Origin of the sequence: Brevibacillus sp. SIMBA_040, assembly GCF_046535075.1 — a bacterium.
GTDB lineage: Bacteria > Bacillota > Bacilli > Brevibacillales > Brevibacillaceae > Brevibacillus.
The window spans coordinates 172,461-616,672 of sequence record NZ_JAWRXI010000001.1 but is presented as its reverse complement, the minus strand read 5'-3'; the positions used below and the strand labels follow the sequence as shown (position 1 = coordinate 616,672).

The 444,212-nt window shown below is 47.9% G+C and carries 434 protein-coding genes, 1 rRNA gene, 4 pseudogenes, 7 riboswitches and 1 other annotated feature (1 of these 447 only partly in view); of the genes and pseudogenes, 315 read left to right on the top strand and 124 right to left on the bottom strand.

What is annotated here, in order from left to right:
* Positions 1-181: ribosomal RNA gene (locus tag SB752_RS03040) — 23S ribosomal RNA — on the top strand; the annotation flags it as partial.
* Positions 182-531: 350 nt separating this feature from the next.
* On the opposite strand, the gene SB752_RS03035 is transcribed toward SB752_RS03040, so the two are convergent.
* The 3 genes from SB752_RS03035 to SB752_RS03025 form a co-directional block, all read right to left on the bottom strand.
* Positions 532-1,110: a hypothetical protein gene (locus SB752_RS03035; protein WP_410714251.1), complete on the bottom strand. Its 579-nt coding sequence runs from the start codon at positions 1,108-1,110 to the stop codon at positions 532-534.
* 254 nt (positions 1,111-1,364) lie between these two features.
* Complete coding sequence (locus SB752_RS03030; RefSeq protein ID WP_410714250.1) at positions 1,365-1,952, bottom strand: CAP domain-containing protein; 588 nt, start codon at positions 1,950-1,952, stop codon at positions 1,365-1,367.
* A 7-nt stretch (positions 1,953-1,959) separates the two neighbouring features.
* Positions 1,960-2,117, bottom strand: a riboswitch (cyclic di-AMP (ydaO/yuaA leader).
* Positions 2,118-2,240: 123 nt separating this feature from the next.
* A complete protein-coding gene (locus SB752_RS03025; protein ID WP_410714249.1) occupies positions 2,241-4,496 on the bottom strand; it encodes a multicopper oxidase family protein in 2,256 nt (751 codons plus the stop codon).
* A 182-nt stretch (positions 4,497-4,678) separates the two neighbouring features.
* Here SB752_RS03025 and SB752_RS03020 point away from each other — a divergent pair, with 182 nt between their 5' ends.
* The 3 genes from SB752_RS03020 (at position 4,679) to SB752_RS03010 (ending at position 9,149) form a co-directional block, all read left to right on the top strand.
* A complete protein-coding gene (locus SB752_RS03020) occupies positions 4,679-6,457 on the top strand; it encodes an ABC transporter ATP-binding protein (protein ID WP_410714248.1) in 1,779 nt (592 codons plus the stop codon).
* Positions 6,454-8,253, top strand: a complete 1,800-nt coding sequence (locus tag SB752_RS03015) for an ABC transporter ATP-binding protein (RefSeq protein ID WP_410714247.1) — start codon at positions 6,454-6,456, stop codon at positions 8,251-8,253. Before SB752_RS03020 ends, SB752_RS03015 begins: the two co-directional genes overlap by 4 nt.
* 137 nt (positions 8,254-8,390) lie before the next feature.
* Entirely contained in the window at positions 8,391-9,149 is a 759-nt protein-coding gene (locus SB752_RS03010) for a class I SAM-dependent methyltransferase (protein ID WP_410714246.1), read from the top strand.
* A 157-nt stretch (positions 9,150-9,306) separates the two neighbouring features.
* Here SB752_RS03010 and SB752_RS03005 read toward each other — a convergent pair whose 3' ends face one another.
* The 3 genes from SB752_RS03005 to SB752_RS02995 form a co-directional block, all read right to left on the bottom strand.
* Complete coding sequence (locus tag SB752_RS03005; RefSeq protein ID WP_410714245.1) at positions 9,307-10,449, bottom strand: ABC transporter permease; 1,143 nt, start codon at positions 10,447-10,449, stop codon at positions 9,307-9,309.
* Positions 10,446-11,189, bottom strand: a complete 744-nt coding sequence (locus SB752_RS03000; protein WP_410714244.1) for an ABC transporter ATP-binding protein — start codon at positions 11,187-11,189, stop codon at positions 10,446-10,448. The genes SB752_RS03005 and SB752_RS03000 overlap by 4 nt, the downstream gene beginning before the upstream one ends.
* A gap of 538 nt (positions 11,190-11,727) precedes the next feature.
* On the bottom strand, positions 11,728-12,237 hold the full coding sequence (locus SB752_RS02995) for a hypothetical protein (protein WP_410714243.1): 510 nt from the start codon (positions 12,235-12,237) through the stop codon (positions 11,728-11,730).
* A 388-nt stretch (positions 12,238-12,625) separates the two neighbouring features.
* On the opposite strand from SB752_RS02995, the gene SB752_RS02990 reads away from it, so the two are divergent.
* The 3 genes from SB752_RS02990 (at position 12,626) to SB752_RS02980 (ending at position 14,268) form a co-directional block, all read left to right on the top strand.
* A complete protein-coding gene (locus SB752_RS02990) occupies positions 12,626-13,045 on the top strand; it encodes a hypothetical protein (RefSeq protein ID WP_410714242.1) in 420 nt (139 codons plus the stop codon).
* 107 nt (positions 13,046-13,152) lie between these two features.
* Positions 13,153-13,788: a SurA N-terminal domain-containing protein gene (locus SB752_RS02985; RefSeq protein WP_410714241.1), complete on the top strand. Its 636-nt coding sequence runs from the start codon at positions 13,153-13,155 to the stop codon at positions 13,786-13,788.
* Positions 13,789-13,917: 129 nt separating this feature from the next.
* A complete protein-coding gene (locus tag SB752_RS02980) occupies positions 13,918-14,268 on the top strand; it encodes a hypothetical protein (protein WP_410714240.1) in 351 nt (116 codons plus the stop codon).
* A gap of 77 nt (positions 14,269-14,345) precedes the next feature.
* On the opposite strand, the gene SB752_RS02975 is transcribed toward SB752_RS02980, so the two are convergent.
* Positions 14,346-15,206 (bottom strand): SDR family oxidoreductase, encoded by an 861-nt coding sequence (locus SB752_RS02975; RefSeq protein WP_410714239.1) that lies wholly within the window; start codon positions 15,204-15,206, stop codon positions 14,346-14,348.
* 330 nt (positions 15,207-15,536) lie between these two features.
* Between SB752_RS02975 and coxB the strand changes: the two genes are divergently transcribed.
* The 4 genes from coxB to SB752_RS02955 are packed head-to-tail and all read left to right on the top strand — an operon-like array spanning position 15,537 to position 19,413.
* Entirely contained in the window at positions 15,537-16,556 is a 1,020-nt protein-coding gene (gene coxB, locus SB752_RS02970; protein ID WP_410714238.1) for a cytochrome c oxidase subunit II, read from the top strand.
* A gap of 58 nt (positions 16,557-16,614) precedes the next feature.
* Positions 16,615-18,465, top strand: coding sequence for a cytochrome c oxidase subunit I (gene ctaD / locus SB752_RS02965; RefSeq protein ID WP_212965240.1), 1,851 nt, complete (start codon positions 16,615-16,617; stop codon positions 18,463-18,465).
* Complete coding sequence (locus SB752_RS02960; protein ID WP_049741888.1) at positions 18,465-19,091, top strand: cytochrome (ubi)quinol oxidase subunit III; 627 nt, start codon at positions 18,465-18,467, stop codon at positions 19,089-19,091. The genes ctaD and SB752_RS02960 overlap by 1 nt, the downstream gene beginning before the upstream one ends.
* 4 nt (positions 19,092-19,095) lie before the next feature.
* Positions 19,096-19,413: a cytochrome C oxidase subunit IV family protein gene (locus SB752_RS02955; RefSeq protein WP_103104061.1), complete on the top strand. Its 318-nt coding sequence runs from the start codon at positions 19,096-19,098 to the stop codon at positions 19,411-19,413.
* Positions 19,414-19,459: 46 nt separating this feature from the next.
* Here the strand turns inward: SB752_RS02955 and SB752_RS02950 are convergent, their stop codons facing one another.
* Positions 19,460-20,245, bottom strand: a complete 786-nt coding sequence (locus SB752_RS02950) for an SDR family NAD(P)-dependent oxidoreductase (RefSeq protein WP_410714237.1) — start codon at positions 20,243-20,245, stop codon at positions 19,460-19,462.
* A 114-nt stretch (positions 20,246-20,359) separates the two neighbouring features.
* A complete protein-coding gene (locus SB752_RS02945; RefSeq protein ID WP_410714236.1) occupies positions 20,360-20,992 on the bottom strand; it encodes a TetR/AcrR family transcriptional regulator in 633 nt (210 codons plus the stop codon).
* Positions 20,993-21,283: 291 nt separating this feature from the next.
* Between SB752_RS02945 and SB752_RS02940 the strand changes: the two genes are divergently transcribed.
* The 27 genes from SB752_RS02940 (at position 21,284) to SB752_RS02810 (ending at position 45,384) form a co-directional block, all read left to right on the top strand.
* Positions 21,284-21,583 carry an EthD family reductase gene (locus SB752_RS02940; RefSeq protein ID WP_410714235.1) on the top strand — a complete coding sequence of 100 codons (300 nt, stop codon included), beginning with the start codon at positions 21,284-21,286 and terminating at the stop codon, positions 21,581-21,583.
* A gap of 2 nt (positions 21,584-21,585) precedes the next feature.
* Positions 21,586-22,044 (top strand): PaaI family thioesterase, encoded by a 459-nt coding sequence (locus tag SB752_RS02935; protein ID WP_410714234.1) that lies wholly within the window; start codon positions 21,586-21,588, stop codon positions 22,042-22,044.
* Positions 22,045-22,196: 152 nt separating this feature from the next.
* The gene (locus tag SB752_RS02930) at positions 22,197-22,583 is read left to right on the top strand and encodes a PaaI family thioesterase (protein WP_410714233.1); all 387 of its coding nucleotides are present in this window, start codon (positions 22,197-22,199) and stop codon (positions 22,581-22,583) included.
* A 33-nt stretch (positions 22,584-22,616) separates the two neighbouring features.
* Complete coding sequence (locus SB752_RS02925) at positions 22,617-23,402, top strand: enoyl-CoA hydratase-related protein (protein ID WP_410714232.1); 786 nt, start codon at positions 22,617-22,619, stop codon at positions 23,400-23,402.
* A gap of 29 nt (positions 23,403-23,431) precedes the next feature.
* Positions 23,432-24,781 carry a phenylacetate--CoA ligase family protein gene (locus SB752_RS02920; RefSeq protein ID WP_410714270.1) on the top strand — a complete coding sequence of 450 codons (1,350 nt, stop codon included), beginning with the start codon at positions 23,432-23,434 and terminating at the stop codon, positions 24,779-24,781.
* 36 nt (positions 24,782-24,817) lie between these two features.
* Complete coding sequence (locus tag SB752_RS02915; protein ID WP_410714231.1) at positions 24,818-25,591, top strand: enoyl-CoA hydratase-related protein; 774 nt, start codon at positions 24,818-24,820, stop codon at positions 25,589-25,591.
* Positions 25,592-25,600: 9 nt separating this feature from the next.
* Complete coding sequence (locus SB752_RS02910) at positions 25,601-26,377, top strand: enoyl-CoA hydratase-related protein (RefSeq protein WP_410714230.1); 777 nt, start codon at positions 25,601-25,603, stop codon at positions 26,375-26,377.
* 55 nt (positions 26,378-26,432) lie between these two features.
* Positions 26,433-27,290: a 3-hydroxyacyl-CoA dehydrogenase family protein gene (locus tag SB752_RS02905; protein ID WP_410714229.1), complete on the top strand. Its 858-nt coding sequence runs from the start codon at positions 26,433-26,435 to the stop codon at positions 27,288-27,290.
* Positions 27,274-28,029 (top strand): 3-hydroxyacyl-CoA dehydrogenase family protein, encoded by a 756-nt coding sequence (locus tag SB752_RS02900; protein WP_410714228.1) that lies wholly within the window; start codon positions 27,274-27,276, stop codon positions 28,027-28,029. Before SB752_RS02905 ends, SB752_RS02900 begins: the two co-directional genes overlap by 17 nt.
* The gene (locus SB752_RS02895; protein ID WP_410714269.1) at positions 28,029-29,225 is read left to right on the top strand and encodes a thiolase family protein; all 1,197 of its coding nucleotides are present in this window, start codon (positions 28,029-28,031) and stop codon (positions 29,223-29,225) included. Before SB752_RS02900 ends, SB752_RS02895 begins: the two co-directional genes overlap by 1 nt.
* 43 nt (positions 29,226-29,268) lie before the next feature.
* Entirely contained in the window at positions 29,269-30,468 is a 1,200-nt protein-coding gene (locus SB752_RS02890) for a thiolase family protein (RefSeq protein ID WP_410714227.1), read from the top strand.
* A gap of 284 nt (positions 30,469-30,752) precedes the next feature.
* Positions 30,753-31,577, top strand: a complete 825-nt coding sequence (gene paaX / locus SB752_RS02885) for a phenylacetic acid degradation operon negative regulatory protein PaaX (protein ID WP_410714226.1) — start codon at positions 30,753-30,755, stop codon at positions 31,575-31,577.
* A 132-nt stretch (positions 31,578-31,709) separates the two neighbouring features.
* Positions 31,710-32,588: a branched-chain amino acid ABC transporter permease gene (locus SB752_RS02880; protein ID WP_410714225.1), complete on the top strand. Its 879-nt coding sequence runs from the start codon at positions 31,710-31,712 to the stop codon at positions 32,586-32,588.
* Positions 32,588-33,607, top strand: a complete 1,020-nt coding sequence (locus SB752_RS02875; protein WP_410714224.1) for a branched-chain amino acid ABC transporter permease — start codon at positions 32,588-32,590, stop codon at positions 33,605-33,607. Before SB752_RS02880 ends, SB752_RS02875 begins: the two co-directional genes overlap by 1 nt.
* Positions 33,604-34,371: an ABC transporter ATP-binding protein gene (locus SB752_RS02870; protein WP_410714223.1), complete on the top strand. Its 768-nt coding sequence runs from the start codon at positions 33,604-33,606 to the stop codon at positions 34,369-34,371. The genes SB752_RS02875 and SB752_RS02870 overlap by 4 nt, the downstream gene beginning before the upstream one ends.
* Before the next feature lie 18 nt (positions 34,372-34,389).
* Positions 34,390-35,133: an ABC transporter ATP-binding protein gene (locus SB752_RS02865; protein WP_410714268.1), complete on the top strand. Its 744-nt coding sequence runs from the start codon at positions 34,390-34,392 to the stop codon at positions 35,131-35,133.
* A gap of 35 nt (positions 35,134-35,168) precedes the next feature.
* A complete protein-coding gene (locus SB752_RS02860) occupies positions 35,169-36,386 on the top strand; it encodes an ABC transporter substrate-binding protein (RefSeq protein WP_410714222.1) in 1,218 nt (405 codons plus the stop codon).
* A gap of 92 nt (positions 36,387-36,478) precedes the next feature.
* Positions 36,479-37,306, top strand: coding sequence for a methyl-accepting chemotaxis protein (locus SB752_RS02855; RefSeq protein ID WP_410714221.1), 828 nt, complete (start codon positions 36,479-36,481; stop codon positions 37,304-37,306).
* 114 nt (positions 37,307-37,420) lie between these two features.
* Entirely contained in the window at positions 37,421-38,389 is a 969-nt protein-coding gene (gene paaA / locus SB752_RS02850) for a 1,2-phenylacetyl-CoA epoxidase subunit PaaA (protein ID WP_410714220.1), read from the top strand.
* Positions 38,390-38,400: 11 nt separating this feature from the next.
* Positions 38,401-38,742, top strand: coding sequence for a 1,2-phenylacetyl-CoA epoxidase subunit PaaB (paaB, locus tag SB752_RS02845; protein WP_410714219.1), 342 nt, complete (start codon positions 38,401-38,403; stop codon positions 38,740-38,742).
* Between the two features lie 17 nt (positions 38,743-38,759).
* The gene (gene paaC, locus SB752_RS02840) at positions 38,760-39,593 is read left to right on the top strand and encodes a 1,2-phenylacetyl-CoA epoxidase subunit PaaC (RefSeq protein ID WP_410714218.1); all 834 of its coding nucleotides are present in this window, start codon (positions 38,760-38,762) and stop codon (positions 39,591-39,593) included.
* Positions 39,594-39,607: 14 nt separating this feature from the next.
* Entirely contained in the window at positions 39,608-40,111 is a 504-nt protein-coding gene (gene paaD / locus SB752_RS02835; protein WP_410714217.1) for a 1,2-phenylacetyl-CoA epoxidase subunit PaaD, read from the top strand.
* A 23-nt stretch (positions 40,112-40,134) separates the two neighbouring features.
* A complete protein-coding gene (locus SB752_RS02830; RefSeq protein WP_410714216.1) occupies positions 40,135-41,577 on the top strand; it encodes an NAD-dependent succinate-semialdehyde dehydrogenase in 1,443 nt (480 codons plus the stop codon).
* Positions 41,578-41,935: 358 nt separating this feature from the next.
* On the top strand, positions 41,936-42,835 hold the full coding sequence (locus tag SB752_RS02825) for a cytochrome c oxidase assembly protein (protein WP_410714215.1): 900 nt from the start codon (positions 41,936-41,938) through the stop codon (positions 42,833-42,835).
* Positions 42,836-42,874: 39 nt separating this feature from the next.
* Positions 42,875-43,333, top strand: a complete 459-nt coding sequence (locus SB752_RS02820) for a DUF420 domain-containing protein (protein WP_049741859.1) — start codon at positions 42,875-42,877, stop codon at positions 43,331-43,333.
* A 58-nt stretch (positions 43,334-43,391) separates the two neighbouring features.
* Positions 43,392-44,330: a heme o synthase gene (cyoE, locus tag SB752_RS02815; RefSeq protein ID WP_410714214.1), complete on the top strand. Its 939-nt coding sequence runs from the start codon at positions 43,392-43,394 to the stop codon at positions 44,328-44,330.
* Positions 44,331-44,469: 139 nt separating this feature from the next.
* Positions 44,470-45,384 (top strand): COX15/CtaA family protein, encoded by a 915-nt coding sequence (locus SB752_RS02810; RefSeq protein ID WP_410714213.1) that lies wholly within the window; start codon positions 44,470-44,472, stop codon positions 45,382-45,384.
* Between the two features lie 73 nt (positions 45,385-45,457).
* Here SB752_RS02810 and SB752_RS02805 read toward each other — a convergent pair whose 3' ends face one another.
* Entirely contained in the window at positions 45,458-45,976 is a 519-nt protein-coding gene (locus SB752_RS02805; RefSeq protein WP_410714212.1) for a hypothetical protein, read from the bottom strand.
* 77 nt (positions 45,977-46,053) lie between these two features.
* On the opposite strand from SB752_RS02805, the gene SB752_RS02800 reads away from it, so the two are divergent.
* The 13 genes from SB752_RS02800 to purU all read left to right on the top strand — a co-directional run bounded on the left by SB752_RS02800 (position 46,054) and on the right by purU (position 66,546).
* Positions 46,054-46,680, top strand: coding sequence for a LysE family translocator (locus SB752_RS02800; protein ID WP_410714211.1), 627 nt, complete (start codon positions 46,054-46,056; stop codon positions 46,678-46,680).
* 181 nt (positions 46,681-46,861) lie between these two features.
* Positions 46,862-48,127: an exonuclease SbcCD subunit D gene (locus SB752_RS02795; RefSeq protein WP_410714210.1), complete on the top strand. Its 1,266-nt coding sequence runs from the start codon at positions 46,862-46,864 to the stop codon at positions 48,125-48,127.
* A complete protein-coding gene (locus SB752_RS02790) occupies positions 48,124-51,771 on the top strand; it encodes an AAA family ATPase (RefSeq protein WP_410714209.1) in 3,648 nt (1,215 codons plus the stop codon). Before SB752_RS02795 ends, SB752_RS02790 begins: the two co-directional genes overlap by 4 nt.
* A gap of 15 nt (positions 51,772-51,786) precedes the next feature.
* Positions 51,787-55,278 (top strand): helicase-exonuclease AddAB subunit AddB, encoded by a 3,492-nt coding sequence (addB, locus tag SB752_RS02785; RefSeq protein ID WP_410714208.1) that lies wholly within the window; start codon positions 51,787-51,789, stop codon positions 55,276-55,278.
* The gene (gene addA, locus SB752_RS02780; RefSeq protein ID WP_410714207.1) at positions 55,250-59,092 is read left to right on the top strand and encodes a helicase-exonuclease AddAB subunit AddA; all 3,843 of its coding nucleotides are present in this window, start codon (positions 55,250-55,252) and stop codon (positions 59,090-59,092) included. Before addB ends, addA begins: the two co-directional genes overlap by 29 nt.
* 140 nt (positions 59,093-59,232) lie before the next feature.
* Positions 59,233-59,697, top strand: a complete 465-nt coding sequence (locus tag SB752_RS02775; protein ID WP_410714206.1) for a DinB family protein — start codon at positions 59,233-59,235, stop codon at positions 59,695-59,697.
* 263 nt (positions 59,698-59,960) lie between these two features.
* Entirely contained in the window at positions 59,961-60,479 is a 519-nt protein-coding gene (locus SB752_RS02770) for a ribonuclease FAU-1 family protein (protein ID WP_410714205.1), read from the top strand.
* Positions 60,480-60,785: 306 nt separating this feature from the next.
* Complete coding sequence (gene pyrH, locus SB752_RS02765) at positions 60,786-61,526, top strand: UMP kinase (protein ID WP_410714204.1); 741 nt, start codon at positions 60,786-60,788, stop codon at positions 61,524-61,526.
* Between the two features lie 222 nt (positions 61,527-61,748).
* A complete protein-coding gene (locus SB752_RS02760) occupies positions 61,749-62,939 on the top strand; it encodes an HlyD family secretion protein (protein ID WP_410714203.1) in 1,191 nt (396 codons plus the stop codon).
* Entirely contained in the window at positions 62,936-63,688 is a 753-nt protein-coding gene (locus tag SB752_RS02755) for an ABC transporter ATP-binding protein (RefSeq protein WP_410714202.1), read from the top strand. The genes SB752_RS02760 and SB752_RS02755 overlap by 4 nt, the downstream gene beginning before the upstream one ends.
* Positions 63,688-64,827: an ABC transporter permease gene (locus tag SB752_RS02750; protein WP_410714267.1), complete on the top strand. Its 1,140-nt coding sequence runs from the start codon at positions 63,688-63,690 to the stop codon at positions 64,825-64,827. The genes SB752_RS02755 and SB752_RS02750 overlap by 1 nt, the downstream gene beginning before the upstream one ends.
* An 18-nt stretch (positions 64,828-64,845) precedes the next feature.
* Complete coding sequence (locus SB752_RS02745; RefSeq protein ID WP_410714201.1) at positions 64,846-65,520, top strand: TetR/AcrR family transcriptional regulator; 675 nt, start codon at positions 64,846-64,848, stop codon at positions 65,518-65,520.
* A 129-nt stretch (positions 65,521-65,649) separates the two neighbouring features.
* Positions 65,650-66,546 (top strand): formyltetrahydrofolate deformylase, encoded by an 897-nt coding sequence (purU, locus tag SB752_RS02740; RefSeq protein WP_410714200.1) that lies wholly within the window; start codon positions 65,650-65,652, stop codon positions 66,544-66,546.
* A gap of 45 nt (positions 66,547-66,591) precedes the next feature.
* Here the strand turns inward: purU and SB752_RS02735 are convergent, their stop codons facing one another.
* Positions 66,592-67,482: a LysR family transcriptional regulator gene (locus SB752_RS02735; protein ID WP_410714199.1), complete on the bottom strand. Its 891-nt coding sequence runs from the start codon at positions 67,480-67,482 to the stop codon at positions 66,592-66,594.
* Between the two features lie 117 nt (positions 67,483-67,599).
* On the opposite strand from SB752_RS02735, the gene SB752_RS02730 reads away from it, so the two are divergent.
* Entirely contained in the window at positions 67,600-68,811 is a 1,212-nt protein-coding gene (locus SB752_RS02730; RefSeq protein WP_410714198.1) for an MFS transporter, read from the top strand.
* Here SB752_RS02730 and SB752_RS02725 read toward each other — a convergent pair.
* Both SB752_RS02725 and SB752_RS02720 read right to left on the bottom strand, forming a co-directional pair.
* A complete protein-coding gene (locus SB752_RS02725; RefSeq protein WP_410714197.1) occupies positions 68,789-69,469 on the bottom strand; it encodes an alpha/beta hydrolase in 681 nt (226 codons plus the stop codon). The genes SB752_RS02730 and SB752_RS02725 overlap by 23 nt on opposite strands.
* A gap of 98 nt (positions 69,470-69,567) precedes the next feature.
* Complete coding sequence (locus tag SB752_RS02720; RefSeq protein ID WP_410714196.1) at positions 69,568-70,161, bottom strand: nucleotidyltransferase family protein; 594 nt, start codon at positions 70,159-70,161, stop codon at positions 69,568-69,570.
* Between the two features lie 256 nt (positions 70,162-70,417).
* On the opposite strand from SB752_RS02720, the gene SB752_RS02715 reads away from it, so the two are divergent.
* Entirely contained in the window at positions 70,418-71,644 is a 1,227-nt protein-coding gene (locus SB752_RS02715) for a WD40/YVTN/BNR-like repeat-containing protein (protein WP_410714195.1), read from the top strand.
* Between the two features lie 65 nt (positions 71,645-71,709).
* Here the strand turns inward: SB752_RS02715 and SB752_RS02710 are convergent, their stop codons facing one another.
* Both SB752_RS02710 and SB752_RS02705 read right to left on the bottom strand, forming a co-directional pair.
* Entirely contained in the window at positions 71,710-72,366 is a 657-nt protein-coding gene (locus SB752_RS02710; protein ID WP_410714194.1) for a CoA transferase subunit B, read from the bottom strand.
* Between the two features lie 104 nt (positions 72,367-72,470).
* Entirely contained in the window at positions 72,471-73,163 is a 693-nt protein-coding gene (locus tag SB752_RS02705; protein ID WP_410714193.1) for a CoA transferase subunit A, read from the bottom strand.
* Between the two features lie 295 nt (positions 73,164-73,458).
* Between SB752_RS02705 and SB752_RS02700 the strand changes: the two genes are divergently transcribed.
* The 5 genes from SB752_RS02700 (at position 73,459) to SB752_RS02680 (ending at position 80,228) form a co-directional block, all read left to right on the top strand.
* Complete coding sequence (locus tag SB752_RS02700; RefSeq protein ID WP_410714192.1) at positions 73,459-74,697, top strand: efflux RND transporter periplasmic adaptor subunit; 1,239 nt, start codon at positions 73,459-73,461, stop codon at positions 74,695-74,697.
* Positions 74,690-77,941, top strand: a complete 3,252-nt coding sequence (locus SB752_RS02695) for an efflux RND transporter permease subunit (protein WP_410714191.1) — start codon at positions 74,690-74,692, stop codon at positions 77,939-77,941. The genes SB752_RS02700 and SB752_RS02695 overlap by 8 nt, the downstream gene beginning before the upstream one ends.
* Positions 77,942-78,007: 66 nt before the next feature.
* A complete protein-coding gene (locus SB752_RS02690; RefSeq protein WP_410714190.1) occupies positions 78,008-78,496 on the top strand; it encodes a VanZ family protein in 489 nt (162 codons plus the stop codon).
* Between the two features lie 75 nt (positions 78,497-78,571).
* Positions 78,572-79,708, top strand: a complete 1,137-nt coding sequence (locus SB752_RS02685; RefSeq protein WP_410714189.1) for an acetate/propionate family kinase — start codon at positions 78,572-78,574, stop codon at positions 79,706-79,708.
* 106 nt (positions 79,709-79,814) lie between these two features.
* Positions 79,815-80,228, top strand: a complete 414-nt coding sequence (locus SB752_RS02680) for a S1 RNA-binding domain-containing protein (RefSeq protein WP_410714188.1) — start codon at positions 79,815-79,817, stop codon at positions 80,226-80,228.
* A gap of 56 nt (positions 80,229-80,284) precedes the next feature.
* Here SB752_RS02680 and SB752_RS02675 read toward each other — a convergent pair whose 3' ends face one another.
* Entirely contained in the window at positions 80,285-80,683 is a 399-nt protein-coding gene (locus SB752_RS02675) for a rhodanese-like domain-containing protein (protein ID WP_410714187.1), read from the bottom strand.
* Between the two features lie 114 nt (positions 80,684-80,797).
* On the opposite strand from SB752_RS02675, the gene SB752_RS02670 reads away from it, so the two are divergent.
* Both SB752_RS02670 and SB752_RS02665 read left to right on the top strand, forming a co-directional pair.
* Complete coding sequence (locus SB752_RS02670) at positions 80,798-81,691, top strand: LysR family transcriptional regulator (protein ID WP_410714186.1); 894 nt, start codon at positions 80,798-80,800, stop codon at positions 81,689-81,691.
* Between the two features lie 4 nt (positions 81,692-81,695).
* On the top strand, positions 81,696-82,514 hold the full coding sequence (locus SB752_RS02665) for an alpha/beta hydrolase family protein (RefSeq protein ID WP_410714185.1): 819 nt from the start codon (positions 81,696-81,698) through the stop codon (positions 82,512-82,514).
* Here SB752_RS02665 and SB752_RS02660 read toward each other — a convergent pair.
* Positions 82,511-84,331 carry a sensor histidine kinase gene (locus tag SB752_RS02660; RefSeq protein ID WP_410714184.1) on the bottom strand — a complete coding sequence of 607 codons (1,821 nt, stop codon included), beginning with the start codon at positions 84,329-84,331 and terminating at the stop codon, positions 82,511-82,513. The genes SB752_RS02665 and SB752_RS02660 overlap by 4 nt on opposite strands.
* Positions 84,332-84,336: 5 nt before the next feature.
* The gene (locus SB752_RS02655; protein ID WP_410714183.1) at positions 84,337-85,344 is read right to left on the bottom strand and encodes a BMP family ABC transporter substrate-binding protein; all 1,008 of its coding nucleotides are present in this window, start codon (positions 85,342-85,344) and stop codon (positions 84,337-84,339) included.
* A 205-nt stretch (positions 85,345-85,549) separates the two neighbouring features.
* Here SB752_RS02655 and SB752_RS02650 point away from each other — a divergent pair, with 205 nt between their 5' ends.
* Entirely contained in the window at positions 85,550-85,738 is a 189-nt protein-coding gene (locus SB752_RS02650) for a hypothetical protein (RefSeq protein ID WP_103104120.1), read from the top strand.
* Positions 85,739-85,843: 105 nt separating this feature from the next.
* Complete coding sequence (locus SB752_RS02645; RefSeq protein WP_410714182.1) at positions 85,844-86,197, top strand: response regulator; 354 nt, start codon at positions 85,844-85,846, stop codon at positions 86,195-86,197.
* Between the two features lie 53 nt (positions 86,198-86,250).
* On the opposite strand, the gene SB752_RS02640 is transcribed toward SB752_RS02645, so the two are convergent.
* A complete protein-coding gene (locus tag SB752_RS02640; protein WP_410714181.1) occupies positions 86,251-87,240 on the bottom strand; it encodes an ornithine cyclodeaminase family protein in 990 nt (329 codons plus the stop codon).
* 341 nt (positions 87,241-87,581) lie between these two features.
* On the opposite strand from SB752_RS02640, the gene SB752_RS02635 reads away from it, so the two are divergent.
* The 3 genes from SB752_RS02635 (at position 87,582) to ald (ending at position 90,681) form a co-directional block, all read left to right on the top strand.
* Positions 87,582-88,130 (top strand): helix-turn-helix domain-containing protein, encoded by a 549-nt coding sequence (locus tag SB752_RS02635; protein ID WP_410714180.1) that lies wholly within the window; start codon positions 87,582-87,584, stop codon positions 88,128-88,130.
* Positions 88,131-88,190: 60 nt separating this feature from the next.
* Positions 88,191-89,426 (top strand): PucR family transcriptional regulator, encoded by a 1,236-nt coding sequence (locus SB752_RS02630; RefSeq protein WP_410714179.1) that lies wholly within the window; start codon positions 88,191-88,193, stop codon positions 89,424-89,426.
* A gap of 130 nt (positions 89,427-89,556) precedes the next feature.
* Entirely contained in the window at positions 89,557-90,681 is a 1,125-nt protein-coding gene (gene ald / locus SB752_RS02625) for an alanine dehydrogenase (protein ID WP_410714178.1), read from the top strand.
* A 66-nt stretch (positions 90,682-90,747) separates the two neighbouring features.
* Here the strand turns inward: ald and SB752_RS02620 are convergent, their stop codons facing one another.
* Genes SB752_RS02620 through SB752_RS02610 form a run of 3 tightly spaced genes read right to left on the bottom strand, consistent with a single transcriptional unit; the run spans position 90,748 to position 94,382 of the window.
* Entirely contained in the window at positions 90,748-91,917 is a 1,170-nt protein-coding gene (locus SB752_RS02620; RefSeq protein ID WP_410714177.1) for a Ger(x)C family spore germination protein, read from the bottom strand.
* Between the two features lies 1 nt (position 91,918).
* Positions 91,919-93,292: a spore germination protein gene (locus tag SB752_RS02615; protein WP_410714176.1), complete on the bottom strand. Its 1,374-nt coding sequence runs from the start codon at positions 93,290-93,292 to the stop codon at positions 91,919-91,921.
* Complete coding sequence (locus tag SB752_RS02610) at positions 93,282-94,382, bottom strand: endospore germination permease (RefSeq protein WP_410714175.1); 1,101 nt, start codon at positions 94,380-94,382, stop codon at positions 93,282-93,284. Before SB752_RS02610 ends, SB752_RS02615 begins: the two co-directional genes overlap by 11 nt.
* 148 nt (positions 94,383-94,530) lie before the next feature.
* Here SB752_RS02610 and SB752_RS02605 point away from each other — a divergent pair, with 148 nt between their 5' ends.
* From SB752_RS02605 to SB752_RS02585, 5 genes are all read left to right on the top strand, one after another.
* On the top strand, positions 94,531-95,622 hold the full coding sequence (locus SB752_RS02605) for a quinone-dependent dihydroorotate dehydrogenase (RefSeq protein WP_410714174.1): 1,092 nt from the start codon (positions 94,531-94,533) through the stop codon (positions 95,620-95,622).
* A gap of 132 nt (positions 95,623-95,754) precedes the next feature.
* Positions 95,755-95,952: riboswitch (cobalamin riboswitch) on the top strand.
* A 152-nt stretch (positions 95,953-96,104) separates the two neighbouring features.
* The gene (locus SB752_RS02600) at positions 96,105-96,869 is read left to right on the top strand and encodes an energy-coupling factor ABC transporter permease (RefSeq protein WP_212965360.1); all 765 of its coding nucleotides are present in this window, start codon (positions 96,105-96,107) and stop codon (positions 96,867-96,869) included.
* Positions 96,866-97,150, top strand: coding sequence for an energy-coupling factor ABC transporter substrate-binding protein (locus SB752_RS02595; protein WP_410714173.1), 285 nt, complete (start codon positions 96,866-96,868; stop codon positions 97,148-97,150). The genes SB752_RS02600 and SB752_RS02595 overlap by 4 nt, the downstream gene beginning before the upstream one ends.
* Positions 97,147-97,950, top strand: a complete 804-nt coding sequence (gene cbiQ, locus SB752_RS02590; protein WP_410714172.1) for a cobalt ECF transporter T component CbiQ — start codon at positions 97,147-97,149, stop codon at positions 97,948-97,950. The genes SB752_RS02595 and cbiQ overlap by 4 nt, the downstream gene beginning before the upstream one ends.
* Positions 97,947-98,795 (top strand): energy-coupling factor ABC transporter ATP-binding protein, encoded by an 849-nt coding sequence (locus SB752_RS02585; protein WP_410714171.1) that lies wholly within the window; start codon positions 97,947-97,949, stop codon positions 98,793-98,795. Before cbiQ ends, SB752_RS02585 begins: the two co-directional genes overlap by 4 nt.
* A gap of 260 nt (positions 98,796-99,055) precedes the next feature.
* Here the strand turns inward: SB752_RS02585 and SB752_RS02580 are convergent, their stop codons facing one another.
* Positions 99,056-99,139, bottom strand: coding sequence for a putative holin-like toxin (locus SB752_RS02580; protein ID WP_410714266.1), 84 nt, complete (start codon positions 99,137-99,139; stop codon positions 99,056-99,058).
* 155 nt (positions 99,140-99,294) lie between these two features.
* Between SB752_RS02580 and SB752_RS02575 the strand changes: the two genes are divergently transcribed.
* Positions 99,295-99,462 (top strand): hypothetical protein, encoded by a 168-nt coding sequence (locus SB752_RS02575; protein ID WP_410714170.1) that lies wholly within the window; start codon positions 99,295-99,297, stop codon positions 99,460-99,462.
* A gap of 294 nt (positions 99,463-99,756) precedes the next feature.
* Entirely contained in the window at positions 99,757-101,493 is a 1,737-nt protein-coding gene (locus SB752_RS02570) for a methyl-accepting chemotaxis protein (protein WP_410714169.1), read from the top strand.
* A gap of 35 nt (positions 101,494-101,528) precedes the next feature.
* Here the strand turns inward: SB752_RS02570 and SB752_RS02565 are convergent, their stop codons facing one another.
* Both SB752_RS02565 and SB752_RS02560 read right to left on the bottom strand, forming a co-directional pair.
* Positions 101,529-102,176, bottom strand: a complete 648-nt coding sequence (locus tag SB752_RS02565; protein ID WP_410714168.1) for a hypothetical protein — start codon at positions 102,174-102,176, stop codon at positions 101,529-101,531.
* Positions 102,177-102,279: 103 nt separating this feature from the next.
* The gene (locus tag SB752_RS02560) at positions 102,280-102,636 is read right to left on the bottom strand and encodes a MazG nucleotide pyrophosphohydrolase domain-containing protein (protein WP_410714167.1); all 357 of its coding nucleotides are present in this window, start codon (positions 102,634-102,636) and stop codon (positions 102,280-102,282) included.
* A gap of 262 nt (positions 102,637-102,898) precedes the next feature.
* On the opposite strand from SB752_RS02560, the gene SB752_RS02555 reads away from it, so the two are divergent.
* Both SB752_RS02555 and SB752_RS02550 read left to right on the top strand, forming a co-directional pair.
* The gene (locus SB752_RS02555; protein WP_410714166.1) at positions 102,899-103,669 is read left to right on the top strand and encodes an ANT(4')-I family aminoglycoside nucleotidyltransferase; all 771 of its coding nucleotides are present in this window, start codon (positions 102,899-102,901) and stop codon (positions 103,667-103,669) included.
* 465 nt (positions 103,670-104,134) lie between these two features.
* Positions 104,135-104,260, top strand: a complete 126-nt coding sequence (locus SB752_RS02550) for a hypothetical protein (protein ID WP_410714165.1) — start codon at positions 104,135-104,137, stop codon at positions 104,258-104,260.
* Between the two features lie 91 nt (positions 104,261-104,351).
* Here the strand turns inward: SB752_RS02550 and glnA are convergent, their stop codons facing one another.
* Positions 104,352-105,770 carry a type I glutamate--ammonia ligase gene (glnA, locus tag SB752_RS02545; protein WP_410714164.1) on the bottom strand — a complete coding sequence of 473 codons (1,419 nt, stop codon included), beginning with the start codon at positions 105,768-105,770 and terminating at the stop codon, positions 104,352-104,354.
* Positions 105,771-105,998: 228 nt separating this feature from the next.
* Between glnA and panE the strand changes: the two genes are divergently transcribed.
* The 3 genes from panE to SB752_RS02530 are packed head-to-tail and all read left to right on the top strand — an operon-like array spanning position 105,999 to position 109,139.
* Positions 105,999-106,928: a 2-dehydropantoate 2-reductase gene (panE, locus tag SB752_RS02540; RefSeq protein ID WP_410714163.1), complete on the top strand. Its 930-nt coding sequence runs from the start codon at positions 105,999-106,001 to the stop codon at positions 106,926-106,928.
* A gap of 45 nt (positions 106,929-106,973) precedes the next feature.
* Positions 106,974-107,909 carry a 4-hydroxy-3-methylbut-2-enyl diphosphate reductase gene (locus SB752_RS02535; RefSeq protein ID WP_103104142.1) on the top strand — a complete coding sequence of 312 codons (936 nt, stop codon included), beginning with the start codon at positions 106,974-106,976 and terminating at the stop codon, positions 107,907-107,909.
* A gap of 9 nt (positions 107,910-107,918) precedes the next feature.
* Entirely contained in the window at positions 107,919-109,139 is a 1,221-nt protein-coding gene (locus tag SB752_RS02530; protein WP_410714162.1) for an MFS transporter, read from the top strand.
* Here SB752_RS02530 and SB752_RS02525 read toward each other — a convergent pair.
* On the bottom strand, positions 109,129-109,518 hold the full coding sequence (locus SB752_RS02525) for a cupredoxin domain-containing protein (RefSeq protein ID WP_410714161.1): 390 nt from the start codon (positions 109,516-109,518) through the stop codon (positions 109,129-109,131). The two genes, SB752_RS02530 and SB752_RS02525, sit on opposite strands and share 11 nt — an antisense overlap.
* 199 nt (positions 109,519-109,717) lie before the next feature.
* On the opposite strand from SB752_RS02525, the gene SB752_RS02520 reads away from it, so the two are divergent.
* Genes SB752_RS02520 through SB752_RS02510 form a run of 3 tightly spaced genes read left to right on the top strand, consistent with a single transcriptional unit; the run spans position 109,718 to position 111,292 of the window.
* Complete coding sequence (locus SB752_RS02520; protein ID WP_410714160.1) at positions 109,718-110,065, top strand: PadR family transcriptional regulator; 348 nt, start codon at positions 109,718-109,720, stop codon at positions 110,063-110,065.
* The gene (locus SB752_RS02515) at positions 110,065-110,754 is read left to right on the top strand and encodes a permease prefix domain 1-containing protein (RefSeq protein ID WP_410714159.1); all 690 of its coding nucleotides are present in this window, start codon (positions 110,065-110,067) and stop codon (positions 110,752-110,754) included. Before SB752_RS02520 ends, SB752_RS02515 begins: the two co-directional genes overlap by 1 nt.
* Positions 110,744-111,292 (top strand): DUF4825 domain-containing protein, encoded by a 549-nt coding sequence (locus tag SB752_RS02510; RefSeq protein WP_410714158.1) that lies wholly within the window; start codon positions 110,744-110,746, stop codon positions 111,290-111,292. Before SB752_RS02515 ends, SB752_RS02510 begins: the two co-directional genes overlap by 11 nt.
* A gap of 113 nt (positions 111,293-111,405) precedes the next feature.
* On the opposite strand, the gene SB752_RS02505 is transcribed toward SB752_RS02510, so the two are convergent.
* From SB752_RS02505 to SB752_RS02495, 3 genes are all read right to left on the bottom strand, one after another.
* Positions 111,406-112,413: an inorganic phosphate transporter gene (locus tag SB752_RS02505; RefSeq protein WP_410714157.1), complete on the bottom strand. Its 1,008-nt coding sequence runs from the start codon at positions 112,411-112,413 to the stop codon at positions 111,406-111,408.
* An 18-nt stretch (positions 112,414-112,431) separates the two neighbouring features.
* Entirely contained in the window at positions 112,432-113,049 is a 618-nt protein-coding gene (locus SB752_RS02500) for a DUF47 domain-containing protein (RefSeq protein WP_410714156.1), read from the bottom strand.
* A gap of 68 nt (positions 113,050-113,117) precedes the next feature.
* Entirely contained in the window at positions 113,118-113,738 is a 621-nt protein-coding gene (locus SB752_RS02495) for a LysE/ArgO family amino acid transporter (RefSeq protein ID WP_410714155.1), read from the bottom strand.
* Positions 113,739-113,876: 138 nt separating this feature from the next.
* Between SB752_RS02495 and SB752_RS02490 the strand changes: the two genes are divergently transcribed.
* Both SB752_RS02490 and SB752_RS02485 read left to right on the top strand, forming a co-directional pair.
* Complete coding sequence (locus SB752_RS02490; RefSeq protein WP_410714154.1) at positions 113,877-115,322, top strand: aminotransferase-like domain-containing protein; 1,446 nt, start codon at positions 113,877-113,879, stop codon at positions 115,320-115,322.
* Positions 115,323-115,577: 255 nt separating this feature from the next.
* The gene (locus SB752_RS02485) at positions 115,578-116,513 is read left to right on the top strand and encodes a cation diffusion facilitator family transporter (protein WP_410714153.1); all 936 of its coding nucleotides are present in this window, start codon (positions 115,578-115,580) and stop codon (positions 116,511-116,513) included.
* 26 nt (positions 116,514-116,539) lie between these two features.
* Here SB752_RS02485 and SB752_RS02480 read toward each other — a convergent pair whose 3' ends face one another.
* A complete protein-coding gene (locus SB752_RS02480) occupies positions 116,540-117,619 on the bottom strand; it encodes an alpha/beta fold hydrolase (protein ID WP_410714152.1) in 1,080 nt (359 codons plus the stop codon).
* A 99-nt stretch (positions 117,620-117,718) separates the two neighbouring features.
* Between SB752_RS02480 and SB752_RS02475 the strand changes: the two genes are divergently transcribed.
* The 6 genes from SB752_RS02475 (at position 117,719) to SB752_RS02450 (ending at position 121,655) form a co-directional block, all read left to right on the top strand.
* The gene (locus SB752_RS02475) at positions 117,719-117,931 is read left to right on the top strand and encodes a class I SAM-dependent methyltransferase (RefSeq protein WP_410714151.1); all 213 of its coding nucleotides are present in this window, start codon (positions 117,719-117,721) and stop codon (positions 117,929-117,931) included.
* Between the two features lie 14 nt (positions 117,932-117,945).
* Entirely contained in the window at positions 117,946-118,464 is a 519-nt protein-coding gene (locus tag SB752_RS02470; protein ID WP_410714150.1) for a class I SAM-dependent methyltransferase, read from the top strand.
* A 46-nt stretch (positions 118,465-118,510) separates the two neighbouring features.
* Complete coding sequence (locus SB752_RS02465) at positions 118,511-119,524, top strand: phosphotransferase enzyme family protein (RefSeq protein WP_410714149.1); 1,014 nt, start codon at positions 118,511-118,513, stop codon at positions 119,522-119,524.
* Positions 119,525-119,526: 2 nt separating this feature from the next.
* A complete protein-coding gene (locus SB752_RS02460; protein ID WP_410714148.1) occupies positions 119,527-120,105 on the top strand; it encodes a GNAT family N-acetyltransferase in 579 nt (192 codons plus the stop codon).
* A gap of 59 nt (positions 120,106-120,164) precedes the next feature.
* Positions 120,165-120,647: a Cys-tRNA(Pro) deacylase gene (gene ybaK, locus SB752_RS02455; RefSeq protein WP_410714147.1), complete on the top strand. Its 483-nt coding sequence runs from the start codon at positions 120,165-120,167 to the stop codon at positions 120,645-120,647.
* Between the two features lie 360 nt (positions 120,648-121,007).
* Entirely contained in the window at positions 121,008-121,655 is a 648-nt protein-coding gene (locus SB752_RS02450) for a hypothetical protein (protein ID WP_410714146.1), read from the top strand.
* 254 nt (positions 121,656-121,909) lie between these two features.
* On the opposite strand, the gene SB752_RS02445 is transcribed toward SB752_RS02450, so the two are convergent.
* From SB752_RS02445 to SB752_RS02415, 7 genes are all read right to left on the bottom strand, one after another.
* Positions 121,910-122,242, bottom strand: a complete 333-nt coding sequence (locus tag SB752_RS02445; RefSeq protein ID WP_410714145.1) for a spore coat protein — start codon at positions 122,240-122,242, stop codon at positions 121,910-121,912.
* A 14-nt stretch (positions 122,243-122,256) separates the two neighbouring features.
* Positions 122,257-122,568: a ferritin-like domain-containing protein gene (locus tag SB752_RS02440; protein WP_103104157.1), complete on the bottom strand. Its 312-nt coding sequence runs from the start codon at positions 122,566-122,568 to the stop codon at positions 122,257-122,259.
* Between the two features lie 99 nt (positions 122,569-122,667).
* The gene (locus SB752_RS02435) at positions 122,668-123,519 is read right to left on the bottom strand and encodes a hypothetical protein (RefSeq protein WP_410714144.1); all 852 of its coding nucleotides are present in this window, start codon (positions 123,517-123,519) and stop codon (positions 122,668-122,670) included.
* Between the two features lie 59 nt (positions 123,520-123,578).
* Positions 123,579-124,421 (bottom strand): pyrroline-5-carboxylate reductase, encoded by an 843-nt coding sequence (gene proC, locus SB752_RS02430; RefSeq protein WP_410714143.1) that lies wholly within the window; start codon positions 124,419-124,421, stop codon positions 123,579-123,581.
* Positions 124,422-124,441: 20 nt separating this feature from the next.
* Positions 124,442-125,710, bottom strand: a complete 1,269-nt coding sequence (locus tag SB752_RS02425; RefSeq protein ID WP_410714142.1) for a glutamate-5-semialdehyde dehydrogenase — start codon at positions 125,708-125,710, stop codon at positions 124,442-124,444.
* Between the two features lie 66 nt (positions 125,711-125,776).
* Positions 125,777-126,877, bottom strand: coding sequence for a glutamate 5-kinase (gene proB / locus SB752_RS02420; protein ID WP_410714141.1), 1,101 nt, complete (start codon positions 126,875-126,877; stop codon positions 125,777-125,779).
* Positions 126,878-126,949: 72 nt separating this feature from the next.
* Positions 126,950-127,190: a binding site (T-box leader), on the bottom strand.
* Positions 127,191-127,246: 56 nt separating this feature from the next.
* Positions 127,247-127,861: a hypothetical protein gene (locus SB752_RS02415; protein ID WP_410714140.1), complete on the bottom strand. Its 615-nt coding sequence runs from the start codon at positions 127,859-127,861 to the stop codon at positions 127,247-127,249.
* A 202-nt stretch (positions 127,862-128,063) separates the two neighbouring features.
* Here SB752_RS02415 and SB752_RS02410 point away from each other — a divergent pair, with 202 nt between their 5' ends.
* The 10 genes from SB752_RS02410 (at position 128,064) to SB752_RS02365 (ending at position 142,123) form a co-directional block, all read left to right on the top strand.
* Positions 128,064-128,480 carry a hypothetical protein gene (locus SB752_RS02410; RefSeq protein WP_103104163.1) on the top strand — a complete coding sequence of 139 codons (417 nt, stop codon included), beginning with the start codon at positions 128,064-128,066 and terminating at the stop codon, positions 128,478-128,480.
* Between the two features lie 135 nt (positions 128,481-128,615).
* The gene (locus tag SB752_RS02405) at positions 128,616-129,341 is read left to right on the top strand and encodes an ABC transporter ATP-binding protein (RefSeq protein WP_212965414.1); all 726 of its coding nucleotides are present in this window, start codon (positions 128,616-128,618) and stop codon (positions 129,339-129,341) included.
* Entirely contained in the window at positions 129,334-131,001 is a 1,668-nt protein-coding gene (locus SB752_RS02400; protein WP_410714139.1) for a putative ABC transporter permease subunit, read from the top strand. Before SB752_RS02405 ends, SB752_RS02400 begins: the two co-directional genes overlap by 8 nt.
* A gap of 257 nt (positions 131,002-131,258) precedes the next feature.
* Positions 131,259-132,374, top strand: a complete 1,116-nt coding sequence (locus tag SB752_RS02395; protein WP_410714138.1) for an S-layer homology domain-containing protein — start codon at positions 131,259-131,261, stop codon at positions 132,372-132,374.
* A gap of 385 nt (positions 132,375-132,759) precedes the next feature.
* Positions 132,760-135,168 (top strand): 3-hydroxyacyl-CoA dehydrogenase/enoyl-CoA hydratase family protein, encoded by a 2,409-nt coding sequence (locus SB752_RS02390; RefSeq protein ID WP_410714137.1) that lies wholly within the window; start codon positions 132,760-132,762, stop codon positions 135,166-135,168.
* A 19-nt stretch (positions 135,169-135,187) separates the two neighbouring features.
* A complete protein-coding gene (locus SB752_RS02385) occupies positions 135,188-136,366 on the top strand; it encodes an acetyl-CoA C-acetyltransferase (RefSeq protein ID WP_410714136.1) in 1,179 nt (392 codons plus the stop codon).
* Between the two features lie 38 nt (positions 136,367-136,404).
* Positions 136,405-138,183: an acyl-CoA dehydrogenase family protein gene (locus SB752_RS02380; RefSeq protein ID WP_410714135.1), complete on the top strand. Its 1,779-nt coding sequence runs from the start codon at positions 136,405-136,407 to the stop codon at positions 138,181-138,183.
* A gap of 171 nt (positions 138,184-138,354) precedes the next feature.
* Positions 138,355-139,911: a spore germination protein gene (locus tag SB752_RS02375; protein WP_410714134.1), complete on the top strand. Its 1,557-nt coding sequence runs from the start codon at positions 138,355-138,357 to the stop codon at positions 139,909-139,911.
* On the top strand, positions 139,908-141,008 hold the full coding sequence (locus SB752_RS02370) for a GerAB/ArcD/ProY family transporter (RefSeq protein ID WP_410714133.1): 1,101 nt from the start codon (positions 139,908-139,910) through the stop codon (positions 141,006-141,008). Before SB752_RS02375 ends, SB752_RS02370 begins: the two co-directional genes overlap by 4 nt.
* Complete coding sequence (locus SB752_RS02365) at positions 141,005-142,123, top strand: Ger(x)C family spore germination protein (RefSeq protein ID WP_410714132.1); 1,119 nt, start codon at positions 141,005-141,007, stop codon at positions 142,121-142,123. Before SB752_RS02370 ends, SB752_RS02365 begins: the two co-directional genes overlap by 4 nt.
* Positions 142,124-142,188: 65 nt before the next feature.
* On the opposite strand, the gene SB752_RS02360 is transcribed toward SB752_RS02365, so the two are convergent.
* From SB752_RS02360 to SB752_RS02345, 4 genes are read right to left on the bottom strand one after another with little or no spacing between them, the layout of a single operon-like run.
* Positions 142,189-142,701: a cupin domain-containing protein gene (locus SB752_RS02360; protein ID WP_410714131.1), complete on the bottom strand. Its 513-nt coding sequence runs from the start codon at positions 142,699-142,701 to the stop codon at positions 142,189-142,191.
* Positions 142,702-142,715: 14 nt separating this feature from the next.
* Complete coding sequence (locus tag SB752_RS02355) at positions 142,716-143,372, bottom strand: methylthioribulose 1-phosphate dehydratase (protein WP_410714130.1); 657 nt, start codon at positions 143,370-143,372, stop codon at positions 142,716-142,718.
* A gap of 3 nt (positions 143,373-143,375) precedes the next feature.
* Positions 143,376-144,050, bottom strand: a complete 675-nt coding sequence (locus SB752_RS02350) for a 2-hydroxy-3-keto-5-methylthiopentenyl-1-phosphate phosphatase (protein ID WP_410714129.1) — start codon at positions 144,048-144,050, stop codon at positions 143,376-143,378.
* The gene (locus tag SB752_RS02345) at positions 144,047-145,261 is read right to left on the bottom strand and encodes a 2,3-diketo-5-methylthiopentyl-1-phosphate enolase (protein ID WP_410714128.1); all 1,215 of its coding nucleotides are present in this window, start codon (positions 145,259-145,261) and stop codon (positions 144,047-144,049) included. The genes SB752_RS02350 and SB752_RS02345 overlap by 4 nt, the downstream gene beginning before the upstream one ends.
* 151 nt (positions 145,262-145,412) lie before the next feature.
* Positions 145,413-145,522, bottom strand: a riboswitch (SAM riboswitch).
* A gap of 182 nt (positions 145,523-145,704) precedes the next feature.
* Between SB752_RS02345 and SB752_RS02340 the strand changes: the two genes are divergently transcribed.
* From SB752_RS02340 to SB752_RS02300, 9 genes are all read left to right on the top strand, one after another.
* A complete protein-coding gene (locus SB752_RS02340) occupies positions 145,705-146,202 on the top strand; it encodes a sigma-70 family RNA polymerase sigma factor (RefSeq protein ID WP_410714127.1) in 498 nt (165 codons plus the stop codon).
* Positions 146,192-147,394, top strand: coding sequence for an anti sigma factor C-terminal domain-containing protein (locus tag SB752_RS02335; RefSeq protein WP_410714126.1), 1,203 nt, complete (start codon positions 146,192-146,194; stop codon positions 147,392-147,394). The genes SB752_RS02340 and SB752_RS02335 overlap by 11 nt, the downstream gene beginning before the upstream one ends.
* 92 nt (positions 147,395-147,486) lie before the next feature.
* A riboswitch (SAM riboswitch) is annotated at positions 147,487-147,634 on the top strand.
* Positions 147,635-147,799: 165 nt separating this feature from the next.
* Complete coding sequence (gene mtnK, locus SB752_RS02330) at positions 147,800-149,029, top strand: S-methyl-5-thioribose kinase (RefSeq protein WP_410714125.1); 1,230 nt, start codon at positions 147,800-147,802, stop codon at positions 149,027-149,029.
* A complete protein-coding gene (gene mtnA, locus SB752_RS02325; protein WP_410714124.1) occupies positions 149,026-150,066 on the top strand; it encodes an S-methyl-5-thioribose-1-phosphate isomerase in 1,041 nt (346 codons plus the stop codon). The genes mtnK and mtnA overlap by 4 nt, the downstream gene beginning before the upstream one ends.
* A gap of 139 nt (positions 150,067-150,205) precedes the next feature.
* On the top strand, positions 150,206-150,775 hold the full coding sequence (locus SB752_RS02320) for a GNAT family N-acetyltransferase (protein ID WP_410714123.1): 570 nt from the start codon (positions 150,206-150,208) through the stop codon (positions 150,773-150,775).
* 115 nt (positions 150,776-150,890) lie between these two features.
* Complete coding sequence (locus SB752_RS02315; protein WP_410714122.1) at positions 150,891-152,633, top strand: ABC transporter ATP-binding protein; 1,743 nt, start codon at positions 150,891-150,893, stop codon at positions 152,631-152,633.
* A 21-nt stretch (positions 152,634-152,654) separates the two neighbouring features.
* Positions 152,655-154,745 (top strand): ABC transporter ATP-binding protein, encoded by a 2,091-nt coding sequence (locus tag SB752_RS02310; protein WP_410714121.1) that lies wholly within the window; start codon positions 152,655-152,657, stop codon positions 154,743-154,745.
* Positions 154,746-154,782: 37 nt separating this feature from the next.
* Positions 154,783-155,961 (top strand): MFS transporter, encoded by a 1,179-nt coding sequence (locus SB752_RS02305; RefSeq protein ID WP_410714120.1) that lies wholly within the window; start codon positions 154,783-154,785, stop codon positions 155,959-155,961.
* A 123-nt stretch (positions 155,962-156,084) separates the two neighbouring features.
* Positions 156,085-156,222: a hypothetical protein gene (locus SB752_RS02300; RefSeq protein ID WP_289138210.1), complete on the top strand. Its 138-nt coding sequence runs from the start codon at positions 156,085-156,087 to the stop codon at positions 156,220-156,222.
* An 81-nt stretch (positions 156,223-156,303) separates the two neighbouring features.
* Here the strand turns inward: SB752_RS02300 and SB752_RS02295 are convergent, their stop codons facing one another.
* The 3 genes from SB752_RS02295 to sppA all read right to left on the bottom strand — a co-directional run bounded on the left by SB752_RS02295 (position 156,304) and on the right by sppA (position 159,053).
* Positions 156,304-157,317, bottom strand: coding sequence for a CAP domain-containing protein (locus SB752_RS02295; RefSeq protein ID WP_410714119.1), 1,014 nt, complete (start codon positions 157,315-157,317; stop codon positions 156,304-156,306).
* A gap of 257 nt (positions 157,318-157,574) precedes the next feature.
* Entirely contained in the window at positions 157,575-158,072 is a 498-nt protein-coding gene (locus SB752_RS02290; protein WP_410714118.1) for an RDD family protein, read from the bottom strand.
* A gap of 15 nt (positions 158,073-158,087) precedes the next feature.
* Entirely contained in the window at positions 158,088-159,053 is a 966-nt protein-coding gene (gene sppA, locus SB752_RS02285; RefSeq protein WP_410714117.1) for a signal peptide peptidase SppA, read from the bottom strand.
* Between the two features lie 299 nt (positions 159,054-159,352).
* Between sppA and SB752_RS02280 the strand changes: the two genes are divergently transcribed.
* The 3 genes from SB752_RS02280 (at position 159,353) to SB752_RS02270 (ending at position 162,985) form a co-directional block, all read left to right on the top strand.
* A complete protein-coding gene (locus tag SB752_RS02280; protein ID WP_410714116.1) occupies positions 159,353-161,278 on the top strand; it encodes a heavy metal translocating P-type ATPase in 1,926 nt (641 codons plus the stop codon).
* 516 nt (positions 161,279-161,794) lie between these two features.
* Entirely contained in the window at positions 161,795-162,523 is a 729-nt protein-coding gene (locus SB752_RS02275; RefSeq protein ID WP_410714115.1) for an amino acid ABC transporter ATP-binding protein, read from the top strand.
* Complete coding sequence (locus SB752_RS02270; RefSeq protein ID WP_410714114.1) at positions 162,524-162,985, top strand: cupin domain-containing protein; 462 nt, start codon at positions 162,524-162,526, stop codon at positions 162,983-162,985.
* An 80-nt stretch (positions 162,986-163,065) separates the two neighbouring features.
* Here SB752_RS02270 and SB752_RS02265 read toward each other — a convergent pair whose 3' ends face one another.
* Complete coding sequence (locus SB752_RS02265) at positions 163,066-163,767, bottom strand: polysaccharide deacetylase family protein (protein ID WP_410714113.1); 702 nt, start codon at positions 163,765-163,767, stop codon at positions 163,066-163,068.
* A 143-nt stretch (positions 163,768-163,910) separates the two neighbouring features.
* Here SB752_RS02265 and SB752_RS02260 point away from each other — a divergent pair, with 143 nt between their 5' ends.
* The 7 genes from SB752_RS02260 to gcvH all read left to right on the top strand — a co-directional run bounded on the left by SB752_RS02260 (position 163,911) and on the right by gcvH (position 169,128).
* The gene (locus SB752_RS02260; RefSeq protein ID WP_410714112.1) at positions 163,911-164,723 is read left to right on the top strand and encodes a DUF2797 domain-containing protein; all 813 of its coding nucleotides are present in this window, start codon (positions 163,911-163,913) and stop codon (positions 164,721-164,723) included.
* A 178-nt stretch (positions 164,724-164,901) separates the two neighbouring features.
* On the top strand, positions 164,902-165,795 hold the full coding sequence (locus tag SB752_RS02255) for a hypothetical protein (protein ID WP_410714111.1): 894 nt from the start codon (positions 164,902-164,904) through the stop codon (positions 165,793-165,795).
* A gap of 61 nt (positions 165,796-165,856) precedes the next feature.
* Positions 165,857-166,213 (top strand): arsenate reductase family protein, encoded by a 357-nt coding sequence (locus SB752_RS02250; protein ID WP_410714110.1) that lies wholly within the window; start codon positions 165,857-165,859, stop codon positions 166,211-166,213.
* A 2-nt stretch (positions 166,214-166,215) separates the two neighbouring features.
* Complete coding sequence (locus SB752_RS02245) at positions 166,216-167,403, top strand: aminotransferase class I/II-fold pyridoxal phosphate-dependent enzyme (protein ID WP_410714109.1); 1,188 nt, start codon at positions 166,216-166,218, stop codon at positions 167,401-167,403.
* Positions 167,404-167,586: 183 nt separating this feature from the next.
* Entirely contained in the window at positions 167,587-168,135 is a 549-nt protein-coding gene (locus SB752_RS02240) for a peroxiredoxin (protein ID WP_103104196.1), read from the top strand.
* Between the two features lie 100 nt (positions 168,136-168,235).
* The gene (locus SB752_RS02235) at positions 168,236-168,688 is read left to right on the top strand and encodes a redoxin domain-containing protein (protein ID WP_410714108.1); all 453 of its coding nucleotides are present in this window, start codon (positions 168,236-168,238) and stop codon (positions 168,686-168,688) included.
* A 59-nt stretch (positions 168,689-168,747) separates the two neighbouring features.
* A complete protein-coding gene (gene gcvH, locus SB752_RS02230) occupies positions 168,748-169,128 on the top strand; it encodes a glycine cleavage system protein GcvH (protein ID WP_103104198.1) in 381 nt (126 codons plus the stop codon).
* Positions 169,129-169,279: 151 nt separating this feature from the next.
* Here gcvH and SB752_RS02225 read toward each other — a convergent pair whose 3' ends face one another.
* Positions 169,280-171,334 carry a methyl-accepting chemotaxis protein gene (locus SB752_RS02225; RefSeq protein WP_410714107.1) on the bottom strand — a complete coding sequence of 685 codons (2,055 nt, stop codon included), beginning with the start codon at positions 171,332-171,334 and terminating at the stop codon, positions 169,280-169,282.
* A 298-nt stretch (positions 171,335-171,632) separates the two neighbouring features.
* Here SB752_RS02225 and SB752_RS02220 point away from each other — a divergent pair, with 298 nt between their 5' ends.
* The 14 genes from SB752_RS02220 to sufB all read left to right on the top strand — a co-directional run bounded on the left by SB752_RS02220 (position 171,633) and on the right by sufB (position 185,414).
* The gene (locus SB752_RS02220) at positions 171,633-172,067 is read left to right on the top strand and encodes a hypothetical protein (RefSeq protein WP_049741733.1); all 435 of its coding nucleotides are present in this window, start codon (positions 171,633-171,635) and stop codon (positions 172,065-172,067) included.
* Between the two features lie 27 nt (positions 172,068-172,094).
* Positions 172,095-172,487 (top strand): VOC family protein, encoded by a 393-nt coding sequence (locus tag SB752_RS02215; protein WP_049741732.1) that lies wholly within the window; start codon positions 172,095-172,097, stop codon positions 172,485-172,487.
* A gap of 255 nt (positions 172,488-172,742) precedes the next feature.
* Positions 172,743-173,075, top strand: a complete 333-nt coding sequence (locus SB752_RS02210) for an SCP2 sterol-binding domain-containing protein (protein WP_410714265.1) — start codon at positions 172,743-172,745, stop codon at positions 173,073-173,075.
* A 62-nt stretch (positions 173,076-173,137) separates the two neighbouring features.
* Positions 173,138-174,292, top strand: a complete 1,155-nt coding sequence (locus SB752_RS02205) for a M20 peptidase aminoacylase family protein (protein WP_410714106.1) — start codon at positions 173,138-173,140, stop codon at positions 174,290-174,292.
* Between the two features lie 44 nt (positions 174,293-174,336).
* Positions 174,337-174,471, top strand: a complete 135-nt coding sequence (locus SB752_RS02200; protein ID WP_410714105.1) for a hypothetical protein — start codon at positions 174,337-174,339, stop codon at positions 174,469-174,471.
* Between the two features lie 139 nt (positions 174,472-174,610).
* Entirely contained in the window at positions 174,611-175,333 is a 723-nt protein-coding gene (locus tag SB752_RS02195) for a response regulator transcription factor (RefSeq protein WP_410714264.1), read from the top strand.
* Entirely contained in the window at positions 175,330-176,823 is a 1,494-nt protein-coding gene (locus SB752_RS02190) for a HAMP domain-containing sensor histidine kinase (RefSeq protein ID WP_410714104.1), read from the top strand. Before SB752_RS02195 ends, SB752_RS02190 begins: the two co-directional genes overlap by 4 nt.
* A complete protein-coding gene (locus tag SB752_RS02185; RefSeq protein ID WP_410714103.1) occupies positions 176,810-177,892 on the top strand; it encodes a LolA family protein in 1,083 nt (360 codons plus the stop codon). The genes SB752_RS02190 and SB752_RS02185 overlap by 14 nt, the downstream gene beginning before the upstream one ends.
* Before the next feature lie 358 nt (positions 177,893-178,250).
* Positions 178,251-179,834, top strand: coding sequence for a phosphoenolpyruvate carboxykinase (ATP) (pckA, locus tag SB752_RS02180; protein WP_410714102.1), 1,584 nt, complete (start codon positions 178,251-178,253; stop codon positions 179,832-179,834).
* Positions 179,835-180,217: 383 nt separating this feature from the next.
* The gene (sufC, locus tag SB752_RS02175) at positions 180,218-181,006 is read left to right on the top strand and encodes a Fe-S cluster assembly ATPase SufC (protein WP_410714101.1); all 789 of its coding nucleotides are present in this window, start codon (positions 180,218-180,220) and stop codon (positions 181,004-181,006) included.
* 21 nt (positions 181,007-181,027) lie between these two features.
* Entirely contained in the window at positions 181,028-182,326 is a 1,299-nt protein-coding gene (gene sufD, locus SB752_RS02170) for a Fe-S cluster assembly protein SufD (protein ID WP_410714100.1), read from the top strand.
* Complete coding sequence (locus SB752_RS02165; protein ID WP_410714099.1) at positions 182,326-183,552, top strand: cysteine desulfurase; 1,227 nt, start codon at positions 182,326-182,328, stop codon at positions 183,550-183,552. Before sufD ends, SB752_RS02165 begins: the two co-directional genes overlap by 1 nt.
* Positions 183,539-183,976: a Fe-S cluster assembly sulfur transfer protein SufU gene (gene sufU / locus SB752_RS02160; RefSeq protein WP_410714098.1), complete on the top strand. Its 438-nt coding sequence runs from the start codon at positions 183,539-183,541 to the stop codon at positions 183,974-183,976. The genes SB752_RS02165 and sufU overlap by 14 nt, the downstream gene beginning before the upstream one ends.
* 40 nt (positions 183,977-184,016) lie before the next feature.
* Complete coding sequence (gene sufB / locus SB752_RS02155; RefSeq protein WP_410714263.1) at positions 184,017-185,414, top strand: Fe-S cluster assembly protein SufB; 1,398 nt, start codon at positions 184,017-184,019, stop codon at positions 185,412-185,414.
* Between the two features lie 201 nt (positions 185,415-185,615).
* On the opposite strand, the pseudogene SB752_RS02150 reads toward sufB, so the two are convergent.
* Positions 185,616-186,068: pseudogene (locus SB752_RS02150) on the bottom strand (VOC family protein); the annotation flags it as partial.
* Positions 186,069-186,477: 409 nt separating this feature from the next.
* Between SB752_RS02150 and SB752_RS02145 the strand changes: the two are divergent.
* The 4 genes from SB752_RS02145 (at position 186,478) to SB752_RS02130 (ending at position 189,574) form a co-directional block, all read left to right on the top strand.
* Positions 186,478-186,987, top strand: a complete 510-nt coding sequence (locus tag SB752_RS02145) for a hypothetical protein (RefSeq protein ID WP_410714097.1) — start codon at positions 186,478-186,480, stop codon at positions 186,985-186,987.
* A gap of 417 nt (positions 186,988-187,404) precedes the next feature.
* Positions 187,405-187,911 carry a hypothetical protein gene (locus SB752_RS02140; RefSeq protein WP_410714096.1) on the top strand — a complete coding sequence of 169 codons (507 nt, stop codon included), beginning with the start codon at positions 187,405-187,407 and terminating at the stop codon, positions 187,909-187,911.
* Positions 187,912-188,142: 231 nt separating this feature from the next.
* Positions 188,143-188,727 carry a sigma-70 family RNA polymerase sigma factor gene (locus SB752_RS02135; protein ID WP_410714095.1) on the top strand — a complete coding sequence of 195 codons (585 nt, stop codon included), beginning with the start codon at positions 188,143-188,145 and terminating at the stop codon, positions 188,725-188,727.
* On the top strand, positions 188,717-189,574 hold the full coding sequence (locus SB752_RS02130) for a hypothetical protein (protein WP_410714094.1): 858 nt from the start codon (positions 188,717-188,719) through the stop codon (positions 189,572-189,574). The genes SB752_RS02135 and SB752_RS02130 overlap by 11 nt, the downstream gene beginning before the upstream one ends.
* Positions 189,575-189,740: 166 nt before the next feature.
* Here SB752_RS02130 and SB752_RS02125 read toward each other — a convergent pair whose 3' ends face one another.
* On the bottom strand, positions 189,741-190,406 hold the full coding sequence (locus SB752_RS02125) for a DUF2642 domain-containing protein (RefSeq protein WP_410714093.1): 666 nt from the start codon (positions 190,404-190,406) through the stop codon (positions 189,741-189,743).
* 21 nt (positions 190,407-190,427) lie between these two features.
* The gene (locus tag SB752_RS02120) at positions 190,428-191,768 is read right to left on the bottom strand and encodes an ArsB/NhaD family transporter (RefSeq protein WP_410714092.1); all 1,341 of its coding nucleotides are present in this window, start codon (positions 191,766-191,768) and stop codon (positions 190,428-190,430) included.
* Positions 191,769-192,103: 335 nt separating this feature from the next.
* On the opposite strand from SB752_RS02120, the gene SB752_RS02115 reads away from it, so the two are divergent.
* Both SB752_RS02115 and SB752_RS02110 read left to right on the top strand, forming a co-directional pair.
* Complete coding sequence (locus SB752_RS02115; RefSeq protein WP_410714091.1) at positions 192,104-192,640, top strand: suppressor of fused domain protein; 537 nt, start codon at positions 192,104-192,106, stop codon at positions 192,638-192,640.
* A gap of 16 nt (positions 192,641-192,656) precedes the next feature.
* Complete coding sequence (locus SB752_RS02110) at positions 192,657-193,124, top strand: NUDIX domain-containing protein (RefSeq protein WP_410714090.1); 468 nt, start codon at positions 192,657-192,659, stop codon at positions 193,122-193,124.
* Positions 193,125-193,222: 98 nt separating this feature from the next.
* Here SB752_RS02110 and SB752_RS02105 read toward each other — a convergent pair whose 3' ends face one another.
* Positions 193,223-194,083 (bottom strand): DMT family transporter, encoded by an 861-nt coding sequence (locus SB752_RS02105; RefSeq protein WP_410714262.1) that lies wholly within the window; start codon positions 194,081-194,083, stop codon positions 193,223-193,225.
* A gap of 231 nt (positions 194,084-194,314) precedes the next feature.
* Here SB752_RS02105 and SB752_RS02100 point away from each other — a divergent pair, with 231 nt between their 5' ends.
* Together SB752_RS02100 and SB752_RS02095 are read left to right on the top strand one after the other, a co-directional pair.
* The gene (locus SB752_RS02100; protein ID WP_410714089.1) at positions 194,315-195,745 is read left to right on the top strand and encodes an aminotransferase-like domain-containing protein; all 1,431 of its coding nucleotides are present in this window, start codon (positions 194,315-194,317) and stop codon (positions 195,743-195,745) included.
* Between the two features lie 66 nt (positions 195,746-195,811).
* Complete coding sequence (locus tag SB752_RS02095; RefSeq protein WP_103104253.1) at positions 195,812-196,027, top strand: CLC_0170 family protein; 216 nt, start codon at positions 195,812-195,814, stop codon at positions 196,025-196,027.
* Here SB752_RS02095 and SB752_RS02090 read toward each other — a convergent pair.
* From SB752_RS02090 to SB752_RS02080, 3 genes are read right to left on the bottom strand one after another with little or no spacing between them, the layout of a single operon-like run.
* The gene (locus SB752_RS02090) at positions 196,020-197,276 is read right to left on the bottom strand and encodes a Ger(x)C family spore germination protein (RefSeq protein WP_410714088.1); all 1,257 of its coding nucleotides are present in this window, start codon (positions 197,274-197,276) and stop codon (positions 196,020-196,022) included. The genes SB752_RS02095 and SB752_RS02090 overlap by 8 nt on opposite strands.
* A complete protein-coding gene (locus tag SB752_RS02085) occupies positions 197,174-198,262 on the bottom strand; it encodes a GerAB/ArcD/ProY family transporter (RefSeq protein ID WP_410714087.1) in 1,089 nt (362 codons plus the stop codon). Before SB752_RS02085 ends, SB752_RS02090 begins: the two co-directional genes overlap by 103 nt.
* A 2-nt stretch (positions 198,263-198,264) precedes the next feature.
* Positions 198,265-199,668 (bottom strand): spore germination protein, encoded by a 1,404-nt coding sequence (locus SB752_RS02080; RefSeq protein ID WP_410714086.1) that lies wholly within the window; start codon positions 199,666-199,668, stop codon positions 198,265-198,267.
* Between the two features lie 250 nt (positions 199,669-199,918).
* Here SB752_RS02080 and SB752_RS02075 point away from each other — a divergent pair, with 250 nt between their 5' ends.
* The 3 genes from SB752_RS02075 to floT all read left to right on the top strand — a co-directional run bounded on the left by SB752_RS02075 (position 199,919) and on the right by floT (position 203,522).
* Positions 199,919-201,271 (top strand): Nramp family divalent metal transporter, encoded by a 1,353-nt coding sequence (locus SB752_RS02075; RefSeq protein ID WP_410714085.1) that lies wholly within the window; start codon positions 199,919-199,921, stop codon positions 201,269-201,271.
* Between the two features lie 111 nt (positions 201,272-201,382).
* Entirely contained in the window at positions 201,383-201,928 is a 546-nt protein-coding gene (locus SB752_RS02070) for an NfeD family membrane protein (RefSeq protein WP_410714084.1), read from the top strand.
* Positions 201,921-203,522 carry a flotillin lipid rafts scaffold protein FloT gene (gene floT / locus SB752_RS02065; protein ID WP_410714083.1) on the top strand — a complete coding sequence of 534 codons (1,602 nt, stop codon included), beginning with the start codon at positions 201,921-201,923 and terminating at the stop codon, positions 203,520-203,522. The genes SB752_RS02070 and floT overlap by 8 nt, the downstream gene beginning before the upstream one ends.
* Before the next feature lie 54 nt (positions 203,523-203,576).
* On the opposite strand, the gene SB752_RS02060 is transcribed toward floT, so the two are convergent.
* Positions 203,577-204,326, bottom strand: coding sequence for a polysaccharide deacetylase family protein (locus SB752_RS02060; protein WP_410714082.1), 750 nt, complete (start codon positions 204,324-204,326; stop codon positions 203,577-203,579).
* 314 nt (positions 204,327-204,640) lie between these two features.
* Here SB752_RS02060 and SB752_RS02055 point away from each other — a divergent pair, with 314 nt between their 5' ends.
* The gene (locus tag SB752_RS02055; RefSeq protein ID WP_410714081.1) at positions 204,641-206,044 is read left to right on the top strand and encodes an aspartate kinase; all 1,404 of its coding nucleotides are present in this window, start codon (positions 204,641-204,643) and stop codon (positions 206,042-206,044) included.
* Here the strand turns inward: SB752_RS02055 and SB752_RS02050 are convergent.
* Positions 205,975-206,466 (bottom strand): M67 family metallopeptidase, encoded by a 492-nt coding sequence (locus tag SB752_RS02050; RefSeq protein WP_410714080.1) that lies wholly within the window; start codon positions 206,464-206,466, stop codon positions 205,975-205,977. The genes SB752_RS02055 and SB752_RS02050 overlap by 70 nt on opposite strands.
* 59 nt (positions 206,467-206,525) lie before the next feature.
* Between SB752_RS02050 and SB752_RS02045 the strand changes: the two genes are divergently transcribed.
* The 6 genes from SB752_RS02045 (at position 206,526) to SB752_RS02020 (ending at position 211,827) form a co-directional block, all read left to right on the top strand.
* Positions 206,526-207,377, top strand: coding sequence for a DUF72 domain-containing protein (locus SB752_RS02045; RefSeq protein ID WP_410714079.1), 852 nt, complete (start codon positions 206,526-206,528; stop codon positions 207,375-207,377).
* Between the two features lie 20 nt (positions 207,378-207,397).
* Positions 207,398-208,222 carry a sulfite exporter TauE/SafE family protein gene (locus SB752_RS02040; RefSeq protein WP_410714078.1) on the top strand — a complete coding sequence of 275 codons (825 nt, stop codon included), beginning with the start codon at positions 207,398-207,400 and terminating at the stop codon, positions 208,220-208,222.
* A 30-nt stretch (positions 208,223-208,252) separates the two neighbouring features.
* On the top strand, positions 208,253-209,689 hold the full coding sequence (locus SB752_RS02035; protein WP_410714077.1) for a bifunctional metallophosphatase/5'-nucleotidase: 1,437 nt from the start codon (positions 208,253-208,255) through the stop codon (positions 209,687-209,689).
* A gap of 82 nt (positions 209,690-209,771) precedes the next feature.
* Positions 209,772-210,011, top strand: coding sequence for a DUF6154 family protein (locus tag SB752_RS02030; protein WP_049741654.1), 240 nt, complete (start codon positions 209,772-209,774; stop codon positions 210,009-210,011).
* A gap of 82 nt (positions 210,012-210,093) precedes the next feature.
* On the top strand, positions 210,094-210,396 hold the full coding sequence (locus SB752_RS02025; RefSeq protein WP_289142312.1) for a YunC family protein: 303 nt from the start codon (positions 210,094-210,096) through the stop codon (positions 210,394-210,396).
* A 336-nt stretch (positions 210,397-210,732) separates the two neighbouring features.
* Positions 210,733-211,827, top strand: coding sequence for an HD-GYP domain-containing protein (locus SB752_RS02020; protein ID WP_410714076.1), 1,095 nt, complete (start codon positions 210,733-210,735; stop codon positions 211,825-211,827).
* 49 nt (positions 211,828-211,876) lie between these two features.
* Here SB752_RS02020 and corA read toward each other — a convergent pair whose 3' ends face one another.
* Positions 211,877-212,812 carry a magnesium/cobalt transporter CorA gene (gene corA / locus SB752_RS02015; protein ID WP_410714075.1) on the bottom strand — a complete coding sequence of 312 codons (936 nt, stop codon included), beginning with the start codon at positions 212,810-212,812 and terminating at the stop codon, positions 211,877-211,879.
* The gene (locus SB752_RS02010; RefSeq protein WP_410714074.1) at positions 212,766-212,957 is read right to left on the bottom strand and encodes a hypothetical protein; all 192 of its coding nucleotides are present in this window, start codon (positions 212,955-212,957) and stop codon (positions 212,766-212,768) included. Before SB752_RS02010 ends, corA begins: the two co-directional genes overlap by 47 nt.
* 251 nt (positions 212,958-213,208) lie before the next feature.
* Here SB752_RS02010 and SB752_RS02005 point away from each other — a divergent pair, with 251 nt between their 5' ends.
* Both SB752_RS02005 and SB752_RS02000 read left to right on the top strand, forming a co-directional pair.
* Entirely contained in the window at positions 213,209-213,964 is a 756-nt protein-coding gene (locus SB752_RS02005) for a hypothetical protein (protein ID WP_410714073.1), read from the top strand.
* Positions 213,965-214,166: 202 nt separating this feature from the next.
* Positions 214,167-215,483 carry a globin-coupled sensor protein gene (locus tag SB752_RS02000; protein WP_410714072.1) on the top strand — a complete coding sequence of 439 codons (1,317 nt, stop codon included), beginning with the start codon at positions 214,167-214,169 and terminating at the stop codon, positions 215,481-215,483.
* A 236-nt stretch (positions 215,484-215,719) separates the two neighbouring features.
* Here the strand turns inward: SB752_RS02000 and SB752_RS01995 are convergent, their stop codons facing one another.
* Entirely contained in the window at positions 215,720-216,196 is a 477-nt protein-coding gene (locus tag SB752_RS01995; protein ID WP_410714071.1) for a cysteine dioxygenase, read from the bottom strand.
* Between the two features lie 339 nt (positions 216,197-216,535).
* Here SB752_RS01995 and SB752_RS01990 point away from each other — a divergent pair, with 339 nt between their 5' ends.
* Positions 216,536-217,708, top strand: coding sequence for an MFS transporter (locus SB752_RS01990; RefSeq protein ID WP_410714070.1), 1,173 nt, complete (start codon positions 216,536-216,538; stop codon positions 217,706-217,708).
* A gap of 42 nt (positions 217,709-217,750) precedes the next feature.
* On the top strand, positions 217,751-218,482 hold the full coding sequence (gene yunB, locus SB752_RS01985; protein ID WP_410714069.1) for a sporulation protein YunB: 732 nt from the start codon (positions 217,751-217,753) through the stop codon (positions 218,480-218,482).
* 75 nt (positions 218,483-218,557) lie between these two features.
* Here yunB and SB752_RS01980 read toward each other — a convergent pair whose 3' ends face one another.
* Both SB752_RS01980 and SB752_RS01975 read right to left on the bottom strand, forming a co-directional pair.
* Entirely contained in the window at positions 218,558-219,925 is a 1,368-nt protein-coding gene (locus SB752_RS01980; protein WP_410714068.1) for a hypothetical protein, read from the bottom strand.
* Positions 219,926-219,948: 23 nt separating this feature from the next.
* Positions 219,949-220,632 carry a hypothetical protein gene (locus tag SB752_RS01975; protein ID WP_410714067.1) on the bottom strand — a complete coding sequence of 228 codons (684 nt, stop codon included), beginning with the start codon at positions 220,630-220,632 and terminating at the stop codon, positions 219,949-219,951.
* 147 nt (positions 220,633-220,779) lie between these two features.
* Here SB752_RS01975 and SB752_RS01970 point away from each other — a divergent pair, with 147 nt between their 5' ends.
* The 4 genes from SB752_RS01970 (at position 220,780) to SB752_RS01955 (ending at position 223,378) form a co-directional block, all read left to right on the top strand.
* On the top strand, positions 220,780-221,385 hold the full coding sequence (locus SB752_RS01970; RefSeq protein WP_410714066.1) for a hypothetical protein: 606 nt from the start codon (positions 220,780-220,782) through the stop codon (positions 221,383-221,385).
* Positions 221,386-221,413: 28 nt separating this feature from the next.
* Positions 221,414-222,073 (top strand): HAD family hydrolase, encoded by a 660-nt coding sequence (locus SB752_RS01965; protein WP_410714065.1) that lies wholly within the window; start codon positions 221,414-221,416, stop codon positions 222,071-222,073.
* A 152-nt stretch (positions 222,074-222,225) separates the two neighbouring features.
* Entirely contained in the window at positions 222,226-222,831 is a 606-nt protein-coding gene (locus tag SB752_RS01960) for an RNA polymerase sigma factor (RefSeq protein ID WP_410714064.1), read from the top strand.
* Entirely contained in the window at positions 222,797-223,378 is a 582-nt protein-coding gene (locus SB752_RS01955) for a hypothetical protein (protein WP_410714063.1), read from the top strand. The genes SB752_RS01960 and SB752_RS01955 overlap by 35 nt, the downstream gene beginning before the upstream one ends.
* A gap of 66 nt (positions 223,379-223,444) precedes the next feature.
* Here the strand turns inward: SB752_RS01955 and SB752_RS01950 are convergent, their stop codons facing one another.
* Positions 223,445-224,188 (bottom strand): hypothetical protein, encoded by a 744-nt coding sequence (locus SB752_RS01950; protein ID WP_410714062.1) that lies wholly within the window; start codon positions 224,186-224,188, stop codon positions 223,445-223,447.
* 201 nt (positions 224,189-224,389) lie between these two features.
* Positions 224,390-224,537, top strand: a riboswitch (FMN riboswitch).
* 112 nt (positions 224,538-224,649) lie between these two features.
* A riboswitch (FMN riboswitch) is annotated at positions 224,650-224,797 on the top strand.
* A gap of 126 nt (positions 224,798-224,923) precedes the next feature.
* Between SB752_RS01950 and ribD the strand changes: the two genes are divergently transcribed.
* The 7 genes from ribD to SB752_RS01915 all read left to right on the top strand — a co-directional run bounded on the left by ribD (position 224,924) and on the right by SB752_RS01915 (position 232,261).
* Positions 224,924-226,024: a bifunctional diaminohydroxyphosphoribosylaminopyrimidine deaminase/5-amino-6-(5-phosphoribosylamino)uracil reductase RibD gene (gene ribD, locus SB752_RS01945; protein ID WP_410714061.1), complete on the top strand. Its 1,101-nt coding sequence runs from the start codon at positions 224,924-224,926 to the stop codon at positions 226,022-226,024.
* A 22-nt stretch (positions 226,025-226,046) separates the two neighbouring features.
* Positions 226,047-226,712, top strand: a complete 666-nt coding sequence (locus tag SB752_RS01940; protein WP_410714060.1) for a riboflavin synthase — start codon at positions 226,047-226,049, stop codon at positions 226,710-226,712.
* Positions 226,713-226,729: 17 nt separating this feature from the next.
* Complete coding sequence (locus SB752_RS01935) at positions 226,730-227,929, top strand: bifunctional 3,4-dihydroxy-2-butanone-4-phosphate synthase/GTP cyclohydrolase II (RefSeq protein ID WP_410714059.1); 1,200 nt, start codon at positions 226,730-226,732, stop codon at positions 227,927-227,929.
* Between the two features lie 16 nt (positions 227,930-227,945).
* Positions 227,946-228,410, top strand: a complete 465-nt coding sequence (gene ribH, locus SB752_RS01930) for a 6,7-dimethyl-8-ribityllumazine synthase (RefSeq protein WP_410714058.1) — start codon at positions 227,946-227,948, stop codon at positions 228,408-228,410.
* A gap of 133 nt (positions 228,411-228,543) precedes the next feature.
* Positions 228,544-230,049 carry a spore germination protein gene (locus SB752_RS01925; protein WP_410714057.1) on the top strand — a complete coding sequence of 502 codons (1,506 nt, stop codon included), beginning with the start codon at positions 228,544-228,546 and terminating at the stop codon, positions 230,047-230,049.
* Positions 230,050-230,054: 5 nt separating this feature from the next.
* On the top strand, positions 230,055-231,143 hold the full coding sequence (locus SB752_RS01920) for a GerAB/ArcD/ProY family transporter (protein ID WP_410714056.1): 1,089 nt from the start codon (positions 230,055-230,057) through the stop codon (positions 231,141-231,143).
* The gene (locus SB752_RS01915; RefSeq protein ID WP_410714055.1) at positions 231,140-232,261 is read left to right on the top strand and encodes a Ger(x)C family spore germination protein; all 1,122 of its coding nucleotides are present in this window, start codon (positions 231,140-231,142) and stop codon (positions 232,259-232,261) included. The genes SB752_RS01920 and SB752_RS01915 overlap by 4 nt, the downstream gene beginning before the upstream one ends.
* 4 nt (positions 232,262-232,265) lie before the next feature.
* Here SB752_RS01915 and SB752_RS01910 read toward each other — a convergent pair whose 3' ends face one another.
* The 3 genes from SB752_RS01910 to SB752_RS01900 form a co-directional block, all read right to left on the bottom strand.
* On the bottom strand, positions 232,266-233,795 hold the full coding sequence (locus SB752_RS01910; RefSeq protein WP_410714054.1) for an aldehyde dehydrogenase family protein: 1,530 nt from the start codon (positions 233,793-233,795) through the stop codon (positions 232,266-232,268).
* 11 nt (positions 233,796-233,806) lie between these two features.
* Positions 233,807-234,448: a TetR/AcrR family transcriptional regulator gene (locus SB752_RS01905; protein WP_410714053.1), complete on the bottom strand. Its 642-nt coding sequence runs from the start codon at positions 234,446-234,448 to the stop codon at positions 233,807-233,809.
* A 388-nt stretch (positions 234,449-234,836) separates the two neighbouring features.
* Positions 234,837-235,847, bottom strand: a complete 1,011-nt coding sequence (locus SB752_RS01900; RefSeq protein WP_410714052.1) for a M23 family metallopeptidase — start codon at positions 235,845-235,847, stop codon at positions 234,837-234,839.
* Between the two features lie 159 nt (positions 235,848-236,006).
* Here SB752_RS01900 and larC2 point away from each other — a divergent pair, with 159 nt between their 5' ends.
* Entirely contained in the window at positions 236,007-237,005 is a 999-nt protein-coding gene (gene larC2, locus SB752_RS01895; protein ID WP_410714051.1) for a nickel pincer cofactor biosynthesis protein LarC2, read from the top strand.
* Between the two features lie 87 nt (positions 237,006-237,092).
* Positions 237,093-237,644 (top strand): DJ-1/PfpI family protein, encoded by a 552-nt coding sequence (locus SB752_RS01890; RefSeq protein WP_410714050.1) that lies wholly within the window; start codon positions 237,093-237,095, stop codon positions 237,642-237,644.
* Positions 237,645-237,723: 79 nt separating this feature from the next.
* Here SB752_RS01890 and larC read toward each other — a convergent pair whose 3' ends face one another.
* On the bottom strand, positions 237,724-238,488 hold the full coding sequence (gene larC / locus SB752_RS01885; protein ID WP_410714049.1) for a nickel pincer cofactor biosynthesis protein LarC: 765 nt from the start codon (positions 238,486-238,488) through the stop codon (positions 237,724-237,726).
* 128 nt (positions 238,489-238,616) lie between these two features.
* Here larC and SB752_RS01880 point away from each other — a divergent pair, with 128 nt between their 5' ends.
* The 3 genes from SB752_RS01880 (at position 238,617) to lipA (ending at position 242,977) form a co-directional block, all read left to right on the top strand.
* Positions 238,617-239,744, top strand: a complete 1,128-nt coding sequence (locus SB752_RS01880; RefSeq protein ID WP_410714048.1) for a metallophosphoesterase family protein — start codon at positions 238,617-238,619, stop codon at positions 239,742-239,744.
* Positions 239,741-241,963, top strand: coding sequence for an ATP-binding protein (locus SB752_RS01875; protein ID WP_410714047.1), 2,223 nt, complete (start codon positions 239,741-239,743; stop codon positions 241,961-241,963). The genes SB752_RS01880 and SB752_RS01875 overlap by 4 nt, the downstream gene beginning before the upstream one ends.
* Positions 241,964-242,074: 111 nt before the next feature.
* Positions 242,075-242,977 carry a lipoyl synthase gene (gene lipA, locus SB752_RS01870; protein WP_410714046.1) on the top strand — a complete coding sequence of 301 codons (903 nt, stop codon included), beginning with the start codon at positions 242,075-242,077 and terminating at the stop codon, positions 242,975-242,977.
* A gap of 79 nt (positions 242,978-243,056) precedes the next feature.
* Here the strand turns inward: lipA and SB752_RS01865 are convergent, their stop codons facing one another.
* Positions 243,057-244,103 (bottom strand): YhcN/YlaJ family sporulation lipoprotein, encoded by a 1,047-nt coding sequence (locus SB752_RS01865; RefSeq protein ID WP_410714045.1) that lies wholly within the window; start codon positions 244,101-244,103, stop codon positions 243,057-243,059.
* 115 nt (positions 244,104-244,218) lie between these two features.
* Between SB752_RS01865 and SB752_RS01860 the strand changes: the two genes are divergently transcribed.
* Positions 244,219-244,854 carry a YutD family protein gene (locus SB752_RS01860; RefSeq protein WP_410714044.1) on the top strand — a complete coding sequence of 212 codons (636 nt, stop codon included), beginning with the start codon at positions 244,219-244,221 and terminating at the stop codon, positions 244,852-244,854.
* A 178-nt stretch (positions 244,855-245,032) separates the two neighbouring features.
* Here the strand turns inward: SB752_RS01860 and SB752_RS01855 are convergent, their stop codons facing one another.
* Positions 245,033-245,374 carry a hypothetical protein gene (locus tag SB752_RS01855; protein ID WP_410714043.1) on the bottom strand — a complete coding sequence of 114 codons (342 nt, stop codon included), beginning with the start codon at positions 245,372-245,374 and terminating at the stop codon, positions 245,033-245,035.
* A gap of 236 nt (positions 245,375-245,610) precedes the next feature.
* On the opposite strand from SB752_RS01855, the gene SB752_RS01850 reads away from it, so the two are divergent.
* From SB752_RS01850 to SB752_RS01820, 7 genes are all read left to right on the top strand, one after another.
* The gene (locus SB752_RS01850; RefSeq protein WP_410714042.1) at positions 245,611-246,384 is read left to right on the top strand and encodes an IclR family transcriptional regulator; all 774 of its coding nucleotides are present in this window, start codon (positions 245,611-245,613) and stop codon (positions 246,382-246,384) included.
* A gap of 34 nt (positions 246,385-246,418) precedes the next feature.
* Entirely contained in the window at positions 246,419-248,053 is a 1,635-nt protein-coding gene (locus SB752_RS01845; protein WP_410714041.1) for an ABC transporter substrate-binding protein, read from the top strand.
* A 66-nt stretch (positions 248,054-248,119) separates the two neighbouring features.
* Positions 248,120-249,070 carry a nickel ABC transporter permease gene (nikB, locus tag SB752_RS01840; protein WP_410714040.1) on the top strand — a complete coding sequence of 317 codons (951 nt, stop codon included), beginning with the start codon at positions 248,120-248,122 and terminating at the stop codon, positions 249,068-249,070.
* A 5-nt stretch (positions 249,071-249,075) separates the two neighbouring features.
* Positions 249,076-249,939, top strand: coding sequence for an ABC transporter permease (locus tag SB752_RS01835; protein WP_410714039.1), 864 nt, complete (start codon positions 249,076-249,078; stop codon positions 249,937-249,939).
* A 33-nt stretch (positions 249,940-249,972) separates the two neighbouring features.
* The gene (locus tag SB752_RS01830) at positions 249,973-250,797 is read left to right on the top strand and encodes a creatininase family protein (RefSeq protein WP_410714038.1); all 825 of its coding nucleotides are present in this window, start codon (positions 249,973-249,975) and stop codon (positions 250,795-250,797) included.
* Between the two features lie 15 nt (positions 250,798-250,812).
* Entirely contained in the window at positions 250,813-251,805 is a 993-nt protein-coding gene (locus tag SB752_RS01825; protein ID WP_410714037.1) for an ABC transporter ATP-binding protein, read from the top strand.
* 3 nt (positions 251,806-251,808) lie between these two features.
* A complete protein-coding gene (locus tag SB752_RS01820) occupies positions 251,809-252,768 on the top strand; it encodes an ABC transporter ATP-binding protein (protein WP_410714036.1) in 960 nt (319 codons plus the stop codon).
* A 94-nt stretch (positions 252,769-252,862) separates the two neighbouring features.
* Here SB752_RS01820 and SB752_RS01815 read toward each other — a convergent pair whose 3' ends face one another.
* Both SB752_RS01815 and glpX read right to left on the bottom strand, forming a co-directional pair.
* Positions 252,863-253,132 carry a DUF3055 domain-containing protein gene (locus tag SB752_RS01815; RefSeq protein WP_410714035.1) on the bottom strand — a complete coding sequence of 90 codons (270 nt, stop codon included), beginning with the start codon at positions 253,130-253,132 and terminating at the stop codon, positions 252,863-252,865.
* A 10-nt stretch (positions 253,133-253,142) separates the two neighbouring features.
* On the bottom strand, positions 253,143-254,117 hold the full coding sequence (glpX, locus tag SB752_RS01810; protein ID WP_410714034.1) for a class II fructose-bisphosphatase: 975 nt from the start codon (positions 254,115-254,117) through the stop codon (positions 253,143-253,145).
* A gap of 122 nt (positions 254,118-254,239) precedes the next feature.
* On the opposite strand from glpX, the gene SB752_RS01805 reads away from it, so the two are divergent.
* From SB752_RS01805 to SB752_RS01790, 4 genes are all read left to right on the top strand, one after another.
* Positions 254,240-254,347, top strand: coding sequence for a hypothetical protein (locus tag SB752_RS01805; RefSeq protein WP_049741614.1), 108 nt, complete (start codon positions 254,240-254,242; stop codon positions 254,345-254,347).
* 10 nt (positions 254,348-254,357) lie between these two features.
* Positions 254,358-254,792, top strand: coding sequence for a DUF86 domain-containing protein (locus SB752_RS01800; RefSeq protein WP_410714033.1), 435 nt, complete (start codon positions 254,358-254,360; stop codon positions 254,790-254,792).
* 95 nt (positions 254,793-254,887) lie between these two features.
* Positions 254,888-255,517, top strand: a complete 630-nt coding sequence (locus tag SB752_RS01795; RefSeq protein ID WP_410714032.1) for a helix-turn-helix transcriptional regulator — start codon at positions 254,888-254,890, stop codon at positions 255,515-255,517.
* A 165-nt stretch (positions 255,518-255,682) separates the two neighbouring features.
* A complete protein-coding gene (locus SB752_RS01790; protein ID WP_410714031.1) occupies positions 255,683-256,462 on the top strand; it encodes a TIGR01457 family HAD-type hydrolase in 780 nt (259 codons plus the stop codon).
* On the opposite strand, the gene SB752_RS01785 is transcribed toward SB752_RS01790, so the two are convergent.
* Positions 256,445-256,966, bottom strand: a complete 522-nt coding sequence (locus SB752_RS01785; protein WP_410714030.1) for a phosphatidylglycerophosphatase A family protein — start codon at positions 256,964-256,966, stop codon at positions 256,445-256,447. The two genes, SB752_RS01790 and SB752_RS01785, sit on opposite strands and share 18 nt — an antisense overlap.
* 152 nt (positions 256,967-257,118) lie before the next feature.
* Between SB752_RS01785 and SB752_RS01780 the strand changes: the two genes are divergently transcribed.
* Genes SB752_RS01780 through SB752_RS01770 form a run of 3 tightly spaced genes read left to right on the top strand, consistent with a single transcriptional unit; the run spans position 257,119 to position 260,034 of the window.
* Entirely contained in the window at positions 257,119-258,204 is a 1,086-nt protein-coding gene (locus SB752_RS01780) for a hypothetical protein (protein WP_410714029.1), read from the top strand.
* Complete coding sequence (locus tag SB752_RS01775; protein ID WP_410714028.1) at positions 258,161-259,120, top strand: 2-hydroxyacid dehydrogenase; 960 nt, start codon at positions 258,161-258,163, stop codon at positions 259,118-259,120. Before SB752_RS01780 ends, SB752_RS01775 begins: the two co-directional genes overlap by 44 nt.
* Positions 259,117-260,034, top strand: coding sequence for an alpha/beta hydrolase (locus tag SB752_RS01770; RefSeq protein WP_410714027.1), 918 nt, complete (start codon positions 259,117-259,119; stop codon positions 260,032-260,034). Before SB752_RS01775 ends, SB752_RS01770 begins: the two co-directional genes overlap by 4 nt.
* 64 nt (positions 260,035-260,098) lie before the next feature.
* Here SB752_RS01770 and SB752_RS01765 read toward each other — a convergent pair whose 3' ends face one another.
* Positions 260,099-260,326, bottom strand: a complete 228-nt coding sequence (locus tag SB752_RS01765; protein ID WP_103104634.1) for a NifU family protein — start codon at positions 260,324-260,326, stop codon at positions 260,099-260,101.
* 188 nt (positions 260,327-260,514) lie between these two features.
* Between SB752_RS01765 and cysK the strand changes: the two genes are divergently transcribed.
* From cysK to SB752_RS01750, 3 genes are read left to right on the top strand one after another with little or no spacing between them, the layout of a single operon-like run.
* Positions 260,515-261,438 (top strand): cysteine synthase A, encoded by a 924-nt coding sequence (cysK, locus tag SB752_RS01760; protein WP_410714026.1) that lies wholly within the window; start codon positions 260,515-260,517, stop codon positions 261,436-261,438.
* Position 261,439: 1 nt separating this feature from the next.
* Positions 261,440-262,573 carry a bifunctional cystathionine gamma-lyase/homocysteine desulfhydrase gene (locus SB752_RS01755; protein ID WP_410714025.1) on the top strand — a complete coding sequence of 378 codons (1,134 nt, stop codon included), beginning with the start codon at positions 261,440-261,442 and terminating at the stop codon, positions 262,571-262,573.
* 47 nt (positions 262,574-262,620) lie between these two features.
* Positions 262,621-262,956 carry a YuzD family protein gene (locus tag SB752_RS01750; RefSeq protein ID WP_410714024.1) on the top strand — a complete coding sequence of 112 codons (336 nt, stop codon included), beginning with the start codon at positions 262,621-262,623 and terminating at the stop codon, positions 262,954-262,956.
* Between the two features lie 130 nt (positions 262,957-263,086).
* Here the strand turns inward: SB752_RS01750 and SB752_RS01745 are convergent, their stop codons facing one another.
* Complete coding sequence (locus SB752_RS01745; protein WP_410714023.1) at positions 263,087-264,868, bottom strand: response regulator; 1,782 nt, start codon at positions 264,866-264,868, stop codon at positions 263,087-263,089.
* Positions 264,869-265,092: 224 nt separating this feature from the next.
* On the opposite strand from SB752_RS01745, the gene SB752_RS01740 reads away from it, so the two are divergent.
* Entirely contained in the window at positions 265,093-266,982 is a 1,890-nt protein-coding gene (locus tag SB752_RS01740) for a serine hydrolase domain-containing protein (protein ID WP_410714022.1), read from the top strand.
* Positions 266,983-267,245: 263 nt separating this feature from the next.
* Positions 267,246-268,466 carry a hypothetical protein gene (locus tag SB752_RS01735; protein WP_410714021.1) on the top strand — a complete coding sequence of 407 codons (1,221 nt, stop codon included), beginning with the start codon at positions 267,246-267,248 and terminating at the stop codon, positions 268,464-268,466.
* 253 nt (positions 268,467-268,719) lie between these two features.
* On the opposite strand, the gene SB752_RS01730 is transcribed toward SB752_RS01735, so the two are convergent.
* A complete protein-coding gene (locus tag SB752_RS01730) occupies positions 268,720-269,094 on the bottom strand; it encodes a BclA C-terminal domain-containing protein (protein ID WP_410714020.1) in 375 nt (124 codons plus the stop codon).
* A 395-nt stretch (positions 269,095-269,489) separates the two neighbouring features.
* Here SB752_RS01730 and SB752_RS01725 point away from each other — a divergent pair, with 395 nt between their 5' ends.
* The 14 genes from SB752_RS01725 to SB752_RS01660 all read left to right on the top strand — a co-directional run bounded on the left by SB752_RS01725 (position 269,490) and on the right by SB752_RS01660 (position 283,615).
* Positions 269,490-270,383 (top strand): hypothetical protein, encoded by an 894-nt coding sequence (locus tag SB752_RS01725; protein ID WP_410714019.1) that lies wholly within the window; start codon positions 269,490-269,492, stop codon positions 270,381-270,383.
* A 77-nt stretch (positions 270,384-270,460) separates the two neighbouring features.
* The gene (locus SB752_RS01720; protein WP_103104309.1) at positions 270,461-270,802 is read left to right on the top strand and encodes a hypothetical protein; all 342 of its coding nucleotides are present in this window, start codon (positions 270,461-270,463) and stop codon (positions 270,800-270,802) included.
* A 281-nt stretch (positions 270,803-271,083) separates the two neighbouring features.
* The gene (locus SB752_RS01715) at positions 271,084-272,145 is read left to right on the top strand and encodes a suppressor of fused domain protein (RefSeq protein WP_410714018.1); all 1,062 of its coding nucleotides are present in this window, start codon (positions 271,084-271,086) and stop codon (positions 272,143-272,145) included.
* A gap of 117 nt (positions 272,146-272,262) precedes the next feature.
* On the top strand, positions 272,263-272,676 hold the full coding sequence (locus SB752_RS01710) for a hypothetical protein (RefSeq protein ID WP_410714017.1): 414 nt from the start codon (positions 272,263-272,265) through the stop codon (positions 272,674-272,676).
* Positions 272,666-273,547 carry a tetratricopeptide repeat protein gene (locus SB752_RS01705; RefSeq protein WP_410714016.1) on the top strand — a complete coding sequence of 294 codons (882 nt, stop codon included), beginning with the start codon at positions 272,666-272,668 and terminating at the stop codon, positions 273,545-273,547. Before SB752_RS01710 ends, SB752_RS01705 begins: the two co-directional genes overlap by 11 nt.
* Positions 273,547-274,791 carry an AAA family ATPase gene (locus SB752_RS01700; protein ID WP_410714015.1) on the top strand — a complete coding sequence of 415 codons (1,245 nt, stop codon included), beginning with the start codon at positions 273,547-273,549 and terminating at the stop codon, positions 274,789-274,791. Before SB752_RS01705 ends, SB752_RS01700 begins: the two co-directional genes overlap by 1 nt.
* 291 nt (positions 274,792-275,082) lie before the next feature.
* Complete coding sequence (locus tag SB752_RS01695) at positions 275,083-276,348, top strand: hypothetical protein (RefSeq protein ID WP_410714014.1); 1,266 nt, start codon at positions 275,083-275,085, stop codon at positions 276,346-276,348.
* Positions 276,349-276,367: 19 nt separating this feature from the next.
* Positions 276,368-277,294, top strand: coding sequence for an ABC transporter permease (locus SB752_RS01690; RefSeq protein WP_410714013.1), 927 nt, complete (start codon positions 276,368-276,370; stop codon positions 277,292-277,294).
* Between the two features lie 11 nt (positions 277,295-277,305).
* Positions 277,306-278,283, top strand: coding sequence for an ABC transporter permease (locus SB752_RS01685; protein WP_410714012.1), 978 nt, complete (start codon positions 277,306-277,308; stop codon positions 278,281-278,283).
* A gap of 13 nt (positions 278,284-278,296) precedes the next feature.
* Positions 278,297-279,295, top strand: a complete 999-nt coding sequence (locus SB752_RS01680) for an ABC transporter ATP-binding protein (protein WP_410714011.1) — start codon at positions 278,297-278,299, stop codon at positions 279,293-279,295.
* A complete protein-coding gene (locus SB752_RS01675) occupies positions 279,295-280,278 on the top strand; it encodes an ABC transporter ATP-binding protein (RefSeq protein ID WP_410714010.1) in 984 nt (327 codons plus the stop codon). Before SB752_RS01680 ends, SB752_RS01675 begins: the two co-directional genes overlap by 1 nt.
* 84 nt (positions 280,279-280,362) lie before the next feature.
* Positions 280,363-282,021 carry a peptide ABC transporter substrate-binding protein gene (locus tag SB752_RS01670; protein WP_410714009.1) on the top strand — a complete coding sequence of 553 codons (1,659 nt, stop codon included), beginning with the start codon at positions 280,363-280,365 and terminating at the stop codon, positions 282,019-282,021.
* A gap of 68 nt (positions 282,022-282,089) precedes the next feature.
* Positions 282,090-282,821, top strand: a complete 732-nt coding sequence (locus SB752_RS01665) for a gamma-glutamyl-gamma-aminobutyrate hydrolase family protein (RefSeq protein ID WP_410714008.1) — start codon at positions 282,090-282,092, stop codon at positions 282,819-282,821.
* Positions 282,818-283,615, top strand: coding sequence for a M55 family metallopeptidase (locus SB752_RS01660; RefSeq protein WP_410714007.1), 798 nt, complete (start codon positions 282,818-282,820; stop codon positions 283,613-283,615). The genes SB752_RS01665 and SB752_RS01660 overlap by 4 nt, the downstream gene beginning before the upstream one ends.
* 69 nt (positions 283,616-283,684) lie before the next feature.
* Here the strand turns inward: SB752_RS01660 and SB752_RS01655 are convergent, their stop codons facing one another.
* Both SB752_RS01655 and SB752_RS01650 read right to left on the bottom strand, forming a co-directional pair.
* Complete coding sequence (locus tag SB752_RS01655; protein ID WP_410714006.1) at positions 283,685-284,155, bottom strand: NUDIX hydrolase; 471 nt, start codon at positions 284,153-284,155, stop codon at positions 283,685-283,687.
* A gap of 85 nt (positions 284,156-284,240) precedes the next feature.
* Entirely contained in the window at positions 284,241-285,308 is a 1,068-nt protein-coding gene (locus SB752_RS01650; protein WP_410714005.1) for an NAD(P)/FAD-dependent oxidoreductase, read from the bottom strand.
* Positions 285,309-285,568: 260 nt separating this feature from the next.
* Between SB752_RS01650 and SB752_RS01645 the strand changes: the two genes are divergently transcribed.
* Positions 285,569-285,829, top strand: a complete 261-nt coding sequence (locus tag SB752_RS01645) for a DUF1450 domain-containing protein (RefSeq protein ID WP_103104324.1) — start codon at positions 285,569-285,571, stop codon at positions 285,827-285,829.
* A 110-nt stretch (positions 285,830-285,939) separates the two neighbouring features.
* On the opposite strand, the gene mqnE is transcribed toward SB752_RS01645, so the two are convergent.
* Positions 285,940-287,043, bottom strand: coding sequence for an aminofutalosine synthase MqnE (mqnE, locus tag SB752_RS01640; RefSeq protein WP_410714004.1), 1,104 nt, complete (start codon positions 287,041-287,043; stop codon positions 285,940-285,942).
* A gap of 324 nt (positions 287,044-287,367) precedes the next feature.
* Here mqnE and SB752_RS01635 point away from each other — a divergent pair, with 324 nt between their 5' ends.
* The 4 genes from SB752_RS01635 to SB752_RS01620 all read left to right on the top strand — a co-directional run bounded on the left by SB752_RS01635 (position 287,368) and on the right by SB752_RS01620 (position 290,403).
* Positions 287,368-287,592 carry an aspartyl-phosphate phosphatase Spo0E family protein gene (locus SB752_RS01635; protein ID WP_049741585.1) on the top strand — a complete coding sequence of 75 codons (225 nt, stop codon included), beginning with the start codon at positions 287,368-287,370 and terminating at the stop codon, positions 287,590-287,592.
* Positions 287,593-287,742: 150 nt separating this feature from the next.
* Positions 287,743-288,102: an iron-sulfur cluster insertion protein ErpA gene (erpA, locus tag SB752_RS01630; protein ID WP_410714003.1), complete on the top strand. Its 360-nt coding sequence runs from the start codon at positions 287,743-287,745 to the stop codon at positions 288,100-288,102.
* A gap of 157 nt (positions 288,103-288,259) precedes the next feature.
* On the top strand, positions 288,260-288,730 hold the full coding sequence (locus SB752_RS01625; protein WP_410714002.1) for an RNA polymerase sigma factor: 471 nt from the start codon (positions 288,260-288,262) through the stop codon (positions 288,728-288,730).
* Between the two features lie 185 nt (positions 288,731-288,915).
* On the top strand, positions 288,916-290,403 hold the full coding sequence (locus SB752_RS01620) for a DUF4153 domain-containing protein (RefSeq protein WP_410714001.1): 1,488 nt from the start codon (positions 288,916-288,918) through the stop codon (positions 290,401-290,403).
* 22 nt (positions 290,404-290,425) lie between these two features.
* Here the strand turns inward: SB752_RS01620 and SB752_RS01615 are convergent, their stop codons facing one another.
* On the bottom strand, positions 290,426-291,007 hold the full coding sequence (locus SB752_RS01615) for a hypothetical protein (protein WP_410714000.1): 582 nt from the start codon (positions 291,005-291,007) through the stop codon (positions 290,426-290,428).
* 52 nt (positions 291,008-291,059) lie between these two features.
* On the opposite strand from SB752_RS01615, the gene SB752_RS01610 reads away from it, so the two are divergent.
* Complete coding sequence (locus SB752_RS01610) at positions 291,060-291,878, top strand: metallophosphoesterase (protein WP_410713999.1); 819 nt, start codon at positions 291,060-291,062, stop codon at positions 291,876-291,878.
* A gap of 56 nt (positions 291,879-291,934) precedes the next feature.
* On the opposite strand, the gene SB752_RS01605 is transcribed toward SB752_RS01610, so the two are convergent.
* Both SB752_RS01605 and SB752_RS01600 read right to left on the bottom strand, forming a co-directional pair.
* Positions 291,935-293,377 (bottom strand): M20 family metallopeptidase, encoded by a 1,443-nt coding sequence (locus SB752_RS01605; protein ID WP_410713998.1) that lies wholly within the window; start codon positions 293,375-293,377, stop codon positions 291,935-291,937.
* A 51-nt stretch (positions 293,378-293,428) separates the two neighbouring features.
* A complete protein-coding gene (locus SB752_RS01600; protein ID WP_410713997.1) occupies positions 293,429-294,667 on the bottom strand; it encodes an MFS transporter in 1,239 nt (412 codons plus the stop codon).
* 246 nt (positions 294,668-294,913) lie between these two features.
* Here SB752_RS01600 and SB752_RS01595 point away from each other — a divergent pair, with 246 nt between their 5' ends.
* From SB752_RS01595 to SB752_RS01585, 3 genes are all read left to right on the top strand, one after another.
* Positions 294,914-296,227, top strand: coding sequence for an HTH domain-containing protein (locus SB752_RS01595; RefSeq protein WP_410713996.1), 1,314 nt, complete (start codon positions 294,914-294,916; stop codon positions 296,225-296,227).
* Positions 296,228-296,359: 132 nt separating this feature from the next.
* On the top strand, positions 296,360-296,746 hold the full coding sequence (locus tag SB752_RS01590) for a cupredoxin domain-containing protein (protein WP_103104334.1): 387 nt from the start codon (positions 296,360-296,362) through the stop codon (positions 296,744-296,746).
* A 314-nt stretch (positions 296,747-297,060) separates the two neighbouring features.
* Positions 297,061-297,582 carry a hypothetical protein gene (locus tag SB752_RS01585; RefSeq protein ID WP_410713995.1) on the top strand — a complete coding sequence of 174 codons (522 nt, stop codon included), beginning with the start codon at positions 297,061-297,063 and terminating at the stop codon, positions 297,580-297,582.
* Positions 297,583-297,624: 42 nt separating this feature from the next.
* On the opposite strand, the gene SB752_RS01580 is transcribed toward SB752_RS01585, so the two are convergent.
* Positions 297,625-297,900, bottom strand: coding sequence for a hypothetical protein (locus SB752_RS01580; protein WP_410713994.1), 276 nt, complete (start codon positions 297,898-297,900; stop codon positions 297,625-297,627).
* A 133-nt stretch (positions 297,901-298,033) separates the two neighbouring features.
* Positions 298,034-299,035, bottom strand: coding sequence for an NAD(P)/FAD-dependent oxidoreductase (locus SB752_RS01575; protein WP_410714261.1), 1,002 nt, complete (start codon positions 299,033-299,035; stop codon positions 298,034-298,036).
* A gap of 358 nt (positions 299,036-299,393) precedes the next feature.
* On the opposite strand from SB752_RS01575, the gene SB752_RS01570 reads away from it, so the two are divergent.
* The 6 genes from SB752_RS01570 (at position 299,394) to SB752_RS01545 (ending at position 302,987) form a co-directional block, all read left to right on the top strand.
* Positions 299,394-300,584, top strand: a complete 1,191-nt coding sequence (locus tag SB752_RS01570; RefSeq protein WP_410713993.1) for an NAD(P)/FAD-dependent oxidoreductase — start codon at positions 299,394-299,396, stop codon at positions 300,582-300,584.
* Between the two features lie 4 nt (positions 300,585-300,588).
* Positions 300,589-300,840: a hypothetical protein gene (locus SB752_RS01565; protein WP_049741570.1), complete on the top strand. Its 252-nt coding sequence runs from the start codon at positions 300,589-300,591 to the stop codon at positions 300,838-300,840.
* Positions 300,841-300,906: 66 nt separating this feature from the next.
* Positions 300,907-301,383, top strand: coding sequence for an NUDIX domain-containing protein (locus tag SB752_RS01560; protein ID WP_410713992.1), 477 nt, complete (start codon positions 300,907-300,909; stop codon positions 301,381-301,383).
* A gap of 201 nt (positions 301,384-301,584) precedes the next feature.
* Positions 301,585-301,725 carry a YuiA family protein gene (locus SB752_RS01555; RefSeq protein ID WP_201264837.1) on the top strand — a complete coding sequence of 47 codons (141 nt, stop codon included), beginning with the start codon at positions 301,585-301,587 and terminating at the stop codon, positions 301,723-301,725.
* Positions 301,726-301,951: 226 nt separating this feature from the next.
* Positions 301,952-302,212, top strand: coding sequence for a YuiB family protein (locus SB752_RS01550; RefSeq protein ID WP_103104346.1), 261 nt, complete (start codon positions 301,952-301,954; stop codon positions 302,210-302,212).
* A gap of 157 nt (positions 302,213-302,369) precedes the next feature.
* Positions 302,370-302,987: a 3D domain-containing protein gene (locus SB752_RS01545; RefSeq protein WP_410713991.1), complete on the top strand. Its 618-nt coding sequence runs from the start codon at positions 302,370-302,372 to the stop codon at positions 302,985-302,987.
* Between the two features lie 84 nt (positions 302,988-303,071).
* Here the strand turns inward: SB752_RS01545 and SB752_RS01540 are convergent, their stop codons facing one another.
* Together SB752_RS01540 and SB752_RS01535 are read right to left on the bottom strand one after the other, a co-directional pair.
* The gene (locus SB752_RS01540) at positions 303,072-303,839 is read right to left on the bottom strand and encodes a cobalamin-binding protein (RefSeq protein ID WP_410713990.1); all 768 of its coding nucleotides are present in this window, start codon (positions 303,837-303,839) and stop codon (positions 303,072-303,074) included.
* A 47-nt stretch (positions 303,840-303,886) separates the two neighbouring features.
* Positions 303,887-304,363 (bottom strand): divergent PAP2 family protein, encoded by a 477-nt coding sequence (locus SB752_RS01535; RefSeq protein ID WP_103104349.1) that lies wholly within the window; start codon positions 304,361-304,363, stop codon positions 303,887-303,889.
* 150 nt (positions 304,364-304,513) lie between these two features.
* Here SB752_RS01535 and SB752_RS01530 point away from each other — a divergent pair, with 150 nt between their 5' ends.
* Genes SB752_RS01530 through SB752_RS01515 form a run of 4 tightly spaced genes read left to right on the top strand, consistent with a single transcriptional unit; the run spans position 304,514 to position 307,516 of the window.
* A complete protein-coding gene (locus tag SB752_RS01530) occupies positions 304,514-304,888 on the top strand; it encodes a DUF309 domain-containing protein (RefSeq protein WP_410713989.1) in 375 nt (124 codons plus the stop codon).
* A gap of 52 nt (positions 304,889-304,940) precedes the next feature.
* Positions 304,941-306,440 carry a leucyl aminopeptidase gene (locus SB752_RS01525; protein WP_410713988.1) on the top strand — a complete coding sequence of 500 codons (1,500 nt, stop codon included), beginning with the start codon at positions 304,941-304,943 and terminating at the stop codon, positions 306,438-306,440.
* Positions 306,441-306,461: 21 nt separating this feature from the next.
* The gene (locus tag SB752_RS01520; RefSeq protein WP_410713987.1) at positions 306,462-306,893 is read left to right on the top strand and encodes a CoA-binding protein; all 432 of its coding nucleotides are present in this window, start codon (positions 306,462-306,464) and stop codon (positions 306,891-306,893) included.
* Positions 306,894-306,919: 26 nt separating this feature from the next.
* Positions 306,920-307,516, top strand: coding sequence for a sulfite oxidase-like oxidoreductase (locus tag SB752_RS01515; RefSeq protein ID WP_410713986.1), 597 nt, complete (start codon positions 306,920-306,922; stop codon positions 307,514-307,516).
* A 49-nt stretch (positions 307,517-307,565) separates the two neighbouring features.
* Here SB752_RS01515 and SB752_RS01510 read toward each other — a convergent pair whose 3' ends face one another.
* From SB752_RS01510 to SB752_RS01495, 4 genes are all read right to left on the bottom strand, one after another.
* Positions 307,566-308,771, bottom strand: a complete 1,206-nt coding sequence (locus SB752_RS01510; RefSeq protein WP_410713985.1) for an MFS transporter — start codon at positions 308,769-308,771, stop codon at positions 307,566-307,568.
* Positions 308,772-308,912: 141 nt separating this feature from the next.
* Entirely contained in the window at positions 308,913-309,215 is a 303-nt protein-coding gene (locus tag SB752_RS01505; protein WP_410713984.1) for an ArsR/SmtB family transcription factor, read from the bottom strand.
* Positions 309,216-309,322: 107 nt separating this feature from the next.
* Positions 309,323-310,126, bottom strand: a complete 804-nt coding sequence (locus tag SB752_RS01500; RefSeq protein ID WP_410713983.1) for an NAD-dependent epimerase/dehydratase family protein — start codon at positions 310,124-310,126, stop codon at positions 309,323-309,325.
* Positions 310,127-310,204: 78 nt separating this feature from the next.
* The gene (locus SB752_RS01495; protein ID WP_410713982.1) at positions 310,205-310,645 is read right to left on the bottom strand and encodes a GNAT family N-acetyltransferase; all 441 of its coding nucleotides are present in this window, start codon (positions 310,643-310,645) and stop codon (positions 310,205-310,207) included.
* A gap of 411 nt (positions 310,646-311,056) precedes the next feature.
* Here SB752_RS01495 and SB752_RS01490 point away from each other — a divergent pair, with 411 nt between their 5' ends.
* From SB752_RS01490 to SB752_RS01480, 3 genes are read left to right on the top strand one after another with little or no spacing between them, the layout of a single operon-like run.
* Positions 311,057-311,461 (top strand): PepSY domain-containing protein, encoded by a 405-nt coding sequence (locus SB752_RS01490; protein ID WP_410713981.1) that lies wholly within the window; start codon positions 311,057-311,059, stop codon positions 311,459-311,461.
* Positions 311,458-311,799, top strand: coding sequence for a hypothetical protein (locus SB752_RS01485; RefSeq protein ID WP_410713980.1), 342 nt, complete (start codon positions 311,458-311,460; stop codon positions 311,797-311,799). The genes SB752_RS01490 and SB752_RS01485 overlap by 4 nt, the downstream gene beginning before the upstream one ends.
* A gap of 43 nt (positions 311,800-311,842) precedes the next feature.
* A complete protein-coding gene (locus SB752_RS01480) occupies positions 311,843-313,219 on the top strand; it encodes a YcdB/YcdC domain-containing protein (RefSeq protein ID WP_410713979.1) in 1,377 nt (458 codons plus the stop codon).
* A gap of 101 nt (positions 313,220-313,320) precedes the next feature.
* Here SB752_RS01480 and SB752_RS01475 read toward each other — a convergent pair whose 3' ends face one another.
* Positions 313,321-313,575, bottom strand: coding sequence for a hypothetical protein (locus tag SB752_RS01475; RefSeq protein WP_410713978.1), 255 nt, complete (start codon positions 313,573-313,575; stop codon positions 313,321-313,323).
* An 811-nt stretch (positions 313,576-314,386) separates the two neighbouring features.
* On the opposite strand from SB752_RS01475, the gene SB752_RS01470 reads away from it, so the two are divergent.
* Positions 314,387-314,761, top strand: coding sequence for an SMI1/KNR4 family protein (locus SB752_RS01470; protein ID WP_410713977.1), 375 nt, complete (start codon positions 314,387-314,389; stop codon positions 314,759-314,761).
* Between the two features lie 141 nt (positions 314,762-314,902).
* Here SB752_RS01470 and SB752_RS01465 read toward each other — a convergent pair whose 3' ends face one another.
* Positions 314,903-316,498, bottom strand: a complete 1,596-nt coding sequence (locus SB752_RS01465; protein ID WP_410713976.1) for a PucR family transcriptional regulator — start codon at positions 316,496-316,498, stop codon at positions 314,903-314,905.
* 282 nt (positions 316,499-316,780) lie between these two features.
* On the opposite strand from SB752_RS01465, the gene SB752_RS01460 reads away from it, so the two are divergent.
* The 4 genes from SB752_RS01460 to SB752_RS01445 all read left to right on the top strand — a co-directional run bounded on the left by SB752_RS01460 (position 316,781) and on the right by SB752_RS01445 (position 320,690).
* A complete protein-coding gene (locus SB752_RS01460; RefSeq protein WP_410713975.1) occupies positions 316,781-317,992 on the top strand; it encodes a cystathionine gamma-synthase family protein in 1,212 nt (403 codons plus the stop codon).
* Between the two features lie 425 nt (positions 317,993-318,417).
* A complete protein-coding gene (locus SB752_RS01455) occupies positions 318,418-319,245 on the top strand; it encodes a helix-turn-helix domain-containing protein (RefSeq protein WP_410713974.1) in 828 nt (275 codons plus the stop codon).
* 86 nt (positions 319,246-319,331) lie between these two features.
* On the top strand, positions 319,332-320,312 hold the full coding sequence (locus tag SB752_RS01450) for an ABC transporter substrate-binding protein (protein ID WP_410713973.1): 981 nt from the start codon (positions 319,332-319,334) through the stop codon (positions 320,310-320,312).
* A gap of 69 nt (positions 320,313-320,381) precedes the next feature.
* Positions 320,382-320,690, top strand: coding sequence for a cupin domain-containing protein (locus tag SB752_RS01445; RefSeq protein WP_410713972.1), 309 nt, complete (start codon positions 320,382-320,384; stop codon positions 320,688-320,690).
* 198 nt (positions 320,691-320,888) lie between these two features.
* Here SB752_RS01445 and SB752_RS01440 read toward each other — a convergent pair whose 3' ends face one another.
* Positions 320,889-321,386, bottom strand: a complete 498-nt coding sequence (locus SB752_RS01440) for a DinB family protein (RefSeq protein WP_410713971.1) — start codon at positions 321,384-321,386, stop codon at positions 320,889-320,891.
* Between the two features lie 184 nt (positions 321,387-321,570).
* On the opposite strand from SB752_RS01440, the gene SB752_RS01435 reads away from it, so the two are divergent.
* The 5 genes and pseudogenes from SB752_RS01435 to SB752_RS01415 form a co-directional block, all read left to right on the top strand.
* Complete coding sequence (locus SB752_RS01435) at positions 321,571-322,416, top strand: lipase family protein (RefSeq protein ID WP_410714260.1); 846 nt, start codon at positions 321,571-321,573, stop codon at positions 322,414-322,416.
* Positions 322,417-322,444: 28 nt separating this feature from the next.
* Positions 322,445-323,272 carry a lipase family protein gene (locus tag SB752_RS01430; protein WP_410713970.1) on the top strand — a complete coding sequence of 276 codons (828 nt, stop codon included), beginning with the start codon at positions 322,445-322,447 and terminating at the stop codon, positions 323,270-323,272.
* 163 nt (positions 323,273-323,435) lie between these two features.
* The gene (locus tag SB752_RS01425; protein ID WP_410713969.1) at positions 323,436-323,729 is read left to right on the top strand and encodes an RNA polymerase alpha subunit C-terminal domain-containing protein; all 294 of its coding nucleotides are present in this window, start codon (positions 323,436-323,438) and stop codon (positions 323,727-323,729) included.
* 317 nt (positions 323,730-324,046) lie between these two features.
* On the top strand, positions 324,047-325,288 hold the full coding sequence (locus SB752_RS01420) for a DUF4073 domain-containing protein (RefSeq protein ID WP_410713968.1): 1,242 nt from the start codon (positions 324,047-324,049) through the stop codon (positions 325,286-325,288).
* Positions 325,289-325,546: 258 nt separating this feature from the next.
* Positions 325,547-325,768, top strand: a pseudogene (locus tag SB752_RS01415) (SOS response-associated peptidase family protein); the annotation flags it as partial.
* A gap of 26 nt (positions 325,769-325,794) precedes the next feature.
* Here the strand turns inward: SB752_RS01415 and SB752_RS01410 are convergent.
* A complete protein-coding gene (locus SB752_RS01410) occupies positions 325,795-326,544 on the bottom strand; it encodes an SDR family oxidoreductase (RefSeq protein WP_410713967.1) in 750 nt (249 codons plus the stop codon).
* 173 nt (positions 326,545-326,717) lie between these two features.
* On the opposite strand from SB752_RS01410, the gene SB752_RS01405 reads away from it, so the two are divergent.
* From SB752_RS01405 to SB752_RS01390, 4 genes are all read left to right on the top strand, one after another.
* Positions 326,718-327,293, top strand: coding sequence for a TetR/AcrR family transcriptional regulator (locus SB752_RS01405; RefSeq protein ID WP_173624738.1), 576 nt, complete (start codon positions 326,718-326,720; stop codon positions 327,291-327,293).
* Between the two features lie 784 nt (positions 327,294-328,077).
* Positions 328,078-328,701 (top strand): TetR/AcrR family transcriptional regulator, encoded by a 624-nt coding sequence (locus SB752_RS01400; RefSeq protein WP_410713966.1) that lies wholly within the window; start codon positions 328,078-328,080, stop codon positions 328,699-328,701.
* Positions 328,701-329,039, top strand: coding sequence for a DUF1801 domain-containing protein (locus SB752_RS01395; RefSeq protein ID WP_410714259.1), 339 nt, complete (start codon positions 328,701-328,703; stop codon positions 329,037-329,039). The genes SB752_RS01400 and SB752_RS01395 overlap by 1 nt, the downstream gene beginning before the upstream one ends.
* Positions 329,040-329,110: 71 nt before the next feature.
* Positions 329,111-329,623: an SRPBCC domain-containing protein gene (locus tag SB752_RS01390; protein ID WP_410713965.1), complete on the top strand. Its 513-nt coding sequence runs from the start codon at positions 329,111-329,113 to the stop codon at positions 329,621-329,623.
* Positions 329,624-330,169: 546 nt separating this feature from the next.
* On the opposite strand, the gene SB752_RS01385 is transcribed toward SB752_RS01390, so the two are convergent.
* Positions 330,170-330,604 (bottom strand): DUF4259 domain-containing protein, encoded by a 435-nt coding sequence (locus tag SB752_RS01385; RefSeq protein ID WP_410713964.1) that lies wholly within the window; start codon positions 330,602-330,604, stop codon positions 330,170-330,172.
* A gap of 476 nt (positions 330,605-331,080) precedes the next feature.
* Between SB752_RS01385 and SB752_RS01380 the strand changes: the two genes are divergently transcribed.
* Positions 331,081-331,467, top strand: coding sequence for an SOS response-associated peptidase (locus SB752_RS01380; RefSeq protein ID WP_410713963.1), 387 nt, complete (start codon positions 331,081-331,083; stop codon positions 331,465-331,467).
* 12 nt (positions 331,468-331,479) lie between these two features.
* On the opposite strand, the gene SB752_RS01375 is transcribed toward SB752_RS01380, so the two are convergent.
* The 6 genes from SB752_RS01375 to SB752_RS01350 form a co-directional block, all read right to left on the bottom strand.
* Positions 331,480-332,004, bottom strand: coding sequence for a GNAT family N-acetyltransferase (locus SB752_RS01375; RefSeq protein ID WP_410713962.1), 525 nt, complete (start codon positions 332,002-332,004; stop codon positions 331,480-331,482).
* Between the two features lie 161 nt (positions 332,005-332,165).
* Positions 332,166-332,504 (bottom strand): hypothetical protein, encoded by a 339-nt coding sequence (locus SB752_RS01370; protein ID WP_410713961.1) that lies wholly within the window; start codon positions 332,502-332,504, stop codon positions 332,166-332,168.
* A gap of 181 nt (positions 332,505-332,685) precedes the next feature.
* Positions 332,686-332,766, bottom strand: a complete 81-nt coding sequence (locus SB752_RS01365; protein WP_103104377.1) for a YjcZ family sporulation protein — start codon at positions 332,764-332,766, stop codon at positions 332,686-332,688.
* A 109-nt stretch (positions 332,767-332,875) separates the two neighbouring features.
* Positions 332,876-333,364, bottom strand: a complete 489-nt coding sequence (locus SB752_RS01360) for a GNAT family N-acetyltransferase (protein WP_410713960.1) — start codon at positions 333,362-333,364, stop codon at positions 332,876-332,878.
* 93 nt (positions 333,365-333,457) lie between these two features.
* Complete coding sequence (locus SB752_RS01355) at positions 333,458-333,694, bottom strand: hypothetical protein (protein ID WP_410713959.1); 237 nt, start codon at positions 333,692-333,694, stop codon at positions 333,458-333,460.
* 123 nt (positions 333,695-333,817) lie between these two features.
* Positions 333,818-334,417 (bottom strand): undecaprenyl-diphosphatase, encoded by a 600-nt coding sequence (locus SB752_RS01350; protein WP_410713958.1) that lies wholly within the window; start codon positions 334,415-334,417, stop codon positions 333,818-333,820.
* Positions 334,418-334,805: 388 nt separating this feature from the next.
* On the opposite strand from SB752_RS01350, the gene SB752_RS01345 reads away from it, so the two are divergent.
* From SB752_RS01345 to SB752_RS01305, 9 genes are all read left to right on the top strand, one after another.
* Positions 334,806-335,228 carry a hypothetical protein gene (locus tag SB752_RS01345; protein ID WP_410713957.1) on the top strand — a complete coding sequence of 141 codons (423 nt, stop codon included), beginning with the start codon at positions 334,806-334,808 and terminating at the stop codon, positions 335,226-335,228.
* Positions 335,229-335,332: 104 nt separating this feature from the next.
* Positions 335,333-336,205 carry a hypothetical protein gene (locus tag SB752_RS01340; protein ID WP_410713956.1) on the top strand — a complete coding sequence of 291 codons (873 nt, stop codon included), beginning with the start codon at positions 335,333-335,335 and terminating at the stop codon, positions 336,203-336,205.
* A 213-nt stretch (positions 336,206-336,418) separates the two neighbouring features.
* Positions 336,419-337,267, top strand: a complete 849-nt coding sequence (locus tag SB752_RS01335) for a MurR/RpiR family transcriptional regulator (protein ID WP_410713955.1) — start codon at positions 336,419-336,421, stop codon at positions 337,265-337,267.
* A 37-nt stretch (positions 337,268-337,304) separates the two neighbouring features.
* On the top strand, positions 337,305-338,633 hold the full coding sequence (locus SB752_RS01330; RefSeq protein ID WP_410713954.1) for an ABC transporter substrate-binding protein: 1,329 nt from the start codon (positions 337,305-337,307) through the stop codon (positions 338,631-338,633).
* Positions 338,634-338,671: 38 nt separating this feature from the next.
* Entirely contained in the window at positions 338,672-339,619 is a 948-nt protein-coding gene (locus tag SB752_RS01325) for a carbohydrate ABC transporter permease (RefSeq protein ID WP_410713953.1), read from the top strand.
* A 36-nt stretch (positions 339,620-339,655) separates the two neighbouring features.
* Positions 339,656-340,483: a carbohydrate ABC transporter permease gene (locus SB752_RS01320; protein WP_410713952.1), complete on the top strand. Its 828-nt coding sequence runs from the start codon at positions 339,656-339,658 to the stop codon at positions 340,481-340,483.
* A 23-nt stretch (positions 340,484-340,506) separates the two neighbouring features.
* Positions 340,507-341,469, top strand: a complete 963-nt coding sequence (locus SB752_RS01315) for a GNAT family N-acetyltransferase (protein WP_410713951.1) — start codon at positions 340,507-340,509, stop codon at positions 341,467-341,469.
* A gap of 12 nt (positions 341,470-341,481) precedes the next feature.
* Positions 341,482-343,089: a glycoside hydrolase family 3 protein gene (locus SB752_RS01310; protein ID WP_410713950.1), complete on the top strand. Its 1,608-nt coding sequence runs from the start codon at positions 341,482-341,484 to the stop codon at positions 343,087-343,089.
* Positions 343,090-343,273: 184 nt separating this feature from the next.
* Positions 343,274-343,891 carry a nitrite reductase gene (locus SB752_RS01305; protein ID WP_410713949.1) on the top strand — a complete coding sequence of 206 codons (618 nt, stop codon included), beginning with the start codon at positions 343,274-343,276 and terminating at the stop codon, positions 343,889-343,891.
* A 107-nt stretch (positions 343,892-343,998) separates the two neighbouring features.
* Here the strand turns inward: SB752_RS01305 and SB752_RS01300 are convergent, their stop codons facing one another.
* The 4 genes from SB752_RS01300 to SB752_RS01285 form a co-directional block, all read right to left on the bottom strand.
* Positions 343,999-344,967: a protoglobin domain-containing protein gene (locus tag SB752_RS01300; protein ID WP_410713948.1), complete on the bottom strand. Its 969-nt coding sequence runs from the start codon at positions 344,965-344,967 to the stop codon at positions 343,999-344,001.
* Between the two features lie 197 nt (positions 344,968-345,164).
* Positions 345,165-346,037, bottom strand: coding sequence for a DUF4367 domain-containing protein (locus SB752_RS01295; protein ID WP_410713947.1), 873 nt, complete (start codon positions 346,035-346,037; stop codon positions 345,165-345,167).
* On the bottom strand, positions 346,024-346,617 hold the full coding sequence (locus SB752_RS01290; protein WP_410713946.1) for a sigma-70 family RNA polymerase sigma factor: 594 nt from the start codon (positions 346,615-346,617) through the stop codon (positions 346,024-346,026). Before SB752_RS01290 ends, SB752_RS01295 begins: the two co-directional genes overlap by 14 nt.
* Before the next feature lie 276 nt (positions 346,618-346,893).
* The gene (locus SB752_RS01285; protein WP_410713945.1) at positions 346,894-347,844 is read right to left on the bottom strand and encodes an aminopeptidase; all 951 of its coding nucleotides are present in this window, start codon (positions 347,842-347,844) and stop codon (positions 346,894-346,896) included.
* 197 nt (positions 347,845-348,041) lie between these two features.
* On the opposite strand from SB752_RS01285, the gene SB752_RS01280 reads away from it, so the two are divergent.
* From SB752_RS01280 to SB752_RS01245, 8 genes are all read left to right on the top strand, one after another.
* Positions 348,042-349,661, top strand: coding sequence for an ABC transporter substrate-binding protein (locus tag SB752_RS01280; protein WP_410713944.1), 1,620 nt, complete (start codon positions 348,042-348,044; stop codon positions 349,659-349,661).
* Positions 349,662-349,756: 95 nt separating this feature from the next.
* Positions 349,757-350,716 carry an ABC transporter permease gene (locus tag SB752_RS01275; RefSeq protein WP_410713943.1) on the top strand — a complete coding sequence of 320 codons (960 nt, stop codon included), beginning with the start codon at positions 349,757-349,759 and terminating at the stop codon, positions 350,714-350,716.
* Between the two features lie 6 nt (positions 350,717-350,722).
* Positions 350,723-351,622, top strand: a complete 900-nt coding sequence (locus tag SB752_RS01270) for an ABC transporter permease (RefSeq protein ID WP_410713942.1) — start codon at positions 350,723-350,725, stop codon at positions 351,620-351,622.
* A gap of 59 nt (positions 351,623-351,681) precedes the next feature.
* A complete protein-coding gene (locus SB752_RS01265; protein ID WP_410713941.1) occupies positions 351,682-352,692 on the top strand; it encodes an ABC transporter ATP-binding protein in 1,011 nt (336 codons plus the stop codon).
* A complete protein-coding gene (locus tag SB752_RS01260; RefSeq protein ID WP_410713940.1) occupies positions 352,685-353,665 on the top strand; it encodes an ABC transporter ATP-binding protein in 981 nt (326 codons plus the stop codon). The genes SB752_RS01265 and SB752_RS01260 overlap by 8 nt, the downstream gene beginning before the upstream one ends.
* 20 nt (positions 353,666-353,685) lie before the next feature.
* Complete coding sequence (locus SB752_RS01255) at positions 353,686-354,633, top strand: DUF1177 domain-containing protein (protein WP_410713939.1); 948 nt, start codon at positions 353,686-353,688, stop codon at positions 354,631-354,633.
* Positions 354,630-355,910, top strand: coding sequence for a M20 family metallopeptidase (locus SB752_RS01250; RefSeq protein WP_410713938.1), 1,281 nt, complete (start codon positions 354,630-354,632; stop codon positions 355,908-355,910). Before SB752_RS01255 ends, SB752_RS01250 begins: the two co-directional genes overlap by 4 nt.
* 50 nt (positions 355,911-355,960) lie before the next feature.
* Entirely contained in the window at positions 355,961-356,740 is a 780-nt protein-coding gene (locus SB752_RS01245; protein ID WP_410713937.1) for an IclR family transcriptional regulator, read from the top strand.
* Positions 356,741-356,819: 79 nt separating this feature from the next.
* Here SB752_RS01245 and SB752_RS01240 read toward each other — a convergent pair.
* Positions 356,820-357,045: pseudogene (locus tag SB752_RS01240) on the bottom strand (AAA-type ATPase lid domain-containing protein); the annotation flags it as partial.
* 116 nt (positions 357,046-357,161) lie between these two features.
* Between SB752_RS01240 and SB752_RS01235 the strand changes: the two are divergent.
* A complete protein-coding gene (locus SB752_RS01235) occupies positions 357,162-358,538 on the top strand; it encodes a M20/M25/M40 family metallo-hydrolase (RefSeq protein ID WP_410713935.1) in 1,377 nt (458 codons plus the stop codon).
* 89 nt (positions 358,539-358,627) lie between these two features.
* Here the strand turns inward: SB752_RS01235 and SB752_RS01230 are convergent, their stop codons facing one another.
* The 9 genes from SB752_RS01230 to SB752_RS01190 form a co-directional block, all read right to left on the bottom strand.
* Positions 358,628-359,965: a serine hydroxymethyltransferase gene (locus tag SB752_RS01230; protein ID WP_410713934.1), complete on the bottom strand. Its 1,338-nt coding sequence runs from the start codon at positions 359,963-359,965 to the stop codon at positions 358,628-358,630.
* A 27-nt stretch (positions 359,966-359,992) separates the two neighbouring features.
* Positions 359,993-360,646, bottom strand: coding sequence for a GntR family transcriptional regulator (locus SB752_RS01225; RefSeq protein ID WP_410713933.1), 654 nt, complete (start codon positions 360,644-360,646; stop codon positions 359,993-359,995).
* A 153-nt stretch (positions 360,647-360,799) separates the two neighbouring features.
* Positions 360,800-361,990, bottom strand: coding sequence for an NHL repeat-containing protein (locus SB752_RS01220; RefSeq protein ID WP_410713932.1), 1,191 nt, complete (start codon positions 361,988-361,990; stop codon positions 360,800-360,802).
* Between the two features lie 55 nt (positions 361,991-362,045).
* Complete coding sequence (locus SB752_RS01215; protein ID WP_410713931.1) at positions 362,046-366,188, bottom strand: fibronectin type III domain-containing protein; 4,143 nt, start codon at positions 366,186-366,188, stop codon at positions 362,046-362,048.
* A gap of 27 nt (positions 366,189-366,215) precedes the next feature.
* Positions 366,216-368,009: a CHASE2 domain-containing protein gene (locus SB752_RS01210; RefSeq protein ID WP_410713930.1), complete on the bottom strand. Its 1,794-nt coding sequence runs from the start codon at positions 368,007-368,009 to the stop codon at positions 366,216-366,218.
* Positions 368,006-368,692, bottom strand: a complete 687-nt coding sequence (locus SB752_RS01205; protein WP_410713929.1) for a Crp/Fnr family transcriptional regulator — start codon at positions 368,690-368,692, stop codon at positions 368,006-368,008. The genes SB752_RS01210 and SB752_RS01205 overlap by 4 nt, the downstream gene beginning before the upstream one ends.
* 25 nt (positions 368,693-368,717) lie before the next feature.
* The gene (locus SB752_RS01200) at positions 368,718-369,077 is read right to left on the bottom strand and encodes a DUF3307 domain-containing protein (RefSeq protein ID WP_410713928.1); all 360 of its coding nucleotides are present in this window, start codon (positions 369,075-369,077) and stop codon (positions 368,718-368,720) included.
* Positions 369,078-369,250: 173 nt separating this feature from the next.
* Positions 369,251-371,872 carry an SLC13 family permease gene (locus tag SB752_RS01195; protein ID WP_410713927.1) on the bottom strand — a complete coding sequence of 874 codons (2,622 nt, stop codon included), beginning with the start codon at positions 371,870-371,872 and terminating at the stop codon, positions 369,251-369,253.
* A 113-nt stretch (positions 371,873-371,985) separates the two neighbouring features.
* Entirely contained in the window at positions 371,986-373,404 is a 1,419-nt protein-coding gene (locus SB752_RS01190; RefSeq protein ID WP_410713926.1) for a sigma-54 interaction domain-containing protein, read from the bottom strand.
* A gap of 369 nt (positions 373,405-373,773) precedes the next feature.
* Between SB752_RS01190 and SB752_RS01185 the strand changes: the two genes are divergently transcribed.
* The 27 genes from SB752_RS01185 (at position 373,774) to SB752_RS01055 (ending at position 401,367) form a co-directional block, all read left to right on the top strand.
* Entirely contained in the window at positions 373,774-375,510 is a 1,737-nt protein-coding gene (locus tag SB752_RS01185; protein WP_410713925.1) for an N-tau-methylurocanate hydratase, read from the top strand.
* An 89-nt stretch (positions 375,511-375,599) separates the two neighbouring features.
* On the top strand, positions 375,600-376,886 hold the full coding sequence (hutI, locus tag SB752_RS01180; RefSeq protein ID WP_410713924.1) for an imidazolonepropionase: 1,287 nt from the start codon (positions 375,600-375,602) through the stop codon (positions 376,884-376,886).
* A gap of 20 nt (positions 376,887-376,906) precedes the next feature.
* Positions 376,907-378,067, top strand: a complete 1,161-nt coding sequence (locus SB752_RS01175; RefSeq protein ID WP_410713923.1) for a M20/M25/M40 family metallo-hydrolase — start codon at positions 376,907-376,909, stop codon at positions 378,065-378,067.
* 28 nt (positions 378,068-378,095) lie between these two features.
* Positions 378,096-379,334, top strand: a complete 1,239-nt coding sequence (locus SB752_RS01170) for a branched-chain amino acid ABC transporter substrate-binding protein (protein ID WP_410713922.1) — start codon at positions 378,096-378,098, stop codon at positions 379,332-379,334.
* Positions 379,335-379,365: 31 nt separating this feature from the next.
* Positions 379,366-380,877, top strand: a complete 1,512-nt coding sequence (hutH, locus tag SB752_RS01165) for a histidine ammonia-lyase (protein ID WP_410713921.1) — start codon at positions 379,366-379,368, stop codon at positions 380,875-380,877.
* A 48-nt stretch (positions 380,878-380,925) separates the two neighbouring features.
* Positions 380,926-382,077 carry an ABC transporter substrate-binding protein gene (locus SB752_RS01160; RefSeq protein ID WP_410713920.1) on the top strand — a complete coding sequence of 384 codons (1,152 nt, stop codon included), beginning with the start codon at positions 380,926-380,928 and terminating at the stop codon, positions 382,075-382,077.
* A 104-nt stretch (positions 382,078-382,181) separates the two neighbouring features.
* Positions 382,182-383,063, top strand: a complete 882-nt coding sequence (locus SB752_RS01155; protein WP_410713919.1) for a branched-chain amino acid ABC transporter permease — start codon at positions 382,182-382,184, stop codon at positions 383,061-383,063.
* 12 nt (positions 383,064-383,075) lie between these two features.
* Positions 383,076-384,023, top strand: a complete 948-nt coding sequence (locus SB752_RS01150; RefSeq protein ID WP_410713918.1) for a branched-chain amino acid ABC transporter permease — start codon at positions 383,076-383,078, stop codon at positions 384,021-384,023.
* Positions 384,016-384,801: an ABC transporter ATP-binding protein gene (locus SB752_RS01145; RefSeq protein WP_410713917.1), complete on the top strand. Its 786-nt coding sequence runs from the start codon at positions 384,016-384,018 to the stop codon at positions 384,799-384,801. The genes SB752_RS01150 and SB752_RS01145 overlap by 8 nt, the downstream gene beginning before the upstream one ends.
* On the top strand, positions 384,788-385,492 hold the full coding sequence (locus tag SB752_RS01140) for an ABC transporter ATP-binding protein (RefSeq protein WP_410713916.1): 705 nt from the start codon (positions 384,788-384,790) through the stop codon (positions 385,490-385,492). Before SB752_RS01145 ends, SB752_RS01140 begins: the two co-directional genes overlap by 14 nt.
* Positions 385,493-385,691: 199 nt before the next feature.
* Positions 385,692-386,714 (top strand): LacI family DNA-binding transcriptional regulator, encoded by a 1,023-nt coding sequence (locus SB752_RS01135; RefSeq protein ID WP_410713915.1) that lies wholly within the window; start codon positions 385,692-385,694, stop codon positions 386,712-386,714.
* A 63-nt stretch (positions 386,715-386,777) separates the two neighbouring features.
* Entirely contained in the window at positions 386,778-387,869 is a 1,092-nt protein-coding gene (locus tag SB752_RS01130; RefSeq protein WP_410713914.1) for an alanine racemase, read from the top strand.
* A gap of 35 nt (positions 387,870-387,904) precedes the next feature.
* Positions 387,905-388,369: a RidA family protein gene (locus SB752_RS01125; RefSeq protein ID WP_410713913.1), complete on the top strand. Its 465-nt coding sequence runs from the start codon at positions 387,905-387,907 to the stop codon at positions 388,367-388,369.
* A gap of 152 nt (positions 388,370-388,521) precedes the next feature.
* The gene (locus SB752_RS01120) at positions 388,522-389,421 is read left to right on the top strand and encodes a fumarylacetoacetate hydrolase family protein (RefSeq protein ID WP_410713912.1); all 900 of its coding nucleotides are present in this window, start codon (positions 388,522-388,524) and stop codon (positions 389,419-389,421) included.
* A gap of 48 nt (positions 389,422-389,469) precedes the next feature.
* Positions 389,470-390,627: a pyridoxal phosphate-dependent aminotransferase gene (locus tag SB752_RS01115; RefSeq protein WP_410713911.1), complete on the top strand. Its 1,158-nt coding sequence runs from the start codon at positions 389,470-389,472 to the stop codon at positions 390,625-390,627.
* 22 nt (positions 390,628-390,649) lie between these two features.
* Positions 390,650-391,471, top strand: coding sequence for a transporter substrate-binding domain-containing protein (locus SB752_RS01110; protein WP_410713910.1), 822 nt, complete (start codon positions 390,650-390,652; stop codon positions 391,469-391,471).
* A gap of 81 nt (positions 391,472-391,552) precedes the next feature.
* A complete protein-coding gene (locus SB752_RS01105; protein WP_410713909.1) occupies positions 391,553-392,206 on the top strand; it encodes an amino acid ABC transporter permease in 654 nt (217 codons plus the stop codon).
* 13 nt (positions 392,207-392,219) lie between these two features.
* A complete protein-coding gene (locus SB752_RS01100) occupies positions 392,220-392,876 on the top strand; it encodes an amino acid ABC transporter permease (RefSeq protein ID WP_410713908.1) in 657 nt (218 codons plus the stop codon).
* Between the two features lie 53 nt (positions 392,877-392,929).
* On the top strand, positions 392,930-393,655 hold the full coding sequence (locus SB752_RS01095) for an amino acid ABC transporter ATP-binding protein (RefSeq protein WP_410713907.1): 726 nt from the start codon (positions 392,930-392,932) through the stop codon (positions 393,653-393,655).
* Positions 393,656-393,676: 21 nt separating this feature from the next.
* Entirely contained in the window at positions 393,677-394,858 is a 1,182-nt protein-coding gene (thrC, locus tag SB752_RS01090) for a threonine synthase (protein WP_410713906.1), read from the top strand.
* A 15-nt stretch (positions 394,859-394,873) separates the two neighbouring features.
* Complete coding sequence (locus SB752_RS01085; RefSeq protein WP_410713905.1) at positions 394,874-395,833, top strand: C-terminal binding protein; 960 nt, start codon at positions 394,874-394,876, stop codon at positions 395,831-395,833.
* A gap of 34 nt (positions 395,834-395,867) precedes the next feature.
* The gene (locus SB752_RS01080; RefSeq protein WP_410713904.1) at positions 395,868-396,917 is read left to right on the top strand and encodes a zinc-dependent alcohol dehydrogenase; all 1,050 of its coding nucleotides are present in this window, start codon (positions 395,868-395,870) and stop codon (positions 396,915-396,917) included.
* Positions 396,914-397,669 (top strand): 2-dehydro-3-deoxy-D-gluconate 5-dehydrogenase KduD, encoded by a 756-nt coding sequence (gene kduD, locus SB752_RS01075; protein ID WP_410713903.1) that lies wholly within the window; start codon positions 396,914-396,916, stop codon positions 397,667-397,669. The genes SB752_RS01080 and kduD overlap by 4 nt, the downstream gene beginning before the upstream one ends.
* A gap of 35 nt (positions 397,670-397,704) precedes the next feature.
* Positions 397,705-398,649 carry a sugar kinase gene (locus SB752_RS01070; protein ID WP_410713902.1) on the top strand — a complete coding sequence of 315 codons (945 nt, stop codon included), beginning with the start codon at positions 397,705-397,707 and terminating at the stop codon, positions 398,647-398,649.
* A 28-nt stretch (positions 398,650-398,677) separates the two neighbouring features.
* Positions 398,678-399,340: a bifunctional 4-hydroxy-2-oxoglutarate aldolase/2-dehydro-3-deoxy-phosphogluconate aldolase gene (locus tag SB752_RS01065; protein ID WP_410713901.1), complete on the top strand. Its 663-nt coding sequence runs from the start codon at positions 398,678-398,680 to the stop codon at positions 399,338-399,340.
* 102 nt (positions 399,341-399,442) lie between these two features.
* Positions 399,443-400,213, top strand: coding sequence for an HpcH/HpaI aldolase family protein (locus SB752_RS01060; RefSeq protein WP_410713900.1), 771 nt, complete (start codon positions 399,443-399,445; stop codon positions 400,211-400,213).
* Between the two features lie 23 nt (positions 400,214-400,236).
* Entirely contained in the window at positions 400,237-401,367 is a 1,131-nt protein-coding gene (locus SB752_RS01055; RefSeq protein WP_410713899.1) for an aminotransferase class V-fold PLP-dependent enzyme, read from the top strand.
* Positions 401,368-401,438: 71 nt separating this feature from the next.
* Here the strand turns inward: SB752_RS01055 and SB752_RS01050 are convergent, their stop codons facing one another.
* Entirely contained in the window at positions 401,439-402,314 is an 876-nt protein-coding gene (locus SB752_RS01050) for a GNAT family N-acetyltransferase (protein ID WP_410714258.1), read from the bottom strand.
* A 504-nt stretch (positions 402,315-402,818) separates the two neighbouring features.
* Between SB752_RS01050 and cuyA the strand changes: the two genes are divergently transcribed.
* Complete coding sequence (cuyA, locus tag SB752_RS01045; protein WP_410713898.1) at positions 402,819-403,823, top strand: D-cysteate sulfo-lyase; 1,005 nt, start codon at positions 402,819-402,821, stop codon at positions 403,821-403,823.
* A gap of 147 nt (positions 403,824-403,970) precedes the next feature.
* Here the strand turns inward: cuyA and SB752_RS01040 are convergent, their stop codons facing one another.
* Together SB752_RS01040 and SB752_RS01035 are read right to left on the bottom strand one after the other, a co-directional pair.
* Entirely contained in the window at positions 403,971-404,312 is a 342-nt protein-coding gene (locus SB752_RS01040; protein WP_410713897.1) for a YmaF family protein, read from the bottom strand.
* Positions 404,313-404,385: 73 nt separating this feature from the next.
* The gene (locus SB752_RS01035) at positions 404,386-405,177 is read right to left on the bottom strand and encodes a DUF2935 domain-containing protein (RefSeq protein WP_410713896.1); all 792 of its coding nucleotides are present in this window, start codon (positions 405,175-405,177) and stop codon (positions 404,386-404,388) included.
* 238 nt (positions 405,178-405,415) lie between these two features.
* Here SB752_RS01035 and SB752_RS01030 point away from each other — a divergent pair, with 238 nt between their 5' ends.
* Positions 405,416-406,792: an alkaline phosphatase gene (locus tag SB752_RS01030; RefSeq protein ID WP_410713895.1), complete on the top strand. Its 1,377-nt coding sequence runs from the start codon at positions 405,416-405,418 to the stop codon at positions 406,790-406,792.
* A 211-nt stretch (positions 406,793-407,003) separates the two neighbouring features.
* On the opposite strand, the gene SB752_RS01025 is transcribed toward SB752_RS01030, so the two are convergent.
* Positions 407,004-407,345: a DoxX family protein gene (locus SB752_RS01025; RefSeq protein ID WP_410713894.1), complete on the bottom strand. Its 342-nt coding sequence runs from the start codon at positions 407,343-407,345 to the stop codon at positions 407,004-407,006.
* Between the two features lie 116 nt (positions 407,346-407,461).
* Between SB752_RS01025 and SB752_RS01020 the strand changes: the two genes are divergently transcribed.
* From SB752_RS01020 to SB752_RS00965, 12 genes and pseudogenes are all read left to right on the top strand, one after another.
* Positions 407,462-408,157 (top strand): Crp/Fnr family transcriptional regulator, encoded by a 696-nt coding sequence (locus tag SB752_RS01020; protein ID WP_410713893.1) that lies wholly within the window; start codon positions 407,462-407,464, stop codon positions 408,155-408,157.
* Between the two features lie 66 nt (positions 408,158-408,223).
* On the top strand, positions 408,224-409,189 hold the full coding sequence (locus SB752_RS01015) for a carbohydrate kinase family protein (protein ID WP_410713892.1): 966 nt from the start codon (positions 408,224-408,226) through the stop codon (positions 409,187-409,189).
* A gap of 483 nt (positions 409,190-409,672) precedes the next feature.
* Positions 409,673-410,566, top strand: coding sequence for an AEC family transporter (locus tag SB752_RS01010; RefSeq protein WP_410713891.1), 894 nt, complete (start codon positions 409,673-409,675; stop codon positions 410,564-410,566).
* 199 nt (positions 410,567-410,765) lie between these two features.
* Positions 410,766-410,899, top strand: a riboswitch (cyclic di-AMP (ydaO/yuaA leader).
* A gap of 213 nt (positions 410,900-411,112) precedes the next feature.
* Positions 411,113-411,847: pseudogene (locus tag SB752_RS01005) on the top strand (ABC transporter ATP-binding protein); the annotation flags it as partial.
* A 76-nt stretch (positions 411,848-411,923) separates the two neighbouring features.
* A complete protein-coding gene (locus tag SB752_RS01000) occupies positions 411,924-412,574 on the top strand; it encodes an ABC transporter permease (RefSeq protein WP_410713890.1) in 651 nt (216 codons plus the stop codon).
* A 15-nt stretch (positions 412,575-412,589) separates the two neighbouring features.
* Positions 412,590-413,492: an osmoprotectant ABC transporter substrate-binding protein gene (locus tag SB752_RS00995; RefSeq protein WP_410713889.1), complete on the top strand. Its 903-nt coding sequence runs from the start codon at positions 412,590-412,592 to the stop codon at positions 413,490-413,492.
* A 15-nt stretch (positions 413,493-413,507) separates the two neighbouring features.
* Positions 413,508-414,167, top strand: a complete 660-nt coding sequence (locus tag SB752_RS00990; RefSeq protein WP_410713888.1) for an ABC transporter permease — start codon at positions 413,508-413,510, stop codon at positions 414,165-414,167.
* 61 nt (positions 414,168-414,228) lie between these two features.
* The gene (locus tag SB752_RS00985) at positions 414,229-414,837 is read left to right on the top strand and encodes a GDSL-type esterase/lipase family protein (RefSeq protein ID WP_410713887.1); all 609 of its coding nucleotides are present in this window, start codon (positions 414,229-414,231) and stop codon (positions 414,835-414,837) included.
* 421 nt (positions 414,838-415,258) lie between these two features.
* Positions 415,259-416,020: an SDR family oxidoreductase gene (locus SB752_RS00980; protein WP_410713886.1), complete on the top strand. Its 762-nt coding sequence runs from the start codon at positions 415,259-415,261 to the stop codon at positions 416,018-416,020.
* 933 nt (positions 416,021-416,953) lie between these two features.
* Positions 416,954-418,630, top strand: a complete 1,677-nt coding sequence (locus SB752_RS00975; RefSeq protein WP_410713885.1) for an ABC transporter substrate-binding protein — start codon at positions 416,954-416,956, stop codon at positions 418,628-418,630.
* A complete protein-coding gene (gene nikB / locus SB752_RS00970; RefSeq protein ID WP_410713884.1) occupies positions 418,630-419,568 on the top strand; it encodes a nickel ABC transporter permease in 939 nt (312 codons plus the stop codon). The genes SB752_RS00975 and nikB (SB752_RS00970) overlap by 1 nt, the downstream gene beginning before the upstream one ends.
* Before the next feature lie 2 nt (positions 419,569-419,570).
* A complete protein-coding gene (locus SB752_RS00965; protein WP_410713883.1) occupies positions 419,571-420,479 on the top strand; it encodes an ABC transporter permease in 909 nt (302 codons plus the stop codon).
* Here SB752_RS00965 and SB752_RS00960 read toward each other — a convergent pair.
* The gene (locus SB752_RS00960; RefSeq protein ID WP_410713882.1) at positions 420,476-421,384 is read right to left on the bottom strand and encodes a LysR family transcriptional regulator; all 909 of its coding nucleotides are present in this window, start codon (positions 421,382-421,384) and stop codon (positions 420,476-420,478) included. The genes SB752_RS00965 and SB752_RS00960 overlap by 4 nt on opposite strands.
* Positions 421,385-421,476: 92 nt before the next feature.
* On the opposite strand from SB752_RS00960, the gene SB752_RS00955 reads away from it, so the two are divergent.
* The 6 genes from SB752_RS00955 to SB752_RS00930 all read left to right on the top strand — a co-directional run bounded on the left by SB752_RS00955 (position 421,477) and on the right by SB752_RS00930 (position 429,277).
* Positions 421,477-422,493: an ABC transporter ATP-binding protein gene (locus SB752_RS00955; protein ID WP_410713881.1), complete on the top strand. Its 1,017-nt coding sequence runs from the start codon at positions 421,477-421,479 to the stop codon at positions 422,491-422,493.
* A complete protein-coding gene (locus tag SB752_RS00950; RefSeq protein WP_410713880.1) occupies positions 422,490-423,452 on the top strand; it encodes an ABC transporter ATP-binding protein in 963 nt (320 codons plus the stop codon). The genes SB752_RS00955 and SB752_RS00950 overlap by 4 nt, the downstream gene beginning before the upstream one ends.
* Positions 423,453-423,467: 15 nt before the next feature.
* Complete coding sequence (locus SB752_RS00945; protein WP_410713879.1) at positions 423,468-424,373, top strand: alpha/beta fold hydrolase; 906 nt, start codon at positions 423,468-423,470, stop codon at positions 424,371-424,373.
* 214 nt (positions 424,374-424,587) lie between these two features.
* On the top strand, positions 424,588-425,799 hold the full coding sequence (locus SB752_RS00940) for a M20 metallopeptidase family protein (RefSeq protein WP_410713878.1): 1,212 nt from the start codon (positions 424,588-424,590) through the stop codon (positions 425,797-425,799).
* A complete protein-coding gene (gene ggt / locus SB752_RS00935; RefSeq protein WP_410713877.1) occupies positions 425,796-427,613 on the top strand; it encodes a gamma-glutamyltransferase in 1,818 nt (605 codons plus the stop codon). Before SB752_RS00940 ends, ggt begins: the two co-directional genes overlap by 4 nt.
* 20 nt (positions 427,614-427,633) lie before the next feature.
* Positions 427,634-429,277 carry a peptide ABC transporter substrate-binding protein gene (locus SB752_RS00930; RefSeq protein WP_410713876.1) on the top strand — a complete coding sequence of 548 codons (1,644 nt, stop codon included), beginning with the start codon at positions 427,634-427,636 and terminating at the stop codon, positions 429,275-429,277.
* Positions 429,278-429,374: 97 nt separating this feature from the next.
* Here the strand turns inward: SB752_RS00930 and SB752_RS00925 are convergent, their stop codons facing one another.
* Complete coding sequence (locus SB752_RS00925) at positions 429,375-429,998, bottom strand: TVP38/TMEM64 family protein (RefSeq protein WP_410713875.1); 624 nt, start codon at positions 429,996-429,998, stop codon at positions 429,375-429,377.
* Positions 429,999-430,187: 189 nt separating this feature from the next.
* On the opposite strand from SB752_RS00925, the gene SB752_RS00920 reads away from it, so the two are divergent.
* Together SB752_RS00920 and SB752_RS00915 are read left to right on the top strand one after the other, a co-directional pair.
* Entirely contained in the window at positions 430,188-430,517 is a 330-nt protein-coding gene (locus SB752_RS00920; RefSeq protein WP_410713874.1) for a cupin domain-containing protein, read from the top strand.
* Positions 430,518-430,703: 186 nt separating this feature from the next.
* Positions 430,704-431,399 carry an FHA domain-containing protein gene (locus SB752_RS00915; protein ID WP_410713873.1) on the top strand — a complete coding sequence of 232 codons (696 nt, stop codon included), beginning with the start codon at positions 430,704-430,706 and terminating at the stop codon, positions 431,397-431,399.
* Between the two features lie 93 nt (positions 431,400-431,492).
* Here the strand turns inward: SB752_RS00915 and SB752_RS00910 are convergent, their stop codons facing one another.
* Entirely contained in the window at positions 431,493-433,043 is a 1,551-nt protein-coding gene (locus tag SB752_RS00910; RefSeq protein WP_410713872.1) for an ATP-binding protein, read from the bottom strand.
* A 228-nt stretch (positions 433,044-433,271) separates the two neighbouring features.
* Here SB752_RS00910 and SB752_RS00905 point away from each other — a divergent pair, with 228 nt between their 5' ends.
* Entirely contained in the window at positions 433,272-435,341 is a 2,070-nt protein-coding gene (locus SB752_RS00905; RefSeq protein ID WP_410713871.1) for a penicillin-binding transpeptidase domain-containing protein, read from the top strand.
* A 111-nt stretch (positions 435,342-435,452) separates the two neighbouring features.
* Here SB752_RS00905 and SB752_RS00900 read toward each other — a convergent pair whose 3' ends face one another.
* Positions 435,453-436,007 (bottom strand): helix-turn-helix domain-containing protein, encoded by a 555-nt coding sequence (locus tag SB752_RS00900; RefSeq protein WP_410713870.1) that lies wholly within the window; start codon positions 436,005-436,007, stop codon positions 435,453-435,455.
* A 114-nt stretch (positions 436,008-436,121) separates the two neighbouring features.
* Here SB752_RS00900 and SB752_RS00895 point away from each other — a divergent pair, with 114 nt between their 5' ends.
* Positions 436,122-436,709 carry a LysE family transporter gene (locus tag SB752_RS00895; RefSeq protein WP_410713869.1) on the top strand — a complete coding sequence of 196 codons (588 nt, stop codon included), beginning with the start codon at positions 436,122-436,124 and terminating at the stop codon, positions 436,707-436,709.
* Here SB752_RS00895 and SB752_RS00890 read toward each other — a convergent pair.
* Positions 436,701-437,063, bottom strand: coding sequence for a VOC family protein (locus SB752_RS00890; RefSeq protein WP_410713868.1), 363 nt, complete (start codon positions 437,061-437,063; stop codon positions 436,701-436,703). The two genes, SB752_RS00895 and SB752_RS00890, sit on opposite strands and share 9 nt — an antisense overlap.
* Positions 437,064-437,288: 225 nt before the next feature.
* Here SB752_RS00890 and SB752_RS00885 point away from each other — a divergent pair, with 225 nt between their 5' ends.
* Positions 437,289-438,236, top strand: coding sequence for a hypothetical protein (locus tag SB752_RS00885; RefSeq protein ID WP_410713867.1), 948 nt, complete (start codon positions 437,289-437,291; stop codon positions 438,234-438,236).
* Positions 438,237-438,326: 90 nt separating this feature from the next.
* Positions 438,327-438,650, top strand: coding sequence for a MazG nucleotide pyrophosphohydrolase domain-containing protein (locus SB752_RS00880; RefSeq protein WP_410713866.1), 324 nt, complete (start codon positions 438,327-438,329; stop codon positions 438,648-438,650).
* A gap of 66 nt (positions 438,651-438,716) precedes the next feature.
* Here SB752_RS00880 and SB752_RS00875 read toward each other — a convergent pair whose 3' ends face one another.
* The gene (locus SB752_RS00875) at positions 438,717-439,736 is read right to left on the bottom strand and encodes an alpha/beta fold hydrolase (protein ID WP_410713865.1); all 1,020 of its coding nucleotides are present in this window, start codon (positions 439,734-439,736) and stop codon (positions 438,717-438,719) included.
* Positions 439,737-439,878: 142 nt separating this feature from the next.
* Between SB752_RS00875 and SB752_RS00870 the strand changes: the two genes are divergently transcribed.
* The 3 genes from SB752_RS00870 (at position 439,879) to SB752_RS00860 (ending at position 442,875) form a co-directional block, all read left to right on the top strand.
* Complete coding sequence (locus tag SB752_RS00870; protein ID WP_410713864.1) at positions 439,879-440,787, top strand: LysR family transcriptional regulator; 909 nt, start codon at positions 439,879-439,881, stop codon at positions 440,785-440,787.
* A gap of 342 nt (positions 440,788-441,129) precedes the next feature.
* Positions 441,130-442,071 carry a hypothetical protein gene (locus tag SB752_RS00865; RefSeq protein ID WP_410713863.1) on the top strand — a complete coding sequence of 314 codons (942 nt, stop codon included), beginning with the start codon at positions 441,130-441,132 and terminating at the stop codon, positions 442,069-442,071.
* Between the two features lie 228 nt (positions 442,072-442,299).
* Entirely contained in the window at positions 442,300-442,875 is a 576-nt protein-coding gene (locus SB752_RS00860) for a dihydrofolate reductase family protein (protein WP_410713862.1), read from the top strand.
* 455 nt (positions 442,876-443,330) lie between these two features.
* Here the strand turns inward: SB752_RS00860 and SB752_RS00855 are convergent, their stop codons facing one another.
* Positions 443,331-443,522, bottom strand: a complete 192-nt coding sequence (locus tag SB752_RS00855) for a hypothetical protein (RefSeq protein WP_049739503.1) — start codon at positions 443,520-443,522, stop codon at positions 443,331-443,333.
* A 366-nt stretch (positions 443,523-443,888) separates the two neighbouring features.
* Here SB752_RS00855 and SB752_RS00850 point away from each other — a divergent pair, with 366 nt between their 5' ends.
* Positions 443,889-444,212, top strand: partial view of a beta-ketoacyl-ACP synthase III gene (locus tag SB752_RS00850; RefSeq protein WP_049739502.1) — the 5' end (the start) only. It continues 678 nt past the right edge of the window; 324 of the gene's 1,002 nt are visible here — the first part of the coding sequence; it begins with the start codon at positions 443,889-443,891; its stop codon lies off the right edge, out of view.

Here is a 444,212-nt window from a genome sequence, read left to right as displayed (position 1 = left end):
GTAGCTATGTGCGGAAGGGATAAGCGCTGAAAGCATCTAAGCGTGAAGCCCCCTCCAAGATGAGACTTCCCACAGCGCAAGCTGGTAAGACCCCTCATAGACGATGAGGTTGATAGGTTCGGTGTGGAAGCGTGGTAACACGTGGAGCTGACGAATACTAATCGGTCGAGGACTTATCCACACACTCTTAGCAAGCATGCGTATTCAGTTTTGAAGGAATGAGCTAGCCATCCGAGCAGGATGGTTTTTTTGTTATTGCGGCTTATTAGCACGGGGGTCTCAGATTGTCTTCCTTCGATCTAGATTGGGAGAAGCCGTTTCCGCATCAGGAGGAGACGATGCTTATTGTACATATATAAAAAAGTTTTAGACTGGGCTTCGTTGAGCTAACGGACAGGATAATGAGTGCACGTAGGGATCAGATTCTTGGCTGATTCTTGAAAAATTTTGGTTAGTGCCACATAAGATAAGCGGATACTTCACACATGAGGTATCCGCCTTTACATCACCTACGTGGACTAAGTTTTTACATTACAATAAACATTTTAAAGCTCTGCTTAAAGCAGTATTCCAAGGTCTTGATTCAATCAATTCAATCCCATTCCGCCTACAGGTATCTGCTATCCAATCTCCATACGAAATACTTATTTCAGCTCTATATTGTTGTAATTCGCCATCTTCTCTTGATAAATAATTCTGCAATATTTGATTTTTGTCTGATTCCTGTACAAATATTGATTTTACCTCCGGGTTATTGAAAGATACTGTAAATTCGGGATAGATAAAATCGCCTTCAATAATGATAGGTAATTTATCTTCAATATGCCTGTTTGCAAGTTCTTTTAATACGGGACCCATTTCTTTGCTTACATCAATCAGCCAGTTTACATTGCCGTCTACTCCAACATCCTTCCAATTTATACCGGAATCATAATAATGAATTGCAGGAAAATGCTCCTTTGTTGTAACTGTTTTTACGGATAGGTGAACATCATCTACTTCCAAGACATTTACACCATAAAATCGAGCAATTTCATAAGCAATACTTGATTTACCTATTCCCGATGCTCCACCAATAAATAAAACGGTCCAGTTTCTATCATCATTCATTTTGCCAACCTCATTTATATACTCATCGATTAATTTATTAAGTTATGTAGTTCAACATTAATTCGATTATTCCCTTTCCTCAAGCCGCTACACGAAGGGCAGGATATAAAATCAATCCTTCAGCAGTACCCTCTGGAACAGTGGTCCACAGCGAAATGATGTTTTTACTGAAATACAGCAAGTATCTGCCTATCCGGGAAAAAACAAGAAAGCCGGGCCCCCGCTAGAGGACTCGGCTTTTATATCCAATATTATTATCCGATGAATTCTTGTACCCAGTATCCATTCACAAAGCCTACACCGATTTTGGTGAAGGAAGGATTCATGATGTTTTGACGGTGTCCTTCACTGTTCATCCATTGGTTCATGACTTCCTCAGCGGTGCGTTGACCCATGGCGATGTTCTCACCCGCGGTCATATAAGATACTCCGAATTGTTTCATCATGTCAAACGGAGAGCCATACGTAGGGCTTGTATGGTCAAAGTAGTTGTTATTGGACATGTCAGCCGCTTTTGCTTGTGCAACTTTGTTCAGGGAAGCATCCAGTTCCACTGGCTTTAGACCTGCTTTTGCTCGCTCTTGGTTTACCAAATCAGTTACTTGCTTCCCTACAGTGGAAGCATCCACTTGTTGGTTAGCTTGTTTTACTGGCTGTTGAACTGGCTGCTGTTGATTCGCTGGTGCTGCGTAAGGTGCTTGCATTTGCGGTTGGACAGGTTGCATATATGGCTGATACCCGTATTGCGGATATGTGGTAGCGGCAGAAGCTGTGTTAGAAAAGCCGGAAAGAACAAATCCCAATCCCAATGTCGCGATTGCAATAGTACCAAGGCGTTTCATATTCACATCGTCTCCTTTTTTGGGCCTACGAGGTTAGTTGACGGATTCGGATTGAGGAAACAACCCTACGCACTTTGGCGATTCACCCCATGCAGATCTCTCATCTGCAAGTAAAAAAGATCCCCCGCACTTCCGTTTGAGAGGAAGTCTCGGCTGTTTTGTTTGGCATGACCTAGAATAACAGAGTTTCACCGGTGAAAGAAACCCATAAAATTTGGTAGGTTTAATAAGGATATCTCTTGTTTTATTGAGAGGGTGGAGACCCACTACAGCTCCTAGCAAGTGTTTTCACTCCGGATGGTTGCGAGTCCCCCGCCCTATCTCAAAAGGCGAGGTAACCCCCTCATACAAAAGATGCATCGTCATTCCCAAAGCAGCATGGTCCTGATTATGACAATGATCCATCCACAGACCTGGATTATCGGCGCGGAATGCGACTTCATACGTTTCACCTGGCGCCACATTGAGTGTGTCCGTCCACCATGGACTGCCTGTTACGACGTTCCCGTTACGGCTGAGAACCAGCATCGTATGTCCATGCAGGTGCATCGGATGATCCATGAAGCTGCGGTTGACAAAGGTCATTTTCACCAGATCTCCTTCCTTGACTACCTGCATCGGTGTTTCTGGGAATACCTTGCCATTGATCGTCCACAAGCCATCCAGACGTCCGTCATAAAATCCAACCTGAAGATCAAACAGCATGAGATATTCGCGATCGTAGCGGGTATTCAGATCAAAAGGTAGCGATTGCGGACTGCCATAGCGTGCAGGGTCAAACAGAGGAAGCTCTGCATTCATGCTTGGCAATTCGCCTGTGCCGTCAGGACTCAGCAATAATCCCTTACCATTTGCTTGTTTGCTCTGCGCAAAGAATACAGGGCGATTCGGCATGGTAAAAGAAACGTCATATCTTCCACCAGCAGCTAATTGCAAGGCTTGGTTGGCAATCAGATTCGGCTCTTTCACATCGTTGCCGTCAATGGCGACTACCTGAAAAGGTGTGCCGAGCAATTGAAAGGTCACGGGAAAGTTATCTGCATTGATGAGACGCAACCGCACTGACGTACCAGGGGAGACAGTATCAAGCATGAGCGTATCACGTCCGGACAACGTGACACCTTCGCCTGTCAGCTTATGGTGAACCAATGTCAAATCGCGTTTGTAGCCGGCTACAGGCTCAGTCTCCGCCGGTTCTACAACGAGTGCGCCAAGAAGTCCCTTCCGTACTTGGACAGAAGCTTGTTGATGAGAGTGGTACCAGAACGTTCCTGTCTGTTTGGCGACAAATCGATATACATGCTTTTCACCAGGCATCACGGCATCCTGTGTAGCTCCGGCAACACCATCCTCTGCGTTTGGTACATTAAGACCATGCCAGTGAATGGTTACGCCATCCGTTATATCCTTATTTTCCAAGGCAACCTCGATGAGCTCACCTTGTTTCATCCGCAGCTCAGGTCCCGGATATTTACCATTGAAGGTCCAAGCCTCGGTTGTTTTTCCTGAGGGGAGCTGAATCGTTGTTTTCTGAGCGGTCAACGTAAACTGTCGATCCGGTTCACCCGTGTGAGGTCCCGTCAAATCGGTGACACTGATCGTTTTGCCAGATGCCGCTGGGGCGGAGTGCTGTTCGTGAGCTGCAGCAGATGCAGAATGATCAACCATTTTTAGCTGATCGGGCAATAGGCTCGCGAGCAATTCCTGATGTCCCCAAAAGTAAGCACCTGTTCCCAACAGAAGAAGAATCGAAACAGTGCGTAAAAAACGCAGTACGGCATGTGGTCGACGCAGCTCACCAGGACGGGAAGCGCGGTGCTGCCGCCATGAGTGTAAAATCCACAGGAGGGAGACGCCTGTAACAAAAGCGCCCCACGCAATGGCCAGCTTATCGATCTCCAGCGTAACAGCAGGAAACATGAATTGAAGAATAAGGGCAATCAAAGCTCCCAGTGAAGCCGCCTGTAGAGGTACGATCATTTCAGGGGCAGAGGCATTACTTCTCCATGCAGCATCAACTACATCTGCCGGCAGTGGTGCGCTTTTGCCAACTGGTGCTTCCAAAGTAGTTGCTGTTTCACGAAAAACATCTTCCTCCGTTGTCGGGAGATTTTCTACAGCTTCGTGCAGTAGGGGTTCATCCCATGCTTTGGCGGAGGCTGCATCGAAAGTAAGTGGGGTAGAAGCAGCCTTTTGCTTCTCTTTGCGAATATGTCCCATCGCCAAACGAGATAGTCGCGGAACCGAAATCAACAGACTGGTAGTCATTGGCAGCAGAAGCAGCGGCAAAAATCCGATCACCTTGTCTTTTATGTACAACCAGCCGAAGGAATGAAAAAGAGACCACGTAACAAACACTTGCAAGGCAAACAACAGTAGTGCCAGAACAAAGAAAAACAGCGTCCACCCGGCACTTTTTTTCAACGAACGGGTAGTTTGGGCATAAACAAGCCCCTTGGCTTTACAAGCTGGAAGGAGCGTAGCGAGCAATAAGAGCACAAAGAGTCCTTGATGGACCCCGGCGAGTGTTTCAAATTCTGACATGAACAGTTCCTCCCGATTTATGAGTACGTTTTTTATGATATAGAGGAATGGCCGATGCCCAAACGTACCCGCGCAGTATTTTCCCTCCGTCTCAGGTCTGAACCTGTAGGTGCCCGTGCTGAATGGCTGCGGTCGTACGTATACATCAAAAGATCAAACCTACAGCTGGGGGGAGCGTTCTTTTGGATACGTTTAAACGGTTAAAGGATTACTACTGGCCCTATAAACGATTATTTCTGGTGTCGATCCTTTCCTTGTTTGTTGTGACGAGTGTGACGGTTATTTATCCCCTTGTTTTGAAGTACACGATCGATGATGTTTTTGGACAGGGGCAGTACGGGCAGGTTCCTTATATAGCTATCGGATTTATTGTGCTGATGGGGATAAAGGGAATCGCTGTCTACTACCATCAGTACTATGGTGATTTGTTTGGAGTCTCTACCGTTTATGAGCTTCGTAACGAGCTGTACACCAAGCTGCAATTCTTGCCTTTTCGTTATTATGACAGTGCAAAAACCGGTGACCTGATGTCCCGGCTCGCTGGTGATGTCGAGGTTTTTCGATTTTTTCTGTCGTTCGGCTTGGCGCAGTGCCTGAATTTTTTGCTGCTCATCGGATTTGGCTTTGCCATCATGCTATATTTGCATCCATCGCTAGCCTTGGTCACATTAATTGCGATGCCCTTTGTTGCGATTACCGCCTACCGTTTTGATAAGAAAGTTCACGTGGCCTTCAAGGAAATACGGGAGGCTTTTTCCGCTTTAACGACCAAGGTCCAGGAAAATATTAGCGGAATCGGCACCGTCAAGGCACTGTCCCAGGAAAGCTTTGAGATCACAAACTTTACGGGCAAAAATCAAAGTTATAAGGATAATCACATTTCTACAGCGAAAATTTGGAGTGCCTTTTTTCCAATCATGGAGCTGATCGGCAATATTTGTGTCATTGCACTCTTGGCGTACGGCGGTTGGCTCGTCATTCATGATCAGATGAAGCTGGGTGAGCTGGTTGCCTTTTTTAGTCTGGTCTGGTTTATCATTGGTCCGTTGATGCAGCTCGGTTTTATACTCAATTCGTACTCCCAGTCGAAGGCAGCAGGAGAAAGATTGCTACAGGTCCTGGATGAACCGGACCATGCTCCAGTTGCAATAGAGGCGGAGATGTCCAATCGAAAAGTCTTGCGTGGACACGTGTCGTTCATCGAGGTGAGCCTGGCCTACAACGAGAAGAACGAAAAGGCATTACATACGATTAGCTTTGATGCACCGCCTGGAAAGGTCATTGGGTTCATCGGCGCGACAGGTGCGGGAAAAACCTCAATCACGCAGCTGATCTCACGCTTTTATACTCCGACAGCAGGTACGATTCTTATAGACGGCAAGGACATCGCAGACTACGAGCATCATGAACTGCGAAAAAATATCGGAGTCGTTTTTCAAGAGTCCTTTCTGTTTTCCTGCTCGATTTACGACAATATTGCGTACGGAAATCCTCAAGCGTCGCTCGAAGAGGTAATCATCGCTGCCAAGTATGCGCAGGCACATGATTTTATTAAAGAGCTACCGGATGGGTATGACACACTTTTAGGAGAGAGAGGGCTTGGCTTGTCAGGGGGGCAAAAGCAGCGGATTGCGATTGCTCGCGCTTTTTTAACCAAGCCGAGCATTCTGATTTTAGACGATGCGACGAGCGCAGTTGATATGGAGACGGAGTTCCGGATTCAACAGGCATTGCGCGAGGTGATGGTGGGGCGCACGACCTTTATTATTGCGCATCGGATATCTTCCTTGAAGCATGCGGACGAAATCGTCGTCTTAGACCGCGGTCATGTGCTGGAAGGGGGCACCCATGAACAGCTGCTTGCTCTGCCTGAGGGAAGCTATCGGCGAATCTATGAAATCCAGCACAAGGATCATCTCACAGCCATTCATGAGCGGACGGGGGAGTGGAGCAGGACATGACGAATAGGCAAGGGCAGGAGAGGTTTCAGTATTCGATCGACAATGTCATCGACAAGCCTTATAACTGGTCTCAGGTGGCGAGACTCGCTGGATATATGAAGCCGTACTTAAACAAGTGGCTCCCTTTTGCCGTCTTGTCGCTGGTTGCGGTGACGATCGTTCGGCTTGGCGTTCCTTTTTTGATGAGCATAGCGATTGACGAGGCGATACAGAAAAAGGACTGGGGCTATCTGGTGAGCTTGACTGGCATCATTTTGGGGCTGTATTTGCTCGGGTGGTTTGAAAGTGCCCTGCGTATTCGCTGGACAAATCAGCTAGGTCATTCGATTATATTCGATCTTCGCCAGCAATTGTTTACGCATATTCAAAGGCTGTCGCACCGCTTTTTTGATGGCCGCTCAGCGGGCTCTATCATCGTACGGGTTACAAACGATATCAATTCCTTGCAGGATCTGTTTACAAATGGCGTTGTCAACATTTTTATCGATATCACCATTCTGATTGGGATCGTCGTGATGTTGTTCGTCCTCAGTCCGACGCTTACACTAGGGATCATGATTGTTCTTCCCTTGATGTTTTTGATATCGATCAAGCTGCGAAAGAAAATTCGGCTTTCCTGGCAAAAGGTCAGGCTCAAGCAATCGAGCATTAATTCACATCTGAATGAGAGCATCCAGGGAATTCGGGTGACACAGTCGTTTACACAGGAGCAGGAGAACATCGCTTTTTTCAAGCGAATGAATCAGGATAACTACGAGGCGTGGAGAGTCGCTACACAGAGAAGCGCTACCTTTCGACCAGTGGTAGACATGGCGGGTGCGATCGGCACGGCAATTCTGATCGGACTGGGAGCTGTATTGATTCAAGCGGATGATATTTCAGTGGGTGTATTTGTCGCATTTGCTTATTATCTAGGTAACTTTTGGGAGCCAATCTCGCGCCTCGGTCAAGTATACAACCAGCTGCTGATGGCGATGGCCTCCTCAGAGCGAATCTTTGAATTTCTGGACGAAAAGCCTTCTGTACCCGAGAAAAAAGGGGCAATCGAGTTGGGCGTCATCCGGGGCGAGATCGAGCTGGTTGACGTATCCTTTACCTACGATGGCAAAAGAGACGTGCTGCATGATATCAGCTTGCACATTCGAGCGGGCGAGACGGTTGCCTTTGTCGGGCATACTGGCTCTGGGAAGACATCCATCGTGAATCTGATTTGCCGTTTTTACGACCCGACCAGTGGCTGTATTCGGATAGATGGGGCCGATCTTCGGGAGGTTCAGCTGGATACGCTTCGCTCGCAGGTCAGTATTGTGCTTCAGGATACGTTCATTTTTTCGGGAACGATTATGGAGAATATTCGCTTTGGTCGTCCAGGGACAACTGATGAGGAAGTGATGCACGCGGCAAAAGAAATTGGGGCTGACCTCTTTATTCGCAGGCTCCCAAAAGGTTATGATACAGAGGTGGAAGAACGTGGGAATGTGCTTTCGCAGGGGGAGAGGCAGCTGCTTTCCTTTGCCCGTGCGCTGCTCGCCGACCCGCGAATTCTGATTTTGGATGAAGCAACAGCAAGTATTGATACAGAGACCGAGGTCAGGGTGCAGCGAGCGCTAAATCGGCTGCTGCTGGGGAGAACAGCCATCGTGATTGCCCATCGACTGTCTACAATACGCGAAGTAAGCAAAATAGTAGTGCTTGATCACGGCAGAGTGATTGAGCAAGGAGATCACGGGCAGCTTATGAATAAAAAAGGTGCTTATTACAACCTTGTCAGTTCTTCATTTCGTGTAATGGAATAAGATTGGAGTGAAAAAGAGCATGTACTACCTATTTGTAGAAACATAACAACGCCGGCCGCGTTCGCGTGCTCCACCGCTTTTCCTTTTTAACAAAAAGAGAGGAAAAGAACGATTGGGAAAACGGAGGAGAAGAAAAGATGCAAGAAAAGGACTGGATGAGTGTATTTCAAGAGGAAATCAATGTCCCGTTTGAGGGCTGGAACTTTTCGCGACTAACTGAAACAGGCAGAATGCAGGAAGCTCCACTAAGCTGGAATTATGCGAGCGTGGTGCGGCAAAGAATGAGAGGAATCCAATCACTTCTGGACATGGGTACCGGGGGAGGGGAGCTGCTAAGCAAACTGCAGCCGCTGCCCAATAAGACCTTTGCTACGGAAGGCTATTTGCCCAACGTAGAAGTCGCCAGGGCAAATCTGGAGCCACTGGGTGTTCATGTTATTTCTTTAGATGGAGACGACGAGCTGCCACTTCCAAACCAATCGCTGGACTTGATCATCAATCGCCATGAGTACTATTTACCGTCGGAGGTCTATCGTCTGCTGAAGCCAGAGGGCATTTTTATCACGCAGCAGGTAGGAGGCAAAGACAATCATAAGCTGAATCACCTACTAGATGCACCGGTCCCGACGGACTACCTTCACTGGGATTTGGCTTTCGCCACTAATCAATTGAAAGAGGCGGGCTTCAGCATTTTAGAGCAAAAAGAGGAAGAAGCCTTTACACGTTTTTACGATGTAGGATCGATTATTTACTATTTGAAAGCGATCGAGTGGCAAATTCACGACTTTACCATTGAGCGCTATGCAGACCAGCTTGTTTCGCTTCATTATGAGCTGCAAACTGCCGGATACGTCGATATTCCGACCCATCGATTTATCATCGTGGCACAGACCTAATCGAGAACTGTAAAAAAGTGATTCCCAATTGTCAATAAGACAGTGTGGGAGGAGATAGCTCTTCCCGTTAGCTGCATGTAAGCATCGGGAAGAGCTTTTTTATAGGGCAACTGCGGCTTCACCAAAGGTATGGCGTAGCCAACTGCTCTACCATTTCTTAAAACAACAGGATAATCAGCAGGCTCATAATGCCTTGGGTGGTCAGCAGAACGCGGCGTATCCAAGTAAAAGCATGCTTGTGCTGCTGGTCATTGATCGGAAGTAGTGAATACATGTTACGCTTTTTATGATGGCTGGACAGACCCTTTAACTGGATGGCCGACTTGAGGAGAAAGAGCAGGCCGATAATCAGCTTGGCGTACAGATTGGGCAGCACCAAAATCAGAAACGTACTGAGCAGAATCAGTCTGAAGTACAAACCAGCATAGCCACCTGAACGAATAAACGTCCGCAAGACGAGCAGCTTTGCCGCATTCGCCTGTCCGTAGGAGACAAGCCGGGTGATCGGGACAAGCCATGGGCGAGGCTTCACCTCATTTTGCAGCCACGGAACGTCCTTAAACTGGTTGACGATCCGATAAAATCTGCTGCGTAAGCTCTTTTCTACATCCAGCAGACGGTACCATTGGAGAGAATGCTTCTTTTTGATCGCTTGCAGCTGAGCGTGAAACCAGATCACGATCCCGATGCATACAATACCCGCATAGGGAATGCCCTGATAGGTGAGGAGTCTGCCTTCTCCGAATACCCAGGCGAGCACAAAAAACGTAAAGGCAAAGCGGGCAAGAGCGTATTGCGATTCTCTTTTTTTATCCGGGAGCCGGAGGCAAATCCAGCTGCTGTATATATTCCAGCCCTTTAGAAGAAAAGGGACGCACCAGTAAAACCACAGCTGTCCACTTGTGCCGCTTAAGCCCAGCTCATATACCGGAGAGAACAGAAGCAGGACGAGGAACAGTCCAATGCTCTGAACAAAAAAGTTGTAACGTTGTGTCTTTTGAAAATAACTTCTCATTTTTGTTTCCACAGGAGTTAAAAAGAGCAAATCAGCTTCTAGCAAAAACGTGCGGTGTCTGCTTTGTGTGACGACTATAGCAATCACAAAAGCAAGAAAATAGGGAACCGGAAACCATATGGGAATCAGATCGACCAAGCTGCGATAATAGAGGGAAAGAAGGCCCATCATAAAGAGCATGACAAACAGCAGACCACCGTTGGCAATGTACGGTGAATAGCGGACAATCTCTTCGAAAAAACGTTTTTGTCGCTCTCGAAATAGCGCATCAACATCGACGTTCATTCGTTATCATCCTCTACTATATGTAAATAAATATCATCCAAAGAGTGGTGAGATAATCCGGTGATGTCTCGCAGCTCTTCCAGAGTGCCCTGCGCGCGAATTTCCCCTTTGTGCATGATAATAAAACGATCACAATACTTTTCGGCGGTCGCAAGAATATGGGTGGACATCAATATGCCAGCGCCCTGCTCCTTGCACTGATTCAACCACGATAAAAGCGAACGGATACCGAGCGGATCTAGCCCCAAAATAGGCTCGTCGACGATGTAGAGCTTCGGCTGTACTAATAGCGCCATCATGATCATCAGCTTTTGGCGCATCCCTTTTGAAAATTGCTGTGGGAATCGATCCTTCATTTTTTCCATTCGGAACTCTTTTAACAAAGCAGCAGCTCGTTCAACAAAAACGTCGCGTTCCAGACCGTGACTCATAGCCGCAAGCTCAATATGCTCCCACAAAGTCAGCTCCTCATAATAAATCGGGGACTCAGGAATATATCCGTACGAGATGCGATATGTATCCGGGGCTGATTGAAACGACTTGCCTTCTATGGTGATGACGCCCTTGGTCGGCGCAAGCAATCCTAAGATGTGTTTGATGGTAGTACTTTTTCCTGCTCCATTTAAACCGATGAGTGCCACGATCTCTTTTGGCTGGATGTGAAAAGAAACATCCTTGATCACGGAGTGTCTGGCAGAGTACCCACCGGTTACTCCTTGAACGTCTAACAGGTTTGGCATAATTTTCTCCTTTCTGGTCTGCGAAACATGCAGTCAGGCAGTACCTTCTATTGTACCCATTATTGAATGAGAAATAAAATAGGGCACCCTTTTTTCAAAGCGTGCCTGTAGATTCCTTACTTCAATGTATTCACCATACTTTTTACAGGGTTTCGCATCATATCATAATGAAGAAAAACCAGGTCTTCTTGATCATGTATATAGTCACTTGCATGTTTTTGGGTATTTTCCGAAGTTGGCTGTAGCACATTAGTTGGTAAGCTGTCCATTTGGGAATGAGTCGAAGCAGCTGGCTTTACAAGCCAAAATATCAGTACTCCGCTAATGGTGCATATCAAAAGGGAAAGGATCACACGGCTGCCCTCCTTCCGTATTTTTATCCTTCTTGATACGGGAGTGCGCATAGAAAAATTGGCTCTACCAAGTTCTGGCAGAGCCCTTATTGCTTCTGAGACAGCAATGAACAAAGTATTCGAAATTCTTTCCGAGAAATGGGCCTTAATGGCACTTTAATAGGGCCACTTTATTTGCTGGCAACTTAACGTCTCGAATTTCTGCCGTTTTTGTTTCTTTTGCTTTCGTTGTTGTTGTTGTTGTTTTGTTCATTATTGTTTTTGGTACTGTAGCTGATGTTGCGAATATGGAAGGGGAGCAGCTTGATGAGCTCGTTTCCTACAATCATAGTAACTTCAGAATCTGTAGCGTCAACGATTACGCCTTCAATTTTTTCTGGACCACCACGATTAATTTGAACCGAGTAGTACTGCATGCTTTGGAGCAGAGAGGTAAAATTGTCTGCATCAATGTAGAGGAGAGCGGGCTTTTGAGAGGTGGTTTCAGGATCTTCGTAATAGTCATTTGTTTCACGAGTATCCATAGTTAAGCTTTTGACATGATCGTTTTTGTAGTAGATCATGCCTTCGTTTTCAATGTGAACGACGAAGTGATCATCCTTTACGTCTATCAGCTTACCGATTCTAGATTCATGTCCGCCTCTATCAATGCGGACTGATCTGCCGATAAACGAGTCCATACTAGTTTTTTCCATTAGAAAGATCCCTACCTTTTTCTTGTTTTTTTGCATGATTCAAACCTAATCGTAATACCAGATCGTTTTGAACTGCATTTGTTCGATTGTTCGTGTTTTGTTTTACACGAAAGATAGAGTCACCTCCCGTAACTTGCTAATCCAATGTATGTCTTTCTTTCAGACAAGGTATAAGCAGATGACATGTACTAATTGTCCATTTTTAAGCGGAATGAACCTAAGCTGGGGAAATAGCCTGATTGGACGATTTCGTTAAGTATATATAGAAAAAACACGACGGATATTGCCCGTTTTTATCAGGGGATAGGACAAAGAGGGATATCAGTACAAGCAATGGATTCCTCCTTTACATAAACAAGAAGTAAGAAGAACGGAGGAGGTGAAACCCATGTCGTCGGAGCAAAATGACAGAGCAAAAGAGTTAGACAAACAATTACAGGGTATCTATCAGCGATTAGACAAATTCGAGGAACGTATAGATCAGCTTGAGGGACAAATGATCGTAGCTACCAAATGGCTAGAGCGGATTGAGCATCGATTAGAGCGGATGGAAGAAGTACGTGCAGATTTATTACAGGCGATAACCAAATTGCAGACAGAGTTAGAGTTCAAGTCAGAGCATACAGATCAAGAAAAAGAGATTATTAAGCAGCTATTGAACAAGGACAAATCGTACCAGGAAAATTTTGCACAATTGCTTGAGGGAGAAAAAAGCAGAAAACAAGAGCGGTTTTTACAAATATGGGCGATATTGGGACCCGTTCTTGCCTCCGTTCTTACTTCTTTTTTTACGAGATTCTTTGTCTAGAGAATAATTCCGTCATAATTGTGGAAAAGATGTGTAAAGCGATTCCATCTTTCTACCGCAACTCCTGTCTATACTTGGGGCAGATCATTGAAAGAGAGGCTAACCTAGTGAAGAAGTTCGATGTTTCTATACTCTCGGCTGCCATCCTGTTGACAGGACTTGCTGTATTGGGAGTTTACCAGGCAGGAGAGAAGGACAAAGACCCCGCTTTAGTAAAAGCAGGCGATACCTCGATTACTCAATATCAGCTATATGATGAAATGAAAAGTATGTACGGAAAACAGATGATCCAGGAGCTTGTTGCCCAGGCTTTAATCAAGCAGGAAGCCAAGCTGCAAAATATAACGGTAACACCAGAAGAGATGGATAAAGAAATTGATTCCATTAAACAACAGATCGGCTCAGAGCAAGCCTTTCAGGATTACTTGAAAAACATGGGGATGAATGAACAAAAGCTGCGTGAAAAGCTAAGTATTCTTTTGACCCGTGATAAATTGTTGGACAAGGCATTCCCGGTCACTGAGGAGCAAATCAAGCAATATTACGAAGAAAATAAAGCGAGTATGGGCTCGCCTGCTCCTGAATTGGACAAAGTGAAGGAGCAGATAAAAGCAGCTCTCGTCGATCGTAATCGGGGAGAAAATTACAACCAATGGCTAAATTCCATTCAGGCTAATCATAAAGTCGAATGGCTGGACCCAGCATTTGAGGACAAAGCCACAAAGGCGCCAGCGCAAGGCTAGATGCACAAACAAAAACCACCTGAGGGTGGTTTTTTTGCGGTACACGAGCAACCCGGCACTGTCAAAAGGCATGGTGTAGTCAAACAAGGGCATACTGAGACCACCCCCAAATAAAGGAGACAATGGAACGTGGACGGTCTATTGGTAAAGCTGCTTGTAAGTCCAGTGTTAGTCGTTGTAGCAGATGCACTTTTTCAAGAAGTGAACTATGCTAATCTGTATCAGTCTGTCGGTGTAGGCTTTATTCTGGCGTTGGCGGGTACTTTTCTGGAGTGGGCCATTCTTGCGCCAGGGAGCTTGTGGATGACGACAGCTATTGATTTTATTATCGGCTTTCTCATTGTATATGGAAGTATTGTTGTTTTGCCGACCGCTCAAATTACCACGATGGGTGCAGGCTTTGTTGCCATATTTTTTGGGGTGAGCGAGTATTTGCAGCATACGTGGTTGCTTCGCACAGGCAGAACCGTAAAAGAATAACAAGATCACCTAGGACAAAAGGGTGTCTACCGAAGGCGAGAAGCAGCTTTCGGTAGACACCCTATTTCTTTTCTTCTTTAGTCTGAATCAGGGCCAGGAGAAATTCCTTTGGCCCTCACAAAAAATTCGATCCATTTCCACGGAAGCAGGTTTTTAGCGAGTAGGGTAAAGCTAACTCCACGTCCCACTGGATAACGCAGTCGTGGCTTTGGTGTGGTAGCGGCACGAACAATAAGAGAAACCACCTCCGCTGGATCGGGCGCCTGCTGCTTGATTTTCTTGACGTAAGAAATCATCTGGTTGGCTTGCGCAGCGTAAGGGGAAAGAGGATTAACTGTCGTTTCCCGAATCCCTTTATCCCATATGGATGTTCGGTAGGAGCCAGGTTCAATCAGCACGACATGGACGTTATAGGGGAGCATTTCCAGGAGAAGTGATTCACTGAAGCCCTCAATTGCATGCTTGGAAGCCGCATAGGGAGCGAGTCCGGGAAAACCGAAGCGCCCGCTGATACTGCTCAGGTTGATGATGGTACCGTTTTGTCTCTCTCTCATGTAGGGGAGGACTGCTCTAGTAACATCGATAACGCCGAACACGTTGACATCAAACTGTTTGCGCCACTGCTCGGCGGAGAGCTCTTCTACAAATCCACCACAAGCATAACCCGCATTGTTGACCAACAGATCAATTTGGTGGTGGGTAGCAATGATGGTAGATACTGCTGATGCAATTTGCTCTTCGGAAGTGACGTCCAAAGGAATGACTTCGATAAAATCTGATACATTTTTTGTCATTGCAAGGTTGTCAAGGGGGTCACGCAGATCTGGGTTGCGCATGGAGGAAATTACCATGTAACCTGCCTCTGCTAAAGCCACCGAAGTGAGCATTCCAAAGCCGCTAGAGGCACCTGTGACCATTGCTACAGGCCTTTTTCGCATGTTTTTCTCCTTAATGATTCCTGTTTTGGTCGCATTTCTCAGGAAAATTCACAAATTTGTTCATAAATTTGTTAACAAAATGATAACAAATAGACTTTAGATTAAGGAAAATTTATGTATACTTAATATGGTTACCACGCAAGGGCAGAAGTGTATACCTATTCCTATTCTATTTGTTTTTGGAATGACTGCTAATACTTTTCCTGATTGGGTATTATAGTTGGGGAAAGTAAAAGATAGCCATTCACAGGTATCATGAAAGGGTATACAACTTCTAGTTGCTAGCGTGGCTAGAACGTTACCAACACGAAGAAAGAGGGGTTCATTGGTATGAAGGGTTGGCAACAGTTTTGGCGTCAGCTTTCTCTGTTTGGTTTGCTGGCACTTGTCTTAACCGGTTGTGGCAAAGATGAGCTCTCCGCGCTCAAGCCTTCGGGTCCGGTTGCAGCAATGCAGTATGACTTGATGAAGCTGTCCTCCGCAATCATGATCGGTGTCTTTGTTGTCGTAATGCTGATCTTTACGTACGTCCTTATCCGTTACCGTAAGCGTCCAGGACAACAAGGTATTCCCAAACAGGTAGAAGGCAATCATGCACTTGAAATTCTTTGGACTGTAATTCCTTTCCTGCTCCTGATTATCATGGCAATTCCAACCGTTACGACTGGTTTTGCACTTGGTAAGGTGTACTCAAAAGAGGAAGCCGTACAAGTTACGGTTACTGCTCACCAATTCTGGTGGGAATTTGAGTATCCAGAGCTAGGCGTTTCCACTGCACAAGACCTCGTACTCCCAGTTGGCAAAAAGGTTCAATTTAATGTGACCTCTGCTGACGTAATGCACGCATTCTGGATTCCTGCACTGGGCGGTAAAATCGACACGAACCCAGGACAAGAAAACAAAATTTGGCTGCAAGCAGACAAAGCTGGCATTTACTATGGAAAATGCGCGGAGCTCTGTGGAGCGTCCCACGCCTTGATGGACTTCAAGGTAGAAGTAATGGAGCAAGCTGATTTTGACAAGTGGGCAGCTGGTATGAAGGGCGTTCAGTCCGCAGAACCAGTAGCCGCTACTGCTGCTAGTGCAGCACAAGGTCAAGAAATCTTCAATAAGAGCTGTCTGGGCTGTCATGCGATTGCCGGTAAAGGCGGCAAAATGGGTCCTAACTTGACTAACTTTGCAGATCGTGAGCGTGTAGCAGGTATTCTTGCACATACTCCTGAAAATATTGCTGAGTGGCTGAAGGATCCTCAAAAGGTGAAGCCGGGCAATAACATGCCTAACCTGAACCTCGATGATGCTCAAGTGAAAGCGCTGGTTGACTACATGTCTACCCTCAGCGTGAAGTAACTACTACGCAAGTGTTTAGAATCGTCATAGGCAGTGACGCTTAAAAGGAGGTAAACCTGTGTCTGCACATGCTTCTCACGCACCCGCACCAAATCGCTCAGGGCTGTGGGATTGGCTCACGACAGTGGACCATAAGAAGATCGCGATCCTGTACTTGATTGCTGGCGGTATTTTCTTCCTGGCTGGTGGCTTCGAAGCCATGCTGATCCGTTTGCAATTGATGTACCCAGAGTCTTCTGTAATTGGTGCCAAAACGTTTAACGAAATGATCACCATGCACGGTACAACAATGATTTTCTTGGCAGCGATGCCTGTCATCTTTGCTCTGATGAACGCTGTTGTTCCGCTCCAAATCGGTGCACGCGACGTAGCATTCCCGTTTGTTAACTCACTCGGATTCTGGCTCTTTTTCTTCGGTGGAGTGCTGCTGAATACTAGCTGGTTCTTGGGCGGAGCGCCTGATGCTGGTTGGACGTCGTACACGACTTTGGCTTTGAATCAATATAGCGGCCACGGCGTAGATTTCTACGTACTTGGTCTGCAAATTGCGGGTATCGGTACGCTGATTGGTGGTATTAACTTCCTGGTTACCATCATCAACATGCGTGCTCCAGGTATGACATTTATGCGTATGCCAATGTTTACTTGGTCCGCGTTTATCACGTCAGGTTTGATCCTGTTCGCATTCCCGGCGATCACCGTCGGTCTGGTTCTGTTGATGTTTGACCGTCTGTTTGGCGGTAACTTCTTCAACCCAGATGCGGGTGGTAACGTTGTCATTTGGGAGCACTTGTTCTGGATCTTCGGTCACCCCGAAGTATATATCCTGATTCTCCCAGCTTTCGGTGTTATTTCTGAAATCGTTTCTACATTTGCCAGAAAGCGTCTGTTCGGTTACAGCTCCATGGTATTCGCTACTGCGCTGATCGGCTTCCTCGGCTTCATGGTGTGGGCTCACCATATGTTCACAACAGGTCTGGGTGCCATTGCAAATACGCTTTTCGGTCTGGCGACCATGTTGATTGCGGTACCTACAGGTATCAAGATCTTTAACTGGCTCTTGACCATGTGGGGCGGTCAAATCCGTTTCACAACAGCAAATCTGTTCGCTGTAGGATTCATTCCTACATTTACGATTGGTGGTATGACAGGGGTTATGCTCGCGATTCCAGCGGCTGACTACCAATACCATGACAGCTACTTCGTAGTCGCTCACTTCCACTACGTAATCGTTGGTGGTCTTGTATTCGGTCTCTTCGCAGGTTTGTACTACTGGTGGCCGAAAATGTTCGGTAAAATGCTGAATGAAACACTCGGGAAATGGAACTTCTGGACGTTCTTTATCGGCTTCCATTTGACCTTCTTCCCGCAGCACTTCCTGGGTCTGATGGGGATGCCACGCCGCGTCTTCACTTATCTCAAGGATCAAGACCTGGATGTTGGTAACTTTATTAGTACGATCGGTGCATTTGGAATGACGATTGGTACCATCCTGTTCCTCGTGAACTGTGTCGTAGCAGCGAAGAGCTCCAAACGTGCTCCTGCTGACCCGTGGGATGGACGTACACTGGAATGGTCGATTCCTTCACCTCCTCCAGAGTACAACTTTGCACAAACTCCGCTCGTTCGTGGTTTGGATGCATTGTGGATCGAAAAAATGGCTGGCAACAAAGGCATGACTCCTGCAGAACCGCTTGGTGACATTCACATGCCATCGCCATCGTTCCTGCCATTCCTGATGTCTCTCGGCCTGTTCATCGCAGGTTACGGTTTCATGTACCACGTCTACGTGGTCGTCGCAATCGGAATGCTCATTACATTCGCTTGTATGTTTGCTCGTTCGATAAAAGACGATCCGGGTTATCATATTCATGAGGACGAAATCGAGGAGAAAGGGGTAAAGGCTTAATGGCTACACATCATGCAAATGCAGTATTGCCTGACGAACCGGAAAAAGCCACCCTTGAAGGCAAGAATAAAGTTCTTGGCTTCTGGCTCTTCCTTGGTGGGGAGACTGTTCTTTTCGGTTCCTTGTTTGCAACATTTATCGCACTTCGTGATCAAGCAAATGGCGGACCTACGTCCCAACAATTGTTTGACATGCCGCTTGTTGCTGCTGCAACACTCATCCTGCTTACCAGCTCGATGACAAGCGTTATGGCTACACTTGCTCTGCACAAGAAAGACCTGAAAAAGATTCAACTCTGGTTGACCATCACTGTATTGCTCGGTCTGGGCTTCCTTGCACTGGAGATTTACGAGTTCGTACACTATGTGCACGAAGGACATAAGATATCGTCAAGTGCATTCGGTTCTGCCTTCTATACATTAGTTGGCTTCCACGGAGGTCACGTGGCCTTCGGGATTATCTGGATCATCCTTTTGCAGGTTTCTGCAGTGAAAAAAGGCCTGACGGTAGTAACTGCTCCGAAGTTCTATCTGGCCAGCCTGTACTGGCACTTTATTGACGTAGTATGGGTATTCATCTTTACCGTGGTATATCTCATGGGTATGATCGGTGGAAAGGTGGGATAAATCTATGGGAGCACATGCTCATAATGAAGAGGTACGCAAGCCTAAAGTGAAACACGAAGGACCAAAGAGACACTTAGTTGCTTTTATTGGATCTCTCGTCTTGACTGCGCTGGCGTTTATCGCAGTAGCATTTGAAGTGATTCCGGCAGGATTTACCGTACCATTCATCGTTATCTTGGCTTTTGTTCAAGCGTTCTTTCAGCTATTTGTTTGGATGCACATGGATCAAAAAGGCCATGAGTTTGCACGGATCAGCATCTTTGCGGGATTGTTTGTAATCCTGCTGGCGGTTATCGTTTTCGTTTACTGGGTTTGGATCTAAAGAAGAAGGGACAGACATTGCGTCTGTCCTTTTTTTGTGGTCTGAATTATAAACGTGGACGCAAGGTACGTTCAACAATTCCTAACGTAAATTGACGAGAGAAAAATCTTGAAACTTGGGATACTAAATAATTTTGGCAACCGGAAATGGTATGACTTTGTCCTTTCTCAAGGGCTCTTAGAGCGTTTTTTACAACTGTGCTGGGGGTTTGTCTAGAACCAACGGATGCTTCGTTCGAGCCGACAACATCAAAGAATGAGGTTTCTGTTGCGCCCGGACAAAGTGCAAGAACTCTAAGCCCTCGCTTTCTATTTTCGGCCCAAAGCGCTTCACTAAAGGACAGGACGAATGCTTTGGTTGCTCCATAAACAGCCATATAAGGATCGGGTTGAAAGGCAGCAGTGGATGAGACATTAATGATCCCGCCATCCTGATTACGTAACAGATCAGGCATAAATGCATGCGTAATATCTACTAAAGCTGTGACATTGAGCATCACTTCTTCATGTTGCCGTTCTCCTGAAACCTGATCAAAGTATCCGTAAGTGGCAAAGCCAGCATTATTGATTAGGAGATCGACCTTCATAAAATGTCTTTGCACCTCATGGAGTAAGGTTTGCGAAGCACCAGGGGCAGAAAGATCAAGAGCGATTACTGTTGTCTTGATTTTGTATGTAGCGGCGAGCTTTGTAGCGAGTGCCTTTAACTTTGCTTCATTGCGAGCGACCAGAATGAGATTGCATTTTTTTTCTGCCAGCGAATAGGCGAAGGCTTCACCAATGCCGGATGAAGCACCTGTGATGAGAGCGGTTTTGTTTGAATAAGTGAACATACAATTAACCTCCGATAGAAACTGTATTTTATTTTGGTAACATCGTTTCCGTTGGTAAAAAAAAGAACTGAAGCTATCATGGAAAATAACTTCATCATACAGGGAGTTTTATGACTAGACTGGAACTGTTGTAAAGGCAGCGAGCATCTTGGTAAGGGTAAACCGATAGACATCTTGAGCCACATTTTGCTGAGAGAAATGACCTGCAAACTGAAGATGTATGACCCCGTGTAAAGCGGCCCAAAGCGTTTGGACGACCATTAGCGGATCATTTTTTTCGAGCTCGTCTTGCTCCATAGCACGGGCAACGGTTTGCTGGATTCGTATTAGTGCAGTTGTGGTGCCCTCAAGACTTTTTTCATCTGGTTTAAAATCTGATAAAGCCCCGCCGAACATCATTTTGTAATAGCTGGAATGTAGCTGTGAGAATTGCCAATAAGCCAAGCAAAGAGATTCCAGGTCATGAAGTGCTTTTTCTGTGACGGGTACCTGTTGAAAGGTTTCAGCTAATAGCCGACATCCATCCAAGTACATTTCATTGGCGAGACCATCTTTGTTGCCAAACATACTGTAAATGATTTTGGTTGAGCAGTGTAATTTCTGTGCAACACGGCGCACTGTTACTGACTCTGGACCTTCTTCCAAAAGGAGAAGACATGCGGCATCGATGACATTTTTACGAAGCACTTGCTGTTGTTGAAGCTTCACTTCCGAATAGGTTTTATAGGAATGGGGGTGATTAGACATGACGAAATACACTTCCTTACGTATTTGATGACGGAAACACCGTTACCTAACGAAATCATTGTATTTTCTCAACTAATCCTTGTCAATGATTAAAAATGACAAAACTAGTTCTGCTAGCCGTTTTCTGACATAAGTAGGACTATAAGTGTACTGAGTTTTCTCGCTTTTTGAAAAATACTTGCACCTGCTTCAAAGGCTTTATATAATAAAAATATAAACGTGCGTTAAAATAACGTTATATTAATTGCTCGTTACATGCTTAACTATATTGCAAAGAAAGCAGGGATCTTGATGGTGAAATTGGTGGCTATTTATCGCAAGCCTGAGGATATCGAAGCTTTTGACAAGCATTACTTCGAAGTACACGGCCCGTTGGCTGAAAAAATGCCTGGCTTGATCAAGATGGAAGTGAGCAAAGTATACGGAACGCCGATGGGTGAATCTGACCTTCATCTGATTGCAGAAATGTATTTCGAATCAAAAGAAGCTCTGATGGAAGCGTTGTCATCTCCTGAAGGCCGCGCAGCGGGAAAAGATCTGCGTGGATTTGCAGGGCCACTTGTATCCATGCATTTCGCTGAAGTGGTATAAACATGGGCACGAAACAGTACGTTGACGAACGAGAGCTTCACCGAAAGCATTACGATGAAATTTGCGCCAAGCTGAAGCAGGATCAATTCGCACAGTTTCTCGGCATCAAGCTGATTGAACTGGGCGAGGGAACAGCGACAGCGGAAGTGACGGTTGAGGATCATATGCTTAATGCACACGGAACCGCTCACGGTGCCATCATTTTCTCTCTGGCGGACTTTGTATTTGCGGCAGCCTGTAACTCCTACGGAAAGACGTCTGTTGCGCTTTCCATGAACATCGGTTTTCTCGCAGCTGCGATGAAAGGTAATCGCTTGGTAGCTACAGCGACAGAAGAAAAGAAAAATAACCGAACAGCATGGTACCGGATTCGCGTTGAAACCGAGCATGGTTTAATTGCGACATTGGACGCGCTGGCTTATCGAAAGAGTGAATACTTCGTCCAGATCGACGAAGAATAGACGATAGCGAATGTAACAGAGAGAGGAGGCCGAATGCCTGGTGCTAAGGCTCCTTTCACTGTTTTACCGCATAGGAATTGGTAAGCGCGACGCTCATGAATTCCAGAGCACAAGACAAGGTACGCCGAAACAAGATAAAGGGGACGCTAGATATGGCAGAGGAAAACCGAAATCGTTTCAACCACTACCTGGGCATAGAAATCGTGCACAGAGATGACCAGGGCTGCAAGGCAGCACTCAAGATTCGCCCAGACCATTTCAATAGCATAGAAGGCGTTGTGCATGGGGGCGTAACGGCTACTTTGGCAGATGTGGCAATGGGACATGGTGCAGCGCCTCACGTCAACGGCGTACAGCAGTGTGTCACTGTGGAGAGTAAAATTCAATATCTGTATCCAGCAAGTGGTGAGCTGTTGGAGGCAGAGTCGAAGGTACTGAAACAGGGGAAAAGCCTGATCATAATGGAAGCACGCGTTACCTGTGATGGCAAGCTGGTTGCATTTGCTACTGGCACCTATGCAAGAGTAACGACAAAATAGAAGCAAAGCAGCATGTCTTCGGGGAGGACCATGATGAGCCAGGATACAGTGCGATTTGAACGCGATGGACATATAGGAATTATCACGCTGAACCGTCCGGATGAGCTGAATGCTCTCAATTATGAAACATTGTCGCACTTGGGTGAGTTTATCGAGCAAGTGCGTCTAGATTCAAAAGAGGTGCGAGTAGTCGTTGTAAAAGCAGAAGGCCGTGCATTTTGTGCAGGTGCTGATCTGAAGGAGCGACGGACGCTTAACGAGCAGCAGGTTCGTCGCAATGTTCGTAAGATTCGTGATGTATTTACAGCTCTGGAAAGATTGCCGCAGCCGACCATAGCCATGATAAACGGCTTTGCCTTTGGCGGAGGATTCGAGCTGGCACTTGCCTGTGATTTTCGCTACGCGGTAGCAGAAGCCAAGATGGGTTTGACAGAAGTGAGCCTTGGAATTATTCCGGGTGCAGGTGGTACGCAGCGCCTGTCTCGACTGATCGGGCCATCCAAAGCAAAGGAACTCATTTTGACAGCTCGTAAAATTACGGCTGCAGAAGCTTTGGCTATTGGCTTTGTAAATGGTGTAGCTGAGGATCTTGGCCAATTGCAAGCAATGGCTATGGGGCTTGCCAATGAGATTCTGGCTAATGCACCACTTGCCGTCTATCAAGCAAAATTGGCAATTGATCGTGGCTCCAGCGTCGATTTGCAAACCGGACTCGATGTGGAAACGATGTGCTATGAAGTCATCATACCAACAAAGGATCGTGTAGAAGCACTGGAAGCATTCCGTGAAAAACGCAAGCCGATCTTTTTGGGTGAATAGATCGTAACGATTTGTGAGCACGAACAAAGATACAGAATGGGGGATGCAAAATGATCTTTAACATGGAGATGGAAGCGCTGTCAAGAGAGAAAATGACCGAACTCCAGCTAGAACGCCTCAAGGAGACAGTAAAGCGAGTATACGAGCGAGTTCCTTTTCACAAGGAAGCGATGGATGCTGCGGGTGTAAAGCCAGAGGATATTCAATTGATCGAGGATATTCAAAAGCTTCCTTTTATGAAGAAAACGCATTTGCGCGAGAACTATCCATTCAATCTGTTTGCTGTTGATATGAAAGAAGTCGCACGTATTCACGGATCGTCCGGCACAAAAGGAAAGCCAACCGTTGTCGGTTACACGAAAAAGGATCTGGAAAACTGGGCTGAAATCGTTGCTCGTGCTCTGTGCTGTGCTGGCGGAGAACCAGGCGACATTTTCCACAACGCGTATGGCTATGGATTGTTTACAGGCGGACTTGGCCTTCACAACGGGATCGAGCATATGGGAGCAGTAGCCGTACCAGTATCAGGCGGAAACACGTCTCGTCAAATCACACTGATCGAGGATTTCAAACCACGCGGATTGGCAGCTACACCTTCCTACGTGCTGAATATCGTCGAGGAAATGAAAAAGATGGGCATCAATCCACGCGAGACGAGCGTCAAATACGGCATTTTTGGAGCTGAGCCATGGTCTGAGGAAATGCGCGTGCAGCTGGAGGAAGCTCTCGATATTAAAGCAGTTGATATCTATGGCCTCTCTGAGGTAATGGGACCTGGCGTTTCTATCGAGTGTCATGAAGTGCAGGATGGACTGCATATCGCAGAAGACCACTTCTTTGCGGAAATCATTGATCCAAATACGGGAGAAGTGCTGCCATATGGTCAAGAAGGTGAGCTTGTCTTCACTTCTTTGACGAAGGAAGCTTTCCCAGTCATTCGCTATCGCACAGGTGATATCGCATCACTTAACCCGGAGCCATGCAAATGCGGTCGTACAACTATGCGGATGTCCCGTATCAAGGGTCGTGTGGATGACATGTTGATCATTCGCGGTGTGAACGTCTTCCCGACAGAAATTGAATCTGTGTTGCTTACTTTTGAACAATTGGCGCCGCAATATCAGGTAGTGATTGAGCGTGATGGTGCACTCGATCGATTTGAGGTTCACTGTGAGTTGAATCAGGAGTACGCAAGTGAAATTGCAGGAAATGAAAATGCTGCTCTTGCGCCATTAGTAAAAGAGATCGGGCATATGATTAAAAATACGTTGGGTGTTTCCGTAGTACTGCGTATTTTGCCGCCAAATTCGCTGATCCGCAGTGAAAGCAAAGCCATTCGCGTAGTCGATAATCGCAATAAAACGCAAGCTGCTATTTAATAAATCGTCATGTCTGGGGAAAGGTGTGAACTGCTCTTGTCATATGAATACATCACGGTAGCAAGCGATGAAGCTGTAGGAGTGATTAGGCTCAATCGCCCGAAAATTCTCAATGCGCTAAATTTGCAGTTGATCGATGAGCTGGTAAAAGCGATGGAGCAGTTTGACCGCGACCCAGCCATCGGCGCGATTCTGCTCACCGGTAATGAAAGAGCTTTTGCTGCTGGGGCGGATATCAATGAGATGGCAGATGCGTCGGCAGTTGAAATCATGAAAAGAGACCAGTTTGCCGTATGGGACCGCATGTCACGCATATCCAAGCCGATTATTGGTGCGGTAAGTGGCTTTGTTCTCGGCGGAGGCTGTGAATTGATGATGAACTGCGACATCGTGATTGCTTCTGAGACAGCTGTAATCGGACAACCGGAAGTCAATCTCGGAGTAATGCCCGGAGCAGGTGGGACACAGCGTCTGACTCGCGCCGTCGGTCTGCGCAAAGCGATGGAAATGCTGCTCACAGGTGATTCCATCTCTGCAAAAGAAGCGTGGCAGTATGGCTTGGTCAACCGTGTCGTACCTGTGGAGGCCTACTACAGCGAAGCGCTCAAGCTAGCGAAGAGAATTTCGAGGCAAGCACCGCTCGCGGTCAAGGTCATCAAAAAAACCGTGCACAAGGCAGCAGACTTGCCGCTCCAAGAAGGCATGGACTACGAGCGAAACAGTTTTTATTTGCTGCTGGCAAGCGAAGATCGGAAGGAAGGGATGCAAGCCTTCCTGGAAAAACGCAAACCCCGGTTTACGGGTAATTAGGAGGCAGCCATGTACGAAACGATCCTCTACGAAGTATCCGAAGGTATCGCAGTCATTACGATGAACCGCCCTGAAAAATTCAATGCGTTTACGGAGCAGATGAACAAGGAAATCACAGAAGCTCTGAAGCAGGCGCAAAGAGCTCCAGAAGTACGCTGCATTTTATTCACAGGAGCTGGCAGAGCATTTAATGCCGGGCAGGACTTGGGAGATGTTTCGGGTGGGAATGTAGACTTTGGCGGGTTTTTACGGAAGCGCTACAATCCGATGATTTTGCAATTCCAAAAAACAGAGAAGCCGATTGTGGCTGCCATCAATGGAGTTGCGGCAGGAGCAGGGATGAGCGTAGCGCTGGCCTGCGATATTCGTCTCGCTTCGGATAAGGCATCGCTCGTTAATGCGTTTGTCAACATCGGTTTAGTGCCTGATTCGGGGGGATGCTATTTCCTTCCGCGCATTGTAGGAATTGGGAAAGCGCTGGAGCTGGCGATGACTGGCGAGAAGATCTCCGCAGAGGAAGCGATGCGTATTGGCTTGGTCAATCAAGTATATCCAGCTGACTCATTCCAAGAAGATGCGCTGGCGTATGCACGAAAATTGGCGTCACTGCCTACTCGAGGAATCGGCCTAATCAAGCGGACCATGTACAAGGGGCTCGAGATGGGACTGGAAGAAACCTTGGAATATGAAGCATTTGCGCAGGATGCAGCAGGCAGCACTGAGGATCACAAAGAAGGGGTTACAGCCTTCATGGAGAAACGTGAACCTCGCTTTACAGGTCATTAATACGCACCGCGCTAGCCAATGCTCATACGCCACCCAAAAAGAGAGGGATCAGCGAGTGGAAACGAAAACTGTCGGTGTCATCGGTGCTGGAACGATGGGAGCGGGTATCGCTCTCGTCTGCGGCCGTAAAGGACATCATGTAAAGCTATTGGATGCGAATCAAGCTGTCTTGGACAAAGCACAGAGCTATTTGCAATCCATCCTGACCAAGGATGTGGAAAAAGGCAAAATCAGCGAACAGCAAAAAACAGACACACTCGAGAGAATGAAGCTCGTCTCGGACATGGAAAAGCTGGCTGATTGCGACATCGTGATCGAAGCGGTGCCAGAGCGGCTGGAGCTGAAAAAGACCATTTTTGGGGAACTCTCACGAATTTGTAAAAGCGATGCACTGCTTTTGACCAATACCTCTTCGATCTCCATAACGGAAATTGCCGGAGGCTTGCCACACCCCGAGCGTATTCTCGGGTTTCATTTCTTCAATCCAGCACCCGTCATGCCTTTGGTAGAGGTCATTCGCGGGAAGAAATCTAGCGAGGACAATGTGGAGCAGGCATACCGTTTTGCCGAGCAGCTGGGTAAGGTGCCTGTTCTCGTGACAGATACACCTGGCTTCATCGTCAACCGGATCGCCCGCCCTTATTATAATGAAGCGTTACGAATTCTTGGTGACAATGTAGCAAATGTAGAACAAATTGATCGAATCATGAAGCGGGCTGGCGGATTCAAAATGGGTCCGTTTGAGCTGCAAGACATGATCGGAATCGATATCAATTTCGCTACGACCCAATCGGTCTATTCTGATTTCTTCCACGAAGGACGATTCAAGCCCAGCCAGATTCAACAGCGAATGGTACAGGCCGGCAGCCTGGGCAGAAAGACGGGGGAAGGGTTCTATGACTACAGCAAATAAGGCAGTTTTGCTTACGGGTGACAGCCCGCTCTATGCAGAAATGCATCGTTTATTGATAGATAGAGGGTATACGGTGTTGTCCTTTGAGGACGCGACGAGCGCACCCCAAACGGTATCTCTAGCAGTAGAAGTAAACAGTGTCAATCTGGAAGCAAAGAAACAACAGCTTTGTGATCTGGATCAGTTGCTTCCTGCCGATGTGCCAATTATCACTACATCACTAGCAATCACCGCGACAGAGGCTGCTTCCTGGACGGAGCATCCTGAGAGAGTATGCGGTTTTGGTACACTAGTGCCTTTGGCGGAGCGTGAGTTGATCGAGATCGCACCGGCTCTGCAAACAGAGGAAGCAGCAATTGCAGCGGCAGTGTCACTCTTTGGGTCACTGGACAAAGAGACGGAAGTCGTAGAAGACGAGGTAGGCCTCGTATTTCCACGTATCCTTTCACTGATTATCAACGAAGCCGCATTTACTTTGATGGAAAAAGCTGCGACTCCGCAAGATATCGACACAGCTATGAAAAAAGGAACGAACTACCCATACGGCCCGCTAGAATGGGCGGATCGCATCGGACTTGATGAAATTTACGCGATTTCCCGTGGATTGCAACGCGATCTTGCAGAAGAGCGCTATCGCACGGCACCGCTTCTCCGAAAGCTGGTGCTCGCCAAGCGTGTAGGGGTAAGAAGCGGGCAAGGCTTTTATGATTATGGTAGCAAAGAGGAGTGTGAAAAGTGATGCAGGCACGTAAGGATGTTTATGTGGCGGCAGCTGTTCGCACGCCGATCGGCAAGCTGGGCGGAAGTCTAAAAAGTACGCCGATAGACGATTTGACTGCGATCGTTTTGGACGGAGCGCTGAAGCAGGCAGGACAGGTAGGAGAAGCGGTCGATGGAGTCATCATGGGTAACGTGATTTCTGCGGGACCGTTTATTAACATTGCCCGTGTTGGACTTTTGAAAGCCGGTCTGCCGGAATCTGTACCAGGTCTGACCGTTAACCGTGTATGTGCGTCAGGGCTGGAGGCGATCAATCTTGCGGCGCAGTCTATTCAGGCTGGGCACAGCGGCGTCATGCTCGCTGGTGGCGTAGAAAATCTGACACGCTCGCCGTATATTATGGAAAAATTCGAGCAGCCCTATCAGCGTGGTGGACAAACCTTGATGGAATCGTTCGGTGGTCCGCGTTCGGCACCTATATCGATCTATGGCGAACTGACGATGGGCGATACGGCAGAGAATGTGGCAGAGCGATATGGCATCAGCCGCGAGGATCAGGATGAGTTTGCCGCGGAAAGCCAGAGACGCGCGATTGCTGCCATCGATGAAGGGCGTTTTCGTGAGGAGATCATTCCTGTCACGTTGCGCAGTAAAAAAGGGGAAGAGACGATCTTTGACACGGATGAATTTCCGCGTCGTGATTCCAGTGTAGAGTCGCTTGCGAAGCTGCGCCCTGCTTTTCGCAAAAACGGCAGCGTCACAGCAGGCAATTCTTCGGGAATCAATGATGGGGCAGCAGCTCTACTCTTAATGAATAAGGAAAAACTGAATGAATCTGGTCTTGCTCCATTGGGGCGGATTGTTCATTTTGTCAGCGCTGGCGTCGACCCGCGCATTATGGGAATCGGACCTGTGGCAGCAATTCAAAAGCTGTTGACAGAAGTAAATATGACGATCGATGAGATTGATCTTTTTGAATTAAATGAAGCCTTTGCTTCCCAAGCTCTTGCGTGCATGGGCGAGCTGGGTCTGTCGCCTGACAAGACTAATGTAAATGGTGGAGCGATTGCTTTGGGACATCCGCTCGGGTGCAGCGGTGCGCGACTGGCAGGGACGATCCTGTATGAATTGCGCCGCCGCAAAAAGCGCTATGGCATCGTTTCCTTGTGCATCGGTGGAGGACAAGGATTGGCTACACTGGTGGAAGCCTTGTAACAGTAAGAAAAATAAATGGTTGGCCCCATTGGAGGCGTTGGAGATGAACATACCTGTAATTGTGGATGCCGTGCGGACACCCATTGGACGCATTGGCGGGGCATTGAAGGACGTGCGCCCGGATGATCTGGGGGCGCTCGTGATTCGCAAGCTTCTGGAGCGTAATCCGATAGATCCAATGAGCATTGATGATGTCATTTTTGGTTGTGCGAATCAGGCGGGCGAGGATAATCGCAACGTAGCTCGCATGTCTTTGCTGCTTGCTGGGGTGCCTGTAGATGTTCCAGGTGTTACGGTGAACCGTTTATGCGGGTCAGGTCTGGAAGCGGTCAATCAAAGCGCCAATGCGATTAAAGCAGGTGCGGGACAGGTGTATATTGCTGGTGGAACGGAGAGTATGACACGTTCTCCACTGGTAATGATGAAGCCGGGCACTGCTTTTCAGCGCGGCAATCAGCAATTGGTTGACACTACGCTGGGGTGGAGACTGGTCAACGAGAAAATGGTAGAAATGTATCCACCAATCAGCTTGGGTGAAACCGCGGAGAATGTAGCAGAACAGCATCAAGTCAGTCGGGAAGATCAGGATGCATTTGCTTTGCGCAGCCAGCAAAATTATGCCCGTGCGCTCGCAGAAGGCAAATGGGAGGCAGAAATTGTACCTGTTGAGCTGCGTGGACGCAAAGGCGAGGTCTCTTATTTTGACCGTGATGAGCATGCCCGTCCGGAAACGACAATCGAGCAGCTACAAAAGCTGAAGGCGGCATTTAAGCCGGACGGCTCGGTAACAGCGGGTAATTCCAGTGGTCTCAATGACGGGGCAAGTGCGCTGTTGATCATGGAGCAGGAGGCAGCACTGCAAGCAGGCTTGAAGCCACGGGCACGTATCGTAGCGTCTGCTGTGGCAGGTGTCGATCCATCCGTCATGGGCATTGGGCCTGTGCCAGCGACACGTAAGGTGCTGAAGCAGGCAGGTCTTACGATCGATCAGATCGATTTGTTTGAGTTTAATGAAGCATTTGCGGCACAGGCAGTGGCAAGCGTGCGGGAGCTGGGCGTAGATCCGGACCGCGTCAATGTGAACGGTGGAGCCATCGCCTTGGGCCATCCGCTTGGCTGCAGTGGAGCTCGTATTATGACGACTCTGCTTTACGAAATGGAACGACGTGAAGCCCGTTATGGTCTCGCAGCGATGTGCATTGGTGTAGGCCAAGGAATTGCGACGATTATTGAGCGAGTATAATCCGAACATGAGCAGGTAAAAGGGGGGAGCTGATGCTCCCCGCCTTTCTTTGGTAAAACCATCCCCGGCGAGTAGGCCTCGATCGATTTTTCATTGATCATAAAATTTTGAAAAAATAAATTGTAGCAAAAAAATTGACTATTATGAAACGTTCTAATATAATGACGTTACAAATACGTAATATACTTTTTGTGTTATGTGTTCTAGGTCGATTACACGCTTGCAAAAGTTATGGTACAATTTCACAGCATAGAGGTAAGAATCGATCTGGGGGTTGAAGAAACGTGAAGCCACAATCCATGCTGTTCACCATTTACGGTGACTACGTTCGCCATTATGGCAATGAAATCTGGATTGGTAGTTTGACCCGGCTGATGGGGGAGTTTGGTCTGTCTGAGCCTGCGGTTCGCGCTGCAATCTCACGGATGCTCCGCCAAGGCTGGCTGGAATCAAGAAAAATAGGAAATCGCAGTTATTATTCCGTATCCGAGCGTGGAAAAAAACGTTTGGAGGAAGCAGCGGCTCGTATCTACAAGGTAGAGTCGGACATGTGGGATGGAAAATGGTGCATTGCGAGCTACAACATTCCTGAGGAACGCCGTGCGCTCCGAGATCAATTGCGCAAGGAGCTGGGATGGATGGGCTTCGGTATGCTAACGACCAGCACCTGGATCAGTCCGAACAATTTGGCTGATCGAATCAAGGAGCTGACAGAGGCGCATGAAATCACCGAGTATGTTGAAATCTTTTCAGCGGATCACCTCGGGTGGAGCGATCCGAAGCAGCTGGTGCAAAAGTGCTGGAACATCGAGGAGATCAATGCGAAGTACCGTGAGTTCATCGACGCTTACCGTACCGAGTACGAAGCGCTGGGTGAGAGGCTCAGTCGAGGCGAAGAAGTTGCTGACAGCCACTGCTTTGTAGAGAAGACTAAGCTGGTTCACCAATATCGCAAATTCTTATTTATTGATCCCGATTTGCCGCTGGAGCTATTACCAGAGCTTTGGTTAGGAAAAGAAGCGGACGAGCTGTTCCAAAATTACTATCAGATGCTGAATCCAGGGGCTGTTCGATTCTTCGAGACGGTGTACGAGGGAGCACCACAATAGGTGTCGACCAAGCACAAGAGGCGCCCTAGAAAAGCCTAGGGCCTTTTTTGCGAGAACATTTTCCAAAAAATTAAATGTAAGCGTTTTACCTGTAAAAGAAAGAGACGCGTTACCAAGGGGGTTCAAAACAACATGACGGAGCTCATGCAATATGTTGCAAACGGTTTGGTTAGTGGCGGGATTTACGCCATCGTCGCGGTTGGTTTCATCACCATTTACAACGTCAGCAAGGTAATCAATCTGGCACAGGGCGAGTTCTTGATGCTTGGCGGGATGGTTACTGTCGCAATGATCGGGTTGGATGTTCCGTATGCATTAGCTGCACTGCTGGCAATCCTGCTCGTCACCTTAATCGGTGTACTGATGCAAAAGTATGTAATCGCTTATGTGAAAAAGGCGAGTTCAATTAGTCTGATAATTCTAACAATAGGAATTTCAACATTGATTCGCGGGTTAGCAAGCTTGATCTGGGGAAAGGATGCATTTGCGCTGGCTCCTATTACAAGCAACGAACCGATCACTGTGGCAGGAGTTACGATTGCACAGCAGAGCGTATGGATCTTGGCAGCTGTCCTGATTATATTGCTTTTGCTCTGGTACTTGATGGACAAAACCATCTTGGGTAAGAAAATTAACGCCTGTTCGATCAACCCGATGGCTGCGCGCCTGATGGGGATCAGTCCGGCAAAAATGAGTATGCTGGCATTCGGAATTAGTGGAGCGACCGGAGCGATAGCAGGGATTGTGATCGCACCGCTGAGCGTAACCTCTTATGACATCGGTGTCCTGCTCGGGATCAAAGGCTTTTCCGCTGCCATTCTCGGAGGGCTGGGCAATCCGCTTGGCGCAGCAGTCGCAGCATTTTTGCTCGGTATTGTTGAATCGCTTGGGGCTGGCTACATCAGTTCGGGCATGAAAGACGCGATTGCATTTCTAGTGTTGATTGGCGTGCTCTTGATTAAGCCGTCGGGCATCTTTGGAGAACGAAGCGTAGGGAAAGGAGGGCTATGATGAAGCACGTAATCGACAAATGGGGCAAAAGTATTATTGTTTATCTCGTCCTGATGATTGTCTTTCCTTTCGTGATGCCAGATGAGTATTATCGCTCGGTTGGAATCATCATCGGTCTTCAAGCGATTGTAGCGATCGGGCTGTGCCTTGTGATGGGTCTGGCGGGACAAATTTCCTTGGGACAAGCTGCTTTTTGGGGAATCGGCGCTTATACGTCAGCGGTATTGACTACCAAATACGGTCTTCCGGTAGGGGTAGGATTGATTGCATCAGCGATCGTCCCCGCACTCTTTGCCTTTATCCTCGGGAGGGCAATCGCTGGTTTGCAAGGCTACTACCTGGCGATGGCGACCCTTGCTTTTGGATATATCGTACAGATTGGAATTTCCGAGTGGGAGTCGGTAACTGGCGGAGCGAGCGGAATGATCAGTATTCCTAAAATTACGTTCTTCGGGGATAGCGAGCTCTCGATGTACTACCTGATTTGGGGCGTAGTCACCTGTGTGCTGCTCTTTTCACTAAATCTGTTAAATTCCCGCGTCGGTCGCGCTTTCCGTGCGATCCATAAAAGTGAAATTGCGGCAACCTCGATGGGGATTGATGTTCGCAAATTCAAGCTGAACGCATTTGTCGTGAGCGGGATGTTTGCGGGCATCTCGGGCGGTTTGTACGCGCATTACATCGGAATTCTCGATCCACAGCCATTCGGTTTGCACGAGTCGATCAAATTTTTGACGATGGTTGTGATCGGCGGGATGACGAGCATCTGGGGGGCACTGGTAGGTACGCTGTTGATCGGTTCGATTAGCGAGGCACTCGTTCTCATGAGCGAAGTCATACCTGGTTTGCAAGGTGATATCGACACGATTGTCTTTGGCGGAATTCTGGTCTTGATCGTCATGTTCATGCCAGAGGGGCTGGTACCTCGCATCCGGTCCGTTTATGAAAAGGCGCAGGCGAAGAAGCGCAAGGCGAGTGCAGTCGAGACACAAACCGCGGAAAGGAAGGCGACAACATGACGACGCTGTTGGAGGTACAAGCCCTTTCACGTGACTTTGGCGGTGTGCGAGCTGTCAACAAGGTTGATTTTTCGGTGAACGAAGGCGAGATTTTGGCCCTGATTGGCCCAAACGGTGCAGGGAAAAGCACGGTGCTCAACATGGTATCGGGCGTCATCCCACCCTCGGAGGGCGAGATTCGATTCAGCAAGCAGCCTTTGACCAAGGTTCCTGGCTATAGCTATGCGGGGTTGGGCATTACCCGAACCTTTCAAAATCTCCAGACCTTCGACGATATGACCGTCCTGGAAAACGTCATGGTCGGCATGCATACGAAGACGAGTGCAAGCCTCTTCTCTTGCGGGATGAATCTCGGACGTGCGCGCAAGGAGGAGCGGCTGATGGAGGAGCGGGCACAGGAATGGCTGGAGCAGGTCGGACTATCACAGCTGAGTACGTCGCTTGCAGGAAGTCTGCCATACGGGAAGCTGCGTTTGATGGAGATCGCGAGGGCGATGGTAGCAGAGCCCAGGCTGCTTCTTTTGGACGAGCCGGCAGCAGGGTTGAATCATACGGAAACGGCTGATATGAGCAGCATGTTCCAGAAAATCAGGGAAGACGGGACAGCGATTCTTTTGGTAGAGCATGACATGGACATGATTATGTCTATCGCCGATCGCATTGTTGTTTTAGACCAAGGGGAAAAAATCGCAGAAGGAACACCGCGCGAAATTCAGGAGAATCCGAGAGTTATTGCGGCTTACCTCGGAACTGAGGAAGCGTAGAAGAGTGGGGTGACAAAAGTGGCGAATGTGATTTTACAAGCAGAAAACATCGTTGCACGGTACGGTCCCGTAGAGGTGCTTCATGGAATCAATCTGGACGTAAAAGAAGGAGAAATCGTTTCCTTGCTTGGGTCCAACGGGGCGGGAAAGACCACGCTGCTTAACTGTATCTGTGGTTTGCACAGCTCCAAAGAGGGCAAGGTCCGGTTCCGAGGCGAGGAAATTACCAAAATTCCTGCGGAGCTGGTCGTCAGTCGAGGCATGGCTCATGTACCCGAGCGAAGACAAATCTTTTCTACGATGACGGTAGAGGACAATCTGTGGCTGGGTGCTTCTCATCGCATGCCGAAGACGAGCAAAAAGGAAATCGCTAAAGAAATGGACACCGTCTATCAGCGCTTTCCGATTCTAGCAGAGCGCAAATGGCAGTTGGGAGGCACACTCTCTGGTGGACAGCAGCAAATGCTGGCGATTGGCAGAGCGTTGCTGTCTCGCCCGCAGCTGTTACTTCTGGATGAACCCTCGCTAGGGCTGGCGCCACTGATCGCCAAGGAAATCTTGACGATCGTGCAGGAAATTCGTGCTGAATGGGGGACTACGGTCCTTCTGGTGGAGCAAAACGCACGTGCAGCGCTAGCCATCTCTGATCGTGCGTACGTCCTGAGTACAGGCACAGTGATGCTGGAAGGCACTTCCGAAGAAATGATGAACGATCCTCGTGTGCAATCTGCTTATTTGGGTCATGCCCATGAAGCGGTTTGACAAATAAAAAAGCAACGAGATATCAAGGGGGCCCTATGATGAAAAAAAACCACAAGACAAAATGGTTATTCCCGTTCGCACTCGCTTCTTTTGTTCTGCTGAGTGCATGTGGCGGGGGCGCAAAGCCTGCTTCTGAGGCAGCGCCAGCAGCTGGAGGACAAGCGGCACAAACAGAGAGCGCGAGCAAAGACCCAATCCGCGTGGGAGCAATCTTTTCCATGACGGGTCCGAATAGCCCACTCGGCGTTCCGGAAAAACAAGCAGTAGAATTGTTGGTCAAAGAGCTCAATGGCGCTGGCGGAGTCGATGGTCATCCGATCGAGGTAGTTTTTGAAGATGACAAATCGGACAACACAGAAGCCGTAAAAGCGATCAAAAAGCTCGTATCCAAAGAAAAGGTAGTAGCAGTACTGGGCTCATCCGGTAGCGGTCCATCCCTCGGTATGGCGGAATTCGCTGCAGCAGAAAAGCTGCCCCTCATTTCCATGGCTGCTGCTGACCAAATCACTAATCCGGTTCGTGCTGGTATTTTCAAGACACCACATACAGATGCACATGGAACCAAACGCATCTTTACCTATTTAAAAGAAAAAGGAATCACCAAAATCGCTACGCTCAATGACAGTAATCCATACGGCAGCGGCTGGACGCAGCAAATGCAAAAGTACGCACCTGAGTATGGCATTACGATCATAGCTGAGGAAAAATACGGCACAAAAGATCCATCGATGAGCTCCCAGTTGACCAAAATCAAGGGAACGGATGCACAAGCGCTGATCGTAGCTGGAACCAATCCGGGACCTGCAACGATTGTAAAGGAAGCAAAGCAATTGAACCTGTCCATTCCGATTATCTCAAGCCACGGTTCTGCTAACAGCAAGTTCCTGGAGCTGGTAGGTGACGCAGGTAACGGTGTTCTGATGGTAGCGGGCAAGCTGCTCGTTCCTGATCAAGTAGACGCTAACGATCCACAGTCTGCCATTATCAAAAAGTTCGTAGATGGCTACCAAGCTTCCTACAAGTCTGAGCCAGACGGTTTTGCAGGCTATGGTTACGACGGTTTGAACATTTTGGTAGAAGGTCTGAAGCAGGCTGGCGGAGATGCTTCCAAGCTTGGCGAGGTATTGGAAAAAGTAAATTATGTAGGGGTAACAGGGGAGTTCAAGTTCTCGGCGGAAGACCACAACGGCTTGACGGAAGACAGCATGATCATGGTTGAAGTGAAGGATGGCAAATTCCAGATCCTGAAATAACGAAAAACGCATGCTACGAAGAAATGGCTGTTCTTTCCGCAAAGGGGCGGGGGGAATAGCCGTTTTCGTCAGGACGTCAGGAGGTAGAGTACATGTCTCAAATGCTAAATAGCTTACTGATGGTTGCTCCCATTTTGCAAAAAGCATTTCTACTTGATTGTATGGTTGGCGTCACGGATAGAGAAAAATTTCTGGCATATTATCCGACGAAAGGCTTGAACCTGGGGATCAAAGTAGGGGACAGGTTGCGTGAGGGCAGTATCAACGCAATGGCGATTGCCGAGAAGCGGCGGGTGGTCAAAAAGATTCCCAAAGAGGTGTTCGGTATTCCTTACATAGCAGTAGGCTTTCCCATCATTGAGCATGGTCAGGTAGTAGGCTGTTTGGCAACCGGTGTCACTACCGACCAGGAGGAGCGCTTGCGTAGACTTGCGGGTGAGCTGAACGAGGCATTTGAGAATATTGCGATGCATACGGAGAGCCTGGCAAAAGAGGCAGACGATTTGGCTGGAGCCAGCCACACGCTCTCGGATGCGGCGGCGAAGATGAAACTGAAAATTGCCGAGACCTCGCAGATTAGCCAGCTCATTCGTGATATTTCCACCCGGTCCAACGTGCTTGGATTAAATGCAGTTCTGGAAGCGGCACGCGCAGGCTCTGCAGGACGAGGCTTTTCTGTTGTGGCAGAAGAAATCCGGAAGCTGTCTCAGACCACCTCAACATCAGCAAAAAATATTTTTGGCATTCTGGATGAAATGAATGATTTGGTAGGACTCGTATCGAGTGAAATGGAGAAAACGACCGCACATAGCCTACAGCAATCAACCCGCATACAAGAGCTCGATGCAGTAATGCAGCAGCTGCGCCATATGTCAGAACAGCTGAGAAAAGCAGCAGTATCAACAGATCGTTCAGAATGAATGTTTTGAAAATGATGCCTATTGCGATAATGTATGACGTTATGTTATTATTGCGTTATAAAAACGTAGCATAAATTATGCGTAATGAATTCGGTTACAAGGAGGGCTTGCTCCATGCAAACACAGATCGAGCGTTTTGATATGACGGAGAATGAAAAAATGGAAGCGTTTTTAGCTCGAATCGACCGCGGTGAAAAAATAGAAGCGGACGACTGGATGCCAGACGATTACCGCAATCAGTTAGTTAAGCTTATATCCATGCACGGGATGAGCGAAATCATGGGTGCACTACCGGAAAAGGAATGGGTGCCAAAAGCTCCAACCCTGCGCCGCAAGCTGGCGATCATGGCAAAGGTTCAGGACGAAATGGGGCATGGTCAGCTCTTGCTGCGCGTAGCAGAAGACCTCATTGCTCCTTTGGGCAAGACACGTGAAGATTTAATGCAGGATTTATTTACGGGTCGGCTTAAATTCCACAACGTATTTCACATGGAGGCACCAACATGGGCGGACGCGGGTGTCATCGGATGGTTGGTAGACGGAGCGGCTATCATCACGCAGTCCATGTCGCTTGATACATCGTACGCGCCATATGCTCGGGCGTTGCATCGGATTTGTGCAGAGGAGAAATTCCACGCCCAGCACGGGGAGAGCATCGTACTGGAGCTGGCAGAAGGAACTGCCGAGCAGCGTCAAATGCTCCAAGAAGCAATCACTCGCTGGTGGCCATCCCTGTTGATGTTTTTCGGTCCGCCAGAGAACGGCAACATTACGAGCAACCAAGCCTCGAATATGCGTTACAAGATTCGGACACAGACAAATGAAGAGCTGCGTCAGGTATTCTTGAATAAATACTTGCCGCGTATTTTCCACCTCGGCTTCACATTACCAGACGATACGATCTACTTCGACGAAGCCGAAGACAAATGGGTATACCAACAACCGGATTGGGAGGCTTTCAAGCAGATTGTAAAAGGCAACGGACCTCGTTCTGCGCATCGTCTCAATCTGAGAGAAATGTCTTATGAAGAAACCAAATGGGTGCGGGACGCCATCATGTCGTTCGGCCGTCAAGTAGGGTAGGTGAAATGAACATGGAAGCGAAAGAAAATGAGACCTTTTTCATCTATGAAGTGTTTAGCCAGAAAAGCGTAAGCGCTTCATTTGTCCACCAATTCAGCCTGCTGGCACCGAATGAAGAGGTAGCCCTTACCATGGCACGGGAGAATTTCCTGCGCCGGGAGCCTTGTTTTAACCTGTGGGTGGTCAAGCGGGATCACATCCACGGCTTGCCGCCAGAAGAGCGCCCTTTCCTGGAGCGGCTGGACAACAAGAGCTATCGGGAGACAAAAGGCTATGGTGATCTACAAGCCAGATGGCGTCATCATAAGGAAAAATACGAAGAACAACAAAAGCATGCAGGAAACGGCAGCTAAGGAGGCGGGATAAGATCATGGGCGATAACGTACGTGTAGAAAACGTAGAACAAGCAAAACAAAACCAGGAATACGCGCAGGCCTTGGCTGATCTGTTGTTCCAGCTTGCTGATGATGATTTTATCCTCGCGTATCGAGGATCGGAATGGCTCGGCCTCGCTCCGCATATTGAAGAAGATGTAGCTTTTTCCTCGATGTCGCAGGACATGATGGGGCATGCTGTGATGCACTATCAGATGCTGGAGGATCTGGGGCTGGGAAAAGCGGATGATTTGGCACAGCTACGCGAAGCGGGGGCTTTTCGCAACGCGATTCTGGTAGAACGTAAAAACGGCACAGGCGAGTACGATGACAATCCTCACTACGATTGGGCATATGCCATTGTCCGCAGCTACGTCTACGGCTTGTATAAGCAGGTGAGACTGGAATCACTGCTCCAATCCTCCTATGAGCCGCTTGCTATGATTAGTCGCAAAATGCTGACAGAGCATCGCTACCATTTGATGCACTGGCAGGTATGGTTAAAACAGCTGGCGAATAGTACGAAAGAGGCGCGCCAAAAACTGGAAGCTGGAATGGCCAAGGTGTGGGAAGATGCGGGAGAGCTTAGTAGCCTCGGTCAAAATGCAGAAAATATCGTTCGCTTTGGTCTGATTACAGGCGAAGAGCTACTGAGACAAAGATGGCTGGCAAACACCAAAGACATTTTCCAAAAAGCAGGACTCAGCTGGCCAGGAGAGCCTGGCGTACCAGCGGAGCGCGGACGTTTGGGCGAGCATACTGCTGATCTGAAGCAGGCTTTGGCAACCTTGTCCGAAGTATACCGTTTGGACCCAGTAGCGAAATGGTAAAGGGGTGATTCTCTATGACGAACGATAAAACCACGCAGCAGGAAGCGCAGGAAGCGATTTGCTGGGAAATGCTGCAGGATGTAAAAGATCCGGAGATTCCGGTAATCAGCATGGTAGAAATGGGTATGATCCACAAGGTGCGAGTGGAGTCGGGCGTCGTGGAGGTTGAGGTACTCCCCACTTTTGTCGGCTGTCCGGCGCTTGAGATCATGAAAAAGAACATCACGGAAAAGCTGATCGAGATGGAAGGCATTTCAGAAGTACAGGTTCGCTTCGTATACGATCCGGCTTGGACCTCGGACCGCATTGTACTGGATGCTCGGGACAAATTGAAAAGCTTTGGCATTGCGCCACCGCCGCTTGATTTTAAAGCGGGCGATTCATGGGATGTATCCTGTCCATACTGCGATTCTGTTTACACACAGCTCGAAAACTTGTTTGGTCCCGCAGCCTGTCGCAGCATTTTGTATTGCCGACAATGCAAAAATCCGTTTGAGGCTCTAAAACCAATCTATTGAAGAGAATGAGAGGAGCGAGTGTCATGGGAGAGTACAAACAAATGTATATCAATGGAGAGTGGGTTGCTGCAGAAAGCGGTGAAACGACTCGTATTGTAAACCCGGCAACGGGAGAAACGGTCGGGGAAGTCTCCTTCGGCGATAGCCGTGATGCGAAAAAAGCAATTGATGCTGCACATGAGGCGTTTGGCAGCTGGTCGCGTCTGACTGCTCGTGAACGCTCCAAATACTTATATAATCTGTCCGAGCTCGTGAAAAAGAACCGTGATGAGCTGGCAGGACTCATTTCCGCTGAGATGGGAAAACCGCTTGGTGAAGCAAAGGGTGAGGTGCTGGGCGCCGCAGACAACTTTGTCTGGTATGCTGAGGAAGCAAAGCGCGTGTACGGCGAAACCATTCCGTCCTCTGTGCCAAACAAGCGAATCATGGTTCTGCGTCAGCCAGTGGGGGTAGTCGGAGCGATTACGCCATGGAATTTCCCAGTGAACATGGTTGCACGCAAAATTGCCCCAGCTTTGGCAGCAGGCTGCACCGTCGTTCTAAAGCCAGCGGAAAGCACACCGTTGTCTGCGGTTCGTCTGTTTGAACTGATCGAGCAAGCTGGTTTCCCAAAAGGTGTAGTCAACCTCGTTGTCGGCAAGCCAGAGTCGATCGGCCAGGAGTTTATTGATAATCCGAAGCTTAGCAAAATTGGATTTACTGGTTCCACTCGCGTAGGTAAGCTCCTGATGGAGGGGGCGGCTAAGCAAGTAAAACGCGTCAGCATGGAGCTGGGCGGTCATGCACCGTTTATCGTGTTTGCAGACGCAGATTTGGACGCTGCTGTAAAAGGTCTGTTTGAAAGCAAATTCCGTAACTCCGGTCAAATGTGCATTTGTACCAACCGCCTCTATGTTCACGAGGAAGTAGCAGATGCCTTCACGGAGAAATTGGTAGAGCGTCTAAAGCGAGCAAAGGTAGGGGACGGTCGCCAAAAGGAAACCGAAATCGGTCCATTGGTAAACGAACGCGCACTGAGCAAGGTGCTGGAGCATATTGAGGATGCAAAAGGTAAAGGCGGTCAGGTTGTCTTTGGCGGAAATCGCTTAACAGAAGGCGAATACGCAAACGGATTCTATTGCGAGCCAACTGTCATCGCAGGTGTAACGGAAGAAATGAAGATTTCTGTAGAAGAGACCTTTGGACCAGTTGTTCCAATGGTGCGCTTCACAGACGAGACAGAGGTAGTGAAGCAAGCGAACAACACGCGCTACGGCCTGGCTGCTTATGTGTACACAAGAGACAACCAACGCTGCTTCCGCATGGCTGAAGAACTGGAATACGGTATCGTCGGTATCAACGACGGCTCCCCAACCCAAACCCAAGCGCCATTCGGCGGCTTTAAAGAAAGCGGAATCGGCCGTGAAGGTGGCCACTTCGGTATGGATGAGTACCTGGAAACCAAGTTCGTTTCCTTTGGGGTGTAAAAAACTAATAATAAAAAGGAAAAAGTCCAGATGAATATCTGGGCTTTTTTTGCTTTTTATTGATGTCCTAACAAAGAAAGCGAGTGGAAGATAAACAGCTGTTGAGAGGAAACTGGAGAAAAAAGCGAGGCTCTTTTTTCCTGTAGCCGTCCAGGAATGACCCCTGAGCAGGTGAGCCAAGAAGCTAGAGCGTTTTCTCCGGTTTCCTCTCCTCCCCAACAGCCTGTCTACCTCCGATTTCCCCACCCCCCGTATTTGTCAACACTTTGTTCATTTTTATCCTCTAAGAATACTGGAAACAACGGTATAATGGAGAATGTAAAGAGGGCACCCTTTTTAGTAGGAAGGGAGGATATTCATGGGAAGTCAACATCAACATGATTTGTCATCCGGAATAGGGACGGCATCATTTTCGGATTTGTGGAGTCCAGATGTGATGCTTTTTACGCTGATTATAGCCAGCCTGTATTTTCTGGTGACAGGCCCATGGCATAAGCGATTTGCCAATGCAACCGGGGCCACGAATAAGCAAAAATTATTGTTTGTCTTTGCATTAGTTTTGTTTTACACCGCACAGGGAAGCCCCATTAGCTATTATGGACATCATTACCTGTTTAGTTTGCACATGCTGCAACAATCGATCTTATATTTTGCACTGCCTCCCATTGTGCTTCTGGCGTTGCCAGAGTGGCTCTTGTTAACCATCTTCCGACCAAAGCCGTTAAAGGCCATTTTGAATGTGGTAACACATCCGTTAGTCGCTGCACTTTTGTTCAATACGCTGTTCTCCTTTTACCATATTCCGTTCATTTTTGATGCAGCAGCGCTCAATCATCAATGGATGACTGTCTATCACGTGATTCTTCTGCTTGCTGCGTTTGCCATGTGGTGGCCGATTGTAAGTCCGCTATCGGATGACAAAATGCAACTGGCAGGCTTGAAGAAGCTCACCTACATTTTTGCAAATGGGGTACTGATTACTCCTGCCTGTGCGCTTATCATTTTTGCGGAAGACCCTTTGTACGCCACATACATGTCGGTTCCGCAAATATTCCCGAGTCTCGACACGTTCAGCGACCAGCGTTTGGGCGGAATTATTATGAAGCTGATACAGGAGCTCGTATACGGTTGTGTGCTCGCGTATGTCTTCTACAACTGGTATAAACAGGAGAAGCAGGAGGACTTGCCCATGGATTTGCAACCGTCTGCCGCAGCTCTATTAATGAAGTCACCGGCTACAGACGAAGGCAGAGCATAATAAGAAACAGAGATAGATTACATGAATGAGGTGTAGGAAATGGCCATTTTGTTGCCTACGATAAGCACTTCGTTTATCGTCATCAGTGGCATTCTTGTTGCTTTTGGCTGGTATGCGATTGCAAAGAGACAAATTGAAAGACATATGAAGATTATGAAGTGGGCTGCAATCTGTGCGACGATCTTCTTCATCACGTATGTTTCTAGAACGGCCTTTGTAGGGAACACCCATTTTGGCGGTCCTGATAGTCTGAAGCCGATCTATCAAACATTCTTGATCTTTCACATCACTCTGGCAACAGTTGGTGGTGTGATGGGGTTGATCACAATCAGACACGCTTACAAAAAGAATTATGCCAAGCATAGAAAAATTGGCCCTTGGACGTCGATCATCTGGTTCATTACAGCGATTACAGGCGCAACGGTATATACCTTGTTGTACCTGATTTATCCGGGTGGCGAAACAGCTGGTGTAATCGATGTTATTTTTGGTAGATAAAATTGCCTTGCTTTGAATACGCGCATGTTCAGATAGATCATGACAGGAGGTACAAAACGTGGACCAGCAAGTGACTATGCAGGAATCGCTCAATGGCGATACTTCCTTGCAGGCACAATCTGTAGAACCGGCAACTTGGCGTGACTATGTACAACTGACAAAGCCTGGTATTACGCTGTCCAACCTGATGACAACATTTGCTGCCTTGTGGTTGGCATCCTTTGGATATCCAGATTGGAAACTGACGTTCTTCACGATGCTTGGTACTGCATTGGTGATTATGTCAGGTGCGGCATTAAATAATTTTTATGATCGCGATCTTGATAAAAAAATGGAACGAACCAAAAACCGTGCGCTGGCTTCCGGGCGAATTTCAGCGCGCAATGCATTGTTGATCGGAATTGGTTTGCTTCTCGCAGGCTTGGCTGTTCTCGCAGTATTTGCTAACCCACTCGCTGCTGTGTGGGGATTGATTGGACATATTTTTTATGTGCTGATCTATACGCCGCTGAAGCGGGTAACCACGCTGAATACAGTGATTGGCGGGATTTCAGGTGCGGCACCTCCTGTCATCGGATGGGTAGCTGTAACCAATAATATGGACCCGGCTGCATGGCTGCTTTTCCTGATTCTGTTCTTGTGGCAACCTCCGCATTTCCTGGCGTTGGCGATGCTGAAAACAGAGGAATACCGTGCAGGCAATCTGCCAATGCTACCGGTAGTAAAAGGCTTTGCAGAGACCAAGCGTCAAATGATGCTGTGGGGTTCGGTGCTGTTCCCGGCATCTGTTTTGCTCTTTATTCATGGCAGCGTAGGCTATGTGTACCTGATTGTCATGGGTGTAATGGGTCTTGTGTACATGGTGCTGTTGTTCCAAGGCTTCAATGCCAAGGACGATCTCGCATGGGCACGCAAACTGTTTGGCTATTCGATTTTGTATTTGACCGTTTTCTGTGCTGCGATAGTAATTAGCACCATGGTGCATTATTATTATTGACACATAACACTCACTAAATGTTCACGGAACATCCCTTGTCTATCAGGGGATGTTTCATTAATGTAAGAGAGGACAGTAAGCAAGAGGCCGCATTACGATCGATGGTCTCAATCCTCTTAAGAAACAGGGTGTATTCACTATGGAAAAATGGCTGAAACCTCTAGCCGTTCTTGCTACTCTTGTCATGTTTATCGTCATGATCGCCGGGTCGCTCGTAACCAAAACGGATTCCGGTCTTGGATGTGGGAATGACTGGCCGCTTTGCAACGGCAAATGGGTCCCGGAGTATACCTTGGCATCAATAATTGAATATATGCACCGTTTGATTACTGGAGTTGCTGGCATTATCGTTGTGATCTTTTCGGTGCTGTGCTTGCGCTTCTATCGCGGCAATCAGGAAGTACGCAATCTCGCTCTGTTCGGTTTGTTTTTCATTGTTTTGGAATCCATTCTGGGCGCATCTGCTGTTATTTGGCCACAATCCTCCAGCGTACTGGCACTTCACTTTGGCTTCTCGTTGCTTGCTTATACGGGGGTATTTTTGCTTAGCCTGTTCGTTTTGCAGCGTGACAAGACGGAGCTGATGGTACAAGGTTCTGTCTCCTCAGGTTTCCGTAAATGGGTATGGGGAGTAACCATTTATGCGTACGGTGTTGTGTATTTGGGAGCTTATGTACGCCACACAGGCTCAAGCATGGCTTGTAGCGATTGGCCGCTGTGTGATGGCAAGCTGATACCGGAGCTGTCCGGTCAGGTAGGAATTCAATTTGTTCACAGACTGGGAGCTTTGATTCTGGCGATCCTGCTTCTGGCGACCATGATTTACGCCATCCGTCATTTTAAACAAACACGCCGGGATTTGTATGGCGCGAGTATCGCATCGTTTGTACTGGTGATGGCACAGGTATTTAGTGGTGGGTTTGTCGTGTTGTTCAAGCTCCATCTGTACGCGACACTTTTACACTCGATGATCATTACGATTTTGTTCGGGATCATGTGCTATATGTGTCTGCAAACGCTCAAGACTCCAGAGAGCAACAAGCTGAGGAAGTAGAAGAAGCTAAGCTAGAGAAAAACCGTTGCCTGAGTGGCAACGGTTTTTTGCTTAGTAATGAAGAGAAGGGGAGTCAGTTGGGTTCAGCAAATGTTAATGGAATCGTTTCAGTGAATTCGCCTTGCTCTGTTTTCCAAGTAATTGTAAATGCCGGGTGTTCACCAAAAAATTGCTTTACCTGCTCTGCGGTCACGCCATTTCGAAAGTAGTCTTGATTGATATCCGTATTGGGTACATCCTGAAACAAAGTGATGTGCCCATTTTGAAAGGAAGCGTCTTTCACATTGCCTGCTTGTTGACTGGTAAAAGTTACAGTAGCTTCATAATGAATATGTGTGACTTTTTGATTGGTTAGATGATTGATTTTACCGATAAAACGGGCACCATCTTCATTGTCTGGAATGATGTCGATAACCGCGTCCCAATTGTCTGATTGACCTGAATACTGGTAAGACCAGCCTTGTGAAGAACATGCGATCATTAAAAGCAGGGCAGCGATGAGGAGAATGATCATTTTAACTGAACGAATCTTAATCAGTCCTCCTGTAAAGAATTTACTACTGGTAATGATACCATGGATAACTTTGTTCAAATAGTTGGAAAGTATTTTGCCTACTTATCCCGTGTGTTATAGTGAAGCAAAAATTGTTTTTTCAGGGGGTGGAGGAGATGGAGCACTTTTTCTTGTTTGTCGTGATGTCGATCTTGTTGATCATTTTGCCTGGCCCTGATACTGGCTTGGTCACGAAAAATACAGTGACACACGGCAGCAGGGGCGGACTGCAAACTATGGCAGGGATTTCTGCTGGACTACTCATTCATACTACGGCAGCAGTATGTGGTTTATCTGCTCTTATTGTAAAATCCGCGATGCTATTTTCCGTATTCAAGTATGTCGGGGCGATTTATTTAGTCTATTTGGGCGTGACCACACTGTACGCTGTCATCAAGAAAAAAGAAAGCACCGTACAGGTGGAGGAAGAAAATAAATACGGCCATAAGTCGGCATTTCTCCAGGGCTTTTTGACCAATCTCCTCAATCCAAAGGTAGCGGTATTTTTCCTTACCTTCCTGCCACAATTTTTGCCCGCAGGGAGCGACCCATTCCTACCCTTTTTCATGATGGGTATGACTTACACAATTCTTACTGTGGTCTGGTTTTTACTGTATGTGTACATCATTGATCTCATGAGCGCATGGATGAAAAAACCGTCTACCCAGCGTGCTGTCCAAGGCATCTCAGGACTCGTTCTCTTGTTGTTTGGCATGAAGCTGGCACTCGAAAAAAATCCATAGCAGCTCGAGTAATACACAAACGAAAGAAACCAGTCCTGACAAGAGAGATGCGTCTTGACTGGTTTCTTTCCTATTTTGTTCGAGATTCTGAGTAAAAGTGGAGTAAATTTCAACAACGAACTGCTCTGTCTTTTGTTACAATAAAAAGCAAACACATGATCGTGGCGAAAGGATGAAAGTCATGCGCATTTTACATACAGCCGACTGGCATTTCGGGCGCCAGCTGGAAGGCAGGGATCGGCGGGTAGAGCAGGCAGCCTTCGTGGACGAGCTTGCTCGCATTGCCGATGAGCGAAAAGTCGATTTGGTACTGATTGCAGGTGATGTCTATGATTCAGTCAATCCGCCAGCATGGGCAGAAGAGCTATTTTATGAAGCATTAGAACGGTTGTCTGCAGAGGGCAGACGAGCGGTTGTCGTAATTGCAGGAAACCACGACCAGCCAGAGCGTGTCAGAGCGGCAGCGCCACTGGCGACGAAGCACGGAATTGTTCTTTTGGGCTTGCCAAAGGAAGCTCCTTTGCTGTCCACGGAAGAGGTCAGCTCTGACCGGGTAAGAATTGTCCAGGGAGGACCTTCATGGCTTGAGCTGGCGGTACCGGGCTGTGAGCATCATGCGGTCGTGTTGGCCTTGCCGTATCCTTCTGAATCGCGATTGAAGGAGCTGCTTAGCGAGAGCTTTACTCAAGAGCAGATGCAGCTCGCTTTTTCGGAACGTATAGCGCAATTGTTTGAAGAGCTGTCCTGCCATTTTCGCGAGGATACCGTCAATCTGGTTACCAGCCATCTGTTTGTCATGGGCGGCATGGAGACAGATTCGGAGCGTCCGATCCAAATAGGGGGAGCGCTGACAGTTTCACCGCAGGCTTTTCCCAAAAACGCTGACTACGTGGCGCTGGGACATCTGCATCGCCTGCAAAAGCTGAGTGACAAGCCGTTGGTTCGTTACAGTGGATCGCCACTCTCTTACAGCTTCTCAGAGGCGGGGCAGAGCAAGGCTGTCGTCTTGGTCGAGGTGGAGCCGGGGACAGAGGTACAGCCAGGTACAGAGGTGCAGGAGGAAATCATTTATTTGACGAGCGGCAGACCGTTAGCACGCTGGAGAGCGACTGAGGGGATCACGCAGGTGGAAAAGTGGCTTGCAGAAGGCAGGGACGCCGGCTCCTGGATTGATCTCGAGCTGCATGTATCGGATGTGATTGACCCGGCAGAATTTCAGCGAGTTCGCAAGCTAAGTGATGACTTTCTCAAGATTCAGCGTGTGGTCGTACGTGAAGATAACCAGAATGAGGATGGGGCGCAGCGGGTCGAGCTGACAGAGCTGACCTCGGATCAATTGTTTCGCCGCTTTTATGAGCGAAGACGGGGAGCTGAGCCGGATGAGCGACTGGTAGCGATGTTTCAGCGCCTATTGGCTGAGACCGGGGGAGAGGAGGAAGTAGAATGAGACCGATTCGATTAAAGCTGGCTGGGATGCACAGCTATCGGGAAATGCAAGAGGTTGATTTCGAAATTCTGTGTCAGGCAGGATTGTTTGGCATATTCGGTCCTACTGGCAGCGGGAAATCCACGATCCTCGATGCCATTACACTCGCTCTCTACGGACAGGTGGTTCGCTTAGGTGGAGGAAACCATCCAAAGGAAGTATTGAATCAGCTGGAGCAGCGTGTATTTGTTTCGTTTACCTTTGAACTCGGAAAAGGGGCGGAGCGAAAGCAATATACAGTAGAACGGGAATTTGGTCTGGATAAAAAGGGGAATAAACGACAGCCAGAAGTGCGTCTTATCCAATCAGGAGCATTGACAGGAGAGCCGGATGTTGTGCTGGAGTCCAAGGCAACTACTGCCACGGCTGCGATTGAAGCATTAATTGGTCTTACCCTGCAAGACTTTACCCGGGCTGTCGTTTTGCCGCAGGGGCAATTCTCACGCTTCCTGACGTTAAAAGGTAGTGAACGCAATGAAATGCTGCAACGGATGTTTCGTTTGCACATCTATGGAGAAAAGCTGAGTGAGCGAGTTCGTCATGCGTTGGAGCAGACCAAGGAGCAGATGCATCGCTTGCAGCTGGAAATGGCTGCGCTAGGCGATGCGGGTCCAGAGGCGCTTGAGGAAGCAAGGCAAACGTGGGAGGAAGCGGCACAAAAAGAGCAGGAATTTACACTGCAAAAGCAGGAGCTGGCTGGCAAGCAAAAGGAGCTGGAGCAGCTTCATCAGTGGCAGCAGGAGCTGTCTGCCGTACAAACGAATTTGCAGGAGCATGCAGCAAAGGAAGCGGAGATGAAGCTTTGGAAAGAGAGGATTCAAAGCTGGGAAGCGAGTATCCGTCTCTGGCCGTTGGTTCAGCAGTACGAGCGTTTGGACAAGGAGTGGCTCTCGACTGAGCAGGCATTGGCTCAAAGCAGGCAGCAGCAAGAACAGGCGAATCTTGCGCTAGAGGCGAGAGAGAGCGAGTACCAGCGTGCCCATACTGAGCTGATACAGCAAGAGCCTGACCTGATCATGCAAAAAGGCAGGCTGGTCCAAGCACAGGAGTGGGAAGAAGAGCTAAAGGCAATTCGCGTGGAGTGGACAGACTTGGAGCGGGAATGGAACGAGGTCTCACTCACACTGACGCAGGTAGAGGAGCAGCTGGTGTGCGATGAAGCAGCGCTCCGAGACTGGGAGCAGGAATGGAAGAATCTCGAGAATCAGCTCCAGCAGGCAGCTGTTACCCCAGAGTGGCGTGCCCAGATCGGTGCAGCGAGAGAGGCCAAGCAGCAATGGGAGCGTGAGCACGCAAAGGCGAAGGAGCTGGAAGCAGCGCAAAATGTGGCAATGCAGCAGCTGCAGCAGGCAGCACATACAGCCAATGAACGGCGAGTAAGCTGGGAAAAAAGTGCGAACAGGCTGATCCAGCTAAAAGAGCAAATGACAGCTTTTACAGTGCAGCCAGTCATGAGCGATGCGGATTATGAGCAAGCGCGAACAGTGCTTGCAGAGATGAAGCAAACCGGGCGACAGTGGCGAGAGGTACTGAAGCAGGTGGCGGATTGGCAGGAAAAATCGCAGCGGGTTACAGGAGAGCGGGAGCAGGTTGAGTCCCGTTACCGTGCGCTGTCCGATGCTTTTACTAAGCAGGAAGCGTCTGCAGCAGATGCCCTCGCCAGAAGAGATCAGCTGCGACAAGAATGGGAGCTGTGGCAGCAAGAGAACATGGCTCGTTTTCTGCGGGAGAGACTGGAGGATGGCAAGGAATGTCCCGTATGCGGCTCTACCCATCATCAGCACAGAACGGATAGCCACGATGGTTCTTTGGCTGCGTCTCAGGGAGACGAGCTTCGTACACGTATCAAAACAGCTGAAGAGGCCGTACGCACAGCTGAGCAGCAAATGAGCCTCGCCAAAGAAGCGCTGCTTGGAGCAAAAGGTGAGCTGACCGCCTTTGACGATCGTCTCACAGCTTTAAAGGAAGAGCGTAGCGTGCTGGAAGGGCGCTTGGAGGAGATCAAGGCCGAGTGCCGTGGATACGGTAAGCCGTGGGATGTGGCAACGTTTGAAGAGCTTTTGCAAGTCTATCAGCATGAGGAAAAAGAGCTAGCAGCAAAGCAAGCAGAACGCGAGAGTGCGAAAGTAGAGCGTGAACGGCTGCAAAAGCAGGTAGAGGTGCTGCGCGAAGAAGAGGCAGAGCACCAGCGGCTGCTGGAGAGAAGCGTGACCTTGCAGGAGCAGTCTGCTAAAGCTGTAGAGGAGGGCAAAGAACGCCTGGAAGCTGCTGTGGAGCAGGAAAAGCTTGCAGCAAGCGAGCTCGATGCCAAACGAAAAGACGTGCCTGTAGAGGAAATCGAGCAGAAATACGAGGAAATCGGACGACTGGACCTGCGTTTGGCTGAGCTGCAGCGCATGCGCACGGAAAAGGAAGTATTGCGTGGTACGCTCATGTCTCAGGTGGAAACGGCAAAAACACGTCGTTTTGAAGGAAAGTCACGAGAAGCTGCTCTCAAGGAAAAGCTTGCGGACAGAAAACGCATGTGGGAGCTAAAGCACATGCAGTGGCTGGAACGGACTGGCGGTCAGCCTGCCCAGGAGCGAATTCGTCAGCTGGAGGAAAAGCTGCATGGACTGCGCCAAGCTGCTACACAGGCAGATGCGAAGAGAAAGGAAGCAGCGGAAGCGCGTGAAACGGTTCAAAGCAATCTGGTCAAGTATTCCGAAGCACTGGCTGTACTGACCCGGCAACGGCAGGAAGCTCATGACACATTATTTACCAGCCTGCAGGAAAGTGGAATTGCGACTATTGAGCAGGTGAAGCAGCTGTACGCAGAGCGTGGGCAATTACAAGAGGCACAGGAACAAGTAGAAGCTTATGAGAGAATCCAAAGACAGCTGCGCTACGAGGAAGACCGACTGGTTCAGGCAGTGGCAGGACGGACGCTCAGTGAAGAGGAGTATGCAGCTGCAAAAGAGGCGTGGCAACAGTGGGAGCAGTTTTTCCAGGACGCTCAAAAGCAAGTGGCTGTGGCAAAAGAGCATGTCGATCGGATGGAAAAGAACCATGTGAAATGGCAGGAAGTACAAAAGCAGCTCGAAGAACAGCAGGATGAGCAAAGCCGCCTGGAAGAGCTGAAAAAGCTATTTGAGGCGAAAGCATTTGTTCAATTTATCGCCGAAGAAAAGCTGGTTTCGATCGCGAGAGACGCTTCGTACCATCTCAAGAGGATGACGGCCAATCGCTATGGCTTGGAAATTGGAGACGAAGGGGAATTCGTCTTGCGGGATGAGGGTGCCGGAGGAATGCGTCGCCCGGTCAGCACGCTGTCTGGAGGAGAAACCTTCCTGACCTCTCTATCGCTTGCTCTAGCCTTATCTATGGAAATCCAGATGCGTGGCGGTCGCCTGGAGTTCTTTTTCCTCGACGAAGGATTTGGAACACTCGATCCTGAGCTGCTGGAAGTTGTCATGGACGCGCTGGAGAGATTGCGTATGGACGATTTTACGATCGGCGTGATCAGCCACGTCCCGGAAATTCGTGTTCGGATGCCGCGTCGCCTGGTCGTAACGCCTGCCGAGCCGATGGGAAAAGGAAGTATGCTCCAGCTGGAAATGGAGTAAGGGAGGAAGAGAAGCATGGCAGTCCAATTTATATTGGGACGAGCGGGAACTGGAAAAACGGACGCCATTCATCGCCAGATCCAAGAGCGGCTGCAACAAAGCCCGCTCGGTACACCCATGATCCTGTTAGTTCCTGAACAAGCCAGCTTTCAGGAGGAGTATGCTCTGGCTACTCTCCCTGGGCTGGGGGGTGTCATGGGTACGCAGGTACTGAGCTTCGGGCGTCTGGCTCATCGCTTGATGCAGGAGCTCGGCGATTTGACGACGGTACCTGTCGATGATTTGGGCAAGCATATGGTGCTGCGGATGCTGCTGGAGCGGCATAAAGAGGAGCTTCAAGTATTTGGCCGAGCTTCGATGCAGCCGGGGTTTGCCACGCAGCTTGGGCGTTTAATCAGTGAATGCAAGTCTTATGGTGTGTCGTTTCCACATACAGAAAGTCTGGAGTGGGGAACGGCTAATCTGAATCAAAAGGTAAATGACCTGCGACTGATTATGAATGCGTACGAAGCGTATTTGGCGGAAGGGTACTGTGATGCGGACGATATTTTGAACCGTGTCGCTGTGATGGTGCGAGATTCCGCGTATATCAGGCAAGCAGAGATATTCATAGATGGCTTTACGGGGTTCACGAATCAGGAGCTGCGTCTGATTGAGCAATTGATGGCTCATGCCAAGCAGGTAACGATTGCCCTCACGCTTGATCCGAATGAACGAGATGCTTCTGTCGATGAGCTGGGCTTGTTTCACCCTACCCTGCGCACCTATCAAGCTCTCACACTGATGGCACGTGAAGCAGGCGTGACAGTTGCCAAACCACTTCTATTGACTGAAGCGCATCGTTTTTCCAGCAGTCCGTGGCTGCGGCACATGGAGCATGCATATTTCCAATGGGGTGATACCGGTTTCTCTCCACCAGCAGAGCGAAAGGACGAGGTAGTATTAGCGTCGGCGGTAAACAGACGGGCAGAAGTAGAAGCAGTCGCCTTGAAAATTCTTGCGCTCGCCAGAGAAGAAGGGTATCGATGGAAAAATATAGGAATTTTGCTTCGCGAGATCGGGACGTATGCAGATGAGATTGCTGCGATCTTTACGGATTACGGTATTCCCCACTTCCTCGATCAGAAACGAACAGTGATGCATCATCCGCTGGTGGAGCTGGTTCGCTCGGCTCTGGAGGTCATTGTGACCAGATGGCGCTATGATGCTGTTTTTCGCTGTTTGAAAACGGATTTGCTCACGGTCGATATAGCAGACGAAGAGACGGCCCGCAAGGAAATTGATCGTCTGGAAAACTACGTGCTGGCACATGGTGTATATGGTTATCAGTGGGGCGAAGAATCTGCTTGGCGTTTTCGCGGGCAGTACGGAGCCGAGGACGACGCGATTGCCGATGAGCTGCGGCGCAAATACGCCGCACCTTTGCTTGCGTTTGAAAAAGAGATGAAGCAGGCGACAAGCAAAAGCGTGAGAGAGATGACGACAGCCCTGTACAATCTCCTGATCGCGCTTGATGTGCCGAACAGGCTGGAAAAATGGCAGCAGACTGCAGAGGAAGCTGGCGATCTGGACACGGCTCAGGTACATGGGCAGGTGTGGACGGGACTGGTTGAGCTGATGGACCAGGTGGTGGAGGTCATGGGCGAGGAGAGCATGGAGCTGGCTACCTTTGCCCGCGTCCTGGATAGTGGCTTGGAGACTATCGAGCTCGGGCTTGTTCCTCCTGCGCTGGATCAAGTATTGATCGGATCGATGGAGCGTTCGCGGCAACCCGAAGTAAAAGCCTTGTTTGTACTGGGTGTAAATGAAGGCGTCATCCCTTTGCGACCAAAAGAGGAAGGGATTTTGGATGAAGCAGAGCGGGAGCGTCTAGCAGAAATGGGGCTGTCTCTGGCGCCAGGAGCCAAGCAGCGCCTGATGGCGGAGCCGTACCTTTTGTATCAGGCTATGACAAGACCGTCAGAGCGCTTGCTATTGAGCTGTGCTCTCGCCGATCAGGAAGGCAAGGCGCTTTTGCCTTCCTCCGTCTTTTCGCGGGTCAAGGAAGTGCTGCCAGATGCGGTGCAGCATGTGTTTTATAACGAACCGACAGGCGAGCCTGAGGATGACATCTTTTTGCTGGGCAATCAGAGACGCGTTTTTAGCCATCTGCTCACACTGGTGCGCGGCATGAAAAAAACAGGAGAGCTGTCGCCTTTTTGGTGGGAGGTCTATGACTGGTTCATTCGCTTTTCCCCGGAAGAGGCGCGGGAAAAATGGCTGTTGTCCGGCTTGCGATACAAAAATTTGCCGGGTGAGCTGAGCAGAGAAACGAGTGCAAGCCTGTACGGTAGCCAGCTGAAAATGAGTGTGTCTCGTCTGGAGAGGTTCCAGTCGTGTCCGTTTTCCCATTTCTCCTCACACGGGCTGAGGCTTTCTGAGCGTACACAGTACAAGCTGGAGCGCTTTGACGTCGGTGAGCTGTTTCACGCTTCTCTCAAGCTGGCTGTTGAGAAAATGAATGTAGAAAACCTGGAATGGGGCAGGCTGACCGAGGCAAACAGTATGGATTTGGCGAATGTCGTAGTCGAGGAGCTGGTTCCAGCAACCAGAAGCAGTATCCTGACGCGGACAGCGCGATATCGGTATTTGTCCGGGAAGCTGAAGCGAGCTGTAGGCAGAGCGATTTACGTGTTGGGCGAGCATGCCAAGCGAAGCCGTTTTGCCCCGGTTGGGCTGGAGGTTTCCTTTGGTCCGAATTCAGATTTGCCGGGCCTCTCATTGTCGCTGGAAAACGGTGTAGACTTGCAGCTAATCGGACGAATCGACCGTGTAGACCAGTCACTCGACGGTGATGTTCCTTACTTGCGCGTCATCGATTACAAGTCGAGTCCAAAGCAGCTTCAGCTCTCTGATGTTTGGAATGGTCTGAATCTGCAGCTGTTGGTGTACCTCGATGTCGTGGTGGCGAATGCAGAGCAATGGCTGGGGAAAAAGGCCGAAATGGGCGGAGTGTTCTACTATCAGGTAGCCGATCCGTTCGTGACTGCCAAGCGACTACTAACCTCGGATGATGCGCAAAAAGAACGGGCGAAGCGTTTGCGAATGAAAGGTCTGATGCTGGCTGAACCCGAGCTGGCACGAATGATGGATGCACAGGTTGAGCAGGGAGCGTCAGAGCTGGTGCCTTTTGAGATCAAAAAGGACGGCACGCTTTCCTCACGTTCTTCTGTGGCGACGAGAGAACAGTTTCAAGCTTTGACTGCATACGTACGGGATACGGTCAAAGAAATCAGTACGCGCATGACCAATGGAGAAATTCAGATTGATCCCTATACAAATGGTACGATGACTGCCTGTGATTACTGCTCGTACAAGCCTGTCTGCCAGTTTGACGGGGAAACAGGCGGGAATTCGCACAGGCAGTTGAGCAAATGGAACAACAAGCAAATTTGGGGCATGTTAGCGGAACAGCAGATGACAGGAGAGGAGGGTACCCATGACACAAGAGCAACAAACCAAGCCTGAGCAATGGACAGATGAACAGTGGCAAGCCATTACTCAGCGGGGAAATAATTTGCTCGTAGCTGCCGCCGCGGGCTCAGGTAAAACCTCTGTGCTTGTCGAGCGCATCATTCGGCGCATCATGGACGAGAGCGATCCGGTTGGCGTCGATCAGCTGTTGGTGGTGACCTTTACCAATGCGGCTGCTGCGGAGATGCGTCATCGGATCGGTGATGCACTGAGAAAAGCATTAAACGACGACCCTCACTCTGCGCATCTGCGTCGTCAGCTTGCTTTGCTTCAACGAGCGACCATTACGACCTTGCATTCCTTTTGCCTAGGAATCCTGCGTCAGTATTACTATTTGATTGATCTCGATCCAGAATTTCGCATAGCCGATCAACTAGAAGGAGAGCTTTTGCGTCAGGATGTTCTCGAAGAACAACTGGAAGAATGGTACGAAAAAGACGTCGACTTTCACGCACTGGCGGATGTCATGCTGGATGGACAGGACGACCAGGCGCTTACTATCTTGCTTCTACGGCTCTATGAATTTTCGCGAAGCCATCCAGAGCCGGCACATTGGCTGGAAGAAGCCGCTGGCATGTTTGAGGTAGGTAGTAAGAACGGATTGGATGGACTGCTTTGGGCTAAAAGCGTACTTAGATCCATAGAGCTTGCGCTGGGGAGCATGACAGGCAAGATGCGAAGAGCTGTCTATTTGGCGTCCTCTCCGGAAGGGCCAGCAGCCTACTTGCCTCTTCTGGAGGCAGAGGCTGCGGCATTGGATTACGCTAGTACAGCATGTCGGACAGGCTGGGAAGCTGCAGTGCAAGCGGTGCGAGGAATTACCTTTGCCAAGCTGCCACCTGTGAAAGGCACTGATCCTGACATTAAGGAACAGGTGCAAGAGCTACGAAACAGCGTGAAAAAAGAAATCGGTGAGCTGCTTGAGCAGTATTTCTTTATGACGCCCGAGCAGTACTTGGCTGATTTAGAGCGACTCGCGCCACATATGCAGACGCTTGCGAGGCTGGTTATTACATTCTCTGATGCTTTCCAAAAGGAAAAGCGTGCCCGCAGCCTCGTGGATTTTGGTGATTTGGAGCATTTGGCTCTGCACATATTGACGGAGCGCGATGAAGCAGGAAGCGTGGTTCCCTCATCCGTGTCTGAGCAATTGCGCGTGCAATTTGCCGAGGTTCTGGTCGATGAATATCAAGATATTAATCTCGTACAAGAGACAATTCTGCAAATGGTTTCCCAGGATGGGACGTCAGGACCTGCGGCTAACCGCTTTATGGTGGGGGACGTCAAGCAAAGTATTTATCGGTTCCGTTTGGCAGAGCCCAAGCTGTTCCTCGATAAATACTTGACCTATCAAAAGGAGGACGCAGTCCACTCCCACGAGGGTACGGAGGCTCCTGGCTTGCGGATCGATCTGGCGGCTAACTTTCGCAGTAGACGAGAGGTGGTCGATTCGGTCAACTATTTGTTCCGGCAGATTATGTCTCCCGGCGTAGGGGAGATCGATTATGATCGGTCTGCCGAGCTGATCAATCGGGCTTCGTACCCGGACGTGGAAGCAGATCGTTTGCGCGTAGAAATGCACCTGATTGACCGCAAGAACAGTCAAGGAGAGGCTGGACAATCTGAAGTACCTGACGCAGCGGATGACGCAGAGACTGCAATTCCGGAAGCATCGGGCGAGTCGAGTGAGGAAGCGAGCGTAGCTCAGCTGGAGGCACGCCTGATCGCGAGTCGCATTCGCCGCTGGATGGAGCCGGGCGAAGGAGAAGCGCCGCTGCTCGTTTTTGATAAAAAAGCAGGAGGATTGCGTCCGCTCGCCTATCGGGATATCGTCATTTTGCTTCGGGCTACTGCTGGCTGGGGACAGACGCTTCAAGAAGAATTGAAAGCTGCAGGAATTCCTGTGTACGCAGAGCAAACAGCCGGTTACTTCGCTGCGACAGAAGTGGAAACGATGCTTTCTTTGCTGCGCGTGATTGACAACCCGCTGCAAGATATTCCGCTTGCCGCCGTACTGCGATCTCCGATTGTTGGTCTGCGCGAGAAAGACTTGGCACAAATTCGAGTTGAGTATGCGTCGGGACCTTTTCATCTCGCTGTCGTTCAGTATGCCGAGGAACGCACTGCAAAGGAGCCATGGGAAAAAAGACTGCGCTATTTTTGGAGTCGCTTGAAAGACTGGCGGACTGGGGCGCGCAGAGGAGCACTGTCAGAGCTGCTCTCCGTTTTGTATCGGGAAACAGGCTACCTCGATTATGTGGCAGCGCTGGAAAATGGTCAGCAGAGACAAGCGAATCTGCGTGCCTTGTATGACCGGGCGAAGCAGTATGAGGCAGGCTCTTATCGCGGCCTGTTCCGGTTTCTTCGTTTTGTCGACCGTTTGCAGGAGGCAGGCAATGACCTGGGTGAAGCGCGGACCATCGGAGAGAACGAGGATGTCGTTCGCATCATGACGATCCATAAAAGCAAAGGGCTGGAATTCCCGGTTGTATTTGTAGCGGGAATGGGTAAGCAGTTCAATACGATGGATTTGAAAAGTCAGTTCCTGCTGCACAAAGACCTTGGATTTGGTCCAATGGCGGTGGAGCCATCCCTTTTGGTTCGCTATCCGAGCATTACTGCATTAGGTATTCGTCAGCAGCTTAAACGAGATATGCTAGCTGAAGAGATGCGCGTATTGTATGTGGCACTCACTCGCGCCCGTGAAAAGCTCATTTTGGTGGGCTCAGCCAAGGACTTGGCGAAAAGCATAACTGACTGGGGACGCCAGGATGGCGAAGAGCGGCTGAGTGATGAGGATCTGATACAGGCGAAGGGCTATTTCGACTGGGTCGGCCGAGCGATGCTGCGTCATCCGGAAGCTGGTCCACTCAGAGCCTATCCGCAAACGATGGGAACAGGCGACGTGGTAAGTGTCCGAACCATACCAGATGAATCGATCTGGTCATTCCATTTTTATCAGGCAGATGAGCTGCGAGCGCAAACGGACCCAAAAGGCGACGAACTATCTGTATGGGAGCGTATGACACATCGGGAGCAAATCCTGGAGCGGCCGACAGATGAGAGGTTGCAGCGAATGATCGAGAGCAGCTTGAGCTGGAAGGACCCACACGGCATCGCGCCACGTGTCCAAGCGAAGTGGAGTGTCAGTGAGCTAAAGCGGAATGCGAAGACAAGCAAAAGCGGACAGCCTGTCATGCTTCCTTCTATTACAGAAAAACCGAAGTTTATGACAGAACAAAAATCGAGTCGTATCACCGGTGCGGAAAAAGGGACAATTACCCACTTGGTCATGCAGCATCTTGATTTGCAGCGTTCGTTGGATGAAGCAGATATTCGGGATCAGGTGGCATCGCTCGCAGCACAGCGCTTTTTAACGGAAGAGCAGGTGCAGGCGGTAGAGGTTGGGCAAATCGCTCGATTCTTTGCCGATCCACTGGGCCAGCGCATGAAGCAGGCTCGTGTCGTACATCGCGAGCTGCCTTTTACGCTAGCGATCCCTGCGCATGAAGTCGAGCCAGAGCTTGGCGAGGAGAGTGAAGAGCAGGTTATTGTCCAAGGGGTGATAGACTGCTTGCTGGAGGAGCAAGATGGAAGTCTCGTTCTGATTGATTTCAAGACAGACTGGCTAGCCAAAGAACCATCTGCCAAAGCCGTAGAGGAGCTGACCAAAAGATACGAGGGTCAGATCAGGCTCTACGTTCGTGCGATCAAGCAAATCATCAAACCGGACGTGGAGGTATCGAGCTATTTGTTTCTTCTCTCGGGAGGATTTGCGATCTCTTTTTCACTCAACCAGCATGATTAAGCATACGGCGCCGTTCAGAAATGAGCGGCGTTTTTTTCTAAATCAAAAAGGATAAGCTTTATAGATGAATACGAATGTATGTGCTATTTTTAAAAAGGAAATATTTTCATGACGATCAAAAGCCTCGGGGGTGGACTTGATTGAAGATGCTATTTCAATATAACTGGCAAGTGCGAGACGAATGGTTTGAATGGTGCAAGCAGCTTTCTACGGAACAATTGCTGCAACAGCGTGTGGGAGGAGCAGGTACGATTCTTTACACCTTGTTTCATATTGCGGATGTGGAGTACAGCTGGCTGCGAGGCGTCCAAGGCAAGCCGGATATGGTCGTAGCTTACAAGGACCACCAATCGCTTCAGCAAGTAAAGGCGCTGTCAGATGCGTGGCGGGAGGAGCTGTCTTCTTTTCTGGAAGTGTGGTCAGGTGAACAGGAGAATGAAATGGTTCGCGTGCCATGGAGTGAAGATGAGCATACAAAAGGAGAAATCATCAGGCATGTTATTGCTCATGAAATCCATCATATGGGGCAATTGTCCATTTGGGTACGGGAGCTGGGGTACAAGCCGATTTCCGCTAATGTGATTGGGAGAGGCTTGGCGAGATAGGCAGAGGCTTGCCTGTGATTACCAAAATCGGGTTTCTCGGCTGGCTCGCAGTGGGAGCAATCGTTTATTTTCTGTACGGACGGGCACACAGTCTGCTTGGGAAAGACAAGTCCCATCGATCATGAACCCCATCGAGGAATGGAACGGCCGTTATGGTTGATTCAGGGACTCCAAAAACCTCGATTAGAAGATATGTAATATCTGACAACCATGTCCCTTTCATGGTAGAGTAAAAGGTACCAAATCGACGAGGAGAACAGGCCATGAAGCGAAAAAGAGCAGACCGCCCTGGTTGGAGACGCGTCAAACGATTAGGTTATCAAGAAAAGTGGGTAGATGCCTTGTCCTTTACCGGTTATGCTGTTCGCCTAACACTAGATGAGGTAAGCGATCCTGCGTATATGCCTGTTGGTGAAAAAATTCTGTGTGTAGGAGACCGGGGGTACGTTTATTTGCAGTATTTCCCTCGTGATCAGGCGTACGCCGTTACCAAAATGCTAGACGAGCTCGGCAACACGGTGCAGTGGTATATCGATATTTGCAAAGGGCACGGCAAGGATGAGAATGGGCACATCTGGTACGACGACCTCTACTTGGATATCGTGGTGCTTCCACAAGGTGAAGTGTACCTTTTGGATCAGGATGAGCTGGATGAGGCTCTGCAACAGGGAATGATTACAAGCGAGGAGCACCGCTTCGCATGTGAAACGGCTGATAAGCTATTAAAAGAAATCATGGCAGGCAAGCGTGATGCCTTTGACTTTCCGAATTTCTTTGCATAAAATGATGAAGAGTTTTTTTGATGTACCAATAAAAGGGAGGGGACAGGGTATGGAAAAAACGTTCGCGAACGACCTGTTTCATTCCCTATTCCCGTAAAGAACGAAAGCAGCTATTGCTTTCGTTCTTTTTTTAACGTGTAAGAATTTATAAGCGTGACGCTTATGAATTATGGAGCGCATGGAAACTTTCCGCTAAAACGCGGTCGCTCCTCCTTGAGAAAGCCTCGATAGAGGTTTTCTTACAAGTGAGGGAGAATCTACGTAGGCGGCGAGATTTGACGAGACAAGTACGTACGAAAAAGGGGGATGCCTGTGCGCTACAAACGGGTTTTGGTAAAGCTGAGCGGGGGGGCGGTCGCAAAAGAAAATGGATTCGGCTTTAATCCTGATCAGCTGGAGCATATCGCTAATGAAATATTGGCACTTGTAAACATGGGCATCGAAGTGGCGATTGTCATCGGAGGAGGCAATATTTTTCGAGGGAATATGGCCGATATGTGGGGAATCGAGCGGGTGGAAGCAGACAATATCGGGACATTGGCAACCGTCATTAACAGCTTGATGCTGCGAGGCGTATTGAGAGCCAGAGTGAACCGGGAAGTGCGGGTAATGACTGCCGTTCCGATCAACGCAGTGGCAGAACCATATATCCGCTTGCGTGCTGTGCATCATCTGGAAAAAGGATATGTGGTCATTTTTGCAGGCGGAAACGGTCAGCCATACGTAACGACAGATTATCCAGCTGTCCAACGTGCGCTGGAAGTGGAAGCAGACGCCCTGCTCGTTGCCAAGCACGGTGTAGACGGTGTGTTTACTGCTGATCCCCGAACTGATTCGACTGCAAAGCAATATACGGAGGTTTCCTTTGACGAGATCGTCAGACGAGACCTGCGTGTTATGGATCAGGCTGCTATGATTTTGGCGCGAGATCACGGTTTGCCGTTGCATGTGTTCAATTTTGACCAGCCAGGGGCTATGGCACGGATTTGTAATGGGGAACAGGTAGGTACTTATATTAGTCGCCATGGGGAAGCCGTTTATAAATAAGGAATGATCAGCGCAAGCCCTCTCCAAACGGAGGGGTTTTTTCGATTAATCGGATCGTTTTCAAAATCTAATTTACATAGGGGGAGATATGATCATATAATTTCATTAAAAGTGAGTAATCACTCGCTTTTGTTTTGGAGATCTCATACTTGTTTGTGAATCGCATTATTTTTTTACTATCTGAGCGAGTGATTACTCACATTAAAATGCGGGGTGGACTATATGAAAGGGTTATTTCGCACCATGCTTGCTGGTGGACTCGTGGTCGCTTTGGCGGGCTGCACGTGGTTAGGGCAGACGGAGCAAGCCTTGTCTGGAACGATCGAAGCAGAGGAGCTGCCGATTGTGGCCGAGGTAGGGGGACAGGTGACTAGCGTGGGAATAGAGGAAGGCAGCCGTGTGACGAAAGGTCAGGTGCTCGCCGAAATTGACAAGCGCAGCTATCAGATTAGTATTGCGGAGGCACAGGCAGCATTTGAGCAAGCGACGATCCGTGTTGAGGAAGCAAAAGCAGGCTCACGTGATGTGGCTATCCAAAAAGGACTTGCCGGAGTACAACAGGCGGACTCCAACATTCATTTGGCCAATGCGAGAAAAAGCCAAGCAGATGCGGGCATCGTACGTGCGCAGCAGCAGCTTGCACAGTCTACATCACAGCAGCAGGGGGCCAAAGATACTCTTCTTTATCAACAAAGACGCGTCCAGGAAGCGACTGCTTTATTTGCAAAAGGGGCGATATCCAAAAAAGATTTGGAGGCACAACAAGAGGCAGCGAGTCAGGCGCAAACACAGTTGAATCAGTTGAATGCACTCGTAGCCCAGGCAGAGGCACAGGTTCGGTCGGCACAAGAGGATGTAGCCGCTGCCATCTCGCAAACAGGTACAGCTCAGGCACAGCAAGCAAGTGCCCGGGCTGATTTGGAGCTCTTGAAGGAAGGCAGCACGGATTACACCATACGAGCCTTGCTTGCGGCGCAGCAGCAGGCGCAGGCGAGACTGGACCAGGCGAAGCTGCAACTGGAAAAGGCACAAATAACCGCTTCAGCAGACGGAGTCTTGCTGCGTTCCTCTATCACGCAGGGGGAGGTAGCAAAGGTCGGCGCGACACTGTTTACAATGATGAAAGCAGACAAACTGAAGCTTGTCGTCTATATTCCGGAAGCTCTGCTGAATCGAGTTCGAAAGGGGCAAGAGGTAGGCATACATGTGGATGCGTATCCAGATGTGACTTTCAAGGGGAAGATCAGCACCATTTCGGACAAAGCAGAATTCACGCCGAAAAATGTGCAAACGCCTAATGAGAGAACCAAGCTCGTATTTGCCGTAACGATTCACATCACGGAGGGGCTCGACAAGCTCAAGCCAGGGATGCCAGCAGACGTGCTGCTGTCTGATCAGGGGGGAGCACAATGAGTGTTGCTATTCATTGCGAGCAACTTACCAAGCGCTTCGGGGATCGCGTCGCGGTCAACAATCTCACGCTGACAGTCCCAAAAGGCTCGATATACGGTTTTCTCGGACCCAATGGCTCAGGGAAATCTACCACGATCCGTATGCTGTGCGGTCTTCTAACCCCTACTACGGGAAAAGGAACGGTACTCGGCTTTGACGTGATGACGCAGAGCGAGGAAATCAAGCAGCGAATCGGATATATGTCGCAAAAATTTAGCCTGTATGAAGATTTAAGCGTGGAGGAAAATCTCGATTTTTACGCAGGGGTGTATCAGCTAAGTGCGGCAGAGAGAAAGCAGCGCAAAAAAGAGCTGATCGAGATGGCTGGTCTGATGGGCAGAGAGAAGCAACTGGCAGGATCATTATCAGGCGGGTGGAAGCAGCGTCTGGCTCTGTCCTGCGCGCTTTTGCACAAGCCTGAGCTGTTGATTTTAGATGAGCCTACCGCAGGGGTAGACCCGGTTTCCAGGCGCATCTTTTGGGAAGTCATTCATCAGCTTGCTGACGAAGGCATCACTGTTTTGGTAACTACGCACTACATGGATGAGGCGCAGACTTGCGACTGGATTGGCTTTATCTTTTTCGGAGATTTGCTGGCAGAAGGAACGCCGCAAGAATTGATCGATCAGCGAGGCGGTGGGAATCTGGAGGATGTCTTCATTGATTTGGTCAAACGTGAGGAAGCCAGGCAGAGAGGGGAGGGGGAATGATGCAAAGGTTTGTCTGGGGACGCTACTGGTCCGTCGTGAAAAAGGAAATCATACAGATCAAAAGAGATCGCCCCAGCCTGGGGATCGCGCTGGTCATGCCCTTGATGCTTTTGTTCCTGTTTGGTTACGCAGTCAATACAGACGTGAACGACATCAAAATGGTGGTCTGGAACCAAAGTCCCTCTGCGGTGAGCCGTGAGCTCGTCGACCAGTTCGTCAACACACATGTATTCCAGGTGACTGCGCAGGTGAATGGCTATAAGGCGATTGAGGCCATGCTCGATGAGGGAAGTGCTGATGTCGCGCTGGTCATTGGTCCAGACTATACCCGGTTGCGGGATCGGGGTGAGCCGATACATGTCCAAATGCTCATCGACGGTTCTGATCCGAATATCGCCCGAACAGCGACTTCCCATGCCCAGCTCATTGTACAAAACCAGGCGATTACCCTCCAGGAAGAAAGACTGCAAAAGCAAGGGATGGGAGAGCTAAAGCCACCTCTTGGTCTGGACGCGCGTGTGCTGTTCAATCCAAATATGGAAAGCATCGTGTTCAACATACCAGGACTGATTGGGCTCATTATGCAAAATGTCACGATGATCCTGACTGCCTTTTCACTCGTTCGTGAAAAAGAGCGGGGGACGATGGAGCAGTTGATTGTGACTCCGATTCGTCCACTGGAATTGATGCTTGGCAAAATTACGCCTTATGTTGGCGTGGGACTGTTTTCCTTTTGTCTCGTGCTACTGGTCGGAACGTATTGGTTTGGTGTCCCGGTAAAAGGGAGCATCCCACTTTTAGTTACGTTATCGATCCTTTTTCTGGTGACGACACTGCTGCTTGGCATTTTCATTTCCACGATCGCGCGAACACAGCTGCAAGCGATGCAGATGGCGTTTGCCTTGATCCTGCCTAGCGTGCTCTTATCAGGCTTTATGTTCCCGCGCGATTCGATGCCTGTCGTGATACAATGGTTTGGTGGGCTTGTCCCATTGACCTATTTCCTGGAAATACTGCGTGGAATCTTTCTAAAAGGAGCTGGATTCGAGGCTCTGTGGCGGGATGTGGTTGGAATGGGAGTGTTTTGCCTCTTCATTTTGACCGTTGCCATCCTGCGATTCCGCAAAAAGATCGAATAGAGGAGCGTAAAGAAGAGGATGAGCAAGCCATCATTTGAAGAGGGCCTGTTGCAATATGTTGAGGAGCTCAAGGACGAGAGCGAGATGACGGAAAAACAGCGCAATATATTGCGTGCCTCGATCAAGCTGTTTGCTGAAAAAGGGTTTCATGCCAGCTCCACCTCAGAAATCGCCAAGGAAGCTGGAGTAGCAGAAGGAACGATCTTTCGTCACTACAAGTCCAAAAAGGATATTTTGCTGGCTGTCGTCGCACCTGTCCTGCTGAAGGTGGCAGCGCCGTTTATTTTGAAGGACGTCCGGGAAATTTTCAAGGAAGAGTCCAAGAAGCCTTTTACCGAGGTCATGACGCAGCTGTATCGCAATCGCTTGGAGCTTGTCATGGCAAACGAAAAGCATGTACGCATTATGCTGCAGGAGGCATTTTTCCATGACGAGATCAGGGAAGCCTTGATCGCCAGCGTGTTTGCCGATGTCAAAGAAATGGCCAGGAAGCTGATTGAAGCAAAGGTAGATGTCGGTGAGCTGCGGCCATTGCCTACTCAGGCTGTTTTTCGGACTGTACTGTCCTCGATGATCGGGCTGGTATTGTTCCGGCAAGTCTTGGACCCGGATGAGTTTGGGAACTACAGCGACGAGGAGCAAATTGCCTTGAGTGTGGACATTTTAATGAATGGAATTGCAAATCGTGAATAGTTGTATCCTCTATCTAAAATAATTTATTGATCAACCCTTCTTAATTCGGTTTTTGGGTATAGAAATTGGTACAGGGAATGGTATAATTGCAAACAACTTTTTGCTGTTTACCATGGAGGAGAGAACATCATGCATTTGTTATCAGAGAGAGAATGGCTGGCATACCGCGAAAAAAACAAAGATCGCGCGCGTATGCTGATTTCTTGCCCAGACCGTGCGGGAATTGTGGCGGCTGTTTCTAATTTCCTGTTTCAACAGGGAGCTAATATCGTTCAGTCAGACCAGTATACAACCGATCCGGAAACGGGCCGTTTTTTCATGCGGATTGAATTTGATTTGGTTAACCTGGGAGAGCGCTGTGAAGCCATTAAAGCGGAGTTTCAGCCCCTAGCCGAGAGCTTTGGCATGGAATGGTCCCTGGTTGAAGCGAATAATCGCAAGAAGGTAGCTCTGTTCGTCTCCAAAGAAGATCACTGTTTGCTGGAGCTATTGTGGCGCTGGAAATCTGGCGAGCTGTTTGCGGATATCGCAGTTGTTATCAGCAATCACCCAGACATGCAGGAAACCGTGGAGTCTTTTGGCATCCCGTACCACTGCATTCCGGTGACCAAAGAAAACAAGTCACAAGCGGAGGAAGCACAAATTGCGGCTGCCGCAGGGGTAGACTTGATCGTGCTCGCTCGTTACATGCAGATTTTGTCCCCGCGCTTTTTGGAGGACTATGCGATGCGCATCATCAACATCCACCATTCCTTCCTGCCAGCGTTTGTGGGAGCCAAACCATATGAGCAGGCATACCGCCGTGGTGTGAAGCTGATCGGGGCGACTGCTCATTACGTGACAGAGGAGCTGGACGCAGGTCCGATCATCGACCAGGATGTACTGCGTGTAACTCATCAGGAAGACGTCGAGACACTCAAGCAGCTGGGGCGTCAAGTAGAGCGCACCGTCCTCGCTCGTGCAGTTCGCTGGTATTTGGAAGACCGCGTGCTGGTGTATGGCAATAAAACGATTGTGTTTCCTTAATAGATGGAATTACGAAGGGCCCTTCCGATATTGGAATGGGCTTTTTTACATGTTTCCCCCCAAAATCATCTCCAAAAACCGCGCTACGACAGGTCGGTGATTCTGATCATCCTCACGCAAGCACAAATAAACCGGACGATTGATATTGACACCGGGCACAGTTACACGACCGACTTCCCCACGTGCCACCATCTCGCGGACAGCCAGCTCAGGAGCGAGCATAACACCATAGCCAGCACGAACAGACTGGATCGATTCCACGAGGCCATGGTATTGCAGTCCGACCCGCGGCGGATTCACGCCATTTTCCTTGCAAAGAGAAAAGAGGCGCTCCCGAGTCGAGCTTCCCTGCTCCCGCAATAAGAACGGCTCTTCTACGAGCTCAGCTAGCGTGATTTTCTGTCCGGCAAACGGATGATGAGCAGGAACGATAAACCAGAAGAGAACGTCTGTCAGATGGAAACGCCGGATGGGCAGGTCGTCCCACGACTCGTTTGTAATTACCGCCAGATCGGCCTGACAGCGCAGCAGCCGGTCGATAGATTGCTGCGAGTTTCCAGTGCGAATTTCGATTTCGACTTGTTCATGAACCTGTTTATAGGCAGCCAGCCATTTTGGAACGAGGTAATGAGAGGGGAGATGGGTGGAAGCGAGACGCAGCTTTCCTTTTGTCCCGTCCTTGATCTCTTGCAGGTGGGTCTCGATTTCCTTTTCCCAGTCATAGATGCGTCGTGCCTGCTCATACAGGAATTGCCCTTCGTAGGTGAGCCTAATCCCGCGGCCTACCGGTGTCAGTAGAGTCATGCCCAGCTCATGCTCCAGCTTGCGGATTTGCGCGCTGACTGCTGGTTGGCTGATTGCAAGGGCATCTGCGGCTGCCGTGACACTGCTGCGTGCAGCTACTTCGACGAAAATACGTAATGTGTGCAGGTTCATCTGGTACCTCCGATTCATAACGATTGGTTATGAGTTTTGTAGAAAGATGTATTGGATCGTATGAATGGTTCTATGTACTGTATAGCATAGAAGCGAGAGAGAGAAAAGGAGCAGATCATGAGAGAAGTCAGCGGAAAGACACAGGTTATTGCCGTAGCGCTGGTCACAGCACTATGTATGCTGGGGGATTCGATGCTGTATGTGGTGCTTCCGATTTACTGGGAGGAGGCGGGGCTTTCTTCCTTATGGGAGGTAGGGGTATTATTGTCTGTTAATCGCTTGGTTCGAGTGCCGCTAGGGCCGCTCGTCGGCAAATGGTATGAGCGAACTGGCGGGCGTACAGGCTTGTTTTTGGCAGTCGGTCTGGCATTTGTAACGACTTTTGCTTACGGCTTTCAAGGCTTTTGGCTATGGTTCATCGCACGCTGTCTGTGGGGAGTGGCCTGGACTTTTTTACGGCTGGGGGCATACTCCTTGATTGTGACGGTCGCAGAAGAGCATAATCGCGGGCAGTTCATGGGCTTGTACAATGGATTGTACAGACTGGGCAGCTTGGGTGGAATGCTTGGAGGGGCATTGCTTGCATCTGTCTACGGTATGTTTTTTGCAGCAGCAGTGCTCGCCACGCTTTCGCTGTTTGCTCTCATTCTTTTGTTTCTGTACGTTCGACCGATCTTTACCAATCAATCCACTCAAGCCGTTCAGAGGTTAGAAGAGCGGAGCTTGTGGAAACAAAAAAGAGTGCTGGCGACACTCGTGACAGCACTGGTTGTAACGATGGTGTATCAAGGTATGTTTGCATCCACTTTGAGCAGGCTGATTGAGCTTCGTCATCCGTTCATTGCAGTAGGTGGAGTCATGCTTGGTGCAGCTGTTTTGGCCAGCCTGGTCCAAGGGCTTCGCTGGAGCTGGGAGCCATGGGCAGCTCCGTTGTTCGGCAAGCTGTCCGATCATTATGGCAGAAAGAAATTGTTTATTTGGACGCTCATTGCCGGTTCCATTCTGTTTGGGCTGCTGCAGGCTTCGGTGATGGTTGCCATATGGTTTGCAATCCTGCTGGGGATACAGGTGACCGCAACGATTGTCACCACCGTCGTAGATACGCTCGCAGCGGATGAAGCAGCAAAGCAGACGAACAGTACGGCATTGATGACTGCCTACTCGGTTATAACGGATATCGGGGCAGCGCTCGGACCGCTTGCTGCCTTTTGGATGGATGGCAGCGTGGGACTGGATGTGATGTACATTATTATCGCAATCGCCTTGCTTGCCATCGCATTCGCTTGGGCAGGGGAAAAAAGGTGGGTCAAAATGAGCAGTGCTCCTTGATTGTCGCCATGACATGAGCAATTGCCTGTTCCTTTTCTGGCCCGTGCAGAAGATAATGGTTGGAATGCTCATACCAGCTGATTTGCGGAGCAGCAGTCTTGTCAACGTGATTCGCTATGATCTCGGCACTCACCGCATGCACCGTATCGTCGTGCTTGGCTTGCAAAAGCACATAGGGAGTCCTGATTTTCGGCAGAAGCGGCTTTGTTTCGGACAGGAGCCTGCGAAATTGCAGCATGCTGCTAAACGGGATTCTGCCGATGCTGTATATGTAGCGACGGGAATGAGTAGGGAAGTCCTCACGCAGATAGTGGAGGGCTTCTTTTACATCCCAATATTTATAAGGCGTATTAATCGTAATGAGCAGCTTCACCGGGAACGATGTAGCCAGGTGAAAGGCGAGCAGTCCACCCATGGAAAAGCCGATCACGACAATCGAATCTACACGCATGGAAAGGCGTTTGTAGGCTTCCTTTGCCGAATTTATCCATTCGTGACGGGTGCTTTTGGCCATTAGTCGCCGCGTTGTTCCGTGGCCCTCGAGTGTCGGGCACTCTACTTGATATCCTTCTTCACGCAGCTCTTTGGCAAGTGGGAGAATGTCATTGATGTCTCCGGCAAAGCCATGGATTAGGAGACAGCCAACTGTACCAGACATACTTTATCTTCCTCTCAAATAATGGGAAATTTTGTGCGGGGCTGTTTGAGAATGTGCTACTTGTATTATACAAATTAGACTACTGATTGTTAACAACACTACGAAGAGGACATTTCTGCCGCATTGCCCGCTCCCTCAATCAACTGGGAGACACGCTTGCGCAGGAAGCCTGGCAGTTGACGTTCAAGCACCTGTCGCAGTCGATCCGGATCAGGTCCGGTGGATTTCTTCCAATATTTCTCGATCTCGTCCGCTCTCTCCATTTTCCCTGGTATGAGGCTATACAGCAAATACCAATCCTCGAGCGAAGCGAGGGGGATCTCAATGTCACCTGATAAACGGACTATCCTGTCCTTCTTCTCTCGACGCCAATTCAGCCAGTATGTTCCCTCCTCATGATGGATGCCGAATAAGCCAAGCATGTCGACAGTTGTACTCGCAAACCTGTAGTGCGTAAAGTAGACCGTGCAAAATGGTTCCTTGGAAGCCTTATCGCTGTAGGTTCCTAGCAGCTTCACTATTTCGTGAGCTCGCTCGGCATCCTGGGCAGTGACGAGAATATCCAGGTCGTTTGCATGTGGGCATAAACCGTAAAGGGTCAACATAGCGGAACCGCCAAGTGACCATTCAATCTTTTCCCGGTTCAAATTGGTGGCGATGAGACGAAGGGTTTCTGCGTGCTCTGCGAACATGGAGAGAATGGCTCCTTTCTTGAGAGGCTGCCAATGTGGATACATACAGATTGAGAGAATAAGGGCAGACTATCATATATCCAAGGCAATAAATAGCTGATTTACAAATATTTATATCAAATTTTAAATCCCACGATACCGACGACTCGTATTAGCTCTGATAAAAAGTGTAATAATTCGAAGCACCTGTCGTCTATTAGGTATGAATCTTCCTCCAATGTCAGGAAATTCGCAACACAGAAAGGATGGGAGCGTTATGAAGAAAAAAACAATTGGCCGGATCTTTGTCGTCCTTGGATTGAGCATTAGCATTTTGACAGGATGTCAGCAAACAGGAGATAGTGAGAAACAACCGACGAAGCAGGAAGAGCAAAGCGCCAGTCATGAAGATGGTGCGAACAGGCAACAGACTGCCACGACAACGCCTCCGAGCTCCGCAAGCTCTCCACAGGACCAAGCACAGGAAAAGGTCTCTCTCGGCAAAGTAACCGCTGTGCGCATAGCGGACTTTCAGTCAGGATGGATCGGCGGTGACGGATGGATCGCGAAAACAGATGACGGAGGCAACCGCTGGAAGGTCCAATACCAACCAAAAGGAATCGTCAAACAATTATTTGCATTGAATAACCGCCAGGCATGGGCCGTCGTTGCCAAGAGTGCTGAAGTGCAAAGTGCGCTTTCCCTGATTCGCACAGAAGATGAAGGCCAAAATTGGTCCGTCGTTGGCGAGATGCCGAATCAAGATTTTCTCCACTTCATCTCCGGGCAGGAGGCCTTCAGTGGTAGATGGTCAACGACGAACGGCGGAAAGACATGGACGAAACTACCGGTTCCGCCGGGCACGGTCGGAGAGCCTTATTTTCATGATCGGTCAGTAGGGTGGGCAGTGACAAAGGGACAGGACGCTTTTCAAGTGCAACGAACAATAGATGGAGGGAAATCGTGGAGTGTGGTCATGTCGAAAAAGACAGTCTCTCCTGTTAATGGCGTTCTGATTCGCTCGGCAGGACCCCAAGATGCCTGGATCGAATGCATTGGAGACACGGGAATGACTCAAACGTCCTATTCTCTGTTTCATACTGCTGATGGCGGGAAGTCGTGGCAGACCGTCATCGCCAAATCGACTGCCGGCGCAGGACCAGCCCCAGGGTTTCCGATGGATTACAAAAATGGACCGGATATAGGCGGATCTAGCCCAGGCCCACTGTATGTAATCAATTCCAAGGAGGCGTTTATGGGGGCCCAATGTATGGCCTGCGACAAGCCAAATACAATCGGATGGACACTGGATGGTGGGAAGACGCTCGGCAAAGGGACGATATCTCTGGAGGGCTACGGGGAGGAGCTGCTTGCCTTTGCGGATGCAAAGCATGGATGGTGGTTCGTAACCGATCATGAAAAGCCAAGCTTGATGTACGCGACCTCCGATGGAGGCAAGCACTGGAATCTTGTGCACACGTTCGATCCGCCAAAGAAACAGTAATCATTTTGACGAAGACTACAAAAAAGCGACCTCACCACACAAGGGATGAGATCGTTTTTTTTGTATTAGAGTCCAATTGTTTTCAAATCGGGAGATACAATCAGCTTAGGCTGTGTGCACGCTTGAATGTCCTCTGCCGTATAGCCTTCTGCAACTTCTACAAGCACGAGACCTTCAGGTGTTACATCCAGAACAGCGCGGTCTGTGATAATGCGATTCACGACCTTTTTCCCTGTCAGCGGGAGGGCGCATTCGTTCAGGATTTTGGTTTCGCCATGTTTGTTGACGTGGTCCATGATGACAACGATTTTTTTGGCACCGTGTACCAGATCCATCGCACCGCCCATACCTTTTACCATTTTTCCAGGAATCATCCAGTTTGCTAGATCGCCCTGTGCAGATACTTCCATTGCCCCTAAAATCGCGAGGTCAATATGACCGCCACGAATCATGGCAAACGACTCAGCACTGGAGAAATAAGCTGCACCTGGAATTGCGGTGACGGTTTCTTTACCAGCATTGATCAGATCAGCGTCCAGAGCATCCTCAGTCGGATACGGACCAATTCCTAAAAGACCGTTCTCTGATTGCAGCACGACCGTTTTTCCTTCCGGGATGTAGTTGGCTACAAGAGTGGGCATCCCGATCCCCAGGTTCACGTAAAAGCCATCCTCGACTTCCTGAGCAGCACGGGTAGCGATTTGTTCACGTGTCAGCGACATATCTGTTTCCTCCTTTGAAATGCAAGTATAACGTGTAGGAATTTATAAGCGAGACGCTTATGAATTCCGGAGCGCATGAAAACTTGATGCTAAAACGCGGTCGCTCAGGAGCGGACCGTACGACGCTCGATCCGTTTTTCGAACGATGGAGCCTGGATGACACGCTGGACATATACACTCGGTGTATGGATATGCTCCGGATCCAGCTCGCCGATTTCCACGATTTCCTCGACTTCCACAATCGTGATTTTTCCGGCTGCCGCCATCATCGGATTGAAGTTTTGTGCCGTTTTCCGGAAGACGAGGTTGCCCATTTTATCTGCCTTCCATGCCTTGATGAGAGCAAAATCACCCGTAATGGCGTGCTCCAGCAAATATTCCTTGCCGTTGAAATCACGTACCTCGCGACCTTCCGCGATCGGAGTGCCGACGCCAGCAGGAGTATAAAAAGCCGGAATGCCAGCACCGCCAGCACGCACACGCTCAGCCAGTGTACCTTGCGGAGTCAGCTCGACCTCAAGCTCGCCGGAGAGGAATTGTCGCTCGAACTCCTTGTTTTCCCCAACATAGGAAGAAACCATTTTTTTGATTTGTTTTTCCCGCAGCAACAGACCAAGACCCCAATCATCGACGCCGCAGTTGTTGGAGACGACTGTAAGATTGTTTACGCCCTTATCGCGCAGGGCGATGATCAAATTTTCTGGAATTCCTACCAGGCCAAATCCGCCCACGAGCAAGGTAGCATTATCGTGGATATCAGCCACGATATCAGCATAGGATGTGTAAATTTTTGCCATGACGATCACTCCCACCATGAAAAAATGACGAACCGAAATACTTGAAAGCGCTAACAAGCAAGCTTAGAGCTGCTTGAACGTTTTCACAATTCCATCATACATCATGTGAGTTACAAAAAAGAGACGAATCGACTGAATATTTTTTAGGCTAAGCTCAATAATAAAAAAATATAAAAAATGACAGAAAAGTGATACAACTAGTTCCTTTTTTCTGTAAAATATATTTTGCCAGTTATTATTCTTCCAAATAGAAAAAGTTTTTGGCGCAAAATGTGGGGTTGCTGAGGTGGTATGTATGAAAAAATGGATCAGTCTCGTCGTCGTGGCTGTGCTGCTTACTGGGTGCGAAAAGCTGGAGGAAAGTGTAGCCCAGCTAAAAAAGATAGATGAAGAGACTGTTATCAAGCTGAAAACAGTCAATGCCTACACGGTCGAAGAAAATGCGGAGGCTAAGACGCTGGAGGTCGCAGGGATTGTGACGCCGCGTCAGGAGCTGGCTCTGTCCTTTGGCGCTTCAGGCAAGATTGCTAGCATCCTTGTGCAAAAGGGTGGGGTAGTCAAGGCTGGGCAAACACTGGCTACTCTGGACGAATCAGCTTTGCAGCAAGGCATTCATGCAGCGCAGGGGCAGGTCGCAAGTGCGAATATTCGCCGGAGCAAAGCGATTCAAGGTCCAGAAAGCCATGTCATTCAAACACAACAGCTACAGATAGAAAAAGCGAAAGAAACGGCACAAAAGGCAGAACGGGAGCATGCACAGGCAAAGGTTCTATTCGAAGGTGGAGCGATTGCCAAGGACGAATTGGACAGGCTCGCTCTCGCAGAGCGTCAGGCAAAGCTTACGTTGGAAGAGGAAGAGGTAGCTTTGGGCAAGCTGAAGCAAGGTGCTGATCGACTGGACATCGAACAAGCCAACGCCGATGTACAGCAAGCCACCGTGCAGTTAAGCCGGGCGAAGCAGGATGCCGAAGATGCGATTCTCAAGGCGCCATTTTCCGGAGTGGTTGCAGCGATTACCAAGTCAGAATCGGAGCAAACAGGGGCTGGAAGCGAAGTAATCCGACTGGTCGATACGTCCTCCTGGCTGGTTAAGCTGCAAGTGGAAAGTGAGCAAATAGGCAACTGGCAGCAAGGGGCTACGATCAAGGTTAAAGCAGCCGACGGTAGCGAGGCAGAAGGCAAGGTGACGTTCGTCTCGCCAGTTATGGACCAGGGATTGGGCTCGTATCCGGTAGAAGTGACTGTAACCGGGAGCGATGTGAACTGGAAGGGTGGCATGACTGTTACGTGCCAGTATGAGCTTGATGCCAATCATGTAGTGGTCGTACCTGTTAGCAGTATCGGAATTGCGGAAGAAGAATATTTTGTGATGAAAATCAAGGGAAATACAGTAGAAAAGACCCCGGTAAAGGTTGGGGGAATGTACGGGACCTACTATGAGGTGCTGGAGGGACTTACAGCTGGCGACCAGATTGTGGGCTCAGGACTTTCCTACGTAGTGGATGGCGAGGCGGTGCAGGTCTCGAATGAATAACAAAACCTTTTTATCGATTCTCCCTTCACTTTCCAGGGTTCTCGCTGTGATCTGCTGCCTCCTGGCTATCGGGGCAGCCCTGCGGATGGACATGAAGACTTTCCCTGATCGATTTGTTCCGGTCTATACGATCAGCATGACGGCTCCCGGGCTGTCTTCAGACAAGGTGGACGAGACGGTCACACGCCCCGTAGAGGAGGCTGTGCGTGCATTAGGCAGTGCACTCACAATCGAGACTTCCTCTCGTGCTGGCTCAGGAACCGTTACCGTAGAGACGACAGAAAGCATTGGCTCTGACTACAAGGAGCGCTTGGAAAAGAAGCTGGAGGAAGTCACGAAGCAGCTTCCTGTGAAGGAATGGAGTATTAGCCAGGATAATCTGGCAGACAGTCGGATCGGGTATCTTCTTGTGCACGGGGCTGATCTCGTTACGCTTTCAGATATTGCACGTTATACCTTATATGAAAAACTGATCAGCACGCCCGGAGTTGCGCGCGTAGAAGTGGATAATAGGGCTGTTTTACAGCAGGTGGATCTTGTGTTTCGACCGTCCATGCTGCTCGCCTACGGGCTGACCCCTGCAGATGTCGTGGGACAATTGCCGGGTGACGTGATTGCGGAGAGTATCGGGAGTGTAGGCAAGAATCAGGATCGTGCCACTTTTCAATGGACGAGTCAATCAGAGGGGCCACAGGGGCTGGGAAAACAGCTCATCTCCACTGACAAAGGCTACGTTCCGTTAAAAACGTTGGTTGATATACGTGATTTACGTGGCAGCAAAGGGGAAGAGGTAAGCGTCTATCGCGGTTCCCCTGCGATCGGGGTTTCGGTGTACGCAGTTGACGTCGGTCAAATTCCTGCGATTCGTGCCGAGGTCACCAAAGCCATCGATGAAATGAATGCAAATGCTGCGGGAAAGTACGCAATCGATATCGCCACAGACGATGCGCAGCCTGTTTCGGGAGCGATTGGTCAACTCGCATTGATCGCTGTGCTCGCCGCCTGCTTTAGTGCCTGCTTTCTCTATCTGTCTCATCGCCGTGCGAGCATGTCTGTGCTATCACTGCTGGCGAATGTCCTAGGGGTCGGTACTGTGCTTGGGGGGATGTGGCTTAGCGGATTGCCACTGACCTTTACTTCTATGGGACCGCTGCTTATTTTCTCTTTGTTATATACGGGTGCTGGTTCCGCACTGTTTCATCGCTTGCAAAAGCTTGAGGCATATTCGTTGACCTCCAATCTGCGAGAAGCTTGGAAGCTGATGAAGCTGTCCCTTTTGACGATTATCGTCTTGGGAGCAGTTTGGTCATCTCTCATGATGACTGATTTTCTGGAAGCACGAGACAGAGTCACGCTCTACGATGCTTGGCCTGTCATGCTGCTGGGTACAGCTGCACTCCTTCTCGTCTATGGCTTTATAGTCCCGACGCTGGCGGGGACATGGCTGACAGAGGACGCCAACAGCAAAACGAGAGAATCACGCCCAGCCACAAAAACGAAAGCTTATTTCATCATGCGCTGGGAGCGTCTCGTCAAACAGGGTTATCTGCCTTATGGGATCACACTTGTTTCTTCCCTCGTCATCGTCGTGCTGCTTCATTCCTTTGTCCCAGCTGATTCATACGGAAAAATGGATTTGGACAAAAAGACGCTAACCTTGCCGATGGTTCAGGAGAGCAGCGTAGACGATGCCATTCGCGCTGCACAGGTCGCGGAAGAGCGGTTGCGCGGAATTGCGGAAGTACATGATTTGTACACAGTAGCTTCGCGTGAACAGCTAACGTTTCACCTGCAGCTGGAAGATAAGTATGACTGGACGAGAAGCATGACTGATTTTGAAAAAGAATTGGACAAGCAGCTGCGTGGCATTCCGGGTACCGACCCGTACGCACTGGTTGTGAGTGAAAATGCAAAGTCTCGACTTGAATTTACAGTGAAGGGTCCTTCCCTGGAAACGACGAGAGAGATTGCCAATACGATTCTTGTTTATCTTCAAAAATTGAGCTTTAGTGATAAAGAAGGCCGGCCAATTATCACGGATGAGCGAATTGGCGGTGCCCAGACCGGAGCCTATATTGATATACGCCCAAAACAAGACATGCTGGCACGGTATCGTGTGACAGAAAACGAAATCAAACGTCAGCTGGAGAGTTATTTGGGAGATCAATCTGCAGGTACAGTCCAATGGAACAATCGAAATGTGGCTGTTAACGTTCATTTCCCAAGCAAGTGGATGGATCATCCCGATCAGGTGAAAAATATTTTGATTCGCACCCCGCAGGGAACAGTCCGCTTGGCTGATTTGGTAGATTGGTCAATCGCCAAAGAAGCGATGGTCTACGATCGAAAAGACGGTTTGTATGTATTCAAGGTGAGTAGTGCGGTTTCCAATCCGGGCTGGATCGACGTTATGGCGTATACGATTCCACTGAACATGCAAAAAACGGTAACGATTCCAGATGGCTATACCGTAGTAAATGCTGATGAGCTGAAAAAACTGGAGGAAGAACAATCAGACAAGAAAGACTGGAGCGGCAGGCTACTCGTGATAGTTGGGCTTAGTGCTGTGGTACTCTTAGCGAGTCTGATTCTGCAGCGCAGAACACGTGACGGATTATTTGCTCTCATCCTGCTGCCAGCATTATCAGGTAGTGTCCTTCTGGGACTGCTCTTGACGGACCGCCCGATGAACGTAATGGCTTTTTACGGCATCGAAGCTGCGCTGGCTGTCATGCTGCAGCAAGCACTGGTTCATCTCGATGAGCTGCATCAGGCAAAAGCAGAACAGGAAAGCATTTGGAACGGGGTACAGACAGGCTCTAGCCGTGCTTGCACGAACCAGCTTAGCGTACCAGTAGCTGTCGCCATTGCTAGCTTGCCTTTAGCAGCGGGATGGCCCAGCGGGATCGATTCGTTTGCCTCGTTTGCAGGTCCGCTCCTGTTCGGTTCCTTGTATACCGTATTTGCTGCGATGGTTTTGATTCCCGGTATGCAGCATGCAGCCGAATGGAAGCAAGCGACGCAGGGAGAAATTTCGCTTGCGAACCTACTTCTCCGAATCCATGTCTGGTGGGAGAACGAACGAGTTCGCCGCAAAGATGCAAAGCTGCGAAAACGCCAGTTAAAGCAGTTGCGACGTGAGCAACGCACCGGTGTAGGGGAACACACAGCCAAAAGCAAAAATGAGCTTGCAAGGGAAGATTTTCTGCCCTTGTCTGCTACGACAAAAGACGCCAATCGCTAATGATTGGTGTTTTTTTCTTCCTCATGTAAGATAGGAGAAGAGACACAGACATGGAGGAGATCAAGCGTGCGCCGATATGTGAGGGTGTTTGATTATTTGCTGCTGGCGGCGATCCTGATCGGATTGTTTATTTCTTCGTCCCAACCGTATTATCAGCAGGATTTGCGGGGAACGATTTCCAAAGTGGTAGATGAGGAAAAATGGGGAGAGCGAATTGGGGATGTTTCCATACCATATGGCGGCAAGGAAATCAGTGTCGGAGAAAAAGGCACTGCCGGGTTCATCGAATTCTTTTTGCGAAAAGGAACCCATTTTTCTGTATTTGCTCTTCTGGCCTTTAGCTGGTTCCGCGTCTTTTCTCATCATATGAGCTTTGCAGTCGCCATGCCCTGGAGCGCTTTTGCGAGCGTGATGACGGCAGCGCTGGACGAGTGGCATCAGACCTTTTCCCCTGATCGGGCAGGTCTGGTCGCGGACGTTTTACTAGATGCATCTGGTTCTGTCACTATGTTGTTGATAATTACTCTCATTTACATGTTTTCACGCAAACGATAGTGTAATAAACTGGGAGTGTCTCAACCATTTAGGTGAGAAGAAACGTTGGTGGAAGAGTAGGGAGTGGATTACAGCGTGATAGCAAAACAAAACGTTCTTGTCCTAAACTGCGGCAGTTCCTCGGTCAAATACAAGCTGTACGAGATGCCGGCAAAACAAATTTTGGCCCAGGGTTATTTACAGCAGATCGAGCGTGATCAATACGAGGCTGCGATTCGAAGCATTTTCGCTTCGCTAAAAGACTTTTCTATCCATCTAGTAGCACACCGCGTGGTTCATGGGGGAGAGACGTTCAAAAAATCTGTGAGTGTAGACGACAATGTGAAAGCGAAAATTCGTGAGCTGTCGCGGTATGCTCCGCTTCACAATCCCATTAATTTAATAGGAATCGAGATCGCGCAAAGCATTTTACCGGATGTGATGAACGTGGCTGTTTTTGATACGGCCTTCCATCAGACGATGCCACCATCCTCCTTCCTGTATGCTTTGCCTTATGAATACTATGAAAAATATGGAATTCGAAAATACGGCTTCCACGGAACCTCACATCGCTATGTGATGGGGCGGGCAGGAGAGCTGTTGGAACGGCCAAAGGAACAGCTGCGGCTAATCAGCTGCCACATTGGAAACGGGGTCAGTATCACAGCGATCAAATACGGAGAATCGTTTGATACTTCAATGGGAATGACACCACTTGCTGGCCTGGTTATGGGGACACGCAGCGGCAACATCGACCCGGGAATTATTCCCTATATTGAAGAGATCGAGCAGACAGACACGGCTGGCGCTATTCAAATCCTGAACAATAAGAGTGGACTGATGGGCATTTCCGGCGTCTCCAATGATTTGCGTGAAGTGATGGCGAAGGCAGAGGAAGGGCATCAACAAAGCCAGCTAGCCCTGGAGCTGTATACGACTATCATTCATAAGCACATCGGATTGTATCTTGCGAGATTAAATGGCGTGGATGGAATTATTTTTACAGCAGGTGTAGGAGAAAATAATGCTGTTGTGCGCGAAATGGTGTGCACAGGACTGGAATTTGCTGGGGTGATTCTCGACCGGGATGCTAATCGCAACTGCAAGGGAGAGGCATTTATCAGCACTCCATACTCTATGGTAAAGGTGATGGTAATACCTACCGATGAGGAGATCATCATGGCTGCTGACGCGTATGAGCTGTCTTGCAGGCAGTCCGATTACACTACCTAGAAAGAATAGGCTTTTCAGTATTTGAATTTCTCTGCTATACTAGAGAAATGAGGGTATGGTTGGACTCTCACCATTTTTCGGAAATGATAAAAGGAGTGCAAACTGGATGGCAGTACAAGTGGGAAGCATCATCGAAGGAAAGGTGACAGCGATTAAACCGTTTGGGATGTTCGTAGCAGTCAGCGAAACCGAGCAGGGGCTGGTCCACATTTCCCAAGTAGCAAACGGTTTTGTAAAGGATATCAATGATCACTTTACCGTGGGAGCACAAGTAAAGGTTAAAGTACTCTCCATTGATGATGCAGGAAAAATCTCGCTTTCGGTTCGCGCCGCACTCCCTGCGCCTGAGCGTCCGGAACGTGAAGAGCGTCGTGGCGGTGGATATCGTGGAGGCGACCGTGGAGGAAATGCAAGACGGGAAAACGGAGCTTCTTTCGAGGATAAACTGAAAAAATGGATGAAGCATAGCGAAGAAAATCTTGCGACTATCAATAAAAAGAACGCAAAACGTGGCTACTAAGCCTTGGGATACTAAGAAGGACGGGATTCTACCCCGTCCTTTTTGTGTTTTTTTGGCTATTCGATGCTTCGTTCGATTGGATTTCCTTCCCGAATCCAATATTCGATGCCGCCCAGCATCTCCTTGACACGAAAGCCGAGAGCAGTCAGCTTGGCTGCCGCTTTGGCAGCTCCATTGCAGGCAGGACTCCAGCAGTAGACGACGATCAGCTTGGAACGATCCAGAGTAGCGGTCGACTCTTCTGAGATGTGTGGATGATAGAGATGAAGTGCGCCCGGGATATGACCATCGTTATACGCGTTTTCACTGCGAGCATCGACGATTTGAAAATCAGTGATGCCGTTTTGCAGGTCGTTCCATACGTCGGATACATCCGTTTCTACAGAGAGCTTGGAGAGAAAATGGAAGCGGGCATTTTCTGCAGGAGCGGCAGGGGTAAAGAGTACCAATGACATGAAGCATCCTCCTCAATTGTTTGATGGGGTTAGCATAGCATGGTATTTATCATCACAGTTATCTATACTATTTGATGAATGACATTACATATTTCTATGGGAGGTCACTGAGTCATGGAGCTGCTTTACTTGCATACCTTTTGTGAAGTAGCCAGATGGGGCAGCTTTACTCGCGCTGCTGAAGAGCTCGGCTACGCACAGCCAACGGTGACCGCTCAGATGCAAAAGCTGGAGCAGTCATATGGTGCGCCGCTCTTTGAACGATATGGAAGAGGGCTGAGGCTGACGCAGTCAGGGGAAGCATTACTGCCTTATGCACGAGAATTGACACGGCTCTATGGGGAGTCTAAAGAGGTAGTCAGCAATCAAGCACGTGGTCCGATCCGGATTGGAACGATCGATACACTGGCGGCGTACTTTTTGCCACGGTATTTACAAGATTTTCGGAAAAAATTCCCGGATATCGAGTTACTTTTGCATACAGCGAGTGAAGTGGAATTGGTTAGACAGATCAAAGACGGTTATTTGGACATCGGCCTAATTTTTGATCGGCAGAATACCGATGTGGAGCTTGTCACACATGCTGTTCGTCAGGAAGAGCTGGTTGTCATCATGCCTCATGAGCATCGCCTTGCTACATCTGTCAGCATTACGACCGCTGATCTGGCAGGGGAAGCGTTGGTGCTGACGGAAGAGGGCTGCACGTACCGTGGAATGCTGTTGGAAGCGCTGAATGAAGCTGGGGTTCCTCAAAGGATTGCTTGCCAATTCAGCAATCCCGAAGCGATCAAGCAGTGCGTCTGGTGCGGCATGGGGGTAGCCCTGTTGCCGTCCATGGCTGTAGAGAGGGAACGAAAAGACGGCTCGCTGGCAATCGTGCCTTTTCATTCAGATAAGCCACCGTTTTTTGTTCAACTGATCTATCACAAAAAGAAATGGCTGTCTTCGCCCATGGACGCATTGATTCAAAGCATTTCCAGAAGCAGTCATGAGAGAGGGGAATCGTAAAACGATGCAGCTTGATCTTTCTTCATTTGTCGCCGTTACCCCTGAGGAGTCGGTTACGCCGGGAGTTCAATTGTATACTGTCAGCTATTACAGTCAGGATTTGCTTGTGTACGCTCTACTTGCAGTTCCGGAAGCTTTTTTACAGGAGGGAGTCTCACTGCCTGCGCTATTGTACTGTCGTGGCGGGATAAAGAGTGTAGGGCGTGTTAGGCCGGAGCGAATTAGCCAGATGGCTTCGTTTGGCTATGTCATTCTTGCTCCTCATTATCGTGGTAACGAGGGAGGTCAGGGACGTGACGAGTTTGGCGGTGACGATCGCCATGATGTATTCGCTGCTTATGAGGCGCTGCGTGAGGTCAAAGGAATCGACAGACAGCGCATCAGTGTCTATGGCTTTTCCCGGGGAGGAGTCATGGCTTTGTTTGCCGCGATGGAGTGCGAAGGGCTGCTGTCCGCTGTTGTGTGGTCAGGGGTAAGTGACATGTTTTTAACCTACGAGGAAAGGGTCGATCTGAGGCGGATGCTGCGCAGGCTCGTCGGTCATCCACGCAAGCAGGAGGAAGCGTATCGCTATCGTACGCCACTTTTTCGAGTGAATGAGATCGCTTGTCCTGTATTGATCATTCACGGAACGGCAGATGAGAACGTCGGGATCGAGCACGCCTATAGACTGGAGCGTGCCCTTACACAGGCTGGAAAGCCACATGAAATATGGCTGGCAGAAGGCGCCAGCCACTTGTTCAAGGGAGAAGAAATCGAGACCTATACACGAAATATGTTTGCTTGGCTGGATAAACAGGCAGCGATTGCGACCCATTGTTAGTCGACATTCGGTTGGATGGGCAAAGTGATAATGATCTCTGTTCCTTTTCCGATCTTGCTGTTTACCTTCATCTCGCCACCATGGTTTTCCACCATACGACGGGAGATCGGCAAGCCAAGCCCGGTTCCGTCCTCCTTTAAAGAGAAGAACGGGTCGAAAATACGAACCAGATATTCAGGAGAGATTCCTTCTCCAGTATCTCTAACATGAATATGCACAGCTTTTTCGTCAAGGTGGCTTTCGATGACAAGAATGCCGCCTTCTTTCATGGACTCAATACTGTTTTTCATCAAATTAAGCAGGATTTGCTTGAGCTGCTCGACATCGACATGAATCCGGATGTCCGGGCTGCAGCGATCCACGATTTCGATCCCGTGAAGCATGGCTTCTCCATTCATCAACGGCAAAATCGATTGGGTAACGCTGGTCAGTGTCACTTCCCGATAGTCTGGCTGGGAAGGCTTGGAGAGCATCAACAGCTCTGTAACGATTCGATTGACCCGCTCTATTTCCTGCAGGATCAGAGGCAGGTAGTGGAGATCGCGTTCCTCCCTAGACAAGCGCTGCTTCAGGAGTTGAATAAAGCCGTAGATGACAGTCAGCGGATTGCGGATTTCGTGAGCGGCTCCAGCTGCCAGCTGCCCGACCAATGCCAGCTTTTCGGACTGGTTTACATATTCCTGAAGCTGCTCTTGTTCCGTAATATCTAAAAAGGCGACCATCCATCCGGTTTCCTGTCCATACTGATGATTGTGCAGAGGAATGTAGGAAACCAAAGCGATAAACGGTGTGTCGTCCTGGTTAAACAGGGTCATTTTGCGGTTCACGAACCAGGGAGCATTTTCCGTCCCGGATGCGGCTTCGAACGAATCCTTTGACACCGGATAGCCGTCCGCATCGAGCTTTACGAGATGTTTGGCCAACTGATTGACGTTGATGTCTCCCGACGCATAAGGCCGCGTGATGATACCAATCGGAAGCGAGTTTAAAATTTGCTCGCGGACGTTTCTTTCTTCCGTCAAAATGTGACGCTGCTCCTCATCCTGGGCAAACAGACTGGCGATGCTGCTGGACATTTTGTTGAACTCCTTAGCCAGCTCCGAAAATTCATCCTGATTGTTATATACGATTTGCTGCCCGAAGGTACCTTTTGATACCACTCGTGCCTGCTGCATAAGCGATTCGATAGGGCGCAGCAGCTCCTTGCGAAAATAAAACGTGCAGAACAGACCAAACAGGATCGAGGCGACCGAGACTGTGTAAGTCAATATGAGGGAGACCTCGATACTGTCATTGGTATGCTGAAATTCCTTGTTGGTTTTGTATTCGAGCTGATTCAGTGAAAAAGAGAGGTCGCGCTCCAGCTGATCCATCAGCGGCTGCACCTCATGCGTTAAGACGTAACTGACAGCTGGGACGTTATTCGCCTTCAAGAGCGGATTGATTTTGTTCAAGAATAAAAAGTCCAGTTTGGAAATGGATTCAATAATGGAGAACAATTCACTGTTTTCCTTCGTTTGTTCGATCGAAGCAAAGCGAGAGCTGTCAATGAGATTAGTATAGTACTGATCGAGATAAGACTGATCCCGAGTCAGTGTATACGTCTTCAGGGCGTACGTCTTGGTGTAGATCTGATTTTTCACCTCCAAAAGAGCGCTTGTCTGCGGCAACACCTTTTGGGTCAGATGCATTTCATCAGAAGTAACCTTCGTCATTTGGTAGCTGAATAAAGTGGTAATGCAGCCAATCAAAAGCATCATGACGAGGTAGCTAAGCATCATTTTCTTCTGGAATCCCAGATTGCTAAACACGGACATGCCAATTATCCTCCATATGAAGTGTGAGGCTTGGTAAGCTGTTTTACCTCGCGTGTAATTTCTTCACGAATGCTGTCAGGCACCATGGGGCCGAATGGGCTGAGACGGTTGACTCCTTCGGCAAGCCCGTAGATGACTTCCCCGCTCGGGAGCTTGTTATCGACATACTGCTCCAAGATGATGCGATAGCATTGGCGAACATCCTGGATCAAGGAGGCGAGAACGTAATCAGGAGCGATGTATCGTTGATCGGCAATATACCCGATCGTGTACACCTTGGCACGCTGCGCTTCCGTAATGACCTCCAGATTAAAACTGTCCCCTGTAGTGTAGATGACGTCGACTCCTTGGGCAATCATATGCTGAGTGGCCGTTACCGCGTTCTTGCTGTCATTAAAATCAGGGACAGTTTCCACGATTACCTTCGTTTTTGGTGATGCCTTTTTGACGCCCTCCCGAAAGCCCGTTGCTTGGGCCATCTCGGGTGGTTTATCGACGAGGATATAGCCCACCTTGTTTGTTTTGGACATTTTTGCTGCCAGCATACCGACCAGGCTACCTGCTGGTTTCATATCATAGCGAATCGTGGTCTGGTTTTGATGAGGGGCTTTGCCATTAAAGGAAACAAAGTGAGTATGTGGATACTTGAGAGCGACTGACGAGAACGGTTCGGAAAAAATGACACCATGGCCAAGAATCAGATCATAATCGTTAGAAGCGAATTTTTCTGCGACGACTGTAATCTGATCAGGCTTTATATGATTAGCAATTTCCAGTGAGAAACCGAATCGTTTCTGCATTTCCGTGATGCTTTCCAGCGCACTGCTGTTCCAGCCCTGGTCGTAGCTAGGACCTTCGAGAAGTAGAGCAACGCGCAATTTTTCGGTCGTAGAACCTTGATCATTCAGTTCCCGAAGATGTTTCATGCTGGTAAGAAACTGACTGGTTATGAGCAGTAGCAGCCCGACGACTAAACCGGCAAACAAGACAGGGAATAGTTGTAGCTTAGGCATGGGAGAATCCTCCAACGAAAGTAAGTGCACATAAGAAATACGTGTTACCTCGACAAAAAGAAACATTTCTATTATATCGGATTTTCACCTGCTGGGAAAAAGAGTGAATAATAGAACGTCAGTGCACATGCATGGAAATAGTCAGGCGGGACAGGATATAGAGGAAAATACGTCCTGACAGGGAAAAGAAGGGAGCCATGCATACGTGGAAAAGGATTGGATTGAAATACAGAGTCCCGAGATTCCTGATGAAGTGAGACAAGTGGAATTGCCAGAGATCGGGGAGACGACACCACACCCCAAACCGGAGAGTCCTCAGGCATCACATGGAAGCTCGACGGTAACAGAAGGTGGAGGCACGGAGTCAACCGAGAAAATTGGTTTTATTTCGTAATTCATTCGACAAAAGAAGTCATTTTCTCTCGTGGACAAGCTCGTGAATTTTATGCAAAAGTAAGAAGTAGATGCGAGCGAGATTGAAGCGAGGGGATAGGACACCGTGGCCCGATTACTAATTGTAGATGACGCTGCCTTTACCAGACGAGTGCTGACCGATATGTTGTCTGGACAACATGAGATCATTGGAGAGGCTAGCAATGGATTAGAAGCGATAGAGCAATACAAACGACTCAAGCCTGACATTGTAACGATGGATATCACTATGCCAGTTATGCATGGCATTGACGCGATGCGGGAAATTTTGAATTACGATGAGGAAGCCAAGGTGCTAATCTGCTCCGCTGTAGGACACAGGCAAAAGGTGCTGGAAGCGATGCAAACGGGAGCGCTCGACTTCGTCATCAAGCCGTTTCAGAAAGAACAAATTTTAGATGCGATTTCGCGTCTTGTGTAGTCATAGAAAAAAGCCGCCAGCTCCCAAGTGGGATGGCGGCTTCCTCGTTGCCTTTACAATCGAATCTCGGTTCCCATACCTGCAGCTTTTGCCCGCTCGTAGACGGTTTTGGCTACAGCGGTGTCCAAATAGGCGATACCGACCGATTTGTACAGCGTAATTTCTTCTGCACTGTCGCGGCCAGATTTCTCTCCGATGAGGATTTCCCCTAATTCCGCGTGCAAATGGTCGAAGCTCCACTCACCGCGACTGATCGGAATAAGCAGATCGCCAGCTTCGTGCTCGGCGCCTTCGAGCGTATCCACCACGACTTTCCCACTCCGCTGCAAGGTAGTCAGATCAACCTCCTGCATGTGAGGAAGAAATGCGCCAATGGCGTTAATATGGGTACCTGGCTTCAGGCGATTCCCATCAAATAGGGCCGTAGTGGCTTTGGTGCTGCAAATGACGATATCAGCATGTTCAACTGCCTGATTGGCATTCTCTACCACAACAATCTCACCCTGCCAGTTCGGATACAGGGAATGCAGCTTGTCCTTCATTTCATCTGCCTTTGCACGCGTGCGATTGTACAAATAGATTTCCGACAAGGAGCGGACCTCCATGACTGCCTGGATCTGACCGATCGATTGTGCACCGCAGCCGAGAACAGCACAGCTGCACGCATCTTCCTTCGCCATGTATTTGGTGGCGACACCGCTGCTTGCTCCCGTGCGCATGACAGTCAAAAGGCTTGCATCCATCATTGCGACATGCTGTCCCGTTTTGGCCTCGGTCAACAAAATCACACTCTGTAAGGCATTGATTCCGTGCTCGTGATTGTGCGGGAATATGCTGATGACTTTCACTGCAACATAGTCATCAGATTCCAAATAGGAAGGCATGAACAAGCTGGTGCCCTCGTATTTGGGGTGATCAATAGCTGTTCGGACAGGTGTTACAACACGCCCCTGCACGTGTTCGCGAAAAACGTGCTCCACATCCTCCAGACATTGTTTCATCGAATAAATTTGCTCGATATTCTCTCTACTCAGTACTAGCATGGAGCTTCATCCTTTCTAGGCAGAGTCTAGTTTTGAAAATTGAAGTGATACTTCAATATTTGTGGAAAAAAATAGCACCTGCTGTTGGTGATAATAGTAAAGATTATAAGAGGTATAGGAATTTGTATCAATAGTAAAAAAATGTTTCCTGAAATTTCATTTGCAGAAAAAGAATTCAGATCATCCGTTACTTTGCACATCTGTTAAGTAAAAGGGTATGATGATTTTATGCAGATAATAATTATAATCATTATTATTCAGCAATGTGCAGTTGCCAAAAAGACAGGGTGTAGCCAGGTCTTCTTGGTTTTCTAAATCCTTTTTAGTTGGGGTACGATCATATGGAATCTAAAATAGGCAAATTGATAAAAGCTCTTCGTACAGGAAGAAAGAAGACGCTCAAGCAGATAGCTGAAAAGACGGACCTATCGATTAGCTTTCTGTCGCAGGTAGAGCGGGGGAAATCGTCGATTACACTGGAATCGCTGAAAAAAATATCAGAGGCACTAGAGGTAAGCCCAAGCTACTTTTTTTCGGAAAATTCCGTTCATGTAATAAGCAGTGTAAGAAGAGGAAGCCTGGAGCAGACGAAAAAGAATGACTTTTCTTTTGTGTTCGAGGATTTGTCTGGAAATTTGGCTAATCCCTCGATGGAGCCAATCCTGGTGACACTTCAGCCTCACGAGGACAAAGGAGTTCCGTTTATACACAAGGGACAAGAATTCGTCTACGTATTAGAGGGCGTTCTAACACTTTTATTGGGTCATGAGGAGTATGAGTTACGTCCTGGTGACAGTATTCATATGGAGTCGTCAACCCCTCACAACTGGTTGAATCGGACTGGGGAGCCTGTACGATTTCTTTGCGTGAACGCTTTCGATAAAGAATGAAGCGCAAAGTTTTTGTATAATAGAATCATACGTATTCTAGAGCGGTAAAGAGGTGGGATTTTGTCAGTGTCGCCCAACTATTTTCAGCAATACCAAGATGCCGATATGGATGAGTTAGCAGACGTAATCGGGGACCTGTTGCAGAACCCGATAACAGTAGAGGATGCGGACCATAAATTGATTGCGTACAGCTCACATGGAGACAGTACAGACCAGGCGCGCTGGTCGACAATCATGGGACGCAGAGTACCGGAAAAAGTCTTGACCCGTTTGTGGAAAGACGGGGTTTTTCAGGAGCTGTTGACGCAGGATGACCCTGTGCATATACCAGCCAAGGATGAGGTTGGCCTGGGCAAGAGGGTCGCGATTGCCATTCGGCGTGGCAACGATGTGCTGGGCTATATATGGGCGCAGGAAGTAAATCGGCCCATCACCCGTGATGATGATGAAATTTTGCGTCAAGCAGCAAAAGCGGCTGTCTCCCGGCTGATTCAAAGGCAAGGAAAGCGCAAGGCCGAGGAGCAGCGCCGCAAAGAGTTTTTGTGGGAGCTGCTGCTTGGCAATCATCACAGTGAAGCGATCATTCGGCAAAAAGCAGAAAGCCTGCAAATGCATCTTCCGCCTTCTTATTTAATCTGCATTATTGAAGCAGCCGGGCTGAGGCTGGATCAATATTTGTACCCCTTGCTGATGCGTGACAAGCTGTTTTGGGTAGTGGACGGCTCCCAGATTATTTTACTCATCGGTCTGACTGAGCCCAAAAAAGAGAAAAGCAACGTCTTGATTCGTAAGGTTGAGCAGTTTCTTTCTGATTCGCTTGGCAAGCTGGAGACACATGTCAGCGTGGGCCAAGTCATAGCGGGGTATGGGAGAAGCTACAAGTCGTATACAGAGATTGTGAAAAGCTACCAAGAAGCCCTGCATGCCGTCAAGATCAAAAAGCTGTTCCCGCGTGAAATTGCCGGCATCCACGGATACCATGAGCTGGGAATCTATCGGTACTTGCTGAAGTGCAAGCAGTGGGACGAGGAACAGGGCTATGAAAATGAACGGCTCGAAGTGCTGAAGCAATACGACCGTGACAATCAGACGGCAATGCAGGAAACGTTGGAAACCTTTTTAGATGCAGCCGGAAAGGTAAATGTGACGGCCCAGCGCCTGCATATCCATATCAATACATTGAGCTACCGACTGCGTCGCATCGAGGAGATTATGCAGGTTGATCTGGAGAATATGAATCAACGTACTTCGCTATACCTGGAGCTGAAGATGGCGAAGTTAAATGAAGAACAGTAGTTCGTTTGTGGATTTTCACAAATAGTAGGTTGCCAAAATTAAAGGAATCCCCAAGGAAAAGCACGTAAAAATAGCTGTACAATGATATTACTCTTATAAAAATACGGCTTTCCAAGGAGGACTACCTATCATGATCGTTGGAATTCCTAAAGAAATTAAAAATAACGAGAATCGCGTTGCGATTACTCCTGCAGGTGTAGCTGCATTCGTACAAAGCGGCCATACTGTTCGTGTAGAAAACAATGCTGGCTTGGGCAGCGGTTTTACCAATGAAGATTATACAGCAGTAGGTGCAGAAATTGCTGCTACAGCGGCTGATGCGTGGGCAGCGGATATGGTGTTGAAAGTAAAGGAACCGCTTCCATCTGAGTATGGCTTCTTCCGTGAAGACCTCATTTTGTTCACGTACTTGCACCTCGCTCCAGAGCCTGAGCTGACTCGTGCACTTCTGGAGAAAAAAGTAATTGCGATCGCATACGAAACCATCCAGCTCGACAACGGCGCTCTGCCACTGCTGATGCCAATGTCCGAAGTTGCAGGTCGTATGTCCGTACAAATCGGTGCACAATTCCTGGAAAAACAATACGGCGGAAAAGGTGTATTGCTCGGCGGTGTACCTGGCGTGCCAAAAGGTGAAGTAGTCGTTATCGGCGGCGGTATCGTAGGTACAAATGCTGCGAAAATGGCACTGGGATTGGGCGCAAACGTTACGATTATCGATGTAAACGCAGATCGTCTGCGTCAATTGGATGATCTGTTCCAAGGCCGCGTACAAACACTGATCTCCAACTCCTTTAACATTGCGAATGCAGTGAAAAAAGCAGACCTGTTGGTTGGTGCAGTACTCATTCCTGGCGCTCGTGCACCACGTCTCGTAACCGAAGAAATGGTGAAACAAATGACACCAGGCTCCGTAATCGTAGACGTTGCGATTGACCAAGGTGGTTCTATCGAAACGATCGACCGCATTACTACACACGATAACCCAACCTACGAAAAGCATGGCGTTATCCACTATGCAGTAGCGAACATGCCTGGAGCGGTATCCCGCACTTCCACGCTGGCATTGACCAACGTAACCATTCCTTACGCTCTGCAATTGGCAAACAAAGGCTACGCTCAAGCGATCCGCGACAACAAGCCATTGGCTAAAGGCGTAAACGTGATTGCGGGTAAAGTAACGTATAAAGCAGTTGCCGACACACACAATCTCCCTTATGCAGCTGTTGAAGAAGTTCTCTTGGTGAAAAACTAAGGAGCTATATAGTTAAAAAAAGAAACTGCCTGTCTCTTGTTGAAGAGATGGGCAGCTTTTTTTCGCTCAAGGCAGGAGATGTTCAGGATAGTGGTACCAGTTCAGCTTCATTTTGCCTGAATCGCTTAAACGGACATGAATGTTTACTTCGGCGAGTGCATCTGCTTTTAGTTTATTGTTGTGGTTTTTGGCAAACTGTTTCCACGCGTTAAGATCTAGCTTGTACAGGGCTTCTTCAAATCCGTAAAGATCGGTCCCGGCAGCAATCCCCTTCAGAAAAGTTCCTCTGATTTGCTTTTCGATCTGTTCTTCCGCATCCTTTTTCATGAAATCAGCCGATACCCTCCCCATCATTTCTCGAATAAAGCCGTTCATATGAATATCGACACGAAATCGGGGGTCTTCTCCTGTCTTGATGGGCGTTACATGCACATCGACGTTCTGGATGCGCAACGTAGCTTTTGGTTTATTGTTTTCTTTTACGATTAATCCTGCAAATTCCGTATGGGGATTCATCCACCTAAGACCCAGCAGGTCATTATTGGGGAAAAATCCGTTCCATTTGCCCCTGTAAACGGTATGAATACCATCGATGGTGAGGCGAGAAATATACTTGTTATTTTCCTTCCAGGCGTGCTTGTATACGGAGATGTTCGGAATGATAACCGTATTGCTTGGTTCCCAAAAGCGGGAAATAAAGGTGTAATACCGGATCGGTTCAATAAAAGAACGCTGCTTATACACTTCCTGCGGCTGATGCAAAAGAGAGTTCAGTGGAGAAAAGCCGGTGACAGAGTGATTGCTAAGGACTTCTGCTATCGGCTCTCTTGTCCCGAACACCCACTTGGTATAGCGAAGCAGTCCATACCGATTCAAGATGTCAAAGGTTACGATTACATCCTTTTGGAGCATGCGCTCGTGATAAATAAGCGTGGATACAAAGCCGTAGAACAGAGGAATTTGCGCATTCTTTTGCATATTATCCATAGCGCTTTGCAATGTTTCTCCTCTACCGATCGAGATGATTACAGGGGGTTCTGTAGTGCCCGGCGTTTCTTGTTTTGCCACACTGGACAGGTCCGTTGACTGGGCGTACAGGACGTATTGGTTGTTCTCGTAGTCAATTCCAATTGCAGAGAGGTAGTTTAGATCCTGAATCGATTTTTGATCCCAGCATCCACTTGTGAAGCCCACAGACAACAGCAGTACCAAGCATGCCATCAGTTGTCGCTTCATTTCATGCCCCTTTCTTATCTCCCTGTTTAAAAATTCCAATCAGAGGGCGGAATAAAACTTTGACAAGCGTATTCAAAAAGTTGGAAGAATGATTCAAGACGTAAGGTCTCCCAAACGAAGTAAGAGTAGACAAGTAATAAACCATGATCAAAAGACTGAGTACAAACCCGTAAATACCAAGTATCGAAGAAAGGAGAAAAACAGCAAACCGGGCTACCGTGACGGCTCCACTCAAAGACTGATTGATCAGAGTAAATGAAGCAACGACGGTGAGCGAGCCAATAAACAACATGGAGGGAGAGGTAAGTCCTGCACGAATGGACGCATCTCCAATAATAAGCGCTCCTACCAGAGCGAGTGTTTGCCCGACTGTTTTGGGCAGACGAGCGCCTGCTTCGCGTAGAAATTCAAAAATAAAGAGAATCCCGAATAACTCCATCGGAGCAGAGAATGGCAGCCCTTTTCTCCCTTGGGTAATAGTAGCCAGCAATTGAAAAGGAAATTCCTCCACATTGTAAGCAGATAAGGCGATCCAAAACCCTGGGAGAAAGACGCCGATAAAGATTCCTCCCAAACGTAAAATGCGCTCCAGCCACACATAGGCAATCGGATATTGATCATCCTCGGGAGATTTAATGAGCTCCAAAAGAGTTACGGGTGCAATCAAGGCGAGAGGAGAGCCATCCACCATCACGATTACTTTTCCTTGAAATAGCATGTAAATAGCATAATCAGGACGTCCTGTGTAATCTAAAAGTGGAAAGAGAGAGTAGGTATGGTCGCTCAATCTTTGCTCGAGAATCGCGCTATTAATGTTTTTTTTACTATCGCATTCAGCTAGCCGATCTCGCATCGTTATCACGAGGTCAGCAGGAGCTGCATCGCGCATGTATAGCATCGATACTCTGGTTCTGGAGCGTGTTCCGAGTGTATACGACTCACAAGCTAGTGCGAGTGTTCTCATCCGCTTGCGCACGAGTGCGACATTGGCGCTCAGATCCTCGACGAATCCGTCACGGGGCCCTTTGATGGACACTTCCGTATTTGCTTCTTCCGTGGTACGCTGCGGCCTGTTGGAAATATCCCACGTAAAAGGCGGTAAATCTCGCAGAAATAACAACAATTCACCTGCAAATAAACGTTCCACCCAATACTCTTGTTCATCCAGAAGAGGAATGAGCGGAAGGGAGCGGAGATCGCCTTTTGCCAAAAATTGATCGAGCTGTGGCAGTACAACCTCCTGCATATGCCTAACATCAGTCAGTCCCTCACAATACATGAGCAGACTCTGCTGGTCTTCACTCGAAACCAATCGCAAGAGAACGACATCTGAGCAATGGGCAAATAGTTCGCGTAGCTCGGCTTCACGACTCATGACCAGTATCCTCCTGTCTGATTGATTGCCGCAGGGCTACTCCACCTAGAATGAGTGAGATGGCTAAAATGACAGCTAAATATAGCGGATAATAGACCATTGATAGGAAAGAAACAAATTGCATATCACTGAAAGGCAAGCTGGTGATCGTAATCATGCTGCCGCCGAGAAAGAGTAGCAGTGGCCATTTTTTTGCATAGGAATGCACTTGCAAGAGCTCACAAATTAAAATAAAGCAGAGCGAGATGCGCACAAAGGATCCAGAGAGCCATTGATAGATGGCAAAGAACTCCACGTTTTCAATATCCTTACCGATTGTAAGCAAACGCCACTGCTCAAATGCAGGAAATCGCTGGCGAGTGGACTCGATGGCGCCAAACTCTGCGATTGCACCAGTCAACGGACTGAGCGTGAGAATGACGATGATAAATACAAGCACCATGTAGTGAACCAGTCGCAGCGGAGCACGAACATGATGCTGGAGCAGAAGCAGGACAAACAATTCTACAAAGCCTCCACCTACATAAAGCATCCCGTGCAGCATCGGGGCATATCCATGTTGAAACAGCGGCAGAAGCAAACTGTAGTCTTTTTTAGGAACATTGCCAAAAGCGACAAAAAAACCAAGGATGGATACAGCAGGGAGCAACATGCCAGCCGTGATGCCAAGTGGGGCAATACCTCGATGAGCCGCAATCACACAAAAAGCGATCAGAGCTAGGGCAGTCACCCATTCTGGCGTTCGCGGCAAATAATTTACAGTAGTCCATGTTTGTGTATCAAGCAGGCTGACTAATGCCATCAAGTATAAGGCGAGAATAATCGGAGTCAGGATCAGGTAGCTGACGAATTTGCCGGAGCTACGAGTAAGCCATGTGGACAATGGCTGCTGCTTGAGTCGGCGATTAATAAAAGCGAGAATGATGCCCCAAAAAATATAAGGAATGGCAGTGAGCAGAACGCTTACCCACGAGTCGCGACCCGCCTTGCTGAGTAATAGAGGGATGACGGTTACATGATTGGTGATGCCTACTGTCAGCATGATCATCATGATTGCTTGGCCAATCCCGATTTTTCCGTCCACTTTCATAGCGGTTCCTCGTCATCTCTAATAATGGTGGTGCTGTTATGATTTACCTGCCTGCTTGGAAATATGTATCACTATATAGAGGTTACCTAGCGTAAGCAAAGTATGGTATTCTACTATGAGGTAAAAATGGAGCGAGGAGTGCAACCAGATGTATCAGCTTATACGAAAGTATCTGTTTCAGCAGGACGCGGAAGAAATTCATGAGAAGACGATTCATGCCCTGAAGCTGGTGGAGGATTCGGCTCCAGGAAAAAACTTGTTAAAAATGGTTTTCCAGATGCGAGATGAGCGTTTAGAGACAAAGCTATGGGGACTAACCTTTCCCAACCCGGTAGGTCTGGCAGCTGGATTTGATAAAAATGCGGAGGTTTATCATGCACTGGGTGCCCTCGGGTTTGGTTTTGTCGAGGTAGGTACACTTACCCCACAGGGACAGCCAGGCAACCCGAAACCGCGTGTGTTCCGACTTCCTGAGCATCAAGCGGTTATCAACCGGATGGGTTTTAACAATCAGGGTGCCTATCTGGCGTCACAGCGCTTGATAGACTATGCCTATTCCGATATTCCGATTGGGATCAACATCGGGAAAAACAAAGTGACACCAAACGAAGAGGCTGCCACCGACTACAGTAAATGTATGGACATGCTGTACTCATACGGCCATTATTTCGTAATTAATATCAGTTCACCGAATACGCCAAATCTTCGAGATTTGCAGGAGACAGAGAGCATGCGCTTGCTTGTTCGTGCTGTACGTGAAAAAGCAGCAGAGATGGAAGTGCGCGGGGTAAAGAAAAAGCCGATCTTGTTAAAGGTTGCTCCTGACATGACTGACGAACAAATGCGTGATGTCGTACACGCTGCCGTAGAGGAAGGGATCTCCGGAATTATTGCTACCAATACGACTCTTTCTCGGGAAGCCGTGAAAAATCATCGTCATGCAGACGAAGCGGGCGGATTGAGTGGAAGACCACTAACTGAACGTTCTACCGCTTGGGTAAAAGAAATCTATCAAGAAATTGGCGACAAGGTTCCTGTCATTGGTGTAGGCGGTATTTATACCGGTGAAGACGCGTATGAAAAAATTCGCGCAGGGGCCAGCCTGGTTCAGGTTTACACGGGGATGATTTATCAAGGCCCTGGTATCCCAAAGCAAATTAATAAAAAGCTGCTGCAGCTGATGAAGCGCGATGGTTTTACCCATATCAGTGAAGCGGTTGGAGTCGACGCAAAAGCATAAATATTTCACATAACTGCGAGCAGAACCTGTCCCTTCGGTTGACATTCTGCTCGCATCCTTTATTTTGTGCTCTTTTTCTTTACTTCTCTTTTCGTTATAATAAGAGAGGACAATTCATCATTGTCCGAAAATTTCATATTGTTGGCATTAGGTGCCTTTATGGGCGTTGAACCATAGAGGGTAACAGGGAATCGGGTGAAAGTCCCGAGCGGTCCCGCCACTGTAACCAGGGAGTTCTCTTTGACAGAAATCCACTCATATCTATATGGGGAAGGACAAAGAGCGCATCGATCTGGAAGCCAGGAGACCTACCTAGCAGCCACACCCGGATACCTTCGCGGAAAGGAGCGGTGAATACGAGGCAATATGGCTGAATGGTCGGTCTATTGTTTTGTGCGCGCAAATCTCGTCTTCGTGTAGATGGGATTTTTTTGTTTGGTAGAAGTAAGAAAGGAAAGAAAAGGGGAAAAGGAGGAAGTCGAATGAATCGGTCGCGGATTGTATCAACATGCTTATTAATTGCCGGATTTGTTTTCTATTTTCTAGTGAATGAACCTCAGACAGGACATGCGATGCACATCATGGAAGGATATTTGCCAATCTCCTGGGCACTGTTCTGGTGGGTAGTCTTCTTGCCATTCTTTATTCTTGGATTGCGCTCGATCAACAGGATCGTCAAAGAACATCCTGAAATGAAATTGCTTCTGGGGGTATCGGGCGCCTTTGCTTTTGTTCTATCTGCTCTCAAAATTCCATCGGTGACAGGTAGCAGCTCGCATCCTACAGGTACCGGACTTGGGGCAATTATGTTTGGTCCTCTGGCAATGTCTGTTTTGGGAAGCTTGGTTCTGTTGTTTCAAGCGCTTTTATTGGCACACGGAGGTTTGACGACCCTGGGAGCCAACGCCGTATCAATGGCAGTTGTGGGCCCGATGGTAGCGTACGGTATTTATCGTTTGATCATGCGTGCAAATGGTAGTCAACGTCTCGCTGTATTCTCGGCAGCTGCCTTAGCTGATTTGGCTACATATGTCGTCACTTCGATCCAATTGGCATTGGCGTTTCCAGCTGAAACAGGTGGAGTGCTGGCTTCCTTCGCAAAATTTGCGAGCATTTTTGCCTTTACCCAAATTCCTTTGGCGATTAGTGAGGGCTTGCTGACCGTTCTTGTCTGGAACTGGCTGCAATCTTATAACGCAAAAGAATTGTCCCAATTACGCTTGCTGAAACGGGAGGAAACGCTGTGAAAAAGGGATTAAACTGGCTGTTACTCTTAGGAGTAGTCGTACTGGCTGTCCTGCCGCTGGTATTGGTTCAGGATTCGGAATTCGGTGGAGCCGACGGAGCAGCAGAAGAAGCAATCAAGGAAATTTCGCCTTCATATGAGCCATGGTTCCAGCCTCTTCTGGAGCCGCCAGGAGGAGAAACGGAAAGTCTGTTGTTTGCTGTTCAGGCAGCTCTAGGTGCAGGCGTCGTCGGCTATGCGATGGGATTGTATAAGGGACGGCTGGATAAGTCGAAAAAATGAATTGGCAGCAGCTTGATTCCCTTTCCTATCAAAATCGACTGAGGCAGCTTCCGCCGGAGCACAAGCTCTTGTTTGGTTGCGCGCTGCTGCTTCTCGTTCTCTTAGGGCATGCGCTGGTGCAAATGCTTGTATTTGTGTGGGTAGGGGTGTGGGTGATCGGTTACGCCCGCATCCCTGTGCGTTCTTATTTGCTCTTTTTACTCTTGTCCACCTCCTTTTTTGTTGCGGGACTCCCTGCTCTGCTCATTGATTGGGTAAAAGCAGGAGCCGATCTGCAAAAAATAGAGCTGCTGACAGCGTGGAAGGTCGGTTCGTATGTGGTTTATATTTCGTCTGCAGCGCTTGGCAAGGTCTATGTTTTATTTTGGCGCACCATGGCGAGCTTGAGCTGTTTTGCATTCATCCTGTTTACTGTGCCCTTTGCAGAAATATTGCAGGTGCTGCGCAGGATCGGGGTACCGTCGATTTTGACTGATCTCTTAATGATCATGTACCGATTTATTTTTGTTCTGCTGCAAACGTCGTATCAGCTCTGGATTGCACAGCGTTCCCGTGGTGGTCATCAAGGCTTCAAAGCGATGCTGCGAGACGCAGGGATGCTGGCAGCGCAGCTGTTTATTCGCGCCATGCGTAAATACGAGGCACTTTACAAGGGGATGTCAGCCAGAGGATTTGCGGACAGCTTTGATGTACTCAGCTTGCACTCGCATGTCCGGTCGCCTCGCTATGAAAGGGAGTCCATAGCAGGCTGTATCATGCTGATTCTGCTCGAGGGCTGGACAGGGGGTTGGTGGTTTTGACACTATTGGAATTTCATGACCTGCACTACTCGTATCCGGGGGGCAGAGGACCTGTCCTGCAGGGTGTATCGTTTGGAATACCCGAGGGGAAAAAATGCGTTCTCTTAGGTCGCAATGGCTGTGGCAAGTCCACCTTGTTTCTCCACGGAAACGGCATTATTCAGCCACAAAAAGGGCAGGTCTCATGGAGAGGGACACCGTTTGTCTACAAGCGTTCTGCTCTGCAGGAAATGACGCAAAGAGTGGGGCTGGTTTTCCAGGACCCGGAGCACCAGCTGATCGCGAGTACGGTGTCGGAGGATATTTCGTACGGCTTGTGTAATCGCAAGCTGCCTCCTGAAGTCATTCGGGCAAAAATAGAGAGCATTTTAGACGTATTCGGATTGCGAGAGCTGGCTGACGCGCCGATTCATCATCTGAGCCTCGGACAAAAGCGACGTCTTGCTTTGGCAGGAGTCATGGTGCTGGAGCCTGAGCTGCTTCTCCTGGATGAACCAACAGCGTATCTTGACCGCTACCAGACGAAAAATTTGCTCCGCGAACTTGATCATATCCATCAGAGCGGGACGACTGTACTGATGGCGACTCACGATATGGATATCGCTTTCGAATGGGCGGAATGGATTTGCGTGATGGACGAGGGGCAGCTGGTATTCGCAGGTGAGCCACAGGAGGCTTTGGTCGAACGGGAAATGCTGGAGAGCCTGCATTTGGGGATGCCGCTAATTGCAGCTGTATGGGAGACTTTGCCGGATTCCGTCAAGCAAGACATAGGTGGAAGTATTCCACGGTCAGTAGATGAACTGAAGCAGAGACTGAACGGACAGCTGGTTAGTAGTTGCTGAGTGCGAAAAAAGCGAAATGGGGCGCCTGAAGACTGCAACCTGTTTTTATTTATGGCGAGTTATGGTAATATGGGAGACAAATATGTAAATAATGTTTTACAAAAAGCAGAATACATGGTAGCAGCGATAACGTAAACTAAAAAGGACCGCAGGTGTTGGCGCACCCACGGTCACTACAATAGACGTTCCCCACAGGGGGCGGCTCAGCAAGTAACAGGTTTTTAAACGCAGATCACCCGGCTGGCAGGCTCAAGGGTGATCTATTTCTTTTTGGGGAAAGACAGTATGGCCACAATAAGCGTGCCAAAAGCAATCATCAGGCTTATCGCTTCATACACTGTCATTTTTCTCACCCCCTTTTGTTCAGGAGATGAGCCGACCACCCTTTAGGAGCTATGCTATTGTATTAGGAAAATAATAGCATGTTTTGTGTCCGAACGAATAGTACAGCCTCTCCAATGACATCCTATATCGCAAATGACAAAGGGGAGGCAAGCGAATGAAAGACGATATGATTATGGGCACTTCCGTCTCCAATCCACCTGAGCGAAATGTATCCCGTAAAATAAAGAACGAGCTTATGTTTAACGTTTTGGAGCATGAAATGACCAAGGATGAAAAAATTAAAAAGCAAAAGGAAGATTACCTGATCAAAGGTAAAGAGTAAGGATGAATGACTTTAGTCCTTGCTCGTTTTGATCAACTAGACGAATAGTTGGCGAAACTGTAAAATGGCAAAAGCCGGGCAACACAGATGCAGATGGCCTGTGCGGCAATTAGCTTATTGTTTCGTTTATAGATCAATCAAAACGCTATACTCGATAAAATTTTATTTTAAGATCAATGACACTGACGAGGTGTTCTTGGTCTATTTTTATTTGATTACTAAACTACATGTTTGAATAATAACGAGCCGGGTATAGGTTATTATCACATGTCCTAGCATGAAGGAGAAGACAGAATGAGAGTAACGATACGAAAAAAATTAGTCATTGTTTGTTTGCTTTTGCTAGCCATTCCTACTCTGTTGACAGGGATCATCGGGTACACCGTGGCAAAGGATGGACTCAACGAGCTTTCGCAGACGGGTCTGAAAAATTCCGTGCGCTTGGTCATTTCGATGATTGATGTCATCAATGAGGATGTAAAAAGCGGGAAAATATCTCTAGAGGAAGCGCAAGAGCTGGTGAAAACGCATATCCTTGGACCGAAAACGGCCGATGGGAAAAGAACAATTACCAAGGAATTTGATTTTGGGAAAAATGGCTACATGTTTGCATATGATAAACAAGGAAACCTGATTCTCCATCCGAATTCGGAAGGACAAAATTTCTTGGATAAGCAAGACCCGGATGGCGTTTACTTTGCTCGTAACATTTTCGAACAAGGTCTGAATGGTGGGGGGTTCACTTACTACAAATGGCCTCTGCCAGATGATCCGAATGCACTTGAACCGAAAATTGCCTATTCGCAAGTCGATCCGAATTGGGGCTGGATCATTATTGTTGGTTCGTATATGAGTGATTACAATAGCAATGCGAATCAGATTATTTATGTACTGCTTATTATTACAGGTTGTGCCCTGCTTGTGGGAACAACGATTGTTGTTTTGTTTGCCAACCATATCGCAAAACCGCTCGTGAAGCTGACAGCTCTAGTGAAGCGAATGGATGATGGCGATTTGACGGTTGAGCCTTTGCAGATCAAAAACAAGGATGAGATCGGACAGCTATGTGACAGCTTCAATGGCATGTCGATGAAATGGAGAGAAATCATCGGTGATGTCGCAGAGACCTCCCAACAGCTGGCGGCATCTTCGGAGCAATTGGCAGCCAGCAGCGAGCAGACGGAGAGAGCGACAGAGCAGATCGCCCAGGCGATCCAAGAAGTATCGATCGGGGCAGAAAAACAAACTGTCAATATGAAAGATGCGGATGATCGTGTGACAGAAGTTTCTACGCGCTTGCAGCAATTGAGCTCTTCCATGGTTGCTGTAGCTGCGTTGGCTACGAAAACAAACGAAAAGGCGTCCAATGGCAATGACGTTGTAGCGCGGACGATTAACCAGATCAGTCTCATTAGCCAGACGTCGTCAACGACAGCGGATGATATTATCCATTTGAATGAAAAATCCAAGCATATTACGCATATCGTTGAAGTTATTACGCAAATTGCCAACCAAACGAATCTTTTGGCACTGAATGCTGCTATCGAGGCAGCGAGAGCGGGTGAGCACGGTCGAGGATTTGCTGTCGTTGCCGATGAGGTCCGTAAACTGGCGGAGGAATCAGCGAAAGCAGCCGGGGATATCAGGGCCATCATCGAACAGGTCCAATTGGATACCGAGCAAGCTGTGAGTCGTATGCAGGACGGAACAGCTGTCGTGCAGGATGGAATAACCATGATTGAGCAGACGGGAGAGCTGTTTACCGACATCGTCAAAATGATTGAGGACATCTCACAGGAATCACAAGAAGTGGTGGGAATTGTAGAGGCGATTCATGCAGAGTCACAAATCATGGTCGAGTCGATCCAGGAGGTTTCCCAAATTACAGAGCAATCCTCTGGCAACATTCAAAACATCGCTGCCGCTTCAGAGGAGCAAAATGCCACGATGGAAGAGGTTTCTGCTACAGCGGGAGCATTAAGCAAAATGGCACTCGACCTGCAGGATTCACTGAGTCGCTTTAAAATTTAGACGAGCAATGGCCCTTCTACGTGTAGGAGGGCTTTTTACAGGAAACTGGCCTCAGCCTCGTGAATCACCGTAAACTCATTATTTTTCCATTGGTATACGCGCTCAAGGTATTTTCCAACCGAATTGTCGTAATGAACGGTTTTAAAGGAGTCTGGGCTAACCTGCACAAACAAGACAGAATAACCGCGCTCCGAGCTGACAAGCCCATTATTTGAATCCATCGGCAGTATTTCGATTTTCCCATTCCTTATCGTAAACAGCTTGTAGATGAAAAGATTGCTGGACGCATACTGCCCGATCGAAAAATCGATATGTCCATCATCATTGTAATCGGCAAAGGCGAAGGAAAACGATTTTTGGAACAGCAGCTCATCGAACGAATCGTTCAAGTGGTATGACGAAAGGATGCTTCTCTGCCCGTCAAGCAGCTGGAGTTCAAATGTACCCGTCCAGTTAGGGCCAGTAAAGGGGCCAGGCTCTTGCTCGATACGATACTGTCCATCCGTCATAACCAGCACGAGATATTTTGCTTTTGAATCTCCTGCCATTTTCCTATCGAGTGGAGCTTCGGCTAGAATCGTTGACGTATCCTTGGTGGGACTGCCGCTGTTTAATGTGTCACTGCCAACGGAAAACGGCAATAAAAAGACGATTAGCATGACTGCTGCGAATACCTGATTCATGGTACCAAACCTCCAAGGGAAAACATCGTTAATAGAGACGATCGTGAGGAGGGGAAGGTTTCATGTACGATTTAGGGCTGAGAAAAATACCTATTGAAATAAGTCATTCATTGGTTTCACTCGCGATCCCGGATGAATCTTCATTCCTCTTCTGCTCATGTGCTAATTTTCGCTTCGCATTCTTTTGCTTAATGAATTCTTCCTTCAACCGCATCGCTTCTTCCATGTCGATCTCATAGAAATTCGCTAGTGCCAAGACATAGTAGAGGACGTCGTAGAGCTCTTCCTCGATCGTGCCTTTGATGCTTCCTGTTTCAGCCAGGCGAGAGCCTTTTCTGATTGCTTCTGATAGTTCGCCAACTTCTTCTATGAGCTTCAAAAAGTATGCTTGCTTGTTTTTAGGGCGAGAATCATTTTGCTGGATATAGGCTTGAAGCTCCTTTAGGGAGTAAGATTCCATTTCTGTACATCCCTCCTTTTACCAATCATACGCTTATTGTAGTTTACCGAGGGCACTGAGGTAAATGTATGGGGGAAATTGGGAAAGAGTCTTGTGAAGTACCTAGACTATTGCTAGAATGAAAAAAATTAGGAGACTTACTATAAAAATGAAGGAGGAGGGGAATTATGCATCCAAAGAAAGTCCCCCGTTAATCCCGAGGTCCACCATTCATGTACTTGTGTCAATCCACCCCACTAATGACTAAGGGAGATGTAAGCATATGAACATGAATGGACCAGTAGAAATGTCAAAAAGCGAAAGATTTCAAACCTGCCACGAAATTGCTTCGAGATTGCAAGAAGTTTACGGAGAAAAGGTTTTAGCAATTGGGGTCTACGGATCTGTTTCCAGAGGTACAGATGGGCCTTTTTCGGACATCGAGATGTTTTGTGTACTTGATGAGTCTGGTGACGAGACAGATTTTAGCTATGAATGGTCAGCGGGACCGTGGAAAGCCGAAGTGAATGTACTGAGTGCAGGCGTCATTTTATCTACAGCAGCTACTGTTGAAGGAGAGTGGCCGCTGACGCATAGTCCTTTCTTTTCCCCACTAAGCCTGTATGATCCAAAAGGTTTTTTTGCGGAGCTCAAAAAAGCGGCAGAATCACCCGCCACCCAAGATTTCACGAACGCTATCAATGAAGTGCTCGTAGGCGAAATGTACGAGTTTATTGGGAAGCTGAGAAATATTAGCGTGAACGGCCCGAACACCTACTTGCCGTATTTGACCATGCAGTTTGCAAAGTACGGTGCAATGCTAATAGGATTGCACAATCAAAAACGGTACTCGACCGGAGCGATGGTGTTGCCGGAGGCTTTGGAGTTGCCGGAGCGACCTGCTGGCTTCGACAAGGTAGCGAAACTGGTGATGTCAGGAAATCTGTCAGACCCGTCGGAATTACTATCTGCCTGCGAAGATTTTTGGAGTGGACTCACAGAGTGGGCGGTTGAACACAATTACACGATTCATACGAAGCGCATTCCTTTTTGAGCTACAGGAAATGAGACCCCTTTTGCGAGGGGTCTCGTTTTTTATCCATGATTGATCGCTTACAGATTCGAAGTCACTAACTAGTGATGAAATAAATTAACTTTGGATAGGTTACCAGCGAGTCTAGTTTGGTTAACCTGAAGGTGCCCGTTGTAAAAACCTTTTTATCCGTTGATGAAACGCCGTGTGCGATGAAAGTCGCCTGCACGGTGTAGACTCGAACGAAAACCCTCTCAAACAAACAGTAGGGGATAAGTCGAGAATAGCCAAAATGATGATATAACGATTGACCCAGTAAACGTAGTTGAAGGTGATTATACTACTTTCGGTAATCTACTAACGTTTACACTAACGATCAATACAGATTCGCTAATTGATCGGCTGGAGTTTGACTCGATCATCTTAGTAGATGACTTTGCAGGTATGAGAGTTGCGCAAATCAGATATGAGCCTGGAGAAAACGTGATGGATCTAACGCTTTATGGTGTAGTAATTCGAACTGTAGGGAAAGGAACGATTACTGTAAAAGGCGAGGTGCTTAAAAAAGGCAGTGATTTATCTGCTACAGTTCCTGTGAAGTCTGGACAATAGAATATACTCCATCAACAGCCCTCGGGATATTCCGGGGGTATGTAAAAAGCCCTTCCTTTTGAGAAGGGCTTTGTTTGCGTTTCGCCATTTATTACAGATCGTAATACAGCTCATACTCTTTCGGATTCACGGTGCGCTCCACTTGTTCGATCTCGCCGCGTTTGATGGAAATCCAGCTATCGATTACGTCCTTGGTAAAGACGCCGCCTTCGAGTAGGAAGTCGTGATCTTGTTCCAAAGCGAGCAGTGCTTCCTCCAAAGAAGCAGGAGCTCTCTTGATCTCATGCTTTTCGGCATCGGAGAGATCGTAAATGTTTTTATCCATTGGACCATAGCCCAATTCACGTGGGTCGAGCTTGCGCTTGATTCCGTCCAGACCAGCCATCAGCATGGCAGCGAACGCCAAGTACGGGTTGGCAGTAGAGTCTGGTGTGCGGAATTCGATGCGGGACGCTTTAGGCGTGACAGCCGCAATCGGGATACGGACAGCAGCAGAGCGATTACCTTTGGAGAACACAAGATTTACAGGTGCTTCATAGCCAGGAACCAGACGCTTGAACGAGTTGGTGCTCGGGTTGGTCAAGGCGATCAGGGCAGGAGCGTGGTGCAGAATCCCACCGATGTAGTGGAGAGCTGCTTCACTCAGATTGGCATATCCACCTTGCTCGTAAAACAGGGGGGTATCGCCATCGAACAAGCTTTGGTGAACGTGCATCCCGGAGCCATTGTCGCCAACAATTGGCTTTGGCATGAAGGTAGCGGTTTTGCCATGCTTGGCTGCTACGTTGCGAACGATGTACTTGAACAAAAGCAGATTGTCAGCGGTGCGAGTGAGTGTATCAAAGCGGAAGTTAATCTCACCTTGACCTGCGGTTGCCACTTCATGGTGATGACGCTCGACGGAAAGGCCAGCCCCGGTCATCAGTGTGCACATTTCATTGCGGATATCCATTTGCGAATCGGTTGGTTGAACAGGGAAGTAACCACCTTTGTTGCGTACCTTGTAGCCGAGGTTTTGTCCCTCTTTTCCTGTGTTCCAGAATGCTTCCTCAGAATCGATATGGAAGAAGGAGCCAGATGGACCGGAAGCATAGCGGACACTGTCGAACAGGAAAAACTCCGATTCAGGGCCAAAATACGCTGCGGTCGCTACACCAAGCTGTTGCAGGTAAGCTTCTGCCTTCAAGGCAATGCCACGCGGATCACGAGTGTAGGTGGAGTTGTCTGGATTGACAATGTTACAAACGATATTCAATGTCTTGGCTTCTACAAATGGATCGATAAAAGCGCTAGCAGGGTCAGGCATCGCGACCATGTCACTTTCTTCGATGGATTTGTACCCGGTCAGGCTGGACCCGTCAAAGGCAACCCCGTTGCGAAACGTACCTTCATCTACAGCATAGGCAGGAACCGTTACATGATGCTGGCGACCGAGCAGGTCAACGATTCGAAAATCAACATATTCGATTTTTTCAGAGTCAATGGTGGACAAGACAGTTTTCATATCCATGGATAGAGCACTCCAATCACGAATTATTTTACGAACTATACTCAAAAAGTTCGCTCTTTCGTACGTTATTATATTTTGTATTATAGGGAAGATCGACATTGTTCGTCAAGAGATTTTCTTACGTTGAATGTAAGGATTTCTAACATTGTATTATGGGGTTTAGAAAATGTTGCTGGTTTTGTAGAATGAAGACAAACTATTTGGACTAAAAATGGAGGCGGAATTTTGATGAAGGTACTCGTACTCGGAGCTGGTGGAATCGGTGGTTATTTTGGAGGAAGACTGGCGGAAAAAGGTGTGGATGTAACATTCCTGGTTCGGGAACGTAGATACAAGCAATTGCAGGAGAGAGGCTTGCGCGTGCAGAGTATCCACGGGGACATCCACTTGCCTTCTCCCCAAACCATTTTGGCTGGTGAAGAGGCTGGACCTTTTGATGTAGTGCTCTTGTCTAACAAAGCTTACACGCTCGTAGACAGCACCCAGTCGATCGCTCCGTATGTAGGAGAACAAACCGTGGTCATTCCGCTTTTGAATGGAATTGCCCATATGGAGCTTCTGTGGGAGCGCTTTGGGAAGGAGCGAGTGCTTGGAGGGCTTTGCTTTATTGAAACGACGTTGAATGCCGATGGTGATGTGGTTCAGACGAGTGCGATGCATGATACTGTCTTCGGAGAGTGGGAAGGCGGAAGAAGCGAGCGTGTAGATCGCATTGAGCAAGTATTTTCTGAGGCCTTGAGCACGATCCGGGCGAGCGAGCATATCCAGCAAGAAGCGTGGCACAAATATTTGTTCATCACGACATTTTCAGGAATTACAACATTGATGAATTCAGCAGCAGGTCCAATTCGCGAGACACCGTATGGCTTGGAGCTGACCAGACAGCTATCGGAAGAAGTGGCGTCTGTCATGCAAGCGCTGGGTGCCCCGATTCGCCCAGATATCGTTGAGAAGCAAATGGTAACGTTCCAAAAGCAGGGAGCAGCCATGAAATCCTCCATGCTGCGTGATATGGAAAAAGGACTGCCAGTTGAGGGAGATCATCTTCAAGGGTATTTGCTTGAGCACGCAGAAAAGCTGGGCTTGTCCACTCCACTCTTAAAAGTTGTTTACAATAATCTGAAGGTTTATGAACAGAAGCGGGAAGCGAGCAAATAAGGTATAATAATGGGCGAACGTCATTAGAAAATAGGAGGGGTATAGATGGAAGTCATCAAGATTTCCCCCCGCGGATATTGCTATGGTGTAGTGGATGCTATGGTACTGGCACTCCGCACAGCGCAAAACTTTGACCTACCCCGCCCGATTCACATTTTGGGCATGATTGTACACAATGCACACGTCGTTGAGGCGTTTGAAAAACAAGGAATCAAAACATTGGATGGGGAGGATCGCCTCGCGCTATTGGATCAGGTGAACGAGGGAACGATCATTTTCACAGCCCATGGCGTATCTCCAGAGGTACGCAAAAAAGCACGGGAAAAAGGACTGACGGTTGTGGATGCAACCTGCCCGGACGTAACGAAGACGCATGATCTGATTCGCGAAAAGGTAGCGGATGGCTATCATGTGATCTACATTGGGAAAAAGGGTCATCCTGAACCAGAGGGAGCGATCGGGATCGCGCCTGAACACGTTCATTTGGTGCAAAAGGTAGAAGAGCTCGATGCACTGGAGGTTCATGCGGATAAGCTGATTGTGACGAACCAGACCACGATGAGCCAATGGGATGTAAAGCATTTGATGGATGCGATCATCAAGCGTTTTCCGCGAGTAGAGGTACACAACGAGATTTGCCTGGCTACACAGGTTCGTCAGGAAGCCGTAGCAGAGCAGGTCGGCGAGGCGGATGTATGTATTGTCGTAGGAGATCCGCGCAGTAATAACTCCAATCGACTGGCACAGGTCTCTGAGGAAATCGCAAGTGTGCCGTCTTATCGGATCGCGGATTTATCAGAGCTGGATATCGAATGGCTGCGTGGCAAGAAAAATGTGGCGGTCACATCTGGTGCATCAACACCAACACCTCTGACCAAGGAAGTCATCAGCTTTCTGGAGCAATTCGATGAATTCAATCCCGCGACCTGGGAAAAGAAACGTACCGTTAACATGGCAAAAATATTGCCGACGGTGAAATAGGAGAGTCCTATGTCGGAAATACCCTCCGGTAATCAACGGGGTAGCGATACTGGCAGATATGTTAGTTTTGCTGCCCTTTTTCTTTTTATGTACTACGGGTTTGGCGCTTTTTCGCCGCTAATAACTCAATATTACAAATCCATTCAATTATCAGGCACGCAAATTGGCTTGATCAGTGCGGTAGCACCAGTCGTATCGAACGTGACACAGCCGATGTGGGGAATGATTTGTGACCGCTTTCAAATTCGCAAGGCGATTCTTATCCTGACCTTGGTTGTTTCGGGCTTGGTGGGACTTCTTTTTACGGCGGTCTCCACCTTTGCGTATGTGTTGCTGCTCTATATCGTTTTATCCTTTTTTCAGAGCGCAGTTATTCCGATCTCGGACAGCTTGGCTTTGGGCTACGCCAAAAAACGGCAGCTCCAATTTGGTGATATTCGCATGTGGGGAGCGGTTGGCTTCGCTTTGGCGGCGTTTGTCACGGGACTTTTGGTAGATCGGTGGGGCCCATTCGTTTTGTTTTATTCGTATTGCCTGGCTCTACTGATAGCGATTCTGTTTGTGTGGCGTGTGCCAGAAGAAGTGGCTGAATCTTCACGGTTTACAGTCAGTATGTTCAAGGGTGTGAAGGACTTACTGCGCATTCCGCGGTTTGTGCTCTTTTTGATGGCGTCGTTTTGTGTTTTCGGCACGGTGAATGCCAATAACATCTGGTTTTCACTGTACTATCAGGAAATCGGGGGAACAGTGGCTGGAGTTGGGCTGGCATTTTTGCTGTTTGCAGGTAGTGAAGCGCCTTTTATGAAGCTCGCAGGCATTTTGGTTCGCAAGTATGGTCTAGAGCTGACGCTTCTTTCTGCAGCGGTGTTCTCCGCTCTTCGCTGGTTCTGGTACAGCTCGGAACCGAGCACTACTGCGATCTTGGCGATTTTCTTTATCCAGGGAATTTCAGTCGGCTTTTATTTGGCGACAGCGGCGCAGTTTGTGAGAGAAAACACGCCCGCCTCCTTGCAAGTGACGGCGATCGCCATCTTTTTCTCGGTCGGAAGCGGGCTCGGGACGATGCTATGCAATTTGGTAGCAGGCTGGATCAAGGATTCGTATTCGATGCTAGCCATTTATATGTTCTTTGGTGTCATGACGGCAATCGGGATTATCCCGCTTTTGATTATTAAGTACGGTCCATGGAAGCAGCAGGTACACCAAGAAGAGGTTACGACTACTCAATGACCAGTGTTCCCTGAAAGCCGGTTTCTGGATATCCAGGAGAATCGGACACGAAGGAAAATTGGCCTTTTCGATCAGCCGAAAATTGCAGCATGGTCGATTGGGTAGGCTTTAATTCAGTGGATGCCAGGTTTAGCTCACGAATAGCCAGGTTATGTGGTCTGGTGTCTGTGTTGACGATCATCAAGGAAACAAGATCACCTTCGCGAATTGCTAACCGATTGGGCAAAAAGCCGGCACTGGAAATCGTGACGGTTTGTGTCCGTGAAGCGACTGCAAAAGACGTATGTAGACGATTTTGATGATGTGTCCACAGGAGGGCGATCGTTACAAACAGGGCGATGAGTGGATAACAAAATTGCCGGAACCGTAGACTAGACAATTCATATCAGCTCCTTTGAACGCAAAAATCCATGATGTTACTATTATCCTGTCCTGTCACTGTTTGAACTAACCAAGAAATTGAACAATCGAATACACGCTTATTACAAGGGTTCCCTGATGGAAGGGAACCTATTTTTGACACATTACCTTGTCACACATAGTAATGTGTGTTAAGTTGTATTTGCGAGGTGAAATAGATGGGGGAAAGCAATATTAGCAGCGAAATCATTCGCGGGCATCTCGATGCCATTATTTTGCGAGTGCTCTGCGAAGGCGATAATTACGGCTACGAAATCATGAAGGCGATTGCTAAAAATAGCGGCGGTCAATACGAGCTGAAGGAGCCGTCCCTGTATACAAGCTTGAAAAGGCTAGAAAAGCAAAAACAAATCGTCTCTTACTGGGGAGACGAAACACAGGGCGGCAGACGAAAATATTACAAAGTGACGCCAATGGGCAAGGAAGCGTATGAAGCTGCTTTGGAGTCATGGAAAGTAGCCAAAGCAATCATTGATCAATTAATCGAAAGGCAGGATCAAAGCTGATGGAGAGTTTACGCAAGCATGTGGACCAGCTGTTTGAAAAGTACAAAAGCAGCAAACAAATCCAGGAGCTAAAACGTGAGATACTGAGTAACCTCGAAGCAAAGGTCGCCGATTTAACCGCAGGCGGCATGTCGTATAACGATGCGGTTGATGTTGCGAGAAGAAGCATTATCTCGATCGATGATCTGATCGACGACCAATCGAAGGTTTATGTCAATCAAATGACAGCAGAGCTGGTGCAAAGAGGCTTACTGTATTTTTTGATCGCCTGGATCGTTACGATGCCTTTTCGAATCGTCGGGAGCGGGATTTTGTTAAATGGATTGCTTTTGCTGGGGAGCATTATTTTAGGGATTGTATACGTGGTGCTGCGCTTGAAAAAGAATGATATGCACCTGCGCCGGACGGCTGCTTTCGATGTGCAGGCAGCTTTTCGCCGCAGAAAGCTGGTCTGGATCATCTGGGCGATATTTATCACGGTTACGGTTCTTTACAACACGGCCATGCTCTTTGGAAGCAACATTTGGTTTCAGACGCAGGTTAAAATCGCGGGACCGTACCATTTTGCAATGCTGGGCACCCAGTATGCGCTACCTTTTGTTTCGTTCCTTATACCGATGCTGTTTCATATCGTACCTGGGCTATTGATGAAGTATGAGGCAGGTGAAGATGATGGCTATGAGGCATAGAGTCATTATGGTTTTAGCAATCGCAGGAATTGCCTTGCTTGTATTGATTCAGGGCTTCATCATTCCGGGGAATCAGGCCAAGGAAGAGCGGTATCAGCTAGAGCAGCAAAATCCGCTTACGCACGATCTGGACTCCATTCTGAAATATAAAAACAAGTACATGGGGAATGCGTCCAATCTCATGAATCTGTTTCAGCATTTGCCCCTGCAAAGCATACCGAAGACATTTGAGCTGGACTCTGACAAGCTCACGCTGAAAGTATTGTACAGTGGGCCTGCAAGCAGTGTGAAAGAAATCGAGCTAAAGCGGGCGTTGCTGTACAATTCCCTTGCCGCGTATGCCTTAGTGGATAATTTGGAAGCGATTGAGTTCCACTTTGAAGATGGAACCTATACAAGCACGCGTAAAGCAACGCAAGAAGTGTTTGGTGAACCGTTGTCTGATCGGTTGACAAAGGAAAAGTGGAAAGCCATCCAGGAGCAGCTAAAGGACGACAGCTATGTAAGCAAGCAAGCGCAAATTGTTATTCAAAAGTAAAGGACATGAATGTTCAGCCGAGGAAAAAAGCGAAGCCCTGACCAGAGATGCTGCTGCAAACAGCTGCTTTGGAAGGGGCTTCGTTTTTGTTTTGATCCTGCATGATCTCTTCTTTACACAAATAGATGAAGCAAGAAATAAATCAGCGCAGAAATGACCGCGGAGATTGGCAGTGTGATAAACCAAGTGATGACAATCCGTTTGGCGACTCCCCAATTGACGCTCTTCAACCGTTTGGCGGCGCCGACACCCATGATTGCCGAGGAAATCACATGTGTGGAGCTGACAGGCAAGCCTAGCTGTGTAAAGGTGAAGATGATGGAGGAGGAGGTCAGATCGGCGGTCGCCCCATTAATCGGTTCGATTTTGGTAATTTTTCCTCCAACTGTTTTAATGATTTTCCATCCGCCAACAGATGTGCCGAGTCCCATGGAAATCGCACAGATCAATTGTACCCAAAACGGAATATGTCCAGGATCAGACTGCAAGTCAGCCGCCACTAAAGCAAAAACGATAATTCCCATTGCCTTTTGTGCATCGTTTGTACCGTGAGTAAATGATTGCAGAGCAGCCGTCAGGATTTGGAAGTAGCGAAACCGCCTGTTAATTTTGGAGGGAGGGGTCGCGACGCGCCGGAAAATAGCATAAAACAGATTCATCATAAGATAGCCGAGCAAAAGAGCGATGATCGGAGAAAGAATCAGCGCCTTGAAAATCTCGGTGAAGCCACCCCAATTGATCGGTGTGGTTCCTGCTGCTGCAATCACAGCTCCGACGATCGAACCGATCAGGGCATGGGAAGAGCTACTAGGAATCCCGTACCACCACGTAATGAGATTCCAGAAAATCGAGGCGAGCAGTGCTGCCATGACGATGAGGACACCGTATTCCAGCTTGGAGGGGTCAGCGATTTTGCCACCTATCGTTTTGGCGACACCTGTAAAAGTAAGGGCTCCAATAAAATTCATGATGGCAGCAAGCCCAATGGCGATTTTGGGAGGCAGGGCCTTCGTAGAGACGGTCGTGGCAATAGCGTTGGCCGTATCGTGAAATCCATTGATAAAATCAAAGGAAACAGCAAGAACGACGACGATAACGATGAGGGTTAGGCTCGTATGCATGGAAGTGGTCTCCTTGTTTTATGTATTGCCCATGATGACGGTCTCCATCGCATTCGCGACGTCCTCACAATGATCCATGACGTCCTCGAGTACTTCATAGATTTCCTTGAACTGGATGATGTGAATCGGGTCGGTCGTTGCTTTGAAAAGCTGGCGAATACTGCCGCGTAACAGCTCGTCGCCTTCGCTTTCTAAATCATTGATCCGAATAATATACTCTTTCATCGCTGTCAGCTTTTGTTGTTGCAACAGCTGGGTCGCGAGCAAAATCTGGTGGGTAGATTTTTCAATGATTTGGCCGAATTTCACCATGGTTTCATCTGGTTCAATGATATCGTACATATAGAGCCTGGACGCACAACCCTCCAGCCCGTCAAGTACGTCATCCAATTTTACTGCCAGCTCCATGACGTCCTCTCGCTCGATCGCGGTAATAAATGTCTTGTTGATTCTGATGATGATTTCATGAATCAGCTTATCTCCCTTTGACTCATATTCCTTCATGGTATCAGCAAAGCCTTTCACGGTTTCTAATGAAGAAATTTTATATTGATTAAAATAAACGGCGGATTCATGAACATTTTTTGCGATCTCATAAAGATCGTCCAGTAGGGCGTCTGATTTGGTAAAAAGCATGAAGAACCTCCCCGCGTACATCTGACTAAGAGTATTTTTAGTGGGGGAGGCTGTGTTTATGCACCCTTTCAGGAAATAGGAAAGAATAGCTGGCTAGCCATATACAGGGCGAGTCCCCACATGATGATGGCGGAAATGATAGTTAAGCAGCGCAGCAGTCGTCCGGAACGGTCCAATCTGCCAGCCGTGCGTCCTGCGATAGCAAGGCCGAAAAACCAGAGGCAAGAGACGATGATACAAGCAATGGTAAAGCCCCACTTTTCTGCTCCCGTATAGCTGAGCGAGCTAGTTCCGATTACCCCGATTGTATCCAGAATGGCGTGCGGGTTCAGTAGAGAGACGGAGGCAGCAAACATGACCTGGCGTTTTGCCGAAAATGGCTTAGCCTCGCTGTTATCCGTTGTGGGACGGCTTCGCCATGTGAGATAACCCATGTAGAGCAGGAAGCAGACGCCGACCACATACAACACCGTCTTTAGCCATGAGACAGTAAGTACAACGAGCGATACCCCGAGCACAGCTAACAAAATAAGCAGCATATCACACAAAAATGCTGTGATGACTACAGGCAATGCACGCCATATTGTAGGCTGGGCAGCACCTTGATTAAAGACAAAAACATTTTGGGCACCTAACGGTAAAATGAGTCCGAATGCAAGCACGAGCCCATGTAAAATTGCTTCGATCACAGATGTTCCTCCTTATGTCCTTCCAGTTGATTGCGAATACTGTCATTATTCCTGTTTCTAATCTTGTTGTCTCCAGCCAATTGGTTTACTTCTGACTCAACCAATCTGTAAAATGGAGCCAGGAAGGAGGAACGGCTGATGCTTACTATAGACTGGAAGCCCGACAAGTCTTCAGATATAGCCGTTTATTTGCAAATCGTTGCGTACATACGACAAAAAATCGCTTCAGGTGATTGGCCTGTGAAAAGCCAGTTACCTACACAACGTGCATTGGCACAAGCCTTCGAGGTAAATCGCAGCACGGTGGTGACTGCTTTGGAGGAGTTGAAAGCGGAGGGCCTGATTGAGTCGACAATGGGCAGTGGGACAATCGTTAGCAACAATACGTGGTCGCTTTTGACGACAAATCCGCCGCCAGACTGGATGGGATATGTACAGTCTGGGATGCAGATTCCCAATATTCCGACCATCCAGCTAATCAATCGGTATGAGCCAGATCCGAGCTATATCCGGCTAGGAACAGGGGAGCTGTCACCTAAGCTTATTCCTACACGAGGAATGGAAGAGGTGATGAGTGGCCTGCGCGGAAAAATGACCACACTTGGTTACTCAGAGCCAAAGGGTCTACTAGTGCTACGTCAAGCGATCAGCTCTCATCTGCGAAACAGGGGAGTAGAGGCATCGCCTGGCTCTATTCTCGTCGTCTCGGGTGCGCTTCAGGCGATGCAACTGATTTCGCTCGGGATCTTGCACCGCGAGTCAGCTATTTTATTGGAACAGCAATCGTACTTGTATTCATTGCCTCTTTTCCAATCGTCCGGGATGCGATTGGTGGGAGTTGGCATGGATCAGGAAGGAATACAGCCTGAGGCGCTGTCCCGGCAAAAGCAAATCCATAAGGGAGCACTGCTCTACACCATTCCGGCCTATCACAATCCGACTGGGATACTGATGAGCGAGGGAAGAAGAGAGCAGGTCATGGCTGTCTGCGAAAGGGAGCGCTTGCCGATTTTGGAGGATGACGTCTACGGGGAGCTATGGCTTGATGAACCAGGTCCGTGGCCGCTTAAAACACGGGATCAGAATGGGTTGGTTCTTTATTTAGGCAGCCTGTCCAAAACGTTAAGTCCAGGTCTGCGTATTGGCTGGCTTGTGGGGCCGGAGCCAGTCATCGAACGGCTTGCGGACGTGAAAATGCAAATTGATTACGGTTCGAGCGTCTTATCTCAATGGGTGGCAGCGGAGTGGCTGTCTGGCAGAATGTATGGGCAGCATTTAGCAAAGACTCGGATTGCACTGCGAGAGAGAAGAGAACGGATGTGCAAGGCATTGAACCAGTGGTTTCTTGATATCGCTGACTGGAAGATTCCCCAAGGAGGCTTTTATGTCTGGCTTCGTCTCCATCAAGCTGTCTCCATGCGTACGCTATTCTCCAAGGCAATCGCAGAGGGGATCCTGCTCAATCCCGGGTACATTTATGACCAGGCGGACAGCCACCATTTGAGATTGTCTTATGCTTACGCTGATGAGGATGATATGGAGCGAGCACTGCTTACATTATCCAAGCTGATCAAAGAAATGTAACAAACAGTCCACGGAGCTTTTTTGTTCGTGGACTGTTCGTATTATATGAGCATGATTCTCAGTGATAATACCATTTGACCTAATTCAGAAGAACCCGCTAAAATGCCGATTTTCCTAAGCAAATCAAGCTTAATTGGTAATGACTATCACTTGTATTATCCATAAAATGTTCATTTGAGAAAAGGGAACAAAAAGTGTATGATTAAAATAATTATTAAATAGTATTCATTTTATTTAATTGAAAGGAGTTCTCATATGAAATATGCTGACTATCATCATTTAAATCATGTGAAAGAGCAAAGTAAATCTAAGAAAACATTGTGGATCACGTTAATCCTGACCCTGTTTTTTACAATAGTCGAAGTAGTAGGCGGACTGCTTTCCAACTCGCTGGCACTTTTGTCTGACTCTGCTCATATGATCTCTGACGTCATTGCACTTGGATTGAGCATGACAGCCATCTACATGGCGACGAGAAAGCCGAATCAAAAATACACCTTTGGCTTTTTGCGATTTGAAATTATCGCTTCTTTTCTGAATGGTTTAGCGCTTGCGATTATCGCGATTGGTATCGTCATCGAGGGTATCAAACGGATGATCAATCCGCAGGATGTTGACCTGCAGCTGATGTTAATCATTGCTTCTATTGGACTGGTCGTAAACATCGTTCTGACAATCATTTTAAGCAGAAGTACAAAAGAAGAAGACAACCTCAATGTAAAAAGCGCTCTTTGGCACTTCATTGGCGATTTGCTCAGCTCTGTTGGTGTTATCACGTCTGCCGTTTTGATCCATTTCACAGGCTACTACATTTTTGACCCGTTGATCAGTATGGTGATCGGGGGAATCATCTTTACCGGAGGGGCGAAAATCATTCGCGAATCGTACTCTGTTCTGATGGAATCCGTACCGGAGCAATTCGATCTCGAAGCCATCCGTGAAGCAATCAGTAAGGTCGAGGGTGTAGAGGATGTTCATGAGCTTCATTTGTGGGCAGTAACTACGGAGCATTATTCATTGACTGCACACGTCTTTGTTCGGGATAATATCCAACCATATTGTGTAATCATGGCCATTAACCATCTACTGAAGACTGAATACGGTATCGATCATTCGACGATCCAGATTGAAGACCCAACCATTCTGGATCATGGCGAGTACGGAAAACAGTTTTTACTGCAACAAGCGTAATCCATCCAAACCGAGCTATCTGGAGTTTATCGGGATAGCCCGGTTTTTTCTTTGACGTCGAGCATGAGCTGATAGAATTTCTCTATTTCTTCAAAATGGGGAAAATGAGCAGACTCTTCAAACCAGATAAATTGCTTCGCAGGTGCCTTCAGTTTTTCTAAATAGCTATAGGCAACCTGAGACGGGGTCATATAATCATATCTTCCCATGCAGAAATAGACCGGAACGGGCAGCTCGGGAATCGTTTCTAGCAGATTCGCATGCTTCGTTTGTGGCAGGATAGCATGTCTGGAAAAAGAGTCGCCCAGAACCAAGCGAATTCCGTCTACCCATGTATACTCTGGGGAAAACAAGACGCCGCTAATCAGTGCCTCATAAGAATTGCTTTTTCGTTCCGAACCGCCAAAAGCAGTGACCCACTTTCTTTCGAGCGTGGCATCCTGCCGCGGATTTTGGTAAGGCGGCGGGCCGATAATTGTAAGCTCATTGATCGCTTGTTCGTTGTTCTGCCTGTGTGCTTCCTCCAGCACAAATTGATAGGACAATTGCTCGCCAAGCATAGAGTACGCGACTTGCCCCACACCGATGTACGCGTAATAATCTTCGGGATATTTTTGGACCGTCCAGGTAGCAAGCAGACTTCCCCACGAATGTCCGACGATAAAAATTTTGGGCTGATTGAATTTTTGCTTCAAATAGACGGTCAAGTCTTTGGTGTCCGATATGAGCTTATCGACCTGCAACTCATCGCTGGACATGCCCCAATGATACGATTTCCCCGAACCGCGCTGATCCCAATTGACGACGATAAAATCGTTCTCCAGTTTTTCCTGGTACTGTCTGGCATACGCGATCTGGGGATAGCCTGGTCCGCCATGCAGGAAGAGCAGAATCGGATTGTTTTTGTCCTTGCCACGAATCAAGATCGACTGCTCAATACCGCCAAGCTCAACCTGCTCAAGAACGGCGATACTGTTTGGGATGACGGCACCGTTCTCGTCTTTTATGGAGGGGGTCCAGGACGGAAACCAAACAATGATCAAGATCAGGCAAAACAGGATGAGGCTAACGCGGTATCGCTTTCGTTTCAACTTTTGAAAAAACATGGGGTACGCTCACTCTTTCTGCAATAGATTCCTCAGGTACTGGTGCTTATGGTAAAATTATACTCATTATTTATGGGCGTTGGGAAAGAAGGGATCTCGATGAGGCAAAATGTATACGATCAGCAAGATGTGTTTGAAAATTTCCAAAATAATCGTTTGTCGGGACGGTCAGAGAACGATTTGATTGAGCAGCCCGCAATCCGTGGTTGTTTGCCTCCATTAACAGGAAAGTCCGTGCTCGACCTGGGATGCGGTGGCGGACAGCTAGTGAAATACGTATCGAGCAGGGAGCATCAGATGCAACAGGGGTAGATCTCTCGAAAAATATGCTCGACTATGCGCGAGCACATCACTCGGATGATCGGATTACGTACCTGCAAGGATCGCTTGAAGATATTGAGCTGCCAGATAATCAATTCGATCTGATTGTTAGCTCTCTCGCCATGCATTATATAGGAGAGTATGAACGGGTAGTGAAAAAAGTAGTGAGCGCGCTGCGTGACAACGGATATTTCGTCTATTCCGCTCTGCATCCGCATATTACCGCTCGTAAGCTAACTGAGGGCTGGGTGCGGGATGAGGCAGGCGAAAAGCGCTTCTGGCCTTTGGATGATTATTTGGATGACGGTCCACGCGATCTGCAGGTTACACCAGATAAAAAGGCAGTCATTTATCACCGGTCCATGTCATCTGCTGTCAATGGGTTGATCCAGGCAGGACTTACCCTCGATCAGATCATCGAGCCAACCTGTTCGCCAGAGGGTCTCATCCTACTGCCTCATCAAATCGTGGAGATCAGACGGCCTACGTTTATCATTTTTAAAACACAAAAACTCGTGCGCTAATTACCTATCAATTTCGATTGTAAATCGCACCAACCGGAGGTCAATCGTGCTGCCGCATATTCAGCGTCTGTACACAGACAATATTTTCACAGAATTAATAAAACGGTATGGAGTTACAAAAGAAGATGTCAGATTTCTCGGTGGGTTTGACAGCTATGTATACGAATATACAAAAAATAATGCCACGTTTATTTTAAAAATATCGCATAGTACAAGAAGAACAAAAAATGAGATTCATGGCGAAATGAACTGGCTCCATTATTTGGGGAAAAATGGTGTCTCTGTAGCCAAATCGATTCCTTCTGATGAGGGGAATTTGGTAGAGGTAATCGGAGAAAATGTATCCTATTTTACCGCCGTCGCTTATGAAAAAGCGCCCGGTCAACTCCCAACGAAAGCGGTGTGGAGCGAACCATTTTTTGAAGAATGGGGACGAATCACAGGCAAACTGCATTCCTTGAGCAAATCGTATCAAGCCTTGAATCCTGTTTGGAAGCGCAAAGAATGGTTTGAGGAAGAGCATGTAAACCTTCAGCGTTACATCCCAGCGGATCAAAAAGTCGTGATCGCAAAATCGAACGACCTGTTGGATCGCTTGAAGTGCTTGCCACGAGATAAAGATAGGTACGGGATAATCCATGGCGATTTGCATTTTCACAATTTTCATGTACATGCCGGTGCCATTACGTTATTTGATTTTGATGATAGTGCTTATAACTATTTCGTCTACGATATTGCAGTCGTTCTGTTTTATGCGTATTTTCGCCCGTTGCAGCAAGCAGATGACAAGCAGTTGTTCATCCGAGAATTCTTTACCAGCTTTTTAAAAGGATACCGACAGGAAAACGATTTTCTGACAGAATGGCTCTCGTATTTGCCTGACTTTTTAAAGCTGCGCCATTTGATCCTCTACGTGGTCTTTTTGCAATCGGTCGAGGGTCAAGCGATAGAAGCGGAGGACAGGGAGACCATGAACAGATTGAGGAGAGTCATTGAAGAAGAGTGGCCAATCATTGATGTTGACTTTATGGAGATACAGCGAGAAGGAAAAGGAGAATGAGCATGAGTACAAATGCCCAACGTATTTTGACGATCGAATGCAAGGATGTCATACTGCGTGAGTTTTTGGTTGAAGATGTGGATGCCATATACAACATTACGCAACAACCGCATATCATTGAGTTTTTACCAGAATGGAGCGTTCCCAAAGAGCAGCGATTGAATTGGTTGACCAACTACGAAACTGTGGAAAACAGAAAATTCATCAAGGCCGTAGCAGATGGGGGCGATGTAGGACAGCTTCGCCTTCGATTAGGGGTGATCTTGAAGGAGACGGGAGAGTTTATTGGATGGTGCTACACTGGGATAAAAGAGGAATTGCCGGCTCCGAATAGAGAGATTGCCTATGCGATATCGGATCAGCATGCAAATAAAGGGTATACCACCCAAGCAGCAATCGGGATGATCAATTATTTGTTCGAGAATACCAATGTGGAGGAGCTTAGCGCAGTAGCTATGCATCGCAATGTTTCCTCAAACCGGGTCATTCAAAAATGCGGCTTTGTTCTCGTAAATGACATCGTAATCAAGGAGGAAGCGTATTATTCGTACAAGCTTTACAAAGCTGACTGGCAGAAATAGCGAGAGTAGAGCAGCTATACAAGCTGTTAATACGCATCCCTAACGCCAAGGAGCAGAAAATGAAGCAGACAAAAACCAATGCAATGCGCATTTTGGAAAAGGAAAAAATGGCATACACGATGCTGACCTATAGCACAGACGACGGAAAAATAGATGGCGTCTCAGTCGCCCATAAGATCGGGAGGGAAGAGCACGTCGTCTATAAGACCTTGGTTGCCCAAGGTACAAGCAAAGGCTACTATGTGTTTGTCATCCCGGTGGAGGCCGAGCTTGACCTGAAGAAAGCGGCAAAAGCGGTCAGTGAAAAGAAAATCGAAATGATTCCGGTAAAAGACATCACGGCAGTTACCGGATATATCCGTGGGGGCTGTTCACCGATTGGCATGAAGAAATTGTTTCCGACACGCATAGATGAAATTGCCAAATCACTGGACACCATCATCGTCAGTGGGGGAAGCATTGGCGTACAGATCGAAACGACTCCAGAGAATTTAATCAAAGCGATAAAAGCGCAGTTTGCGGATATTGCCAAGTTTGAATAGGCGAGCAAAAGTATGAAGGCAAAATTACTCTTTTTTTACATCATGAACTCTAAAAAATATAAAAACCAAAGCCATACTGAAGTGCACCTCTTAAAGTAGACATTTGAAAAACCCCTACGGTTTATCAATGAAAACTTTCAGGAGTGCATTTTTCTGCTAATAAGGTCTTGACCACAGAAGTTCGTTCTTCTTTTATTTTTTGGAGTTAGAGAATGGACTATCAAATACTGATAATTAACATTTTTTGTTTGCTAAATAAATCCATAAAATGTTTTTTGTAAACAATTTGTAACTGTTTAATTTCTATTTTTTGGTATGAATATATTGTTATTTGAAAAAGTGTAAAGGAGAGGATTAATTATGATTAAAAAGTTCATGAGTGTATCTTTGTTAGCAGCAGTAATTTTTAGTGGGGCTATCTATCAATCTGCTCATGCAGCAGAGGCAAATGATAACTTGGTTTATGTGCCCGTTGCAGACATTACACCACAAGAGAGCTTTTCAACTACGGAAGGTAAAACGTATGATGAATTGTATGAAGAATATGATTTAAAATCTTTTGATCTTTCTACACTTCCAGAGGGTACAGAAGTGATCAAAGTGGATAGTGAAGAGGAACTAGAAGCCTTGCTACAGTATTTGGATTCAGAAGAATCAGTACAAGTTGTTGACGATTCAAATAAGATTTCTTTATTTGCCGCGGGAGTAATCAAAAAAGAAACAACTAAAAAAGCTGGTCTGGCTACTATCCATTTGGAAGGAAAGACTTATGTAGAAAGCAGTGGCTCATTTAGATACATAGACAACGCAGTTGCGCGGACTTGGGCAGATGGAGTAACTTTTGCATTGGATTGGACGGAAATCTATGCTGATGCTGATATCGCTAAAAATAAAACGTCTGTTAATTTTGATGCCAAAGGTAATTTGAAATACGTTATGGTTGTACAAGGAGTAGGCACATTCTTTGATAGAAACGTAGACTTGAGTTTGTTTTATTCACTATATTAATATGATACCAACTGCTCCTAAAATACTTGCAAAGGATCGGTTGGAGGTGGTCACATGTTAACTACATTATGGCAAGTATTGAGCTTTATTGTGTTGGTCGCTGTTGTTTATGTGATTGTTAAAATGCTTATCAAGAAGAAAAAGTAACATAGGGCATCACCTATATAGTGTGAATTTTATTGGTGGTACCCAATAAAAAAGTAACAACTCAAGCCTGACTCCGCCAAAAAACATGACGGAGTCCGGTTTTCTAATCAATGATAAGGAAACTGAGTCGAGTAACCACTGAATTGCTGATAAGCTTGCTGCAGCTGTTGCTGCTCAGCCGCCTCCAGCTTGTACCAGCCCTTTTGGAACATGAGGTTATAGGCTTCGCGTGCACCTTGATGCGTTTCATTCAAAATCTGCATCATATCGGCATGCAGCTGTTGATGGCTCGCTTCACGCACAGCGACGTTGAAGTTGTCTGTCAATAACTTGCAGGTCGCCAAGCAATCATTGAGATAGTCCCGATCGTTCATCTGCGGACCTTTAACCTGTGGCAGATGTCCTGTTTGCGGGTTTGCGATTTGATTTTGATTTGGCATCCGGATTTCCTCCCCTACTGCATCTGTGGTTGCTGCTGTTGCTGGGATTGCGTCTGCGGAAGAGTTGACATAACGGCTGTATTGTTGTTTTGCAGGTGAGTGAGCAGCTTTTGGTAGTGCTGCTGATGCATTTGCCCTGCTTTTTCTAAAGCCTGCTTAACCTGTGGATCAGTTGCCTGCTGCGCAAATGCATGCAGCTTTTTGAAGGCAATTAGCTCCCAGGACAAGGCGTCCTTGAGATAGCTCAAATCCTTTGACGTAATGACTTGTGGTGGTTCGGGAATGGGCGCTTGCGAGAAAGGTGCGGAAGACATAAGGGATGGCATCGTATTGCTCCTTTCAGGTGGGATACAACTTATAGGATGAGCCACCGACTATGAAATATCCGTGGTGGAAAACAGGCAAAAAAAGAACCAGCTGATTTGTCAGCTGGTAGCATTCGTTTCCAGGTTGGTTATGGGCGCCGTGGTAGTAGTTATCTCCAGAGCAGCCACTTGAATATCGATGCTAGCCGGAGCGATGTTCAGGCAATAGCTGGTTTCTTTGTGTACAGCCTGCTGAATTTCCTGCACGAGTGTGTGGATATCGCTTCCATAAGGCAGCTTTAGTCCTAGTGTGATTTGGAGTCGAGGCAGATCGTCAAATGTAAAAACGGTTTTGATCACTTGCCCTACCTCAGCAAAGCTATTGCAGGTGGCCAGCACAATTTTCCGGAGCACTTGTGGATGGATTTGAATACGTCCCCCGGAAAATGGCGGATGAACCACCGTTGATTCGCCAATGACTTCTCTTTTTGAGCTGAAAATCTGCTGTGCAGAAGCAATCAGACGCTGCAAAAAGTCTTTTTCCACCTCTACGCGTGGGATCGGGATGACGTGTCTTCCCATCGTTTGGCGAACGTATTGTGCCGCTTCAATTTCTTGCTGTGGCTTGATTGACTCAATCGGAATATATTCGACCGTATTGGAAAGCTGTAATGCTTCCACGATTCGTTCAATCATCCGCATCGATGTTCCCAAGATGAGTAGCCGTGCGGGTTGAATCTGCTCAAGACTTTGTTTTACTTCCGCAGCATGCTCCTTATAGTGAAAAATGGCGCGTTTGACTGCCTGAATTTTCGTCTTTTCATACTTAGCGGAGGTACCGGCTATTTTACGCCCTTCGTATATGAGAATGCCGTCATCAATAATGGCATCAATGTTCATGCGATAAGCTAGCTCAAGCGCGCTTGAGCTTTTTCCAGTTCCACTAGTTCCGTACAAGGCGTAGATTTCCATGGCAACCTCCCTTCTGTATTTTTCCTTTCATTATACACGAGAGGGAGAAGGGGAAAAAGCTAGTGGTATTGTGCGCCCATTTCCCGTGAGCGTTCCGTGGCACGCAAAATGGCTGCGGTAACTCCCTGCTGGAATTGATAGGCTTCCAAAACCTCCAACCCGGCTTGTGTCGTTCCGCCTGGACTGGTTACTTGCTGCCGCAAAATCGCTGGCTCAGCGCGGGTATCGAGTAGCATGTGAGCCGCACCGATTACAGTTTGCAGCGTCAGCTGACGCGCCATTTCCCGATCCAGCCCAGCTGTTGCCCCCGCAGCCATCATTGCTTCAACCAGGTAATAAATATAGGCGGGACCGCTCCCGGACAGCCCGGTGATGATATCGAGCTCCTCTTCGGCTACCTCATAAACCGTGCCGATAGCTTCAAAAAGGCGAATGGCCTGTTGGAGTTGGTCATCCGTCACAAAGGAATTTGCTGCAAGCCCCGTAGCGGAAAGTCCCACAGCGGAGGATGTATTTGGCATCGTACGAACGATCGGACAATTCACACCGAGCCATTCGCCGATGAGGGTGGTATGGACGCCAGCCACGACAGAGATGATTAGCTGACCAGGATGAACGACGCCACGCAGCTCTCGCAGTGCTTCCGCAGCATCCTTTGGCTTGATTGCCAAAATCAAAATGTCAGAAGTACGAGCCACCTCAAGCTTATCCTGAGTAAACTTCACACCGTAGCAATCAGCCAGCTGCTCCAAGCGCTCCTGATTATTGCGATTGGAGATCAGAAGCCGGTCTGGAGAGAGTAGTCCTTTTTTGAGAATGCCGGACAACATGGCTTCTACGATGGAGCCAGCGCCGAGAAATCCGATCCGTCCTTCTATGCACATACTGTCTTGCTTGTTCATTGGTGTTCCCTCCTTATGGACTATCGGATTTGCCCGGTTCCGCGGACGACATATTTATAGGAAGTAAGAGCAGGCAAGCCCATCGGACCGCGTGCATGGAGCTTTTGTGTACTGATGCCGATTTCGGCGCCAAAACCGAATTCTCCGCCGTCCGTGAAGCGAGTAGATGCATTATGATAAACGGTAGTCGAATCGACCGTAGTCAGGAAGCGGCGAGCAGCGTCATTGTCTTCGGTGATAATGGCTTCAGAATGACCCGTGCTATGCTTGGCAATATGATGGATGGCATCTGCCAACGTATCAACAGTGCGAACAGCCAAAATTAAGTCAGAGAACTCAGCATCCCAGTCAGAAACGGAGGCCAGGTGCAGATGAGCGCTTAGGTCAGAGTGCAAGGCTTTTGTTTGTTCGCAAGCTCTGATTTCTACGCCAGCTTCGAGCAATTGCTTGAGCAGCTCGTTTTGGTGACCAAGTGGCCATTCTCGATGCAAAAGCAGCGTCTCAGCCGCGTTGCATACAGCGGGGCGACTCGTTTTGGCATTGATGACGATTGCACGAGCCATCTCGTAGGAAGCTGTCTGGTCGATGAAAATGTGGCAGTTGCCTACGCCAGTCTCCAAAACAGGTACGCTCGATATCTCCAGGACCCGATTAATCAGGCCCGCACCACCGCGCGGAATGATGACATCAATGAGACCATTCGCCGTACATAAAATATCGACGGAGGCATGCTCTGCAAAGGGAAGATACTGGACCGCCTCAGAAGAAATGCCTACACGCCGAAGACCAGCCCGGATGCTGCTGACCAGCGCCAAATTGCTTGAAACCGCGCTATGGCTTCCACGTAGTACAATCGCATTGCCTGTTTTTAATGCGATGGCAGCAGCATCGATCGTCACATTGGGACGGGCTTCATACACCATGCCGATGACGCCAAGCGGGACGCGTACTTGTTCGATGACCAATCCGTTTGGTCGCGTCCATTGATCCATTCTTTGTCCAACTGGGTCCTCGAGAGAGATAAGCTGCTGCAGACCATCGACCAAATCGCGAATACGGTCAGGTGTCAGTCGCAGTCGATCCAGATAGGAAGCAGGCTGACCATCTGCCTCAGCCCTAGCCAAATCCTGCTCATTTGCAGCCAAAATGACGTCTGAATCTGCCTGAAGCTGCTCCCCGATAGCTGCCAGCGCTTTATCCTTTTCAGCCCGACTCAGCAAGGCCATTTGGCGTGACGCCTGTTTTGCCAATGCAATCTGTCCCAGCACTTTTTCCTTCAAGCTTTCCATGATCTCCCCAGCTCCTTTATTTTTTCTATTCCGGTCAAACCGTTCGTTCTGTAGGGAAGCGCCGGTCTATGTGATCTGTGTCCAGTGATCGCGATGGATTACGGTACCGCTGCGTCGCGTTGACCCAGCAGGTGAGAGAAGGTCTACTAAATCGGCAGCATCATATCTGCTGACACCGCGTCCGATCAATGCTCCGTCACAATAAACCTCGATGACTTCCCCAGGAGCGAAAGTACCGTCGACACCGCGCACTCCGGCGAGCAGGAGGCTGCGGCGCTTTTCGAGTATGGCTTCAGCCGCACCGCTGTCGATCGAGATGGAGCCGCGAATCGTTGAGTGGAGAGCAATCCATTGCTTGCGAGTCGGGACTCCGCTCGAAGCAGGAGCCTCTGGCTGATAGCTGACATACGTACCATTGCCGCTGCCATGTAAAATATCGAGCAAGTCAGAAGGTTGATCCAATTTTCCGATAAAGCTCGGTATCCCAAGACCTTGTGCCGTCTTCGCTGCGATCAGCTTGGAGCGCATGCCTCCAGTACCAAGCTGTGATGCTCCTCCAGCGAGCGCTTCTATCTCCTCAGTTACTTCAGAAAGCCATGAAATGCGCTTGGCATCGGGATGATTACGCGGGTCTTTATCGTAAAGTCCGTTCGTATCTGTGAGAATCAGGTAAAGGTCTGCATGTACCAAGCCTGCTACTAATGCGCCGAGCATGTCATTATCGCCAAAGGTAAGCTCTGCTACTGAGACCGTGTCGTTTTCATTGATGATTGGCAAAATATTTTTATCCAACAGGAGGGACAAGGTTTGAAAGGCATGCTGATAACGCTCCCGGTTGGAAAAGTCACCACGTGTCAAAAGAATTTGAGCGACGCTGAAGCGGTGCGCGGCAAACAGCTGCGTGTAGGTTTGCATCAGCAAGCTTTGTCCGATCGCAGCGGCAGCTTGCTTGGCAGCCAGCGTACGCGGTCGCTGTTTATACCCCAGGCTTTGATAGCCGCTAGCGACTGCTCCCGAGGAAACCAGCACAACTTGATGACCTGCTTCCCGCAGCTGACTGACAGCTGAGACGAGCAGCGACATCTTGGCTGGGTCGACACCACCGCTGGGCGCTGCCAGAGAACTGCTGCCAACTTTGACAACCAACCGCATTTTACCCTTCTTCATGACCGAACCCCCTGCTTCCAGACAATAATAGTGCGTATTCAAAAACACGCAAAAAAGCCCTTTCGTCTCTTTGATAAGGACGAAAGGGCATGATGACCTCCGCGGTACCACCTTATTTGACGTCAGCGACCTAATAGGGTACAAAAGACGTCCGGCTCTCTTTCTTTGATAACAGGTGAAAGAAACCTGTCCAGGTCTTCCCTGGATGCTCTGGGGTGGGTTCAAACTGATTCAAGGGCGAAACCTTTCAGCCGGTGGATTTCGCTCTCTGAGCCTGAAGGGCAGTTTTACTGTTCCCCGTCATTGCCGATCACTATGTGCTTATTAATTCAATATTATTCGCCGGTCCCTCACAAAATGTCAAGAGATTTATTGAAAATTTTCGCTGCCGTATGTCCCATTACGCGATTTAATCTCATAGCGTTTCGTTTTTTTATCGCGAACGAGGTGGTAGCGAATCGTTCGGTCTGCAACAACGGAAGCATCGGCTGCATTTTCTACTGTCACGTTTAAATCGCCATTCAGCTTTTGCACATTTATGTTTCGGACTGAAATCATAGTGGGATAGTCCGTACTTGGCAGTGAAACATATACCTTATCTTTTACCAGCTTGGTAGACATATTGTCGTATATGGCTTCGGCGAGCGGTTTGCTCCAGAAGCGGGAGAAGTAGCCAACGATTTTATCCTTGCTGTCAAATCGTTTTGGTAATTCGCGATAGGTCAGACTATCCTCATGAACGGTTTTGCCTTTGGCATTTTCCAGTGCGGAATAATATACTTCCTCCAGCACATGCTCGGCACGATTTAAAAACAGCACGACCTCCATTTTGTTATCTCCAAGCTTCTGCAGGGCAGTTTGCTTCGGAGGCTTGCTCTGCGCTTTTGCCTTTTCTTTTGCTTTCTCCTCGTTCGAGGGCGAATTACAACCCGTCACGAGCAGGGATAGGGTTAGAAGGAATATCCAATTTTTCCATTTGAACATAATTACACCGCCTCTTTTGGACACAGCCGTTTTCTCGTTAGCGTGTGTGGGCGAGGGGGCAAATAGCCATGTAAATATTTCCCTGACGCAATCTGGTCCTCGATTCTAGCAAAAAGGAAACAGGATGGGGGTTGTGTCGGTTCTAAATTATGTCTATCATGGAGAGAGTTATGCAGATCGAACAATTGAGGTGGAAAAATAAATGTTTGGATTTGGAAAAAAGGCGAAAAAGCTAGACGGCATCGATGTGTTGATTATTAAGACAGTAGAAGCAAAAAACCGTAACTTTTATCAAGTAGCTTTTCCAAGTGTAGTAGCGAATGATGTTCTGTCCATGCTGCAAAAATTGGAAAAATCAAAAGTGAATCAGCAAGAATTTTTGGGAGAAATCGGCGGTTTCCGCATCGTGACTCATTTAGAAGCCTTGACAGGTTATGACGTACTGGATGACGCTGATTTGGAAGGCCGTCCTGTACACATTGAGGATTTTGCCAACATTCTTTTGCGTCGCCTTGAGGCGCTGGAAGAATCAGGTAAAATGGAAGAGTCCGAAGATATGGCATTTATCATGGGCGAGCTGACTATGCTGCGCGACGGTAGCTACGTCCCACAAAATTAATACAACACGCCAAAAAGCCGTTGATTTCCAGCGGCTTTTTTCTTTCCTTTTGAATCAGACGCAACCTTTTGCGGGAGCAGCACGTATTAGAAGTGTATGGGATTGGCTGGAAAATAGACAACAGGAGGGGCAGGGATGATTGAACTTACTGGTGTGACCAAAAGCTACAACAACACGATCAAAGCCGTCGATAACGTGAGTCTTACGATTCCAAAGGGCGAGATTTTTGGCTTTCTCGGTCCGAATGGTGCAGGAAAGACGACTACAATCAAAATGATTACAGGTATTATTCGCCCGAATGCGGGACAAATCAAAATCAATGGCAAAGATATCGCCACAGAAACACTTGCGGCGAAGCGTCAATTTGGCTATGTGCCTGATAGTCCTGATATGTTCCTGCGACTAAAGGGCCTGGAGTATGTCAGCTTCATGGCAGATATTTACGAGGTGCCGCAAAAAGTTCGAAACGAACGAATCCTGCAGCTGGCACAGCGTTTTGATATGACGAATGCCCTCGGAGATACGATCCAAAGCTACTCGCATGGTATGCGCCAAAAGATCATGATTATGGGCGTATTGGTGCACCATCCGGAGGTTTGGATTTTGGATGAGCCGCTCACCGGACTGGACCCGAAATCTTCGTATACGCTAAAGGAAATGATGCGTGAGCATGCGGATAGTGGACGGACGGTGTTCTTTTCAACGCACGTCCTTGAGGTAGCAGAAAAGCTGTGTGATCGAGTGGCGATCATCAATAAGGGGCAAATCTTGTTTTGCGGCACTTTTGCAGAAATGCAGCAGCATTTTCAATCGAATAATTCGTTGGAAAGCTTGTTCCTGGAGTTGACGAAGCATGAGTAAAATTTTACTTCTCTCCAAAATCATGATGAAAAATGCCGGGTCCGCGTGGGGAAACAAAAAGGGGAGCGGCTGGAAAAGCGCCCTCATCCTGCTTGCGATAGGAATCGGCGTATTGCCATTGATGCTGGTAGGAGTCATGTTTATGGCAGGTCTATATGACGGGCTGGCATTGATCGGTCAAGAAGGCGCACTTCTCGGCCTTGGAGTGGCGTTTGTCTCGCTCGCCATTTTTGTGCTTGGGATTGTGTATGTGCTTTCGGTCTTTTATTACTCGCAGGATGTCGAGCATATGCTCCCCTTGCCGCTAGCACCATGGCAAATTCTAGGAGCAAAGTTTCTCGTCGCCCTTTTCTATGAATATTTGACGTCGCTTTTGCTTTTAGCACCATTGCTTGTCACATATGGGGTCAAGAGTGGGGCGGGCGTCCTGTACTATCTCTTTGCTCTGCTCGTTTATTTGGTAGTACCGATCTTTCCGCTCGTGCTCTCTGCTTTGGTCGTCATGCTGTTCATGCGCTTTACCAGTGTCGGAAAAAGCAAGGACCGCTTTCGGTTGATCGGAGGGCTTGTAGCCATTGCCGCAGCGGTAGGTTTTCAGGCAGTCATTCAGCGACAAACGAGTGGCAAGATGGACAACATCGAGCAAATGCAGCAAATGATCGCAAATGGAGACAATGTTCTGCTCAATCTGGTCACGCAGCTATTTCCGGCAAGCAAGCTGGCTGCTTTGGCTCTGATTGGCAGTGATAGCTGGAGTGGACTTGGCTATTTGGCAGCTTTTCTGCTCGTCGCTATTGCTAGTGTGCTTGTGTTTTTCTTCGCGGGAAATCGACTCTATTTTCGCGGGGTCATGGGAATCAGTGAAGCGATGGCCAAACGGAAAAAAGTCGATGAATCCGCTTTTCAAAAGCTCGTACGCCCACGTTCAGCGCTCATGGCCTATGGACTAAAAGAATGGAGAATTCTTTGGCGTACGCCTGCCTACTTGATGAACTGCACGCTGTCCAGTGTACTCTTGCCAGTGATTGCCTTGATCCCGATATTGAGCCGTCAGGATAGCGGTGAGATGCTGGCTTCCTTGAGTGCCCGACTGCAAGGTGACGAAGCGGGAGGCATCTCACTTGCCGTTGCTTTTGCTTCATTTCTGGTGATGGCGGGTGCCAATAGTACCTCTGTTACTGCAATTACGCGAGACGGCCAAGGCTTTTTCCTGAACAAGAGTCTGCCTATTCCTTATCCAAAAATCCTGATTGCCAAACTCATTCCCGGAATTATATTGAGTGTCGTGAGCATGCTGCTGTTGCTTGCAGAGGGAGCCTGGCTGCTACAGCTCTCGCCTGTCTTTGTGATCTACTGCTTACTCATCGGGATTCCTGGCATTATATTTATCAATCTGTTTGGGATCATGGTTGATTTGCACCTGCCAAAGCTGAGCTGGAGCTCAGAGCAGGAAGCTGTAAAGCAAAACCTAAACCCGCTGTTCACGCTGCTAGCAAGTGCTCTCGCAGGTGGACTTGCGATTGCTGGGGCATTTGCCATGGGTGGTTCCATGACAGTTGCGGCAGTAGGACTCTTTGCGCTATTTGCGATTCTGGATCTGATTTTATATCGCATACTCGTGACCAAGGGACCAGTGTGGATGGAGAAGATCGAAGCCTGATTTTGGCATGGAAAACAAGCTGCTCTCGTTGATGAGGGCGGCTTTTTTCTATTCCAGCAAAAAGTATAAACAAAAGCGGGTTGATTCCCGATACAAGAGGTAGCTAGGTCTCAAGCAGGAAGACCAGCGTAGAGCCAACCATTTCATGGTCTATCTTCTAGGGGAATTAGTGTCATATACTCATATTCGGAGAAAGAAACCGAATAGATTGGGGATGGTGTGGCGAAATAGATAGAAAGAAGGGAGTAAAAACAGTCATGATGAAGCGTTTCGTCGTTTGTTTTCTCATGGCTCTGCTGCTTGTACAGAGCACTTTTACAGGCAATGCGAGTGCAGCTGTTATGTTCACTGACACTAGGGGACACTGGGCAGAACAGCAAATTAACGAATTGGCTGAACTAGGCATTTTGAAGGGGAATGGCTACATACCCTTTCATCCGAACAATCCGGTAGCACGGGGAGAAGCTTTGGCTCTCATGAATCGCGTCTTTGAAGCAGTTTATGGACGAGTGGATCGGACAGAGCGAAAAAGCAATCTGGATTCCCGCTACTTACTGCGCCAGGAAGCAGAGCAGCTGTTGACCAACATGCGTACCATGCTACAAATCGAGACGGGAGTCGTAAACAAGTTTGATCCGGGAGATCGGATGCTGTACTATCTCTATCTAGCTGACAACTATCAGTTGATGAAGAAGCAGGAAAAGGAAAACTATGACTGGTGGATGTCCAGTCAAGCCTTGCAGCACCCGCTGTCTAGGGAAGAAGCCAGCTTGCTTTTGTTCCATTTGATGATGCCGCAAAAATTCAGAACGGCGAATATTAAGCCACAGGATGCACCGGCATACTTCACCAGCTTTTACGAATGGAAGCAGGAAAGCTTTTACCGCGATACATACTCACCATACCCACTAGCCATTCGCGAATTCAATTTCTTTCTTTCAGAAAAAAATTTTGAGCCACAAAAAGTAATGACCCGGGCAGAATTCGCCGTGGTAATGAAAAGACTGTATGACTATTTTGTGAAGGATGCCTCCAGTCAATTCAAAGGAATAGCTCCACATAAACAAAGGATTGCAAAAGTGTATTTAAGAGCAGCAAGCATGGCGTACGAAGCCAACGACCAAGCAAAGCTGTCTACTTTGTTAACACCAGCTGCGCTCAAAACCTTGAATGGATTGCCGCATCGACCTACGTTTACGGATCATGGAAACGTGACAGTAAAAATAGATGAGAACAACAAGCTAATGCTATGGGTAACGGGGCAATATCAGGATTCCAAAAACGGCAAATACCAGCTGGAGTACGTGTTCGAGCCGGATGGTTCCAATGCCTATGGTCAAAAAATTACGAATATCATTTACACTGAAAAATAACATGAAGCAAAGAAGAGGCATCTGGGCAACAGATGCTTTTTCTGTTTTTTTGAAAAAGCACTTAGAAAGGAATAAGTGGCGATTGCAACTGACAGAATATTCGTTTACAATGAAACTGAACGGTGATTCAGTTTGCAAGACAGGCATCTCTTTGGCGCAGTTAGAGGCCATTCATCCGGGATGTGATTTTTTAGAATCGATAATGAATGAGTATTCATTCAACGAAAGACATGAGCTGTGTTTTACAGGAATATCTATGGAAGAGTAGAAGTTATAGGAATACTCCACTAGTCTGAATATTGGGTAAAAATCAGCATAAGTGAACTCAGGACGTCACCAAAAGGCTTGGCAAAGCCAGGCTTTCTAATTGTAAGGAGGAAATGTGATGGAGCGCAAAATTCGCAAGGCAGCCGTTCTAGGTTCTGGCGTGATGGGAGCCGGAATCGCAGCACACTTGGCAAACGTGGGGATTCCTACCTTATTGCTGGATATTGTGCCACGTGAATTGACCGAGGATGAGAGCAAAAAAGGACTGACACTGGCAGATTCCATCGTCAGAAATCGCATCGCGCAATCGGGCAAGGATCGACTGTTAAAAGAAAAGCCGACCCCACTCTACGATAAAAAGAGCATCGATCTGATTACAGTGGGCAATTTTGACGACCATCTTTCTCTTTTGTCCAATGTGGACTGGATTATCGAGGTTGTTGTGGAAAATCTCGATGTAAAAAAACAGGTGTTTGCACAAATAGAAGCGCATCGCAAGCCGGGTACGATCGTCACCTCCAACACATCAGGAGTTTCTATTAATGAAATGGCTGAAGGCAGATCCGAAGATTTCCGCAAACACTTCCTTGGCACCCATTTCTTTAATCCTCCTCGCTACCTAAAGCTGCTTGAGATTATTCCAAGTCATGATACAGATCCAGCGATTGTTTCCTTTATGAGCGATTTTGGCGAGCATGTGCTTGGAAAAGGAACGGTGCTGTGCAAGGATACGCCAAACTTTATTGCCAATCGGATCGGTACATACGGGCTTCAAGTATCCATTCATGAGATGCAGCGCATCGGCTTGGGAGTGGATGAGGTCGATGCCTTGACCGGTCCTGTGATTGGTCGCCCCAAGAGCGCTACCTTCCGCACACTGGACGTAGTCGGACTGGACACCTATGTACACGTGGCAGGCAACGTCCGAAACAAGAGCATGGATGCACAGGAAAAGGCCATCTTTGAAGTGCCGGAGTTCGTACTGCAAATGGTCGAAAAACGCATGATCGGGCAAAAGGCAGGTCAAGGCTTTTTCAAGCAAATCAAATCTGCCCAAGGCAAAGAAATTTTAGCGCTGGATACCCAAACGCTGGAATACCGTCCAAGCATCAAGGCCAAATTTGCGTCTCTTGATGCAGCCAAAACAGCCAAGACGCTGCCAGAAAAGCTCAAGGCTCTCGCATATGGCAAGGACAAAGGGAGCGAATTTGTCTGGAGCGTCTTGAAAAAGGTGCTGCTGTATTCGGCAGACAAAGCTCACGAAATTGCAGACGATCTCGTCGCAGTCGATCAGGCAATGAAATGGGGCTTCGGCTGGGAGCTGGGACCTTTTGAGACGTGGGATGCCATCGGTATAGAAAAATCCGTTGCGCGCATGCGCGAAGAGGGCGAGACGATTCCAGCTCTCGTGGAAGAGCTGCTGGCAAGCGGAAAAACTTCTTTTTATGACAAAAACGTAGGACGTACCGCTGTATTTTCGATTGGCGATATCTATAAAAACGTAAAAGAAAAAAAGGAAAGGATCAACCTGGCTGCGCTGAAAGAGCAAGGTAAGCTGATCCGCAAAAATGCAGGTGCCGCCTTGATTGATCTGGGCGACGGTGTGGCGTGTTTGGAGTTTACTTCCCCGCATAATGCTCTGGGCATGGATTTGCTGCAAATGGCTCATATAGCCGCAGAAGAAGTACAAAAAAACTTTGTCGGCCTGGTCATTGGAAATCAGGGCAAAAACTTTTGCGTCGGAATGAACTTGGCGATGGCGCTCATGGAAGCCCAGGACGAAAACTGGCTGGAGCTCGACCTTTTAGTAACCAACTTCCACAAAGCAGGAAGAGCGCTGCGCTATTTGCATCGCCCTGTGGTGGCAGCTCCGTTTGGCATGACGCTCGGTGGAGGAGTAGAGGTCCTGTATTTGGCTGACCGCGTGCAAGCTTCAGCCGAAACATATCTCGGACTGGTGGAAGTGGGCGTAGGACTTTTGCCAGGCGGCGGGGGAACCAAGGAAATGCTGTTCCGCGCCATGGAAAATCTGCCTGATACCGGTAGTGTGCCTGTCGATTCGTTCCCATTGGTTGCCAAGGCGTTTGAGACAATTGCCATGGCTAAAGTATCGACGAGCGGTCAGGAAGCGATCAATCTCGGTTATTTGCGAACGACAGACCGAATCAGCATCAACCCTGATCATCTGTTGTACGATGCAAAGCAGCTTGTGCTGTCCATGGACAAAGAAGGCTATACGCCGCCAGCCCCTCGCAAAATCAAGATCATCGGAGAAACCGGCTATGCCAATCTGTCTCAAAATGTGTACGCGATGAAAAAGAGCGGGTACATCTCTGACCATGACGAGCTGATTGCAAACAAGATTGCGTATGTCATGTCTGGCGGCAATCTGCCAGCGGGTACAGAGGTAACGGAGGAGTACATTTTAGGACTCGAAAAGCAAGCGTTTCTAGAGCTTCTCAAAACGCAGAAGACCCAGCAACGCATGCAGCATATGCTGACCAAAAACAAGCCCTTGCGCAACTAATGAGAAGGAGGCAAAAACGATGAGAGAAGCCGTTATCGTCGCAGGAGCACGGACCGCGGTTGGCAGGGCAAAGCGAGGCAGTCTGAAGGATGTTCATCCAGTAGATTTAGGAGCCGCCGTTGTGTGTGATTTGCTGAGACGCGTTCCGCAGCTAGACCCTGCTGATATAGAAGATGTCATCATGGGTACGGCTGTACCCGAGGCTGAGCAAGGGATGAACATGGCACGTCTGGTTGGACTGCGTGCCGGATTGCCCAGCAATGTAGCAGGGATTACAATCAACCGTTTTTGTTCATCAGGGCTGCAAACCATTGCATACGCCGCACAACAGATCATGGTCGGCAGCTCCGATGTGCTGGTGGCTGGTGGAGTGGAGAGCATGAGCCTCTTGCCGATGGTCGGACACAAGGTCGCGCTCAACCCAACTCTCGTAAAGACAATGCCAGAAGCGTACATGGGCATGGGACATACGGCAGAAGAGGTAGCAAAGCGCTACGACGTGACCAGAGAGGCACAAGATGCTTTTGCTTTGACGAGCCATCAGCGAGCGGTTGCTGCGATTGCAGCGGGCAAGTTTCAGGACGAAATCGTTCCGATGACTGTGAAGCAGCATTCTTTTGATGCAGAGGGCAAGCTGCAAGTAAAGGAGCGCGTATTTGACAAGGACGAGGGCGCACGCGCTGATACGACGATGGAGGCGCTTGCTAAGCTCCGTCCAGTGTTTCATGTACAAGGCAGTGTGACGGCAGGAAACTCCTCGCAAACAAGCGATGGTGCTGCTGCGGTTCTCGTGATGTCCGCTGAAAAAGCTGCCGAGCTCGGCGTCACACCGATCGCCAAATTCCGCTCCTTCACTGTAGGAGGCGTAGATCCTGATATCATGGGGATCGGCCCGATTGTAGCTGTTCCGAAAGCGTTGAAGCTGGCAGGAATCAGTATCGAGGATGTTGACTTGTTTGAGCTGAACGAAGCGTTCGCTTCCCAGGCAATCGCAGTTATCCGCGAGCTGGGCTTGGACCCGGAAAAAGTAAACGTCAACGGCGGCGCAATTGCGATGGGCCACCCGATGGGATGTACCGGAGCAAAACTGACGATCTCTATCTTGAACGAGCTAAAAAGACGGGGCGGCAAGTACGGAGTCGTTACGATGTGTGTAGGTGGAGGCATGGGAGCAGCTGGCGTCTTTGAAATGATTTAAGCAAGTACGTCCATTTTCGTATAAGGAGAGGGTTTGTAATGGCAGATACGGAAGAATTGATCCGTGGTGGAAGCTTTTTGATTGATGCTGGTTCGCCTGATGATGTGTTTGTGCCAGAGCAGTTCAGTGATGAGCATAAAATGATTGCCAAGACAACCGAGGAGTTTATCGTAAACGAAGTGCGCCCTCATCTGGAGGAGATCGAAAACCATCAGTTTGATATCTCTGTTCGTCTGCTGAAGGAAGCAGGAGAGCTGGGCTTGCTCGCTGGCGATGTGCCAGAAAAGTATGACGGACTCGGCCTCGATAAAGTAAGTACAGCCCTCGTCACGGAAAAATTTTCGCTCTCTCGCGGTTTTGCCCTCAGCTATGGGGCACACGTGGGCATCGGTTCTTTGCCGATTGTGTACTTCGGTACAGACGACCAGAAGCGGCGCTACTTGCCTGATCTCGCATCGGGCAAACGACTGGCTGCTTATTGCTTGACTGAACCAGGATCTGGATCGGATGCCTTGGGTGCCAAAACGACCGCAACCTTATCCGCAGATGGAACGCACTATCTCCTGAACGGGGAGAAGCAATGGATCACAAACGCTGGTTTCGCCGATGTGTTTATCGTTTATGCCAAAATTGATGGCGACAAGTTCAGCGCCTTTATCGTGGAGCGTACCTTCCCGGGCATTTCGTTTGGACCAGAAGAGAAAAAGATGGGAATCAAGGGCTCGTCTACACGCACAGTCATTTTGGAAGATGTGCAGGTTCCGGTTGAAAACCTATTGGGCGAGCCGGGACGTGGGCATGTTATTGCCTTTAACATTTTGAACGTCGGTCGCTACAAGCTGGCGGTAGGGGCAGTGGGCTCGGCGAAACGGGCGTTGGAGATTGCGACGAATTACGCCAAGGAGCGGAAGCAATTCAAGACACCGCTCGCCAATTTCACGCTGATCAAAAACAAGCTGGCAAACATGGCGATCAAAACATACGCAGCTGAAAGCTCGGTATATCGCACGGTTGGCCTCTTCGATACTGCTTTGAATCGATTGGGAGACAAAGCCGACGAAGGAGCAGAGGTGGCAAAAGCAATCGCAGACTACGCAATCGAGTGTTCGATTAACAAAGTGTTTGCGACAGAAGTATTGGATTATTGCGTGGACGAAGGCGTGCAAATCCACGGTGGCTACGGCTTCATGTCTGAATATGAGATCGAAAACATGTATCGGGATTCCCGCATCAATCGAATTTTCGAAGGAACCAATGAAATTAACCGACTGCTGATCCCTGATACACTCGTGAAAAAAGCAATGAAGGGCGAGCTTCCGCTGATGCAAGCTGCTGCCAGCCTTCAGGAAGAGCTGATGAGCTACTATCCGGAAGAGATTGAGGATGCACCGCTCGCAGCTGAGAAGCATCTGATTGACATGACCCGCAAGATTATTCTGATGGTAGCAGGTTCTGCGCTGATGAAATATCAACAGGCGATTTCCCAGGAACAGGAGCTGCTGGCATACTCCGCTGACATGCTGATCGAGCTGTACGCAATGGACAGTGTCGTGAAGCGGACGGAGCGGGCGATTGTAGCTACAGGACTTGAGAATGCGCAGCAAAAGCTGGAAATGACGACAGTCTATGTACAGGAAGCATTCGATCGAATCGAGGGCTGGGCGAAGGAAGCGCTGGCAGCAATGGAAGAGGGCGACGACTTGCGGCTGCGCCTGTCCATTTTGAAAAAGCTGACGCGCCGTACGCCGATCAATACAGTTCAGCTCAAGCGTGCGATTGCAGACCGTGTCATCACCGCTGGAGAGTATACCGTGTAAGGACTATAGATAACATGACAGAAGGAGCAGAGTCCATTCTCTGCTCCTTTTTGTGTTCAATATGTACGATCCTATCCGCGAATCAAATCGTTTTGACCACATCATGCATAAAGTTGGAAGCGATCACCAACGCTAACGAGACAAATAAAAAGCCGCAAGGAACGTGGTCAGATGAAGTCGAGAGGATGGCTTAAACGAAAAAGAGCATCAGCTGCAAACCGGATGAGCCACTCTGCGGGCTTGTCAGGACCAAAAAAAGCACTCGAAATTAACGAAAGCTTAGATGAGAATATCGCTGAGCTGCATCGTATTTTTACGTTTACTCCAGATTTAGTGATCAGGGATTTCGAGAGCAAACTCATAGAGGGACGACTAGCTCTTGTTTATTTGACCGGGCTGGTAGACAAAAACTCGATTAACAACAATGTGCTGCGTCCACTGTTGGCGCCACTCGAACGCGGCCAGACGAGCATTATGGATCTTTTGTCTGTGGGAAAAGTAACGACGCTTTATGATTTCAATAAAGTAGAAGAGGCGATTTTGCAGGGCAGTAGCCTTTTGTTTATTGAGGGGCGAAAAGAAGCTTTATCCGTGGAGACACACGGTTGGCCTCAGCGTGCGATCGAAGACCCTCAGCTGGAAGCATCCCTGAAGGGTGCTCATCAAGGTTTTGTAGAGACAGGTATCCAAAATATCGCGTTAATTCGCCGATATATCCCCAATCGTGAACTGAAGATCAAGGAATTTTTGATAGGGAAAAGAGGTGCAAGCAAAGTCTCAGTCCTCTTTTTAGCTGATGTCTGTAAACCAGAGGTGCTTCAGGAGTTAGAGAACCGGATTAAAAAAATCAACGTAGATACGATCCTCAATACGGGTGAGCTGGAGGAATTCATTGAGGACAACCCATACTCGCCTTTTCCTCAGTTTATTACGACTGAAAGGCCTGATTCAGCCGCATCTCATATTTTACAGGGAAGGATCGTCGTTGTAGTCGACCGTTCTCCAAGCGTGTTGGTTGGACCAGTATCATTCGCTTCTTTTTTCCAAAATGTGGATGACTACAGCACACGTTGGCTGGTATCGACGTTTATCCGTCTTCTTCGCTTTCTGGCCTTTTTGATCGCTACCTTTCTTCCGGCTATCTACATTGCCGTCATATCGTTTAATTATGAAGTGATTCCGTTAGACCTGATTATTTCGGTAGGAGAGTCACGCGAGAGAGTGCCATTTCCTCCGCTTTTGGAAGCCGTGATGATGGAATTGACTTTGGAAATGCTCCGCGAAGCAGGGGTACGCTTGCCAGCCCCAATCGGACAGACAGTAGGAATTGTGGGTGGAATCGTCATTGGCCAGGCTGTCGTGCAGGCCGGAATCGTCAGCAATATTATGGTGATTGTGGTGGCGTTCACCGCCATTTCTTCGTTTATCATCCCGAACTATGATATGGCGTCTGCTATCAGGCTGATTCGCTTTCTCATGATGGGGCTCGCTGCTATGTTTGGGATTATAGGGATCGTCATCGGATTCATGACCTTGATTGGGCATCTGATCTCGTTGGAATCGTTAGGTGTCCCATACGGAAGTCCGTTAGCTCCTGTAAGATTCAAGGACTGGAAAGACTTTTTTATTCGCCTGCCACTTTTTAAAATGACTGAACGACCAGTGAGCGCAAGAGCTGTTCAATCGCAAAGGCTAGAGGACAATCATCAAGAGGGGGAAGGAAAGTGAAAAAGTACGCGTACAATGAGATAACTCTCCTTCAATACATCCTTTTGATTCACGGAACTCAGGTGGGAATCGGTGTTTTGTCCATGCCGCGAGATGTAGCAGAAGTCGCAGGAACGGACGGTTGGATCTCCCTCATCCTTGGATGGCTATTTGCCTTACTAGCGAGTATACTCATCATCAACATTATGAAGCGCTATCCTGAATATACCATTATCGACATCCTTCCACTCTTTTTGGGCCGATGGCTAGGCAAGGCAGGCATCTTCATTGTGGCAATATACTTTGCGCTAGCCCTTTTTACGGTGATTGCCAATACGGTTGCTATAATCAATGTATGGATATTAACTCAGACCCCGGCCTACATCGTGGTCATATTGTTTGGAATACCGATCTACTATATCGTTCGAGGGGGATTGCGCGTAATAGGAAGGTATTCGGAACTGATTTTCTATATCACCCTGTGGATGCCACTTGTGCTAATGACATCATTCAAAGATACGCATTGGCTGCATTTGCTGCCTGTTTTAAAAGAGGGGATAAGACCTGTTTTACTTGCGACTAAAACCACAATACTGTCTTTTTTGGGGTTTGAGCTGGCATTTTTTCTCTATCCATTTCTTCAGAAAAAAAAACATGCCACACTCGGAATTGTAGTGGCCAATACATTGTCATTACTAGTGTTTTTATCAGTCACCTTATTCTGTTTCGCTTTTTTTAGTCCAGATGAAATTACACAGTATAAATGGCCCACGCTTAATTTGTGGAAAGTCATTGAATACAGGTTTTTGGAGCGAATTGATATTGTTTTTCTCGCATTCTATTCCCTCATCTTGTCAACAACCACCATTCCGTACATGTATTTCACTGTCTTTACCACAAGTCAGTTATTTGGAATGCAGGATCATCGAATGCATTTGAAGATAATAGTTCCGCTCATCGTGGTGGTATTTTGGCTGTATACCCCTTCGTTCGTTGAGGTGAAAACATGGAGCGAGGTATGGAGTCTAGCAGGATTAGCTATGGGTTATATCCTTCCTTTTCTGGCGTGGGTCCCGGTTTGGTTACTACAAAAATCGGCTGGAGGACAAAAAGCTTGAAAAAACTCATACACATCACATTGATAATCGTTCTGGTTACGATCTTGCCGGGGTGCATGGATCGAATTAATTTGGAGGATACCACGCTTGCTTTGATGACGGGAATAGATCTAAACGAAAAGAATGAACTTTTGTTTTATATGACCAGTCCCGTTTTCAGCAGAGAAGCGAAGGAAAAGTCCGAGGAATTTGGGGTACGAGCAGATACCCTGCGTGAGTCGAGGCTTGGATACGACAGGCTGGTCACGGCATTGACCGTTGCGGGGAAAATACAAGTGATTGTTCTTGGAAAGCGGCTCGTACAGCACCCTGATTGGTTTAGATTGTTGGATGCGGTTTTTCGCGATGCGCGATTCACCGTGAATGCGCGAATCATCGTTTTTGATGGACCCGTTCATGATCTCTTTCACTTCAACCCGAAGGACAAGCCTCGTCTGGCTCTGCATCTAACCAAGCTGATCGATACTGCCAACTACCGGAATCTTACCGTCAAAACGAGAGCGCAGGAGCTTCACAGGCAGATGTTTGAAAAGGGAATGACCCCATCAGTGACGGAGATGAAAAAGGAAAAGGCGGTAATGATTATGGGAACAGCGCTTCTATCCAAAAAGGGTACCTACGGAGAGCTAATTAGTGAAAGGGATACCATCCTCATGCAAATGCTGCTCTATGAAAAGCGGGGGGAAATATCGCTCACGGTTCCTGTGCCTTTGGAGGAAGCCACCCAAAAGAAAATTGTGAAGGACAAGATCAGTTATATCGTGAAGGGCGTATCTCGAAAAGTGAAAACTGAATACAAGGACGGACATTTCCACTTCGATGTCCAGCTGAAAATGAGAATCGCGATTTCAGAGAGAATGTTTCCGTTCAACATGGAGAAGGATTACAAGAAAATGGAGAAAATGATTGAGGAAGAGCTGCGGAAGCACTTCGAGCAGCTCATTGCCAAATGCCAGAAAAAAGAGGTAGACCCGTTTGGCTTCGGTATTTACGCGCGTGCCTATGCGTACAAAGAATGGAAGAAGGTAGAGGATGATTGGCCGAAAGCATTCGCCAATGCTACTGTCCGGATCGTGCCAGATGTATCGATCAAAGGAAATGGTGTAATCAAATAACGTTGTGCCTCCAAAAAAGAAACCCTGGTCTAAAAATGACCAGGGACTTTGGTTTTGCTTTTGAATTAGTAGATTGCTTCCCAGCCTGCTGGAGTAACGAACAGACGGATTGCTTTGATTTTACGGTCGTCCATCAGTGTAAAGTAATGACGGTAGTTTGGCGGTACGGAAATCAGATCGCCAGGAGAGAGCTCAACGTCGAAGTAACGATCGTCCTTTCCTTTGATCGCAAAAATGCCATGACCGTCTACGCAGAAGCGGCACTCGTCATCTGTATGATGATGCTCGCCTTTGAATTTCACCAACAGCTCATCCAGATTCGGAACTTTGTCGGACAGGACGATAATATCTGCTGTCAGGTAGCCACGACGCTTGCTGATGTCGTCGATTTCAGGCTTGAAGGTGTCCAGGATTTCTTGTTTTTCTTCATCAGTTGGGCTGTAGTTGTCGCGGTGCTTTGCATCCAAACGGTCTACTCCCCAGTTTTCATAAATGATCTCTTGGGAATTCAGGAATGCAACTACTTCCTCTGGAGCGCTAATGTACTCGTTGTTGTCGTGAAAACGTACTTGTGCCATCGTTTAAATCCTCCTCAATTAGTAGATGTAGTGGACACGGCAGCTTGGCGCAGTTGCAGCCAGCGGGCGTGGTACTCAAACAGGAATTCAAATGCTTCCAGGTGACGCTTGGCCTCAAAGTCGTTGCCGCCCCAGGCGTAAATCCCGTGGTTGCGAATGAGAACCCCAGGGACTTCAGGGGTGATTACTTTTTCGATTGCGGCTGCTAGAGTTGGAATATCGGCAAAGTTCTCAACAATCGGAACCGTGATTTGTGCGTTTTCTTCCCAGATTCCCAGACCCTTGATCAGCTCCTGCCCCTGGATGGAGAAGGCGCGTTGTCCAAAGTACAGCTCAGAGATGAGGTTGTTCCACACCGTATGAACATGGAAGCAGGCACCTGCCTGCGGGAATTTGTTGTAGACCACCGCGTGGATCAAGGTTTCCGCCGAAGGCTTTAGCGTTGTCGCATCCACCGGACGGGAGTCTTTGTCCACTACCATATAATCTTCTGGGGAAAGCTTTGTTTTATCCTTGCCGCTTGCTGTCACCGCGAATTGCAGCGGTTCATTCTCTATTTTAATCGAAAGATTGCCACTGGTGCCGGGGAACCAGTCCCGCCGGGCAAAAGTTAGCTTGGCGTCATCGAGACGACGAAATGCGTCCAGGCGCTCCTCTAGGGTTGCTGTCATGGATCAGACGACCTCCTGTTGCAATTGGATTTCTTTTAAAATAGCAATCACGTCGTGGAACGTGGCAAAGGTCTGATGAGGCAATTGCAGCTCCTCTGATTTCTGGGCGAGGAAGGAGCGTGCGATGACAAAATTAGCGATCTTTGCACCTGCCAAATCAGTGATGGAATCGCCGATGACGACGCGGTAGTGATTCGCTGAGTCATAGCGGCGAATGATGGTGGTCTTGCACATTCCACAGCCGTTTGTGCAGTGCTCGTCGCAGGAATGCGGCCACGTAATGGTAATACGCTCGCCTGAGAAATCACTGCCATTACAGTAGATAGGCACATCGGACAGATCGAACGGTGCGAGGATCGGCTCTACGAAAAAGTCGATTCCACCGCTCGTAATTAACAGCTCGATACCTTCGCTGCGGCAAAAGCTTACAAACTCCGCAAAGCCGGGACGAATAGAAGCTTCGTTTACGATATAGTCCACGATCTCTTGGCGCAGGGAAGAGGGGAGAAGCTGAAACAGCTTGCCTACCCCTTCCTGTACGCTAATTTTTTGGGAAAGGATTTGCTCGGTCAGCGCTTCCCACTCAAGGGGAGCAAATTTGCGAACAATCGCTACGATATTGTCTTTTTCCGTGATGGTTCCATCAAAATCGCAGAAGAGGACCAGCTTTTTGCTCATCGTCCGCCACCCCATTTCTCTAGGGCAATAGCCAGCTCTGGCGATTCGGACGCGGCATCCTGCAACGTACGTCCAGCAGTGACCCCCTGGATCGCAGCGACGAATGCTTTTGCTCCCGCAGTCGCTCCGCTTGGATGGCCGTGAATTCCACCGCCAGCATTGACGATTTGATCCAAGCCGAAGTCTGCAAACAGCTGTGGCACAAGTCCAGGATGGATTCCCGCGGACGGAACGGGGAATGAACGGCGAATGCCTTCCAGTGGTGCTGTGAGCTTTTGGGCAAGCTGGAGTGCTTCCGATTTGTCCAAGGCTACATTGCCGTACGGGGATGGGAACAGCACCAGGTCAGCACCTGCAATCCGCATCAATGTACCAAGCAAGAGCGGAGTGGCAATTCCGTAATCAGGCGATGGATAATACGCACCAGCCAATGCCGGGTGAGCCATGATGGGCACGCGAACATCAGGGTCCTGTGCCAGTCTGTGCAGAGCGTCAAAGCCAAAGGCCAGTACGTTGAACAACAGACAATCTGCACCAGCCTCAACTGCACGCTTTGCCTTTTCATTCAGCTCGTTTACAGGACCAGTCAGGTTGGCTGCATACAGGACAGGCTTGCCTGTTTCCGCTTCTGTTTCCACTGCAATTTGCTTGAACGCTTTGATTCGCTCCAGGAAAGGGGCACGATCATCTGCAAAGAAGATTTCGTCATCTTTGACCAGATCAACACCGCCCAATGCCTGGGCACGAAACTGCGTTTTCAAATCATCAAAAGGAAGGCCGAGGCAGGACTTGAAAATGCTCATCAGAAGAGGGCGATCGTGCGCACCTAAACGGCTGCGTAGTCCGTCGATTCCATATTTCGGACCAGGGAAAGCTGTCAGGAATGAATCGGGAAAAACGACGTCAACGAGCTTGATTTTCCCATCCATGGAGAGCTTTCCGAAAATGCCTGTCAACAGAGACGGAATATCTTGTGTAAAATTCCGAGTAGGGTAGCTGACGGTTATCAAACCACGAGTTTCCCCGTCCGGAAGTGTTTCAAGCGGGGTCGCACTTACGGCTTCGCCCAAATATGGCTGCAGCTCTGCTTGCTTGGCAGCGGGCAGGTCAGTCCATGATCCGACTGTCATTCCGACTGCGATCGCAGCTGCTTTTTTGTTTAGATCCTTGGCTTGTGTCAGATAGGTTACGAGGATGCGTTGCTCACTCATGCCAGGGCTAATCCTCCTTTTTGTTCGTGCAGGAAATGTAAAAAGCCTCCCCGTGAGTAGGGAGGCGGTTGTCGACTATAAAAGAGTCTTCGTCTCCTCTCATCTCTCGGGTCAGTAGCCGAGACGCGCAGAAGTGGTTCTCCTGTCTCGACTCTTATCCGTTGGAATTAGCACCGTTTCGCTATTCTATCAATCAAAAATAGAAGAGCGCCGGTTGCCGGGCATCATAGGGCCAGTCCCTCAGCCAGCTCGCGATAAGAGTAATATGGTTCACACGCTGCTAAATCGTGTGCGATACCATCATGATATGACGATCTGAACCGGGAGTCAAATTGTTTTTCCGCCAAGTGTGCACAAAAGAACAAAAGGAAATGTGGACGAAGTGAAACTTTTTTCCATTCCAAGCGTGGTAGTCAATGAAAGGGTGTGGAAGCGTTGGGAAAGTGAGCTTGGACGACGTGTACAAACTGCACGTAAACGATATATACCGCTACCTTTTCCGGCTGACACGCGATGCACGGCAGGCAGAGGACCTGGCGCAGGAAACCTTTTTCCGCGCCTTTTTGTCCCTGGACGATTACCACGGGGAAAAAGTCAGGCCGTGGCTGTTCAAGGTAGCGTACCACGCCTTTGTCGATTGGCATCGTAAACAGACGAAGCGACCCTTGCAGCTGGTAGGGCAGCTTCCTGAACAAGCTGACCAGCAGGTGGATGATCCTGCGGAAACTGTGGTGCACAAGGAAATGTGGGAAATGGCTCAGGAAATTCTTCTGCAGCTACCAGAAAAGCAAAAGCAGGTCATTCTGCTTGCAGCAGCTTCCTTTTCCTATGCAGAAATCGCAGAAATATTGGGTATCGATGTGGCTGACGTAAAGCGTTCTCTGTTTCGAGGGCGGCAAAAGATGCGAAAGTTGTGGAGGGATGGAGCAGATGGAGAATAAAGACAAAAATAGCAGGGATCAAAAGCTGCTCGCTTACCTGCGAGGAGAAATGACAGAGGGCGAGGAGCAAAGGCTCGGGGAAGAAGTAATCAGAGATGAGGAGTACGCCCAGCGATTGGAACGGCTTCTGCTGGGGGAAGAGCAAGGCACGGGCTCTGACCCAGGCAAAGAGGCCCCTGCCGCTCTTACAGAAGAGAAACAGCGGGCTATCATTCGGCGGGGTAAATGGAGGATGCGCCTATCGAATTCCGCGTTTACGATGGCGCTTGCCTTTTTTGCAGGTGTCTTGCTGTTTGTGGTGAACGGCTGGTTTGGTTCCCTGATGCACGACGATTTGTTCCGGGTCGCCAAGGATATGGTCAACTTCACGCAGCCGGGCGTGAGTGTAGGTAGCAGTGGCTCAGAGGTCGGTTTATTTTACGGGAAGATCAGGATGGAACTGCGTGAGCGGGTGGGGAGCGAGGACAAAAACGCCGGAAGCTTCGAAAGCACCAACTATTTGTGGAAGACAAGTGCCAAGCCAGAGTGGACAAACGGGATCAGGGAGCAAAAGCTCTTTTTCAGCTATCCGATTACGGGGCAGAAGGTGACGCTGGCGGACTCGGAGTATCTACGTACACCTGCCTGGACGACGATGGGAAAGCTGCCGGAGGGCACAGTATCTCAGCTGGCTATCTCCTTTGACCATTTTTTGAGCTACGAGGAATATTACTCGCTTATTTCCCGCTATGTTAGCAGTGATGCATATGAAACAGTCTGGTTTGCTGTCGATTCAGGGCAGGAGCAGGCACGCAGTGATGCTGGGGAAGGAGTTCGTCTTCTCGGCGCTGGTGACGTCTGGGGGTTTGCGGAGCGGGAGCTTAATTACGGGAATGCCCCGATTCTGGTCAATGGCGAAGGACTGCGCCGGGCAGCAGTTTATTTGAGCGAAATGAAATATCTTACCGAACAGGAGCGGCTGACCAATGAAATAGGGTTTAGCTTGGTTTCTAGGAGCAAGCCGCAAATTGCCGAGCGTTACCAGTACATGCAAAAAAATGGCGTCCGTATTTATGGTGCTGTTTTGACCGGACCGACCAAGGAGTTACTCAAGCTGCAACAGGAAAAGTCGATTACAGCGGCCTTTTTGGGCAAGGTGGACTGGTGGAATTGGGATCGCCCAGCTGCTTCCGGTACGCACTATAGCTGGTAGTAAAAATGGATGGGGGCAGCTGAAAAAGGGTGTTGACAGCGTGTAAGTGTGGCTGTATGATTCAAACTAAATCATAATTGCATACGATGGATACCTTATCCAGAGAAGGTGGAGGGACTGGCCCGATGATACCCGGCAACCGACATGACGCTCTTTGGTCGCTTTTGTAGCGATTAAAGTTTCAGGCGACGTGCACGGTGCTAATTCCTGCAGAAACAAAAGTAGTCTGGAAGATAAGGGGGACAAGGACACGTTTGTTTTGTACGTGACGACAGCGACCTCTTTTCTTCGGGAAAAGAGGTCTTTTTGCATGTCTGCAATGGCTACCGTTTGATTGCTAGACTGGGGCAAGCATCCAGTCCACTAGAGATAAATACAAAATGACATTGAGGGGAGTAATGAATCATGGCTTATCGTGCGTTGACCGAGCAGGAAGCAGTGGAGTACGTAAAGGGTTTGCCAGGTCTGTTTACTGAGGGAGCAGAGCTGACGAGTCACGAAATCGGGGATGGAAACCTCAATCTGGTGTTTGATATTCAAGAGAAAGCTACCGGAAAGAGCGTGATTGTGAAGCAGGCGTTGCCATTTGCGCGTGTGGTTGGGGAATCATGGCCGCTGACGATTGATCGTGCACGTATCGAGAGCGAAGCCCTGCGTATTCAGCACAAATACGTACCTGATCTCGTACCGGAAGTGTATCATTTTGACCAGGAGCTGGCTTTGACTGTAATGGAAAACGTCGGAGATCACGTCATTATGCGCAAAGGTCTCATCGAAGGGAAACGTTACCCCCTCTTTGCCAAGCAAATTGGACGTTTCATGGCGCAAACCTTGTTTTACACATCTGATCTCGGGGCGCATCCATACGAAAAAAAGGCGTTAGTCGGAACATTCCTAAATCCCGAATTATGCAAAATTACTGAAGATCTGGTTTTTACTGATCCTTATGAAAATGCACCAACGAATAACTTTAACCCGTTGATTCGTTCAGAGGTGGAAGCGATCTGGAACAACAAGCCGCTCAAACTGGAGATCGCCAAGCTTAAATATGACTTTTTGACTCGCGCAGAAGCGCTTTTGCATGGTGATTTGCATACAGGAAGCATTTTCATTACCGAAACGAGCTTGAAAGCAATCGATCCTGAATTTGCTTACTACGGCCCGATCGGCTTTGATATCGGTGCGGTCATTGCAAACCTTTTGCTCAACTACGCTGGTCAGCACGGTTTGCAAAAAGACCAAGGAGAACGGGACGCATACCGCGAATACTTACTGGAGATGGTCGAAGATGTTTGGAACGAATTCGTTTCCCAGTTTGTTCAGCTGTGGCATAAACGGGCTAAAGAACGCAGCGCTCACGTAGAAGGCCTCTGGCAGAGCTATGTAGAACGACTGATTCAGGACACTGCCGGTTATGCTGGATGCAAAATCCTACGCCGCGTGATTGGGCTAGCAGGAGTGGCAGATTTGAACGCCATAGAGGACGAGCAAACGCGTGCAGAAGCAGAACGTTTGGCGCTGGCTATTGGTGAAGCGCTGATTCTCGGCCGCGGCAATGTAGGCGAATCAACCGACATCACGGACATTGTCCGTACAGTGACCGCACGCTACTATCAGGAGGCTACAACAGTATGACAACGAGTACACAATTTGCGCCGGTCAAGTGGGAGAACGATTGCTTAGTTCTGCTTGATCAAACGCGCTTGCCAGTTGAAACGATTTATTTGAACCTGACAACATCCGAAGAAGTGTGGGCATCCATTCGCCATTTGCAAGTACGCGGAGCTCCTGCCATCGGAATGGCTGCGGCATACGGACTCTATCTTGGCGTTCGCGGCAGCGAGGCAGAATCGCACGAGCAATTTTGGAATGAATTGACCAAGCAGGCGGACTACCTGGGCACTTCCCGTCCAACTGCGGTCAATCTGTTCTGGGCGCTGGATCGCATCAAGACCCGTGTGGAAAAAGAGACAGGTTTGTCTGTTGCGGAGCTGAAGGCTGCGGTACTGGACGAGGCTTTGGCAATTCAAAAAGAAGATGCTGAAGTATGCCGGACAATCGGTGAGCATTTGCTGACGCTCCTGCATGATGGCATGGGCATTCTTACGCACTGCAACCCTGGCGCCCTGGCGACAGCTGCCTATGGAACGGCGACGGCTCCATTTTATTTGGCAAAAGAACGCGGCTGGAATCTCAAAGTATACGCAGACGAAACACGTCCAGTCCTGCAAGGCGCGCGTCTAACTGCCTATGAGCTCCAGCAGGCGGGTATTGATGTGACGCTGATCTGCGATAACATGGCAGCAATGGTAATGTCTCAAGGAAAAGTAGAGGCAGTTATCGTAGGGACAGACCGCGTAGCAGCAAATGGCGACGTAGCAAACAAAATCGGAACGTACGGCGTGGCTGTACTTGCCAAAGCTCACGGGATTCCGTTTTATGTCGCGGCTCCACTGTCCTCTGTCGATCTGGAAACAGCAACAGGTGCTGATATTCCAATTGAAGAGCGTCCAGCAGAGGAAATCACGCATGGACTCGGGAAGCAAGTCGCACCAGACGATATCAAAGTATACAATCCCGCATTCGATGTGACGCCTGCGAGGTACATCACGGCAATTGTGACGGAAACAGGCATTTTCAAGCCGGAGGAAATCGGCAACAGTAAAAAGTAAATATTTCTTACGTCCGCCTCGCTATAGAGGTGGGCGTTTTTTCATTACACACTTCTTGCCAAACGATTCGTCCTGCACCATAATCGAGCATAAATAAAGGATACACACCGAGGCTACGGACTAATAAGGAGGGTTTGGTATGAGGCACATCGTGATGACAGAGGAGTCGTATTTAAAGCAGTTAGAGCTAGCGGACGCGACAGAGATGTTTTGGCTGACAGATACCAACCGTGCTCATCTGAAGGAATGGCTGCCATGGCTCGATTTCACCAATCGGGTAGAGGATACAGCGGGATTTATTCAAATGACAATCAACCAACATAATAACAATCAAGGAACGCACTATGGCATTTGGTTCAAAGGTCGTCTGGCAGGGACGCTGGGCGTTCATAATCTGGACTGGATTAATAAAAAGACCTCGATCGGCTATTGGCTGGGGGCGGGATTCCAGGGCAACGGCTTGATGACGGAGGCAGTCGCTGTTTATATCGACAAGCTGATTTTTGGTTCATGGGGAATGGAAAAGGTAACGATTCATGCAGCGACTGAGAACTGGAAAAGCAGATTGATCCCGGAGCGTCTGGGCTTTCAGCTGGAGGGTGTACTGCGGCGCAATGAATTTTTGTACGATCACTATGTCGATCACGCGGTATACAGCTTGCTGCGCGAAGAATGGGATGATTTCAAGAATGGAAAAAAGTTAGATTGACAAGGAAAATTCAGTAAATTACGATGGAGTAAGTACAAAAAAGGGGCTGCGTGATTCGCGCGCCCTTTTTTAAGTGGAAGAAGAAATTGCCTGCAAATGAAATGAGGTGACGGACATGCAGACACTAAAACAACTGTCCTGGTTTTTTCGTGGACATTGGAAGCGATACGTTATCGGTATCTCTTTTTTGTTTTTGATCGATGTGCTTATGCTTTGGCCGCCTCGTCTGATCGGGGAGACGGTGGATTCGATTCGCAACAGCTCGTTGACCGTACCTGCTTTGACTAGGACGATGGTAATTTTGCTGGTGCTTGGTGTGCTTTTGTATGTGATGCGCTTCGTCTGGAGGTATTTGCTGAATGGTGGAGCGCTCTTACTGGAGCGGACCTTGCGTGAGCGGCTATTCTCTCATTTGACGAAGATGACGCCGTCCTTTTACCACCGCAAGCGCAGTGGAGATTTGATGGCTGTCGCGACGAATGATATTCCGGCGATTGAGCAAACGGCCAGTACCGGGGTGCTGACGCTTGTTGATTCCTTGTTCATGACGTTGTTGACGCTTGGCGTGATGGTCACTGTCATCGACTGGAAGCTGACTTTGGCTGCATTGATTCCGATGCCTTTTTTGGCGTGGTCAACCGCCTATTATGGAAAGCTTTTGCATGACCGCTTTTATTTGGCCCAGGAAGCATTCGGAGAAATGAATGACCATGTCCAGCAATCGGTCTCTGGCGTGCGTGTACTGCGTGCATTTGTTCAGGAAAAAGCGGATGTGGAGGCCTATCGGCGCGTCAGCGAGAAAACATTGGAGAGAAATGTGAGTGTATCGCGGATTGATGCCTTATTTGAACCGACGATCGCGATCATTATTGGATTTAGCTTTTTGATTGGTCTTGGGTACGGTACGTATCTCGTTTTCACCAGCGCGATTTCATTGGGCGATCTGGTCGCCTTCAATCTGTATCTCGGACTGTTGATCTGGCCGATGTTTGCTTTTGGCTGGCTGGTAAATGTACTGCAGCGAGGTGGAGCTTCCCACAAACGCTATTCGGAGCTTTTGGTGGAGCAGCCAGATGTAAAAGAAGCCGCAAATCCGGTAACGACTGTAGCCGCAAACACAGTGGAAGCACGTCAGTTTTCGTTTTGCTATCCAGGAACGGATAAGCCTGCACTCTCTGATATTTCCTTTGTTCTGGACGAAGGGGAGACACTTGGGATCGTCGGTCGCACGGGAAGTGGGAAGTCGACGCTTTGTCGCTCTCTCTTGCATCAATATCAAATGAATGAGGGTTCACTTTTGGTTGGCGGTGTACCGATTGAAAAGCTCTCCTTCCATGAACTGCGGGGAAAAATCGGGTACGTTCCCCAGGAGCATTTGCTGTTCTCTCGCACGATTGAGGCAAACGTCGCTTTCGGTCGTCGAGATGCTACGAATGAGGAAATCATTCGTGCGCTGGAGCTGGCTGAAATGAAAGGCGATTTGGCGCAGTTCAAGGACGGTCTGCAGACGATGGTGGGAGAAAAAGGTGTTACACTCTCGGGCGGACAAAAGCAGCGTATTTCTATTGCCCGTGCATTGCTGGTCGATGCCGACATTTTGATTTTAGACGATTCATTATCCGCGGTGGATGCTCGCACAGAGGAAAGTATTCTGCGTCATCTGCGGCAGGAGCGTGCAAATAAAACAACGATTATTACGGCCCATCGCCTGTCTGCCGTTCAGCATGCCCAGTTAATCCTGGTACTGGACGAGGGCAGGATCGTGGAGCGAGGGACGCATAACGAGCTGATGCAAAAAAATGGCTGGTATGCCGAGCAGTACCGTCGCCAGCAGATGGAGCAGGATGTCACCGGGTAGAGAGAGGAGGGAGAGCGTTTCATGAGCGGGCAAAATGTGTGGCGGCGGCTAACGGATTTCGCCAAGCCGTTTCAAAAGCAAATCATCGGGGCGCTGTTTTTGCTATTGCTCGGGACCAGTGCGGAACTGGCAGGCCCTTTTTTAGCGAAAGTGATGATTGACAACCATATTCTCGGGATTCAAAAGCCTTGGTATGAGCTGCAGGATAAACCGCAAGCAGCTGCAGAAGCTGCCGTATCGCTAAACGACAAGTACTATGTGCGGGAAGATTTCATAGAAAAAACGGGTCTTTCTCTGGATGAATTAAAGAAAAGTCAAATGACGGTGCTGGCAGAAGGCACCACCTACTATCTGGTGACTGGTCATGTGGATCAAAATGGGAAAAAACAGATTACCCTGTTGGCACAAGAAAACGGTCGTGAGCGCGTAGAGGTAGTCAACACAAATGAGCAGGCGGGTACGAGTGCGACCTATACAGCGATCAAGCTAACTGCCGATGAAGTAAAGGCGATGTATAGCAGTGATATGCTGCCGATCGTGTGGTTGTCTGTTGGGTATGCGGTGCTGATTTTATTATCTGCGGGCTTCAACTATATTCAGATTCTGTGGCTGCAGACGATTGCACAGCGCATCATTCAGCAAATACGGATGAAGCTGTTTATTCACCTGCAAAAGCTACCGGTTTCTTTCTTTGACAAGACTCCAGTAGGCGCACTCGTTTCCAGAGTCAGTAATGATACGGAGGCAGTGCGTGAGTTGTATGTAAGCGTGCTGGCTACTTTTGTACAGAATGGGCTGTATTTGATCGGAATATTGATTGCCCTGTATATTTTGCAGCCAGAGCTGGCGCTGTTTTGCTGTTTAACAGTGCCCGTACTTGTTTTACTTGTGTTCTTTTATCAAAAGTACAGCTCTCGTTATTATGCGATTATCCGTGCACGTCTTAGCGATATGAATGCGATGATCAACGAGATGATTCAGAACATGTCGATCGTGCAGGCGTTTCGTCGTGAAGCTGGCGTGCAAAAAGAGTTTGCCGATGTAAATGAAGCGTATTTCAAGGTGAGATTGAAAGAGATCAATCTGGAATCGTTTTTGCTCAGACCGGCGGTGGATCTGATCTGGAAGGTTTCGTTGACCTTGATTATTTGGTATTTCGGTTCCACTTCTTTTCACAGTGCGATTTCCTTCGGGGCGCTGTTTGCCTTCGTGGATTACATGGGGCGTTTCTTTGAGCCGATCAACATGATTATGGGGCGGTTGTCTCAGCTGGCACAAGCGACGACCTCGGCCAAACGCGTCTTTGACATTTTGGATACAGAGCCAGAGTCGGAGACAGCAGTTGCAGGGAAACAAATCAGTCGCCCACAAGGTGAGGTCGTTTTTGATCACGTATCCTTTGCATATAGCGGCGATGAATACGTGTTGAAAAATGTCTCCTTCACGGCAAAGCCAGGTCAGACAATTGCGCTGGTTGGACATACGGGCTCCGGGAAAAGCTCGCTGATGAACCTTTTGCTCGGGTTTTATCCGGTTTCCAAAGGCCGTATTCTTATCGATGGGGAAGACATGAAGTCCATCGACACCCACGCATTGCGCCAGCATGTCGGATTAGTTTTGCAGGACCCGTTTTTGTTTACGGGAAGCATCGGCTTTAATATCCGCATGTATAATGAAGCGATTACGGACGAAAAAGTCAGAGCTTCCGCTGAGGCAGTGCGCGCTGATGAATTCATCAAGCAATTGCCAGGTGGCTACGATGAGCCAGTGGTGGAGCGTGGGATGACCTTGTCTGCAGGACAGCGTCAGCTGATCTCGTTTGCCCGCGCGCTCGCTGCGGACCCGGCGATACTGATTTTGGACGAAGCGACCGCCAGCATTGACAGTGAAACAGAGCTGGCCATTCAGGAAGCATTGCATGTGCTATCCAAAGGCAGGACGACATTCATCATTGCTCACCGCTTGTCTACGATTCAACATGCAGATCAGATTCTGGTTCTATCCCGCGGGGAAGTAACCGAGAGAGGAACACATGAAGAACTGATGGAACAAGATGGGCTGTATCGGAAAATGTACCAGTTGCAGCAGGGTAGTAGAGTCGAAGTAAGATAGAGAAATAGAGAGAGCTATCGGAGAGGAGTTCAACACCATGTCTTCAACGCGTTACACCTTTTGGGTGTTGATTTTGGTAGTATCAATTGCGGGGCTCAGCCAGGGCCTTAGCATTCCACTTTTAGCGGTATTGCTGGAACAGCAGGGCGTATCAACCGTCATGAACGGGCTGAATGCGGCAGCGCTATACATCGGGATGGTGCTGATTTCTCCCTGGCTGGAAATACCGCTGAGAAGAATCGGTTATCGTTCTACCATTTTAATAGGAATGGTCTTATTGACGATTGCAACTGCACTGATTCCCCTTTTCAGCCATTTGATCGTGTGGTTCTTTTTGCGGATGCTGATGGGGATCGGGGATTCGAGCTTGCATTACTCCAGCCAAATGTGGGTGACAAAAATCGCATCTCCCAAAACGCGTGGACGCGATCTTTCCATGTACGGCTTGGCGTACGGAGTTGGTTTCAGTGTAGGACCACTTGGGTTAAATCTGTTGCCGCTTGGCATTTGGGTACCATTTGGGACGCTGCTGGTTTTGTATATTGTTGCCTTTGTGCTTTTGGCTCGCATCAAAAATGAATTTCCGGATAAAATCGTGCAGACCGAGAAAAAGCAAAATAAATATGCGACTGTGCTGCGTGTAGGTTGGCTTGCACTGATTCCTTCGTTCCTGTACGGCTTTATGGAAACGTCCCTGAACGGAAGCTTTCCGGTTTATGCATTGCGCACAGGCTTGTCGATTGAATGGGTGTCGTTGATTTTGCCATCCTTCGTTGTGGGAAGTATCATTTTGCAAATGCCTTTGGGCTCCTTAAGCGATCGGATCGGTCGAAAGCAAGTGATGCTGGTTTGTGCGATCGTCGGTGGAATTGCCTTTTTCCTGTTCCCACTGTCAGGGGAAAATGTGTATATCATGATGCTGCTCCTCGCGATTGCAGGTGCAGCAGTCGGTTCCTTTTATTCACTGGGGCTTGCGTATTCCGCTGATTTATTGCCAGCCTCGATGGTACCGACCGCAGGGATTATAGCCGGAATCAACTTCGGTGTCGCCAGTATCATGGCTCCAAACGTGAATGGGGTGCTGATGCAGGTGTGGGAGCCGTGGACAATTTTCTGGCTGATGGGTGCACTGTTGATTGTCTTTGCGGCAGCGTGTTTATTTAACCGTCAAGCCAACTCAGACAAGGACCAGCTCCAGGTACAACTGCAAAAGTAGAAAGTGTGAAAAGCATCTTCTGTAAAAAGAAGGTGCTTTTTTTTTTGTAAAAAGCATAAACGGGCTCAAGGGGGGGAAGCGTATGTATATAAAGTAGAACTGTTAGTGGAAGGGGTTGTCCTGATGCTTACTCCATGCATTTTTAAACGGGGGATCATCTGGATCTTGTTTTTTGTACTCAGTCTGATCATCATTCCGTTTTTTGCGGAAGACGGTCCGACTCCGCAAGCTCCCATCACGCCTCAAGTAAAGGTGCAATAGCCCTTATATCATTTGCCAAGAAAAAAGACACGCCTTGTTGTTTAACGAGTAGGCGTGTCTTTTGCGTATTCACTTCACTTTTTATCTGGTTACAAAGTTTTGCGTGTAGTACGGTCGCCCTTCTTTGAACACGACACCGATACCGAGCTGCTTGAATTTGTTGTCGAGCAGATTTTGGCGGTGTCCAGCCGAGTTCATCCAGCCCATATGGACTTCGATGCCATCGAGTTGGCCGTACGCGATGTTCTCTCCAGCGTACCCGTACAGGATACCCGCATGCTTCAAGCGATCAAAAGGGGAGCCTGTAGATGGGGAGGTATGGCTGAAGTAGTTATTTTTGGCCATGTCACTGCTGTGTGAGCGGGCAACTGCTGCCACGCCCTCGTCCCAGGACAGGAGCGGTAGCTTGGCACGGGTTCTGGCTACGTTCAGCAGGTCAAAATTTTCTTTTTCATAGGCGCGTGCAGCTTGGGCGATTTGCTCCTCTGTCAGCTTCGGTTGTGCAGGGAGCTGTGTATACGAGATTGGGTACATCAGTCCCATCGCGATCGTGGCGAAATATTCTGGCGTCGAAATTCTGACACCTGCGACTTTATTTCCGCCCAGCTGATCGATGGAAAAAGTGATGACTTGCTTGTTCAGCAAATATGTCGGATGACTTAGTGTATTGTCTCGGATATTGAGTGTTGGTGTGATGGCGAGGGTGCTTTTCGGTGCTCCCCACGCATTTTGGATGGCTGTTGTTGGGGCTCCGATCGTGACGCCTTTTACATTCAGCTTGGCTCCATTGGAAAACAGTGTAACGACCTTTGCGTTTTGAATACCTACTTGTATGTAATTGCCCAGATCTCCATTATAAATCCACCATTCAACACCCGTGTGGCTAGCGTCTTTGCGAGCAGGCTTGCCTAGCTTTTGTTCAAGCTGGACTGTGCTCATCCCGAGCTCAATTCCGTATACGGAAATGGCGTTGGTAGCAGCTGCTTGAGTAGATGCAGCTGGTGTGATGGTTGTTGCCAAGACTGGTGAGAGCTGACCGAATATAGCCAGAGAAAGGCTTACGGCGAGGATGCTGGTTACTTTCGCTTTTCGCATAAATCTACCTCCTCGGTATGTTTGCGCCATTCACAAAATTGTATCGGCAGGAATGGGAATCAACAATAGGGACAAGGCAGGAAAAATTTGTCGAAAAAAGGAAAGTCTCAGCCGTGACAAGCTCGATAAAACGTATGGATTGGGGACAAGAACTGCTTGGAAAAGGAAAAACAAACTGCAGTCAACAAAGTGCGAGTCGACTGCAGTTTAGGTAAAAAGGACCAAGAAAATAGGTGCTTAGTCCCGTGGTGAAGAGACTATTTTCGATCCCAGATTACATAGGTCCTGGCAATAAGATCGTGCCAGCCCTGTTTTTGAGAATTCCAGCCGACCCACATATAGCCAAGTCCAAAGGGAAGGAAGGACAGTGTTTTGCCAATAACCTCACGCAATAGGACCTGCCCCGCTGTCAAATTGGCACGAGCATGACGACCACTTATGACACGGATACCTGTAATCATTTTGCCAAGTGTCTGACCTGTCCACCACGTCAGGAGTACCATGTAGAGCAGGTTAAATAAAACCTCCAAAAGATCGATCATTGAGAAGGAGTAGTCCGCAACTCCAAGTAGACGTCGCAACGGATTGAAAATGAGCAGACTGATCCCAATCAAAAACAGTGAGTCGAGTAAGGTTGCACAAACACGAATCCAAAATCCTGCGAAATGATGATGGTACGCAGGCTCCGGGACATTCGTTTGATCGGGAGCTGGCTGTCGGTTCAAATCATATGGATCATGGGGCCGCTCATTCATAGCGCGCGCACTCCTTTAGGGCATAAATTGGTACAGCAGGCGGGGAGAGCTTTCTCGCTCCAAAATACGGGAGAGTCCTAGTGGATCTGGATTGGACCAATACTGCTTCATGCTGAAAAGCAGCTTGCTGAGGGTGAGCTGGTCAGCATAACGAACGACCATGGCTTCCGGGGCGCCGGACAAGGAAAGTGCATAGTGCGTGGCATCCTCCAGATCACCAAATTGGTCAATCAACCCGAGTCTTTTTGCCTGTTCGCCTGAATAGACGCGTCCGTCCGCGATTTCAAGAACGCGTTGGCGGGAGAGATTGCGTCCATTTACGATGACATCAACGAATTTGTTATAGCTTTCGTTCACCAGCGTTTGAAAGATTTGACGTTCTGGGTCCGTCAGAGGGCGAGAAGGACTGCCGATATCTTTGAATCGCCCGCTTTTTATCGCATATTGGTGAACTCCCAGTTTGTTTGCTGCTTCGCTGTAATTCACCAGATTAAAAATCACGCCGAGACTGCCAGTCAACGTATTCGGATTCGCAAAAATCATATCTCCTGAGGTCGCCAAATAATAACCGCCGGAAGCTGCGGTGGAGCCCATGCTGATGACAATGGGAATATGCCGGACTTGCTTCAGACGCAAAAGCCGTGAATGAATTTCATCAGTAGCGACGACTTCACCGCCCGGACTGTCAATGCGCAGAACCAGTGCTTTGACGCTGTTGTCCTCTTCTACACGTCTGAGCTGTTCTCCAAGCAGTTCGGTCATGGAGGGAACTCCTGCGGCATTTTGCGTGCCTGAGATGACGCCACTTACGAATAGCTGGACGATTTTGTCGTTGCCGTAGCCTGACACGACATTTTCTTCCCATGAAAATCCCGGGTGATCACGCAGAGCAGTGTATGTACCTGCGATTCCTTCTACAGTAATGCCTGCTAAAAAGACGAAGAGCACAATGACGAGTGCGGTCCATTTTTTTCGATGCATGAAAGTTCACCTCATCCCTTAGCATGAGCCGTCCTCGTCATAGTTACGCATGGGACAGGCACTGGAAAAATAGGGATTGACGAAAAATAATTGTCAAATTAGAATAACTATAAAATTATTTCCCTAGTACAAAAGAATTCGCCTAGGTGAAGATATGGATATTCATTATCAATTGGGATGCTGTTGCCTTCGGGCAGCAGCTTCCACTGTTTTTACGGGGGAAATAAGTCTGATTCTCTTTCTCAACCAGTTACTCGATTGTCCGTTCCACGACTCTGTACAAAGGGGAGAGGGTAGCAATGATGCAAAAGATTGCCATGATCGTGTCTGGTGCAGGTTTGCTTGTAAGCTGGCTTTACGGAGAGCTGTGGGGACTTAGCCCGTCCTGGCTGGCGGTTATATTATGTGGTGTTCCAATCGCTTGGGCTGCACTCAAAGAGCTGATTCATGAACAAACGATTAATAGCGATGTGCTGGTTACGATTGCGATTGTGGCGGCTGTCGGGATCGGAGAAATTTTTGCTGCGGGTGAAGTGGCTCTCATCATGATGATTGGGATGTGGCTGGAGAATAGGACCGTTGCAAGAGCGGCGTCGGCTTTGGAGGAAATGGTGCAGCTGGCACCTCAAACAGCCAGAGTGAAACGCAACGAGGAGTGGGTAGAAGTATCGCTAGCAGAAGTAGTGCTCGGTGATCTGATTCTGGTTAAACCGGGCGAGAAAGTACCTGTCGATGGTGTCGTATCCAGCGGGGAGGCTGCCGTGAATCAGGCGGCTTTGACCGGTGAATCATTGCCCGTTGAAAAGCACTCGGGTGACGAGGTGTTTATGGGCACGATCAACACAAATGGCATCATTGAGGTTTGTGCCCAGAAGATAGGGGATGAAACGACTTTTGCCAATATAACGAGACTTGTAGCGGAAGCGATGGAAAGAAAAGCACCAGTGCAGCGCTTGCTTGATCGCTGGGCAGCGTGGATCGTTCCGAGCAGTCTGACTTTGGCTGTTTTGATGTATGTATTCACAGGTGATTTGGTTCGCGCGGTTACAATTCTCATTGTCTTTTGTCCGTGTGCACTGGTGCTTGCTACGCCAACGGCTATTATGGCGGGTATCGGCAGCGCAGCGAGGCACGGTATTTTGATCAAAAGCGGCGTGGCGCTGGAGCAGATCGGTCTGGTCAATGCATTACTGTTTGATAAAACAGGTACACTCACAGAAGGAAAGCTGCAGGTTACCGGTATTGCCAGACAGTCGCATCAAGCGCCAGAGGATGTTCTGCGTCTAGCTGCAGCTCTGGAGATTCATTCGGAGCATCCGGTAGCCCAGGCAATCGTCAGAGCGGCAAGCAAGAGAAATATGGAGATTCCGGAAGCAGAGTCGTTCCTCGTACATCCTGGAAACGGGGTGTCCGGTCGACTGGAAGGGAGAGAGCTGCTTGTAGGGAATCAGCGATTTTTTGCTGCAATGGGGGTGGCGACGAAAGAATTGGAGCACATCCAGGAAGAGCACGAGCAAGCAGGGCATACGGCTGTATTTGTGGCAAGGGATGGCGAGCTGATCGGGATGGTTTCGCTGGCAGACCGAGTACGTGCCGAATCGCGTGAAACGATTGACAGACTGCACCTGCAAGGTGTGGGGGATATTGCGATGCTGACTGGCGATAACCGCGGGGCAGCTGGACAAATCGCCAAGCAAGCAGGGGTGGCGACTGTATATGCAGAGCAATTCCCTGAAGCAAAGTATGAGCGTGTAGAGGAATATCGTAAGCGCGGCCTGATTGTTGGCATGGTCGGAGACGGCATCAATGATGCACCGGCTCTGACCTCAGCTCACGTCGGGATTGCCATGGGAGCAGGCGGTACCCAGATCGCCGCAGAGGCTGCTGATATCGTCATCATGACCGACGACGTCTCCAAAGTCGCCGATGCCGTCCAGCTCGGACGCAAGACACTGCGTGTCATCCGCGAAAACCTGATCATTTCCAGCGCCATCAATGCTGGAGCAATCGCCCTTGCCATGACTGGGCTGCTCGGTCCCGTAGGAGGAGCATTTGTCCACAACGCAACCTCCGTCCTCGTCGTCTTAAACTCTGCTCGCCTCATCCACTACCTGGGACAAAAGCAAAAGAAAAAGCGCAAGACCCCGCCAGCCGAATTATGTGAATCCTGTACGATCACTTGCATGAGCAAAGGCACTTGCAAATTGAGTGCTTCAAAAGCGTAAGGAAGGACTTGATGAATAGACCAGAGATTTTGGATCGTTCTCTGGTCTTCTTTTTGCTTAGCGGAATTTAGCTCTGAACGTATGGAACCATTCTATCTTAAGCAGTGAACAACCTTCTCAAACAAGCACGGCGAACTTTACTATCTTTTTGGTTTTGGAGACCCCCGAACAAAACCAAAAAGATAGTGAGAGGAAACCGGAGAAAAGGCGAAGCTCTTTGGGGCACCTGCCAAGCCGTAATGGAAAAAGCGAAACACGCCTTTAAGCGTCCACCTCTGAGAAGCCCCTTCGAACCTCTACTTTGGACGCGGTTTCGCTTTTGCAATGAAGGCGGACAGGCATGACCCGTGAAAGTGACCCAAGAAGCTGGAGCATTTTCTCCGGTTTCCTCTCCTTCACTATCGCCCGACGAACATGCTTTTTATTAACGACTGATAATTCATGCAATTTACCGAATATTACGGTACACTATAAGAACAATCGAAACCGAAAACTTCGAATAAAGGGGGAACGTCCTTGATCATCCAAGTGACGGACTTGAAAAAAAATTACGGAGAACTCCAAGTACTAAAAGGAATTACCACCCAAATCGCAGAGCGAGAAGTCGTCTGTGTCATCGGACCATCTGGCTCGGGAAAAAGCACCTTCCTGCGCTGTCTCAATCAGCTGGAGGAGATGACCAGCGGACGAGTTGTCATTAATGGAAACGATTTATCCGATCCCAAGATCGACATCAACAAGGTACGTGAAGACGTAGGGATGGTATTTCAGCGATTCAACCTCTTTCCACATAAAACGGTAATCGAAAACGTCATGCTCGCTCCCATCAAAGTACGCAAAATGCCACAGGATCAAGCCCGTCAGCAAGGCTTAGCTCTGCTGAAAAAGGTAGGTCTCGAAGACAAAGCAGATGTGTACCCAGAGAAGCTGTCAGGCGGGCAAATGCAGCGGGTTGCGATCGCACGTGCACTGGCGATGAATCCAAAGGTCATGCTATTTGACGAGCCGACATCTGCACTAGACCCGGAGCTGGTCGGAGAAGTGCTGACAGTTATGAAAAATTTGGCGCAGGAAGGCATGACCATGATCGTCGTCACGCACGAGATGGGCTTTGCCAAAGAGGTGGGAGATCGGGTAATCTTCATGGATCAGGGTGTCATTATGGAAGAAGGAAAACCTGCGGACATTTTTTCTGATACAAAAAATGAAAGATTGCGATCCTTTTTGGGAAGGGTGCTGGCATAAATGAAAGATCCAAAACCACTTCATTTGAATCAGGTTCCAGCAGATTTCGTCGAAGAGGACAAGAGCATGGCAACCCTTTACTTAGGGGACGCGGCGGGCAGTGAAAAGCTCTATGCAAATATCGATAGGGTGCAGCCTGGAGCGAAAAGCACCAAATATCACACACACTCGCTGCAAGAAGAGTTTTTTATGATTTTGGCGGGTTCAGGTATTCTGCGTTTGAATGGTGAAGAGTACCCTGTCACAAAAGGAAGCTTTGTAGCCAAGCCTGCGGGAAAAAACATTGCTCACCAATTAATCAATACGGGCGATGAAGTACTGGAGATTCTCGATGTTGGCACAAAAGTCGAGAGAGACGTAGCGTACTATCCAGATGAGGATGTCTACTTTTTGCGAAAAGAAAAAAAGATGTTCAACGGAACCGAAGCTCTCCTGAAGTGGGATTCAGAGCCGAATAAATAGAAGTATACAGGCCAAATGAAGTGTGAGGGCACCAAAGGCATCGTTCGTGGACAAGCCTCAGGTGCCCTACTTCATGTTGTCTACTTGGCGGAATCCAGCAGCTGGCTCACTGTAACAAAGCGATAGCCTTGGGAGCGTAAATCAGTGATCAGCTCTTGCAGAGCGGCTACCGTTTGCCTCTGATTGAGTCCGCCATCATGAAACAAAATAATGTCGCCTGATGAAACCGAGCTTTTCACGCTTTTGGCGATGACGGATGCTGTTCGGGCCAACGACCAGTCGCGGGGATCGATTGACCAATGAATCACGTCGTAGCCACTCGATTGAACAGCATTCATCACATCATGTGTCATCACACCGCCAGGGGGACGGTAATATTGGGCGAGGATGCCAGTCGTTTTGAGAATGGAGCGTTCCCCGAGCTTGATGTCCTCGTATACCTCATGCTCCGTCAGCTTGTTCAGGTCATGATGATAGTAACCGTGATTGCCGATTTCATGACCTGCTTTGTAAATCCACTGCATCACCTTGGGATGCTTGTCCACTTGTGATCCGAGTACAAAAAAAGTAGCTTGTACCTTGTTTCGATGAAGCACCTCTAAAATTTTGGGGGTGTAAAAGGCATCTGGCCCGTCATCAAACGTGAGTGCGACTACTTTCTTTTTCGTATCAATGCGGTGGATCGGCTCATAGGTCGGAAGAAGAGGACTAGCTCCAGCGGGTAAAATGGCACAGCCAAGAAGGCAGGCGATGAATAAGGCGCAGAGGACGCCGCGACGCATAACCTTCGCCTCCTTCCATCTAGGTATAGCTATAGGTTCACCCCCCGGTAGGGAAAACATGCTACCAAAAGAAAACAGAGGTCAGTGATGGAGATTGATATGATAAAATGAAGGGACCGTACATAGGAGAGGAGAGAATTTAAGTGGAACTCCGCGGTATATTACATGGACTTACCCACGAGTATCACGGGAAGGACAAGCCGGTCGACTATTATTTGCAGATCGGTGAGGAGCGCATGCCGCTAAATGAGTGGCTGGGCAGTGAACTAAGCATTTCCTATCTGGGCGAAAAGAACTGTATCGCCTGCGGCCGCAAAACGAACAAAACATTTAATAGCGGGTACTGCTACCCTTGTTTTACCAAGCTGCCGGAAAATGATTTGTGCATCGTCAAGCCGCACGAATGTCATTTTGATTTGGGGACTTGCCGGGATGAAAGCTTTGGCGAGAAGTATTGCATGATTCCCCACTATGTCTATCTGGCAGTTTCCAGTGATATGAAGGTTGGTTTGACACGCAAGCATAATCAATTGAAGCGTTGGGTAGATCAAGGAGCGATTCGCGCCATTCCGATTGCAGAAGTCCCGACCCGTCGCATGGCAGGAGAGCTGGAATTTCATCTGAGCCAGTTCTTACCCGACAAAACAAACTGGCGCAAAATGCTCAAGGGCGATGTCAAAGAAATCGACCTGATTGCCATGCGTGACGAAGTATATGGCCACTTCCCGGAGGAATTCAAAGCATTTCAATACCGCGAAGATGAATGGGTAGATATTACGTATCCAATTTTGGAGTCATTGGATAAAATCAATTCAAAGTCTCTAGACAAGGAAGAACAGCTGGGTGGCCGTTTGATTGGCGTAAAGGCTCAGTACTTGATCTTTGAAAACGGCGTTTTTCAGACGAGAAAGCACGCAGGCTATCAAGTCGAGATCAAAGCGACCCATTCTGCATAAAGTAGCACGACTGGTGCTGAGGCAATAGAGCCTGATTCATTGCTAACGAGACTGGAAAAACAATCACATAAAACAATGTAAAGCATAAGTGAACGACAGCCAGAGAGTAGGAGATGGCTGTCGTTTTTTTATTACACGGCAAACAATTTCCATATAATAAGGAAAGGGAGAAGGATGCGTGCGAATTTGGGGACTCTCTGTTGTCGTAGCGCTGCTATTTTTGTCCTTGGTGGGCGGAGGATTCTATTTAGGGACGTTGCAAAAAGAGGGGGAGGTAGCCAAGCTGCAACAGAAGGTTTTGAATCTTCAAAAAGTGCTGGCAGTAGTCGAAGCATCTGTAAAACAGAAGGAGACACCAGTGTTGGCTGCCGTCCCAACCAATGAGCAGATCAACAAGCCCAAGCTTGATCCAGACCGGGATGGTTTTGCGAAGGCATTCGAATGGACAGACGACAAGGGAACAGGCTATACGTACAGTGACGAACAATTGACAGCATTGCAGCAGGATTCGCAAAACCGGGATTATAAGCAGGTGCTTAGACGATTTTTTGAGCAGGAATTGAAAAAAGAAATGGAAAGCTTTCAAACAGTAGGGTCTACTCTCAATCCTCGCCGCTTGCTGGTTGTCACAACTGACAACGACCTTTACGAAATCAGCATGAAAAAAAGGTACACCCATGATCAAATCTGGACCGTGGAAGGCTCCAACACGCTGTCCGGGATCGAAAAACCAAATGAAGCCGAGCTTTATCACCTTTTGAAATTGGATGAGGCAGATGAAGAAGTACGAACATGGGCAAAAAGCTTATTGGCAATCCCAGAATGGAAAAGCGAATGGATGCGAAAAGAAGGGAAAACGTATGTCTTGATCAAAACTTCGAATAGCGAAAGCGACTCGGTAGAGCTGGAAAGCGTACGTGTGTGGGTTGAAGAATTGTACGTGGACTATCAGGCGCTTGAGTACGGAACAGGAGCAGATCCTGACCTAATGAACGATTACATCCTAATGGAAGTGCCATTCGAAGGCTCGCCCGACGTGACGTTTCGCAAAACCGTTTTCGTTGTCGAGTAGATTTTCTTCTTTTACAATAGACATAAGTACAATGACGTGATGAAAAGCGAGGAATGAAACGATGAAGGCCTATTTGTACAACAAATGTGATACTTGCCGCAAAGCAAAAAAATGGCTGACCGAGCAAAATATCAGCTTTGAGGAAATTGCGATTGTCGATGCCCCGCCTTCCAAGGAAGAGCTACGCACGATCTGGAAAACAAGCGGGTTGGATCTGCGCAAATTTTTTAATGTGAGCGGTGTGCAGTATAAAGAGCTCGGCCTAAAGGACAAGCTGCCAAACATGACCGAGGATGAAATGCTGGAGCTGCTTTCCTCAAACGGCAAGCTGATCAAGCGTCCACTACTGGCAAGCGATAACACCGTTACGCTCGGCTTTAAACCAGAGGAGCTGGAAAAAGCCTGGGGTGGCAAATGATGATGAGCCGCCAACCTTCCAAACGTCTGGATAAGTTGTCAGCTGCTATTTTTTCGGAGATGGCAGCCCGTAAACGCGAAGTGGCTCAGAAGCGTACCGTCTACGATTTAAGTATTGGAAGCCCTGATCAGCCACCAGAGCAGAGCCTTTTGGATACACTTCTGGAGGCTGTGGTGCATCCTGGGGCGTTTGGCTATGCGCTCAGTGAAGGGACGGCGGATTTCCGTGCGGAGGTAGCGCGGTGGTATCAGTATCGTTTTGATGTCGAGCTGGAGCCTGACCATGAGGTACACTCATTGATGGGCTCACAGGACGGGCTGGCGCATTTCGCGTTGGCATGGACAGACCCGGGCGATTTGGTACTCGTGCCCGATCCTGGCTATCCAATTTACGAGGGAAGCGTCCATCTGGCAGGAGCGGTTCCCTATCGGATGCCGCTGCGGGCAGAAAATGACTTTTTGCCTGATCTGGAACAGATTCCGGAAGACGTAGCCAAACGGGCGAAATTCATGATCCTCAACTATCCAAATAATCCGGTTTCGGCTGTTGCGACCGTATCCTTTTTCGAAAAGGTCGTGGCATTTGCCAAGCGGCATGACGTCATCGTCGTCCATGATTTGGCATACTCCGAAATGGCTTTTGATGGCTACAAGCCGCCTAGCTTTTTGCAAGCCCCTGGTGCCAAGGATGTCGGAATTGAATTTAATTCCTTCTCCAAAAGCTTCAACATGGCTGGATGCCGGATTGCTTATGTAGTGGGCAATGCCGAGATTATTAAGCCACTGGCAGTAGTAAAGTCGAACGTGGACTATGGAGTATTTTTACCCGTCCAGCGAATGGCGATTGCTGCCCTGAAGCAAGACCGTGAATCCGTTGGACAAAATATGGTTGGTCCCATTTATCAGGAGCGCCGCGACGTGCTCTTGGCTGCCTTGGCCAATGCCGGATGGGTGATTCCACCGCCAAAGGCAACGATGTTTGTCTGGGCGCCTGTGCCACAGGGCTGGACCTCGCGTGAGTTTGCCTTTGCGCTTTTGGAGCAAGCGGGAGTCGTCGTGATTCCGGGCAGTGCTTTCGGAGATGAAGGGGAGGGCTACGTGCGCATCGCCCTGGTCCAGACACCGGAAATACTGAAGCAGGCAGCGGCAGCGATTGCCGACTCGGGCATTCTTTTGCAAAGAGTAGAATAGATTGCCTGCAAATCGGTTAATCTATTTTTTGGGTGAAAATGGCTGACCAAAAAGCTAATATCCTCTCTAATTGAAAAACAATTACAGGTTGAAATGATTCCTACATTGTATTGACTATAAAGTGAATACTTTGATATCATGGGACATGTAGGCAAGAACATATTCCTAAGGAGGTTTTACATAATGGCACAACGTCTAATCGGGCTTCCAGCTCCAGACTTTACAATGGAAACAGCACTGGGTAACGGTAAAGAATTCGGAAAGGTTTCCCTGTCCGACTACCGTGGCAAATGGCTGGTACTGTTCTTCTATCCACTGGACTTCACTTTCGTTTGCCCAACCGAAATCATCGCTATGAGCGATGCAATCGAAGACTTCGCTGATCTGGATGCAGAAGTACTGGGTGTATCTACTGACTCCGTTCACTCCCACCGCGCTTGGATCAACACTCCACGCGACCAAAACGGTTTGGGTGGCCTGAACTACCCATTGGCTGCTGACTTCCTGAAAACTACTGCTCGTGACTACGGCGTACTGGATGAAGAAGGCGGACAAGCTTACCGCGGTCTGTTCATCATCGATCCAGAAGGCGTTCTGAAATATCAAGTAGTTACTGACCTGAACGTAGGTCGTTCTACAGACGAGACACTGCGCGTGTTGCAAGCTCTGCAATCCGGCGGACTGTGCCCAGCTAACTGGCGCCCAGGACAAGCTCAACTGTCTGCTAAGTAATTACTTGCACGTACGCAAGGAAATAGAAGGGTCTAACATTTAGCTGTTAGGCCCTTTTTTTTAACCTAAGCTAAAATAAAGAAAAGGGGTTGACCTATCCATGCGTTTGCGCGAAGAATTGCCTGATTTCCCTGGGATTACCGAATGGGTGAATGGACAGGTGACCAAAGCAGAATTGGCTGGTAGCCCGGTTTTGGTACACTTTTGGTCTGTAAGCTGCTACATGTGCAAGGAGTCCATGCCGAGCATCAACGAATGGCGTGACAAATATGCAGCAAACGGATTAAAAGTAATCGGTATTCACATGCCTCGTTCTGAAAAAGATACGGACATCGAAACGATCAAGCAAACGATTGCCGAGCACAACCTGACACACCCGATCGCCATTGATAATGATATGAAGACAGTGGATGCTTTCCAGAACGAATACGTCCCTGCCTTTTACCTCTTTGATGAAAACCTTCAGCTTCGCCATTTCCAGGCAGGCGAGAAGGGTCTAAACCTCGTGAAAAAACGTCTGTTTAGAATTTTGGGGATCGAAGAGGAATCCTAGAATGTTCGTCTAATTATGTATGTGTAATGGATTGTACCTGATAGGAGGAAATGTAAACGATGGAATTCCCAAAAAACCTACGTTACAGTGAAGAGCATGAGTGGGTGCGAGTAGAAGGAAACAAAGCTTACATCGGAATCACTGCTTTTGCTCAATCAGAGCTGGGTGACATCGTGTTTGTTGAGTTGCCTGAAGTAGGGGCAACCATTCAGGCGGATGAGCCATTTGGCAGCGTAGAATCGGTTAAAACCGTTTCTGAACTGTACGCTCCTGTAACTGGCACAGTACTGGAAGTGAACGGCAACCTGGAAGATGCTCCAGAACTGGTGAACTCCTCGCCGTACGAGCAAGCATGGATGATCGTCGTGGAATTGTCCGACGCAGCTGAGCTGGATAAGCTGATGGATGCAGACAAATACGAAGCGATGGTAAAAGAATAGGAAACAAAGCGAAAAGCCGGGCGATCAAGCCACGGCTTTTTTTGTGCGGATGAGTCGTTATCCCTTGAAGCTGTCTTGCCAGTTTAACATTCCCCGAAAAAATACTCCCACTTCTAAATCTTAAGATATGGATTGCTCTTTGCATGAGAGCTTAGCTCAGCTTAAATGTGCGGATGGCATCGTTCATCTCTTCTGCCATTTTTGCGAGCATGGTCGCAGCTGCGGAAATTTCCTGCATGGACGCGTTTTGCTCTTCCGCTGCGGCGGCAACGGTCTGCGAATTACTTGAAGATTGCTCGGCTACCTGAGAAATGTTGTTTATCGCAGTAACGATCGTCTGCATTTGCTGACTGATTTGACGCATTTCCGCAGAGACCTCCTCGGTGCGATCGAACAATTGGGCAGCAGAGCCTGTAATTTGTTCAAAAGCTGTCCCGGTAGACTGTACGAGTGAGATTCCTTCACCAAGAATGGTCGATCCATGAGTCATGGCGCTAATCGCTGATTCTGTATCGCGTTGAATATCTGCAACAATGGTGCTTACCTGTTCGGCTGCGGAGCTGGATTGTTCAGCCAGCTTGCGGACCTCGTCAGCGACGACAGCGAAGCCACGTCCTTGTTCTCCTGCACGTGCTGCCTCGATCGCTGCATTCAGCGCCAAGAGATTGGTTTGGGCTGCAATCGTCGTAATCAGGGAGATCATTTGCCCAATTTCCTCAGAGCGGCGTCCCAATGCATTGACGATGCCTGCGGTCTGATTCATTTGCGCGTGGATAACATTCATATGTTCAACTGTTTTCACAGCCATCTGATTGCCCTCAGCGGCTTGACGATTTGTCTCAGCCGTAGAGCTGCTGACTTCCTCGATGCCTTTTTCCATGACGGAAATATGCTGAGCGATTTCTGTGATGACATCGCTTCCCTGGTTAGTCGCTTCCACCTGTTGTTCGGTACCGTAGGCAATTTCCTGAACAGATTGGGCGATTTGCTCGGTAGCTCTGCTGGTTTGTTCGGCACTTGCCATTAGCTGCTCGGAAGTGGCTGCTACCTGCTGAGCACTGTAGCTGACTTGACCCAGCGTCTCGCGAAGGGTGGTTGTCATTGCGTTGAAGCGATTTGCCATGACGCCCATCTCATCCACGGTCTTGATATCCATGGAAGCAGTGAAGTCTCCATTGGAAAGAGCATGTGATAGCTGATTTGCACGGTCGATTTGTTTCGTCAAATATTTACTGAAGAAATAAATGACAGCGATCAAAATCAACAGTCCAAACAAACTCACAGCACAAAGCTGGTAGAACAGGGCGCTAAGCGGAGCATTGAACTCATCCTCAGGCATGACGAGAGCAAGTGTCCAATTGGTTTGCGGGATTTTTTGAAAATAAATGCGATTGACGCCGTTATCTGCGGTAAAGGTCTTTATCCCTTCTTGTTCTGCAAGCAAAGCTGCTCCAGCTTCCGCAAAGGATGTATTTTCCTCGGTTTGAATCGTTTTGTGCATGAGCTTTTCTGATTCAGGATGGGACAAGTACTGTCCGGATTTATCCAGCAAAAACGCCCAGCCTGTTTCACCGACTTTTGTTCCTGAAACCGTTTTTTGTATGTCCGTTAGCGTAATATCGTCTGTAGCTACACCTAGCAGCTTTTTGTCCGCCGTGTAAAAAGGTGCGACGACAGTCATCATCGAAACTCCTGAAACATCGTCAAAATACGGCTCCGAATAATCTGTTTTGTTTTTGGTTCCGATCCCGACCTTGTACCAATCTTGATTCGGGTAGTTGTAGGAAGCGGTGCTGTAATCGTAGGTGATGCGTACCTTGCCGTCTTCCTTTGTTCCATAGGTGGCGACGTATTGCTTATTCGGATCAAATGCGTACGGTTCCATGAAAATACCCATACCCACGGAGGTTTCGTTAATAAGCACGGTTTTGGTAAGCAGGGAATCCAGCTGTTCCAACGAATAAGTAATAGGTGTCATTTCGATAAAGCGAGCCATGCTCTCGGTTACTTTGCTATGTTCCTCTAGTTGGCCTTCTACCTTGTCACTGAGCAAGTCGAGCTGGAAGTTCATTTTGTCACTTAATTCCTTGTTCAGCAGGGAAACTGAGAATAAAAATGCAATACTCATGACCAGAAGCAGAGTAAGAATAATGACTGGCAATGTGATCGTAAGTGTACGTGCACGCAAGCTTTTAAACCGATACATAAACTAGCTCCTTTTTAGTGTAAGTAGATGACTAACTATTCCCTATATCGGCATTCATAAAACTTTTTTATATCCCTTTAGGAAAATGTAGGAAAAATTTCAAACTAATCAGAAAACATTGCCGGGCACAAGTAAATTCGAGTACAATAGGAAGACAAATTGACAAAATCTTGTTACCAATAACCTACTGGTATCATTTGCGGGTAGAGAGTTAGATGGATAATGGGCTACAATGCGAATACAGACAGAGTGTCGCCGAGACAAAAGCGGTTGTTTGGCGAAGAAGGAGGGAGACTAAATGAGTTTTTGTTGTGGTGCTGGAATGGTTGGTTCCGTAGGGTCAGTCCGTCATTATAAAACACTTGTTCACAATGTCCCCATCATGTTTTGTCCTGTATGTGACAGAATTGAGGTCCATCCCGGTATTGAGGGAGAGTACGAAATTTTAGTAGAATATGCACAAGGAGATCAAGCTCCTGAAGTTGATTTTGCCGACTTTGTGAGTGTTGACAATACATCGGAGTTGTTTGAGAATTGTACAATGACGGATGAGGCAGCCAGCTTCGCCGATGTACTAAAGCAACAGATCGACGTTTCGCTTGATTTGCTGCGAGTAGCCAAGGAGCTGGGGGACGATGAATGGCGAGAAGCGCTCATGATTCGTTTGAGACGTTTAAGCGAGAGGCTGAAGCAGTACAATAAACGAAAGCAAATGTCGCAGAAAAGCGCATGACCAGAGTTGACGTGGGAGGCAGTGTGAATGTTTCATTTGAAAGGCGTTCACCATATCGCATTGAATTGTAGCGATGTCGTGAAGGTAGCTCGTTTTTTTAAAGACATTTTGGAAGTTCCCATCCCGGAAGAGAACATGGTGGAAGGAGCGCCTGTCTACTTTCAAATTGGCACATACACACGGATTGGTCTTCATCCACATGGCGGTGAGGAAGGCAAGGGTGGAGTCGGTCAGGTAGACCACCTCGCTTTTTCCGTAACGAGTCGTGCGGAATTGGACTATCTGGTGGATAAGCTGGAAGCAGAGAATATCTGTTATCGCGGACCTATCACGCAACCAACCAGCTATAATCTATACTTTGAGACCCCGGATGGACATCATTTGGAGGTACGGTTAGATAAAGACGAGTTTGACGAATAAGAATAGCAGTAGAAATGAAAGGCATCTGCCCGTTGAGGCGGATGCTCTTTCTTTTTTTGAACGCATCGGATTCTCCTGTTTCCTCCCCACCACTGAAGCCACGAACAACAGCAAAAAGCGCCCATGGGAAAACGTGTCGAGAAAAAGAGTTCTCCCCTGACAGGAGACGACAGGGGTTCTTACTACTCGCCAAAGGATTCGACCCGAGCAAAAACGAACCCTTTTGGGAGAGAGGGGTGGACGAACTTGGTCGGAATGGGAAGGCTGCTTACAGAAGTCGCAAACAGGCTCCAGAAAAAAACACATTTGCATTTAATGATGACAGGATGGGAACGACGGATTGGCATTGTCACGGAGGATACAAAGACACGCTGGCACCTGACGTTCTCCAAGGGGGGAGCCACCTGCGGAGCATGGACAGAGGAGCAATCGGCGGATTTAATTGTCCGGGGCGACGAGCGCCAGATGCAGATGCTGTTTGGCGGGGATGAGCTGGTATACGTCTTTGCCAGAGAACAGGTTCGGATCGTGGGTCCATTGCGCGATCAGTTAAAACTAGATGCAATATTGCGACTTACCTGCAAGTAAACAGTGGCTTGTAGCAGTACTATGCTATAATAGGAAAAAAGAGTGATTTGGGGGGTAGCGTCATGTCCACTGCTTTCTCTTTGAAACAAACGATACATACTCGTGAGCAACAGATTGCTGAAACATTCAGTCATTTGCATGCCAATCCCGAAATTAGCTGGAAGGAAATCCAGACTACTAGCTATTTGGTAGAGAGGATGCGCAGCTTGGGACTGCGTGTAACCACGTTTGATGATTGTACCGGGTTGGTTGCGGAGTGGGGAGAGGGAGGTCCTGTCGTAGGATTGCGTACAGATATTGACGCACTGTGGCAGGAGGTAGACGGAGAATGGCGTGCCAATCACTCCTGTGGTCATGATGCACATATGACGATGATCGTCGAAGCTGTAGAGGCTTTGGTCCAATCTGGCTATCAGCCGCCAGGAACATTGAAAATCTTGTTCCAGCCAGCAGAAGAAAAAGGAACAGGAGCTCTCAAGCTGGTGGAAAAAGGAGCCGTCGATAACGTCGATTATTTATATGGTGTTCACGTTCGCCCGATTCAGGAAATGCTGCAAGGGACGGCAGGACCTGCTATCTACAACGGGGCAGCCATGTTTTTATATGGAGAAGTTACTGGTATTTCCGCGCACGGTGCCAGACCTCATCTAGGAGTCAACGCAATTGAGGTAGCTGGTGCTATCATCTCAGGAATTAGTCAAGTGCATATTGACCCGATGGTGCCCGCGACGGCCAAAATGACGATGCTGCAAGCAGGCGGCGAGAGCTACAATATCATTCCAGATAAAGCGCGTTTTGCGATTGATATGCGCGCACAGACAAATCAGGCCATGGATGAGCTGGAGAAAAAGGTGCGACAAATCATTGAAGGAGTTGCCCTTTCTTATTCAGCGGAAATTGAGCTGCAGCGAGGCTCACGGATGGTGGCTGCAGAGGTGCACGACGAAGCCAAAAAGCTGATGGAGCTTGCGATTGTTGATGTGCTGGGCCAGGAAAATCTCAGAGCAGCGCCAGTCAGCCCGGGTGCTGAGGATTTTCATTTTTACACAGTGGAGCGCCCGCATATCAAAGCCACGATGCTCGCTCTCGGATGTGATTTGAAGCCAGGCTTGCACCATCCGCATATGCAGTTTGAGCATTCTGCAATGGTAAAAGGCGTAGAAATATTGGCACGTGTGATCGTGAGAACGTTTGAGCATGAAGCAGAACGTACTTGAAACAGAGAGGCTGTTGCTTCGCACATACGACACAGATGATCTAAGTGCGCTCCATGCCATTTGACCACCATGCCTCACGCAGTGCGATCGAAAAAATCGGGATGACAAAGGAAAAAGAGTATGACAATGCCCGAAACCGGAACATCCTGACCTTTTTGTATGCGATCGAAAAAGACTAAAAGAAGAGTACCCGTCTTTTGTGGAGACGGGTTTTTCTGTGTATATAAGCAGATTTGTCATTTCTAAAGAATTTATGAAGTTCCAAGAGAAGTGTGTAAGGGGACCTATAATGAAACCTGTACAGGAGGGGGGAGCATGATGGCCGAGGGGGTAAAGGTGTTGCTGGTAGAGGATGATCCTGAGATTGGACGCATTGTACGTGATCATTTACGAAGACAGGATTACGAAGTGACGTGGGCTTCCAGCGGGGCAGAAGGCTGGGAAGACTTCCAGACACAGTCCTACGACCTCGTTTTGATCGACTTGATGCTTCCGGAGATGGATGGCTTTACGGTGTGCAAGCATATTCGTCTGACGAGCCATGTACCGATTCTGATCATGAGCGCGCGTCATGAGGACGAAGCAAAGGTACGGGGACTCGACCTAGGGGCAGACGATTATGTGACAAAGCCATTTAGCTTGACGGAGCTGTCGGCTCGCATCACTTCCCATCTGCGGCGTTATCGTCGATACAAAAATGAGGACGGTCTAGCCAGGAATGAACAGAGTCGATATGAGTTTGAAGGTGGACTTACGATTGACAGCGAGAAAAAGGAAGTGTGTCTGAACAACATCCCAGTGGCGCTAACACCCAAAGAGCTTGGCCTTTTGCTGTTGCTTGCCGAACACCCTCATCGCTTGTTTACCAAGCAGGAGCTGTATGAACATATTTGGGGTCAATCCGACCTGGAAGGAAATGGAACGGTAACCGTGCATGTGAAAAGCGTGCGCAAGAAGCTGCAGGACGACAAGCGTGACTCCCGTTTTATCCAGACGGTTTGGGGGAGCGGCTACCGTTTCGTTGGTGAACCGATCTCATGAAAATCAAGAATTGGCTCATGTCCACCTATTTACTCGTCATGCTGCTGCCTGTTGCCGCCATTTCCGGGCTGTATTACGTCGTAAGCAAATATGATCAGCGCCAGGACATACGAGAGTACTTCCAAATATCTGATCGCATTTCAGAGATCGAAAAGGCGTTGCAAGACACATCGCTTTATCAAATACAGCCCAGAAGCCACTACGAAGCTTTGCAATCACAGCTGCAGCCGTCGGTAAAAATTGAGCTGTATCGCTATGACGGAATTACGTTGTATACGTCTGATGAAAATGGGATGCAGTTCGGGCTTATTCGAATTCCTCCTGATAAAATCTATCAAGATTTGTACGAGCTACGCAAAAGCAGTCAAACGTACTCCATTAAAAAGCCGGTGTTTGCTGATGGCAGGATGATCGGAATTTACCAGATCACACTGGCTAGGGAAGAATGGCTTACAGAAGTGAAAAATCGGACTGTTTGGCTTGCGTCTGCTTCTATCGCTTTCTTTCTGTTGTTGTATGTAGTAGTTGTATGGTTGCTGAACCGCAAGCTGAATCTGCCACTGAAACGCCTGATGGACAGGATGACCGCTTTTGCCGAGCATAAGCCAATCCCTCTATGGGGGCATCGCTCAACGGATGAAATCGGGGAACTGATCAAGCATTTTGAAGACATGCGGCTAAAGATGGAGCTGGCTAATCAGGAAGTGCTGGCAGGACAAAAGGAGAAGGAGTACCTTGTTGCAGCATTGGCGCATGATGTAAAAACACCACTCACGTCTATCCGGGCGTATGCCGAGGCTCTTTTTGAGCAAGAAGGGCTATCGGACAAGGAGCAAAAGGAGTACCGCAGCATTCTGTTCGAAAAGATTGATTATATGAAAGAGATTTTGAATGATTTGACGATCTATACAGCCCTGCGCTCTTCTGTCAGGGAGACGACCTTTACGGAAGTGGATGGAGAAGAGTTTTTTGAAATGCTGTTTGCCGGGTATGAAGAGCTCTGCTCCGGCAAGGGTGTACAGTTGCAAACCGAGGTGATCGTTTCCCATGAGCTTCAGGTGAATGCACGATATTTGATGAGGCTCGTTGATAATTTGTTTCACAATGCACTTGGCCACACCAAAGAAGGGCATTCGATCTGGCTTGCTGCTGTGTCTCCACGAGAATCCGTGCCTGATTGGGTGTTCGATTCATTTCGCAGCGAAATCGAGAAGCTCGGTCAACATGACCTGCTCCTGATTGTGCAAAACCAGGGCGAGGGCATACCGGATGAGCTGCAAAAGCGCATCTTTGAACCGTTTTTTCAAGTGGATGCAGCTCGTACCAAAAAAGGTGCCACAAGTATCGGCTTGGGATTGAGTATCGCCAAAATGATTATGGATGAGCACGATGGCAGTATTCACGTCTGGTCTGCCAATCCATATGGAACGACATTTGTGTGTGCGCTGAAAGTAGAAGAGAGAGGGATGTTGAGGGATGAAAGGATATAAATGGATCGGGGCAGTCAGCTTGGCAGCTAGCTTATTTACGGGCGGTTGTCAGGATGCGCAAACCTTTTCTTCAGATGATGTCGTGACCAAGATGCTGGAAGGAAACAAGGCAGTGGGATCTTATTATGCAGAAGGCATCATGAACGAATATGAAGGGGAGAAAAAAATCAGGGAATCCACGATTATGGAGTGGCATGATGCCAAGACAGGTAAGCGCCGGGTGGAGATCAGATCAGGCAATAACGTGACAAGCTCGGTGAATGACGGCAAACAAATCATCACGTATGATGAAGCCTTGAAAACGGCATTTCGTCTAGATGCAGCAGATATCGGTGAACTGGGGGCAGGAACTCCGAAAGAACAGCTCATTGGTATTCTGGATAAAGTCAAAAACACGCACAAGATTGAAGTGATGGGAGAAGACACGGTAATCAATCTGCCTGTTCATCATGTCAGAGTGACGATGCAAGAAAAAGGATCGCTATTTGGTGACATGGACCTGTGGGCCGACCAGAAGACATGGCTCGTATTGAAGTCCTCTTCTACTATCGGTGAAAACAAAGTTGAATTTGAATATACCAAGATAGACCAATCGCCTACATTCGATGAGAAAACATTTGTTCTGGACTTACCGCAGGATGTGAAAATAACATCGCTATCGGATATGAACCCGGCGAAGAAAGTAAATCTGGAGGAAGCCCAAGCCGCGATGAAAGCCCCCTTTTTCTATTGGGAAAGTAGCTCTGAGGTGGCTCTTGCAGGAATTGAGTTGAATGAGTGGAAGGGTGAAATAAACAGAAATGAGCTGACTCTCAACTATACAAAAGGGGAAGTGCCTTATTTCAGTCTGAGTGTATTTCCTACGCCAAAAGAGGGAATCGGTGAAGGGCTACTCGGAGAAAAGCCACTACAGATTCGCGGAATAAAAGGAAGCTATATGGAAGCAATACGCTCCATTATGTGGGATGAAAAAGGACTGCGTTACACGGTCATGCTCGAGCACCCTGATTTGACTGTAGAGCAGACGGTGAAACTGGTGGAAGAAATGAAATGGAGCGAAAAGAAATAAGCGGCGCCCCAGATGTTAACATGATAAACGCTTGAAGAATCGCGAAAAGCAATGAACGCGCTTGGACATCCTAGTTGTAAGAGGAATCCAAGCGCGTTTTTCTAGTTTCGGAAGGTTATTCACACATTCTCCACATGCGATTATAAAATTATGTAGCTTAATTGGCTAAATGTGATATACTAATTACAAATCGAACGACGATAAGAAAACCTTAATCGAGGTTTGCCACGGATGCGCGACCGCGTGATAATGGAAGGTTATTCTTGCAGTATCAGGATGATGTGCTCAAAGACTATCCTATCTGATACTGTTAAAAAGTCATAATAGGGATATATACTGGGAAGGAGATCGTTCACACATGGAAACCAACACGGTTCACAAGCTTGCTGACATTTTAGCAGGTACAAAGGTTAATTACAACCTGCCTGTGGCTCTTCTAGTTGAAATGGCAGTTAAGCGTGGCGAAGGGATTTTGACCGACAAGGGGGCGCTCAATGCGCTAACAGGCAAGTTTACTGGCCGTTCGCCAAAGGACAAATTTGTGGTGGACGAAGCTTCCGTACACGATAAAATCAACTGGGGTCCGGTGAACCAGCCGATCTCTTCTGAGAAATTCCAACTGCTTCAACAAGACATGCTCGAATTTCTGCAGACGAAAGAAGAGCTGTTCGTATTCGACGGATTCGCTGGTGCAGATACGACCTATCGTCTGCCTATCCGTATTGTAAATGAATACGCTTGGCACAATTTGTTTGCGCGTCAACTATTTATCCGTCCGTCTGCTGAAGAGTTGACCACACATGAAGCTGAATTTACTGTCATTTATGCACCAAGCTTCAAAGCAGACCCAGCAGTTCATGGAACAAACTCCGATACCTTCATCGTGCTGAGCTTTGAACAAAAAACCGTATTGATCGGTGGAACCGAGTACGCTGGAGAAATGAAAAAATCGATCTTTAGCGTGATGAACATGATTCTGCCAGAGCGCAATGTTCTCTCGATGCACTGCTCCGCAAACGTTGGCAGCGATGGCGATGTTGCTTTGTTCTTCGGGTTGTCCGGTACTGGAAAAACGACATTGTCTGCTGACCCGAACCGCTTTTTGATCGGTGATGACGAGCATGGCTGGTCTGATAACAGCGTATTCAATATCGAGGGCGGCTGCTATGCAAAATGCGTGAAGCTGACCGAAGAAGGCGAGCCACAAATCTGGAAAGCAATCCAGTTTGGTACCGTTCTTGAAAACGTGGATGTGGATGAAGTAACCCGCACCGCTGATTACGATAGCACGAAATACACGGAAAATACCCGTGCAGCCTATCCAGTAGAAGCGATTCCAGGAGCTGTAATTCCAGGCGTAAGCGGTCAACCTAATGTCATCATTTTCCTGACTGCTGACTCGTTCGGAGTACTTCCTCCAATCTCCAAGCTGACTAAAGAACAGGCGATGTACCACTTCCTGTCTGGCTACACTAGCAAAATGGCAGGTACAGAACGTGGCGTAACTGCTCCACAAACTGAATTCTCCACTTGCTTCGGTTCTCCATTCTTGCCGCTGTATCCGGTTGTTTATGCTGAAATGCTGGGCAAAAAGATCGATGAGCGCGATGTCCAAGTGTACCTCGTAAACACTGGTTGGACTGGTGGCCCAGTAGGCGTAGGAAAACGTATGAAGCTCTCCTATACCCGTGCAATGGTAACGGCAGCTCTGAATGGTGAGCTGGCAAATGTTGAATACGTAGCAGACGCAACCTTTGGCGTGCAAGTTCCAACTTCTTGCCCGAACGTACCGGCAGAAGTTCTGCAGCCGCGCAATACTTGGGCAAACACAGAGGAGTACGACAAGCAAGCTGCTGATCTGGCAAACCGTTTCATCGAGAATTTCCAAAAGAAATTCCCGAATGCAGCTGAAATTGCGCAAGCTGGTCCGAAAGTACAATAAGATTATTGAACGATAAATAAACGAGGCGGTTAGATACTCAGTATCTAGCCGTTTTCCTGTTAGGATTGGAAAAGACAGTACCAACAAAATGTTCTTTTGTCTTTTCACGATGCGAAAGCGTCATTTTTATGGAGACAATTGTGTGAAAAAAAGCTTTTAGGAGAAGTTGTATTCCAAAAAGTTACATGGGGAAAAATGTTTGGGAGCAGGCTGTTCGTCCAGGAAAGATGTAAGTACCAAAAACAGACTTTCTATATATAATGATATAAAAAATACAGATATGTTTCATTCCTTGATTTATAATTATTCTTATTATAAGATAGTTATTGAGAATGGATTGAGAATTTACCAACTCACTTTTGACGTGTATGGAGGGAATTCAGATGACAGCAGTACCGCATTTGCAAATAAAAAACCTTCGCGCCAAGATCGAGGACAAAGAGATCCTCAAAGGCATGAACCTGGAAATCAAGGGCGGCGAAGTGCACGCGATCATGGGACCAAATGGTACCGGTAAATCCACATTGGCATCCACGCTGATGGGTCACCCAAAATATGAGGTAACCGAAGGCGAAGTGCTGATCAACGGCGACGACCTGTTGGAAATGGCAGTAGACGAGCGCGCACGCGCAGGTTTGTTCCTCGCTATGCAGTATCCATCCGAAATCAGCGGTGTAACCAACTCTGACTTCATGCGTTCCGCGATCAATGCGCGCCGTGGTGAAGGAAACGAAATCTCTCTGATGAAATTCATCCGCGAGATGGACAAGAAAATGAGCGCGCTGGAAATGGACGATTCTTTCTCCCACCGTTACCTGAATGAAGGCTTCTCCGGCGGCGAGAAAAAACGTAATGAAATTCTGCAAATGATGTTGCTTGAACCAAGCATTTGTATCTTAGACGAGATTGACTCTGGTCTCGACATTGACGCTCTGAAAATCGTAGCAAATGGTGTCAACGAAATGCGTTCTGCGGATCGCGGCTTCTTGATCATCACGCACTACCAGCGTTTGCTGAACTATGTAAAGCCTGACTTCGTACACGTAATGATGCAGGGTCGTATCGTGAAGTCCGGTGGTCCTGAGCTGGCTGAACGCCTAGAGGCAGAAGGCTATGACTGGATCAAGGAAGAGCTCGGCATCGAGGACGAAACCGTAAACGCCAACGTGTAGGAAGAAGGAGGCAGCAGTGAAATGAGTGTGGATGTACAGCTACGCTTCGACGCCGAAGCGATTACCCAGTACTCCAAAGCTAATCAGGAGCCTGCCTGGTTCCTGGAAAAGCGCCTCGCTGGCCTGAAGGCGGCTGGGGAGCTTGGGCTTCCTGCTTTGGAGAAAACCAAAATCGATAAATGGAACACACAAGAATTCGAACCGTTCCAAACCACTGCCAAGGTAGCATCGGCAAGCGAGCTAAGCGAACTGGTAAAGGAACAAATTGATGCTGACAGCGTGAAAAACCTGTTGGTTCAAAAGAACGCCTCTACCCTCTTTTTCGCAGCAACAGAAGAGCTGAAAGCACAAGGTGTCATCTTCACCACATTTGCTGATGCTCTCGTTTCGCATGGCGATCTGGTTCAAAAATATTTGCTGAATGTCGTAGCATACGACGAGCACAAGCTGACTGCGCTGCATACAGCGGTAGTCAACGGTGGAGTATTCCTCTATGTACCGAAAAACGTAGAAGTAGACGTACCACTGCAAGCTGTGTATGAAATCGCTGGCGACAACGCGCTGCTGTGCCCGCATGTGCTGATCGTGGCAGAAGCGAACAGCAAAGTGACCTACGTGGATACATATGTATCTGGCGAAGGTAAAAACATGGTAGCTAACAGTATTGTTGAAGTATATGTAGGCCCTGGCGCATCTGTGCAGGTTGCGTCTGTTCGTTCCCTTTCTACTGACGTTCACGACTACAGCTTCCGCCGCGCTACGGTTGATCGCGATGGAAAAATGGAATGGATTTTGGGTGAGATGAACGACGGGAATACCGTTGCCAACAACACTACCATCCTCAAAGGTACTGCTTCGATTGCAGAAACCAAATCCATTTCAGTAGGGACAGGTTCCCAGCGTCAAAACCTGACCTCCCAAGTTCAGCACATCGGAACGCATTCCGAGTCTGACATGGTGAGCAAGGCAGTTATGACAGGTGAAGCAGTCAGCATTTTGAACGGTATCACCAAAATTGAAAAAGGCGCTGAAAAAGCAAACGGCGTACAGGCGGAAAACATCCTGATGCTGAGCGATAAATCTCGCGGCGATGCCAACCCGATCCTGTTGATCGATGAGGACGATGTCAAAGCGGGCCATGCTGCTTCGGTAGGACGCTTCAGTGAAGAGTCTATCTACTACCTCATGTCGCGTGGAATTACCCGTCAGGGCGCAGAACGTCTCATTATTCTTGGCTTCCTGGACCCAGTTGTAGCTGAGATTCCAGTTGAAGAAGTGAAGAATAAACTCCGTCAGGCGCTTGAAAGGAAGTTAGGCTAATGAACGCCAAGGAGCTTCGGAAATATTTTCCCATCCTTCAGCAAGAGGTAAACGGGCATCCGCTCGTATATCTGGACAATGGAGCAACCTCTCAAAAGCCGATTCAGGTGATTGAGGCGATGGATAAATACTACAGGGAGTACAACTCCAATGTGCACCGTGGTGTGCACACCTTGGGCAACATGGCGACAGATGGCTATGAGGGCGCGCGCGAGAAAGTCCGCGCCTTCATCAACGCGCGTGAAGCAGCAGAGATCGTCTTCACACGCGGTACGACATCTGCTATTAATACCATCGCGTATGGTTATGCTCGCACGACCCTGAAGCCAGGAGATGAGATTGTGACTACTGTGGTGGAGCACCACGCCAATTTCATTCCGTGGCAGCAGGCAGCCAAGGCAACCGGAGCGACCTTCAAGTTCATTCCGCTGGCAGAGGACGGCACTGTGACTCTGGAAGCGGTCAAGGAAACGATCACGGATAATACCAAAATCGTTGCCATTCACCATATTTCCAACGTACTCGGGGATACTACTCCGATCAAGGAAATCGCACAGATTGCTCATCAGCATGGAGCTCTCCTGTTTGTAGACGGGGCACAAGGTGCACCACACAAAAAAATCGACGTTCAGGATTTGGATTGCGATTTTTACTCGTTTTCCGCTCACAAGATGGCGGGTCCGACAGGCGTAGGTGTCCTGTACGGCAAACGTGAAGTGCTGGAGCGCGTCGAGCCGATGGAATTTGGCGGGGAAATGATTGACTACGTAGATTTGTACGATTCTACGTGGAAAGAGCTGCCTTGGAAGTTTGAAGGCGGGACCCCGATTATCGCTGGCGCAATTGGCCTCGGAGCAGCGATTGACTTTTTAGAAGAAATCGGTCTGGACAATATCGAGCGTCATGAAAAGCATCTGGTGGCGTACGCCATGGAGCAAATGCGCGAGATCGAAGGACTGAAAATTTACGGCCCGCAGCAGGACCGCAGCAGTTTAATTACATTCAACCTAGATACGGTACATCCGCATGACCTGGCGACAGTTCTGGATAGTTACGGAATCGCAGTTCGTGCCGGCCATCACTGCGCACAGCCGCTGATGCGTTGGCTGAATGTGACAGCTACCGCTCGGGCAAGCTTCTACGTATATAATACGGAAGAAGAAGTAGATGTGCTGGTAGCAGGGTTGAAGAAAACGAAGGAGTATTTCGGCAATGTCTTCTCTTGATGATCTATACCGCCGCGTCATTATGGACCACTACCAAAAGCCGCGTAATCGTGGAAAGCTGGAAGAATCCGACGGACTCATCGTTAATCTAAATAACCCAACCTGTGGTGACAGCATCTCGCTCTCCTTGAAAGTGGAGGAGGGCAAGGTGGTGGACGCCAAGTTTCTCGGTGAAGGCTGCTCGATCAGCATGTCCTCCGCTTCGATGATGACGGACGCAGTCAAAGGCATGCCAGTGGAAGAAGCGCTCGAGCTGGCACACAAGTTTTCTGATTTGATGCAAGGCAAGGAAATTGACGATTCCATCGACCTCGGGGACATCGAAGCTTTGTCCGGGGTGGCCAAGTTCCCAGCGCGGATCAAGTGTGCGACGCTCGCATGGAAAGCACTGGAGCAAGGCATCAAGCAGGCCGAGCAGGAATAGCCATTTCTACGCGGATATGAAAATGAAGGAGTGAGCAATGATGGCTAAAAAAGCCCCTGAGATACAGGATTACCAATACGGCTTCCACGATAAGGACGTATCTGTATTCCGTACAAAAAAGGGTCTGACCCGTGAGATCGTCGAGGAAATCTCGAAGATCAAGGAAGAGCCTGAGTGGATGCTGGAGTTTCGTTTGAAATCTCTGGACATCTTCAACAGCATCCCTATGCCAAAATGGGGAGGCGACCTGGACGACCTCGATTTCAACAACATCACCTACTACGTAAAGCCTTCTGAAAAGCAAGGACGTAGTTGGGATGAGGTTCCAGAAGAAATCAAGGCAACTTTTGACAAGCTGGGTATTCCAGAGGCGGAGCAAAAGTTCCTCGCTGGTGTATCCGCACAGTATGAATCCGAGGTTGTTTACCACAACATGCAGGAAGACCTGGAAAAGCTGGGCGTTCTCTTCTGCGATATGGATTCCGCTGTGAAGCTGTACCCAGACATCGTGAAAGAATATTTCGCGACGGTAATTCCTCCGGCAGACAACAAGTTCTCTGCACTCAACTCGGCTGTATGGTCCGGTGGTTCCTTCATTTACGTACCAAAAGGCGTAAAAGTAGATACTCCGCTTCAAGCATACTTCCGCATCAACTCGGAGAACATGGGTCAATTTGAGCGCACGCTGATCATCGTTGATGAGGACGCGTTCGTACACTACGTCGAAGGCTGTACAGCTCCAATCTACAGCACAGACTCCCTGCACTCCGCAGTTGTAGAAATCATCGTAAAAGAGCGCGGCCGTTGCCGTTACACCACGATCCAAAACTGGTCCAACAACGTATACAACCTCGTTACCAAACGTGCGGTTGCTTACGCGGATGCGAACATGGAATGGATTGATGGTAACATCGGTTCCAAGCTGACGATGAAATATCCAGCTGTAATCATGAAAGGTCCTCGTGCAAAAGGTACTGTTCTTTCCATCGCAGTAGCAGGAAAAGGACAACACCAAGACGCAGGTGCTAAAATGATTCACTTGGCTCCAGATTGCACATCCACGATCATTTCCAAATCCATCTCCCGTGATGGCGGAAAAGTAACCTATCGCGGTCTCGCACAATTTGGACGCAAGTCGGACGGCTCCAAGTCCAACATCAAGTGCGATACGCTGATTTTGGATAAACTGTCCACGTCCGACACGATCCCTTACAACGAGATCATGAACGACAACATTACGCTCGAGCATGAAGCGACTGTTTCCAAAGTATCCGAGGATCAACTGTTCTACCTGATGAGCCGCGGACTTTCTGAAGCTGAAGCGACTGAGATGATCGTAATGGGCTTCATCGAACCATTCACAAAAGAGTTGCCGATGGAGTATGCAGTAGAGATGAACCGTCTGATCAAGTTTGAGATGGAAGGCTCTATTGGTTAAACCTTTGCTTCTCAGTCTTCTATTTAACATGTAAATACGTGTCTGCTGCGACTTTGACGCTTACGTGTCCGAGTCGCTCAGACACGTATTTTATTTGTCCCTGCGTCTAAAGGATGACCTTACTACATAGTAAATCCCCTCCCAATGTATATTTGAATGCTTCTATCTTAGAGGGGGTTATTTCAAACTCCAATATTCGGCTCATTTATCCACTAAAGCTTTTGCCCATTCAGCTACCCTCCGGCTACTATCTTCTTCTGACAAATCGTCAATCCGAGTCATAATAGACCATCTTACTCCAAAAGGATCCAATATACTTCCGAATCGATTACCTGAAGCAAAGTTTATAATCGGTTCCCTTACTTTGGCTCCTCTTGATAACGCGTTTTCAAATACCTCATCAACATTCATTACGTAAATCCCTAAAGAATAACATGCATTGCCTTCATCTGGCGGCAAGACCAATTGATATGCCAGATTCGCTGCTCCCAGCTGCAAAAAACCATTTCAAAAATCTAATTCCGAATGAACAATCATTTTATTGCCATTTCCATCAGGATGTTCAGTAATATTCTTCACCCTTGCATTGAAAACCATTTTATAGAACTCTATTGCCTCAGAAGGATCCTTCACTGTTATAAATGGGGTATAAGCAAGGAAAGCTCCCCAAACAACGGATACTGTTACAAAGGCAAAGAAAAATGGCAACATACATTTATTGTCAGATGCATTGCCAGTTGAAACAAAATTTACTTGTCAGAATAAGGTAGAAAAACCTAAACCGTGGTGGGAAAAAGCTAGTCAATTGTCTGGTCCTTATGTATTTCGGCATATGATAAGGTTCCTGGGTTTAGAGAGAATAGTATAGCTCGTCATTACTGAACGATATACTATATGGGCCTAACCAAATATAGATAGTTGATATCGAATCTGAAACCGTATGGATTCTTTTTTAGTTTGTTCTCTAAATTTTGGAATAAAATTCATATAAATATAATAATTGACAAAAAAAGTATAAATGGTATTTTTGTTATGTAAAAAAATACCAAGTAGAGGGATTGAAATGAAAAAATTAGGTTATGGATTACTGCTTGCAACCTTGGTTCTTAGTTCTTCTAATGTAGTTTCAGCAAATAATCAAAATACGGGCTCTGTTGTAACGACTCCTAGTAAAGTAGCGGGAGCTAGTAAAATAAACAATGCAGCAGTGCAATCTAACATCTACTTAGTAAATTTTGATCTTCAATACGGGTATACGAAACGCCAATATAGTGGACCAATGAGTTTTGGTTCTGGAACAATTAAGTTCCAGTTCGACTCACTGGAAACGAGTTCGTCTGTAGATCCTAAGGTATTCGTTACACTCTTTAAAAAGGATAGTGCAGGAAACTACGTAGAGCTTTCTAATACTTTTACAGTTAAGCGCCCTGTTGATGGTGACGGTGATATTATTTCATTTGGCATCAATGCGGTTGCAGGAGAGAAATACTACGTAGAATTAGTAAATCAATCTGCTGAAGGCACAGGAACGAAGCCAAATGCTTTCGGATCTCTGAGAGTGTTTGCACAATAATGTAAAATTTTTCTCAACTCGAAAATACGTATCTTGCAATGACTTGGATGATGATGTCACAAAGTCGCGAGATACGTATTTTTTCTTTTTTGATAGGTAGATGGCAGTATCGGTGGGTGAATGAAGTGATACTTCATATCCCCTGTTTATTCTGTGTTGATTGCCTAGTGATACAATCAACCTGCCCATTGTAAGTAGCAAATAAAAGTGATCGTTCCTTTTCGCTGATGGAACGCCGTATGCGCTGAAAGGCGCCCGTACGGTGTAGGCTCGTTATAAAGCTGAAAGGTATAAGACGAGAATAGCGATCCAGGAGTAACAGGATTTCAAGGACCTATCAACCAAGGGAGTGATGGCACAAAAGCCTCGGTTACAGTAACATACGGACCACTTGTATCAGAAGGAGATACAATAACAGTGGACAGTGTGGATGTTTATACGAAGGCAACCACAGGTAACGGCTCAAACACATTCAGCACAATAGAAGAACTGACAGCATTAATTGACGGTGGTTCTTTTGTAGATGCAACGTATAGCGGATCGATGATCACAGTAACGGCAAGTACAGCGGGTGTAAGCGGAAATGGTATCGCGATTAGCACTACATCTAGCTCACTTGGGCTTTATTTGTCGAGTCCAACGCTTACAGGTGGAGTAGATGGTCAAGCAGAGTTCACAACATTTACTGTAGCCACTGGTGCAACTTCTACTGGCAACATTACCGTCATGGTTGACAGTGTCCCTTATACAGTAGCAGTGACAATTGGTCAAACGCCGGAAACAATAGCAGCTGCGATCGTTTCCAAGCTAACAGAGGATACCGTGGCTGGTTATACGGTTTCCCGATTGCCAATTTCATCGACTATAATATTTACGTCGACTGCTAAACAAAATGTTGAGGATCTGACTGTGTCGATCAACTAATGGAATAGCGTTGAAATAACCCTCAGGAGAAATTCCTGAGGGTATTTTTTAAATTCATTTCCCACATTTTTCATAGTTGCCCAACCCCCCCAAAAAAATTTTACAACCATTTTGTTAATACAATCCCCAATTCCCCGTATTAACTAGCGTGAGACTCATATCACCACAACAAATTGCGCAATTTGTTTGCTCACCGCATTTTACTATAGAGGAAGAAAGGAGGGGAAGTAGTTGGAGATTGCCCAAGTAAGCACAGGCATCTGCCACAACGAAAGAAGCGATACCCAAGATGGGATCATGTCGACACAAAGATTTACCGAGATTTACGATGCGTACTATAAGCGCGTCTATAAGTACATTTGCTATCGAATCAACAATCATTATGCAGCGGAAGAGATTTGCAGTCACGTATTTGAAGTAGTGATTTCCAAATACAAAAGCTTCTCGCCACAGAGGTCCAACTTTGAGGTATGGCTGTTCGCGATTGCGAGAAACGCTGTGACTGATTACTTCCGCTCACAGAAAAAAAGAATGACCTTTTCACTAGATACCATCTTGGATCTGTTCCAACCAAAATCGTCTCCCGAAGAAATCGTGATTCGAGATGATAGTCATGAAGAGCTGTTCAAGGCACTGGCAAAGCTGAGTGACAAAGAACGCCATATCATTGCGATGAAGTACGCAGCAGGTCTAAAAAATGCGGAAATCGCTGATCTGTTAGGTGTGAGCGGCTCGAATATCGGGGTTGTTCTTTACAGATGCTTGAAGAAGCTGCAGAAGGAATTGGAGAAGGGGGGCTTTCACTATGAAGGGTGAGCAAGAGCGAAGCGAGTTTTGTGACCTGACACGCTTGCTTGAAAAGGTAGAGCTGGACGACAAAGCCTCAAAGGACAAAATCTATAATCGTCTGAAATTCAAAATAGAAGCAGGAACCATAAGACCCGACTATACGAAAAAGGATGAGATCACAATGAAAAAGAATAGATGGAAAACGATTACGGTTAGTGCTGTTGCTGTCATTTGCTTAACAGGTGCATTCTCGACGACCTCGTTTGCCCAAGGGATGCTTGAATCCATTCTGGCTCGTTTTCAAGTGGGCAATTTACAAATCGTCCAATACGACAAGGAGCCGTCCGTTCCGGCAAAGGATGCTGCGTCTGAACAAGCGAATGGAAATACTACACGTGCAGTTGAATTGCAGGCACGCCCTGATCTGACTGTACAGGAAGCGCGCTCTGCACTGGGCATCAACTTCCCGGCTCCAACATGGCTCGCAGATTATAAATACGTCAACACCGTCATTCATGGCAAGAACATGGCAGAGGTACAATTTGCACAAGGAGAAAAAATGGTCAACTTCCTGGTTTCCAAGGGCGGAGAAAATGGCATCGGTACTACAGAGGAAGTTAAAACAGAAGTGATTCAAGGAACCAAGGTTTACTTTGCAAATGGGATTGTGATCTGGGAGGATAACGGATTTACGGTAGAGCTGTACGCCCAGGAGGACTTTGATACTGCTACATTGGGCAAAATCATTGACGGCTTCGCAGTAGGGGCGCCGCTCACACAAGCAGAAATCGATAAAGCAAAAGAAAAGCTGCAAAACACGGCTCCAACAGAAGGACCTGGTCCAGCTCCAGCACCTGCCCAAGCGTCTAGATAATAATGGGTGTGTAACCAGCAGTGTTTTCTCAAAAGCAATCGAAAAATACGCGTCCGAGGCGACTTCCACGTTTGGGTGGATTCGCTTTGGGCGCGTACTTTTTGGCTGACAACCGTTCAACCCGCCTACCTGTTGTCAAGAAGGGCTGTATACACGATATGATTGTCTATGGAACGTGAAAGGTTTTCAGATGCTGCAGGTTCCACAACAGCTTCTCGCCATTGGCGATTCGAAGCTCGATTTTGTTTCCATCCACCTTTTCAATCAGTCCTACCTTGTCTGAATCAAATCCTAGGTCAAAGACTGCGAAAACCCCTTCTAATTTTTTGCATTGCTGCTTGAATGTACGCGACAATGGGAGGCTGTTTGGTACAAACAAAAAGCGGTCTTTATCCATGGCGTAGGGGGTGATGTTATCTGGAAAGGGAATGATCCATTTCACATGGTCGATAGAGACAAAAATCGTTTTGAAAACGGGCGAGTGGAAAACAAAGTAATCATTCATGATACTGGTGAGGTATCCGCTAAACGATTGATTTCCCGTTATATAAATCTCGATAAAGCGCCCTTTTGCATTCTCCAGCACCTTTCGATAAGAAATATTATCTGCTTGGTCACTATCGTGAACAGTAAATACATGCTCCAGATGTGGCCTTTGTACCGTGCTTTGCTTCAGATTCTGGATGTGAACCAACGGAATGTATACAAACTTCTGTCCGTTATCAATCACGATCAAATCTAGCCCTGCATCAATCAAAATCCCCTGAAAAACGTTTTTGCCCGATATTTCTACATCGATGCTTTTTCCAATCAACGACCGAATATAATCCATTTTTTACCCTCCACGGCAATCCTAAAATATCCATGCTACCCAATAGGCGAGAACCACCAACGTGAAAACAACTGTGATAGGGATGACAATCGAGGTGACTTTCAAGTAATCCCCCCACGTGATTTTCACATTTCCTTTTTTCAAAATGTGCATCCATAGCAAGGTAGCCAGTGTACCCATAGGCAAAAGCAAGGACCCGATGTCACTACCAATCACGCTAGCCAGATACGATATTTTTAAAGTGAGCGGGTCTAGCCCCATGTTGGTCAAGGTAAGTGTGCCCACCATCAACGCAGGGTGGTTGTTGAACAAATTGGAGAGGAGCGATACAAGTCCTCCCATCATGATGCTGGCTTGGAGCAAGCTTCCCGACACCAGCGGTTGAAAGAAGCCGATCAGCCAATTCGTCAGTCCAATGTTGTGCAGCCCGTAAATAATCACGTACATGCTGAAGGCAAACACAAAAATATGCCATGGCGTTTTCTTTAGCATATCTTTGGGTGATATCTTGAGGTAATACCAACGCCAAGCCAGCAGGACGAGAGAACCGATTACCGCCGTGAGCGGTACAGGAAAGTGGAAGTAAGATGCGACAAATAGGCTGGCTCGTACACCTAAAACAAATAGCAGGAGATACCCCATGAATTTGGTCCGCTTTTCGAGGGGGATCGGTGATGAATCTCCTTTTAGGGGGTGACTTCGTTTCGCAGAAAGACTGAGATTGATGGATCGAAGCTTGCGCGGGAGTGTGCGATAGAAATAGGCATATAGGAGAAGTGTAAGGAGAATCAGCCCTAGCGTAGCGGGAACAAACATCATCGCCGTATGCATATACAGATCCATGTTCACAATTTTCAACGCAATGAGATTCACAATATTACTGACCCCGATGGGTGCGCTTGAGGCGGTGGCAATCAAGGCTCCGCTTAGTAGATACGGGATTTTCTCATGATTTTTCAGCCCCAGCTTGTGGAGCAATAACAGCAAGATTGGCGTGGTAATCAGGATGCTGCCATCGTTGTTGACGAAGAGAGTCATGAGAAAGCAGAGAAGATTCGTATACCAGAAGAGGCGAATTCCCGATCCTTTCGATTTTGCCGCCAAATTTTCAGCTGCCCAGTGAAAGAAGCCAAAGCTCTCGAGTACAATCGCCATGACAATGGTTGCCATGATGGTGATGGCAGCACCCCCGATTGTTTCTGTGATCGTACCCAAATCGCTCAGCGATACACTACCGCTCAGTAGAACGAAAAGAGCGCCACAGGTTGCAGGGATGGCTTCGTTTACGTGAGGTCGGCAAAAAATAAAGATGATGGTGCATATAAAAGAGAGAATCGTCAGTGGTACCATCAATTCAGTCATAGTAGTCATCTGCTTCTATCCGATGTTGTCTAGTTGTCATCGTTGTGTGTACATTCCTTTCACTTGTCCAAAAAACCAGTTTGTACTGTATTTATACGTAAAGCGAATCTACTTTGAACTAAACTTGTACCCTTTTTGCATAGAATCCACTGTCATCCCCTGACACATATCCAGCAATGACAATTTGATATGCGCTACAAATAACTAGAAACGACTCAGTTTCGCTCATTTGATAGCGCCTCCAAGTGTGCTAAAATCATTGTGGAGGAAGCCAAGTAAACCGATTGCTTCAACCGGTTGGAATAAAGGTTTTCTTACGGAGCGGAAACGTACATATGATAGTGGTAAAGCAGGTAATGGATCACTGCAGCAGCTTTTTTGGGTACAAGGGAGATTTGTATCAATGCGAAGTAGCAGATGTGCTGATAGCTGTCTATCCGGCGACACGCAAGCGAGGCTGGTGGACATATGTCACACTTGAGCTGCACAAGACAGGGGCAAGTGAATGTGTACTCTATTCCTACCAGTTTGACAGGGCGATGATCACGCATTTGGCGAATATCGCTCATCAGGTCATGCGGCGATGGGAGGAGCATAACATCCTGCTGCAAAAGGGAAGCGTTTTCTTGCTGGAAGGAGCCATTCAAGAAACTTCTGTGCTTGATTGCGCATTGGTTACACCAGTCTATTACGAAGAAGTAGGATTCGAATATTATACAAACGGCAAAGACGTAATCCGATTCATGATGCTTCATGCCATTGCCAAATCGGAGGCCGTATTCGCACAACGCTATGGAATGGACGCGCTAGAGGAATTGTTTGCGAGAACTTGTGTCGATTCCCTGAATGTCATGCGTACCCCTGCCATATGAGAAGGGAGCGAACAGGATGAAAGCGATTAGCATCAGGGTAACCGTGGTGGTAGAACACCAGGGCAGGATTCTTCTTATACGGGAAAAGACGGGAGGAGAACCTTGCTACAGCTTGCCTGGTGGCAATGTAGAATACGTCGAAACGATCCCGGAAGCGACAAGAAGAGAGGTTTGGGAGGAAACCGGGCTGCTCGTCAGTATGGAGCGCTTGCTTTGGGTGGATGACCGAATCAATCATTCGGGCGAAGGAAAGCATACGATTGCGGTTGCTGTCCTGGCCAAACTAATGGGCGAGGAGACTGAGCCGATTCCCGGAGGTCTCGATGATGAAGAAATTGAATGGGCGGGCTGGGTTACATTCGACGATTGGAAGACACTGCCCTTGTACCACGATGCTTGGCGAGAGCTGGTTATTTCCGCACTGGCTGATCCCGGTTACAAGGCTGAGTATTTAGGCAACATGCTGGATGGGAAAAAGAAGTGACTTCAGCAGTATCTCCCCACGGATGACAAAAAGAAGTGTATGCCTTTTATGCAAAGGCTACACTTCTTTTTGTATATCTCGTCAATCTACCTGCTTGTCTAAGCCCTTACCCTTACAGGGGCTGATTTGCCTTTTGCTACCGCGATAACGACAATGACGGCAGCAGCAATTGCTCCGAGTGGAACTGCTTCAGAGAGCAGCAGCCATGCAGCGAGAATGGAGAGAAATGGCTGCAAGTATTGCGTCTGGCTTACCCGGGCAACGCCACCAAGTGCCAGCCCATGATACCAGGCAAAGAAACCGAGAAACTGACTGACAACACAAATGTAACCAAATCCGAGCCATGTAGTCCACGTCGCTTGCTTTAGTTCGGCAATCAGTGGACCAGCGATGGGAACGACCAGAAAAGGAAAGGCAAAGACAAGCGACCAGCTAATCACTCGCCAGCCTCCCATTGTTTTCGAAAGCTGACCGCCAACAGCATAGCCAATCGCAGCTGAGATGACTGCTCCAAGCAGGGAAAGATCAGCCCATTGCAGGGCACCAAGTCCTGAGCTGATGGCGTAAGCGATGATGGTTACACAGGCGATGATACTGGAAATCCAGTAGGTGCGTGTCGGGCGCTCACCAGCAAAAAACGCGCCTGCACCAGCTGTCGCCAACGGGAGAAGAGCGATAATTACGGCACCATGGTTCGCAGGGACATGCTCCAGCGCAACAGACGAGAAAAATGGAAACCCTACTACGACACCCCCTGCTACCAGAAACAGCTTTTTCGTTTGTTGCCAGGTAGGTAAAGGCACTCGCTTGATCAATAGCACCAAGCAAGCCAAAATGGCTGCAATCAAAGCACGTCCCAAGCCAGCACTCAAAGGGCTGAGGTCCGCAATCACGGCTTTTGTAACGGGCAATGTCAGACTGAAGCTGCATACTCCGATGAAGCCATACAGTAACCCCATTTTTTCGTTGCGGCTACTGCTTTGCACAGGCAGGTTATCCTGCAGCGCCTTTTTTTTCACGGCGACCTCTGTTCTCATATAAATCCCATCCTTTTTTTGCGACCGTCTATGATTTCTCATCTTAAAAGCGTCGACGATCAAAGGGTAGATCCAATTGGCAGCAGGATGAGCAGGCCAATTTGTCGAACATCAGTCGTAATTAACAAGATTCATGATGGAGGAGACGGGAGTATGGAGTGGAAGCCGGACAAAAGCAAGGAACAGCCCGTTTATCAGCAGATCGCCAAAAGGCTGGAGCAGCAAATCATTGAGGGTGAGCTGCAGCCTGGAAGCTCCTTGCCGGCAGAGAGAGTCTTGGCCAGGAGGTACGGTGTAAACAGGGGGACTGTATCGGCGGCGTACGAGGAATTGCGTGCGGTGGGGCTGTTGCAATCGTGGCAAGGAAGCGGCACGTGGGTCAGCCAGCATTTGTGGGGAGTACGGCAAATGCCGAATTGGTACAAATATACGAACGGAGGCGCCTTTTTACCTGCTTACCCGTTAGTGAAGCGGATTCAGGATGCCTGCTTTGATCCGTCGATCATCAATTTGGCAAAAGCAGAATTAACGCCCTCCATGATTCCTCCCTTGACTCCGCAAAGCATAGCGGATACGGGCGAGATGCGCTTTGAACTCGGCTATGCGCATCCTAAAGGCGATCCAAGACTGCGCGAGGTTCTCACAGCCCATTTACAGGAGCTATACGGAATTACTGCATCGCCCGAAGAAATTCTCGTTACCTCGGGAGCACAACAAGCCCTCCACCTGATCTCCCTTTGCCTGCTCAGTCCTGGTGACGCCATCGCCATGGAGGGGCCGTCATACTCTTATTCCTTGCCGTTATTTAGTTCGGCAGGGCTGCGGCTATACAGATTGCCATTGGACGAAGAAGGAATTATTCCAGAGGCAATCAAATTGCTGCATCAGGAGCACAGAATTCGCATGGTATTCGCCAATCCTACCTACCACAATCCAACGAGCAACGTGATGAGTCAGGCGAGACGAAGGCAACTGCTTGAGGTATGTCAGGAGCTACGGATTCCGCTGGTCGAAGATGATGCTTATGGCGCGCTTACGATAAAAGGAGGCAAAAAGCCGCCTCTTCCTGTAAAAGCGATAGATACGAGCGGAACTGTTCTGTATCTAAACAGTACATCCAAGACAGTGGCGCCAGGACTACGCATCGGATGGCTGGTTGGGCCACGTGCAGTCATTGAGCGGCTCGCTGATGCCAAGCAGCAAATGGATTTCGGTACGAGCAGTGTTTCCCAGCAGCTCGCTCGCCATTTTTTGGAGAGCACGCAGTGGCAAAAACAAATGGAACGATTAGCGGATTATTTGTTTACACAGCGAGCGGCTATGCTGGATGCGATGGATAAGGAGCTGAAGGATTTTGCCGTCTGGAATGTTCCTCTGGGCAGCTTTCATTTCTGGTGCCGATTACTCCAGCCACTGGACGAGCGAGAACTGCTGGATGCTGCGATTCGGGAAGGCGTCGTATTTACCCCCGGAGGCGTTTATGGTGCCGAGCAGGGCTGGTTGCGTCTTACGTATTCTTGGGAACAGGGTACGGAAATCGAAGAAGGAATTCGGCGACTAGGCAAGGTGCTGCAAACCATATAGAGCTATATTGCTAGAATCCTTGGTCGATACTAGGAGAATGATCATCATGAGAGGCAGGGTGAACCGATGGGATTTTCACTGGTTATTGGCTTTATTGAGTCGCTCACTTCGTACTATTTGGTACTGCTTTTGCTCATCGTGGGTCTCATTCTCCGTTTCAGGTACTATGTTGCCTATCGAAATCGACAGCTAACGCGGGATGCCGCCTATGCAAAAGTCGGCGGCTACGCGCTCCTTTTTCTTTCCATGGTGGTCCTGATAGCCCATTTTATCGCTATTTGAATTGACCGATCCGTCTGATAAAGGTTTGTACGTCTACACGCACCTCAACATTTTGAAATTGCTCGTCCCAATCATGGTGATGGGCTTTCCAATACGGGTATTGATGGCGACGCAGCTCTTCGCCAAAGCCAAAAATATCCGTTTTATATTTTTTTTGCATGAGGGCAATCAATTCTTCTGCTTTCTTTTTGATTTCGTGATTAATCAGCTGCTCACGATCTTTTATTTTATCAAGAGTAGGATTGTGGCCTAAGCCGTCTTCTGCGAGATTGCCTTCCCCGCGGATATATAAAGAGATGACAGGCTGCCCATTCTGGATCGATGTTTTAACGGTCGAACGGGCACCTTTTACTTCCAAAGTCGTAAATTTAGGGATTTTTTCCTTCCTTATTTTTTGGACGATTACTTCGTCGCCGGCGGAAAACGTTCCGTTAATCCAGCGAAGTGCCTTCACATCCTGATCACCTAACCAGCCAATCAATTGATCTCCTTTCATAATCGCTCCTCCTGCCATCTTCACTTCGTGCGTTTCCGTACGGATGGCTGGCAGCACACTGTTCCCCCCGTTGTGGAAGTTACTCGAAAATTGGCCAATAGAGGCTGTCTTTGGGAGGCGTGCCGTCTTCGCTTCGCCTTCTTCCGTCAGTAAGCTGATGTAGCGCCCAGAGACGGGCAAAAGCTTTGGTTTTACATGCAGAGCGTCCTTCGCCGCGCCTTTTGCGATAATCAGCTTGATTTTCCGGCGGGATTCATGGTCCCGATAAAACAAATCCAGTGCACGATCAATCCCTTCCTTCGCAAGATCTTCTCCGATAACGATAGACTGCAAATGCTCATAGTAGGGCTGTCTGGCTACACGTGTGGCCATAAGCCGGATACATTCAAAAATAGAAGGACCAGAGGTAGTCGCATTCCAGACAGGCGAGATATGAGGATTGTTTACCTTTCCAGAAAGTGCCCGAGCTTCCGTTAGCTGCGCAGTAAATTCAAAGTAGGAGCGTTTTCCAGCACTCTCTTTCGCCTTATCGATAGCAACAGACATTACAAATAGCCGATCCTGAATCTCGACGCGATCCCAGCATCCTGTGAGCAACAACGGTAAAAGCAGCAACAGCATCAAAAGGAGCCGCGGATAAACGGGGGCAATCATGCGTTTCGCCCCTTGCTTCGCCATTTGTACACGATAGCCAGCAGGACAGGAATGACGCTGGCAAGAGCTGCCCCCAGCCAGCTTGCCCACTTGCTCCATTCATCGACCTCCAAAATATTGCGAGGCAGTACAGCGATCAAGAATACGACAGGGACGAGAAGCAGGGCGATCACGCGATGCTCCTGTAGCCGAAGTAGCTGGGAGGCGATCAGGCTGGCACAGTAGTGAAACATGACAATGGTGGTAACGGAAAAAGGAATCCACACCATCATCATGATCGAATCGAGGCGCTCAATAAACGCGCCGGGTACCTCAATGTTTTTAATGACGGTTAGTGTAGGGTATTCGACGAGAGTCACTTCTTTTGCTCCCAATACCGCGATGCTAAGGAGCGTTATCAGTGTATAGAGCAGCAAAGCCGCACCAATCGCGAACCATGCGGCTTTGCAGGCCATGGCTGGCTTTTCCATGAATGGCTGGATAAATAACAGGATCTCAAATCCGAGGAAAGCGAAAAAGGTGGTAGGAAAAGCCTTGCTCAGCGGATTGATCCCGTCGCCCATAATCGGGAGAATTCGTCCGAGGTCTGTGTCCCGGATGGTTTGCGTCAAAACGAGCAAGAGCAAAAATACGGTCAGTGGCTGAATGAATTGGTTAAATCGGGCCATCGCATTGACACCATGCATGATTAAATAGGAGCTCATGCCAAGCATGCCGATAATAATGACCTCGACTGGGGTCAAATCTAGCAAAAACAGCTTGGTCACATCTGCGGAAATTCGGACGACTGTGCCTACAAACATCAAAAAATAGAGTAAAAATGCGAGCAGGACGATGGTGCCAGCAAACTTGCCCAACAGGATGGGCGCATATTGCAGGATGCTTTGCCCTGGAAAGCGATTTCCGAGATACGCCATCAAGGCAACGGTCAGCATGGCTAAAAAGCCAGAGATGATAATCACGATCCAGCTATCAGTCCCCGCCTTCGTTCCTACAGATTCCGGAAGAGATAAAACACCAACTCCCACCATGGCAGCAAACAGCTGCACGGTTACTTGGGGGGAAGTAAGTCTGTCTTTAATCACAACTACCATCCTTTCTTACGTTTGCGAAGGTTCAATCTGGTTTGATCTGGAGTATGTAGAATTTCCGGTCTTTTCTTGAGATAGGGAAGAGGTGCCCGGATAAGTAAATCCTTCCAATCGCTGATTCGATAAGGAACGATAGGAGAAAAATAATTGATGCTAAATGATTTCAAGGAAACGAGATGGGCAAGAATCACCATCACACCTAAAATGAGTCCAAAAAGCCCCAGACTGCCTGACAACAGCATGAGTGGAAAGCGAAGCAGACGCAGGGCGATCGCCCCATTGTAAGCAGGTACGAGAAAAGACGAAATGGCCGTAATCGCTACGACAATGACCAGTACAGGAGAGACGATCCCCGCCTCTACAGCGGCTTGTCCGATCACCAGCCCACCAACAATCCCGATGGTTTGTCCCATGATTTTGGGAAGACGCAGTCCTGCTTCTCGAAGCATTTCCAGCGTAACTTCCATGAAAATCGCTTCAAGCAAAGAAGGGAATGGAACGTCTGTCCGGGACGCAGAGATACTGATCGCTAACTGAGTAGGAATCATACCAGGATGATAGGCAATAAGTGCGATGTAAAGCGAGGGCAGGACCAGAGCCACCACGGCCCCCACCATCCGGATGATTCTGATGGAAGAGCCAATCATCCATCGCTCGTAGTAATCGTCTGGAGCCTGGAAGAGCATGGAGAACGTAACAGGTACGATCAACACGACAGGCGATCCGTCTACGATAATCGCGATTCGACCTTCGAGCAGCGTATGCAGGACCTTTGCCGGGCGCTCGGAGTACTGGACTTGGGGAAAAGGGGAGTACCAGCTATCTTCTATCCATTGCTCAACCGTACCACTGTCCAAAACCTCATCTATATCCATCGTAGAAAGCCGCGTTTTGACTTCATCGAGAACGTTGGGATTGACGATTCCGTTTATAGAAAGAAGGGCTACTTTTGTTTTCGTTCGTCTCCCCAGCACCTGGATATCCACTTTTAATTCAGGGTCAGGGTATCTGCGTCTGATTAACGACAGGTTTGTATTCAACGACTCTACAAATCCATCTCGAGGTCCGCGCAGCGAGTTTTCATTTTCTGATTCCTGAATGCTGCGCTGCTCTATTCCGTTTCCAATCGCCACATAGGCAGTCTGGTCAGAATGTTGGTAAATGATGATGTTCCCATACAGGATGGCATCCACAGCCTCTTCCAACGTTTCCACCGCCGGAAATGGAATCTTTTCCAGGCAACGGCTTACCTTATCCAGAATCTTGTCCTGAAGGTAGTCCGACTCTACAAAGCAGGGAAGATAACAGAGGGTGAAGCATTCTTCTCCGAAACAGTGCTGTCTTTGTTCATAATCAGCGCTTTCGCTAAATCGTAATGCCAATTCTTTTTCCCAATTCACAGCTAAACCTCCAGAAGCAAGGAATACGGGTAGTGTTGTCCAAGCATGCAAATATATACAAAATAAAATAGTTAGAAAGATAAAAAATTCCAACAATCCATCGTTGCAAATGTGCCGAATCGGAGTATAATATGAAATATATTTCGCTAGGTAAACATTTTTGCTTTTGGCTAATTCCTATATTTTTTTGAATAAAAGTTGCCCTGATGCAAAAAAAGTGACCTGAGCCACAAAACGGGGTGAATACATCATGCTGACGAAATCAAAATCGAATGAAGCTGTTCAAGAGCAAGGCTGGAGAAGAGCAGCCGACCAACCGTCCTTGCCAGAGGTACACCGATCCATGAAGATTCCCCAAAAAGGCTCGTGGATTCGCAAGTTTCTTGCTTTTGCTGGTCCTGGCTATCTCGTCGCAGTAGGGTACATGGACCCGGGAAACTGGGCAACAGATATTGCGGGCGGCTCCCTGTTTGGTTATTCTCTGTTGTCGGTCATCATGCTATCTAATCTGATGGCGATCCTCTTACAAGCGCTTGCTGGAAAGCTAGGGATTGCTACTGGTCGAGATTTGGCCCAAGCGTGTCGGGATCACTACAGCAAGCCAGTTGCCATGGGGCTTTGGGTGTTGTGTGAGCTTGCCATCGCAGCATGTGACCTTGCAGAAGTGATTGGGGCTGCGATTGCACTGAATTTGCTTTTTGGTATCCCGCTTGTCTACGGGGTCTTGATTACCGCATTGGATGTCATGATTGTCCTGTTTTTGCAAAACAAGGGCTTTCGGTATGTCGAGTCGCTCGTTATCGGGTTAATTGTGACGATTGGGGCGTGCTTCGCATTTGAAATGTTCTGGTCGCAGCCGGATGTAGCCGGAATTCTCGGCGGTTTTATCCCGACTACCGAAATTATCAAAAATCCGGAAATGCTCTATATCGCGATCGGTATTTTGGGTGCGACGGTCATGCCACACAACTTGTACCTCCATTCTTCTATCGTACAGACGCGTGACTACGAGCAGACGACCTTGGGAAAGCGGGAAGCGATTAAATTTGCGACTGTCGATTCGACGATTGCACTGGTTTTCGCGATGGGAATTAATGCGGCTATTCTGATCCTGTCGTCGGCGACCTTTCACCGCGCAGGAATGACGGATGTAGCAGACATTGCCGATGCGTATCATTTGCTCGCTCCATTGCTTGGAACTACGCTCGGAAGCATTCTCTTTGGAGTAGCCTTGCTGGCGGCGGGGATGAACTCCACACTGACGGGGACTTTGGCAGGGCAGATTGTGATGGAGGGCTTTTTGAATCTACGCATTAGGCCTTGGCTGCGACGCCTGATCACGCGGATGATTGCCATCGTGCCAGCCGTCATTGTCACCGCCATGTATGGTGAGAGCGGAGCGACAGAGCTGCTGATCCTCAGTCAGGTCATCCTTTCGTTGCAGCTGTCCTTTGCGGTCGTTCCGTTAGTCAAATTCACAAGCGATAAAACGAAAATGGGTGAGTTTGTAAACGCACCTTGGCTGAAATGGCTCGCCTGGTTTGTGGCGACGGTTATCATGGGATTGAACCTTTATTTGCTCTACCAAACCTTTTTCGGATAAATAAAAATCCTAATCCTCCCTTTTTAAGGGGGGATTTTCCTTCCTTATGAAACCTTTTTCGTTCTGGATCGTATGAGAAGTAGAGGCATTTTTGGAAAGGAGTGGATTAACGTGGGCGTACTTGAAACCGTCTACATGGTTTGCCTCGTTGGTGGCCTCATCTATACCCTGATCGCGCTTATTTTTGGTGATACGATCTCGGATTGGCTGGGTCAGCTTCAACTGCCTGTCGTAGAACCGATCGTGCTTGTAAGCGGCCTTACCGCGTTTGGTGGAGCCGGCTATCTGCTTTCGCGCTTCACCTCGCTTTCTTGGCTGGTCGTCCTGTTGTTGGCCATTGCCATCGGTGGAGGATTGGCAGTAGCAGCGTTTTTTGTCTGGGTAAAGCCCATGAGCAAGGCAGAAAACTCCACGGGATACTCCATGAATCAGCTGGGAGGCAAGCTGGGTGAGGTGAACACGACGATTCCTGCAGATGGCTTGGGAGAGGTTTTGCTCCCCATGATTAGCGGTACGACTTATCATATGGCAGCGAGTCTGGAACAGCGGACAATCCAGCAAGGAACCCGTGTAGTGGTGGTAGAAGTGCGGGACCACGTATTGTATGTAACGCCTTTCCACAATGAATGGGAAAAGGAGATGAAAGAGCATGTTTGATTTTGAACCAGGTATTCTCATGACAATAGGAGTCGTCGTAGTGGTCTTTCTCGTCTTGGGTATCGCCTTTTGGGCGCGTTACAAGACGGTTGGTGCAGATGAGGCGATGATCGTTACAGGTAGCTACTTGGGCAGTAAAAACGTACTCAGCGACGAGTCTGGTCGCAAAATGAAGATTGTCCGCGGCGGCGGCGCATTTATTCTCCCGATTTTTCAACAAGCGAATTTTCTGAGTCTTCTGTCCCATAAGCTGGACGTGTCGACACCAGAGGTGTATACAGAGCAGGGTGTTCCTGTGATGGCGGATGGAGTAGCCATCATCAAAATTGGCGGTTCCATCGAGGATATCGCGACAGCGGCAGAGCAATTCATGGGCAAAAAAGACGAGGCGCTCAAAAGTGAAGCACAGGAAGTTTTGGAGGGCTATCTCAGAGCGATTCTCGGCAGTATGACGGTAGAAGAGATCTATAAAAACCGGGAGCGCTTCGCCCAAGAAGTGCAATCGGTGGCGACCAAGGACTTGAAAAAAATGGGTCTTTCCGTTGTCAGCTTTACCATCAAGGACGTGCGTGATAAAAACGGTTATCTTGCAGCCTTGGGGATTCCGCAGATTGCAGCAGTCAAGCGTGATGCGACAATCTCACAGGCAGATGCAGACAAGGAAGCACGGATCAAGCAGGCACAAGCAGAGGAATCGGCTCGAAAGGCAGAGCTGTTAAAAGAAACCAACATCGCTGAGGCGGAAAAAGAAAAAGAACTGAAGGTCGCTGCGTTTAAGCAGGAGCAGGACAAAGCAAAGGCAAGCGCTGACCAAGCCTACAAGCTGCAAGAGGCAGTCGCGAAGCAGCAGGTAACGGAAGAAGAAATGAAAGTCGATCTGGTTCGTAAGCAAAAGGAAATCGAACTGGAGGAAAAAGAAATTTTGCGTCGCGAGAAACAATACGATGCAGAAGTAAAGAAAAAAGCAGATGCGGACCGTTACTCCGTCGAGCAAGCGGCAGAGGCGGAAAAAGCCAAAAAGCTGCGTGAGGCAGATGCGCTGAAATATCGGATTGAGGCAGAAGCAAAAGCGATGGCTGAACAAAAGCGTCTTGACGGTTTGGCTATTGCGGAGGCTGAAAGAGCAAAAGGTACGGCAGAGGCTGAAGTCACCCGTCTCAAGCTGGAAGCAGAAGCGGAAGGTAAGGAGAAGCTGGCAGAGGCGTACGAAAAGTTCGGTCAGGCAGCAGTTCTCGATATTATTGCAAAAATGCTTCCAGAGCTGGCTGAGAAGATCGCTGAGCCGATCAAGGCTATCGATAAAGTCACGATCGTCGATGCTGGTGGAGGCAGTGGAGACGGGGTCAATCGCTTGAGTGGAAACGTCACCAAGCTGATGGCACAGCTGCCAGAAATGCTAAAAGACGTTTCTGGGCTGGATATGAACAAAATGATTACAGACTTTATGCAAAAAGGTCCTGTAAATAAGGCGCAGCCAGCCCTGACGGCCAATCAGGCTCCTGCACCAGCAAGCACCGTTTCTGCGGTTCTAGCGAGCAATGCTGACAAAGCAGCGCCACAGAAAACAGCAGATACGGCAGACAAAACAAACTAAAGAAATGACATAGAAATGGCCCCCTTCCTATATGTGAAGGGGGCTTGTCTGTTATCAGTTTTTTCCTACTTTTTTCGTCCCATAGTGATTCATTAATTCAGAGACTGTCACAAACTGATATCCGCGATTTTGCAGCTCTGGCAATATTTCTTTCAATGCTTGAACCGTTTGCTTACGATTGCCGCCATAGTCATGGAACAGAACAATGTCCCCATTTCGGGCATTTTTAAGGACCTTGTTGACGATTTTTTTGACGCCGGGATCACTCCAGTCGCGGGTATCCTGATGCCAGGACCACATGATCACCAATGCGCCAGCCCGTTTCGCGATATTCACGATGGATTCGCTGTAGTATCCACCAGGAGGACGAAAAAGCTGCGGCTTGCTTCCGGTAACTTCATAAATCGTCTCCTGCGTTTTCGCGACTTCGTGAGCCAGCTTCTCCGGCGATATTCGCCGCATATCGGGGTGTGAATAAGTATGGTTCGCGATCTCATGCTGTTCACTCGCGAGCAGACGTGCCACTTCCGGAAATGCGTTTACCCTTGAGCCCACTACGAAAAAGGTTGCTCTTGCATGGTACTGCTTCAAGAGCTCAACAATTTGGGGAGTGTAAGTAGGGTCCGGGCCGTCGTCAAAAGTAAGAGCAATCACTTTTTTATCCGTTGGAACCTCCCAGACGATATCCCCGCGTGTCTCGTAGTATTCCCGATCCTTCCCGTCCTGAGCGATAACAGGATTTGGATTAACAGGCACTAGAAAAACGGAAAGGAGGAGAAGAATAAGCCCGATATGTTTTCTCATTTGTATCACCTCGCTGCTAGCCTTGCGTAAATGAAATCAACAACGAAATTGCACTTAAACGTTACTATGCACAAACTGCTCATGAATATACTGATGTGTCCTCCAGGAAAAGACACTTGTACTTTTTGGGAGGATACTTTAATCTAATATCAGATTTGTTAACGTATAAGAATTTATAAGCGCTCGCTTATGAATTCTGGAGCGCATGGAAATTTTCCGCTAAAACGCGGTCGCTCCTCCTTGAGAAAGCCTCGATAGAGGTTTTCTTATAGAAAATCGAACGGATGAAGAGATAGGCAGATGGAGGAGTAGAGATGAAGGTTGCAAAATTCGGCGGAACTTCGCTGGCGAGTGCAGAACAAATAAAAAAAGTATGCGGGATTATTCGTGCGGATCAAAGCAGACGATTGATTGTCGTCTCCGCCCCAGGAAAAAGACATAAGGATGATACGAAAGTAACCGACCTGTTGATTGCCTATGCTGAACGCTTTTTGCAAGAAGGCGTGGCGGAAGCGGAAAAGCAGGCCATTTACAAGAGGTACCAGGAAATTGTCCAGGAGCTGGGGCTGTCACGAGAAGTGTGGAACCTTGTGGAGGGTGACCTGGAGGGAGTGCTTGCAAACAAGCAAGGGCTTTCGACAGAGAGATTCATCGATGCAGTCAAGGCGGCAGGAGAGGATACGTGCGCAAAGGTTGTTGCTCATTACTTGACCAGCCTGGGAGAGGAAGCGGCGTATATTAACCCGAAAGATGCCGGGATGCTCGTGACTGACGAAGCGAGCAATGCTCACGTGCTGCCAATCGCTTACGAGAAGCTTGCAGCACTGCGTGAGCGCAAAGGAATTTCGGTGTTTCCCGGTTTCTTCGGCTATTCGACTGCAGGGGAGCTGGTTACTTTTTCGCGTGGTGGATCAGATATTACAGGCTCCATTCTTGCAGCAGCGGTCAAGGCGGATGTGTACGAAAACTTTACCGATGTGGATTCGGTCTACGTCGTTAATCCAAACCTGATTCCAGAACCAAAGCAGGTAAAGGAAATTACGTACCGGGAGATGCGGGAGCTTTCCTATTCCGGATTTAGTGTTTTTCATGAGGAAGCTTTAATTCCTGCCTATCAGGCAGACATTCCTGTTTGCATCAAAAATACGAATAACCCGGCAGCTCCGGGAACGTTGATCGTGGCTGAGCGGCCGTATGCGACGAACCGGGTATCAGGTATTGCCAGCGATAGTGGATTTTGCAGTATTTATGTCAGCAAATATTTGATGAACAAAGAGATTGGGTTTGGACGGAAGCTGTTGCAGATCCTGGAGGAAGAAGGTCTCTCCTATGAGCATACTCCGTCTGGGATAGACAATATCTCTGTCATTTTACGGGAACGGGATATGTCTGCTGAAGTGGAGCAGCGGATTGTAGAACGGATTCAAACAGAGCTTGCGGCAGAGGATATCGCGGTTCAGCATGGTCTTGCACTGGTTATGATCGTCGGGGAAGGGATGAGGCGCTCGGTTGGAACGACGGCTCGCGCTACCACTGCCCTCGCAGCAGCGAAGATCAATCTGGAGATGATCAACCAAGGCTCTTCCGAGGTAAGCATGATGTTTGGCGTGAAAGCAGAGGAAGCGGACTTGGCCGTCATTGCCCTGTATCAAGAGTTCTTTGGTGACGATGAGCACGTATCAGAGCCATCCGAGCCGAAGTCATCGATTATGGTATAATCACGCTTTTCAAAACCGCCATCTCCCCACTGATAGAGCATGAGAATGGGCCGATCGGATGAAAGGCCGACAATCCAGTAGCTGAGCATTGGATAATGCCAGCCATTGTGGTCGCTGGTCGATGGTAGAGGTGGCGAGTTCGGATGAGAGTGAAGGACACCGAGCCATTGATCGTTAGACTTCCTGATGGTGCCCAAGGCATGCAAAAAAGTAGCACCATCCCAAGCAAAAGCGTGCTCATCAAAGCTGTGGGGCATGGATACATAGCCGGTAATGGTATTTCCTCTACCGCTGAGCAAAGCCGAATATTCATAAGGAAACGTCTCTTGAGCTTCATTCAGGAGGCGTTTCGCTACTTTTCGGGTCAGTAATAATTTGTTATCCTTAGACGCAAAGGGTTCGCCCAACCAATCAGGTAGCATGGGACGCCTCCATCCTTTCCATGGTTTAATTATTTCAATATTGTGGAGGTTCATAAGCAATGAGTACGATTCAGGTGGGTGTCTGCGGCTGGGGAGATCATGATGATCTGTACACCCAAGGAGTTCGAAACCGCGACAAGCTTTCTGTCTACGCGAGCCATTTTCCTATCGTGGAAGTGGACAGCTCGTTTTATGCCATTTTACCACAGCGCAATTACGAATCATGGGTCCGGGATACTCCGGACTGTTTTGGCTTTATCGTCAAGCCACATCAGGCGATGACCGGGCATCAACGTGGAGACGCACCTGCCCATCGCAGGGAGCTGTTTCGGCAGTTCGAAGAGAGCATTCAACCGCTGGTGGAGGCAAAAAAGCTAAAGACTTTGCTTTTTCAATTTCCGCCCTGGTTTGATTGCACGCGAGAAAATGTACAGTATGTGCAAGCGTGCAGGCAGGCGATGGCCAGCTATCCATTTGCGGTCGAGTTTCGGCATCGCAGCTGGTTTGATAAGCGTTTTTGTGAGCGGACGCTCGATTTTTTACGCAAAATCGAAGCCACTCATGTCTTGTGTGATGAGCCTCAGGTGGGAGCAGGCTCTGTGCCAATTGTAACCGCAGTAGCGCATCCTGGATTGTCACTGGTCCGCTTTCACGGTCGTAATCATTCGGGCTGGAGAGATCCTGGTGAAGGACAAAATTGGCGGGACGTTCGCTATCTGTATCGCTACAGCGAGGAGGAGCTGGTTGAGTGGGTGCCACGTATTGAGCAGGTGGCGAAAGAGGCGGATGAAGTCTGTATTTTGTTCAACAATAACTCTGGGGGAGATGCGTCAGCAAATGCAAAGCGGTTTTCTGACATGCTGGGCCTTCACCCGAGTGGATTAAACCCCAGGCAGATGGAGTTGTTCTAACGGGAGAAAGAAGGGGCTTTATGCTGGTAACGATTGCTATTGTGTTTTTATTTATCGGTGTGATCGCAGGGGTCATTGGCAGTATTGCAGGGCTTGGCGGAGGCATCTTTTTTGTCCCTGCGCTGTTATTTCTAGTCAATATGTACATGCCTGGCTCTATGTCTCCACAGGTCGCTACGGCAACGTCATTATTGGTGATTGCAGTAACGGCGCTTTCGTCGTCGATTACCTACCTCAAACAGAAAAAAGTGGATATTCAAAGCGCACTGCTCTTTTTTATTGGTAGTGCCCCTGGTGCTATCGTAGGTGTCTATGTTAATACACTATTACCAATCAAGAGCTTTTCGCTGTTGTTTGGCGTTTTCCAGCTATGCATGTTTGCGCTCTTGATGTTCAAGGACAAAATCAAGCCGCGCAATATCGATTGGCAAATCAAACGTCAATTTGTGGATAACGAGGGCAATGAATTCGAGTACGGATATAGCAGATGGAGTGCGATACTCATCGCATTTTTTGTGGGAATCACCTCATCGTTGTTCGGTGTAGGCGGTGGCGTGCTGATGGTGCCTGCGATGATGATTCTGTTTCGTTTTCCTCCGCACATCGCGACAGCGACTTCGATGCTGGTCATCTTTTTCTCTGCAGTCATCGGCTCTGCTACAAACATTCTCCATGATAACGTAAACTGGTTGTACGCTGCTATGCTAGCGCCTGGAGCTTGGGCAGGAGGAAAGCTCGGAGCGATTGCTGCCAGCAAAATGAAAGGACGTACAATTGTCCTCGTCCTGCGTGTCTTAATTTTAGGTATTGGGGTTCAGATGATTGTGGAGTCTATTGTAGGATAAGTAAGCAAAAGCAAAAAGGGAGGGAAAGTCGTGGCTGACACCTGTACCTTGCACTTGTTGCACACCAACGATTTGCACAGCCATTTTACGACGATGCCGCGGATCGCGACCTGCCTACGGATATGTCGGGAGGAATGGGAGAGCCGCGGGGAATATGTGCTTACCGTCGATATCGGCGATCATATGGACCGGATGGATATGAAGTCTGAGGCGACTTTTGGAAAAACGAATGTCGACGTGATGAACCGCAGCGGTTATCAGTACGCGACGATTGGTAACAACGAAGGAATCACCCTCCCTAAGGAAAAATTGGATCAGTTGTATGAGGAAGCAAAGTTTACTGTCATTGCTACCAACCTGCAAGACGCCGCTAGCGGCACGCAGCCACATTGGGCTGTTGCCTACACCATTCATGAATTTGCTGATTTGCGGGTTGCACTGCTTGGCGTGACGATTCCATTTATCCCTTCTTATCGGAGCATGGGCTGGGAGATTGCAGAGCCATTGCCATTGATTCAGGCGCAGGTAGGAGCATTGCGATCACAGGTCGATGTGATCGTTCTCTTGTCTCATTTGGGCTACCAGGCGGACTGCCGAGTGGCTCAAGAGGTGGAAGGACTAGACGTGATCCTGGGGGCGCATACCCATCATACTCTTTTACATGGAGAGCATATCGCGGGGACGCTGGTCGCTCAGACTGGACGCTTTGGAGAATATGTGGGACATGTGCAGCTAGACTGGGATCGTGATGTGAAGCGTATGGCCTCTATATCTGCGGAGTTGTTTGCCACGGAGAATTATCCTGAAGATGAGCAATTGCGCTCGTTTATCGAGGAGGAACAAGAGGCTGCAAAGAAAAAGCTGTTCCATCCATTCACAAGTCTGGAGCATGATCTGCAGGTAGGCTGGAGTGATGAGACTCCATTTGGCTCTTTTTTGGCTGCCAGCATCCGCAAGTGGACAGGCGCAGAGATTGGGCTGGCGAACGGGGGACTCCTGCTCGCGGATCTGCATCGAGGAAGCTTGTCCTTTGGAGATCTGCTCAGGTCTGTACCTCATCCAATCAGTGCTTGTGCAGTCACGCTTACCGGTGAGCAGCTCATGAGTATGCTAGAGCAGTCGATCCAGCCGGAAATGGTGCACCGGGAGCTTCGGGGATATGGTTTTCGCGGCAAAGTAGAAGGCTGGATGGCTGTTGATGGGTTGCACATCCGGTACATAGCTGGTGAGCATCCACATATTTTGGAAATTGAGGTAAATGGCAAGCCGCTCGTTGCAGATCAGGAATATCGAGTAGGAACGGTCGACATGTTTATGTATAACAGGCTGTTCCCTGATTTGCTCCAAGGAACCCATATCCAATTCTTTTTACCTGAAACGCTGCGGGAGGTCATCGCCAAGACAGTTACGGACCAAGCACTTTTGCAAAATGCCTTTTTCCCGCGCTGGGAACAGGCCTCGCCATAACAAGTGCCATATCCTCTTATTGCTGAAAGGCACGGTCCCTCTCCAAACAGGGCATGCTATGGAAAAAGGGAGGCGGCAGGCGATGCGCTTTATCGATGAGCTGTATGAGCTGTACCGAGGGCATTTAAACGGAGATGAAGAAGATATCACCGCAGTGGTTGTCGGGATCTTGGCAGATCAGTCACGCGAAGACCTGATCGACTTGGTGGACGATATGGAGGAGGAAGAGCTGTTTCAAATGATGGCTACCTATATGATTGAGGTTATGAAGCGTAAGGTAGCTATGGAGGACGAACAGTTCCCTGCCACGATGATGCACTAACCTGCTAGTTCTCACACACTTTTCTTTTCGATGTCATAGGATGGTAACGCCACAAGACAGGAAAGAAAAGGGAGGAATCGTGATGGTCGAAGTAGTGCCGATCCACTTTCCAGAGGGAACTGCGATTGCAGTTACGGTGCGTCTGCCGAAAACGACCTTGCTCGCCGTGACGACAGATCATGGCTATATCATGTGCGGGGCACTTGATGTTGGACTCTTGAATGAGCGTCTGGCGGCAAGAGAAATCCTGGCTGGTCGGGCTGTCGGGGTCAAAACGATTCAAGAGCTGTTAGATGCACCATTGGAATCAGTGACCACTACAGCTCAGCAGCGAGGAATTCATGCGGGAATGATCGGTAGAGATGCTGTAGTTAAAATGTTGTAGTGTAAGTGAAACATATGAACAAAATCAAGCGCCTTTGCCTATTTTTGTGACAAAGGCGTTTTTGGCGTCATGCCATTTTAGTGCATATTCAAAAAGTTGGCTTTTCAGCACCGAGAAAATGGCGAGAACCGTACGAAGGAGGAGCGGAGTGTAGGTAAACTACATGAGCACCGGACATCGAAGGTGAACGTCATTTTCGATGTCGAATGAGCTTTCAGAACTCCTTCGTGATCAAAAGACGATTTTTTGAATAACCTCGATTAGAAAATTTTTCATGTAGAATCTCGTCGAGTCACGCTATAATAGGGGTACCCTGAGGAAAGGCGAAGGTTTCGCATGAGACTGACATCTATTCAAAAATGCCAGCCGGGCGACAAATTGGCTCGGTCGATTTATACAGAAAATGGAACAATACTCGTTGGCGCAGGTGTTGAACTGACACAACGAATGCTCATGAGACTCAAGAGCAAAAATATAGCAAGTCTCTATATTCAGGATGATCGCACCAATGACATTATAGTGGAGACAGTCATTACCGATCAAACTCGCAGAGAGGCTATGTCTATTATTCACGATACTTTCCGGGCTGTACACGAGGTACCGCAAAGATGGCAGCAGCTTTTTTCGGACAAGGCGTTCGGGCGAAATATTCGTCAGGTTATGACGACGGTAGTCGATGAGCTGAGTGGAAGCCGCGCAGCAATGAACCTTTTGGCAGACGCCTGTGCTTTCGATAACTACATATTCGCCCACAGCTTTAATGTTGCCCTCTACAGTACCGCTCTCGCTATTAAAACAGGGTATACAGAAAAGGAAGTGCTAGAAATCAGCATCGGCGGAATGCTGCATGATGTAGGCAAGATGCAAATTCCGGATACGATTTTGAAAAAGCCGGGTCGTCTGTCAGCGGAAGAGTTTGAAATCATGAAAAAGCATACGGAATACGGATTTGAAATGCTGCGCCGGCAGGATGAAATTCCTCTGTTGGCCGCACATTGTGCCTTTCAGCATCATGAGCGCTGGGACGGCTCAGGGTATCCTCGAAAGCTCAAACAGGACGAAATCCATCCCTATGGCCGTTTAATGGCGGTTACGGATGTTTTCGATGCGTTGACTTCCCATCGTGTATACCGGAGAGGAATGCTCCCGCATGAAGCCATGGAGGTTCTCTATTCTGGCTCGGACACGCTGTTTGATCAAAAGTATGTAGAAGCACTGCGCGATACAATCGCACTCTATCCACTTGGGCTCAGTGTCACATTAAGCTCTGGGGTGTCGGGTGTTGTTGTTGATTCCAACAAAGGAATGCCAAGCCGCCCGATCATTCGTGTCCTATTAGATGCCGAGGGCCAGGAATTGACACAGCCATACGAATGTAATCTATCTGAAAATCTTGCTTTGATGATCATCGCTTGTGGTGATCTCGTATAAGAAAACCTCTATCGATGCCTCCTCATGGAGGAGCGGCCGTAGTGGCTTTTTAAAGCCACTCTTTCTTTTTGAAAATGATGTACATCGTGATCCCAATCGCCGCCATGCAGCCCAGCACGATATAGTAGCCGTAGCGAGTATGCAATTCCGGCATAACATCGAAGTTCATCCCGTATATTCCTGTCACAATCGTGAGCGGCATAAAAATCGTCGTCAACGCTGTAAACACGCGCATGATGTCATTAGCTCGTCCAGCAAGTGCCGCTTGGTAGGCTTCTCGCAAGTTCCCAATGAGATCGCGAAAGGTCTCAAAGCTTTCCACGATTTTACTCGCATCTTCTACAATATCGCCAAAGTACTTCCGCAAATAAGGTTGAATGAGCGGAAGTTCTTTTTTATGCAGGGCGTCAATCAAGTCTCTTTGCGGCACGAGCATTTTACGCGCGTACAAGATTTCACTGCGCAGTCCGATGATTTGGTCCAAATGGGATTTGCGTGTGTTCATCAAGATTTGTTCTTCCAGATCTTCAATCAGGTCTTCAATTTTTTCGATAACATCAAAATACCGATCGACAATTTGGTCTACCAGATAGTAGAGCAAAGAATCAGGACGGTTGACTTCTTTTTCACGGATAATGGCAAGCATCGATGTAAACTCAGGTGCCTCTTGCTTCGTTACCGTAATGATGGCATTGCTTCCGAGAAAAATATTGATCTCCCGCAAAAAAATGTCCTGATCATGAAAGGCGATCCCGTTGATCACCATAAAGTAATGATCGTCGTAAAACTGAAGCTTTGGTCGCTGCTCCTCCTCATCGATGCAGTCCTCTACCGCTAGATGATGTAACCCAAAGATTGGTTGCAAAATATCGAGGTCAAACGGTGTAGCGTCGATCCAATAAAAGCCTTTGTCAGGCGGAGTCGCAGCTTCTTCGATGTCATCGATCATGGTTATGATTCCGTTTTGAATCAATCGTATCTTCATGAGTCATTCTCCTGCAGGTGGATTGTGGGGATGAAGACAGTCTCGGCATTATTCGGGTGAGAATCAGCTCATAGGCATTGCGCAGCGCCGGACCGCTGGGTGGTTGTTTGGCCACACCTTGGTCGTTGGACTTGGACGTTTTCATACAAGTCATGCCCCCTAGGCCTCGATAGAGGTTTTCTCTTATATGTATGTCAACAGGCACGTCTGTTTAACGAAAAAGCTCGTAGGTTTCCAAAAATAGTCTTCCTCATTTTCTGGAAATCATCTCAATCATTTTATCGTATAGGGAAGTTTCCGTACATCTTTTCGGCATACTAGCAGTATAACGAAAATGTGGAAAGGTGGACTGTGTGGATAATGTGGGTAAGCAATTGGCTTGGAGTGATAGGGAGCATGATCTGGGGGCTGGGAGTGATGGCTACAGGACTAGCAGTACCTCCACAAGACCCCAGTCAGCTGACTCCGGCTCCAGCTGTCTATGAAGAGATTCAAATAAAACGGCAGGATGTGACAGGTGACGGGAGACCGGATATCGTGACTCTTTTAGGCAAGCGTTTTGCCGCTGACAGCCCGTACTACGAGCGACTAAAGGTCATGGTACAGGACCCTGTGGCAAAGAAAACATCCTTTTTTACGACTGCTTATGGAGGCTATCAGCCGCAAATGTCTTTTTGCGACTTCACGGGTAATCAGGCGAAACAAATACTGGTTCAAGCGCCAACAGGAGGCAGTGGGGGCACTTCGGACTATTATTTGTTCAGTGACAAGAATAACAATCCCGTCGTCCTGCCAATCCCTCAATCCTTAACCATTTCGGGAGCTTTTCAGGATAACTACAAGGTACAGCTCGTGATCAAAGAGACGAATCAAACAACGCTACTAGATGTAAGTGACCGCAAGAACATCTATGAGGAGGCTGGGGTATACAAAAATGGAAAGCTCGTGCAGCCGACAGAGGTAATGCCAAATACGTTCAGTGTATTAGAGCCTATCGATGAAAATGGCGATGGCATCTGCGAGCTGAAAGGAATCCAGCGGGTAAGTGGTGTAGCCAATGCCGATACGATTACTTATGTAGAGTCCATTTGGAAATGGGATACTAACAAGTGGAAGCTGCAAAGTGCAAAGGTAAAAAAAGCAGAGATGTAAGAACAAGAGGACTTCTATTTGCAACAGGCAGATGGAAGTCCTATTTCCGTTTTATTCACAAATAAGCCTTCTGCCTCTTGTTTACACTGCCTTATCTTCGGGTATATAATTGAAAGGATATACCAGATTGGAAATCTATTCTAGTGTATATACTTCACGCCACTATATATAGAATATTCACGCAAAAAAAGGAGTCCACCCTATGAGTACATGCCCGTTTTCCAGTTTGTTCGGAAGCAAAGGAAAAACGAGAAGGGAGTCTTTTTTTCTAGATAGCAAGGAAAAGGGAGAAGTAAAGATAAAGGCCCAGTCCGAGCTTGCCAAGCAGCTTACCCTCATTCATTTGACGGAGGAAGACTTGGCGGTCGCGAAAACACTACAGCCCATTATCGTTGAACATATCGATAAAATCGTGGATTACTTCTATGAAAATATCGAAAAAGAAGATATCCTCATGACGATTATCCATAACAACAGTACGATCCAGCGGCTGAAGCAAACGTTGACCCGGCATATTACCGAGATGTTCAGTGGTCGGATCGACAGTGAATATATCGAGCAGCGCAGTCGAATTGCAGTGATGCATATGAGGATCGGCCTGGAACCTAAATGGTATATGTGTGCGTTTCAAAATTTGCTCATTTCCATTATGGACATTATCAATGAACGAATCAGCGACAAAAAGGAATTTGTACATGCGGTTCAGGTTGTAACCAAAATTCTCAATATTGAACAGCAAATCGTTCTTGAGGAGTACGAAAAGGAGCACGAGCGTGCACGTCAAAAAGAGCAGGACAAAAAAGATGAGCTGCGCATCGCCCTCACGAATTCCGCTCATGAGCTGGCGGCTGTCTCCGAGGAAAACAGCGCGTCTGTCGAGCAATTAACGGAGCAATCACGCGACGTGCTTCGCTTTGCGGAAAATGGAACCGGCTTTTCAAACACAGCTGAGGAGCTGTCCAAGGAAGGCAAGGAGAAGCTGGAGAAGCAGCAGGAGCAGATGGGGCTTATTCAGAATAGCGTGAAGCAAATCTCAGAAGAAATGAACACGCTGGAAGGTAACGCAGAAAAGATTCGTGGAATCGTTGACGTGGTGACAGCGATTGCCGAGCAAACCAATCTGTTGGCACTGAATGCTGCGATTGAGGCAGCGAGAGCAGGTGAACAAGGACGAGGGTTTGCTGTCGTTGCTGACGAGGTGCGCAAGCTTGCTGAGCAAACGAAAAAGTCCGTATTTGGCGTACGTGAATTGATAGAAAAGACGAATGAGCAGACGAGTGTCCTGTCCACGGTTGTGACGGAAATTCAAGAATTGGTACAATCGAGCTCGAAGATGACCAACGAAACAAATGCCTTTTTTGAAGGGATCATGAGTGCTGTGGCAGACAGTAAGGATCAAAGCACGCGAATACAAAAAGAGCTGGAAAACTTTTTCCGGGTAATGGAGGATATGAACCAAGCGGTCGCTCAGGTAGCGATCTCTGCGGATGAGCTCTCCGATATCACTGAAAATCTGTAAAGGCAATTCCGTATGGACAAACACACCCCGTATTTTCAGGTGGTGTGTTTTTTTTATATCCAATTTAATTGATCGGAATATACTGTTGAAATAAGCACGAAAGCAGGAGGGCTTGTGTCGTTAAAAAATCCCCACGACACAAATCCGGCGTAAAGGTCATCGACATGGATGAGCCTGAGCTGCCACTTGTCGGGGGATGATTCGGTGCGAGCTTCTTTGGGGACTTATTGTTTTTATTACGTATGTTCTGCAGTTTGATACTGTTTGGAATTACGCAGCGGCGGCGTATAAACATTTAAGGAAATAACCGGCATCTCGCCGTTATTGCGGATCGAGTGAATTTCACCTGGGGCTATGTAGCAGCATTCGCCCGCTGTGACATTGTTTGCTTGAGTTGGCCGGACCCGATCGTCTTCAAAGGGTGAAGTAAAAATGATGTTGGTGAGTGTGCCGGAAATAATCCATTCCCACCCAAACGATTCGCCGTGGTTGTGAGGAACCGACTCCTGTTGAGCGGGAAGATGGATCAGGACAACCTCTATATGCGGCGTCGTATACAAGACCTTGCGCCCGTAAGGAAGGCCCTCTGGCTCAGGGATATGCGCAGCAATTTTGTCCGTGCTGAGCGTAAGCGATTCAAGAGCATGTCTGAGCTCAACTGGAGTGGGACAACGCAAGGATCCAAATGCTCTTTCTAAGCTTTCGTGATTCATGAATAACCTCCAAAACCTCAGCTTTCATGCTGTATGATATGAAAACGGGTCTAGAGCGGTGAGAAATAAGGGACATTTGTTCATTGTGGGCAAAAGATTGGTGACAGCCGACAGCGGTTGGCTCTATCATAAAGGTGTGGTCATGTTGGCCTCACAGGTCGATTTGGGGAAACGCCCCCAATAAGTAAATGGCTCAGGTTTGTTCAGATCAGGTGTTTCATTTACTCATTTCCGAACATGAGGAGGCATGAGCATGTCAACTGCCATAATCAGTGTACGCACCAGCTAATTGGGGGCGTACGATCTAAACCGCCTGGAATCGTCAGGAGGGTTTGGATAATGATGAATGTAAAAGCTTATTTGTATGTAATAGCATTGTCTTCCTTGGGGTCCCGGATGGACCTGATTGCGTGCAGTGCGTTGATTTTTACTTTTGAACATAGCGCTTATTGGCTAACCGCCTTTTTTGTCATGCGTCAGGTTGGAGGCATGCTGTTCAGTCCTTTTGCAGGGATGCTTGCTGACAGAGTGGACAGAAGAAAAGCGATGATCGCAAGTGACTTCGGGGCAGGGCTGTCTGTTCTGGCGATTCTCATCTTCCCGAATCCTTTTGTTGTCATTACAGCTGCCTTTTTGAAAGGGATGTTCTACACCTTGTTTCACATCAGCTTCCAGTCTTCCCTGCCGCAAATGTTTGGTTCTGCGCAGCTGATCAAAATCAATGGACTTACCGTTCGGCTGGAGTCGATTGTTGGGATTGTCGGGTTTGCTCTGGGAGGATTTTTGACCGATCATTTCGGTTATTCACTTGTCATCGCCTGCAATGCAGCCAGCTTTTTGTTTTCGGCTCTGATGCTTACACGGATTCGCTGGGAGAGTACCATCACTCCGCAATTCAGTTCTGCTTCTGGTGAAAGTGGCGAGGCTGCGTCTACGGGCTTGGCTTCTACATTGATATATTTGCGCAAGCAGCCTATTTTGTTTGCTGTTAGTATTCTGGCGTTGTTTGAATCTATCAGCACCGCTGCACATAATTATGGATTGCCCTTCTTGGCTGATCAGCTTCTGGCAGGGGATGCGACTCTGCATGGCGCGATGTGGTCAGCGATGAGTGTCGGTGCACTGGTCGGCTCTTATCTGGCTTCCCGTTTGCGCATTCCACTCATCACTGGGGTGCTCACAGTGTCCTTACTGACAGCCGTGGTCGTTACGTTTGCCTTCGCAGGTACTGATCAGTGGATAGTGGTGCTGCTGCTGGCAGGCGCGGGCGTATTTGCGGGGAGTGCCCAAGTGTACAAGAGCACGATTTTGCAACAAGCGGATAACCTGATTCGCGGCAGAGTAATGGGAATCCAGGGGTTACTTAGCAGAATGGGGTTTTTTATCGGGTTTGTGGCTGCGCCACCGCTTACCATCTCGTTTGGGTTGTTTAAAATGATGGTACTCGCACAAGGGTTATTTATACTGGGTGTCATCTGTCTTTTCAGCTACGTGAAGCTTGGGAAGCAGTAGTCTTTTTTGCTCCCTCCCACCATAGGATGTACCAATTGGGAGGTGACGGGAGTGGCCCTATTTCGACCCCGTCGGCGTTGGAGGAACCCGCTTTCCCCGATGAAAGCGATTTTGATCGCGCTGGTGATTTTTTTAGTGATGTCCATCCAGTTTCTGTTCTTTTTGCAAAAACGGCTGGAACCGACGCTCTTGATCCTGGCCTCGCAAAAAGCGGAGCAGATGGCGAAGGAAGCTATTACAGATGCGGTAACCAAGCGGATATCCCAGCAAGGTGTCGATTTTAATCAGATCGTCAAGATTGAGAAGAACAACGAGGGGCAGATTCAGGCGTATCAGTTTAATTTCAAAGAGTACGCGCGAATTGTGGGAGAAACGACATCACGAATTCAAAATAAGCTCAAGGAGTTTGAGGAGGATAAGGTTGACCGTACGATTCCGCTCGGTTTGGCGACAGGAAACAGCTTTTTGGCGAATATGGGACCGAATCTGCCCATAACGTTCGCTCCGATCGGGTCAGTGAAGACCAAGCTGGAAACGGAATTAAAGGAAGCCGGCATCAACATGGTACTGGCGACTGTCTACATCTTTGTGGAGGTTGATTTGCGGATTGTCATTCCGTTCGCGACAGACGAGCAGACGATCACGACAAAAATCCCGATCACTCATTCGCTCATCGTTGGAGATGTACCGCAATATTTATACAACAACCCCGAGGGCAAACCAGATGTACCGCGTGCACAGGGCGATGGGTACAATGATCCGCCGGGGGATTAGGAGAGCGACAGCATGGGCTGTCGCTTTTTCTTTTTGTGAGCGGAAAGGTAGCTGGTTTGATGTCGGAATACATCATCACCGCTTTGCAAGCTTACTTAGATCGCCTACCAGACGTTGCAATTCTTCTGCCGTCCGATCAGAGAAAGGTTTCTCAACAGAGAACTGACTTTTTACAAAGTGATTGTTTACGAGAAGATGAAAATCTAGCGTGGTTTTTCTCTCTAAATTTATGATTTCAACTTGTGCGGAGGCAATTTCTGCCTCTTTCAAAAAGCTAAGGATGGCTTTCTGCAAGTCTTCATTTTGTTTCTGTGTTTCAACATCAAAGCTTTGATACACTTTCAACTGATCCTCTCGATGCTCGATAATCAGATCATTTATGATTGATGTCGTTTCATCCACTTTTATTCGAATTGGCTGAGTCGTATTTCCCAATCCTGTTAATCGTTTTAATAAGTCGGAATCACTGAGCTCCTTTCCGTTCTTATCCCAAGAAAAGGCATAATAAAAATCATGGATAGTCTGGGGAGTAAAAGCGTCTTCTCCAACCTTATATGTATCCGATCGGTACATTTCAAAGGATAAACGGGTGGGGGACGATTCATTTAAAACAAATGTAATCGGTCCCAATTCGGGATCGTATGCTGGAAGAATGTAGGGTTTGTTTTTTAAGGATGATTCAACTAGTTGTCTCCACGTCTGGTATTCCTCTGGCGGTTGTTGCGTGTCCAACACAACCTGCAGCTTTTTCACAGGGCCGCCCTTGTTGCTCCATAGGGCGAGGGACTCATAAGACGAGTCAGTCAGATCGGGGACGGTCAGGGCAACTGTTTTGTTGTCGAGCCATTTGAGATCACGGATAGGCCACATAAAGGAATCGACTGAAACGAGCTGCCTGACGAGATCACTGGGATCGACGATTTTCATTTCCTCCAGCTTGGCTGCGTCGACGAAGACTACAAGATTTCTCACGAATTCAGTTCCTTCATTCCTGCCTAAAAGAATCACAAGCTTGCTTTCGTCAGGAGAAAAATAAGCTTTTTGAAAGATGCTTCCTTCACGTAAAGGGAGCGTTTTGATCTCATTATCGTCTTTGATTTGAACGAGGACGTGGCTGCAGAGCTTGGTGCCACAAGAATAACCGATATCAGCGAAAGATCCTGCGGTTTTCGAAGGGAAGTCCTGTATGACGATACGATTTATTTCCTCTTGTCGCTCCTGCGTATCATATTGATCGAGATATTCACGCAGTGCAGGGATGCTGTCTACAGGAATCGTTACTTGCTTCGTTTCGAAAGGAATCGTTACTACTTCCTTTGCCTCTGTTTCTGTAGATAGAGCTTCGGTTGGACCAAGGTTAGCTTTTGTCGGTTGTTCTTCGCAGCCTGTTAAACTGACAGAGAGGACCGATGCGAGAAAAAGGGAATGGAGCCATTTATTCATGTGAGTTCACCTGGGACTTTCTGTTATTTCTTTACTGCTTCAAAAAGCGTGCCGTTAAACGAATAGGGAACCGTCTCTTGCTTGAACTCTGTGATGGGTTTGGTATCGCCATCAGGACGTTTGTACGAGGTGGTGGAGTAGTACAGATTTTCACCGTCAATATGATAGGAACCGTGCATAGCATAGTATTCTTCCTGAAACGAAGAGATTTCCTTCAGTGACCCTCTCCACGCCTCGACAAAACGCCCTTTATCCACATACCACAAAATTGCTATTTCTTCGCATACCCCTGTTCCTCCGGTATGCTGAACAACCTGGTAGATTCTTTTATCCCCTATTTCGAGGACAGGCTGCTCCAGATCGAGGCTATCAATTTTCCAAGGCTGTTCAACTACGAGCTGGTAGCTGCCGTTTGTCTGTTTATCAAAAAGGAAGAACGTCCCAAGATGAACACCACCTGTAATCGTTGCGACCACTTCCAGTTCCTCGTCCTGATCGAGATTGATTTCCTGAAAGGCCAGTTCTTCCATATAGTGATCCTTCTTTTTGCTTTGCTGTTGAATCCACTGCTTGATCTGGTCTTTGCTTAATGGGGGGTGAGCTTGGCTTTTTGGCGCTTGAGACGAGAAGGTTGTTGGTGCGTAAAAGGAGGTTATGCCAATCACGAGTCCCAAAACGATGATACTGGAAACTGCCTTTTTAAACAAAACCGTTCACCTCTTCTATCATGATCATTCTGTATAAATAGACGTGCGAAGATTGATAGCTGTTACAGATTATGTAAATTTTGTTTTGTTTACATATTTGGTTTTGTGTAAAATAAAGGGAATGCTTTAGTGAATGGATGTGTATTCATGAAAAAGCGATGGATTACCGGTGGAGTTGTTGTTACGATAACGGTAGCAGGCATGGCGTATTCTTTTGCCAATGAGGCGTGGGACGAAATAGAAAAAGGTACACGGTACGCAAAGACCTTTCAACAAACGATAATAACCATTCCAGAGGAAATAAATGGACAAGTGCAGCAATTGGATGAAATCAGTCCAGAAGAAGCTGCACATAAAATTGCACAATATCGTGCGTATTCCAAAGCTTTTGGGGTAGCAGCAACAGACGAGCAAGCGATTGCAAAGCTTAAGGAAAGAAAATGGCTTGCCAATTATGCAAAGCGCCATCATCTGTACCCAACTGAAGAAGAGATATTCCAGCATATACAGGTACATATCCAGGATTATCAAAACTCAGGCTCTGAGCTAGTTGCAGCCATGATTCAAGAACTTGGAATCACCGAAGAGACCTTTTTTTATGAGTTTTTACGTCCGAATTATGAAGAAGGACTCATGAGGTTACATATTCTTGCCAAATTAAAGTCTGAGAATGAAAAGCAGGAAACAGAAAGCGAACAAGAATATCACAACAGAATGCTAGACGAGCTGCAAAACCTGATGAAAGAATCATAAGCGTACGCAACAAGCCGGGAGGTAGAAAATGAACAGAGATTTTCAGAAAGCAATCATTTTTGATATGGATAACACGCTGCTGCAATCCAGGATCAATTTTTTGGAGATGAAACGGGCGATTTTTCAAATATGGGTGGAAAATGACATATGTGAGCCTGCGTTAGAGTGGCAAGGCTATACGGCTTCACAGCTGATCGAGATTGGGAGACGCTCCGAGCGAATGACAGCAGAGCTGGAGGCACATATGTGGGCGGCTGTTACTGCGATCGAAAAAGAAGGAATGCACGGCGCGGTGTTGGAGGCTCATGCAGCTGACGTGTTGGCAAAACTGCACCAGAGTTATCGTCTGTTTATTTTGACAAACAATGCCTATGCAGCAGCACAAGAGGCTTTGAATGAAACGAATATCATTCATTATTTCGACGAGGTTGTTGCGCGAGAACAGATGACGACATTGAAGCCGCACCCTTCTGGAATCACGTATATTCTCAAGCAGTATCCCGACTTGCCTGTATCGGCGTGGACGATGATCGGAGATTCCTGGATTGATGGCAAAGCAGCGCAGGATGGGCATGTGCGGTTCGTCGCCTATCACGGAAAGCGAGACGAGATGGAGCGACATGGTGTTGTGCCGCAAGCATTCATTACGGATTTGCGTGAATTGCTAAAGCAGGATTGGATTGAATAGAAGCGGCATGGGAGCGACAGTGTAGGCTGTCGCTTTTTTTACGTCATTTTCGCCGAAGACAGTAGAGAGAATTTTTTTTGCATAATGAGTGAACCAAATGGTGTTCACCTGTCTCTATAGTAGTAAACAATGACCAAGGAAGGACGTTGGTTGTGGAGGAAATCAACTTAATCAAAATATGTCAATCTGGTCATATTGCCGCTTTTGAATTATTGCTGAAAAGGTATGAGCATAAAGCCATGCAAACGGCTTATTTGATTACGAGGCAAAGGGAGCTGGCAGAGGATATTGTCCAGGAAGCCTTTATTCAATGCTACAACCAATTACATACGCTACGGCAGCCGGAATATTTTCGCACTTGGTTTTATCGGATACTCATTCGATTGAGCTATAAAATGGTGAAAAAAGAAAAATGGAAATCATTCTTTTTACAAAAGTCTGTACTCGATATCGGTTACACGCCACAGTTTGATCAAGAAGTAATGGCCAAAGAAATGTATGGGGCCCTTTACGACAGTGTAAACAACCTCAGTGAGAAGCTGAGAGCTGTTGTTGTGCTTTACTATTTTAATGAAATGACGACGAAAGAAATGGCCGATGTATTAGCGATTTCAGAAGGGACAGTAAAATCACGCTTGCATCATGCGAGAAAACGAATCCATGAAACGTTGCTCGACAAAGGATACGTATCCTGGGAAGCGCTGGGAGGAGGAGAGCAGGCTTATGTGGGAAACGCAATTGCGGAAAATGCTGACTGATCAGGCTGAGACGATTCAGCAGGAAACAACGGTAGCAGATGAAGTGATGTCACGAATTCAAAGCGGTTCAAAAAAAAGAGGGAAGGGCAGAAAGCCATTCATCGTAGCGATGATCTCGTGTTCGATTCTGATCTTTACGGGCGGTGTGTACGCCGATCAATTATACAACTACTGGAAGGTCCCGAGCACTGCGGAGGAAGTGAAAAAAACCGATGAATTAAGCAAGGAACTGTCTGCACAAAGACAAACGGTAGATGACGCAATTGCGAATGCCTTTGAGTTAGATCTCGCCAATTATAACAGCCTCGACGTTAATGAGCTGTTTAAAAGCGAGCAGGTGCACCCACTGCTCCTCATCGTGAGCGATATTATGGATCAGCAACAGATCAATGATAGAAAACCGAGCGTGTATATAAACAACCAAACCGAGCAAGACGGATATATTTTGGAAGACAAAGTGAACGCGTACGTTATTCACATTATGAAAAAAGATGCCGCAGGCGAGTGGAAGATTGTCTCAGTACAAGAAAAACAAAAGAATGGCTAAAGAAGCAAAAAAAACAGTGTGGTTCAATGATCTTTTGAAGATCTTGAGCCACACTGCTAGAAGCCATTACGGCTTGAGGCGTTTTCCTTTTTTCTCTCCCTTTTCTTTTACCTCCCAGTTTCCATCTCCGTCCAGCACGATCAGAGTAGCGTGATTCGTACCATCTGCTTTTTTCTCCAAAATATAGGCTTCTGCGGCTAACTCATCAACATACACGAAGGGCATGATGTCCCCCTCTTCTTGCGCATCCATCGCAGCAACCACGATGTCCTTTAGAGAGTCGGAGACCTTCGAATTACTGACTTCGACAGCTCGGAAAAACTCAAATTGATCAAAGTCATATTGGAAGCTGCTTGCAATTTCGGTGATCACTTCATTTTCGAGTGCATTAGTAGCCGAAAGGGATCTGGCAGCTGCCGGGTCCCATTGAACATAATCGTAATCCGTGTCGATGTCGGTACGCTTTCCAGAACTATCATACTCGCGGTGAGTAGAGTTGATCTCCCATTTTCCTCGGACACTATTGCTAGCGGAAAGGGTATTGGAGATTGTAACGGAGCCCGAACCGTATGCATCATCAGAGTCTTTTTTTACGCTGTTAAAGTAGACATTGGCAGAGACTTGAATACGAGGCTGACCGCTGTTCGCTGTTTTGGCATCCCATTCCACTTGATATTTGCTAGAACCAATCGATCCAATATCGATCGTTGCACGGGCAGTCGTAATGGCTGCGGATGCACCAGGAGCGAGTAATCCAATGAAGAGAGCGCTAGAAAGAAGAGAAGCTACAACTTTGTTCCTAGAAAACAAGATCATCATCCTCTCACTTTAATAGTTTCAATGTAATACAAGTCGAAAAAGCAATCAACCATAAATTGTAAATATTGTATTATTTTGCGATATTTAGACGAATCTTATCTAAATAACATTCTCCAAGCATGTGAAAAGAATAGAACTGTAAACGAAGTGTCTGCTCCGGCTAATATTGTGTTATACTTCTCATAACTGAATACCAGCCTTCAGGGTAGGGTGCAATTCCCGACCGGCGGTAATGACGAACGCACGTCTGAGCCCGCGACTCTCTATCAGCTGGATCGATAGAGACTGACTTGGTGAAAATCCAAGGCCGACGGTAAAGTCCGGATGGGAGAAGGTATTTGGAATGGCCTTTTCAGCTGTTTTTTGCAAAAAAATGGTTGAAGCAAGGCTTGTTTCTCGATGCCCTGAGGATATGTTTTTCCTCGGGCATCTTTATTTTTAATTTCATATCGTAGCATCTTCAGGGCAAGGTGAAATTCCTGACCGGCGGTGATGACACATGGTGTGTCCAAAGCCCGCGACTCGCTGACCAATAAGGAAAGCGACTGATCTGGTGTAATTCCAGAGCCGACGGTAAAGTCCGGATGGGAGAAGATCGAGCATGCTTTCTTCATTCGTTTTTTGAAAAAACGGATGAGGTAAGGCTTCTTTCCCTATGCCCTGAAACGAATGATGTTTCGAGGGCTTTTTGTTTTGGCTGGATGCTATCAAGGAAAGGAGTGCGAGATGGCACGGGACAACCATTACATGGATATGGCGCTTGGCTTGGCGAAATCGGCACTGGGCCAGACGAGTCCGAATCCATTGGTCGGAGCAGTTGTAGTGAAGGATGGAGCAGTAGTTGGAATGGGTGCCCATCTTAGGGCAGGTGAACATCATGCAGAGGTACACGCGCTGCAAATGGCGGGAGATAGTGCGCGAGGGGCTACCTTGTACGTCACGCTTGAGCCGTGCAGTCATCACGGAAAAACACCTCCATGTGCAGACGCAGTTGTCGCTGCAGGAATTAGCCGGGTAGTAATTGGTGCCTTGGACCCGAATCCTCTCGTGGGGGGAAATGGGGTACAAAGGCTGCGAGACTCTGGCTTGGAAGTGACAGTCGGGTTGAAGGAAGAGGAAGCGAGACAGCTCAATGAAGTTTTTTTCCATTACATCACGACGAAGCGCCCGTTTGTCACAGTTAAGACAGCGAGCACACTCGATGGAAAAATAGCCTCGGTTACAGGACATAGCCGATGGATTACCGGGAGTGCTGCGCGAGCACAGGTACATGAGCTTCGTAGACAGTATGACGCTATTTTGGTCGGGATTGGAACAGTGTTAGCGGATGACCCTGAGCTTACGGCCAGATGCAATGGACAATCGTTTGGCAGGCAGCCGGTACGAGTGATTTTGGACAGCCATTTACGCACGCCGTCGTCTGCTCGTGTAATCCAAGGTGTAGAGCATGTGCCCACCTGGATTTTCACAACAGAGGAGTCATCACCGGAAAAACGAGAGGAGTTGCTCGCAAAAGGCGTTACGGTTATTGCAGTTGCTGGACCCATGACGGTGGATGCTGTGTTGTCCGTGCTCGGTAAGCGTGGAATTACTTCTCTTTTGGTGGAAGGCGGAGCAGAAATCAACGGTTCCTTTTTGCAAGCGAGAGCGATTCAAAAGATCGTCAGCTATGTTTCACTCAAGCTGATTGGTGGCAATGGTGCTCCATCGCCATTTGGTGGTCAAGGGTTGACATCGATGGATGAAGCGGTGGTGCTCACACAAATACAGGTGGAACAAGTGGATGAGCAAGATATCCGCATCATCGGCTATCCGAAGTGGAGCTAGCTAGGATGGGAAAGGAGATCGTATGTTCACAGGACTGGTAGAAGAAATAGGCGTTTTGGAGACGATTACGGGAAGTGAGCAGGCTAGTCGGCTCGTCATCCGTTGCGACAAAGTGCTGGAGGGAGTGCAGCTCGGCGACAGCATCTCAGTCAATGGGATTTGTCTAACGGTTACATCCCACACTTCGCGGCATTTTACTGTAGATGTCATGCCGGAGACGATGAAAAAAACAAGCCTGCGGCAAGCCAGACCGGGACAGCGTGTCAATCTGGAGCGGGCAATGAAGCTCGGTGATCGGTTTGGCGGGCACATCGTTTCGGGTCATATCGATAGTATCGGGACGATTGTAACCCGAGAGCCTCATGTCAATGCAGTGTTGTTTCGGATCAAATCTGCGCCTGAGCTATTGAAATACATCATTTTACAGGGCTCGATTTGCATCGACGGAATTAGCCTGACAGTCGTAGCCGTAGATGACAGCAGCTTTTCTGTGTCCATTATTCCTCATACGCTGGCTGAGACGAGCTTGCAAGACAGAAGACCAGGAGATCCGGTAAATCTGGAGGCAGATGTCATCGGGAAGTATGTGGAACGTCTGCTTGGCTATCAGCGCTCGTCCGGTAGCGAACAAACAAACAAAAAAGAAGGGCTCAGTCTGGCCTTCTTACAGGAAAACGGATTCGCGTAAATGAGGGAGGGATAGGCATGTTTCATCGAATTGAAGATGCTTTGGAGGATTTGCGCCAGGGCAAAGCAATTATTGTCGTAGACGATGAGGACCGGGAAAACGAAGGTGATTTTATTTGCCTGGCAGAAGCGGCTACGCCTGAAATGATTAATTTTATGGTCACGCATGGCAGAGGATTAGTCTGCGTACCGGTGACACAGGAGCATGCAGACCGTCTGCAGCTAAAACCGATGGTCGAAAACAATACGGACAAGCAAGGAACGGCTTTCACCGTTTCGATTGACGAACAGACGACACACACAGGGATTTCTGCACAAGAGCGTTCGTTTACCGTCAAAGCGATGCTGGATGGCGCCAAAGGACCGGATGATTTTCGTCGCCCGGGTCATATTTTCCCGCTCATTGCCAAAAACGGGGGTGTGCTGCGCAGGGCTGGTCATACGGAAGCAGCAGTCGATTTGGCGATGCTCGCAGTGGGATTTCCGGCAGGGGTCATTTGCGAAATCATGAATGAAGACGGCACGATGGCGAGGCTGCCACAGCTGGAGGAAATCGCCCAGCGCTTTGATCTCAAGCTGATCACGATTGCAGACCTGATTCGATTCCGGATGCGAACCGAATCGCTCGTCAAACGGGAGGTCGAGGCGCAGCTGCCGACAGAATACGGGGATTTTCGGATTGCTGCCTATACGAATGAGCTGGATGGAAAAGAGCATGTCGCACTGATCAAAGGCGAGATTATCCCGGATGAACAAATTCTCGTCAGAGTACATTCGGAATGCTTGACTGGAGACATCTTTGGCTCTCACCGTTGTGACTGCGGGCCACAGCTTCACGCTGCACTTGAGCAAATAGAGGCGGAGGGACGAGGGGTGCTTTTGTACATGCGGCAGGAAGGACGGGGAATTGGCTTGATTAACAAGCTGCGCGCCTATCAGCTGCAAGAGGAGGGCTTGGATACGGTCGAGGCCAATGCCAAGCTCGGTTTTGCCGCTGACCTGCGTGATTACGGGATCGGAGCCCAAATCCTGCGTGATCTGGGTGTGCACAGGATGCGATTGCTCACGAACAACCCGCGCAAAATTCGCGGACTGGACGGCTACGGCTTAAAAGTAGAGGAAAGAGTGCCGATCCAGATGCAAGCGCATAAGCACAACAAGCGCTATCTTTCTACCAAACAAGAAAAACTGGGGCACCTGCTCCACATTCAATCATAAGGAGTGGAATGGGAACATGAAGACATTTGAGGGACATTTAGTAGGAACGGGATTACGCGTCGGGATCGTGGCTGGACGCTTTAATGAATTGATTGTCAGCAAGCTGGTTGGCGGTGCGCTTGATGCATTGAAGCGCCATGGTGTAGAGGAGGAGCACGTTGATGTAGCATGGGTCCCAGGGGCATTTGAGATTCCGCTGATTGCCAAAAAGATGGCAGAGTCCGGATGCTACGATGCTGTGGTGACACTGGGGGCAGTCATTCGTGGTTCTACTCCTCACTTTGACTATGTATGCAATGAAACGGCCAAAGGCGTGGCAGCTCTTTCGCTTAGCACCGGAATTCCCGTTATTTTCGGTGTGCTGACGACGGACAGCATCGAGCAGGCTATCGAGCGTGCAGGCACGAAAGCAGGTAACAAAGGGTGGGAGGCAGCGGCAGCCGCAATTGAAATGGCTAATCTGACTAAGCAATTTGCGTAATGGAAAACAAGTAGAAAAAGCGTTCAAAAAAAGGCGAGGGCACAGGCTCTCGTCTTTTCTTTTTGGATAAAAACACCACTGGATGGTCAAAGTAAGAAGGATTTTCCTGTAGAAGCGATTGGGGGGATCTATCGTGTCACAAAAACAGTGGTGGAGAAGCCAAGTAGATAAGCTGGTAGCTGCAAAAGCTTCCGGACGCACCGAACCAAACGATCAGGAAACGACGATTACCTCTGATCGCATCAAAGCACAAATGCAACACATGGACGATTTGAGCACCACGTCCTTGATCATGAATGACGAAATGGTGCACGTTTTTTTTCTGGAAACGATGGTTGATAACACACAGCTGTATGAAACGATTTTTTTGCCCCTGCAACGCTCTGATGGCAGAGATCCTTTGCAAGTGCTGCCTTTTGCCAAAGGAATTGCCATGCAGGAATTTGAAACAGCGATCAACGCATTGCTGCGAGGGCACACCGTTTTGATCTTTCCCGAGCGCAAACTCGTACTAGAAATCAATACCTTTCAGGTGCCACATCGTGCAATTTCGCAATCGGAAAATGAAGCGACAGTTCTCGGGCCGCAGGATTCTTTTGTAGAAATGCTGCAAATAAACGTGTCCTTGATCCGCCGACGACTGACTACACCTAATCTGAAAATATGCACGTACACGATCGGTACAGAGACCCATAATAAAGTGGCAGTGATGTACCTGGATAAAATCGCGAATGATCAAAATGTAGAACGAATCAAAACGCGCATCGCAAATGTCCAGTACCAGGGCTTTGTAGGTATGGCGATCCTTAAGCAAATGCTCGAGGATAAACCCTATTCACCGTTTCCGCAATTCGGGCTGACCAACAGACCGGATAATGCAACGGCGGCGCTTTTGGATGGTCGCATTATTATCATTGTGAATGGCAGCCCGGAGGCAGCGATCTGTCCTTCCTCTTTCCTAGAGATGTTCAGCAGCCCTGAAGACTTTTACAATCGATGGTCGACTGCCAGTTTATTGCGTGTTATTCGGTTTTTTGGCCTGTTTATTACGATTATGCTGACGTCTGGTTACGTTTCTGTCCTGACCTATCATCCAGAAATGCTCCCGCCAGCGCTCCTGACCATCCTTTCTGAATCTCGCAGCAAAGTACCATTCCCGCCTGTACTTGAGGTGTTGTTTATGGAACTGGTTATTGAAATTTTGCGAGAGGCAGGAATTCGCATGCCTACCAAGATTGGTCAAACGATCGGTATCGTAGGCGGTATCGTGATCGGGACAGCTTCTGTGCAAGCGGGGCTGGCAAGTAATATTTTGATTGTTCTCGTCTCTATATCTGCTTTGTTGTCATTCCTACCACCGAACTTCTTAATGAGTAATGCGATTCGACTTATCCGGTATGCGTTCATCATCATTGCAGGGGCTCTCGGATTATACGGGCAGCTACTTATGCTGGCTTTTTTATTTGCCCATTTATTGAACCTGACGTCGCTAGGCACACCGTACATGACTCCAGGAATACCTCGGCAGTGGACGGATTTGTTCAACAGTCTTTTCCGTGCCCCGATGAAGTTTATCGTTTTTCGCAACCGCATGTCCCGTGCTGAGCGAGAGAAAGTACGGCCGATTGGCGAGGAGTAAGATAGATGGACCGTGGAAAAATTACTAGCCTGAATCCGTACCACGTAATTGGCCTTGTCGTAAATACGATCATCGGAGTGAATTTGCTTACCTTATCCAATGCGCTGAGCAGGATGGGCTACAACCAGTGGTGGTTTCCTTTTGTTCTAGGGATCATTGTTACGCTTTCCCTGTTGCCGATTGTAGCGATTTGCAAAAGATATCCGGATGATTCTCTATTTGTGATTAATGTAAAATTACTCGGAAAATTTTTGGGTCGATTTTTTAATCTGATCATCATTGTGTATGCCATCCTGAGCGTTACCTCGGTCAATTCCGATTATGTCCGGCTTGTGCAGACCTCGATGATTAATAACGAAACCATTACAATTCCTTTGCTTGGCTTGGTGCTGGTTATGCTGTACATCACAAATTGCGGGATCAAGCTCATAGCGCGCTTTTGTATCATCTCCTTCTTTTTTACCATATGGATGTTTTACTTTCTGCAATGGGGGTTTCAAAAGGGCGGTGTCATGCATATTTTTCCTTTGTTCAACACGAATCTGGCAGATATGCTGGATGCCTTGAATCGATCGTATTCGAGCATGTTTGGCTATGAGGTTATCTTGTTATACTACCCTTATATCAAGCAAAAGGAAAAAGCGTTCCGACATGCGGCCATCGGAATCTGGATCTGCGTAACGGTCTATGTAGTCATTTTGCTCACGAGTGTTGCCTATTTTTCTGAATGGGAGATTGCTAATTTAGTTTATCCTATTTTAAATTTGTTCAAGGCTGTAGAACTATCCTTTTTGGAACGGGTGGAGAATCTGGGAATTGGCTTGTGGGTGTTCCTCGTTTTGAGCACCTGTACGACGTATTTGTGGGTGGCGAGAAAAGGGATTGAAGAGATGGTGGGCAAACAACGCTTGTGGCATTTGCTATTTCCGGCTGCAGTCTCTTACTTTTTAATCCGAAGCTGGATTCCGCTCGAGTATCAGGAGTTTTTATTCCACAAGGTGACACTTTGGTTGGGGTATGGGCTCGTTTTGTGGCCGCTTTTTTTGTTACTCTTGCACGCTATCCGTTTTGGAAACGGAGGGCAGGCGCCATGATAGTTCGTCTTGCTGCATACATGCTTGTGTTGATAGTGGGGGGCACGCTTCTTTCAGGATGCTCTTCCAAAATCGAGAGGCCATCGCTTGAAGATATGGCGTTTATCGGCGTCATCGGATTTGATTATATCAATGAAAAAGATGTGAAGGTGAGCGTATCTACGCCAGTACCATCGCATAGCAAGGAAAAGACGCAGGTTTATTCCACGGTCGCGACCGTCATGAGTGAAGCGATGCTCAAAATGTCGACGAAAGCGGAGCGTACCATGTCACTTTCCCAACTCCGGGTCATTTTATTTAACGAGGAATATGCGCGCAAGGTAGGGGTACGCAAGGTGATTATGGATTTGTACCGCAATCCGGTCGTGGGGGAAAACGCGTTTGTGGCGATCGTGAAAGGGAGTACTGAAGATCTGATTCGTGCTTCCTATCAAAACAAGCCGGAATTGAACACGTATTTGAATGACCTCTTGCGTCCCCGCGTAGAAACGGCATTTACCTCGTTTACGAGTATTCAAGATAGCGTATATATGATGACGAATGAAGTCTCTGACATGAATGTACCGTACTTGGTCAAGGAAGACGACGACATTCAAATTGCCAAGGTAGCCTTGTTTAAAGACGATAAAATGTTTGGTTCCATTTCGCAACGGGAGGGAAAGCTGATTCAAGCGCTGCTAGGCAGGAACAGATTGCCCCGGATGAGCTTTGAATTTCAGGAGAGGTCAGGTAAAGGGTCAAAGACTGAGCAGATTGTCTTAGATTTCGTATGGTCAAAATCCAAAGTAAGGAGCAACGGGAGTCTAGATCACCCAATGATTTCGATGAAACTCGAATTGAGAGGGATGCTTGTTGGATACACAGGCAGCAAGGATCTCAAGTCGAATAAAGAGCTTAATCAATTAAAAAAGCAGTTGGAGAGCGAAATCAAAAAAGAGACGCAGAAATTAGTACAGCGTCTGCAAAAAGAGGGTGTTGATCCGGCCAGTTTGGAAGAGGGTCTACGGCAAAAGTACTACGGGAAGTGGACGAGACCTATCGCCATGGAGCTTTATCAGAAGGCCGGTTTCAACATTACGATCAATATGGAAATAGTGGGTTACGGAACGATCAAGTAATCAGCTAAAACAGCCGCAGTACTTCTCGCCAGATCGCTCTGATGGTTTGACGGCTCCACTTGCGTTTTTTCCCAAACAAGAAATTGGTCAGGACAACAAACATGATTTCCTGGTCTATTGTATACGGATACCAGTTGACCTCGCGTTTGCGTGTGCCGGGATCATGAATGACCGAAATGCTATGTGTAAAAGCGTGGAGCCCGAATGGGCCGCGATACCTGCCGATGCCGCTTTGCTTGACGCCGCCAAATGGCAGATAAGGATTGGCGTAGCTGATGATGACATCATTGATGCAGACGTTGCCACTTTCCAATTGCTCTGCAACGCGCTGAGCTTTTGTCTTGTCTTTTGACCATACAGAGGCATTCAAGCCGTAGGGAGAGGAATTCGCAAGCAGGATGGCTTCCTCTTCTGTAGAAAAGGTCATGATCGGCAGGATCGGTCCAAAGGTCTCCTCCTTCATGATTTTCATATCAGTTGTAACATCGGTCAAAATAGTTGGGGCGATAAACATGCTGCCTTGCGAGACCAGACCGCCGATAACAGCCTTTGCCCCCTTGGCGAAGGCTTCTTCCAGATGGTCGCGGATGATTCCGAGCTGCTGGGTGGAGGTCATCGAGCCGACCTCTGCGTCCTTTGGGTAGCCTTGGCGCAGAGCGGATGCTTTTTGCGTAACCAGCTTGAGAAACTGTGGATAAACCCGCTCATGAACATAGAGACGCTCGACAGACATGCAGACCTGGCCCGAATTGGTAAAAGCTCCCCAGATCGCTCCGTTAGCTGCCCTTTCGAGGTGAGCGTCCTCGAAGACGATCATCGGGTCCTTGCCCCCAAGCTCCAGCTCTACTGGGATGAGATGCTCTGCTGCCGCTGCCATGATTTTTTTTCCTGTTGCAACAGAGCCTGTGAAGAAGATTTTATCTGGCCGGGCTGCTACAAGTGCTTGCCCGACATCGCGTCCTCCGTGCAAGACTGATACGACACCATCAGGCAAGGGAACGGCTCGAAACAGCTCCTCAATCATGAGCCCTGTTGAGGGGGTTATTTCAGAGGGCTTGAGCACAACCGTATTACCGGCTACGAGTGCAGACAGAACGGGAATGAGCGATAGCTGAAAGGGATAATTCCACGGGGAAATGACCGCTACAACCCCCATCGGCTTGTAGTGGATGTACGACTTTTTGGGCCATAAAACGAGAGAAGTAGGCACTTCCTGGGCAGAAAGCATTTGCTGGGCATTCTTTTCATAAAAACGGATGGTATCAACAGTCACAAATATTTCGGTCATATACGCTTCCAAAGCGATTTTGCCGGTAGCCTGACTGATTTTTTGTGCCAGCTCTTCGCCGTGCTCGACCAAATAATGTCGCAGCTTTGCGAGATAGCGTAGTCGTTCAGCCAATGAAGTCATTGACCAAGACGTAAAGGCGATGCGGGCAAGATCCATTGTTTGCTGTACCTGTTCGGGCGTTGCTTCTATAAGAGAGCCGAAATGCTCACCGGTAGCCGGGTTTTGAAAGGACAGGATAGACAAGAAACTTCACCTCACTTGGTAGAAGTATGGGCGTTGCTTGGTGGCAAAAAAAGCGATTGAATGATAAAAGGAAACGTCTGCTCAAAATGGGAGATGGCGTTTTTAGGGTCAGATGATTCGGACAGCATGGATTGCAAGAATAGACCGTCGATCAGTGAATATAGAGTGGAGGCTGCCACTTCTTTTTCGACCGCGAGCGGTGGTCCGTCAGCGTCTGTTAATCTGTCCAGCATTCGCACGATCAAGCTGTGCAGGCGATTGCGAATCTGGCTAACCTGCTCGTGGAAAGCGGGAACGTACATGGCTTGGACCTGCAAGTCGTACCAGAGGCGATGCTGGTCTTTGTCCCGTGTCAGGCTGCGGTGCAGGACAGCAAAGAAAGAAGCCATCCAGCTTTCGAGAGGTGCCTCTACAACCTCATGCTCCAGCTCTGCAACGAAGCCTTCTTTATAGCTGGAAATGATAGCAAGCAGCAAATCCTCCTTGCTCGCAAAATAATAATGCAGGATACCAAGAGAAACCCCTGATTCCTTGGCGATGTCGCGTAGAGACACATGGGCATACCCCTTTTGAGCCAAACAAAGAGTAGCCTGCTCGATCAAAAAAGCCCGTTTCGCCTCTGCTTTGGTCTGGGATAGGGGAGAACGTGACAAACCATACACCTCTTTTTTTGGACGATCGTCCAATTTTAGTGATTTCATTATAGTTTCTATTTTTCTTTTATGTCAATAAGGAAAGGCTTCTGATTCACAAAAAAGGAAGCGGTGACTCACCGCTTCCCAGCTTGTTAATGTCACTACAGCAACGCAGGAGAAGGCTGTTTCCAGGCGTAGCGACTAGCGAAACCCTACCTAGCGCAAGAACGAATTCAGGGGACCAGAAACGCAACCCATGTGTCAGCAACAGAGCGCCGCGACTTTTGCGTTTCCCCCTGAATCGTTCTGGAGCGGACAGTCCATACTCCGATGCGGGTGTAGACCGGAGCGCAGAATGGAAACAGACTTCTCCTCACTCCGGCAATGCACACCTCCAAACAGGGAGTCACCGTTTCCGCCCCTGCCGCTCCCACCGTCTCAAATACGGATAGGGATCAAATGCCCAATCAGGTCCACCGTTCTCCCGGTACATTCCGTAATGCAAATGGGGAGGGAACTTTCCTGCTGTTCCAGGTCTGCCATATCCCGAGCTGCCGACATACCCGATGACTTGACCGGGCTCGACGATATCGCCGGGCTTTAAACCCTTCTTAAAAGAATTCAAGTGAGCGAAATAATGATACACATTGCCCATATCACGCATACCAATTCGCCAGCCGCCATAGCGATTCCAGCCGATGACTTCGATGACGCCGTAGGCTGTACTCAAAACGGGTGTACCATACCCCGCGAAAATGTCTGTTCCCTCGTGAATTCGCCGGCCACCCCAGCCGCGAGCATCGCCCCATGTGCTGCGGTAGCTATACTCATAGCGAGCGGGAATAGGGAAATGTCGGTCATCCAGGTGTAAATGCTGATATTTTGCGTATACGTGGGCAAACTGTCTGATCGTTTTAACGGAGCGGTCTCGTTGGTAATACGACCAGAGCCCGATCTGCCAATCGTCATGAGAGAAGCCGTACGAAGACAAATAGTGAATAAATGAAGTGAGTGCGTCCAGATCGTTGTTGCGATCTGCCTTCCCGTCGCCATCACCATCTCTGCCCATCCCATCAAAAAACTGAATGGAAACAGGATTGGTGTCGCCCTCATCAGGATTCAAACTACCACTCCAGCGGTCCCAGGGGATATCGATAGCGGTTAGACGAGAGGAGGATTCGGATTGATTTACTTGCTTTTTACGTATTTTCATCGTCCGCTCGTATTGGTCAATGGCTGCCAAATATGTCCATGGAATGCCGTACACTGATTCCATTCGCTGAAAAAGCTGTAGTCGCGCCTGCAAAATCGGGTCTCCTTGTGGAGCGGATGGTGCCGCGCGTACAACACTTTCCATTGGCATAATTACAGCAGCCAAACACAAGCTGATCTGAATGATTAGGCGGAAAACTCGCATTCCGTCTCCCTCCAGGCCCAGATAGTCTCCTTTGTAGTTTCTGCCAGCGGTGTCCGTTTATCCTAGATACTTTTTGGAAGGTGTTTTTTCGACCAGCGTTCATTCGTTTTGGTGTATGATGCTAGAAAAGAGCAGAAGCAAGAAAATGGAGGCACAAACATGACGAAGCTGGTCATTCGATCAGAGGATTCGCTTACACTGCAAAGTCTTGTAGATCCACTTCAGCAAGCACTGGAAGCTTTTGTGTCGGGCGGTGAAAGCTGTGAACAGGAGTGGACACGCATCAGGCAGTTAGCTGAGCCGTACCGGGCCTACTGCAAAAAGGAGCAATGGGAGGGCGAGGAAGCAGCGTTGGCTAGGCTGCTAACAGTATGCCCCATCGATCAAAAAGTCTTTCCCCTGTTCATACAACAGCTCCCGATACCTGCGATGCTCCCTTTGCCACTATTGGAGCTGGTGACTGGATTTTTTGTCAAAGAGGTCGAGGAGTCTTCCTTTGCCGAGTCATCTAATTTCTCGCCCCTTGCCATGATCTGGTTGCGGGAGGCTGGTGTGCAGCCATTGGGTGCGTGGAGCGGGCAACTACATAAGGCCGTGCAAGGAGAAGGACTGGCGGTTCTCAAAGTGGGAGAAGCGGAGCAGAAGCTGCTACAGCATATTCCCCGCTTTTATGAACAAAAAAATCATCAGGCAGAGCATATCGATGAGGGAATGCTGCTTCTGCAAATCAATCTGGACGATACAAGCCCCGAATGGCTGGCATATGTCATGGAGCAATGCTTGCGCGCCGGAGCAAACGATGTGCACTTTCTACCCGTGACGATGAAAAAAAGCAGGCCGGGCACACTGCTGCAGGTCATGTGCTACCATAGCCAGGCTGAGGCGTTGAAAACGATTCTGTTTAGCGAAACAACAACCTTTGGCATCCGTTCTTTCCCTGTAGACTGCCATCGGCTGGCACGCCGTTTTATTCAGGTCCAGACCGAATGGGGAGAAGTAGTCGTCAAGCTCGGCTATCACCAGCAGAAGCGTGTACAGGTCGCACCCGAGTATGCTGTGTGCGCCAAGCTGGCTGATCAGGCAGGGGTCCCGTTAAAAAGGGTATATCAGCAGGCTGTACAGCTGGCGAGTCAGGAAAGTGATGTAAATTTGCTGTAAACCTAGCAGGAATGAGAAGCCTCTTCAAAGAATTGGAAAATCGGGAGGCTTGCTTTCCAAAAAAACAAGTCATGAGGAGGCTGTCTGATGAGCAAAAAAGTGTTGATCGTAACAGGAGATGCAGTGGAGGCCCTGGAGGTATTTTATCCGTACTATCGTTGCCTGGAAGAAGGATTTGAAACGGTCATCGCAGCGCCTACTGTCAAAGTGCTGCACACAGTTTGCCACGATTTTGAAGCGCACAGTGAAACCTATACGGAAAAGCCCGCTTATCAGCTCCCTGCCCATACTTCCTTCGCAGATATTAATCCCGAGGCATTCGATGCCTTGATTATCCCGGGTGGACGCGCTCCAGAGCACATCAGGCTCAATGAGAATCTAAAACCGATTGTTGCGCATTTCTTTGAAGCAAACAAACCGGTAGCTGCCATTTGCCACGGCTCACAAGTGCTGACAATTGTAAAAGAGCATCTCGCAGGCAGGGAAATGACTGCCTACCAGGCGTGCAGACCGGATGTTGAAGCGTGCGGCGCCATCTATCAAACAGAGACTCTCCATGTGGACGGTAATCTGGTGTCCGGACATGCTTGGCCGGATTTGCCTGGGTTCATGCGTGAGTTTTTCAAGCTGCTACGGTAAATCAACAAAAACCCTCCCAAAATAACCATGGCATCAATACCATGTCCGTTGGGAGGGTTTTCTATGTTAAAAAGTCGTGCTAATTAGCGTGTCCAATCAAAAGACGCAGAACATTAGGTTGGTCGGGCAGATCGCGCGTACCAGCGCCGTAGCCAATCGATTCAACGGTCATTGCTGGGAGCGGACCAAACTCCCGAACGAGAGCAGCTGCGACCCCAGCCCCTGTAGGCGTGGTCAGCTCTTTTTGAATTGCTGTTTTACGCAGAGGAATGCCAATCAGCATTTCCATGGTTGCGGGAGCTGGAACAGGGTACAGACCATGGTCGCAGCGTACGTAGCCATTTCCGGTAGGGACATGACCGGAATACAGCTCATCGATGTCCAATTCTTCCAAACCAAGTGCAATACCGACGACATCCGCGATGGAATCAAGGGCGCCGACCTCATGAAAATGAACCGTTTCTACAGGGACATTGTGAATTTTCGCCTCTGCAATAGCGATTTTTTCAAACACAGCAAGCGATCTGGCTGTCACGCGTGGAGCGAGATCAGCAACTTTGATCATCTCCACGATTTCTTTGTAGCCGCGGTGAACGTGATCGTTGCCAAGCACCTTTAGCTGTTTGAGTGGGGTGGTGGTTGGGGCTGATTCGTCAATCACATCCAGCTTTAAGGCACTTACACCTGTTTTCACAACCTTTTTCCACTCCAGACGAAATGCCCCCAGTGAAAGCTTACGCAATTGTGCTTCTATTCGCTCCCGATCCGCTCCTGCGTCAACCAATGCCGCAAGCAGCATGTCCCCACTAATTCCCGAAAAACAATCCAAATAAGCGATTCGCATGAGAAACACTCCTTCCAAGAGGTCTATTCTTCCTGTATCATTAAGGGAAAGTATGTTCGTCTGTTTGACAATTCTGTCCAAAGTGTACCATTTGATGATGGGTTTGTCATGTAAGGAGTTGAAGACTGTTGCTATCATTCATACATACAGCGGATGTCCATCTGGATGCTCCGCTTCAGTCTCTGGCGGGCTTATACGAGCTGCGTCAGGATGATTTTCGCAGTACGATGCGGCGGATTCGCGATCTCGTATGGGACAAGCAGGTAGATTTTTGGCTCATCGCCGGTGATCTTTTGGAGTATCACGGGGGCAGGAGGTCGACAGCATTATTTTTACGCGATCTGTTTGCGAGTCTGGCCCCTGTCCCTGTTTGCATCGCGCCGGGCAATCACGATCCATGGCGTTCCGATTCTTTTTATCAAACACTGGAATGGTCCAGCAATGTTTATTGGTTTACGCCGGAATGGGGTGCCTTTGAATTTCCGGAAAAATCATGTGTTGTCTATGGCTGGGGATTTCCTCATCCACATGTATATGAATCGCCACTTATCACATTTCCAGGCAAGCTGGATGGCTATCAGCACCACTTGATGGTTCTTCATGCCAGCATTTTGACTAGTGCAAAGGAGGAGCATCATCCGTATGCACCTGTGTCTTTGCAGGAGCTGGAGGGAACAGGTATGGACTATGTTGCGCTTGGACATATTCACAAGCCAGCGCAGTTTACCCATTCAAAAACCAGACAGCCTTTTGCAGCTTATCCTGGCTCTCCAGAGGGGCTTACTACAAAAGAAGATGGACCCCGCTGTGTTCTGTACGGGGAGCTTAGTGATTCAGGAACTTTGAAATTATCTGAGATCGCTGTGGAGCAGCGGCAAATTCGCAAGCGTGAGCTCACTCTAGGCGGGATCGAGACTATGGAACAACTGATCGATCAAATCGAGCGCGAGCTGACCGATGAAAGAGATACAGATATGCTGTACGTTACGTTGACGGGGGAGCGGGCCACTCACTTTGTACCTGCAACGGATGTATTGAAGCAAAGATTTTCTTCCCGTTTTTTCGTGATTCAATTTTACGATCAGACGTGGCCAGATGTGGATGCTGACAAGCTGATGGCAGACGGCGGCGTGTGGGGACGTTGGCTCACCAAGCTGGCACAATGGGAAGAACAGGCAGCAGATGAGGCGGAACGAGAAAAGATCAGGGAAGCACGCAAGGAAGCGCTGGCCCTGATAGGAGGGAGCGGCAGGTGAGAATTGACGAGGTCCAGCTCAAAGGCTTTGGCAAGTGGCAGGATGCTGTTTTCCGTTTTGCTCCGGGAATCAATGTGTTTGAGGCTCCGAATGAATCAGGGAAATCCACTCTGCTGCAGGGGATCATAGCTGCTTTATACGGCATGAAAAAAGATTATGTCAAGTCGGCGCGTTATCTAGCTGAATACGAAAAATACCGTCCGTGGCATCAGGGAGATTACGAAACAATCATTACCTACCAGCTGGGGGGAAAAACGTACCGATTACACCGTTACCTGAACAAGGACCGTGAGCAGGCACGAATTTTTTTGGACCCGGAGTGGACAGAGCTGACGGATATTTATTTGGAGGACAGGCGCAAGGAACGCAATTTTATCGAAAAGCATCTGGGCCTGACGCGCAGCTTGTTTTGCGATATCACCTGGATCAGACGGGAGCCGTTGTCAGCAGCGGAGCATTTGATGCCTTCTTTGACCGCAACAGATGATGCGAATCCCGCAGTGAACAAAATATTGGCTGAGCTGGATCGCGATCTGACAAGTATCGGTAAAAAGGAAAGAGCAGAAAATACCCTGCTGGGAAAAGCGGCTACACTGGTAGCCCAAAAGGAACAGGAGCTGGCAAACAGGGAAGCAGCATGGAAGGTCATCAGTCAGCTGACACAAAAAATGGCTCAGTGGGAGGACGAGCGTGCGGAGCTGGCACAAATGCGCGAGAGGTTGCTAAAGCGGCTAGAGCTCATGCAGCAACGCAGCGAGATGTGGCAGGAGCACTGGCAAAAAAGCTATTTGCCTCCGGGACAAACGAGCTGGGAATGGTGGGAGCAGACAGCAGGTTCTCCAGAGGAACAGCGAATCCATCAGGAAGCAAAAGCTGCTTTGGAAAAGCTAAGGCAGACTCAAAGTGAGGACAGCCAAGAAACTTTATTAGTGGGAAATAGCGAAGGTGATCGCTTGCGCTTACAGCAGGATTACGAGCAAGGCATTCAGTTACAGAGGCGCCGAGAGCAATGCCATCTGGAGCTGGCAACCATGGCTGCCGTAACGATGGCGAGTCCGCGTAGACAAGTTCGTTTAAGCAAAGAGGAAAACCTCAAAAAACAACGGCGTGGAAAAATATTGCTGTGGGGAACTGGAAGTGCATTTCTGCTCATGGGCATTCTGGCATTCTTTACGGAGCATAGCATCTTGGGGGTAATAGGGCTTGGCCTCTCTGCTCTTTTTTCAGGTACGGCCTTTGTGATCTATCGTGGAAAAGAGAGCAGACTGGTGGAGGGCATGGCAAGCGATAGTGTATCAAAAGAGGACTGGCAACAACTTCAGGAGGAGGTCACCCGTCTCGATGACTCACTGTTGCAGCTCGTTTCACGGTGGGGGGCAGCCAATTGGAATGAATTTCTGGGAAAAAGGGAGGAGCTGCAAAACAGCATCCATACCCGAGAGTCTAGGCAAATGGCAGCTCATATGAACCAGCGTGAGGAGGAGGCACTGCTCATAAATGGCTGGGGTGAATCACTGCGCAGCTGTCTGGGAGAGGAAAAAGCGGTCAGGGAAAGTGAGCGGGATTTGCTGCAAGCTGAGCTATCACAGGCAGATAGCCGCTTGCAGGAATTACGGGAGCAGATTGCCGGGGCGAATGGACAGATCGGAGCACATGAAACAGGATCTTTAGCAGAGGCAAAAGCAGAGCAAGAGGAAGCGGCAAACGGGCTTAGACAGCTTCAACTCCGACGTGATGCCTTGCAAATCGCCCGTGATGCCCTGCAGGAGGCGATGGCAGAGTGGAATCGAGACGTGTCGCCAGCTGTTAATCATCAGGCCTCCGAAGTTATCTCCCAGATTACAGGTGGGACTTACAAGGATGTGCGTTTGGATTCACGCGAAGGATTTGCGATTCGTTTGCTTGAACCGTCCAGGCACCTAGTGCTGGAACAAGATCAATGCTCCACAGGTACACAGGATCAGCTCTATTTTGCCCAGAGGCTGGCACTGCTCAGGCATGTCTGCAAAGAAACAGAGGCATTGCCGATTTTTTTCGACGATCACTTTGTGCATTATGATCAGGAGCGACTGCGTCGGACGCTGGAGTACGTGGCGAAGCTGGGAGAGAGCCAGCAAATTTTTCTGTTCACCTGCCATGACAGGGAGCTTCAACTGCTAAAGCCGGTCATGGAGCAAGCGGGGGGACGTCATCGCGTTCATCAGCTTCGTGAGCGCTAATGCAGGAAAGAGGTTGCCCCTCTTATAGCCAACCTCTATAATGAAGATTGATCATGTCTAGACCCAAGTCTAGACCTAAGTCTTGACCAAGTCAGATGAGGAGTGGGCCCAATGACGCAACGAAAGCCGGAGTGGCTCAAGATTAACCTTGTATCAGGATCGGAATTAGCCAGCTTTAAAGAGCTGAAACAAACAATGCGCAGTAAAACATTGCATACGGTTTGTGAGGAAGCCAAATGCCCTAATATTCATGAATGCTGGGCAAGTGGTACGGCAACATTTATGATATTGGGAGATATATGTACCCGTGCCTGTAGGTTCTGTGCGGTAAAAACCGGTCTGCCTACTGAGCTGGATGTGGCAGAGCCAGAGCGCGTGGCGGAAGCAGCCGAACAAATGAGACTGAAGCACGTGGTTGTGACGTCCGTTGCTCGTGATGATTTGGCAGACGGGGGAGCTCAGATTTTTGCAGAAACGATCAAAGCGATTCGCCGGAGACTGCCATTTGCTTCTGTAGAAGTGCTCATTCCGGATTTCATGGGAAATTGGGATGCACTAAAAGTGGTTATGGATGCGCGTCCTGATGTGCTTAATCACAACATCGAAGCGGTTCGCCGTTTGTCTGACCGCGTACGTGCGCGTGCCAAATACGATCGGACCCTTGAACTGTTGAAAAAAGCAAAAGAATTCCAGCCACAAATTCCAACGAAGTCTAGCCTGATGATCGGGGTTGGCGAGACGATCGAGGAAATTATCGAGACCATGAACGATTTGCGTTCTGTAGATGTCAACATCATGACGATCGGGCAATACCTGCAGCCAACGAAGAAGCATTTAAAAGTAGAAAATTTCTACCATCCGGATGAATTTGCTCGGTTGAAAGAGGAAGGCATGAAGCGTGGATTCAGCCACGTGGAAGCAGGTCCGCTTGTCCGCAGTTCGTATCATGCTCATGAACAAGCTAGCGCTGCCAAGGAAACCATCGCAAAAGAAAGCATTGCACAAGCACAATAACACCGAAAAATAATGGGAACCCCCACCTGCGGCTGATTGCACACAGGCGGGGGTTGCTGTTTACTTTGGAAAAAAGGTGTTAACGGCTGGTTGTACCCATATGGGTTTTCGTGCTCTTAGAGGGGGCTTGGACATGACTCTTTGTACGTGCTTGCTCGCCATCCGTCATACCGCCCATGCGCTTGATCAATGCATCAACGCTTGCGGTATCTTCTGTACGTGCTGAATGCACATTGCTCGAACGGCTGGCAACACGCGAGATTTCCTGAATGTCATTTTGGTTGTCGGTCACGTATACTTTGTAGTAACGTGGTGAAACCGACATGGCATTCATTTTGGCCTGATGCTTGGCAGTTCGTGCATCTCCACCTTGGGTGTTCAGTCCAACGAAGATTTCTTCATCGGTTACGAGCACAGTGGATCGTTGAACTCCCGGGCAGCTTGCCGTCACATTTCCAACTGCTTGAGCCAATGCATCACGGTCTACATACACATGGTTCGCACTAGCGGTATGCAGCTGCTGACGATTGGTTTGGACGTAGCCCATCTTTGGTGCACTTGTTTGCATGACACCTGCTCCACCACGGTTCCAGGCATGCTTCTGATAAACAGAATGCCTCGTCCCGGTTGTTCCAGGAACTGTGCTCAGGGTGCCGGCAGTGCCAGTACCTGTGATACCAGTACCTGTGATACCAGTACCTGTGGTGCCAGTACCTGCTGTGCCAGTGCCATCAGTAAAAGCATGGTATGGTCGTACGCCATTTGCGTAAGTGTTGTAATTGTTGACATGAGGATACATGCCATCTCTTACACCAGGTGCACTGCTGATCCCAATACCATTCCGCACGTGAAGCCCGTCATAGGCTCCAGTACGGACACCGTCTACGCCTGTCTGGTGCATGCCGTTGTAACTTCTTGTGTGAACCCCATCGAAGTCTGTGCGGCGCGTTCCGTCATAGTTACGGACGTGCAAGCCATCAAAGTTGGTTACGTGAGGAGCGGCCTGATTCGTCGTCGCCTTGTTTGGATGCGTGTTGTTGGGCGCAGCGTTGTTCGCACAAGCAGAAGCCAAGAGCGCAATACCAGCGATAGCAGGATACAACCAAGTCTTTTTCAATGATAACACCCCCTACACGATAGAATGTCCAGGGGAGCGCTGCTGTTTTCGTGGGAAATTTATCGCATGTTTCATGAAATATGGTAAGATGGACGTAGTTTACATGTGTTAGGAGGAAGCGGTCTTGATTCGCACGCAAGCCGGTACTTATGAAGTCATGGAAGAAAATCGCGACGGCTGGAATCCGGAAGCATTCAAGGAGCGCTACAGCGACATCCTCGACAAATACGACTACATCGTAGGCGATTGGGGATATGGTCAGCTTCGTCTGCGTGGATTTTATACAGACGTCAATCGCAAAGTACCGTTCGAGCAGCGAATCGCCGCTTTGGATGAGTACTTGCACGAGTTCTGCAATTTTGGTTGTCCGTACTTTGTGTTGCGCAAAGTGAAATCCGCTTTGGGTTCTGATGACAGCGAGTTGATGCAGGATGACTCAGGGAATGATCTGATTATCGACATCCGTCAGGACATAACGCGTGAGGATGGCTCCCATACAAATGGAGAGCGAAAAGAACGCAAGCGATTCCATCCCCGTCAGAACAAGCCTGACCGCTCGGATAAAAGTAATGGTTCAAGCGATCGTTCTGGCCAAGGACGAAACGAACGGTCAGACAAGCCCAAATTCAGTAAAGAAAAATCTGATAAAAATGGCAGGGACGCTGGCAAGGATCGTCGTCCACAGTCCAATCAGATGCGTCCCAATCGCGAGCGTGACAAGGTTCCAACAGGACCAAACTCACAGAAACGTGATTCTTGATTGGCAAAGCCATAATTTTGTATAGAAGCGAGCCCTCTTAGTCGGGGCTCGTTTTGCTTTCTATAACATGCGCTGCTTCTACCATAAAAAAAGCATTCAGACCGCTACGGGTTTGAATGCTCGCTTTTATGGTGAGTTAGATTATCTATGGGTGTCTGAACTTTTTCGGCCGGCGACTTTAAAAACCACCAAAGCCGCCACCACCAAAGCCGCCACCGCCCCAGCCTCCGGGTCCGCCACCCCAGCCTCCGCTGGTACCTCCTACCCAAGGACTCCACGGGTTCCACTGATTCCACTGGTTCCACTGGTTCCACTGATTCGACCCGCATGTGTTGCAATTGTTCCAGCCCCAAAACGGTGGTTGGATGGGAATGACAATAGGGAAAAATACGTCAGGGCCCCGACGTCCTCGGAACAGTACAGGGTGCGCTTGATCCTCAGGAATGTATTGATAGTCTTGTTCTGCCGTTGGCTGCTGAGTTGAGGCGTATTGTTGCTGATCATATGCATAAGGTTGCATCGTGCAATTGCACTCCTCTCATTGTCTGTCTGTGCAGTAGCAGTATACGAGGCATCCGCCTGTATGGAGCATTGTCCGGCAGGAAATGGGCTGTAAGTCCAGAGATTAACTAAAATCATTCGTAATAAAAATATAATTGTAATCGTTTGAATATTTTGCTTTAATGATAGACGTAGGTTTTGATAAAAAATGAAAATGTGTTTTCATCTAGTGGAAACACATAAAAGGGTGATTATATGACGGATGGCACTTCTAAGGTTAGGGCAGTTGACAGGGCATTCGATATTATTGAGGCATTCACTTTCAAGGAGCCAGAATTAACGTTATTGGAAATATCCCAAAGAACCGGATTGGCTTTAGCAACGACACACCGTTCGATTCAAACCATGATAAAAAGGGGGTATATCGAGCAAGATCCGATTTCAGGTAAGTTGCGTTTAGGGATGCAGTTTGTAAAGCTGGGTGGAATCGTAATTCAGAGAATCGATCTTACGCGAATCGCCGCACCGTTTCTCCAAGAGTTATCTAAAAAGACGGAGCAGAATGTCAATATGAGCATTTATGACAAAGGGGAAGCGCTATGTATTGTAAATATCGAATCATTTCATAACTTCCAATATGGGATTAAGGTGGGACAAAGACTGCCTATTTACGCAGGAGCCTTATCTAAGGTAATTTTGGCCCATTTGCCTAACCAGGAGCTGATTACCCTGTTGTCAAGCAAATTAGAATCATTTACGCCACTTACCATTTCTCAAGAATTGAGGCTGAAAGAAGAAGTCGAGGAAATTCAAAAGCGTGGCTATGCGCGGTCAAGCGGAGAACTGGCTCTGGGGGTTGCAGCGCTTGCTGCCCCGATCTACAACTACGAGAATAAAATCGTTGCTGGCATTGCGATATCCGGGCCAGAGCACTATTTTGCAGATGAGAAAGTAAGCAATTTTGTGGTTGAACTTTTGGAAACGGCGACGAAGATTTCAAAAGAATTGGGCTTTAATCAAGTCATGTAAGTGCACGTGCAGACAATAATAGAGGAGGGTACTTATGGCAAAAGCAGCAGGGATCCAAAAGAAAATAGGGTTATGGCTCGTCGTCTTATTATTGATTCTGACAACCGGGTGCGGGCAAAATCAACAGCAAGCGAGCCAGGACCAATTAAGTCAAAATCAACCGGGTCAGACACCAGAGTCTACTACCAAAAGCACTGAACCGAAGACAGGTGGGGTTCTCACTGTTGGCATGGGCGCGGATTTAACCAAGCTGGACTTGCATACCTCAACCGTTTTGTCCGATCGGATTCCGTTGTTACATGTACAAGAAATGCTGGTAACGATTGATGAAAATATGACGATCATCCCTATGCTGGCAAAGGAGTGGAAAGAAGACAAGGAAGCGAAAACCGTAACCTTTACACTTAGACAAGGGGTGACCTTCCACAATAAGAAAGAGCTGAAGGCGGAAGACGTAAAATACTCGCTGGATCGCTTTCGAACAGAGGCACCACGAAAAGCAGAGTTCTCTATGGTGAAGTCCATCGACACACCGGATGATTATACCGTAGTCTTCCAATTGGACGGCGCTTCTGATGTGTTTTTAGGTTCATTGGTCAATCCGTTCAATCCGGCGGTCATAATGCCAAAGGGGCTAGCTGAAGAGCAAGGTGGAAAGGTGACAACACCAATCGGTACAGGACCATTCATGTTTGAAAAGTGGGATCAAGGTAAGGAACTGGTGCTAAAGCGTTTTCCTGACTACAAGCCAGGGGAGGGAAGCATGTCCGGTTTGGGAGGGGAAAAAAAGGCCTATCTGGATGAAGTGATTTTCAAGCCGATCAGTGACCCGACAGTTAGGATGACAGCATTGGAAACGGGGGAAATTGACATTGCTATCGACGTTCTCCCCAAGGATGCTCAGTATATCAAGGACAAGCCAGGTCTTGTGATGGCACAGACGCCTTCCTTGAACTGGGGAATGCTCCAGTTTGGGATGAAAAAGCCCCCTTTTGACAATCCGAAGATGCGGGAAGCAGTCGCCTACGCCATCAATAAGCAAGAGATTGTCGATATTGCCACATGGGGTATGGGTGAAGTCGCTCCTTCGCCTGTTTTCCCGAGCACCTGGTGGTATTCCGATGCGCATGCAAATGACATCAAGCAGGATGTCGAGAAAGCGAAGCAGCTGGTTAGGGAAGCAGGTTACAACGGTGAACCGATTAAAATTGCAACAAGCAAAGCCTACGACCACCATGAAAAAACAGCAATCGTCCTGCAAAAGCAATTAAAAGACATCGGATTGAATGTAGAAGTGGAAGTTTTTGAGTGGGCATCGTTTATTTCAGGGCCGTGGACAACGGGTGATTATCATTTGTTAAATGGACACATCACGCCTCGCCCAGATCCAAATCAAATTTACTACGCGTATCTGCATAGCGGTTCCAGCTACAACGGTTACAACAGCGCGGAGATGGACAAGCTGTTAGACCTAGGAATTTCTTCGACTGAAAAAGAGAAGCGCAAGGAGATTTACGGACAGGTACAAGAGCTGCTCAGAAAAGATTTACCGTTTGAATCCCTTTACTACTATCCAGTAATTGAGGCGCATCAATCTTATGTAAAAGGATATAGTGCCTGGAGTGCCGGTTATCCGAGATTGTGGAATGTTTGGCTGGATAAGAAGTAATCCAAAAAGGTAAGCATGACGAGTGTTATGCTTACCCTTCGTATAATGGATGGAAGGTGGGACGGTATGGCTTCCTATGTTGTCAGGCGATTACTGGCATTGATCCCGGTGCTATTGGTAGTTTCCATCGTGGTATTCCTCTTGATTCATCTCATACCGGGCGATCCGGCAGCAGTGATGCTAGGAGCTCAGGCAACTCCCGAGCAACTAGCGCAATTACAAGAAAAAATGGGCTTGAACGAGCCGTTAGCGTCACAATTTTATCATTGGATTGTGCATGTCTTGCAAGGGGATATGGGACAATCACTCGTTTCGGACAAAGATGTAAACACCCTGATTAGTGAACGAATGCCAGCTACGATTGCACTCACGGTCTACGCGTTGGTCATTTCGCTCATTCTCGCTATTCCGCTCGGGATCATCTCGGCAGTGAAGCAAAATACGGTGTGGGACTACTCGTCGATGGTTGTTGCCTTGGTGGGGATTTCCGTTCCGAATTTTTGGGCAGCTTTGCTCTTAATCATTGTCTTTTCCCTGCACCTAGGGTGGTTACCGTCTACTGGCTATGTTGCGCTGCTGGACAATGTGTGGCTTCACTTGAAGCATCTGACTCTGCCTGCCATCTCACTCGGCTTTATTCAAGCAGGAGTCGTAACCAGAATGACTCGATCCAGCATGCTGGATGTGCTGCGTCAAGATTACATCCGGACGATTCGGGCAAAGGGTGGAAGCGGATGGAATGTTATTTTCAGACACGGACTGAAAAATGCGATGATTCCCATTATTACAATCATTGGCCTGAATTTTGGACTGCTGCTCGGGGGAACAGTCGTCGTAGAAACGATTTTTAGTATCCCGGGTATTGGAAGCCTCGTTGTCAATTCCGTCTTCAATCGGGACTATCCGGTGATTCAAGGGGTCATTCTCTATATCGCGCTGATTTATGTACTAATTAATTTGGTGGTTGACCTGCTGTACGCCTACTTCGACCCGAAAATTGATTACAGCAAAGGGTGAATGGAATGAAGACAGAAAGCATCGCAACAAAGGGGCAGATAGCAACTTTTCTACTGAAATTTTCACGCAGAAAAATGGGGATGGCTGGGCTGGTGATTGTGCTTTTCGTCCTTGTGATATCGCTGGCTGCTCCACTCATAGCCCCTTATCATCCGACTGATGACTCTGATTTCACCAACCGCATTGCAGTTCCCAGCGAGAAGCATATTTTTGGAACAGACGAATATGGTCGTGATGTCTTTAGCAGGATTTTGTACGGAGCGCGGATTTCAACGATCATTTCACTCGGAGCCATTCTGATCTCATCGGTTGCGGGGACGATCATCGGATTGATCTCGGGTTATTACGGGCGCTGGATTGACAGTCTGCTGATGAGAATTGTCGATGGGATCATGTCGTTTCCCCCTATTTTGTTCGCTATTGCCTTGATGGCGGCATTAGGCTCTAACGTCGTGAATATCATCATTGCCTTGTCTATCATCTATACGCCACTGTTCGCACGTTTGATCCGGGGCTGTGTGCTGTCGATCAAGGAAAAAGAGTACATTCAGGCGATCAAGGTAGTGGGTGGTTCTGACCTGCGTTTGATGCTGAAGCATATTTTGCCGAATTGCATGTCACCGTTATTGATTCAAATCACCACATACTTTGCCTACGCGATCCTTGCAGAAGCTGCGCTCAGCTTTATTGGCCTCGGTGTCCCACAGCCTGAACCTAGCTGGGGAAATGTTTTATACGATGGCAGACAATTCATGAGGGAAGCTCCGTGGATTTCGATTTTCCCAGGTATCGCGATTGCTGTGACTGTCCTCGGGCTGAATTTGCTTGGAGACGGACTGCGAGATTATCTAGACCCGCGGATGAAGTAGCGAAAATATGAAAGCGAGTAGGAGAGGAAAGAAATGAACGTAGATAAATATTTGTTTGGTGAAATGACTTGGCCGGAAATCAAGCAGGCCGTAATGGAAAAAAGGGTAGCAGTCGTACCGGTGGCGATGATTGAGGAGCACGGGCATCATTTGCCAGTTGATACTGATTTGTTGCTGGCAAATGAAGTCTGTGTTCGCGCTGGGGCTAAAATTCCTGACGAGATGGTCGTCATTCCTGCGATCAACCACGGCTACGCTCCTCATCAAATGGATTTTCCCGGCGTCATCTCGATTTCGAGTGATACTTTCATCAGCTACGTGGTTGATGTGTGCAACAGCTTGGCACACCAAGGCTTTGAACGAATTCTGTTAATGAACGGCCACGGAAGCAATGTTTCCTTGCTACAAGTAGCTGCTCGTCAGACTAATCTGGAGTATCCGAATGTACTATGTGCTTCTGTCTCACACTGGGATTTTCAACCGGTTATTGAATGTGCTGAGCAGGTGCGTGAATCGGAAAATCCAGGCGGGATGAATCATGCCTGTGAACTGGAGACATCCATGTACTTGGCTATACGTGAGGATCTCGTACAAATGGATAAAGCAGTTAGAGATTTGGATAAATACAAGAACTCCAAGTATTTCTGGCTTGACCTAGTTGGAAAGGGGGAAGGGCGTCCGGTGATTTCGATGCCGTATTGGAGTACAATCTCAGAAACGGGGACGCTCGGTGATCCGACCAAATCGACGAGAGCAAAGGGTGAACAGCTTCTGAACGCAGCGGTGGATGGACTGGTCGAATTTGTCCGTATTTTCAAAAATCGTGAGCACCTTCCGCGGATCAACCATCATCTCTAAGAGGGAGAAAAGCGCATGAGTGACAAACTGTTGGAAGTAAAGCAGTTGCGGGTTTCCTTTCAAACGGAAACCGGTACCGCAAACGTGGTAAATGGAATTGATTTGTCTGTCTATCCCAAGGAAACCTTGGGGATTGTTGGCGAAAGCGGCTGTGGGAAAAGCGTCACTTCCTTAGCCATCATGGGGCTGATTCCCACACCTCCAGGTAAAGTGCAAGAAGGCGAAATATGGTTTGATGGATGCAATCTGTTAGCGCAAAAGAAAGGAGCTCTGCGTAAAATCAGGGGCAATGAGATTTCGATGATCTTTCAGGAGCCGATGAGCTCCCTAGACCCGGCTTTTACCATTGGTAGTCAAATTGCCGAGGCAATTACGTTTCATGAAAAGACGACTGCGGTAGAGGTAAAAAGCCGCTCCATTGAGTTACTGAGATTGGTAGGGATACCAAACCCGGAGCAACGGTATAAAGAGTACCCGCATCAAATTTCCGGAGGGATGAGACAGCGGGTCATGATCGCGATTGCCCTCGCTTGCAACCCGAAATTACTGATTGCTGACGAACCTACAACAGCTTTGGATGTAACAGTCCAAGCGCAAATTTTAGAGCTGATGAACGATATCCGGGAGCAATTAGATACAGCTATCCTTTTGATTACGCACGATTTGGGTGTCGTGGCGGAGATGTGCGATCGGGTAGTCGTGATGTATGCGGGTGAAATCGTGGAAGAAGCAACGACTGAGCTGCTTTTTGATCGTACAGCCCATCCGTACACAGAAGGCTTACTCAACTCCATGCCTAAATTAGATGGCCCCAAAACCAGACTGACTTCGATCGAAGGAAACGTTCCGTCCCCGACCGAAATGCCGACTGGCTGCCGCTTCCACCCGCGCTGTTCCTATGCTACAGAAATATGTAGGGAAGCGCCTCCACAGCTAGTAGAGATAGAAGTGGGTCACAAGGTAAGATGCTGGTATGCCAAGGACATCTTGCAACAGAAGGGGAGATAGAGGATGATTCAAAGTCCGGTGCTGGAATTGCACGATGTCAAAAAACACTTCCCGATCAAAAAAGGCGTCTTCATGAAGCAAGTGGGAAGTGTAAAAGCGGTGGACGGGGTTAGTCTCTCTGTTTTGCCGCAGGAAACACTAGGGCTAGTCGGCGAAAGCGGATGCGGAAAAAGCACTTTGGGACGAATGATCGTTCAATTGCTGGCTCCGACAGAAGGGCAAATCAAGTTTGGTGGTAAGGATATAAAGGACATGGCGGGAAGTACCGAATTCAAGAAAAATGTGCAAATGATTTTTCAAGACCCCTACTCGTCTTTGAATCCGCGTCAAAAGGTAGGCAATATATTGAGTGAGCCGTTTTCCATTCACGGGGAGCTAACCCAGCAGGAGCGCAGGGAACGCGTGCTGTATCTGCTTGATCGAGTAGGCCTGACACCTGCACATGCGGACCGATACCCCCATGAGTTCAGTGGCGGACAGCGACAACGGATTGGAATTGCCAGGGCATTAGCCTTGAATCCGAGACTGGTGGTCTGTGATGAGCCTGTTGCTGCTCTAGACGTATCCATCCAATCTCAAATTATTAATCTGCTGGAAGATTTGCAGGCGGAATTCAATATGTCCTATCTGTTCATTGCACATGATCTAGGGGTCGTCCGACATATCAGCAAGCGGATCGGGGTGATGTATTTGGGTAACATCGTGGAAACGGCAGAAGCAGACGAGCTGTTTGCCAATCCGAAGCATCCGTATACACAAGCTTTGCTGTCGTCGATCCCGGCACAGCATCCGATGCTCAAACAAACAAAAATCGTGCTGAAAGGAGATCCTCCAAGTCCGAGTAATCCGCCTGCGGGCTGTAAATTCCATACACGTTGCCCGTTTGCGGAGGCAAAATGCAAAGAGGTGGTTCCCCTGCTCCAAGGTCCTTCCAATCATCTTGTTGCCTGCCATATGGCATAAATGATCGCAAAAAAGCCCGTCCGGCCTAGAGCCTTTTGAGACGGGCTTTTTTAGGGATAGATTCTGGAGCGTTTGCTTGCTTCTGTCGAGCGTTTTAAATCACAGTTTCCAAAAAAGCCTTCAATTCATCGGCTTCTTGTTCATTCAAGTTAAAGGCAAACTCCAAATAGCCCTCTTCTTCCAAATCATCGTGACCAATAATCGCTGAACGACCATTTTGGATGTTAATGACCAGTTTTTTTCCATAAAAGCGGTTTGTTGTAGTAATTGCCAGATCAAAACGTGTCGATTCGGCCATAAAGCTTACGAACCGGGTTTTTGTGTCTTCCGGCTCGTCATACAAATAAAACAAATCGTGCGCCATATATTTCCCTCTACTTCCATAAAAGATTAGGTTTGTGTTCTACATTGTGCAAGGCACGGACAAAGCGAATCGTCTTTGTTTGCGCACGCATGACAATGGAATGTGTCTCGACCATGTCATCTCCCAAATAACGCACGCCTTGGAGGAGCTCGCCATCAGATACACCGGTTGCGGCAAAAATCGCGTCGTCTCCTTTTACGAGGTCATCCAGCGTCAGAAGCTGCTCAGGATTTGTCATGCCCATTTTAATGCAGCGCTCTCGTTCTAGGTCGTTCTGAGGCTTGAGCTGTGCCTGCATATCGCCACCGAGGCATTTAATTGCAGCAGCACTGATGACTCCTTCTGGAGCTCCACCGATTCCGAGGAACAGGTCAATCCCGGTATGAGGGAGACAGGCTGCAATTGCTGCGCCTACATCCCCGTCGCCAAAGAGCTTGACGCGCGCGCCTTTTTCACGAATCGTATCGATAATCTCCTGATGACGATCCCGTTCCTGAATAATAATGGTTACGTCCTGGATGCGCTTGTTGTTTGCCTGTGCGACTACTTCTATCATTTTATCCACGGGATCGAAAAGGTTGATTTTCCCTGCTGCACGTTTTCCTACGGCCATTTTCATCATGTACATATCTGGTGCATGCAAGAGAGTGCCACGATCACCGATGGCAATTACCGACATGGCATTGTTATGGCCCTTTGCAACAATGGTGGTGCCTTCCAACGGATCGACCGCGACATCTACCTCGGGACCGTCAGCTTCTGGGCTACCAAGCTTTTCACCTATATAGAGCATCGGGGCTTCATCCAGCTCACCCTCACCGATGACGACTGTACCCCTCATGTTAATCGTGTCAAACATAGCGCGCATGGCGCTTGTAGCTGCCCCATCTGCCTCGTTTTTCTTTCCTCGTCCCATCCAGTGGGAAGAGGCGAGCGCAGCCATTTCCGTAACTCGTACGATTTCTAGTGCCAGTTCGCGTTCCACAGCCTGAGTCCTCCCTTAATGCTGGCAAAAAGTTCACTTCTTGTTATTGTAACATAAAGTACAAGCTGTCGCGTTTGCCCGTACAAATTTGGTATACTGATGGATGAAAAGAGGTGAGTCCCGTGAACAATTCCTATCTGCAGGAAGGGGAATTGGTGCTTCTTGTCCTGGTGCTAACTTTTGTGTTTACCATTTATTACGCAAAGCGCAAAGCAAAAAAGCGAAAATAAGGAGACTTCCATGTACGACGTGAATACAAAGCGAATCGACCAAGTATTGGCACATATGAATCGTATGCTTGATCTTTTGGAAAAGCTGGGGGGACGGGGAGCGGAAGCGGTTTTGACTGACGAAGTCGCTGTTCTTGCGATGGAGCGAGCCCTGCACTTGTCCATCGAAGGGATTGTTGACGTGGGAAACGCGCTGATCGACGGCTTTATCATGCGTGACCCAGGCAGCTACAGCGATGTGGTAGAGATTATGCGTGACGAACAGGTTATTACTGATGAACAGGCAGTCATGCTCACACGCTTAACCGAGTTCCGTAAGCACCTGGTGAATGAATATACGAGTGTTCCAGCGGCGGAGATGTATGCTCTAGCTACAGAGTCAACGCCAGCATTGCGACAATTTGATCCTAGCGTTCGGGCATTTTTGAAAAAGGAACTTTTCTAGAAAAATGAGGCAGTGGATTTTTTATACAAAATGCTATCATTTGTTTACTAAAGCGTCCCGATCCGCTACAATAGGTAGAAAGGACGGTGATACGTATGACAAACGAAGGAACGTCCACTCGTGACCAAATCCTGCACATGCTCAAGGTGAAGGGCTCGCTCTCTGTCAGCGACATGGCCGTCGAGCTGGGGATTACGGAAATGGCTGTAAGACGCCACCTGAATACCCTGGAAAGGGATAATTTGATCAAGTCCACGCTTGTTCGGCAAGCAATGGGACGTCCAACCAATGTATATTCCTTGTCGCAGGAGGCAGACGAACTGTTTCCGCGCAATTATTCTCATTTGACGCTCGACTTTTTGCAGGATCTGAAAGAAATGGACGGTCTTGGAAAAGTAGAAATACTGTTTCGCCGCCGCGAGAATCGGTTGGAGGAAAATTACAGTGCGCAAATGCAAGGCGACCTCGAAGACCGTGTAGCCAAGCTGGCCGAGCTCCAAAACGAAAAAGGCTACATGGTGGAATGGGAAAAGGAAGAGAGCGGGGATGGCTATCGGATTCAGGAATACAACTGTCCGATTTCTCAGGTTGCCCGTGAATTCAATCAGGCTTGCAGCTGTGAGCTGTCGTTGTTCCGCAGAGTATTAAAAGCGGATGTGGAGCAGACCTCATGTATGGCTAAAGGCGGAGAAAAATGCGTTTTTGCCATCAAGGAAGCGAAATAAATAACGGCGTTCTCAGGACCACTCTGGATTTTTGGCAGAGTGGTTTTTTGCTTGCTGCATTTTGGCGTACAGATTGATAGGCATCATCACCAAATATCGTTTACACTATCAGCGTAAGGCTGAAACAAATAGAGAGCATCTTTTGTCAATGGAGGAGTGGATCACATGAAACATTACAAAGGCTACTTGCTTGATTTGGATGGAACTATCTATCGGGGGAAGACGGCGATTCCTGGAGCAGCTAAATTCGTCCGCCATCTAAAGGAGCATCAGATTCCGTTTCTGTATCTAACCAACAATTCAGCTGCGTCACCAGAGGTTGTGGCGGGGCGACTAAGAGAGATGGGAATTGAGGCTGTGGCTAGCGATGTGTACACTTCCAGCATGGCTACAGCCAACTACCTTTCAGAGCGGGCAGAAAAAGGAACCGGAGTTTATATGATCGGGGAAGAAGGGCTGCGTGAACAGTTGGTTCATGCAGGCTTTCGAATTACAGAAGAAGCCCCTCAGTACGTCGTCGTCGGCATCGATCGCGCGTTTACTTATGAAAAGCTGGCTATTGCGGCAAGAGCAGTAAGGGCAGGAGCGGTTCTCATTGCTACCAATGCCGATGCTGCTCTGCCAACAGATGGAGGACTGTACCCGGGGAATGGTTCGCTGGTTGCCGCCATCTCTGTTGCATCTGCCACCAAGCCAATTATCATCGGCAAACCTGAGCCTATCATCGTCCGCTACGCACTGGAGAGGCTAGGTACAGAGCTTCGGGATACACTCATCGTCGGAGATAATCTCTCAACTGATATTGAGGCAGGAGCCAAGACGGGGCTGGACAGCCTGCTGGTTTTGACTGGTTATTCCAATCGTGAGGAAGCAGCCGTTCATAGCACACAGCCAACCCACGTTGCCGAGGATTTGACGGACTGGCTGTCACGATTGTCCCTCTAAACATTCCTCCTGCTGCTTTTGACGATGGGCTATCCGGCTGGATGCGGCAGCAGCAATGGCTCCAACAAGATCATCTAGAAATGTATGAACACCTGCACTTTTGTCATTCAAGTCTTTTAGCTTGCCGTGCTTGAGCTTGTCGACATAACCGAAGTTGGTAAACCCGATGCTGCCGTACAAATTGACGATGGCTAGCGCTAGAACCTCATCAACACCATAAAGTGGTTCATCCGTTTCAATAATTGTCTGGAGTGGTGGCAGCAGCTTCTTTTGCTCTGCGAGGATATCGAGCTGAATTCCGGTGAGAAGGGCGTTTTGTACCTCGCGTTTTTTTAGAACCGATTTGACACTCTCCAGGCATAGCTCCATCTTTAAATCAGGGACGTATTCTGTTTGCAGGAACATTACGATTTCAGCTATATCATCCAAACTCACCCCTCGTTGTTGCAAAAGCCCGATGACAACATCAAGACATGAATCACTATTTAATGGGTGCTCGCTCATGCTTTTCCTCCTGTCTGTCAGGGATTCTTCTGTACATCCCCGATCATGGCACATTATGAATGAAGCTTAGTATCTGCAACCAAATAGGCACCTATCCCGATCGCGTGACATACAATGTCCAATGAGAAGTTGTGCCTAGGAGGTTGGATTAAATGGAGGAAAAAGACCTTTTACAAGAGCAATACGGGTTTCTCTTGCGGGGCTATCGAGCCACTGGTGCTAGTAAGGTACTGGAAACGGATCAGGGCTTGTATTACATGTACGCTGTACCTGCGGGATACAAAAATAAGAACAAATTGATAGAGCGCGTACGGAATCATCTAAATCAGCAGCAAGATATCAAGATGCTCAAGCTGGTAAAGACGGTAGGCGGGCAAGCGCATTTCATTTCGGATGAACAGCTGTTTTATTTGTACCGAGGCGTACGTGAAGGGGAGCAAGAAGACCCGCACTTTGCCGCTGGACAGTCCTTGGCGCAATTTCATCAGGCGACAAGCACGTTTACAGGCGACAAGCTGTTTATGCCCTATAGCTCGCTAGGCAACTGGCCGAGCATGTGGCGTAAAAAGCTTCGACATTACAACGAGTACCGTGATGAGTTAGATGAAGAGAACGTTGAGCTGACTTCCATGGATGAATTTTTGCTGACGAGCTACACGTATGTGCATCAGCTTGGGGAAATCGCTGTTCAATATTTGCAGGCTGCTGGGTATGATAAGGTCGTGAAAGAAACGGCAGGACTTGGAAAAGTAGCCTACCAAAATTTTGACCAAGGGTATATGCTATGGAATGAGAAGGATGCGCGACTAATCGGGGGAGAATGGAACTGGGTCCTAGACATGCGAGCGCGTGACGTAGGTCAATGGATAAAAGCAGAGACCAAGCGCAGCGGGTGGAATGATGACTTCGTTGCCAGCTTTATTGATGGATATAACAGTGTCTCTGCGCTGCTTACTGGGGAGTATGCCGTCATTTACGGACTCTTGCTCTATCCAGGTCGATTCCTCAGGCTTGTGGAAGCCTATAAAGAGCTGCCTATTGAAGAGCGACAAGAAGTAAATGTCGAGGCATGGCAAAAGCAATTGGAAGACGAGCTTGCACATATGGAAGAAGGACTCCGGAAATATCCCCATCTGGTTGAAAAGCGTTATGGCGTATCCATTCCACAAATTGATTGGTTGTGGAGGCAAATTGATGAAGAAGCCACAAGTATTCGTAACGAGGAAGCTGACAGATGAAGTGATTGCCATGCTGGAAGCTGTGGCAACGGTCGAACAGTGGACGGAGGACTACCCGATTCCCCGGGAATTGCTGCTCACAAAAGTCGAGTATGCGGATGCAGTACTGACGATGCTGACTGAGCGAATTGACGAGGAACTCTTGACACGGGCAAAACATTTGCGAATCGTAGCCAATATGGCTGTCGGTTATGACAATATTGATCTGGCCGCTTGCAAAAAGCATGGCGTGATCGTAACAAATACACCAGATGTGCTGACGGAGGCCACTGCTGATCTGGCATTTGCATTATTGATGGCAACAGGGCGACGAGTGACAGAGGCGAACCGCTTCCTTTTGAACGGGGAGTGGACCTCGTGGAGTCCTATGCTTTTGGCGGGGCAAAACGTATTTGGAACAACGCTTGGGATGATCGGAATGGGCAGAATTGGTGAGGCAGTCGCCCGAAGAGCAAAAGGCTTTGGGATGCGGATTGTATATCATAACCGAAGCCGCAAGCATGGGGCAGAGGAAGAGACCGGGGCACAATGGGCAGAACTAGAGGCGCTACTGCAAGAGTCCGATTATGTGCTCCTGCTGACGCCACTGACGGAGGAAACGCGTCTGTTGATGGGAGAAAAGCAATTTGCTCTGATGAAAGAGACGGCCGTATTTATCAATGTTTCGCGTGGCGGGACCGTTGATGAAACAGCGCTCTACAACGCTTTGGTGGAGAAAAAGATTTGGGCAGCAGGATTGGATGTTTTTCAAGTAGAGCCAGTACCGCTCGATAACCCACTGCTGCGCTTGCCAAACGTTGTCGCTTTGCCGCATATTGGCAGTGCAACGATTCAGACCCGAACGGAAATGGCGAAGCTGGCAGCTGCAAATATCGCTCTGGTGTTGAAGGGCGAGGAGCCGCTTACTGCAGTATGAGTGTGATCCTTTCTATCGGAATCGGGCTTTTGCTGCTATTTCTGATCGCAGGTATTGCCGTGGCGCTACGAGTTACATGGCGGTTGACCCATCCTGTGCGAAAGCCGATCAATATGGAGCCGGGCGATTTTGGAATCTGTCATGCCGAGTCGATCCAGTTTCAAAGTCGGGAGCAGGCAATTACTCTGGCTGGGTGGTACCTGTCTGCGGAAAAAAACGGCTACCAGGCAAATGGCAGCACGCTCCTGTTTGCTCACGGATACAGTCAAAACAGGCTGGAGCCGCATTTACCGGCGTTGTCCTTAGCGGCAAGGCTTCTTGAGTCGGGCTTCGATGTCTTGATGTTTGATTTCCGAAATGCGGGTGAATCGAGTGACTCGCTGACGACGATCGGCCTTCGCGAGCAGCAGGATCTGCTCGGGGCGATTGATTATGCAGTCTCCGTCCACCCGGAAAAAAGATTGGGGCTGGTTGGCTTTTCTATGGGGGCAGCTACAGCGCTATTAGTAGGTGGAGTCGACTCGCGCATTCAGGCGATCGTAGCAGATTCCCCGTTTTATTCCCTGCAGGAGTACCTGGAAGAAAATTTGCCGCAATGGACGGGCCTGCCGCGCTTTCCGTTCAATTGGTTTATTTTGACCTTCAGTCCGCTTTTACTGGGGGCAAATCCTCGTCATGTAAAACCGTATCAGGCGGTCAAAGAAGCTGAAAAACCGATCCTTTTCATTCATGGGACGAATGACTTCACGATTCCTACTGCAAACAGCGAACGCTTGTATAGCTGGGCCCAAGATGAAGATTCTGCGCTGTGGCTCGTCCCCGATGCCGGACACGTTCGCAGCTATGCACTGGTACCAGAAGTGTATGCAGAGAGGGTCATCTCTTTTTTGGAAAAAGCGATGGGCAGGAAATAACCATTTTCAAACGAAAAAAGCAGCTACGTTATTGGCTCGTAGCTGCTCTCAAGTCCATCCTGGCTTAGAATACTTGTTGTACTTCTTTGATGCCTGGGATTTCTTCAACCAGGGCACGCTCAATCCCTGCTTTCAGGGTAATTGTGGAGGAAGGGCAGCTACCGCAAGCACCCATCAGGCGCAGCTTCACAATACCTTCTTCTACGTCAACGAGTTGTACGTCTCCACCATCACGTTGCAGGTAAGGGCGTAGTTTATCGAGAACTTCTTGTACTTGATCCATCAGATCCATCATTCATTCACTCCTTTCCAACCTCTCCTTTATTATAATCATAGACGTATGATAAATCCATGGCTTACATGCCCTGTTGACACTTTCAAAACATGAATATGCCCCGGATGCACCCTGCATGGACTTTTTGTGATAGCTGCATGTTATAATGAGAGAGCAAGTACTTCAACATAAGGAGTCGTATTTACGTGAATGTATTTCGCAATGTGAAAGAACTGATCGGCAATACGCCGATCGTCGAAATTACACAGTTTGAGCTTCCAGAGGGAGTCCGTCTATTCGCGAAATTGGAATATTTTAACCCGGGTGGAAGCGTCAAAGACAGACTTGGCATGGAACTGATCCGCGCTGCAGAAGAAAGCGGACAGCTAAAGCCAGGTGGCACAATTATCGAACCAACAGCAGGAAATACAGGAATCGGTGTTGCACTAGCCGCTGTAGGAACTGGCTATAAAGTCATTTTTTGCGTACCAGCCAAGTTTTCCGAGGAAAAGCAAGAGCTGATGCGTGCGCTTGGGGCGGAAGTCGTCAATACGCCTACCGAGAAAGGAATCAAGGGAGCGATTGCCAAAGCGCAGGAGCTCGCGGCGTCGATTCCTGGCTCTTTTGTCCCGCAACAATTTGCCAACCCGGCCAATCCTGATGCGCATTACAAAACCACAGGTCCTGAAATTTGGAAACAAATGGATGGGGAAGTGCAGATGTTTGTCGCAGGAGCAGGCTCTGGTGGTACATTCATGGGTGTAGCCCGTTATTTGAAAGAACAAAATCCTGCAATCAAAACAGTGATTGTAGAACCAGAAGGCTCCATCTTGAACGGGGGAGAATCAGGCCCGCACAAAACCGAGGGAATCGGTATGGAATTTTTGCCTCCTTTTATGGATACCAGCTATTTCGATTCGATTCACACCATCCTCGATGTGGACGCATTTGAACTGGTTAAGCAGCTTGCGGCTAAAGAAGGCATGCTCGTCGGAAGCTCAGCTGGAGCAGCGCTAGCAGCTGCCTTGCGTGAAGCAAAGGAAGCGGCACCGGGAACAAACATTGTCGTTCTATTTGCAGACAGCAGCGAACGCTATTTGAGCAAAAAAATCTACCAAGGAGGTATGTAAGATGCGCATTAAAACCCGATTAATCCATGGTGGTATTGAGGGAGATCCACATACAGGTGCAGTATCCGTTCCGATTTATCAAGTAAGCACATATAAGCAGGAAGCGATCGGCGTCCATAAAGGCTTTGAATATTCCCGTACAGGCAACCCGACTCGTCACGCTCTGGAAACGTACATTGCAGAGATCGAGGGCGGTGCACGCGGCTTTGCATTCGGTTCCGGGATGGCGGCTCTTTCCACCATTCTCTCTCTGTTCAACAAAGGCGACCATCTGGTTGTTGGCGATGATGTTTACGGCGGTACTTTCCGCGTAGTTACCCGCGTGTTTTCCCGGTTGGGTCTGGAAGCTACCTATGTAGACACCAGCAATCTGGAAGCTGTGGAAGCAGCGATTCGCCCGGAAACAAAGGCGATCATTATGGAAACACCGACAAACCCATTGCTGAAAGTAAGCGATATTGCCGCACTGGCTGATGTTGCCAAAGCGAAAAATGTCCTTCTGGTCGTAGACAATACGTTCATGACACCGTACTGGCAAAACCCGCTCGATTTGGGAGCAGATATCGTTTTCCACAGCGCAACCAAATATTTGGGCGGTCACAGTGACGTAGTAGCAGGTTTGGTAGTAGCGAAGGACGCCAAAGTAGGTGAGGATTTGCATTTCGTCCAAAATGCAATCGGAGGCGTACTCGGACCACAAGATTCATGGCTATTGCTTCGCGGAATGAAGACACTGGGAATTCGTATGGAAGAGCATGAGCAAAATGCACGCACGCTGGCAAAATGGCTGTCTGAGCGCAGTGATATCAAGCGTGTGCTGTATCCTGGATTGGAGAGTCATTCCGGTCATGAGCTGATCCAAAAACAAGCGCGTGGCTTCGGTGGCATGATTTCCTTTGATGTAGGAAGTGCTGAGCGTGCGGATGAGGTTTTGGCGAAAGTGAAGTATTACACGCTGGCGGAATCGCTCGGTGCCGTAGAAAGTCTGATTAGCGTGCCTGCACGTATGACGCATGCTTCTATTCCAGTTGAGCGTCGTGCGGAGCTGGGAATTACAGAAGGCTTGGTACGCATCTCTGTAGGGATCGAGGATGTTCAGGACTTGATCGAGGACCTGGAGCAAGCTCTGTCCTAAGCTATATAGAAAGAGAACGATGATGGAATCGAGAGGGGGCGGATCGTATGAGCGTGGAAATTAAAGTGTTTGGGACGGAGCAGCTATGCGCGAGCTGCGTCAATCTCCCATCAGCAAAGGAAACCGCTGAGTGGCTGCAAGCCGCCATCTCACGAAAATATGGAAGCGACAGCATCCGCATCGTTTACAGCGACTTTCAACAGCCACAGACAGACGATGACAAAAGCTGGGCAACCCGCATTATTGAGGAAGATTTGTGGTATCCGCTTGTCGTAATTTCCGGGGAAATTGTCGGTGAGGGAAATCCGAAGCTGAAGGATATTTATGGAAAGCTGGAGAGCATGGGCTTACAGCCGATTGCTGAATCCGTAGAAAAGGAATAAATAGCTGTCGAAAAGCTGAGATAGCTTGTTTAGAGAAACGACCAGATGATACACGTCTGGTCGTTTTTGAGTGCATGGAAATGTCCTGAAACAGGTCAGTGGAGGTTATCGCCAGCGATGCCTTGCTCGTCTAAGAGACCAGTCCTTCCTCACGAGCCTTCCTCACCGCGTCCTCACGGTTATTTACACCCAACTTGGCGTAAATCATCGACGTGCAATTGCGAACCGTTCCCTCCGAAAGAAAGATTTTGTCGGCAATCGTTTTGATGCGAAGCCCTTCCATTAAGGATGCCAAAATTCCCTGCTCACGCTCCGTCAAGCCGTAAGGGCAAACGCGCCCTCGCATTTTACGCAATCCATCCAATTCTGCCTGCTGCACTTGCATCTCTTGGAAAAGGGCATCTGCAATCGTCTGGGTAATCAACATCTCGCCTTGGTAGACGACTCTGATCGCCTCTACTAACTCAACAGGGGAAACAGATTTCAATAAGTAACCGTTGGCACCGTTCTTGAGCGTATCGGCGGCCTGCGAAGCCTCTTCGATTGAGGTTACCATGATGACACGTATGGAAGGCCAGCGTTCACGTATCGCTCGCAGCGTACTCTGTCCGTCAAAACCAGGCATTCGGATGTCCAGCAGCACCACATCAGGATTCTCGGCAGGAATCATATCGATCGCTTCCTGCCCGGTTCCAGCGAGCCCGACGACATGCATGTCCTGCTGTTGTTGTAAGATCAGTTGTAAGCTTTCTCTTATGATCGGCTGATCGTCAACGAGAAGTATTCGAATGGTTTTTTCTTGTGGCAAAACTGTCTGATGAGGAAGGCTACAAATCACAGCTATCCCTCCTTCATCCAAACAATGAAGGGATAGCTGTCCATGAAGGGCTTCAAGTCGCTCTTTCATTGATTGCAGCCCGAACCCAAATTCAATATCTTTATTTCCACTCCCGTTATCTTCAACCTGCATTCTGATTTGGTTTTTTTCAAAGTACAGTCCCACTTGTATGAGGGAAGCCCCGCCATGCCGCACAGCATTTGTCAGCGCTTCCTGCAAGCAGCGATATAGTGGCAGTTTACGAGATCTACTTAATTCATACTCTTTGCCGTAGATACGCAATGTCACAACCACCCCCGTCGACTGCTGAAATTCTTCGATCAATTCGCGAAAGGAAGACTCCAAGGTCATAAGCGAGTCCCGAGTGGTTTGCGCCCAATTGTGGACGATCCCTCTCGTTTCATTCAATCCGCGGCGTGCCATATGAAGTAGCGTATCCAGACGATTCACTTCGGTACTCGGCAAATGAGGACGAAGTGTCTCCATGCCCATAATGAGCGATGTCATCGTGTGCCCAATGGTATCGTGCAGTTCTCTGGACAGCTTGTCTCTTTCTTCAAGCAGCGTGATTTGCTCCACTCGCCCCGCGTACTGCTCCAAAATTCGGTTCTGTTCCTTAATAATCAAGCTCTGCTTATGAGTCCGGCTTAATAATTGAAAGGCGAAGCCGAAGCCGTACATCCCCAAATGGTACAAAAAGGCTTGAAAAGCGATATCATCGAAATCCAGACGAGCGGTATTCCAAGCGAGAAAAGGAATCAGAAGAATTGTAATAGGTCCAGTCCATCGGCATGTTCTTTCTGAGCTGTGGAAACCAACGACAAAGGCGATAACAATAAACTGCCACTGAGTCTCTTCGAAATAGTAGTTTAATACGATGTAAAGGCTCCCGCTCAGTGCTATCTCAGCAATCAAATAAGCGATGGTGGAATAGCGGTAAAACCAGTAAGGAATAACGAATGCGAGTATCGAAACAATTATCGCCGCTTCAACGGGATACGGCAAAAGGGCGTGATATTTTATAATCCCAATCATAATGGTGATCCACCACAAAAAGCGGATCGTGAAGATCATCCAATTAAGCCACGTCCATCGGCGATTGACAGCTATAAGCAGGATGAACACCCCTTTTCCAGATTTAACTTGCAAATGATTATAGCATGGGCCTCGACGAAGTGTTATCACGAATAGTCATGATAGGTTGCCACTTTCCCAAATGACAGTTTGATCCTCATACTTAGCCTCATCGCTATAGCCTAGCGACGGAAATCGCTCATAAAAGAAAGGTGATGATGGCTATGTCTGCTTCATACAAATGCTTGACCTCTATACTAGCTTTTTGCTTTCTATTCATGTTCTGCATTCCTCATACAAATGCGAATGAGGCATCGCCGTTTTCCGCGGAAGTTTTGCAAAAATTGATTGATCCTGTCATGCAGGAGGAAATGAACAGGCTTCATATTCCCGGTGCAGCGGTTGTTATTACTCATGGAGAGAACATCATGTATAGCAAAGGGTATGGATTCGCTGACCTAGAGCAACAAATACCCGTTAATCCGGAAAGTACGATATTTCGGCTAGGTTCCTTAACGAAATCCTTAACAGCTACATCTGCTATGCAGTTGGTCGAGCAAGGAAAGCTCTCCCTGCATGATGATATCAATGCTGCCCTGAAGGATTACAAGGTGCGTGGAAAACATGGCACGATTGCACTCCATCACCTGCTGACGCATACGGCAGGTTTGGATGTAAATATGTATGAAAGAGACAATCGGCAAGGTTCGATCCCGCAATGGTCAACGGATTCGATCAGAACGTATTTGGAAAGACAGCCGACGGTGTTTGTACCTGGAAGTAAATTCCTATACAGCAATGCCGGATTAGGACTAGTAGGCAGTGTGGTCGAACAAGTATCCGGACTGCCTTTGAATGATTACATGCAGGAACAATTGTTCAAACCACTCGGCATGAGCAGCGCGAGCTTGAATCTCCCGCAGGATCGGACTAAGCTGGCAAAGAGCTATGCCTATACAGACAACGATTATCAGGTGATTCCATATTCTGGAATTTACTTTCCTGGGGGAGGAGCCGTAAATATGGCACCGAATGACTTCGCCCCTTATATGATCGCGCATTTGTCCAACGGCTATTTCCGCGGCAAGTCCTTGCTTACACCGGAAACGGTTCAGATGATGCATGCGAAGCAATTCTCTTCTCATGAACGCATGTATGGTATTGGGTACGGCTTTTTTCGGTCGGAGACAGTGCATGGAGTTCCCTACTTGTGGGCGAATGGAGGCATTGACGGATTTATCTCAAAAATGGTGCTCTTTCCTTCGGAGTCGATTGGCATCTTTATTACCGCCAATGCGGGAAGAAGCGGAATGGAAATGCATGGGAAAGTTGTTGGCGCTATCTCCCAAATAATCGACGCGAAAACAGCCCGCAAGTCGCTTCCTCCCGTTAAAAGTTCGTTGAGTGCGATTAAGGAATTGGAAGGGAGATATGAGTTGTACTTGGCGGCGGAGTACGGCTGGGCCAAGGTGCTACGCCTGCTAGGCAGTGTGCCGTACACAGTTGAAGTCAAAGATGATCAAACATTAGTGGTGACCGGCTTATTTCAGAACGAAGGGGAACGGATTATCAGGAAAGAGTTTACCCAAGTAGCTGAGAGGCTCTTCCAGGAAATCGGTGGGGTGGAGCAGCTTTACTTTCATAAAGAACAGGAAAAATGGACTCTCACAGGTCCAATGAACTTCACGATCCCGCGTACGGAATGGTATGAGTCGTCAGTGATCTTGATGGCACTGTATATCGCACCAGGGATCTTGTTCACGCTCATTCCATTCGTATGGCTGCTGAGGTATGCAGTACGACATTGGGGCAAGAAATCACATAGTATTACTGCGGTTATTCCCATCATTGCTCTCCTTCAAAGCATCTTCTTCCTAGTTCAGTTTATCTATGGAAATCAGGAGATTCTATACGGATATTCGCTGTTCTATCAGGTTGGTGTAACCTCTATGCCTCTTATTTCAGTGGCGGTGGCTGTTTATTTATTGATTCGTATCTGTACGACCAAGGAGCAGGACCGATGGAAGGCGGTAAACGTCGGTATCGTCTTACTGACGATCCTATATACATTTTATCTGTACTATTGGAACTTTCTCCCTGTACATTTTTCGTAGGAGTAGGAGGATTCAACCATGCCTATTAAACGTAGAGGGTACCAATTCAAGAATTTACTTTGGACGTAAGGTCCAGTGTCCTTCTATCTTAATCCGTTCAACGAATTTAGGTAGAGTGAACAACATACCGAGAAGCATAGGATAAATCGTACTGGATAAAAGAGATGGAAATGAATCGGCTGAACTTTCGGTTAATAAAACAAGTAACCAAAGGCATTTGCATATCGTCTACCTAACATCATGAATAAAAGGATGATTTTTCCATGTGTCATAAAAAAATAGTCATTGGAATGATTTCCTCTGTGCTCTGCATGTCATCCATCGTTGTTAGTTCTCCGGTCCCCACGGTTGCAGCTGCTTCCAGCTATCAAATCACCTATAAACTCCCGCCCAATCCCGAGAAATACTTGTTTTTGAATGTGGAGATGGTCGATATTTTAAATCCGCAGACACCAGCATTTATGAGAACTTATTTGCAAGAGGATTATCTTGTTGATATGGATGGCGGAGGGTCGCACTTTAGGACTTTTTACGAGGACAATAAGCGATTCATGACTTCAAAAAAAGGCTTCCTCTGGAATATGTATCATTTTATTGGGATTTTTCCTCCCCATTACCCAACTAATGTTGATTTGGACGAATTGGATAGACGGGTCGAGAGTACAGAGAGCTTTTCAGACGAGGGCCGAGCGCTACGGGAAAAGAGAGCAGAGCTACATATGAATGCCCACTTACAGCCTCTTATCGACGCAGGATACGTCAAGTGGGAAGAGCTCGACGATGGAATGGCGACGAAGGAATTCATAGCCATGGTTCTCTATCGGATGTTTAAAGAAGTACGCCCCTATCACGGAGGAATCGATCTGAAAGATTCGGAGGATACAGCTGTGCGGTGGGCTGTGGAAGTAGGGCTTCCGGGGTTTATTGTCGATCAGAAAGGATACATATATCCTCAACTCCCACTGAATCTCGAAGCGGGACCGGAAAAATACGCCCAGGAGCAGCCTTATCTTCGCATATTCCAGTTCATCAACCTGATCCTACCAGGGAAAAAAACAGCTACAGGCTGGGAATATTATCAGGTTAAACTCAAGCCAGGGATGGTTCCTATGCTCGCCGATGATGTCATACGTGTAAATGGCAAGCCCATGGACTCATTTGACGAATGGGGAGTGGAAAAACGGGAAGTGAAAAAATCACCTCTTTATCAACTGGCGAAAAGTAAAATTGCACAATATAGTATCTCACGCTTTCCCCAGATGCTCGCTCAAGCGAGAAAAGACGCTCTAAAGCCGCGGGTATGGGACTGGAGCCGCGACCTGATCCACCATCCGCGATTTGCCAAGGAAATAGCGGCTTACCGAAAAAACAAAAGCAGCAAAAACTTGAATGCTGTCTATCAGGCTGTCAGGGGGTACTATAATCTGAACATCCGCCAAGACTCAGTCGCTGTTATCAAAAGCGTCTTGGAAAACGTCAAGTAAGTTTAAGCAGGGCGCGTCGGCGTTTATTAACGTATAAGCTTTTATAAACGAGATGCTTATGAGTTCTGGAGAGCATGGAAAATTTCCGCAAAAACGCAGAGGGAGATGGGTGATAGCTGCAAACAGGTCAATCAATGTTGTCGAGGGCGCTGATTTAACACAGCATTAATTTAGGAAAGAAGGAAGCGAGTTTACAGTCTTGATGGAAAAGAATACTCTCAGGTTATCCCGAGAGCAGTTGATGGAAGATCATTTAATTCTTCTTAATGTCCATTTTGGCTCCTACTTTTGGTTCTAAAGCCAAAGTCAATCTAAAGGAGGAGTTATTGCGTAATGTAATCACATCTCCAGCAACTAGAGTCAACTGAGCAGTGTCTGTAACCTCACCCGGAATAGTAAGTAGGGTAGTTTTCACTGGAACATCATTAACTGTAATCGCCACCTCACTACCGATAAAAGGGTTTTTAGAGTTAATACTGTAATCAACCTGATAATCGCCGGATTCATTAAATGTAATCGCTGCAGTTCCTGGTAAATGAATAGCACCATTTGATGTTTTACTGGAGTTGAAAGGTATATCTGCTCCTGGAAAAATAGTTTCAAAACCGAGAGTGGCTAGATAAGACAAACTACCAACTACAATATCGCTATTCTCGACTTATTCCCTTTCTTTCTATATGGGTTTTCGTTCGAGCCTACACCGTACGGGCGACTTTCATCGCACACGGCGTTCCATCAACTGATAAGTAAGGAAATTTTTACAACGGGCATTTTCATCGTACACGATCTATGTCTGTATTTACACTAACTGTTTTCGACATATAGATCCAAGTGATGAGAGTTTCTTGTAGATGTAAAGCGTTTTGGAAAACCTCAAGTAAGCGGTCGTTAAGCAGGGCACCGGCCTCGATAGTGGTTTTTTTACCAGTTTGTCTTTTGTTCGTTAACGGTTTGTAACAAAAAGGAAACGGCTTCGTCCTATAGTTATCCATGTACCGATGAACAACTAGGGAGGAAATAACAATGACTAAAAAATGGATGAAGCCCGCTACCTTTTTGCTGCTGGCAGGAGTGGTAGGCGTAACGGGATTGACACTGGCGAATACAAAGGTAGCACACGCAGATTCAGAAAAAGGTAAGCTGTTTGCAGCAGCAGAACAGCTCAAGTTAGATAAAAACACATACGTGATTGATCAAAAAACAGCGGATGTAAACGGAGATAAAGTAGAAGACACGGTATATCTGGTTGGTGTAAAAGAGAAGGCAGATGATATTTACTCCTCCAACATGAACCTGGTGGTGCAGGATGGCAAAACAAAAGCGTACAATAAAACCGACATGAAAGACCTCGGCGGATACGAGGGGGAGCTGACACTTCTTGACTTTACAGGTGACCACGTCGCTGATGCTTTTGTAAAAACAGCGACTGGCGGCACAGGGGGCATCTATAACCATGTAGTGGCAACCTTTACTGACAACAAGCCAGCAGTCATTTTTGGTGAAAAAGAAAATGAGGGAATCAACTATGAGGGTTCCTTTGTGAACGGCTTTAAGGTCGAAGGAAAAAGTACACAGCTAGACAAGCCACTCACGATTGATGTGAGTGCAAATCAAGATGTGTACGTAGCAGCCAAGCTTTACGATAAAGCAGGCAAGGTCTTGCTCACAGATGCAGATACTTCTGTCATGACGTATCCTTTCAGTGCTTTGACACCGATTGACATGGATGGCAATGGGACCTACGAGCTGGTAGGAGAACAACGCATCGTCGGCATCAACAACACGGACACTGTCTCTCGTATCAACTCTGTTTGGGGCTATCAAGCAGACGGAAAATGGAATCCATGGGAAGTAGAATACTCCACTTTCGTGAAAAAACATCCAGGCGAAGCGATCAATACAGTGGTTGGCAAATAATACGCCCGTTTGTTCTATCAACCTGCTCCTCCTCATATAGTTTCTTGGTAAAGCCGAAACAAAAGGAGGACGAGCAGATGGAACAACAGGTAGCCCGCTATTATGAGCTGAAAGAATTGCAAAAACAGCTAGAGGATGAGCTAAACGAGCTGCGAGGCAAGCTGATCGATGCCTATGCGGAGGTCGGGAGTGCAGAGGAAGGCGACTATAAACTGTCCATCAGCTACCAGGAGCGGCGGGAGTTCAATGATGAAAAGCTGTACAACTCCTTGCCTGATCCATCCCTTTGGCGACTCATGTCACGGGCAGATACCGGAAAGATCAGCAGTCTGCTCAAGCTGAACGTTATTCACGAGCAAATATTGGCTGGCACGTATGAACAAAAGAAAGTACCGGTGTTGCGTGTGCAAAAGCGGTGAAGCCAAACGTCAGGGACAGCCCTGGCGTTTTTTTGTCCACGAGAATCTCCCTTCTCCCCAATACCCCATTTTATGAAGAAAAGAGAATAGATAGGAAAAAAGACATGTAAGGAAGATAGGTCAAAAGACGTTTTTGAACTGTAAAATTAGATAGAAATTGCCAGTTGTTGGCATAGAGTTTTATACTTTATGGAGGAATTAGGATTTAGGCCCTCTTTATGAACATTCAACTGAAATAGACAGATCACACTTATAGGGGGAAATATTGGAGGTAAGCATATATGACCGAGGAAGTTGCCTCAGTAGGCTGGAATGCCATTGACACGGAAATGGAGAAACTTTACGGGGAGCAGGAGCCAAAGCATTACGGAACGTACCTGCCGTATGCACTCGGTGGTCCAGACCCATTAGACGGGATTAGCGCCTATAAAGCAGAAACGCCAAGTCCACATTGGCATTTTGTCACCTATGGATTTTCAGAGCTCTATGAAAAGGAATCGGACAATACGGAAGAAAGTGGATACGGATTTGAATTAACCTTTCGGCTGACGAGAGGGGCAGATGAGGAAGAACCACCTGCCTGGGCGCTGAATCTGCTGCAAAATATGGGCCGATACATTTTTAACAGTGGCAATGTGTTTCGTGCAGGGGATTATTTGGATGCCAACGGGCCGATTTGTTTGGGAGCAGAGACCGAATTGACTGCACTTGCTTTTGTCCATGATCCTGATTTGTCTGAAATCGAGACGCCGAATGGACGAGTCCAATTTCTGCAGATGGTTGGAATTACAGGCGATGAACTGGAAGCGATGCAGACGTGGAATACACTCGGAGTGCTCGCTGCGGGCCTTTCATACATACCGAAATACCTTACAGATTTAGAGCGTACCTCTCTGCTGAAGATTGCTGCTGTTTCCGAGGCGATACAGCATGGGACGGAAGAGGAAGGCTCGAACACCGGCTTGTTATATGTGAGTCAGCTAGCGTGGGAGCCAGGTAAGAAAGGCTGGTTTACGAAGACACCATCCACTCTCCAGCTAGGGGCAAAGCAAGCGGAAATCATCGGAAAGCTACTCTATGGGAGGATCAGAAAAGGGAACAAACTGCGCCTGATCGGTTCTGATTTTCAGGTTGTTTTTGAACCGGGAGAAAAGCCAGGCTGTATCGTGGAGAAGGATGAGATTCGGATCGTCCTCGATGAGTCGGCTACCGTAGAGCTGAGCCGTCGACTGCTTCCAAAAGAAAGTAAATTTGAAATTCCTTCTTTAGCGGGAACGGCCTTTCATATTGTAAAAACAAATATTACAGATAATGAAGGCAATGTAGTACAGGTCATCGGTTAACTCGCAAGGGAGACTGGAACCATGGCGCGAGAGCAGGTCGGTTATGGGAGAACACTTTCATAAGCGACTTGTTTTTTTGCCTGTTAGTTAGGACGATCCGGAAATGAGTGAGAAGGCATGAATCAGGAATTGCTTCAACCGAGCTTGAAGCCAAATGTAGACTATCAAACCAAGTCATATAACTTGACCCACTATATAGTGGCTGCCATATTGGGCGGATTTTTGCCCGCCATCGTACTCGGGATGAAAAACGCGAATGGGCTGCGCATACGCCCGCTTTGGAATTACCTGCTCGGAGGAGTGGGCATCGTCCTTTTCATCGTGACTGCAGCCTGGGGCTACGGGCATCTTTTGGCAGTAGGAATCGGTGCAGCCTATTATTTTCTGATGAAAAAAAGGTATCGACATCATATGGCCTTGCAGGCAAAGACCAGGCCTATTCTGGGTGAGGCCATTCTTTATATCATTCTTGGCAAGATTGTGGAAGCGTTTGTCCTGGTAAAAGGAGTGCAGCTGTTCTATGGAAATTGAAGCATTGGAAAATTCATCGCACTATCGGTTAGGCAAGCATTATTACGATATGAATCGCTATGAACAGGCAAAGGAGCACTTCCAGCAGGCACTCGCTGAGGCGCCGACAAATACGACCCTGCTGTACATGCTGAGCTATTGTGAATTTGAGCTGGACAATTACGAGGAAGCGTATGAGTTGATCGTGGATACGCTTGAAAAAGGTCTGATAACCGAGTATGTTTACCAGCTTCTTGGCTTGATTTTGCGCGCGCAAAAAAAATGGTATGAAGCGGAGCAAGCTATGCTGCAGGCTCTGTCCATCAACCCTCAGGAGCCAGGAGTAATTGCAAGCTATGCGTATTTGATGTACGAAACGGGACATCTCAAAAAGGCAAAGCTGCTGATGGATGAGGCGAGGCGCATAGAGCCTGAAAATCAAACCGTGCTGCATTACCAGTTTTACATGAACCTAATCGATGATAATAAAAAGCAACAACGTGATACGCTGGAAAAATATATTCAAGTAGCCGATGACGAGCTGCCAAAGCTATTGAAGATCGGGGAGGAAGCGTATTTTCGAGACGATTATAAAACAGCGAAGGAAGCGCTCGTCCAAGCCTTTTTGCTTGATCCAACCAACGATCGAGTAAAAGAATTGCTCGACGCGATTGATCGGGAAACGCATATCGTTTTTCTACCAAACAGGCTCGTCAACAAGCTTGGCGGAACGCTTGGAACGTGGGCAATTTCAATCGGGATCATCATGCTGCTGAGCTACTTTGCCCCGGCGGCTCTCGGATACTATTTGGTATTTATCATTGTCTTCAGCATCTATACGTGGACATCGCCGCTCATTTATAAAATTGTTTGCAAAGTGAGGAGTCACTAGTGGAAAAAATCGATCTAATCAAGCAAATGGCAGAGAGCAACCCGGAGAACGGGGCAACATGGTACCTGCTGGGACTGGAATACGCACAGCTCGGCAAAAATAACGAAGCGCTGCAAGCCTTCACGGAAGCACTTCGGTTTGGAGATCAGGCACTCCAGCAGCAAATCATTCTGGAGCTAGGAAAGCTGGCCGCAGCGAAGCCAGTTGTCTCGGAGGTCGCTGTATCACAGAAATTAGCCAAGACGCAGTACGCTGAGACAAAGGCGGAGCCAGCAAAGGATGAACCTGCTGACGATGATAGTATTGAACCAATGGCGAGCAACGTGAAGCCGTTCCAAGTCATCCGGGGAGGACAAGGGGGAAGAGAGGACGAACGGATACAAGTGCCACTTACGTTCAATGATGTGGGCGGATTGCATGATGTGAAAAATGCCATCCAGATGAAAATCATCAAACCATTTGTTTCTCCGGGATTATTTGAGCGCTTCAAGAAAAAAGTAGGTGGCGGGATTTTGCTATATGGTCCTCCCGGCTGCGGAAAGACGTTCATCGCCAAAGCGACTGCAGGTGAGTGCCGGGCACGTTTCATGCCGATTCACATTGCGGATATTCTTGATCCGTACATCGGAGGCAGTGAGCAAAATCTCCGTTCGCTGTTTTCCTCAGCGAGAGCCAACAAGCCAAGCGTGCTGTTCCTTGATGAAATGGATGCACTCGGATATAACCGAAGCCGGTCGTCGTCAGACACGATGCGTACCGTAATTGATACGCTACTGACAGAGATCGAGGGCATAGAAGCCAATACAGACAAGATGCTAATTATCGGTGCCACCAATATGCCGTGGGATGTGGACCCTGCTTTCAAGCGCCCGGGACGTTTTGATAAAATGATTTTCGTTTCGCCGCCAGATGAAGAAGCGAGAAAAACGATATTTTCGATCAAGCTGGCAGACCGACCACTGGAGCAAATCGATTATGACTTATTGGCAAAAGAGACAGATTTGTACTCGGGTGCAGATATTGAAAATGTGGTCGAGACGGCAACAGAGGAAGTAATCGCAGAAATTATGCGTACCGGAGTAGAACGACCGATTCATATGAATGATTTGAAGCAAGCGATACAGTCCACGCAGCCCTCCACGATCGATTGGCTGCGCACTGTAAAAAACTATGTCAAATACGCAAACCAGGGCGGTCTATACAACGAGGTAGAGTCATTCTTGTCACGTTATAAACGGATCTAGCCATAAAGCTTATTTCTGCACGAGGATGTGTGGAAGTAAGCTTTTTTTTCTTTGAACTCCATAATGTTTTTTTATAGGAGGGGACAAGCTGAACATAAAATTCAAATACAAGTGTAGATTGACAATTCAGACTTTTGAAAATAACATAAGCTTAAGTTGAATTACAGACATATTAGAGAATGATTTTAGTTGTTTTAAATCAAAATTTGACTCCATTTACTGGGATTATCTGCCAACAATCATGTTTTTAAGTAATATCAGACAAATTAAAGACTAGTAGAAGGTGATGAATTGAATTTTACGTTCGCTGTAATTGGACCTAAGCTGTTAGTCGATGACATCTGTGAAGTATTGGAGGAGTTCTCGTATATCGAGCCGACCAAGCTCATCTACGACTCAGAAAAAAACGTCCGCGATCTGCTCCAGGAAAGTATGGAAGTCTACGATGTGTACTTTTTCAGTGGAGATGTACCGTTCCTTCTCTCGCAAGACTTAATCCCACCTCATTCGTGCTCACTATTCATACCCTTTGAAGGAACCGAGCTGTATAAAGCCATCATTCAAATTTATCGCCACTATCACTTCTTTCCCATCATCAGCTTTGACGGAATCCCAGCTAAGCATTTGCAAGAATTTTTCGACGAAATCGACGCATCCAACGTAAAGTGGTACTCGAAAAATATGGACGGCTTCCAAAACTCCGAGGAGTTGATTGAGCATCATTTGAAGCTCTGGCAAGAGGGAGTTATACAGGTCGTTGCCACAAGTATTTACTCCGTTTATCAGCGGCTAAAGAACAGTCATGTGCCTGTCTTTTTCATCAAAAGCACAAAGCAGCTCATTCGCGATACGGTCAACAAGTCGCTATGGATGGTGAAGGAGCAGAAGAAGCAGCTGGCTCAAATCACTGTGCTGCAATTCAAAATCCAGCCTGCCATAGACGGACAACACAAAAAAATAACCGATTTCAGCAAGCGCTTGTTTGCTTCTACGACGAGTGACGAAGAGGGCGAGTACACGCTCTATACGACGAGAGGACTCGTGGAAAAAGTGACCAAGGACTTCACGAGCTTTCCAATATTAAAAAATAGCAGTGGTGAGCAAGGGACAATCAATCTCGGTATCGGGATGGGGGAGACGGTGGAGCGGGCCCTGTACAACGCCAATCGGGCTGTTGAGTTTGCCGTGCGTAATCCAGGCAACAGCGCTTATCTCATCGACGATCAGATGAAGGTGCTCGGTCCGCTTGGGACGAGAAATACACTCAACTATTCGCTTATCGATGAAGAGCGAGGGGATTACGCCTCCACAACCATGCGCAAGCTGTTTTCCTGGCTGCAGCTCATTCAAAAAAATGAGGTGACGACACGGGAAATCAGTGTCGGGATGAATACAGGAGAACGCAATGCAGCGCGAATGGTCCAAAAGCTGAAGGAAAAAGGGATTGCTGAAGTTATAGGCAGTGAATCTATGAGCCAACGTGGCAGGCCACGACCGATTTATCGCATTGATTTGCACCGGTTATCACAGGAAGTAAAAGTCAGGAACAATTTGTAGACCCAAAAGGAGGTACGAGATGGCAGGTTATATCGTAAAACGGTTATTCGCGAGTATCTTGACGATGTTTGTTCTCGTGACGATCACCTTTTTCCTGATGCACGCTGTACCCGGTGGCCCTTTCAGTCCAGCTGAGGAGAGAAAAGTGCCGAAGAGCGTCATGGAGAAAATGGAAGAGAAGTTTGGACTGAACGAACCGCTTGGCGTGCAATACGTGAACTATCTAAAAAGCATCGCACAGGGGGATCTCGGCTTTTCCTTCAAACAGGCTGACGTTACGGTAAACGAGCTGATTTCTCGCGGGTTTCCTGTATCAGCAAAAGTCGGAATTGTGGCGATCATCATTGCTCTGATCATCGGCATGCTGCTCGGGATTACGTCAGCGATCAAGCGGGGGAAATGGGCGGATTGGACATCGATGATTTTTGCTACGGTCGGTATTTCCATTCCGAACTTCGTGCTTACCGTCTTAATGATGTTTTTGTTCGCAGTCGTATTGAAGCTGCTGCCTACATATGGATTGTCTAGCTGGAAGCACTACATTTTGCCCGTTATTGGGCTTGCCTTTGGTCCGATTGCATATATCGCGAGGCTGATGAGGTCCAGCATGCTAGAGGTGATGCGCCAGGACTACATCCTGACAGCCAGAGCCAAAGGGGTTCCCGAATACCGCGTCATTTTCAAGCACGCATTGAAGAATGCCATCATTCCGATCGTTACGTATTTGGGTCCGCTTGTGGCTGCGCTTTTGACTGGCAGCTTTATTGTAGAAAGAGTGTTCTCAATTCCAGGTATAGGCAGGGATTTCGTAACAGGGATCAGTGATCGCGATTATTCCGTCATCCTGGGACTGACCGTCTTTCTTGGATTGTTTATCATCATTGCGAATTTTATCGTAGACATCCTTTATGCCGTGATAGACCGGCGGGTAAAAATTGAGGAGTAGGAGGTGACTGGATGAATTACGCAGCAAAGCGAAGCGAAGGGGCTGTTCCGCTCTCTGACCTGAATCAGACATGGGCAGAGCTGCCGGATGAAGATTTTTCCAAGCTGGATGAAACGACGAGGCAGGCGGAAACGATTTCTCGTCCGAGCAAATCATATTGGCAGGATGCATGGAGCAGGTTCCGTAAAGATCCGCTGGCGATGATTGGTTTATTCGTTCTCTTGGTCATTACAGTCGCAGCGATACTGGGTCCGATGCTTTCGCAGTATACGTACGATGGACAGGATATTGCCAGTCAAAATCAAGGACCGTCCGCAGAGCATTGGTTCGGAACGGACAAATTCGGGCGTGACATATTCGTCCGCGCGATGTATGGAGCCAGAATCAGTTTGACGATCGGGGTTGCTGCTGCAGCCATCAATCTGGTAATCGGCGTGATCTATGGAGGGATTTCAGGTTATTTCGGCGGCAAAGTAGATATGATCATGATGCGTATTGTTGATATTTTGATCGGAGTACCGGAGCTTTTGTACATTATCCTGCTCATGATGTTTTTGGGGAACACGATTGAAAGTATACTGCTCGCCATGTCGCTTACCTATTGGATCGGCACGGCACGAATGGTGCGCTCGCAGGTCATCACACTCAAGCATCAGGAGTATGTTCTGGCGGCAAGGGCAACAGGATCGTCTAATATGAGAATCCTGTTCAAGCATCTCATTCCGAACAGTATGGGACCAATCATCGTGACCGTAACGTTTTTAGTTCCTTCGGCAATATTCACGGAAGCCTTTCTCAGCTTTTTGGGAATCGGGATTCAGGTGCCGATGGCCAGCTGGGGCACGCTCGTAAACGATGCCATTCCGACGATATTTACTCAGCCCTATCAGATGCTTTTCCCGGCTATCGCTATCAGTATTACGATGTTTGCGCTGAACTTCATCGGCGATGGACTGCGTGATGCCTTGGATCCGAGGTTAAAGAAATAAAGGGGGTGTTAACGTGAAATTACTCCAGGTACAGAATCTGAGAACGACGTTTCATATAGATGCGGGGCAAGTGCAGGCAGTCAGGGGCATTACCTTTCACGTGAATAAAGGAGAATCGATCGGGATCGTAGGAGAGTCGGGCTCGGGCAAAAGCGTATCCATGCTGTCGCTTTTGAAGCTCCTCCCAGGCAATGCCCGGCTGGAGGCGGATAGCATCCAGTTCGATGAAACTGAGCTTGTACACGCCGACCAAAAAGCAATGAGAAAAATGCTCGGAAAAGACATCGGCATGATTTTTCAGGATCCGATGACGTCCTTAAATCCGCTTTTTACGATCGGCGAGCAAATCACCGAGCCACTGCGCATACATCAAAAGCTGTCCAAGGAAGAAGCGCGTAAAAAAGCGATCGAAATTTTGCGGATGGTCGAAATCCCTAGTCCAGAGAGCAGGCTGAAGCAATACCCCCACGAGTTTTCCGGAGGGATGAGACAGCGGGTCATGATTGCGATTGCCCTGTCCTGTTCGCCCAAGCTGCTGATTGCCGATGAACCGACGACGGCGCTGGATGTGACGATTCAGGCACAAATTCTGGATCTGATGCGCGATCTCAAAAACAAGCTGAACGTCTCCATCGTCATGATTACGCATGATCTTGGTGTGATCGCCAATATGTGCAACCGGATCGTGGTCATGTACGGCGGAACCATCGTTGAGCAGGGAACGACCAGAGAAATCTTTTACGAGCCAAAGCATCCTTATACGTGGGGACTATTGCGATCCATCCCGCAGTTTTCAGAGGGGGAAAAGAAGAAGCTCATTTCCATTCCGGGGAGCCCTCCTGATTTGCTGAGGCCACCAGCAGGCTGTGCTTTTACTGCTCGGTGTCCGTATGCCATGAAGGTTTGTGAAAAGCTTCCTCCTCCGCAGATTTCGTTGTCTGAAACGCATCAGGCAGCATGCTGGCTCATGCATCCGAAAGCTCTGCCCTACGCGAAAGAGGTGATCAGCTAATGGGGGATGCCAATCAAGCTCTGGTCGAGGTTCGCAATCTGAAGAAGTATTTTGAAGTGAGGAAAAGCTTTCTCGGCCGTAGTTCCACACAGTTAAAGGCAGTGGACAATGTCAGCTTTTCCATCTCCAAGGGGGAGACGTTTGGCTTGGTCGGTGAGTCCGGGTGTGGCAAGACGACGATCGGCAGGACGCTGTTAAAGCTGTACGAACCGACAGCCGGTGATATTTTGTACAAAGGCCAGTCGATCAGCAGCCTAAACCACAAAGAGATGCTTCCTTACCGCAAGAAGATGCAGATGATCTTTCAAGACCCGTACGCATCGCTTGATCCGCGTATGACGATAGCAGAGATCATCGGCGATCCGCTGGTGGTACATAACATCTACCAAGGCAAAGACCGGATCGATCGCGTCAAGGAGTTGATCGAGCTGGTGGGACTAAAAGCGGACCATCTCAATCGCTATCCGCATGAATTTTCCGGCGGGCAGCGTCAACGGATCGGGATCGCGCGGGCATTGGCAGTCGAGCCGGAATTCATTGTATGCGATGAGCCGATATCCGCACTGGACGTGTCCATTCAAGCGCAAGTAGTAAACATGCTCGAGGAACTTCAGGAGCGCTTTGGACTGACCTATCTGTTTGTCTCCCATGATTTGTCGATGGTAAGGCATATCTCTCACAAGGTAGGGGTCATGTACCTGGGGAGCTTGGTGGAGTACGCCGAAGTCAATGAGCTTTATACGAATATGCAGCATCCATACACAAGAGCGCTGTTGTCTGCGGTGCCCATCGCTGATCCGGATACAGCGGAGCGCAGCGAACGGATACACCTGCAAGGAGACGTGCCAAGCCCAATGAATCCTCCGAGTGGTTGTGCATTTCGGACGCGCTGCGCCTATGCAATGAGCAGGTGTGCAGAGGCAAAGCCGGGCTTGCGTGATATCGGAAATGGGCACGTCGTTGCTTGTCATCTGATTGATTAAGGGATAGTGGCACCGTTCGTGAGGATATGAATGCTGTTTCTTTTTGGACAGCTCATATAACAATAAAAATATGGGGGGAAGAGTATGAAAAAAAGGATGGGCTTGGTACTGGCAACGCTTCTTGCGATCACATCCGTCACTGCCGGGTGTAGCAGCTCCGGCACGGCACCACAAGGTCAGCAAAACCAGCAGCAAAGTGCTCCGAAAACAGAGGGTGAAAAACCGGCAGCAGAGCAAAAGATTATTTACGCATTGAGTCAGGAACCAGAACAAATGGACCCAACGTTAAACGTGTATTCGCGCTCCTCTATTGTTCTGCAAAACCTGTTCAGAGGACTTTATAAAATTGATGAATCAGGGAAAAAGCCGATTCCTTCCTTGGCCGAATCGTCTGAGCTGGATTCGACAGGAACCAAGTACACCTTCAAGATTAACAAAAACGCCAAGTGGTCCGATGGCAAGCAAGTAACCGCGCAAGATTTTGAATACTCTTGGAAGCGCGTACTGGACCCTGAGGTTGCTTCAGGCGCAGCTTTCTACCTGTACTATCTCAAAAACGGAAAAGCGTACAACGAGAAAAAGGCTAGCGCGGATGACGTAGGGGTAAAAGCCATAGACGACACGACTCTTGAGGTAACGCTGGAAAATCCAACACCGTACTTCCTAGAGCTATTGTGTGTCACCGCCTATTATCCGGTACGAAAAGACGCAGTAGAAAAAGAAGGCTGGACGAAATCTCCTGAGACTTATTTGACAACAGGACCGTTCATGCTGTCGGAATTGAGACCAAAAGAAAAATATGTGCTGAAGAAAAATCCGAACTATCTGGAAGCAGACAAAGTGAAGCTGGAGACACTGGAAATTGTGTTTATCGAGTCCAACGAGGCTGAGCTGGCTGCCTACACCAACGATGAAATTCAGGTCTCTGACAATATCAGCCCGGAAGGAATGAAGCAGTATCAGAATACACCTGATTTCTATTCGATTCCGCGCATTGGCATGCAGTATTTTGACTTCAATGCGTCCAAGAAGCCTTTTGATGATGCAAGAGTTCGCAGGGCATTCAGCATGTCTATCAACCGCGACCAGATCATCAAGAGCATTATCCAGTCTGTAGAAAAACCTGCGTTTGGGATGGTGCCTTACGGAATACCACACGGGGTGCAAAAGGACAAGGAATATCGCGATGTAGTCGGAAACCTGTTTAGCGAAAACGTAGACGAAGCGAAGAAACTGCTTGCTGAGGCAGGCTACCCGGACGGCAAAGGAATGCCTGAGGTTACGTTGATCGTCATGGCAAGCCAGTCCGATAAAGATATTGCGCAAGCCTTCCAAAGCATGTGGAAACAAAATCTGGGCGTAGACGTAACTATCAAAACGTTCGAATCCAAAGTCTACTGGGATGAAATTGATAATGGCGACTTCAACATCGCTTCTGACGGCTGGACAGGTGACTACCCAGACCCAATGACCAACCTCGACATTTTCGAAGGGGTCAATACAGCCGATGATTTGCGCTGGAACAGTGCAGAATACGACCGCCTCCTGGAAGAAAACCGCAAAATCTCCGATCAGGCCAAACGGATGGAGAACTTTGCAAAAGCAGAGAAAATCCTGGCCGATGAAATGCCACTCATGCCAGTTCGATTCTTCGAGGATCAGTTCCTGGCGAAGCCAAATGTCAAAGGAGTTTTGAAAAACTACATCGGTCATACGATCTTTGAGTACGCGTATGTAGAATAATTCAATAGAACAGGGGAGGGTCGGGAAGTGATGGCTTTTCGACCTTGCCTCTTGAGGGAGAAGCAAACATGAGACCGATTATAGGCGTAACTACTTTTTTATCGGAGCAATCAAAGTACAGCACCGTAAGCCGAAACTACATCGATTCGATTTATGCTGCAGGCGGCTTGCCAGTCAATATTCCCATCATTTCGAATGAGTCGAATTACGAGGATTACATAGACATGCTGGACGGACTCCTTTTTACGGGAGGAAACGATATTGCTCCTTATTATTTCGGGGAGAATCCGGTTCGGGAGCTGAACTCGATGTCCTCGATTCGTGACGAGTATGAATTTTCTCTGTTCAAAATCGCCTATGAGAAAAACATGCCGATCTTCGGGATTTGCCGCGGTATTCAATTGATCAACGTAGCGATGGAGGGGAGCCTCTATCAAGATATTTACAGTCAGTGTCCGGGCACACTGGGACATTCTCCTGAGCATACGGCTTCCGACGAATTCTATCACGCTGTGCAGATCAAAAAGGACACGCAGCTCTATGAAATTTTTGGCGAGGAGCGGATTTTTACCAATTCGTTTCACCATCAATCGGTCAAACAGCTAGGGAACAATCTGATCGCGACAGCTTTTTCCGAGGATGGCATTGTAGAGGCGATTGAGAGCACAGAGGATCGATTCTTGCTCGGGGTTCAATGGCATCCAGAGTGCATGACCAAACGCCATCCGATGTTCCTGAAGCTGTTCCGGGCATTTGTCGAGGCATCGATTCAATACAAACAAAAGGAGGTTTCTGTATGAAATTGTTCATCAGTGCAGATTTGGAAGGGGTAGCTGGCATCGTCAACTGGAGCGAGGCTGATATCGAAAGCCCGTTTAGCAAATATTTTACTGAGCAAATGACCAAAGAAGTGAATGCTGCCTGCGAAGCGGCGATTGCGGCAGGAGCAGAAGACATATTGATCAAGGATGCCCATAGTACAGCGAGAAACCTGGACCCGTCGAAGCTTCCTGAGCAAGTGAAGATTTTGCGGGGCTGGACGCGCGACCCTTACTCGATGATGGCGGGGCTGGATGACAGCTTTGATGGCGTATTCTTTATCGGCTATCACTCAGCGGCGGGAGCCAATGGAAACCCGCTGGCACACACCATGAACATGCAAAATGAGTACGTGAAGATCAATGGGGAAATTGCCAGCGAAATGTTAATCAATGCGTATACGGCTGCGTCCATGGGAGTTCCCGTCCTCCTGGCTACTGGGGACAAAATGATTTGTGAGGACGCACTGAAAATCAACCCGCATATAAAAACCGTGCCGGTGAGCGAAGGAATTGGCAATGCCTCGATCTCGATTCATCCGAATGTCGCACTCAAAAAGATCAAGGAGCAGGTCCAGGCAGCTCTCTCGGACGACCTTGGCAAATACAAGATTGAGCTGCCCGAATCGTTCCACGTAGAGATCGCCTTCCGCGAGCATTATTTGGCGTATCGCGGCTCATTCTACCCGGGTGCCAAACAGACAGGTGCCAAAACGGTTGAATATGAAACGAACGACTATAACGAGGTTCTACGGTTTTTGTTCTTTGTATTGTAACGCTCGAAATCAAAAAAAGGCTTATTCCGGCAGAGTGACAGCGGGAATAAGCCTTTGTTCTTATCAAAATCAACTGACGATTGGAGCCTTTTTTCCTTCCGCCCAATCGAGAATAAATGTCGCCTGACCGGGGTTAAGCGGGTCCGGGAGGCTGTTTTTTGCAAAAAAGCGATGTTCAGAGCTTTCCAGACCCTCCTGCTTGAGCTCGCCATGATAAGACGCTACCCGAAAGATAATCTGTATGCTAAAAATTTTGTCACCGTTCGGATATTCCCGAAGACCAATTTCCCCTGAGTAAATACCAAACAGCTCAGGTCCCTCGATGATCAGATCGGTCTCCTCCTGAACCTCCCGATGCAGCGTTTCCATGAATGTCTCACCGATTTCCATAAGCCCGCCTGGCAAACACCAGTTGTTCTGGTCCTTGCGGCGCTGGAGCAGAATACGACCTTGCTCGTCCTCGATTATGGCGCCACAGCCGACGGTAATCAACCGTTCATATCCAATCATTCGGCGCATCGTTTGAATATAATCATTCACCTGGAAAAATCCCCCTTCCTAACCTGGATTGTACAAAAAGAAAACCTGTTTGACCATAGGGCCAACAGGCTTTTGCATGAAAACATTATCCCATGTGCTTTTTGTACATCCACAGCTGTCCGCTCTTGATGACACGGGCCATTTGACCAACCAGCGACATTTTCCCCATGCTGGCGAAGCCTTCTTTTTTTCCAAGGGAGCCGAGGAAGCCTTTGTGCTTGAGAGCAGGCAGAGAGGCAGGGTATTCTTCGCCTTTGATGTCTTTTCTCAGCATGAGGGCAATCTGATCACCTTGTATCTCAGCCGTTTGGGCACTTGGCGCGATGATCGTACTCGCACAGTCGCCGACGACGTAGACATTCGTATGGGATGGAATTTGATGATACTGATTTAATTTAGCTCGTCCGATGTTGTCTTGTTCAATTGGAAGAGAGCGTACGATGCGATTGGCTTGGATACCAGCGGTCCAGACGATTACATCGCTTTCTACCGGCTGATTATGGTTGTAGACCACACCAGGCTCAATACCCGTCACGCATGCCATGGACACGAGCTGTACTTCGTGCTCGATAAACCATTGGGAGGCATATTCCTGCAGCTTTTTCGGGAATGGACTCAAGATGCTTTGGCCACGGTCAATGATGCGTACGTTCAAGTCAGGACGACTTTCACGCAGCTCGGCAGCCATTTCTACGCCGCTGAGGCCACCGCCAACAACCGTCACCGTTCCGTACGGATTCACGTTGTTAATTTCCGAGTAAGTATTGCGAGTAGCTCCCATTGTTTGGATGGAACAGGTATACTGCTCCGCACCAGGGATATCATGATAACGGTCCTCACAGCCCAAGCCGATTACGAGCCAGTCGTAGGAAAGGGTGTCCCCGTTTGCGAAATTGACGACCTGGTCGTCCAAATCCAATCCACTAATTTCCCCGTACTTAATCGTCAGGCGAGGATCGTTTGGAAAAGTGACACGCAGGTGAGATTCCGGTGTCGTCCCTGCAGCCAGAGCATAGTACTCTGTTTTCAGACCGTGAAACGGCATTCTGTCTACAAGGGTAATAAACACGTCGTCTGGTAAATCAGGGGACAGGACTCGCTCAATAATACGAAGACCCCCGTATCCTCCACCAAGGATCACAAGTCGTTTCATAGAAGGTCTAGTCCTTTCTTCTGTCCGCTTTTGACAGACAGGAATTCAGTAATTATGCCCTATCTCTCGCAAGGGCAACGAAGGCTCCTCCAAAAACGTGTTGGAACCCATCAGTTCTATGCAGCACCCATTCTATTTTTAGTCTCTTTCACTAAAAATGCAAGCAGAATCTTTTTCCCACATTCGTTACTGGATTTTTACTGAGGAAGCGATACAATATAGAACGTAAAGGATGTCGAAATAATCGGTAGGTGACAATTATGAAACCGTTAGTAGAATTTTGTGCGAGCAACGTCTCTTCTTATACCAAATCGGTTGTCGACGCACTTGAAAATGATCCGGAGCTGGACGTCGATGTTCTGGAGTACGGTTGCCTTGGTTACTGTGGGGAGTGCTACATGCTGCCATTTGCCCTTGTAAACGGTAATTTGCTCCAAGCAGAGACAGCAGAAGAGCTGCTCGTCAAAATCAAAAACAAGCTACGGGAACAAGACGAGCTGGACGCTCTTTTTCCATTATAGGAGATTTCATTAGGATGTTCATTTTTGCTCGCCGGGAAAACCTGTGGGCATAAATAAAAAAGCTGATGCCGAATTTGCAAAGGGCATCAGCTTTTTCGTTCTTCCAACAATTAGTGTTCTTTGATGACGTTATAGAAGGTATCGCGTTCCAGGGCGCGTTTTCCTGCACCTTTGATCAGCCATACCAGCTCATCGACAGTCAGAGCTTGCTGTGTAAGTGCACCTGCGGCGTGACTGATGCGCTCTTCAACGAGGGTTCCGTGTGCATCGGAAATACCCATGGTCAGGGAAAGCTGAGTCAGCTGTGTACCGATGTTGATGAAGTAAGCCTTGATATGCTGGAAGTTGTCGAGCATCAAACGGCTGATCGCCATCGTTTTCAAGTCGTCGATCGCGGAGTTGCGGCGTTTGATTCCAGCAGTTGCTTTGATCGGTTGAACAGCGAGCGGAATAAATACCATGAAGCCATTGGTGTCGTCTTGCAGCTCACGTACACGCAGCATGTGGATGACGCGCTCTTCGAGTGTTTCAATCGAGCCGTACAGCATCGTGGTATGAGTCTTCAAGCCGAGCTCATGAGCGGTACGGTGTACTTGCAGGTACATGTCTGTGCTTGCTTTCTCCGGGCTCATTTTCATACGGTAACGCTCTGTCAAAATTTCTGCTCCGCCACCAGTCAAGCTTTGCAGACCAGCTTTCATCAGCTCTTGCAGCACCTCGCGAATCGAGAGGCCAGAGATGCGGGAGAAAAATTCGATTTCTGCACCGGTATAAGATTTGATGGTTACATCAGGATACGCTTTTTTCAGGGTGCGAAGTGTATCCAGATAGTATTCGAATGGTTGGTGCTGGTTATGTCCACCTACAATGTGGAATTCGCGGATGCCAGGATGGAAACGCGTTTCTACATAATGAAGCAATTCTTCGGTGTTCATCGTATACGCGCCCTCTTCGCCTTCATCGCGGCGGAAGCCACAGAATTTACAGTGAGCTTCACATACGTTTGTAGGGTTAATATAGAGATTTTGCAAAAAGTAGACATTGTCTTGATTTTTACGATAATTGACAATGTTTGCCAATTGCCCAATTGTGAGCAGATCGTTAGAGTTGAACAGGGTGACACCATCTTCTAGTGTGAGACGTTCGCCGTGCATGACTTTTTCTGCGATTCCAGCGAGCGATTTATCTTGGATGGCTAAGGTTTCAACCGCCATTCCAAACACTTCCTTTCCAAATCAAATAGTCGTAGTAGCTAGGGAGTTCATCACATTTTTACCCCAATTCTGAGCGTTCTGGGGGATGGAGAAATCACCTGTAAAAACAAAAAATCTCGGGCAACAAGGCACCTATATTATAAACCTCTTAGGTTTTGCGAACAATATCATAAGTTCTCCAAGTGTATACTGTAAAATTCTAACATTTACCGTCAGATGTTGCTTGTTTTTTGGGGAAAGTGGGAAATTATGTTTGCGAAAACGTAGCAGATCTTGTAAAATATAGGTAAGAAAGCCTGAACTACTATTAGGAGGAGCTTCAAAATGCGGGACGTTTTACTCGAAAAAATCGAACTCCTTCGACAGCGTATGGTAAATATAGGGTTAGAGTTTGGGTTAGATCATCCAGAAGTCCTAGAATACAGTATACAAATTGATCAACTACACAACGAACTGAACCAGATAGATCATCATAATCTGTCTAAGGCCGGTAGCCGAAAAAATCCATATCGTTTTTACTTGTTGGAAAACAAAGCTTTTTTTGCGTAGAGAGGGGGAAACCCTCTTTTTTGTTTTTTTCACCAAGAATGGGCGCCACAAGTGCAGGGTAACCTTGTGGGAAAGGAAGCTTCTTTGTATACTGAAGATAAGTAAGAAACAAGGGAACCAGGAGTAAGCCAGCAAAGGAGTGATAGAAGCATGATTACATTGACAGAGCAAGCCAGCCACAAGGTTAAGGAAATGTTGGCGGCAGAAGGCAAGGAAGGCTTGTTTTTGCGTGTGGGTGTCAAACCGGGTGGTTGCAGCGGCTTTACTTATGGTATGGGCTGGGATCACGAAATGAAGGAAGGCGACGAGACCTTCGAGCAGCATGGTGTGAAAATTGTTGTCGACAAAGACAGCTATCTATACATTAAAGGAACCGAAATCGACTACAAGGAATCCATGATGGGCGGAGGCTTTTCCATCGAGAATCCGAATGCGATTGCGTCCTGTGGCTGCGGGTCATCGTTCAAGACCGCACTGGCAAAAGGCAAAGAAGAAAAATGTGACGACTAAGTCCATCATAGCAGTGGTTTACAAGACCTCTCTCGACTGTGTAGCGAGCTACATGAGTCGGGGAGGTTTTTTTTGTTTGGATCGAGAAATTTTTTTCAAATAATGTCACAAAAGGGATTTGTTGTTTGTTATACCTGTCAATCGGAGGTGAGATGGCTTGGATAAGAAGGAATTGGAGCAGGTGATAAAGGAGGTAAAGGCCGGAGACATAGATCAGTTCGGAGTCATCATCGACACCATGCAAAAGCCGTTATTTGTGTACTGCTATCATATGCTCGGACATAGACAAGAGACCGAAGATGCGGTTCAGGAAGTATTTCTCAAAGCCTATGAGCAAATCGATAGCTATCGCAGCGTGGTTTCCTTTTCTGCATGGCTGTACAAAATTGCTTATCATCATTGTCTCAACCTGCTAAAAAGGGCGAGGCTGGGCCGTATTGTAACTTTTTGGAAAGCGGGAATCCCTACTGTCAGCCGCCATGAAGGCGAGGAACGGATCGATCGGGAGTATTTGAGCAATCCACTTCATCTGGCTTTATTGAAGCTTTCAGCAAGCGAGCGCAATCTCATCATTTTGCGTGTAGTGGAAGACAAGGGTTATGACGAGCTTTCCATTTTATCAAGATGATAAAAAGAGACTGATAGAAGTCAGAACGATGGCTACTGACATTACCAAGGAAGATTTGCTGAAGATTGCAGAAAAGCTGTAACCGTATCCTTCCAATATTCTTCCACGTATTTACAAGAGCAGCCCCCAATTGGGACTGCTCTTGCAGCATTTTAGATGAATGTGTACGTGGGGAGTGAAACATAGTGGCGGATGGGATACAGAGTCATGCAGGCTATCGGTGGCTGTTTTTGGGGGCGCTGATAATCGGCTGTCTGGGGGATTTCTTGTTTTACGGAAAAGAGTTTGGCATTTCCTTTCCCTTATTTTTGATCGCAATGTATGTCCTTTTTTTCTGGCAGGCACATCTGCGCAATCATTTACGGATTACGACTCGGCAGGCTTTCGCATGGCTTTTGACCGTGCCGAATCTCATGCTGGCATTTACCTTCTTTTTATACGCGAATGAGTTTTTTCACCTGATCAATTTTGTTCTGGTTTTGTTTTTGTTCGTTGTCCAGACGATGCTGCTCACTGAGAGGCATCAATCGAAATGGTACACGCTTGGCTTTGTGGGGGACTTGCTGGAGACCGTACTGCTTTATACGCTGAAGTACGCACGTCTGCCGTTCGTCATGGGAAAGGACTGGATCAAGTCCAGAGTTGATCGCGAAAAGTATAGCGTCGTGATCAAGGTGCTCGCGGGAATCGGGATATCGTTGCCGATCTTGCTTGTGGTGCTCGGACTGTTATCACACGCAGACCAGGTCTTCAGCTATTTTTTAACCGAAATTCCGAGTATGCTGTTTGACTGGGATTCTGCTGAAGCATTATTTCGCTTGTTTTTGATTGGCTTGTTTTCTCTCCTTTTTTTTGGCTATCTGTATACTCTATTTGGTCCACGGGAGGCGACAGTGGCACTCCCGGTGAAGGAAGCAGAGGAGAAAAAGATTGCCTGGGACGGCATTATTCTGGTGACGCTGCTGACGATCATCAATGTGGTGTACGCTGCGTTTGTGTTTATCCAGATCTCGTACTTGTTTAGCGGCCAAGAGACAATGCTGCCAGCAGGGATGACGTATGCCGAGTACGCCAAAAACGGGTTTCATGAGCTGGTCACGGTGACCGTGATCAATTTCATCATTTTGCTTAGCACCATGCATCTGGCGTCGCGAGCAAAGCCTCTTTTGTATCGTTTGGTGCAGATTCTTCTTAGCTTCCTGACAGTTTGCACGAGCTTTATGCTTTTTTCAGCCTATTTTCGCCTGTCGCTTTATGAGGAAGCATATGGCTACACACATTCGCGATTGCTGGCACACGCATTTATGATCTTCTTGTTCGTGCTGTTCGTGATTGCGCTTCTGAAAATTTGGCGCAATCGCTTTTCCCTGATTCAATATTACGTGGTAGTGGCGTTGATTTGCTATGTGGTGCTGAACTACGTGAACATGGATGCCATGATTGCGAAGAACAATCTCAACCGGTATTACGCGACAGGAAACATCGACATAGAGTATTTGGGCAGACTTTCGTATGACGCCGTCCCTGTCATGATGGAGCTGACGAAGGATCAGTCTATCGCTGCATCCTTGCAAAATCAGCTGAAATATAAAAGAGAGGATGTACAGGAGGAGAAGAGCTGGCAGTCATTTAATCTATCGAAGTATCGGGCAAAGCAATATTTACAGGAATGAAAATGCGAAAGCGGAGACGTGGTCAACTACGTCCCCGCTTTTTTCTACATGCAAACCAGATAGCTGCTATACCTGCCAGAGTGAGTAGAGCAAGCACGCTGTATGGTACGAGTTTTTGCGTCCAGACGATTTCTACTGACTGGCTGGGGGGATTGCCGGGACCAAGCGTAAGTAGATCATCTGTGGCATGGAGTAACTCTGCTGTCCGACTGCAAATATGTGTCTCGAGAACGTCTCTCTCCCAATAAGAGGCGTAAACGAGATATTCTTTACCAACCTCAAAATGAAACCCGCAGCCGAGTTCCCAGCCTTCTGTAAAGATGAGGACTTGGGTTTGGTCCATCCCTTTCCATGTAGACTGGACGTCCAGCACAACCTCGAAGCCTCCACGAACGGGTTGATTCGAAAGCGGTATCCATTCACGCCAATCACTTGATTCTTGGACTTGAATGACTTTGCCAGAAAAGATGGCTGTCGATTGCTGGATGGCTTCTTGTGGAGAGGGGGTGCTACAGCTGCATGCATGAGCAGGAGTGGCCTGGAAAAAGAAGGAGGTGCAAACAAAGATCACGAATAAAACGGCAAAAACGATACGTCGTTGCATGATTGATCACTCCCATCAACCATAAGACGATAGGGAAAGGGAAAAGTTTCCAATGATGATAGCCGTACTTGTCTTTGCCTGTGTGGTCATAGGAGCTGCATTCTGTCTCATTCACACGTTGTATGTCAAAATAACGACGATATCCATGTCAGTACCGGGCGTGCCCCGACTCACTCTCGTTCACCTTACGGATTTACACGGGCGTATACGCTTTTTGAACGGGCCGCTGCATCGCTTGGTCAATCGTCTAGCTCCTGATGTAGTGCTGGTGACTGGAGATTTAACGCAGCATAGCGGGCAGCTGAATCAAGTGCTTACGGAGCTTTCACGAATCAACCCTAGAGGCGGCATTTATTTCGTACCTGGTAACTACGAACGGGAGGAGGTCATTTGCCATCGCAAAAGGCTGTACACCTCGGAAGCTTATGCTGCGAACAAAAAAGCGTGGGAAAAACATATGATCGTGTTGGAAAATGAGGGACGATTGATAAAGATGGACGATAGCCGGATTTTGATTTATGGCTTTGATAATTCTACCTATGGAAACGAACGGTATGCGTGGGACGATTCCGAGCAAGCAGACCTGACTGTTTTTCTCGCTCATTCTCCGAACATCATTACGTTGATTCATCAGAATGGGCTAAAGGCGGATTTGCTGTTGTCGGGACATACCCATGGGGGGCAAATCCGTTTGTTTGGAAAACCGCTGGGCGGTGGAGCGTACAAGCATTTTCACGTTGGGCAAAAAGTGGAGGAATCCGTGGGCATATTTAGCATCAGCCGTGGGTTGGGAACAGCAAAGCTGCCTGTTCGTTTGTTCTGCTTTCCCGAAATAACGGTTTATCAGATGAATCATCATCAGACAAATTGAAGAAGCCCTTGCTGTTGCTACGAGGCAACGACAAGGGCTTTTTGCGTAACGAGAGACTACCGGCGGGCTGCCGGCTTGATGTCTGCTGGAATCGGGCAGACATATGTAGCGCCATCTAGCTTTTCTACGAGCTCAGCTTTTGCTTCGGCGATGAGTTCCGGGTTTACCATCATCTCTACAGCTGTGGCCGCCATGATTTTCCCCGCATGCAGCATTCCTTTGTGACCGATCGAGGTACCACCCTGGGCAACGGCTTGCCATGAGTGCAATTGAGTGCCCATGGCAAAGCAGGTTGTCGAGCATTGTACGGTTGGAATGATCCAGCTGACGTCACCTACATCCGTCGAGCCAGACATGAGTCTTGCTACTGGCATGAGCGGCATTAAGATGCTAGACAGCTCTTGCTCCTTCAATTGCTCAGCCATGCCTTTTCCTTTGGCTCCCAGCACCTTTTCGATCATTTGCAGCTCACTGTTTTTGTCCGAGTCGGGAATCGTCGTGCGAATTTGACGAGCGAATTCTTTTTCGTTCTGATCAAATTCGGGTACTCCCAGCTCGGTAAAGTTGCTGTACATGACGCGCTCCATCGTCTGATTCGGGATGAGATTGGAGCAGGCTTTGTCAAAAATGATATCGACGGCCGTTTCCGTCATCATCGCAGCACCACGTGCAATTTGGCAAACGCGCTGATAAATTTCTTCCACCTGCTGTGTTTTCGGTGCGCGGATCAGGTAGAGTACATCCGCCTCTGCCTGGACGACATTCGGAGAGAAGCCGCCGCTATTGGTGATGGCATAGTGAATACGGGCTTCAGGAATCACATGCTCGCGCAAGTAATTGACGCCGATATTCATCAGCTCTACGGCGTCCAGTGCACTGCGTCCCAGATGAGGGGCGGCTGCGGCATGGGCAGCTTTGCCCTTGAATTTGAAATAGACTTGATAGTTGGCGAGACTGCTGATGGACATGAGCGTATTGAAGGTTTGCGGATGCCAGCAAATTGCAAAGTCAGCGTCATTAAACAAGCCTTCGCGTGCCATGTAGGCTTTGCCTGATCCACCTTCTTCTGCGGGGCAGCCGTAGTAACGAACTGTTCCCTTGATTCCGTTTTCCTCCATGTAGTGGCGGATAGCGACTGCCGCAGCCAGAGAGCCTGTACCGAGCAGGTTATGACCACAGCCATGCCCGTTTCCGCCTGCTACGATAGGCTGATGAGTGGCATTGCCGCGCTCCTGGCTCAGGCCAGAGAGGGCATCGTATTCACCGAGAACAGCGACAACGGGACTGCCACTGCCGTAGCTGCCGATAAAAGCGGTTTCAATTCCTGCGACACCTTTTTCAACAGTGAAGCCTTCTGCTTCCAAGGCTTTGCAGAGTAATTCCGCAGAGCGAAACTCCTCAAAACGAGTCTCCGCATACTCCCAGATTCGATCACTCACATTTGTGAACAGGTCGCTTTTTTGATCAATGATTTCCGCAATTCTTTGACGATTGAACATGAAGAACACCTCGCTGCATTTTCAAAATTTTTACGAATCGTTCCATTCCGCTTAATTCGTGGTGCTAACCGTGGTTGGCGTCTCATTTCGCACTTGTGGTGTAGTACGAAGCGTCATGCCTACCACAAACGGAATGGCTACCGCGATGATCAACAACCAGAACGCTGCATCATAAGAGCCGTTGAACCGTTGAATCATAAAGCCCATGGCTGTTGGCGCAATAACTCCTGCTGTCTGTCCACCAAGATAGATCAGGCCGGAAGCAGCACCGACAGAGGAAGGATCGATGTACTTCAGTGGCATGGTCAATGTCGTGGTTACTGCTGCGGCAAGACCGATATTCGCTAGTGCCTGGTACGCGACTACTAACGCTACGGTAGGAGCTTTAGACAAGAGATAAAGCGAAATGATGCCAATAAACGAACCGATTATGATTAATAGTCTTTCGCGTCCTACCATGCGTTTGTCCAAAAGCCATCCGGTGAGCAAGACAGTAGCAAAGGAGAGAATCGCTGGAATCGAAGCGAGAGCACCCATGGAAACCATATCGAGATGGCGAACCTTTACCATATAGGTAGGCATCCAGGACATCATGCCCCACGTCACCATCGAAATGCCGAAATAGATGGCCATCAGCTTCCACAACATGGAGATTTTCAACAGCTTGCGCAAAGGCAGCTTTTCCGCCGTTTTCTTGGCAGCGACGGCTTGTGCTCCAGTAGGATGCAAGAACTTGGCGTATAAAGCAGCAAGAAGAAATCCGACTATTCCGAGAATGACGAACATAAATTGCCAGCCAAAGCTTTTGGACAGGCTAGCTGCTACCAGAGTAGCGAGAACACCCCCGATGGTTGTAGCAGAGGTCAAGATAGATTTGGCACGTGCCCGTTCGTGCTGTGGAAAGCTTTCTGCTACCGCAACCGAACTGGCAGAAGGATAGCTGCCTTCCCCAATCCCGAACAAGAAGCGAATCACGATGAGGGAGAGGAACGACCAGGCGGTACCTGTCAGGATCGTAAACAGCGACCAGCCGACAACAGATATTATAATGACTTTACGTGAGCCGAATTTATCTGCGAGACTGCCCCCAATTGGCTGCATGATCGCATAGCTCAGAAAGAAGCTGCTGAGAATAAGACCAACCTGTGTTTCTGATAGACCAAACTCTTGCGAAATAGGTATGACAGCTACATTGATCGCGACTTTATCGAAGTAGTTGATGATCCATCCAAGGCACAAAAGTCCGAGAACCAGGTACTTGTTTTTGCTGTTTGCAGTAGCGGTATTCATCGTAAGGCCCCCTTGTTAGCGTTTTCACGGTTGTGTACAAAAAAAGCGATTTTCTAAGCAGGCGAAAGGGAACACCACCACCTTATGTAAGTAAACGAAATCGCAAAAGTATTTTTAGACACAATAAAGACGATTTCTAAAAATAACTTTAAAGCAATCTTTTTGACATTTCAAGTCTTTTCAAAATATTTTCAAAGAGGCCCAAATCTCCTATAATGGTCAAGTGAGTGGAAGGAGGGATTTCTTATGATCCGATTGGGTGCCATCATTGCCCAGCACTCTTTAACAGAATTGGTATCCGTTCCGGCACGTGTCCAGGAACATTGTGAGATCGTCATGCTGCCCTATCAGCGTTTGCATGAGACACCAGAGATTTACAGACAAAACGAGCAAAATGTCGATGGCTTTGTACTGACAGAATTGGCTTATGCGTATCTCATGCAAGAGTGGGGCAGCTTTTCCATACCGACGTATACGTTTCAAATCAGCGAGCAGGAGTTTTATAAAAAGCTGTTTCAGCTTACCCTGCGTAATCGAGATATGGATTTCTCTCGGGTGTATATCGACTTTATTCATCCACAAAACAACTTTTTGGGGCTTACAGATATCTTCGAGGCAGCGTCTATGCCGTACACGTTAAAAGGCTTCGTGGTAAACGATGAGATTTATGAGGCCGTACTGAATGAACATATTCGTTTGAGACAAGAGGGCAAAATTGATTTGTCGTTGACACGCTTGAGCAATATCGTGCCACAGCTAGACCGGAACGGTGTACCGCATCTTTACGTCTTCCCCTCGCCTGACTCCATCGTCTCGCAGTTTGAGCAAATCATTACGGAGCTGGCAGCGATCAAGCTGGCGGAGAGCCGTATCGCGATCGGGCATATTACGATTGGCCAGGTCGATGGGGAAAAAGAGAGCTTGAATGAGTGGGAGCTGCGGCAAATGCTGCTGCACAAATCGCTTCTGGAGTTCAGTACGGAGCAGCGGGTTCCGTTTTTGATCCAAAAATCGAATAAAAGCTTTGAGATCATCAGTTCTTTTAAAGACATCAAGCTGCTAACCGACAATCTTACCCAATGCTTGTTACTTGCCTACCTGGAAAAAACACTTCCTTTTCCCGTGCATATCGGTTGGGGCGTAGGAAACAGCATGTACAAGGCACGGACAAACGCACAAGCTGCTAACGGCATGTCAGCGGCAAATCAAACGCCAGGTACGTTCATTGTGACGGACAGCGATCAGATTATTGGTCCGCTCGGAGAAGAAAACTGTCTCCACTATCGTAATCAAATGAATAGTGCGATCCAGCGACTGAGTGAAGCGACAGATTTATCTACGCTGCAGCTCCAAAAAATATTGGCGGTTCTAGCGAAAACAGAGAGTAACGAGTTAACGGCAGATGAGCTCGCCTACCATCTCGGGGTCACGGTACGAAGCGCGAATCGGATGCTGAATCGACTGGAGGAAAAAGGCGTTGCTCACGTCTTGTATAAGAAACAGGAGAAGCTGCGCGGACGTCCTACGAAAATCTATCAAATTCAGCTGCCAAACGAATAATTTTGGCGAGCCTGGCAAAATGTTCATCAATCGTTAGCCATTTCGTCACCAATTAGTCAAGGATTCCAGATTTTGGACGACTTCTTTTCAGTACAATGATAGTGTAGAACAAGTAGAAAGAAGGGGTCAGAAGTGAACAAAAAATGGGGTCTGTTGGTTTCAGCAGTTGCGCTGTCCGCAATGTTGATGACAGCATGTGGTGGAGAAAGCAAGGATCAGGCGGCAAGCGGCAATTCTGCAACTCCTGCAGCGACATCTGGCACTGCGGTTAACATTGAAGCGAGCAACTGGAAATTCAATCAAGATACATTTGAGGTTAAGGCTGGCGAGGAGTTCACCATTAACTTCAAATCGACTGAAGGCTTCCATGGAATCGGGATCCAAGGCCTGGATGTAGACATCCAAAAAGATGGCAGCAAAACGATGAAAATCGATGAAGCTGGCGAATACACTATTTTCTGCAACGTTATTTGCGGACCAGACCATGGTAAAATGGTTGCTAAACTCGTTGTAAAATAAATCCAATCCTTTTCCATAAGAGAAACACACAACCACCCAAACACTTTGGCCTGCATTGCGGGTCAGGGTGTTTTTCAATTTTGGCGGAGGCTTCAGCCGGATCACGCAGCACACCTCCCAAAACGGGAGAAAATACGGGTCATAATTTGCGAAAAGAAGATAAGTAACAGGAAGCGGTCACATCCACTTCTATGAAAGGTCCACCTAAAACTTACGGGTGGGCCTTTCTCAATTCCTTTTCACATTTTCATACATGAGTTTGCCTATTTTTGCGCATGGTAAGGAGGAAAAGGTTGTAAAAAGGAGTGAACGAAATGAAGCATTGGAAAAGAGGAATAGTAGCAGCGATCTTGGGGGTGAGCATGGCGCTTCCAGGTGTCGTTCAGGCAGCAACGAGTTCAGCACATTCTTATTCGATGGAGAACGTGAAGCCCTTGCACCGGGATCACGGCGATCACGCCAAAAAGTTTCATGGTATGCACAGTGGCGCACACCAAAAAATGTACATGACCCTACTGGCTGAAAAGTATACACCCAATAGTGTGGGAGAGTGGCAAGCCGCTTTCAAGGAAAGAGAGCGTCTAATGAATGAGCTCGAAGCAGCCCGCAGTGCCAATAGTGACGATCCGAAAGAAAAGAAAATGGACGAGCAGGGCAAAAACGATGACGCGAGACGTGCACGCATGGAGCAGTACAAGCAGACTCGCGAGGAATTCAACGCGGCGATTGAGTCAGGAGATGCGGCAAAAATAAAGGAAACACTGCCGAAAATGCTGGAGCAGCTGAAATCCAAAAATGAGCGTCTGGCGCAAAAGCTGAAGGAAAAAAAGAAGTAGGCTACGATTGGAAAAAGGACGTGTCAGAGAGCACGTCCTTTTTCATGTGAATGGCCGCCCAAGCATATCAGGCGTCCATTCCCGTACAATCGTCGTAAACTCCTCTCGACAGTGAGCGCACCAGGCAGTATGGAGGCATTGGTGCTGCTTGCGATCAGGCAAGCCATTGTCCATTTTCGCATCATCTATTTCACGGTACGGACTGTAATCCCCATAGTAGTCATACAGCCGACCCGCATCCGACATCAGCTGCCCGCAGCGAGGACAGTCTTCTTGAAGAGCAGCAAGTCCATTACAAACCGGGCAAAAATGTTTCATGGCAACTCTCCTCCACGACGGTTTGGCGGTCATCACTACTGTGCGCTTGAACCAGATGGGCTATACAAGGGGGAGGGGAGGCGATAAAAAACCCTGCTTGTGCTTCTGGGAGCAGCAAACAGGGACGACATTGCTATGCTTTAAAGTTGTCCATGCTCGACGAGTGGCCAGGCTGCAGCTTTGCATCCGGGTTGAAATAAGAAACGGCGTTGTTCACAGCAGTGGGAGCCTCACCGAACCCGACAGCAATCAGCTTCACTTTGCCTGGATACGTGGCGATGTCACCTGCTGCAAAAATGCCTGGAATATTGGATTCCATGCGCGTGTTCACAACAATCGAGCCTTTTTCCAGCTCAAGTCCCCAATTTTTAATCGGACCGAGAGAGGAAATGAAGCCAAAGTTGACGATGACAGCATCGACTTCCAATTCGACTTCTTCCTTGGATGTGCTGTTTACTAATGTGAGTCGTTCGATCTTGTCTTCACCGTGCAAGGCTGTTAATTCGTAAGGAGTGGTTACTTTTACTTTGGATGCCATGAGCATTTCTACGCTGTGTTCATGAGCACGGAATTTGTCTCTGCGATGGATGAGGTGTACTTCTTTGGCAATCGGTTCGAGCATCAGGGACCAGTCCAGTGCGGAGTCGCCACCGCCAAAAACGGCAACGCGCTGTCCCTTGAAGGAGTTCAGATCGGTAACAAAGTAGTGCAGATTGGATTTTTCGTATTTGACGGCATCTGGATGTTCCAGTCTGCGGGGTTCAAAAGCACCTACACCTGCTGTGATGATTACAGATTTGGAGTAGTGCGTGCCTTTGTCCGTTGTGATTTCAAACACATCGTCCGCTTTTTTCTCGACGTTTTCCACTTTTTCTTCCAGGCAAACCGTTTGCTGAAAGCGTGAAATCTGATCTTTCAGATTATTGATCAAATCCTGTGCCAAAACCTTTGGGAATCCGGCTACATCATATATGTACTTCTCCGGATAAAGAGCAGACAATTGTCCACCAAGCTGAGGCATGCTCTCTATGATTTTTACACTTGCCTGGCGCATGCCACCATAAAAAGCAGTGAACAATCCGGCCGGGCCTCCACCAATGATCGTAATGTCGTAGATTTGCTCGTCCTTTTGCAGAAAATTCAATCCAAAGCACCTCCGAATATTCGTGAAACGAACTCAAGCTCCATTATACCTTATTTTTCCGATTGAAAAAAAGCAGGTAAAATTCGGTGGGATAGGCAAAAAACCCTTGCAAATCAAATCTGCACCCGATAAGATGAGGGGGAATGTAATAAAATTGTCACATTTTTTTCTGAGTTTGTGCTTTTTTTCACAGATTGCTTCATACAACATTGCATAGGCAATCATTCTCGTTATGACTTCTGCATACATTTTGGGCATCTTAAAACGTAACTAGCCTCGTGAAATTTCGCACAAACTTCCCTTTTTATGAATTTTTCCTTACTATTAATGATGAATGGAAGGGATACCGATGAGTACACCCAAAATCCTCATTCTGGGCGCTGGGTACGGTGGATTAATTACCACCCTGCAGCTGCAAAAAAGGCTGAATTACAACGAAGCCGAAATCACCTTGGTAAACAAACACAACTATCACTATATTACGACCTGGCTGCATGAGCCGGCTGCTGGAACAGCTTCTGCTGACCATGCACGTGTGAGTCTCGAAGGGCTTTTAAACAGCGACAAGGTCAATTTTGTAAAAGGTACGGTCCAATCGATTCAATCCGATGCCCAAACCGTTACTTTGGAAAACGGGGACGTCCTCGACTATGACTACCTCGTGATTGGCCTTGGAAGTGAACCGGAGACATTTGGCATTGAGGGATTAAAGGAGCACGCATTCAGCATTCGCAGCATCAATGCGGTGCGCCATATTCGCGAGCACATCGAATACATGTTTTCCAAATTTAAAAATGAACCGCATCGCACCGATTACTTGACCTTTGTCGTCGGGGGAGCAGGCTTTACAGGGATCGAATTCTGCGGGGAGCTCGGAGATCGTATGCCAGAGCTTTGTGAGGAATTCGATGTGGACCCAGAGCTGGTAAAGGTATATTGCATAGAAGCAGCGCCAACTGCTTTGCCTGGCTTTGATCCTGAGCTGGTCAACTACGCCATGGATGTGCTGGAGCGCAAAGGGATTGAATTCAAGATCGGGACCCCGATCAAGCAATGCACCCCGGATGGCGTACTGCTTGCAACAGGCGAAGAGATCAAATCCAAAACGGTCATCTGGGCCGCTGGCGTGCGCGGAAACAGCCTCGTGGAAAAAGCAGGCTTTGAAGTAATGCGTGGCCGTGTCAAGGTCGACGAATATTTGCGAGCGCCTGGGCATGAAAACGTATTTGTCGTAGGTGATTGCGCTCTCATCTTTAACGAAGAAGGGCGCCCTTATCCGCCAACTGCTCAAATAGCTGTCCAAGAAGGTGAAACATTGGGCGACAATTTAGCAGCGATGATTCGTGGAGAACTCACCCAAAAGTTTATCCCTCATTTGCAGGGAACACTCGCATCCTTGGGCAAAGGCGAAGGCATCGGCCAGGTTGGTTCGAAAAAGCTGTTTGGCAGCACAGCAGCCATGATGAAAAAAGCGAGCGATTTGCGCTACCTGTACAAAATCGGTGGCGTCGGTCTGGCTCTCAAGAAAGTTAAGCTGTAGGCGTATGCGTCACGCGAGTATACAAGTCAGAGGGCTAATGACCCGCGAAGAGATGGAACGCTACAACGCCATGATGGAAGTGGGCGCCTTTTTGGAAGAACAGGGCAGACACGACCTGGCGTGGAATGTGCAGCGAGAAGTGGATATTCTCATCCTGCCTGCTATCGACCGGCTCAAGGAAAAGGGCCGGGAGAGGGACAGAGAAAATCTGCGTTACATGATTGATAATGGCCTGTTGGATGACGAGGATGACTAAACGATTGGGTGCCCCCGGTAAGTGTTGCCGGGGGTTTCGTGTAGGTAAGAAAGGGAGCGAGGATACATGAGAGAAGGAAAAGTATGGCTTGGAGCATGTGGAATTGTGATTCGCGGCGAGGAAGCACTCGTGGTCAAAAAAGCGTATAGCGGACTAAAAGGACAATGGTCGTTTCCGGCAGGCTTCGTTCAGCAGTCAGAGACGGTAGATGAGGCCGCAGTGCGTGAAGTGCTGGAGGAAACAGGGGTACAAGCTGTTGTCCGGCACGTAGCGGGTATTCGGTCGGGTGTCATTAAAGAGAGCATCAGTGATAATATGGTTGTGTTTTGGATGGATTACGTGAGCGGGGAGCCGCGTCCGCAAGAGGGCGAGATTACTGAGGCGAGATTCATGCCGATTAGCGAGCTGCTGCAAGACCCACTTTCTTCTACATACTTAAAAATTATACTGCCAGGATATAAAACTCGTGAGCAAGGCATGCCAGGGTATACGTATGAGATTGATCCAGTCTTTCAGTACACCTCCTATAAAATATTCAAGTAATGGAGGCCTCACAAGCCAAAAAAGTGAGAATCAAAAAGATAAACCGTGATGTTTCCGCTTACATCATGGTTTTTTTGCGTTTTTTCCGATGGAAAGCTGTTGTGCAATCCGTAAATATTTTGATATAGTTAGATACATCAAAATTATCTGAATATACATGCAATTACCTGGAACGCATGTATATCGAAAGGGGAGCTCATCATGAGACAGAAACAAGAACAATGCCCGTATTGTGATGGTCAAGGGTATTTCCAGCTGCTCCTGGGGGGCTCGGAAAATTGCCCAAACTGTGAAGGAGCAGGTACACACGCTCAAGCCGATCCAGTCTCTTCTAAACAATAATGAACATCTGGCATAGCAAGGAAAACCGTCAGGGAATCACTCCCCGACGGTTTTTTTGGTTTTCGCTCACATAAACCCAATAACAGCGCGTATTTGCAGCAGTCGCTCATATTGACCTTTCCCTTTTATTCGGCTACACTTAAAAGCGAAAAATAGCCCGTCCTTCCTGCAATTGCCAATGCATATGCGCAAAAGCCGGAGACGATGGCAGGAGGTCTAACGGTCGATGAGCTTGCTGCAATTTATGGTGTCTATTGTGCTTTTTACCGTGCTCGGGTTTGGCATCGGATTTATTTTAAACATGATTTTAAAGACAACCTGGCTTCCGGTTGTGATTGCGGTTGGGGTCGTAGTCGGTGCTCTGGTCTACCAAAAAATTGTTCCAGGTGTTTGGGATTCGCTTATTCTTGGATGTGGAATGATTGGTACGGTAGCAAGCGGCTGGACGATTCACACGCTTCGAAAAAAAGGATATCGGATGTTTTAACAAATGCCAGACAGACCTTGAAAATAGGTCTGTTTTTCTTTACACGCGCCATCCATACAAAACCTAATATACTGAATATTTTAGGAATGATCCAAAATTTGTGTATAGGTTTCTCCTCTTCGGGACATGACTAGAACCGAGAGGAGGTTTACCAGAAATGAATGGAAAGCTGTTAGTGAGTATCATCGCACTTACCGTCATGGTACTGACAAGCTTTGTGAGCGATGGATACGGCTACAACGTAGTGGGGGATCACAGTATCCAATCCACATTTGGAGTTAGGGAAACCAAGGAGGGGCAGCGTGTCAGCAAAAAGCGTACCGTGTCGGCTAGCTCACTCACTCAAGTGATTGATAAAAATGATGTACTACTTGATCAATATCCAAAAGTGCGTGTTGTGGCTACAGGTTATTACGCAGGATACGAATCGACGGGGAAACACCCGTCCCACCCGTCTTATGGAATTACATATTCGGGCGTCAAGGTACGTAGAGATGATTATTCCACAATTGCTGCTGACCTGCGTGTGTTCCCACTCGGCACGGTATTATATATTCCGGGCTACGGGTATGGAGTTGTAGCAGATAAAGGAGGAGCCATTCGCGGAAACAAAATCGATCTGTATTTTGAAACCAAACAAGACGTCTTTACCCAGTGGGGGAAAAAGTCAGTGGATGTGTATATCGTCCGACGAGGCGAGGGCAAGCTGACAGAAGCATTCTTGAATAATTTGAATCAAAAAGGCATCGCTGCGATGGCGGAGGTCACCAATTAAGCAATGCCGCAATGGCAGTGTAAACGGCGCAAAAATAAAAACGTTCAAGGCGAAATGCTTTGAACGTTTTTGCGTTGCAGTTATTTACGTATGTATCAAATCGACGAGCTTTTCCAAGCCTTCGAGGATACGGGGGGACGGACGACAATATAGTCCTTCCTCAAGCAGGTGAACCTGTTTGCTGCGGATCGCTTTCATTTCCTGCCATTCCACTCGATCCGTAATCATCTGGGGCTTGATGCGTTTAAGCTCAATGCCGCACCAAACGACGCACACATGGTCGGGATCACGCTCGGCAACCATTTCCCGAGTCGCCTTGACGTTAGCTACTGGATAATCAGCGAAAACATTGATGGCACCCGCAATTTCACTGACATCGGTCAGCCAGTTCTCTTGACCTGGTGTGTAGATTGGATTGGGCCACCATTCCCAGTACAGCTTTGGACGGGTAGGAAAGGCAGCAGCCTTTTGCCGGATGGCTTCCACTCTTTCGTCAAAATGAGCGGCGAGCTGTTCGGCTTTTTGTACCGTGCCTGTGGCTTCGCCTACTAGCCTAATATCCGCTGCAATTTCATGAATATGGGATGGATTCAGAACGATGTGCTGGATTCCCAGTGCCTGAAGCGCCTCTACGTTTTTCTCCATACCGGGTACACTGAGCGAGGCAACCACCAAATCAGGCGACAGAGCGGCTACCTGGTCCATATTGATGGTCAGATCAGGTCCTACTCGCGGCAAGTTCTGCCACTGGGGAGGCCAGTCCGAATGATCGTCCAAGCCTACGACGTGCTCATCCAGTCCCAGGTAATAAAGAATTTCGGTATTGCTCGGACAGATGGAGACGATGCGCATGTCCTTCCCCCCTGTGGAAAAAATCCATAATCAGTTCTATGTCGTCTCTAAAAAAACGGATGGACCAAAAGGGCAATCATGATGCCTAGCCAGCCACCGATCAGTACCTCAATAGGCTGGTGACCGAGCAGCTCTTTCAGCTTTTTGGCTTTTTCCTGGCTTGGACGAACCTTGAATGATTTCATGCCTTCTAGGAGATGATTGAATTCGTCAACCAATTTGTTCAGGACCACTGCTTGCATACCGGCATGACGGCGCACTCCGGCAGCATCAAACATGACGATCACGCCTAAAATAGCGGAAATGGCAAACATGTTACTGGAAAAGCCCTCACGTAATCCAACGGCGGTGGAAAGCGCTGTCACGGCAGAAGAGTGAGAGCTGGGCATCCCGCCTGTGCTAAGCATCAAGGACCATTGCCAGGTTTTGGTGGCAAAAAAATGCAGAGGAATTTTGATGAATTGGGCAATTCCTATGGCAAGCAGTGCAGCCCATAAGGGGAAGTTTTCAAAAATATCCGCCACGGAAAATCCATTCCTTTCTACTGTACGCTTCTCTAGTTTATTGTAACAGAAGGGCGAACTCTTAATCCGTGAAGTTTTCGTTTGGATTTAAAGTCATTGCCAATCTGTGTTACCATGAAGACGAAAGGTGTGAAACGGAGGCGTGCATCCATGGGCTATCCCGGGCAGTATCTTCAGTTCATTGACAAATTCAATGAAGGTGAGTACTACGAATGTCACGATCTGCTGGAAGACATCTGGATGGAAGACAAATCCGATAAGTTTCTGCAAGGCTTATTGCAGCTATCCGTCGGACTGTATCACCAGGAATACGGCAATATAAAAGGTGCTCGCTGGATGTTTGGCAACGCACGAAAGTACCTGACCCGTTACGAACCCGTGCATTGGGGGTTGGACGTATCCAGTATTCTTCAATACATAGAAGCCTGCGAGAAATCTTTGCCAGAATCTGATGTCATTTCGTATGCAGAGGCAAAAGCCATGTCGTTTCCGTCCTTGCGTTTGCATGTAGACACATCGTGTTAAACACAAATGTGCCCATAATTGTATCCTATCACAGAGAAAGAGGGAAGAGTATATGCAAGTAACAGTGGAAAAACGATACCAGCTTGTAAATATCACGTGTGACGAATTGATCGTTCCACTTTGGAAAGGCGAAGAGCTGGCCCAAGTTTATCCGGACCTCGAAGCTGCTTTTGGAGGCCTACTTAGTGTCTTGCAGGGGGAGAAAGAAATTAGTGGCGATGCAAAGGCGATCGCTTTGATTCACAGCATGGGCAGAATGGCTGCCAAAAAGCTGATCGTAGTGGGGATGGGGGCACCGGAGAAGTTTGATTTTGTCGCTGCTCGCACTGCATGGGGGCGTGCAGCTAAGACGGTTGTTTCTAAAGGTACGGGCAAAACCGTTGTCATCGATTTGCCAACCACGGAGCATTTGGGAGCAGACAGACTGGCACAAGCGGTTACCGAAGCATTTGGACTTGCAGAATACAATTATGAAGGCTACCGCTTAAAAGCAAAGCGTGAATCAGATCCGATCGCAACTGTACGGATTCTGGCAGCAGACGACGCTGTAGATATCGCCTCGTCCGGGGTTCATGTCGGAAACGCACTGGTATCTGGAACCAACATGGCTCGCACACTGGTGAATGAGCCGGCAAACTATTTGACACCTCGTGCTTTGAAGGATGCTGCCGTAGATGTGGCGAAGCGTTATGGCATGGGGATTGAAGTGCTGGAAAAAGCGAAGCTGGAAGAGCTGGGCATGGGCGGCGTCCTCTCGGTTGCTAAAGGCAGCGAGCTAGAGCCGTATGTGGTCGCGATTAAATATCAAGGCAAAGACACGTGGGACGATGTTATTGGTCTGATCGGCAAAGGTGTTACGTTTGATACGGGCGGGATTTCCATCAAGCCGGTAGCTGGCATGGAAGACATGAAGTCAGACATGGGCGGAGCAGCTGCCATGATCGGTGCCATGGAAGCACTGGGTCAGATGAAGCCAAAAGTAAATGTGTTGATGGTGATCGGAACGGTCGAGAATATGCCATCAGGTACTGCTTTCCGACCAGGCGATGTCATCACGACCATGAGCGGCAAGACCGTTGAGATCATTACTACGGATGCAGAAGGTCGTCTGGTGCTGGCAGACTGCATTACATACGCCAAGCAGCAAGGCGTTTCGTGTATCGTCGATGCTGCTACCCTGACAGGTGGCATCGTGGTTGCTTTGGGACACTTCTGCTCAGGTGCCATGACCAATGACAAAGAACTGATGGATGAGCTTTTGTCAGCAGCAGATATTGCAGGTGAACGCTTGTGGCAGCTCCCGACATTCGATGAGTACCGCAGCCTGAACAAGAGCCGTTTTGCCGATCTGAAAAACTCAGGTGGACGCTACGGACACGGCATCATCGGTGGTGTATTCCTGCAGGAGTTTGTAGGCGAGACCCCATGGGTGCATCTGGATATCGCAGGGACAGCCTACACAGCCAGCACTGGGGATATGCAGCCAGCAGGCGGTACAGGTGTTATGACCCGAACGATTGCCCAATTTGTAGCGAGCCGCAGCCAATCCTAATCGTAAAAGGAGAGTTGAATCATGGTCCAAAATCCAAGCAATGAAGCACGGAAGCAAATCCTGGAGGAATCCAAAACCATCGCAGTGGTAGGGCTCTCCAACAAGCCTGATCGGACCAGCTACATGGTTTCCGCTGCCATGCAAAATGCAGGCTATCGCATCATTCCTGTGAACCCAGTGATTGCGGGTGAAACGGTATTGGGTGAGAAGGTCTTGGCCAGCCTCTCGGAAATCGATGAGCAGGTAGATATCGTCAATGTGTTCCGTAAAAGTGAGGATATCGTCCCTGTAGCAGAAGAAACGCTGAAAATGAAGCACAAGCCAAGAGTATTCTGGATGCAGCAAGGAATCGCAAACGATGAGGCAGCGAAGCTCGTTGGCGAGACTGGCATCGAGGTTGTCAACGATTTGTGCATCAAGGTCGATCATGCGCTTTTACGCATTGGGAAATAAGCGATTGCTGTAAGGAGTGGGGACACATGTTTTTCAATCAACAGACAGACGCCAAGCGTGACCGAATTCCACCCAACCAAAAACAGACGACAGGCTTTCCTGTTTTGCACTATGGAGATGTCCCTGAGTATACGGATCTTGCAACGGAGTGGAGCTTCCGCCTGTTTGGGCTGGTAGAAGAAGAAGTCACGCTCACCTACGAGCAGATGATGACTCTGCCAAAAGGCGGCACGACCAACGATATTCACTGCGTGACAGGCTGGAGCAAGCTGGACAACGAGTGGGAAGGCATCCCGGTAGAAGAAGTGCTGGGGCTGGTCAAAATCAAGCCGGAAACCAAATACGTGATGCTGCATGCTGAGCATGGCTGGACAGTAAATATTCCGCTTGCTGATTTCATGAAAGCTGGCAATCTGTTTGCCACGAAGCATAACGGTGAGGACTTGACGCCTGAGCACGGTTGGCCGCTTCGTTTTGTCATCCCGCATCTGTACTTTTGGAAAAGTGCGAAGTGGGTGCGCGGCATCGAGTTTATGGAGAAAGACAAGCAAGGCTTTTGGGAAAAGAACGGATATAATATGTACGGCGATCCTTGGAAAGAGCAGCGTTTTGCCTGGGATTGAAAGCGAGAAGAGGCGGGAAACCGCCTCTTCATTTTGGAAAGAACCTGAATCAGTCTGACAAAGTATGTTCTTGCAGCATGCCTTTTTTTCGTGCCTCTTGCCTTATCCATGAAAACAATAATAACGAGGCGGCGACTGCAATTGCCACGCCGATCGTCCCAAACCATGTGATGGATGACAAGGAAATCCGATCCACGGCGAGACCGCCGATTCCAGCTCCTGCTGCCATTGATAATTGCATCGTAGACTGGTTAAGCCCAAGCATGATTCCCGAATAATTCGGTTCAATTCGAATCAAATTATATTGCTGCGTAGGACCAGACGACCATGCTGCAAATGACCATAATACAAGGACGCCAACAACGATTCCCCAAGAACTGTTTAGACCAACAGTAACAGAAAGTAACAGGAAAGCCGCGATGTGCAGGAGCATTCCCCCGATTAACGTGAAAGAAACTCCCCATTTATCCGTACTGTAGCCGCCAAATTTGGAACCAATCAAACTGGCCAGGCCGAACGCCAACAATACTCCGCTGAGCACTTCTTCATGTAAACCCGCAACATTTAGAAGGTAAGGCGAGATGTAAGTATACGCGATAGAATAGCCGCCGAGCCAAAAGAAAGTAATGGAGAGACCAAGAGCGACTTTTTTGTTTTTGAGAAGAGCAAGCTGCTTGGTTAATGGTACGGGAGCATCCCCAATTACTCGCGGGATTGTTCGATAGAGAACAAAAATGGCGAGAAGTCCTGTTATGGCAATGAAACCGAACACTGATTTCCAGCCGTATGCCTCAGCAATCATTCGTCCGAGAGGAACCCCGATAATTAATGACGTAGTAAAACCCATTACTACGGTTGCAATCGAGCTTGCCTGTTTACCTTCAGGTGCGATTTTCGCTGCTATATCCAATGCGGTAACAACAACCATTCCTGCGCCTAAAGCCATTAGCACACGTGAAAGCACAAAAAGTCCAAAGCCCGGCAAAACAAAAGACATCATATTAGCTAAGACGAAAATTCCCAGTGCACCAACGAGCAGCTTTTGCCTCTCGATTTTTGCCGTCAGAGCCATCAAGATGGGGGTACAAATGGCATATACAAAGGAAAAAATGGTCACAAACTGCCCAGCCGAAGTAATAGAAATCCCCAGCGTATCCGAGATCTTGTCTAAAATACCTGAAATGACATATTCGGATGTACCGACTAAAAAACTTACAATCGCTAAAACATAAACCTTCCAACTGCTTGTTTTCAATTTCACCACTCCTAATTTTTTCACATCTATATATTATAAATTATCGATGTGTTGCACTTTAAAAAATCTACACATTGTAATATATCGATGTGTAGACTTAAGGCAAACTGAATCCTCAATAGAGCATTCAGCTTTTACTCATTAAATCTCGTTGTTAAAAAATGCACCGATTTTTCGTATCGCTTCTTCGTTTCTTTTGAAATACGTATACTTGCCGATCCGTTCCGCTGTTACCAGACCTGCCCGCTGGAGTATCGATAAATACTGGGAGGTTGTGGATTGTGTCATGTTCAGCGTATCCGTGATTTGACCAACACATACCCCAATTTTCCTCATATCAATCCCTTCGTGGGGCGTGAAGTATTTTTCCGGATCCTTCAGCCAATGCAAAATTTGCAATCTCGACTCGTTGGACAGCGCTTTAAAAATTTCAATTGGTTCCATACATATTATCATATCGAAAATTTTCGATGTGTCAAGCGTGCGTAATTTCGAGGTGATTGTCGTGGGGAAAAATATCGCCTTACTTTGGAAAGAGCAGCGTCTTGCCTCTATGATCGATGGCCTTGTCCATACTCCCTCGCGACGAATGGTCCACCCATGAGCAGTTCTTCCAACGGATCGTCAGTCGAGTTTACATTCTGGCTTTCCGTGATTTCGGCCGCAAAAGCTTCGGCATTATCACGGGGCTTATAGCCTAAGCGTTCAGCATCAGGGTTAACAAACCATGAGCGATCATTATCTGATACACCGTACAAAATCGAATATCCCACAGAGTCGGCTAGAATGCAGCGGCGAAAAAGCTGGACCGCGTCACCATGGCTGAGCCAAGTACTGAGGTGGCGAAGGTCTTGTGGGCGGTCCTCAAAGCTACAGATGCGAATGCAAACAGACTCTACTCCGTGTTTGTCAAAGTAGAGTCGCGCAAGATTTTCACCAAATGCTTTGCTCACACCATAAAGCGTATCGGGCCGAGGCAAGACGGACGAGTCAATGGTCTCACTCCTCGGGTAAAATCCGACAGCATGTATGCTGCTGGCAAAAATAATCCGCTGAACGCGGGCCATTCTGGCAGCTTCAAAAACATTGTATGTACCGGCAATATTCGCCTGTAGAATACGGGCAAACTCACTTTCGTCAGGAATTCCGCCCAAATGAATCACAGTATCAATCCCTTGCATGGCAGCTTCCAATCCGTCCGTATCCGCCAGATCTAAGCGGATAAACTCCTCATCCGTCTGCAAGTCTTGAATCAAATGGATATCGGTTAGCCGCAAGCGAAATTCATCCCGTAATTGGGTTCGCAAAACAGTGCCAATACGCCCAGCTGCTCCTGTAATCAATACCCGTTTCATCCAAATTCCCCCCTATGAGCATTTTAAACGAAAACTATTTCTGCCACTTCGTTAATACTACTAGCTGCTTGGGAAATATTAACTGACCTTGAGGCGTGTCATAATTTCGCCCCATGGAGCCTTACCAAGAACTTCAAATCCTAGCTTTCCATAAAGAGCGGCAGCGGCTTTGTTTTCAGGATGGTAGGCTACCGTAATATCTGTAGCATCAGGCTTTGCTTTGATTCTTTCAATAACCTGTTTCATGGTTTCAATTCCGTAGCCGTTCCCCTGGTGACTGGAATCGATCATAAGTCTATAAATCCAGTATTGCGAATCGTCAGGATCTAACCCGAACATGACAAATCCTACCATTAATTGATCTTTGTACACGGCAAGTGTTTCAAAAGTCGGCAAAAATTTTGACTGTGCCAAGGAATATAGATTAGAGGCGATAAATTGTTTTTGGTCTTCGGTGGGCTGTAACTCAATACATTCTTCCCAGTTTTCAGAAGTTACTTCCTTTAGGGTAAGGGTCACAATGCTATCTCCTTTAACGTTTGTTCCCATTCCAAATCACATCTGTCTTTTTAACGAATAGCACGAAGGGAATAAACTTCACATATTTTTTGGATATATTTTACAATTTTTTCGGGCTTTAGAGCAAGCTGGTTTTTTTAACTACTAAACACAACTGGTAATTATATTGATCGAAACCAAAAAAGGGGGCCAGCAATCGACGCCGCCCCCAATTCAAAACAAATGTATTCAAGCAATTTATTCGTAGCGTGTACTCTTCTGTCCACTCGGTCCGCAGGGTGGAAAACGCCACGAGTTCGGCAAAATAAACAGAATCCGCACATCCCATTCGGAATTTTAAAAAGTGACTATTTTTTCCAAATATCGTCTTATGAGTAAGGCTCAACGTCAAAAAAGATAGAGGATACACGTATGACCATTCTAAGGCGTTATCCTGTACTCACAAGCAGCGCTCTGCTAACAGCGCTATTGCTCCTGTCACCATCCTTGAGCACAGTCATGGCAAATCAGACTGGTAACCAACAAGGAGCAGCTCGCTTTCAGGAAAATCAGTTAAGCGATAAAGCAAAACTAACGGAGCAAAAGTTGCAAATGCTCGTCCCCGCGCTGGATGACACATCTAGACATATTACCTTGGAAACGAAAGACCAGCCTGTGTACGAAATCCGTTATGACAAAAATAATGAATTCTTTGCTAGAGCCTATATCCATGCAGAAACTGGGAAACTGCTTACGTATTCATTGAATGACAATGATCTAGAAATTCCTGATAACAAGCTTGCTTATAAGAGCGCCGATACCTTTATGGAGGGGTGAATCCAGATAGGGAGAATCCACATGAGTATGTAGTAGAGTTTGTACCATCTGCTGATGGACTTCCTTTGGAATACGGACGATACAATGGTATGGGTGTAAATGGAGTCACGAGGAAAATCACATGGTACAATCAAGAGCCCGACCAAAAGCCCACCAAGCTCCCGGATAAGAAGATGGCTGTTTCCACAGATGCAGCGGCCAAGGCCCTGCTGCTGGAACCCACTGAACTGCAATACATCTACCCAATCCTGAACGGAAAGAGGTCAGCCAAACCGGTCCTTGCCTATTCCATTAATGGTAAAAATATCAATGCTCTGACAGGAAAGGTAGAAGAGTAAGTTAATGTAACCTTCACCCAACAAAAATAGGAGGCAGATATGTATGAAGATAAGTGATAGAAAGGGATTTTGGAAAGCACCGTCGATTCTTTTGCTTTCATCCGTACTGATACTAGGCATTATTGAAGATGGAAGAGCACTGGCACAGGCGGCTGAGCAAAAAACGGAAAAGATTCTTTCTGAACAAGAGGCTATTGCATTCGCAAAAAAATGGATGGCAGTACCTGCACGTTTTGAGTATGACTATGGAGTATACGCCGAGCCATATGAAGTGTTACGTACACCCTATGGAGCATGGGTTCTTCATTGGACTCATCCAAATCATTCAAGAATCCTGTATAAAATTCATCCCGTCTCAGGGCATTTGCTAAATTACGACTACATTGACGAAAAAAGCGAGACCACTGTCCCAATTACAACGAAGAGAAAGCAAATTGCACTTGAAGGAGCATTGCAGTTTCTCACAAAAGTCATGACTTCAGAGGAACGAACGCAGCTGGCGGAGCCACAAGAAGGTATGTACAGAAGCGACAACTCTGAACCATATCATTTTATTTTTGATAGAGTAAAAAAAGGTGTTCCTTTTAAAGGAAATTATATCGCTGTTACCGTGAGAGGAGACGGAAAAGTTCTGGGTTTCAAGCGGATATGGTCTGAGGGAGAGATGCCCGACACAAGCCGTATTATCTCGGAGAAGGAGGCTCGTGAGCTGCTAGAGCAAAACACCGAGCCAACCATGCATTATAAGCGTGTTTACAGTGGAAATGATGAGTCGAAATACATGCTGGTTTATGATTATCTACCCACCGATCCGCAATTTGTAGATGCGATCTCAGGCGAGATGATTGATGAAAATGGAAGGGTGGCGAAACCCAAACCGATCAAGAGTTTGAAGGAAATGCCTCCTGTGGCAGCCCCAACAGAGGGAAAAGGGTTTAGCGGTGTATTTACCTATGAGCAAGCAAAGGAAAGCGCAATTCACTATCTGCAAACGACGTACCCTGATCTGCAAGATGATATTTATATGCTCGATTCACAATCAGATGATATAGATTCGTACGATGGCAAGCCGCGATGGCAGGACTATTTCGTAAAATTTGGATGGTTGAAAAATGGCATTCTTGTTGGCGATAGGGATTCAAATTTTTCTCTATATGTTACCCCACGAACAGGTGAAAGTGGTTACGGGAAAAACCCGCTTGCTCCACCAGTGATTGACGACAATAACAAGCAGATAGTAGACATGGCATCTGCCAAAAAAACGGAGCAGTCCATGAAAAAATCACTCGAACTCTACTACTTTCAACCGAAAAGAGACGTAGACGAGGACGAGGAGCCAAAACCGCGGCTTGTATACCGCCTCAGTGGAGATAATGGAGTTGTTGACGCGCACACGGGGAAATGGATTAGCTATCAATAATGGCGGATAGACAATGCTCATCTTGTCATTGGTGGGGTTGATTTTACCAAAACGGTAAAGTTGAAAAAACCCCACCAAACGGTGAGGCCAAAAAAATAAAACTACTCTTCTGTAAACATCTCGGTGTTTGAATCTCCTTCTTTACTTCCGCCGACTACAACCAATTTAGCTTTATACTGGGTACCAGCCACCAGTCCGTCGATTTGGGCCATACGGGATTCGGAGTTTAATCCGCCACTGTTATCAGTCCAAACAACATTAGCTGGATACCATGTTGTTCCCCCATCAGTTGACAGCTTTAGAGTAACACTGCTTGCTCCTGTAGCTGGGCTGAACGCAAACATAGCGGTAGGCATATGGGAGAAAACATCGTGGAGCCTAAAATTATCAATTGGTCTGGACTCAGGTTCGCTATTCTCGTCTTATTCCTTTTTCTCTCTCGGTTTTATAACGAGCCTACACCGTGCAGGCGACTTTCATCGCACACGGCGTTCCATCAACGAATCGCAAGGTTAAAACTCTTACAATGGGCAAAAAGATCATACCATCCACCAATAAACAAGGAATAAACAACGCATTTGACAACAGAGGAATGATAGCTCAATTCTGCGAATGGCAATTGTGAGAGCTCGGCGGATGTCCTCGGCAGGGTTGGGCCAGTGCCCAACTTTTTTCGTTGCAGATTTTTGCAAAAAGTTTTTCCAAAATTCGGGTGAAAAGTAGGTAGACTCAAGAAAAATGATTACTATAATGGAAATAACAGACATACATAGAACGAACATATCAGATAGAAACGTGAGTTAGCCTTAGCAAGAAAACGATTTGAGGAGGTATCCTGTGGGAAGATCATTCTAGTGGACGAGGGAGGAGTAGGGACTCAAAGAAGAGCGTCTACAAGATGACTATCTACAGGAAACGCTGGATATCCGTACAGAGGATTTTGACCATTTCATAGGGATTACGAGTTCGTGGCAAGCCGTAGAAAAGCTGTCGGAGCTTGTAGGAATTCCTTTGTGGAGTGATTCTGAGTGGATTCCACACGACGAAAATCTCCGAAATCGCTTTGGAAAATATGAATTTCATCTTGAAAATAAATGAGCCAGTCAGGCACGGCTCCCCGGCTTTAGCTTTCGTTGAAAGACTATGAAGAGTGGAGGTGAACGAGGAATGGCGACTGACGTCTGGGACAACATTTTAAAACAAATCCAAACGATATCACAACCGATTTTTTCAACGGTTAATCCTCCTGCAACAGAGGATGAAATAACTCTTTTGGAAAACACATTGGCCGTTCAACTTCCGATGCGTTTTCGGAATTATCTGTCTATATTTAATGGCCAACAAGAGCAAGAGCCTTTTATCGGATACAACTCCTTTTTGTCTATACCAGCTATCATCGAAACATGGTCGATGATGAATGAGTTGTTTGAGGACGAAGAACAGGTGGATTGGATCGACGAAGACCGTATCAAGCCTCTGATCTGGAGTAAAAAATGGATTCCGTTTACCGATTTTGAAGGATCCACACATAAGGAGGCGTGAATGAAGCTGGCTTTTTATTGGATAAATATGGAATCCTAGTAGACATGTTTTTCGACCGTAGCTTGCAGGTAAAACTCGCAATACAAAATGAATATCATACGGAAACCAAAAAGGGTACTCCGTTTATCAGTAATCTTGCAGTTAACGAGCGATGCTAGCTGACCACAATCGTAAACTTAGATCAAGTAAAAACAGATCATCGGTATCCTCCAAAGATCGATTGGTTAGTTTTTCGATTTTTTTCAATCGATAAAGTAAAGTATGTCGATGTAAATTTAATGCCCGTGAGGTTTGACTGACATTCCCTTGATTTTGAATATACGCTTTCAACGTTGCAATAAGATTGAGTCCGCGTTGCTCTTCGTATTTAATCAGAGAACCGATGGTTAAGTAGGTAATCTCCTGTATTTCCGGACTGTTGGCAAGAGTGAGCAGCGCCCGATAAAAACTGGTGCTGGAATAAGTGCTTCGATGACCTGGCCCTTTTTGACGGGAACCAATATCTAGCGCATTTCTGGCATCAATAAAGCTTTCGTGAAATGTTTTGACGCCAGCATAATTTTCACCAATCCCCCAAGACAAGACGAGGCCAGGTACAGATTGTGTAAGCTTGCTTTCGATACGATCGAGAAACTGCTTCACATAATGTTCTACTTGCTGATTGGATACCTCAAAAAAAATGATAAAGCGTTCTTGCTGATACGTTTTCATTGTTGCACGCTTTAAGAAACTTCCAGCAAGTGATATTTGTTCTTCGACTGAATTGATTAACGTATACAACCATTGTTCGTACGAGGTTTCGAGCGCTTTTTTCTCCCTGTTCTCGTACAATTTCTCGGCATTTTCAATCGCACCAATCATGCAAACATACGGGAGAGCCAGGTTATACCCCATTGATTTCGCACGTGAAAAAACGGTGTCCCATGAATCGATTTCTCCTTTTGCAAGGCTCCATACAAAATCGTCTCGAAGGCGCATTTCCACTTCCTGCACAGCTTGTTCCCTTTGAAACCACAGGGTGATTGTCGCAATGATATTACTCATCATGTTTATTTTTTCGTTACTAATATGGTTTGTTGTTTCATGACCCAGCGCCAATAGTAAATAACCGAACAGCCTGTCAGCGGATTGAATTTTGTACTGAATAATAGATGGATCAAAAATGTCTGGTTGAACAAGGTGCTCTGAATTTTCACTTTTGCCCTTCACTTTACCCTCGTGATTTACGATAACAATCGGAATCCCCGAAGCCTGATAGATTAATGCTGCGGCATCGGAAAGAGGGGAACCATTAATAAATAGATGGAGCAGCTGTTTCTGCAATTCTTCAAATTGCTGAAATTTCGTTTGGCGCCAATTGTGCACTTCGGTTAAGACCGCTTCTGTAATATCAGCAAAACGGATTTCCCAAGGGATTTCAATGATCGGGAATTGGTGCTGTTCGGCCAATAGAAGGATTTCCTCCGGTATGTCTTTTATATAACGACCTGTCGCAATCGCCAAGGCAACTGCTTCCGACTCGATGATATCTTGAACGAATTCCCTCAAAGTCCCTGAATCATTACAGCCGATTGCTGTGGTTAAGACCAATTCGTTTTTACGTATGAAATCTTCGACTGGAAGCTCGATTACCGATATCGTTTCGATTGAACGCGAGGGTAGAGACGAAGAGGCTGTTCGAACATTTGCTTGTTGCATGATGGGGATATGCAATAGATCCATTAAAGTAAACGTCATAATGACCTCCTGAATTTCAAGTAGGAATGAGTGGATATTGACTCAAAGAGGTACGTTAAACTGGATAATAATCTGCTACGTGGACTATTTCTTGATTCGATTTGACACAGAACATTATAATTGATCCTTTTAAAAAAGAGTTAACTGTTTTTTGAATTATCTATTTTATCTATAAAAACGGTATCAAACTTCATACAGGTTGTTGGATGTTATCACCTCCAAACCTCACTAAGATAATCACATGGTTCCATCCTAAAGCTCTCAGTTAAGGAGATGACACACTTGAGTAATCAAAATTTTAACAATATTCAACTCGGCACAAAAACAGTTTGGGCAGGGGAAAAAGAAGTACTCGTACATGGCGCATCACAAGTGCCTGTCGTGGTGAGCGTCGCCTACACATACGACGATATGGATGAATGGTTCGATGTTGCAACAGGGAAAAGACCTGGACATATTTACGGGAGAAATACGAATCCGACGGTACAGGCATTTGAAGACAAGGTGCGTGCACTCGAAAATGCCGAAGCGGCTACAAGCTTCTCCACGGGAATGGCTGCCATTAGCAACGTTTTGCATACGTTCTTAAAGCCTGGAGATCGGGTTGTCACGATCAAGGATACGTATGGTGGTACGAATAAAATTTTCTCAGAGTTTCTGCCTAAGCTAAACATTGAAGTGACACTTTGCAATACTGGCAACCATGAAGAGATGGAGGCAGAAATTGCCAAAGGGTGTACAATCGTCTATCTGGAAACGCCAACAAATCCTACAGTAAAAATTACCGATATTGAGCGTATGGCAAAAGCGGGAAAAGCCGTTGGAGCATTGGTTGTCGTTGATAATACTTTCGCTACACCAATTAATCAAAATCCTCTGCAACTTGGGGCCGACCTCGTTTTACACAGTGCAACGAAATTTTTGGGTGGACACGCCGATGCATTGGGTGGCGTTGTGTGCGGCTCGAAAGGTTTAGTAGAGCAAATCTACCATTATCGTGAAATTAACGGAGCGACGATGGACCCTTGGGCTGCTTATCTTCTACTAAGAGGAATGAAGACGTTAAAGCTACGTGTAGAACAACAAGCGAAGAACGCTATGGCCATTGCCAAATATTTGGAGCAGCATGAGCTCGTCGAGCAGGTATTCTATCCCGGGCTGGAAACACATGTACATCATGCTATTGCCAAAAAACAGATGAGAGGATTTGGCGGCATGCTAAGCTTTTCACTTAAAGGTGGCATGGATACCGTACGCGTTGTTCTTCCAAAATTGAAATACGCCAATCGTGCTGCAAACCTCGGAGCGGTAGAAACGACTTATGGACCTGCGCGTACAACGAGCCACGTGGAATGCACCGTAGAAGAAAGAAAAGCACTGGGAATACCAGAAGGTCTTGTACGTTTGTCTGCTGGTATTGAGGATACGGAAGATTTAATTGCCGATTTGGAACAAGCCTTTCAGTCTCTTTCAAAAGCATCTTTGAGAGACTAATAGAGCTGGAGGCTTTTTAAAGATTCGCTTAACAAATTGGGGAGTCAATTGACTACCTACTTTATTTCTCTAGATGGCAACGAGAATTGCACTACTCATAACTCACTACCCCTGGGAGAAATCCTAGGGGTTTTTCTTTCAAATGACGCGAAAAAATATGAACATTTTAGTGTGTATTCGTATTCCACATCGAACCAACGCCATTCCACAGCAGGGGAGCAGGTGTGTCAAACTGCCTCATCCATCGACAGTTATTTGCTTGGGCTAAGTGCTTCAGATAATATGAAGTTACTCCGAATGATCATCGTGCAAACCCAAAAAAATCTTGTTGAATCGTATGAACTGTTGTGGTCAAGAGCGGAACAGGATGTACAACGATCGATCTCATAGATTACCAACAATACGATTGAAATGAGGTATGCAATGTGAAAATCGACGTTAATCAGTTAGCAGAACATTTCGCACACATTCCTTTTCAAGTAGAAGGAGTATATCGATATGCGAGAAATCCCGGTGTGCCTCACGCCGACTATACAGATTCTTATCCTGGATTTGTGTTTCCACTTACAGGGAAGGTGCAATTTCAATTTAATGGTACGCCTTATATTTTCTCCCCAGGAAAAGTGGTACATGGCGGTGCAAAAATGACTCTGGCTCAAAAAATGTTTGGTAAAACCAACTGGGAATATATTCTTGTCCAATATCGGATATGTAACGCAGAACTGGAAGAGTCTAGCTTTTCTCATCAGCATTTTGAATTAGTAACAGGACAATCCCCTCGTCTGATTGAATTAATCATGCGTCTTTGGCATGTGTATAATCAGCCTGGAGGCCTTTCGAAGTTACAGACCGAAATGCTGTTTCGAGATGTACTGAATGAAGCCTTAGTATGTGTTGCAAGTAGGCAAAATAGCAGTGAATCACATGCTTTGTTCGAGCGAGTCTCTCATTATATTCATGAATACTATGATCAAAGTCTTACAATAGCATCGCTTGCAGAGCAATATAACGTGAATCGAAATCGACTTTCTTATGTATTCAGAAGACATGCAGGTATGGGACCAGCAGAATATTTATTAAAATATCGGATCAACAGGGCACAAGAAATGCTATTCACAAGTGATGTGCCCGTACAGCAAATTGCGCAAACGGTTGGAATTGCCGATCCCTTTTACTTTAGTAGAGTGTTCAAGAAGCAATTAGGCATTTCTCCCACTGAGTATCGAGAGAAGTTCATCAATAATCCATGCTAATTTCAACAGAGATCCATTCTCATTGAAAAATGGCTTTACTATACTAATGGCAAGCCAAAGAAAACATCATTTCGGAGGAATTGCCTATGCAAAAGATGAAAGGCCTGCTAATCTCCATGCTATTATTAGCAGGCATTCTAGCAGGTTGTAATGGAACACCTGAAAATAAAGGCACAACTACTGAAAGTGCATCTACACCAGAAGGGAATCTAGAGGCACCTGGTTGGCCAAGAACTTTTAAGGATTCGTTAGGTAAAGAAATTGTGATCGAGAAAAAACCGGAAAAATTGGCCGCACTATGGTACTTTTATCCTGAAATATTAGTTGCATTAGGGGAACCACCTGCTGCTTCTACTGAAAAAGAGTATCTATCCTCTTTATCTTATTTAAAAGGAAAGCTGGATTCAGCTGAAGAATTGGGAGATAAAGTGTCTCCTAGTATCGAGAAAATTCTTTCTATCGAGCCTGATTATATTTTAGCAACAGAACAGCATGATAAAATGTATGATTCACTGGAAAAGGTTGCGCCAGTCATTACGTTAAACACCAAGGACATCTATAATGATTGGCAATATGGGCTTCGTACAATAGCCAAGATTATGGGAAAAGAAGACGAAGCGGAAAAAGTAATAGATAAAATGATGAAAGACATTACAACAGGACGTGTGGCATTAAAGTCGATGGAAGGAGAGTCAGTCGCACTTATTCTGTCTTGGGATGGAAAAACGTTCAATGTTTTAGGGGAAGGAAATCCAGTCTATAAACTTGCGTTTGATAAAGAAAAAGGACTGGGGCTTACACCTGATGGTGCTTTCAAAGGTACAAGTAATGAATTTACTGCGTTTGAAGGGATTTCAACTGTTCAAGCAGACCATATTTTCCTGATAGGTGATATAACAAAAAAAGAAGGATTAATGAATGACTTAAATCAAAGCAATGTCTGGAATAATCTGAATGCCATGAAGAAAGGCCACGTCTATTTAATGGATACTTCCGCTATTACTGGTGGCCCATTAGCGATCGAATACGCTTTACAAAATATAACTGGTGCCTTGCGCAAGCCCTAAAAAGCTGTGAAGAATTCTTCCAGCGAAATCAACGGTACAATGCAGGTCCAAAAATAAGGAGGGATCCATATGCATTACCAAGTCATTAGTCTGAATGAGGAGCTATCTAAATTCAGCGATCTTTGGTCTCCGAAAGTCATTGGTGAATTAAATGACCATCTATTTAAAATCGTTAAGATTGCTGGCGATTTTGAATGGCATGAGCATCAAGGTGCCGATAAGTTATTTATGGTGCTCGAAGGAGAGATGTTCATCGATTTTCGTGATGGTCAGGTGAAAATTTCCAAGGGGGAGATGTTTATTGTCCCGGGAGGAGCCGAACAAAAGCCTTTCGCCGAAAAGGAGTGCCATATTTTGATTATGGAGCCTAAGGCGTAGTAAACACTGCGGTACGGAGTCGGAATTAGCCGCTGATTAGTTGAAAGAACTGTGGTATAAGCTGTTCAAAGCAGAATTGCCTTCACCGGACAACCGGAACAGTAGGTGAGTGTGAGGAAAGCCCTTGAGTTATTCAAGGGCTTTCTCCTTTTCTTCCGAGTGAGGCTGACCCCTCAAGCCGAGGTACCCCTTCATTTGTCAACAACGTGCCTTCAGCTCTTGTATTTGCTCGATATGTCGCTGTTCATGTACATACAATAGCTCCACCCATTGATCCAAGGGAAGGTGACCCAAAATCGGATGCTTAACGGCAACTGTCTTTAGAATCGCTCTGTCCTCTACTTTACTCAGAACATCCAAAAAATTGTGTCTGGAATCGTGTAGCATTTGAATGATTTGCTGGACTTGAAAAGGCTCGGGGCTTGGCTCTGAAATCTCAGGTGCCTGGATCTTATTGGATCTGTCAGCTACATATTGAATCGGAATGTATTCTTTGTCGGTGGGGTTCAATTGCTTGAGTCCATTCACAATTGCTTTTGCGAACAACGTGTCGATAATGACCAAGTGATGACAGACCTGTGCAATACTCCACTTATCCTGCTCAAATCGCCGATTGAAATCTTCATCGCGAATAGAAGAAATCTCATATAGCAGTGTTACTCTGGTTTTTGATAAGTTCTCTTCAAAGTAATCCATACGAACCCTCCTTTGAAATCAGTATCTTCCATTTATTGTAACAAAATTCTGGGTAGATAGTACTTTAAGTTATGGAATTGTAAATTAATCTGGGCATAGGCTAATAATGGGGGCTTCAGATTATACTTGCCAAAAAGAAACGGCTCAATTTCCGTTTATCCTAGTTCAGAAGGGAATTGTTAAGATGGATCTCTCGGCCAAAATGAGCAATTTTAATAGCAGTACGGCAACTTTTCTTGCAGCGATGAGCTATCAGACCTATCTGTTATTTTTGGGAGAAAGGCTAATCTTACCAAAAGGATTTAAGCTTCGCTATACGATCCGTGCGTTTGCTGATGTAGAGAATCCGACGGAAAATGTATACGGTTTTATTGCAGAGTCAAAAGATCAAATCATCGTAGCCTTTAGGGGATTCGCTGCCTATCCTGCCGATCTTTTAGCAGCCTATGACATCCTCCAGGCTCCGTATCCCTTTGTGAAAGATGGAGGCAAAACCTCAAGAGGGTTTACGAGCCTTTATCAGTCGACAAGGGATGCCTTAATCCGAAAGCTGAATAATTTATCGAGTTCAAAAAAGCTATTTGTTACTGGCCACAACTACGGTGGTGCTTTGGCAACATTAGCTGCTTTAGATATTGCAGTAAATACGAGGTTTGAGAATCCCGTTATTTATACGTACGGTAGTCCACGTATTGGAGACCCTGATTTTGTTTTCCGATTCGATCAAGTGGTAAAAAATAGTGCACGAATAGTTAACGTTCATGATCCATATCCTACGTTCCCCGATAAAAAGTATCCGCCCCCTTTTACAGCAGAGGGTCTATACTATCAACACGTAAAAACAAAATTCCCGATTGCCTTCCAGTTGAATAATACTCCCCGTAATGATGCCATTTCCTGTTACTTTAAAAGCCTCAGTCAATTTAATTCTGATTTTTCACAATCCTTATGCGTTGAAAATCCTGGTTTTTGTCCCGATACCGAAATGTGTTTTCCCTTTGAAGGCGCATGCAAGTCTCCAAAGGCTTGATTAGTAGAAGTAGAAAGGAGTTACAGTCATGGATCGCTCAGGTTCAACTGGCAGCTTTAACAGAGAAGATGCGATTTTGCTTGCGGCGATGATCAACCAGTCCTATCATCTTTTTGAAACAGAATCACTTGTTTTGCCAAAAGGCTTCAGCCTTCGTTATACCATTCGAGCGCTTGCTGGAGTAGAGGAGCCAAAGCTGGAAGTGTTCGGCTTTATCGCGGAGTCAACAGATAAAATCATTGTGGTTTTTCGGGGCACGCGAACCTTTAACGATAATGAGTCGGACCAAGACTTATATCAAATCCCGTACCCTTTTTTCAAAAATGCTGGGAAAACTCATCGCGGATTCACATGTATTTATCAATCAACGAGAAACGACCTGATCAAAGCTGTAAGCAAGCTGCCAAAATCGAAGAGACTATTTGTGGCTGGGCACAGTCTCGGGGGAGGATTAGCTGTACTCGCTGGTTTTGATTTTGCCGTGAACACGAAGTTTAAAAATCCTATCATGTATACGTATGGCAGTCCTCGTGTCGCAGACCCTGTCTTTGCTTCCCGATTCAATGAAAAAGTAACAAATAGCGTTCGTATTATGAATGTACATGATATTATTCCTACATTACCGGCCAAAGCATATTTGCCGCCTTTTACAAAACACGGGTTGTACTATCGACATGTTCATACGAAGTATTTATTGTCTTTTCAGCTGAACAGTGTAGCCGTCCGCAATCATGAGATCGTTTGTTATTATAAGTTTCTCAGTGAACAGGCCCCGGATTATACAAAAGCATTATGTGAGGAAAATCCCGGATTTTGTCCCGATACAGCGTTATGTGTTCCATTGGAAATCATGTAATAAAGTAAATATGGGCACCGTATTGCAACAATCTCACTGTAAAAGAAGGCCGCCAAATGCGGTCTTTTTGGCTTTGCATGCGGGGCTTCTCGGAGGATTCAGAAAGAAAACGTCGTAGTTAAATTTGAGGAGTTTCTTCGTACAGAAAGGGTGGTAGCTCAATATGGCAACGTCCAAAAAAGATATAAGAACCTGTAACAAAGGACATCAATACTATAAAAGCAGCGATTGTCCTTCCTGCCCGATCTGCGAGAAAAAGCGTAAACCTGATAGTGAGTTTCTTTCCCTACTTTCAGCGCCAGCGAGACGGGCGTTGGAACATCATGGGATAACTTCCTTGCAGCAGCTCTCTCAGTACAGTGAAAAAGAGATTCTCCAATTTCACGGTATGGGTCCCGCATCTTTACCTAAACTTCGAACTGCTTTGCAGGAAGAAGGGTTGTCGTTTAAAAACTGACTCAAAAATGAAGTGTTACTGGGTTCAGAGCAGGAATATTGAACAGATAATCTTTAAAAATCGGGTATGCAGGCACAGGATTCGGTTAGGGTCCTGCGCCTTTTTTTCTAAAATCAGGCAGGCATTAAGTACCTTTTTGCTCCAATCTAACAATCTTAATGTTGTTTTAACGTTTTCTTTATGTTGGATATCTACTATTTATGGTGTAACAAACAACAAAACGCACACAAAAACAACAGAAAGGCGGAATGATATCAGGATAGTATTGGTAAAGCGGATAGGCGTCGTGACGAAAAACAGATGAGGAGAGATCCATAATGAAAAAAATGGTATCAAGTATAGCCGCTTCTGCCATCTTGTTGGGTGGAATCCTGCCAGTCGTTGATTTCGTTCATGCAAATGACAAACTTTCTGAGAAAAAGATGACGATGACATTTGACGTGATCAGTGACATCCAAGGAGACCTTCGAGATTTTGGTCATGTTTTGCAAGACATCAATAAGGAAAATCCAATGTCCGAGGCGCTGATCATTAACGGCGATATTACTCCTCGCGGCTACGATTTTGAATATCAAGCCGTGCAAGATGTGCTCGATAAAAATCCTCACCCCGAAAACGTGTGGTACAGCATCGGTAATCATGAGTTTTATGTGCCAAAGTGGAAGAATCCCCAAACGCTTGCACAAAGTACATGGCCAAACGGCACAACGGAAGAAGAGTTGTTCGATAACTTCTACCAATTCAGCGGAGAAGACAAAGTCTATCACCAAAAAGAAATCAATGGATATCCCTTACTTTTCCTAGGCACAGAAAAATACATGAAATATCACGATCCAAAATTGTGGGATGAAGTATACATGAGTGACGAGCAACTGGATTGGCTGAAAGAAAATCTGGAGCATTACAGCAAGCAGGACAAGAATAAGCCCATTTTCGTATTCTCTCACCATGTGCTTCCGGACAGTGTCTCAGGCTCCAGACAAAATCCATACTTGAACGATTACCTGAATGTGGACAAGCTCCTTGACATCTTGAAAGACTATCCGCAAGTCGTTTTCTTCACGAGCCACACCCATTGGGATCTGAACCTGCCGGACTGGGCAGGCAAAAAGAAAGTCGAAGGCGGAGACAAACGCGGTTTTACCGTCGTAAACACGGGCGGAATTGAAACGGGATGGATGTCAGTTGGTCCAGACGGTGGCGAAAAAGTTGCGCCGGATGGAGGGGCTTTCAAGCAAGGGCTGCGCTTGCAGGTGTACGGTGATGATGTCGTTATCCAAGCATATGATTACCAACACGACAAAGTAATCAAGGCGCTCGACATCCATAATGGAAAAATCGAGCAGTTGCCGCCGGATGTCCAGGCAGATGATAAGAATAATGTGCTTGTCGGCGCGACGCGATACATGGAGTACGCGGTTGGCAACCAAAAAAACTGGCAGGATTTTGATCCCGAAAATCCACCAGCATTTCCAGGAAACCAGGTCGTGTTTGTCCGTCATAAAGGTGAAATGAACCTGGAAGACGGCAAGCCAATCATGGTCAAATTCAAAAAGTAACGGGACTGCCGTACATTGTTCGTGATAAGAGGGCCGATCGGGTCCTCTTTTATTTGTCCGTGCTGGCAGAACATGAACATCCCTAACTGATCGATCAGCTAAAGCTAAGCCCTTCTGGAGAAATCCTAAGGGATTTTTTTTCGTTAAGAAATGTAAGTAGGTAGGAATGTTTGGGCATACTAGTTCTCATACACTGTTAACAACCTTTTTCAACCCTCACTAGATAGTGGGGGACTTTTTCATTTCCAGTGGGAAAAACGATACAACATTGCTCCAGGACAGCTGATTCCTGCCATCATAGAAGATAGGGGACAGCGCCGGCTGGGGCAACTAAAATGGGGTCTTGTTCCTTACTGGTCAAAGAAAAAGCCCCGTCCACCTTGTCGGTGGAGGGGGCTGCGACTACCAGACACTGTCGTAGGGTCTCGTCGAATTCCAGTGTCTTCTGTGATGGGAGACATCACAGTCATGTTCGTCTAAATTTTTGAAATTGAATTATAGGTGGATTAATGAATCTTTGGAGGCTCAGACTTCATCGTATCGTTAAGTTGGGTCACAAAAACACCTTCGTTCGGGCCAGGGTTATTTCGAAACATTTTCGCTTCTTCGACCAGAACTTCGTCTGTATCCGTACCAAGTATCTTTATCGTTGCATCAATGAATGACGCAAGTGGCATTGCACGCGGTTCATCGTTGTTGCTTTGAACCCATGGTGGCACAATTTCTATTACTTTTACCGATGTGTCTTTAAGCAGGTATCTTTGGGACAGCGTATAGGTATGAAGAGCTGCCTTCGTCGCGGAGTATACAGCAGTTGCCGCTAACGGAACAAATCCAAGTATCGAAGTCGTGTTGATGACAACGGCTTCTTCTTTGGACTTCAAATGGTCGATTAATGCAGAAGTCAACCGAATCGGATCTAACAAGTTTGTGGCGACTGTCGAAACCAAAATATCCTCATCAATCACGCCCGCCGCGTCATCGGGTTGAATGATGCCTGCGTTGTTAATCAAGACATTCAAATCCGGGAATTCTTCGATTAACTGCTTGGCAGCCCCTTCTATACTGGCAGGGTCTTGTACATTCAATTCCATTCGGGACATGCCGGGATTCGCTTTGATTGTCTCCTCCAAACGCTCTTTACTTCGACCAGAGATAATAACTTTATTTCCTAGATGGTGGAGTGCTTCTGCTAACGCACGTCCAATTCCCGAACCACCACCTGTAATGAAAATCGTGTTTCCTGTAAGTTTCATAATTATACCTCCTCTTAATTTGAACATATGTTGAATTACCAAAATATGTTTTATATAGTGAATGTATCAGTGCGATAAATGGGGTTCAATGGTTAAAACAAGCTCGGTTGTTGATTTTTCAACAGAGGGCTTTGAAGTGATCATTTTTTGGATGGGATAAAGGGGAGAAGGATATGGCCAGGCGTATTCAAAAATCGAGACAAGCGATTATAGATGCTTTTATGAGGCTGATGTCAGAAAAGGAATTCGAGAGCATAACGATCAATCAAATTGCGGTAGAAGCAAATGTCAATCGAGGAACAGTGTATTTGCATTTTGATGACAAATACGATCTGCGCGAGCAATGTATAGCAGCTCAAATTAACCAGTTACTTCGACATTGTATGTCTGGAGATCACCTAGTTCATCTCCCTTCCAAAACCGCATTACTTCACACTTTTGAATATTTGGAGCAACATGCTTCTTTCTACTCCATAATGCTGAAGAGTAAGGGAAGCACAGTATTTCGAAATCAAATGGAGACCATGTTCGGGGAAAGTCTGAGTGAATATCTGGATTCAATCAATCTCGATAAGGAAATGAACAGGGACATTACGGTACAATTTTTAACTTCAGCAACAGTGGGTATATTGGAATGGTGGATTATCCGTTCGATGCCATATCCCCCATCGGTCATGGTTGAACAATTTTGGAATTTGCTGAACCGAGGTGTCGAAGGACACGAACATCTTTCCCTTGGAAGTCGCTAATTTGGCGGCTTCTTTTGTATTAATGAAGGCTTGCAGATTAATGAAGAGTTTTCTTAGGTTAGATAGGGGGAGGGGGATAATTGAGAGTATAAAAAAACATCTTGAACCTCGTATGAATGTGCGCAGTTTAAGATGGGATCTTTGATTATAAAAATGCACGTCTAATCTTACTTAGTCATTGACTGTTAGAGCTTGTCGTTGCGGATGCCAATTGTCCAGAGATAATAAAGTTGTAGACTGGCAGTTGAGTTAAGCTAACGGGCAGTTATGCGAAACCCTAAAAGATATTCCAGGAAGAAAGTGGAGTATCCATTGAGAATCAATATTATTTCTGAAAAGGGGAGTTCATTGTCTCAGGTACAATCCTTCATTGAAGAAATTCATTAATTTAGTTCATATAAAAGGGTTGTCTATGAGATTTGGGATGGAAGAAATTGTGAGATTTCGGGAGTATTCAAGAGAACATTGAAACCCCATAGAGGGAGATTAGTATAAGATCAAGCGCGGAGAATCGTATCACAAATAGTGGTAAAGCAGAGAGTCGAGTTGAAGGTTGAAGCTTCGATGCTAAATCGGCAGATTGGAGCTTAAATATACACATCCACTCATCTGTAGTGTTGTATGTCACTCTTTAGGAAATAGTATATCGGAATCATAAGTACCTAAAACTGTAGACTGGCTGCGCCGTTATTTTGCAGGCACTTGACCGGAGGATAATTTTGGATTATTATAATGTCAGTCAACACTGACAGACATATCGCATCTTACAGAAAGGGAGCTGATTATGAGTCATACTAAGCAAGAGAGTGCGGAGAAATTGTTGCGTGCTGCGATCGATCTGATTTCGGAAAAAGGATACAACGGAGTCACGACGCAGGAAATCGCCACAGCCGCCGAATTAAGTGAAAAAACGCTGTTTCGACATTTTGGAAGCAAGCAAAACCTACTTGAATCCGCGCTTGAACGTTTTCAGTATGCTGAAGAGATGCAAATACTCTTTAGTGAGAAGCTTGTATGGGAGTTAGAAAGTGACCTCCTATCCATAAGTAAAAAATATCACGAGATCATGAACCGTGACCGAAAGCTGATACAGATAGCCATAAAGGATGAAGTTCATATTCCGGGCTTTAAAGAACGTCGATTGCAACATCCCCGCCAACTGTTGACGTTTCTGACAGATTACTTTAACAAGATGAACGAAAAAGGGAAAGTAGCTTGTTCGAACCCAACCATGCAGGCATTCACGTTCATGATGGCGCAATATGGTGCGTTCATTAACGATTTAGAAGCCGGGAACAACTATCCCGGTATCAGTCTCGACCAGTTCATACAAGAGAATGTCAAGATCTTCACCAGGTCTCTAACTCTTCCCAAAGCACAATGTGAAAAGGAGCTGCAAAAGAAATGATGAACGAGGAAGTTTCCGTATTTATAGACAGCCTTAGTCATCCATGGAAAATTGAGGTCAGCAACCGACTGCGAGAGATTGTTCATCAAGCAATTCCGGAAGCCGAAGAACGCATTCAATACAAAAAGCCCCATTTCCTGAAACGTGGACATTATGCGGCGGTTATTTCTCCATCGAAAGATGCCATTGCATTCATGATCATGAATGCATCCGGCCTAACGTTTCCGAAAGGTTTTGAAGGGCCCGACGAGAGGAAATGGCTAAAAATCCGCAAAGAGGATACACCGGATTACGATCTACTTACTAATTTGCTGGTTCAGGCTTCTAGTAAACTGTAGTATTGACTGATTTTTGGGACATTCACAATTATCTGGGGCATAAGCCCCCTTCCATAACAAGGAGGATTCTCATGAACAACAATCCGAATCAATCCTTTGAAATTGTATTTACACGTGTATTCGATGCTCCTCGCGAACTCGTTTTTAAAGCCTGGACAGAGCCGGGGCATTTTGCGAAATGGTGGGGCCCAAAGGGATTCACCCTCGAAGTCGTCAAAATGGACGCTCGATCAGGTGGCGAATTTTTAGGTAATCAGACGTCTCCCGACGGGAGTCACATCATGTGGGGGAAATTTGTATACCAAGAGATTGTCGAACCCGAGAAAGTGGTTTTTCTTCAATCCTTTTCCGATGAGAAAGGCAACACGATCCGAGCGCCTTTTAGCCCGAATTGGCCTCTTGAAGTTATGAATATTATCACATTCGAGGATAACGAAGGTAAAACAGCATTGACACTGAAAGGCGGACCTGTGAACGCATCCGCTAAGGAACAAGAAGCCTACAACGGTATGGCTCCAATGCTTCAACAAGGCCTCGAAGGTACGTTCGATCAACTTGCCGACTACCTTACTAGCCAGAAGTAGAATACTAAAAATGGAGACATGCAAAAAAATATAAAACCAAATATTACGAAACAATCCTCTCTCAAGGAAAATCAACGAACTTTACCTTTGGAGGGGATTTTTTTATGCATCAACAGTGGTGTCCAGTCTCGCTTTACGCAGCATCACTTCGCTTGGGTCCTGGATGTTTTGTGTCAGTAAAAGCTGTAGCACCTGCTAACAGTATATGCCTTAAGAAGCCGAAATAATGGCAGTTTCTGTTCCGTAAAAATAAAGTTGTAGACTGTAAAATAAAGTATTAGACCGAAAAATAAAGTACTAGACTGAGAAATAAAGTGTTAGACTAGCGCCTGTTATTCAAATAACTGGGCAGTTATGCGCAAGACGTGACACACGTTTCATCCGCACGCCCCCTCTCGATCGCATAACCTCGCCACCAACCAGTCAGGGGCCTGATCATACCAGTTCGTGGACAACAACAGCAGAAAATAGCGGAAAATCCGCTAAACAAAACGCCGCAACCCTATCATTCGGATTGTGGTCTTTTGTTCTCGTTCAATCATCCTTCTACCGTTCTCTGGCAAGCCGTGCTTTCAACTTGGCAATCAGCTGCTGCACATGTGCCCGCCATTCGTCCCAGCTCGACGATTCCCGCCACAGCTCCGCCAAATCCCCCTCGCAGTCCCCCTCAATGTCAGTCCAAATCACGTTCAAATGCTCCATCAAAGCCCCAAGCGCGGCACGATCGGCCGTGAACACCCGTACTTGCGTCAAGGCGCGTTCTTCCTCCTCATGATCGTAATCCAAACTGCCATTCTCCAGAAACTCGATATACAGCTCTGCGAGGGCGAGCACTGTTCCGTCATCAAGGAAATCATCCTTACCAAACTTCGCCATCAATTCACCCAAATCCAACGTGTCACGAGGAAGCAAGTCCTCGATCGCTGCCACTAGATCCAGCCCTTCATCACTTTCCAATGCTTTGATTCCCCATGCTCCCATTCGATGTCCTCCTGTCACTGTCGTCTCTTCATTATATGGAGCGTGTCCAATTCACGTCAAATGTTACCGGGACTCCTTTAATGGCAACACCCTGCACTCACGAGGAGAGCTGATTCCGTCAAAAGGTAATTACGACCGAAAGAATTGCGGAGAAAGTTCAGCTAACGGGAACGTTAGTTAAATGAGGCAGTCTACAACTTTATTTTCGTGTCCTGGACTGCCTCTGACTCTTTTAACAAGGGTTGTAGAAAACTAATTTTACGAAGGCAGCTGATTTAGCAATGAAAAAACTGATTAGATCAACAACGCCAGTCTAAAACTTATATCTCTGTACACTTATTAATCCTTCAAGCCTCCTTATATGAACTACCACTTTATAGCGTCAATGTTTTAGTATAGAGTTTTTAACACAATCTTAAGTATATAGGTTAAAAGCCAAGGCTGAGACCATACAGGAGAAGCCTGCCTTTAAACAATTGTTTGTTCGCAAGCGATGCATCATCCCGGCTGATGGCTTTTACGAGTGGAGGAAGGTTGGGGCAGAGAAACAGCCCATGCGAATCACGCTAAAGACAGGGGAGCCTTTTGCATTTGCCGGCTTATTCGATACCTGGACGAATCCGATTGGCGAAAAGCTGCATACATGCACGATCCTCACGACAAAACCAAATCAAACTGTCGAGAATATTCATGACAGGATGCCGGTTATCTTGCAAAAAATGACGAAGCGATCTGGCTTGATCGTCACAGATCGCTTGCAATCCTTGCTTGTACCGTATGATTCAGAAAAAATGCGTGCCTATCCTGTGCCCGCAATTGTGGCAATTCCAAAAATGACATGCCTGCATGAATTGAAGAGATAGGTGATCCGTATATTATCTCTCCAATGAATAAAAGCAGTCATTCACCATCTTGCCGTTGATTTCCGTGCTGTCGGGCACAATCTTATCGAGAGTCATTCCTGCCTTTTCCAATACACGGCGTGACGCGCTGTGCTCTTCGGAACAAACAGCGGTGAATTTCTGGAATCCATAAGTAGTGGAGGCGAAATCTATTATGCATGTGAGAGCTTCGGTTGCATAGCCTTTGCCCTTTGCTGCTTCCAGCAAGATGAAGCCTGTTTCCGCAGTGAGCTTTTCACGGTCGCGGGTGCAAATACTGATTATGCCGATATCATTACCCGTGTCAGTTTCGCGGATGATCCAGGTGAGCCAATGAGTGGCGTTAGTGCTCCACGGAGCCAGCTCCTTTTCAAAGTTACTGCGAATGGCTTCCTCACTCATGGTGGACCCGATGTGTGCCATCAGTGTTGGGTTGGAATAGATGGAGCGGATTAATTCCCAATCAGATAAAGCTAGTTTGGTAAAAGTCAGGCGATTGCTACAGATTTGGCTATTCATCGTATTCTCCTTTAAAGACAGTAGTGGTGGTGAAGTGTCGTAAGGAAAAAATGAGATCGATCTTACCTAAAAATATAGCTAAAAAGAGTCACAAGTGGCTATAAAAAATATATTTACATGAAATACCCGTGGTTGGAGTCGGTATGTACGAGACACGCCGCTTATGGAGCGAAACCATAAAAAAGGAGTATAAAAACAAAGACCAAAACGTATCCAGCCGTTGCCGCAAATAATAGATACAGTATCCCAAGTAAAGAGCTTAGCAAGAGAGAAAGACCTTTGCGTCGGAAAAAGCGAATGACTCCAACCAAACCGGCAATCATCAGGGGCACGATATAAAAATAAGAGAAAATGTTAACCCATTCGAATAGTCGTTGAAACGCTACCTGAGGGACTGGACCTTCGCTCATATTATAAGTATTCATGATATACATTCTGCCGCTAAAAAAGACAAGCGATAGAACCACATAGTAGATGATAAGGTATTTAACTTTTAGCATGGGATTCACTCCAAACGTAAAAATTTAATATACATACATTAAAAGGGAAGATGGAACTAACAAAAAGTACCAACTTTATTTGGTACCCTTGAATTGCTTGTACTACATCATATGGACAAGCAGAAAAGGCAAAACGGCAAAAAGAAAAGGCCCTTGTCAGGGCCAATTAGAGATATAAAGCTTAACAATCACATCCAACAATGACTAAAAGAACGAAGAGAACCAAGATAAGCGCGAAGTTATCACCAAAGATGCCACTCATTCCGATCACTCCTTTGTCAGATTGGGGTAGACCCTTGATCAAGGTATGCGATCGAACGAGACATGCAAAGGCGTTCGTCCTACAAAAAAATAAAATGGCAAAAACCTAGTCACGCAAGCCTATAGTGAAAGATCAATTCCTCGCCGTATTCCCCTTCGAACCGCATTCCTTTATCCTCAAAGCCAGCCTTACTATACAGCTGCTGCGCGGGGATATTCGTGTGATGCACGGTTAGCACAATCTCATTGGTATTCGGAAAAAGTTGTTTTGTCAGAGCGGGCAAGCTCTGCAAAGTCTTGAGGGCGTATCCTCTTTTTTGGTGACGAGCATCAATCGAAAACGATTTTAGCAAGAGCGCATGCGGATTTTCAATGCCATACATTTTTGCCTGATGGGTATGGAGCGCGAAGCAACCTACCAAATGATCCGCAGAGTAGATGACAAAAGGTGTATGACTCTCATCTAGTAAAGATGCCTCAACGACACTTTGGGGAAGCGATGTATAAATCGCCTGATCTTCAGGTAAATAATAGCTTGTTATGCTTACATCATCATTTTTAGCATATTGTCTGATTGTTAACTGGACCAATCTTGCCAATAAATTCACACTCCTGTTTATAATCGGCTCTGAGCTAATGGTACATCAACAAGCCATGTATGACAGCTAGGAAAAACAAAAACCTGGTCGGAATCAACCAAGTTTTTGGCGAGTCTTATTCACATAGATTCTTTCTGCAAAAAAACTGACAATCAAACCGATGAGCAAGGGGAGCAGTGATCCTGTGGCCATCATGAAGCCGTTTTCGCCTGACGTAAATTCGTGGTGAAACATCAGAGATGGAATCGTCAACCAATGTCCAATGAAATAAAGTAATCCTGTCGTTGCTGCAAGCGAGAAAAACGTTACAGCGAAGCTCTTTGCGTTCATCGACAGCACCTCTTTGACTTTCTGTATATTGGGTAATACGTAAAGAAGGAGAAAAAGGTTACAGAAAAGCCCCCAAACCGAAAGCGAGTCTGCTTCGGTGGAGGCTCATTCTTGACGACTTCCTTAATATCCCTTTGTTTTTTCTTTTGCTGGTAAAACGGCACGCTCTGCTTTTTCATACAGCTCCAAGCCTGCCTGCACAATCCGCAGATTCGGCACGAGCATATAGACAGCCAAGGCAGAACCGATGCTGATCAAGGCACCTACGAGAACATCCGCCGGATAGTGAACCCCTACCCAAATACGAGAGATGCCTACAACAATGGCGAATGGAATCCATAAGATTCCTCTTGTCTTTTGGAACAGCAGAAAAGTGATGCAAAAGGAAAAAAACAGCATGGTATGGTCGCTGGGGAAAGAATTGTTTACAGCCTTGAACACCAATTGATTTACGTTAGTCAGCTCTGCAAATGGCTGAGCATTGTAGTGAAGGGTACCTGCAATTTTCCCCAGCACTTCAGCGAGAACAAAGGTAGTCGTTCCGCATATAACCATGATCCGATTTTCATGCTTTCTTGAAAACCAATACAGCAAGGCAATTAATGCCAGCACGTATACGGTGTATTCCGCAATGACAAAAACCACAGGATTAAGCGCAGGATATTGTTTACCCAGGTCATTAATCATTCGGAAATAATGAACATTCATCTCCATTCCATTCATAATTTTGTCAGCCCCTTTTTTTTATATGTAAGAATTGCACAATCACACGAAAACGAGGTCTGTCATCGAGCAGACCACGATCGTGTTTTTTAACCATGACCTCGCCAAAAGGCATGGCGTAGCCAGGTTTTCTAGTATAAAGAGAATCTTAGTCGATCTGGCGCAAATGATAAATGGATTTTTCTTTCCACTAGATTACATTTTTGTAAGGTTAGCGATTGCTTATATGTAGAGATGAAAGTCTCACAGTCTCAACTTTGTCTCAATGTTGGTCTAAGCTATGTATTCGAGAAAAATAGTACTTTATACTCAAGAAGCCCATTGTAATAACAGTCTTATCCGTTGATAGAACGCCGTGTGCGATGAAAGTCGCCCGCACGGTGTAGGCTTGACGAAATCCTTTGATAGAAGGATAGTCAGGAATAGCACAGGTTTAACCATTGTTCACGAAGATGATATTACAATTAGCAACACCGCTTACAGTTTCTACATTCAGGATTCAGCTGGTCAGCCGGGTGGTCCCCAGATTAGTGGAAAATCCGCAGCTCTTTCTAGCTTGATCACTGTAGAAAGTGATGGAGATGCAGTTACTTATATGTACGATGCTAACGAAGATCGCTTTAATGTTGTGAATGGCGATAGTGACATCGTTGGAAATGTGACTCTTTCCAAAGTCTCAGGAGGGTTTGTGTTTAATGATGGTGCGGTTATTGTACCAAGCGGAAGCTTTGCTAGTGGAAGCATTAAGGCTGTTTTGAAAAATCCTAACGGTCAAAATGTAGGCGAGACAGAAATCAGCGTTTCTAACTAGGCAAGCTGTGTGGCTCGTTGCTAAATCTTCAATACCAGGCATTTATGTCTGGTATTCTTTTTTGAAAAAGTAGGAATTTACAATGAACGGATTGGAGATATTTCATGGAGATTGCTTTAGAAAACGTGGCGCTTCATTTGGAGAAATACAAGCTCATGATGACTCCGAACCATAATCATCTGATTACTCGGGAGATGAGCAACCACTTTGCTCTGGGTGTAAGTGCCGGAGGATCAGCCATTGGCTTTGTATTAGTAAGGACACGTGCTACTATATCCCAGGCAAATATCATTGAGTTGAAAATAGAGCAAAAGTTTGCTGGAAGCGGGCTTGAAAAAATTTTGCTTCGCACCGTGGAGAATAAATTGCGGGAGAAAAACTACCACACACTAACTTTCGATTGTGCCTTTCATGAGGGAGAGACTGCGACGAAAGAGTTTCTACAGCCAGGAGAAGGCTGGGACGAGAGGGGACTGATTTCGTATATTTGGATAACTGATCTACAAGGAATCAGTCGCGCTGAATGGGTAGGGAAGCAGCGCATACCGAAAGACTTTGAACTATTTAGCTGGGATGAATTGTCTATGAGCGAGAGGCAGGACATCGAAGCTGGGTATGGCCAATGGTATCCCGAAAATCTTTCGCCGTTGCAGGAAGAGCATCAAATGAATGCATCTTTGAGTGTAGGGCTACGTTATAGGGGAAACGTCATCGGCTGGATGATTGTGCAACGAGCAGCAAGAAATATGGTCCTTTTCAAAACACAATTTATCCGTGAAGACTACAGGAAACTAGGGAGAGGAATGCTGTTGATTGCAGAAGCAATTAGACGGACAAGCAAAATAGAAGGGATGGCATATGGAATGTTTGTCATGGATAAAGACAATGCGGACATGATTCGCTTGGCAAACAAACATTTTGCTCCGTATGTCATCCGTCGGAAATTGTTTTATTCCTTTCAAAAGGAATTGGTGTGAGAATAAAATCAAAGTGAATGAAAAGCTGTCCTTGCCGGTCGATCTCGACCTCGCAAGCGCCAGCTTTTTTCTTTTTCCGACAGCTTTCGGTTTTGAAATTTTATTTTAATCCCGTTTTTTGTTATTGATATTTTATTTCAAACCGACATAGACATGTAACAAATTACCACTCATTGAAAGCGCTTTAATCACGGAGGCAAAGGGGGGAATGAGGTGTTAAATGGCGGTTTGCTGCGTATTCGTGAATCCATGCATGTAATCAAACCGTCAGAGCAAAATGCGGCACGCTACATTCTGGCCAAACCGGAAGAGGTGATTCGTCTTTCCATAAAAGAGCTGGCGGAAAGAAGCGAATCTAGTCAAGCTGCGATCATACGTATGTGCAAACGGATCGGTGTAGAGGGTATTCAAGAGTTGAAAATGAGGATTGCTGGCGATATTCAGACCACCACAGAGCTAGATGAATACAAAGAGATTCGTCCCGACGCGGATATTCCCACATTGATTGAATCGGTTTCGTATAACAACATCCTCTCTTTGCGTGAAACGATCAAAATCCTCGAACCGGAAATAGTTAAGAGGGCAATTGAGGTATTGCATCAAGCCAACCGAATTGATTTTTTCGGGGTAGGCGCTTCGCAGTTAGTAGCACAGGATGCCCATCATAAATTTCTGCGGATCAACAAAATGTGCACGGCTCATTCGGATTCGCACTTGCAGCTTACCTCAGCGGTCACGCTTGCAGCAGGGGATGCCGCAGTCGGCATTTCCAATTCGGGAGAAACCTCGCAAACCATCACGACGATGAAGCAAGCACGCAAATCGGGAGCGACAACGATAGGGATTACCAAATACGGCCATAATTCATTGGCGGAGGTTGTCGATATTCACTTAACCACGTTTACTACAGAGGCAGGAGAGCGGAGTGCCGCCACTTCCTCTCGTATTGCACAGCTCAATGTGATTGACATTTTATTTCGCGGAGTCGCCGCCAGAAATTATGATACGTCCTCTGTTTACTTGCGTGAGACACGCAGAGCGGTCCGCGAGCAATACAAATAGGCAACGGATAAATCCTTTTACCAAAGGGAGGGTTTTCATGAAAAAGAGAGGGTTATTGTCAACGCTCGGCATTCTCGGCTTACTAACGGCCGTCCTATTTACGGGCTGTAGCAGCCAGCCATCGACAACAGAGGGTGGTCAGGTAGAGCTGTTTCTCGGCTATAGCTCCGATCCACCTACGAAGAAAAAGATGGAGGAAATTATCGCGAAATTCGAAGCGTCACATCCGAATATCAAGATCAAAACAGAAACGGCCCCGTACGAGGACTTTTACCAAAAGCTAACCACGCAGATAGCAGCAGGTACAGCTCCTGACATTTGGCAGAGTGATGGGACCAAGGTATTCGGGTTTGCTCAGCGGGGTGCGATTCGCGACATCACCGAGTATGTCACGAAAGAAATCAACAAAGACGAGGTAAACGGTCTCGAATTCAACAAGGATGCAGAAGGGAAATATTGGGGGGTGCCTCAGGGCATTCAGGTTGGCGCTCTTTTCTACAACAAGGATTTGTTTGATAAAGCAGGGGTGAGCTACCCAACAGCGGACTGGACTTGGGATGATCTGAAAGCTGCAGCAGCCAAGCTGACACTGGATGCAAACGGGAAAAATGCTGACGATCCTGCCTTTGATAAAAATTCGGTGAAGCAGTTCGGGTTTACCTTTTTCGGTAGCTCCCGCGGTGCCTTCAATATTTTGAAAGCATATGGTGGCGGTGTGCTAGATCCTACGATGACCAAATCGATCATTCACTCACCCGAGAATAAAAAAGCGGTCGAGTGGATGGCAGACGGTATGAAGCGGAGGCTTTTCCCCAACCCAGCTGATTTGAAGGCATTCCAAAGCAACTTCAAGGTATTCCTGAGCGGTGCGTCCGCCATGCAAATTGATATTTACGCAGCGACAACGGCAATGAACGGTGCCGAGCTGAACTACGATGTTGCTCCGCTGCCAAAAGGCCCGGATGGAAAACGCTTCGCTCCGGTAATTGCCAACTCCTGGGTGATCAACAAAAAAGCAAACGAGCAAAAGGTGAAAGCAGCGCAGGAATGGATTACGTACTGGACGACCTCTGATGAAGCGCAAGTAGAGTGGACACAGGTAGGTGAAGCCATTCCTGTGAAAAAATCGGTGGCAAACTCCGACAAGTTCCTGACGAATAACACGAAGCCAGAGAACAAAAAGGTATTTCTCGACAGCCTAGAGTTTGCCGGAACAATCGACACCAACGCCGTCTTTGCCGAATGGGTAAAAGTATTTACGGATAATCTCTCAGAGTTGTTCATGGACAAATACGGGGTGGATGAATATATCTCGAAAACAGATCAGGGGATTCAAAAAGTCCTGGACGATTTCTTTAAAAAGTAGGTAAGAAAGAATCCACCAGTGAGGATGTGTGATAGGCCATGCTGGAGCTGGAGAAGCAGCAACAGGTGCAGCCAAAAGCGAAGAAGCGAAAATGGTTGGATGGCGAAGGGAGATGGGGACTGCTCCTCGTCTCTCCCTACCTTATCCACTTTATTGTGTTTGTAGTAGGAACCTCCCTCGCGTCGCTCTATTTCAGCTTTTCCGACTACGATATTTTAAATCCGCCGAAATGGACCGGACTGGACAACTACGAAAAGCTGTTTCAGGACCCGCTGTTTTATCGGGCTCTATGGAATACCGTCTACTTCACGCTGCTGTATGTTCCGGCCAAAACCTTTTTGGCACTGCTTTTGGCGGTAGCGCTGAATCAAAAGCTGAAAGGGCTGAAATTGTTCAGGATGGTGCACTTTCTGCCGGTGATTTCCTCCTGGACGGTGATCGCTTATGTAGCAGATGCCATTTTCAACCAGCGGGTCGGTTTTGCCAATGCCGTTTTGGCCAAGTTTGGCATCGCTCCGCAAAGCTGGCTGATTGATGAGGGATGGGTCATTCCTGTTCTGGTAGTCGTGGCGATCTGGAAAAGTGTCGGGTACATGATGATCATTTTTCTGGCTGGCTTGCAGGGAATTTCTTCGGAGTTGTACGAGGCAGCTTCCATCGACGGGGCAAACGCCTGGCAGAAGTTTTGGCGAATAACCGTTCCGATGATTTCGGGAACCACGTTTCTAGTCGTGATCCTAAATACGATCTACTCCTTCCAAAACTTCGAGCAAATTTTTGTCATGACAGGCGGCTCCACTGAGGCAGGCTCAACCGGAGGGACTAACAACGCTAGTCTGGTCCTCATGCTTCTAATGTTCCGTCAAGGGTTCAGCTTCTATAAAATGGGCTATGCCTCAGCAATTGCTTGGGTGTTGTTCCTGATTTTGCTTGTGATCACCTTGATTCAATTCAAGCTTCAAAAGAAATGGGTTCATTATGACTAAACTTAAGTGGGGAGAGAAGAGGAAAAGGAGGTAGCCATGCAAAGACGTTTTCCTCTGAGTAAAATCGCAGGATATTTGTTTGTCATCATTAGCTCTTTAATCATGTTTGTCCCGTTTTTGACTACCATCTTTAACTCGCTGAAAACCTACAAGCAATACATGCAGTTTCCCCCGGAATGGCTGCCTGATCCAGTGAAATGGAGCAACTACACACAGGTATGGGAGCAGGCCAATTTCAGCAGCTACACGATGAACAGTGTGATTGTCGCCGTGCTCTCTGTCGTAGGGACACTGCTATCCAGCTCTATGGTTGCGTTCGCCTTTGCGCGTCTGCGGTTTCCTTTTCGAGATACGCTGTTTATGATCGTGCTCGGGACGATGATGATCCCCGGGATTGTGACGATTATTCCGCAATTTATCATTTTTAAAAACCTGGGACTGCTCGATTCGCTGGCGCCGCTCTGGATATTGGAGTGGCTGGGCCAGCCATTTGCCATCTTCTTGATGAGGCAAGCTTTTTTGAGCATCCCCAAGGATTACGAGGAAGCGGCCAAGCTGGACGGCTGCAATCCGCTGCAAATTTATTGGAAAGTCTTTTTGCCGATGTGCAAGCCTTCTCTTGCTACTCTGGCGGTGTTTACCTTCATGGGAAAATGGAACGAAATCCTGGCCCCAATCATTTACCTCATATCCGAGGAGCATTTTACCCTTCCGATCGGCATCTTGTCTATGCGCGGTCAGTACAAAACAGATGATCAGCTGCTGGTAGCGGGGGCTTTGATCAGCTTGATTCCGATTTTGATCGTCTTCCTTTTTGCGGAGAAGTATTTTGTAGAGGGCTCGAAAACTTCAGGACTTAAGTAGACGATAGGAGGCTGCTGATAGTTATGCATTATATGCCTTGGGATGCTTCCTATCTGGAGGCGCTGTGCGAGCTGTGGAATCAGGAGCTGGGCGGGCGTTTCCCCATGCGACCAGAGTTATTTCACCAAAACAGCTTTGCTGATGAAAACGTACTGGATGCGGGTTCATGGATTGCCTGTGATCCAAAGACCATGCAGCCTGTCGGGTTCGTGGTGGCAAAATGCTGGCAGGAAAAGCTGGAGCTACAGTTGGGTATGGGAGTGGGCTGGATACAGGTGCTGCTTGTCGCCGAAAAATACCGCGGGCAAGGTATCGGCACCGAATTGCTGACAAGGGCAGAAGCAGCGCTGCGACAGCAAGGTGCCCAAAGCATCCTGTTGGGACGTGATCCGTATCATTATTTCCCCGGTATTCCTGAGGAGGCTCCAGAGGTCAAAGCGTGGTTTGAGCAGCGCGGTTATTTTGTTACTGTTCCTTTGGAAAATGATCTGCTTTGCCACTACCCTAATTCAGCAAAAGCAGAGCTTCCCCATGTGTCGGATGGCTGTTTTCGCCAGTTGACCGTAGCCGACAAGGAGGCCTTTCTAGCCTTTTTACATCGCTGCTTTCCTGGAAGATGGGAGTACGAAGCGATTCATTATTTCAGGCGTGGTGGAGCGGGAAGAGAGTTTGTTGTCTTGGAGAAACGGGGGGAGATCATCGGCTTCTGCCGGATCAACGATAGCAGCTCACCCTTTATCGCCCAAAACGTTTACTGGGCACCGCTTTTTCATGACGAGCTGGGGGGAATCGGCCCACTGGGAGTGGATTCGGAGTACCGGGGACAGGGCTTAGGCCTCGCAATCGTGGAGGCAGGCATTACGATGCTGCGAAATCGCGGAATCAAGCAGATCGTCATCGATTGGACAACGCTCGTCGACTTTTATGTAAAACTGGGGTATCACAGCTGGAAGCAGTACGCCAAGTACAGAAAAGAATTCGAATGAAGGGATGCTTCCATGAGAGCGGAGCAGATGAGCATAGAGCAAAAAGTAGGGCAAATTCTCATGTTTGGCTACCAAACCATGGATATTCCTGACGAGATGGAAGCATGGATCAAACAGCATCAGATCGGCAATGTGATTCTTTTTAGTCGGAATATCAGTACGCCCGAAGAGACTTTTGAACGGATGCGGGTGCTACAGGGCTGGGCCAGAGAAGCAAAGCAAGCGTATCCACTATTCATCGCGACTGATCAGGAGAACGGAGTGGTGACGAGGCTCCAAAAAGGTGCGACTCGTTTTCCGGGAGCGATGGCACTCGGGGCAACAGGAAATCCAGACAATGCCAGGCTCATCTATCAGGCAACAGGCGATGAGCTGCGAGCATCTGGTATCTCGGTCAATTTTGCTCCCACGATCGACGTGAATCAGAGTCCGCTGAATCCGGTGATTGGCGTGCGCTCGTTTGGCGAAGCTCCTGAATACGTCGCCTTGTTTGGCAAGGCAGCTGTCCATGGCCTTCTTACCAGTGGGGTAGTTCCTGCTGTGAAGCATTTTCCTGGACATGGTGATACCAGTACCGACTCGCACGATGAAATTCCGGTTCTCCGGCACGATCGTAAACGGCTGATGGATGCGGAGCTGGTGCCGTTTCAGTCTTGTATCGAGTCTGGCGTGCCGATGGTGATGGTAGGTCACATCGCTTTACCCCTGATTGATGAAAGTGGATTGCCCGCATCAATTTCAGCGGAGCTGGTGACGGGAGTCCTGCGCCAAACGCTTGGCTTTCAAGGTGTAGCGATCACCGACTGCCTGGAAATGACCGCTATCGCTGGCTCCATTGGTGTACCTGAAGCAGCAGTGCGAGCGATACAGGCAGGGATTGATCTGGTTCTGGTCTCTCATACACAGGGCATTCAGCAAAAGACGCATGCTCGGCTGATTCAAGCGATCCAACGTGGAGAAATCTCTCTACAAAGGATAAATGAAGCCGTAAATCGTGTGATTCAGTTGAAAAAACGATTTTTGTCATGGGAGGAATGTTTGGCAGCGAAGGGACAAACTTTTGATCGAAAGCGGCATGAAAAACTCGCGGAAGAAATACTGGAGCAAGCAGTTACCTTAGTAAAAAATGATAATCAGCTTCTTCCGTTGGCGAAAAACATTCATCAATTGGGAGTGGTTTTTCCAGGGGTCACGAATCTTACCATGGCGGAGGAGAGGCTGTCTCTTTCGGAAACGTTGCTGGAACCGTTGCGAAAATATGGAGCTGTGAAAGGACATAATTTTTCCTCGCTCGATCCATCTGAAGGTGAAGGGGAACGGATTGAAAACGAAATAGCCGATACAGAAATCGTTCTTGTATTTACGTACAACGCCCACATATACAAAGGTCAGTCGCGATTTGTCGGAAAGCTGAAGCAGTCGGGGAAAAAGGTAATAGCGGTGGCACTGCGAAACCCGTACGATCTAACTGAGTTTCCAGAGGTGGATGTTTTTCTTGCAGTATACGATCACGGGGAAAAAGCAATCGGGCTCATCGCAGACGTCTTGTTTGGAGAGCGCCCGGCATTCGGACAATTGCCCGTCAGCATTTGCTTTAATCGTCATTCGAAAACCGAGTAGCTTCAGGCTTAATACCTGACGCTGGCTCGGTTTTTTTTGAGCGTTAGGGAAATTGCATTTGCTCAAAAAATAATGAAAAAAACCATTGAGTTATATACATTACGGGGGTATAGTAAATTCCGAGAGGTGCCCTTCGACTACAAAGGGGTAAAGTATCGTTTCAACAAAAGAGGAGTGCAATCATATGGGGAAAAAGAAAATTGCCGTTACTCCCGGTTTCGAAGTGGGAGGAACCATTTTTCGGCCGGAGCAGTTGGCAGTTCTTGGGTCGATCGTGGGTGAAGATGCAAAAATAGAAATGACCACGTTTAAACAGCTTTACGTGGAAGTACTGGAAGAACGTGAGGAAGAGATAAAGGAAAAACTGAAAGCAGCAGGGCTCGAAATTCACCCTGCCGGTTTTTACACCAAAAGCTTAATCACGTGCAATTTCTGCAGAGGAGCAGAAGACGCAGGGCTGGATGTAGCAAAGAAGCTGGACGAAGTGATCGCTGGTCATGCAGTTCCTAACCCGCTAAAAATCGGCTATGCCGGTTGTGCGTTGGGAACATCAGAGCCATTGCTAAAGGATATAGGAATCGTGAAGATGAAGGGTACATTCGATATTTACGTGGGGGGAGAGAGCAAAGGGCTGAAGGCAAAGCTTGCCCAGTTATTCCTGTCAGCATTAACCGAAGAACAGTTGGTTGTAGTTGTACAGAAATTGATACAATTTTTCCAACAAAATGGAAAGAAAAAAGAAAAATTCTCAACATTTATAAATAGGGTATCAGTTGAAGCACTACGCGAAGCAGTCGTGTAAAAATTATAGATAAGTACGGATGGGGCTGCCTAGGCTGGCATTTGGGCATCCAAAGATGAACGGCCAAAGAAATAGTCTTCTTTGGCCGTTGGCTTTGACGATAGCGATTATCTGCTATGCAGTCGGTTCGAGATTTCATCCAGCTTATGTATGATGGAAAATAATTGCTCGGAGGTAGTATCCAGTTCTTCCGCAGAAACGGTTGACAAGGAAACCTGTTGGTCGATTTTATGTAACTGATTGTTAATGTTTAGCAGTGATGTGTGTATATTTTTCGAAGAGGTGCTTGATTTATCGGCTAATTTTCGTACTTCATTGGCAACGACGGTAAAGCCCCGCCCGTGCTCTCCTGCTCTGGCAGCTTCAATGGCAGCGTTGAGACCAAGCAGGTTTGTCTGGGTGGAAACATCTGCGACAAAGCCGCTGAGCTTCTCAATTTCTTCGTTTTGTTCCTTGAGCACATGCATGGATTGGGCAATCTCGTCATTCACTTCAGTAAGCTTGGTGGCAGACTGCGCAAATACGGAGGAGATCCGAATGGCTTCTTGGGTAGTAGCTGTCAGTTCTGTTGCCATTTGCTCCATATTTTCGCGATACGCTCGGTTTTCCCGCGTTGTGTCCCCGATGTACTGCTCCAAAATGATCGCAGAGTCAAAAAATAATCTTTTGGTCAGCGCTTGATAATAAAGAGCAGAGTCCGGCAAACAGGGGATTCTTTCTGCAAAAAGGCGTAAATAAAGCGAGTATCCACCCAAGAACCAGGAGGCCGATAAACCGATACGGGCATGTGTAGAACCGATTCGCTGCCGACTTTTAATATAGTCTTCATCAAGTGTGGCAGAACCAAGTGATTCCAGATACCACATCTGTACTTTCTTCAAGCTTTCTACCGATGCGTTTGCTTGAATGATCTGATTTAGGTTGGCGTACTTGTCTAATTCCTCGTAAAAGCAATCTACCATCTCCTCCGAATGCTTCATGATGAAGTCTTTGTGCGTATGCAAGAGTTGCAAATCTTCATCGGTCAGACCATAGTACGTACACAGCTGGCTCCACTTTTTCTCCAATGCAATCATGATGATCCCTTCTTATCTATCTATTAGTATCAAACACTTTCAAATTTTAACAAATCATGAACAGTTCAAAACTGAGCATTTTGTGAAATATTACATATTATGGAATGAGGTACATATGTAAATGTGGGGTGTAATACCAAAAAAGAAGGATAGGGAAAGTCCCAATCCTCCTCATGTACGTACATATTTAATTGTTGCTATTTCAACGAATTCGCGATTTTTAGCGCTTCTACTTTTCCAAAGCCTTTGCAGAATAAGGAGTAGCTGACACCATCCTGTTCCCACATCAAGGTATGGGGCTCGATCCATGCGGCAGCGTTGCCATTTACGATTAAGGAGTCGACATTGCTTGAGGTCGCTACACCAAAAGCAGTTTCCTGATTGAGCACACGAGTCATCAGCACAATATCTTTAACGGGGCCACTAAAATACAAGTCCATGTACTGGTCGGCACCTTCGCCCTTAAATCCACTGGCTTCCTTAAACGAATAGCCAGCTGGCAAATAGGCGGGGCTGAGCAGCTTGTAGCTTACCGTTTTTTGCGCATCGGCCAGAGTAGTGTAAATGGCGCGTTCTATTTCTAGCGGCTGATCACTTGCGCTGACCAAAATCTTCTCCGAGTTTTGTTCATGACCAACACTTTTTTTGTCGACAGGAGGCGCTTGCTCATCCATCTGCATGACACTCGTGTAGCCAAGCTGCACGATTTTGGATATAGACTCGGTAGCATGATTCGCAAATGCCAGGAGTGGTTCAGAAAATGCTGTCGCTCCTATCAGCGTAATAGCAGCTACAGCAGCAGCAATTTTCCCTGTAACAAACCGCGAACGTCCAATCCGCTTTTCCATTCTTTTTTCCTCCCTGATCCAAATAGCGCTTACTTTTTCCTGAAGCTTGATTTTCTCAGGCAAACCATATTCCGAGCTGAAGTCCAGTTTTTTTAAGGCCGAGCTGATTTCGAGTATTTCCGCGTATTCATCCGATGCTTCGGGTCTTTTTGGCGGCTGCTTCCCGCTCACGATCGCATCCAAATCCTCGTTAAAGTGTTTGGCGACTTTATCTGTCTTCATCGTTACCTTCCTTTTCTTTCAAGATGGAACGAAGCTGTCGCAACGAGCGGTAAAGAACCACGCCTACATTGCTTTCCGAGAGGCCCACGATCTCAGCAATTTGATAGTTTTTCAGCTCTCCGACGAATTTGAGAGAAAGAATTCTGCGCTCACGCTCCTTGAGATGAGAAAGGGCGCGGATCAGCTCTGACTGCTCGTCATTTTTCGAGGCGGCTTCCTCTGGACTGATTTGATCCGAAATCATTTCCTTGATGCTGTCGAGGGAAAACCATTGTCTGCGTTTTTGCTTCCGGTAATAGTCGTTGACTGTATGGTGTGCGATCGAAAACAGCCATACCTCGAAAGGAGCGCGGTCCGGACGGAATGTAGACAGCTTTTGGAGCACTTTCTCAAATACTTGACTGGTTAGCTCTTCCGCTTCGCACAAATCTGAGACGCGATAGCGCATATAGTTATAGATTCGCTTATGGTAACAATCGAAAGCATCTCTGAAAAATATGGAATCAGTAGAAGCTGTGTCGGTCTCGGTTGCAGAAAGGGCAAAGCCCTGATTCAAAATGGAAGTCGAGTTATTGTCCATTTTCACCCTCTTACCTTTCGTTTAAGTACTTCTTAGCTAAGAGACTCTATACGTATATACGCCTGGGGATATAAACCATTACAAAGGCTGTGCATAGGAAAAGGACCACAGATGACTCCCCATCTGTGGTCCTTTTGGTAAACTGTCATTTTTTTATATTCACGTACTACCCCATACTGCTTCTCTATGTAAATGACAGGTCCTTAGTAAAGATATCATATTTTCGTTATCATGTGGATGGAAATGTAGCCATTGGAAACAAGTGGTTGGAGAAAGCTAGCTAGAAAAAGTAAAGCTTCCTTTTTCCAGTACTTTTACGTCGTCGATAAAAACATCTGGTTTGTTTACGATTAAATCGATATGTACCCCCGCTTCAATCGTTCCCCCGAATGTGATGTTGCTTCCAAACGCGACATGGATCGTGCCAAACGCTTTTTCATCCTCCAAAACAATCCCGATAATACGCGCTTTATGATTTGTACCAATCCCAAATTCTGCTAGCATACGCCCGTCCTTTTCGCCCAATGTCTGGAGCAGTCTGTCAGCTACTGGACCCTGGACGTCGACGAGCCGTCCGTCCTTGATGGTAAGCAAATGTGGCTCATCTACCATGCCGATTCCTGCAATGGAGCCATCGACGATAATTTGACCGTTTGCCGTGCCCTCTACTGGAGCGATATAGGCTTCACCAGAAGGCAAATTGCCTGACTGACCTGCTTCCAAATACATGCCAGTACTGGGAACTCCGTATCGGGTCTCAATGGAAAATTGGAGCTTGTATCCATCCTTTTCGATGCGCACTTCTTTGCCGCCCGTCAAAATTTGCGTCACGACCTCAGTAAGACGCTTCACTTCGTTGTAGTCCGCAGCAATCGCCCCATCCTTGAACATGTCCTCGGTAATGCCTGGCATGGTCGCTACGCGTGTGCCATTGGCTGCGGCAGCCTTTCTCGCCAGTGTGTGTGTCAAGGAATGCTTGGTAATGCAGATGGCTACATCGGCTTGCTTCATTGCTTCGGCGATTGCCCGAGGCGGCTCCTGGCCTGATTTTTGTCGCTCTGTCATCACCATGAGGACGGTTTCTGCCCCAAGCTGCTTGCCTGCCTCGTAGAGCGCCTCAGCCAAAGGTCGCTTGTCTTCATCCGTTACGATCACGAGCTGTTCGTTTTCTTTTATCCCTAAACAAGTTGCAATCAAATTGCGGCTAATTTCAACCAAGTGATTCATCTGGAAACACTCCTTGCCAAAATAGATTGGAATCAATAACTGATTGTACTGAAATAAAACACTGTTCATCAAGATGAAAATTTTTAGATTTTTGAGTATTTACACTAAAATCATCAGGTGCTATAATCCAAAGCGTAACACATATTGAACTATTGGTTCATTATTTGAAACACCTTAAACTACTGGGGGGATTTGTAGTGAGGAAATTTTTGAAGGGAAAAGCGTTATTTTCCGCTGTAACGGTTGTCTCCATGCTGGCGCTTGCTGCTTGTGGAGGACAAAGCAGTGCTCCGGCACAAGACGGTAAGGGTACTGGACAAGAGCAAGCTGCTGCTGGTGAACCGAAAGATGGCGGCGTATTAAAAATTGGCTTGTCTTCTACAGCCAAAACATTGGACCCAATTGCTTACACGGGTGCTTACGAATCAAACATTATTCGCAGTATTGGCGACACACTCGTTCGCTATAGCGGCGATCTGTCCAAGATCGAGCCTAGCCTGGCAACCGAGTGGAAAGTATCAGATGACATGAAGGTGTACACATTCAAGCTGCGCGACAACGTGTATTTCCAGCCAGGTAAATATCAGGATGGACGCAAAATGACAGCTGAAGATGTGAAGTACAGTCTGGAGCGTTCCTCCAAGCAATCCGCTCTTAAGCGTCTTCGCGGCGTACAAAGTGTGGAAGTCATCAGTGAAAATGAAGTTGCTCTCCATCTGGATCAGCCAAACGCAGCTTTGCTGGCGATGCTGACAGACGGCGGTAACATCGTGGTTCCACGTGAAGAAGTAGAAGGATGGGGCGACCAATTTGGTCAACATCTGATCGGTACCGGTCCTTTCCAAATGGACAAGTTCAACCAGGATGATTCCGTAGCATTGAAACGTGCGGATAAATACTGGGGACCAAAACCGCATCTGGATGGCGTTGAGTTCAAATTCATTACGGATGCCAACATGATGACTAATGCACTGCGTTCCGGTGATATTGATGTCGTGACAGACGTAAAAGGCCAAAACCGTGCCGTTATTGAAAAAGACCAAAATCTGAATTTACAGACCAAACCAGGTCTGTCGATCGAATATATGGGCTTGAACCAAAATGAGGGTCCAACAAAAGACAAAAAGGTTCGCGAAGCTATTCGCATGGCTGTCGATGTGGAAGGACTCGTAAAAGGTGTGTTCAAGTGGGGAGGCGCAGAGAAATCGTATCTGCCTTTGCCTAAAGCATCGTGGGGATATGACTCTGCACTAGAAGCTTCCGTTCCAGCTTTTGATCCGCAAAAAGCGAAGCAGCTGCTTGCTGAGGCTGGCTATCCGGATGGATTTAAAACAGAGCTGTATGTAATCGCTTCCCGTGTACCACAAGCGACAATCGCTGCCCAGCAGCTGAAAGACAACCTGAATATCGATGTGGACATCAAAACCGTTGAGTGGGGAACCTTTAGCGATGTGGTGGCAAAAGGCAGAGCGCCACTTTACATCATGGGCTGGTCCTGGTATCCAGATCCTGACTTCTTCCTCTATCAAATGTTCCACTCCAAACAAATCGGCTCACTTGGAAACGGTTACGGCTACAACAATCCAGAGGTAGACAAGCTGCTGGATCGTGCAACTGCTGAAACAACAGACGAAGCAAAACGCAAAGAAATGTACGGCCAAGCAATGAAAATGATCAATGACGATGTTGTCCACGTAGAGCTCGGACTGCTCGATGTAGCAACGGGCATGAAGAAGTACGTCGAAGACTACCAAGTACGTGCAGACAGCTCGATCTTCTTGGTGAACGAGGAAACAAACGTTTGGTTGAACAAATAAAGCTATAGCAACAAGCGAAGAGAGGGATAACATCCTCTCTTCGACCATTCTTCACCCGAAGAGACACACAATTACCAGGAAGGAGGAGAGAAGGAATGCTTAAACTGATTCTCAGACGATTGGTCGACCTGATCCCGACTTTGCTCGTGGTTGCTACGACTGTGTTTATCATCACACGCATGATTCCCGGTGATCCGGCAGCAGTGCTTTTGGGTCCGCAGGCATCGCCGGATGAAATTGCGAAAATGCGTGAATCGCTTGGTTTAAATCAGCCGATGTACCTCCAATATATTGATTTTCTCGGTAGTCTTTTACAGGGGGATCTCGGGACCTCCCTTGGATACCATCAGCCTGTTTTATCGTTAATATTGGAACGCTTTCCGAACACATTGCTTCTCTCCGTTTGTGCTCTTGCCATTGCACTCTTGATCGGAATCCCGGCAGGAATCATCTCCGCAACCAAGCAATACTCACCATGGGATTACACCGTCATGATTTTGTCTCTCGTGGGCGTATCCATGCCAATCTTCTGGCTCGGTGTGATGCTGGTTCTGTACTTCAGTGTTCATTTAGGATGGCTTCCGGCAACGGGAATGGGCTCTTTATCCGAAGGTTTTGGAAGCGTCATCACTCATCTTGTTTTACCGAGTATTGCCCTATCGACCATTCCGATGGCGACATTCGCTCGTATTACACGCTCCAGCATGCTTGAGGTCATCAGACAGGATTACATCAAGACTGCTCGGGCCAAAGGTCTTCGTGAATTTTTCGTCGTATGGAAGCATGCTTTGAAAAATGCAATGACGCCGCTTTTGACGGTGATGGGGATGCAAATTTCCTCCATGCTGGGCGGCGCGGTTTTGACCGAAACGATTTTTAGCTGGCCAGGAATGGGACGCTTGGTCGTAGACGCGATCGAGAATCGCGATTTCGTTGTCGTACAAGGAACGGTATTGTTTATCGCTGTGATTTTCGTCTTGATCAATTTGCTGGTCGATATTTTATACACCGTGGTCAACCCGCGTGTGAATCTTTCCAATAAAGGGGAGGGCTGATACGACATGAGTAACCATGCCCAAGATCTCTCGCCAGTATCGGTCCCACTCGCTGCGAAGAAAAAAAGCAATGAAAACAGTGTGTGGAGACGCTTGCTGAAAAACAAGCTGGCATTGGTTGGTATGATCATCATCGCGATCATGGTCATTTTTTCCGTGTTTGCTCCGCTTATTGCCACTCATCCACCGAATGCGATGGATTTGGCAAACTCCTTGTCCGAGCCAGGGGTGAATGGACATCTACTTGGGACGGACAACTATGGACGCGATTTGTTCAGCCGAATCATTTATGGAACCCAAATCTCTTTGATCGTCGGCATTTTTGCGATCGGACTAGGTGGCATGATCGGAACCTTGCTCGGGCTGGTAGCAGGCTACTACGGCGGAAAATGGGACGCGATCATCATGCGTTTGATGGACGGATTGTTTGCCTTTCCGTTTATCCTGCTTTCCATCGCGCTGATGACGGTGCTGGGTGCCGGATTGTTTAACGTGATTTTGGCGATCGGGGTTGCCAACATTCCAGGCTTTGCGCGGATCGTGCGCGGTCAGGTCCTTGCGGTAAAGGAAGAAGAGTACATCGAAGTAACCAGATCTCTTGGGGCAAATAATTCCCGGATCATTTTTCACCATATCTTGCCGAACTGTATGGCGCCGATCATTGTATACGCCACGATGAATGTGGCTGGAGCGATTATTTCCGAAGCGGCTTTGAGCTTTTTGGGTCTCGGTGTTCAACCCCCAACCGCTTCCTGGGGCAGCATCTTGAAGGACGGAAAAGATTTTCTCGTTCTCTCGCCGCACATGGCTACTTTTTCCGGTCTGGCGATTCTTTTGTCCGTACTCGGCTTCAACCTGTTTGGTGACGGCCTGAGAGACGCTCTGGACCCAAAAATGAAAGTGTAACGAACAAAAGGCATGCAAAAATATCTTCACCATTACTTAGGCATTGGGGTGAAAGGGAATTGGCAAAACCAGATGTGCTTCTTAGTGTGAAAGATTTGGCTGTCTATTTTTATTCGTCTGGAGTCGTCAAGGCGGTTAATGGCGTGAGTTTTGACTTGAGACAGGGAGAGACGATCGGAATCGTAGGAGAATCTGGATCGGGTAAAAGCGTAACCTCCACCGCCATCCTTGGGCTGATTCCGTCTCCCCCGGGAAAAATCGAGCGAGGCAGTATCGTCTTTGAAGGCAAGGACCTGACGAAGCTGTCGCAGAATGAGATGAGAAAAATCCGCGGGAATGAAATTTCAATGATTTTTCAGGACCCAATGACTTCGCTCAATCCGGTATTTACTGTAGGGAATCAAATTATCGAGGTTATTCGCCTGCATCAGCAGGTAAACAAAAAGGAAGCACGTAACCGAGCGATTGAAATGCTAAAGCTGGTCGGAATTCCGGAACCAGAAAAGCGCCTGGAGCAATACCCGCATGAATTTTCCGGTGGGATGCGCCAACGTGTCATGATCGCGATTGCCTTGGCTTGTAATCCAAAGCTGTTGATTGCGGATGAACCGACGACGGCATTGGATGTAACGGTTCAGGCTCAAATTTTAGATTTAATGAAAAAGCTGCAGGATGATTTGAAAACATCCATCATTATGATCACGCATGACCTGGGAGTTGTCTGGGAGAGCTGTCAAAAGGTACTCGTCATGTATGCCGGTAACACGGTTGAATATGCAAACGTCGAGGATTTGTACCAAAATCCGCTTCATCCATATACATGGGGATTGCTCGATTCCCAAATCAAGTCTGACACGGTAGGCAAATTGCCATCGATTCCAGGGAATCCGCCTGACTTGCGCAATGAGATTGCGGGCTGCTATTTCGCCCCGCGCTGTCAGTACGCGCAGGAAAAATGCTTTTCCGATAGACCGCCGCTCGTAGAAGTGAGCCCGGAGCATATGGTTGCCTGTCATTTTCAAACGGCCGATCATCGCCTGAAACGGGAAGGAGGAGAAGCGAGTGAGTGAAACCATTTTGCAGGTCAACAGCATTAAGAAGCACTTTCCCGTAAAGGATTCATCGCTGTTCGCCAAACCTACCAAATTCGTCAAGGCCGTTGATGATGTCAGCTTTGAGGTAAAAAAGGGAGAAACGCTGGGAATCGTTGGTGAATCGGGCTGTGGGAAGTCGACCTTGGCCAGACTCATTATGCAGCTGATCCGTTCGACATCCGGCTCGGTCATTTTCAATGGTCAGGACCTCGCCTCCCTTTCTGAGCAAGAATTGAAAAAGGCGCGAAAATCGATCCAAATGATTTTCCAAAATCCGTATGCTTCGCTCGATCCGCGAAAGACGGTAGAGCAGCTCGTGATGGAGCCGCTTGTCATTCACCAGGTCGGTACTCACCAGGAGCGTGTGAAAAAGGTACAGGAGCTGCTAGAGGTAGTCGGATTGAGCGATTATCACGCTACACGTTATCCGCATGAATTCAGCGGAGGACAAAGACAGCGGATCAACATCGCCCGTGCGCTTGCCCTGCATCCGGATGTCGTCATTTGTGACGAGTCAGTTTCCGCTCTGGACGTATCGATTCAGGCACAGGTCATCAACCTGCTGAAAGAGCTGCAAGCCAAATTCGATCTGACTTACATTTTTATTTCCCATGACCTGAACGTCGTTCGCTATATCAGTGATCGGATCGCTGTCATGTATTTGGGACGAGTCGTCGAGATGGGGACGTACGAAGAGATTTATCACAATCCACAGCATCCGTATACGCGAGCCTTGCTCTCGGCTGTGCCAAAAGAAAGCCCATTGGTGAAAAAGGAGCGCATGATTTTGACCGGGGATGTACCAAGCCCGATGAATCCGCCTTCTGGATGTCATTTTCACAAGCGTTGTCCGTATGCAACGGATCGTTGCAAGACAGAAACACCTGCGCTGGAGTTGTTTGAAGGGCAGCATCTGGTTTCTTGTCATCTACTAGGAGATATATCATAATAGCAGAGGAGACTTGTTTTATGTCATTCAAACATGTCATTGAAATGTATGATCTCATGGATAGTGCTTTTGTCAGCGGAACTGACCTGAAAGAATATTTTGAGCAGCGTCATTTTTCGAATGTCGAGGTTACGACCATTACCGGAAATAAAGGCAAGACTGATTTTGTAAAAGTAACGATTAAAGGAAAAAATGGGAAGAGCAATGGTGGCACTGCACCGACACTCGGCATTATTGGCCGTTTGGGTGGAATTGGCGCACGCCCTGAGCAAATCGGGTTCGTTTCCGATGGTGATGGAGCCCTCGCTTGCATGGCGGCTGCTGCCAAACTAGCAGACATGCAGCAGCGTGGCGATATTCTGGAAGGGGATATTATTCTCACTACCCATATTTGCCCGGATGCTCCGACTTTGCCGCATGATCCGGTGCCATTCATGAATTCACCTGTCGATATGATGACGATGAATCAGTACGAAGTGGTAAAAGAGATGGACGCGATTCTGTCCATCGACACTACAAAAGGAAACATGATTCTCAACCATACCGGATATGCCATTACTCCTACCGTAAAAGAAGGCTATATCCTGCGCATAAGCACCGATTTGCTAGAGGTCATGAAACAAACATCAGGCAATATGCCTGTGACACTGCCGATTACGACGCAAGACATCACCCCATACGGCAACAATGTTCACCACATCAACAGTATTATGCAGCCATGCGTAGTGACCGACAGTCCAGTCGTTGGAATTGCTTTGACGACACAAGTGCCTGTAGCGGGTTGTGCGACTGGGGCTACTCACCTCGTTCATGTAGAGCAGGTCGTACGCTTCGTGATAGAGGTAGCCAAGCTCTACGGTGTTGGCAAGTGTGACTTCTTTGATCAAAAAGACTTTGAGCTGATGAGCTCTTTATATGGAAGCATGAAGCATCTGCTTACTCTGGATGGGAAGGTGAGCGTATCATGAGCGAGCTCACTAACAAACTGAAAGACCTGGCTGTCGCTGCTGTTGAAGAGAACAAAGACGAATTGATTGATCTGTGCTGCCGTCTGATTCAATTTCCGAGTGAAAATCCTCCAGGTGATTCTGAGCCGATCAGTCGTTATATTCACGAATATTTGGAGCGGTTTGGAATTGAAACGCAGTGGCATGAAGCAGGACCTAAAATGTTTAACCTCATCTCACGGATTGGAAATGCAGATGTAGGCGGAAAACGCCTGATCTACTGCGGTCATACGGATGTCGTTCCGGCGGGCGATCTCAGCAAATGGGAGTTTGATCCGTTCAGCGGAGAAGTCAAAGATGGTTGGATTTTGGGCCGCGGCGCTTCTGATATGAAGGGCGGACTGGCTGGTCTTATTTTTGCGACCACGATCTTGAAGCGACTCGGCATGGAATTGCCCGGGGAATTGATTCTAGCGATCGTTCCAGACGAGGAAACAGGCGGAGAGCTGGGAGTACCGTGGATTTTGGAACGCAAGCTGGTAGAGGGAGATGGCTGCCTGATTGCTGAACCGTCCTCGCCATACAATCCAACCTTGGGCCAAAAAGGCTCCTGCTGGTTTCAGTTGACTGTATACGGCAAGCCTGCACATGGAAGCCTCGGACCAATTGCCGGGAAAAATGCGATCTTGGATGCGATGAGAGCGATTGAGTGCATTCGTACTGTATGGGATTATCCGGTTACGATCCCGGATGAAGTGAAGCCGCTCGTGCAAATTTCCAAGGAGTACATGCTGGGAACAGAACGCGAGCCATACCAAGGTGTACTGGAACGGATTTCCTGCAATATCGGAACGATCCAGGGTGGAACGAAGTCGAATGTCGTACCTGACACCTGCACAGTCGAAGTGGATTGCCGACTGCCGTTTGGCGTGACTAGAGAAGAGGTCATGGCGTATATTCACGGTAAGCTCGATGCGCTGGAGATCGACTACGAAATTAAGTCGTTTGGCATCATGAGCCATGCCAACTACACAGACCCGGCTGATCCTGTATGCCGCGCGATTGTCGACAACATCACATATGTGACAAAAGAGCACGCGTACGGAGTGCAGCAGTGGGCAAGCAGTGACGCCAGACACTTCCGCGAGTACAACATTCCGGTTCTGCAATACGGCCCTGCGTATTTGCCAAGCATTCACAATTTCAATGAAAAAGTGCTGGTAGAAGACGTGATTCGTTGTGCAAAGGTGTATGTGGCAGCTGCAATTGACTTTTTGTATCAGAAAAAAGAGGCATAGTTCCCCCGCGGGCTATGTTCACTATATAAACGTGTTGAAGGGGAGTCGTCGTGTTAAAAACATTGGATCAATCACTTAAGCTACTGCAGTTGTTCACAAAAGAAAAGCCGGAGTGGGGAGCTCGGGAGTTGGCCAAGGAGACCGGTTTGAATCATACGAATGTGTACCGTGTCTTGTCCACTTTTGAGGCAAACCGTTTTCTGGTGAAAGACCCTGAAACCAAAAAATATTCCTTGGGTATTCGTTTGTGGGAACTCGGTTTGACGATGAGCGAGTCGTTCCATGTTTCACGACTGATTCGTCCCATTTTAGAGCGCATGATGGAGGAAGCTGGAGAATCGATCTTCTTGACTAGTCTGGACGGGGATGAGGGATTGACTCTCGATGCCCTGGAGCCTGATCATGTTGTGAAATTTTCCGTTTCGGTCGGCAGCCGATCCCCCTTATTCGTCGGGGCATCCTATCGTTCCATCATGGCGTATTTGCCCAAAGAACATATCGAGCGCATCATTCAGCAAGGCTTGAAGCAGTATACGAAAAATACGATTGCTGATCCGGATCAATTGCGTGCTGAGCTGGCACGTATTTTGGAGCAAGGGTGGGCGCGCAGTACCGGTGAATATACACCTGATGTATTGGCGATTGCTTGCCCGCTTTTCCACCCAGACGGTCATATTATGGGGTCGCTGACGATATCCGGACCTCATTACCGCATGCCGGAAGAAAAGATCGAAAAGTATCATGAAATCCTAATGCGCGGGCAAAAAGATATCGACAAGCTGATTAAAGAGTATCGGATTGATTTGGCTCGTTACTATGTATTCGGTTAAATAACGCAAATGAAAAGTGTACTCTAGGTGTGAGCTAGGGTACACTTTTTTGTGCATAAGGAGCATCTCGTACATAGCAAACAGCAAGCATGTAATCGATCGTGTTCTTTAGCTCCCGTACATTCCCGAGCCACGGCAGAGAAGCGAGTTTCTCGATGACCTGCGGCATAACCGTTACATTGCGGGTGTTTGCTTTGTTGGATAAAATGCCGAACCTGGAGGGGGATGTCATCCGGTCGATTCCGCAGGGAGGGGAGATCGACGAATAGCACCCGCAGTCGATGATACAAATCTTCGTGAAACAGGCAGATGTCCGAATGTGATGGAGATTTGCAGGGAAAGCAGGCCAAGTATGCAGCAGGTGACGGATGAGCATTATGTAGCGTGTCATCTCTATGGATGAGGAGAGAGGGAGCTAAAGATGGGAGAGAAGATAGAAATGAATCTGGCTATGGTCGATGATCTGATCAAGGAGCGAAAAGAACACTATTTGCAGCAATTGTTTTCATTGCTCAAACAAGAAAGCATCAGCACCACGAATGTAGGGGTACGAGAATGTGCACAGCTGCTGAAAGAAATGATGCAGGCGAGTGGCATAGAGAGTCGCCTGATTGAAACAGAGGGACATCCTGTTGTTTATGGGGAATGGCTGAAGGCAGAGAATCCATTTACTGTTTTGATCTATGGGCATTATGATGTACAACCGCCGGAACCAATCGAGGAATGGCAATCACCACCCTTTGAACCAACCATACGCGAAGGAAGAATTTATTGTCGTGGGGTGGGGGACAACAAAGGGCAATTGATGGCACAGGTACTGGCGATCAAAACATATTTGGACCGTTTTGGTGAGTTGCCAGTCAACGTGAAGCTGGTGTTTGAGGGAGAGGAAGAAAACGGCAGCCCTCATCTCGCGTCGTTTGTTACGCGACATAAAGAGCTTTTGGCGTGTGACCTGGTCTACACCTCTGATGGACCGATGCATGTTAGCGGCATACCTTCTGTCGAGCTTGGGGTCAGAGGAATTCTTGGCGTCGAACTGGTAGCACACGGAGCCAAGTGGGATCATCATTCGGGTAATATGGGAAATATCGCTCCCAATCCGGCATGGATGCTGATCGATCTGTTGAAAACAATGCGAGATGAGCAGGGAAGGGTGCTGATCGAAGGATTTTACGATAATATCCGTCAGCCAACTGCATACGAGCTTGAGTTGTTTCGCAAGCTGCCCTTTGATCGAGAAGAGTTGATCAAACAGATTGGATACGCGGATATCGAAGAGGATGCTGAAACCTATTATCGGCTCTTATCGTTGGAACCTACCTTCAATATTTGTGGCTTCCATAGTGGATACGGGGGAGATGGCTCCAAAACGATCATACCGGCCAAAGCCAGCGTGAAAATGGATATACGGCTTGTTATTGATCAGGACCCGGACGATATTTACCAAAAGCTGTGCACTCATGTCAAGAAGCACGCCCCAGCTGTCGAGGTTTTGCATCAGGGGGACATGAGACCATCACGCACTTCGGCAGAACTCGAAATTGTGAAAGTGGTGGTGGAGGCGGTAAGAGATGCCTATTCCATTGATCCGTTGCTAGTACCTGGTGTCGGTGGTAGCCTGCCTGATTATGTCTGGACGCAAATTCTCGGGGTGCCATCCGTGATGGTCCCTTATGCCAATGCCGATGAGGCAAACCATGCACCAAATGAGAACATGGCAGTTGAGCTGTTTTATAAAGGAATTTCGTGTACATGTCATGTGCTGCATCGCTTGGGAGAGTTTTCAAGGATCTAAAAATAAATCCAGTCTAAAAACACGTCATGCTGTTTTAGACTGGATTTTCGTTTGGAAGAGGGGGAAGAGTCGCTTCCCAAGCTGTCTATTTAGTCCTGGTAGCAGTATTGCAGCTTGGTAAAGGAATTTCGCAGCTCCAGTACTTTGGCTTTGATCGCTTCGGGCTTGTCTTTTTCAGTCAGCCCGCGCACGATGAGGTCTGCGATGATTTCCATTTCGCTCTCTTTCATTCCATATCTGGTCACTTCGGTCGTTCCAATGCGTAGCCCACTCGGATAATCCCAGTCTTCCGGATTGTCGCCGGGAATCAGATTTTTGTTTGTGATGATGTTGGATTCTGCCAATTGCTTGGCGACCTTGTAGCCTCCACCGTAATCACGAACATCCAGAATGACCTGATGCGTACGGGTATATCCTTTATGATCTCCCAGTACCCGAACGTCTCGCTCATGGAGAGCTTTCCCCAGTGCTTGTGCGTTGGCGACGATTTGAGCCATGTAGTCTTTGCCAAAAGCAAGGAATTCTGCAGCGGCTGCGGCTAGAGCGGCGACCCGGTTTACTTGGTGAGTGGCAGCTAAAGTAGGGAAAATGGCATCTGTAATCGGTACGGAAAGCTCTGGATCGTTCCAGACGATGATGCCGCTTTGCGGTCCGCTGAATGTTTTTCCAGCTGAGCCTGTGATGACGCAAGCTCCTTCGCGCAGCGGGTCCTGGAACTGACCACCTCCGATGAGTCCGAGCTGATGGGCACCATCGAAGAAAATTTTGCCGCCCCATTCCGAGACGATCGTAGACATTTCTTTCAGCGGGAAAGGAAACAGCGTCATGGATGCACCGAGAGTGACCAATTTGGGGCGAACTTGTCTGGCTACCTTGGCGAATTCCTCCAGGTCGACAGTCAGTTCGATCGGGTCCATCGGCACGTCGGTAATATGTAAGCCGCGAACGCCAGCAGGGCCGTCCAGGCGATTGCTAGAATGACCGCCAAATGGCTGGGAGATAGTCATGATCTTGTCTCCAGGCTGAGTCAGGGCGGAGTAAACGGTCATGTTGCCAATCATGCTGGCGACGAGACGATGGTCAGCAAAATTCGCTTGGAAAACCTTCTTCAGTAGTTCGACACACAAGGCTTCAATCTCGTCGATGTATCTGGTGCCGGCAAACCATCTCTGCCGGGAGCCGATGTGTCCTTCTGCAGCGCGGGTGCCTACCTCTGAGGCTAAAAGCTGGCGAACAAGAGGACTTGCTGGGGCTTCAGGCGCCAAAAGATTCAGGCATGCATTTCCGCGCCAAATCGCATTGCGATTGACAGCATTAACGATTTCTTCTTGAACCAAGCGAGGAGAAGGGCTGTTTTCAATGATTTCTCGTGCGCGTGCAAGTACAGACGTATCGTGGACTTCCCCTTTTAGATCTACAGTGCTCATGCGTGTTACCCCCTACTAAATGTTTTTTCAATCATCAGTAAGTAGCCTGCCTAGACTTAGCCAGTTTTCTTCCACAAGTTCGAGAGCAGTCTGACTCTGACTGCTTCTCATCGCTGCGATTATTTTTTTGTGCTGGTCAAAAGATTCCAGACCTTTCAAAGAGCCAAAGCGGGCAAACTCAAGCCGTCTGATTTTGGGCACAACCCGTTCCAGAGCGATGTAAATTTCTTTGTTGCCAGCAGCCCGTAAGAAGACATCGTGGAATCCGTCATCCGCCTCGATTGCTTTGACGACATCCTTTTGTTCGAGAGCGAGCTGCAAGCTGTCGTTCCACTTTTCCAATTCGGTGAGATCAGCCTCCTTTACTTGTGAGACTGCCAAACGCGCCGCCAATGCATGTAGAGCGGCAACTACAGGAAATGCGTGTTTCGCCTCCTCTATGTTGAGTGGTGTTACGCGAGTGAGGGAGCCCGGGATGGACTCGACCAGTCCTTCGTCCTCCAGACGTTTCAACGCTTCGCGAACAGGCGTCCGACTTACCCCAAACTGGGAAGCCAGCTCGTTGTCGTTCAAGCGCTGTCCGGGCTCCATTTCGAGCGTGACGATGGCTGATTTGAGCGTTTGATACACTTGATCACGCAAAGACGGACGGTTGATGTGTTTAATAAAAGTTGTATCCATAAAACCAATATATTGCATATTGGATGAGTGGTCAATCCATAATTTTGAATAATCTAATAATTGTAATCAGGTGCCTAGCAGAGCCAGACAAAAAGGCGGTTCCAGTGTCGTTATGACAACAGGAACCGCCTGTGAGCTAGCCTTGATTATTCTCTACTTCATTTTTAACTGGCGAAGCGTATTGTTAAAGGAATCCACGATCCAGATTGTATTTTGCAGATCCACGGCTACGTCGACAGGGAGATAAAACTGGGCGTTAGCGGGAGTGCCGCTCTGATTGCCGAATTTTCCAGCCGTACCCGCGAGCGTCGTAACTTTGCCATTGTGCAAATAGCGGATGACGTGATTTTGACTGTCCGCAATCACGAGGCCGCCTTCTGACGTCATCGCCAAGCCTCGAGGAAATTGAAATTGTGCTTTGGCAGCATCGCCGTCCGCGTAATTGCCCTCGATATAGAGGCTATTTGGTGCGTAGGTCAAGCTCGTATCACCGGCTACTGTCGTTACCGTGTTCTGTTTCAAATCGATATAGCGGATACGCTGGTTTCCTGTGTCACTTACATACAGGTTTCCTGTTGCATCCAGATAGAGGCTGCTTGGCTCATTAAATTTGGCGGAAGCGAGAGGGCCATCCTGAAAATCACCTGCTGTTTCAAAATAACCAGGTGAAATCTCGACGAGTCGGGTGGATGGACTGTTGAGCGTTGTTACCGCTCCGCTTGGCATAATTTTGCGAATGACATGGTTTAGCGTGTCTGCCACATAGATGGTTCCGTCTTTTGCCACGGCGATATCGCTTGGTGAGTGAAAGCGTGCCTGTGCACCTGTGCCATTTTGGTAGCCCATGATGCCTTCTCCGGCAATCGTGACTACCCCCTGCGCTGTAATTTTACGAATCGAGTGGTTGCCACTGTCAGCTACATACAGGTTGCCTTGCGGATCCAAAGCGATTCCTTCAGGAGATTGAAAGAGAGACTGGTTCAAAGCGCCGTCGAAGAGCGTTCCGACTGGAAGGCCTTTTTCATCGGTAGAAATGGTCACCCCAGCATAGGTAGAGACAGCTCCTTGGAGTAGCTTGCGAATCAAATGACTTTTCGTATCAGATACATATACGGTTCCATCCGAATGAATGGCGATTCCCATCGGAGTACGAAGCGATGCGGACAAAGCCGCACCGTTATCCTCTCCAAATTGACCGTTTCCAGCGATCGTAACTACCGAGGGCGCAGCAGGAGCTGTCTGTGCGGCAGCTTCTGCGTGTGCTGGTGTAATTCCCGCAGTATGGACGGTCAACAAGCCTAGCGCCAGGGAAGCAATCCATACGGTCCATGTTTGTCGTTTCATATGATTTGCTCCTTTGTAATGCTTCGAAATGATGAGAAAGCTGAACGTCGAATACTCAGATGCGCGGGACGGTTATGACTTGTGTTTCTCCAGAAGTTAACGGACTCGTTGCACCGGTAGGCCAAGCCTCGATGTAAATGGTATATTGCTCGTTTGTTTCTAACCCCTCAAAGGTATAGGATAGGTTAGATTCGCCAGATGCGACTGTTTTCGCGACTGTCGTTTTGTCATTCAAATAGAGACGGTACTCTCCTTCAAATGCGACAGGAGCCCAGGAAACTTGAATGGAGGTTGCATCTGGAACAGTTTGCAATTCGATTGGGGCTGGAGCTTCAGAATCGGTTCTGAACTCTCTTACACCTCTTGCGATCGGTTGCAGGAAGCTGTTCAATGCCTCAACCATCAAGGTGTAGGGCGTATCTGGCTCCAGACCAGGTAAGCTAAGGACTTGGTCGGCACCGTCTTCAATCGTGTACGCAGACTCGCTTAAAAGAGAACTGTTCAAGTGGACACGATAGGAAGCCGTATCAGTTTTTTTGGACCATTTGAATGTTGCAGAGTTGGTTGAGATATCACTCTGTTCAATTGATAGATCCTCTACCTCTGGTTCTGCGTCTGTAGTAGACCCGGACGATTCAGCGGACACGATCAGAGTCTCAGGGAATCTCTTCCAAGCCTCTACATAAAAAGTGTATTCTGTGCCGGAGTCTAAACCATGGAAGATATATTCATGATTTGGAGAATCGAATGAAAACTTCTCCTGTAATACCTTTGTCCCTCCTGCAAGTAAATAAACGCGATATTCACCGTTGTACTGACCAGGCTCAATATTCGATTCCCAGGAAATCATGATGGAATCAGGTCCTGACTCTCCAACTGAAATCGTGATTTCAGGAGGAAGCGACTGTGTTTTAAACGTGAGAAAGCCTTGACCAATCCGCTTAGGACTCGCATCCAATGCGTATACGCGGAGAGAGTAATTTGTTGCAGGCTCCAGATCGTGCAAGTAAAGAAAACTCATCCCATCCGGTGTCGTCTCGATACTCGGATTGAGTACTTGCTCACCATTTACATACACTTCATACGCTTCTGTCCCAGCAGGCTTATTCCAAGAGAAAGAGGCAGAATCGGTAGCAAGCCCCTGAGTATTGATTGTAAAGGATGTTGCCTCCGTATTCCCGAGAGTAGAGGCAGTTGCTTTTCCACCGTCCCTGGGATTATCCCATCCTCCTGGCCATGCTTCTACATAGAGCGTGTAGGATTTGCTTGGCAAAAGCCCTGTAAAGCTGTAATCCAGAAGCGAGTTAGCAGTTACGGAAGCTTTGTATTCCTTTGCTCCACCCTCACCGATATAGAGACGGTAATGATCTCCATTTGGATAAGGTTCAAAGGAGCGCGACCATTTAATAGTCAGGAAGTCAGCGCCTCGATCGATTACATCAACCTGAATCCCGGCAAGTGAATTTGTAGTAAAGGTACGGGAACCCTCTGCAATTTTCTTCCCGGAATTATTTAGAGCTTCAATTTTGACCGAGTATTTCGTATCGGGAGCAAGATCGTATAAATAGAGATAGCTCGTTTTGGCATCCCAGTTGCTTTCTACATAAAAATCTGACCGTAGCTCTCCATTCAGGTAGACCTTATAGTCCGCAGTACCCTCTGGAATGCTCCACTCCAGATTTGCCATATCTGTGCCTAGCTCAGACAAAGTAAGCGGGAAAGTCTTGATCTGTGGAGGCTTAGGCTCTGGCGGTTTCGGCTTCGTACCCAGTTCGAATGAATTAGTTTGTGCTACATACTGTGAGCCGTTATAAAATTTTACCGAGAACAATTGGAGCGGGATGGATACCGTGTCCGTTTCGAATGTAATCGTAAGTCCGCTGTCTCCGACGTGCTCTACGTGTTCAATCGGCAGTCCCGACAAAGCCGTACTTCCAGCAGGAGATACGCCGATTGCATAGGCTTCCGTTTGTATCGGCTGCGAGAATGTGACGCTGATTCGTTTGCTGTCGATCACACTTGCTTGGGCAGTACTGTAACTTAATTGTACGGGTTCGCCATCGCGCATGTTGCTCTTTGTGGCATAAGCTTCCAAGCTTCCTGCACTAGGGATTGTAATTGCATCGCCTGGCTCGTACTCAACGAAACCATCGTTTTGTTTTACATAAATCGTCGCTCCTGGCGTCTCCGAGATCAGGTAGATACTCGTTCCGGCGTCAACCAATCCAGGTGCGGGAGAGGATGTAACTCCACCGACCTTGGCAGCAGACAAGACGCCATATGCAGAGAAATGACTCACCTGTGCTGTCGCAGTTCCGTTTGAAACAACGGTAGGAACGTACTCCCAGTCCTGATCACTGTTTTTGTGGAAAATCGCGAGCTGCTCAGGATGAGCACCCGTATTCACCGGAAAAGAGATCGTCACTGGCTGCGTGATTTCAATGCCGCTAAAGTGAAAATCGATTATCGGCCCTGCTACAGACAAACCACTGTCAGCCGGGAGGGAGGGAGAAAGATTCTCCAACGTCACCGTTGCGTTCGGCGGGATGGTCATCGAGCCAAAATCAAGTATGGTGTTCCCCTGGAAAATCATCCGTTGCTGATTCAGTGTGACAGGAACACCGAATGGCGCAAATACCTTTAACGTCGCCTCAACTTTTGGTTGGTAGCCTGATACACTGCCATAGTACGTGAAAGTCCCGGTCAATGAGGTATCTGCTGACTTGTTCCATCTCACGGCAACATTTCTTTCTTTTCCGTTGCTCATTTTTGCCTGGATAATCTGAGGCAACGTATAGGAGTTGTTCAAGAGTCTTTCAGTGGTAATATTCGGGATAGAGACGATAGTACCTGAGTCATCAGGGTCTTTACCGCCGCCGCCACCGCCACCTCCAGAACTACCGCCACCCCCGGAGCTGCCACCGCCTCCAGAACCTGAACCAGGGCTAGTACCTGAGCCCCCAGGAGTACCAGGAGCTGTAGGATTTACAGGTAAATTTTTCCCAGCTTGTTCGCGTGCCTTATTTTTTGCCTCTTCGTTTGCTTTTACCAGCTTGTCTTGTTGTTCCTTGATTTTATTTAATAAATCCGCAGAGAGGTTTTTAGCCAGCTCAGCTTCGCGCTGCTTTTTCTCTTGCTCCGCGAGCTTTTTCCGCTGCTCCTCCAATTCTAAGCGCTTCTGTCTCTCTACTTCTTGCTGCGTGTTCCAGTTAAGAGACGGTTTCGCGTCTAGCTGAATTTTTCGTTGCAGCTCGAGGTTAGCGTTATTAATGAGTTGCTCTACTTGCTCTGGCGTTACCTTTCCGTTGTCAAGTGCAGTTCTGATGATGGAGTTCACCAGTGCGTGCAAGTTTTGCTGATAGCGTTCCAGATCCTCTGGACTCGTAAGCTGGAGCTGAGTCAGAGGGTCAGTGAATTGTCCTTGTCGTAATGCTTCCAGCTGCTTGGAAATAAACTCGTCATGCTCCTGATCCATTGCCAGCTTTGAACGAATGATTGCTTCAATGATCTCTGGGGATAACGTGTTAATCAGGTCTGATGGTTGAATGACCGAAGATGCAGATGTAGGGAGCGGCACGGACTCAATCGGACGTCCTGCAAAAAACGATCCCTGCATGGCTGGATAAAGATTAAGCATCTGGTTTTGATTTGGATTATGGGCTGAAACGACTCCAGCCGCTACGACAATTGTGGACTTACCGGTATTCGGATCGACGGTAACCAAAAATTGCGTTCCTCTCACGCCCATCACCGCAGTAGGAGTAGAGATCGAAAACTGATCTTCCGTTTTGGTCAACGGTTTGGCTTTAATAAAGACAGAGCCCGACCATACCTTTAAATCGGTCTGCTTGCTCGAAGCTTGTTGCAGCTCGGAAATATAGACCTCGGTATTTTCGCCAACGGTTATCTCATCTTCTCTATCCGCAATCGACAGTACAATACTCGATTTGGCACTTGTTTTAATCAGATCACCTTGGTTCAGACTCATGTTTTTGAATGCTTTGTATTCCTTTGTACCGCCAGCCTTTTTAACCTGTACGGTACCGGTCACACTTTCCACCTTGGCAGTGCGCGAGGTTTCTGCCGCCGCGACTGTTTTCATTTCAGCAAACAGCATGCTGCTTATCATCACCAGCACGAAAAGGCTACGCCATACTGCTAGAAAACGTGTGCTTCGCAAGCTTCTGATCGTATTCACTGCTAGACTACCTCACTTTCACAAATCTCACGACTTTTGCTCCATGTCAGGCGCTTTTACATGGCCAGACACCTCGTATAGCTTGATTCCGGTTGTTTTGCCTTTCATCATCTTTTCGCCAACAAACTGGTAGCCGAAATAGTCCTTGGTTCGTTCATACGTTGACTCGGAAACTAATACTTGGTTGGCCTGGGCATTCGATTCAATTCGTGCAGCAGTATTTACGTGATCACCGATAGCGGTATAGTCGACACGTAAAAACGAGCCGATATTTCCAACGACGACTTCTCCTGTATTAATGCCAATTCCGATACTGACCTCGACCTCGTATTTGTCCATGATGTCTTTTCGCACCTGCTCCATGCCTCGCTGGATATCATAGGCTGTCTTGACCGCATGATACTCATGGTGAGGCACATCCAAGGGTGCATTGTAGAGAATCATCGCCGCATCCCCGATAAATTTGTCGATCGTCCCGTGGTTTTTGAGCACTTGATTCGTAATCATGTCAAACATCATGTTGAGAAAATCGACGACTTCCTCGGGGCGCAATTTTTCCGAGAGCGGGGTAAAGCCGCGAATATCCAAAAACAGGATCGATAGCTCTTTGTTCACACCGCCAAGTGGCAATTCGACTTCGCTTTTTGCGATCTGGTTCACCAATTCGGGAGAGATATATCGCCCGAACTGCTGAGTAATAAACTGCTTCTGCTTCGTTTCAAAATACGTTTTGACTGCGATATTCACGAAAAAGGTAGTGTATAAAGCTGCGAGTGGATAGACAACCGATAAATAGATCAGCTTGCTATCAAACAAGATGAATTGGCCAAAAATCAATAGAATAGAGGTTCCGATCACGATCGATATACTATACAGCGGCTTCAATCGCCACGTATACCAGGTGGTGAAGAAGAACACGATCAGCATCAGAGCGAGTATCAGCAGATTGCCGACGATGGTGATTTTTTGGTCGTGCAGCAATTGGTTGATGATATTGGCATGGGCATAAACCAGATACATATGGTTATCAACGGGTGTTGGATGTGCATCACTACCTGCGGCAGCCATTCCAATAAGTACAATCCGATCTTTAAAGGTTTCCGGAGGAACTTCTCCGTTTAGCACCATGTAAAAAGGGATGTTCATAAAGTCTTTGGTAGAGCCGTCAAATTTGATCGCCAGCTCTGTTTGCGGATGATCAGTCAAGTAATGCTTCACATCTGCACCGTACATGTCAGCTACCTGATAGGCGAGCGACGGAATCTTTCCTTCGGGCGAATCGAGCATGAGCCAGGTCCGGCGAATCACACCATCATCGTCGAGCACAGCATTGATGTGAGCTGTCTTTGCCGCCTTGTCAATCGGTGGGACGGAGGTCAGAAGCTTCTGTCCTTTAATGAGTTGGTCTTTGGTTACGATTGTCTCTTTGCGAAAAAAGTTTTCTAGCTCCACGACAGAGGGAATGATGACATTGTCATGCTTTGCCAGCTCGGCTGCAAAGGCCTCATCGATTGCTGGGTCTTCGCTTTTTGTCCGAAATGTAATATCAAACGCAACGGCCTTTGCTTCTGAAAGAGCTTCCAATAGGGGGATATAGGTATCGCGTGGCCAAGGGAAGGTTCCGATTAAATCGAGAGACTCCTGGTCAATGTCGACGACAATAATATCTTCGTGTGGGGCATGAGTCATAGACTTATTCATGTCGTAATCGTAGAAAGCGTAGTTTATCCGCTGCAATGAATCCCCAATAAAGAGAGTCAGACAAATCAGGATAACGATGAGATTTCCGATAATGGAGATGTTCCAGATGTTTTTTTTCATGAGGTCTCAACCAATCGTTCGATTTCCGCAAGATTGCAGATCAGGATCTTTTTCTTTTTTATTTGGATAAAATCTTGATTTTGCAAATCGAGCAACACTTTCGTCACCGTTTCCCTGACGGTTCCTGTCATGTCGGCAATTTGCTGATGGGTGAGCTTCAAATCGATGAGAATTCCCGATTTTTGCTTCACGCCATGCTTCTCCGTAAGTCGCAGCATCATCTTGATGATCCGGGTGCGAACGTCCAGTAGGGTTAAATCGGTAATGAGTTCATTGGCTTTCCGCAAACGATCGAGTGCTGTTTCCAGGATTCTCCACGAGATTTTGGGGTTTTGCTCCAATAAAGAGACGAAATCCCGGCGATTCAAGTAATAAACTACTGTCTTTTCCATTGTTTTTGCTGAGGCAGAACGAACCTGTTCATTTTCCAGAACGGCCATCTCACCAAAAAAATCACCATCCCGAAAAATGGCGAGAATAATGTCCCGAACCTCATCATCACGATAAATTTTGACGACCCCTGATTTAATGATGTATAACTCTTCTCCTGCTTGCCCTTCTCGGAAAATATTCGTTCCCTTTTCATATGTACGAGTAAGGAAGAGAGGAGCGAGCTTGGCTAAATCGTCATCCTCCAAATCCTGAAAAAAGGGAAAATGTCGAAGGAAATGCTGTTCAGTCATACGGATAAACGACTCCTTTTTTGCTTCAGCTGATGACCAAAGCTGCTGCGAGGACGATGAGATGGAAAATTTGATCGCACATGACCATCAGCCACTTGCTCCCATCGTCTGTGACACGCATAATGTTTCGATACCAGAGGAAAACGATTGTTCGGCGATCTAAAATCATGTGAGTAACAAATACGAATAAGATCGCCCAGACAGATAAACCGCCTGGAATAAACAAGTAAGCAACGAGTGAGATGATCGCTGTGTACACAAGACAATGAGCGAGTAACGGAAGCCAGCGCTGCGCCTTGTATTTGGCCATCCATTCGGTTTGAAACATGTAGTCCCCGATCAAATGGGCAATGAGTAGAATGTCAAAAGCACTAAAATGATTCACTTCTCCTTGACTCCCCCCATTGGAAGGTCCATCACGCCTTCCATTATAAGTGAATCTGGTACGAAAGTAGTAAAAAATTCTGAAGCTTTGCTGATGTATCTATCCTATTGTAACGAAAGGAGCGGGGGATTTTTGTGTTCTGGTTCACAAAATGAATAATTTCTTTCCTCCGATTATTTGATCAATCCGATCCATTCCCAATACGGCACGCTGGCTGCGACGGCAAGGATGATGGCAAGTGCGTAGCCAAGTGCGATTTTTTGACCCTGCTTGTGGCTAAAGGACTTACCCTCCGAGCTATAGTAAGCGGTTAAATAGGTCGGTGATTGATAGGTAAAAAAGAATGGGTCTGTGGCCAGCAAAATCACAAAGACGAAAATCCAGGGGTGGATGCCTGCCTGCTGTGCCAATGGAAGCAAGGCAGTCACGAGTAAGATAACCGCGGGATCGTCCCGAATGATGAGAGTGACGAGAAACGACACGAGAATCACAACTGTCAAGAGAAGGGTAGGGCTTGTCAGAAACACGGAGAGCTTTTCACCGAGAAAGGTAGAAAGAGCGTCTGCAATGCCTAGCTCTTGAGTGGCCGTAGCAAAACTGAACGCGACTCCTAAAAACAAGAGAAACGGCCAGTCAATTCCGTTTGAGACCGTTTGGCGGTCAAGCGCTCCACTAATCACCAAAACGGCAAAGCCGAGCAGCATAATCCATGCGCTATCGATTCCGTGCAAAGGGGCAAGAATGAGTAGGGCGATACTTCCTAGTGTGGTTGAAACGGCTATGCGCTCTGTTTTCGACCATGGCCCCAATAGCTGCAGCTGTTCGTCCAGTACTTCATCTGATATAGGTCGTACCTGACGTACATTTCGAAACATGAGCTGGAGGATGACGAGCATGACAGCAGAAAAAATGAAAAAGGCGGGCAGTGCATATAAGAACCATTCCAGCCAGTTGATCGGCTCGGAGACAGCAGCAAGTCCATATGCCATCATGTTTGTGTAGGAGCCAGTGAGTACAAAAGGCGCGGTAAAGCCATAAAAAATCATGGCAGCCAGCCCAAGTCCTGCTGCGCCGCGGCTCTTGTCAGCAAATCCCATCGATTCGGACAAGGTTCGTGCAAGTGGCACGCCGAGCGAAACTTTGGCAGAGGAGGACGGGATCAATGAGTTGAGTAGCATTCCTCCGGCTACGACACCCCACAATTGCCCGCGATAATGTCGCGGAAATCGTTTTAACGCATTGAGAGACACGCGAAACAAAATACCAGAGCGGGTGATTACCGCAATGAAAGCCATAATAAAAATCATATAAAGCCAAGTCGTTGAGGCGAATCCGGAGAGAGCAACCTCTGGTCCGACTAGTCCGCCGAGCACCCAAGCCATAGCCATCCCAAGTCCGACGATGTAATCGGGGATGACATTAACGATCCAGAGGATGACGGCAGCGACCCCGATCCCAATGAAATCCATTCCGGCGCGAGATAAGCCACCGATGGGTTCTATATAATGAAAGAGTATCAAGCTGATTGGAACCAGAATGGCGGCAATCCATCCACCGAGCCTGCTTTTGTGAAACAGCCCGACCGTATTGTAGGCACGAGTGCGACTGTACTGCTGTGCCAGTTGCTGCTTGGCTAGGTCATACTCTTTGCTGCCGTCTTCACCAGCGATTCCGGAGAGCGATCTTTTGGCTTCCGCGAGCGTCAGATATTCCATGGCTTGTTGGTGCCTGTTTAATCGGGCATGCAGCTCGGCAGCCCATTCATATGTAGTAATCCATTGTTCGGTCGTGTAGCCGGGGCCAAAATCACTCCAGGCACGGTCCAATAGTGCCAGTCCAACCTCAGGATGCTCGGCTGGCTCTCCGTAGAGAATACAACCTGCCAGAAGCGCATCCTTTTCTACGATTTTCTCGGGTGGGCAATCGGATAACAGCGTGAACAGACGCTTTTTACTTGCTTCCGCAAGCTCAGGCAGGACATGCAGGGCGATTTGCAAAGCCTCTGTCCATCTACCGGCTACACCGTGGAGCTCGATGGCGGCATCCCAATCGTTGTTCTTTTGAAAATCATCCAGCATTTCGGCAATCCAGCGACGTTTTTCTTCATGCCCAAACCTTACCGTAGCAATTTCGGAGAGAAGACGCCGCATTCCCGGAACAAGCGTGAACCATTCCGGCTGCGCTTCTACTCGCTGGAGATACTTGTTTGCGTCCGGAAATTGCTCCAAAGCTTGGTCAAGCAAAATTCCAAACCGCCGTTCTGCCACCCTTGCGTGGACACGTGGAAATTCTGAGCACCATAGTAAGGCATGAGTGAGAGATAAAGGTAAGGAGTCGAGCTCCAGCGCAACGATTTGGTAGTTTTGCTCTTTGTTGACCAAAAGCTGTTTATTCGTGCTTGTCAATCGGCTGGACAACAAACGGATAAAATAGGACGAAATGGACGGCTGCTCCTCCACGAGCTTGTCGAATGTTTCCCGATTAATGATATACAGCTCTGCATCGGTTGCAGCGATCGCAGTCGCGGAGCGGGCCTCACCGGTCAGCATCGCCATTTCCCCGAGTGTATCACCTTCACTCAGTACAGAAATCGATTGAGCTGCACCGCTTTTTTTTGCGTCGATGAACAGCTCGAGCTTGCCGCTTTTGATTACATACAGATTGTCTCCAGGATCGCCCTCCGAAAACAAGACTGTGCCTACGGGAACCGTTCTTCGTTCCAGTTTTCCAAGCAGCTTCGCTAGCTCCATATTAGACAACTGCTTGAACATTTCAATTCGTTGAAGCGTGGTCAAAAGTCCACCTCCCGCCTAAAAAACATAATGTAAACCATTATTCAGATTATATTACTCGCTAATATTATAATCTGATTCGAACCATTCAGCTAGAAAATCATCGTACAATTATGCTACCTGCGAATATTCAGTTTTTTGATGTGATATTGCAAGCTTTGGCGAGTGGTACCGATTTTTTCTGCTGCTTTCGTAATATTCCATTCTGCCTGATCCAAAATCGTTCGAATAAATTGTTCTTCGTAGGGGGTGGTGACCGTTTTTAGTGGTCTGCGCTCCCTTGTGCGGCTAGAGAGCCCAAGCAGGCTGTTTTCCATCATATTTTCACGCAGGTAGGCAGGAAGATGGTCGATATCCAGCAAGTTCTGATCCTCGTCGGCACGAATGATCAGGTTTTCAATAACATGGTGCAGCTCGCGGATGTTGCCCGGCCATTTGTATTGCAGAAAAAGCTCGTGTAGGCGTGCTGACAGACCATTTACGTTTTTGTTTAGCTGCTTGCTGGCGAGAGTGAGGAAGTAATCAATTAAAAAGACGATATCATCCTTGCGCTCGCGAAGAGGAGGAATGATGAGACACGTACGGGCGATGCGGTAATACAGGTCAGAGCGCAGCTTGCTTGTGGCAATCAATTCTTTTGGCGCTTCATTGGAGGCACTGATGATGGTGCAGCGCACAGGCGTCACGGCATTGGCACCGACTCTGCGAACCATGCGTTCTTCGAGGACGCGAATTAATTTTGATTGAAGCGTGATCGGCATCGAGTTGATCTCATCGAGGAAGAGGGTGCCGTCCTGGGCGTATTCAAATAGCCCCATTTGATCGGCAGCCCCCGTATAGGAGCCTTTTACCGTACCAAAAAGAGTGCTTTCCAAAAGCGTTTCCGGAATGGCTGCGCAGTTGATCGCGACAAAGGGACTTTTGGCCCGCTTGCTGTGATTGTGAATACTTTGGGCAAACAATTCCTTTCCAGTGCCTGTTTCTCCGACAATTAATATATCCGTGTCGTGCATGGATACATTTTGCGCGTCTTTTATCAGTCCCTTCATAACAGAGCTGCTGCCTTTAATGCTGCCAAATGTATACGTTGTACCGTTGCTGGGCTGTTCCTTGCTGCCTTTGTTTTGCGTGACGATTTTGCGTTTTAATTCAATCGTCTCATGCAGCAAGTTTTTTAGCTTGGTCTCGTTGTGACTGATCGAGAATACACCAATGGTTTCACCGTTATGGATAATCGGATATGTACTGTAGGTGACGTATTGCGGGATGCCGTTAATATGCGCATGTGCCCGGTACTGTGCGATGACAGGCTGTCCACTGTTGAAGACACGGCGGTGCTCGGACATTTCGGGGTTGTAATTGTAGGCCTCCCACAGGTATTTTCCGATGACATTTTCACTTTTCAAGCCTTCCAGCTTTTCCTGGGCTTTATTGTAGAGGATGATTCTCCCTTCGTGGTCACTCACAAGCACACCTTCGTTCAGCGAATCGACGATCTGTTCCAGGCAAGCGAGTCTAGCATCGGTTGAAAGCATCCATGATCACGCTCCATTTCTCATCACGCGAGTGGTTTATTTTCAGAACTTTCTAACTCATAGAATAGCAGAAGTGCTAACATCCGTCACGATTCGTAAAGGAGAAGAAACTATTTGCGCAGAAAGTTTTTGCGGTGGAAGTAAACAGAGTCATATCAAGCTTTTGATGAGAAATAAATGTGCAGAGCTGGACATTCCGCAAACGTTTTTGCGCCGAAAGGAGATTCCAATGAGGGGGTCTCTTTTTGTGTGGAACGGAAAAAAGCAGCGAAATAAGTGCTGGAGATTAAATTCTGAACATTGGCACAATAAATGCTATATCTACTAGGGCGACAAGGACGTACACAAAACATGAGGAGGAGAAACGAAATGAGCAAACCTGAAATTCTATATTCCGTAAAAGCTGGTCGAGGTTCTACCCTGCGGTGCAAAGGGTGGAGACAGGAATCGATTCTCCGCATGCTTGAGAACAACATGGAAAATGCCGAGAAGCCAGAGGAGCTGGTCATTTACGGTGGAATCGGCAAGTGCGCGAGAAACTGGGAATCGTACCATGCGATCGTGAACTCCTTGAAGGAGCTGGAGGAAGACGAGACGCTGGTCGTGCAGTCAGGGATGCCAGTAGCTGTATTCAAAACGCATAAATACGCACCGACTGTCGTCATGGCAACGACCAATATCATGAAGCCATCGTGGCCCGTTTTCTATGATTTGCAGGATAAAAACTTGACGATCTTCGCCCAGTATACAGCAGCACCGTGGGAGTACATTGGCACGCAGGGGGTGATCCAGGGAACGTTTGAGACGCTGTCTGCGATTGCGCGATTGCATTACAACGATTCGCTCGTCGGAAAAATCATGCTTACGGCGGGGGCTGGCGGCATGGGCGGCAATCAGACCCGGGCGATGACGATGCACGGCGGTGTATGTATCCTCGTGGATGCGAACGAAACAATTATTCGCCGCCGTATGAGTGTGGGGTATATCGATCTGCTGGCAGATTCACTCGATCATGCTATTGAGCTGGCTCAAGCACATGCAGCCGAGGGCAAATCACTTGGAGTCGCCGTCGTGGGCAATGCAGCGGATGTATTTGAAGAAGCGTATGAAAAAGGCTTCATGCCTGACATTTTGACCTCGATGACACCAGCGCATGATCCGCTTTCGTACCTCCCGGCTGGTTATACGCCAGAGGAAGCCGAAGAGCTGCGCCGCTCCGATCGCGAACTGTATTTGCAGCTGGCACGGAAAACGATGATTCGTGAATTACGCGTGACCAACCAGTTTTTTGACAAGGGTGTGCACGCATTCGAGTATGGCACGAGCCTGCGCAAGGAGTGTCGTGACGCTGGAATGCCTGAGGAAGAGGCGATGAAAATTCCGGGCTTTGTATCCGAGTACATCAGACCGCTTTTCTGCGAAGGCCGCGGACCTTTCCGCTGGACTTGCTTGTCTGGGGAGAAGTCCGATTTGGAGAAGATCGACAGCATGGTGCTGGAAAAGTTCAAGGACGATTTGCTCGTCACCCGCTGGATCAAGCTGGCTCGCGAGCACATCCCGATCGAAGGCTTGCCAGCGCGCATCTGCTACCTCGGCTTTGGACAGCGTAAAGAATTTGCTCTTGAAGTAAATGAGATGATCAAGCGCGGAGAGTTGGCTGGACCAGTAGCATTTTCCAGGGACAATCTGGACTCTGGTTCCATCGTCAACCCTACCTTTGAATCGGAAAAAATGATGGATGGCGGCGACCTGATTTCTGACTGGCCGATGCTGAATGGTCTGTTAAATGCAGTGGGGATGTGCGATTTGATCGCGATTCAGGCGAACTACTCGATGGGCGAGGCTGTTCATACCGGGGTGACGATGATTGCTGACGGGACAGAGGAGGCGAATATGCGCTTGTCCGTTTGCATGACCGTAGATTCTGGTATCGGGGTTGTGCGCCACGCGCAGGCAGGCTACCAAATTGCCAAGGATGTAGCCAACGGCCAAGGCGAGCTAACCAAGGAAAGCATCAAAATCCCGCTCTGGTGGACACCTACCGCTACGTTCGGACCAAATGATCTCAAGGAAAAAGAAGCAGACAATACGAGTCTTTCCCGTTAAAAAACGTTCCTTGGACGCTGCTGTTGATCTCGTGGCAGCGTCCCTGTCATAAATTCTTGTGTCACATACCGCCTAGGGGGTGGAGGTAAATGAACAGACAGGTGCAGAAAAGCCGGGCGAGTCTCATTATTCAAAACGCTTCGGAGGTCGTCACCTGCCGAGGTACCGATGTCAGCTCAGTCGAAAGAATTCCGGGAGGCTGGGTCGCAATCGCGGGGGAGGAGATTATTGCGGTTGGGACCCGGGACCAGGTTGCCGCCGAGGTCGACATAGAGCATGCCGAGGTGATTGATGCTTCGGGAAAGGTTGTTGCTCCCGGCTTCGTCGATTGCCATACGCACCTCGTTTTTGGAGGCTCACGGGTGCAGGAGTATGCAGCCAAAATGACGATTGATGATCCGGCAGAGCTTGCACGGCTGGGAATTCAGACCGGGATTTTGGCTTCCGTCGAGATGACGAGAAACGCCAGTGAAGAGCAGCTGTTTCAAGATGCCAGAGAGCGGCTGGGGAGGATGCTGCATGCTGGTACAACAACGGTCGAAAGTAAAAGCGGGTACGGTCTGACGACGACAGATGAAATCAAGATGCTCCATGTAAATGCCAAGCTGGCGAAGGCGATGCCTGTCGATATTGTCAGTACGTTTCTCGGTGCGCATGGCTGGCCGGCTCATCTCCCCAAAGAGGTGTATATGGGAGTTTTGTTTGATGAGATGATTCCGTGGGTGAGTGGACTTGGAATCGCTACGTATTGTGACGTCTGGTGCGATGACGGGCATTTTACCGCGCAAGAATCGGAAAAAATTTTACGGGCAGCACTTGATGCAGGGCTTCAGCCAAAGATTCACACGGATGCGTATTCGTACGTAGGCGGCTCGGATTTGGCTGCGGAGATGGGCATGGTTTCGGCGGATCATCTGAACTACACGCCTCCAGCTGTCATGCAAAAGCTGGCGAATGCAGGGGTCACAGGCGTGTTGATGCCGGCTCTCGATTTTGCTGTAAGACATCCTCGACCGTTTGATGCGCGGGCGATGATTGATTCTGGGATGACCGTAGCGCTGGCAACCAATCTGTGTCCGGGCTGCTGGACGGAATCGATGCAATTCGTGATGGCACTCGCTTGCCGTTTGTATCGGATGTCCCCGGCAGAAGCACTGCGGGCGGCAACGATTGGTGGAGCGATGGCGCTCGGACTTGGGAAGGATCGTGGCTCAATTGAGGTTGGAAAACTGGCTGATCTGCAAATCTGGAATGTCCCGTCCTACGAGCATGTGATCTATCAGCTAGGCGGTAATGTTGTTGAACGCGTCATCAAGTGTGGGAAGCAGGTCGTGGATCGATCCAAAGCGGAAAAATGGACGGAAAGCGTAGTCTGACAGAAAGGATGGAGGAGAAAATGAAAACCCAGTATCCAGCGGCGGAAGCAGTGAATGGGGAACGCTTGCTGAACAGCTTCCTGCAGCTTGCCAAGATCAATGCACCGAGCGGAGACGAGAAGCCGATGGCGGATGTTCTGGTCCCGCTTTTGACCGAGATGGGGTTCACCATTCAATTTGATGAGGCTCATAAACAGATTGGGGGAAACTGCGGGAATCTGATTGCGTGGTGGGACGGCACCGACCCGAATTTGCCGCCGCTTTTCCTCTCTACCCATATGGATACGGTGCTGCCTACAGCGGGTCTTACTCCCGTGATAAATGATGGTGTCATTTACTCAGATGGAACGACGATCCTTGGTGCCGATGATCGAGCAGCTTTGGCAGCCTATCTCGAAGCGATTCGAGTCATTCAGGAAACAGGAGCGCGTTGCGGACCCATCGAGCTGATCCTGACCGTCTACGAGCAGCCTGGTCTGGTCGGAGCCAGATATTTGAATTACACCAAGGTGCGGAGCAAGACCGGATACATTTTTGACAGCAGCGGAGACGTTGGGCAAATCATCCTGCAAGGACCGTACAGCAGTCGGATTTGGTGGGAAATCAAGGGCAAGCAGTCGCATATCGGTCTAAATCCTGAGGAAGGGATTAATGCCATATTGATCGCGGCAGCCGCACTTCGCAAGATGCAGCTCGGCAAAGTAAGTGAGGAGACGCTCGCAAACATCGGGGTGATTCAGGGTGGTGAGCTGACCTCGATCATCCCGGGAATGGTCAAGGTGAGCGGTGAGGTGCGCAGCTTTACCGCCACAGGCTTGCAGGAGCAAATCGAGCATATGTGCGCAGCGTTTACGGAGGCAGCGGAATCGCTTGGCGGCACGGCACATGCGCGTGTAGAGAAAAAATATGCTGGATTTGATATACCAGAAGCTTCCGATCTCGTACAATCGGCGATTCGAGCAGCAGAGAGAATCAACGTAAAGCCTTACTTGACGAGAACACTGGGCGGAGCAGATACAAATGTCCTCAATGAAAACGGCTTGACCTGCATTACGCTGGGACTCGGCTTTCGCAACATCCATTCTTACCAGGAGCATATCAGCATTGAGAATTTAGTGAATACGGGCAAGTACGCCGCAGCACTTATTTGTGAATGGTACGAAATGCACAAACCAAAATAAAGGGTCAGATAAAGGGGGATCAAGCCGTATGAAAAAGCATGCGAAAAAAAGCATCCTTTCTGCTGTTCTCATCGCCAGTGCCGCGCTCGGAGGTTGTGGCGCCGCAAGCAATCAGGCAAACAGCGGAGCTACTGCTGCCCAAAGCCCTGCCACCTCATCTGAAGGCAGCCCGACAAGCAATGCAGAAGCCGGGGGCAAAATTTTGATTGCGACCCAAAGTCCTCTTTCTGGAGCTTCCTCTTCGCTCGGCGATGCGATCAAAAGCGGGGCGGAATACGCGCTGAATCAAAAGAAGGAAGAGTTCAAAAAGCTGGGCTTTGATTTGCAATTGTTTCCGCAGGACGATCAGGCTGATCCCAAAATGGGCGTAGCGAACGCAGAGATGCTGATCTCCAATCCCGACGTGCTTGGGGTAATCGGTCATCTAAACTCCGGGGTGGCGATCGCAGCTTCTGTCAAATACGAGGAAGGCGGATTGGTCATGGTGTCGCCTGCCAACACAGCGGTGAAGCTGACCGAAGAGGGTAAAAAGACGGTGCATCGCATCGTAGCCAGGGATGACGCGCAGGGGCCGAAAGCGGCGATGTATGCCAAATCGGCGCTAGGGGTAAAAAGTGTGTTTATTCTCCATGACAAAACCTCATACGGCCAAGGCTTGACTGGCGAGGTCAAAGTTCAATTTGAAAAAGATGGAATCGAGGTTCTCGGTTACGAAGGCGTGACGGTCGGAGAGAAGGATTATACGGCTGTTCTTAATCAGGTGATGGCGAAAAATCCGGACATGATTTATTTCGGCGGTCACTATCCAGAGGGAGGCATTATCGTCAAGCAAGCGCGGCAGAAAAATTACAAGGGCATTTTCATGGGCGGAGATGGGCTTGATTCCTCTGACATGGTGAAAATTGCGGGACCTGCCGCCGAGGGTGTTGTGTTTACTTCCATTTCCGGGGATGTGACGCAGACGGAGGAAGGCAAGAAATGGGCAGAGGAATACAAAGCAGCGATGAATAAACCACTGGAGACACTCTCGGTATACGGCTTTGACTCTACGAATCTGCTGTTGAATGCCTTGGTTGAAGCCATCAAAGCAAATGGCGGAAAAAAGCCTACGAGAGAGCAGGTGCTAGAAGCGGTTCACAAGACAAAAGGCTTCCAGGGCCAGTTTACAACGGTCACTTTTGATGACAAAGGGGATAACCAAAGCGCCGACGTATTTATATTCAAATACGAGAACGACAAGTCCGTATACGTAGGCAAGGTAGAGTAATCAGGACCAATGGAAAGGAATGGATGAGCCAGTGACACAAGCACAATTTGCGGAAGTAGTGGCGCTAGACGGAGATCGATTGACGCGTGAACAGCTGCGTCAGATTGTGGAGAGGAAAGCGAAGTGCGTCATATCGGAGGAGGCATGGATACGCGTACAGGAAAGCCGAAGACGAATCGAAGAGCAGGTAGCCGCAGGAAAAATCATCTATGGCGTCAATACAGGCTTTGGAAAGCTTAGTGATGTGAGCATTGATGCAGAAGACGTTGGCCTTTTGCAATTGAATCTCTTGCGGGCCGATGCGGTTGGTGTAGGAGAACCACTGCCTATACCCGTTGTTCGCGCGATGCTCGTCCTGCGAGCGAATGCGCTTGCCAAAGGCTATTCCGGAATCCGTGCAGAAACCTTGCAGCTCTTGATCGATTGCCTAAACCGGGGGATTCATCCCATCGTCCCTTCCAAAGGCTCGCTTGGGGCAAGTGGAGATTTGGCTCCTTTGGCTCACATGGCGCTGATTCTTGTTGGAGAAGGCTATGCGGAATACGAGGGAGAGCGCTTGCCTGGAAAAGTGGCTCTAGAGCGTGCCGGACTTGCCGCAGTCAAGCTGGGTGCAAAGGAAGGCTTGGCTTTGATTAACGGGACGCAATGTATGACAGGCGTAGGAGCAATCGCGATTACGGAGGCTGAGCATCTCGGGCTGGCCGCGGATATGGCTGCTTGCCTGACGATGGAAGCGCTGCGTGGGATCATCGATGCCTTTTCGCCTGAACTGCTGGCGACTCGCCCGCACAAGGAGCTGGAGCTGGTAGCGGGACGTATACGGACGTGGCTTGGTGGCAGTCGCAGAATTACCCAGCAAGGGGAACTGCGCGTACAGGATGCCTACTCGATTCGTTGCATTCCGCAAGTACATGGCGCATCCTGGCAAGCGTGGGGGTATGCAGAAGATAAAATTTTGACGGAAATGAATGCGACGACTGACAACCCGATCGTGCTTGAGGATGGACGTGTTCTCTCTGGTGGGCAGTTCCACGGTCAACCGATTGCCTTGGCGATGGATTTGCTCAAAATCGCCGCCGCCGAGTGGGCAAATATTTCCGAGCGTAGAATCGAGAGACTGGTGAATCCACAGCTAAGCGGTTTATCCCCGTTCCTCGCACCCAATCCAGGCCTTGAGTGTGGATTGATGGTTGCCCAGTACGCAGCTGCCGCACTTGTCTCGGAAAATAAAGTGCTTGCCCATCCCGCCAGCGTCGATTCAATTCCGTCCTCGGCGAATCAGGAAGACCATGTCAGCATGGGTACGATTGCCGCACGTCAATCACGTGAAATCATTGGGAATGCGGCTCGTGTCATTGCCATTGAAATGATATGCGCTTCGCAGGCGATTTATTTGCAGCAAGCAGAGGATGACCTGGCACCGCGAACACGCCAGCACCTGGAGTGGGTACGAGAAATCATCCCGCCACTTAAGACGGATACAGCGATCAGTGAGCAGATTGAAATACTTGCGCAGGCATTGTTAGCAGAAGCGATTGTGTAGATATATCGGAATATTCCGCAAATAAATCCACTAAAGGGGGAAGGTGTGTTGAAAAAACGGAATGGATTGTTCGCTGCCTTTTTGGGAGTGGCACTTCTCGTATCTGGATGTGCAGGGAGTAACTCTGCCAGCTCGTCAGCAGATGCGAATACGATCAAACTGGGCTGGTTCGGACCGTTAACCGGCCCCACGGCAACAGATGGTACGCTCAGTCGGGACGCTGCGCTGCTTGCTGTTGAGCAGGTGAATGCTGCTGGAGGGATAGGCGGCAAACAAATTCAGCTTGTGACTGAGGATGACCAAGGCAAGCCGGAGGAAGCGCTCAAAGCTGTGCAAAAATTAATCAACAGCGACAAAGTAGTGGCGATCGTGAATGGCGCCTACAGTGGACCTGCCAAAACGGTTGCTCCTAAAGTGCAAGAAGCCAAAATCCCGATGGTCGTCGCGTACGCTGTTCATCCCGATATCACGACAGGCGGAGACTACATCAATCGGGTGATCTATACGGGTGATATCCAGGGAAAAGCAATAGCCGATTACGCAGTGAATGACCTGAAAAAGGAAAATATTGCTGTCCTCTACGTGAACATAGACTACGGGAAATCCATTTACGGCGCATTCAAAATCGAGGCAGAGAAGCTTGGGGCCAAAGTGGTGATCGATAAGCCGTTCAAGATGGGAGACAAAGATTTTAGCTCGCTTTTAACCGCGATAAAGGCAGCGAATCCAGACGCGCTCTATGTCGTGGGATATTATAACGAGGCGGCGGCTATCGTCCAGCAGGCTAAGGAAGCAGGAATCAGCGCACAGCTATTGGGCGTGGACGGATTTGATTCTCCGAAATATTTGGAGCTGGGGAAATCAAACACAGAGGACTCTACCTTTACTACCTCGTTCTACACATCGGATCAGCGTGACATTGTCCAGAAATTTGTCAAAGACTATACGGCGAAATACAAGAGTGAGCCGGGCATGCTGGCGTCCCAAAGCTATGATGCCGCAATGGTCATTTTAGAAGGAATGAAAAAGGTGGGGACCGACAAGGAGCAGCTCGCTAAAGCGATCAACGAAACGAAAGATTTTGAGGGCACCTCGGGAAAAATAACGTTTGGAGCCGATCATGAGGTCATCAAGCCCGTCATTTTTATGACGATCAAGGATGGAAAGTTCCAATTCGTACATTCGAAGGTATACAACTGAATCAATCTGTGAGTGATATTCGGGGAAAGAGGACTAATCGGCTGGTCCTCTTTTTGGCAATTCAATAGATTTTTCCATTTTTTAGAAATGGGGTGAAGCGAGATATGCTTGCTCAACAACTGCTCAATGGCATAGCACTAGGCTTTCATTATGTCCTGATCGCGCTTGGCCTTACGATGGTGTATGGCGTCTTGAGACTGCTCCATTTTGCGCATGGCGTCATTTACATGATCGGAGCCTTTGCAGCCATGATCGGTATTTTGTACTTGCAGCTTCCTTTTGCAATCGCTCTGCTTTTTGCCATGGTCGTATCGGGGATTGTCGGTATGAGCATTGAGCGTTTTGCCTATCGGCCGCTGCGAGGAACGCATCCGATCACGACGCTGATCAGTGGGGTTGGTATTTCGATTTTCCTGGAAAATGTATTTCAAGTGATGTTTACCTCCGATTCGCGCGCCTTTCCAGAAACGGGAATTACAACCTCAATCATCACGCTCACAGATTCGATCACGATAACGAACACAAAGCTGTACATCATCATCACAGGGGTGGTTTGTCTAGGCTTGCTGTACGCCTTTCTCAAGCTAACCAAGCTGGGGATCGCGATTCAGGCGGCCGCCCAGGATATTCGCGCGGCATCGTTAATGGGGGTCAATGTCAATCGAGTGGTCGCTGTCACCTTTATGCTAGGCTCGGCTTTAGCCGCGGTTGCAGGGGTTCTCGTTGCCATCAATTTTAACTCGATTTCACCAACGATGGGCGCACTGCCTGGTCTAAAGGCGTTTTGTGTAGTCGTACTGGGCGGGCTTGGCTCCATACGTGGTACCATCGTTGGCGGTCTACTTCTTGGGATCGTTGAGTCACTGGGTGACGGCTTCATGACTGACCTCGTGATTGATAAAGACGCGATTGCGTTTGTGATCCTCATTTTGATTTTGCTGATCAGACCATCTGGGTTATTTGGTAAGCATATTGAGAAAGTGTAGGTGATGAATCTGATGGATGACATGTTGAACCCGTACTACGTCGATATTGTCGTCTTCTTGATCATCTATCTCCTGTTAGGGCTCGGCTTGAATCTGATTACGGGCTATGCGGGACAGGTATCGCTCGGGCACGCAGCCTTTTACGGCATCGGGGCCTATAGCTCAGCGATTTTGTCAGTCACATACGGTATGAATCCGTGGGCCTCGATGGGGAGTGCTGTGGTCATTACGTTTGTTATCAGTGCGATTTTGGGGCTACCAAGCCTGCGAGTGCGGGAAGATTTTTTAGCGATTACGACGCTCGGGCTTGGATTGATCGCTCAATCCTTTTTTAAAAATGCGGAAATCACAGGTGGTGCTTACGGAATCGACTCCATCCCCGCGCCCTCGTTATTTGGAGTGGAGCTGAAAAATGTAGGCTACCTGCTGCTGGTTGTGGTTGTACTGTTGGCAGGAATTTTCGTGATGCAGAAGATGACGAAATCTCGTATCGGACGGGCATGGATGACGATTCGAGAGGATGAGATGGTGGCACAAGCAATGGGCATTAACACCACCTACTACAAAGTGCTGGTGTTTGCGATAGGTGGCGCTTATGCGGGAGCGGCTGGGGCGCTTTTTGCCCACAAGGCATCGTATATCAGTGCAGAATCGTTTGGCTTTACCATCTCAGTGACAGTACTGAGCATGGTGGTACTGGGAGGACTCGGCAGTATACGCGGCACCCTGTTTGGCGTCAGTGTCCTGTACCTTTTGCCTGAGCTGTTTCGCTTGTTCAAGCTTGATTTTATGGAGATGCAAAACCTCGACGTGTACAAGATGATGGTCTATGGTCTGTTGATGGTTATCGTGATGCGCTATCGTCCAAAAGGCTTGTTTGGCAAGACTGCCTTTAAAAAGGGGAAGCGCTACTCGACAGGCAAGGAATCGTCGATCAAGGGTGGTGATCAGGTTGCTTAAAATCGAAGGCATCACGAAGCGCTTCGGGGGCTTGATTGCAGTGGATCAGGTGAGCCTGCAAGTGAACCAGGGAGAGATTTTCGGCTTGATCGGTCCAAATGGAGCAGGCAAAACGACCTTTTTTAACATATTGACCGGGATTTACAAGCCGGATGCTGGCACCATCACGTTTGAGGGAAAGCCGATCCATGGGCTAAAGCCGTATCGCATTGCCAAAAGCGGGATATCGCGGACTTTTCAAAACATCCGTTTATTGAAAGAAGAAACTGTCCTGGACAATGTGGCTCTCGGCATGTTTGGCAAAACGTCCAGTGGACTGTGGGCCGCAATTTTGGGGCTTCGCTCGGCAAAGGAAGAAGAAGCATTTGTGCATACGGAAAGCTTGCGTCTGCTGGAGCTGGTTGGACTTGCGAACTATGAGCAGCTGGGGGCAGGAAGTCTATCCTACGGGAATCAACGGCGTGTGGAGATAGCCAGGGCGCTGGTTGCCAAGCCCAAAATGCTGCTTCTAGATGAACCGACAGCCGGGATGAATGCAGAGGAAGTGCAGGAAATGACCGCACTCATCCGAAAAATCAGGGAGAATGGGACAACGGTCATCCTGATCGAGCATAATGTGACGATGGTGACAGGGTTATGTGATCGGATTGCTGTGCTGGATCACGGGGTCAAGATTGCCGATGATATTCCGGAAGTGGTCATTTCCAATCCGGAGGTCATTGAGGCTTACATCGGCAAGGTAGACACAGAGGGGGTGACTCAGCGTGCTGCGAATTGAACAGCTGCATGTTTCCTATGGAGGGATTCAGGCGGTTCGAGATATATCGCTTGAAGTAAACGAGGGGGAAGTCGTGACGCTGATCGGCTCCAATGGGGCTGGAAAAACGACAACCTTGCATGCGATTTGCGGGATTACCCCCTCGCGCGGAATGATTCAATATCGGGGAGTCGAGCTGCAGGGCAAAGCGACTCACCAAATCGTCCGCGAAGGAATCGTGATGGTTCCAGAAGGGAGGCGGGTTTTTCCCAAGCTGACGGTGGCAGTAAACTTACTGATGGGTGCGTACGCTCGGAAAATATCCAAAACGTCGCTGCAAAAAGAAATCGAACACATATATCAGTTATTTCCCCGATTAGCTGAACGAAAAAACCAGATGGCAGGCACGATGAGTGGAGGGGAACAGCAGATGCTGGCGATTGGGCGCGCGCTGATGGCGAAGCCCAGCTTGCTCATATTGGATGAACCCTCCATGGGTCTGGCACCAATCGTTGTCAAAGACATATACGAGACCATTCGCCGCATCAAAGGGCAGGGCATCACGATTCTACTGGTTGAACAAAACGCATTGATGGCTTTGTCCGTAGCAGACCGCGGTTACGTGCTAGAAAATGGAGAGATTCGACTGCACGATACGGCTCAAAACCTCCGTGAGCAGGATAACGTGAAGAAGGCGTATTTGGGGAGCTGAAAAGAGGAGCATGAACAAAAAAACTTGGTGGCTGTCAGCAGAACGGTGGAGCCGTGGCCGCCTGCGCGACAGCCATTTTCTTTGAATGCAGAAATGTCAGATCATTTTAAAAAATGTATTGATTTTGTCAGCTAGTAGGAATATGATGTTTTCAGATAGTTAATCGTTATCGTATAACGATTAACTAAGGAGGCTGTACATGAAAAAGAAACTAGTAAAAGTCACAATAAAAGACGTAGCAAAGCATGCAGGTGTATCTACTACTACGATCTCCCGCTTTCTAAACGGACGCTATGAAGCGATGGGCCAGGAAACAAAGGAAAAGATTCAGAAGTCTATCGAGATGCTGGACTTCAAACCGAATCAGCTGGCACGCGGACTTCGCAACGACCGCAGCAATACGATCGGGTTCGTAGTAGCGGATATCGGCAACCCATACTCGGTCTCGGTCATCCAGGGAATGGAAGAGATATGCAGCCAGCTTGGATATAGCATCATCATCTGCAATGCGAACGAAGATCCCGAGAAAGAACGGGAAAGTCTCATGATGCTGGAATCGAAGCACATCGATGGCTTGATTATCAACTCTTCGGGCAAAAACAACGATTTGCTGATGCGGATTGGAGCAGCCATTCCAGTTCTGTTGATCGACCGCAAGCTGCCAGGAATGCCTTTTTCTACTGTAACTACTGACAACACACAGGGTACGCTTCTCGCGATTGAGCATTTGACCGCAAGAGGCTGCGATCGTCTCCATCTCTTTATATCTGACCCGGATGGCATCAGCCCTCGGTATGAGCGTATTTTTGCTTTTGAACAGTTTGCCAAAAACAACAGCAAGGTTCAGGCGTCATTGAACGTCATCGAAGAGTATTCGCAGCCATTGGTGAATGAGTATGTAAAAAGCTTGGTTGAAAGCAAGCAGCCAAATGAAAAAATCGGTCTAATTGCCGGTAACGGAAAGCTCTCACTGATGGTGCTAAAAGCCATTCATCACTTGAATTATCAGGTGCCAGAGGATTTGCTGCTGATTGGCTTCGATGATCCCGAGTGGGCGTCGATTGCAAGACCAACCTTGACCGTATTGTCTCAGCCTACATATGAAATAGGGCGCCAAGCCGCGGAGATGATGATCGCGCAAATTCAAAAGGGACAAGAAGCACCGCCACAGACCTTGGAGCTGATGATGCAGCTCATCCAACGAGAATCCACAGAATTCTAATTTTTTTTGGAAGTTAGTTAATCGATATACGAAAACGATTAACTAAAAAAGGAGGTGCCTTACTTGTACGAGCAACTAACGACGCCAGCGGTGATCGTAGATCTGGACATCGTAGAAGCGAATCTAGCAAAAATGGCAGGCAAGCTGGCAGAGCAAGGAATCAAGCATCGGCCACATATGAAAACACATAAGTCTGTTGCGCTTGCCAAAATGCAGCTCGCAGCAGGGGCGCATGGTATCACAGTAGCCAAGCTGTCGGAAGCTGAAGTGTTTGCTGCAGCGGGATTAGACAACATCTTGGTTGCCTTTCCGCTTATTGGAAAAGAAAAGCTCGATCGCTTTGCCAGACTCCACCAATCTATTGAAATGATGACCGTGGTAGACAGTATGGAGGGGGCAAAAGGGCTTTCCGAGGTAGGAATAACGACTGGTAAGCCAGTACAAGTCCTGATTGAAGTCGATGGAGGTCTGCATCGCGGAGGCAGGCAGCCAGGGGATGAGCTCGTCTCGTTCGCTTGTGCACTGCGGGAGCTGGAAGGTATACACATCGCAGGTATCCTCTCTTACTTTGGACAAATCTATCGGGAAAAAGGTAAAGAGGCGCTCCAGTCTGTGGTCAAAAAAGAGTCAGAGCTGATTCGCAGGATTACAGACGAGCTGCAGGAAGTTGGCATTTCCTTGCCGATCATCAGCGCAGGCTCCACACCAACCTCTTTACTATGTGAAGATTTGCGAGGGGTCACTGAGGTTCGAGCAGGCAATTATATATTTAATGATGTAACAGCGGTAAAGCTCGGGCTTGTGGAGGAGAAGGACTGTGCGCTGCGCGTGATCGCTACCGTAGTCAGTGTCCCGATCCCGGGGAGAGCGTCGATTGATGCCGGTTCCAAGACATTGACGAGCGATCGTGCCCCAGATCATGAAGGATATGGGATTGTAGTAGGTCATCCAGCTGTACAGATCATGGCACTAAATGAAGAGCATGGCATGCTGCAATTCGATCCTGCAAGCGTTTCCTTTTCTGTGGGAGACCGTATTGAAATCATCCCGAACCATGCGTGTGTTATTCCGAATCTGAATGATTCACTTACGTCGGTCAGAGGGCAGCAGGTAGTAGATACGATCCGCGTGGACGCGCGAGGCTGCAACTATTAAGAGCATTTACATTAACCAAAAGGAAGTGTTTCCACATGGGGAAAATTGAACAGCGATTACAAGAGCTGGGCATTACGCTACCTGAGCCGCCGCCTGTTGCAGCCATTTACGTACCGGCAGTAACGGTAGGAAATATGGTTTATACATCAGGGAACGACTGTCGGGCCAGTGGCAAGCTGATGTTTACGGGTAAGCTGGGACAAGAGCTGACAATTGAAGAGGGACAGCTGGCTGCGAGACAAACGATGATCAATCTGCTTGCTGTACTGAAGACACATCTTGGCGATTTGGATAAAATCGAGCGGATTGTAAAGCTGCTGGCTTTTGTAAACAGCGCGCCTGGTTTTGCTGATCAGCCTTATGTAATCAATGGGGCTTCTGCTTTACTGGAAGAAGTATTTGGAGAACAGGGAAGACATGCGAGGTCCGCGATAGGGACGTCCGAGCTGCCGTTTCATACCCCAGTAGAAATCGAAATGATCGTTCAAATTAAGGAATAGAGAATATGTTCAGAATTATAAAAAAATGAATTGACACAAGCTATGTTCGCTAGTAGTATGATCCATAAAACGATTCTAATGCATCAGATATCAGATTTCAGATGGTGCAAATTTCCTGCTAAATTCAACAACCACCGTGGGAGGATGACAGAATGAAGTTGCTGACCTTTCATACAGAGAGAGGCTTGCAAGTAGGGATCAAGACGGAGCGGGGAATCTTGGATATCTCCAAAGCAGCGGGTACATATCACACCGACGATCTCAGCTTACAGTCGATCGAACAGATTGTAGAGGGCGGAGTCGAGGTGCTGGAGTCGCTTGCGAGGCTTTTGACGCTGGCAGGCGATGCAGATGATGACGAGCTATGGCTTGCGGAAGACAGTCTGCGGCTCGGACCATGTGTTCCGTATCCAGGAAAAATCATCTGTGTAGGCCTCAATTATCGCAAGCATGCGATAGAGTCCAAGCTCCCGATTCCCGAATCACCCGTACTGTTCAACAAATTCACGAACAGTATTGCAGCCCACGGGGAAACGATTCAGCTTCCGAAAGGAACAAGCCAAGTGGATTACGAAGCGGAGCTCGCGATCGTCATCGGGAAAAAAGCGAAGCATGTCTCCAAGGAAAACGCTCTGGAATACGTATTCGGCTACTGCAATGCCAATGATCTTTCAGCGCGTGACCTGCAAAACAGGACTAGCCAATGGCTGCTCGGCAAAAGCTGTGACGGATTTTGTCCGGTGGGTCCCTACCTGGTCACCTCTGATGAAGTAGGCAACCCAAACGATCTGCGGATTCGCTCGTATGTAGGTGGCGAGGTGAGACAAGACTCCAATACCGGCGATATGATCTTCGCCTGTGACGAAATTGTCAGCTATATCTCTTCGTACATGACATTGGAACCGGGTGACATCATTTTGACGGGAACACCAGAGGGAGTCATTTTGGGGTATCCAAAGGAAAAGCAGATCTGGCTTGCGGCTGGAGACGAAGCAACGATTGAAATCGAAAAGCTCGGTCGCTTGACGAATCGTTTTCAAGACGAAGCCTGAATCATCTACACACTCTAATTCCTACCCCCCAAGGAGGTACAAGCGAACATGAAAGCATTATCCCAAACGAGAAGCGGCTTGCCACGTTCAGGCATACGCCAAATCATGGACTACTCAGCAACGATCCCGGATGTGATCCATCTGGAAGTGGGTGAACCGAATGTCAACACACCACTCCACATTCGCGAAGCAGCATTTGCAGCTATGAACGAAGGGTTTACCCACTATACGGCAAATGCCGGATTGGTCAGCCTGCGCAGCTCTATCGCAGATCACCTGAAGCGCCATTACGAAATACAGGTAAATACCGATCAGATTGTGGTCACTGCAGGAGCGGTAAACGCACTTGCCGCAACGATTTTGTCGCTTGTGGAATCCGGTGAAGAGGTCTTAATTCCTGATCCGGGCTGGCCAAATTATGAGCAGATCATTTTGAGCCAAGAATCGATCCCGAAGCGTTACAAGCTTTTGCCGGACTCAGGCTTTGTCCCGGATGTGGCTGAGCTGGAGAAAGTAGTTACGCCAAATACAAAAGCGATTATCATCAACTCGCCGGGAAATCCTACAGGCGGCGTACTCAGTGAAACGAACATCAAGGAAATCCTCGCCTTCGCTTCTAAGCACGATCTATACGTCATTTCCGATGAGGTCTACGACGGGATCGTTTTCGAGGATAAGCATATCTCCCCGATGTCCTATGACACAGAGGGCAGAGTGATCAGCATCTTCGGCTTCTCCAAAAACTACGCGATGACTGGCTGGAGGGTCGGCTATGCAGTTGCTCCGCAGCAGATTGCAGCCGTTATTGCAAAAGTTTTGGAGCCGCTCGTCTCATGTGCATCGTCCGTATCGCAAAAAGCTGCGGAGGCAGCCATCTCCTCGACGCAGGAGTTCGTTCACGAAATGCGCGAGATTTATCATGCCAGGCGTGACAGCGCTTACAAGCTACTGGAGGAAGCTGGCATCAAGGCGTACAAGCCTAAGGGAGCTTTCTACATGATGATCGATCTCTCCGGGGTAGAAACAGAAGAGGAGAATCTAGCGATTGCCTTGGTCAAAGAATCCAGGGTTGCAGTGGCTCCGGGAACTACCTTTGGATCGACGACTGCACACATGATTCGCATCTCTCTTGCGACTGAAGATTCCCAATTGTTAGAAGGCATTAAGCGGATTTGTGATTTTGTAACAAAACATAGAAAACAATAACAAAATCAAGGGGGATTCTACGATGTTTCGTAAAAAGAAAAGTGCATTACTGACTCTCATGATGTCGCTCGTTCTGTTGGTTACTGCTTGCAGCTCCGAAACAGGTTCGTCACCTACGCAAAATACGCAGAGCCGACTCGATAAAATCATCGCCTCGAAAAAAATCCGCATCGCCACTTACGCTGACAGCCCAGGCTGGAGTGTACTGAACGCTTCTGGTGAATACGAAGGCTTTGACCCTGATATTGCCCGCAAGCTCGCAGAGTCGTTGGGAGCTGAAATTGAATTCGTAACGACTGACGGCGTAAACCGCATCCCGCTTCTGGAATCCGACAAGGTCGATGTAGCCATCTCTGTATTTACCCCAACCAATGAGCGCGCGAAGTCGATCAACTTTACCATTCCATACTCCGCAGCTGGCTTGGTGCCCATGTATCCAAAAAATAAACCGATCAGCAGCTGGGATGGCGTAAAAGGAAAGAAAGTTTCTGTATCCAAAGGCTCCACAGGTGATATCGCGCTGAGCAAGTACTACCCGGAAGCACAGCTCGTTCGCTTTGATTCCACAGCAGATGCGTTTTTGGCACTGAAAACGGGCAAGGTTGATGTCTTTGTAGAAGAAGATGGAATCATTCTCGACTTGCTGAAAAAGAATCAGGAATTCGAATCGCTGCCTGGTCAACCGTTCCAATCCTCTTATATTGCGATGGGCGTCAAAAAAGGCGATCAGGAATGGCTCAACTACCTGAATCACTTTATCCGCAACCTGAACTATTCCGGTGAGGGCGCAGAATTATACAAGAATCGATTTGGTGTAGATGCACCGAAGCTGCTTACCTACTAATCCTCTGGCAGTCCCATATAAATCGGAACGGGGGACGTGGTTCTCCCGTTCTGATCACCCTGAGAATGAGGTGATTGGTTCGTGAATTTGGTTTTCCATGATATTATCCCGTACATTCCTTTGCTGATAAGTGGTCTTGGCACGAGCTTGATGATTACGGTCATCTGTATGCTTGCCGGTACGGTGCTCGGTTTGTTTGTCGCCTTGGCCAAATCCAGCAAGATCACTCCCCTTCGCTATTTTGGGAACACGTACATTGAGATTTTTCGCAATACGCCATTGATCGTGCAGTTGTACCTGCTTTATTTCGGAATGGGGCAATTGGGACTGGATATTAGTCCATTGTGGTCTGCCTTGATCGGGATCACAATTAACAATGCTGCGTATACAGCTGAAATATTCCGTGCTGGTCTAAGCAGTGTTCCAAAAGGGCTTTATGAAGCAGGTAGCGCACTGGGGATGAACGCAGCCCAAACCTTCCGCCATGTCATTTTGCCACCCGCTTTTCGCACAGCGTTTCCAGCTTTGACAAACCAGCTTGTCTTGCTGTTCTTGTTCTCTTCCGTCGCCTCCATTATTTCGCTTGAGGAACTGACGTATCAAGTGATGAATATCGAGACTCAAACATCCAGGACATTGGAAATTACACTGATTGCCACGGTGCTCTACTACGGTTGCTCATCTATCTTTGTGTACCTGTCCAACGCTTTGGCAAGGAAAGTGTTCAAATGGTAAAGGGAGGATTACAATGACTCAAGATTTTGGTTGGATACATCTCGTCCCTATCCTAAAAGGAGCGTGGCTGACGATCCAGCTTTGTTTCTTCTCATTACTGATAGGTGGTGCGATCGGGGGCATCGTTGGCCTCGGAGCCTCATCCAAAAACAAGCTGGCAAACGCACTTTCATCCCTATACATCAGACTGGTCAGGGGAGTTCCCCTTTTGATGATCATCTTTTTGATTTACTTTGCGCTCCCGATGCTCCATATCGGCATTAACTTTTCCAAAGGCTTTTCCGCTGTTATGGCTCTCTCGATTTACGCAGGCGCTTATTTGGGCGAAATCGTCAGAGGGGGAATTCAGTCCGTACCAAAAGGACAATTCGAAGCAGCAGATGCTTTGGGCATGACTACTTTTCAAAAATTCCGGCATGTGATTGTACCACAAGCAATGAAGTTCATCATTCCGCCGGGGATCGGATTTTTCATCGCATTAATCAAGGACTCATCGCTGGTTTCCATCATCGGTTACATTGATCTGACAAAAGCAGGAAAGGTCGTCAGCAGCCTGACCTTTAACCCGATCGCCTCTTTCCTTGCAGTTGCCGCGGTGTATTTCGTACTCTGCTTCGGATTGTCCAAGGCATCATATTACTTCGAAAAGAGATTTCTGGGCTCAACGTAAGTATGGCCTCGTCACTTGGTATAAAAGGCTGGTAGTGGGAAGGGAGATCATAAATGAATATTCAAGTGAAGGATTTGCATAAAAGCTACGGCAAGCTGGAGGTACTAAAAGGTATCGATTGCGAGATTAAAGAGGGAGAAGTGGTATGCGTCATTGGTCCCTCTGGCTCGGGAAAAAGCACCTTTCTGCGTTGCCTCAATTTGTTGGAGCAAATCACAAGCGGTCAGGTTTTGATTGGCCAGCATGACATCACGAATGCCAAAACGGATATCAATATGGTTCGTACCGAGGTAGGAATGGTCTTTCAGCAATTCAACCTTTTTCCACACAAGACGGCTCTGGAAAATGTCATGCTTGCTCCCGTCATCGTAAAGCACGAGTCCAAGGAAGCAGCGCGCGCCAAAGCACTGGAATTGCTCGCTAAGGTAGGACTAAAGGAAAAGGCTGATTCCTATCCGGGGAACCTGTCCGGGGGGCAAATGCAGCGTGTAGCCATTGCGCGTGCACTGGCAATGAATCCCAAAATCATCCTGTTTGACGAGCCGACTTCAGCACTAGACCCTGAGTTGGTTGGAGAGGTCCTGAATGTCATGAAGGACCTGGCACAAGAAGGCATGACGATGGTAGTCGTGACGCATGAGATGGGATTCGCCCGTGAAGTAGCGGACCGGGTTATTTTCATGGACCAAGGCTACATCGTCGAAGAAGGAAATCCAGAAGAGATCTTCCGTGCACCTAAAAATGAGCGCACGCAAGCCTTTTTGCGCAAGGTGATCTAAGAGCAGGCAGGGGGTGCCAACATGCATGCAACAGGCTTAACATGTGTCGTTTGTCATAAGGCGTATCCTCTCGCCCCCCTGTACGAGTGTGGGGAGTGCGGGGGAATTTTGGAGGTTACTTATGCGATTGCGCAAGCGGATGGCTCGTCTGCTTTGCTCCCGGTTTCCGAGCAGAATCGAATTCATTTAGGGGAAGGAGATACCAGACTGCTATCGGCTCCACGGCTTGCGAAAAGGCTAGGCATCAAGACGCTGCTGCTTAAATGTGAATTCATGAATCCTACTGGATCTTTCAAAGATCGCCCTGTATCCATCGGGATTACGAAAGCAGTTGAATTTGGTTTTCAACAAGTCATTGCTGCTTCCAGTGGAAATGGAGCCGCCTCAGTCGCTGCTTATGCTGCGCGTGCGGGGCTTCAAGCAATCATCCTTGTCCCAGAATCCACACCGCTTGAAAAGGTAAGGCAGACCCTCGCTTACGGAGCCAAGGTCATCCGTGTGAAAGGGCCGTACAGCAACTGTTTTTCGCTGGCGAAGCAGCTCGGTCAGAGTCAGAACATTTTTAATTTGACGACAACCCTTCTGAATCCGTACACGGTAGAGGGAAACAAGCTCGTAGCCTATGAGCTGTATGAACAGATGAATGGAATGGTTCCAGATGTAATCTATGTACCGATTGGGGCCGGACCATTGCTCATTGGTATTTACAGAGGATATTTGGAGCATCACCGGTATCATCCGGGAGCAAAGCTTCCCAGAATGGCAGGAATCCAGGCAGCAGGAAATAATCCGATCGCAACCGCGTTTACTCAGGGTGAATCAGTGGTTCGTTCAGAGCCCAATCCAGAAACGATTGCGGGCGGGATTGCAGACGGATTGGTCGGGTATGAAAAGGATGGAACCTATACGCTACAGATCGTAGTGCAATCAAATGGATTTGTGTCAGATGTATCAGACGCCCGGATATTGGAGGCGCAAATTCTGTTAGCCCAGGAGGAAGGGGTCTTTGTAGAGCCTTCCGCGGCAGCAGGCATAGCAGGACTGATGAAAAGCTTGGAGGAACAACGAATTTCTGAAAATGATTCCGTGGTCGTTGTTTTGACTGGACACGGATTAAAGGATATGGGAAATGTTCACGTTGCGAGAGAAGTACCTACCATTGACGATAGCATGGAGCAACTGCTGGAAGTGCTAGACAAATAGAGGGGTGGAAATGGCATGAGCAGCATCACGATAGGAATTACCGACTGTGATCATCCATCGGTGGAAATTGAACAAAATGTCATCCGAAATGCTTCTGCACAGATGGTTCTGCATGAATGCAAAACAGAGGAAGACGTGATCCAGCAGTGCGTAGATGCAGACGGCTTGCTGAACCAGTACGCTCCTCTGACACGCAATGTACTTGGCAAGCTGCCACGCTGCAAGGTCATCGTGCGATACGGCGTAGGTGTAAACAATGTAGATGTACAAGCAGCTACTGATTATGGCATTCAGATTTGCAACGTACCTGATTACGGAGTAGATGAAGTATCCGATCATGCATTGGCACTCATGTATACACTTACGCGCAAGACGCTACTTCTCGGCAATGCGATCCGCAAAGGAGAATGGGACTTTAGCATTTCCCGTCCGATTTTGCGATTGCGCGGACAGACAGTCGGTGTCGTTGGACTTGGACGAATCGGGAGTGCTTTCGCCAAAAAGGCACACGGGGCAGGGTTCCACGTAATTGGTTACGATCATCGAAGCGCAGGGGAGGATTCTTTATCCTTTGTCGAGCGTGTCACGTTTGAAGATTTGCTTGAGCGCTCTGATATCATCTCGATTCACTGTCCACTTACAGATGAGACGAAAAACTTGTTCAGTACAAAAGAGCTGCAGGCCATGAAGTCTTCCGCCTATCTGATCAATACAGCTCGCGGTTCGATTGTTGACGAGGCCGCACTGGATCAGGCGCTTACAGAAGGCTGGATCGCTGGGGCAGCACTTGACGTCATGGAGCTGGAGCCGCCAAAGCCGGATCATCCATTGCTAAAGCAGGAAAACTGCATCATTACGCCGCATGTCGCCTGGTATTCCGAACAGGCCTTTGATGAATTAAAGCGAAAAGCGGCGGAAGAAGCGGTGCGCGTTTTGTCAGGAGAGAAGCCTCACTATCCAGTAAATCAGCTATAAGAGGTAGTTCATGAACAAGAAGGAGCGTACCAGGATGACTATGAAAAGCGCTGTCTACTACGGGGCAAACGACATTCGCGTAGAGGAAAAACAAGTACCGACTCCGCCAACAGGCTGGGCGTTGGTTAAGGTGAGCTATACAGGGATTTGCGGTACCGATCTAAATATATATGTGGGCGCTCATCCGCGTGCCAAGGGACCACTCGTTATTGGGCACGAGTTGTCTGGGACGCTGATCGAGGGGCATCCGACTTTGCCAGCAGGTACACCTGTAACCGTCCGCCCGCTCTTGTTTTGCGGAGAGTGTGAGCCGTGTCAGACCGGAAAAAGTCACGTGTGCAAAAACCTTCAGCTGGTGGGAATCGATTGTGATGGCTCCATGGCCGAATATGTGGTTGCCCCGGCAGAAACGATTCACGCGCTGCCAACGAATGTGTCTCTTAGGGCAGGTGCCTTGATTGAGCCGCTGGCAGTGGGTGTCCATGCGGTTCGGCAATCCGGCTTCGTTCCCGGTGATACAGCACTCGTATTTGGCGCAGGACCGATCGGGATGTGTGTAGCCGTTTCTTTGCAGCTGTTGGGGGCGGGGCGAGTGATTGTCGCTGAAACGAACCCTTTCCGTCTGCAAATGGCAAAAGATTTAGGTTTTGAAACGATTGATCCAAAAAATGGCAGCATCGTAGAGCAGGTGCTCATGAAAACAGAAGGGAACGGTGCTGATTTTTCCTTTGACTGCGCCGGTCATCCGTCCGTATCTGAAATCCTGACGCATGCGACGAAAATACGCGGTACGGCTGTCGTTGTTGCGGCTTATAAAAAGCCTGCACCGATTGATTTGCTGCAAGCGATGTTCAAAGAAATCACGATCAAAGGCGTTCGCGTATATACACCAAAGGATTTTGAAATTGCCGCTCAGCTGCTCGAAAAGCCGTTTGACTTCGAAAAATTGATTACGCATGTGATGCCACTTGAGGACGTAAAAACGGGATTCGATATGCTGCTATCCGGCGGTAATGCCGTCAAGGTCCTGATTGCGATCAATGCGGAAGAAGTCGGTCGTGGAACAGGAAGTGGAGAGCAATGACCATGTTTAATTTGAGCGGACAGGTAGCCGTCATCACAGGAGCGACAAGAGGACTCGGTCAGGCTATGGCAGTTGCTTTGGCTGAGGCAGGGGCCGACATCGCTTTGGTGCAACGAAATGCATCTGACACACATACAAAAGAGTTAATAGAGGCAGTCGGGCGCCGGTGCGAAATCATTTTGTGCGATCTGGCAGAAATGGATCAGGTCAAACAGGTTATGGATCAGGTTGATCGCGTGTTTGGAAAGGTAGACATTCTGGTCAACAACGGCGGGATTCAGCGTCGTTCTCCCGCAGCGGACTTTTCGGAAGCTGACTGGGACGATGTGCTGGACGTAAACCTGAAGACAGTCTTTATTCTGTGCCAGCATGCGGGCCAAAGAATGATTGCACAAGGTCGCGGAAAAATCATCAACATCGCGTCACTCCTGTCGTTTCAGGGAGGAATGCGGGTACCTGCCTACGCTGCAGCCAAAGGCGGTGTTGCTCAATTGACGAAAGCACTCGCAAACGAATGGGCTGGCCAAGGGATTACGGTCAATGCGATTGCGCCAGGATATATGGCTACGGACATGAATGAAGCACTACTAAAGGATGAAACACGTAATCGCCAGATTCTCGAAAGAATTCCCACGGGACGTTGGGGAAGGGCAGAGGATATGAAAGGGAGCATCGTCTTTCTTGCTTCACAAGCATCCGATTATGTGAACGGTCATGTACTCGCAGTGGATGGCGGCTGGCTGGGCAGATAATGATTGCAGCATATGTTGAGGGAGGACGTGCAAGTATGGACGTAGTAACAATCGGAGAAACCATGGTTCTCCTAACTCCAGGGTCTGTTGGTCCATTGCGGTATGTAACCAAGTTTGAAAAAACAATCGGCGGTGCGGAATCCAATGTAGCTATTGCGCTTGCTAGATTAGGCCATGCGGCGGGTTGGGTCAGCAGATTGGGTGATGACGAGTTCGGTTTATACGTTCGCAATTTTATCCGGGGAGAAGGCGTCGATACCTCCCGGGTTGTATTCGATGAAAAGTATCAAACAGCTGTCTTTTTCAAGGAGCGGCAGGCAAACAATGAACCGAAAGTCTACTATTATCGTAAAGGCTCGGCAGCAAGCCAGCTGAGTGCCGACGATTTGGACGAGACCTATATTGCAGGGGCCAAATTTTTACACCTTACCGGGATTACGGCAGCACTCAGCTCTTCCTGCAGAGCGATGATGGAGCGGGCGATTGAGATTGCGAGGGCGAATCAGCTCACTGTTGTGTTTGATCCGAATATTCGTTTAAAGCTATGGTCCAAAGAAGAGGCGCGCGAAGCATTAATGGATATTTCCAGTAGATGCGACATCGTCATGCCAGGAATCGAAGAGGGAGAAATCATGACCGGGGAAACCGAGCCAGAGAAAATAGCAGCCCGCCTATTGGAGAATGGAGCCAAGGTAGTGGTGCTGAAGCTCGGAGAAAAAGGGGCATTTTATGCGACGCAGGAATCAGCTGAGTATGTACCGGGATATCCTGTACACGAGATTGTGGACCCGATTGGCGCGGGAGATGGTTTTGCAGCGGGTTTCCTGTCTGGACTGCTTCGTGGCTGGTCGCTATCAAAGGCGGTCATGCTCGGAAATCGTGTAGGTGCATTTGCCCTTTCTGTGGTAGGAGATGTGGAGGGATATCCGTTTTGGAATCGGATTGCTTTGCAGGATGAGAAAAAAGAAGTGCTGCGCTAAAGAGACCTATAGGAGAGGGGGAGCTATCATGCTGCCTAAAGTCATGCTTTTGAAAAAGCTCGTTGAGAGTGGCGTTATTGCTGTCATTAGACGGATTCCAGAGGAGCAGGTAGAACAGGTTGCTGACAGCCTCGTCGAAGGCGGGATTACGGCATTGGAAATAACCGTTGATTCACAAGGAGCGTTCCATACGATTGCGAAGCTGTCTGCCAAGTATAAAGGTCGCGCCATCGTCGGAGCGGGTACAGTTGTCGACAACGTAACAGCTGGTCTGGCAATTCAAAGCGGGGCTGATTTCCTGTTTAGTCCAAGCTTGCACGAGGAAGTGATTCAGACTGCACTTCGGTATGGGAAAATCGCTGTTCCCGGAGTGATGACACCGACTGAAATGATTACCGCTATAGAAGCAGGTGCCGATCTGGTCAAAATCTTTCCGGCAGCCGGTCTGGGCGTTCAGTATATAAAGGATGTCAAAGCTCCCTTCCCTCATATTCCGATCATTCCAACAGGCGGTGTCAACCTGGACAATGTCGCTTCATTCATACAGGCTGGGGTAGCTGCAGTCGGAATCGGGGGCAACTTATTTGATCGCGAGACGCTCGAAACCGCCAATTATGCACGAATTACGCAAAATGCGAGGCAGTACGTCGCTGCTATTCACGAAGCACGCAAAGCATTTGCCTACAACTAAAGCAGACCACTGGCAGACCAAGTACCCGCAACGAATTGCTTACCAATCCTAGCGGGTACTTTTTCTACATATGAAAAAGGAATAAAAGGAGAGAGAAAGCAGATGGCAGTAAATCCAATCAAAAGCAAATTAAAAGAAGGAAAATGTGTGTATGGTAGCTGGATCAGAATTTCCTCCCCGATCATAGTAGAGGCACTGGGGAATGTCGGATTTGATTTTTTACATGTCGATATGGAGCATAGCTCGATTGACCTGCAAATGCTTGATTACATGGTTTTGGCGGGATATCGCCACAACATTCCACTTGCGGTCCGGACTGCTACGCAAAACCCAGCGGACCTGTACCGAATCATGGATATTGGCTATTCGTCCTTTGTGTTGCCGCGAATCGAAAGCGCTGAGCAGTGTGCGCATCTGTTAAATGGAGCACGTTACACTCCTGCTGGAACGAGAGGACTCGGCGGTGCGGTGCGCGCAAACGGCTGGGGAGAGATGCCGTTGGAGCAGCACTTGGCAGAGGCTGATGACGATACACTCATGATCATTCAAATCGAATCGGAGGAAGGCCTGAAAAATCTGGACGCGATTCTGGATGTTCCGGGCATCGATGTCGTCTATATTGGTCCGCTGGATTTATCGCAGGCACTGGGCTATCCAGGGCAAATCGATCATCCGGTCGTAGCGGATACGATCGCCTCTCTGATCAAAACCATACGCGCTAAAGGTATCGCTGTAGGTATTCACGCTGCCACGATTGAGCAGGCACAAGCTTGGGCCGATGCGGGAATCCAATATTTCACTGTGGCGCTGGATGTCTCACTGCTTCAAGCTGCAGCGCGCTCCCTCGTGGGACAATTGAAAAACACGCAGTAATCTTTGAGGAGGATCTGGCGCTCATGAAGTCTTTGGTGGATAAATCCTTGTTTCTAGGACTGGATAGCTGCACCTGGCTATACAGTGGAGCCGAGACGCCTACCTTGCGCGGAAGTCTGGAGGCGGTCAACGAATATTTGCATATGAGAAGCAGGGGGCCGCTCGGCAGAGAAAGAAACTCCCTCGTCGAAGCAGCCTGCAAGCAAAATGTGGCAAGACTGCTCCATGGCAGTGCAGACGATATCGCCTTGATCTCGAATACATCAGAAGCGATTGGCATTATCGCTGGCTCAATCCCGTTTCGTCAGGGAGACAACATCATAATCAATACGCTGGAATTCCCTTCTGGTGTCTTGCCGTGGTTAGGCTTGCAGCAAAAGGGGGTGGAAGTGAGGGTCGTCGGGCATACGAATTGGCAGGTTTCTATCGAAGATATCCTCGATCGGGTAGACAATCGAACCAGACTTGTGATGACCAGCCATGTCAGCTACATGTCTGGCAGCAGGATGGATTATCGCAGACTGTATCAGTCGCTGAAGAAGACGGATGCCTTGCTTTTGCTCGATGTCACCCAGTCTATGGGAGTCGTTCCTGTCTATCTTGAGGATACCGATTTCATCGTATGCAGCTCCTACAAATGGCTGCTCTCTATCCATGGAGCAGGAATTCTTGCCGTGAATCAGAGTGAACGGGTCCGTGATCTCGTTTTCCGCACGCCGGGTTGGCGAAGCATCCAGGCACAATTCGGTCCGAGCCGTTTTGAAACATATACGCTGCACGAGGATGCCCGGCGGTACGAACGGGGCTATCCGAGCTACGCGTCACTGTATTCCCTGGCTTACAGCACCGGATTTTTAGCAGACGTAGGAGTTGAAAATGTGGAGCAGCATGTTCTGTGTTTGGGGGATGAATTAATCGAGCAGGTGCGTACGCGAGGCTATGAGGTGATGACACCTGACGAGCCGTCCCAACGCGCAGGAAACATATCCATCGTATGTGACCAAGGCAGTACGGTAGCAGGGTGCTTGCAGCAGCAGGACGTCTACGTATGGGGTGGGGATGGGAGAGTGCGTGCTTCCATCCACCTGTTTAACGACAGCACTGATGTGGAGAAATTCATAGAGCTGCTCCCCGATCCATCCAGCTTGAAGTAAAACGAAAGGGCTATCCATGCTCGTTCAGTCGATTAAGGTTTGACTGGTTGCGGCATTGGATAGCCATTTTATTATCCTGCGTAGTAGTCGTAGACCGAGACGACGTCAAAGCCAGTAGATTGATAGAGTGCCAAGGCATTTTGATTATCGACAGCCACTTCCAGGCTAATTCCATTGTGCTCTCGTTGATTCAGGATTTCCACTGTCTGCGAAAGGATTTTTCTCCCGAGTCCCCTCCCTTGGAGCCCTTTTTTTACGCAAAATCCCGAGATGAATAATGCGTGATCCTCTTCGCTGACGGTAATCATTCCGACAGGCTCAGACTCATACAGAGCCAGATACGTTTGAAAGTCAGGCTCTGACAGATTGCGTGTAACCAATGCAGTCATGAGCTCGGCTGAGTCTCCAAAACCACTGACGCCAATCTCAACCAGTACCTGAAAGTCCTCGGGCGTTGCAGGCCGCAGCAGAAGACGGTTATCAATTGCTGCAGGAGTTGGCTGCGTTTGGACAGAGTAATCCAGCTTGTATTCAGAAAAGTGGTACGTAGCGGCAACCCCTTCCGCAAAAGCATTCGCTTCCTTGGACTCTCGATTACTGACGAGTAGTATTTGTGTGACCCCACGCTTTTCGCATTCCGCTTTTGCTTGTGCATAAAGAGTGCGAAAGATTCCTTTTCTTCGATAGTCTGGATGAACCATTCCGCTGATCTCCACTTCGCTTGGGCTGACAATCGCATACATCCCGAGGAAGCCAACGAGCGTACCATCCTGAAAATAGAGGAAATCATTCGTTTGCTCAGGGGAACGGTTTTGCAGCATCGACACATTCAGATTGCTGGACAAATCAAATCCATCGTGTGCCTCGCATGCTTTTGCCAAATGGATAATTTCCTGCAGCCACTCTTCTGAAAGCCCTTTTGCTGCTACCAAGCCTGTGTTGTTCATTGTACTCACCGTTTCAACCTCCAATTATATTGAGAATGGAAAAAGCCGTGGAGCTGTCAATCCCCAAGGCACTACAAAAGCAAAAAAGCCGTAGGGATAGTCCATCCCCACGGCGGCTCGCTTAAACAAACCTGGTTACACTACACCAAGCCTTGGACGCGTACAGTGCTGCAACAAAAAAACACGGGTTATCCCCGTGTTGTAGGCACAGCTAGGAGAACCTTCTAGATGAACTAGGAGGTTTTCACGTACGCCAGATGGGGATTTAGAATATGATTACATGCGGAAATAAAGCTCACGTATGTCGTTGTCATATTCCCCACCTCCAGGATTGTTGAAAATCAATTACTCCCTAACACTATATGCGATATGTAAATTCATTACAATCCATTTTTTGCGCCTGCACGATTCATCCACCTCCGATAGTATATGACCAGGCAGGAATCCATCTGCGTGAACGAGTATTTAATATCCAATCAATCAATGAGCAAAAGGAGAGTGCCCATGAATCCGATCCGTTATGAGCGCAGACAATACACGACAGGGAACACACCCATCGAAAAGCTGGACAGACTATCCAAGGCTTTGGGAGGACCAACCATTTCGATTAAACGCGACGACCTTTTGGGACTTACTGCCGGAGGAAACAAGACGCGTAAGCTGGAGTATCTGGTTGCAGATGCGATCAAGCAAGGTGCCGATACACTGATTACGTGTGGGGCAGTTCAGTCAAATCACTGCCGGTTGACGCTGGCTGCTGCGGTACGTGAAGGCTTGGCGTGTCAGCTCGTTTTGACCGAGCCTGAGACGGGCTACAATCCTCTAGCCAGCGGCAACCATCTGTTGTTTCATTTGCTTGGCGCCGAGAAAATCGAAGTGATTCCATCCGATGGCGATATGCTGGCAGCGATGGAAGAGCTGGCGCAAGCACTGAAAAAGGAAGGCAGAAAAGCATATCTGATCCCGGTTGGGGGCTCCAATGAAGTGGGGTCTCTCGGCTATATGGCATGTGCCGAGGAAATCGAGCAGCAAGCGTGGGAGACAGCGACGCCTTATGATTATGTCGTGACAGCAACAGGCAGCGGCGGTACGCAAGCGGGTCTAATTGCAGGCTTCATGGCGAGACAGTCCAATACCAAGGTGATCGGGGTCAACGTAAGCCGCGATCGTGCATCCCAGGAAGCCAAGGTGCTGGAGCTCGTCCGAGGCACAGCGGAGGTAGTCGGACTTACAGGTGAAATCTTGTCGTCAGCGGTCCAATGTGAAGACCAGTATGTAGGACCAGGCTACGCACTTCCTACGGATGAAATGATTGAAGCTGTCCAGCTGCTCGCTCGCACCGAAGGAATCCTGCTTGACCCAGTATATACTGGGAAAGCGATGGCAGGCTTGATCGGCATGATTCGCGAAGGGAAGTTTACAAAAGAGGATCATGTGCTGTTCCTGCATACAGGCGGTTCACCAGCACTGTATACGGCTCCGAATTTGTTCTTGTCTGAGAAAAAGTAGAAGAGTTCCCTTAACTGGATAGCATGAAAGGAGGAGGCAGATTGGACTGTCTCCTCTTTTTTGTATATGACGGTCTAAAATCTATCTGTGCTTATATGAGAAAAACCTGGTCAACTTGAGACCAGGTTAAAATACTCATCACGGCTTTCACAAAATAGCCTCACTAGTAACTCCACGATAGGAATGAATATGTCCATCATCATAAGTGGTTTGCCCAGAAAATTCATGGTAATGGCTTCCGTTCGGCAAGGGAATAGCTGGACCAGTCCAACCGTTGTAATCATGGACATGCCCGTCATTAAACGATGTTGTCCCTTCATAGTAATGCACATGCTGCTGGTTGCCGATGTTTTGCGGGAGCGAGGTTCTGCCACTCATGCGATGTCGATGACGGTCGTTAACGGTTGTTTGCGTGTCATAATTATGCAAATGATTTGGACTGTCGACGATTCTCACAAAGCGCAAGGAATGACCATGTTTATCATTCAACTCGAAATACCCCTTCGTATTCAATTTTCTCCGTGAACAGGAGGGTGTCAGGACGTGCTTTTCGAAACGATAACTACTTGGAGGAGGTTAGCGCTATTTCAAAGGAATCCAAGATTTCGAGAAAATGCGATGCTTCTCTAAAGACATGGTCAGCGAGTAGCGGAGGGATGATGCTTTTAATTCTGCAAGCTTCAATCAGGTCACGGGCTGTTTTCTTAAAGTCACGCAACTGCCGGACCGAAACACGATTCTGATCCACAAACTGATCGAGCAGAGGCTGCGTTTGAGATTGCGGTCTCATCGAGTCGAGATCTTGTGCCTGGAATAAGAGCTGATCAAAGTCATGACTAAAGTCTCTGGCCTGCTCAACGAGCTTTCTTTCCGATGGATCAAGCAAATGGTTGATAAATTTTGCGTGGTCAGCCATAATGCGCAGGAAGAATACGTTCTCATTAATAACTGCATCCGGCAGTGGATCGAGGGTACCGGTATTCAGCTGCGTCAGCCGTTTCCTGAAATAGGCTGCTTCTCTGCTCACATGATCCACTAATAAGGGAAAGTTGTTGCCTAGGATTTTACACTGAATAATCAAGCCAAGTACATGTCGCTTGAATGCCCAAATGTGACTGACCGCATTGGAAACGACTTGGTTAAATTCGTAGATATTTTGTGGGTCGGTATCGGGAGTAAAGGCAAGTGCGCGGTTCTCGATGTCTTCAAAAATGTTGTAAAAACGGTCGGCTTCGTTTATCAATTTCGTATCGTCACAGTTAAATCCTAATTTTAGAAATAACGAATGCTCCTTCATGATACGAGACCAAAATCGTATCTCTTCTAATGACCTTTCAACAAATACATCTGTCATGACGTACCTCCAAATACATTCAATCGTGCATTCTCGCGCTGTAAACAGCAATCGCTGCTGAATAGGTTTTTGACGCTGAATGATCTCGATGTATATCTATGCGTTTACCCATCTACATGTGTAAATGCGGTTTAACGATTTCCTTACGCTTCTTTACATACGGAACATCAAATCTTAATGTACAAACAGTAAAATCTTGTATGACATCAATGAAAATTCATTCTTTAGGAGGTACAAGATGTTACATAAATTCTCCAAGAAAATGCTACCGATGGCTGTGATTTCCTCGCTAGCAATTACAGCTTCACTGTATGGAGCGCATACTGGTATTGCAACAGCGCAAGAAAGCCAAACAAACAATGCGCAAGTGAAAAATGTCATTTTCTTAATCGGTGACGGGATGGGTCCGGCCTATACAACAGCGTACCGCTATCTGAAGGATGATCAAAAAACGCCGACAAAAGAGTTAACGGAATTTGACAAATATCTCGTGGGAGCGCAAATGACGTATGCCGATGATGATAAGCAAAACATCACGGATTCTGCTTCCGCAGCTACGGCTATGTCTTCCGGAGTAAAGACGTACAACAATGCAATTGCTGTAGATAAAACCAAAGTCGAGGTAGAGACTGTTCTGGAGAGAGCGAAAAAAGTCGGCAAATCTACAGGCCTGGTAGCTACTTCCGAAATTACGCATGCGACGCCTGCTGCTTTTGGTGCCCATGATGAAAGCCGTAAGAACATGGACGCGATTGCTAATGACTACTTTGATGAAAAAATCAACGGCAAGCACAAGATCGACGTTTTGCTTGGCGGGGGCTTGGTCAACTTTGATCGCAAGGATCGGAATCTGACGGAAGAAGTTAAAAAAGCGGGCTATAGCTTTGTTACGAATAAACAAGCTCTTCTAAAAGATAAGAATGAGCAAATCCTTGGCTTGTTTGCATCAGGCGGTATGGACAAGATGATTGATCGCTCGGAATCGACTCCTTCGTTGGAAGACATGACCAACGCAGCGATTCAAAGACTGAGCAAAAATAAAGACGGCTTCTTCCTGATGGTGGAAGGCAGTCAGATCGACTGGGCTGGACACGATAACGATATTGTGGCAGCTATGAGTGAAATGGAAGATTTCGAAAAGGCTTTTAAAGCTGCAATCGATTTTGCCAAGAAGGACGGACACACGCTGGTAGTAGCCACTGCGGACCACTCCACAGGAGGTCTCTCTGTGGGCGCGAGAGACGAATATAATTTCTTTGTCGAACCGATTAAAGCAGCGAAACGCACGCCTGATTTCATGGCTGCAGAAATCGCAAAAGGCGCTGGCGTTGAAGAAACCTTGAAGAATTATATTGATTTGGAACTGACAAAAGAAGAAATTGATTCTGTGAAAAAGGCAGCAGAAACGAAAAAAGCGGTTGAGATCGATAATGCAATTGAAGCGATTTTTGACAAGCGCTCCTTTACAGGTTGGACAACTGGCGGACATACAGGGGAAGACGTCAATGTGTATGCGTTTGGTCCAGGTAAAGAAAAGCTTTCCGGTTTGATCGACAACACGAAAAACGCAGAAGTCATTTTCGAGATTCTGGGTGGAAATAAAGGTAAAAAATAGTAGATAGAATCAGGCTGGCGTGAGAAAGCGCCAGTTTTTTCCTCCCGTTTGATCACTGGGATTGGTAGAGGCAGGGATTCCCGACTATTGGATCTCGCCAAGCACGGCCCGGCTATCGACCAGTACAGTAATAGTGTGGCGGGGACCGCGTTGTTGGGGCAGATCGCAGGCGGAAGTGAAGAAGCTCGCCAGATGATTGGCGAGCTTTTTGCTAGCTGATTAGAAGCACAGCAGAGAACACAAGCATGAAGAAAGCGTTGATTGCCATGATTGGCTTGTGCCTCGCCCGGAACAGATGGGCATGAACCGCACCGAGCATTAGGACGATAAACAAGACTGCGACATACTTCATTAGAGCTGGAGCCCAAAAGGCAGCGAGCATCCCTATTGCCCCGAGCAATTCCAAGGAAGCCATGACATCCATAAACCAGAACGGGTACCGATACTCGTTCCAATGCTGGACCATCGATTTGCTACGGGAAAATTTCAAGATTGCTGAAAAGGTAAACATGCCAAACAAAATAACTTGAAGAATGGCTGTAAGTACATTCAAGCTCTACACTCCTCTCCATAGAAAGCCCATCGTTCTGCTTTCCAGACATAGTATAATGGAACAAAGCATGCCAAATATGTAGGGAAAACTACACTGGGAGAGGAAGGGGCACTTGGGTGGACAAGAGCAAGTTTTTATCGCGGGTCGATTTGTTTCAAAAGCTGAGCAAAGAGGAGCTCATACAGATCGAACCGATTACACCGATGAACACAATCAAAAAAGGAACCATCATTGCTTCCCCCCATCACGGCGGGAAGCTCTTGTATTTGGTCAAGTCAGGAATGGTTCGTTTATATAAGCTGTCAGAGGGCGGAAAAGAGCTGACCGTAGACTTATTGCGTGTCGGCCACATATTCGGGGAAATCGGGTCCTTCACCATCAGCTCCGAAAACATGTACGCCGAGGCGTGGGAGGACTGCGTCATCTGTACGATTAACAAGCCGCAGTTTGAACAGCTGATGCGGGAAAAGCCGGAGCTCGCCCTGCATTTTATCGAGATTATCTCGACACGCCTGAAAGAGGTAGAAGAGATGATGGAGCATATGGCATACGGGAGCGTGCGAAAAAGATTGCTCTTTTTGCTGCACAAGCTCTCGGAAAAGTTCGGCTCGGGTACAAATCAGGAATGGATTGAGCTGGGTGTGAAGCTGACGCATCAGGAGCTGGCAAGCATGATGGGAAGTATCCGCGAAACCGTCTCAGAGCAGTTAACCCAGCTTGCAGCAGAGGGCATCGTCAGTAAGGAAGGACTTCGTAAACCGTTGCGTGTTCATCCCGAACGATTGAAAATGGCATGGGAAGTATGCAGGTAGTTTTCTGGTAGTGAAGAAAAATCGATGCCATCGTAAAAGCATCAAATAGAAAAGGGAGAGAACGATATGCTGGATGTCATTGCTTGTGGGGAGCTATTAATTGACTTTACCCCTACGTCACATGCGGAGAAAGGAAAAATCGCTTTTGAGCAAAACCCTGGAGGTGCACCGGCGAATGTACTGACTGCATTGTCGCGTTTAGGCAAAAGGACTTCGTTTATCGGGGCTGTGGGGCACGATGCCTTTGGCCAGTTTTTGAAGCAGACCTTGCTAGACGTAAACATCGGGACAACGGGGCTGATCATGACAAGCGAAGCTCCGACCACGCTTGCTTTCGTACATCTTAACGAAAACGCGGATCGGTCCTTTCACTTTTATCGCAATCCGGGAGCAGATACACTGCTGCGGGAAACAGATATCGATGCTGATCTGGTTGCTGGGGCACGTCTCTTTCATTTTGGCTCCCTCTCGCTGACGCATGAGCCTGCCAGAGCAGCAACGAGAAAAGCAGTGGAGATTGCGAAGAACAACCAGCGCCTCGTTTCGTTTGATCCCAACTATCGAGCATCATTGTGGAACGACGAAGAGGAAGCGAAGCGAATTATTCTGTCCGGGATCAGCCAAGCAGATATCGTCAAGCTGTCCGAAGAAGAGGTCGCTTTTTTGGCGCCAGCTGCTGAAATCCACGAGGCTACAGACTGGTTGATTCAGGAATATGGAAACCAGCTCATTCTGGTGACGCTTGGGGCAAAAGGCTGCTTTTATCGCACGCAAGATCACTGTGGGATCGTCCGTGGCTTCAAGGTTGATGCGGTTGATACGACAGGTGCAGGGGATGCTTTTTTCGGCGGCATGCTGTATCAAATATTGGAGGCAAAAGAAGACATAGCGACACTCTCACAGACAGAGCTGGAACAATTGATCCGCTTTGCCAATGCCGTCGGTGCGCTTGCTACGACCAAGACAGGGGCCATTCCTGCGATGCCATCGCTGGAGGAAGTGGAGAGTTTTATAGAGGAAAATACACGATAAAGAATGACAGAGCCTGAAGCGAAGTCAATCGATACAGAAGACGCGCATCAGGCATTTTCATATGATCATGTTAATCGATTATTGTCGTGATTCATAAGAAGTGTTGCATTTCAAAAGTTCTTTCAAGAAAGCGCGAAATAGTAAAAAGGCTGTCCAAAGGAAACAGGAGAAAAAAGCGAAGGTCTTTGGGATACTTGCTGAGACGGAGTGAAAAAAACGAAACACGCCCTTAAGCGTCCACCTCTGAGAGACTCCTATGGGAGTTCTACTTTGGACGCGGTTTCGTTTTTTTCACGTAGTCGTACAGTGAAACCTCCAAGCTAGTAGCCCAAGAACCTGGAGCGTTTTCTCCTGTTTCCTTCTCCACACAAAAGCTAGCATATAACATAAATGCACTAGTAGTGTGATAATTCCGCATTTTTACAAACACCTCTGCTATACTAAAGGAAGAAAGTTACTTGATGGGGGAAGTAGGTATTCATCATGATTTTTCTGGAAGTCATTTTGCCTGTTTTGCTGATTTTTCTCAGTGGTTATATTTTGCAGCGCATCTTCAAGCTTGATCTCAAGCCGATTTCTACGCTGGCGATCTACATTTTGACGACAGCTCTAGTTTTCCGTACCTTTTACAAAACCGAGCTCGATTTGCAATTATTCTATATCGTCGTCATTTCCATGCTGCTATTGGGGGCGTTGATCCTCATCACACAGCTGACTGCGCGCTTTTTTCACTACGATAAGCAGCAAGAAAGCGCCCTGATGCTGTCGACCGCTTTCATGAACAGCGGGAACTACGGGACACCGATCATTTTGTTTGCGTACGGCGATGCCGGGTTTGTCTATGCCGTACAGATCATGGTTTTTCATTCCATCATCATGGGTGTCTTCGGCGTGTATTTTGCTTCCAGAGGCGGAGGTGGTGTCACTACAGCAGTCAAGGCGATTTTCAAGCAGCCATCCAATTATGCTGTCGTACTTGCGGTTCTGCTCCAGCAACTGAATGTGGTCATTCCGGAGAGCTACTACCAGGCGATCGATCTCGTAGCGCAGGCGGCAATTCCCGTCATCATGCTCATTCTTGGAATGCAGCTGGCGAATGTGTCATCACGTACCTTTGAGTGGCAGGGGCTTAGCGCAGCAAGTGTCATCCGATTGGTTGCCTCACCGATTTTGGCGTACGTGATTTGCTTGTTCTTTCCGATCGATCCGCTGTTACAGAAGGTGTTGATCATTTTGGCAGCGATGCCGTCTGCTGCGACAACCGCGATTTATGCGATTCAGTTTAATATGCGTCCGCAATTCGTTTCCAGCAGTGTGCTCGTAACGACAGTGATGAGTGTCGGGACATTAACTTTTTTGCTAAACCTTTTGCATTGAGCATGGTTTGACCAGGGAACATAATATGGGGATTATTAGCAACCAGTTGGTTAGCATGCGGAAGGATATGGGAGTATTCATACGAATAGGACCGGTCATTACGGTTAACTGGCTCTGACCACGTAAGAACGGTTGATATCACGAATTTTCAAAATTGTTGTTGTGCTAAGTAAATGATAAGCTATTTGTATCGCAATAATTTCATATCGGGCCTAGTTCCGTGACAAACGGAAACGGGGGAACCACTCTTGGGGTTAATTCTGTGCATACAGAAGGGATGCTACCTGCCATCCTACCCGTCAGCTAACCTCGTCGGCTAAAGCAGATATTGCATACATTTCGTTGCAATCGCTTATTTTGCGTGCGATTTGACTGTTGCTCTTTCCTGAGCGTATGTTCGCATGTAATCAAGCTTATTTTTCTATATATGTATGTACGAGATTAGTCGACTTATTTGCTTTCGTCCAGGATGGCCTCCAGACGCGAGCGGTGTGTCGACTTTTTTCTGTTCATAAATACTTTTTAAGAAAAGAAGAGGTGTTGCGAATGATTGCCTTTCACAACGTGGCAAAGAGCATCGGGGATGTGTCCATTATCAAAGGAATGGATCTTCAAATCGAAGCAGGGGAACTGTTTGTTCTGATCGGACCCAGCGGTTGTGGAAAGACTACGACGATGAAAATGATTAATCGCTTGATCGAGCCTTCTGCTGGGAGAATTGACATCAACGGGGCAGATATCTCCAAAGCCGATCCGGTGGAGCTGCGCCGCAATATCGGGTATGTCATTCAGCAGATTGGACTATTTCCACATATGACCATTGGGCAGAATGTTGCCTTGGTGCCCAAGCTGAAGAAAATGGAAAAAGCGGAGTACGAGAAAAAGGTCGATGAGCTGCTAGATATGGTAGGGCTTGACCCAAAGGTGTTCAAGGACCGCTATCCAGCTGAATTAAGCGGAGGGCAGCAGCAGCGTGTAGGTGTCATTCGGGCAATGGCCGCCGACCCGCCAATTATTTTGATGGATGAACCGTTCAGCGCACTCGATCCGATCAGCAGAGAACAGCTGCAAGATGAGCTTGTCCGGCTGCAGCGTACGATCAAAAAAACGATCGTGTTTGTGACACATGACATGGATGAGGCAATCAAAATTGCGGATCGCATCTGCATCATGAATAACGGCTCTGTCGTGCAGCTGGATACGCCGAACCGTTTACTCCAGCGACCTGCCAATGACTTTGTAGCCGATTTTATCGGTGTGAAGCGTCTGCGCAGAGTACAGGAGCTGCCTGCACAGGGTTCCAAAAAAGCGACGCTTCCGCCGCGATGGAGTATTTCGTAATAGCGGGGGTGAGACTATGAGTGATTTCTTTCAATTCGTAACAGAGAGACATGAACAAATATTGTCCCTGACCTGGGAGCATACCTATATTTCTTTCATCGCTGTCATCGCCGGCTTTTTGATCGCCGTTCCACTTGGGATTGTACTGACGCGAACGGAAAAGCTGAACAAATATGTGATTGGGTTCGTAAACATTTTGCAGACGATCCCGAGTCTGGCGCTCCTGGGTCTGATGATTCCCTTGCTTGGAATTGGAATCTTTCCTGCCATAGTTGCCTTGTTCCTCTATTCTCTACTGCCTATGCTGCGCAACACGTTCACAGGCATTCGAGAGGTGGACCCAGCTCTTATAGAAGCAGCGAGAGGAATGGGCATGACGAGCCTGCAAATCTTGTTCAAAGTCGAGTTGCCTATGGCTCTTTCGATTATCATGGGCGGATTTCGCACGGCTACGATTTTTACGATTAGCTGGGCTACTCTAGCTGCCGTTATTGGCGGCGGGGGACTAGGCTATCTCGTTTTTACAGGTCTCGGAGTTGCAAATGACAGTATGCTCATCACTGGAGCGATAGCCACTGCTTTGCTCGCAACCATCGCTGATTTTATTACGCAGAAAATTCAGAAATTATGCACGCCAAAAGGCTTGAGAAGCAAGCGGGCAAATTGAGGGGGAAGCACACGAATGAGATATAGATGGATGAGTACAATGATCATAACTGCCTTAGCCGCATTACTTGTAGCAGGCTGCGGCGGGGGTGGAAATGTTGTCAAAATTGGGCATCAGGCTACTTCGGAGCAGACGATTATCGCACAAATGCTGAAGCAGCTGATCGAGGCGAATTCCGATATCAAGACGGAGCTGGTTGGTGGCCTCGGGGGAACGCCGGTCGTGCTCAAGGCGATGCAGAACAACGACATCCAAATTTCTGCGATTCGCTACGTCGGGACCGATCTTACCAGCAGTCTGGGGTTACAAGAGTTCAGTAAAGATCCACAGGAAGCATTTGATCTGGTTAAAAACGGGGTTGCTGAAAAATTTGATCAGCTGTGGTTCCCGTCCTATGGCTTTGATAATACGTATATCTTTACCGTTCGCAAGGATGTTTCCGAGAAGTACAATCTGCATAAAATTTCTGATCTAGCGGCACATGCAAAAGACATGAACATGGCGTCTGATGCACCATGGCTGGAGAGAACGAATGACGGGTATCCGGCATTCAAAAAAGAATACGGCTTTGCGTTCGGCAAAACGACGCCAATGGACATCGGATTGGTTTACAAGGCAGTGGATAAAGGCGATGTGGATATCGTCCTCGCTTATTCCACAGATTCACGCCTGAAAGAGTACAACCTGGTAACGCTGGAAGACGACAAGCACTTTTTCCCACCGTATGGTGCCTCACCAGTCGTTCGCAACGATACGTTGAAACAGTATCCACAATTGGAAGAGCTAATCAACAAATTGACTGGAAAAATAGATACGCCAACGATGACGGCGTTAAACTATCAAGCAGACATCGAAAAGCTTGATCCAGCAGATATCGCCAAAAAGTTTCTGGTAGAGCAAGGCTTGATCAAGCAATAAAAGGAGGTGCAGGCTTTGGAATTGATTGTTGGGACGATCGGCTATATGGCGAAGTACTGGACCCAAATTTTGGAGCTGACAGGAGAGCATCTCTACATGAGTGTCAGCGCGATTTTGATCGCGATCTTGGCAGGCGTACCGCTGGCGGTATTCATGACACGAAATCGGACAGTGGCTACGGTCATCCAGACGATAATCAACATTATCCAAACAATCCCGTCTCTGTCGCTTCTTCTCATCATCATGATCTTTTTGGGCTTGGGGTACAGTACGGCGATTGTAGCACTCGCGTTGTACGCGCTTTTGCCGATCATTCAAAATACGTATGCCGGGCTGGAAAACGTGGACAAGAATTTGGTTGAGGCAGGAACAGGGATGGGGATGACCCCGATGCAGCTGTTGACCAAAGTGAAAATTCCGCTCGCTCTGCCGATCATTTTGGCGGGAGTTCGCGTCGCATCAGTTGTCTCCATCGGTGCTGCCACGATCGCCACTTTTGTAGGAGCGGGCGGTCTGGGTGAGATGATCATGCGTGGAATCTCCACAACTGACGATCAAAAGATCTTGGCAGGTGCCATTCCAGCAGCGCTCCTGGTCATTTTGGTCGATATGCTGCTCGGTCTGATTGAAAAAAAGGCGGGCTATCGCTTGCATACTGTGAAGACGCAAAAGTAAGCAACAGTAAGCAACAGCCTCCGATCAGGGCTTGGTCGAGGTATACACAAGGAGGGATTTCATGATCAAAAAGCTCGTATGTTTGGGAGACAGTCTGACAGAAGGCTTCGGTGTGAAAAAAGTAGCGGCGTGGCCTGCTCTGCTGCAATCCGAGCTCGGCATGGAGGTTGTAAACAAAGGAATTTCCGGCGATACGACTACGGGAATGCTGGGGCGATTTTACCCTGATGTAATCATGCAAAACCCTTCTCATGTACTGATCATGGGCGGAGGCAACGACATGTGGTGGAACGTCCCGATCAATGTGATGCTGGCAAATGTCTATGCCATGGTCAAACAGGCGCTGCATCATCAAATTACGCCGATCATCGGGATATCCAGTGCTGGCTTCAACCCTGCCATGATTGATGTGAGCACCGTCTGGGAGCCAATCGGTGGCTATGAAAAGCTGCGGGAAGCAGGCACAATCTATACCCAGGAGCTAAAAAAGTTGGCGCAATCCAATGGCTGGATGATTGTCAGTCTGCAAGACCTTTTCTTGAACGGAGGAAAGGTAGATCACAGCTTTTACGAGGGTACAGATGGCTTGCATCCCAATGAAAAAGGGCACAAGAGAATTGCCCAGGTAATAGCTGAGAGCCTGATGAAGCAAGCAGCGGTTACGAGCTGATACATGTGGCCATATCACAAGGAAAGGTCTGATCACTGAGATCAGGCCTTTTTCGTTCAGATTGCTCCGGAAAGCTCGGCGCAGACTCCTACCTGATACAACCTTGTATCAGGTAGTCAATCTTGTATCAAGCCTGCCGTACGTCCCACTATTTTCTTTTGCTTAGTGGGAGGGAGCAATCGCGCACAGTCAACCGATTGCCGCAGCAGTCTCGATTCTGGTAGCCAAGCTGGCTTATGAGCTGAAGGAAAGCCATTCAAAACGAAACGGTTTTCATATAAACTAGGAAGATACAAGCTCTTAAGCGGAGAATGATGCGGTACAGGAGGCCAAAAGGATCCAATATCGTAAGCGTTTTTTTCTGAATGTTCCATTAATGTTGGCGTAACGGGTTTTCTAACGAAATCAGAAGGAGGCTTACATGAGCAAATTAGCAGGGAAGGTAGCAATCGTTACAGGAGCGGGACGAGGAATTGGAGCGGCAACAGCTAAACGGCTGGCAAGTGATGGAGCCAAGGTCGGAGTGTTTGATCTGAAAGAGGAGTTTACTGCGGAGACGGTTTCCGAGATTCAGGCAGCTGGAGGAGAAGCCATTGGCCTCGCATGTGATGTTGCAGATGCGGCTCAGGTTGAAAGCGCCGTTACAGCGCTTGTGAATTGCTTTGGTGGTCTAGACATTTTGGTGAACAATGCAGGGGTCATTCGGGATAATTTGCTGTTCAAAATGTCTGAGGATGACTGGGACACGGTGATGGACATTCATTTGAAGGGCAGCTTTTTAATGAGCCGCAGTGTCCAAAAGCATATGGTTTCGCAGCGCTATGGGAAAATAGTGAATCTTTCGAGCATATCTGCTCTGGGGAGTCGTGGTCAGGCGAACTATTCAGCAGCCAAGGCAGGCTTGCAAGGCTTTACGAAGACGCTTTCGATTGAGCTTGGTCCCTTCAACATTAATGTGAACGCAATTGCTCCAGGGTTTATCGCCACGGATATGACCAAGGAGACTGCCAGACGGATCGGTGTCAGCTTTGAGGAATTTGAAAAGGAAAGTGCTGCCCAGATTCCTTTACGCAGAGCTGGAAAGCCGGAGGATATCGCGAATGTCGTCTCGTTTTTGGTGAGTGAGGAAGCAAGCTATGTGTCCGGTCAAATCATTTATGTTAGCGGGGGACCAACAGTCTGACCATCTAGTGGAACATGAACGGCCTGTTCCAGTGAAGAAAGCTTCTTAGCTTGTTTTTAAAAGATGGTGGTCAGTGAGGCTGTAGTGGAGGGCGAGAAAAAGGAGAAAGCGCTCCAGCTTCTTGGGTCACTTGCCAGGAGGTCATCCCTGTACGGTTCCATGGAAAAAGCGAAACCGCGTCCAAAGTAGCTCACTCATGGGGGAATCTCAAAGGTGGACGCTTAAACCAGTGTTTCGCTTTTTCCATTCCACCTCGGAAGGAAGTGCCCCAAAGAGCTTCGCGTCTTTCTCCTTTTTCTCAAGCCAGCTATGATTTCCCTACGTCTGTTTTCTTTGGTGGATTCAGGGAAGAAGTTTTATCAGTGGAATGGCAGCTGTTGATGCAGGGGCAAAAGCAGGTGTATTCATGAAAAGAAAACTATAGAAACCGTCAGAGCTACCCTCATAGCTTTGACGGTTTTTTCATGCACAGGTGATTTTGGGGGATTCACCATGTAAATGCATGAGGTGTTATTAGGACGATTCTCTTCCTTGACTTGCCCTGAAACTCCTTTAAACGCTCATAAAAAAAGCAGGACGAACTGCCAAGGCTGGCTGAGGAAAAAGGAGAAATAAGCAGCAGATCTTTGGAACACAGCCGAGGCGCAGTGAAAAAAGCGAAACACGCCCTTAAGCGTCCACCTCTGAAAAACCTCTTGAGAGCTCTACTTTGGACGCGGTTTCGCTTTTTTCACGGAGCCGTCCAGTGAATCCCCAGCGCAAGTGTTCCAAGAATCTGTAGCGTTTTCTCCTTTTTCCTCTCCACCACTACAGCCCGACCTGCCACCACCACAAATCATCTATACCTTATAGAAATGTCTGATAATCAAAATTTTCTAAAAAATGATAGTGTATTCGTAAATAAATCAATCCTTATCTCAGGGGGCGAGCAATATGGGTAGAGGGACAACGATCAAAAAAATGCTGACAATGGCAACAGTCCTATCCGTGTCGGCAACACTTTTGGCCGGATGTGGCGCGAATACGGCTGCACCCGGAGCAGGGACGGGGACGGATGCGCAAGCCAAGCCTCTAGACGCGACAGCAGACCTGCAGCCGAAAAAAGGAGGCACGCTCACCATTGCTATTAAGGACGAGCCGGATCAGCTGGACATTCAGAAAACGGGGATGGCAGTGGCGAATCAAATTGCAGGAAACCTTGGAGGCGGGCTGGTTACCCAAGATCCGGAGACATTGGAGTTTAAGCCGTATCTGGCTGAGAGCTGGACGGTCTCCGAGGATGGGAAGACGTGGAATTTCGTCATTCGTTCCGGGGTGAAGTTCCACGATGGGACACCTCTGACAGCCAAATCGTTCGCAGATACCTATCAACGTGCGCTGAATCCAGAAACAGCTGCAAAGGTAGCAGGAAGTAACTTGTCCGAGGTAGCGTCCGTAGAAGCATCGGACGACAAAACACTCATCCTGAAATTAAAGCAGCCCTTTGCGCCCTTGTTGCAATATTTGAGTGATCCGGGCTGGCTACAGCCGCTATCAATGGAAGCGATCAAAAAAGCAGGGGACAAATACGGACGTCAGCCTGTCGGGATTGGGCCGTGGAAATTTGAGAGCTGGGAAAATGGTCAAAGCATCTCGTTTGTCCGCAATGAGGATTATGCGTGGGCTGATCCGATTGCCAAAAACCAGGGGCCAGCCTACCCGGACAAGCTAATTTATAAATTCATCAATGAAAATCAGACGATGCTGGCTGCATTGGAAAGCGGCTCGATCGATATCGCCAGCAAAATCGAAGCGAAGGATGTCAAGAAATACAAGGATAATCCGCAATACGAGGTTAAGGAAATGCTCCGCAACGGTCTTGGCCTGTATGTGATGATGAACACGCGCAGACCAGTCTTCACAGAGCTCGAAGTGAGACAAGCGCTGAACAAGGCAATCAACAAAGAAGCGATCATGAAAGCGGTGATTCAAGGAGAAGGCGTTGCCGCTTACGGACCGTTGCCGCCATCCTTGTTTGGCTACGATGAAGCCGTACAGGAATACGGCTACAAATATCAGGCGGACGAGGCGCGGGCACTCTTGGAGAAGGCAGGATATACGAAAAATGAACAAGGCTTTTATGAAAAGGACGGCAAGCCGCTCAAGCTGGAGATTTTGGCGCAAACGGGTACATGGGCACAGGCAGCGCAAATTATTCAGGCGATGCTCAAGGATATTGGTGTGGAACTGAAAATCGTCACACTGGAATGGGGCGCGCTCGTGGATACTGCGACAAAAGGAAACTTTGACATGACACTCATGGGCTACACGCTCAATGACCCGGATGTTCTCTACCTGTTCCTGCATTCCAGTCAAATCGCGAACGGTCTGAACTTCAGTGCGGTAAAAGACGACAAGCTGGACGAGCTGTTGGTCAAGGGCAGAACGACCGTAGACAGTGCCGCACGCAAGGAAGTTTACAAGGAAGTTCAAAAATACGTCGTGGAACAAGCGTGGTGGATTCCCATATACACAGAAAAACAATTCAATGTCGTGCGTAAGCCGGTCGAAGGTGTACGCGTTCATCCATTGCGCGGACTGATGTATCAGGATAGCTGGGTGAATCAATAATGAAGCAATTTATTATCCAACGCCTCGGTACAGGCTTGATTGTACTCATCGGCATTTCGATCTTTTCCTTTGCACTGATTCATCTCATTCCGGGTGATCCGATTCGCATCATGCTGGGAGAAAATGCGACAGCCGAGCAAGTGCAGGCGCTTCGTGAGCAACTGGGACTGAATCGACCGCTGCTTGCGCAATATTTTCATTATGCGGCAGGAGTGCTGCAAGGGGATTTGGGGACGTCCTTCAAAACTGGACGTCCCGTCCTCACAGAGATTTTGGAGCGCTTTCCAGCTACCGTCAAGCTGGCGGCCAGCGGAATGCTGCTGGCGATCATTATCGGTATTACGATGGGAATCATCGCAGCTAGATTCAAAGACACCTTCCTTGATTTCTCAGCTATGAGCCTCGCTACATTGGGCGTTTCGATTCCGAGCTTTTGGCTGGGCATCCTGCTGATCATGTTGTTTACAGTCAAGCTGGGGTGGCTTCCGATTGCTGGAGGAACCGGACTCAAGGATATTGTGTTGCCGGCAGTCACGCTTGGCGTCCTGGCCTCGACGGTCATCAGTCGATTGACACGCGCCGGGATGGTAGAGGTGCTTTCATTTGACTACATCCGCACCGCTCGTGCCAAAGGGCTGGGAGAGGGGTCAGTACTTTTCATCCATGCATTTCGCAACGCGATGATTCCGGTAGTGACGATCGTGGGATTGCAGATCGCATCATTACTGGGAGGAACCGTGATCATCGAGCGTGTTTTTGACTGGCCGGGTCTGGGCTCGCTCGCGATCGGTGCGATTGCCTCCCGTGATTTCCCACTTGTTCAGGGGATCATTTTGTTCATCGGGGTTATTTTTGTCCTGATCAATATTTTGATCGATATTTTGTACAGCTTTATTGATCCGCGGATAGAAGTCGGACAGCCAAAGGAGGGGACATAAAAATGAATCAAGCAACGCCTGCTCTTCCTTCGCTGCCCCCGGTACCGTCCCAAAAAGAGACAGGCAAGACGACGTGGATTCGGGAAGATAGCTTTTTTGAAAAGCTGTGGCGCAACCCAAAAGCACGATACAGCATAGGGATTTTGTTAGTAGTGATCGTGGTTGGGATCGCAGGACCATGGTTGGCACCTCACGACCCGACCGAACCGTTTTATGAAGCGTTGCTCAGTGAACCGACTTCAGAACACATGCTGGGTACAGATGCGATCGGTCGTGATGTATTGTCCAGGCTTCTATATGGTGCGAGAGTAACACTTATGGTTGCGGTTATGGCGGTTTCGATCACCTTCTTTACAGGTACCTTCATTGGAGTAACGAGTGCGTATGTCGGTGGCATGGTGGATCAGGTGCTGATGCGGATCATGGATATTTTGCTTGCGATTCCGAATATCATCATGGCGATGGCGATTGTAGCGATACTAGGTCCAAGCCTGACGAATGCGATGATTGCAGTAGGCATTGCCGGAATTCCCAAATACGCTAGACTAACTCGCGGCGCGACGCTTTCTGTCAAGGCATCAGGTTATGTGGAAGCAAGTCGAGCTGTAGGGACATCTGGAGCCGGAATTCTCCTGTTTCAGATCATGCCCAATATTATGAGTCCTCTGCTTGTGTACACGACATTGCAGATCGGAATTGCCATCCTGGATACAGCTGCCCTCAGCTTTATTGGACTGGGAGCACAACCCCCTACGCCAGAATGGGGGACGATGCTCAGCGAGGGGAAAGAGTATATCCATGATGCCTGGTGGTTAGCTACTTTTCCAGGCTTGGCCATTACCATTGTGGTCTTCACTGTCAATATTTTGGGCGATGCCCTGCGGGATATTTTTGACCCTAAATCCAATTAGACGCTTTTGGTCAATGGCAGCTTGCGATCCATGGTTTTGACCGCGTGAATAAAAAATTCGACGAGATCCCGTTTTGCTTCACGCAAGCAAATGATTTCAATTTTACGCGTCAGCTGCGCGAAAGGCTTGGGGGAAATCTCATGAAGAAGCCCGTTGGCGAGCTCTTCCTGCATGCACAGCTGTGGCAAAAAGCTGATGCCTACCCCACGCATCACCATCTTTTTGGCAGCCTCAAAATTATCGACCTCCATCATGATGTGAGGATGAATCTGATTCCGGTGATAATGACGCTGCACCATCAGCCACTCCATTGTACCGTGAGCAAGGACGATATGTGGTTCCCTTCCCACAATCGACCAGTTTAGCTTGCCTGGGGGCAGGGTGGTGAATGGGTGGTGGGGAGGGACGACAAGACGCAGCGTATCTGTATGCAAATGATACGAGTCAATCAGCGGATGTGAAACGGTACGAACGAGACCAAAGTCTGCTTCCTTGCTCAAGACTTTTTCCATGACGTAGGCAGAAGACCCGACTAGAATTCGCAGATTGACACCAGGGTATTTTTCTCGATAAATAGGAAGAATTTCCGGGAGAATATGGGTGGACATGAGCAGTGTGCAGCCGATGGTTAGATTTTTTCCGGAGACGGGTTGTGCGCAGAGCGTAGTAGAAATTTCTTGGTAGGCTTGTAGTATTTTTTGTGCGTACGGGAGAAATTGCTTCCCGCGCTCGGTCAGGGTGATTTGCTTTCCATCCCGATGAAACAAGGGGCCTTCTAGTTCCCGTTCCAGTGATTGAATTCTCGCAGTGACCGAAGGCTGGGTCAAATAAAGCGCTTCAGCTGCCTTGTTGAAACTACCGAGCTGGAATGCATAAAGAAATGCCTCAATGTTATCCATATTCATGACAAGAACCCCTTTCAGAATAGTTTGATATCTTGTTTCGGCGTAAAGTATAACACAATGGAGCATACGTGAATGCGGATAGGAGGAACCAGATGGAGGGGAAACCGCCGGTTCTATCAGTAAAAGGCTTGACCACGCAATTTCTCGGCCGAAAAAATACGTCTGTGACGGTCGTAGACGGCGTTGATTTGCTCGTAAGAAAAGGAGAGACGCTTGGAATCGTTGGCGAATCCGGGTGTGGAAAAAGCGTGACCTCTCTCTCGATCATGCGATTGCTAGGGAAAAATGGAAGCGTGGTTGGCGGGCAGGTCGAATTTGAGGGGACAGATATACTCGCCCTCGAGGAAAAGGAGATGCGCAAAATCCGCGGCAATCGGCTAGCAATGATTTTTCAGGAGCCGATGACCTCGCTCAATCCGGTGCTTACGATTGGCAGACAAATCGGAGAAGTGCTTCAGCTGCATACACCACTGGGGTGGGAGGAACGAAAAAAACGGACGATCGAGCTGATCGCCCAGGTTGGAATTCCTCGTGCGCAGGATATATTCGGAGAGTATCCGCATCGCTTGTCCGGGGGGATGAGACAGCGAGTGATGATCGCGATGGCGATGGCATGTCAGCCGCAGCTATTGATCGCGGATGAGCCGACCACCGCTCTGGATGTGACGATTCAGGCGCAGATGCTTACCTTGATTCGGGACATGCGCGCAAAGGCAGGGATGTCTGTCATGCTCATTACTCACGATCTGGGTGTGGTGGCGGAGATGTGCGATCGGGTACTCGTCATGTACGCTGGGCAGGTTATCGAGTCGGCCGATGTACGTACGCTGCTACGCCATCCGAAGCATCCGTATACGATGGGACTGATCCAGGCCGTTCCCCATAATGCGAGAGGAAAGAAGCGTCTGTACGCCATTTCCGGCAATGTGCCTTCTCCGGGAGAGTGGCCACAGGGCTGTCGATTTGCGCCACGATGCCAGGAAGCGAAGCCGATCTGCCACACGCAAAATCCGCCACTCTTAAAGATGAAGGATGGCTCGGAGTGCAGATGCTGGCTGCATGAACCGATTGCGACAGAAGAAGCAGCGGAAGGGAGGGACGCAATTTGAGCAAGCCTATCCTGGAGGTAAAAGGGCTAAAAAAGCATTTCGCTGCAAAAAGCGGATGGTTTCAGCCGACATCCTTTGTACAAGCCGTGAATGGGATCAACCTGACGGTGTACGAAGGGGAGACGCTTAGCATCGTCGGTGAATCAGGCTGCGGCAAATCGACGACAGGTCGTTGTCTGCTTCGCCTTTTGGAACCAACAGCAGGAGAGGTATGGTTTCGCGGGATGGATCTGACCAAGCTGACAGGAAAACAAATGCGTAAGATGAGAAGTCAGTTGCAGATCGTCTTTCAGGACCCTTTTGCCACCTTAAATCCGAAGCGGACGATTCAAAGTATTTTGGAGGAGCCACTGATGGCTCAGCAGGTAGAGAAAGCGAAAAGAGCTGAATTAATAGAAGAGACGATTCGGATTGTTGGTCTGAATCCCTCTCATCTCAAGCGGTATCCACACCAATTTTCGGGAGGACAAAGGCAGCGGATCGGGATTGCTCGGGCGCTCATGCTGCGCCCGCAGCTCATAGTGGCTGACGAGCCTGTTTCCGCACTTGACGTGTCCATTCAGTCGCAGATTTTGAATTTGCTGCAGGACCTTCAGGAGCAGTTTGGCATGACGTATATATTCATCTCCCATGACTTGGGCGTAGTCGAGCACATCTCTGATCGGGTAGCCGTCATGTATTTGGGTGAAATCGTCGAGCTTGCCTCAAAAGAAGAGATCTTTCGCAATCCGCTGCACCCTTACACAAAAGCACTCATTTCTGCGATCCCGATTTCAGATCCTGACGAAAAAAGAGAGCGAATCTTGTTACAGGGTGACTTGCCCTCACCAGCCAATCCTCCTAAAGGCTGCCGTTTTCATCCGCGCTGCCATGCTTGTATGGATATATGCAGGACAGAGGAGCCAAAAGAAACGATGGTGAATGGGCAGATGGTGAAATGTCATCTCTATCATTCATAAAAGGAGCGAAAGCGTATGTATGCCCTAATCAATGGAACACGTATATTCTTTGATGTCGAAGGAATGGGGTGGGTACCGGATGGACCGACCCTGCGCAAAAAGCCAACCTGCTTTGTATTGCATGGAGGACCTGGCGGCGATCATACAGGGTACAAGCCTGGCTTGTCTCCTCTTTCTGAGATCATGCAGCTTGTCTACATCGACAACAGGGGAAGCGGCCGTTCTGCCTTAGGACCCAGCGAATCGTATTCACTTGAAAATAATGTGGAAGACATCGAGGCATTGCGTGAGTACTTGGGGCTGGAAAAAATCGTTCTGCACGGTCATTCGTATGGGGGGATGGTGGCGCAGGCTTATGCTTTGCGCTACCCGCAGAATGTAGCAGGCTTATTGCTTCTAACGACCTCCCCCAGCCATGAGTTTATTGAAAAAGCAAAAAGAATTGTTGAAGAAAAGGGTACACCCGAAATGAAGGCAATCGCTAAAGTATTATGGGAAGGTGCCTTTTCCTCCAAAGAAGAGCTGACTCTTTTTTATGAGCTGATGGCGCCGCTGTACTCGACGACACACAATCCAACACCGACAGAGGCAGAACGTCAAATCGCGCAGGATGCCCGTGCCCGCGCCAATCGATCCTATCAAGCGCTGAATGAAGGCTTTGGCGGCTTTCTTCGAACGTTTGACTTGCGTGAGCAGCTGCCCTCGATTCAAGCACCAACTCTCGTGATGGGAGCGCGCCATGACTGGATTACGCCTGTGGAGGATTCAGAAGAAATTGCTGGGCTGATCCCGCAAAGCGAGCTGGTCATTTTTGAACAGAGCAGTCATAGTGTGGTCAAGGATGAGCATGCGCACTACATTTCTATCGTAAAAGACTTTGTGCTGCGCCGGATTCACGAAACGGCAGAACAGCCAGTGTAGTATCCATTCGAATACGTAGAGCAGTAGGGGGCAGAAACAAAAGAGTTGTTTTTGACCTCTGCTGCTATTCAAAGACTCGTAGCATCCCGAAAAAGGGGTGTTTATTTTTTGAAAATTAAAAATTGATTGAAACACACTCTTTATTGCAATAAAATGTCACTAAAGAAAAATTCCAAAATACATCCAAAAATAGCTTGGACTGAGGAGGACGCATATGCAGAATATTTCAGAGCTCTATCAAACGTCAGATATTCTCAAAAAGGCGAGTGCTGCAAAAGAACAGATCATTGCCTGGAGGCGTGATTTCCACTTGCATCCAGAGCTAGGGTATGAGGAAACACGAACCTCGCAAATCGTTGCTGCGCATTTAAGAAGCCTGGGACTGGAAGTAAAAACGGGTGTTGGGCGCACAGGAGTAGTAGGAATTCTCCGAGGAAAAGAGCCGGGACCAACCATCGGGTTACGCGCCGATATGGACGCTTTGCCCATTCACGATCAAAAGACTGTCGCCTATCGCTCAGGCATAGACGGGAAGATGCACGCCTGCGGTCATGATGCTCATACAAGCATTTTGATGGGAGCAGCGATGTTTTTAACGGAGCACTTTCGTCCGGAAAAAGGGAATGTTGCCTTTGTGTTTCAACCGGCTGAGGAGGGACTCGCAGGAGCCAAAGCCATGATCGAGGATGGTCTGTTGCGCGACTTTGGCATTCAGGCGATGGCAGGACTGCATGTATATCCTGGTTTGAAGCCAGGGCAGGTAACGGTAGCACGCGGGGTTTCATGTGCTGCTTCAGACAGGCTGAAGATTAAAGTGATTGGTCGCGGAGGTCATGCAGCACATCCCCATCAGACGGTTGATTCGGTGACGGTGACAGCCGAGGTGATTTCGGCACTCCAGCACATCGCCAGCCGCCAGGTAGATCCGTTAGATTCCGTGGTTATAACGATTGGCAAAATTGTCGGGGGAACGGCGAGCAATGTCATTGCAGCAGAGGTGGAGCTGTCTGGCACAGTCCGAACGCTCAATCCTGCTCTGCGGGAACAGATGCCAAAACGTATCGAGACCGTTGTAAAAGGCGTAACGGAGGCATTCGGTGCAACCTATGAGCTGGAATACGGATTTGGCTATCCTTCCATTATCAATGACGATCAGCTGGTTGATCTTTTGCTTTCCACCTCTGATCAAGTATTGGGTGAATCCAAATATGAGCTGGTCAAACCTTCGATGGGCGGCGAGGACTTTTCATACTACACCCACCATGTTCCCGGTGTATTTTTCCGTCTCGGTACAGGTAATGAAGCCAAAAATGCGACATATCCACTGCATCACCCGATGTTTGACATCGATGAGGATGCTTTGCCCATCGGTGTCGCTATGCTATCAGCCTTTGCACTGCGCTATTTAGGGAGTCATGGCTTATGACGACGCCAGGGATTGATCCATCGATGGAAAAAGCCACACAGGGGATTGTCTCGGTTTCTCATCCGCTCGCTGCCGAAGCAGGCATCAAGATTTTGCAGCAGGGAGGAAATGCTGTAGATGCGGCGGCAGCTATCCAGTTTTCGCTGAACGTCGTCGAGCCGTATATGTCAGGGATCGGTGGCGGCGGGTATATGATCATTTATCTGAAAGATCAGAATAAAATCATTTCCCTCGATGGTCGGGAAACAGCAGGGATGAACGCCAATCCCGATTTTCATTTGGATGAGGATGGCAAGCCGCTCTCGTTTTTTGAGTTTACCACCAGCGGACATGCGCCCGGCACTCCTGGGCTTTTGCGCCTGCTAGAAACATCCCTGCAAAAATACGGAACCATGGAGCTCGCAGATGTGCTAGATTCAGCGATTGAGCAGGCAGAGCAGGGCATTGTTGTCAATTGGGCAACAGAACGATATACGGCAAATGAAGTTCGGCGCATACAAAAATACGAGGCGACTGAACAGGTCTTCATGCCTGGGCATGAGCCAATCCGCGAAGGAGATCGCTTGGTGCAGCCAGATTTGGCAAAAACATTGCGCTTGATCAAGGAGCACGGGGCGAAGGTGCTGTACGAGGGAGAAGTGGGGGAAGCCCTCGTCGAGGAAGTGCAAAAGCACCGAGGAAGATTGACTATGGCTGATTTACAAGCCTATGTGGTTAAAGAAGCAGAGCCGATCCGTGCTCCGTATCGGGGCTATGAAATTGTTTCGATGGGCCCCTCCAGCTCCGGTGGAATCACCATGATTCAGATGCTGAAGCTTCTGGAGCCATACGATTTACAAAGCATGGGTCATCTGTCTGCAGACTACTTGCATCATTTGCTGGAGGCGATGCATCTGTCCTACGCAGATCGGGCCAAGCATATGGCGGACGAGGATTTTTGTCCTGTTCCGAAGGCAGGTCTCCTGCATCCTGAATACTTGTCCGAGCGCACCAGGCTGATCAACCCGGAGATCGCAACCAAGCAGGTTGAGCCAGGCGAGCCGTGGGTATATGAAGCAGATACGAGCAGGCGACCAGCTGCCACAGAGAGTGGCGGGCGCGACGAAACGATGACCCAAACGACCCATTTTTCTGTCATTGATCGATGGGGCAATATGGTTTCGTTCACTTCCTCGATTGGCTCTGTCTATGGCTCAGGAATAATGGTTCCCGGCTATGGATTTTTGCTTGGAAATCATGGGGTGGCTTTTCAAACCGAAGCAGGGAGTGTCAATCAGATCGAGCCTGGAAAAAGAGGCCTGAGCAGCATGGCTCCTACGTTTGTTTTAAAGGACAACGAGCCTTTCATGGCACTCGGCTCACCAGGCGCGACGACGATCATTGCTTCCGTAGCTCAAGTGATTTTGGGCGTCATCGACTTTGGCTTGCCGATTCAGCAGGCGATTCTCGCGCCGCGTGTATATTCCAGTACCTATCCGAAAGTGGAGTGGGAGTATGGGTTTGAACCGGATGTTCTGCGGGCCTTGGTGGCAAAAGGACATGCCTTGGAGAGGGCACCCCAGCCATACATTGGCGATGTCCATGCAGTTTTGTACGATGCTGCGACCAAAAGCATGTACGGGGGAACCGACGATACACGCGAAGGAACCGTACTGGGTGTCGATGGCGTCCGTTTTACGATCAGCAAGCCACCAGAACAGCCGCAGATAGAAAAAGGTCTGCTAGATCTGCTGGGTAGCGGTACACCCGACAATTCGGGAGATTCTGCTACCCAGGGCTACTATAAATACGATCAAGAGAGCATCACCCGATAATCGCATCGAGGGGGAAAATCATGAAAAAAGTTGCGTCGTTGATCTTATCGTTCGCGTTGCTATTGCCTGCGTTGGCAGGATGCGGAGGGAGCCCGGCAGCGAATACGGGCAATTCCGCACAGGGACAGGCTCAGAACGAAAAAGGGACAGCAAGCGCCAACCTGGAAGTCGTCTTCAACGCAAAGTCAGAGCCACCGAGTCTCGATCCGATCAAGTCCACAGATATCCAGTCGTTTTGGGTCATCAACCATATGTTTGAAGGACTGTACTGGAAAGACCAGAAGGGAGAGCCAGTTCTTGCTGCTGCCAAAGACGTGAAAATTTCTGAGGACGGCAAAACGTATACCTTTATCCTGCAAGACAATGGCAAATGGTCAAATGGAGACCCTGTTACGAGTGATGATTTTGTTTATTCCTTTCTCCAGCATCTCGATCCAAAGGTCGGCTCCACGACTGCATACCGACTTTATTACATTAAAGGGGCAGAGGAGTTCAACAAGGGGACTGGCAAGATAGAGGATGTCGGGGTCAAGGCAGTGGATGCGAAAACATTGGAGATCAACCTGGTAGCGCCAACCAGCTTTTTCCCGAAGCTGCTGGCTACCCAGTACTACGTCCCGATTCACAAAAAAACGGCGGAAGCTAATCCAAACTGGGCAGCGGATGCCAGCTCGTATGTGACCAATGGTCCGTACAAAATGACTTCGTGGAAGCATGATTCCGAGATCGTCATTGAGAAAAACGAGCATTACTGGAATCAGCAGGACGTCTCGATGCAAAAGGTTACCTGGAAAATGGTCAGTGATGCAACGACGTATTATCAAATGTTCAAGGGTGGACAGCTCGATGTGGTTTCTGATTTGACTGCGGATATTTTAGCGAGTGAAAAGCAAAATCCTGGTCTGGAAACGAAATCCTTGTTTGGGACCTACATGTATTTGTTCAACGTGAGCAAGCCGCCGTTTACGAATCAAAAAGTGCGTCAGGCGTTTGCTCTGGCTATTGATCGCAAGCTGATTACAGAGGCGGTGACACGAGCCGGAGAAATTCCTGCTTACGCGATGGTGCCGCCAGGAGCGAGCACTCCGTCCGGTGGAGACTTCCGTGCCGAAAAACCGGAATACGTAACCTACAATCCAGAGGAAGCAAAGCGCTTGCTGGAGGAAGGAATGAAGGAGGAGGGCTGGACGACCTTCCCTGAAACGACACTGCTCTACAATACGTCTGATGCCAACAAGCAGGTCGCACAGGTAGTGCAAGAGATGATCAAAAAAAATCTGGGTGTGGACCTTCGTCTGGAAAACCAGGAGCTGAAAATGCAGCTCGCCAACCTCAAGCAGAAAAACTATCAGATGGCACGCGGCTCCTGGACTCCTGCTGTCGATGATCCAGTATTTTCACTGGATCGATATTCGGGCGATGCGGCCGGTGATACTGCCTGGGTAAATGACGAGTACGTGAAGCTGAAGGCTGCCGCAACGGTAGAGCCAGATGTAAACAAGCGCAACGAAATGCTTCATCAGGCGGAAGAAATGCTGATGAACGACATGCCGTTCATTCCTGTATACTTTCCATCTCAAAACTATCTAGTTCAGCCTGGCTTAAAAGGATTGAGCTATCCGTTAGGACTGTATCCGATTGCTCGCTGGGCTACGCGAGAGTAAATGAGTTTTTCACGACCACGGCTATCTGTTCGCAAAGGTAATTTGACCTTGTACAGATAGCCGTTTTTTCATTTAAGGAGAAAGAAATAGGTCGATCTTATTTTTTCGCACTAGGAGACAGCCATTTGCGGTAGATCATATAAGCGATTCCGATAAAGCTAGCGTATACGAGAACGGTTATGATGGTCCGGCGAACATCCGTAAATACTTGATCTCCTAAAAAAGCATAAACGAGCATGGTCGGAATTTTTCCGATAGCAGTAGCGAGAGCAAATGAGAGGACGGAAATCATGCTGATGGCAGAATAAATCGTAATGGCAGGAGAAGGAATGATAGGGATGAGGCGTGCAAAAAGAACAGCCATGAACGCATTCCGTTCAAAAACGCTGGTAAAGCGATCTAATTGCTGAAAACGCGCCAAAAATTCTCGCCCCTTCTTTTGGTAGCCGTATCGTACATATAGAAACATCAGGAGCGCCGAGCCAAGTGATCCCGTCCAATTTATGAATGCACCCCAAAAAGGGCCGTATTTTGCGCCCATGATTCCTGCGAAAAGACCAAAAGGAATAACAGGAAACAATCCAATAAAGACGGACAGTGGAAACATAAACGGCAGGAGGGTCGTATCCTGATTGGTTAACCATGACATGATGCGACTACTGTTAAAAAATCCGAAGATCAGAACTAGAACGTAGATACAAAGCAGTATTCGTGTCTTCATGAGCCCCTCCTTTCCTCTTCATTCATTCTGTTCTATCCGCCATTCTATATACGAATGTTATTTTGTTGTTCTAATTCTCTGTATCTTATCATCGATCTGTGATCTGACTTATCATAAATCTATGAGATCCCTGCTATGTCAACAAACCTTGGTTTGTATTATCTTTGGTACAAAGGGGAGAGGATCATCATGGAAAAAGTAAACATCGCGCAGCATTTTTCAAAGTTACAGGAGACATGGAGCTCCGCAGTCGTAGGTGAGCTCAATGACGCTGCGATCAAGCTGGAGAAGCTTCAAGGTGAATTTGCCTGGCAACAGAACGATCAGAAGGACGAGCTGTTCTTCATCGTTCATGGAAGATTGCTGATGATGTACCATGAGCGTAATATATGGGTAGAAGCAGGCGAGTTTATTGTGGTGCCAAAAGGCGTCGCATACAAGCTCTTTATCCCAAACGGGGTCTGTCATGTACTGACGATCGAGCCTCAAGAAGCGGTTGCTCTCAAGATCTGTTCATGAAGCATTTACCCAGACAGGAATGCTTTCCTTGCTGGTATAAAACGATTATAGACAGCTGTCATGGTCAGGTCATTTCATGATCCTGAATTTTGACGGCTTTTTTGTTATATGAAAAAATGATTGACTAATCCACCATTTTGTTATGTAAATAGAAAAGGATGGCTCCAACTCTTTTTGAGGTGATGAATGTTGGATGATGGAGTTTATGTGCTGATAAAAAAGGGAGATCCCGAGCAGCTGCAAAAACGGAAATTCCTCCATAAAGATGAAAGCACGATTGGACGCAGAGGAAACCAATTGAAGCCAGACATTGACTTTTCGAGTCCGTATGTGTCCAGAAAGCATGCCGTGATCCGTAAGTTTGGTCAACAATATACGATTTCTGATTTGCAGAGCAAGCATGGAACCGAGGTTAACGGAGTTGCGGTCCATCAGACCCCCCACCCTTTGTTTCATGGCGATGTGATAAGTCTTGCAAAAGGTGTGGTTGAGCTGATCTTCTTTGCCGAAGGAAGCGAGATGGATGTTACCAGAGAGTTTTCATTCCCGTTAACACCAAAGGCTGATCCAAAAGCAGCGGCAGCGGGTCTTGTGATCAATCTTGAACGCAGAGAAATCCGCCTGGACGGAAATCGCATCTATTTAACCGGAAAAGACATGGACCTGCTTATGCTGCTGTACCAGCGCGCCAATCAGGCGGTCAGCTATGAGGAAATCATGGTGCTAATTTGGCCGGAGCGGCTCGTAGGTACGGATAAAAATGTGCCAGATGTCGGGCGTACAGAAATAAATGCACTCGTGTACCGTTTGCGCAAACGGCTAGGCAGATATGGGGAAAAAGTAACGACAATCCCCCGTTACGGCTATATGTGGGAGGAATAAAGCAGTGCCAGTCATGGACTCAAAAATAAAGTCTTAGACTGGCACTGTCTTTATTCAACTATCGCGCACGTTCGGAGAATGAATCTGAGAGATTCATGTTCGATTTAAAAAATCATCCAATGCTTGCTCCAAAGTAGCTTTGGCAATCACTCTTTCCTCAAACGACAATCCACTGCGAATAATCTGCTTTACGATCTCCGGGCGTAATCCTGTTACGACCGTTTTACATCCCATCATGCTCATTCCATTGATTAAATTCGTGATGTGCTTCAAAATGGGTAATTCCATATGGAGCACCCCGGATAAATCAATAATTAAGGTATCGATCCTGGACGAGCCAATATGAGAAAGAACCTTATCCTCCAATGTCTCCATTCGATACTCATCCATTTTACCGATCAACGGCAAGATGCATACCGACGGAGTTACTGGGATAATCGGAACAAATAAATCTTCGACCAATTCTCTTTGGGATTGGATTAATCTATCTTTAAAATCTGAATAACTCACAAAGAAATGATTAAGGAATTGATCTACGAGATTATTAATTTTTTTCTCAAGTTTGTAGAATTCCTCTCTATCAATTGCTGTTCCATTCAATCGATCAAAATTATATAAGAAGTCCCACAAAACTCTGCGAACGGTTTGAATCCATTCTAATTTAAAGGCTAGAGTTAGTGAATATTTCGCCCAGGCGATCCCTTCCTGTTTGGCAAAGGAGATCATTTCGTGCTCGCGTCCCTCGACGACATAGAGAACGAGTTTGTAGGCGTTTGATAGGAGATCAATGTTACCCACTCTTAAAATATCATCTATTTTATCCTTCACGGTCACTGCTTCATGTAATAAACGATTCTCAAATTTTGACTTGTTTTCTTTTAAAAATACCGTAAAATCATACCCTTCTAAATATTCCAAGTCCAAAACGTTCACTCCAATTATTTTGTTCGGATCATCCATATGTAGTTTAATAATGAACTTAGTACCTTGATTTTCTGAGCTTTCAACATTCACGATGGCATTGTGACTTTTAAAAACAGAAAAAACTTGAGTTAAGCCCATCCCAGTCCCTTCTGTTTTCGTTGTATAGAAAGGTGTTCCAAGCATTCGCAGCTTATCTTTGGGTATCCCAATTCCTGTGTCTTCAATTGAAATGACCACATATTCTTCCTCTACGTAATGTTCAACAGTTATGGTTCCTTTGTCTGGTATGGCTTCAAATGCATTCTTCAATAAATTAAAAAGGGCCTTTTTTATTTGATTTTTTTTCCCATAGACCATGGCGTTTACATCCCGAAAATTTCTCTGGATGCTCACCCGATATAATTGATCTTGAAAAAGTGTAAATAGACCTTCTAGTTCGGCAGCCGGTTTAATGAGTTGATGGGGTTCATCATCTAAATCCGGTTTTGAAACATGCAGTAATCCTTCAATGGTTGACAGTGCATTATTCAATTCGGCTTGAGCAATGTTTAAATAACCTTCATTATGTTCTTCCTTCAATAATTGCAAAAAACCCTTTACTGCTGTTAACGGATTCTTCACTTCATGAGCAATACCTGCGGCAATTTGTCCTACCGCTGCGAGCTGATTCAGATGAAAATCATTTGCTTCTGTAGGGTGCTTCAATTCCTTTGGTGCCACCTTCTCATTCTCCTTTCACCCTGTTTTACTTGCTACTATATTTTTTTCGATTACGATATATCTTTTCCCTTTTCTTCGATTCCACTAAAACCAGTCTCCCTCCATTGGAGATAATTGTCGGACATTTATCATCGTTCTATGACGATTGTCTCACGATTCTATGAGCTTTCTTCCATATATTATCTTTCCCGTCTGTATTATCTTGTTGAAGGGAAGGAGACGGTCCTAGTGAAAAAGACGTGGGTAATATTTTGGAGTGTCTTTGTGGTAGTCCTCTGTGGATTTGGCTTTCTTTTCTGGGATATGTGGAAGGAAGGTCCCATGTCAGAAGGAGAGCGGGCAAAGGCAGCATTCACCGCATATGCGACAAAGTGGAAAAATCAGGAGTTTTCAGATATGTACGAGCAACTCTCGTTGGAAACAAAATCGAGCATGACCAAAGAAGCATTTATTTCGCGTTATCAAAAAATTTATGAAGGTATAGAAGCGCAGGACATTAGCATAGAGCCGTTGTACAACGGAGAGGTTACTCCAGGGGAAGACGGCAAGATCAATTTTCATTATCGGCTGCAAATGGGCACGTTTGTCGAACCGATTTCCTTTACAGGCAAGGCGACGCTGGTCAGTGAAACGCAAAATGATAAAAAAGACTGGTACGTAAATTGGAACCCGACCTTCCTTTTTCCTGACATGAAGGAAGGGGATAAGGTACGGGCAAGCACACTCCCTCCGAAAAGAGGCGAAATCCTGGATCGAGCGGGACGAAGATTAGCGACGAGCCGCGCCGTGGTTGATATCGGGATTCATCCGGGGGAATGGAACGAGAGCTCCCAGGCAGGGAAGAATCAGGTGAGCAAGCTGCTGCAAATTCCGACTGCCGACTTAACGTCGATCGTTTCAGCGAATGCGGCAAAATCATTCATTCGGATTGCTACGCTGGGGGAGGACGATCAGCGCATCCAGACGCTCAGAGCAACCAAAGGGATCAAGCTGCAAAAAAAGCAAGTCAGGTACTACCCGTATAAAGAAGCGATGGCTCACCTCATTGGCTATATGGGGGTCATGAGTGCAGAGGAATACGAAAAACGAAAAGAGCAGGGCTATCGCAGCTCAGACATGATTGGGAAAACGGGGCTGGAGCAGCTTTACGAGGAACAGCTGCGCGGCTTAGCAGGTGGACGTATTGCGATTACAACCTCTGACGGTACGGAGAAAAAGGTATTGGCTGTACGCTCCGCCAAAGACGGCGAGCCGCTGACACTGACGATCGATGCCGAAGTCCAAAAAACGATTTTTAACGAGCTTGCAGGGGAGGCAGGAACAGCCGCAGCTATCTCCCCAAAGACAGGAGAAATATTGGCTCTGGCAAGTGCGCCCTCGTTTGATCCAAATGCTTTTGTAACCGGGATGTCGTCCAAGGAATGGAAGCAGATTAACGAGAATCCGCAAAAGCCGTTGTTAAACCGATTTGCTCGCGGGTTTGCACCGGGGTCGACTTTCAAACCGATCACAGCAGCGATCGGACTAGAGACGAATGCGATTTCCCCACAGGATACGATGAGCGTCAAAGGCTTGCACTGGCAAAAGGATGCTTCCTGGGGCAATTACGAAGTCACTCGTGTCAGTGATTACGGAGCGCCTGTTGACCTTAGAAAAGCACTCGTTTACTCCGACAACATCTATTTTGCCCGTGCAGCGCTTGCCATCGGGGAGGAGCAGTTTATACAAAAAGGTCAATTGCTCGGCTTTAACGAAGCGATACCAATTCCATTCCCGATCGATAAATCCAAGCTGTACAATACCGAAATGAAAAATGAGATTCAACTGGCTGACTCGGGATATGGACAGGGAGAAGTGACGATGACACCTCTTCATCTGGCGCTGGTCTACAGTGCTTTTATAAACGACGGAAGCATGGTGTACCCATCCCTGGTGCAGGGAGAGAAAAAAGAGCAATACTGGAAAAGTGATGTGATCCCTGCGGAGGTTGCCGGGGCGGTAAAACAAAACCTGCTCAGCGTGATGGAGGACCCGAAAGGTACGGGACGAGGGGCAAGAGTGCCCGGTATTCGTCTGGCGGCTAAAACGGGTACCGCAGAGCTGAAGCAGAAAAAAGGCGAGCTGGGAAAAGAAAACGGCTGGTACGCTGCATTTGATGCAGATGATTCACGCCTTTTGGTGACGATGATGATCGAAGACGTGAGAGGCAGAGGCGGCAGCCATGTGCTCGATGCGCGGATCAAGCGAATTTTTTCAAAGGTATTAAAAGAGGGCGAGCTTGCCTCGTTGGCATCATAGATACGATCAAAGATAGGCTGTTTACAGGAAGGGCGAGTACCTGCTGTAAGCAGCTTTTTCAAAAAAACACATCCTTTGTACAAAAAACCCCGTTGGAGCAAAACGGGGTTTTCATGCTGGATAATAGATGACCATGCTTAGTCGAATTAAAGCCTCACCGGCATTTTGATACGTGTGGGGTCTGTCTGCCTTGAAGCGGATCGAGTCACCGCTTTTCACCGTAAATTCATTGTCCTGTACACGTAAGGTCAATTCCCCTGCAAAAACGGTAATGAACTCTTCTGTTCCCTCCCTGTGCGCATCCGCAGACAGGTAGCCGCCCTGATCAATCTCGACTGCGTACATCTCAAAGCGCCGCTCGTCCTCGAATGGAAAGGTAGGGAATACACGGTATTTGCCGTTGTCTTCCGTTAACGGCTGGATTTCGTTTTGCAACACCACTTTTGTATCTGGCTGTTGGTTTTTGATGAGCGAGGTGAAAGACATTTTTAATCCGTTGGCGATTTTCCAGATGGTTGTAATCGTAGGGCTGGATTCTCCCCTTTCAATCTGACCGATCATTGTTTTGCTTACCCCGGTTAATTCTGCAACCCGTTCCAGACTGAGCTTCTTGCTTTCCCGAAACGATTTTAAGTTCTTGGCAATGATGAGATGAATTTCCTCCATAAAACACCCATTCCTTTCTGTACAATATAACGACCGAATTGTACAATAAAAGGCATATCGTTATAACGTTCTGTATGTACATTATAACGCACGAATCAGAGGAGGATCGTATATATGCCTGTCTTATCGTTTTTCCTATATATTTTTGTGACTAGCTTTACACCTGGTCCCAATAATATGATGGCAATGACCTTTGCAAACAAATATGGGTTGAAAAAGACGACTCGTTTTTGTTTGGGAGTAGGTGCAGGTTTCTTCGTCATCATGGTGTTGAGCAGCTTTTTTAATGTGATGCTCCAAAGCTTTATCCCGAAAATTGAGTTTGTCATGACGATTCTGGGCGCAGTGTATATGGTATATCTGGCAATCAAAATCGTTACCAGCAAAAATGGCAAGGACAGCGAGAATGATAAAAACAATTCTTTTTTGGCTGGCATGCTCCTGCAATTCGTCAATCCAAAAGGGATTTTGTACGGCATAACCGCGATATCGACCTTTATCCTTCCTTATCACAGCTCCAGCATAAGCCTATTCTTCTTTTCCGTATTGCTAGCTTTTGTCGGTTTTATGAGTACGTTCTGTTGGAGCATGTTTGGTTCCGTCCTGCAAACGTTCCTGTCACGATATAGAAGCCAGTTTCATGTAATCATGGCTTTGCTGCTGGTTTACAGCGCAGTCTCGATTCTCGTAGAATTATGGTAGCTCTTTTGTGTGACCGAGTATGTTGATGAGCTTGCCAAAAGGGTCCCGGACATAAAAGCGCCGCACTCCCCAAGGCTCGTCTGCCGGACCGTATTCGATGGAAAACCCTGCATTTTTCATGCGCTCAAATGCTGTATCGACGTCATCGACTTCAATGGATAGATCAGGAGTCTGGGTGTGCGAGCCTCCTTGGGAAGCAAAGCTGATTTGCACACTCATTTCTTCCTCGTTCCCGTATGTTGCGATCCAGCCATGATCCATCAATATTTGTAGGCCGAGCACATCCTGGTAGAAGGCTTTGGCTGCAGCGATATTTTGGGTATCGATATTGGAAACGATTCGTGTGACCTTCATTGCATACCCTCCCTTTTTTTGGATATGGAATCTTCTATTCATTGTATAGGAAGACTTCCCACCCCACAACTAATGCGTTTGCTGCGAAAAACGAGCTATTATATAAGACCTTTTATCAAAAAAAATTTATCGAAAGCAGTTACAAATCGCACGCTCTTACGTCATTATCCATGAAAAGGAAAAGGCTACACATACAACGAAGAGATGGATAGGAGAGTTTTCAGGATGAAAAAATTACTGGTGTTCGGAATGGTACTGGTCTTAGGCTTGACGACTTATTCGTTGACACCACTGGCAGAGCAGCCAAGCCTCGCGCTTGCGGGGGATAATCAGACAGCGAGTGCAACCTCACTACAAGAACAGCTGAAAATGCTGGAGGCGAGCATCGTTCCCCAAACCGCGGAAGAGACTGTCCAGCTGTGGGCCAAAGCGGTTCAAATGAGAAGCGGTGCCTTGCAGTATGCTCTTTTCACGGAACAGGCAAAATTGGGAGCAAAACAGTCTTTTGAAAGCTTTCACTGGGTTACAGGCGCATCCAGTCCATGGGTGGAGGGCTATAAAATCGTCAGCGGACCTGAGACTGCCAAGGATAAATACGAGGTTGAATTCGAGCTAATGACGTCGACTGGCAAGTATGGGACAGATCGAGCGGTGGTAGGCGTAGCAAGAGTCGGCAACCAATGGTTTATTCAAAGCGTGGCTCCTGCTTCTGAGAAGTCCGTTGGGATCTGGAATACGCCTGAGTCGATTAACGAGCCTGCTATCGAGAAAAACTTCATCACGATGAAAGCATACGATAGCACCATCGGCTACCGTATTCTATTGCCTCAGACCGTCATGGACAAAATAAAAATCGAGCAGTCCACCTGCAAAAACGAAGAAGGAAACCCGCCTTGCGTCCATTTCTCCTACAAGGACACCGTGGCTAAAACAGAAGTGCCGCTCGGGACAGTCATTCGTTTGAGCAAAGAGCAAGAAAAGCTTCCTTACTACCAAGAGCATCCTTTTATCAAAAAGATCGGGGAAAACAAGCAAGGGACCTTTTACGCGATGTACCCAAGTGAGCATCCTTATGCAGGAAAAGAAGATTCCGCAGAGGGCAAGGCATGGATGAGGGTATTGGAGGCTTTGCAATCGAGGATCGGCAAGTCGATTCCAACGAGTGAAAAATAAGTCGATTTGTATGTAAACAGGATGACTGTAAACCTGTTCGTTTGCTGCGGATATTCTGTTAAAATGTCTAAAGAATGGGGGGCAATTACTGTGGATCTTACAGAATTTCAAAGTTGGGTAAAGGAATACTATGAAACAAGAGGTTGGTCTAAGCTTGACATCTTTATGCGTATTGGATTTCTCGCAGAAGAAACGGGCGAGGTAGCGAGAGCGATTAGAGCCTTAGAAATAGGAAGAGACCGTCCGGATGAAATTGTTGGGACGGCAGAAGAATTGAAACAAGAGCTAGTTGGAGAGCTTGGCGATGTTCTTGGTAATATTATTGTAATTGCCAACAAGTACGATATCCCACTGGAGGATATTTTCCATTCTCACAGAACAAAATTGTTGGAGCGTTATTCAAATCAGGTTTAAACATATGCGAAAAAACTCACCATGTGGTGAGTTTTTTCAATGATAGCGATACTTTCTTATGATGATCTATCCGTTTGTACTAAGAGCCAACAAGCGTTTTAGGTTGTCATCAATAAATTTATTATCAGCACTGTTGATTCCGCGACCGGCAAAATGGCCCCAGATCGACTCGATAGGTTTAAAAAGAGCATTAGGCATTAACTTAGTCTCGTATTTGTTATCGTCTGCCGAGCAGAAGAGATCCGTGCTCCCTGGCATGATGTAGGCAAGCGCTTTAATGCTTTTGAGTGCTTTATCGAAGTCTCCGTTATAGGAGGGGTTTGCACTAATATCTGCATGTTGTCCTGTCCATAACATGGCCAGGACATTATGTGGATCCATCTTCATAAAGCTATCTTCCCAGACGCCAGCCACAAAATCTGCCAATGAGTCAAATCCGAGCTCACGATAAAGTTCCTCTCTGTAAAACGCCTGCGATACGCCCCATCCTGCATAGACACGGCCAACAGCGCGCATGTCTGCAGAAGTCAACTGGTTCAGTTTACTTGAATCGAAGCGGACCGCAGCCATGAGCGGAGCTCTCATACCGTCCAAAACCACATACGTTTGGGGCCATGCCTTTGCAACTCCGGCGAAGGGTGCAATTCGTTCCACCATGTCGGGATAACTTGCCCCCCACTGGAATGCTTGAATGCCTCCCATTGACCATCCTACTACGAGAGCGATCTTTTGAATGCCAAATTTTTCGGTCACCAGCCGATGCTGTAATGTAACGTTGTCATAGATGGTTACCTGCGGAAAATTAGCACGGTCGAATGGGGGAGGCGTGTTACTGGGAGACGAAGATAATCCATTGCCCAATAGATTTGGAACAATAATGAAATATTTCTGCGGATCTAGTGCCATGCCGTTTCCAATCAACCATTCATTCTGAACATGCTGGTCGCCAAAAGCAGTTGGATAGACGATGACATTATCTTTCTTTTCATTCAATCTTCCATAGGTCTTATAAGCAAGAAAAGCACTCGGTAACGTCTCTCCTGATTGCAAGGTTACGTCACCCAAATCAAAAATCTCATAATCCATCGTATTGTCTCTCCCTTCAAAATGAAACCATACATTAAGGTTGTATTTCTTGTTGCTAGTATAGAACTGTGATAGTCTCAGTAAAAGTGAATGAAATTCAAAGTAATATTCAATAATTTTGAAGGTAAAGGGGGATCGTATAATGGAATTGCGCCAACTGATTACGTTCCGCACGGTTGCATCAACTTTAAATTTCAGTCGGGCTGCGGAAGTGCTGAACTACGTACCCTCCAACGTTACGATGCAAATAAAAGCATTGGAGAATGAGCTTGGTGTTCGTCTCTTTGACCGCTTAGGCAAGCAGCTCGTTCTAACAACTGCAGGTAAACGCTTTTTAACTCATATCCAAAGTGTTCTAGATAAATTGGACGAAGCTCGCAGCGTCGTTCATGATAATGAAAATTTAAGCGGCACCCTAACCATAAGTGCTAACGAGGTTCTTTGCGCCTATCGGCTTCCAGTTGTCTTTCACCTATTTCGTTCGCGCCATCCGGGAGTTCGTCTCATCTTCCGCTCCATTCCAAATGAACATCTCAAGCAAACGCTCTTTGAGGGAACTGCGGATGTCGTCTTTATGTTGGACGAGCCCATTCGCTCGAGCGCACTTGCAGTGGAGCCGTTGGTAGAAGAAACGTTCCGCTTTTTCGCCGCTCCAGACCACCCACTTTCGAAACTAACTGTACTGCAGCTGGAAGATTTTCACGGACAAGTGTTCCTGACGAATGAAAAGGGTTGTCCCTATCGAACCATGTTTGACCGACAGTTTGAGAAAAAGGGCATTGATAGTATTACGTATTTAGAGTTTCAAAATGCCGAAGCCATTAAACAATGTGCAATTACGGGAATCGGTATTGCCTTTCTTCCTGAAATGACAACGAAAGCGGAAGTGAAACGGGGCGAACTTGTTGCTCTTCCATGGCAAATTCCGGACTTGCACGTGTATACACAGATGTTATGGCATAAAGACAAGTGGCTTTCACCAATCATGTTATCTTTCATAGAAGCAGCAAGGGAGGTTCTAACTATAGAGGGGGAGAATATATCCGTCTAGCCTACTCCTGGGAGAATCCCCGAACTGGCATCGTTCGCATGTCAGGAAAACTGGCTGACACCATAATACGATGTGTTCGATAGTTAAATGAGACAGTCAAAAACTAATATTCAAATATCTAGTGATAGAGAAGACCGGAGCTCCTTGTACCATTTGGGGTTCCGGTCTACTATTTTATCTTCACTGAACAAAAAAAGTATGATTTTCTTCATTGGGCTTGAATCCATCTCGTATTTACAAGAAACTTCAAGTCAAAGCGGAAAGCATCATTTTCCAAATGTTTCAAATTTGATAATGGCATTTTGATGTTAACATATGGGGGGAACGGATAGGAGGATTATCATGTTCTTTAGGAGCAGACCAAAAAAGATTGAAATTCAACCTGTATGGGATATCACGGATGAATTTCAAGACTATGAAGTGATCCATATCTCTCTGGGGCCAGACTCGGAGATTTGCTGTCTGGGGACAAACAAAAACCCAGAGAGAATCGACGGGATGTTTGTGCCAGCAGTAACGGAAACCAAGCATCAAGACAAGATAGTTTTATCCAAGGGGAATTCAAGGAAAACAGTCATTTTGAATGATCAGACAGGAAACTATCATTTTATCCAGCCACTCGGTGACGACAAGATCTTGGTGGTTGCCTCCCGTTGCAATAGATATAAAGATGGTACGCATGATCTGAATGGAAAAGTTATGTCCTATGACGGAGCCCTTGTTCGAGAATTTTTACTGGGTGACGGCATTCAGGATGTGGCTGTAACCAAAAATGGACAAATATGGACCAGCTATTTTGATGAAGGTGTGTTTGGAAACTATGGCTGGGATGAACCTGTGGGCTCTTCTGGATTGCTTGCCTGGGATGAAAATGGAGAAAGAATTTACACCTACACCGGTGAAGCGGGCTTTATCAGTGATTGTTACGCGATTAACGTCCCTAATGATAATGACGTCTGGTTTTATTTCTACACGGAATTTGAACTTGTCCACCTCACGAAAGACAGTATGACTACATACCAAACCAATATGGATGGGTCCGATGGGTTTGTAGTATATGACAACTATGTTTTGTTTAGAGGCGGGTATGGAAATCGTGATACATACACGTTATACGAAAGAAAAGCGAATCATACGTTGAAAAAGATACGAGAAGTAATCTTTACAGCCGGGGGAGTCGGAATAAAAGCAACCGCACTGGATTGCAGAGGCGAATATCTTCTTTTGCTGGATAACAAGAAAATCTACCAGATTGCGCTAAGTGAAATACTAGGAAAGATGTAACGATTGCCGCAGCGACGATCTTGTAGTTCAAATGTCACCTTGGACTGATGTTTCTTTACAATGTTAGGCTCGAAATCACCCTCTCGATCTCGTCTGCAAAAAATTCGGATTTCAAATTGAACCTTACGTAACGTAATGATTTATAATGACCGTAAAAGCAGGAGGAAACGCGGGCTAACGGCCAAAAAAATCGAACAAAATAAATTCGAAATCGGAGGAGAAACGAACATGAGAAAACTCGTTCTATTTCTGCACGCATCGCTTGACGGTTTTGTAGAGGGGCCGAACGGTGAAATGGACATTGGCTGGGTTTCCTACAATGCTGATTTGGAGAAACATGCGAAAGAAATTCTGAGTACTGCCGACACTGTCATTTGGGGACGTGGGACCTATCAGATGATGTACAATTACTGGCCATCTGTGCCTTCGAACCCATCAGCTTCGCAGCATGAACGGAATCATGCTGAGTGGATCGAAAAGACAGCCAAAATCGTTTTTTCCACGACGCTAGAGAAAGTCGAATGGAACAATTCCAGACTGGTGAAAGAAGATGTCGAGGAAGAGATCAAGAACCTTAAACAGCAGCAAGGCAAGGATATAGTCATCCTCGGCAGTCCCAGGTTCGCACACTACCTTATGCAGCTTGATTTAATAGATGAGTATAAAATTACGGTTTCTCCCGTCCTGATCGGCAGCGGGTTGCCGTTATTCCAAGGTCTCAAGGAGAAGATCAATCTTAAACTTATCGAAAACAAGACATTTGATTCTGGAGCCATAGGCCTCGTTTACCAGACGGTTAGATGACCTTGTCTCCTAAGTAGATTACGCTAACGGGTACGATAGCTGAATAAACTAGGCCAGTCTAACACTTTATTTTTGTGTTTTGACTGGCCTTTTTGTATTTTATGAGACTACCTTTTCGCAGAACAGCTGCCATCTGTCCGTTTTGTTGAAGTGGACGAGCCGGAAGGCTAAGACCGGGGCGGGCTGGGATCGACGGAGGTAAAGTGGACGCATTCACCGTTTTTTGTCGACATAGACGTTTGTGCACTCTTCGGAACAATGACGAGTCCAAGCGCTTCCTTCTTGCCGCTTATAAGGGACGGAAAGCTTGTAATATGAATAATCGGCATAGGAATCTAACCATTCCTGCAATTGTCGCAATACACGTACCAGCGGCCTTTTTTGTGGTCAAACAAACGTTGCTTGATTTCGGCATTGATCCAATCCAGTTCATGCAGATTCAGCATTTTGTCCGACTACACTTTATTGGCCGCGAGTATAAGGTATTGGCAGATCCATTGCATAGTTTTAGCATCAATCAGGTCTCCATTTTCATCCATAAGTACAATGGTTTCGCGATCAAGGTCACATGTAATCTGAAACGAAACATTAAGCATCCTCTCCTCTTCTTCAAGGGGAATAGGGGATATAACACGAATGATGGTCATAGTTTCCTCCTAGGAGATTTTCTAGGTTGGTAATACATTCCCCGGAACTATGTAATTCCCTGTCGGCAATAGCTATTACTACCCGGAAACGGAGCACCCTACTTTGAAATGTGTACTTGGTTTCCAACTTGTTTTCAACCAGTTTTCAATTTATCGAAGATGATCGAATGGGATTGGGAGTTTAAGCGGTATCAACCATATATAAGGTAAAATGGTAAAATAGGGTTGTCGACTCCAGAAAAAAGGGGGTCGACTTTTTTTGTCGAATGTCGAAAGGGGGTACCACAAAAATGTAGTACTGTTACGGTCACTTCCGCACCACTAGAATGGGATTATATCGAACAATGGAAAAAGCGGGGGATCGTCATGCAAACGCGACGTGTCAAAATACTCGGCACCGGAAAATATGTGCCCCGTCGAATCGTGACGGATGAAGAAATGGATGCGCGCCTAGGGACACCGCCTGGCTGGGTCCGCAAAACGACGGATGTTGTCGCGCGCCATTTTGCAGGGGATGGGGAGACCGCATCGTATATGGGAGCGCGAGCAGCGGCAGATGCTCTTGCAGCAGCGGGAATACGTACCTCGGACATCGATTGTCTCGTATGTACGAGCGGGACGAAAGAACAGGCACTGCCCAGCACGGCCTCCTTCATCCAGAAAGCGCTCGGGGAAGAGATGTCTGGTGTT

Coding starts and splice junctions, on each gene's coding strand:
- SB752_RS03035 (WP_410714251.1), bottom strand. CDS start 1,110: ATGAATGATGATAGAAACTGGACCGTTTTATTTATTGGTGGAGCATCG.
- SB752_RS03030 (WP_410714250.1), bottom strand. CDS start 1,952: ATGAAACGCCTTGGTACTATTGCAATCGCGACATTGGGATTGGGATTT.
- SB752_RS03025 (WP_410714249.1), bottom strand. CDS start 4,496: ATGTCAGAATTTGAAACACTCGCCGGGGTCCATCAAGGACTCTTTGTG.
- SB752_RS03015 (WP_410714247.1), top strand. CDS start 6,454: ATGACGAATAGGCAAGGGCAGGAGAGGTTTCAGTATTCGATCGACAAT.
- SB752_RS03010 (WP_410714246.1), top strand. CDS start 8,391: ATGCAAGAAAAGGACTGGATGAGTGTATTTCAAGAGGAAATCAATGTC.
- SB752_RS03005 (WP_410714245.1), bottom strand. CDS start 10,449: ATGAACGTCGATGTTGATGCGCTATTTCGAGAGCGACAAAAACGTTTT.
- SB752_RS03000 (WP_410714244.1), bottom strand. CDS start 11,189: ATGCCAAACCTGTTAGACGTTCAAGGAGTAACCGGTGGGTACTCTGCC.
- SB752_RS02995 (WP_410714243.1), bottom strand. CDS start 12,237: ATGGAAAAAACTAGTATGGACTCGTTTATCGGCAGATCAGTCCGCATT.
- SB752_RS02990 (WP_410714242.1), top strand. CDS start 12,626: ATGTCGTCGGAGCAAAATGACAGAGCAAAAGAGTTAGACAAACAATTA.
- SB752_RS02975 (WP_410714239.1), bottom strand. CDS start 15,206: ATGCGAAAAAGGCCTGTAGCAATGGTCACAGGTGCCTCTAGCGGCTTT.
- coxB (WP_410714238.1), top strand. CDS start 15,537: ATGAAGGGTTGGCAACAGTTTTGGCGTCAGCTTTCTCTGTTTGGTTTG.
- SB752_RS02960 (WP_049741888.1), top strand. CDS start 18,465: ATGGCTACACATCATGCAAATGCAGTATTGCCTGACGAACCGGAAAAA.
- SB752_RS02955 (WP_103104061.1), top strand. CDS start 19,096: ATGGGAGCACATGCTCATAATGAAGAGGTACGCAAGCCTAAAGTGAAA.
- SB752_RS02950 (WP_410714237.1), bottom strand. CDS start 20,245: ATGTTCACTTATTCAAACAAAACCGCTCTCATCACAGGTGCTTCATCC.
- SB752_RS02945 (WP_410714236.1), bottom strand. CDS start 20,992: ATGTCTAATCACCCCCATTCCTATAAAACCTATTCGGAAGTGAAGCTT.
- SB752_RS02940 (WP_410714235.1), top strand. CDS start 21,284: ATGGTGAAATTGGTGGCTATTTATCGCAAGCCTGAGGATATCGAAGCT.
- SB752_RS02935 (WP_410714234.1), top strand. CDS start 21,586: ATGGGCACGAAACAGTACGTTGACGAACGAGAGCTTCACCGAAAGCAT.
- SB752_RS02930 (WP_410714233.1), top strand. CDS start 22,197: ATGGCAGAGGAAAACCGAAATCGTTTCAACCACTACCTGGGCATAGAA.
- SB752_RS02925 (WP_410714232.1), top strand. CDS start 22,617: ATGAGCCAGGATACAGTGCGATTTGAACGCGATGGACATATAGGAATT.
- SB752_RS02910 (WP_410714230.1), top strand. CDS start 25,601: ATGTACGAAACGATCCTCTACGAAGTATCCGAAGGTATCGCAGTCATT.
- SB752_RS02900 (WP_410714228.1), top strand. CDS start 27,274: ATGACTACAGCAAATAAGGCAGTTTTGCTTACGGGTGACAGCCCGCTC.
- SB752_RS02895 (WP_410714269.1), top strand. CDS start 28,029: ATGCAGGCACGTAAGGATGTTTATGTGGCGGCAGCTGTTCGCACGCCG.
- SB752_RS02890 (WP_410714227.1), top strand. CDS start 29,269: ATGAACATACCTGTAATTGTGGATGCCGTGCGGACACCCATTGGACGC.
- SB752_RS02880 (WP_410714225.1), top strand. CDS start 31,710: ATGACGGAGCTCATGCAATATGTTGCAAACGGTTTGGTTAGTGGCGGG.
- SB752_RS02875 (WP_410714224.1), top strand. CDS start 32,588: ATGAAGCACGTAATCGACAAATGGGGCAAAAGTATTATTGTTTATCTC.
- SB752_RS02870 (WP_410714223.1), top strand. CDS start 33,604: ATGACGACGCTGTTGGAGGTACAAGCCCTTTCACGTGACTTTGGCGGT.
- SB752_RS02860 (WP_410714222.1), top strand. CDS start 35,169: ATGATGAAAAAAAACCACAAGACAAAATGGTTATTCCCGTTCGCACTC.
- SB752_RS02855 (WP_410714221.1), top strand. CDS start 36,479: ATGTCTCAAATGCTAAATAGCTTACTGATGGTTGCTCCCATTTTGCAA.
- paaA (WP_410714220.1), top strand. CDS start 37,421: ATGCAAACACAGATCGAGCGTTTTGATATGACGGAGAATGAAAAAATG.
- paaB (WP_410714219.1), top strand. CDS start 38,401: ATGGAAGCGAAAGAAAATGAGACCTTTTTCATCTATGAAGTGTTTAGC.
- paaC (WP_410714218.1), top strand. CDS start 38,760: ATGGGCGATAACGTACGTGTAGAAAACGTAGAACAAGCAAAACAAAAC.
- paaD (WP_410714217.1), top strand. CDS start 39,608: ATGACGAACGATAAAACCACGCAGCAGGAAGCGCAGGAAGCGATTTGC.
- SB752_RS02830 (WP_410714216.1), top strand. CDS start 40,135: ATGGGAGAGTACAAACAAATGTATATCAATGGAGAGTGGGTTGCTGCA.
- SB752_RS02825 (WP_410714215.1), top strand. CDS start 41,936: ATGGGAAGTCAACATCAACATGATTTGTCATCCGGAATAGGGACGGCA.
- SB752_RS02820 (WP_049741859.1), top strand. CDS start 42,875: ATGGCCATTTTGTTGCCTACGATAAGCACTTCGTTTATCGTCATCAGT.
- SB752_RS02810 (WP_410714213.1), top strand. CDS start 44,470: ATGGAAAAATGGCTGAAACCTCTAGCCGTTCTTGCTACTCTTGTCATG.
- SB752_RS02800 (WP_410714211.1), top strand. CDS start 46,054: ATGGAGCACTTTTTCTTGTTTGTCGTGATGTCGATCTTGTTGATCATT.
- SB752_RS02795 (WP_410714210.1), top strand. CDS start 46,862: ATGCGCATTTTACATACAGCCGACTGGCATTTCGGGCGCCAGCTGGAA.
- SB752_RS02790 (WP_410714209.1), top strand. CDS start 48,124: ATGAGACCGATTCGATTAAAGCTGGCTGGGATGCACAGCTATCGGGAA.
- addB (WP_410714208.1), top strand. CDS start 51,787: ATGGCAGTCCAATTTATATTGGGACGAGCGGGAACTGGAAAAACGGAC.
- addA (WP_410714207.1), top strand. CDS start 55,250: ATGACACAAGAGCAACAAACCAAGCCTGAGCAATGGACAGATGAACAG.
- SB752_RS02770 (WP_410714205.1), top strand. CDS start 59,961: ATGAAGCGAAAAAGAGCAGACCGCCCTGGTTGGAGACGCGTCAAACGA.
- pyrH (WP_410714204.1), top strand. CDS start 60,786: ATGCCTGTGCGCTACAAACGGGTTTTGGTAAAGCTGAGCGGGGGGGCG.
- SB752_RS02760 (WP_410714203.1), top strand. CDS start 61,749: ATGAAAGGGTTATTTCGCACCATGCTTGCTGGTGGACTCGTGGTCGCT.
- SB752_RS02755 (WP_410714202.1), top strand. CDS start 62,936: ATGAGTGTTGCTATTCATTGCGAGCAACTTACCAAGCGCTTCGGGGAT.
- SB752_RS02750 (WP_410714267.1), top strand. CDS start 63,688: ATGCAAAGGTTTGTCTGGGGACGCTACTGGTCCGTCGTGAAAAAGGAA.
- SB752_RS02745 (WP_410714201.1), top strand. CDS start 64,846: ATGAGCAAGCCATCATTTGAAGAGGGCCTGTTGCAATATGTTGAGGAG.
- purU (WP_410714200.1), top strand. CDS start 65,650: ATGCATTTGTTATCAGAGAGAGAATGGCTGGCATACCGCGAAAAAAAC.
- SB752_RS02735 (WP_410714199.1), bottom strand. CDS start 67,482: ATGAACCTGCACACATTACGTATTTTCGTCGAAGTAGCTGCACGCAGC.
- SB752_RS02730 (WP_410714198.1), top strand. CDS start 67,600: ATGAGAGAAGTCAGCGGAAAGACACAGGTTATTGCCGTAGCGCTGGTC.
- SB752_RS02725 (WP_410714197.1), bottom strand. CDS start 69,469: ATGTCTGGTACAGTTGGCTGTCTCCTAATCCATGGCTTTGCCGGAGAC.
- SB752_RS02720 (WP_410714196.1), bottom strand. CDS start 70,161: ATGTTCGCAGAGCACGCAGAAACCCTTCGTCTCATCGCCACCAATTTG.
- SB752_RS02715 (WP_410714195.1), top strand. CDS start 70,418: ATGAAGAAAAAAACAATTGGCCGGATCTTTGTCGTCCTTGGATTGAGC.
- SB752_RS02710 (WP_410714194.1), bottom strand. CDS start 72,366: ATGTCGCTGACACGTGAACAAATCGCTACCCGTGCTGCTCAGGAAGTC.
- SB752_RS02705 (WP_410714193.1), bottom strand. CDS start 73,163: ATGGCAAAAATTTACACATCCTATGCTGATATCGTGGCTGATATCCAC.
- SB752_RS02700 (WP_410714192.1), top strand. CDS start 73,459: ATGAAAAAATGGATCAGTCTCGTCGTCGTGGCTGTGCTGCTTACTGGG.
- SB752_RS02695 (WP_410714191.1), top strand. CDS start 74,690: ATGAATAACAAAACCTTTTTATCGATTCTCCCTTCACTTTCCAGGGTT.
- SB752_RS02680 (WP_410714188.1), top strand. CDS start 79,815: ATGGCAGTACAAGTGGGAAGCATCATCGAAGGAAAGGTGACAGCGATT.
- SB752_RS02675 (WP_410714187.1), bottom strand. CDS start 80,683: ATGTCATTGGTACTCTTTACCCCTGCCGCTCCTGCAGAAAATGCCCGC.
- SB752_RS02670 (WP_410714186.1), top strand. CDS start 80,798: ATGGAGCTGCTTTACTTGCATACCTTTTGTGAAGTAGCCAGATGGGGC.
- SB752_RS02665 (WP_410714185.1), top strand. CDS start 81,696: ATGCAGCTTGATCTTTCTTCATTTGTCGCCGTTACCCCTGAGGAGTCG.
- SB752_RS02660 (WP_410714184.1), bottom strand. CDS start 84,331: ATGTCCGTGTTTAGCAATCTGGGATTCCAGAAGAAAATGATGCTTAGC.
- SB752_RS02655 (WP_410714183.1), bottom strand. CDS start 85,344: ATGCCTAAGCTACAACTATTCCCTGTCTTGTTTGCCGGTTTAGTCGTC.
- SB752_RS02640 (WP_410714181.1), bottom strand. CDS start 87,240: ATGCTAGTACTGAGTAGAGAGAATATCGAGCAAATTTATTCGATGAAA.
- SB752_RS02635 (WP_410714180.1), top strand. CDS start 87,582: ATGGAATCTAAAATAGGCAAATTGATAAAAGCTCTTCGTACAGGAAGA.
- ald (WP_410714178.1), top strand. CDS start 89,557: ATGATCGTTGGAATTCCTAAAGAAATTAAAAATAACGAGAATCGCGTT.
- SB752_RS02620 (WP_410714177.1), bottom strand. CDS start 91,917: ATGAAGCGACAACTGATGGCATGCTTGGTACTGCTGTTGTCTGTGGGC.
- SB752_RS02615 (WP_410714176.1), bottom strand. CDS start 93,292: ATGAGTCGTGAAGCCGAGCTACGCGAACTATTTGCCCATTGCTCAGAT.
- SB752_RS02610 (WP_410714175.1), bottom strand. CDS start 94,382: ATGAAAGTGGACGGAAAAATCGGGATTGGCCAAGCAATCATGATGATC.
- SB752_RS02605 (WP_410714174.1), top strand. CDS start 94,531: ATGTATCAGCTTATACGAAAGTATCTGTTTCAGCAGGACGCGGAAGAA.
- SB752_RS02600 (WP_212965360.1), top strand. CDS start 96,105: ATGAATCGGTCGCGGATTGTATCAACATGCTTATTAATTGCCGGATTT.
- cbiQ (WP_410714172.1), top strand. CDS start 97,147: ATGAATTGGCAGCAGCTTGATTCCCTTTCCTATCAAAATCGACTGAGG.
- SB752_RS02580 (WP_410714266.1), bottom strand. CDS start 99,139: ATGACAGTGTATGAAGCGATAAGCCTGATGATTGCTTTTGGCACGCTT.
- SB752_RS02575 (WP_410714170.1), top strand. CDS start 99,295: ATGAAAGACGATATGATTATGGGCACTTCCGTCTCCAATCCACCTGAG.
- SB752_RS02570 (WP_410714169.1), top strand. CDS start 99,757: ATGAGAGTAACGATACGAAAAAAATTAGTCATTGTTTGTTTGCTTTTG.
- SB752_RS02565 (WP_410714168.1), bottom strand. CDS start 102,176: ATGAATCAGGTATTCGCAGCAGTCATGCTAATCGTCTTTTTATTGCCG.
- SB752_RS02560 (WP_410714167.1), bottom strand. CDS start 102,636: ATGGAATCTTACTCCCTAAAGGAGCTTCAAGCCTATATCCAGCAAAAT.
- SB752_RS02555 (WP_410714166.1), top strand. CDS start 102,899: ATGAACATGAATGGACCAGTAGAAATGTCAAAAAGCGAAAGATTTCAA.
- SB752_RS02550 (WP_410714165.1), top strand. CDS start 104,135: ATGGATCTAACGCTTTATGGTGTAGTAATTCGAACTGTAGGGAAAGGA.
- glnA (WP_410714164.1), bottom strand. CDS start 105,770: ATGGATATGAAAACTGTCTTGTCCACCATTGACTCTGAAAAAATCGAA.
- panE (WP_410714163.1), top strand. CDS start 105,999: ATGAAGGTACTCGTACTCGGAGCTGGTGGAATCGGTGGTTATTTTGGA.
- SB752_RS02535 (WP_103104142.1), top strand. CDS start 106,974: ATGGAAGTCATCAAGATTTCCCCCCGCGGATATTGCTATGGTGTAGTG.
- SB752_RS02530 (WP_410714162.1), top strand. CDS start 107,919: ATGTCGGAAATACCCTCCGGTAATCAACGGGGTAGCGATACTGGCAGA.
- SB752_RS02520 (WP_410714160.1), top strand. CDS start 109,718: ATGGGGGAAAGCAATATTAGCAGCGAAATCATTCGCGGGCATCTCGAT.
- SB752_RS02515 (WP_410714159.1), top strand. CDS start 110,065: ATGGAGAGTTTACGCAAGCATGTGGACCAGCTGTTTGAAAAGTACAAA.
- SB752_RS02510 (WP_410714158.1), top strand. CDS start 110,744: ATGAGGCATAGAGTCATTATGGTTTTAGCAATCGCAGGAATTGCCTTG.
- SB752_RS02505 (WP_410714157.1), bottom strand. CDS start 112,413: ATGCATACGAGCCTAACCCTCATCGTTATCGTCGTCGTTCTTGCTGTT.
- SB752_RS02500 (WP_410714156.1), bottom strand. CDS start 113,049: ATGCTTTTTACCAAATCAGACGCCCTACTGGACGATCTTTATGAGATC.
- SB752_RS02490 (WP_410714154.1), top strand. CDS start 113,877: ATGCTTACTATAGACTGGAAGCCCGACAAGTCTTCAGATATAGCCGTT.
- SB752_RS02485 (WP_410714153.1), top strand. CDS start 115,578: ATGAAATATGCTGACTATCATCATTTAAATCATGTGAAAGAGCAAAGT.
- SB752_RS02480 (WP_410714152.1), bottom strand. CDS start 117,619: ATGTTTTTTCAAAAGTTGAAACGAAAGCGATACCGCGTTAGCCTCATC.
- SB752_RS02475 (WP_410714151.1), top strand. CDS start 117,719: ATGAGGCAAAATGTATACGATCAGCAAGATGTGTTTGAAAATTTCCAA.
- SB752_RS02470 (WP_410714150.1), top strand. CDS start 117,946: ATGCTCGACTATGCGCGAGCACATCACTCGGATGATCGGATTACGTAC.
- SB752_RS02460 (WP_410714148.1), top strand. CDS start 119,527: ATGAGTACAAATGCCCAACGTATTTTGACGATCGAATGCAAGGATGTC.
- ybaK (WP_410714147.1), top strand. CDS start 120,165: ATGAAGCAGACAAAAACCAATGCAATGCGCATTTTGGAAAAGGAAAAA.
- SB752_RS02450 (WP_410714146.1), top strand. CDS start 121,008: ATGATTAAAAAGTTCATGAGTGTATCTTTGTTAGCAGCAGTAATTTTT.
- SB752_RS02445 (WP_410714145.1), bottom strand. CDS start 122,242: ATGCCAAATCAAAATCAAATCGCAAACCCGCAAACAGGACATCTGCCA.
- SB752_RS02440 (WP_103104157.1), bottom strand. CDS start 122,568: ATGCCATCCCTTATGTCTTCCGCACCTTTCTCGCAAGCGCCCATTCCC.
- SB752_RS02435 (WP_410714144.1), bottom strand. CDS start 123,519: ATGGAAATCTACGCCTTGTACGGAACTAGTGGAACTGGAAAAAGCTCA.
- proC (WP_410714143.1), bottom strand. CDS start 124,421: ATGAACAAGCAAGACAGTATGTGCATAGAAGGACGGATCGGATTTCTC.
- SB752_RS02425 (WP_410714142.1), bottom strand. CDS start 125,710: ATGGAAAGCTTGAAGGAAAAAGTGCTGGGACAGATTGCATTGGCAAAA.
- proB (WP_410714141.1), bottom strand. CDS start 126,877: ATGAAGAAGGGTAAAATGCGGTTGGTTGTCAAAGTTGGCAGCAGTTCT.
- SB752_RS02415 (WP_410714140.1), bottom strand. CDS start 127,861: ATGTTCAAATGGAAAAATTGGATATTCCTTCTAACCCTATCCCTGCTC.
- SB752_RS02410 (WP_103104163.1), top strand. CDS start 128,064: ATGTTTGGATTTGGAAAAAAGGCGAAAAAGCTAGACGGCATCGATGTG.
- SB752_RS02405 (WP_212965414.1), top strand. CDS start 128,616: ATGATTGAACTTACTGGTGTGACCAAAAGCTACAACAACACGATCAAA.
- SB752_RS02400 (WP_410714139.1), top strand. CDS start 129,334: ATGAGTAAAATTTTACTTCTCTCCAAAATCATGATGAAAAATGCCGGG.
- SB752_RS02395 (WP_410714138.1), top strand. CDS start 131,259: ATGATGAAGCGTTTCGTCGTTTGTTTTCTCATGGCTCTGCTGCTTGTA.
- SB752_RS02390 (WP_410714137.1), top strand. CDS start 132,760: ATGGAGCGCAAAATTCGCAAGGCAGCCGTTCTAGGTTCTGGCGTGATG.
- SB752_RS02385 (WP_410714136.1), top strand. CDS start 135,188: ATGAGAGAAGCCGTTATCGTCGCAGGAGCACGGACCGCGGTTGGCAGG.
- SB752_RS02380 (WP_410714135.1), top strand. CDS start 136,405: ATGGCAGATACGGAAGAATTGATCCGTGGTGGAAGCTTTTTGATTGAT.
- SB752_RS02375 (WP_410714134.1), top strand. CDS start 138,355: ATGAAGTCGAGAGGATGGCTTAAACGAAAAAGAGCATCAGCTGCAAAC.
- SB752_RS02360 (WP_410714131.1), bottom strand. CDS start 142,701: ATGGCACAAGTACGTTTTCACGACAACAACGAGTACATTAGCGCTCCA.
- SB752_RS02355 (WP_410714130.1), bottom strand. CDS start 143,372: ATGACAGCAACCCTAGAGGAGCGCCTGGACGCATTTCGTCGTCTCGAT.
- SB752_RS02350 (WP_410714129.1), bottom strand. CDS start 144,050: ATGAGCAAAAAGCTGGTCCTCTTCTGCGATTTTGATGGAACCATCACG.
- SB752_RS02345 (WP_410714128.1), bottom strand. CDS start 145,261: ATGAGTGAGCAACGCATCCTCGTAACCTATCTGACACAAGCCAAGGAT.
- SB752_RS02335 (WP_410714126.1), top strand. CDS start 146,192: ATGGAGAATAAAGACAAAAATAGCAGGGATCAAAAGCTGCTCGCTTAC.
- mtnK (WP_410714125.1), top strand. CDS start 147,800: ATGGCTTATCGTGCGTTGACCGAGCAGGAAGCAGTGGAGTACGTAAAG.
- mtnA (WP_410714124.1), top strand. CDS start 149,026: ATGACAACGAGTACACAATTTGCGCCGGTCAAGTGGGAGAACGATTGC.
- SB752_RS02320 (WP_410714123.1), top strand. CDS start 150,206: ATGAGGCACATCGTGATGACAGAGGAGTCGTATTTAAAGCAGTTAGAG.
- SB752_RS02315 (WP_410714122.1), top strand. CDS start 150,891: ATGCAGACACTAAAACAACTGTCCTGGTTTTTTCGTGGACATTGGAAG.
- SB752_RS02310 (WP_410714121.1), top strand. CDS start 152,655: ATGAGCGGGCAAAATGTGTGGCGGCGGCTAACGGATTTCGCCAAGCCG.
- SB752_RS02305 (WP_410714120.1), top strand. CDS start 154,783: ATGTCTTCAACGCGTTACACCTTTTGGGTGTTGATTTTGGTAGTATCA.
- SB752_RS02300 (WP_289138210.1), top strand. CDS start 156,085: ATGCTTACTCCATGCATTTTTAAACGGGGGATCATCTGGATCTTGTTT.
- SB752_RS02295 (WP_410714119.1), bottom strand. CDS start 157,317: ATGCGAAAAGCGAAAGTAACCAGCATCCTCGCCGTAAGCCTTTCTCTG.
- SB752_RS02290 (WP_410714118.1), bottom strand. CDS start 158,072: ATGAATGAGCGGCCCCATGATCCATATGATTTGAACCGACAGCCAGCT.
- sppA (WP_410714117.1), bottom strand. CDS start 159,053: ATGCATCGAAAAAAATGGACCGCACTCGTCATTGTGCTCTTCGTCTTT.
- SB752_RS02280 (WP_410714116.1), top strand. CDS start 159,353: ATGATGCAAAAGATTGCCATGATCGTGTCTGGTGCAGGTTTGCTTGTA.
- SB752_RS02270 (WP_410714114.1), top strand. CDS start 162,524: ATGAAAGATCCAAAACCACTTCATTTGAATCAGGTTCCAGCAGATTTC.
- SB752_RS02265 (WP_410714113.1), bottom strand. CDS start 163,767: ATGCGTCGCGGCGTCCTCTGCGCCTTATTCATCGCCTGCCTTCTTGGC.
- SB752_RS02250 (WP_410714110.1), top strand. CDS start 165,857: ATGAAGGCCTATTTGTACAACAAATGTGATACTTGCCGCAAAGCAAAA.
- SB752_RS02245 (WP_410714109.1), top strand. CDS start 166,216: ATGAGCCGCCAACCTTCCAAACGTCTGGATAAGTTGTCAGCTGCTATT.
- SB752_RS02240 (WP_103104196.1), top strand. CDS start 167,587: ATGGCACAACGTCTAATCGGGCTTCCAGCTCCAGACTTTACAATGGAA.
- SB752_RS02235 (WP_410714108.1), top strand. CDS start 168,236: ATGCGTTTGCGCGAAGAATTGCCTGATTTCCCTGGGATTACCGAATGG.
- gcvH (WP_103104198.1), top strand. CDS start 168,748: ATGGAATTCCCAAAAAACCTACGTTACAGTGAAGAGCATGAGTGGGTG.
- SB752_RS02225 (WP_410714107.1), bottom strand. CDS start 171,334: ATGTATCGGTTTAAAAGCTTGCGTGCACGTACACTTACGATCACATTG.
- SB752_RS02220 (WP_049741733.1), top strand. CDS start 171,633: ATGAGTTTTTGTTGTGGTGCTGGAATGGTTGGTTCCGTAGGGTCAGTC.
- SB752_RS02215 (WP_049741732.1), top strand. CDS start 172,095: ATGTTTCATTTGAAAGGCGTTCACCATATCGCATTGAATTGTAGCGAT.
- SB752_RS02210 (WP_410714265.1), top strand. CDS start 172,743: ATGGGAAGGCTGCTTACAGAAGTCGCAAACAGGCTCCAGAAAAAAACA.
- SB752_RS02205 (WP_410714106.1), top strand. CDS start 173,138: ATGTCCACTGCTTTCTCTTTGAAACAAACGATACATACTCGTGAGCAA.
- SB752_RS02195 (WP_410714264.1), top strand. CDS start 174,611: ATGGCCGAGGGGGTAAAGGTGTTGCTGGTAGAGGATGATCCTGAGATT.
- SB752_RS02190 (WP_410714104.1), top strand. CDS start 175,330: ATGAAAATCAAGAATTGGCTCATGTCCACCTATTTACTCGTCATGCTG.
- SB752_RS02185 (WP_410714103.1), top strand. CDS start 176,810: ATGAAAGGATATAAATGGATCGGGGCAGTCAGCTTGGCAGCTAGCTTA.
- pckA (WP_410714102.1), top strand. CDS start 178,251: ATGGAAACCAACACGGTTCACAAGCTTGCTGACATTTTAGCAGGTACA.
- sufC (WP_410714101.1), top strand. CDS start 180,218: ATGACAGCAGTACCGCATTTGCAAATAAAAAACCTTCGCGCCAAGATC.
- sufD (WP_410714100.1), top strand. CDS start 181,028: ATGAGTGTGGATGTACAGCTACGCTTCGACGCCGAAGCGATTACCCAG.
- SB752_RS02165 (WP_410714099.1), top strand. CDS start 182,326: ATGAACGCCAAGGAGCTTCGGAAATATTTTCCCATCCTTCAGCAAGAG.
- sufU (WP_410714098.1), top strand. CDS start 183,539: ATGTCTTCTCTTGATGATCTATACCGCCGCGTCATTATGGACCACTAC.
- sufB (WP_410714263.1), top strand. CDS start 184,017: ATGGCTAAAAAAGCCCCTGAGATACAGGATTACCAATACGGCTTCCAC.
- SB752_RS02145 (WP_410714097.1), top strand. CDS start 186,478: ATGAAAAAATTAGGTTATGGATTACTGCTTGCAACCTTGGTTCTTAGT.
- SB752_RS02130 (WP_410714094.1), top strand. CDS start 188,717: ATGAAGGGTGAGCAAGAGCGAAGCGAGTTTTGTGACCTGACACGCTTG.
- SB752_RS02125 (WP_410714093.1), bottom strand. CDS start 190,406: ATGGATTATATTCGGTCGTTGATTGGAAAAAGCATCGATGTAGAAATA.
- SB752_RS02120 (WP_410714092.1), bottom strand. CDS start 191,768: ATGACTGAATTGATGGTACCACTGACGATTCTCTCTTTTATATGCACC.
- SB752_RS02115 (WP_410714091.1), top strand. CDS start 192,104: ATGATAGTGGTAAAGCAGGTAATGGATCACTGCAGCAGCTTTTTTGGG.
- SB752_RS02110 (WP_410714090.1), top strand. CDS start 192,657: ATGAAAGCGATTAGCATCAGGGTAACCGTGGTGGTAGAACACCAGGGC.
- SB752_RS02105 (WP_410714262.1), bottom strand. CDS start 194,083: ATGGGGTTACTGTATGGCTTCATCGGAGTATGCAGCTTCAGTCTGACA.
- SB752_RS02100 (WP_410714089.1), top strand. CDS start 194,315: ATGGAGTGGAAGCCGGACAAAAGCAAGGAACAGCCCGTTTATCAGCAG.
- SB752_RS02095 (WP_103104253.1), top strand. CDS start 195,812: ATGGGATTTTCACTGGTTATTGGCTTTATTGAGTCGCTCACTTCGTAC.
- SB752_RS02090 (WP_410714088.1), bottom strand. CDS start 197,276: ATGGAGCAAGTGGGCAAGCTGGCTGGGGGCAGCTCTTGCCAGCGTCAT.
- SB752_RS02075 (WP_410714085.1), top strand. CDS start 199,919: ATGCTGACGAAATCAAAATCGAATGAAGCTGTTCAAGAGCAAGGCTGG.
- floT (WP_410714083.1), top strand. CDS start 201,921: ATGTTTGATTTTGAACCAGGTATTCTCATGACAATAGGAGTCGTCGTA.
- SB752_RS02060 (WP_410714082.1), bottom strand. CDS start 204,326: ATGAGAAAACATATCGGGCTTATTCTTCTCCTCCTTTCCGTTTTTCTA.
- SB752_RS02055 (WP_410714081.1), top strand. CDS start 204,641: ATGAAGGTTGCAAAATTCGGCGGAACTTCGCTGGCGAGTGCAGAACAA.
- SB752_RS02050 (WP_410714080.1), bottom strand. CDS start 206,466: ATGCTACCTGATTGGTTGGGCGAACCCTTTGCGTCTAAGGATAACAAA.
- SB752_RS02045 (WP_410714079.1), top strand. CDS start 206,526: ATGAGTACGATTCAGGTGGGTGTCTGCGGCTGGGGAGATCATGATGAT.
- SB752_RS02040 (WP_410714078.1), top strand. CDS start 207,398: ATGCTGGTAACGATTGCTATTGTGTTTTTATTTATCGGTGTGATCGCA.
- SB752_RS02030 (WP_049741654.1), top strand. CDS start 209,772: ATGCGCTTTATCGATGAGCTGTATGAGCTGTACCGAGGGCATTTAAAC.
- SB752_RS02025 (WP_289142312.1), top strand. CDS start 210,094: ATGGTCGAAGTAGTGCCGATCCACTTTCCAGAGGGAACTGCGATTGCA.
- SB752_RS02020 (WP_410714076.1), top strand. CDS start 210,733: ATGAGACTGACATCTATTCAAAAATGCCAGCCGGGCGACAAATTGGCT.
- corA (WP_410714075.1), bottom strand. CDS start 212,812: ATGAAGATACGATTGATTCAAAACGGAATCATAACCATGATCGATGAC.
- SB752_RS02010 (WP_410714074.1), bottom strand. CDS start 212,957: ATGAAAACGTCCAAGTCCAACGACCAAGGTGTGGCCAAACAACCACCC.
- SB752_RS02005 (WP_410714073.1), top strand. CDS start 213,209: ATGATCTGGGGGCTGGGAGTGATGGCTACAGGACTAGCAGTACCTCCA.
- SB752_RS02000 (WP_410714072.1), top strand. CDS start 214,167: ATGAGTACATGCCCGTTTTCCAGTTTGTTCGGAAGCAAAGGAAAAACG.
- SB752_RS01995 (WP_410714071.1), bottom strand. CDS start 216,196: ATGAATCACGAAAGCTTAGAAAGAGCATTTGGATCCTTGCGTTGTCCC.
- SB752_RS01990 (WP_410714070.1), top strand. CDS start 216,536: ATGATGAATGTAAAAGCTTATTTGTATGTAATAGCATTGTCTTCCTTG.
- SB752_RS01980 (WP_410714068.1), bottom strand. CDS start 219,925: ATGAATAAATGGCTCCATTCCCTTTTTCTCGCATCGGTCCTCTCTGTC.
- SB752_RS01970 (WP_410714066.1), top strand. CDS start 220,780: ATGAAAAAGCGATGGATTACCGGTGGAGTTGTTGTTACGATAACGGTA.
- SB752_RS01965 (WP_410714065.1), top strand. CDS start 221,414: ATGAACAGAGATTTTCAGAAAGCAATCATTTTTGATATGGATAACACG.
- SB752_RS01955 (WP_410714063.1), top strand. CDS start 222,797: ATGTGGGAAACGCAATTGCGGAAAATGCTGACTGATCAGGCTGAGACG.
- ribD (WP_410714061.1), top strand. CDS start 224,924: ATGGCACGGGACAACCATTACATGGATATGGCGCTTGGCTTGGCGAAA.
- SB752_RS01940 (WP_410714060.1), top strand. CDS start 226,047: ATGTTCACAGGACTGGTAGAAGAAATAGGCGTTTTGGAGACGATTACG.
- SB752_RS01935 (WP_410714059.1), top strand. CDS start 226,730: ATGTTTCATCGAATTGAAGATGCTTTGGAGGATTTGCGCCAGGGCAAA.
- ribH (WP_410714058.1), top strand. CDS start 227,946: ATGAAGACATTTGAGGGACATTTAGTAGGAACGGGATTACGCGTCGGG.
- SB752_RS01920 (WP_410714056.1), top strand. CDS start 230,055: ATGGACCGTGGAAAAATTACTAGCCTGAATCCGTACCACGTAATTGGC.
- SB752_RS01915 (WP_410714055.1), top strand. CDS start 231,140: ATGATAGTTCGTCTTGCTGCATACATGCTTGTGTTGATAGTGGGGGGC.
- SB752_RS01900 (WP_410714052.1), bottom strand. CDS start 235,847: ATGCGAGTTTTCCGCCTAATCATTCAGATCAGCTTGTGTTTGGCTGCT.
- larC2 (WP_410714051.1), top strand. CDS start 236,007: ATGACGAAGCTGGTCATTCGATCAGAGGATTCGCTTACACTGCAAAGT.
- SB752_RS01890 (WP_410714050.1), top strand. CDS start 237,093: ATGAGCAAAAAAGTGTTGATCGTAACAGGAGATGCAGTGGAGGCCCTG.
- larC (WP_410714049.1), bottom strand. CDS start 238,488: ATGCGAATCGCTTATTTGGATTGTTTTTCGGGAATTAGTGGGGACATG.
- lipA (WP_410714046.1), top strand. CDS start 242,075: ATGACGCAACGAAAGCCGGAGTGGCTCAAGATTAACCTTGTATCAGGA.
- SB752_RS01855 (WP_410714043.1), bottom strand. CDS start 245,374: ATGCAACCTTATGCATATGATCAGCAACAATACGCCTCAACTCAGCAG.
- SB752_RS01850 (WP_410714042.1), top strand. CDS start 245,611: ATGACGGATGGCACTTCTAAGGTTAGGGCAGTTGACAGGGCATTCGAT.
- SB752_RS01845 (WP_410714041.1), top strand. CDS start 246,419: ATGGCAAAAGCAGCAGGGATCCAAAAGAAAATAGGGTTATGGCTCGTC.
- nikB (WP_410714040.1), top strand. CDS start 248,120: ATGGCTTCCTATGTTGTCAGGCGATTACTGGCATTGATCCCGGTGCTA.
- SB752_RS01835 (WP_410714039.1), top strand. CDS start 249,076: ATGAAGACAGAAAGCATCGCAACAAAGGGGCAGATAGCAACTTTTCTA.
- SB752_RS01830 (WP_410714038.1), top strand. CDS start 249,973: ATGAACGTAGATAAATATTTGTTTGGTGAAATGACTTGGCCGGAAATC.
- SB752_RS01825 (WP_410714037.1), top strand. CDS start 250,813: ATGAGTGACAAACTGTTGGAAGTAAAGCAGTTGCGGGTTTCCTTTCAA.
- SB752_RS01820 (WP_410714036.1), top strand. CDS start 251,809: ATGATTCAAAGTCCGGTGCTGGAATTGCACGATGTCAAAAAACACTTC.
- SB752_RS01815 (WP_410714035.1), bottom strand. CDS start 253,132: ATGGCGCACGATTTGTTTTATTTGTATGACGAGCCGGAAGACACAAAA.
- SB752_RS01800 (WP_410714033.1), top strand. CDS start 254,358: ATGTACGACGTGAATACAAAGCGAATCGACCAAGTATTGGCACATATG.
- SB752_RS01795 (WP_410714032.1), top strand. CDS start 254,888: ATGACAAACGAAGGAACGTCCACTCGTGACCAAATCCTGCACATGCTC.
- SB752_RS01790 (WP_410714031.1), top strand. CDS start 255,683: ATGAAACATTACAAAGGCTACTTGCTTGATTTGGATGGAACTATCTAT.
- SB752_RS01785 (WP_410714030.1), bottom strand. CDS start 256,966: ATGAGCGAGCACCCATTAAATAGTGATTCATGTCTTGATGTTGTCATC.
- SB752_RS01780 (WP_410714029.1), top strand. CDS start 257,119: ATGGAGGAAAAAGACCTTTTACAAGAGCAATACGGGTTTCTCTTGCGG.
- SB752_RS01775 (WP_410714028.1), top strand. CDS start 258,161: ATGAAGAAGCCACAAGTATTCGTAACGAGGAAGCTGACAGATGAAGTG.
- SB752_RS01770 (WP_410714027.1), top strand. CDS start 259,117: ATGAGTGTGATCCTTTCTATCGGAATCGGGCTTTTGCTGCTATTTCTG.
- SB752_RS01765 (WP_103104634.1), bottom strand. CDS start 260,326: ATGGATCTGATGGATCAAGTACAAGAAGTTCTCGATAAACTACGCCCT.
- SB752_RS01755 (WP_410714025.1), top strand. CDS start 261,440: ATGCGCATTAAAACCCGATTAATCCATGGTGGTATTGAGGGAGATCCA.
- SB752_RS01750 (WP_410714024.1), top strand. CDS start 262,621: ATGAGCGTGGAAATTAAAGTGTTTGGGACGGAGCAGCTATGCGCGAGC.
- SB752_RS01745 (WP_410714023.1), bottom strand. CDS start 264,868: ATGATCTTCACGATCCGCTTTTTGTGGTGGATCACCATTATGATTGGG.
- SB752_RS01740 (WP_410714022.1), top strand. CDS start 265,093: ATGTCTGCTTCATACAAATGCTTGACCTCTATACTAGCTTTTTGCTTT.
- SB752_RS01735 (WP_410714021.1), top strand. CDS start 267,246: ATGTGTCATAAAAAAATAGTCATTGGAATGATTTCCTCTGTGCTCTGC.
- SB752_RS01725 (WP_410714019.1), top strand. CDS start 269,490: ATGACTAAAAAATGGATGAAGCCCGCTACCTTTTTGCTGCTGGCAGGA.
- SB752_RS01720 (WP_103104309.1), top strand. CDS start 270,461: ATGGAACAACAGGTAGCCCGCTATTATGAGCTGAAAGAATTGCAAAAA.
- SB752_RS01715 (WP_410714018.1), top strand. CDS start 271,084: ATGACCGAGGAAGTTGCCTCAGTAGGCTGGAATGCCATTGACACGGAA.
- SB752_RS01710 (WP_410714017.1), top strand. CDS start 272,263: ATGAATCAGGAATTGCTTCAACCGAGCTTGAAGCCAAATGTAGACTAT.
- SB752_RS01705 (WP_410714016.1), top strand. CDS start 272,666: ATGGAAATTGAAGCATTGGAAAATTCATCGCACTATCGGTTAGGCAAG.
- SB752_RS01690 (WP_410714013.1), top strand. CDS start 276,368: ATGGCAGGTTATATCGTAAAACGGTTATTCGCGAGTATCTTGACGATG.
- SB752_RS01685 (WP_410714012.1), top strand. CDS start 277,306: ATGAATTACGCAGCAAAGCGAAGCGAAGGGGCTGTTCCGCTCTCTGAC.
- SB752_RS01675 (WP_410714010.1), top strand. CDS start 279,295: ATGGGGGATGCCAATCAAGCTCTGGTCGAGGTTCGCAATCTGAAGAAG.
- SB752_RS01670 (WP_410714009.1), top strand. CDS start 280,363: ATGAAAAAAAGGATGGGCTTGGTACTGGCAACGCTTCTTGCGATCACA.
- SB752_RS01665 (WP_410714008.1), top strand. CDS start 282,090: ATGAGACCGATTATAGGCGTAACTACTTTTTTATCGGAGCAATCAAAG.
- SB752_RS01660 (WP_410714007.1), top strand. CDS start 282,818: ATGAAATTGTTCATCAGTGCAGATTTGGAAGGGGTAGCTGGCATCGTC.
- SB752_RS01650 (WP_410714005.1), bottom strand. CDS start 285,308: ATGAAACGACTTGTGATCCTTGGTGGAGGATACGGGGGTCTTCGTATT.
- SB752_RS01645 (WP_103104324.1), top strand. CDS start 285,569: ATGAAACCGTTAGTAGAATTTTGTGCGAGCAACGTCTCTTCTTATACC.
- mqnE (WP_410714004.1), bottom strand. CDS start 287,043: ATGGCGGTTGAAACCTTAGCCATCCAAGATAAATCGCTCGCTGGAATC.
- SB752_RS01635 (WP_049741585.1), top strand. CDS start 287,368: ATGCGGGACGTTTTACTCGAAAAAATCGAACTCCTTCGACAGCGTATG.
- erpA (WP_410714003.1), top strand. CDS start 287,743: ATGATTACATTGACAGAGCAAGCCAGCCACAAGGTTAAGGAAATGTTG.
- SB752_RS01615 (WP_410714000.1), bottom strand. CDS start 291,007: ATGCAACGACGTATCGTTTTTGCCGTTTTATTCGTGATCTTTGTTTGC.
- SB752_RS01610 (WP_410713999.1), top strand. CDS start 291,060: ATGATGATAGCCGTACTTGTCTTTGCCTGTGTGGTCATAGGAGCTGCA.
- SB752_RS01605 (WP_410713998.1), bottom strand. CDS start 293,377: ATGTTCAATCGTCAAAGAATTGCGGAAATCATTGATCAAAAAAGCGAC.
- SB752_RS01600 (WP_410713997.1), bottom strand. CDS start 294,667: ATGAATACCGCTACTGCAAACAGCAAAAACAAGTACCTGGTTCTCGGA.
- SB752_RS01595 (WP_410713996.1), top strand. CDS start 294,914: ATGATCCGATTGGGTGCCATCATTGCCCAGCACTCTTTAACAGAATTG.
- SB752_RS01585 (WP_410713995.1), top strand. CDS start 297,061: ATGAAGCATTGGAAAAGAGGAATAGTAGCAGCGATCTTGGGGGTGAGC.
- SB752_RS01580 (WP_410713994.1), bottom strand. CDS start 297,900: ATGAAACATTTTTGCCCGGTTTGTAATGGACTTGCTGCTCTTCAAGAA.
- SB752_RS01570 (WP_410713993.1), top strand. CDS start 299,394: ATGAGTACACCCAAAATCCTCATTCTGGGCGCTGGGTACGGTGGATTA.
- SB752_RS01565 (WP_049741570.1), top strand. CDS start 300,589: ATGCGTCACGCGAGTATACAAGTCAGAGGGCTAATGACCCGCGAAGAG.
- SB752_RS01560 (WP_410713992.1), top strand. CDS start 300,907: ATGAGAGAAGGAAAAGTATGGCTTGGAGCATGTGGAATTGTGATTCGC.
- SB752_RS01555 (WP_201264837.1), top strand. CDS start 301,585: ATGAGACAGAAACAAGAACAATGCCCGTATTGTGATGGTCAAGGGTAT.
- SB752_RS01550 (WP_103104346.1), top strand. CDS start 301,952: ATGAGCTTGCTGCAATTTATGGTGTCTATTGTGCTTTTTACCGTGCTC.
- SB752_RS01545 (WP_410713991.1), top strand. CDS start 302,370: ATGAATGGAAAGCTGTTAGTGAGTATCATCGCACTTACCGTCATGGTA.
- SB752_RS01540 (WP_410713990.1), bottom strand. CDS start 303,839: ATGCGCATCGTCTCCATCTGTCCGAGCAATACCGAAATTCTTTATTAC.
- SB752_RS01530 (WP_410713989.1), top strand. CDS start 304,514: ATGGGCTATCCCGGGCAGTATCTTCAGTTCATTGACAAATTCAATGAA.
- SB752_RS01525 (WP_410713988.1), top strand. CDS start 304,941: ATGCAAGTAACAGTGGAAAAACGATACCAGCTTGTAAATATCACGTGT.
- SB752_RS01520 (WP_410713987.1), top strand. CDS start 306,462: ATGGTCCAAAATCCAAGCAATGAAGCACGGAAGCAAATCCTGGAGGAA.
- SB752_RS01515 (WP_410713986.1), top strand. CDS start 306,920: ATGTTTTTCAATCAACAGACAGACGCCAAGCGTGACCGAATTCCACCC.
- SB752_RS01505 (WP_410713984.1), bottom strand. CDS start 309,215: ATGGAACCAATTGAAATTTTTAAAGCGCTGTCCAACGAGTCGAGATTG.
- SB752_RS01500 (WP_410713983.1), bottom strand. CDS start 310,126: ATGAAACGGGTATTGATTACAGGAGCAGCTGGGCGTATTGGCACTGTT.
- SB752_RS01490 (WP_410713981.1), top strand. CDS start 311,057: ATGACCATTCTAAGGCGTTATCCTGTACTCACAAGCAGCGCTCTGCTA.
- SB752_RS01480 (WP_410713979.1), top strand. CDS start 311,843: ATGAAGATAAGTGATAGAAAGGGATTTTGGAAAGCACCGTCGATTCTT.
- SB752_RS01475 (WP_410713978.1), bottom strand. CDS start 313,575: ATGCCTACCGCTATGTTTGCGTTCAGCCCAGCTACAGGAGCAAGCAGT.
- SB752_RS01470 (WP_410713977.1), top strand. CDS start 314,387: ATGGCGACTGACGTCTGGGACAACATTTTAAAACAAATCCAAACGATA.
- SB752_RS01465 (WP_410713976.1), bottom strand. CDS start 316,498: ATGACGTTTACTTTAATGGATCTATTGCATATCCCCATCATGCAACAA.
- SB752_RS01450 (WP_410713973.1), top strand. CDS start 319,332: ATGCAAAAGATGAAAGGCCTGCTAATCTCCATGCTATTATTAGCAGGC.
- SB752_RS01445 (WP_410713972.1), top strand. CDS start 320,382: ATGCATTACCAAGTCATTAGTCTGAATGAGGAGCTATCTAAATTCAGC.
- SB752_RS01440 (WP_410713971.1), bottom strand. CDS start 321,386: ATGGATTACTTTGAAGAGAACTTATCAAAAACCAGAGTAACACTGCTA.
- SB752_RS01435 (WP_410714260.1), top strand. CDS start 321,571: ATGGATCTCTCGGCCAAAATGAGCAATTTTAATAGCAGTACGGCAACT.
- SB752_RS01430 (WP_410713970.1), top strand. CDS start 322,445: ATGGATCGCTCAGGTTCAACTGGCAGCTTTAACAGAGAAGATGCGATT.
- SB752_RS01425 (WP_410713969.1), top strand. CDS start 323,436: ATGGCAACGTCCAAAAAAGATATAAGAACCTGTAACAAAGGACATCAA.
- SB752_RS01420 (WP_410713968.1), top strand. CDS start 324,047: ATGAAAAAAATGGTATCAAGTATAGCCGCTTCTGCCATCTTGTTGGGT.
- SB752_RS01410 (WP_410713967.1), bottom strand. CDS start 326,544: ATGAAACTTACAGGAAACACGATTTTCATTACAGGTGGTGGTTCGGGA.
- SB752_RS01405 (WP_173624738.1), top strand. CDS start 326,718: ATGGCCAGGCGTATTCAAAAATCGAGACAAGCGATTATAGATGCTTTT.
- SB752_RS01400 (WP_410713966.1), top strand. CDS start 328,078: ATGAGTCATACTAAGCAAGAGAGTGCGGAGAAATTGTTGCGTGCTGCG.
- SB752_RS01395 (WP_410714259.1), top strand. CDS start 328,701: ATGAACGAGGAAGTTTCCGTATTTATAGACAGCCTTAGTCATCCATGG.
- SB752_RS01390 (WP_410713965.1), top strand. CDS start 329,111: ATGAACAACAATCCGAATCAATCCTTTGAAATTGTATTTACACGTGTA.
- SB752_RS01385 (WP_410713964.1), bottom strand. CDS start 330,604: ATGGGAGCATGGGGAATCAAAGCATTGGAAAGTGATGAAGGGCTGGAT.
- SB752_RS01375 (WP_410713962.1), bottom strand. CDS start 332,004: ATGAATAGCCAAATCTGTAGCAATCGCCTGACTTTTACCAAACTAGCT.
- SB752_RS01370 (WP_410713961.1), bottom strand. CDS start 332,504: ATGCTAAAAGTTAAATACCTTATCATCTACTATGTGGTTCTATCGCTT.
- SB752_RS01365 (WP_103104377.1), bottom strand. CDS start 332,766: ATGAGTGGCATCTTTGGTGATAACTTCGCGCTTATCTTGGTTCTCTTC.
- SB752_RS01355 (WP_410713959.1), bottom strand. CDS start 333,694: ATGAACGCAAAGAGCTTCGCTGTAACGTTTTTCTCGCTTGCAGCAACG.
- SB752_RS01350 (WP_410713958.1), bottom strand. CDS start 334,417: ATGAATGGAATGGAGATGAATGTTCATTATTTCCGAATGATTAATGAC.
- SB752_RS01340 (WP_410713956.1), top strand. CDS start 335,333: ATGGAGATTGCTTTAGAAAACGTGGCGCTTCATTTGGAGAAATACAAG.
- SB752_RS01330 (WP_410713954.1), top strand. CDS start 337,305: ATGAAAAAGAGAGGGTTATTGTCAACGCTCGGCATTCTCGGCTTACTA.
- SB752_RS01325 (WP_410713953.1), top strand. CDS start 338,672: ATGCTGGAGCTGGAGAAGCAGCAACAGGTGCAGCCAAAAGCGAAGAAG.
- SB752_RS01320 (WP_410713952.1), top strand. CDS start 339,656: ATGCAAAGACGTTTTCCTCTGAGTAAAATCGCAGGATATTTGTTTGTC.
- SB752_RS01315 (WP_410713951.1), top strand. CDS start 340,507: ATGCATTATATGCCTTGGGATGCTTCCTATCTGGAGGCGCTGTGCGAG.
- SB752_RS01310 (WP_410713950.1), top strand. CDS start 341,482: ATGAGAGCGGAGCAGATGAGCATAGAGCAAAAAGTAGGGCAAATTCTC.
- SB752_RS01305 (WP_410713949.1), top strand. CDS start 343,274: ATGGGGAAAAAGAAAATTGCCGTTACTCCCGGTTTCGAAGTGGGAGGA.
- SB752_RS01300 (WP_410713948.1), bottom strand. CDS start 344,967: ATGATTGCATTGGAGAAAAAGTGGAGCCAGCTGTGTACGTACTATGGT.
- SB752_RS01295 (WP_410713947.1), bottom strand. CDS start 346,037: ATGAAGACAGATAAAGTCGCCAAACACTTTAACGAGGATTTGGATGCG.
- SB752_RS01290 (WP_410713946.1), bottom strand. CDS start 346,617: ATGGACAATAACTCGACTTCCATTTTGAATCAGGGCTTTGCCCTTTCT.
- SB752_RS01285 (WP_410713945.1), bottom strand. CDS start 347,844: ATGAATCACTTGGTTGAAATTAGCCGCAATTTGATTGCAACTTGTTTA.
- SB752_RS01275 (WP_410713943.1), top strand. CDS start 349,757: ATGCTTAAACTGATTCTCAGACGATTGGTCGACCTGATCCCGACTTTG.
- SB752_RS01270 (WP_410713942.1), top strand. CDS start 350,723: ATGAGTAACCATGCCCAAGATCTCTCGCCAGTATCGGTCCCACTCGCT.
- SB752_RS01255 (WP_410713939.1), top strand. CDS start 353,686: ATGTCATTCAAACATGTCATTGAAATGTATGATCTCATGGATAGTGCT.
- SB752_RS01250 (WP_410713938.1), top strand. CDS start 354,630: ATGAGCGAGCTCACTAACAAACTGAAAGACCTGGCTGTCGCTGCTGTT.
- SB752_RS01235 (WP_410713935.1), top strand. CDS start 357,162: ATGGGAGAGAAGATAGAAATGAATCTGGCTATGGTCGATGATCTGATC.
- SB752_RS01230 (WP_410713934.1), bottom strand. CDS start 359,965: ATGAGCACTGTAGATCTAAAAGGGGAAGTCCACGATACGTCTGTACTT.
- SB752_RS01225 (WP_410713933.1), bottom strand. CDS start 360,646: ATGGATACAACTTTTATTAAACACATCAACCGTCCGTCTTTGCGTGAT.
- SB752_RS01220 (WP_410713932.1), bottom strand. CDS start 361,990: ATGAAACGACAAACATGGACCGTATGGATTGCTTCCCTGGCGCTAGGC.
- SB752_RS01210 (WP_410713930.1), bottom strand. CDS start 368,009: ATGAAAAAAAACATCTGGAACATCTCCATTATCGGAAATCTCATCGTT.
- SB752_RS01205 (WP_410713929.1), bottom strand. CDS start 368,692: ATGACTGAACAGCATTTCCTTCGACATTTTCCCTTTTTTCAGGATTTG.
- SB752_RS01190 (WP_410713926.1), bottom strand. CDS start 373,404: ATGCTTTCAACCGATGCTAGACTCGCTTGCCTGGAACAGATCGTCGAT.
- SB752_RS01185 (WP_410713925.1), top strand. CDS start 373,774: ATGAGCAAACCTGAAATTCTATATTCCGTAAAAGCTGGTCGAGGTTCT.
- hutI (WP_410713924.1), top strand. CDS start 375,600: ATGAACAGACAGGTGCAGAAAAGCCGGGCGAGTCTCATTATTCAAAAC.
- SB752_RS01175 (WP_410713923.1), top strand. CDS start 376,907: ATGAAAACCCAGTATCCAGCGGCGGAAGCAGTGAATGGGGAACGCTTG.
- SB752_RS01170 (WP_410713922.1), top strand. CDS start 378,096: ATGAAAAAGCATGCGAAAAAAAGCATCCTTTCTGCTGTTCTCATCGCC.
- SB752_RS01155 (WP_410713919.1), top strand. CDS start 382,182: ATGCTTGCTCAACAACTGCTCAATGGCATAGCACTAGGCTTTCATTAT.
- SB752_RS01150 (WP_410713918.1), top strand. CDS start 383,076: ATGGATGACATGTTGAACCCGTACTACGTCGATATTGTCGTCTTCTTG.
- SB752_RS01135 (WP_410713915.1), top strand. CDS start 385,692: ATGAAAAAGAAACTAGTAAAAGTCACAATAAAAGACGTAGCAAAGCAT.
- SB752_RS01125 (WP_410713913.1), top strand. CDS start 387,905: ATGGGGAAAATTGAACAGCGATTACAAGAGCTGGGCATTACGCTACCT.
- SB752_RS01120 (WP_410713912.1), top strand. CDS start 388,522: ATGAAGTTGCTGACCTTTCATACAGAGAGAGGCTTGCAAGTAGGGATC.
- SB752_RS01115 (WP_410713911.1), top strand. CDS start 389,470: ATGAAAGCATTATCCCAAACGAGAAGCGGCTTGCCACGTTCAGGCATA.
- SB752_RS01110 (WP_410713910.1), top strand. CDS start 390,650: ATGTTTCGTAAAAAGAAAAGTGCATTACTGACTCTCATGATGTCGCTC.
- SB752_RS01100 (WP_410713908.1), top strand. CDS start 392,220: ATGACTCAAGATTTTGGTTGGATACATCTCGTCCCTATCCTAAAAGGA.
- SB752_RS01095 (WP_410713907.1), top strand. CDS start 392,930: ATGAATATTCAAGTGAAGGATTTGCATAAAAGCTACGGCAAGCTGGAG.
- thrC (WP_410713906.1), top strand. CDS start 393,677: ATGCATGCAACAGGCTTAACATGTGTCGTTTGTCATAAGGCGTATCCT.
- SB752_RS01085 (WP_410713905.1), top strand. CDS start 394,874: ATGAGCAGCATCACGATAGGAATTACCGACTGTGATCATCCATCGGTG.
- SB752_RS01080 (WP_410713904.1), top strand. CDS start 395,868: ATGACTATGAAAAGCGCTGTCTACTACGGGGCAAACGACATTCGCGTA.
- kduD (WP_410713903.1), top strand. CDS start 396,914: ATGACCATGTTTAATTTGAGCGGACAGGTAGCCGTCATCACAGGAGCG.
- SB752_RS01070 (WP_410713902.1), top strand. CDS start 397,705: ATGGACGTAGTAACAATCGGAGAAACCATGGTTCTCCTAACTCCAGGG.
- SB752_RS01065 (WP_410713901.1), top strand. CDS start 398,678: ATGCTGCCTAAAGTCATGCTTTTGAAAAAGCTCGTTGAGAGTGGCGTT.
- SB752_RS01060 (WP_410713900.1), top strand. CDS start 399,443: ATGGCAGTAAATCCAATCAAAAGCAAATTAAAAGAAGGAAAATGTGTG.
- SB752_RS01055 (WP_410713899.1), top strand. CDS start 400,237: ATGAAGTCTTTGGTGGATAAATCCTTGTTTCTAGGACTGGATAGCTGC.
- SB752_RS01050 (WP_410714258.1), bottom strand. CDS start 402,314: ATGAACAACACAGGCTTGGTAGCAGCAAAAGGGCTTTCAGAAGAGTGG.
- cuyA (WP_410713898.1), top strand. CDS start 402,819: ATGAATCCGATCCGTTATGAGCGCAGACAATACACGACAGGGAACACA.
- SB752_RS01035 (WP_410713896.1), bottom strand. CDS start 405,177: ATGACAGATGTATTTGTTGAAAGGTCATTAGAAGAGATACGATTTTGG.
- SB752_RS01030 (WP_410713895.1), top strand. CDS start 405,416: ATGTTACATAAATTCTCCAAGAAAATGCTACCGATGGCTGTGATTTCC.
- SB752_RS01015 (WP_410713892.1), top strand. CDS start 408,224: ATGCTGGATGTCATTGCTTGTGGGGAGCTATTAATTGACTTTACCCCT.
- SB752_RS01010 (WP_410713891.1), top strand. CDS start 409,673: ATGATTTTTCTGGAAGTCATTTTGCCTGTTTTGCTGATTTTTCTCAGT.
- SB752_RS01000 (WP_410713890.1), top strand. CDS start 411,924: ATGAGTGATTTCTTTCAATTCGTAACAGAGAGACATGAACAAATATTG.
- SB752_RS00995 (WP_410713889.1), top strand. CDS start 412,590: ATGAGATATAGATGGATGAGTACAATGATCATAACTGCCTTAGCCGCA.
- SB752_RS00985 (WP_410713887.1), top strand. CDS start 414,229: ATGATCAAAAAGCTCGTATGTTTGGGAGACAGTCTGACAGAAGGCTTC.
- SB752_RS00980 (WP_410713886.1), top strand. CDS start 415,259: ATGAGCAAATTAGCAGGGAAGGTAGCAATCGTTACAGGAGCGGGACGA.
- SB752_RS00975 (WP_410713885.1), top strand. CDS start 416,954: ATGGGTAGAGGGACAACGATCAAAAAAATGCTGACAATGGCAACAGTC.
- nikB (WP_410713884.1), top strand. CDS start 418,630: ATGAAGCAATTTATTATCCAACGCCTCGGTACAGGCTTGATTGTACTC.
- SB752_RS00965 (WP_410713883.1), top strand. CDS start 419,571: ATGAATCAAGCAACGCCTGCTCTTCCTTCGCTGCCCCCGGTACCGTCC.
- SB752_RS00960 (WP_410713882.1), bottom strand. CDS start 421,384: ATGAATATGGATAACATTGAGGCATTTCTTTATGCATTCCAGCTCGGT.
- SB752_RS00955 (WP_410713881.1), top strand. CDS start 421,477: ATGGAGGGGAAACCGCCGGTTCTATCAGTAAAAGGCTTGACCACGCAA.
- SB752_RS00945 (WP_410713879.1), top strand. CDS start 423,468: ATGTATGCCCTAATCAATGGAACACGTATATTCTTTGATGTCGAAGGA.
- SB752_RS00940 (WP_410713878.1), top strand. CDS start 424,588: ATGCAGAATATTTCAGAGCTCTATCAAACGTCAGATATTCTCAAAAAG.
- ggt (WP_410713877.1), top strand. CDS start 425,796: ATGACGACGCCAGGGATTGATCCATCGATGGAAAAAGCCACACAGGGG.
- SB752_RS00930 (WP_410713876.1), top strand. CDS start 427,634: ATGAAAAAAGTTGCGTCGTTGATCTTATCGTTCGCGTTGCTATTGCCT.
- SB752_RS00925 (WP_410713875.1), bottom strand. CDS start 429,998: ATGAAGACACGAATACTGCTTTGTATCTACGTTCTAGTTCTGATCTTC.
- SB752_RS00920 (WP_410713874.1), top strand. CDS start 430,188: ATGGAAAAAGTAAACATCGCGCAGCATTTTTCAAAGTTACAGGAGACA.
- SB752_RS00915 (WP_410713873.1), top strand. CDS start 430,704: ATGTTGGATGATGGAGTTTATGTGCTGATAAAAAAGGGAGATCCCGAG.
- SB752_RS00900 (WP_410713870.1), bottom strand. CDS start 436,007: ATGGAGGAAATTCATCTCATCATTGCCAAGAACTTAAAATCGTTTCGG.
- SB752_RS00895 (WP_410713869.1), top strand. CDS start 436,122: ATGCCTGTCTTATCGTTTTTCCTATATATTTTTGTGACTAGCTTTACA.
- SB752_RS00890 (WP_410713868.1), bottom strand. CDS start 437,063: ATGAAGGTCACACGAATCGTTTCCAATATCGATACCCAAAATATCGCT.
- SB752_RS00885 (WP_410713867.1), top strand. CDS start 437,289: ATGAAAAAATTACTGGTGTTCGGAATGGTACTGGTCTTAGGCTTGACG.
- SB752_RS00875 (WP_410713865.1), bottom strand. CDS start 439,736: ATGGATTATGAGATTTTTGATTTGGGTGACGTAACCTTGCAATCAGGA.
- SB752_RS00870 (WP_410713864.1), top strand. CDS start 439,879: ATGGAATTGCGCCAACTGATTACGTTCCGCACGGTTGCATCAACTTTA.
- SB752_RS00865 (WP_410713863.1), top strand. CDS start 441,130: ATGTTCTTTAGGAGCAGACCAAAAAAGATTGAAATTCAACCTGTATGG.
- SB752_RS00860 (WP_410713862.1), top strand. CDS start 442,300: ATGAGAAAACTCGTTCTATTTCTGCACGCATCGCTTGACGGTTTTGTA.
- SB752_RS00855 (WP_049739503.1), bottom strand. CDS start 443,522: ATGACCATCATTCGTGTTATATCCCCTATTCCCCTTGAAGAAGAGGAG.